General features: G+C 43.1%; 362 protein-coding genes, 1 tRNA gene, 2 rRNA genes, 2 pseudogenes and 1 riboswitch (1 of these 368 only partly in view). Of the genes and pseudogenes, 226 read left to right on the top strand and 141 right to left on the bottom strand.

Annotated elements, in window-relative coordinates; genetic code table 11:
* Positions 1-115: 115 nt before the first annotated feature.
* Both KQP93_RS17465 and rrf read left to right on the top strand, forming a co-directional pair.
* A 23S ribosomal RNA gene (locus KQP93_RS17465) occupies positions 116-2,999 on the top strand.
* 124 nt (positions 3,000-3,123) lie between these two features.
* Positions 3,124-3,238: ribosomal RNA gene (gene rrf, locus KQP93_RS17460) — 5S ribosomal RNA — on the top strand.
* 531 nt (positions 3,239-3,769) lie between these two features.
* On the opposite strand, the gene KQP93_RS17455 is transcribed toward rrf, so the two are convergent.
* The 5 genes from KQP93_RS17455 to KQP93_RS17435 form a co-directional block, all read right to left on the bottom strand.
* Positions 3,770-4,486 carry a hypothetical protein gene (locus KQP93_RS17455; protein WP_217875386.1) on the bottom strand — a complete coding sequence of 239 codons (717 nt, stop codon included), beginning with the start codon at positions 4,484-4,486 and terminating at the stop codon, positions 3,770-3,772.
* 91 nt (positions 4,487-4,577) lie between these two features.
* Positions 4,578-5,855: a LysM peptidoglycan-binding domain-containing protein gene (locus KQP93_RS17450; protein WP_217875385.1), complete on the bottom strand. Its 1,278-nt coding sequence runs from the start codon at positions 5,853-5,855 to the stop codon at positions 4,578-4,580.
* 118 nt (positions 5,856-5,973) lie between these two features.
* Positions 5,974-6,513, bottom strand: a complete 540-nt coding sequence (locus KQP93_RS17445) for a hypothetical protein (RefSeq protein ID WP_217875384.1) — start codon at positions 6,511-6,513, stop codon at positions 5,974-5,976.
* A gap of 85 nt (positions 6,514-6,598) precedes the next feature.
* Positions 6,599-7,903 (bottom strand): sensor histidine kinase, encoded by a 1,305-nt coding sequence (locus tag KQP93_RS17440; protein ID WP_217875383.1) that lies wholly within the window; start codon positions 7,901-7,903, stop codon positions 6,599-6,601.
* Positions 7,904-7,906: 3 nt separating this feature from the next.
* On the bottom strand, positions 7,907-9,310 hold the full coding sequence (locus tag KQP93_RS17435) for a sigma-54-dependent transcriptional regulator (protein WP_217875382.1): 1,404 nt from the start codon (positions 9,308-9,310) through the stop codon (positions 7,907-7,909).
* Between the two features lie 230 nt (positions 9,311-9,540).
* On the opposite strand from KQP93_RS17435, the gene KQP93_RS17430 reads away from it, so the two are divergent.
* The 4 genes from KQP93_RS17430 (at position 9,541) to KQP93_RS17415 (ending at position 14,623) form a co-directional block, all read left to right on the top strand.
* Entirely contained in the window at positions 9,541-10,794 is a 1,254-nt protein-coding gene (locus KQP93_RS17430; protein ID WP_217875381.1) for an efflux RND transporter periplasmic adaptor subunit, read from the top strand.
* Positions 10,795-10,805: 11 nt separating this feature from the next.
* Positions 10,806-11,507, top strand: a complete 702-nt coding sequence (locus tag KQP93_RS17425; protein WP_217875380.1) for an ABC transporter ATP-binding protein — start codon at positions 10,806-10,808, stop codon at positions 11,505-11,507.
* A gap of 1 nt (position 11,508) precedes the next feature.
* Positions 11,509-13,905 (top strand): ABC transporter permease, encoded by a 2,397-nt coding sequence (locus tag KQP93_RS17420; RefSeq protein ID WP_217875379.1) that lies wholly within the window; start codon positions 11,509-11,511, stop codon positions 13,903-13,905.
* A 271-nt stretch (positions 13,906-14,176) separates the two neighbouring features.
* Complete coding sequence (locus KQP93_RS17415) at positions 14,177-14,623, top strand: REP-associated tyrosine transposase (protein WP_217875378.1); 447 nt, start codon at positions 14,177-14,179, stop codon at positions 14,621-14,623.
* Between the two features lie 398 nt (positions 14,624-15,021).
* Here KQP93_RS17415 and KQP93_RS17410 read toward each other — a convergent pair whose 3' ends face one another.
* Entirely contained in the window at positions 15,022-15,549 is a 528-nt protein-coding gene (locus KQP93_RS17410) for a sugar O-acetyltransferase (protein WP_217875377.1), read from the bottom strand.
* Positions 15,550-15,704: 155 nt separating this feature from the next.
* Here KQP93_RS17410 and KQP93_RS17405 point away from each other — a divergent pair, with 155 nt between their 5' ends.
* The 6 genes from KQP93_RS17405 (at position 15,705) to KQP93_RS17380 (ending at position 22,873) form a co-directional block, all read left to right on the top strand.
* Positions 15,705-16,475 (top strand): DeoR/GlpR family DNA-binding transcription regulator, encoded by a 771-nt coding sequence (locus KQP93_RS17405; RefSeq protein WP_217875376.1) that lies wholly within the window; start codon positions 15,705-15,707, stop codon positions 16,473-16,475.
* A 96-nt stretch (positions 16,476-16,571) separates the two neighbouring features.
* Positions 16,572-18,392 (top strand): glutamine--fructose-6-phosphate transaminase (isomerizing), encoded by a 1,821-nt coding sequence (glmS, locus tag KQP93_RS17400; RefSeq protein ID WP_217875375.1) that lies wholly within the window; start codon positions 16,572-16,574, stop codon positions 18,390-18,392.
* 130 nt (positions 18,393-18,522) lie between these two features.
* Positions 18,523-19,179 (top strand): amidohydrolase family protein, encoded by a 657-nt coding sequence (locus KQP93_RS17395; RefSeq protein WP_217875374.1) that lies wholly within the window; start codon positions 18,523-18,525, stop codon positions 19,177-19,179.
* Positions 19,142-20,107: an N-acyl-D-amino-acid deacylase family protein gene (locus KQP93_RS17390; RefSeq protein WP_217875373.1), complete on the top strand. Its 966-nt coding sequence runs from the start codon at positions 19,142-19,144 to the stop codon at positions 20,105-20,107. Before KQP93_RS17395 ends, KQP93_RS17390 begins: the two co-directional genes overlap by 38 nt.
* A 170-nt stretch (positions 20,108-20,277) precedes the next feature.
* Positions 20,278-21,405, top strand: a complete 1,128-nt coding sequence (locus KQP93_RS17385; protein ID WP_217875372.1) for an alpha/beta hydrolase — start codon at positions 20,278-20,280, stop codon at positions 21,403-21,405.
* Positions 21,406-21,571: 166 nt separating this feature from the next.
* Positions 21,572-22,873, top strand: a complete 1,302-nt coding sequence (locus KQP93_RS17380; protein ID WP_217875371.1) for a DEAD/DEAH box helicase — start codon at positions 21,572-21,574, stop codon at positions 22,871-22,873.
* 202 nt (positions 22,874-23,075) lie between these two features.
* On the opposite strand, the gene KQP93_RS17375 is transcribed toward KQP93_RS17380, so the two are convergent.
* The gene (locus tag KQP93_RS17375) at positions 23,076-24,224 is read right to left on the bottom strand and encodes a serine hydrolase domain-containing protein (protein ID WP_217875370.1); all 1,149 of its coding nucleotides are present in this window, start codon (positions 24,222-24,224) and stop codon (positions 23,076-23,078) included.
* 405 nt (positions 24,225-24,629) lie between these two features.
* Between KQP93_RS17375 and KQP93_RS17370 the strand changes: the two genes are divergently transcribed.
* The 3 genes from KQP93_RS17370 to KQP93_RS17360 all read left to right on the top strand — a co-directional run bounded on the left by KQP93_RS17370 (position 24,630) and on the right by KQP93_RS17360 (position 27,022).
* Complete coding sequence (locus KQP93_RS17370; protein WP_217875369.1) at positions 24,630-25,781, top strand: RNA ligase RtcB family protein; 1,152 nt, start codon at positions 24,630-24,632, stop codon at positions 25,779-25,781.
* Positions 25,778-26,416: a peptide chain release factor H gene (gene prfH / locus KQP93_RS17365; RefSeq protein ID WP_217875368.1), complete on the top strand. Its 639-nt coding sequence runs from the start codon at positions 25,778-25,780 to the stop codon at positions 26,414-26,416. The genes KQP93_RS17370 and prfH overlap by 4 nt, the downstream gene beginning before the upstream one ends.
* Positions 26,417-26,683: 267 nt before the next feature.
* Positions 26,684-27,022, top strand: a complete 339-nt coding sequence (locus KQP93_RS17360; RefSeq protein WP_217875367.1) for a low molecular weight protein tyrosine phosphatase family protein — start codon at positions 26,684-26,686, stop codon at positions 27,020-27,022.
* 67 nt (positions 27,023-27,089) lie between these two features.
* On the opposite strand, the gene KQP93_RS17355 is transcribed toward KQP93_RS17360, so the two are convergent.
* From KQP93_RS17355 to KQP93_RS17345, 3 genes are all read right to left on the bottom strand, one after another.
* Complete coding sequence (locus KQP93_RS17355) at positions 27,090-30,305, bottom strand: S41 family peptidase (protein WP_217875366.1); 3,216 nt, start codon at positions 30,303-30,305, stop codon at positions 27,090-27,092.
* A 158-nt stretch (positions 30,306-30,463) separates the two neighbouring features.
* Positions 30,464-31,837: a 5-methyltetrahydrofolate--homocysteine methyltransferase gene (locus KQP93_RS17350; RefSeq protein WP_217875365.1), complete on the bottom strand. Its 1,374-nt coding sequence runs from the start codon at positions 31,835-31,837 to the stop codon at positions 30,464-30,466.
* 27 nt (positions 31,838-31,864) lie between these two features.
* Positions 31,865-34,279, bottom strand: coding sequence for a TonB-dependent receptor (locus tag KQP93_RS17345; protein WP_217875364.1), 2,415 nt, complete (start codon positions 34,277-34,279; stop codon positions 31,865-31,867).
* Positions 34,280-34,417: 138 nt separating this feature from the next.
* Here KQP93_RS17345 and KQP93_RS17340 point away from each other — a divergent pair, with 138 nt between their 5' ends.
* The 3 genes from KQP93_RS17340 to KQP93_RS17330 are packed head-to-tail and all read left to right on the top strand — an operon-like array spanning position 34,418 to position 35,832.
* On the top strand, positions 34,418-34,921 hold the full coding sequence (locus KQP93_RS17340; protein ID WP_217875363.1) for a ZrgA family zinc uptake protein: 504 nt from the start codon (positions 34,418-34,420) through the stop codon (positions 34,919-34,921).
* Entirely contained in the window at positions 34,918-35,385 is a 468-nt protein-coding gene (locus KQP93_RS17335) for a Fur family transcriptional regulator (protein WP_055198507.1), read from the top strand. The genes KQP93_RS17340 and KQP93_RS17335 overlap by 4 nt, the downstream gene beginning before the upstream one ends.
* Before the next feature lie 45 nt (positions 35,386-35,430).
* The gene (locus KQP93_RS17330; protein ID WP_254907698.1) at positions 35,431-35,832 is read left to right on the top strand and encodes a MerC domain-containing protein; all 402 of its coding nucleotides are present in this window, start codon (positions 35,431-35,433) and stop codon (positions 35,830-35,832) included.
* A gap of 60 nt (positions 35,833-35,892) precedes the next feature.
* Here the strand turns inward: KQP93_RS17330 and KQP93_RS17325 are convergent, their stop codons facing one another.
* Both KQP93_RS17325 and KQP93_RS17320 read right to left on the bottom strand, forming a co-directional pair.
* Positions 35,893-36,138, bottom strand: coding sequence for a DUF3297 family protein (locus KQP93_RS17325; RefSeq protein WP_171037140.1), 246 nt, complete (start codon positions 36,136-36,138; stop codon positions 35,893-35,895).
* Positions 36,139-36,223: 85 nt separating this feature from the next.
* Entirely contained in the window at positions 36,224-36,688 is a 465-nt protein-coding gene (locus KQP93_RS17320) for an energy transducer TonB family protein (protein ID WP_054563006.1), read from the bottom strand.
* 178 nt (positions 36,689-36,866) lie between these two features.
* Here KQP93_RS17320 and KQP93_RS17315 point away from each other — a divergent pair, with 178 nt between their 5' ends.
* Positions 36,867-38,951, top strand: a complete 2,085-nt coding sequence (locus KQP93_RS17315) for a TonB-dependent siderophore receptor (protein ID WP_217875362.1) — start codon at positions 36,867-36,869, stop codon at positions 38,949-38,951.
* Positions 38,941-40,086, top strand: a complete 1,146-nt coding sequence (locus KQP93_RS17310; RefSeq protein ID WP_217875361.1) for a DUF1624 domain-containing protein — start codon at positions 38,941-38,943, stop codon at positions 40,084-40,086. Before KQP93_RS17315 ends, KQP93_RS17310 begins: the two co-directional genes overlap by 11 nt.
* Positions 40,087-40,149: 63 nt before the next feature.
* On the opposite strand, the gene KQP93_RS21590 is transcribed toward KQP93_RS17310, so the two are convergent.
* From KQP93_RS21590 to KQP93_RS17285, 5 genes are all read right to left on the bottom strand, one after another.
* Positions 40,150-45,096, bottom strand: coding sequence for a S8 family serine peptidase (locus KQP93_RS21590; RefSeq protein ID WP_217875360.1), 4,947 nt, complete (start codon positions 45,094-45,096; stop codon positions 40,150-40,152).
* A 160-nt stretch (positions 45,097-45,256) separates the two neighbouring features.
* The gene (locus tag KQP93_RS17300) at positions 45,257-46,441 is read right to left on the bottom strand and encodes an ATP-binding protein (RefSeq protein WP_217875359.1); all 1,185 of its coding nucleotides are present in this window, start codon (positions 46,439-46,441) and stop codon (positions 45,257-45,259) included.
* A 6-nt stretch (positions 46,442-46,447) separates the two neighbouring features.
* Positions 46,448-47,158: a response regulator transcription factor gene (locus KQP93_RS17295; protein ID WP_217875358.1), complete on the bottom strand. Its 711-nt coding sequence runs from the start codon at positions 47,156-47,158 to the stop codon at positions 46,448-46,450.
* A complete protein-coding gene (locus tag KQP93_RS17290) occupies positions 47,158-47,541 on the bottom strand; it encodes a DUF3019 domain-containing protein (RefSeq protein ID WP_058586022.1) in 384 nt (127 codons plus the stop codon). The genes KQP93_RS17295 and KQP93_RS17290 overlap by 1 nt, the downstream gene beginning before the upstream one ends.
* On the bottom strand, positions 47,541-48,428 hold the full coding sequence (locus KQP93_RS17285) for a MipA/OmpV family protein (RefSeq protein WP_217875357.1): 888 nt from the start codon (positions 48,426-48,428) through the stop codon (positions 47,541-47,543). Before KQP93_RS17285 ends, KQP93_RS17290 begins: the two co-directional genes overlap by 1 nt.
* A gap of 354 nt (positions 48,429-48,782) precedes the next feature.
* On the opposite strand from KQP93_RS17285, the gene tkt reads away from it, so the two are divergent.
* Positions 48,783-50,783, top strand: coding sequence for a transketolase (gene tkt / locus KQP93_RS17280; protein WP_217875356.1), 2,001 nt, complete (start codon positions 48,783-48,785; stop codon positions 50,781-50,783).
* Between the two features lie 119 nt (positions 50,784-50,902).
* Here tkt and tal read toward each other — a convergent pair whose 3' ends face one another.
* Entirely contained in the window at positions 50,903-51,856 is a 954-nt protein-coding gene (gene tal, locus KQP93_RS17275) for a transaldolase (RefSeq protein WP_135923048.1), read from the bottom strand.
* Positions 51,857-52,087: 231 nt separating this feature from the next.
* Here tal and KQP93_RS17270 point away from each other — a divergent pair, with 231 nt between their 5' ends.
* The 6 genes from KQP93_RS17270 (at position 52,088) to KQP93_RS17245 (ending at position 59,921) form a co-directional block, all read left to right on the top strand.
* Positions 52,088-53,740: a ribulokinase gene (locus KQP93_RS17270; RefSeq protein WP_217875355.1), complete on the top strand. Its 1,653-nt coding sequence runs from the start codon at positions 52,088-52,090 to the stop codon at positions 53,738-53,740.
* Positions 53,737-54,432, top strand: a complete 696-nt coding sequence (locus tag KQP93_RS17265) for an L-ribulose-5-phosphate 4-epimerase (RefSeq protein ID WP_058586026.1) — start codon at positions 53,737-53,739, stop codon at positions 54,430-54,432. The genes KQP93_RS17270 and KQP93_RS17265 overlap by 4 nt, the downstream gene beginning before the upstream one ends.
* Positions 54,433-54,455: 23 nt before the next feature.
* Positions 54,456-55,955: an L-arabinose isomerase gene (araA, locus tag KQP93_RS17260; RefSeq protein ID WP_055198523.1), complete on the top strand. Its 1,500-nt coding sequence runs from the start codon at positions 54,456-54,458 to the stop codon at positions 55,953-55,955.
* Between the two features lie 136 nt (positions 55,956-56,091).
* The gene (locus tag KQP93_RS17255) at positions 56,092-56,676 is read left to right on the top strand and encodes an HAD family hydrolase (RefSeq protein ID WP_217875354.1); all 585 of its coding nucleotides are present in this window, start codon (positions 56,092-56,094) and stop codon (positions 56,674-56,676) included.
* 215 nt (positions 56,677-56,891) lie between these two features.
* Positions 56,892-57,959, top strand: a complete 1,068-nt coding sequence (locus KQP93_RS17250) for an aldose epimerase family protein (protein ID WP_239962179.1) — start codon at positions 56,892-56,894, stop codon at positions 57,957-57,959.
* Positions 57,960-57,971: 12 nt separating this feature from the next.
* A complete protein-coding gene (locus KQP93_RS17245) occupies positions 57,972-59,921 on the top strand; it encodes an RICIN domain-containing protein (RefSeq protein ID WP_254907697.1) in 1,950 nt (649 codons plus the stop codon).
* A gap of 871 nt (positions 59,922-60,792) precedes the next feature.
* Here the strand turns inward: KQP93_RS17245 and KQP93_RS17240 are convergent.
* Together KQP93_RS17240 and KQP93_RS17235 are read right to left on the bottom strand one after the other, a co-directional pair.
* Complete coding sequence (locus KQP93_RS17240) at positions 60,793-61,188, bottom strand: DUF4019 domain-containing protein (RefSeq protein ID WP_217875353.1); 396 nt, start codon at positions 61,186-61,188, stop codon at positions 60,793-60,795.
* Between the two features lie 173 nt (positions 61,189-61,361).
* The gene (locus KQP93_RS17235) at positions 61,362-61,796 is read right to left on the bottom strand and encodes a DUF4019 domain-containing protein (RefSeq protein WP_217875352.1); all 435 of its coding nucleotides are present in this window, start codon (positions 61,794-61,796) and stop codon (positions 61,362-61,364) included.
* A gap of 499 nt (positions 61,797-62,295) precedes the next feature.
* Here KQP93_RS17235 and KQP93_RS17230 point away from each other — a divergent pair, with 499 nt between their 5' ends.
* Positions 62,296-63,246 (top strand): GGDEF domain-containing response regulator, encoded by a 951-nt coding sequence (locus KQP93_RS17230; protein ID WP_217875351.1) that lies wholly within the window; start codon positions 62,296-62,298, stop codon positions 63,244-63,246.
* Positions 63,247-63,250: 4 nt separating this feature from the next.
* On the opposite strand, the gene KQP93_RS17225 is transcribed toward KQP93_RS17230, so the two are convergent.
* The 3 genes from KQP93_RS17225 to KQP93_RS17215 form a co-directional block, all read right to left on the bottom strand.
* Positions 63,251-63,670: a hypothetical protein gene (locus tag KQP93_RS17225; protein WP_254907696.1), complete on the bottom strand. Its 420-nt coding sequence runs from the start codon at positions 63,668-63,670 to the stop codon at positions 63,251-63,253.
* A 130-nt stretch (positions 63,671-63,800) separates the two neighbouring features.
* Positions 63,801-67,220, bottom strand: a complete 3,420-nt coding sequence (locus tag KQP93_RS17220) for a LamG-like jellyroll fold domain-containing protein (protein WP_217875350.1) — start codon at positions 67,218-67,220, stop codon at positions 63,801-63,803.
* 353 nt (positions 67,221-67,573) lie between these two features.
* Positions 67,574-68,536, bottom strand: coding sequence for a glycoside hydrolase family 43 protein (locus tag KQP93_RS17215; RefSeq protein WP_217875349.1), 963 nt, complete (start codon positions 68,534-68,536; stop codon positions 67,574-67,576).
* A 598-nt stretch (positions 68,537-69,134) separates the two neighbouring features.
* Here KQP93_RS17215 and KQP93_RS17210 point away from each other — a divergent pair.
* The 4 genes from KQP93_RS17210 to KQP93_RS17195 all read left to right on the top strand — a co-directional run bounded on the left by KQP93_RS17210 (position 69,135) and on the right by KQP93_RS17195 (position 76,519).
* The gene (locus KQP93_RS17210) at positions 69,135-71,951 is read left to right on the top strand and encodes a TonB-dependent receptor (protein ID WP_217875348.1); all 2,817 of its coding nucleotides are present in this window, start codon (positions 69,135-69,137) and stop codon (positions 71,949-71,951) included.
* 272 nt (positions 71,952-72,223) lie between these two features.
* Positions 72,224-73,561, top strand: coding sequence for an MFS transporter (locus KQP93_RS17205; protein ID WP_130050180.1), 1,338 nt, complete (start codon positions 72,224-72,226; stop codon positions 73,559-73,561).
* Positions 73,562-73,638: 77 nt separating this feature from the next.
* On the top strand, positions 73,639-76,083 hold the full coding sequence (locus KQP93_RS17200) for a glycoside hydrolase family 127 protein (RefSeq protein WP_217875347.1): 2,445 nt from the start codon (positions 73,639-73,641) through the stop codon (positions 76,081-76,083).
* Between the two features lie 10 nt (positions 76,084-76,093).
* Positions 76,094-76,519, top strand: a complete 426-nt coding sequence (locus KQP93_RS17195; RefSeq protein ID WP_217875346.1) for an FKBP-type peptidyl-prolyl cis-trans isomerase — start codon at positions 76,094-76,096, stop codon at positions 76,517-76,519.
* Positions 76,520-76,527: 8 nt separating this feature from the next.
* Here KQP93_RS17195 and KQP93_RS17190 read toward each other — a convergent pair whose 3' ends face one another.
* Together KQP93_RS17190 and KQP93_RS17185 are read right to left on the bottom strand one after the other, a co-directional pair.
* Positions 76,528-76,977: an REP-associated tyrosine transposase gene (locus tag KQP93_RS17190; RefSeq protein ID WP_217875345.1), complete on the bottom strand. Its 450-nt coding sequence runs from the start codon at positions 76,975-76,977 to the stop codon at positions 76,528-76,530.
* 511 nt (positions 76,978-77,488) lie between these two features.
* Positions 77,489-78,463, bottom strand: coding sequence for an arabinan endo-1,5-alpha-L-arabinosidase (locus tag KQP93_RS17185; RefSeq protein WP_254907695.1), 975 nt, complete (start codon positions 78,461-78,463; stop codon positions 77,489-77,491).
* Between the two features lie 133 nt (positions 78,464-78,596).
* On the opposite strand from KQP93_RS17185, the gene KQP93_RS17180 reads away from it, so the two are divergent.
* Complete coding sequence (locus tag KQP93_RS17180) at positions 78,597-79,619, top strand: glycoside hydrolase family 43 protein (protein WP_217875343.1); 1,023 nt, start codon at positions 78,597-78,599, stop codon at positions 79,617-79,619.
* A gap of 43 nt (positions 79,620-79,662) precedes the next feature.
* On the opposite strand, the gene KQP93_RS17175 is transcribed toward KQP93_RS17180, so the two are convergent.
* A complete protein-coding gene (locus KQP93_RS17175) occupies positions 79,663-81,291 on the bottom strand; it encodes a sodium:solute symporter (protein ID WP_217875342.1) in 1,629 nt (542 codons plus the stop codon).
* A gap of 261 nt (positions 81,292-81,552) precedes the next feature.
* Here KQP93_RS17175 and KQP93_RS17170 point away from each other — a divergent pair, with 261 nt between their 5' ends.
* The 4 genes from KQP93_RS17170 to KQP93_RS17155 all read left to right on the top strand — a co-directional run bounded on the left by KQP93_RS17170 (position 81,553) and on the right by KQP93_RS17155 (position 84,847).
* The gene (locus KQP93_RS17170) at positions 81,553-82,275 is read left to right on the top strand and encodes a FadR/GntR family transcriptional regulator (RefSeq protein ID WP_054552285.1); all 723 of its coding nucleotides are present in this window, start codon (positions 81,553-81,555) and stop codon (positions 82,273-82,275) included.
* A 44-nt stretch (positions 82,276-82,319) separates the two neighbouring features.
* Entirely contained in the window at positions 82,320-83,099 is a 780-nt protein-coding gene (locus KQP93_RS17165; protein WP_063527567.1) for an SDR family NAD(P)-dependent oxidoreductase, read from the top strand.
* Between the two features lie 128 nt (positions 83,100-83,227).
* Positions 83,228-83,935: a sulfite exporter TauE/SafE family protein gene (locus tag KQP93_RS17160; RefSeq protein ID WP_062566342.1), complete on the top strand. Its 708-nt coding sequence runs from the start codon at positions 83,228-83,230 to the stop codon at positions 83,933-83,935.
* A 27-nt stretch (positions 83,936-83,962) separates the two neighbouring features.
* On the top strand, positions 83,963-84,847 hold the full coding sequence (locus KQP93_RS17155) for an SMP-30/gluconolactonase/LRE family protein (protein WP_254907694.1): 885 nt from the start codon (positions 83,963-83,965) through the stop codon (positions 84,845-84,847).
* Here the strand turns inward: KQP93_RS17155 and KQP93_RS17150 are convergent.
* From KQP93_RS17150 to KQP93_RS17140, 3 genes are read right to left on the bottom strand one after another with little or no spacing between them, the layout of a single operon-like run.
* A complete protein-coding gene (locus KQP93_RS17150; RefSeq protein ID WP_217875341.1) occupies positions 84,842-85,729 on the bottom strand; it encodes a LysR family transcriptional regulator in 888 nt (295 codons plus the stop codon). The genes KQP93_RS17155 and KQP93_RS17150 overlap by 6 nt on opposite strands.
* Positions 85,730-85,783: 54 nt before the next feature.
* Positions 85,784-86,650, bottom strand: a complete 867-nt coding sequence (locus KQP93_RS17145) for a pirin family protein (RefSeq protein ID WP_217875340.1) — start codon at positions 86,648-86,650, stop codon at positions 85,784-85,786.
* Positions 86,651-86,710: 60 nt separating this feature from the next.
* Entirely contained in the window at positions 86,711-87,136 is a 426-nt protein-coding gene (locus KQP93_RS17140) for a DoxX family protein (protein WP_054562973.1), read from the bottom strand.
* A 128-nt stretch (positions 87,137-87,264) separates the two neighbouring features.
* On the opposite strand from KQP93_RS17140, the gene KQP93_RS17135 reads away from it, so the two are divergent.
* The gene (locus KQP93_RS17135) at positions 87,265-87,801 is read left to right on the top strand and encodes a hypothetical protein (RefSeq protein ID WP_217875339.1); all 537 of its coding nucleotides are present in this window, start codon (positions 87,265-87,267) and stop codon (positions 87,799-87,801) included.
* Between the two features lie 26 nt (positions 87,802-87,827).
* Here KQP93_RS17135 and KQP93_RS17130 read toward each other — a convergent pair whose 3' ends face one another.
* From KQP93_RS17130 to KQP93_RS17100, 7 genes and pseudogenes are all read right to left on the bottom strand, one after another.
* Positions 87,828-88,670, bottom strand: a complete 843-nt coding sequence (locus KQP93_RS17130; protein ID WP_217875338.1) for a DUF4198 domain-containing protein — start codon at positions 88,668-88,670, stop codon at positions 87,828-87,830.
* Between the two features lie 9 nt (positions 88,671-88,679).
* Positions 88,680-89,180: a DUF2271 domain-containing protein gene (locus tag KQP93_RS17125; protein ID WP_217875337.1), complete on the bottom strand. Its 501-nt coding sequence runs from the start codon at positions 89,178-89,180 to the stop codon at positions 88,680-88,682.
* On the bottom strand, positions 89,180-89,812 hold the full coding sequence (locus KQP93_RS17120; RefSeq protein ID WP_058586042.1) for a PepSY-associated TM helix domain-containing protein: 633 nt from the start codon (positions 89,810-89,812) through the stop codon (positions 89,180-89,182). The genes KQP93_RS17125 and KQP93_RS17120 overlap by 1 nt, the downstream gene beginning before the upstream one ends.
* A 196-nt stretch (positions 89,813-90,008) precedes the next feature.
* A pseudogene (locus tag KQP93_RS17115) lies at positions 90,009-90,398 on the bottom strand (YbaN family protein); the annotation flags it as partial.
* Positions 90,398-90,976 carry a biliverdin-producing heme oxygenase gene (locus KQP93_RS17110; RefSeq protein ID WP_217875336.1) on the bottom strand — a complete coding sequence of 193 codons (579 nt, stop codon included), beginning with the start codon at positions 90,974-90,976 and terminating at the stop codon, positions 90,398-90,400. The gene KQP93_RS17110 and the pseudogene KQP93_RS17115, both read right to left, overlap by 1 nt.
* A 353-nt stretch (positions 90,977-91,329) precedes the next feature.
* Positions 91,330-92,649 carry a porin gene (locus KQP93_RS17105; protein WP_217875335.1) on the bottom strand — a complete coding sequence of 440 codons (1,320 nt, stop codon included), beginning with the start codon at positions 92,647-92,649 and terminating at the stop codon, positions 91,330-91,332.
* 105 nt (positions 92,650-92,754) lie between these two features.
* The gene (locus KQP93_RS17100) at positions 92,755-93,240 is read right to left on the bottom strand and encodes a MarR family winged helix-turn-helix transcriptional regulator (RefSeq protein ID WP_054562966.1); all 486 of its coding nucleotides are present in this window, start codon (positions 93,238-93,240) and stop codon (positions 92,755-92,757) included.
* Between the two features lie 328 nt (positions 93,241-93,568).
* Here KQP93_RS17100 and KQP93_RS17095 point away from each other — a divergent pair, with 328 nt between their 5' ends.
* From KQP93_RS17095 to KQP93_RS17075, 5 genes are all read left to right on the top strand, one after another.
* Entirely contained in the window at positions 93,569-94,420 is an 852-nt protein-coding gene (locus KQP93_RS17095) for a D-hexose-6-phosphate mutarotase (protein ID WP_217875334.1), read from the top strand.
* Between the two features lie 69 nt (positions 94,421-94,489).
* Positions 94,490-95,023, top strand: coding sequence for a PH domain-containing protein (locus tag KQP93_RS17090; protein ID WP_217875333.1), 534 nt, complete (start codon positions 94,490-94,492; stop codon positions 95,021-95,023).
* Positions 95,016-96,545 (top strand): PH domain-containing protein, encoded by a 1,530-nt coding sequence (locus KQP93_RS17085; protein WP_217875332.1) that lies wholly within the window; start codon positions 95,016-95,018, stop codon positions 96,543-96,545. The genes KQP93_RS17090 and KQP93_RS17085 overlap by 8 nt, the downstream gene beginning before the upstream one ends.
* Positions 96,546-96,624: 79 nt before the next feature.
* Positions 96,625-96,867 carry a hypothetical protein gene (locus KQP93_RS17080; protein ID WP_217875331.1) on the top strand — a complete coding sequence of 81 codons (243 nt, stop codon included), beginning with the start codon at positions 96,625-96,627 and terminating at the stop codon, positions 96,865-96,867.
* 85 nt (positions 96,868-96,952) lie between these two features.
* Positions 96,953-99,775 (top strand): TolB family protein, encoded by a 2,823-nt coding sequence (locus tag KQP93_RS17075; RefSeq protein ID WP_217875330.1) that lies wholly within the window; start codon positions 96,953-96,955, stop codon positions 99,773-99,775.
* Between the two features lies 1 nt (position 99,776).
* Here KQP93_RS17075 and KQP93_RS17070 read toward each other — a convergent pair whose 3' ends face one another.
* Positions 99,777-100,916, bottom strand: coding sequence for a tetratricopeptide repeat protein (locus tag KQP93_RS17070; RefSeq protein WP_217875329.1), 1,140 nt, complete (start codon positions 100,914-100,916; stop codon positions 99,777-99,779).
* 271 nt (positions 100,917-101,187) lie between these two features.
* Here KQP93_RS17070 and KQP93_RS17065 point away from each other — a divergent pair, with 271 nt between their 5' ends.
* Positions 101,188-101,802 (top strand): PQ-loop domain-containing transporter, encoded by a 615-nt coding sequence (locus KQP93_RS17065; protein WP_217875328.1) that lies wholly within the window; start codon positions 101,188-101,190, stop codon positions 101,800-101,802.
* Between the two features lie 54 nt (positions 101,803-101,856).
* Here KQP93_RS17065 and KQP93_RS17060 read toward each other — a convergent pair whose 3' ends face one another.
* Positions 101,857-104,367, bottom strand: a complete 2,511-nt coding sequence (locus KQP93_RS17060; RefSeq protein WP_217875327.1) for a zinc-dependent metalloprotease — start codon at positions 104,365-104,367, stop codon at positions 101,857-101,859.
* A 265-nt stretch (positions 104,368-104,632) separates the two neighbouring features.
* Between KQP93_RS17060 and KQP93_RS17055 the strand changes: the two genes are divergently transcribed.
* The 5 genes from KQP93_RS17055 (at position 104,633) to KQP93_RS17035 (ending at position 112,831) form a co-directional block, all read left to right on the top strand.
* On the top strand, positions 104,633-105,805 hold the full coding sequence (locus KQP93_RS17055) for an efflux RND transporter periplasmic adaptor subunit (protein WP_054562957.1): 1,173 nt from the start codon (positions 104,633-104,635) through the stop codon (positions 105,803-105,805).
* A 9-nt stretch (positions 105,806-105,814) separates the two neighbouring features.
* Positions 105,815-108,952: an efflux RND transporter permease subunit gene (locus KQP93_RS17050; RefSeq protein ID WP_217875326.1), complete on the top strand. Its 3,138-nt coding sequence runs from the start codon at positions 105,815-105,817 to the stop codon at positions 108,950-108,952.
* 134 nt (positions 108,953-109,086) lie between these two features.
* Positions 109,087-109,170: riboswitch (cyclic di-GMP riboswitch) on the top strand.
* Between the two features lie 107 nt (positions 109,171-109,277).
* Positions 109,278-109,847 carry a chitin-binding protein gene (locus tag KQP93_RS17045; RefSeq protein ID WP_217875325.1) on the top strand — a complete coding sequence of 190 codons (570 nt, stop codon included), beginning with the start codon at positions 109,278-109,280 and terminating at the stop codon, positions 109,845-109,847.
* A gap of 437 nt (positions 109,848-110,284) precedes the next feature.
* Complete coding sequence (locus tag KQP93_RS17040; protein WP_217875324.1) at positions 110,285-112,363, top strand: S9 family peptidase; 2,079 nt, start codon at positions 110,285-110,287, stop codon at positions 112,361-112,363.
* 66 nt (positions 112,364-112,429) lie between these two features.
* On the top strand, positions 112,430-112,831 hold the full coding sequence (locus KQP93_RS17035) for a hypothetical protein (RefSeq protein ID WP_217875323.1): 402 nt from the start codon (positions 112,430-112,432) through the stop codon (positions 112,829-112,831).
* 58 nt (positions 112,832-112,889) lie between these two features.
* Here the strand turns inward: KQP93_RS17035 and KQP93_RS17030 are convergent, their stop codons facing one another.
* The gene (locus KQP93_RS17030) at positions 112,890-113,363 is read right to left on the bottom strand and encodes a Dps family protein (RefSeq protein WP_054562953.1); all 474 of its coding nucleotides are present in this window, start codon (positions 113,361-113,363) and stop codon (positions 112,890-112,892) included.
* 364 nt (positions 113,364-113,727) lie between these two features.
* Here KQP93_RS17030 and KQP93_RS17025 point away from each other — a divergent pair, with 364 nt between their 5' ends.
* Positions 113,728-113,937 carry a hypothetical protein gene (locus KQP93_RS17025; protein WP_054562952.1) on the top strand — a complete coding sequence of 70 codons (210 nt, stop codon included), beginning with the start codon at positions 113,728-113,730 and terminating at the stop codon, positions 113,935-113,937.
* Positions 113,938-113,941: 4 nt separating this feature from the next.
* Here the strand turns inward: KQP93_RS17025 and KQP93_RS17020 are convergent, their stop codons facing one another.
* Positions 113,942-114,547, bottom strand: coding sequence for a PGAP1-like alpha/beta domain-containing protein (locus KQP93_RS17020; protein ID WP_062566321.1), 606 nt, complete (start codon positions 114,545-114,547; stop codon positions 113,942-113,944).
* 8 nt (positions 114,548-114,555) lie between these two features.
* Positions 114,556-115,092, bottom strand: coding sequence for a YaeQ family protein (locus KQP93_RS17015; RefSeq protein ID WP_054552313.1), 537 nt, complete (start codon positions 115,090-115,092; stop codon positions 114,556-114,558).
* A 91-nt stretch (positions 115,093-115,183) separates the two neighbouring features.
* On the opposite strand from KQP93_RS17015, the gene ylqF reads away from it, so the two are divergent.
* Positions 115,184-116,128: a ribosome biogenesis GTPase YlqF gene (gene ylqF / locus KQP93_RS17010; protein ID WP_054562949.1), complete on the top strand. Its 945-nt coding sequence runs from the start codon at positions 115,184-115,186 to the stop codon at positions 116,126-116,128.
* A gap of 734 nt (positions 116,129-116,862) precedes the next feature.
* On the top strand, positions 116,863-120,312 hold the full coding sequence (locus KQP93_RS17005; RefSeq protein WP_217875322.1) for a PAS domain-containing hybrid sensor histidine kinase/response regulator: 3,450 nt from the start codon (positions 116,863-116,865) through the stop codon (positions 120,310-120,312).
* On the opposite strand, the gene KQP93_RS17000 is transcribed toward KQP93_RS17005, so the two are convergent.
* From KQP93_RS17000 to KQP93_RS16955, 10 genes are all read right to left on the bottom strand, one after another.
* Positions 120,309-123,281, bottom strand: a complete 2,973-nt coding sequence (locus tag KQP93_RS17000) for a DUF3857 domain-containing transglutaminase family protein (protein ID WP_217875321.1) — start codon at positions 123,279-123,281, stop codon at positions 120,309-120,311. The genes KQP93_RS17005 and KQP93_RS17000 overlap by 4 nt on opposite strands.
* A 112-nt stretch (positions 123,282-123,393) precedes the next feature.
* Positions 123,394-124,563: a DUF547 domain-containing protein gene (locus KQP93_RS16995; RefSeq protein WP_217875320.1), complete on the bottom strand. Its 1,170-nt coding sequence runs from the start codon at positions 124,561-124,563 to the stop codon at positions 123,394-123,396.
* Between the two features lie 182 nt (positions 124,564-124,745).
* Positions 124,746-125,915 carry a DUF547 domain-containing protein gene (locus KQP93_RS16990; RefSeq protein ID WP_217875319.1) on the bottom strand — a complete coding sequence of 390 codons (1,170 nt, stop codon included), beginning with the start codon at positions 125,913-125,915 and terminating at the stop codon, positions 124,746-124,748.
* A gap of 99 nt (positions 125,916-126,014) precedes the next feature.
* On the bottom strand, positions 126,015-127,295 hold the full coding sequence (locus KQP93_RS16985) for a sensor histidine kinase (protein ID WP_217875318.1): 1,281 nt from the start codon (positions 127,293-127,295) through the stop codon (positions 126,015-126,017).
* On the bottom strand, positions 127,296-128,672 hold the full coding sequence (locus KQP93_RS16980) for a sigma-54-dependent transcriptional regulator (protein WP_217875317.1): 1,377 nt from the start codon (positions 128,670-128,672) through the stop codon (positions 127,296-127,298).
* Positions 128,673-128,735: 63 nt separating this feature from the next.
* Positions 128,736-131,186, bottom strand: coding sequence for an ABC transporter permease (locus tag KQP93_RS16975; RefSeq protein WP_217875316.1), 2,451 nt, complete (start codon positions 131,184-131,186; stop codon positions 128,736-128,738).
* A complete protein-coding gene (locus tag KQP93_RS16970; protein ID WP_217875315.1) occupies positions 131,186-131,938 on the bottom strand; it encodes an ABC transporter ATP-binding protein in 753 nt (250 codons plus the stop codon). Before KQP93_RS16970 ends, KQP93_RS16975 begins: the two co-directional genes overlap by 1 nt.
* Positions 131,935-133,212 (bottom strand): efflux RND transporter periplasmic adaptor subunit, encoded by a 1,278-nt coding sequence (locus tag KQP93_RS16965; protein WP_217875314.1) that lies wholly within the window; start codon positions 133,210-133,212, stop codon positions 131,935-131,937. The genes KQP93_RS16970 and KQP93_RS16965 overlap by 4 nt, the downstream gene beginning before the upstream one ends.
* A 153-nt stretch (positions 133,213-133,365) precedes the next feature.
* Entirely contained in the window at positions 133,366-134,028 is a 663-nt protein-coding gene (locus KQP93_RS16960; protein ID WP_054552322.1) for a response regulator transcription factor, read from the bottom strand.
* 112 nt (positions 134,029-134,140) lie between these two features.
* Complete coding sequence (locus tag KQP93_RS16955; RefSeq protein ID WP_217875313.1) at positions 134,141-136,432, bottom strand: TonB-dependent receptor; 2,292 nt, start codon at positions 136,430-136,432, stop codon at positions 134,141-134,143.
* Between the two features lie 295 nt (positions 136,433-136,727).
* Between KQP93_RS16955 and KQP93_RS16950 the strand changes: the two genes are divergently transcribed.
* The 13 genes from KQP93_RS16950 to KQP93_RS16890 all read left to right on the top strand — a co-directional run bounded on the left by KQP93_RS16950 (position 136,728) and on the right by KQP93_RS16890 (position 151,377).
* Positions 136,728-138,029, top strand: a complete 1,302-nt coding sequence (locus KQP93_RS16950; protein ID WP_217875312.1) for a GntP family permease — start codon at positions 136,728-136,730, stop codon at positions 138,027-138,029.
* Between the two features lie 9 nt (positions 138,030-138,038).
* On the top strand, positions 138,039-139,226 hold the full coding sequence (locus KQP93_RS16945; protein ID WP_217875311.1) for an E22 family MetX-like putative esterase: 1,188 nt from the start codon (positions 138,039-138,041) through the stop codon (positions 139,224-139,226).
* Between the two features lie 4 nt (positions 139,227-139,230).
* Entirely contained in the window at positions 139,231-139,992 is a 762-nt protein-coding gene (locus tag KQP93_RS16940; protein ID WP_054552326.1) for a 3-hydroxybutyrate dehydrogenase, read from the top strand.
* Positions 139,993-140,001: 9 nt separating this feature from the next.
* The gene (locus KQP93_RS16935) at positions 140,002-140,709 is read left to right on the top strand and encodes a CoA transferase subunit A (protein WP_063527828.1); all 708 of its coding nucleotides are present in this window, start codon (positions 140,002-140,004) and stop codon (positions 140,707-140,709) included.
* 11 nt (positions 140,710-140,720) lie between these two features.
* Positions 140,721-141,380 carry a 3-oxoacid CoA-transferase subunit B gene (locus KQP93_RS16930; RefSeq protein ID WP_217875310.1) on the top strand — a complete coding sequence of 220 codons (660 nt, stop codon included), beginning with the start codon at positions 140,721-140,723 and terminating at the stop codon, positions 141,378-141,380.
* Between the two features lie 227 nt (positions 141,381-141,607).
* Complete coding sequence (locus KQP93_RS16925) at positions 141,608-142,849, top strand: OprO/OprP family phosphate-selective porin (protein ID WP_217875309.1); 1,242 nt, start codon at positions 141,608-141,610, stop codon at positions 142,847-142,849.
* Between the two features lie 12 nt (positions 142,850-142,861).
* A complete protein-coding gene (locus KQP93_RS16920; RefSeq protein WP_440590088.1) occupies positions 142,862-143,827 on the top strand; it encodes a Bug family tripartite tricarboxylate transporter substrate binding protein in 966 nt (321 codons plus the stop codon).
* 9 nt (positions 143,828-143,836) lie between these two features.
* On the top strand, positions 143,837-144,301 hold the full coding sequence (locus KQP93_RS16915; protein ID WP_054562934.1) for a tripartite tricarboxylate transporter TctB family protein: 465 nt from the start codon (positions 143,837-143,839) through the stop codon (positions 144,299-144,301).
* Positions 144,302-144,304: 3 nt separating this feature from the next.
* Positions 144,305-145,843 (top strand): tripartite tricarboxylate transporter permease, encoded by a 1,539-nt coding sequence (locus KQP93_RS16910; protein ID WP_217875308.1) that lies wholly within the window; start codon positions 144,305-144,307, stop codon positions 145,841-145,843.
* Between the two features lie 14 nt (positions 145,844-145,857).
* Positions 145,858-147,480 carry an ATP-binding protein gene (locus KQP93_RS16905; protein ID WP_217875307.1) on the top strand — a complete coding sequence of 541 codons (1,623 nt, stop codon included), beginning with the start codon at positions 145,858-145,860 and terminating at the stop codon, positions 147,478-147,480.
* A gap of 37 nt (positions 147,481-147,517) precedes the next feature.
* A complete protein-coding gene (locus KQP93_RS16900) occupies positions 147,518-148,246 on the top strand; it encodes a response regulator (RefSeq protein ID WP_054552333.1) in 729 nt (242 codons plus the stop codon).
* A 209-nt stretch (positions 148,247-148,455) separates the two neighbouring features.
* Complete coding sequence (fusA, locus tag KQP93_RS16895) at positions 148,456-150,543, top strand: elongation factor G (protein ID WP_217875306.1); 2,088 nt, start codon at positions 148,456-148,458, stop codon at positions 150,541-150,543.
* 432 nt (positions 150,544-150,975) lie between these two features.
* Entirely contained in the window at positions 150,976-151,377 is a 402-nt protein-coding gene (locus KQP93_RS16890) for a hypothetical protein (protein ID WP_217875305.1), read from the top strand.
* A 97-nt stretch (positions 151,378-151,474) separates the two neighbouring features.
* On the opposite strand, the gene KQP93_RS16885 is transcribed toward KQP93_RS16890, so the two are convergent.
* The 12 genes from KQP93_RS16885 to KQP93_RS16830 form a co-directional block, all read right to left on the bottom strand.
* On the bottom strand, positions 151,475-154,261 hold the full coding sequence (locus tag KQP93_RS16885; protein WP_217875304.1) for an ExeM/NucH family extracellular endonuclease: 2,787 nt from the start codon (positions 154,259-154,261) through the stop codon (positions 151,475-151,477).
* 132 nt (positions 154,262-154,393) lie between these two features.
* Positions 154,394-155,404 (bottom strand): porphobilinogen synthase, encoded by a 1,011-nt coding sequence (gene hemB, locus KQP93_RS16880; protein WP_217875303.1) that lies wholly within the window; start codon positions 155,402-155,404, stop codon positions 154,394-154,396.
* Between the two features lie 13 nt (positions 155,405-155,417).
* Complete coding sequence (locus KQP93_RS16875) at positions 155,418-157,274, bottom strand: sensor domain-containing diguanylate cyclase (protein ID WP_217875302.1); 1,857 nt, start codon at positions 157,272-157,274, stop codon at positions 155,418-155,420.
* A 1-nt stretch (position 157,275) separates the two neighbouring features.
* Positions 157,276-158,058 carry a TatD family hydrolase gene (locus KQP93_RS16870; protein WP_217875301.1) on the bottom strand — a complete coding sequence of 261 codons (783 nt, stop codon included), beginning with the start codon at positions 158,056-158,058 and terminating at the stop codon, positions 157,276-157,278.
* Positions 158,058-158,612, bottom strand: a complete 555-nt coding sequence (locus KQP93_RS16865; RefSeq protein WP_217875300.1) for a hypothetical protein — start codon at positions 158,610-158,612, stop codon at positions 158,058-158,060. The genes KQP93_RS16870 and KQP93_RS16865 overlap by 1 nt, the downstream gene beginning before the upstream one ends.
* A 1-nt stretch (position 158,613) precedes the next feature.
* Positions 158,614-159,354, bottom strand: a complete 741-nt coding sequence (gene tatC, locus KQP93_RS16860) for a twin-arginine translocase subunit TatC (protein WP_217875299.1) — start codon at positions 159,352-159,354, stop codon at positions 158,614-158,616.
* A gap of 50 nt (positions 159,355-159,404) precedes the next feature.
* Positions 159,405-159,737: a Sec-independent protein translocase protein TatB gene (gene tatB / locus KQP93_RS16855; RefSeq protein WP_217875298.1), complete on the bottom strand. Its 333-nt coding sequence runs from the start codon at positions 159,735-159,737 to the stop codon at positions 159,405-159,407.
* A gap of 5 nt (positions 159,738-159,742) precedes the next feature.
* Positions 159,743-159,982, bottom strand: coding sequence for a Sec-independent protein translocase subunit TatA (gene tatA / locus KQP93_RS16850; RefSeq protein WP_054562924.1), 240 nt, complete (start codon positions 159,980-159,982; stop codon positions 159,743-159,745).
* A 76-nt stretch (positions 159,983-160,058) separates the two neighbouring features.
* On the bottom strand, positions 160,059-161,660 hold the full coding sequence (gene ubiB, locus KQP93_RS16845) for a ubiquinone biosynthesis regulatory protein kinase UbiB (RefSeq protein WP_217875297.1): 1,602 nt from the start codon (positions 161,658-161,660) through the stop codon (positions 160,059-160,061).
* A 17-nt stretch (positions 161,661-161,677) separates the two neighbouring features.
* Entirely contained in the window at positions 161,678-162,283 is a 606-nt protein-coding gene (locus tag KQP93_RS16840) for a ubiquinone biosynthesis accessory factor UbiJ (protein WP_058586104.1), read from the bottom strand.
* A 28-nt stretch (positions 162,284-162,311) separates the two neighbouring features.
* Entirely contained in the window at positions 162,312-163,067 is a 756-nt protein-coding gene (gene ubiE, locus KQP93_RS16835) for a bifunctional demethylmenaquinone methyltransferase/2-methoxy-6-polyprenyl-1,4-benzoquinol methylase UbiE (protein ID WP_055020565.1), read from the bottom strand.
* Between the two features lie 121 nt (positions 163,068-163,188).
* Complete coding sequence (locus tag KQP93_RS16830) at positions 163,189-164,175, bottom strand: GGDEF domain-containing protein (RefSeq protein ID WP_054563036.1); 987 nt, start codon at positions 164,173-164,175, stop codon at positions 163,189-163,191.
* A 359-nt stretch (positions 164,176-164,534) separates the two neighbouring features.
* On the opposite strand from KQP93_RS16830, the gene KQP93_RS16825 reads away from it, so the two are divergent.
* Complete coding sequence (locus KQP93_RS16825) at positions 164,535-166,313, top strand: DUF885 domain-containing protein (RefSeq protein WP_217875296.1); 1,779 nt, start codon at positions 164,535-164,537, stop codon at positions 166,311-166,313.
* A gap of 112 nt (positions 166,314-166,425) precedes the next feature.
* A complete protein-coding gene (locus KQP93_RS16820) occupies positions 166,426-167,910 on the top strand; it encodes an FMN-binding glutamate synthase family protein (RefSeq protein WP_217875295.1) in 1,485 nt (494 codons plus the stop codon).
* 51 nt (positions 167,911-167,961) lie between these two features.
* On the opposite strand, the gene mtnK is transcribed toward KQP93_RS16820, so the two are convergent.
* Positions 167,962-169,179 (bottom strand): S-methyl-5-thioribose kinase, encoded by a 1,218-nt coding sequence (gene mtnK / locus KQP93_RS16815; RefSeq protein WP_217875294.1) that lies wholly within the window; start codon positions 169,177-169,179, stop codon positions 167,962-167,964.
* A gap of 145 nt (positions 169,180-169,324) precedes the next feature.
* Here mtnK and mtnA point away from each other — a divergent pair, with 145 nt between their 5' ends.
* A complete protein-coding gene (gene mtnA / locus KQP93_RS16810) occupies positions 169,325-170,353 on the top strand; it encodes an S-methyl-5-thioribose-1-phosphate isomerase (RefSeq protein WP_217875293.1) in 1,029 nt (342 codons plus the stop codon).
* A 1-nt stretch (position 170,354) separates the two neighbouring features.
* On the opposite strand, the gene KQP93_RS16805 is transcribed toward mtnA, so the two are convergent.
* The 5 genes from KQP93_RS16805 to KQP93_RS16785 form a co-directional block, all read right to left on the bottom strand.
* Positions 170,355-172,517, bottom strand: a complete 2,163-nt coding sequence (locus KQP93_RS16805) for a winged helix-turn-helix domain-containing protein (protein WP_217875292.1) — start codon at positions 172,515-172,517, stop codon at positions 170,355-170,357.
* Between the two features lie 95 nt (positions 172,518-172,612).
* On the bottom strand, positions 172,613-172,954 hold the full coding sequence (locus tag KQP93_RS16800) for a gamma-glutamylcyclotransferase family protein (RefSeq protein WP_217875291.1): 342 nt from the start codon (positions 172,952-172,954) through the stop codon (positions 172,613-172,615).
* Position 172,955: 1 nt separating this feature from the next.
* A complete protein-coding gene (locus KQP93_RS16795; RefSeq protein WP_217875290.1) occupies positions 172,956-173,498 on the bottom strand; it encodes a 1,2-dihydroxy-3-keto-5-methylthiopentene dioxygenase in 543 nt (180 codons plus the stop codon).
* Positions 173,495-174,181: an acireductone synthase gene (gene mtnC, locus KQP93_RS16790; RefSeq protein WP_217875289.1), complete on the bottom strand. Its 687-nt coding sequence runs from the start codon at positions 174,179-174,181 to the stop codon at positions 173,495-173,497. Before mtnC ends, KQP93_RS16795 begins: the two co-directional genes overlap by 4 nt.
* Complete coding sequence (locus KQP93_RS16785; RefSeq protein ID WP_217875288.1) at positions 174,178-174,807, bottom strand: methylthioribulose 1-phosphate dehydratase; 630 nt, start codon at positions 174,805-174,807, stop codon at positions 174,178-174,180. Before KQP93_RS16785 ends, mtnC begins: the two co-directional genes overlap by 4 nt.
* A 99-nt stretch (positions 174,808-174,906) precedes the next feature.
* On the opposite strand from KQP93_RS16785, the gene KQP93_RS16780 reads away from it, so the two are divergent.
* The 3 genes from KQP93_RS16780 to KQP93_RS16770 all read left to right on the top strand — a co-directional run bounded on the left by KQP93_RS16780 (position 174,907) and on the right by KQP93_RS16770 (position 178,291).
* Entirely contained in the window at positions 174,907-176,049 is a 1,143-nt protein-coding gene (locus KQP93_RS16780) for a methionine aminotransferase (RefSeq protein ID WP_217875287.1), read from the top strand.
* Entirely contained in the window at positions 176,037-176,810 is a 774-nt protein-coding gene (locus KQP93_RS16775; protein ID WP_217875286.1) for an amidohydrolase, read from the top strand. Before KQP93_RS16780 ends, KQP93_RS16775 begins: the two co-directional genes overlap by 13 nt.
* A gap of 65 nt (positions 176,811-176,875) precedes the next feature.
* A complete protein-coding gene (locus tag KQP93_RS16770) occupies positions 176,876-178,291 on the top strand; it encodes a mannose-1-phosphate guanylyltransferase/mannose-6-phosphate isomerase (RefSeq protein ID WP_217875285.1) in 1,416 nt (471 codons plus the stop codon).
* A 510-nt stretch (positions 178,292-178,801) separates the two neighbouring features.
* On the opposite strand, the gene KQP93_RS16765 is transcribed toward KQP93_RS16770, so the two are convergent.
* Both KQP93_RS16765 and KQP93_RS16760 read right to left on the bottom strand, forming a co-directional pair.
* Entirely contained in the window at positions 178,802-179,221 is a 420-nt protein-coding gene (locus KQP93_RS16765) for a TIGR02444 family protein (RefSeq protein WP_217875284.1), read from the bottom strand.
* Positions 179,208-181,127 (bottom strand): ATP-binding cassette domain-containing protein, encoded by a 1,920-nt coding sequence (locus KQP93_RS16760; protein WP_217875283.1) that lies wholly within the window; start codon positions 181,125-181,127, stop codon positions 179,208-179,210. The genes KQP93_RS16765 and KQP93_RS16760 overlap by 14 nt, the downstream gene beginning before the upstream one ends.
* A 129-nt stretch (positions 181,128-181,256) precedes the next feature.
* On the opposite strand from KQP93_RS16760, the gene KQP93_RS16755 reads away from it, so the two are divergent.
* Complete coding sequence (locus KQP93_RS16755) at positions 181,257-181,460, top strand: YheV family putative zinc ribbon protein (RefSeq protein ID WP_054554491.1); 204 nt, start codon at positions 181,257-181,259, stop codon at positions 181,458-181,460.
* Between the two features lie 23 nt (positions 181,461-181,483).
* Here the strand turns inward: KQP93_RS16755 and KQP93_RS16750 are convergent, their stop codons facing one another.
* Entirely contained in the window at positions 181,484-181,696 is a 213-nt protein-coding gene (locus KQP93_RS16750; RefSeq protein WP_054554490.1) for a SlyX family protein, read from the bottom strand.
* Positions 181,683-182,681 (bottom strand): WD40 repeat domain-containing protein, encoded by a 999-nt coding sequence (locus tag KQP93_RS16745; RefSeq protein WP_055198592.1) that lies wholly within the window; start codon positions 182,679-182,681, stop codon positions 181,683-181,685. Before KQP93_RS16745 ends, KQP93_RS16750 begins: the two co-directional genes overlap by 14 nt.
* Before the next feature lie 200 nt (positions 182,682-182,881).
* On the opposite strand from KQP93_RS16745, the gene fkpA reads away from it, so the two are divergent.
* A complete protein-coding gene (gene fkpA, locus KQP93_RS16740) occupies positions 182,882-183,637 on the top strand; it encodes an FKBP-type peptidyl-prolyl cis-trans isomerase (protein ID WP_217875282.1) in 756 nt (251 codons plus the stop codon).
* A gap of 53 nt (positions 183,638-183,690) precedes the next feature.
* On the opposite strand, the gene KQP93_RS16735 is transcribed toward fkpA, so the two are convergent.
* Together KQP93_RS16735 and rsd are read right to left on the bottom strand one after the other, a co-directional pair.
* Entirely contained in the window at positions 183,691-184,737 is a 1,047-nt protein-coding gene (locus KQP93_RS16735) for a S66 peptidase family protein (protein WP_217875281.1), read from the bottom strand.
* A 146-nt stretch (positions 184,738-184,883) separates the two neighbouring features.
* Positions 184,884-185,354: a sigma D regulator gene (rsd, locus tag KQP93_RS16730; protein ID WP_217875280.1), complete on the bottom strand. Its 471-nt coding sequence runs from the start codon at positions 185,352-185,354 to the stop codon at positions 184,884-184,886.
* Between the two features lie 612 nt (positions 185,355-185,966).
* Here rsd and hemE point away from each other — a divergent pair.
* On the top strand, positions 185,967-187,031 hold the full coding sequence (gene hemE, locus KQP93_RS16725) for a uroporphyrinogen decarboxylase (RefSeq protein WP_054562901.1): 1,065 nt from the start codon (positions 185,967-185,969) through the stop codon (positions 187,029-187,031).
* A 59-nt stretch (positions 187,032-187,090) separates the two neighbouring features.
* Here hemE and sthA read toward each other — a convergent pair whose 3' ends face one another.
* Positions 187,091-188,521, bottom strand: a complete 1,431-nt coding sequence (sthA, locus tag KQP93_RS16720; RefSeq protein ID WP_217875279.1) for a Si-specific NAD(P)(+) transhydrogenase — start codon at positions 188,519-188,521, stop codon at positions 187,091-187,093.
* A gap of 13 nt (positions 188,522-188,534) precedes the next feature.
* Positions 188,535-189,668: an acyl-CoA desaturase gene (locus KQP93_RS16715; protein ID WP_058586121.1), complete on the bottom strand. Its 1,134-nt coding sequence runs from the start codon at positions 189,666-189,668 to the stop codon at positions 188,535-188,537.
* A 116-nt stretch (positions 189,669-189,784) separates the two neighbouring features.
* Between KQP93_RS16715 and fabR the strand changes: the two genes are divergently transcribed.
* From fabR to KQP93_RS16685, 6 genes are all read left to right on the top strand, one after another.
* A complete protein-coding gene (gene fabR, locus KQP93_RS16710) occupies positions 189,785-190,414 on the top strand; it encodes an HTH-type transcriptional repressor FabR (RefSeq protein WP_130050297.1) in 630 nt (209 codons plus the stop codon).
* Between the two features lie 357 nt (positions 190,415-190,771).
* Positions 190,772-192,319, top strand: coding sequence for a 2-isopropylmalate synthase (gene leuA / locus KQP93_RS16705; protein WP_062564775.1), 1,548 nt, complete (start codon positions 190,772-190,774; stop codon positions 192,317-192,319).
* Positions 192,316-193,392 carry a 3-isopropylmalate dehydrogenase gene (gene leuB, locus KQP93_RS16700; protein WP_054554475.1) on the top strand — a complete coding sequence of 359 codons (1,077 nt, stop codon included), beginning with the start codon at positions 192,316-192,318 and terminating at the stop codon, positions 193,390-193,392. Before leuA ends, leuB begins: the two co-directional genes overlap by 4 nt.
* 58 nt (positions 193,393-193,450) lie before the next feature.
* Positions 193,451-194,851 (top strand): 3-isopropylmalate dehydratase large subunit, encoded by a 1,401-nt coding sequence (gene leuC, locus KQP93_RS16695; protein ID WP_054562895.1) that lies wholly within the window; start codon positions 193,451-193,453, stop codon positions 194,849-194,851.
* The gene (leuD, locus tag KQP93_RS16690; RefSeq protein WP_138618464.1) at positions 194,851-195,450 is read left to right on the top strand and encodes a 3-isopropylmalate dehydratase small subunit; all 600 of its coding nucleotides are present in this window, start codon (positions 194,851-194,853) and stop codon (positions 195,448-195,450) included. The genes leuC and leuD overlap by 1 nt, the downstream gene beginning before the upstream one ends.
* Positions 195,451-195,574: 124 nt before the next feature.
* Positions 195,575-196,168 (top strand): hypothetical protein, encoded by a 594-nt coding sequence (locus KQP93_RS16685; RefSeq protein ID WP_054562892.1) that lies wholly within the window; start codon positions 195,575-195,577, stop codon positions 196,166-196,168.
* A gap of 2 nt (positions 196,169-196,170) precedes the next feature.
* Here the strand turns inward: KQP93_RS16685 and KQP93_RS16680 are convergent, their stop codons facing one another.
* The gene (locus tag KQP93_RS16680; protein WP_217875278.1) at positions 196,171-196,536 is read right to left on the bottom strand and encodes a hypothetical protein; all 366 of its coding nucleotides are present in this window, start codon (positions 196,534-196,536) and stop codon (positions 196,171-196,173) included.
* A gap of 127 nt (positions 196,537-196,663) precedes the next feature.
* Here KQP93_RS16680 and KQP93_RS16675 point away from each other — a divergent pair, with 127 nt between their 5' ends.
* Positions 196,664-197,110 carry a TerB family tellurite resistance protein gene (locus KQP93_RS16675; RefSeq protein ID WP_055198598.1) on the top strand — a complete coding sequence of 149 codons (447 nt, stop codon included), beginning with the start codon at positions 196,664-196,666 and terminating at the stop codon, positions 197,108-197,110.
* A 23-nt stretch (positions 197,111-197,133) separates the two neighbouring features.
* Here the strand turns inward: KQP93_RS16675 and KQP93_RS16670 are convergent, their stop codons facing one another.
* Positions 197,134-197,703: an NADPH-dependent FMN reductase gene (locus KQP93_RS16670; protein ID WP_054562889.1), complete on the bottom strand. Its 570-nt coding sequence runs from the start codon at positions 197,701-197,703 to the stop codon at positions 197,134-197,136.
* A 130-nt stretch (positions 197,704-197,833) separates the two neighbouring features.
* On the opposite strand from KQP93_RS16670, the gene KQP93_RS16665 reads away from it, so the two are divergent.
* Complete coding sequence (locus tag KQP93_RS16665) at positions 197,834-198,727, top strand: LysR family transcriptional regulator (protein ID WP_217875277.1); 894 nt, start codon at positions 197,834-197,836, stop codon at positions 198,725-198,727.
* Here KQP93_RS16665 and norR read toward each other — a convergent pair.
* A complete protein-coding gene (gene norR / locus KQP93_RS16660; RefSeq protein WP_217875276.1) occupies positions 198,724-200,286 on the bottom strand; it encodes a nitric oxide reductase transcriptional regulator NorR in 1,563 nt (520 codons plus the stop codon). The two genes, KQP93_RS16665 and norR, sit on opposite strands and share 4 nt — an antisense overlap.
* 156 nt (positions 200,287-200,442) lie before the next feature.
* Between norR and KQP93_RS16655 the strand changes: the two genes are divergently transcribed.
* Positions 200,443-201,675 carry an NnrS family protein gene (locus tag KQP93_RS16655; protein ID WP_217875275.1) on the top strand — a complete coding sequence of 411 codons (1,233 nt, stop codon included), beginning with the start codon at positions 200,443-200,445 and terminating at the stop codon, positions 201,673-201,675.
* Positions 201,676-201,695: 20 nt separating this feature from the next.
* On the top strand, positions 201,696-202,859 hold the full coding sequence (hmpA, locus tag KQP93_RS16650; protein ID WP_217875274.1) for an NO-inducible flavohemoprotein: 1,164 nt from the start codon (positions 201,696-201,698) through the stop codon (positions 202,857-202,859).
* A gap of 33 nt (positions 202,860-202,892) precedes the next feature.
* Here hmpA and KQP93_RS16645 read toward each other — a convergent pair whose 3' ends face one another.
* From KQP93_RS16645 to KQP93_RS16635, 3 genes are all read right to left on the bottom strand, one after another.
* Complete coding sequence (locus KQP93_RS16645) at positions 202,893-203,267, bottom strand: hypothetical protein (protein ID WP_217875273.1); 375 nt, start codon at positions 203,265-203,267, stop codon at positions 202,893-202,895.
* Entirely contained in the window at positions 203,260-204,882 is a 1,623-nt protein-coding gene (locus KQP93_RS16640; RefSeq protein WP_217875272.1) for a S41 family peptidase, read from the bottom strand. Before KQP93_RS16640 ends, KQP93_RS16645 begins: the two co-directional genes overlap by 8 nt.
* 101 nt (positions 204,883-204,983) lie before the next feature.
* Positions 204,984-205,637: an endonuclease gene (locus KQP93_RS16635; RefSeq protein WP_217875271.1), complete on the bottom strand. Its 654-nt coding sequence runs from the start codon at positions 205,635-205,637 to the stop codon at positions 204,984-204,986.
* Between the two features lie 116 nt (positions 205,638-205,753).
* On the opposite strand from KQP93_RS16635, the gene KQP93_RS16630 reads away from it, so the two are divergent.
* Entirely contained in the window at positions 205,754-206,107 is a 354-nt protein-coding gene (locus tag KQP93_RS16630) for a VOC family protein (protein ID WP_217875270.1), read from the top strand.
* Here the strand turns inward: KQP93_RS16630 and KQP93_RS16625 are convergent.
* On the bottom strand, positions 206,082-206,807 hold the full coding sequence (locus KQP93_RS16625; protein WP_217875269.1) for a hypothetical protein: 726 nt from the start codon (positions 206,805-206,807) through the stop codon (positions 206,082-206,084). The genes KQP93_RS16630 and KQP93_RS16625 overlap by 26 nt on opposite strands.
* Before the next feature lie 158 nt (positions 206,808-206,965).
* On the opposite strand from KQP93_RS16625, the gene KQP93_RS16620 reads away from it, so the two are divergent.
* Positions 206,966-207,346: a hypothetical protein gene (locus KQP93_RS16620; protein WP_217875268.1), complete on the top strand. Its 381-nt coding sequence runs from the start codon at positions 206,966-206,968 to the stop codon at positions 207,344-207,346.
* 7 nt (positions 207,347-207,353) lie between these two features.
* Here KQP93_RS16620 and KQP93_RS16615 read toward each other — a convergent pair whose 3' ends face one another.
* The gene (locus KQP93_RS16615) at positions 207,354-207,791 is read right to left on the bottom strand and encodes a PaaI family thioesterase (RefSeq protein ID WP_217875267.1); all 438 of its coding nucleotides are present in this window, start codon (positions 207,789-207,791) and stop codon (positions 207,354-207,356) included.
* 161 nt (positions 207,792-207,952) lie between these two features.
* Between KQP93_RS16615 and lexA the strand changes: the two genes are divergently transcribed.
* From lexA to KQP93_RS16590, 5 genes are all read left to right on the top strand, one after another.
* The gene (gene lexA / locus KQP93_RS16610; protein WP_054554457.1) at positions 207,953-208,570 is read left to right on the top strand and encodes a transcriptional repressor LexA; all 618 of its coding nucleotides are present in this window, start codon (positions 207,953-207,955) and stop codon (positions 208,568-208,570) included.
* 437 nt (positions 208,571-209,007) lie between these two features.
* A complete protein-coding gene (coxB, locus tag KQP93_RS16605) occupies positions 209,008-210,150 on the top strand; it encodes a cytochrome c oxidase subunit II (RefSeq protein ID WP_054562878.1) in 1,143 nt (380 codons plus the stop codon).
* A complete protein-coding gene (gene ctaD / locus KQP93_RS16600) occupies positions 210,150-211,745 on the top strand; it encodes a cytochrome c oxidase subunit I (protein ID WP_054554455.1) in 1,596 nt (531 codons plus the stop codon). Before coxB ends, ctaD begins: the two co-directional genes overlap by 1 nt.
* Positions 211,745-212,275, top strand: a complete 531-nt coding sequence (locus tag KQP93_RS16595; RefSeq protein ID WP_054554454.1) for a cytochrome c oxidase assembly protein — start codon at positions 211,745-211,747, stop codon at positions 212,273-212,275. The genes ctaD and KQP93_RS16595 overlap by 1 nt, the downstream gene beginning before the upstream one ends.
* Positions 212,276-212,312: 37 nt before the next feature.
* Entirely contained in the window at positions 212,313-213,188 is an 876-nt protein-coding gene (locus KQP93_RS16590) for a cytochrome c oxidase subunit 3 (RefSeq protein WP_054562877.1), read from the top strand.
* Here KQP93_RS16590 and KQP93_RS21635 read toward each other — a convergent pair.
* Complete coding sequence (locus tag KQP93_RS21635) at positions 213,088-213,399, bottom strand: DUF2909 domain-containing protein (RefSeq protein ID WP_217875266.1); 312 nt, start codon at positions 213,397-213,399, stop codon at positions 213,088-213,090. The genes KQP93_RS16590 and KQP93_RS21635 overlap by 101 nt on opposite strands.
* Before the next feature lie 14 nt (positions 213,400-213,413).
* On the opposite strand from KQP93_RS21635, the gene KQP93_RS16580 reads away from it, so the two are divergent.
* From KQP93_RS16580 to KQP93_RS16520, 13 genes are all read left to right on the top strand, one after another.
* Entirely contained in the window at positions 213,414-214,163 is a 750-nt protein-coding gene (locus KQP93_RS16580; RefSeq protein ID WP_217875265.1) for an SURF1 family protein, read from the top strand.
* The gene (locus tag KQP93_RS16575) at positions 214,144-214,638 is read left to right on the top strand and encodes a transmembrane cytochrome oxidase associated protein (RefSeq protein ID WP_217875264.1); all 495 of its coding nucleotides are present in this window, start codon (positions 214,144-214,146) and stop codon (positions 214,636-214,638) included. The genes KQP93_RS16580 and KQP93_RS16575 overlap by 20 nt, the downstream gene beginning before the upstream one ends.
* A 20-nt stretch (positions 214,639-214,658) precedes the next feature.
* Complete coding sequence (locus tag KQP93_RS16570) at positions 214,659-215,648, top strand: COX15/CtaA family protein (protein ID WP_217875263.1); 990 nt, start codon at positions 214,659-214,661, stop codon at positions 215,646-215,648.
* 9 nt (positions 215,649-215,657) lie between these two features.
* Positions 215,658-216,566, top strand: a complete 909-nt coding sequence (gene cyoE, locus KQP93_RS16565; RefSeq protein WP_217875262.1) for a heme o synthase — start codon at positions 215,658-215,660, stop codon at positions 216,564-216,566.
* A complete protein-coding gene (locus KQP93_RS16560) occupies positions 216,563-217,180 on the top strand; it encodes an SCO family protein (RefSeq protein WP_254907693.1) in 618 nt (205 codons plus the stop codon). The genes cyoE and KQP93_RS16560 overlap by 4 nt, the downstream gene beginning before the upstream one ends.
* A gap of 169 nt (positions 217,181-217,349) precedes the next feature.
* Positions 217,350-217,622 (top strand): STAS domain-containing protein, encoded by a 273-nt coding sequence (locus KQP93_RS16555; RefSeq protein ID WP_054562871.1) that lies wholly within the window; start codon positions 217,350-217,352, stop codon positions 217,620-217,622.
* Positions 217,623-217,631: 9 nt separating this feature from the next.
* Positions 217,632-217,994: a response regulator gene (locus KQP93_RS16550; RefSeq protein WP_054562870.1), complete on the top strand. Its 363-nt coding sequence runs from the start codon at positions 217,632-217,634 to the stop codon at positions 217,992-217,994.
* Positions 217,995-218,009: 15 nt separating this feature from the next.
* Positions 218,010-220,091: a chemotaxis protein CheA gene (locus KQP93_RS16545; protein WP_217875260.1), complete on the top strand. Its 2,082-nt coding sequence runs from the start codon at positions 218,010-218,012 to the stop codon at positions 220,089-220,091.
* The gene (locus KQP93_RS16540; RefSeq protein WP_054562868.1) at positions 220,088-220,573 is read left to right on the top strand and encodes a chemotaxis protein CheW; all 486 of its coding nucleotides are present in this window, start codon (positions 220,088-220,090) and stop codon (positions 220,571-220,573) included. Before KQP93_RS16545 ends, KQP93_RS16540 begins: the two co-directional genes overlap by 4 nt.
* Positions 220,574-220,602: 29 nt before the next feature.
* A complete protein-coding gene (locus KQP93_RS16535) occupies positions 220,603-222,930 on the top strand; it encodes a methyl-accepting chemotaxis protein (RefSeq protein WP_217875259.1) in 2,328 nt (775 codons plus the stop codon).
* A 65-nt stretch (positions 222,931-222,995) separates the two neighbouring features.
* Positions 222,996-223,814, top strand: a complete 819-nt coding sequence (locus KQP93_RS16530) for a CheR family methyltransferase (RefSeq protein WP_217875258.1) — start codon at positions 222,996-222,998, stop codon at positions 223,812-223,814.
* Positions 223,811-224,428: a chemoreceptor glutamine deamidase CheD gene (gene cheD / locus KQP93_RS16525; protein ID WP_217875257.1), complete on the top strand. Its 618-nt coding sequence runs from the start codon at positions 223,811-223,813 to the stop codon at positions 224,426-224,428. The genes KQP93_RS16530 and cheD overlap by 4 nt, the downstream gene beginning before the upstream one ends.
* A gap of 8 nt (positions 224,429-224,436) precedes the next feature.
* Complete coding sequence (locus tag KQP93_RS16520) at positions 224,437-225,471, top strand: protein-glutamate methylesterase/protein-glutamine glutaminase (RefSeq protein WP_217875256.1); 1,035 nt, start codon at positions 224,437-224,439, stop codon at positions 225,469-225,471.
* Here KQP93_RS16520 and KQP93_RS16515 read toward each other — a convergent pair.
* Positions 225,458-226,489, bottom strand: coding sequence for a polysaccharide deacetylase family protein (locus KQP93_RS16515; protein ID WP_254907692.1), 1,032 nt, complete (start codon positions 226,487-226,489; stop codon positions 225,458-225,460). The two genes, KQP93_RS16520 and KQP93_RS16515, sit on opposite strands and share 14 nt — an antisense overlap.
* A 39-nt stretch (positions 226,490-226,528) precedes the next feature.
* On the opposite strand from KQP93_RS16515, the gene dinF reads away from it, so the two are divergent.
* Positions 226,529-227,800 (top strand): MATE family efflux transporter DinF, encoded by a 1,272-nt coding sequence (gene dinF / locus KQP93_RS16510; protein ID WP_440590144.1) that lies wholly within the window; start codon positions 226,529-226,531, stop codon positions 227,798-227,800.
* A gap of 1 nt (position 227,801) precedes the next feature.
* On the opposite strand, the gene KQP93_RS16505 is transcribed toward dinF, so the two are convergent.
* Both KQP93_RS16505 and nfuA read right to left on the bottom strand, forming a co-directional pair.
* The gene (locus tag KQP93_RS16505) at positions 227,802-228,071 is read right to left on the bottom strand and encodes a hypothetical protein (RefSeq protein WP_217875254.1); all 270 of its coding nucleotides are present in this window, start codon (positions 228,069-228,071) and stop codon (positions 227,802-227,804) included.
* Positions 228,072-228,085: 14 nt separating this feature from the next.
* The gene (gene nfuA / locus KQP93_RS16500; RefSeq protein WP_054554437.1) at positions 228,086-228,661 is read right to left on the bottom strand and encodes a Fe-S biogenesis protein NfuA; all 576 of its coding nucleotides are present in this window, start codon (positions 228,659-228,661) and stop codon (positions 228,086-228,088) included.
* 144 nt (positions 228,662-228,805) lie between these two features.
* Here nfuA and KQP93_RS16495 point away from each other — a divergent pair, with 144 nt between their 5' ends.
* Positions 228,806-231,358: a M14 metallopeptidase family protein gene (locus KQP93_RS16495; RefSeq protein ID WP_217875253.1), complete on the top strand. Its 2,553-nt coding sequence runs from the start codon at positions 228,806-228,808 to the stop codon at positions 231,356-231,358.
* Positions 231,359-231,364: 6 nt separating this feature from the next.
* Here the strand turns inward: KQP93_RS16495 and KQP93_RS16490 are convergent, their stop codons facing one another.
* Entirely contained in the window at positions 231,365-232,081 is a 717-nt protein-coding gene (locus KQP93_RS16490) for a ComF family protein (RefSeq protein ID WP_217875252.1), read from the bottom strand.
* 58 nt (positions 232,082-232,139) lie between these two features.
* Here KQP93_RS16490 and bioH point away from each other — a divergent pair, with 58 nt between their 5' ends.
* From bioH to KQP93_RS16475, 3 genes are all read left to right on the top strand, one after another.
* Complete coding sequence (bioH, locus tag KQP93_RS16485) at positions 232,140-232,877, top strand: pimeloyl-ACP methyl ester esterase BioH (RefSeq protein WP_217875251.1); 738 nt, start codon at positions 232,140-232,142, stop codon at positions 232,875-232,877.
* A gap of 101 nt (positions 232,878-232,978) precedes the next feature.
* Complete coding sequence (locus KQP93_RS16480) at positions 232,979-233,287, top strand: hypothetical protein (RefSeq protein WP_054554434.1); 309 nt, start codon at positions 232,979-232,981, stop codon at positions 233,285-233,287.
* Between the two features lie 5 nt (positions 233,288-233,292).
* Positions 233,293-234,159, top strand: a complete 867-nt coding sequence (locus KQP93_RS16475) for a putative metalloprotease CJM1_0395 family protein (protein WP_217875250.1) — start codon at positions 233,293-233,295, stop codon at positions 234,157-234,159.
* A gap of 67 nt (positions 234,160-234,226) precedes the next feature.
* On the opposite strand, the gene KQP93_RS16470 is transcribed toward KQP93_RS16475, so the two are convergent.
* The 4 genes from KQP93_RS16470 to greB form a co-directional block, all read right to left on the bottom strand.
* Positions 234,227-236,542, bottom strand: coding sequence for a Tex family protein (locus KQP93_RS16470; protein WP_217875249.1), 2,316 nt, complete (start codon positions 236,540-236,542; stop codon positions 234,227-234,229).
* Between the two features lie 135 nt (positions 236,543-236,677).
* Positions 236,678-237,259, bottom strand: coding sequence for a CBS domain-containing protein (locus KQP93_RS16465; RefSeq protein ID WP_062564797.1), 582 nt, complete (start codon positions 237,257-237,259; stop codon positions 236,678-236,680).
* 49 nt (positions 237,260-237,308) lie between these two features.
* A complete protein-coding gene (locus tag KQP93_RS16460) occupies positions 237,309-237,614 on the bottom strand; it encodes a hypothetical protein (protein WP_054562854.1) in 306 nt (101 codons plus the stop codon).
* Between the two features lie 114 nt (positions 237,615-237,728).
* The gene (gene greB, locus KQP93_RS16455) at positions 237,729-238,211 is read right to left on the bottom strand and encodes a transcription elongation factor GreB (RefSeq protein ID WP_217875248.1); all 483 of its coding nucleotides are present in this window, start codon (positions 238,209-238,211) and stop codon (positions 237,729-237,731) included.
* A gap of 166 nt (positions 238,212-238,377) precedes the next feature.
* Here greB and ompR point away from each other — a divergent pair, with 166 nt between their 5' ends.
* On the top strand, positions 238,378-239,097 hold the full coding sequence (ompR, locus tag KQP93_RS16450) for an osmolarity response regulator transcription factor OmpR (RefSeq protein WP_054554428.1): 720 nt from the start codon (positions 238,378-238,380) through the stop codon (positions 239,095-239,097).
* A 5-nt stretch (positions 239,098-239,102) separates the two neighbouring features.
* Positions 239,103-240,398, top strand: a complete 1,296-nt coding sequence (envZ, locus tag KQP93_RS16445; RefSeq protein WP_217875247.1) for a two-component system sensor histidine kinase EnvZ — start codon at positions 239,103-239,105, stop codon at positions 240,396-240,398.
* A 70-nt stretch (positions 240,399-240,468) separates the two neighbouring features.
* Here envZ and KQP93_RS16440 read toward each other — a convergent pair whose 3' ends face one another.
* Entirely contained in the window at positions 240,469-241,173 is a 705-nt protein-coding gene (locus KQP93_RS16440; RefSeq protein WP_054563475.1) for a 2OG-Fe(II) oxygenase, read from the bottom strand.
* A 36-nt stretch (positions 241,174-241,209) separates the two neighbouring features.
* On the opposite strand from KQP93_RS16440, the gene KQP93_RS16435 reads away from it, so the two are divergent.
* Positions 241,210-241,608, top strand: a complete 399-nt coding sequence (locus KQP93_RS16435) for an acyl-CoA thioesterase (protein ID WP_217875246.1) — start codon at positions 241,210-241,212, stop codon at positions 241,606-241,608.
* A 288-nt stretch (positions 241,609-241,896) separates the two neighbouring features.
* Here KQP93_RS16435 and KQP93_RS16430 read toward each other — a convergent pair whose 3' ends face one another.
* The 4 genes from KQP93_RS16430 to KQP93_RS16415 all read right to left on the bottom strand — a co-directional run bounded on the left by KQP93_RS16430 (position 241,897) and on the right by KQP93_RS16415 (position 244,673).
* A complete protein-coding gene (locus tag KQP93_RS16430) occupies positions 241,897-242,100 on the bottom strand; it encodes a helix-turn-helix transcriptional regulator (protein ID WP_217875245.1) in 204 nt (67 codons plus the stop codon).
* Between the two features lie 88 nt (positions 242,101-242,188).
* A complete protein-coding gene (locus KQP93_RS16425) occupies positions 242,189-243,415 on the bottom strand; it encodes a tyrosine-type recombinase/integrase (RefSeq protein WP_217875244.1) in 1,227 nt (408 codons plus the stop codon).
* A gap of 14 nt (positions 243,416-243,429) precedes the next feature.
* Entirely contained in the window at positions 243,430-243,696 is a 267-nt protein-coding gene (locus KQP93_RS16420) for a hypothetical protein (RefSeq protein ID WP_064663272.1), read from the bottom strand.
* A 2-nt stretch (positions 243,697-243,698) separates the two neighbouring features.
* A complete protein-coding gene (locus KQP93_RS16415; protein WP_217875243.1) occupies positions 243,699-244,673 on the bottom strand; it encodes a ParM/StbA family protein in 975 nt (324 codons plus the stop codon).
* 482 nt (positions 244,674-245,155) lie between these two features.
* On the opposite strand from KQP93_RS16415, the gene mobI reads away from it, so the two are divergent.
* The gene (mobI, locus tag KQP93_RS16410; protein ID WP_440590086.1) at positions 245,156-245,581 is read left to right on the top strand and encodes a conjugative transfer protein MobI(A/C); all 426 of its coding nucleotides are present in this window, start codon (positions 245,156-245,158) and stop codon (positions 245,579-245,581) included.
* A 10-nt stretch (positions 245,582-245,591) separates the two neighbouring features.
* Here the strand turns inward: mobI and umuC are convergent, their stop codons facing one another.
* Together umuC and umuD are read right to left on the bottom strand one after the other, a co-directional pair.
* Positions 245,592-246,860, bottom strand: a complete 1,269-nt coding sequence (gene umuC, locus KQP93_RS16405) for a translesion error-prone DNA polymerase V subunit UmuC (protein WP_217875241.1) — start codon at positions 246,858-246,860, stop codon at positions 245,592-245,594.
* Between the two features lie 7 nt (positions 246,861-246,867).
* Positions 246,868-247,317 (bottom strand): translesion error-prone DNA polymerase V autoproteolytic subunit, encoded by a 450-nt coding sequence (gene umuD, locus KQP93_RS16400; protein WP_217875240.1) that lies wholly within the window; start codon positions 247,315-247,317, stop codon positions 246,868-246,870.
* A 655-nt stretch (positions 247,318-247,972) separates the two neighbouring features.
* Between umuD and KQP93_RS16395 the strand changes: the two genes are divergently transcribed.
* From KQP93_RS16395 to KQP93_RS16360, 8 genes are all read left to right on the top strand, one after another.
* On the top strand, positions 247,973-248,881 hold the full coding sequence (locus KQP93_RS16395; protein WP_217875239.1) for a 3'-5' exonuclease: 909 nt from the start codon (positions 247,973-247,975) through the stop codon (positions 248,879-248,881).
* A gap of 73 nt (positions 248,882-248,954) precedes the next feature.
* Positions 248,955-249,122: a hypothetical protein gene (locus tag KQP93_RS16390; RefSeq protein ID WP_217876817.1), complete on the top strand. Its 168-nt coding sequence runs from the start codon at positions 248,955-248,957 to the stop codon at positions 249,120-249,122.
* 196 nt (positions 249,123-249,318) lie between these two features.
* Positions 249,319-249,732 carry a hypothetical protein gene (locus tag KQP93_RS16385; protein WP_217875238.1) on the top strand — a complete coding sequence of 138 codons (414 nt, stop codon included), beginning with the start codon at positions 249,319-249,321 and terminating at the stop codon, positions 249,730-249,732.
* A 134-nt stretch (positions 249,733-249,866) separates the two neighbouring features.
* Entirely contained in the window at positions 249,867-252,017 is a 2,151-nt protein-coding gene (gene mobH, locus KQP93_RS16380; protein ID WP_217875237.1) for a MobH family relaxase, read from the top strand.
* Between the two features lie 47 nt (positions 252,018-252,064).
* Positions 252,065-253,900 (top strand): conjugative transfer system coupling protein TraD, encoded by a 1,836-nt coding sequence (traD, locus tag KQP93_RS16375; protein WP_217875236.1) that lies wholly within the window; start codon positions 252,065-252,067, stop codon positions 253,898-253,900.
* A gap of 9 nt (positions 253,901-253,909) precedes the next feature.
* Complete coding sequence (locus KQP93_RS16370) at positions 253,910-254,470, top strand: conjugative transfer protein (RefSeq protein ID WP_074989428.1); 561 nt, start codon at positions 253,910-253,912, stop codon at positions 254,468-254,470.
* Positions 254,457-255,092 (top strand): DUF4400 domain-containing protein, encoded by a 636-nt coding sequence (locus KQP93_RS16365; protein ID WP_217875235.1) that lies wholly within the window; start codon positions 254,457-254,459, stop codon positions 255,090-255,092. The genes KQP93_RS16370 and KQP93_RS16365 overlap by 14 nt, the downstream gene beginning before the upstream one ends.
* Before the next feature lie 152 nt (positions 255,093-255,244).
* A complete protein-coding gene (locus KQP93_RS16360; protein ID WP_217875234.1) occupies positions 255,245-256,351 on the top strand; it encodes a Fic family protein in 1,107 nt (368 codons plus the stop codon).
* Positions 256,352-256,552: 201 nt separating this feature from the next.
* Here the strand turns inward: KQP93_RS16360 and KQP93_RS16355 are convergent, their stop codons facing one another.
* Positions 256,553-256,843 carry a HigA family addiction module antitoxin gene (locus KQP93_RS16355; protein WP_217875233.1) on the bottom strand — a complete coding sequence of 97 codons (291 nt, stop codon included), beginning with the start codon at positions 256,841-256,843 and terminating at the stop codon, positions 256,553-256,555.
* A 233-nt stretch (positions 256,844-257,076) separates the two neighbouring features.
* Between KQP93_RS16355 and traL the strand changes: the two genes are divergently transcribed.
* The 6 genes from traL (at position 257,077) to traA (ending at position 261,183) form a co-directional block, all read left to right on the top strand.
* Positions 257,077-257,358 carry a type IV conjugative transfer system protein TraL gene (traL, locus tag KQP93_RS16350; RefSeq protein ID WP_040132784.1) on the top strand — a complete coding sequence of 94 codons (282 nt, stop codon included), beginning with the start codon at positions 257,077-257,079 and terminating at the stop codon, positions 257,356-257,358.
* Complete coding sequence (locus KQP93_RS16345; protein WP_217875232.1) at positions 257,355-257,981, top strand: type IV conjugative transfer system protein TraE; 627 nt, start codon at positions 257,355-257,357, stop codon at positions 257,979-257,981. The genes traL and KQP93_RS16345 overlap by 4 nt, the downstream gene beginning before the upstream one ends.
* Positions 257,965-258,861: a TraK domain-containing protein gene (locus tag KQP93_RS16340; protein WP_217876809.1), complete on the top strand. Its 897-nt coding sequence runs from the start codon at positions 257,965-257,967 to the stop codon at positions 258,859-258,861. Before KQP93_RS16345 ends, KQP93_RS16340 begins: the two co-directional genes overlap by 17 nt.
* Before the next feature lie 2 nt (positions 258,862-258,863).
* Positions 258,864-260,153 carry a TraB/VirB10 family protein gene (locus tag KQP93_RS16335; protein WP_217875231.1) on the top strand — a complete coding sequence of 430 codons (1,290 nt, stop codon included), beginning with the start codon at positions 258,864-258,866 and terminating at the stop codon, positions 260,151-260,153.
* Positions 260,154-260,227: 74 nt separating this feature from the next.
* Positions 260,228-260,800 (top strand): type IV conjugative transfer system lipoprotein TraV, encoded by a 573-nt coding sequence (traV, locus tag KQP93_RS16330; RefSeq protein WP_217875230.1) that lies wholly within the window; start codon positions 260,228-260,230, stop codon positions 260,798-260,800.
* Positions 260,797-261,183, top strand: coding sequence for a TraA family conjugative transfer protein (gene traA / locus KQP93_RS16325; protein ID WP_143692912.1), 387 nt, complete (start codon positions 260,797-260,799; stop codon positions 261,181-261,183). The genes traV and traA overlap by 4 nt, the downstream gene beginning before the upstream one ends.
* Before the next feature lie 64 nt (positions 261,184-261,247).
* Here the strand turns inward: traA and KQP93_RS16320 are convergent, their stop codons facing one another.
* Positions 261,248-262,168 (bottom strand): nucleotidyl transferase AbiEii/AbiGii toxin family protein, encoded by a 921-nt coding sequence (locus KQP93_RS16320; RefSeq protein WP_175080733.1) that lies wholly within the window; start codon positions 262,166-262,168, stop codon positions 261,248-261,250.
* A complete protein-coding gene (gene abiEi, locus KQP93_RS16315) occupies positions 262,158-262,694 on the bottom strand; it encodes a type IV toxin-antitoxin system AbiEi family antitoxin (protein WP_007105006.1) in 537 nt (178 codons plus the stop codon). Before abiEi ends, KQP93_RS16320 begins: the two co-directional genes overlap by 11 nt.
* A 374-nt stretch (positions 262,695-263,068) precedes the next feature.
* Between abiEi and KQP93_RS16310 the strand changes: the two genes are divergently transcribed.
* The 10 genes from KQP93_RS16310 to KQP93_RS16265 all read left to right on the top strand — a co-directional run bounded on the left by KQP93_RS16310 (position 263,069) and on the right by KQP93_RS16265 (position 275,946).
* A complete protein-coding gene (locus KQP93_RS16310) occupies positions 263,069-263,761 on the top strand; it encodes a DsbC family protein (protein WP_217875229.1) in 693 nt (230 codons plus the stop codon).
* A complete protein-coding gene (traC, locus tag KQP93_RS16305) occupies positions 263,761-266,160 on the top strand; it encodes a type IV secretion system protein TraC (RefSeq protein ID WP_217875228.1) in 2,400 nt (799 codons plus the stop codon). The genes KQP93_RS16310 and traC overlap by 1 nt, the downstream gene beginning before the upstream one ends.
* Positions 266,153-266,500, top strand: coding sequence for a plasmid-related protein (locus KQP93_RS16300; RefSeq protein WP_217875227.1), 348 nt, complete (start codon positions 266,153-266,155; stop codon positions 266,498-266,500). Before traC ends, KQP93_RS16300 begins: the two co-directional genes overlap by 8 nt.
* Positions 266,501-266,579: 79 nt before the next feature.
* On the top strand, positions 266,580-266,996 hold the full coding sequence (locus tag KQP93_RS16295; RefSeq protein WP_440590085.1) for a S26 family signal peptidase: 417 nt from the start codon (positions 266,580-266,582) through the stop codon (positions 266,994-266,996).
* 7 nt (positions 266,997-267,003) lie between these two features.
* On the top strand, positions 267,004-268,131 hold the full coding sequence (locus KQP93_RS16290; protein ID WP_440590084.1) for a TrbC family F-type conjugative pilus assembly protein: 1,128 nt from the start codon (positions 267,004-267,006) through the stop codon (positions 268,129-268,131).
* Positions 268,115-269,143, top strand: coding sequence for a TraU family protein (locus KQP93_RS16285; RefSeq protein WP_217875225.1), 1,029 nt, complete (start codon positions 268,115-268,117; stop codon positions 269,141-269,143). Before KQP93_RS16290 ends, KQP93_RS16285 begins: the two co-directional genes overlap by 17 nt.
* A 2-nt stretch (positions 269,144-269,145) precedes the next feature.
* Positions 269,146-272,838, top strand: coding sequence for a conjugal transfer protein TraN (traN, locus tag KQP93_RS16280; protein ID WP_217875224.1), 3,693 nt, complete (start codon positions 269,146-269,148; stop codon positions 272,836-272,838).
* A 119-nt stretch (positions 272,839-272,957) separates the two neighbouring features.
* Complete coding sequence (locus KQP93_RS16275) at positions 272,958-273,539, top strand: hypothetical protein (RefSeq protein WP_217875223.1); 582 nt, start codon at positions 272,958-272,960, stop codon at positions 273,537-273,539.
* A gap of 273 nt (positions 273,540-273,812) precedes the next feature.
* On the top strand, positions 273,813-274,358 hold the full coding sequence (locus KQP93_RS16270) for a lecithin retinol acyltransferase family protein (RefSeq protein WP_217875222.1): 546 nt from the start codon (positions 273,813-273,815) through the stop codon (positions 274,356-274,358).
* A gap of 473 nt (positions 274,359-274,831) precedes the next feature.
* Positions 274,832-275,946 (top strand): IS3 family transposase gene (locus tag KQP93_RS16265; protein WP_217875221.1). Its coding sequence is split into 2 segments (ribosomal slippage): positions 274,832-275,084 and positions 275,084-275,946, totalling 1,116 coding nucleotides; the frame shifts between segments, so codons are not numbered across the junction.
* Positions 275,947-275,957: 11 nt separating this feature from the next.
* On the opposite strand, the gene KQP93_RS21630 is transcribed toward KQP93_RS16265, so the two are convergent.
* Positions 275,958-276,056 carry a BsuBI/PstI family type II restriction endonuclease gene (locus tag KQP93_RS21630; RefSeq protein WP_217875220.1) on the bottom strand — a complete coding sequence of 33 codons (99 nt, stop codon included), beginning with the start codon at positions 276,054-276,056 and terminating at the stop codon, positions 275,958-275,960.
* A 380-nt stretch (positions 276,057-276,436) separates the two neighbouring features.
* On the opposite strand from KQP93_RS21630, the gene KQP93_RS16255 reads away from it, so the two are divergent.
* From KQP93_RS16255 to KQP93_RS16215, 9 genes and pseudogenes are all read left to right on the top strand, one after another.
* A complete protein-coding gene (locus KQP93_RS16255; protein ID WP_217875219.1) occupies positions 276,437-278,737 on the top strand; it encodes a dynamin family protein in 2,301 nt (766 codons plus the stop codon).
* Positions 278,738-278,803: 66 nt separating this feature from the next.
* Positions 278,804-279,310, top strand: coding sequence for a hypothetical protein (locus KQP93_RS16250; protein ID WP_217875218.1), 507 nt, complete (start codon positions 278,804-278,806; stop codon positions 279,308-279,310).
* A gap of 786 nt (positions 279,311-280,096) precedes the next feature.
* A complete protein-coding gene (locus tag KQP93_RS16245) occupies positions 280,097-280,930 on the top strand; it encodes a tyrosine-type recombinase/integrase (protein ID WP_217875217.1) in 834 nt (277 codons plus the stop codon).
* Positions 280,927-282,014: pseudogene (locus tag KQP93_RS16240) on the top strand (IS91 family transposase). Before KQP93_RS16245 ends, KQP93_RS16240 begins: the two are co-directional and overlap by 4 nt.
* Positions 282,015-282,398: 384 nt before the next feature.
* Positions 282,399-282,740 carry a hypothetical protein gene (locus KQP93_RS16235; protein ID WP_217875216.1) on the top strand — a complete coding sequence of 114 codons (342 nt, stop codon included), beginning with the start codon at positions 282,399-282,401 and terminating at the stop codon, positions 282,738-282,740.
* Positions 282,740-283,492 carry a hypothetical protein gene (locus KQP93_RS16230; protein WP_217875215.1) on the top strand — a complete coding sequence of 251 codons (753 nt, stop codon included), beginning with the start codon at positions 282,740-282,742 and terminating at the stop codon, positions 283,490-283,492. Before KQP93_RS16235 ends, KQP93_RS16230 begins: the two co-directional genes overlap by 1 nt.
* Positions 283,493-283,559: 67 nt before the next feature.
* Entirely contained in the window at positions 283,560-283,937 is a 378-nt protein-coding gene (locus KQP93_RS16225) for a hypothetical protein (protein WP_217875214.1), read from the top strand.
* Between the two features lie 106 nt (positions 283,938-284,043).
* A complete protein-coding gene (locus tag KQP93_RS16220) occupies positions 284,044-284,466 on the top strand; it encodes a GNAT family N-acetyltransferase (RefSeq protein ID WP_217875213.1) in 423 nt (140 codons plus the stop codon).
* A gap of 100 nt (positions 284,467-284,566) precedes the next feature.
* Positions 284,567-284,926, top strand: a complete 360-nt coding sequence (locus KQP93_RS16215) for a hypothetical protein (protein ID WP_217875212.1) — start codon at positions 284,567-284,569, stop codon at positions 284,924-284,926.
* A gap of 208 nt (positions 284,927-285,134) precedes the next feature.
* On the opposite strand, the gene KQP93_RS16210 is transcribed toward KQP93_RS16215, so the two are convergent.
* The gene (locus KQP93_RS16210) at positions 285,135-285,737 is read right to left on the bottom strand and encodes a hypothetical protein (protein ID WP_217875211.1); all 603 of its coding nucleotides are present in this window, start codon (positions 285,735-285,737) and stop codon (positions 285,135-285,137) included.
* A gap of 367 nt (positions 285,738-286,104) precedes the next feature.
* Between KQP93_RS16210 and KQP93_RS16205 the strand changes: the two genes are divergently transcribed.
* The 14 genes from KQP93_RS16205 (at position 286,105) to KQP93_RS16140 (ending at position 296,738) form a co-directional block, all read left to right on the top strand.
* On the top strand, positions 286,105-286,431 hold the full coding sequence (locus KQP93_RS16205) for a plasmid-related protein (protein WP_217875210.1): 327 nt from the start codon (positions 286,105-286,107) through the stop codon (positions 286,429-286,431).
* A gap of 15 nt (positions 286,432-286,446) precedes the next feature.
* On the top strand, positions 286,447-286,866 hold the full coding sequence (locus KQP93_RS16200; protein WP_119788459.1) for a single-stranded DNA-binding protein: 420 nt from the start codon (positions 286,447-286,449) through the stop codon (positions 286,864-286,866).
* 79 nt (positions 286,867-286,945) lie between these two features.
* Positions 286,946-287,764 carry a phage recombination protein Bet gene (gene bet, locus KQP93_RS16195; protein WP_000414662.1) on the top strand — a complete coding sequence of 273 codons (819 nt, stop codon included), beginning with the start codon at positions 286,946-286,948 and terminating at the stop codon, positions 287,762-287,764.
* Positions 287,765-287,846: 82 nt separating this feature from the next.
* Entirely contained in the window at positions 287,847-287,990 is a 144-nt protein-coding gene (locus tag KQP93_RS16190; protein WP_000167275.1) for a hypothetical protein, read from the top strand.
* Between the two features lie 61 nt (positions 287,991-288,051).
* Entirely contained in the window at positions 288,052-289,068 is a 1,017-nt protein-coding gene (locus tag KQP93_RS16185; protein WP_217875209.1) for a YqaJ viral recombinase family nuclease, read from the top strand.
* Positions 289,069-289,277: 209 nt separating this feature from the next.
* A complete protein-coding gene (locus tag KQP93_RS16180; protein ID WP_217875208.1) occupies positions 289,278-290,237 on the top strand; it encodes an AAA family ATPase in 960 nt (319 codons plus the stop codon).
* Between the two features lie 2 nt (positions 290,238-290,239).
* Positions 290,240-291,004, top strand: a complete 765-nt coding sequence (locus KQP93_RS16175; RefSeq protein ID WP_217875207.1) for a hypothetical protein — start codon at positions 290,240-290,242, stop codon at positions 291,002-291,004.
* A gap of 98 nt (positions 291,005-291,102) precedes the next feature.
* Entirely contained in the window at positions 291,103-292,056 is a 954-nt protein-coding gene (locus KQP93_RS16170) for a DUF3150 domain-containing protein (protein ID WP_217875206.1), read from the top strand.
* Positions 292,057-292,117: 61 nt separating this feature from the next.
* A complete protein-coding gene (locus tag KQP93_RS16165) occupies positions 292,118-292,558 on the top strand; it encodes a hypothetical protein (protein ID WP_217875205.1) in 441 nt (146 codons plus the stop codon).
* A 69-nt stretch (positions 292,559-292,627) separates the two neighbouring features.
* Positions 292,628-294,283 carry a VWA domain-containing protein gene (locus KQP93_RS16160; protein ID WP_217875204.1) on the top strand — a complete coding sequence of 552 codons (1,656 nt, stop codon included), beginning with the start codon at positions 292,628-292,630 and terminating at the stop codon, positions 294,281-294,283.
* Positions 294,284-294,366: 83 nt separating this feature from the next.
* Positions 294,367-294,864: a RadC family protein gene (gene radC / locus KQP93_RS16155; RefSeq protein WP_188727049.1), complete on the top strand. Its 498-nt coding sequence runs from the start codon at positions 294,367-294,369 to the stop codon at positions 294,862-294,864.
* Positions 294,864-295,205 carry a hypothetical protein gene (locus KQP93_RS16150; RefSeq protein WP_023266667.1) on the top strand — a complete coding sequence of 114 codons (342 nt, stop codon included), beginning with the start codon at positions 294,864-294,866 and terminating at the stop codon, positions 295,203-295,205. The genes radC and KQP93_RS16150 overlap by 1 nt, the downstream gene beginning before the upstream one ends.
* Positions 295,206-295,296: 91 nt before the next feature.
* Complete coding sequence (locus tag KQP93_RS16145) at positions 295,297-296,364, top strand: DUF7146 domain-containing protein (protein ID WP_217875203.1); 1,068 nt, start codon at positions 295,297-295,299, stop codon at positions 296,362-296,364.
* Positions 296,365-296,453: 89 nt separating this feature from the next.
* Positions 296,454-296,738 (top strand): hypothetical protein, encoded by a 285-nt coding sequence (locus KQP93_RS16140; RefSeq protein WP_440590082.1) that lies wholly within the window; start codon positions 296,454-296,456, stop codon positions 296,736-296,738.
* Between the two features lie 75 nt (positions 296,739-296,813).
* On the opposite strand, the gene KQP93_RS16135 is transcribed toward KQP93_RS16140, so the two are convergent.
* From KQP93_RS16135 to KQP93_RS16110, 6 genes are all read right to left on the bottom strand, one after another.
* Positions 296,814-297,431, bottom strand: a complete 618-nt coding sequence (locus KQP93_RS16135; RefSeq protein WP_217875202.1) for an ABC-type transport auxiliary lipoprotein family protein — start codon at positions 297,429-297,431, stop codon at positions 296,814-296,816.
* Entirely contained in the window at positions 297,428-298,366 is a 939-nt protein-coding gene (locus KQP93_RS16130; RefSeq protein ID WP_217875201.1) for an MlaD family protein, read from the bottom strand. Before KQP93_RS16130 ends, KQP93_RS16135 begins: the two co-directional genes overlap by 4 nt.
* The gene (locus KQP93_RS16125) at positions 298,356-299,141 is read right to left on the bottom strand and encodes an ABC transporter ATP-binding protein (protein WP_133539381.1); all 786 of its coding nucleotides are present in this window, start codon (positions 299,139-299,141) and stop codon (positions 298,356-298,358) included. Before KQP93_RS16125 ends, KQP93_RS16130 begins: the two co-directional genes overlap by 11 nt.
* Positions 299,138-300,253, bottom strand: coding sequence for an ABC transporter permease (locus tag KQP93_RS16120; RefSeq protein WP_217875200.1), 1,116 nt, complete (start codon positions 300,251-300,253; stop codon positions 299,138-299,140). Before KQP93_RS16120 ends, KQP93_RS16125 begins: the two co-directional genes overlap by 4 nt.
* Before the next feature lie 71 nt (positions 300,254-300,324).
* Positions 300,325-300,942 (bottom strand): TetR/AcrR family transcriptional regulator, encoded by a 618-nt coding sequence (locus KQP93_RS16115; protein WP_126751549.1) that lies wholly within the window; start codon positions 300,940-300,942, stop codon positions 300,325-300,327.
* A 52-nt stretch (positions 300,943-300,994) separates the two neighbouring features.
* On the bottom strand, positions 300,995-302,983 hold the full coding sequence (locus tag KQP93_RS16110) for an oleate hydratase (RefSeq protein ID WP_217875199.1): 1,989 nt from the start codon (positions 302,981-302,983) through the stop codon (positions 300,995-300,997).
* Positions 302,984-303,194: 211 nt separating this feature from the next.
* Between KQP93_RS16110 and KQP93_RS21505 the strand changes: the two genes are divergently transcribed.
* The 6 genes from KQP93_RS21505 to KQP93_RS16085 all read left to right on the top strand — a co-directional run bounded on the left by KQP93_RS21505 (position 303,195) and on the right by KQP93_RS16085 (position 311,107).
* On the top strand, positions 303,195-303,626 hold the full coding sequence (locus KQP93_RS21505; protein ID WP_254907690.1) for an alcohol dehydrogenase catalytic domain-containing protein: 432 nt from the start codon (positions 303,195-303,197) through the stop codon (positions 303,624-303,626).
* Positions 303,623-304,213, top strand: coding sequence for a zinc-dependent alcohol dehydrogenase family protein (locus KQP93_RS21500; RefSeq protein WP_254907689.1), 591 nt, complete (start codon positions 303,623-303,625; stop codon positions 304,211-304,213). The genes KQP93_RS21505 and KQP93_RS21500 overlap by 4 nt, the downstream gene beginning before the upstream one ends.
* A gap of 247 nt (positions 304,214-304,460) precedes the next feature.
* Positions 304,461-304,958, top strand: coding sequence for a 5-methylcytosine restriction system specificity protein McrC (locus tag KQP93_RS16100; protein ID WP_440590081.1), 498 nt, complete (start codon positions 304,461-304,463; stop codon positions 304,956-304,958).
* 240 nt (positions 304,959-305,198) lie between these two features.
* Positions 305,199-306,143, top strand: coding sequence for a thioredoxin family protein (locus KQP93_RS16095; protein ID WP_217875198.1), 945 nt, complete (start codon positions 305,199-305,201; stop codon positions 306,141-306,143).
* 2 nt (positions 306,144-306,145) lie between these two features.
* Entirely contained in the window at positions 306,146-307,534 is a 1,389-nt protein-coding gene (locus tag KQP93_RS16090; protein ID WP_105934050.1) for a conjugal transfer protein TraH, read from the top strand.
* Between the two features lie 3 nt (positions 307,535-307,537).
* Positions 307,538-311,107: a conjugal transfer protein TraG N-terminal domain-containing protein gene (locus tag KQP93_RS16085; RefSeq protein ID WP_217875197.1), complete on the top strand. Its 3,570-nt coding sequence runs from the start codon at positions 307,538-307,540 to the stop codon at positions 311,105-311,107.
* 30 nt (positions 311,108-311,137) lie between these two features.
* On the opposite strand, the gene eexR is transcribed toward KQP93_RS16085, so the two are convergent.
* From eexR to KQP93_RS16050, 7 genes are read right to left on the bottom strand one after another with little or no spacing between them, the layout of a single operon-like run.
* Positions 311,138-311,569, bottom strand: a complete 432-nt coding sequence (eexR, locus tag KQP93_RS16080) for an entry exclusion protein EexR (protein ID WP_217876807.1) — start codon at positions 311,567-311,569, stop codon at positions 311,138-311,140.
* 54 nt (positions 311,570-311,623) lie between these two features.
* The gene (locus tag KQP93_RS16075; RefSeq protein ID WP_000566753.1) at positions 311,624-312,157 is read right to left on the bottom strand and encodes a FlhC family transcriptional regulator; all 534 of its coding nucleotides are present in this window, start codon (positions 312,155-312,157) and stop codon (positions 311,624-311,626) included.
* The gene (locus tag KQP93_RS16070) at positions 312,154-312,453 is read right to left on the bottom strand and encodes a flagellar transcriptional regulator FlhD (protein ID WP_217875196.1); all 300 of its coding nucleotides are present in this window, start codon (positions 312,451-312,453) and stop codon (positions 312,154-312,156) included. Before KQP93_RS16070 ends, KQP93_RS16075 begins: the two co-directional genes overlap by 4 nt.
* Entirely contained in the window at positions 312,450-312,998 is a 549-nt protein-coding gene (locus tag KQP93_RS16065) for a lytic transglycosylase domain-containing protein (RefSeq protein WP_217875195.1), read from the bottom strand. The genes KQP93_RS16070 and KQP93_RS16065 overlap by 4 nt, the downstream gene beginning before the upstream one ends.
* Positions 312,985-313,647, bottom strand: coding sequence for a DUF6475 domain-containing protein (locus KQP93_RS16060; RefSeq protein ID WP_254907688.1), 663 nt, complete (start codon positions 313,645-313,647; stop codon positions 312,985-312,987). Before KQP93_RS16060 ends, KQP93_RS16065 begins: the two co-directional genes overlap by 14 nt.
* The gene (locus KQP93_RS16055; RefSeq protein WP_217875194.1) at positions 313,634-314,503 is read right to left on the bottom strand and encodes a hypothetical protein; all 870 of its coding nucleotides are present in this window, start codon (positions 314,501-314,503) and stop codon (positions 313,634-313,636) included. The genes KQP93_RS16060 and KQP93_RS16055 overlap by 14 nt, the downstream gene beginning before the upstream one ends.
* Positions 314,504-314,558: 55 nt before the next feature.
* A complete protein-coding gene (locus KQP93_RS16050) occupies positions 314,559-314,810 on the bottom strand; it encodes a helix-turn-helix domain-containing protein (protein WP_217875193.1) in 252 nt (83 codons plus the stop codon).
* A gap of 117 nt (positions 314,811-314,927) precedes the next feature.
* Here KQP93_RS16050 and KQP93_RS16045 point away from each other — a divergent pair, with 117 nt between their 5' ends.
* From KQP93_RS16045 to KQP93_RS16000, 10 genes are all read left to right on the top strand, one after another.
* A complete protein-coding gene (locus tag KQP93_RS16045) occupies positions 314,928-315,575 on the top strand; it encodes a LexA family protein (RefSeq protein WP_217875192.1) in 648 nt (215 codons plus the stop codon).
* A gap of 194 nt (positions 315,576-315,769) precedes the next feature.
* Positions 315,770-316,348 carry an anthranilate synthase component II gene (locus tag KQP93_RS16040; RefSeq protein WP_054552416.1) on the top strand — a complete coding sequence of 193 codons (579 nt, stop codon included), beginning with the start codon at positions 315,770-315,772 and terminating at the stop codon, positions 316,346-316,348.
* Between the two features lie 48 nt (positions 316,349-316,396).
* The gene (locus KQP93_RS16035; RefSeq protein WP_058584015.1) at positions 316,397-317,557 is read left to right on the top strand and encodes an HDOD domain-containing protein; all 1,161 of its coding nucleotides are present in this window, start codon (positions 316,397-316,399) and stop codon (positions 317,555-317,557) included.
* A 369-nt stretch (positions 317,558-317,926) separates the two neighbouring features.
* Positions 317,927-319,132, top strand: a complete 1,206-nt coding sequence (locus tag KQP93_RS16030) for an aspartate aminotransferase family protein (RefSeq protein ID WP_054563477.1) — start codon at positions 317,927-317,929, stop codon at positions 319,130-319,132.
* 80 nt (positions 319,133-319,212) lie between these two features.
* Positions 319,213-320,229 (top strand): arginine N-succinyltransferase, encoded by a 1,017-nt coding sequence (gene astA / locus KQP93_RS16025; RefSeq protein WP_138602453.1) that lies wholly within the window; start codon positions 319,213-319,215, stop codon positions 320,227-320,229.
* Positions 320,230-320,247: 18 nt separating this feature from the next.
* Positions 320,248-321,717 carry a succinylglutamate-semialdehyde dehydrogenase gene (astD, locus tag KQP93_RS16020; protein WP_062566651.1) on the top strand — a complete coding sequence of 490 codons (1,470 nt, stop codon included), beginning with the start codon at positions 320,248-320,250 and terminating at the stop codon, positions 321,715-321,717.
* 128 nt (positions 321,718-321,845) lie between these two features.
* Positions 321,846-322,193: a DUF3802 family protein gene (locus tag KQP93_RS16015; protein ID WP_217875191.1), complete on the top strand. Its 348-nt coding sequence runs from the start codon at positions 321,846-321,848 to the stop codon at positions 322,191-322,193.
* Between the two features lie 144 nt (positions 322,194-322,337).
* Positions 322,338-322,751 carry an OsmC family protein gene (locus KQP93_RS16010; RefSeq protein ID WP_055020887.1) on the top strand — a complete coding sequence of 138 codons (414 nt, stop codon included), beginning with the start codon at positions 322,338-322,340 and terminating at the stop codon, positions 322,749-322,751.
* An 88-nt stretch (positions 322,752-322,839) separates the two neighbouring features.
* A complete protein-coding gene (gene speD / locus KQP93_RS16005) occupies positions 322,840-323,652 on the top strand; it encodes an adenosylmethionine decarboxylase (protein ID WP_054563482.1) in 813 nt (270 codons plus the stop codon).
* A gap of 117 nt (positions 323,653-323,769) precedes the next feature.
* On the top strand, positions 323,770-325,263 hold the full coding sequence (locus KQP93_RS16000) for an NAD(P)H-hydrate dehydratase (RefSeq protein WP_217875190.1): 1,494 nt from the start codon (positions 323,770-323,772) through the stop codon (positions 325,261-325,263).
* A gap of 223 nt (positions 325,264-325,486) precedes the next feature.
* Here the strand turns inward: KQP93_RS16000 and groL are convergent, their stop codons facing one another.
* The 3 genes from groL to KQP93_RS15985 all read right to left on the bottom strand — a co-directional run bounded on the left by groL (position 325,487) and on the right by KQP93_RS15985 (position 328,092).
* Positions 325,487-327,133, bottom strand: a complete 1,647-nt coding sequence (gene groL / locus KQP93_RS15995) for a chaperonin GroEL (RefSeq protein WP_217875189.1) — start codon at positions 327,131-327,133, stop codon at positions 325,487-325,489.
* Between the two features lie 51 nt (positions 327,134-327,184).
* Positions 327,185-327,472, bottom strand: a complete 288-nt coding sequence (locus tag KQP93_RS15990; RefSeq protein WP_036973362.1) for a co-chaperone GroES — start codon at positions 327,470-327,472, stop codon at positions 327,185-327,187.
* A 143-nt stretch (positions 327,473-327,615) separates the two neighbouring features.
* Complete coding sequence (locus KQP93_RS15985; RefSeq protein WP_054552425.1) at positions 327,616-328,092, bottom strand: FxsA family protein; 477 nt, start codon at positions 328,090-328,092, stop codon at positions 327,616-327,618.
* Positions 328,093-328,254: 162 nt separating this feature from the next.
* Between KQP93_RS15985 and cutA the strand changes: the two genes are divergently transcribed.
* The 15 genes from cutA to KQP93_RS15910 all read left to right on the top strand — a co-directional run bounded on the left by cutA (position 328,255) and on the right by KQP93_RS15910 (position 343,905).
* A complete protein-coding gene (cutA, locus tag KQP93_RS15980) occupies positions 328,255-328,575 on the top strand; it encodes a divalent-cation tolerance protein CutA (RefSeq protein WP_054552426.1) in 321 nt (106 codons plus the stop codon).
* Entirely contained in the window at positions 328,575-330,401 is a 1,827-nt protein-coding gene (locus KQP93_RS15975; protein ID WP_217875188.1) for a protein-disulfide reductase DsbD, read from the top strand. The genes cutA and KQP93_RS15975 overlap by 1 nt, the downstream gene beginning before the upstream one ends.
* A gap of 348 nt (positions 330,402-330,749) precedes the next feature.
* Positions 330,750-331,202, top strand: a complete 453-nt coding sequence (gene aroQ, locus KQP93_RS15970; protein WP_217875187.1) for a type II 3-dehydroquinate dehydratase — start codon at positions 330,750-330,752, stop codon at positions 331,200-331,202.
* 30 nt (positions 331,203-331,232) lie between these two features.
* On the top strand, positions 331,233-331,697 hold the full coding sequence (gene accB / locus KQP93_RS15965) for an acetyl-CoA carboxylase biotin carboxyl carrier protein (RefSeq protein WP_217875186.1): 465 nt from the start codon (positions 331,233-331,235) through the stop codon (positions 331,695-331,697).
* A gap of 23 nt (positions 331,698-331,720) precedes the next feature.
* Positions 331,721-333,061 (top strand): acetyl-CoA carboxylase biotin carboxylase subunit, encoded by a 1,341-nt coding sequence (gene accC, locus KQP93_RS15960; RefSeq protein ID WP_217875185.1) that lies wholly within the window; start codon positions 331,721-331,723, stop codon positions 333,059-333,061.
* 142 nt (positions 333,062-333,203) lie between these two features.
* Positions 333,204-333,677, top strand: coding sequence for a tRNA (adenosine(37)-N6)-threonylcarbamoyltransferase complex ATPase subunit type 1 TsaE (tsaE, locus tag KQP93_RS15955; RefSeq protein ID WP_217875184.1), 474 nt, complete (start codon positions 333,204-333,206; stop codon positions 333,675-333,677).
* 66 nt (positions 333,678-333,743) lie between these two features.
* The gene (locus KQP93_RS15950) at positions 333,744-335,051 is read left to right on the top strand and encodes an N-acetylmuramoyl-L-alanine amidase (protein ID WP_254907753.1); all 1,308 of its coding nucleotides are present in this window, start codon (positions 333,744-333,746) and stop codon (positions 335,049-335,051) included.
* Between the two features lie 23 nt (positions 335,052-335,074).
* Positions 335,075-336,919: a DNA mismatch repair endonuclease MutL gene (gene mutL, locus KQP93_RS15945; RefSeq protein ID WP_217875182.1), complete on the top strand. Its 1,845-nt coding sequence runs from the start codon at positions 335,075-335,077 to the stop codon at positions 336,917-336,919.
* Positions 336,920-336,934: 15 nt separating this feature from the next.
* Positions 336,935-337,852 (top strand): tRNA (adenosine(37)-N6)-dimethylallyltransferase MiaA, encoded by a 918-nt coding sequence (gene miaA, locus KQP93_RS15940; RefSeq protein WP_217875181.1) that lies wholly within the window; start codon positions 336,935-336,937, stop codon positions 337,850-337,852.
* An 80-nt stretch (positions 337,853-337,932) separates the two neighbouring features.
* Positions 337,933-338,196 (top strand): RNA chaperone Hfq, encoded by a 264-nt coding sequence (gene hfq / locus KQP93_RS15935; RefSeq protein WP_130050381.1) that lies wholly within the window; start codon positions 337,933-337,935, stop codon positions 338,194-338,196.
* A gap of 17 nt (positions 338,197-338,213) precedes the next feature.
* Positions 338,214-339,503 carry a ribosome rescue GTPase HflX gene (gene hflX, locus KQP93_RS15930; RefSeq protein ID WP_217875180.1) on the top strand — a complete coding sequence of 430 codons (1,290 nt, stop codon included), beginning with the start codon at positions 338,214-338,216 and terminating at the stop codon, positions 339,501-339,503.
* Between the two features lie 91 nt (positions 339,504-339,594).
* Entirely contained in the window at positions 339,595-340,761 is a 1,167-nt protein-coding gene (hflK, locus tag KQP93_RS15925) for an FtsH protease activity modulator HflK (protein ID WP_217875179.1), read from the top strand.
* 5 nt (positions 340,762-340,766) lie between these two features.
* Entirely contained in the window at positions 340,767-341,645 is an 879-nt protein-coding gene (hflC, locus tag KQP93_RS15920) for a protease modulator HflC (RefSeq protein WP_054563493.1), read from the top strand.
* Between the two features lie 225 nt (positions 341,646-341,870).
* The gene (locus KQP93_RS15915; protein ID WP_054552439.1) at positions 341,871-343,184 is read left to right on the top strand and encodes an adenylosuccinate synthase; all 1,314 of its coding nucleotides are present in this window, start codon (positions 341,871-341,873) and stop codon (positions 343,182-343,184) included.
* Positions 343,185-343,296: 112 nt separating this feature from the next.
* Complete coding sequence (locus KQP93_RS15910) at positions 343,297-343,905, top strand: tetratricopeptide repeat protein (protein WP_054563494.1); 609 nt, start codon at positions 343,297-343,299, stop codon at positions 343,903-343,905.
* A gap of 223 nt (positions 343,906-344,128) precedes the next feature.
* On the opposite strand, the gene KQP93_RS15905 is transcribed toward KQP93_RS15910, so the two are convergent.
* Positions 344,129-345,988: a cation:proton antiporter gene (locus KQP93_RS15905; RefSeq protein ID WP_058583964.1), complete on the bottom strand. Its 1,860-nt coding sequence runs from the start codon at positions 345,986-345,988 to the stop codon at positions 344,129-344,131.
* A 909-nt stretch (positions 345,989-346,897) separates the two neighbouring features.
* Between KQP93_RS15905 and proB the strand changes: the two genes are divergently transcribed.
* Positions 346,898-348,004: a glutamate 5-kinase gene (proB, locus tag KQP93_RS15900; RefSeq protein ID WP_175079156.1), complete on the top strand. Its 1,107-nt coding sequence runs from the start codon at positions 346,898-346,900 to the stop codon at positions 348,002-348,004.
* Entirely contained in the window at positions 348,001-349,248 is a 1,248-nt protein-coding gene (locus KQP93_RS15895; protein WP_055198957.1) for a glutamate-5-semialdehyde dehydrogenase, read from the top strand. Before proB ends, KQP93_RS15895 begins: the two co-directional genes overlap by 4 nt.
* 159 nt (positions 349,249-349,407) lie before the next feature.
* On the opposite strand, the gene KQP93_RS15890 is transcribed toward KQP93_RS15895, so the two are convergent.
* Positions 349,408-349,483: transfer RNA gene (locus KQP93_RS15890), tRNA-Ala, on the bottom strand.
* Positions 349,484-349,649: 166 nt separating this feature from the next.
* Between KQP93_RS15890 and KQP93_RS15885 the strand changes: the two genes are divergently transcribed.
* Positions 349,650-350,036 (top strand): hypothetical protein, encoded by a 387-nt coding sequence (locus tag KQP93_RS15885; RefSeq protein WP_054563498.1) that lies wholly within the window; start codon positions 349,650-349,652, stop codon positions 350,034-350,036.
* Complete coding sequence (locus KQP93_RS15880; protein WP_217875178.1) at positions 350,037-350,537, top strand: prolyl-tRNA synthetase associated domain-containing protein; 501 nt, start codon at positions 350,037-350,039, stop codon at positions 350,535-350,537. It abuts the gene before it with no gap.
* On the opposite strand, the gene KQP93_RS15875 is transcribed toward KQP93_RS15880, so the two are convergent.
* On the bottom strand, positions 350,504-351,640 hold the full coding sequence (locus KQP93_RS15875) for an MFS transporter (protein WP_054563500.1): 1,137 nt from the start codon (positions 351,638-351,640) through the stop codon (positions 350,504-350,506). The genes KQP93_RS15880 and KQP93_RS15875 overlap by 34 nt on opposite strands.
* Before the next feature lie 232 nt (positions 351,641-351,872).
* Here KQP93_RS15875 and KQP93_RS15870 point away from each other — a divergent pair, with 232 nt between their 5' ends.
* The 5 genes from KQP93_RS15870 to KQP93_RS15850 all read left to right on the top strand — a co-directional run bounded on the left by KQP93_RS15870 (position 351,873) and on the right by KQP93_RS15850 (position 358,356).
* A complete protein-coding gene (locus KQP93_RS15870) occupies positions 351,873-352,412 on the top strand; it encodes a DUF2058 domain-containing protein (RefSeq protein ID WP_217875177.1) in 540 nt (179 codons plus the stop codon).
* A gap of 103 nt (positions 352,413-352,515) precedes the next feature.
* Positions 352,516-352,839: a c-type cytochrome gene (locus tag KQP93_RS15865; RefSeq protein WP_217875176.1), complete on the top strand. Its 324-nt coding sequence runs from the start codon at positions 352,516-352,518 to the stop codon at positions 352,837-352,839.
* A gap of 129 nt (positions 352,840-352,968) precedes the next feature.
* Positions 352,969-353,736, top strand: coding sequence for a class II aldolase/adducin family protein (locus tag KQP93_RS15860; RefSeq protein ID WP_054552449.1), 768 nt, complete (start codon positions 352,969-352,971; stop codon positions 353,734-353,736).
* A 9-nt stretch (positions 353,737-353,745) separates the two neighbouring features.
* On the top strand, positions 353,746-354,921 hold the full coding sequence (locus KQP93_RS15855) for a mandelate racemase/muconate lactonizing enzyme family protein (RefSeq protein WP_054552450.1): 1,176 nt from the start codon (positions 353,746-353,748) through the stop codon (positions 354,919-354,921).
* 414 nt (positions 354,922-355,335) lie between these two features.
* Positions 355,336-358,356, top strand: coding sequence for a TonB-dependent receptor (locus KQP93_RS15850; RefSeq protein ID WP_217875175.1), 3,021 nt, complete (start codon positions 355,336-355,338; stop codon positions 358,354-358,356).
* Between the two features lie 75 nt (positions 358,357-358,431).
* Here the strand turns inward: KQP93_RS15850 and KQP93_RS15845 are convergent, their stop codons facing one another.
* From KQP93_RS15845 to KQP93_RS15810, 8 genes are all read right to left on the bottom strand, one after another.
* A complete protein-coding gene (locus KQP93_RS15845) occupies positions 358,432-358,803 on the bottom strand; it encodes a hypothetical protein (RefSeq protein WP_254907687.1) in 372 nt (123 codons plus the stop codon).
* 84 nt (positions 358,804-358,887) lie between these two features.
* Positions 358,888-359,730, bottom strand: a complete 843-nt coding sequence (locus KQP93_RS15840) for an amidohydrolase family protein (protein ID WP_217875174.1) — start codon at positions 359,728-359,730, stop codon at positions 358,888-358,890.
* Complete coding sequence (locus tag KQP93_RS15835; protein WP_217875173.1) at positions 359,727-360,452, bottom strand: SDR family NAD(P)-dependent oxidoreductase; 726 nt, start codon at positions 360,450-360,452, stop codon at positions 359,727-359,729. The genes KQP93_RS15840 and KQP93_RS15835 overlap by 4 nt, the downstream gene beginning before the upstream one ends.
* A gap of 9 nt (positions 360,453-360,461) precedes the next feature.
* Complete coding sequence (locus tag KQP93_RS15830; RefSeq protein ID WP_054563509.1) at positions 360,462-360,950, bottom strand: FKBP-type peptidyl-prolyl cis-trans isomerase; 489 nt, start codon at positions 360,948-360,950, stop codon at positions 360,462-360,464.
* A gap of 63 nt (positions 360,951-361,013) precedes the next feature.
* Positions 361,014-362,507, bottom strand: coding sequence for a LysM peptidoglycan-binding domain-containing protein (locus KQP93_RS15825; RefSeq protein WP_217875172.1), 1,494 nt, complete (start codon positions 362,505-362,507; stop codon positions 361,014-361,016).
* A 28-nt stretch (positions 362,508-362,535) separates the two neighbouring features.
* Complete coding sequence (locus KQP93_RS15820) at positions 362,536-363,357, bottom strand: MBL fold metallo-hydrolase (RefSeq protein WP_440590079.1); 822 nt, start codon at positions 363,355-363,357, stop codon at positions 362,536-362,538.
* A 233-nt stretch (positions 363,358-363,590) separates the two neighbouring features.
* Positions 363,591-363,878, bottom strand: a complete 288-nt coding sequence (locus KQP93_RS15815; RefSeq protein WP_054563511.1) for a cell division protein ZapA — start codon at positions 363,876-363,878, stop codon at positions 363,591-363,593.
* Complete coding sequence (locus tag KQP93_RS15810; RefSeq protein WP_054552458.1) at positions 363,878-364,108, bottom strand: hypothetical protein; 231 nt, start codon at positions 364,106-364,108, stop codon at positions 363,878-363,880. The genes KQP93_RS15815 and KQP93_RS15810 overlap by 1 nt, the downstream gene beginning before the upstream one ends.
* 240 nt (positions 364,109-364,348) lie before the next feature.
* On the opposite strand from KQP93_RS15810, the gene KQP93_RS15805 reads away from it, so the two are divergent.
* Positions 364,349-365,188: a 23S rRNA (adenine(2030)-N(6))-methyltransferase RlmJ gene (locus KQP93_RS15805; RefSeq protein WP_217876804.1), complete on the top strand. Its 840-nt coding sequence runs from the start codon at positions 364,349-364,351 to the stop codon at positions 365,186-365,188.
* A 55-nt stretch (positions 365,189-365,243) separates the two neighbouring features.
* Here KQP93_RS15805 and KQP93_RS15800 read toward each other — a convergent pair whose 3' ends face one another.
* Together KQP93_RS15800 and KQP93_RS15795 are read right to left on the bottom strand one after the other, a co-directional pair.
* Complete coding sequence (locus KQP93_RS15800; RefSeq protein WP_217875170.1) at positions 365,244-366,053, bottom strand: META domain-containing protein; 810 nt, start codon at positions 366,051-366,053, stop codon at positions 365,244-365,246.
* A 150-nt stretch (positions 366,054-366,203) separates the two neighbouring features.
* Positions 366,204-366,770 (bottom strand): PhnA domain-containing protein, encoded by a 567-nt coding sequence (locus KQP93_RS15795; RefSeq protein ID WP_058583950.1) that lies wholly within the window; start codon positions 366,768-366,770, stop codon positions 366,204-366,206.
* Positions 366,771-366,953: 183 nt separating this feature from the next.
* Between KQP93_RS15795 and KQP93_RS15790 the strand changes: the two genes are divergently transcribed.
* The 7 genes from KQP93_RS15790 (at position 366,954) to KQP93_RS15760 (ending at position 375,873) form a co-directional block, all read left to right on the top strand.
* A complete protein-coding gene (locus KQP93_RS15790; RefSeq protein WP_254907686.1) occupies positions 366,954-368,231 on the top strand; it encodes an EAL and HDOD domain-containing protein in 1,278 nt (425 codons plus the stop codon).
* Between the two features lie 54 nt (positions 368,232-368,285).
* Positions 368,286-368,900 carry a paraquat-inducible protein A gene (locus KQP93_RS15785; RefSeq protein WP_217875169.1) on the top strand — a complete coding sequence of 205 codons (615 nt, stop codon included), beginning with the start codon at positions 368,286-368,288 and terminating at the stop codon, positions 368,898-368,900.
* Between the two features lie 43 nt (positions 368,901-368,943).
* On the top strand, positions 368,944-369,297 hold the full coding sequence (locus tag KQP93_RS15780; RefSeq protein WP_217875168.1) for a hypothetical protein: 354 nt from the start codon (positions 368,944-368,946) through the stop codon (positions 369,295-369,297).
* A 104-nt stretch (positions 369,298-369,401) separates the two neighbouring features.
* Positions 369,402-370,724 carry a TolC family protein gene (locus KQP93_RS15775; protein ID WP_217875167.1) on the top strand — a complete coding sequence of 441 codons (1,323 nt, stop codon included), beginning with the start codon at positions 369,402-369,404 and terminating at the stop codon, positions 370,722-370,724.
* Positions 370,717-372,174, top strand: coding sequence for an efflux RND transporter periplasmic adaptor subunit (locus KQP93_RS15770; RefSeq protein ID WP_217875166.1), 1,458 nt, complete (start codon positions 370,717-370,719; stop codon positions 372,172-372,174). The genes KQP93_RS15775 and KQP93_RS15770 overlap by 8 nt, the downstream gene beginning before the upstream one ends.
* The gene (locus KQP93_RS15765; protein WP_217875165.1) at positions 372,171-375,275 is read left to right on the top strand and encodes an efflux RND transporter permease subunit; all 3,105 of its coding nucleotides are present in this window, start codon (positions 372,171-372,173) and stop codon (positions 375,273-375,275) included. Before KQP93_RS15770 ends, KQP93_RS15765 begins: the two co-directional genes overlap by 4 nt.
* A gap of 142 nt (positions 375,276-375,417) precedes the next feature.
* Positions 375,418-375,873: a hypothetical protein gene (locus KQP93_RS15760; protein ID WP_194442164.1), complete on the top strand. Its 456-nt coding sequence runs from the start codon at positions 375,418-375,420 to the stop codon at positions 375,871-375,873.
* A gap of 13 nt (positions 375,874-375,886) precedes the next feature.
* On the opposite strand, the gene ppx is transcribed toward KQP93_RS15760, so the two are convergent.
* The 3 genes from ppx to KQP93_RS15745 all read right to left on the bottom strand — a co-directional run bounded on the left by ppx (position 375,887) and on the right by KQP93_RS15745 (position 380,356).
* Positions 375,887-377,374 carry an exopolyphosphatase gene (gene ppx, locus KQP93_RS15755; RefSeq protein ID WP_217875164.1) on the bottom strand — a complete coding sequence of 496 codons (1,488 nt, stop codon included), beginning with the start codon at positions 377,372-377,374 and terminating at the stop codon, positions 375,887-375,889.
* On the bottom strand, positions 377,367-379,445 hold the full coding sequence (ppk1, locus tag KQP93_RS15750; protein ID WP_217875163.1) for a polyphosphate kinase 1: 2,079 nt from the start codon (positions 379,443-379,445) through the stop codon (positions 377,367-377,369). Before ppk1 ends, ppx begins: the two co-directional genes overlap by 8 nt.
* Positions 379,446-379,849: 404 nt before the next feature.
* On the bottom strand, positions 379,850-380,356 hold the full coding sequence (locus KQP93_RS15745) for a glycine cleavage system protein R (protein ID WP_130050417.1): 507 nt from the start codon (positions 380,354-380,356) through the stop codon (positions 379,850-379,852).
* Positions 380,357-380,704: 348 nt separating this feature from the next.
* Between KQP93_RS15745 and KQP93_RS15740 the strand changes: the two genes are divergently transcribed.
* The 10 genes from KQP93_RS15740 to KQP93_RS15695 all read left to right on the top strand — a co-directional run bounded on the left by KQP93_RS15740 (position 380,705) and on the right by KQP93_RS15695 (position 391,524).
* Complete coding sequence (locus tag KQP93_RS15740) at positions 380,705-382,939, top strand: ABC transporter permease subunit (RefSeq protein ID WP_217875162.1); 2,235 nt, start codon at positions 380,705-380,707, stop codon at positions 382,937-382,939.
* A 15-nt stretch (positions 382,940-382,954) separates the two neighbouring features.
* On the top strand, positions 382,955-384,604 hold the full coding sequence (pstA, locus tag KQP93_RS15735) for a phosphate ABC transporter permease PstA (RefSeq protein WP_217875161.1): 1,650 nt from the start codon (positions 382,955-382,957) through the stop codon (positions 384,602-384,604).
* Positions 384,605-384,630: 26 nt separating this feature from the next.
* On the top strand, positions 384,631-385,458 hold the full coding sequence (gene pstB / locus KQP93_RS15730; RefSeq protein WP_217875160.1) for a phosphate ABC transporter ATP-binding protein PstB: 828 nt from the start codon (positions 384,631-384,633) through the stop codon (positions 385,456-385,458).
* 47 nt (positions 385,459-385,505) lie between these two features.
* Positions 385,506-386,207 (top strand): phosphate signaling complex protein PhoU, encoded by a 702-nt coding sequence (gene phoU, locus KQP93_RS15725; RefSeq protein WP_054563528.1) that lies wholly within the window; start codon positions 385,506-385,508, stop codon positions 386,205-386,207.
* A 150-nt stretch (positions 386,208-386,357) separates the two neighbouring features.
* Positions 386,358-387,035 (top strand): TIGR00153 family protein, encoded by a 678-nt coding sequence (locus KQP93_RS15720; protein ID WP_054563529.1) that lies wholly within the window; start codon positions 386,358-386,360, stop codon positions 387,033-387,035.
* Between the two features lie 43 nt (positions 387,036-387,078).
* Positions 387,079-388,347, top strand: a complete 1,269-nt coding sequence (locus tag KQP93_RS15715) for an inorganic phosphate transporter (protein WP_217875159.1) — start codon at positions 387,079-387,081, stop codon at positions 388,345-388,347.
* A gap of 76 nt (positions 388,348-388,423) precedes the next feature.
* Positions 388,424-389,353, top strand: a complete 930-nt coding sequence (locus KQP93_RS15710) for a hydrogen peroxide-inducible genes activator (protein ID WP_217875158.1) — start codon at positions 388,424-388,426, stop codon at positions 389,351-389,353.
* Between the two features lie 126 nt (positions 389,354-389,479).
* A complete protein-coding gene (locus tag KQP93_RS15705) occupies positions 389,480-390,022 on the top strand; it encodes an RNA polymerase sigma factor (protein WP_217875157.1) in 543 nt (180 codons plus the stop codon).
* Entirely contained in the window at positions 390,015-390,614 is a 600-nt protein-coding gene (locus KQP93_RS15700; RefSeq protein ID WP_217875156.1) for a hypothetical protein, read from the top strand. Before KQP93_RS15705 ends, KQP93_RS15700 begins: the two co-directional genes overlap by 8 nt.
* 1 nt (position 390,615) lies before the next feature.
* Positions 390,616-391,524: a hypothetical protein gene (locus KQP93_RS15695; protein WP_217875155.1), complete on the top strand. Its 909-nt coding sequence runs from the start codon at positions 390,616-390,618 to the stop codon at positions 391,522-391,524.
* A 23-nt stretch (positions 391,525-391,547) separates the two neighbouring features.
* Here the strand turns inward: KQP93_RS15695 and KQP93_RS15690 are convergent, their stop codons facing one another.
* Positions 391,548-391,751 (bottom strand): hypothetical protein, encoded by a 204-nt coding sequence (locus KQP93_RS15690; RefSeq protein ID WP_054563535.1) that lies wholly within the window; start codon positions 391,749-391,751, stop codon positions 391,548-391,550.
* Between the two features lie 233 nt (positions 391,752-391,984).
* Complete coding sequence (locus KQP93_RS15685; RefSeq protein ID WP_217875154.1) at positions 391,985-394,495, bottom strand: two-component system response regulator; 2,511 nt, start codon at positions 394,493-394,495, stop codon at positions 391,985-391,987.
* A 214-nt stretch (positions 394,496-394,709) separates the two neighbouring features.
* On the opposite strand from KQP93_RS15685, the gene queA reads away from it, so the two are divergent.
* From queA to KQP93_RS15645, 8 genes are all read left to right on the top strand, one after another.
* Positions 394,710-395,741, top strand: a complete 1,032-nt coding sequence (gene queA / locus KQP93_RS15680) for a tRNA preQ1(34) S-adenosylmethionine ribosyltransferase-isomerase QueA (RefSeq protein WP_217875153.1) — start codon at positions 394,710-394,712, stop codon at positions 395,739-395,741.
* Between the two features lie 148 nt (positions 395,742-395,889).
* Entirely contained in the window at positions 395,890-397,017 is a 1,128-nt protein-coding gene (gene tgt / locus KQP93_RS15675) for a tRNA guanosine(34) transglycosylase Tgt (protein ID WP_058583935.1), read from the top strand.
* Positions 397,018-397,046: 29 nt separating this feature from the next.
* Positions 397,047-397,385, top strand: coding sequence for a preprotein translocase subunit YajC (gene yajC, locus KQP93_RS15670; protein WP_054563539.1), 339 nt, complete (start codon positions 397,047-397,049; stop codon positions 397,383-397,385).
* A 22-nt stretch (positions 397,386-397,407) separates the two neighbouring features.
* Positions 397,408-399,267, top strand: a complete 1,860-nt coding sequence (secD, locus tag KQP93_RS15665) for a protein translocase subunit SecD (RefSeq protein WP_217875152.1) — start codon at positions 397,408-397,410, stop codon at positions 399,265-399,267.
* Positions 399,268-399,275: 8 nt separating this feature from the next.
* A complete protein-coding gene (secF, locus tag KQP93_RS15660) occupies positions 399,276-400,223 on the top strand; it encodes a protein translocase subunit SecF (RefSeq protein ID WP_217875151.1) in 948 nt (315 codons plus the stop codon).
* A 56-nt stretch (positions 400,224-400,279) separates the two neighbouring features.
* On the top strand, positions 400,280-400,831 hold the full coding sequence (locus KQP93_RS15655) for a hypothetical protein (RefSeq protein WP_217875150.1): 552 nt from the start codon (positions 400,280-400,282) through the stop codon (positions 400,829-400,831).
* An 87-nt stretch (positions 400,832-400,918) separates the two neighbouring features.
* Positions 400,919-402,709, top strand: a complete 1,791-nt coding sequence (locus tag KQP93_RS15650; RefSeq protein WP_217875149.1) for a GGDEF domain-containing protein — start codon at positions 400,919-400,921, stop codon at positions 402,707-402,709.
* An 83-nt stretch (positions 402,710-402,792) separates the two neighbouring features.
* Complete coding sequence (locus KQP93_RS15645; protein ID WP_217875148.1) at positions 402,793-403,623, top strand: substrate-binding periplasmic protein; 831 nt, start codon at positions 402,793-402,795, stop codon at positions 403,621-403,623.
* 25 nt (positions 403,624-403,648) lie between these two features.
* Here the strand turns inward: KQP93_RS15645 and suhB are convergent, their stop codons facing one another.
* Positions 403,649-404,412, bottom strand: partial view of an inositol-1-monophosphatase gene (suhB, locus tag KQP93_RS15640; RefSeq protein ID WP_135923326.1) — the 3' portion only. It continues 40 nt past the right edge of the window; the window shows 764 of its 804 coding nt (coding positions 41-804); its start codon lies beyond the right edge, outside the window; it ends in the stop codon at positions 403,649-403,651.

Here is a 404,412-nt window from a genome sequence, read left to right as displayed (position 1 = left end):
CAGTTAATCAGCAATGATTAATCGGTATCTACTTTAGTATTCTCATCATTATTTGATGAATTAACTTCTGGCGAAGTTAACAGCTGTCACTAACAAAGACCCGTTTGGGTTGTATGGTTAAGTGACTAAGCGTACACGGTGGATGCCTTGGCAGTTGGAGGCGATGAAGGACGTATTAACTTGCGATAAGCCTAGTCAAGCTAGTAAAAAGCGCTTGAGACTAGGATTTCCGAATGGGGAAACCCACCTGCTTGCAGGTATCTTACACTGAATACATAGGTGTAAGAGGCGAACGCGGAGAACTGAAACATCTAAGTACCCGTAGGAACAGAAATCAACCGAGATTCCGGAAGTAGCGGCGAGCGAAACCGGACCAGCCCTTAAGCTTATTATGTGTTAGTGAAACATTCTGGAAAGTTTGACGATACAGGGTGATAGTCCCGTACACGAAAATGCATCTTAAGTGAAATCGAGTAGGTCGGAGCACGTGAAACTTTGACTGAATATAGGTGGACCATCATCTAAGGCTAAATACTCCCAACTGACCGATAGTGAACCAGTACCGTGAGGGAAAGGCGAAAAGAACCCCTGTGAGGGGAGTGAAATAGAACCTGAAACCGTGTACGTACAAGCAGTAGGAGCCCCTCGAGGGTGACTGCGTACCTTTTGTATAATGGGTCAGCGACTTATATTTTGTAGCGAGGTTAACCGATTAGGGTAGCCGTAGGGAAACCGAGTCTTAACTGGGCGTATAGTTGCAAGGTATAGACCCGAAACCCGGTGATCTAGCCATGGGCAGGTTGAAGGTTGAGTAACATCAACTGGAGGACCGAACCCACTAACGTTGAAAAGTTAGGGGATGACCTGTGGCTAGGAGTGAAAGGCTAATCAAACCGGGAGATAGCTGGTTCTCCCCGAAATCTATTTAGGTAGAGCCTCGGACGAATACTTACGGGGGTAGAGCACTGTTAAGGCTAGGGGGTCATCCCGACTTACCAACCCTTTGCAAACTCCGAATACCGTAAAGTACTATCCGGGAGACACACGGCGGGTGCTAACGTCCGTCGTGAAGAGGGAAACAACCCAGACCGCCAGCTAAGGTCCCAAAGTCATAGTTAAGTGGGAAACGATGTGGAAAGGCCCAGACAGCCAGGAGGTTGGCTTAGAAGCAGCCATCCTTTAAAGAAAGCGTAATAGCTCACTGGTCGAGTCGGTCTGCGCGGAAGATGTAACGGGGCTAAACTATGCACCGAAGCTGCGGATTCAAAATTTATTTTGAGTGGTAGGGGAGCGTTCTGTAAGCCGTTGAAGGTGTACCGGGAGGTATGCTGGAGGTATCAGAAGTGCGAATGCTGACATGAGTAACGATAATGCGGGTGAAAAACCCGCACGCCGGAAGACCAAGGGTTCCTATCCCATGTTAATCAGGGTAGGGTAAGTCGACCCCTAAGGCGAGGCCGAAAGGCGTAGTCGATGGGAAACGGGTTAATATTCCCGTACTTGGTATAATTGCGATGGGGGGACGGAGCAGGCTAAACAAGCATGGCGTTGGTTGTCCATGTGAAAGTGAGTAGGTTGAGAGTTTAGGAAAATCCGGACTCTTAAGACTGAGACACGAGACGAGCACCCAAGGGTGTGAAGTTGTTGATGCCATACTTCCAGGAAAAGCCTCTAAGCTTCAGATTATACCGAATCGTACCCCAAACCGACACAGGTGGTCAGGTAGAGAATACTAAGGCGCTTGAGAGAACTCGGGTGAAGGAACTAGGCAAAATCGTACCGTAACTTCGGGAGAAGGTACGCTCCTATCTGTGATGAGACTTGCTCTCTAAGCGGACGGGAGCCGCAGTGACCAGGTGGCTGGGACTGTTTATTAAAAACACAGCACTGTGCAAAATCGCAAGATGACGTATACGGTGTGACACCTGCCCGGTGCCGGAAGGTTAATTGATGGGGTTAGTTTTCGGACGAAGCTCTTGATCGAAGCCCCGGTAAACGGCGGCCGTAACTATAACGGTCCTAAGGTAGCGAAATTCCTTGTCGGGTAAGTTCCGACCTGCACGAATGGTGTAACCATGGCCACGCTGTCTCCACCCGAGACTCAGTGAAATTGAAATCGCAGTGAAGATGCTGTGTACCCGCGGCTAGACGGAAAGACCCCGTGAACCTTTACTACAGCTTGGCACTGAACATTGAACCTACATGTGTAGGATAGGTGGGAGGCTTTGAAGCAGAAACGCTAGTTTTTGTGGAGCCGTCCTTGAAATACCACCCTTGTAGTTTTGATGTTCTAACGTTGGCCCCTAATCGGGGTTACGGACAGTGCCTGGTGGGTAGTTTGACTGGGGCGGTCTCCTCCCAAAGAGTAACGGAGGAGCACGAAGGTTGGCTAAGTACGGTCGGACATCGTACGGTTAGTGTAATGGTAGAAGCCAGCTTAACTGCGAGACAGACACGTCGAGCAGGTACGAAAGTAGGTCATAGTGATCCGGTGGTTCTGAATGGAAGGGCCATCGCTCAACGGATAAAAGGTACTCCGGGGATAACAGGCTGATACCGCCCAAGAGTTCATATCGACGGCGGTGTTTGGCACCTCGATGTCGGCTCATCACATCCTGGGGCTGAAGTCGGTCCCAAGGGTATGGCTGTTCGCCATTTAAAGTGGTACGCGAGCTGGGTTTAGAACGTCGTGAGACAGTTCGGTCCCTATCTGCCGTGGGCGTTTGAGAATTGAGAGGGGTTGCTCCTAGTACGAGAGGACCGGAGTGAACGAACCGCTGGTGTTCGGGTTGTCATGCCAATGGCATTGCCCGGTAGCTACGTTCGGAACTGATAAGCGCTGAAAGCATCTAAGCGCGAAGCAGGCCTCGAGATGAGTTCTCACTAGACTTTTAAAGTCTCTGAAGGGCCGTTGAAGACTACAACGTTGATAGGCAGGATGTGGAAGTGGTGCGAGCCATTAAGCTAACCTGTACTAATTACCCGTGAGGCTTAACCATACAACGCCAAACGCGTTTTATGACAGCGTAACAGACAGAAGTTAAGTTACTAAAGTAGACATTTACTTGATATCAGCATTCCGAATTTTAGTTAATTGCCAAGGCGATTAACGAACCAAATTTGCTTGGTGACAATAGCGTTTTGGACCCACCTGACCCCATGCCGAACTCAGTAGTGAAACGAAACAGCGCCGATGATAGTGTGGCATTTGCCATGTGAAAGTAGGTCATCGCCAGGCTCCAAATAAGAGAAAGCCCGATTCGAAAGAGTCGGGCTTTTTTGCGTCTGGGAGCTTTCAGCCGTCAGACGTCAGTTGAGCTGTGGGGTTGTTTAGTAAAGAGTCACCCTCAGCAACAAACCCCGTAGGAGGCACTTCAGTGCCGAATCTAGACCTTAACAAACACATTTACGGCTAAAGCCATTTCTACGTGATACGTATCTCAGACGTCAGATAATAGATGTCAGTTGATCTACCGGGTTGTTAGGTAACTGAGTCACCCTCAGCAACAAACCCATTAGGAGGCACTTCAGTGCCGAATTCAGACCATAACAAACACATTCATGGCTAAAAGCCATTCCTACAGGTACATTTTACCTAGAGCCTATAGCCTAGAACCTCTGGCAGAGGTAGACGCAGCACCAAACACCCACACCACGCGGCTGATCGCTGACGGCTGAAAGCTGATAGCTCGGTGTTGGGTTTCGCTTCGCTCTACCCAACCTACGCCAGATTTCCAAACTTTACTCTTGCAACTTTCCCCTCGCTAGCTCACTCACACTGCTGTATTTCTCTTACATCGCCGCGGCCATCGCTTAGATAGCATTGTTCTAGCAACGAGCAGTAGCAGATCTCAGTTTTGATATTAAAGCGTTGGTCATTTACCTTGTCCCACTGAGTTGCATTGAAGCCTGTTTTCTTAAAACCAAAAAGATTAAGCTCAGCGCCTGAGGCTAATAATCGGTTATTACTAACGCCGGTATACAACCAACCAAATTTTTCAAAGAAATTGATCTCTGGTGACTCATTTTGCAACTTATTTAATTGCTCTTGGTAAGCATAGATATCAAAGCAGCAGTCTTTTATTACTTCAAATATCTCTGTATACGACTTTTCATCGTGGAAGAATTTAACGTATTTAATAATGGCTGGGCCTGATCCTGAATTCTTAATGTTGATAGTGATTTCTTCATAATTTTTTTCTTCATTAAAATTCCCCGTCATCACTTCGAGCCATGGCCAGGTTGCGGCTTTTACTTGTCGTTCTGCGGCGCTGGCTTGCAAGTAAGTGGCATAAAAGGAGGCTGCTGAAATTATAATGGCACAAAGTGCGAGAAATAGGTTTAGCCGCTCGTTGGTAAACCATGCCTTGCGCTGGTTGCTGACTGGGGGAATGTTTTGCTGGGTGGTCTTTGTTTGCTCTTCAACGTTAGAGTCTTGTTCTGATTTAACGGTTGAACAGCTTGCGTCCTGTTGCTGATTATCCATAATTTTTAATTGTTGTTTTTATAGACTAATAAAGATACAGCTTTAATTGGATAGATAAAAGAGACAGGGAGTAAAACTCCCTGATTTGGTATTAACTATTTGAGATAAATACGGTGAGCTTTTCACCGACTCTTAAGCTATCTCTTGAAAGGTTATTCCATTGTTTAAGTTTAGTGATACTGACTTTGTATTGCTTTGCGATTTTCCAAAGGCTGTCGCCAGATTTCACCTTATACTCGATTTGCTGATCAGCCAATTGTGGCAATATCAGCTTTTGACCAATACGAATGGTGTTTGTTTTTAGGTTATTGAAGGTTCTCAGTTGGCTAACTGTTACTTTATAGTTCTTTGCAATCACACTTAAGCTATCACCCCGTTTAACTGTGTAATGTTGCCACTGGCTATAATCATTGCTCTTTTGATTAGCTAATAGAGTTTGATAACTTGCTTGCTGATCTTTGGGAACCACAATATGTGGCGCATCAATCACCGCTGGGTATCGGATAACACCATGGTTTAGCTCTTCAAGCTCTTGCCATTTCGCTTTGTCTGCCAAGATCACTGCACCAGTCACTGGTAAGGTCGCAATAGCCTGCTCATTCTTAATGGCAGGGAATATCATTCTTTGGTGTTTTAATAATTGTGCTGCGGCCAGTAACTTAGGCACGTATTGTTTGGTTTGCGATGGTAACTTTAAGCTAAAGAAGTCCGTCGACTTACCTTGTTTTTTATTACGAGCAATTGCCTGTAATACACGCCCTTCACCAATATTGTAGGCAGCAATAGCATGATACCAATCGCCATCAAAGCGTTTATAAAGGTATTCCATAAAATCCAAAGCTGCACGGGTACTGTCGACCACATCTTGGCGACCATCATACCAAGGTGTAATTTTTACTTTGAAGTATTTGGCGATTGAGGGGGTGAGTTGCCATAAACCCGATGCATGTTTGTGAGAATAGGCACTGGCATCAAAATCGCTCTCTATAAGCGGCATTAGAGCGAGTTCTATTGGTAAGTCACGGTTTTCTACTTCTGTGACGATATGATACAAATACGGCGCTGCTCGGCGGCTTATTTCTTCCATGTAATTTGGATGAGTAAGGTACCAAGCAATGCGCTTTTGCACATCTGGGTGACTTGAATCGCTAAACTGCAATTGAATGCGAATACGCTGCCATACGTCATCAAGTTCACTTGGTTTGAGCGGTGTCACCGCGTCTACTTGTGCTGTTTTAGCTTCTGCAACCACAGTACCTGGATTGGCTTTGATGATGGGCTTCTTTTCGGGAAGTGACTCAGGGGCAGTCTGACAGCCTGTTACAATAAGAGAAACAACAACAAGGCCTAAAAATCGATTTAAAAACACGTATTAAAATACTCCGTTAACTTAGGTGCGGGTAAACTAAAGCGCCTAAGCTTAACATAGGGTGAGCTAAAAATGACCATTAGATTAACAGCTCGCTAACTTACTCACCCAATTGAAATTAAAACGAAATACTAACTTGTAACCCAGCATAACTATGGTTTTGTGCTTCCCAATAGCGGCTGTCTATTTCTCGGGCTCTGGCATAGATCTCTATTCTGAATGGCTTTGAGTCCACGCCCATACCCACACCAACATAGCCATCTATATTATTGTGGTCGTCATCATAGCGGTCGCTATAATCATGGTCTTTTCGGTCGTCGTAGAAAGCAAGCTCAATTAAATCTAAGCCCACTTCGCCATAGACAAAAAAGTCACTGAAATAGCCAAATTTGATGCCGCTATCTAAGGTGAGAAATGTCTCCCGATCACCTTTTTTAGTAAATACTTCTGCTGAGCCTAGTGCCGTTGTAAATGCTGCGCCGAAATTGCTGTAGTTATTTTTAGCGATAAATTCGATGCCGGCTGAGGTGATTGAATCAGTACTATTATGTTCTGATTTAACAAACAGGTTTATATCTGGGCTGTCATAAATACCAGCAAAGCTTTTTGTAGGAATAAAGGCAAGTGAAGAAAGCAGCGCTAAGGCAAGGTATCTCATATTGGTTAGTCCATTAAACGTTAATGGGTACATGATACCAAACAGCGCCTTAGCAAATTGTAAGTAAGTGTTCTAACTATGTAAGTTAGCCGAACACGCAGCGGAAGCAGGCTCCTTGTTGACGTTTGATATATACCAAATCGCCGCCATGATTGAGTATGATCTGGCGCGATAAACTTAAGCCTATTCCTGAGCCTTGTTGCTTGGTAGTAAAAAATGGCACAAAAATCATCTCAATCACATGATCGCTGATACCTGTACCATTGTCGCTGACCTCTAAATACAATTGCTGATTAGCATTTTGTGCAATGCTTACCTCAATGCACTTTGCTGACTCTGGACTATTTAACTGCTTAAGAACATCAAGGGCATTGGTAAGCAGGTTTATTATTACTTGTTCAACTTGGCCTCTATCTATCATTACTAACTGTTGGCTTTGCACCGATAAATTCAACGTAATATTAAGTTGCTTAGCCTGTTGTGAGTGCAGAGCAACAACTTGCTTGGCAAGATCGGCCAGAATATGTGGCTGTAAGTCTGGGGCGGGTAAGCTACTAACCTTTTTAAATTGCGCTATAAATTCCCCTAAATGCTCGGTTCGTGATGCGAGTGTTGTTAGGGCGAGTTGCAAGTCTTGTTTATCTTCCTGATCATCAAAACTAAGCTCATTTGGCAGCAGCGCCGTACAAGTTTGTGCTAAAGAAGAGAGTGGCGTAATCGAATTAGCAATTTCATGGGTTAGTACTTTGGTGAGGCGCTTATAAGCTTGTTGCTCTTTTAATTGCAGCTGATCATGAATAGATTGCAAACTGATCACTTTACGAACTTTACCTTGGATTTCGGCAATACTGATCTGCACAGATAGGGTATCGTGCTGCTCACCATTTTGCCATGGCACGGTATTACGGCTATTTTGTTTAGCGTCTTGAACTAGGTTTGCTATTACACCTAAATCATCGATGTGCTTTACAGCTTGCCCAAGCAAGCGACTGACTGCCGGATTGCTTTCAATAATAGTGCCTTGTTCATCACATACTAATACCGCTAAATCGATATGAATTAATAGCGCTTGTAAGAACTGGGCTTGTTGTTCTGCATTAAAACGCGCAGCCTGAATTTGTTGTTTAACCTGCTCAAATTGCTGCTGCATAGGGTGTTGGTCGCCAAAGCCTAATGTGCTGTCTCCATTCGCTAAAGCGCGAAAAACAATATCTGCACGCCTTGTTTGGCGTTTAAATAAATTAAAAATTTGCGCGGCACATACCAAATTTAAAATTACTAAAAGTGCCGAAATTGCAGAAAACCCGCTTTGCTCTACTTGCCAAAACAAAGTAATTGATAAACCTATTAATGCAGCTAATAGGCTGGCTAAGATAATAAAGTTTCGCATCGATTAAAGTCCGTATTTTTCTAAACGACGATACATGGCTCCGCGTGTTAGGCCGAGCGCTTTTGCTGCATGACTCACGTTCCCTTGAAAATGCTTTAAAGCTGCACGAACGGTTCTTTGCTCGATGATTTCGAGATCAAAAGTGTCGTAGTCAGTGGCGTTTGAAGAGAGCTCACTTGTGCTAACAGCAGCATTTGGTGAGCTTATCACTGAGCTTATATCGAGCTCTGAGCCTTCTGAGAGGATGACTGCTCGCTCAATTGCATGCGCAAGTTCACGGACATTGCCAGGCCAATGATACTGACTTAAACGTGTCATATCAGATGCCGCAATCGAGAGCTCACGTTTGTATTTATGTGCAAAGTGCTGCAAGTAATAGTTACACAGTAATGGAATGTCTTCACTGCGCTCTCGCAGAGCTGGCAAACGGATCTCTACGGTATTAACACGGTACAGTAAGTCTTGCCTAAACTTGCCTTCAGTAACTACTTGTTCGAGGTTTTCATTGGTTGCACAGATCAAACGAATATCAATATCGATGACTTTTGAACCACCAACCGGTGTTATTTGCCTGTTTTGTAGTGCTGCGAGCAGTTTAACTTGTTGGTTAAGCGGTAAATTACCTAGCTCGTCTAAAAATAAACTACCACCATGTGCCAGCTCAAATCGGCCAATGCGATCTTCTTTCGCGCCGGTAAACGCCCCTTTTTTATGGCCAAATAGTTCGCTTTCAAACAGGCTTTCGGCTAGTGAACCCATGTCTAGGCTTATGAAGGGTTGGCTTTGGCGCTGGCTTGCATTGTGGATTGCATGGGCAGTGAGTTCTTTACCTGTGCCACTTTCGCCACTGATCAATATGTTGGCATCTGTGTTGGCTGCTTTGTCGATAACCGAAAAAACCTGCTGCATGGCATCACTTTGGCCTAAAAACTCAAATGGTTGATTGCCGATTGACTGCTGCAAGGCCTGCTTTTGTTTTGTGAGCTTACCAACTTGCTGTTTGTCTTTAGCGTGTGAAAATGCCGCCGCTACAGCACCAAGTAATTGCTCATTTTGCCAAGGCTTGGCAATAAAGTCAGAGGCACCAGCTTTAATTGCTTCGACCGCTAGCTGAATATCGCTGTAGGCCGTCATAAGCAGTACCGCAATGTTTGCGTCTTGACTCATGATTTTTTTTAGCCAGTAGAATCCTTCTTTGCCACTAATTGAGTCTTGGGTGAAGTTCATATCGAGTAACACAACATCTATGGCCTGTTCCGCCTCATGCTGTGCGTTAATGATACCTTCGATATCAAAGGGGTTATCTGTGGTTTTTACAACCTGATAATGCTGTTTTAAAAGTAATCGTGCGGCGATAAGTACGTCAGGGTTATCATCGACGATAAGAATTGATCCTGCTTGTTTCATAGCTATTTATTATTATTCCTTTATGGGAACACTAAGACTAATTGAAAATAGTAAGAGTGTCCATTTATGGACGATATATGGGTTTTGAAGTGTTCTATAAGCGGACACTTGATTATATACACACTTGTCGGTTTTTGTATAAGCTGTTGTAATTTAATAAAAATAAAAGTTGGCACAAGAGTTGTTTTATCTATAGGTAATTAGCACCTAGATAACTTAAAGGCGTCAACATGGATAAGAAAATTACACGCTCAAATAACAAAGCATTTTTTAAGAAATCAGTAATAGCAGCTGCATGCTTAGCTGTTGCGGCTGCAGCTTATGGTTTCACGCAAACTGAGCAAACAGGTCGTAGTCAGCAAGTAACCGCGACAAGCTTAACGATTAGCACAGTACAACAAGGTGAATTTGTTGATGCTTTAAGTCTTCGTGGTCAAGTTATGCCTCGTACTACTATTTACCTCGACACCATTGCCGGAGGCCAAGTTGAAGAGCGACTTGTTGAGCAGGGTGAATTTGTTAAAAAAGGCCAACCACTTGTGCGTTTAAGCAATACCAATTTGCAGCTTGATGTAATGAGCCGTGAAGCACAGGTGACTGAGCAGCTTAACTTTTTACGCAACACGCAAATGAATATGGAAACCAGCCGTTTAAACTTACGCCGTGATTTGCTTGAAATCGATCTTAAAATCACACATTTATCGCGTCGCTTAAAACAAACTCAGCCGCTAGTGAAAACGGGTGTGTTAGCACAAGAGCAATTATCTGAAATTCAAGAAGACTTAGCGTATTACAAAGCGCGTAAAGAACTAACCCTTGAGCGTCAAAAGCAAGAAAACAGTATTCGTGAAGTCCAAGTAGCCCAGCTAAAAGACAGTGCCGATATGCTAGAGAAAAACCTACAGTTTGCGCGTAAGAACCTTGAAAACTTACTCGTAACAGCACCTGCCGATGGTTATTTAAGTGAGCTTGATGTTGAAATTGGTGAATCAAAAGGCCGTGGTGCTCGCCTAGGGCAGATTGATATTCCTAATGAATACAAGTTAGTTGTGCGACTAGATGAGTTTTACCTAAGCCAAGTTCAAACAGGTATGCAAGTGCTTATTGAACATGAGCAAGGCGAAATTGCGGCAACAGTTAGCAAAATTGATAGTCGTGTTCAGCAATCACAGTTTCAGGTTGAAGTTGATTTACCCAATGGTACGAGCAATATAAAGCGTGGGCAAAGCCTTGATGTACAGCTGATGCTAGGTGATAGCAAAGGCACTGCTTTATTACTTGAACGCGGCGCATTTTTTACCAGCTCAGGGGGTAACTGGGTTTATGTCATGGAAAAAGATGGCAATCGTGCAGTAAGAAAAGACATTCATCTTGGCAAAAAGAATCAAAACTATTATGAAGTGTTAAGTGGCCTAAGCGCCGGAGATCGCGTGATCACCTCTAGCTACAGCAACTTTGATAAAGCACAACAACTACAATTTTAAGGATAAAAACAATGATTAAATTAACTAACTTATCACGCGTATTCCGTACTCAAGATGTTGAAACAACAGCGCTTAATAACATTAACTTACATGTAAACGAAGGCGAGTTTCTTGCCATTATGGGACCATCTGGCTGTGGTAAATCAACATTACTCTCTATTTTAGGTATGTTGGATTCGCCATCAGCAGGTAGTTTTGAATTTTTAGGCCAAGACATAGCTGGGTTTGGTGAAAAACAATTAGCGACACTTAGAAAAGCGTCAATTGGTTTTGTTTTCCAAAGCTTTAACTTAATTGATGAATTAACAGTATTTGAAAACGTTGAGCTGCCATTACAGTATCAAAATATCTCAAAAAGTGAACGTAAGCAGCGAGTAGAAGCAATCTTAAAACGTGTTGCAATCGACCATAGAGCAGATCACTTACCGCAGCAGCTATCGGGCGGTCAGCAGCAACGTGTAGCGGTAGCCCGAGCTCTTGTTATTAATCCAAAACTCATCTTAGCGGATGAGCCTACGGGTAACCTTGATTCAAAAAATGGTGATGAAGTCATGGCGATACTGCGTGAGCTAAATCGCGAAGGTACCACGGTAATTGTTGTTACCCACTCAGAAAAAGAAGGCAATTATGCTGACCGTTTAGTGCGCTTACTTGATGGCCAAGTGATGGTAGATAAAGCTAACCGTGTTCAACAAACAGCAGAGGTGGCATAACATGATTTTAAGTTATTTGATCACCGCGCTGCGTGCGTTTAAAAACCAAAAACAGCACTTTATTTTAAATGTTCTGGGTTTAAGTGTGGGCTTAGCTGCGGCAATTCTAGTTGCTTTGTTTGCAAAAAATGAGCTTTCGTACGATAGCCAACAGCCTCATGCGGAGCGTGTTTATCGCGTTGGCCAAGACTTCTCTAAACTTGGTTTAGCTGTGGTGCCTATTTTTAATTATGTGCAGTCAAAGCAGGCCGAAGATTACAGCCAAGTTGAAGAAGTGTTCGGATTAACTATGGTCGAGCTGACTCGTGAAGCCATGGTTGATGTGAGTTACCGCAACCAAGGCTATAAGTTAAATGCCTTATATGGTGCTACAGCAAATATTGAAAACTTTATTGCTATGGAGACGATTGCGGGTGACTTAAAAACCGCAATGAGTACACCAGATAGCCTCGCTTTAAGTGAATCAGAAGCACTGCGTATTTTTGGCCGCACTGATGTGATTGGTGAAACACTAACGCATGAACAAGGGCAGTACACAGTGCGTGCCGTGTTTTCAGACTTAACAGACAACACTCACTTTGCCTTTAAAAACCTTGTTTATGTTAAGCATGATCCAAACAAAATAGATATCAACAGTAGTTATGTTTATATGCGTGTAGCAGAGGGCACCGATACAGATGCATTAGCTAAAACCTTAACAGAACGCTTTTTTAGCGATTCGATGCTAGAGCAAGTTAGTTTAGAGCTGCATCCATTACTTGATTTGCACCTAACGGCTAAATCACCGTTTGAGATGAAAGCGGGTGGTGCTAAACAAGTGGTGATGATCTGTGTTGGTTTAAGTGTGTTACTGATTCTTATTGCAGGTTTTAACTTTATCAATATGACCGTCGCTCAATCGACTAAACGTGCAAAAGAAGTGGGTGTGCGTAAAGCGCTTGGCGCAAGTAAGGGCCAATTAGTAACGCAATTTCTATCTGAATCTGTGTTGGTCTCAATGCTTTCAATGGTGATTGCATGTGCTTTAGTAGAACTATTTTTACCAAGCTTTAACCAACTAGTAGACCGCGAATTGGTCGTGAATTATGCCTCTGAATTTGGCATTGCGATTATTGTGGTCGCAATTGCTGTGGGCATATTAGCTGGGCTTTATCCTGCATTCTTTATTTCGTCATTCAGTGCAAAGCGCGTTTTAAGTGGTGACTTACAGCGTGGTAATACAGCAATATGGGTTCGTAAGAGCTTACTAACCTTACAGGCTTCACTAGCAATAGGTTTAATCATTGCCTCTATTACCTTGTTAAAGCAATTAACTTACTTACAAAGCTTACCTTTAGGCTATGAAACGACGCAAAGATTGGTTATTTCAGAGCTACCTGTAGGCGAAGTATTCACAAAAGAAAAAAATGCCTTAGTTAACCGTATTAGTGCAATTCAAGGCGTACAGCAAACAACAGTCATTGATACCCGTTTAACTGTTTCAATCAATAATACACTTATGCCAACGTGGCCAAATGGTGAAGCGTCTGGCAGCTTAACGCCTGTTGTTGGCGCAAGCTACAATGTTGTAAAAACACTAGGATTAAAACTGGTTGCTGGTCGTGACTTTAGCCGTGAATTTGCTGGTGATTGGGCAAGCCGTGCAAATGGAGTAACAAGTACGGGTACTATTGTGACTGAGTCTGTCGCAAGGCAAGCGGGTTACACTAACATGAGTGACATTATCGGTAAGGTAATTAAAGACTCAGGTCGTGGCGTAGATATGCGTGTTGTAGGTGTGGTTGAAGATGTAAAAGTAGGTAATGCTAAAGATGCCAACTCAAATATTATGTTCTTATGTGGCTTTAACTTTTTATCACCTGTATCAGAATTAATTTTAACGATTGATCAGCAAAACTTGCCTTATATTAAAGCTCAGATCGCTGAAGTATTAGCAAGCTCAGCCAATATCTATGAGCCAAAAATTAACTTACTCGCAGACAACTACAAAACCCTGTTAAAAGGTGATGAGCGAATTTCGAATGTCGTTTTAATCTTTACCTGTCTTGCAGTGTTCTTAACTTGTTTAGGTACCTTTGGTTTGGCTTCGTTTGCAACAGTGCGTCGTCAAAAAGAAGTGGCCGTTCGAAAAGTGCTAGGTGCATCTCGCATTAGTATCGTAAATATCATTGCTAAAGAGTTCTTAGTGCTGGTGGCGCTCAGTATTGCTATTGCGTATCCAGTGACTTACTTCTTGGTAGGTGATTGGTTAGCAAACTTTAATGACCGTATTGAACAAGCTGTATGGGTGTATTTAGTTGCCGCCGCCGCGGTGGCCGCCATTACTTGGGTTACTGTTGCAAGTTTAGCCTTTAAGGCCGCAAGCACCAGACCATCGCTTATCTTACGATATGAATAATAGTTAACTAACTCCTAATTATAAGCCCAGCAATACAGCTGGGCTTTTTTAGTTTTAAATGAGTCGCCATAAATGACGACCTACGGTAGGACGTGCTTTAGCGCGTTAATATGTATTCTGTGTCGTCATAAATGACGACCTACGGTAGGACGTGCTTTAGCGCGTTAGTATGTATTCTTTGTCGCCATAAATGGCAACCTACGTTGGACGTGCTTTAGCGCGTTAATCTACTATATTTAATGTTCTACAATTTTATGAAAAAGGATTTTTCATGAGCTGGAGTCATCTAAAGAAAGGACGAGTTTCAATTCAATCAGGTGAATATTTCATTACATTCAACTGTCATAACAGAAAAGCACTGTTCACTGATCATAACTTAGCAAAAGTATTTTGTAGGTGTATTGAAATAAATGAACTATCACATCAATGCTGCTGGTTAACTTGGGTTCTTATGCCCGATCATTTTCATGGTTTATTAAGGCTTAGCGAAAGTAGCTTGGGTAGTACAGTTGGTCATCTAAAAGGTATTTCTGCTAGAGAGATAAACAAGATACGTAGTTTTTCGCAAACGGTGTGGCAACCTGCTTACTATGACCATGCACTACGTGAAGAAGAAAGTAGAATAGCAGTAGCCAGATACATAGCAGCAAACCCTTTGAGAAAAAAGCTTGTAGATAACTTAGGTAGTTATCCATATTGGAATTCTGTTTTCTTGTGATTGATTGTCGCCATAAATGACGACGACGTGCTTTAGCGCGTTAGTATGTATTCTTTCTCGCCATAAATGAAAATCTACGTAGGGCGTGCTTTAGCGCGTTAGTATGTATTCTTTGTCGCCATAAATGACGACCTACATAGGACGTGCTTTAGCACGTTAGTATATATTCTTTGTCGCCATAAATGACGACCTACGGTAGGACGTGCTTTAGCGCGTTAGTATGTATTCTTTGTCGCCATAAATGGCGACCTACGTAGGACGTGCTTTAGCGCGTTAGTATATATTCTTTGTCGCCATAAATGACAACCTACGTAGGGCGTGCTTTAGCGCGTTAATATGTATTCTTTGTCACCATAAATGACGACAGTAGGGCATGCTTTAGCGCGTCGGTATGAGAGTTAAAGGTCTTTGACCTTCACCGCAGGGTTACCTGCTACTAGAGTATTTGCCGCGACATCTTTGGTAACTATTGCCCCTGCGCCAATCACGGCATTATCAGCAATTTTAATACCCGCAAGTATAATCGCGCCAGCACCAATCCATACATTGTTGTCGATGCTAATCGGCGCTGCAAAGTTAGATTTTGCTAAACGCTCGGTTGGGTTTACTGCATGCGATACCGCGAGTATTTGCACATTAGGGCCTATTAAGCAGTCATCGCCTATCGTAATTTGCGCATCAGTTAGCGGTGCATCGAGTACAGTACAGTTAATATTTATGAAGGTTCGATCACCTATTTTAATACCACTGCCATAATCACAATGAAAACCCGCTTCAATAACAACCTGCTCTCCACAGTGAGCAAACATGCCTTTTAGTCGTTTTAAATTGCCTTTACTTGGGCTTTTGGCAAATAAACGGCAAATTTCATGGGTATTTTTTCGTTGTTCGAGTAAGGACTTATCGAGGCTATTAAACTCTTTCATCGGGCATGTTCATGGTTATTTTTGCCAATAGCTTAGCGTGTTGGTGATGAAGATCAAAATTAAAGCTGTGTAGGTTAACGATCATTCACTTGCCATTTATATTGTTTCGTTTAAAATCTCAAAACTTTCGAAACGAAACTTATGTGGTTCACTTTATGACAAAACGAAACACTCAACAACGTCGCCATACTATCTTAAGTCAAGTGAATGAACTTGGTGAAGTTGCTGTTGAAGCGTTAGCAGAGCAGTTTCAAACCTCTGAAGTGACGATACGTAAAGATCTGACAGCCCTTGAAAAAAGTGGCTTGTTACTACGCCGTTACGGTGGTGCCATTGCACTGCCACAAGAAATCGTTGCAAATAGCAACGAGAAAAGCGACTCGCTTCGCAAAATGGCAATCGCACAGGCGGCTGCAAAGCTTATTAAAGATCATAACCGCATCATCATTGATAGCGGCCGAACTACAGCGGCGATGATCCCTGAGCTTGCTAGTAAACGCGGTTTAGTGGTGATGACAAATGCTATTAATGTCGCTAACCGACTGCTTTCATTAGAAAATGAGCCAACACTTTTGATGACCGGCGGGACTTGGGATCCACATTCAGAATCGTTTCAGGGCCAAGTTGCGGAGAATGTTCTTCGCTCTTACGACTTTGACCAACTCTTTATTGGTGCCGATGGCATTGATATTGATAGAGGTACTACAACCTTCAATGAATTAGTAGGGCTTAGCCAAGTGATGGCTGAAGCTGCCCGAGAGGTAGTGGTGATGGTTGAGTCAGAAAAAATTGGCCGAAGAATACCGAATTTAGAACTGCCTTGGCAGCGTGTAACCACAGTTATCACAGACAACAACCTAAGCGCAGATAAGCGCGAGGCGATAACAGCATGTGGTGTACAGCTGATCTGTGCAGAAATTGAATAACCCGTAATAAGACCGACAACACCTTATTACGCATCATTTTATGACAACACATCTCGCCCAAAGTAAAACACTTTGGCATGTGCAAAAGGAGAGATTATGTGTGGAATCGTTGGGGCTGTTGCAGAACGCCCAGTAAATAAAATTCTTGTTGAAGGCCTAAAACGCCTTGAATACCGTGGCTATGACTCAGCAGGTGTGGCTTTACTTAAAGGTACTGAGCTTAACACTGTAAAAGCAGTAGGTAAGGTTGCGAACCTTGAAGCGGCACTCAATGATGCAGCTGTTAAAGGTACTACCGGTATCGCACATACACGCTGGGCTACCCATGGTAGTGTAACCGAAGCGAATGCTCACCCACATGTTTCGAATAGCGAAATTGCCCTAGTTCATAACGGTATTATCGAAAACCATGCCAGCCTACGCGATGCGCTTAAAGGCGACGGTTATGAGTTTTTATCAGAAACAGATACTGAAGTTATGGTGCACCTTATTCACCAACTTCGCCAACAGCACGATACGTTACTAGCTGCAGTGCAAGCTGCAGTTAAGCAGTTTGAAGGTGCATTTGGTACGGTTGTTTTTGATAAAGCGAACGATAACGAAATCATCGTAGCGCGCTCAGGTAGCCCACTGGTGATTGGTTTAGGTCTTGGTGAGAACTTTATTGCCTCTGACCAACTCGCTTTATTACCTGTTACTCGTAGTTTTATTTACCTTGAAGAAGGTGATGTTGCTCGTATTACCCGTGACAGTGTTGAAATCTTTGATGCAAACGGCGATGCAGTTGAGCGCGAAGTGATTGAATCAAACATTACGCAAGATGCATCAGGTAAAGGCGAATATCGTCACTACATGCTGAAAGAAATTTACGAACAGCCGCTTGCTGTACGTAACACCCTTGATGGCCGCCTAGTTAATGACACTGTCGCGATTGATGCCTTTGGCGAAAGCGCTCAGCAAATCTTTAAAGACGTAAAACACGTGCAAATTATTGCCTGTGGTACTTCATACCACTCAGGTATGGTTGCTCGTTACTGGCTTGAACAGTTTGCTGGTGTGAGCTGTAACGTCGAGATTGCTTCTGAGTTCCGTTACCGCGAATCATTTGTACATGAAAACAGCTTACTTGTGACCATTTCACAGTCTGGTGAAACAGCCGATACACTTGCTGCACTTCGTCTTGCAAAACAGCAAGGTTACATGGCGTCAATGACCATTTGTAACGTACCGGGTTCATCATTAGTACGTGAATCTGATTTAGCCTTTATGACTAAAGCCGGTGCTGAAATTGGTGTTGCATCAACGAAAGCCTTCACCACACAGCTTGTTGGCTTATTAATGCTAACAGCATCTATTGCCCAAGAAAAAGGCTTAGATCAAAGTGCGATTGTGAATGCAATTAAAACACTTCCTAACAAGTTAGAAGAAGCATTACTGCTTGCAGAAGGTATTGAAGATTTAGCTGAAGAATTCGCTGATAAGCACCACTCACTGTTCTTAGGTCGTGGTTCACAGTACCCAATCGCGATGGAAGGTGCACTTAAGCTGAAAGAGATTTCATACATTCACGCCGAAGCATACGCAGCGGGTGAGCTTAAGCATGGCCCTCTTGCGTTAATTGATGCCGACATGCCAATCATTGTTGTGGCACCAAACAACGAGCTACTAGAAAAGCTTAAATCAAACGTAGAAGAAGTACGTGCCCGTGGCGGTATTATCTATGTATTCGCAGACAAAGACTCAGCGTTTGAATCTGACGAAACAATGCGTGTAATCAACGTAAACCATGTAGATGACGTGATTGCCCCAGTTGTATATACAATTCCACTACAGCTGCTTTCATACTACGTTGCAGTTATTAAAGGCACCGACGTAGACCAACCTCGAAACCTAGCAAAATCGGTAACGGTTGAATAAGTTAAAGCATCAAGAGCCGGCTAATTAGCCGGCTTTTTTGTGTCTGTAATTTGCTTAATTAGTGTTCACTGATGCAATTTGTATTGCAATTGATTAGGATGGTTAAACACTTAGGCTAAGGATAATAACAATGAAAAAGCGCAGTGTTTTAACCTCTATAGGATTGTCCGTATTAGTGCTCAGCTCGGGGATTACTTATGGGCAATCTTTTGATCTCATCATCAAAAACGCGATGTTGCTCGATGGTCATGGCGGCAAAGCGGTTCGCGCAGATGTCGGTATTGAAAGCGGCAAGATCACTAAAATTGGTGATATGGCGGCTGACAAAGCTCAACAAGTTATAGATGCCAATGGCAAGGTTGTAGCACCGGGCTTTATCGATTTACATTCCCATGCTGAGCGCTCAATTGCAGAGCTGCCTAGGCTCGATAATTTAGTGCAGCAAGGTATTACCACTATTTTAGGAGGTAACTGTGGTTTTTCTCCTGTCGACTTTAAACAACTTTTTGCGCAAACCGAGCGCTCACCTCTAGGGCCTAACTTAGCCTTATTAATTGGCCATAATGATGTTCGTAAAGCTGTTATGGGTGAAGAGCAACGACTTGCCACTGCTGATGAGTTAAAAGCAATGCAAGCATTGGTCGATAAAGCGATGCAGCAGGGGGCGTTTGGTCTATCGACTGGGCTAAAATATGTTCCTGGTGTGTACTCAAACTTTGCTGAGGTAAAGGTGCTTGCTGAAACTGCTCATGCAGCATGGATTTTTTGCCTCTCATATGCGGGATGAAGGCGCAGAGATTGTCACGGCGATGAATGAAGTGCTCGATGTTGCAAAAGAGACCGGTATTCCTGTGCATATCTCTCATCATAAGCTGATTGGTCATCCAAATTGGGGTGATAGTAAGCACACTATTCAGATGATTCGCGATGCTCGCAAAGCGGGTTTCGATGTCACCCTCGATCAGTATCCTTACACGGCTTCTTCTACGCGATTTGCTATATTATTTCCTGCATGGTCATTGGCTGGTGGCCAAGCTGAAGTTGAAAAGCGCCTACAAGATCCAGAGTTAAGGCAAAAAATAAAACAAGGCTTGATCAAAAATATCCGTGAAGACAGAGGCGGTGGTGACCCCGCAAGGCTGCAAATAGCGCATTATACGGCAAACCCTGCATGGGATGGGCTAACCTTTGCTGAAGTATTAAAACGTGAAGGGCGAGCGCAAAGTATTGACGAAGCTGCTGAACTTGCCATGGAAATTCAAGCAAATGGCGGTGCTCAGGGGATCTTCCACGCTATTAATGAAGATGATGTTAAGTACATCATGGCTTACCCAATTACTGCAATCGCCACCGATGCGGGTGGTTCAGAACTTGGTAAGGGCAACCCCCATCCAAGAGGATACGGCACCTTCCCCAGAGTGCTAGGTCATTATGTGCGTGAACAAGGGGTGATTTCGTTACCTGATGCAATACGTAAAATGACCAGTTTACCCGCAACAAGAATGGGCCTAACTGACCGAGGAGTGATAGCAAAAGGCTATGCTGCTGATATTGTTATACTCGACCCTGCGACGGTTATTGATAAATCAACGTTTAGCGCACCTCATCAGTACGCAGAAGGAATTGAATTCGTCATTATTAATGGCCAAGTCATTAAATCACCGGATGGCATGACGGGTAAAAGTGCAGGGCAAATATTGCGTCATACGCTTTAGTTAAAAGAATGACTTACATGTACTTTTTTACGAAAAAAGTACATAAGTTATCTTTGTTTGTACCTGCAATTCTGTTAGCTTAAAAAATTACCAATATTTCTTAAGGATAAGTCGTGCGACTATTTAAGTTATTCTGTATTAGTGGTTTTTTACTCTGTACTAGTCTTGTAATGGCCCAACCAGCTGCAGATGAGGCGGTTACACATTACAGCCAACATACGCATACTATCGAATCAAGTAATCTTAGTGAGCAACGCACTGTCGTTGTGCAATTGCCAAAAAGCTATCAAACACATCCAAACAAAAGGTATCCCGTTATTTATCGTTTAGATGGGGCCGGTAATTTGCCATTGATTAATGCTGTGCTTGAACGCTTACAACAAAATGATCAAGCGCCAGAGGTGATTGTAGTTGCGATTGAAAGCACTAATCGACTTAGAGATTTTTATCCTACAGTGAACAAAGAACCACAAGGACCTGTTGGTGAAGGCGGTGGTGCAGCAAAGTTTTTAGCTTTCGTAGAGCAAGAACTGATGCCTTTGGTTAATAACCAGTATCGTACTCATGATTATAGAGTTATTGCCGGAGCCTCAGCTGCGGGTGTATTTGCTCTTTACGCTATGCAGGCTGAGCCTGAGTTATTTCAAGCGCACATTGCTTATAGCCCTGCGGTATGGTGGAACTATGGCGCTCCGGCTAAGAGTCTAAATACCTTTGTTACTAAAGCCAAAAGTATTAACAGCTATGTATATATGAATATCGGCGAAGAAGCCGGCATTATGCGCGAAAGGTACGATGATATGCAGCAAACGATGCAAAATAGTAAAGTGCAAAATCTGCGCTTTAAGAGCGACGCCTTTGCAGGTGTTTCGCATAACCTAACCTCAGCCGCTGGGGCATTTAATGCGTACCATGGCTTATTTTTATCTAAACATATGCCTTTGAGTGCATTGGGCGATGATGTTTCATCAATTGATGCCTATTATCAACGTTTATCTCAGCAATGGGGCGAGCAAATAGCGCCACCAGACCGCGCTGTTAGGATGCTGGGTTACAGCTTAACGGATAACCAGCAATTTGAGCGGGCTATTGAGGTGTTTAAGTACAATATCAAAAACTACCCTAAATCAGCGTATGCACTGTCAGCGTTGTCATATGGCTATGAAATGCAAGGTAATACTCGCCAAGCATTAACCCAAATCGAGGCTGCAATAGCCGTTGCAGATGACTCTTATCCCTACCTAGATTACTTAAAAGAGACAAAAACGAGGCTACAAGTACAGCTGAGTAAGAGTTAATAATATGGCCAACTTAGCAGTTGGCTTTTTAAGCGGCCCTTTAATATTGAGCAATTATCATAAACCAGTGGCTGTGCTCAAAGGTATTTAAATCACTAATTCCTACTTTATGGGTAATTAATGCGCTAAAATCGCAGGCTATTTTAGTAATGAGCCCACACCTTTTATGACCTCAACCGCAAACCCTAGCAATTTCAAAGAGCTTGGTCTTATTCCTGAGCTACAGGCTCGATTATCTGATCTTGAATACACGCAACCGACACACATTCAGGCAAAAGCAATTCCGAGTATTTTGGCGGGCAGTGACTTAATTGCAGGAGCGAATACTGGTTCTGGTAAAACAGCGACATTTGCTTTACCAATGTTGCAAAAGTGCTTTTTAGATAAGGTTGCTAAAAAAACTGCAGGAAAAGGTAACTTTGTATCAGGGCTTATTTTAGTGCCAACGCGAGAGCTGGCAGTGCAAGTGGCTGATAGCGTTAAATCATATTCTGCAAACTTTAATGGTGTGATTAAAACCGTTGCTGTATTCGGTGGTGTGTCGGTTAATACGCAAATGCAAGCATTGCGAGGCGGTGCAGATATTATCGTTGCAACCCCTGGGCGTTTACTTGATTTGATTGCAAGTAATGCCATTAAGCTTGATAAAGTAAACACCTTAGTGCTTGATGAAGCAGACCGTATGCTGAGCCTTGGTTTTACCGAAGAACTTACTCAGCTATTAGCGCTTATGCCTGCTAAAAAACAAACTATGTTGTTTTCAGCTACGTTTCCAGAGCAGGTTAAATTATTAACCCAAAAACTGTTAAATGACCCTGTTGAAATACAAGTGCAGAGCAAAGATGAAAGCACGCTAGTACAGCGCGTATTTATGGTAAATAAAGGTGAGAAGACCACTGTTTTAGCGCACTTAATAAAAACCCATAAATGGCGCCAAACGCTAATTTTTGTGAATGCAAAGAAAGATTGTGGGCACTTAGCGAATAAGCTTGAAAAGCGTGGCATCAATGCACAAGTATTTCACGGTGATAAAGGCCAAAGTGAGCGTACTCGCGTAATCGAAAAGTTTAAAAATGGCGAAATCGAGGTATTAATTGCCACCGATATTGCAGCCCGAGGTTTAGATATTGCTAAATTGCCTGTCGTGATTAATTTCAATTTACCCCGCAGCCCAGCCGATTACATGCACCGTATTGGCCGTAGTGGTCGCGCCGGTGAAGTTGGGTTAGCGTTATCACTGATTGATTACGAAGACTTTCATCATTTTAAAATCATCGAAAAGAAAAATAAATTTCGTTTAGAGCGCGAAGAAGTACCTGGTTATACCTTAAATAAAGCGAACCTTGATGCCGCACAAGCACTTAAAAACGACAAGCCCGTAGCGAAACCTGCGGGAACAGGTAAGAAAAAGAAAAAAAATAAAGCTAATCAACAAGACGATGTTTGGAGTGGCTGGAAGAAACATTAAAAGTCTAAAATAATGCTGCTTCGAAATAATACTTAATTATTTTAAGGAGTTAGACCTGTCGCTACCGTCGTTAAAAACGTCTTATTGACGACAGTATGGATGCAGGAGCAATTGTCGAGAGCAACGAAGTTTTTGCCTTGTTATCAACAAGGTTTAGTTGTCTTAAAATTGCTCACTAGATTAAGCGAGTTGTTAAGTAGAATCAGAGGTCTTGGTGATAATAGCTCAGGGTTTGTAGGGCAAGCGCAAATACATCTGCGCTATTATCACCATTGACGTTTTTAACCACAGTCACCGCGCGTTGATGATCAACACACATAATGGTCATGGTAATGCCACCCATACTACCGCCAGAGTGCATTACAGCGTGAGGCATGTCGGCCATCAAGGCTTGTAGTTCAGTATCATGTTGGTATTTTTCTCTTTGTTGATAGTTTTTGAAACCTGTCATCCAACCGATACCAAAATCGACCTGTTCACCATTATTGAGAGTGGCTGGGGTAAACATTTCATCCACGGTGGTTGCTTTTAGATAATTACCCTGCGTGTGAGCTACTGCAAACTTGACGATATCACTTGGTGTTGCAATAAACCCACCGCCAGCCCATTTATAGCTGTGATCGGTCTGCGGTGAGTTAATTAAACGGCCCTGATCAACACTATAAGGTCTTGCACGATGTGGGATCAGGGTAAACTGCTCATCAAAATATGTGTCGTTTAACTTGAGTGGCGCGAAGACTTCTTGTTCGATAATTTTTCGAAAGTTGCGTTTCGGATCAGCGCCTTCCATCGCAGCGCTAACTAATGTCCAAGCGAATGTTGAATACTGCTGTTTGGTGCCCGGCTTAAACAGTAGGGGATCATCTTTAAACATGGCTAAAGCGCTATCAATATCGCCATACCATTTGTTGAGTAAAAACTCATTGGCGCCTTTTTTGTAATGGCGGATCCCTGCGGTATGTGACGCGAGCTGACGGAGTGTTAAAGCTGCATGTTTTTCTGGCCAGTTAGTTACATAGTCGGTTACAGGTTTATCTAAGTTAATCAATCCCTTGTCGTAAAGGCGCATCATAGCCGCAGTGGCAATAAGTTTAGAGACACTGCCAATGCGAACCTTATGCTCGGGGCTCATCAAAACTTGGTTTTCGATATCGGCAAAACCATAACCCTTTGCAGCGATTATTCCTGATTTATCGGCCACTGCGACAGTAATGCCCGGCACCGTTTTCGCACTCACCGCCGATTGAAAGGCGGCATCAATCGCTTGTGGTAGTTCAGCTGCGCTAGTGACATGGGCAGCAATCAATAGTGGTAGGCTGATGAGTGAACAAGCTATACGGTGTTTGAGCATGGCGGCATCCTTTTTGAGTAACCTTGCAGTCACTATTGTTATTATTTTTTAAGGCATTTTTAGATTGCTCAAATTTTCTCTAGATGACAACCCATAGGCGCTTAATTACACATTTTTCACGTTGTGATGAACATTTAAAAAGAGCGTAAATAACAACGATTGATTATTTTTTAGTTGCTTTCACTTTTTAAGGTGTTTACAATCGCCGCGATTTTAACCATTCACACACTGTAGAGGAGTAAACAATATGACTTATACAACTTGTTCCTTTGCAGGTCGTTTTCTTGCCTAGCTCGAAGCTATTTCTTTATTAGCTTTTCAAAGCTAAGCCTGATCAATTAATCAAAGACCTGCCAAATCATTTTTCGTTAGCATTTTTCTATTGCAGAGAAAGGAATTGGTATTATGGGCAAGTCCGTCCAAAAACTTACTGATAACGTTAGCCTTATTGCGTCTAAAGAGTCGTGGATTGAAGGGCTAGCAATACAACAATTAATTAAAACTTCTGAATTACCTGGTATGCACGCTGTAGCGGGTATGCCCGATTTACACCCAGGTCGAGGTTACCCCATTGGGGCAGCCTTTTTTACAGAAGGTAGAATTTACCCCGCTTTAGTGGGGAATGATATTGGCTGCGGTATGTCGCTTTGGCAAACCAATACTAAGTTAGCCAAGTTAAATGTAGATAAGCTCGCAAAACGCTTAAGCGATGTTGAACAACCGCTAGATGATAGTTGGCACACATTGATTAGCGAGCGAAAACATGAACTAGGTATCACAAAAACTGGTTTTGATAGCGCCCTTGGCACCATAGGTGGTGGCAATCATTTCGCTGAGTTTCAGGCGATTGAAGAGGTGTTTGATCAACAAGCCTTGCTTGCTTTAGGCCTACAACCTAAACAATTGCAGCTATTGGTGCATTCTGGCTCTAGAGGGTTAGGGCAAGCTATTTTAGTTAAGCATATTGCAGAGCATAACCATGATGGCCTTGAGGTCGTGAGTGATGCCTTTACAGATTATATGGCCAAACATGACGAAGCACTGCGTTGGGCCCAGTTAAACCGTGAACTGATCGCACGGCGTTTTTTACAAGCTATTCGTGCTGGTGGCGAGGAGGTTTTAGATGTAAATCATAACCTTGTAAGTCAATCACAGATTGCAGGACAAGCTGGCTGGTTACATCGAAAAGGCGCTACACCCAGCGATCAAGGGGCTGTGATGATCCCGGGCTCTCGCGGTGATTACAGTTACTTAGTTAAGCCAACGGCTGAGCAAAACGTAAACTTATGCTCCCTTGCGCATGGCGCTGGTCGCAAATGGAAGCGTGGAGAATGCAAAGGCCGTTTGAGTCACAAGTTTAAAAAGGAAGATTTATATCGCACTGCGTTTGGTAGCAGGGTGATCTGTAATGATAAAACGCTGCTTTATGATGAAGCACCGCAAGCTTACAAAGACTGCCAAACAGTTATTGATGACCTTGTTGATGCAGGGCTGGTCACTGTAATTGCCAAATTAAAGCCTGTGCTTACCTTTAAAACACAAGGAGCGTGCGGATGATCTTAGTGCAATTATCGTCAGGGGCGGGTCCTTTAGAGTGCTGTAAAGCGGTGGCAATGGCTGTTAAGCGCCTTGAGTGGGATGCTAAAACGTTAGCTATTAAGGTGAATACTCTTACTGTAGAGCAAGCTGAACTTTCAGGCTGCTACAAATCGGTATTGCTTGAATTAACCGGTGCTGAGCCGCGAATTTTAAAACAGTTTGCTCAGCAATGGCATGGATCGATGTTGTGGGTTTGTCAAAGCCCATTCAGAGCAAGGCATAAGCGTAAAAACTGGTACTTTGGCGGTCAACTATTTGAAATAGCAGAGCAAACTTTTAATAGTGAGATCCGCTTTCAGCAATGCCGCGCAAGTGGTGCGGGAGGCCAGCATGTAAACACCACTGATTCGGCTGTTCGTGCTACCCATGTTGCGACAGGAACTACTGTTCGCGTAGAAAGTGAAAGAAGTCAGCATGCGAATAAGCGTTTAGCTCGAGTTTTGCTAATGCAAAAACTGGCAGAACAAGCTCAGCAGGCTGCTAGCCAGCAGCAAAAGTCGCGGTGGCAACAACACAATGAGCTGCAACGGGGTAATCCCATTCGTACGTTTAAGGGCCCTGAGTTTAGCCAGACTCACAAAGGAAAAGGTTAGCAAATAACATGGAAAACTGTTGATACCCAAACCACCTCAAGATGCGAGTTTCAGTTGGAATTAAAAGCGATTTAGGCAAGGCATTGATTGCAAGTAATAGTGGTTCTATTGTTAAGATCAATAACGCAGTATAAATCGCTTTTAAACCAACCCTTTGGGCGCTTCACAGGCACTTACTCTCATCGTTGTTACTTCTTAAAAGGGACTGCCATTCTTGCAAAGTAACGCCTTGATATTAAGCACCTGTGAAACGCTGAATTCTGCATTTTGAGGTGGCTTGGGTATCTATGTAGCCGTAACCAGTGGCGTAGCCCAACGGCAGAAAAGGTATTCAACCAATACAATGGCATTAAAGCCCGCTCTGCAGGCACAAGCCCACGAGCGAGGCACACGGTAACAACTGCTGATATTAATTGGGCAGATATAATTTTTGTGATGGAACATAAGCATAAACAACGCCTTAAAGCGCAGTTTAGCCGTTTATTACAGCACAAGCCGATTCAGGTACTCGATATACCCGATGAGTACCAATATATGGATGAGGCACTCGTTGAAACTTTAAAGCAGTCAGTTGACGATTTATTGTATATACAAGTTAAAAGGTAGTTCTTTTAATTAAAAATAAACCCCGCATTGCTGCGGGGTTTTTTGATTTTTAACAACCAGTTAAGAATTAAAAGTCAGTCGGTGCTGGTGGCACGGTGAGTGGCTTTTTCGGGTTGTCTTTTAGCTCTTTTAAAAGCTCTTCTACGGCACGTTCAATCGATGGATCTTTACCTTGGTAGATTAGCTCAGGGCGGTCAACAACCTTGATGTCTGGGGTGACACCTTCGTTTTCGATGATCCAGTTGCCATCGTTATCTAAAATGCGGAATGTTGCCGCGATAACTTGGCCGCCATCTACTAGGCTTGGGTTACCTGAAATACCAATTAATCCACCCCAAGTACGGGTACCAATAAGCTTACCTAACCCCGCTTGGCGGAAGTAATAAGGAATAGCGTCACCGCCTGAACTTGAGTAACCATTGATCAGCATGGCTTTTGGACCATCATGAGCAAATTGTGGTGTTTTCGTAGGCTCAACACCGCGGCGCTTCCAGTAGTTAAGCGGTTTACGAGCAAGCCAGGTGATCATGTGCTCAGGAATAAAGCCACCGCCATTGTATCGGTCATCAATAATCATGGCGTCTTTGGTGGTTTGCGGCATGTAGTTTTTGAACATGGCGCGGTTACCTTCGTAGGCTGTATTTGGTAAGTGAACATAACCAATACGGCCATTTGATAGCTTATCAACGTAGGCTGCACGAGAGTTAACCCAGTCTAAATAACGCAAACCTTGTTCGCTTGCTACAGGCTTAACGGTAACTTGCCATGCACCTTTGCTGCGCGGCTTACTGTTAAGGACTAGCTCAACTTGCTCACCTTGAGTGTTCTCTAGTAATTCGTAGAAGTTAGCTACGTCTTTTACTGAGCGGCCATTTACGGCAATGATGTAGTCGCCGTTATGTGCTTTTACCCCTGTTGTGCCAAGTGGTGAGCGGAAGTCTTCATGCCAGTTTTCACCTTCGAAGATTTGCTCAATTTTTACGTATCCAGATGGATCGCTGGCAAGTTTTGCACCTAATAAACCGTGCTTTTTACGCTCTGCTTTTGGCATATCACCCGACTGCACATAAATGTGGCCTGAGTTAATTTCACCTGCGATTTCACTGAGAATGTAATCTAGGTCACTACGGTGTGAGATAGCATCAGCCATAGGTTGATACTTGGCTAAAATAGCGTCCCAATCTTGGCCGTGATGGTTTTCGTCGTAGAACCAATCACGTAATGTACGCCAGCCTTCAACATACATTTGCTGCCATTCAATTTGTGGCTCAATTTTTAAGGTCATGTTACTAAGATCAAGCTTATTCGCTGCTAGGTCTTGTTTTGCTTTAGGCTCAATTAAGCTGTAATCGTTACCCGCATGTACTAACAGGTGTTCACCGTTGCTCGAAATAGTATAACTACGAACCCCTTTAGCCACGGTTTCAAGCTCGCTGTCATGAGCTGTGCCTATCAATTGTAGGCCACCATTAGCCAGTGTTAGCACGCCACCTTTTACTGCCGTTAAACCACGGTAATCTCCAGCTGGCGCATTTAAAGCGGTAACGCGCTGCATAAAGTCGCTGCTTTGCAGGGTATTTTTCGCTTTCTTGTCGTCATCTTTTTGTTTATCGCTGACGATCGCTGTTTCATCACTTTGTAGTGCGATAAGTGGTTTGATGCTGTCATTTACGGCAGCGGCATAAATACGCGTTGCACGATTAAACATGTAGTCAAACTCGTAGCTGCTGAAGGCTAAGTTAAAGTCGCGCTCAGAACTAAAATACAGGTATTGGCCATCAGGAGAGAAAGTTGGGTTTTGCTCATTGGTCATTTCATCCGTTAAGCGAGTCACTTTCTTTTTATCAACATTGTAGTGCCACAGTGAGGCATAGCGGTTTTCATTGTTTTTCACATACACAATGTCTTCGCTATTTGGTGACCAAGTATACTGGCGAATGCCTTCTTCATCGTAGATGCTGGTATCAATTTTGTATTGTTTACCCGATTTTGCATCTATCCACCAGAGTGTGTGGTTTTTATCTGCAAATAACAGTTTTGAGCTATCTGGTGACCAAATCGGTGTAAAACGCCAAATAGTGCCGTTGCTGGTTAGCTGCTTGGTGGCATTATTTTTACTACGATCTTTTAAGTAAATTTCGTATTCACCGCTTTCATCGCTCATATAAGCAATATAACGGCCATTTGGCGACCAACTTGCGTCAATTTCGCGGCCTTTTGCTGTGTAAGATAAGTTACGTGTTGGGCCTTGTTTAACCGGTACGCTAAATAACTCACCGCGGGCAGTAAAGAGTGCACGCTTACCATCATGAGAAATCGACATTGAGTCGATAAAGTCACTCACATTTTTTGTGTACGGCATTGCGTATTGACGCACACCAGCAATGTTAATACTTAGCTTGCTGCTTTTTTGAGTTTTTGGGTCAAAGCGATAAAGGTAACCACCGTTTTCATAAACAACAGCATTTGGGCCAGCTGATGGCCACAGTACGTCAAAGTCTTTATGGTTGGTTAGCTTTTTCGGCTCAGCGCCTTTTTGATATTGATACAGGTTAAGGGTGTAATCACGATCAGATACAAAGTAAATGTTGTCGCCAACCCAAGTTGGTTGCTGATCGGTAGCGCGGTTAGTGGTTAGCTGCTCTGAGGTATTGTTTTTTAGATCGTAAACCCAAACATCTTGTGCACGACCGCCACGGGTGCGTTTCCAAGTACGAAATTCACGGTCAATTGGCGTGTAAACATATTTACTACCATCTGGCGAAAGCATACCGCCGCCGGTTTCTGGAATAGCCAGAGCCTGCTCAAGGCCTCCGTCAGCAGGCACCATGTATGGACGACCCATACGTTTACCCCACGGTGTGCGGTTAGCACGAAATACCACATTTTTGCCATCCGCTGTCCAATCGAGAACACGATAATCAAACCCGCCGCGTGGTGGCATTGGGCCTACATCGTTGTAGTAAGTTAGTTGCTTTAAGCCAGAGCCATCGCTGTTAATTACATAAATTTGGCGGCTGCCATTGTACTCGGCTGCAAAGGCAATGCGTTTACCGTCAGGTGAAAACTTAGGGAAGGTTTCAAAGCCAATATGGTCAGTTAAGCGTTTGCTCTCGCCTGTTTGCGTATTAGCAATGTAAATATCGCCACCATACACAAAGGTAACGTTTTGGTTATGAATATCTGGAAAACGCAGTAAGCGCGTGTCTTTAGTTTCGTAAGCTGATGCCCAAGGTGCCAGTGTCGCAGCCATGGCCAGTGCCAACGTTATTAGTTTTTTCATGGGATTACATCCTATATTGGGAACTGTTACATCATAACCATTAAGGCTTAAATAGCGATGCAGTTGCGATGAAAGGTCTGTTACAAAATATGAATAAAAAAAGGTTGGCAGTAAATGCCAACCTTTGCGAGCTATGTCATACCATAAAACATAACTTCTTAGTGGTCGTGATCGTCACTTTCTTCTGCAATACCTAACCAAGTGATGGCTTTTGGTGCAAAAGTCAGTTCAAGATCACCTTCAATTTCAAGGTCTTCGATATGTACTTTAAGTACGTGCTGAGCGATAGGATCAGCAACGTAAGCAAACTCACTATTTTGTGACACAGTCATGCTGAAGTTCATGCCTTCTGGCATCGTTGTTACGTCTTCTTCAGTGATATCTACTTTACCGGCAAGTTCCCAGTGCATGTGGCCGTCGTGCTCATGGGCTTCAAGCACGTTTAAAAAGCCTAAGCTATCAAGTACTAAAAAGTGCTCACCGCTTGCTGAGAATGAGTAAGATACAGCACTTGCGCCTTCATCAAGTTGCCACTCAAGTACTTCCATTTCAGCTTCGCTTGGATTGATACTTACAAATACACCTGATGCAATTGCAATAAAGCTTTCACTACCTTCATGGCCATATAATGTGCCAATACGTGTATCACCTAACGCATCAATATTTGCGATTTTTTCTGCATGATATTCATCATCATGCTGGTGGGCTACTAGCACACCGTCGCCACAACCAAATGCTACATAATCATGGTTTTGCGCTGCACCGTGTAAATCTGGGCAAGTAACTTCAAATGTTTGTTCAAGCTCATATTCACCGTCATGAAGGTGGAAAACACCCACTTGATCCGGCAGGATTTTAGCGTTTGAAGTGCTTTCGCTATCAGCACGTCGCAATGTTGCAACTAGGTGCTCGCCACGTGGCTCTGCAACACCATGCATATTGATGTCGTACTGAATACCAGCAAGTGTCGCGGTTTCGTTAGCAATGTCGTTATCGGTTAACACTTCTACAGAGGCAACCGTACCTGCATCGGCATTACCATCGTAAAACACGGCCATTTGGCCATCATGTTTAACGATGTGAGTAGGGCGGCTGCCCGTTGTTAGCTCGTAGTCACTAAATGCAGGGCCTTGTTTATAGTCATGTAAATGCTCGCCATGATCTTCACGCCATAAACCGCTATCAATAAAGCCTAAGTAATCTTGGTTACGGTTAGCAATAACTGCATAACGGTAGCTTGGTGAAACATTTAGTGAGCTTGACTCATGGATAAGCGAAAACGTTTCTAGTAATGAGTCGTCATCTAAATCAAAGATATTCGCTTCGTTGCTATCAGCTGCTAAAACCGCTAAACGGCCCATTGAGTCAATGGTATAACCGTCATCATGATCGTGATCATGGTCATCACCACTGTCGTCAGGAACCTCGATAGGGTCTTTCTCAACAATATTTGTTTCTGCATCACCACATGCGGTGATCAGGCTGCTACTAATTGCCAATGCCAATAGTTTTAATCTAAATAAGTGTGTCATGTAGGTTTCCTTTATTTGTAATTTTGTTTAGAAGTAGCCGCGAATACCAAGCGCAAAACTACGCCCTGGACGTGGTGCTATATCTTTTAAAAATGAGCTATGAACGCGGGCTTCTGTGTCCGTTAAGTTAGTGCCTTTTAGGTAAAGTGAGACGTCTTGGTTCAGTACCGATAAGTCATAAGAAATACTTGCATTAACAAGGGTATAGCCGTCTGTTGTGGTTTCTTCTTGTGCTATGCGGTCTTGCTCTTGGTAGCGCGTAACGTGAATATTTGCCGTTAGGTTTTCGGTTTGATAGCTAAACTCAGTACCAAAACGCAGTGGTGGAGTGCGCGGTAAATCTCCGCCGTCTTTAAGGCGCGCGCGTACATAATCAGAGAATAAGTCGACTTTAAATTCGTCGCTTAGCTGCCAAGCAACTTGCGCTTCAAAACCATGTAAAATCACATCGTCTGTTTTAAATAAATAAACCGGTAGTTCAGATGAATGATCGTGCTCTTCTTCGTGATTATGTTCGTCGCCATGGTCGTGATCATGACCGCTTTCAGCGTATAGGCCTGTGTTGACCTGGTAATAATAGTTATCTACTTGGTTGTAAAACGCATTGAAAATAAAGCCAACATCACCCTCGGTTTTACGGAATGTCAGGTCGATATTATTTGCTGTTTCTAAATCGATAGCCTCTTCTGATAACTCAAAATGACCATCATGAGTGTCGAATAGCGCACCAACTTCATAAGTTGCAGTACCAATGTGTGGGCCGAAAGATAACAGCTCAGATGCAGATGGAGCACGCTCAGAACGCGATACCGATAAACCTAGGTTATAACCTGGTGTAAAATCCCATACCACACCTGTTGATAAGCTTACCGGTGTAAACTCTTGGGCAACATCAAATACGCGTGTGTAGTTTGATTCTTCGTGGTCATGGCCGTGGTCGTGCTCATCACCGTCTTCATCATGTGCATGAGCATCGATCTCAGGTAACAGCACATTATTAGCATCAATAGTAACTCGCTCAACACGGCCGCCTAATTGCACTAAAAAATCGCCAAAGTGCTTCTCTTCCATAATTGCAAAAGCAATACTTTCAGTAACAGACGGAGGGGTGAATGCTTCAGAGCCTTGTGCTTCTACATCACTTTTTTTGTAATGAAAGCTAACGCCACCATTCCACTCATCAAATTGGCTATGCAGAATGTCAACGCGCAGCTCATTGGTTTCATTTTTGAAAGTTGTGCCTACAGCACCGTGCTCGATTTCAGCGTGTTCGTAGTCTGTATGGCCTGCACGTAAATTAATTTTGCTTAGCCACTCACTGTCGATATTGTATTCACCAAGTAGCTGGACTTTGGTTTGTTCAAGATCAGCAAAAACAGCTTCTTCTTCGCTGTGCTCTTCTTCGTGATCATGCTCTTCTTCTTCACCATGAGTATGGCCAGGAATACCGTATTGGCGGTTAAATTGCTCAACCGCAACACCAAGGTAACCTTGCTCAAATAAGTAGCTAGTACCAACAGTAAAGCCATCTGAGTCTTCATTACTGTTTTCTACTACGTACTTTGAGCTGTGCTCGGTGTCGTCAATATCGGCGGCAACAGGTACTTCGTAATCGTCTGATTCACGCCAGAATGCATCAGCATAAAAGGCAAATGACTCTGTTCCTGTGGTGGCATTAAACGAAGCAACTTTTTGCTCATCTACAGAGTTATGTTCTAGGTTCCATTCACCACGTGTTGTGCTGTCTGTTGGTACGCGACTATCAACTACGTTGACGACACCACCAATTGCACCGCTGCCATAAAATAGAGTTGCTGGGCCACGTAATACTTCAATTTGCTGCGCTGTTGATGCTTCCGATGCCACTGAGTGATCAGGGCCAACACGTGACACATCACTTACATCTAAGCCATTTTGTGTAATTAAAACACGTGGGCCGCTCAAACCACGGATCACAGGCGTACTGGCAACCTTGGCATGAAAGTTTGTGTTAACGCCCGGTAGTTTTTCGAGGCTATCGCCAAGCGTTGATGCTTGTTGGCGTCTTAATTGTTCGCCTGATAACACACTCACTGGTGAGGCAGATTCCATTGCCGACATATGAATCGGCGTTGCTTCAATATCAATCACTTCAATCGGTGAGCGCTTAAGATTGAAGGTTGCGCTGTGATCTTGGTCATTGGTAAGCGTGATATCACGGTGTAAGTGAGCATAACCTGGCGCTGAAATATGCAGCTCTTTTAAGCCGTTATTTAAGCCGCTGATTTCAAACTCACCTTTGTCGTTAGTTGTTACTTTTTGATCAGAACCTTCAAGGTCAACTGTGGCATTAGCCACCGCTTTACCTTGGTTATTTAAAACAACGCCTTTGATCGATTGTGCCAAAACACTGGCAGGTAATAACGCTGCTATGACGACAGCCACTCTTGAGATGTTATTCATTATTCACCATTGCGGATATGTTATAATGTATCAATTGTGCTTTAATTGTTATAATGTATCAAGTGTGAATCGACGAATGAGTTTTATTCTTTTTTGTAACAGCATGTTTAAAGTGAGGTAAATGGAGTGATTGGGGTTATGAAAGCAGCAAAATTAGCAGTGATATGCTTTATGGTTGGATGTATTTTTTCAGCTCAAGGGCATCAACACCATCATCATTCACATGGTGAGGGAGTGCTTTTTGTGGTTCATGATCAAGACAAGTGGCAGGTTAAGTTCATTTTACCGGCTGGAGATATTTTTGGCTTTGAGCATCAGCCAGAGACAGCTGAGCAAAAGCAAACCATTAAACAAACGTTAGCCCAATTAGCAAATTCAAAGCAGCTAGTGACATTTAACGCCGAATGTAAGCTTACTCAAGCAAATTTTGAAAACCCATTTGAGCATCACACTCATCATGCACATCAAGACCTTGAAGTTGAATACTCGTTTAGCTGTGATAAGCCCGTTTCTAAAGTCACTGTTACTTTATTTGCATGGGCTGAAGCAATATCTGTTATCGAAGCACAGTGGATCACAGAGCAAGCGCAAGGGATAGCAGAGCTGACAGCAACAAAACCTTATATTGAGTGGCCGCTATGAATAAACAGCGATTAACCAGCACACTTAATAAAGCGAAGCAGGTTTGCCTTGAGCATGGCAGAAAGTTCACCATTCAGCGCAAGCAAATACTGCAAATATTACTAACCACAGATGTGCCGTTATCGGCCTACGAATTGGCCAGTTGCTACAAGCTGCGCACAAGTTCAAGTGTATCTGTTATGTCTGTTTATCGAATCTTGAGCTTTTTGGAGTCGGTAAACCTTGTTCGCAGGCTTAATAGTGCTAACAAATATATCGCTTACGGTACCGACAGTGAGGTTTTTAAGCGTGAGACTTCTTTGTTTTTGATTTGCCGTCACTGCCAAAAAGTTGAGACTTTAGCGGTTTCACACAGTGACGTTGCAAAGCTTTTCCCGCATTTTGATGATGCAGGTTTTACCTCACAAACAAAGCAATTTGAAATGCTGGGAGTATGCAATGAGTGCCAAGCAAAACTTGCTTGATGCACTTTTTATAATTCATGTGTTCAATTTTGTAGGAATTATTCAGTGAAATTACAATTAATGATGGATAAGTTTGCCATCGGGTTATCAGCTATGTGTGCTATTCACTGTTTAGCTGTGCCAGTATTATTAGTTTTATTACCAAGTGCTGCAGCACTGGGTTTAGGTAACGAGCAATTTCATTTTTGGATGTTAGTTGCGGTACTGCCAAGCAGCTTATTAGCACTATTTTTAGGGTGTAAAAAACATAAACGTTATCGAGTATTGATGCTAGGAGGTGCAGGGCTGGTGTTGTTGTCTGCAGCAGTGCTGCTTGGTGAAAATGTTATTGGTGAGGCTGGCGAAAAAGTACTTACTTTATTGGGTTCGCTCTTTGTCGTCACCGGGCATTGGTTTAACTTTCGCTTGTGTGGGAAAAAACGAGGGGCTGAGTGTCTAAGCTCGTAAAGGTATAAACTTGTTGACCAACCATTGTGTTGGCCAACAAGCTAATTCAGCAAAACTGAATTACTTGTAGAATACTTCTACAGTGCCTTTTACTTTTAATAGTAAAGGTTGGCCGCGGCGATCAAGGGCTTTTGGAGAAGCGACTTTGATCCAGCCTTCGCTGATATTATATTCTTCAACGTCAAAACGCTCTTTGCCGTTAAGTTTTACACCAATTTCATGCTCGAAAACTTCTTCCACATAAAATTTACTACGTGGGTTAATAGAAAGTTGGTTTGGTAATTCTGGTTTTTGTGTATCAGTCATAGTTGCGATCTGCATTGAATAGATTGTGCGCCATTGTAGGCAATAGCTGGCATTGGCTCAAGTATCTACATGGCAAATTTATTGTTTACTCGCAGGCTTGTTCTGAATGCTCAACGCACATGGCAACGGCTTCACTCTTTTTATCGAAGTCGTGTGTTAAGCAGTAGTCAAAACGCATGGTTAACTCAATCACTTGTTCATCCGTGCGCTCTGGCCATTGCCAGTCTCTCACTATTTGCCTTGCTGCCTTTCTAACGTCTTTACTAAAGCGCTTAGGCGCTGAATTTTCAATATTTAAGTTTTTCACATCGCCTTCTGGCGTTACCTGAAAGTTGACAATTGCGCAGCCACTGCCTTGTCGATTTAGCAGCCCTGTCGGGTATTGTACATGGTGCATTGGTGGCAGCCGTTGCCAGCTAGGCTTATCTGTAGTGGTATCGAGTACCTGCGCTTGAATATCTACAAATGGAAATTTACGTGATAAATCAGGGTTTGCGAATGAGCTGATTGATGCGCATACGAGCGTTAATGCTAAAAGTGATTTATACATAGTCTTCCTTAACTTGTTTGTTTTTTAATCTACCTCAAATTTAGCGTTAAAAATTATCTTTGTAAACTAGAAGCTTGGCTAAAAATTAAGGGATAAATGTATTGTTATACTATAACCTAATTTTTATTTATGTTATTTTATAACAAATCATTTCTCTCAACTTTTACAATCAGACCTTATGAAGTACTCAACTCTTAGTTTAGCCTTAGCTGCGGCGTTTGCAGCGAATACACATGCAGCTGATAACAGCGATATCGAAACGATCACCATTGAACATAAACAGGCGTTTCGTGGTGATATTCCAACAAAAGATTTACCGCAATCGATCACCACATTAAGTAAAGACATGATGACTGATAACGGTATTACTAAGTTTCGTGATGCACTGGATTTTTCTGCCAGTATTACTCGTAAGAATAATGGTGGAGCACTGTGGGATAGCTATTCAATTCGTGGTTTGTCAGGTAACGAAAATATGCCGTCTGGGTACTTAGTTAACGGTTTTAGTGGTGGTCGCGGCTTTGCAGGCCCGCGTGATGTATCAAACATTGAATATATCGAAGTATTAAAAGGGCCAGGCTCAGCACTCTATGGCCGCTCAGAGCCGGGTGGTACCGTAAACATTATTACTAAAAAGCCACAGTTTTATCAGCAAGGCCAACTTCAAGCCGAGTTCGGTAGCGATGATCACAAGCGTATTCAAGGTGATTACACTAACGGTTTAAGCGATGATTTAGCGTTTCGTATCAATGGTGCATGGCAAGACAGTGACAGCTTCAGAGATTATGTACACCACGACAAATTCGTGATTACGCCTTCGCTTTATTATCAAATCAACGATAACTCATCGCTGACTTATGAGTTTGAGTATGTTGACCAACAGCAAATGTATGACCGTGGTATTGTGGTGCTAAATGGTGATTTTGATACCGTACCTGAGTCACGCTTTTTAGGTAACCCAAATGATGCACCAACTAAGGTGCACTCACGCGGTCATCAATTAAATTACAGCAACGATCTAAACCAAGATTGGAGCTTGTTATTAGGTGCTAGTTACCGTACTGCAACGCTAACGGGTTTTTCGTCAGATGCTGAGCTTTCACCATCGCGCCAGTCATTATTTGATGATGGCAGAACCTTAACTCGCCAGCACAGATACCGTGACTATGAGTCTGATGATTTATCGCTACGTTTTGAATTAAGTGGCCACTTTGATGTTGCCGGTATCACCAACCATGTACTGATTGGTGTTGATGGTTACGACTATGAGCTGCGAACTGGGCTTTATCGCTACCGTGGTGGTAATGGCACTTACACCATTGATATCTATGAGCCAGAGTACAGCACCACTGAAGGCCCTGAAGTGGGCATGCAGTACGAAAATAACGAACAGCAAAATGCGTACGGTATTTACCTACAAGACCAGCTTGATCTAACCGATAACTTAAAAATGATGTTAGGTCTGCGTTTTGATGAAATTGAACAAGATATTTTTGAAACTAAGTCTGGTGTTGCATCAAACAGCAAAGAAAACCGTATTAGTCCACGTTTTGGTGTTGTTTACGCACTTAATGACGACATTAACCTTTACTCAAGCTATTCAGAAGGCTTTTTACCACTAAGTGGCACCGATGCCGAAGGTAACCCATTTGGTTTTGAAGAAAGCGACTCGTTTGAAGTGGGTGTTAAATTTAGTTACGCCAATATCAGCGGTACGCTGGCTTATTTTGATGCGAGTAAGAGCAACATGCTGGTGGCAGACCCAGTAAATGTGGGTTATTCAACACCTGTAGGTAAAGCAAATAGCACAGGTTTTGAGTTAGATTTAACGGGTTCATTGGGTGACAATACCGAATACAACCTATCTTATGCCTATGTTGATGCCGAGACTGCAACAGACAGTCTAAATGTTGACTGGTTAGTGCCAATTCCTAAGGGCAGTCCACTTGTGAACGTACCAAAGAATAACCTTTCGATTGGCTTAAACCATGACCTAAGTCTATTCGCACAAGACATAAAGATTGGTGGTCATTATCAATATGTGTCTGACCGTTTGGGCGACCCAGCTGATCTCACTTTCCGTTTACCGAGTTACCAAACTGTTGGTTTATTTGCTAAATGGCGAGCGACTGAACGTACTACGGTATCACTGAATGTCGATAACGTGTTTGATGAACAGTATATCGCCAGTTCTTACAATGCATTGTGGGCCTACCCAGGTGCGCCGACACAATTTAAACTTGGCGTAAGTTATGACTTCTGAGCAAGTTAAAAGCCGTATTCACAGTATCGACATCATGCGTGGTGTCGTTATTCTGCTGATGTTACTTGATCATGTGCGAGAGCGGTTTTTCTTGCACATGCAGGTGGCCGATCCCATGGTGGTTGATACCACTTCGCCGGGGCTTTTTTGGAGTCGCTTTGCTGCGCACTTTTGTGCGCCAACCTTTATCTTTTTAACCGGTTTGTCGGCGTGGCTTTATAGTCATCCAGCAAGTGGAATAGCGCGCTCAGCACGAAGCTTTTTAATCAAACGAGGGCTTTTTTTAATCGCCCTCGAAGTGACCCTGATTTGTTTTTCGTGGATGGGTTACTACCACACCATTTGGCTACAAGTGATGTGGGCGATTGGCCTTTGTATGCTGGTGTTAGCAGCATTGATTAAGCTGCCACGCAACCTATTGCTGGTGCTTGGTTTAGTTATTGTATTTGGCCATAACTTACTGACCCCTATCAGCTTCACGCCTGATGAGTTTGGTTACTCGCTGTGGACGATTTTGCATGACCGAGGCTATCTATCACAAGGCGGTTTAATCGACGTCAAAATTAGCTATCCAGTGCTACCTTGGATTGGCGTAATTTTGTTGGGTTACTGTGCAGGTCCATTATATGCACACACTCAATCGGCAGGTTCACGTAAACGAGCATTACTGCTGTTAGCCCTGTTATGTGTGGGATTATTTGCGCTGCTGCGTGGTTTTAATATTTATGGTGAAACCTTGCCGTGGCAAACGTTTAGCACCACAACCGAAACCATGATGTCGGTGTTTAACGTGACTAAGTACCCACCGTCACTGAGCTTTTTGCTGATCACGTTAGCAGGCATGTTTGTAGGCTTATGGTTATTTGAAAGACCATTAAACCGCGTTACGAATGCGCTACGTGTATATGGCTCTGTGCCTATGTTCTTTTATATTTTTCACCTCTATGTACTGCTATTTATGTATCAAATAGGCATGCTGATCTGGGGGGCAAATCAAGGGCAATATTTAGGAGTCAGTGATATATCAGGTATTTGGTTTATTACTTTGTTGCTGGCAATAGGGCTTTATTGGCCAACCAAGAAGTTTAGTGAATACAAGCGTAAGGCTAACAAGCCTTGGTTAAAGTATTTATAACGAAAAATGCCGATATGCTTAGCATATCGGCATTACCTACTTACTATCCTAATTAACTAATCCTTAGTTAATTCGAGGTTTTTTACGACGAAGTGCCATCAGTGGTGCAACTGCTAGTAGTAACCAGCCGAATGAACCGCTTGATGATTTCTTGTCTTTTTCAACCTCAGCTTCTGGAATCACTGCCTCAGGGAAAGAACAGCTACCATCGTCAGTATTGGCGCTTTCATCATAGTTAGTTGCTGAGCTGTCAGTACAGCCAAGCTCTTCACCATCAGACATCACCGATAATACAAATGAACTCATTGCTGCATCAGCTGGGTTAACGCTGTCGCTAACTTTTACTGTTACATCAATATCACCATGGAAGTGCGCCGCTGGCGTGATAGTCACAGTACTACCTGATGTGTGACCAGATACTTCATAAGTGAAGTTTTCGCCTAACACTTCGATTTGGTTGCTCACTTGGTTTTCGTCAGCATAAAGCACGTCAAAACTAATCGTTTCGTTCTCTGCCACCGACATATCAGTTAAGGCTGCCATTTCTAGGTTACCGATAACTTCAAGATCAAGGGTGATGGTTTCATCATCTGCGCCAACTAAACCATTTGTAAGTGATAGTTGATGCGTTTGATTCGCTGCTTGCTCACCAATGTACGCTTGGAATTTCACGTCAAACTTAGAGATCTCAGGGCCTGTGTAGTCAAGACACACAACCAGTTTGTCGTGTAGTACTTCGTCCATATTGTCGAAGCCATACTTGTTACCAATGTTTAAATCGATAGGAATATCACCACTGATGAAGCCGCGGCCATCAGCAGCTTTCAAGCCGATAGAACCTTGTGCATCAACTAAGCTTAGGTTGTCATAAGCAAATAGTAACTCGTATTCACCTGGCTCATAGTCAATGCCCATACGCATGAACATTTCAACGTCAACAGATTGGCCTTCAGTTCTTGAACGCTGGATATTATCCCACTCAAGTACTAACCATTCACGTGATACAGTGTAAGTTGGTGTGATACCTGCGTTGGCATCATAGTTACCGTAACCACCATCAACACGCTCTGGGATCATGTTGTCACCAACCCAGAATGGTGCGATTAGGTAAGGCGGCGGTGGCGGCTGAGTGTAACCTTCTGGCAGTTCAACGTGGAATGGCGTTGTACGGCCTTGCGAACCAAATGTGACTAAGCCAGCAGGGTTAAGTTTAATTGAGTCAAAGTGATACTTATTAAAGAATGGGAATGACACATCAAGATTAGTGTTCATGATTTCTTTAAATGTGTACTCAAACTCGTTGTAGTAACGACCTTGAACACCTTCTAGTGTACGCCAGCCAAGCTCACGTAGTTCTAGGTAGTAAGGATCTGGTGAATGCGCCGAAGTTAATGAACACATTTCGTCAGTGATGTTGGTAGTAATGTTATAATTACGTTCAACATTTTTAGTCGTCTCTTGAACGCCAACCAGCGCAAGTGCATTGCTATCTAACAATGGCGTTACTGGCGTTGAGTTAGATGCGACAATGCTGTCAGGAACAATGTCTACGCCCTCAGGGAACTCAGTATTTAGTGCAAACTGACGCGCTTCATCTTCGTTATTAGCAATGACGCTGATTTCGAAGTCAACTAAATCACCAACAAATGCTTTGTCTTTGTTAGCTGTAAAGGTCACGTCTTTATCAATTTGCTCGATGATCACTGGTACAAAACCAAGGTTACCCGCATCTTCAGGGTTGCTACCAATATCAAAGCCACCAAAGTAAATATCGCCAATTTCCATATCAGGTAGGTTATAAGCAAGGTCTAGCTCCAGTTCGTCATAACCAGGTACGCTGCTTGGGCCTGTTACGGTTAATGAACCATTGTCTTCAGTGGTCACCGCTGTAGCAAACGATACCTCGATACCTTCATCTACTTCGCCATAACTATAGTTTTGCAGGTTCATGTATAAAGTGAAGTACTCACCGGCTTCAGGATCTACGATGTTACAGAAGTTAGTTAGGGTGTAGCTCGTTGACATACATAACGTTTCTTCATAAGACGCGATGCCATCACCGTTACTATCTTTACCCATGAACACAAGTACACGTGACGTGTCGTTCATGACGCTTGCGCTTAGCATTTTTGCGCCTTCTGGCACTGTCGTCCACTGAATGTGGTTGTTGTTCACAGCTTCGCCTTCACCTTCAACCTCTACGCTATCGAATGGGTCGCCTGGTGTGGTGTCGTTGAATAGGTGTACTGTCTCAACTTGGCCTTTTACTAAGCCGTACGATTGTGTTGTTAGGTTGCTAATTTCATCAGTATTGAATGGACCCACTTTCATCGTTGCAGAACGGCGGTGAGCATCAATTTGAATATACTCAGGTAAACCGGTATCACCAGCGAAAGTCCATACAGGCATTTCTAAAATTGGTGATTCAGGATTGCTTGAGGTCATTACGATTTGACCTTGGTTACCTGTGTAATCAACAATTTCTTGTGGTGTTGCTTGTTGGCTTGCTTCAACCGTAACAACAATGCTTTGTGTCTCACCTGCTTTAATATCAAAGTTGCTTGGCTCAACACTAATTTTGCTATTACCAATCCAGTTTTCTGTATGAAGTGTCCAGCTTGCGTCTTCTGTCGCCGTAAAGGTTCTGATAAACGTACACTTAAAGCCACAGTCATTATCAACCATGTAAGCTGTGTTTAGTGCTTTTTCACGGCCACCAAGGCTTGGGTTAGCAGCATTCATGTTAGCAATGCTTTCATCAAGTAATAGGCCTGCTTTATCAGCACGCTCAACTTGCATTTTACCCGAACCCATTTCAGCAAGGGCAGCATCAAAGCCATCATCGGTGTAGTTGTTTAAGTACTGTGCTAAAGCAACTTGATTGTTTGCAGTTAACATCAATGCTGATTGAATTTGCATTGGTGTCCAATCAGGATGAGATTGTTTTAACAATGCTGCCGCACCCGCAACGTGTGGGCTTGCCATTGATGTACCAGACATAGATTGCCAATCAGATGTAGCTGGATTGTTTGTGAATGGTTGGTCGTCTGATGCTGGCGCATAGATATCAACACCCGGTGCAGCAACGTCTACAAGTAAGGTGTCAAAGCCAAAGTATGATGGACCACGGCCAGAGAAGTAAGCAATGCGGTCTTTATCTACAGCATCTACGGTGCCTTCAGTTGCTTCAATGGTACCCATGTGGCTGTCGCCAGTGCTTAGCCACTCTAATACGCTTTTACCATCGACGTTTTTAATGTGAATGGTAGGAATAGGGTAAGTCACTGAAGGAATAGTGTAGTTATCATAGAATGATACATGGTTATAAATAATTAAACCTTCTGCACCACCTGCCTCTACGTTTAGCGATTTAGAGTACAGCGGGTAAGAACTACGCTTACATACTACAATCACATCTTGCGCACTTTCGTCGATAGCGGTTGCTGGATCATCAATTAAATCAAATGTACCTTCAGGGAATGGCTTGTCACAGTTAGCAAGTGCATAGCTTGAACTTTCATTTGGATTTTCAAAATCAGTCGCAGCAACAATTAAACCTGTTAGCTCGTTAAAGTTAACACCTGCACCATCAAATGGTCCTGGTGCTGTAGTATCACCACCAGTTAGGTTTTTAAGTTGTTTGTTACCAAAGTTTACTTTGGTTGAAGGGGTATGAGCTGCAACTGTGGTTACCCAAGGTGATGAGTGATCAGCCGTTGAATATTCAGGGCCACTGTTACCTGCCGCTACCGCCACAAATACACCGGTTTCGGCCGCATTCATGAACGCTTGCTCAATTGGGTCGCTCCATGGATCTTCTTCAAGACCACCTAATGAAGCATTCAGTACATCAACATTATCAATAGCAGCTTGTTCAACGGCTGCTAAAATAGCGCTTGTTGGACAACCTGCGTATGGGTCACCTGAACCACCCGGCCAACATACTTGGTATGAAATGATATTGGCATGTGGCGCCATACCTGATACTTGCGGGAAAGTTACGTTAGTTTCTAAACCAGATGATTGGCTTTCATACTCAGTCAGTTTGTAAGGAATATCGTAAAGGATATTACCTGCAGCGGTACCGGCAACGTGTGAGCCATGGCTATGGTAGTCTTCACCATTTTCAGGGCGAGTCTCTTCAAATACAGAGTCTACATAAGCTGCGGTGATCTCAGGGTAAGAATAAACACCAATTAGCTTGTCGTTACACAGATCAGCAAATTCAGCGGTTGCACAATCACCTAAGTATTTGTCGCCTAGAGGGTTGGTGTGAGTGTAGCCATCGCCGCCTACTGCTGCGAATGATGGATGATCGGTATTGATACCCGTATCTATAATACCGACAACCGTGCCTTCACCTTTGTTGCTGCTAGGGTTGCTAGCACTTGTGCTCCAAAGAGCAGATGCACCGGTTTGTTCAATAGTATTAAAAGTATTTAGGCTGTAGATTTTTGAGCGAGTGATCTTCTTAACACCCGCCACTTTAGCTAAGCGCTTCGCTTCATCTTGTGTCATTTGGGTGGTGAAACCATTTAATGCCACATTGAATATGCGCTCAACATTTAGCTGTAAGCCTTGCTGGCTCATCGCAGTACTCAGTACTGATTGGCGCTTACTTGCTAGGTGATTAGCGTAAGTTGCAATAGCAGGCTGCGCCATATTAAGCGTTGAGCGCGTTGTTGCTTGTTGCGTCTGCATTACCACATCTTTTGTGCTCGCAAGCCCTTTAACACCACCTTGGTAAGTTGAAATAGGTGCATCGTCCAGTTGCACGATATAAGTTTGAATACCACTAATATCTTTCTCTGGTGTGAAAACGCGGCTTTGTTTTTTAACAGTATTATTAACCTTGTCTTCCCACACAAATTCATTGGTAACGGTTTGCTTTGGCGCATAGCCTGCTGGCTGTTCTGGCCATGCTTGGTCATTTAGCGCAGCAGCAGACGTACCTACACCTAAGTAAAGTGCAGATGCGACCATCACTGATACTTTTTTCATATTGAACATGTGATCTAACTTCCCTCGAAGGATTATAATTATGAGCTCGCGCTAGCGGCGAACGGTTGTAATCAGTAGGGATAGTGTTGGGTTGTGACTATAACATCAATGAAATGTAAATAATTGGCACACACTGTTACAGCTTGGTACATTTTTACCGAAAAGCTGACTATCGAAACAAGATGCTTGCTCTTGCACCACTTAAGGTTTGCGCGTTATCTAAGCTAAATTTTGCGTTATTCCACAGGCACAGCTGCTTAACGATTGATAAGCCAAGGCCAACACCTTGATAGCCTGTTTGGTGCACCGAAGCGGTTTTTGAAAATGGCTGCATGAGGCTTGCGCGCATGTGTTCAGGGATCCCTGGGCCATCATCTTCAATCACTAGCAAAGTGCCGCTTTCGCATTGTGAAAGCCTGATATGAATTTGTGTTTTAGCAAAGCGAACCGCGTTCCCAAGTAAGTTTTGCAATAAGCGTTGAAAGCTTTGTTTATCAACGAAAATTGCTGTTAATTCGCAGTCAAGATGAATAGCCAAAGGGCTATAGCTTTGAAACTTAGTAATGCAGGGCTGTAATAGCTCGTCTGGGCAGTAGTCTTTAGCTAACAAGGTGGGCTCGCATTGTTCGAGCTCGGCATAGGTTAAAAACTCTTCGACTAAAAGCTCAAGCTCAATAATGTCTTGCAACACACTGTGACGATAAGCATTGTTATCAACGACTGCTTCGAGGGCGAATTTAGCACGCGAAATAGGCGTTAAAAAGTCATGAGAAACAGCATTGATCAATTCACGTTGGCTTTGATTACGGTTATGAAGCGCTAATGCCATATTATCAAAGGTATCGCCAATGCTCTTTAGTAAGCTAAAACGTGTAAAGTGCACTTGTGCTGAAAAATCAGCATTTGAAATTTTACTACTGGCTTTGCGCAGCTTAGTTAAGTCAAACAGCAGTGGGCCTGTAAAAATCACCACTGCTAAGGCAAGGCTAGAGTAAAACAGAAGGCTCACTAAAGACTGATAACCCTGATCTGCAGGTTGGCTGTAGGGGCCAATGCTTAATAAGGTCTGTCTATCATCTGCAAGTTTATGAAAGTAAAGATTGTTATTAGCATCGTTAACGCTAATCACCTGACCCGCTAAAAGCGACGCCTGTAATTGTTCACCAAGGTAAAAGTTCGCCAGAGGTGTTTGCTTAATGTTTGAGTTATTGGGCGTAAGACTTAAGATACTTTCTGCTAGTTGCTGCTCTGTGCTGTATGCCGGAGGGCTTGGGAAATAGGTTTCTAGTAACCAAGCGGCGCTCCCCAGACAAACAGCTAGGGTTAAATACAAATAACAAAACAGGCGTAGCAAACTTCATTAACCCCACGCTTGTGGAGAAAAAATATATCCTTTGCCCCAAACGGTGACGATTTTTTGTGCCGGCACCGCTTCGTCACCGAGCTTTTTGCGTAAGCGGCTAATGCGGCCATCGATAGTGCGGCTTAGACCATCGTATTTACGGCCAATAGTGCCATCAAATAATTGGTCTCGACTGACTAACTGACCCGCTGATTGAGCTAGTTGGATCAGTATTTCGAACTCTGCACTAGTCAATTCAAGTGGCTGGCTATGCAGATAAGCTTCGCGCTGAATAGTATTAATGCTTAAAGAGCCAAAGCGAATATTATGCGCGTTATGGGTGGTACTTGTTGGCTTAACAGCTTGGCTGCGACGAATCGTGTTATTTATTCGCGCTAATAAAATGGACGGGGAAACAGGTTTGGTTAGGTAATCATCAGCACCTAGCTCAAGGCCAGTGATATGATCGACTTGGCTCTGCCTTGCGGTCATAAAAATAATTGGCGTATCTTGATATTGTTTTAGTTCTTTAAATACCTCAAAGCCATCTTCTGATCCTAATCCGATATCAAGCAAAATTAGGTCGTATTTCTTACTACTTGCTTGGTAACAGGCATGGCAACCACTTTCAAAGTGTTCAATGGTATAGCCATGATCAGTTAAATAATTAGAGACTAGCTGGGCAAGTTTTAAATCATCTTCAATGTATAAAATAGTATGTTGGCTCATCAAAAAATACTCCATGCGATATCACGTCGACGTTTTTTAACATGCTGGTGGAATAAACTAATTTCAGTGCTTTCTAATGGTTCTAGCTGTTCGCTCAGTAGCTCTAACACAATGTTGCGATTGTTTTGCACTGTGATTGCAAAGTTCTGCCCTTGATTTGGCTTTTGGCAGAACAGCCTAATTTGTTGATCAGTAACACGAATGCACACCGTTTCGCTGACTTCGGTATACCAATTAATCGATACATCCATCACGCAGTCTTGCTCTACCGTTACACAGTTTTCTGGTGTTGCTTCAATGTAGCCTGCTTGTGCGAATGTACTGCCAACAAACGCGAGGCTAAAAATGAATAAGAGTGAAAAAAGCTTCGTACGCAACATCATCAGTAATTCCATGCAAAGCCAGCATAAAAAGACAGTAAGTTGCTGTCATCGATAAGCGGGCTATCGGTTATACCCGATGATAAACGTTGGTATTTTATATCGCTGATAAATTGCCATTGTTGATTAAACTGATATTGGTAACTGGCTTTTAGATTGTACTTTTGACTAGAGTGACCTAAAAAAGGGCTAAATCCGGCTCGTATCTCTTGTTGTGCGCTGCCATAGTAGTAATCCACTAAACCAGCACTTAGATGTTGTATTTCTGCGCCGAGCAAAACTAGATGTTGATCAAACAAAAACAAGCGCTGTGCAGACAATGCGCCTTGTAATCCTTTGTGATAGTTAGTGAGCTCCATTGACCAATACGCGCTAAATCGCCAGCTTTGCCAGTCAACGATAGCTTCAATACCGCTCATGGCCGATAATTTACGTTTAGATATTTTAGTAATATCACCGCGGCGCTTTATCACCAGCGGTGCTTCAATACTTGAACCGGGTGGTAGCGGTGTCATGGAGGGGCGGCCGCCGGTTGTTCTAATCGCGGTCAGTGCTGCTGAGTGTTTAGCAAAATACAGCCCATCTTCATTGAGTTGGGTGAATAACGACACTTGATAGTTATCGCCCCACACGGGTGTCCAAGCAAACTGAGTATTTGCAAATGAAAAGTCACCGGCGAATACCTCAATGCGTGGTAGGGCATAAAGAGGAATGTCGTCTTTTTTATAAACCGGGTTGTCGAGTTGACCATAGCCTAGGCTCAAACCAAGGCTTATTCCTTCATCTGCTAAATACGCAGAGTCAGTGCTGCTTGCCATTGGTGAAAGGCAAAATGCACTAATTAGAAATAAAACTCGTAGCCCAAGTGAGCAACTACCTAGAACAGTCACAAATAAACAACCTTAATGAAAAACCTTGTTAACATTAAGTTGTTATTAATGGCTTGAACAATGAAATAATGTACCAAATTGTAGCAAGATCTGGTTTTTGTAACCTAAATTAGTTAAGTAAATTGCTTGATTAATAAGTATATTTCATTAATTTGGTTTGGTTATTTTGGGCGGTGTCGTCATTTCTTTAGTTAGAAAAAGTTATTAACAATAAAATGGTGTTAAAACCTGCGTTTAGCGGTACAAAATGGCCCTAAATACACGTCATTACTGGCATGGCGGTTTATTAAGTTGCTATTTGGGTGAGTTTTTGCGATATTATTTATATTATAATATTAACAGGAAGCTAATAAGATGACTCTGCCTAGTTCTCAATCTGCAAATGCTATTCGCATACTTGCTGTCGATGCCGTTCAACAAGCTAACTCTGGCCACCCTGGTGCGCCTATGGGTATGGCTGATATTGCAGCGGTATTGTGGCAAAACTTTCACCGCCATAACCCATTAAACCCAGACTGGTCTAACCGTGACCGCTTTGTGTTATCAAATGGCCATGGTTCAATGCTTCAATATGCATTGTTACACCTAAGCGGTTATGACGTAAGCATCGAAGATATTAAGCAATTCCGTCAGCTTCACTCTAAAACACCGGGTCACCCAGAATATGGCTATACACCGGGTGTTGAAACAACTACGGGCCCATTAGGTTCGGGTATTGCTAACGCAGTTGGTATGGCAATCGCTGAAAAAACATTAGCAGCGCAATTCAATAAGCCAAAGTTTGATATTGTTGATCACTTCACTTACTGCTTTATGGGTGATGGCTGTTTAATGGAAGGTATCTCGCACGAAGCATGTTCGCTGGCAGGTACATTAGGCCTAGGCAAGCTAATCGCATTTTGGGATGACAATGGCATCTCTATCGATGGTGAAGTAGAAGGTTGGTTCACCGACGATACGCCTGCACGTTTTGAATCTTACGGTTGGCAAGTTATTCGTGATGTTGATGGTCACGATATGAATGCAATTGCGGGTGCAATCGAAGCGGCACAAAGCAACACGACGCAACCAACACTAATCTGTTGTAAAACAGTGATTGGTTTTGGCTCGCCAAATAAATCAGGTAGCCACGACTGTCACGGTGCACCACTGGGTCACGACGAAATCGCAGCAGTACGTGAGCAGTTAAACTGGCCGCACCCTGCATTTGAAGTTCCACAAGAGGTTTATAACGAGTGGAATAATCAAGCGAAAGGCCAAGAGCTTGAAGGTGCATGGCAGCAAAAGTTTGCAGCTTATAGCAAAGCACATCCTGAACTTGCAAAAGAATATACACGTCGTGTTCTTGAAAAAGCATTACCAGCTAACTTCGCTGAATTAGCTGATGAGTACATTGCTAAATGCCAAGCCGACATGCAAAACATTGCAACACGTAAAGCATCACAAAATGCGATCACCTTCTTTGCTAACCAGCTTCCTGAACTAATGGGTGGCTCTGCTGACCTTGCTGGTTCTAACTTAACCTTATGGCCAGAAGCAAAAGGTTTACAAGATGCTGCTGATGGTAACTACGTATTCTATGGCGTACGTGAGTTTGGTATGAGCGCAATCATGAATGGTATTGCATTACATGGTGGTTTCATTCCATTTGGCGCAACCTTCTTAATGTTTATGGAATACGCACGTAATGCTGTACGTATGGCAGCATTAATGAAAGCACAGAGCATTTTTGTGTATACCCATGACTCAATCGGTCAAGGTGAAGATGGTCCTACTCACCAACCAATCGAGCAAATCGCCAACCTTCGCATGACACCAAACATGACTGCATGGCGTCCGTGTGATGAAACTGAAACAGCGGTAGCTTGGCGTCAATCGTTATTAAAAGAAACAGGCCCAAGTTCACTGATTTTCAGCCGTCAGGGTACCAAAGCCATGGCACGTGATGCACAGCAAGTTGCTGATATTGCAAAAGGGGGTTATGTACTTGTTGATAGTGAACAAGCTGCAGAGCTTATTCTTATTGCAACTGGTTCTGAGGTAGAGCTAGCTGTGAATGCTGCTGCTGAATTAACAGCACAAGGCAAGCAAGTTCGCGTGGTATCTATGCCATCAACGAATCAGTTTGACAGCCAAGATAAAGCATACTGTCAAAGCGTGTTACCAGCTGGTACACCAAAGATTGCTGTTGAAGCTGCGCACCGTGACTTCTGGTTCAAGTATGTTGGCCAAGATGGTGATGTACTAGGAATGGACACATTTGGTGAGTCAGCGCCAGGCGCAGTATTGCTTGAGCACTTTGGTTTCACAGTGGCAAACCTAGTTGCAAAAGCAAACGCATTACTTGCTGAATAATGTGACTGGTAAAAAATTATCGTAATCGCAACACGATAAGCCTGCTTTTACTAAAAGGCAGGCAATAAAAAAGCCCGCAAACTTTGGTTTGCGGGCTTTTTGCTGCTTAAACAATCGGTTTAAACTAATTCGCTTAAGATTGACTCAAGTTTCTCTTGGTCAATTGCGAACTGACGAATACCTTGGCTAAGCTTTTCAGTAGCCATGGCATCTTCATTCATTTCCCAGCGGAAAGCTTGCTCAGTCATTGCCGCTGGCGCTTCTGCTTTTTCTGTTGCTGGTAATAGTTTTTGAGTTAAAGGTGCGTCAGTTGCAGCTAGTTCAGCAAGTAACTTAGGGCTGATAGTTAAGCGGTCACAACCTGCTAATTCTTGGATTTCACCGATGTTACGGAAACTTGCGCCCATTACAATCGTGTCGTAGCCGTGCTTTTTGAAGTAGTTGTAGATATGCGTTACTGATTTAACGCCCGGATCGTTAGCACCGTCGAAATCAGCGCTTGCATCTTGTGCTTTGTACCAGTCAAGAATACGACCAACGAATGGTGAAATTAGGTAAGCACCTACTTCGGCACAAGCGCGTGCTTGAGCAAATGCAAATACCAGCGTTAGGTTACAACGGATACCTTGTGCTTCAAGAACTTTAGCTGCTTGAATACCTTCCCATGTTGAAGCAATTTTGATTAATACGCGCGATGTGTCGATACCTTGCTCTTTATATAAAGCAACAAGCTCAAGTGCTTTATCAATGGTTGCTTGAGTATCAAATGATAAGCGTGCATCAACTTCTGTTGAAACTAAACCTGGCACTTGCTCCATTAATTTAGAGCCAATTAATACCGCTAGCTTATCAGCTGCTTTTGTTACAACTTCAGCTGCGTCACTGCTTTGTGCTTTTGCCCATGATACGGCTTCGGCAGCAAGTGGGCGATATTTCTCAATTTGAATCGCGTTTAAGATTAGTGATGGGTTTGTTGTTGCATCTTGCGGTTTATATTCGTTGATTGCTTCAAAATCACCCGTGTCAGCAACAACGGTTGTTACTGCTTTAAGTTGTTCTAATTGACTAGACATAGTTATCCCATTCTTATCATACAAAAGTTAATGTAGTGGCTTTAACCTATTATTTGTGCTGAAAAAACAATCTAATCTACCAGAGAAACTGCGCAATAAATCGCCCGCCAGCAGCAAATAATCCTGTTAATAATATTTTTATAATACCTTTACAATCTGGTATTGTTGATATTATCATACAAATAAAGATAATGACTAACAATGTTAGTAAGCAATTAGTGAAAGGTAATTATGTCTCGTTATACGTTGGGATTAGACTACGGGTCGGACTCGGTAAGAGCATTACTCGTTGATGTTGCGACTGGTGAAGAACTTGCCAGCCATTTAGTAAACTACCCGCGCTGGGCACAAGGTTTATATTGTGACCCAAGTAAAGATCAGTTTCGTCAGCATCCACAAGACTATATTGATAGCCTTGTAGAAGTAGTTAATGGTCTTTGGTCACAAGTTCCAGCAGGTACTGCAGACAAAGTAGTGGGTATGAGCTTTGATACGACAGGCTCAACACCTGTAGCAATTAATAGTCAAGGTACACCACTGGCATTAACTGAAGAATTTGCAGAAAACCCAAATGCAATGTTCATTTTGTGGAAAGACCATACGTCTATTAAAGAAGCAAATGAAATCACTGAAGCTGCAACTAACAATGATGTGAACTACCTTTCACACATGGGCGGTATCTACTCTTCTGAGTGGTACTGGGCCAAAGCATTACATATCTTCCGCGTTGATAGCAGTGTTAAAGCAGCCACTTATTCATGGGTTGAGCACTGCGATTGGATGACCGCGCTAATGTGTGGCACAACACACCCTGAAGCATTAAAGCTAGGTCGTTGTGCAACGGGCCACAAACAAATGTGGAACGAGCAGTGGGGTGGTTTCCCACCAAACAGTTTCTTCAGCAATATCGATCCACTATTAGATGGTGTTGTTGATACGTTAAATGCAACTACAGAGCCAAGTGACCAAGTTGCTGGCAACTTAACTGCTGAGTGGGCCGAGAAGTTAGGTTTACCACAAGGTATCGTGATTGGTTACGGTGCATTTGACTGTCACATGGGTGCAGTAGCAGCCAATGTTCGCCCTGGTGTTCTAACCAAAGTAATGGGTACCTCAACTTGTGACATCACAGTAACGTCTAAAGAACAACTAGGTGATACTTGCGTTAAAGGTATTTGTGGTCAAGTTGATGGCTCAGTGATCCCAGGGTTAATTGGTTTAGAAGCCGGTCAATCTGCATTCGGTGACTTATACGCATGGTTCAAGAACCTAGTACTTTGGCCAACTCGTCAACTTACAAATCTATCTGACGCTGAGCAAGCGTTAGTTAACAAGCTAGAAGATTCAATCTTAGTTGATTTATCAAAAGCGGCGGCAGCACTGCCTGTATCAAGCAGCGACGTAACTGCGCTTGATTGGGTAAATGGTCGTCGTACGCCAGATGCAGACCAAAGCGTTGCCATGGCATTAACAGGCTTAAAAATGGGCACTGATGCACCTAAGTTCTTCAAAGCACTTGTTGAAGCAACTGCCTTTGGCGCACGTGCTATCACTGAGCGTTTCCGTAGCGAAGGCGTACCAATCGAGTCAGTGGTTGTTATCGGCGGTATTTCTAAAAAATCAGACTACGTAATGCAAACGTGTGCTGATGTTTGGAACTGCCCAATCGACGTTTTAGAAAGTGAGCAAAGCTGTGCATTGGGTGCAGCAATTATGGCTTCGGTTGCTGCGGGTGAGCACGCAACAGTGGCAGATGCTCAAAAAGTTATGGCGTCGTCTGTATGTCATCAGTACTTACCTAACCCTGAGCGCGTTGCTGTGTATGACGAGCTTTATGCAAACTACCAAGCACTTGCAAGCTATGTAAACGGAGACAAAGCATGAGTTTTACTGAACTAAAACGTGAAGTCTATGAAGCGAACATGGAGCTGCAACGTCGTGGCTTAGTAATTTATACCTTTGGTAACGTATCGCAAATCGATCGCGACAAAGGCGTGATTGCGATTAAACCAAGTGGTGTATCGTACGACCAAATGAAAGCCGAAGACATGGTGATCGTCGACCTTGAAAACAACATTGTTGAAGGGTCTATGCGTCCGTCTTCTGACACAAAAACACATGTTCATTTATATCGCCACTTTGATTCAATTGGCGGTGTAACACACACGCATTCGACCTATGCAACTGCATGGGCACAAGCAAAACAAAGCATTCCTTGCCTTGGCACAACTCACGCTGACTATGTACACGGTGACATCACCTGTACTCGTGAGCTAACCGATGAGCAAGTGAATGGCGATTATGAATTAGAAACCGGTATTCAAATTACTGATGCGTATCAAGACCGCGATCCGAAAGCTGCACCTATGGTGATTGTTGCGGGTCATGCGCCTTTCACGTGGGGTAAAGATGCCGCTCAGTCTGTATACCATGCAGCGCTACTCGAAGAGATTGCACGCATGGCGTATTTAACACGCACTTTAGATCCACACGCAGCTGAACTTAAAAAAGCAGTGATGGATAAACATTATCTACGTAAGCACGGTAAAAACGCGTATTACGGTCAGAGCAAATAGCAAGAATTTAGAGGATTATTAACATGACGACGATGACGAAAGAAGTCTGGTTTGTTACCGGCTCACAACATCTTTATGGTCCTAAGGTGTTAGAAACGGTTGCCAAAGACAGCGAAGCAATTGTAGCGGGCTTAAACAGCGAAGCTAATCTACCAGTAAACTTGGTATGTAAGCCTACCGTTAAGTCACCTGAAGAAATTCACGCTGTTTGCCAAGCGGCAAATACGGATCCTAACTGTGTTGGTTTAGTTTTATGGATGCACACTTTCTCACCTGCGAAAATGTGGATTGCTGGCCTAAGCGAATTACGTAAGCCTTGGTTACACCTTCATACTCAGTTCAATGCAGCCCTTCCTTGGTCTGACATCAACATGAACTACATGAATACGCACCAAAGTGCACACGGTGACCGTGAGTTCGGTTTCATCGGTACTGTAATGCGTAAAGAGCGTAAAGTTGTTGCAGGTCACTGGCAACGTGCTGACGTACAACAGCAGTTAGATGACTGGTGTCGTGCGGCAAAAGGTTGGGCAGAAAGCCAAACACTTAAAGTTGCGCGTTTTGGCGACAACATGCGTCAAGTTGCAGTTACTGAAGGTAACAAAGTTTCAGCGCAAATTACTTTTGGTTATGAAGTACACGCGTTTGGTGTCGCTGAGCTTGTAAAAGTGGTTGATACTATCACTGAAGAAGAAGTTGATGCACAGTTAGAGCTTTATAAGCAAGACTACGTAATTGCTGACGAAACTCTACAAGACGATTACGCAGTGAAAATGCTACGCAACGAAGCTCGTTTAGAGCTTGGTATGGAGCGTTTCTTAGAGAAAGGCGGCTTTAAAGCATTCACTAACTGTTTTGAAGACTTATCAGGTCTTTCTGGTCTTCCTGGTCTTGCTACACAGCGCCTAATGTCGAAAGGCTATGGTTACGGTGGTGAGGGTGACTGGAAAACAGCTGCTATGGTTCGCATCATGAAAGTAATGGGTGAAGGCCGTGACGGCGGTTGTTCATTCATGGAAGATTACACTTACAACATGGGTGAGACTGACCAAGTACTTGGCGCGCACATGTTAGAAGTGTGTCCTTCAATTGCAGCACAAAAACCACGTCTTGAAGTTCACCAGCACACTATCGGTGTGAAATGTGATGTAGGTCGTTTATTGTTTACTGCAAAACCGGGTGCTGCAATCAACGTATCACCAATTGATATGGGTAACCGTTTCCGTATTCTAATCAACGAAGTAGATACAGTGGCTCCGCCAGCTGATTTACCTCACTTACCTGTTGCTTCAGCGCTTTGGGAACCAAAACCAAATCTATCTGTAGCATCAGCTGCATGGATCCACGCCGGTGGTGCACACCACACAGCATACAGCCAAGCAGTAACAACCGATATGATTATCGATTTTGCTGAAATGGCTGGCGTTGAAACGATGATCATCGATAACGATACGACGATCCGTGGTTTCAAAACAGAGCTTCGTCATAACGCAGCTTATTACATGCTAAAACGTGGCCTGTAAGAATTAGTACTTTATGTACTAGAACGTGCTGTGTGTGAGCACGTTCACCCCAAATTTTGTTGTCGATTAAGCCAGTGATGAGCCTCGCTCTTCGCTGGCTTATGCTATTGTGAAGCGAAACATTTTAGGAGTAGATATGATCGATTTAAGCGCCTACCAAGGCATTATTTTTGATATGGATGGCACCTTAATTGACTCAATGGGCAGTCACTTACAGGCATGGCAAAAAGCTTGCGAAGCCTATGGCTACCCATTCGATTACGACTACATGTACAGCTTAGGTGGCATTCCGACCGTTAAAACAATTGAAATGCTTAACGAAAAATTTGGTTTAGAACATGACCCTCTGGTTGTGGCAAAAGATAAACACCAGTTTTGGGTTGATTTACAGCACCAACCGCTGGTAATTGACGAAACCGTCGCAGTACTTGAAAAGTACCATGGTGTATTACCAATGGGGGTAGGCACAGGCGCTGACCGCGAACATGCAATTGATCATCTAACTGATACCAATTTAATAAATAAAATAGGTGCGTTAGTGACTGCCAGTGATGTAAGTAGAGGCAAGCCAAACCCAGAAACATTCTTAAAAGTAGCAGAGCAATTAGGTGTTGAGCCAAGCCAATGTGTGGTGTTTGAAGACACGCAAATTGGTTATCAAGCTGCCAAAAGTGCGGGAATGGATTGCATCATGGTGAAAGACGGAAAAATTCAACTTTAGCGATTAAAGTTGCAATGACACCCTTATTTGTATTATAAAACTATAAATACAATTACAAAAAGGTTATTCATATGTCATTGCAATGTGTTTTCCAAGGTTTAAAAACAACTCATCAAACAGCCAGTTCGAACACGAAAAAGTCGCGCGGGCTTTATGCATTGTTGGTGACATGTGGGATTGCCCTTACACCAGCTTGTGCTCATCAAGGAGACAATATGACTACTTCCCCTTCAGCATCAATGACGGCCTATGGCGTTCTGGCTGATCAAACGCCGGTTAATCAAGTAACGCTGACTAATAGCAATGGTATTAGCGTTGATGTAATCAACTACGGCGGCATTATCACGCGTATTGAAACACCAGATGCAAAAGGCGAAATGGGTAATATTGTACTGGGTTTAGATAACCTAGAAGCATACACAAAAGCGACAACTTACTACGGTGCAATCATCGGTCGTTTTGGTAACCGTATCGCTAACGGTAAATTCACCTTAAATGGCACTGAATACCAATTAGCAACTAACGATGGTGACAACCACTTACATGGTGGTGTGCAAGGTTTCGATAAAAAAGTGTGGAACATGACACCGTTCACGACGCAAAACAGTGCTGGTGTTACCCTAAGTTTAGTGAGCCCTGATGGTGACCAAGGTTACCCAGGTGAAGTAACGACAGAAGTGACTTACACGCTAACGAACAACAACACGTTAGATATGCAGTTTATTGCTACGACAAGCAAGCCTACCATCATCAATATGACGCAACACAGCTACTTCAACCTAGCGGGTAAAGGCGACATTCTTGATCACCAAATGCAAATTAACTCAAAAGCAATTACCCCTGTGGATGGCGGCTTGATCCCAACTGGTGAGTTGATGGATGTTGCAGGCACACCGTTTGACTTCCGTACTGCTAAAGCAATTGGTCAAGATATCAAAGCTAGCAACGAACAACTGAAACTTGGTAAAGGTTATGACCATAACTTTGTGCTTAAAGACACGCCAAGTAATGAACTTATTGAAGCTGCTACGGTTTACGAAGCAAACTCTGGCCGTACGTTAACAGTTTACACAGAAGAGCCTGCAGTACAGTTTTATTCAGGTAACTTCTTAGACGGTAGTACTGTGCAAGCGTCTGGCTTAGTGCATAATTTCAGAAGTGGTTTTTGTTTAGAGCCACAGCATTTCCCTGATGCACCAAATCAGCCAACGTTCCCAAGCACAACATTATTACCGGGTGACGTGTATTCAACACGCATCGTGTACGAATTTGGTACAAAATAAAGGAACACAATCGTGAAAACAACAAAGCTTAAAAGCGCAATGCAAAAGGCTGGCTTAGCCAGCGTATTTGCCTTGTCGTTTGGCGCTCTGACTGGTTGTCAGACTACAGCTGAAGACAACACAGCTAAGAAAACTGACGTGGCAGCCACAGAAAAAGCGCCAATCCAAGATAATGGTATTTTTACCAACCCACTTTTTCCTAATGGCGCCGATCCATGGCTTGAGTACTGGGATGGTAACTATTACCTAACCACAACAACATGGACATCTGAGTTAGTGATGCGTAAATCACCAACACTAGCTGGCCTTGCTGATGCAACACCAGTCAATGTTTGGTCTGATTCAAACCCTGAGCGCTGTTGTAATTTTTGGGCGTTTGAGTTCCACCGCCTAAAAGGACCAAACGGCTACCGTTGGTACATGATGTACACAGCCGGTACTGATGGCACTTTAGATAACCAACACTTAAATGTATTAGAAAGTGCCGGTGATGATCCTATGGGTCCATACGAATACAAGGGCGCATTAATGCCTAACGTATGGAACATCGACGGTAACTACTTAACATACAAAGACAAGCTATATGTGATCTACTCACAATGGCAAGGCGATCAGCAATTAAACATTATCGCTGAAATGGAAGATCCGTGGACACTGAAAGAGAACTCACCGCATACGGTGATCACGCGTCCTGAGCTAGATTGGGAAATCAGTGGTCGTAAAGTAACTGAAGGTGCTGAAATTTTACAGCACAATGGTCGTACGTTTATGACGTACTCAGCAAGCTTCTGTAATACTCCTGATTACAAACTAGGTATGCTTGAGCTTGTTGGTGACGATCCGCTTAAAGCGAGCAGCTGGAAAAAATACGACAAGCCAGTATTTGAGCGTACAGAAGAAGTGTTTGGCCCAGGTCACAACGGCTTTTTCACATCGCCAGACGGTACAGAAGACTGGTTAGTTTATCACGGTAATGATTCGGTAGAGCACGGTTGTAGTGCGACTCGTTCATTACGTGCGCAAAAATTTACTTGGAACGACGATGGCACGCCAAGCTTTGGTAAACCATTAACACCAGGCGTTGAAGTAGCACCGCCATCAGGTGAATACGGTCCACTAGTAACGCGAGTACAAGGTCAGCGCTACCAATTAGTGAATGCAACAAGTGGCTTATGTTTAGACATTGCAGCTGATCCACAAGATGCACGTGCTGTACAGCGTCAGTGTGCAAGCACCAATGGTCAATGGGTTATTGATGCGACAACAGATGGTTTTGTTCGTTTAGCTAACCGTGAAGACAGCAAGTTCTTAGAGCTTGAAAGCTGTAATGACGCAGATAACGCTAAAGTACAATCTGCAGCATGGCGTAATAACTTCTGCCAGCAATGGAAAGTAGCACCAAGCACAGATGGTAATGTATCTATCACAAACCGTTACACAGGCAAGCCTTTAGCGGTTGCAGGCTGTTCTGCTGCACAAAACCAAGCGGTTCTACAGCAAAGCGACGCAACAGCATGTGGCGACTGGCAATTACGCCCTATGGGTAGTGTTGTAGTATTAAGCCAACAAAGTGGTAAAGCACTTAGCGTGGCAGATTCGGTTAAAGCGGGTACCAATGTTGAGCAACAAGCTTACACGCATAAAGATGCACAACAATGGTTCTTCGCACCAACAGATACTGGCTATGTAAGCCTTAAGCAAAGCGCTGACAGCGAGTTCTGTGCTGCGGTAGCTGATAACGCCTTAGTACCAGGTGCCAACGTAGAAATGGCTTCTTGTGCAGCGAAAACAGCACAGTGGCGCATTGCTCCAGTAGAAGGTGGTGGTGTGATGCTGATCAACCGCTACACAAAACAAGCGCTTGGTTTAAGTGACTGTGGTTTAGCTGAAAACACTAACTTCGCACAACAACCTGATTTAGGTAACAAGTGCCAAGTGTTCCATCTGCGTGAACCAAATTAAGTTATAAGTAAAAAATCGACTCAACCAAAGCCACTTCATTTATGAGTGGCTTTTTTTATAGCTGTCAGCCTTCAGCTGTCAGTTTTTAGCCGAGCGGTGGGGTATGTTGGTGATATGTTTGTCTGCTCGAAGGGTGTTGATTTCATGACGCGCCAAGCAAGCATGACGCCTACCACATCACTTGCCCTGCGGTAGGTTGGTGGTATGTTTGTCGGCTCGTAGGGTGTTGATTTCATGACGCGCCAAGCAAGCGTGACGCCTACCACATTACTTGCCCTACTCATTCTTCGGGTAGGTTGGTTTGAGCGAAGCGAAACCCAACATAATCCATCTAAACCTTCTCATGCCTCTACATTGCATATAAAACCCCACGTTTTGTTGTAGGCGTGAAATTTATTTCGCGCGTTGTTTAGGAGCTGTCAGTTTTTAGCCGAGCGGTGGGGTATGTTGGTGATATGTTTGTCTGCTCTTAGAGTGCTGATTTCATGACGCGCCAAGCAAGCGTGACGCCTACCACATTACTTGCCTGTTCATTCTTCGGGTAGGTTGGTTTGAGCGAAGCGAAACCCAACATAATCCATCAAAACCTTCTCATGCCTTTACATTACAAATAAAACCCCAGGTGTTGTTGTAGGCGTGAAATTTATTTCGCGCGTTGTTTAGGAGCTGTCAGCCTTCAGCCTTCAGCTGTCAGTTTTTAGCCGAGCGGTGGGGTATGTTGGTGATATGTTTGTCTGCTCGAAGGGTGTTGATTTCATGACGCGCCAAGCAAGCGTGACGCCTACCACATTGCTTGCCCTGCTCATTCTTCGGGTAGGTTGGTTTGAGCGAAGCGAAACCCAACATAATCCATCTCAACCTCTGCAATCTCCTAATTAATAAAATAACCGATAGGTTGCCACTGGCCACTACTTTTGCTGAGGCTAATTGTTTCAATGGCCTGCTCTTTATTCATAAACTGGCTTTGAAACTGAATGATCACATATTCGCCATCAGGCAGAGCGGGTAAAGAGTCATAATTCATCAGGCTTAAATTTTCACGCAAAATTACCTTGCCAAGTGGTACTCGAACTTGTTTTAACGCTTTGCTCCAGTTGCTTTGTGGCATTGTTTGTTTAAATAATGAGTCTGCTTGCTGCCAACTTTGCTGATACTGACCGTTGTCGATTAACGTAAGCCAGCTTTTAGCGCGATGAATAACTTCGAGCTCCTCAGCATTTGCACAAAAGCAGCTTAAAAAAATGATTAGTAAGAGCGTTTTTTTCATAGCAATTCCATTTACTTGTTGTTTATTGAATTCGTCTTGAAGTGTTTTTATATTACGGCGACGAACAATAAATACTATTCATCAATTGTGCGGTTTATTTTCCCGCAGATAAGCATTTTGACTGCCGATAAATCTTACAGCACATAGCTCAAGGTGCTTTGCGCTGCTCTAAATTAATCGATCAGATAGCCTAATGGATGCCAGCCATCGGCGGCTTTGCTAAGGCTGAGCGTTTCAACTACAGCCTCTTTATTCATAAACTCGGTTTGAAACTTGACCACTATATACTCACCATTTGGCAGGCCGGGTAATGAGTTATATTCTGCTGTGCCAAAATAAGTGCGAGACATAACTCGGCCCAAAGGAACGCGTATTTGATCTAAGGCTGTTTTCCAGCGAGTTTTTGGTGTGGTGTTTTGAAAGACTTTATCGGCTTGTTTCCAACTCTCGTGGTATTCTCCAGAATCTACCAAGGTTAACCACGCTCTGGCTGTTGAAATAGGGCTTGTTTCTTCAGCAGAGGCAAAAAAGCACACTAATAACGATGCCAGTAAAAACAGTTTTTGTAGCGTAAATCCATTTACAGAAAGTAATAAAATTTGACGCATAAGACGCCCTCACTTCGTTCATAGGGTGAATTCATAATACGAATGAGTTGGTTAATTTCTATACTGATAAAGTGCTAGTAAAGATGTTTTATTGAGATTTAAGTGTTGTTTTTTATTTGAGCGGTCTTTGCAATTGAGTTCGCAAAGTGGCTATGTAGATTAGGTCGTTAATTTTATGTTGTTGATTTATTGATCAAAACAAGTCGTTTTAATAGCTACTAAATGTAACGACAATGACCATAAATAACACTTGTTTTTGCTGCTAAGGAAGTTTCGTATTTGCGTGCTCGATAATTCAGAGCCCGCATAGTTACTGGGTTTTTGACCCTTTTTGGGGTTTTATGAGAGAGGTTAGCGAGGAGAAAGTTGGCAAGGAGAAAGTACCGTCCAAACCTAAAAGTCATTAGTCACAAGTTGGAAGCCTTGCTATTTGTCGTCACTTGAAAATCCCGATAATGCAAACTACCCTCAACGGTGAACCAATAGGGGTATACTTTATATGGATAGTTCACTCAATTTATTACGAAAAAAAGCTGAAAAGGATCTGAGTCAAGCAACACTTGAAAGCAATGTTGTTTTGGTTGAAGACAGTGATCTTGATTTTACTATTATCAACAAAGTGCTATCACCTAAGTATAATCTCAGGCGCTTCTCAACTGCCGAGGAATTGTTAGAGCAATTCACTAATTTAAAAGTCTCACTTTTTTTACTTGATTACCGATTGCCAGGTATGGATGGGATTGAACTGTGTCAGAGTATTCGCAGCGTTCCTGCGTTTGAGCATACCCCCATAATCATGTTAACTGGCGAAAATTATACAAGCTTTGAATATAAATTTTGGGACGCGGGATGCAATGATTTTATTGCTAAACCCTACAGTGCAGTAACACTGCAAAAACGTGTAGAAAAAGAGCTGAAATACAGTGCTTTGCTTGAGCAACATAAAGAAGCCTCAATGATTGACTCGCTCACTAAAGTTTTTAATCGACGCTATTTAGAAGTGGTGATGAATCAACTGAGTGCAAGGCATGAGTCACCCGAAGTCTCTGTGTTATTACTGGATATTGATTATTTTAAAAAATATAACGACCGTTATGGCCATTTGGCAGGTGATGCAGCACTGGTATCAGTTACTAACACAGTCAAAAGAGCATTAGCACGCGACACAGACTTTATTTCACGTTGGGGTGGTGAGGAGTTTGCCATAGTCCTTCCACACACTAACTATGATGGTTGTCAGTTGGTGGCAAAACGAATAATAGACCTATTGCACGAAGAGCATTTACCCCATGAAGACTCACCGAGTGGTTATTTAACTATTTCAATTGGTGGGGTGACTGTTCCGGAATCTCCAAGAGATTGGAAGACACTTTTCTTAAAGGCTGACGAAAACCTGTACGAAGCTAAAAAGAACGGGCGTAATCAATACTGTTTAAAGCCTAAAGCCTAAAGTTTTATACCAACACACTCATCAGTACACCGGGATCGCTGATACCTGCTTCTTTAAGCGCGTCGCTAATTGATTGGCTAAGAGTCATTATTTGCGTTTGGATTTCCATAACCATCTTGGTCTGCGTTTCAACTTGCACTTTTACAGCTTCATCTTCTTGGTTTTTGAGCGCTTGCAGTTTAGCTAATTGCTCTTTGGCAAGTTCGAGTTGCTCTTTGAGCTTTTCTAGTTGCTCAACCATTTTGCGAATATGCGCGGGGAGTTCGCTGGTTATTTCATCTTTTTTAGTGGGCTCTACCTCACGACCAGAGAGTTTATTCATCTCTTGGCTGCTGAGTTTGTAGCCTACTTTTGAACTGGTATTACTGCTTGCTGTATCTGCGTTTGAGATAGTTAACGCATTTGCTAATGAGTTAATAGCCATAATGAGAGCGATGAAAGTGGATGATATGTATGTATCGGCAAGGGGTACTAAAGCTTTAGAAAAAAGCCGGGTTTTCACCCGGCCTTTCCAGACAACAAATAGTTGAGGTGAGGCAGCTCACCTCACTTTGTTACTCCTGTGCAGCAGCTGCATCAAAGAGTGCTTTTATTTCTTCAGCGCTAATTGCACCGTTGAAAATTTTCAGTTCATCGATAGCACCGTTATAAGGTGTATCCCAGTAGTTAACACCGAGTGCAAACTCATTTGTTTCACCAGGAACCGTGAATACACGCGGGAAGCCATCGGTTTCTAGCTGTAATTCACCGTTAACATACATCTTCAACACATCACCGTTCGTACCATCAACAGTGAATGCAACATGTGTCCATTCTTTTGCAGGAATACGGCTATCTAGTTCGGCAGTATCGAAGAAGGCACCGTTATTTGCCCATAAACGAGTTAGGCCTGTACCTGCCATAGATGGCACATAACTTAACCAAGAACCTGCACTTGCACCTGCGAAGAACGCTGTAGTGTAATCAGTGAAGGTTTCAGGTTTTAACCACATAGATACTGAGTAGTCATTGGTCGTGATTAAGTTATCCGGTAGACGAACACCTGAACCTTCAAGGAATACTGCTTGACCCATGATACCGTCAACAAAAGTTACGTTACCACCAGTGTTGTTAATGAAACCACCGGTTGGTTTACCCGCTGCATACGCACCGTTTAATGCACTTAGGTCACCTTCAAAGCTGTATTCAGCAGGCGCAAGTGATTTTAAGGTTACATCGAATGACTTAGTATCAGTAAAGTCTTTGTACTTAATAGTTGCAGTTAATGTCACTACTTGGTCGCCAGCAGAGGCGCTAGGTTGAGTAACAACAGCTGTGCCGTTAACTGGTTTTAAGTACTCTTCGTTGTTTGATGTCCAGCTAATACCAGATACAAATGGACCTACACGCGGTAACTCAAAGCTTTCACGTACTGCAGAGACATCGCCTAAATCTAGTGCGTCAGTAATGAAGCTTTCGAATTTAGTCGGATCTGTCAGGTTATTGATTGCAGCACCATTGATGTCTAGGCCGTTTAGCGCGTAGTCGTAGACGATGAATTCATCAATTTGACCTTGGAAAGGTAAGTCCCAGCCGTAGTTAACACCAAGAGCAAAGTTACCTGTTTGTGCGCTAAAGAAATCAGGGCGAGGCATAGAACCTGCACGCACACCATCACGATAAAGGGTTGCAGTGCCATTTGCATAAGTGATTGCAATATGATTCCAATCCATTACCGCTGGAGAGTCAGAAATGATTTGGTTCCACATATCTGTGCCATCATCAGCTAAATAACGGCTCCATAGCATTGGTGTTGACGTAAAGTGTGTACTACCCGGAATCAAGCTCATCCAACGTGCATCAGATGTTGAAGCGAAGAATGAAGGCGTGAAGTTGGTCAATACTGTTGGCTTAAACCAATACGAAATGGTGTACTCATCACCCGTTACTAACTCATCAGGTAAACGCACGCCCGTTGCACCATCAAAGTTAAAGGCTTTACCTGTTTGCCCTTCAGCGTAGGCTGCTGTACCGGCACCCACATTTAACAGGTTGTTATCTGTTACACCCGCATCATCAAGGTTACCTAAGCCATCACTGAGTGAATCTTCAAATGCATAGTGTGCAATCGCATTTTTAAACTCTGGGCGCGCTTCTAGATTTACATTAAATGTTTTAGTCGTGCTCTCGCCGTTTAAAGAGATATTAGCTGTTAAAGTAACCGCTTTATTGCCGCGATCTGGCGTTGGAATGAATACTGAGCCTTCACTGGTGATGTAGTATTCATCACTACTTTCCCAGTTAATTGCAGCACCATCTTTACCTTTCGTTGGTAGTGAATAACCTTCGTCAGCGATTGATAATTCAGTTTTAATATCAAGAGCTTCTTGAACAGTGCCCAGCACATTAGCAGTATCTGTGATTTCATCACGTTTACTTGCCCAAATGGTAGCGCCTTCGCTTGATGTAGCTGATACAGTTACAGCCATTGCTTTAGTTGCATCATCCCATTGCCATTTAGCCACGCCAAAGTAAGTACCAGAATCTAACTCAAGTTTAATATTTGAGTCATCAATCATGTACCAGATACCTGGATCATCACCGGTTACTGAGTGATCTTCGTTTAAAGCAATATGCATTGAGCGAATAGCATCTGTATTTACATCATTGCCATGGTTGATAAATTTGTAATAGCCATAAAGTTCATCTGCCACAACCATGTTGTCGCCTTCAAGCGGTACATAGCGTTGTGGTGATGCCATCGGCCAACCTAATGAGTTAATGAACATTTCATGTACGCGAACTTGGTGCGCTTCTGAAATGGTTGGGAACTCAGTAGACGTTTGTGGGAAACGTGTATGCGTTACTAATATATGACGACCTGTCGCTTCATCGTAGTAAGCAGAATTATGACCCGGTGATTGGTAGCCCCATGCTGGTGCTGTTTCGCCAAGTTCTTGCGTATACTCAAAGCCGCCCATTAGTTTTTCGCCGACCTCTAGGCCGCCGATAGCTGCAATGTCATTACCTGCGTTATCTAGGTAAGGGCCATCAGGTGTTTTAGAGCGAGCAACACGTATGTTGTAACCACCATTAAGGTCAAAACCAGCAACTGAGAAGAATAGGTAGTAGTATTCACTTTCTGGGCTGTACATGGCAAATGCACCTTCCATTGCACGGAAGTCACCACCAACTAGCTTTTTACCATAGCCTTGACCTGCTTCTGGCATACCTGTTTCTTCGTCCATTGCTAGCACGAAAATACCGCCAGAGTATGAGCCGTAAACCATCCAAAGTTTGCCGTCAGCATCATAGAAAGCTGCAGGGTCAATGGCGTTAGGATCAACAGCACCATTCCACGTTGTTTGGCCATTATCAAGTGGGTAAGCTGTAAATTCAGCTTCTGTGCGATAACCGCTGCGTAAGAAAATACCTTTGTTTGTATACGGACCTTCGATATTGTCAGCTTCAGCTAAACCAAGGTAAGAGCGGTTCCAGCATACTTCATCAACAACATCTGGTGTATCTGGGTTGTCTTGTGCACAGTGGTTATAGTAAAACCAAAATTTACCATTTGGCGCTTTAATTACATCGGCAGCCCAGTTTCCTGTGAAGCCGTCTGTCCATTCAATACCTTCGGCAATTTCACCTGTGTAGTTGTAATCAAATAATGCGCTTTCATTAACGGCTGCGTTAGCTGAAAGGCTCGAAATCATTTCCCAGTTCAAGAGATCAGTTGATTTAGCGGCAGCAAGGTGTGAACCAAAAATATAATAAGTGTCGTCAACTTTAACGACAGAAGGGTCGTGCACGCTTACATTGGTAACCATCACGCTACCTGATTCAGTGTATTCAACACTGCTGCTTACTGTCGGTTTTGCACTTTGCGGGTCGGCAACCGCTGGTGCTGTGTCAAGCTTAGTACCATCTTCTTTGCCACAACCTGTAACAGCCAAAGAGCAGGCTATGACCATGGCTAATTTATTTAATTTCATTTTATGTGTCCTCTTGAAACTGGGATTCATTTTTTATTCGATTGTTGTCAATAAAATTGCCGCGTGCCTATATCAAACTAATAAGAACGTAGTATTGTAATTTTATAGTACGATTTAAAATGTGCAAATACTTTTGCAAAGGTAATTGATATGTAAACATGAAGTGTCAGGGTTTACAATATGTACAGCGTGATTTTAATTTTTTCAAGTTGCCAATTTGGGCGTTTTTTTCGCTTTTTTTATACTTTTAGGGAAGTTTTTTACTTATCTGAAAGTGAGGATTTTCCAGTAAACTTGTTTATTTGTATTACATTTGACCACTAAAAAGGGCTCTTTAAGAGCCCTTTTTGAGATTATTTGTCTTGTTTACTTAGACCTTCAGTGGTCATGATAATACGTTTAAGTGTGCCATCTTCGTTGTAATAAAGCGGCTCAATCGCCACTGAACGGCGAAAACGCCCGCCACTTGGTTTGCCATCAATCGGTGGTACGGCACCAGTGTGGTAAATAAAGTAGTCTTTACCTTTGTATTCGATAATTGATTGGTGGTTGGTTTCGCTGTTACCTGCGATCTCATTCAAGATACCTTTATATTCCCATGGCCCATGAATGCTTTTGCTCATGGCATAACAGATCTTCTCTGGGAACTCACATGCGTACGATACATAATAATTCTCGTTTTTCTTATGAACCCATAACGCTTCGGTAAAGTTCGGTAAGTCTAGCGTTTTAATTTCACCATCAAGAGACAGTAAGTCGTCGCTTAGCTTTACGTATTTTGGCATTAAGTTACCAAAGAACATGTAAGTATCGCCGTTTTCTTCTGTATAAATAGCCGGGTCGATGTCGTCCCAATCATTTGGTGTGTGCTTGGTCATGTCATCGGTAACCAGTGCGTGACCAATCGCGTCTTTAAATGGACCCGTTGGTGACTTAGAAGTTGCAACACCAATTGCAAAGCCAGGTTTTGTGTCATCGTGGCGAACAGTTGTAAAGAAGTAGAAAGTGCCATCACGCTCAATCATGTGTGAAGCCCATGCTTCACCTTTAGCCCATTTAAAGTCTGTTGCTTTCATGATTGGGCCGTGCTTTTTCCAGTTCACCATATCTGTTGATGAAAAGGCTAACCAGTCATGCATTTCAAAAAACACGTCATTATTAGGTGCTTCATCATGGCCTGTATAAAGGTATACGGTGTCATTATGAACAAGTGCAGCAGGATCTGCAGTAAATACATCGGTAAATAATGGGTTTTGTGCAACAGCTAAGCTGCTCGAAAAAAGTAATGGCAGCGCTAACGCTTTCAAATTCTTCATGAGTGTCCTTAGTAACTAATAATTGTTGTTAGAACTGCAGCTTTTTCGACCCAGAACTCGATCTAAGTGACCAGATAATAAACAGTGTACGCCTGATTATACTGAGTAACTGATTGTTTACATCGAAACAAATCAGTAAAAGTGCAGCAAAAAATAACTCTATATTGTATTATTGTATTTTAATCATAGTAGCATCAAAATACGCTGGGTAAATAACTTGTTAGCCCTTTTTTGTTGCTCTGGATGAATGAAAGACAAATTAAATAAGCAAACGAATAATCGCTAAGTAGCTGATAATAATGGGCCTTAATAAATTCCCAAAACAAAAACGCAGCATGCTTTGAGTTTGTAACATGTTATAATTGCAACGTTTTTTGTAAACATAATGGCAGTTATTTTAATTTGGCTTTTTGAGTTGACTGTTAAATAATCATACAATATGATTAAAGTTCAGGCAGCAATGTATTAACATAAAAATATAGACACACTCGCGCACCGTTTTGACAACACACGATGCACAATGCAGTGGTCACTCTTCGGTAACTGAATGGGGAAAGTTCAGCGGACCGATATAACTATAATTTGGAGAACACCGCTTATGTTTAAAAGAACACACATAGCCAGTGCTGTAGTTATGGCATTTACCTGTCAATTTGCTTTTGCACAGGAGGAAGCACCAAACACTCCTGAGAATAACGTCGATGAGATGGAAGTTATTCAAGTATCAGGTATTCGCGGCAGTTTAAACAAAGCGTTAGATGAAAAACGTGCAAGCGTTCAAATCGTGGATGCAATTGTTGCTGAAGATATTGGTAAATTCCCTGATAACAACGTAGTTGAAGCATTACAACGTGTAACAGGTGTTCAAACAACTGGCCGTGGAGCTGGTGAAGTAAGCGCGGTTTCAATTCGTGGTCTTACTGATGTTAATACCACAGTTAATGGCCGCGCTATCTTTACAGGTGCGGGTCGTGATGTGGCGCTGCAAGACATTCCTGCAAGTTTACTTTCAGGCGTAACAGTTTATAAAACTCGTTCGGCGGATCAAATCGAACGTGGTATCGCCGGTGCGATTGATATTAAAACTCACCGTCCTTTCAACTTCGAAGGTGAAAAAGTTGTTTTAGCGGCACGTGCGATTTACTCAGATCAACCAGATGAAGTTGATCCAAATATCAGTGCGTTACTTTCTAACCGTTGGGAAATCGACGGCGCTGGTGAGTTTGGTGCATTAGTTAATATTTCATACGCTGAAACACATTACCGCGATGACACCATCACAGCGGGTGCTGCATTCCCATTCTTTACTGATAAACCACAATACAACTACTCACCGTATTCACGTGTTCCAAATGAATTTTGGACTCAAGGTACAGAGTTAGGTCTACCGACAGCGTCAGGTTCTACTTTAGATGTAAATGGTGAGCCAACTGAATACCTATTAGCGCGTGATGCTATCTTCGGTACTTCATTTACAGGTCTTCGTAAACGTCCTGCTGCATCTGTATCTTTACAGTGGGCACCAGATGAAACTCTAGAAATCACAGCTGAAGGTTTCTACACAGGTTACGAAAACGAATCGCAAAATGCGATGTGGTTCTCAAATACGTTTGAAAACGGTAACGGTTTCATTGAAACACCAACTGTGTTTGATGGCACTAATGTGGTTAAAGAAAAGCAAGCGATTGGCGCTGGCGGTTTCCAAAGTGGTGACTTCTCATATGGTAAAACAGATAGCTACTTATATGCGCTAGGTGCAGAGTGGCAAGCAAGCGATTACCTAACGATTAACACAGAAGTTGTTTACCAAGACAGTGAGTACGAAACAGATTTCTTCGCAATGCGCTTTGACCGCACTGCCTATGGCTTAGATGTAGACTTTAACGATAAAGATGGCGTACCAGGCATCGCGTTTTGGGATGATCCAAACACAGCGGTAAACGAAGCAGATATGGCTGCTATCGAAAACTGGAATGCCGGCACTATTTATGACAATGGCGGCGGTAACGCGGGTGATGCACTGACCTTTACATTTGATGCTGAATACCTAATTGGTGGTACTTATTTTGATAAAGTGAAATTCGGTGGTCGTTATGAAAAACGTACTGCGCAAGAGTACACACGTGGTCAAGATACTGGCATTGCAAACACATCTGTAGCTAGCTTAATTGAGCAACTGGCTGCTGCTGGGGCATCTGGCGATGGTTCTGGTATTGTGTTCCAAGTTGATGATTATTTCGATGGCCGTGCTGACGTATTCGACAGCTTTGTAACTGCTGATGGTGGTTATATGCTTGATAACGGCGATGCTGTTCGTAGTGTATATGGTCTTGAAGCTGAAGACGTATACAAAACATTTGATATCGAAGAAAACTCATATGCACTATATGCAACAACTAACTTCTTCTTAACGGAAGATATTAGCGGTGAATTTGGTTTACGTTATGTAAGCTACGAGCAAGACATGGACTTTGTTGCAGAGTCTGGCGGCATGAACTCAAATGTATTTGAAGAGAGCTCAGCAAGTGCTGATAGCAGCGCATTACTGCCAAGCTTTGTGCTTAACTGGAACATTACTGATGATGTAGTGGGTCGTGTTGCGTACACAGAAACATTACGTATGCCTAACTTTGCTGACTTGAACGCCTTGCAATACTGGTATGATCCATTAACAGAAGGTGCTACTTACGGTACAGGTAATGGCGGTAACCCAGAGCTTAAACCAACAGAATCAAAGAACTACGACGCATCACTTGAATGGTACTTCGCAGATACAAGCTCACTTTACGCGGCTTACTTTTACCGTGAAATTGAAGGCTTAGTCGTTGCGGGTCGTAAGCAAGTTGTACGCGAAGGCGATGATGGCGTAACACGTCCGTATGTATTAAGTGCGCCAGTGAATGCTTCAAACGGTGAGCTGTCTGGTTTAGAAGTTGGTTTAGTTTACTTCCCTGAAAACTTACCAGAATACTTAAATGGTTTTGGTGTGCAAGCAAGCTATACAATGCTTGATTCAGAGCAAGATACGCCTGAATTCAATGAGCTAGGTGAAATTTCTGGTTATGTTGATTCACAAATGGCTGGTGTTTCTGATGAATCGTACAGCATCGTAGGTATCTACGAGCGTGATTCATTCGACATGCGTTTATCTTATGTATGGCGTTCTGAGTTCTACACAGGTAATGAAGCGGCAATCTTTGCTAACCCGATTCAGTTCTGGAATCGTCCTGAGCAAAGCTTAGATTTCCAATTTAGCTACAATGTGAATGATGACTTTGTCGTAACCTTTGATGCAACGAACATCCTAGATGACGTATATCAGAGCTACTACGGTGAAGGTAACGACAACCTATTTAACTTTGGTAACGGTATCTACTCACGTACATTCGCACTAGGCGCACGTTATTCTTTCTAAATTTCTTTTATAGACCTAAAAACCCCGGCTCTGCTGGGGTTTTTTATTGGTTTTTATAAACCAAACCACCGGTCGAAAAGAGTTGCGATTTAATAAGTATGATAATACTATTAATTAGGTTAGCATTAAATTTACAAAAATAACGAACGCAATGGCCAAGCTGTGTAATATCTAGGGCTATAAATTTATTCGATACGCAATGTTGAAGGCTTTTTAGCATTGCTTGAAATGGTGAGCGGCGGCTCACTATTGACCAATTAGGGTGTTGTTGTATGGAATCTCAAAAGTTATCCGTTGTAGAAAAGGTCGGCTTTGGTGCCGGCGACATGGCAGTAAATGTCATGGTTGCAGCGTTATTCTATTTTATGTCTTTCTTTTACACCGATATCTACGGACTTGATCCGGTTGATATGGGTGTGTTGTTCTTAGTGGCGCGTTTTGTTGATGCCTTTACCGATCCATTAATGGGGGTGATCACCGACAAAGTGAAAACCCGTTGGGGTCAGTTCCGTCACTGGTTCTTATTTTTATCTGTACCTTATGGTTTGTCGGTCGTACTGTTATTTACTACGCCTGATTTCGACTACAACATGAAGTTAGCTTGGGCTTATGCCACTTACCTGTTTGCGACCTTGATGTTTACCGGTGTTGCTATCCCTTATATCTCTTACATTGGTGTATTAACCGCAGATCCAAAAGAGCGTTTGTCAGCTAATGGCTACCGTATGTTCTTCGCTAAGATTGCTAATGTAATAATCGTATTTTCAGTGCCGCTACTTGCCTCATATTGGGGAGATGGCAGCTTGTCGTATGGTTATAAACTGGCAATGGCATTGGTATCGGCATGTGCCGTAGCACTATTTCTGTTTTGTTTCTTTACTACTCGCGAACGTATTACGCATGAGCCACAAACCGAAGGCGTGCTTACGCAATTAAAAGTACTTATTAAAAATGACCAATGGCTACTACTGTGTGCAGCTTGTGTACTTGGTACGCTTGGTTATGCGATTCGTGGCAGTGTTGCTATGTATTACGCAACCTATTACTTAGGTGTACCAGATTTAGCAGGTGCCTTTACCAGTGCGGGTATTGCAGCATCTATTGTCTCAATGGTGGCAAGTACGTGGATCACCCAGCGTTACTGTAAAATGAAGCTATTCCGTCAATCACAAATCGCCGTGTTATTCATCTCATTGCTAATGTATTTTGTGGTGCAACCGGGTGATGTGATGATGGCGTTTGTGCTTTATATCATCTTGTCATTTGTGGTTGATTTACATGCACCAGTATTCTGGTCTGCAATTGCTGAAGCCGTAGATTACGGTGAAATTAAAGACGGCGTTCGTGCATCAGGCTTATCGTTTGGTGGTATTTCATTCTGCCAAAAAGCCGGGGGCGGTTTAGCTGGTTTAGCGGGTGGTTTATTACTGGCATTTTTTGAGTACAAGCCTAACGTTGAGCAAACCGAGTTTACCCTAATGGGCTTAGCACTAATGCTAACCATCATTCCTGGTGTATTCCACGCCTTACTTGGTCTGATCTTGAAAAAATACAAAATTACCGATGAGTACTATACGGATATGGTTATTCATAAACGCCTACCTAAATAACCACCCTTTAAACGCACACATTTAAAAAGTGTGTGCGCTTTGCTCTTTAAAATAACAATTTGCTGGGAGACAACAGTATGAACACATTCAAAGTTAGCTATTTAGCAAGCGTTTGCGCAGCAATATTAACTGTGAGCGGTTGCAGTGAGCTGCCAACTGACAGTAAACAAGCCGCTTCTGTGGAGCATGCTGAACATACCAGCGAACAACATTTATTTGCCCTAAACCAAGTAAGTTTAAGTGCCAGCCCGTTTTTACATGCACAGCAAACGAATGTGCGTTATTTATTAGCACTTCATCCTGATCAGCTGCTTGCTCCTTACCTGCGTGAAGCCGGCCTTGAACCAAAAGCGCCTAATTATGGCAACTGGGAAAGCACAGGCCTCGATGGCCATATTGGTGGTCATTATCTTTCAGCCTTAAGCCTTGCGTGGGCAGCCACAGGTGACGAAGAATTAAAGCAGCGTTTAGATTATATGCTGAGTGAGCTGGATCGCGCTCAACAAGCCACAGGTGGTTACTTAGGCGGTATCCCAAATGGCGATGAAATGTGGCAGCAGATTGAAAAGGGTGAAATCAAAGCCGATTTATTCAGCTTAAACGACCGCTGGGTGCCACTTTATAACATAGATAAAATCTTCCATGGCTTGCGTGATGCATACGACGTAGCCGGTAGTGATAAAGCCAAACAAATGCTATTTAAGCTAGGTGAATGGTTTTTAGCGACTACAGCTAAGCTAACTGATGAACAAGTTCAACAAATGTTGTATTCAGAGCATGGCGGCTTAAATGATGTTTTTGCTGATATGTACTTTATTAGTGATGATGAGCGCTACTTAAAACTAGCTCGCCAGTTTTCTCATAACATCATCATTGAACCCTTATTACACAAAGAAGATAAGTTAACTGGCCTGCATGCCAATACGCAAATTCCAAAGATTATTGGTATGTTGAAGGTAGCAAATGCCAGCGATGACAAAGCATGGCAGCAAGGTGCTGACTTTTTCTGGAAAACAGTCAGCCAAGAGCGCTCAGTATCAATTGGCGGTAACTCAGTACGTGAGCATTTTCATGATAAAAGTGACTTTACGCCTATGGTTGAAGATGTTGAAGGCCCAGAAACCTGCAACACTTACAACATGATGAAACTTAGTAAGTTATTGTTCTTAAAAACCGGTGATACGCGCTATTTAGACTATTATGAGCGCGCCACATATAACCATATTTTATCGTCACAACACCCAGAGCATGGTGGTCTTGTTTACTTTACCTCAATGCGTCCTGGTCATTACCGTATGTATTCGTCAGTGCAAGATTCAATGTGGTGTTGCGTAGGCTCAGGTATTGAAAATCACAGTAAATATGGTGAGCTGATTTATAGCAATACTGGTAAAGAGCTATGGGTAAACTTGTTTATTCCTAGCACGTTAAACTGGCAGCAGCAGGGTTTACAGGTAACGCAAGACAGTCAATTTCCAGATGATAACAAGGTCTCACTGGCCGTGAATCGTTTGTCTGAAGGTCAAAGCTCAGAGTCGGTAATTCATATTCGTAAACCGTCTTGGCAGCAAGGTGAGCTGAGCTTTACTTTAAATGGACAAGCTGTAAGCGCAACCGAAAAAGACGGTTATTACAGTATCAGCCATGCTTGGCAAAGCGGTGACAAGCTTGCCTTTGAGCTTAGTCCTAAGCTTTATACTGAGCAGCTACCTGATGGTCAGCATTATTACTCTGTGATGTATGGGCCTGTTGTAATGGCTACCAAAGTACAAGCATTTGCAAATGAACAGCTTAACTTTGTTGCTGATAATAGCCGTATGGGCCACATCGCCGCAGGGCCGACTTGTCCGCCAGAGGCTTTGCCAATCATGCTGAGTGAGCCAGAAAAATTTATTGCCGATCTTACTCGTAAACCGGGCCAAGAGCTTGCATTTATCGCCGATAAAAATGTGGCAATTGCCAAGCAAGGTATCGATAACACTAAGAGCACAGAGCTAATTCCGTTCTTCCGCTTACACGATAGTCGCTATCAAGTGTATTGGCCGCAGCAAAGTGAAGCTGAGTTCACACAATTTGTTGCTGATGCAAAAGCGGCTGAGCAAGCGAAAGAGCAGCTTCGTTTATTAACCGTTGATCAAATTACGCCGGGTGAGCAACAACCTGAAGTCGAACACGACTTTAAAGGTGAAGGAACTCGTGCGGGTGTTAATAATGGTCATCATTGGCGCGATGCGACAGGTTGGTTTGAGTATCAGCTTAGCAACCCAGAACAAAAAGCGGTTGCTTTGCGTGTTCGCTATTTTATTGGCGATGTAGATCGTCATTTCTCAATTAATTTAAATGGTGAGCAATTAGCTGCGGTTAATTTGCCTGTAGGTAAACCAACGGATGAGTTCTACACCATTGATTACCCATTAACAGAGGCAATGAAAAAGTCGAAAACGCTTACCTTACGTTTTGCTGCCGACAAAGATTCTGTTGCCGGTGGTATCTATGGTATTCGTTTAATCAACGCACAATAAAGAGTTGGCTATGTTAAGCAACAATGTATTTGCGACGGCTAAAGAGCATGTTTTACCGTCGCTTTTAGATAACAGCGCTGAGCAACACAGTTTTTACCGAACACCGACAGGGCTTGGTTATCGAGTGATTGAGCAAGGTCAGGGGGATAAACCTAGTTGGGATGCCACTGTGACTGTGCATCAACGCGTTACCCTTACAAATGGTCGGGTGTTGTTTGATACTCGAAAGCAAGGTGCTGCTGTAGAGTACGAAATTGCAGAAGCGATTGTGGGCTTGCAAGAAGCGCTGCAGTTAATGAATAAAGGCAGTCGCTTTGAAGTGCTAATACCTGCGCATCTTGCGCGTGATGTGTACAGCTCATTTATTGAAGAAAAGCACCAGCAGGGCTGCCAAAGCCCCATGCTCGTTGATATTACCTTGGTTGATTTCGTATAGCTGGAATATTACTTCATGAAAGTGCTATCCCAAAAAGGATAGCACGCAATATCTTTGACTAAACCAGCTCTTAATGGGTTGGCGATTATATAACGTGCATTGCTAAGTAAGTCATCTTCATCTCTAATTTGATGATCATAAAACCCCTTTTGCCATAGCCTTTGTTGATTGAACTTCCTAAAAATGGACGCGGTTCGCCCTTTGAACCTTCGAACAAATTCACTTAATGAATACACATCAGATAATTGAATTAACCAGTGCATGTGGTTTGGCATCAACACGAAGGTATTTGAATTGATGAGGCCTTCAGCCTCAAGTTGCCGCATTTGATGGATAATCTGACGGTTAACGAAGAAGTTATTTAAATGATTTGCTCGGTTGTGGCAAACAAACGTTAGCGCATAATAGTGATTTGCTACAGAAACTCTGCCTTTTCTGAGTAAGTATGATTTGTTCATCGGCTTTCCTTAGCTTTGATAAATCAATTAATAAAGCGTAGCAGCGATTTTACATCGCGTATATTTGCTTCTTTTGTTGAGGTTTAACGTTGGGTTCGATTCGGGGGTCAACGCGGGGTAAACCCGCTGCTACAGTGGTCGTAGCAGTGATTTTATATCGCGTATATTTGTTTCTTTTGTTGAGGTTTAACGTTGGGTTCGGTGAGGGGGCAACGCGGGGTAAACCCGCTGCTACAGGGGTCGTAGCAGCGATTTCATATCGCGTATATTTGTTTCTTTTGTTGAGGTTTAACGTTGGGTTCAACGCGGGGTAAACCCGCAGCTACAAGGGGCGTAGTTGCGATTTTATATCGCGTATATTTGTTTCTTTTGTTGAGGTTTAACGTAGAGTTCAATGCGGGGTAAACCCGCTGCTACAGGGGTCGTAGCAGCGATTTTATATCGCGTTTGTTTGTCGTTTTTGATAGTACGGGTCATCGCAGGGTAGACCCGTTTCTACAGGTTTGAATAATTACTTTTTAAGTTTGGTTTTAAGCTTATTTAGGTCGGCTGGGTTAACAACCGGCCAATCGTTTTTCCAACTCATAGGTAAAATACGTAGCTTTTGCACGCCGTTATCGGCTGTTTCGTAGGCGTGTAATACTAAATAGTCTTTACCATCAAAGGTGTATGCGGCATTGTGGCCAAGGGCTGCCCAATCTTTATTACCTTCAATAACTAAACTGCCACCGCCATCAACCATAGAGCGACCTTGTTGATCTAAATATGGGCCTTCGATGTTTTTGCTGCGACCCACACGTACGTTGTAAGTACTCTCTACGCCACGGCAGCATTTATCAAACGAAACAAATAGGTAGTAATAGCCATTCTTTTTAAAGATATAAGGTGCTTCAATTGGGCCATGTTCCGTGTTTGGGCGACTCGCAATGTGATGCCATTTTTCAGGTTTTGCTAAGCGCACCATATCATCATCAAGTTTTACTAGTTTAAGGCCGCCCCAGAACGAACCAAAGCTCATCCATGGTGTACCATTGTCATCTTCAACTATTGCAGGGTCGATAGCGTTCCAATCGTCGCGCTCAGGCACTGATTCAACCACGATGCCGTAGTCAATCCACTTGTAATCAGGTGATGATGGGTCAAGGGTTTCGTTAACCGTTACACCAATTGCTGAAGTGTTTTTGCCAAATGCAGAGACTGAGTAATAAAGGTAAAACTTACCATTTTTTTCATACACATCAGGTGCCCATAAGTGGCCATCAAAGCTTGGTGAAATACGCTTTGCCCAACTCGGCTCATCTTTAAAAACGCGGCCTGTGAGTTTCCAGTTGGTTAAATCTTTCGATTCATAATAGGTAATACCAGGGCCTGTGCTAAATACATAGTACGTGTCGCCTTCTTTGGTCATTACCGGATCGTGTACTTCAACTTGCTTTGCAGATACGGCTGCGGCAGAAAAAAGTAGCCCTGTTGAAAGCCACTTCATTGCGTGTGTCACCTTACTTACGGGTCTCATGCTTGAATACCTTTTGTTGTTTTAACTCTTGTGTTCATTCAGCTACTATATAATATGTAATACAATATTAACAATAAAATCGAGACGAAATACAGGACACATTATGCTCAAAAAATTATCTCGGCTAACGCTTCTTAGTGCGTTAAGCGCCTCGTCATTGTCAGCCCTTGCTAATAGTAGCAAGACTTTAGCGCCAATTGATAACCCCATTGTACTCAAACGTGCTGATCCTTGGTTAGTTCGTGATGATAAAAGTGGCTGTTACACGTTTATAGGTAGTTCGCCGAAATTTGATGAAATTGAGCTGCGCCAAGCTTGTCGCTTAAACGATTTAAAATTAGCTGAGCCGAAGGTTATTTGGCAAAAGCGCGATAAAGGCCCAATGAGTGTCAATATTTGGGCCCCTGAGCTACATCAGATTGATGGCAGTTGGTATATCTACTTCGCCGCAGGTGATATCGAAAAGCCGTTCAGTATTCGCATGTATGCACTTAAAAACGACAGTGCTAATCCGATGCAAGGTGAGTGGCAAGAAATGGGGCAAGTAACTAGCCACCTTGATAGTTTTTCGCTTGATGCCACAAGCTTTACGCACAAGGGTAAGCGTTACATGATTTGGGCGCAGCAGAACCAGCCTGCAACTTATAACTCAGCTTTATGGTTAGCTGAAATGGACTCACCAACATCAATTAAAGAACCCATTATCGCGATTACAGAGCCAACCCTTGATTGGGAAGTGCAAGGCTACAAGGTAAACGAAGGTGCTGCAGTCATCACTCATGGCGATAAAATATTTGTCACTTATTCAGCCAGTGCCACCGATCATCGATATGCGATGGGCTTGCTATGGGCAGATGTGAATGCTGATTTACTTGACCCTACTAGCTGGCATAAGAAGGCTGAGCCGGTGTTCACCACCAATGCTGAGCTAGGTCGTTTTGGGCCTGGGCACAACAGTTTTGTAAAAGCTGAAGATGGTGTAACCGATTTGATGATTTATCACAGTCGTGACTATAAAGAGCTGAAAGGCACACCGCTTACAGACCCAAACCGCCATGCGCGAGCACGCATTATTACGTGGGATAAAAACGGTTTTCCAGTGTTTTCACCAGAACTCGCTGATTAAAAAAGGGCGCCAATTGGCGCCCTACAACTTTGGGAACGAACGATTACCAGAAGCGGTAGTAAATAAAGGCAGTAATACCAATAATACCCGCGGTATGAATGTAATCCCACTTATCTAAGCCGGCCGCTACTTCTTTCATAGTTGCTTTATCTAGGCTTGAGAAAGTAAGACCTTTCAATTGTTCTTCGTCTGCTTGCTTGGTGAAAATACTTACCACAATCATAATAGCAACGACCACAACAAATAGCAGAATACAGTAATATAACCAGTTCATTGTGGTGATCCACGCAAATGATGAACCTGTTAAATCATCTTTAAATGGCAGTAACACTAAGCGGATCATACCAAGCACAAAACCTGATACTAAGCCCACAAAACCCGCTGTTGGAGTGATGCGTTTACTACATAAACCGAGTAAAAATACCGCAGCAATACCTGGTGCAATAAGAGACTGCACACTTTGCAGATATTCATAAAGCACATCGGCAATTAAGCTCATGACGGGTATCCACAGAAGACCTAATACAACAATCACGATAGTGGCAATACGGCCTACTTTCAGAAGATGCTTCTCAGATGATTCTGGTTTGAATTTCTTATAAAAATCAATGGTAAATAAGGTTGCTGATGAGTTAAATAATGATGCTAAAGAACTCATAAGAGCTGCTACTAAACCACCAATTACAATCCCTTTAACACCAGATGGTAATAGCTCAGCAACGAGAGTTGGGAAGGCTTGGTCAGCACTTTCATAGCTAATAATACCTTTAACATTCAATGCGTATGCAATCATGCCTGGTACTAAAAAGATAAATACAGGAAGTAATTTTAAGTAACCGGCGAACATGGTACCGCGACGTGCTTCTTTAATGCCTTTTGCAGATAAAACACGTTGTACGATGTATTGGTCGGTACACCAATACCAAAAACCAATAATGAATGAACCAAATACAATGCCAGGCCAAGGGAATTCAGCATCTGAAGCACTACGAATAAGGTGCATATTAGCATCGTTTATACGCTCAACTTCTGCCCAGCCACCTACTTTATCTAGACCAACAACTAATATGACTAAGGAGCCAATAATGAGCACAGGGGTTTGCAACACCGAGGTCCACATAATGGCTTTCATACCGCCAAGTACCGTATAAATACCGGTGATCACGACAAGGGCAATAGCTGAAATCCAGAAGAAATCGATACCCCAAATGCTCTCGATACCTAATATTGTTTTAAATGCGATACCGCCGGCATAAACCGTTACCGCAACCTTGGTTAGTACATAACTAATCAATGAGATAACAGATAAGAAGGTACGTGATTTAGAGTTAAAGCGGCGCTCTAAGAATTCAGGCATGGTGTAGACTTTACTACTCCAATAGAAAGGCACGAAAATCCAACCGAGCAGTAGAATGATCCACGATTGCATTTCCCAGTGAGCCAGTGCCATACCCGATTGTGCACCTGAACCTGAAAGGCCCACTAAATGTTCCGAGCCAATGTTTGATGCGAAAATTGAGGCACCAATCACTAACCAACTTGCATTACGACCCGCTAAAAAGTAATCAGCGGTGTCTTCTTCTTTTTGTCGCATAGACATCACGACAACGCCTAGTAACAGGACGAAAAATCCTGCTAGCACTGCCCAGTCTAAGGTACTTAGTTCGACCATCGTGTGTTCCACCTAATTTTGAAAGAGAATTTTGCTTTTTTAGTTGTTGAATAAAAATATTATATTATAAATAAGCTAAGTGAAAGAGATTTGTTAAAATAAGGTGACAGTCTGTAGGTGAAATGGTGACTATGTTGTTCGAAATACAGACACTTGTATTAGGTTGTTTTTTGCTTGTTATTGATTTTAATCAATTATTTCCAGGATGACGGAATAGCTTTATAGATGTATCATATTACTCAGATCTTTTGAGGAACACACATGGCGCGTTTAGAAAATTTAAACCTATCACAACAAGTTACCAATGAGCTTGGTAAAGCAATTATTGTTGGTGATTATAACACTGAAACGGGGCTACCAACCGAAGCACAACTTTGCGAAGTGTATGGTATTAGCCGCACAGCTGTTCGTGAAGCTGTGAAAATGCTTGCTGCAAAAGGACTGATTTCTTCTCGTCCACGACAAGGTATTCGTGTTGAGTCGGCGGAGAACTGGAACTTATACGACACAAGCGTATTAAAATGGTTGTTAGAAAGCAGTCCATCACTTTACGTACTTAAAGAATTCTTACAAGTGCGCTTGGCGATTGAACCACAAGCAGCAGCACTTGCAGCAAGAAAAGGCGATCAAGCAGCCATTGCAGAAATTAAAATGGCACTCGATAAAATGCAAGCGGCAGCAGAAGAGCCTGAAGGCGTAATGCATGAGCCAGACCTTGCCTTCCACACAGCAATTTTACATGCCAGTGGCAACCGTTTTTTCTATCAATTACGTGATTTTATTCGCACTGCATTACATGTGAGTATTCAACATACTACACCAGCTAAGGGCAATAAAAAGGCTATCGCTGAAGAGCACTTTAAAGTGTATAACGCGATTGCGAGCGGCGACCCTGAGCGTGCTAAAAACATGATGACGTACATGATTGATGAAGCAATGGCGTTTATTGAAAAAGAAATCGCTGATAAAGAAGCGGCTCAATAAGTATCACTTTTGACGTTGTAATTACTTTAAAACAAAAGGTTATCATGCCAAATTCGAACGAGCTAAAAACAGTTTACCCAAGCCTTGCTGGTAAGAGTGTGTTTATTACTGGTGGTGCATCGGGAATTGGTGAAGTAATGGTAACGCGGTTCTGCGAGCAGGGCGCGAAAGTCACCTTTGTTGATATTGCAACTGAGCAAAGCGATGCGTTATGCGCAAAATTAGCGGGTAAATATGAGTTTGATCCGCAGTTTATCCATTGCGATATACGTGATGTTGAGGCCTTAAAAGCGGCCATTGAGCAAACGCGTCAACAACAGGGTGACATTGGTGTGTTAATTAATAACGCAGCCGATGACACCCGACATGCCGCAGAGAATATGGATGTGAAATATTGGGAAGATAAGTTTGCTGTTAACTTACGTCCATGTTTCTTTTCATCGCAAGCTGTGATTGAACAGATGCAGCGCTTAGGTGGCGGTAGCATTATCAATATGGGGTCGGTAAGCTGGCGTATTAAGCAAACAGGCATGCCAGCCTACACAACCGCAAAAGCAGGGATTGAAGGTTTAACCCGTTCATTAGCTGCCTCATATGGTAAAGACAATATTCGTGTGAATTCACTGGTTCCGGGTTGGGTGATGACAGAGCGCCAAATTACTCATTGGCTAACCCCAGAAATGATTGAAGATGTTCGTTTAAGTCAGTGTATTAACGAAACAATTCAACCAGACCATGTGGTAAACGCGGCATTGTTTTTGGCCGCTGATGACAGCCGAATGATGACAGCACAATCACTGATCGTGGATGCAGGTTGGACATAATTTTGCGAAACAATCGTAAAATAACTAGCTTGAAATAAAAATTTTTACATAATTCAAATGATACTATAATAATAAAATATGGGTTATAGAATCAACAGAGCTCATACTTAGGAAGGTGGTAAGAAAGTTTGACCGACTTTGTACTTGTTTATTTAATTCTGATTATTGGCGCTTGCCTGCAAAGTGTTATTGGCTTTGGTTTAGGTATGTTATGCGTGCCTGTACTTTACTGGCTGATGCCAGAGCTGGTGCCTGGGCCAATGATTTTGAATGCGCTGTTCTTAACGTCGGTGTTAATGATTAAACACCGCGGCGCGATAGACATGAAACAAACGGGCATATCCATAATTGGTGGTGCAGTTGGGGTTATCTTTGCCGCTGTGGTGATGTGGTATGTCAATGCGAAGCAGTATCAACTCTTGCTCGGAGTGAGTATTTTGGTGGTGGTGGCATTGTCTATCATAGGTATGAAACCGAAAATTTCCACCATCACAAGCTTACTCGCGTCAATGTCGTCGGGCTTTTTAGGTACCACAACGTCAGCCGGTGGCGCGCCGATGGGGCTGCTCTATCAAGCTGAAGATAAAGACAAAATTAAAGCAAACCTAAGTGCCTTTTTCGTCTTTATAAACTTGTTTGGCATTATTGTACTGATGCTGACAGGCTCTGCCGATATGGCTGATGTAAAGCTGTTCTTTTTCTGCTTACCTGCTATTTTAATTGGCTGGGGCTTGTCGTTTGTGATCAACAATAACCTCAATGAAAAGGCCATTCGTGGCATCATCTTGCTGGTTGCAGGTTTATCTGGTCTAGCACTTATTTTCATACACAGATAGAATGAGAATAGTTCAGCAGTTTGTGTAATGAAGCCTATGCTCGATGACACCATTAAAGTAATCATTTCTAGCCAATGCCAATTGGGCGAAGGTGCCTATTTTGCGAAGGCACATAACTGTTTATTTTGGGTCGATATTTTAGGGCAGCGTTTGTTTCGTTTGCAGTGTCAATCGATGCGAGTTAGCCAGTTTACTATGCCAGAACCTATTTGTTGGGTGATGGAAACCGAACAAACTGAATTAATCGCAGGCTTTGCCAAAGGCATTTATAAGCTCAATAGTGAAGACTTTAGCCGCGAACTTCTTTACTCAATCGATCACGAACCCTCACAAAACCGCTTAAACGATGGTAAAACGTCTCGCCAAGGCTTTGGCTTTTTTGGCTCAATGGACTCTCAAGAGCAAACCAATAGTGGCAAGTTATACCGTTTTGGTCATGGTCAGGCTCCGACAGCAGTTGATCATGACTACACCATTAGCAATGGGCCTGCGGTAAGTAAAAATGGCCAGTTTCTATATTCTACAGACTCAGATAAACAAATAATCTACCGCTTCACTCTGAATGAGCATGGCGAGCTTGCTGATAAACAAGAGTTTATTCGCTTTACTGACAATATGGGTTTTCCTGATGGCATGACAGTTGATAGCGAAGATCATCTTTGGGTTGCTGCATGGAATGGTTATGGCGTGTATCGTTTTGCTCCAAATGGTGAGCAAGTACAGTTTATTCGCTTACCCGCACCGCGTGTTACGAGTGTCGCATTTGTAGGTGAAGAGCTCACGCATCTGGCGGTGACTACTGCGTCAGTAGGGCTAGAAGACTCAGTACTCGCTGATTACCCTCACAGTGGTGGCGTGTTTATTCTTGAGCCAGGCGTTAAAGGTATTGCTGAAACGCCCTTGAAGCTATAGGTTTTCCATTACTTGATAACGCAACTCGCCAATAAACGAGCGTGCTGCAGGACCCAGTTTGTCACCGTCTTTAAAGAGTAAATGTAACTTAGCGCTGCGACTGCTGTTATGGGTTAAATTAAGTGCTTTCATTTGCCCTGTCGCAAGTTGTTTTTCTATCGCGATTTTTGGTAACCACGCAAAGCCCAGTCCATTACTGATCATATCAATCGAAGTGCGCATATGAGTGACGGTCCAGCGTTGATCGGCACCTAACCAACCACCATCTTGTTTGTGCTTATTTGCTGAATCGCGAACAACAATTTGGCGGTGTGATTTTAAATCTTCGAGGGTAATTTCACGCTCTATCGCATGCAAAGGGTGATCTGGGTGGGCGACGGCAATAAACTCGATATCACATAATTCTTCGTGAAAGTTTGCCGCAATTGGAAAGCCGGTAATAGCAATATCAACCTGATCGTTTTCGAGCAGCTCATTGCCCCCCATTAGTACAGACTCATGCAGCTCAATACGCAGTTGAGGGTATTGCGATGACGTGTTGTTAAGTACTTTATAAAGCAATTGTTGAGGGAAAACAGCATCAACGGCAATGCGTAACTTACTTTCGATACCTTCACCCAAAGTTTGCCCAATGGCCTCAACTTTAGCGGCTTCATCAAGTAAGTAATTAGCACGGCGCAGCATCATTTCGCCGGCTTCAGTCAGCACGGTTTTACGGCCTTGGATGCTGAATAATTTTACATTGAGTGCAGATTCAATTTTGCCAACTGCATTATGAATACTCGATTGGCTTTTATGAATACCTTGTGAGGCTTGGTTAAAGCCTCCAAATTCAACAACAGCACGAAACATGCGCCACTGTTCTAGCGTAATTCTTAGCATGATGTTCCTTTGCTTACTTAACTACCTAATAGTACCTGTAAATGCAGGAAAAGTTTACTTTTTAGGTGAGGGCAACTCAATATACTCAAGCTCATCACCGGGGATTTTAGCAAAACGCTGTGCTTGCCAATCTTGTTTTGCTTGCTCGATACGCTCTTTGCTGTAAGCAACAAAATTCCAGTGTAAGTACGGGACTTTATTGAATTTACTGCCACCGAGTAAAATAAAGCGGCTGTGCATCAGAGTCGTTATTTCGTGTTCACTGTCATCAAGTAGCACAAAGTCGCCTTGGGTATAGCGAGTATCACCCACACCAATTTCACCATAAATAACATACACGGCGGTTTCATGGCGAGGGTGTGGTTTAGTTAAATGGCTACCTTGCTCGGCTACCGTATCTACATAGAACATCGGAGAGTAGCTTTTCACAGGGGAGCTTAAGCTATAGGCATCACCAACAATGAGTCGCATCAGCACGCCTTTTTCGATTTTCTCAGGCAATTGCTGTTTTTTGATATGTTCAAAACGCGGTGCTATTTCGGTCATACTCTCAGGTAAAGCAACCCAGCACTGCAGACCATTAATGTCATGCTCGCTCGCCCGCACTTCAAGGCTTTCTCTTTCTGAGTGAACTATACCGCGACCTGCGGTCATCCAGTTAACATCGCCGGGTTCTATTTGCAGGCTATTACCTAGCGAATCGCGATGGTAAATACTGCCAGTAAATAAATAAGTGAGCGTTGATAAGCCAATATGAGGGTGAGGCCTCACATTTATGCCTTCACCGCGAGGAAAGTGATTTGGCCCCATGTGGTCAAAAAAGATAAATGGGCCAACCATTTTTTTGTCAAAATGAGGCAAGATGCGTTTTACATCGAGCCCACCAATATCATGGCTGGTTGCTGTTAATAACGTTGCCATACTCGCGCCCCCTTAAAAACAAATTCAGCCAACAACCTAGGTTATTGGCTGGGATAAATGTTATGCCTGACTACGTTTTAACACTAGTTGATCTAGGCTGATTTTGCCTGCACCAACACTGGCTAATGCTAAAAAGCCGCCTGCCATCGCAATATTTTTGTAGAACATTAAAAATTGCATTTGATCATCAAGCTGAAAGTGGAATAACAAAGCACTAACTAGGCTGAAACCAGCAAAAGCGACAGCGGTTAGTTGTGTTAAAAAGCCCAGTAAAATAAATAATCCGCCAACAATTTCAAAGGCAATTACAAACGGCAGTAAGAACTCTGGTAAACCTACTGATGCCATGTACTGTGCTGTTGCATCAAAGAATTCTATTTTGCTAAAGCCGGTTAGTAAAAAGATGGCCGATAAACCAATTCGTGCCAATAAAGTGCTAATATTTTGTAAGTGTGGTTGAGCTGAGATTAAAGTAAAAAGTTTCATAGTAGGTATCCTGTTTAGTTAAGCAGTGTGTCTGCGATGGAGTAACTATAAGTTCACTTTAAAAGAATTAAAAATTGTAAAATTAGCGTTTATCATTCTTTAAAAAAGAATTTAAAAGGAGGTTGAATATGAAGTTGTTGTTATTAATAGGGTTTTGTTTTTCGGTGACTACAAGTAGCTTAGTGTTTGCCGAACAAAATTTACCAAATAGTCGTCATTATGAGTTGCTAGCTTCAGATATTGCGGTGCAGCAAAGCTGGCAAGTTAAAGACACAATTAAAGGTTATGAGATGCTGGAATATCAAATTAACCTTAATAAAGGCACTACTTTAAAGGTTGATTTTGCTCCATCAAATTTAAGCAACTACTTTAATATTTTACCAAAAGGTAACCCAACTGCTTTGTTTGTTGGCCCGGCAAAAGGTGATCATGCCGAGATTAAAATTCCTGATAATGGCGATTATGTGATTCGGGTGTTTCTAATGCGCAATGCTGCGCGCCGTGATGAGCAAAGTGAATTTACAGCCGATATCACGGTATTAAAAAGTACATTAAAAGGCATGCATCCAAGCTGGGATGTCGATGGTGATGGGATAAATGATTGCGAGAAAGACGGTAGCTGCGATCATACGGTTGACTACAGCCTTCCTCGAAAGTCGAATTAGGCCTTTGTTAAGGCCTAATCAGCATATTATTCAGGCGCTACTTCAAGCGTTGTGAATAATGAGTAACGAACGTTATCGATATCGGCATCTGCTGGTTTTTGATCAACAGATGCTTCAATCAAATACATATCGGCGTGAGCGAATGTCACAGTAAAGAAACCTTTTTTATCGGTTGTTACTTTCACTTCGTCACGCTCATTATGGTAGCGAGCACTACCACGAACAATAGCAAGTTCAACGTCAGCAGCTGGTTTGCCATCCATTAATAATTGGAACTTAGCTTCTTCACCAGCAAATAGATCGTTCGGGTGAGTTGGGCCAGAAATTTCTAAGCCCTGACCAAGCAATGTTGGCTTAGAAGTACCATTACGGCTTACAAAAGTATCAACAGTTGCGATTGATTTTACAGTGCGCACGTCGGTTGCGCCTGCTGGTAGGTCTGCTTCTTTTTTACCTGCGAAAACACGGCCGCGATTGCCGTCTTTATCTTTATAGAAAGTCATTAGCATTGGTTTTTGCTGCATAGCAATATGGTAAGTACCGTCTTGCGTTAAGCTCACTGCCGCTGAGTTTTTGCGTTTTAAATAGTATGCACGAATCGTTTCTTCAACCGGCTTGCCATTTGGAGCAAGGGCAATTAATAAGTTGTCGTCATACTCTGCGCCTTTTTGTTTTGGGCGGTATGCTTTATCTGGGCTAAACAACTCATTAGAAATACTGGCATCGATCATCACATAGTGAGTTTTCTCACCAGACAAAGAAGTATGAGATGGCATTAACCAACGGGCGTGTGCTTGTGCATAGCCAGATGCAATTGCTGTGAAGGTCACTGCGCCGATCAGCGCCGTCTTTAATAATTTTAATTTCATTGTTTGTCCTTAATTACTGGTAATGGTAACAAAGCTAGTTGCGAACTCTTTTTCGCCTTTAATAGTGACTTTGCCGTCTTTCGTTAAGTCGATTTCAACGCGGGTGTAATCTCGGCCACCTTCTTCGCGTACAACTTCAACATTAAGTAGGTAGCTGCCAGGTTTAACTGGGTTACCTTTTAAATCTTTACCTTGCCACTCAATGGTGTAAGTACCAGGGCGCTTTGTTGCACCCGTCACACCATCAAAGCTGTCGTTGCTACGACCTGCTTTTCGCCACCACTGACGTAAGTCTTTAAACCATTCAGCTTTTTCGACCCAAAGTGCAATAGTGGTAACGTGTTTACGTTCAGGTGTTTCTAGCCATAACGCCACGTAAGGGCGATGATATGGAGAAACATCTAGCTCAGGTAAGGTAAATTCAACGGTTAGGTTGGGATCTTTTGCAAAGCTCAGTGGGCTGAATAAACAGCCAATTAGTAGAGCAACGAGTAAGTGGGCTTGTTTCATTAAGATACTCCTTTAAGTTGAGGCACCCAAACTAGATAAATAACCAAAGGCGTGGCAACACCAAGAAGCGTTAACCATAGACCTGCGGCACGTTTTTTACGGTTTTGAAAGAGGATAAATAATCCAGTAATAGCAAACAGAATCATCAAAACAGCTGAGATATCAATGACCCAGCTCCATGCTTCGCCTGTATGGCGGCCCTTGTGTAAGTCGCCAATCAGGCTCATAAAGCCACCTGTTTGATAATCAATATTAAGTTCACCGGTTTGAAAATCGATTTCGGCATAGGCAAAGCCAGCCGGAAGCGGGTAGTCGAGCATCACCAAGGCATCTTCTTTTTCCCACTCAATACTTTTTACATTGCTGAGTGAAAACTGCTGTTGCATGTATTGCTCTATTTCAGGGTAAAGGCTTGGCAATGTGTCGAGGTTTGCTTGTGCTTTTTCGAATAGCTCTGCAGAAACAAGTAATTGATTCTGACCATTATGTTTATCATTTTCGAGCCAACTAACATGGTTAAGAATGATGCCGCTGACACAAAATAAAATAAGTAAAAAGAATAAGGCCGTTGAAAGGTATATGTGTAAGGCGCGGCTAACGCTATAAAAGCTGCGTTTGTTAAATGAGAACATAATGCGGTTTATTCGTTAAAGATACAAATATGATAATGATTTGTATTACTGATAACAAGCGTGTTTACGTTCTTTACATTTCTTTGTGCTAGAAATGAATAGCGAGATAAGCCATAACTGCTAGTTGCAAGCTGAGAAAACAGGCAAGCAACATCAAGCGCATCTGTGTGGTTATATTAACTTTAATTAGGGTTGGTTTATTGGGTGCAGATGGGCGGTTAATTAGATAGGCTAATACGCTCAATTCAATCACTGCTACTAAATACATCACCCAAATTGGCGCGGTACTTTGTAATAAAAAAGCATATCCGATAGCCATACCAAAACCTGCTAATAACTTAGCACGGGTAGGGACAACCTTATGCTCTTGCCAAAACCTTAACGGTTGGCCGTATCTAGGGTGGTTTAGCAGCCAGGCAGAAAGCTTGGGTGATGAGCGGGTAAAGCACGCCAATGCTAGTATAAAAAAGATAGTCGTAGGCATCACAGGTAATGCAATACCTATGATACCTAAACCCACCATCAATAACCCGAGTAATTGATAGCAGCCATTTTTATAGGCGGTAAACGCCGCTCTCACATTCATCAATAAAGTTGGGCCTGATAAAACTTAAATCGTTGCAGTGCTTGCTCGGCACCCTCTATCAAGGTGGCTTGTTGCTGCTCACAGAGCTCAAGGTTATCAATAAGATGACTAAGTTGACAGCCTTTAGAGTATTCACTGGCTTTCGCTAGGTAGCGTGCACCACGTTGATTATTTAACTTTAGCTCAGCTTCCACCTGTTTGCCTAATGTAGCTGCAGAAAATTGTGACCCTTCAATTACATACAGCCAACCAAGTACATAGGCAAAGTCGGCATTTTGAAAGCGGCAGGGTTGCTGTTGATGATTTGGTAATGGGTGCTTTAAATCGTCTAAGTCCTGCTCGATAAAAGATAATCGCGTACGATCATGTAAGTTATCTATGTATTGATGTAAACCAGCATGCTCGTAGAGGCCTTTTAATTCTAACTGGTAGGCATACTGTAAGGTTAAAAACTTTTTATAGTTATCTAAATCAGCACTAGGCGCTAGCGCTAATAAATGATGATCAATATCATCGGTTATGATGCTTATCGCTTGTTTTAGCTTTTCAGCTCGAGAAAGTAGCTCGAGTATTGGCATGAATATTCTCCTCTGCAACGTCTATAGAGTAAATGCACGGGGTAGTTGATGTTGTCATAGGGTTATACCCATAATTTCTAAGTGATAATCAGATAAAGCTGCTATACAGCTTTTAACAATAAATCGGGCTTAGAATGGCGCTATATAATAATGATTTTCATTTGTATAGCCAGAAAATGTTTTTGCAAAAGGTACAGATCGGACCTTAGCCTTGTGCATGGTGGACTACTTGGGAGTGAAGTAAGAAGTTTGCTAGTAACGAGTAAGCGTTAAGAGTTGTATGGGATTGTTGTGTTTTCGAGTAAAGAAAAGCAAGGAGACCAGCTCCTTGCTTTCACTTAATTAAGCGTATCTTAGAAGTAATAACCTATATTGATATTGAAGCGGGTTTCAGTCTCGTCGCTGTCGCCGGCAATTGAACCACCAACAAATGGTTGGTTTTTCGCTTGTACAAAATCAAAGTAAGTGAATAAGCCACCTGCGGCAACAGATACACCAGTTACATTCATCCATGTATCTTCGCTGTTATCTGACTTGTCATAAATGATGCCGTAGTCATTATAAAACTGCAGGTTTGTTACCGGACCCCACTTTACAGGCAGGCTGTAAGCGATATTAGCATTAGTCATGGTCGCTTCTGCGGCAATACTATCGTAAAACGCATAAGCACCCACGGCCATACGGTCGACGTTGTCGATATCGTAGTTATACTCACCATGCTGGAGCTGGAAATTCCATGGGCCAATAGTACTGTTTAAGTGCACAGCCCAGGCGTAGTAATCGCCGGCTTTATCTTCACCGTCATGCAAGCCACCCGATAACGCAGAAACACCTAGCTCGGTGGTGCCGCCGTCATGCTCAAAGTGATAACCATAACGACCAGAGAAGGTGTTGTACTCACCAATCGCATTGGTTGGTTCGGCATATACACCTTCATCAGCTGAGCGGAAACCAACTACATCATATGAGTAGCGGTCGCTTCTGTCGCTTACGTAACCATCAACGCCACCTAGCTCATCATTTTTGAAAAAGCCCAGATCAATTTGCCAGTTGTCAGCAATTTTGCGCTTGAATAGCACACCCAGATCGTGATCATCTTCAAGACCAATATAGTAAGTGGTGCCAAAGAAGTAATTGTGTGAATTATAAGGCCAGTTACCAAAAGGAACTTTGGTAATACCAGCCTGGACTTGCCAGTCTTCGGCAAAGTCATAAGCTGCGTAGGCATACTTAACAGCGGTCATGTAATCGAAAAAACGGATCTCAGCGTTAAGCTGTACATCACCGACATCGCCTGCAAAATTTAGCCTGAAGATGTCAAAATCGAAGTCGCCACCGCGGTTTTTATTACCATCGTTGTAAGATGTATGGCTAAAGTTGGTACGTACTGCACCCCCGACTTTAATGCCAGATTCTTTTTTAGGAGCTTCAACAGCCGCTGTTTGCTGCTCAAGCTGCTTTTGTTGCTTTGCTACTTGTGCATCAATCTGTGCTTGTTTTTCGGCTTGTTGCTGCGATTTTTCTTCGGCAGCATCAAGTTTACTTTGCAGTTGTTGCATTTGCTGTTTGAGCAATTGCAGCTGCTTTTGAAGGTCATCAATTTCAGATGCCTGACTAAGACTTGAAGTTGTGCCCAAGGCTATTGCGAGGGCTAACTTTGATAGTTTAAGCATGAATTTTCGCTAGTGTTGGAATGGGTACTACCAAGCATAGTTGATATTCATGCTGAACCCAAGACTCGACACAGAAAATTAATATTAATCAACCAGTTTTAATTTTTACTGTGGTTCTAATGTCTTGGTGATTGCGCCAACTTCAAGCAGGGGTGATGCATCAAGTTGATCTGCATCCATCATTGCGGCAATACGTTGCATTGATGAAAGTAATAAGCTTTGCTCCCACTCATCGAGTGCTGAGAACTTTTCGATGAAGTGTTCTTGCAGAGGCTGAGGTGCTTGATCTAATAGCTGTTTACCCGCTTCAGTTAGATGCAAACTAACTCGGCGTTTATCTAATTGGCTACGTACACGAGTGATAAGGTTACGGTTTTCTATACGGTCTAAGATATTGGTAACCGTCGCTGGGCTTAGATTTACATTTTGTGCAATGCGACTAGCGGTTATGCCATCGGTTTGTGCAACCTCGTTCATAATCAGTAATTGTGGGCCTGTTAAGCCAGAGGTTTTATTGAGCTGTTTTGAATGAAGGTCGATGGCTCTGATCACTTTACGCAGCGACACTAGTAGCTCGTCATACTTTTGCATGTTTCTGTCTCTTAAATAAGGCGGCGTGGAGCAACCGCAATCAAAAAATTTTACACATCTAATAAATTGAGTTCAAATAAATAATGACTATATTGCTTATAATTTATGGCCATAAAGGTTGTTTTTGTGCTTTTAAAATAATTAGAGCAGAAATTAAAAGCAAAAGTTAAAATTTAGATGGAGTAATTGTTGTTAACACTTAAAATGCAACTACGAGGTGACACCATCACTTTGTAGTAAAAGAATTTATACAAATAACTAAATATTATTTACTAAAAGCCACTGCATTGGGTAAGGTGGATTTTTCTTTCATTAAATGGGACGAATTATGAAGTTATCGCCATCAGTTACGATTGAGCAAAGTGAAACCGGGCTTGAATTTATTAAAGTTGCTAGTGAGTTTTGTAGCGCAACTATTTTTCTGCAAGGTGCGCAGATCACTGAGTTCACGCCAACCGATAAAAAGCCACTATTATGGGTCTCAGAATTAGAAGATTACCAAGAAGGCAAAGGTGTGCGAGGCGGTATTCCGATTTGTTGGCCATGGTTCGGAGTAAGCCAACATAAAGGCTGGCCAGCTCATGGTGTTGCTCGCACAAGTTTATGGCGCGCAGAAGAAGTGAAAGAACAAGACGATTCTATTTATATCAGCTTGTCATTACCGATGACGCAAGTTGATGAAAAGTATTGGCCTTATAAAACTAAGTTATTGGCCGAGTTTATTTTAACCTCTGGTTTAGAGCTACGTTTAACAACCACAAACTTAGATAACCAAACTGTACAGTTCACTCAAGCACTGCACACGTATTTCCCAACACCAGCAATTGAAGAAACAAAAGTAGATGGTCTGCAAGGCGCGAAATACATCGAATTTGCTGAAGGTCCATTTGAGCAAAATGAGTTAGTGTCGTTCGCGCGTGAAACAGACATGGTTTACACCGAAGCAAAAGACACTCAGCGTATCATTACACCTGATGGCATTATTGAAGTAGGCCGCGAAAATTCAACATCGTGTGTACTTTGGAACCCATGGATTGATAAATCAAAACGTCTTTCAAATTTTGCTGATGACGAATATCACGTTATGCTGTGTTTAGAAGCGGCTAATGTCCTTGATGATAGTGTTGAACTTGCACCAGGAGCAAGCCACACACTTGCAACAAAACTACGCTGGGTATAATTTATAAACATATATAAACTCAGTGTTAGCACGTAAGGCCGGCACAGCTGGCCTTTACAAGGAATTACCGTGTTTAGTAATCAACAAATAGAAACCCTTCCAAAGCATCAAGCCATTCAATTCCAACCACTTGCTGATAATGCGATATGGCATGTACAACTAAATTGGTTGTTGTTTTATGTGCCTCTGATGGCCGTGATCATTGCGGTACGGCACTTTAATCCTGCCGTTAGCGAAGCTATTGCTACACCTTGGCTTTTGGTTTTGCCATTGTTGGTAATATTGTCGATGGTTTACAACCTTTACAGCGTTCGCGCTAAAGGGGTGGCAGTAAGAGAGCATGATATTGCCTTTAAGCGAGGTTTAATTTGGCAACAAATCACTTTATTGCCTATTTCTCGCGTGCAACACACCGAAATTCATCGCGGCCCAATTGAGCGAAAGTTAGGACTCGCAACACTCAGGCTTTACAGTGCGGGTGGCATGAGTGCTGATTTACATATCAGTGGGTTAACTGACGAACAATGCAATGATGTTCGCCAGTTCGTGCAAAGTTATGGTGATAATGCAGCAACTCAAGAAAATGAGCTTGCCGATGAGTGATCAACAATGGCAACGCGTGTCGCCATGGGCGCTACTGTATTTTATTGTTCACTTTGCACTGCGTTTCATAAAAGATGGGCTGCTTAATTTACTGCCTATTTTGGTGTTATTTGTTACGCAAGTTGAGCAAAAGCTGTTTTGGGGGCAAATAGCCGTTGCCGCAGCCTCTTTAGTTTTAGTGCTGTATGCCTTTGCTTATTATCGTAATTTTAAATATCGCATAACGGATGGTAACGAAATACTGCTCAATAAAGGGGTATTCAAAAAAGAGCGGCTAACCCTAAAATTTGCTCGAGTACAGAACGTAAACATTGCCGAGCCTTTTTATTTTCAGCCAGTTAATTTAGTTAATTGTATTTTCGATGCCGCCGGTAGTAGTGCTCAAGAAGCTGTTATCCCGGGAGTTAAGCTTAGCTATGCCGAGCAAGTTCGTGAACAAGTTATGGAATTTAAGGCTCAGTTACAACAGCAAGAGCTACCTGTTGAGCAGAGCGAAGCAACAGATAAACCGAAAACCTTAACGATCAGCAATGCTGAAATTGCTAAGTTTGGTTTGATGTCGAACATGGCAATTTTAGCATTGGCTGCGCTTGCCCCATTTATGAATGTGATTTTTGAGTACCTCGAAAAAACTATCATAAACCGTCTAGAGACCATACTGAATGAGCAAGCTGCTTTTGTTGGCAGTGCTGCCGCAATCGCTGTGTTAATTATGGTTGTTGTCATTGTTTTATGTGCCATTTTACTTTCTGTTGTCATGGCTTTAGTGCGCTTTTTTAACTTTCAGCTGTATTTTCAGGACGATAAGTTTAAGCGTGTGGCAGGTTTATTTGAGCGCCAGCAACTCTCGATCAGCGTGTCGAAAATTCAAAGTGTGCAAATCAAACAAAATATTATTGCTAGGCTCCTTAATCGCTATACCTTAATTTGCCCACAAGTGAGTAGTGGTGGTATGGCAGCTGGGGTTGCGGCACATAAAAATAAACAAACGTTAGTGATGCCAGTAATCACTAAAGAGCAAGTGCAAGCCGTGTGTGGCTGGTTATTTCCATGGTTTGTTGATTTAACAGAGCTTAACTTTATTAAGCCTGAGCGAGCTTTACTTTATAAAAATACGTTTTTATATGTGATCCTGCCAACTGTATTCTCTGCTTTAATTTTCAACGCCTTATTTGATGCTGCTACGATGCTGTGGAGCATTGTCGTGGGCTTAGTTTTGATGATCGGTGTGTTTTTGAATTATCAAAAAACGGGTTTGGCTATGTATCAACATGACGGCCGTTTTTTTGCCGTATTTAAAACCGGCATGCTGGGTGTGCAGTATCGTGTTTTTGAAATCTATAAAGCGCAAAGCGTCACCACAATAAGCACTTATTTAATGCGCCGATCACAGCTTAAAAGCTTGTATATACAACTGGCTTCTGGTTCTGTATCAATGCCTTACTTAAAAGCAGATCTAGCTGAACAGTTTGCTGATTTCGCCCTATATGAAATAGAAGGCGTTGAGCGGAACTGGTTTTAAATGAAAATAATTCTCAATATCATTGATTCATCTTAATATTGAGGTATACTAGCGCAACGTCAATAACCACGGGTGCGCAATGATTTATTTACTACCTTTTTTAGCTATTTCAGGTGTTGCTGCCTTACTTTGTTATGCACGTTCGCAGCAGGAGTGTAAGGGCTTGTGTGTAAGTGTTGCTGTTACAGCAATTGCTTTACTTGTGACCGCGGCCTTAGTCATCGCGGGGCTCGGTGCTTTAAGAAGCAGCCTGATGTTTGCTGTGACTATTTTTATTATTTATCAATTACTAGGCTTGGTTCGCCCACTTAAAATCGAGTAATTTCTTACACTTTTTAACTTCAGCCTTTTAAAAAAGCATCGCATACTAACCCTTAAATTAAGCAACTTGCTAATCAAGGATTGTGATGAAAAAAGCCCTGTTAACTGTGGCACTACTTGCTGCTAGCCACGCTTCAAGCCAAGAGACTTGGCAAACTATTCATACCGAGCACTTTAATGTGCATTTTAGTACTGAGAATCAGCAATGGGCCCGTTCAGCGGCAACAGAGCTTGAAATTGTTCGCGATAAGGTACTAAAACAGCAAAACCGTGCTCTTGATGAAGTGGTCGATGTTCTGGTTTTCGACCCGTTTAACGCCTCCAATGGCTTTGCTTTGCCGGTGACTAACAAGCCTTTAATGGCCTTGTTTACTACGCCTCCACAATCCGATACGGTAATTTCTAACACTGATGGCTGGCAGCAGTTATTGATTTTGCACGAATATATTCATTTGGTGCACCTTGCTCAGCCTACTCGAAGTGACGTGCGCCAAGCTATTCGTAATAGTTGGGATATTTACGACTTAGTCGAAGGCGAAATGCCGCGCTGGGCTGCTGAAGGGTATGCGACGCTGCTTGAATCGAAAATGACAGGGCGGGGTCGTTTATACGATAACCTTTCAGAGGCAATACTGATTGAATTTGCACAGCAAGGTGCATTGCCACAATATAGCCAATTAAGTAGTACCGAAGGGGGTTATTTAGCTGGCTCAATGGCGTATTTAATGGGCTCTCGCTTTCTTGCTTGGCTTGAAGAAAACTATTCAGCGCAAACTCTTGATGCAGTTTGGACCCGTATGCAAGCGGTTAAAGCGCGTGATTTTAATGAGGCCTTTAGCGGAGTATTTGGCGACTCACCTGAGCGCCTCTACCGCCGTTTTATTGCCGAATATACTTATAAAGCAATGGCTAAAGAGGTAAGTGAGCAAGCACTTACAAGTAAGCTTTGGTTAGAGCTTGATCTATACGCTTCGAACCCTGTTTTAAGTTTAGATAACAGTAAGCTTGCCATTGTTGAGCGCAACAAAGATGACGAAACCCGTTTAGTCATTTATAGCACTGATGATAATCAACAGGCTGCCGATGATTTTGCAAAGCAGCAACAAACGTTACTTGATGATGACCCTGCGGATATTGCTGATAAAGCCCCTAGTGTTTTTAAACGTAAGCAAAAGCACGTGCTTCACCAAATTAATAGGCAGGGTATAAAAAACCCGCAGTGGTTAGACGAAAATACACTGTTTTTCACCGCTACCACAACCGTTGCAAAAGGCTCGATTCAAGGTATTTCTGATTTATACCGCTATGATATTGAAACAGGTAAAGTGAGCGCTTTGACGCATCATGCAGGGCTGCGCCGCTTTAGTATCAGTGATAACGGGCAAACTATTTATGCTGAGCAAATTAAGCATGGTTTCTCTGAACTAGTGCGCCTTGACCTCAATACTGGTGTTGCTACGCCTTTATTTGAGAAAAGCCTAGAGACGGTTTATGACTATCCATTACTAAGCCCTAATAAAACTCAACTTGCTTATTTAAAAGCGACATTGAATGCTAATTGGAGGTTGTATATACAAGATGTGAGCTCTCAGCAATCAATAGCTGTGCCTATGCCTGAGGGCTATCAGTATGTGTCACAACCTAATTGGCAAGCAGATGGAAAAGGGCTTTATTTTGTCGCCGGTAAAAATGCCGCTCTCGATTTATATCATTATGATCTACAAAGCAATTCACTGCGCCAATTAACGCAAAGCCAAGAAGCTGTTGCGCACCCAATGGCAATGAATAACGGTGAGCTTTTGTATTTATCGATCACTGCTGAAGGGCCGAATATCAAGCATTTTGCTGAGCAACCACAAGGATCAGAGGTTGCTGAGTTGGCAAGCAGTGCAGCGCCACCGCGAGGGCAAGTAACGAGTGAAGTATTACCTGAGGCGAAAATATACCTGCAAAGCCCAACTGAACCAGCCGATTATAATGTTTGGCAGCAAAAACCAACCTTTTCGCTGGCATCTCAGTATTATTCGGCATCATCTTCACTGCTTACCCTTGGGGTCAAAAGTAATGACTTTTTAAAGCAGCTCGATTTACAAGCAGGCTACAGTGCTGATTTACATGACAAAGCATTAGAAGGGGTGTTCGCGGCCGCTAAGTACTCAGCGTTTAATTTAAAATTTAAAGCGCTGTTATTTGATTACGACCTTGAATCAGCAAAACAGTACCATTCACAAACGCCGGTGAACATAAGTAACACAGGAGCACATTTTGCCATGAGCTACCCGATGCAGTTTCAGCAGCTCAGTATTACACCGAGTTTGAGCTATAACTACAGTGATTTTAGTAACGGGGATGATCAATGGTTAAAGCTTGGGCTTGAACAAAAATGGCAACATGATAGACAACGATATGGTTTTTCTCAGTCTGTAAGTGCCCAGTGGTTATCCGGTGATGCCGACTCAAATAATTGGCAGGGCTATAACTTTGCCACCGTATTGAGCGGTTATGCTTTTGATATTCCTGTTTATGTTAATTTTGCACAGCAATATCGCGATGACAGTAGCCTTGCGCTTGGCGGTTATGAGTCAAACTTAATTAATAAAGACACGCAAAGCGGCTTTGTTGTTGCCCCTGAGCTACCGTTTATCAGTCAATTAGGTAACCGCTATAAAGGCTATGGCGGGGGTATTAGTTACAAAGATTCATTACCTTGGCTTTACTACCAACAGCATCAGGTCGATAACCGAGTTTATGCACAAAGTTACGGGCTAAAATGGCGAGGAGACTTTAGCTTTGGTATGGGGCCCGCTGGTTTGAACGATGTAAACCTCGATTTTGGCGTCGCCCGGGTAGAAGGCGACGACTTTGAAAATGATTTACGGGCTTGGCTAAGCTTCTATTACTCGTTATAGCCTAGTGTTGGTCCTTTAAGGCGAAAAGCTTGGCGTGATATAACGCCAGTTTTTCGTCTTTACTTTCTATCTCAATGGCTTTTTCTAGCCATTCCTTACTGCTTTGTTCATTACCCTGCTGGTAACTAATAATCGCTAATTCTACATAAGGCTCTGATAAGTAAGGTGCTAATGTTATAGCGTCTTCGAGTTGTTGCTTTGCTTTGTAAAGCTTACCATTGTTACGGGCGTTAATTGCCGTTGCCAGTAACTCGAATGGATCTTGCTCTAGCATCGCCAATTGTGAATTGAGCTGCTCTGCCAAAACCTGATCATTAAGTTGCTCGGCCAGCACTGCGTAATTATGTAGTAAATTTGTATCGCTAAAGCCATGCTGCATTGCTGTTTGATAAATATGTTTTGCTCCAGCTAAATCACCCGCTTGGCGATGTAATACGGCAGCTAGATTATAAAGTGCTGCTGCATTTGGGGTGTATTCATTGGCTTTTAATATATAACTGTAGCTTAAGTCGAATTGTTTCAAGGCCAGTGCTTTAGCAGCCAAATTACTGTAATAGCGGCTAATTAAGTCTTTTAATTCAGCGCGGCCAGAGTAAAAACTACCACGAGCAGGGAAGTAATCGATGACTGTGCCTGGCGGCACCAAGTAATTATCGTCCTCATTTAAAGGGGCGTAGACTTTGGTGCGAAAATGGCCCGATACATACACGATGTTATTTTGTTTGCTATAAACAGGCTCACTTGAGACCGCTTGAAAACTGGTTTTAAGTCCTGCTAGTTGAGCATAGGCATGGGTTAAGATTGCTAAGCTAATACAGTTACCTTGATGACCTTGAAGAGTCTGCTGGGCATTAAGTGTGGCGCTAAAGTAATTAAAATTGGTGAGCTTATTTTCTAAATAGTGATATAGGATTTGGTCATCCCTTAAATCACTACCCTGACGCTTGGTAAAATAATCAAGAAAACGTTTCTGCTCATCGGCAGGGAGCGTAAAGAGCTCTGGGTCGCTAAGTTCAACGTGTTTAAAGTGTGCTGCATTGAGTAAGCTGGCCACACTCGGTGGTGGCGTTGGTTGTTGTTTTGTACTCTTGCATCCAACTAAAAAAGTACTTAAAACAAGCGCATATAAAATTGACTTCATGGCTTAACCCTCCTGAGCACTATTTAATCAATGTACCCAGATCACATTGATTATTCAAGTCAGTCGTTTGTGTCATCAGCTGTAAACAGCTTGTACGGATATCTTGCCAATAGCCTGTTGTTTATTTTTTATTCTTTATTGCATTCTAAAACGCTCTCATTACAATGCCGCGCTCTTTTAAATTGCTTTAAAAACAGGTGTTTACTGTATTTTTATAGGTGATTTATAAGCTGCTAACTTATTAACTAAATTGTAACGAGAGAGGTCTGTTTTGGCGCACTTTTTGCCGATTATTTCATGCTTTATTTTAGCGTTTAGCTTTTATCCGCTTTTAAATAAGATCCGTAAAAATCGCAGTGTGTCGGGCGTTTCGCTGTTAATGATGAGCTTTGGTGTTGCGCAAAGTTTATATTTCATCACCTTTAACCTGTTTTTTCAGCGTTTTTACATGGTTTTGCCATTTGTTGTTACCGGCATGCTAAGTGGGGTGATTCTTTACTACTTTGTTCGTTACAACGCTGCGCGAAAGCAACGCATGCAGCTAGTTGGGTTATTAGCCATCTCGGTCGTGCCTTTTGGTTTGTTGCTTAACCCTCATTATGAAACAGCAACGGTGCTTAACTGGCTAACCTATGTGGGTTTAGTCATGAGCTCTATTCGTGTCATGCCGCAGACTTATAAAACCATTAAAAGTGGTGATATTAGTAATTTAAGTGCGCGCTACTTTAGCCTACAGTTTGTTGCTGGAAGCTGCGGCCTCGCTGCCGAGCTTGCTATGGCGACACCGAGTGTGTCTCACATACTGACCTTTGTAATGATTCTACTGACTAATGCCGCGCAACTAGGATGTATTCAGTATTATAAATCGCGCCCGGCAATGGCTTAAACTACCTAAAAAACAAAAGGCTGCCAAGTGGCAGCCTTTTTTGTGTTTTTTTACTTATGCTTCAAGCGCTTTACTAATTAAGCGATCGATATATTGTTTATGCGCTTTAGCTGCGGTGTCTGCACCCCAAGGTACGCTCATATCAGCAATTTGATTTAACTGATAAAGTGCAGCTGCTTTGGCTAGGTTATCGTGCTTGCTGGCTTTACCTAAACCAGCAATCGCGATTAGCTGATTCACATATTCAACTTGTAGATTGTGACTTAGGGTATTTGCTTTTTTGCTGTCTACAAAAATGCTTGCTGTTAAGTCATTCATAAATTGGTTAAGTGAATACTCGTTGCCATACATTGCACTGTCTGAAATACGCAGCATGACCGCTGGGTGTAACAACTGAGCAAGTACCAGCTTTTGCATGCCTAAAATCATGCCATGTGGTTTAGGGTCTTCGTTCTTACCATAATGATTAAAACCACGACGCTGCTGTAGCAGGTAGTTATACAGTGGCTGCATGCTAGCAAGCACATTTGGCGAGAATACTTTGTCGGCTAACACTTGCATTGCATGTTGCTGGCGCTCAAGTGGCACAGGCGTAAATGGTGCACCATTTTTGTAATCGCCCACCACATTACGTTCTACATAAACACCACCAATTTGACGAGATACCACGCCTGCTTGTGTTCTGTAGCTTCTAAATAAAATGTTCGCTGAGGTAACTAGCTGCTGGTATGACTCACCATTAACCGTGGCATTGTCTTTAAGTTCAGTAAACAGCTTATTGATAAGCTCCATACGATCATCAGCATATGCGGCAGGGTTAGATGACATATCACCAATCATTACACGTGGGTCGATATGGCGGCCTGGGGCACGCATATCATCAGCATCATTACCAAAAGCTAAAGCATGCTCAGATGAGCGAGCGAGAATTTTTTCAAGGCGCTGCTGCTCAGCGGCTTTATCAGCCAATGCTTGGCTGTAGCCGTATTCAATTGCCCAATCATCGTAAGGACCAGGTTTTGTTTGGAAGATATCACCTTGCTGCATGCCAATAGGGGCGATGTTTGCTGGGGCATAGTCCATAACAGAACCCGTTACGATACCTTGCGTTTTGCTCTTATCGTGAACTTCTTTTTCATCCCACAGGATAGATGATTTCATATTGTGGTTAAGACCAAGGGTATGGCCCACTTCGTGTAAAACTAGCTGAGTTAAGCCTTGGCGTAAAATCTCTTTGTCTTCAATGCTCGCACCTGTGCCTAAGCCTTTAGCAAGTAGCATGTTTTCTTGAATGCTGTGACCCAATGAGCAATGTAAATCTGTGCTGCTTTGGTTAGTTTCAAGCGCGGCTGCACCTTGGGTGTATAAGGTGTCGTACATCCAACGGTTTTTCATGAAAACATACTCTAACATGATGTCAGAGCCTAAAATCTCACCGGTTAATGGGTTCGCAAGGGCAGGACCATAACCGCCAAATGGTGGGCGCGGTGATGCAGTCCAACGTAATACGTTGTAGTTAATATCGCCTGCATCCCAATCAGCGTCATCAGGCTGTACTTTTACTTCGATGGCATTTTTAAAGCCCGCTTTTTCAAATGAGCTATTCCATGCTAGTACTGCATCACGAATAGTGTCACGCCATTCAACTGGCGTAGTGTTTTCAATCCACCAAGTAATCGGTTTAACTGGCTCTGAAAGTGCAGCTGACGGGTCTTTCTTTTGTAAGTCCCAGCGCTTGATGACATCTTCATAAGGTGCCCAATCCGCTGATGTCATATTGTCGAATTCGTTAGTGAAATAACCAATACGCGCGTCATCTTGGCGAGCTTGATAATCATTTTTCGGTAACGCAACAAATGAATGCTGTACTTTAATTGAAACATTACGAGGGTCGCTTACGGCTTTTGAGCCTCGTACTGTTGGGTTAGCATTAGAAAATACATAATCCACTACAACATCTAGGTTATTTGGGTAAGGGCGCTGTTTAACGATTCGCGATTTTTTGTCGTTTAACTTACCAAGTTTAAAGCGTTTGCTGGCATTTTTATCTTTTGGGTTTGCCCAAGGTGACACTTTATGCAGTGCTTCACTTAAAAATAGTTTATCAACATTAAAGGCAATTTTGCCGTCTTCTTCTTTTTCGATTTTAATACTCGCAAGGACTGCTTCGCTGACGTTGGCATCGGCAGAGCGCGCTAGGGCTGAATTTTCATCAAATTTATAGCGCGGTGTTTTGCTAATAATATCAATGCGGTCAAAGTATTTACGAAACTCAATTAGTTTTGTCTCACGGTATGCCCCTCTGAAGTGGCCTGCATCAGTAACACCATCAACGGTGTGAGCAAAATACACAAACGGTGTATCAAGTTGAGATTGGTCGATCACCATTAAGTTATCACCCGTTTTCGCATCTTGGTAAATGCTGAAAACACCGGCAAACTCGCTTTTATCTTTGATCATTTCAGCCAGCGTTTTTGGTTTCTTTTCTTCTTTTTTTGTTTCGGCTGCGTGGCCATTCATGGCAAACGCTAGGCTTAGTGCCAGCGCAATGTTTGTTATTTTCATTGTTAACTCGTTCCTTTAATTATTTCTCAATCAAGTTTAATGAATTAACCCCTTGATAAAAGGCTGTTTGTTAACAAGTGTGAAAGTAAGTTTGTAAGCTTTTGATATTACGTTTATTTTGTTTGTAACAAATTGTTCTTAGATGAATTTTTAGGTGTGTGTTGTCAATTTATCTGTTTTTGTAACAGTTCCTTACAAATGTCACATTAATGTTTCTGTCAGCTTTGGTATGATAGGGCCAGTGAAATTTTTATAGGTGTAAGTTATGCGCACAAGTTTATTAAAATGGATATTACCGTTTGTTGCATTAATCGTTGGTGTTGCTGGTTTTAAGGCAATCAACGCGATTGCTCAAGAGCCTAAAGACAAGGATGTAGTTGATGTGCGTCCTTTAGTACAGGTTGAGCCAGTAGCAAGTGATGATCATCAAGTGATTATTAATAGTTACGGCGAAGTGAAACCGCTTGAAAGTACCTTACTAGCCTCGCAAGTGGCTGGTGAAGTTACAAGCTGGCATCCAAATTTTGTTGCTGGTGGCATCGTAGCTCGTGGTGAAGTGTTATTTACCATCGAAAAAGACAACTACGAAGCAGCTGTACTACAAGCTGAAGCGTCACTTGCTAGTGCTCAAGCGGCACTGATCGAAGAGCAAGCACAAGCTAAAGTGGCAGAGGATGAAGCAAGACGTTACCCAGAGCGTGAGCGCACTGACTTATTCCTACGTAAGCCTCAAGTTTTAAGCGCGCAAGCCGCTGTTAAATCAGCGCAAGCGGCATTAAAACGTGCCGAGCGTGACCTTGCTCGCTGTGAGGTAAAAGCACCTTACGATGCATTGGTGATCAGCCGTGAAATTGGTGTCGGTCAATACATCAATGTGGGTAGCCAAGTTGCTGAAATTAACAATATTGAAAGTGCAGAAATCATTGTACCAATCGCTGGTTTCGATAGTGTATTTTTGCCAAAACGCTTAAAAGGCGTTAAAGCGACCATTATCAATAAAGGCTTAAACAGCTTTACTCGTGAAGCCGAAATTGACCGTGACTTAGGCGTAGTTGATAACGCGACGCGTATGAGCAACTTAGTTGTTCGTGTTGATGACCCATACGGCTTAAAGCATGACGTACAACCAATTAAATTTGGTGCTTACGTACAAGTGAGCTTTGCCGGTGCAACATTACAAAATATCTACCGTTTACCGCAGTCTTTAGTGAATAACCAGACGGTGTGGATTGTGAACGACGAGAATAAACTTGAACCACGCAAAGTAACGGTAGTACGCGAAGAAGGTGAGTACTTCTACATTAGTGATGGCCTTGAAGTGAATGACCAGTTGGTTCTGACGCTACCTGAGTACCCGCAAGAGGGTATGGAAGTGAAGGTTGCAGGTATGAAAGAAATGACAAGCGATGCAGAAACTGCAGCGGTTGAAAAGCTTTAAGGTAGCACTATGACTGATACAAACACAGAAAAACAGTCTGGCATTATTGCCTACTTTGCCAATAACTCGGTCGCTGCTAACTTAATGATGGTGTTTATCATCATCATGGGGATCATTAGTTATTTCACTATTCAGCGCCAGATGTTCCCGAATATTGAAATTAACTATATCGAGGTGCAGGCCAATTATCCGGGTGCCTCACCACAGGAAATTGAAGAAAGTATTCTGATCAAAATTGAAGAATCACTAAAAGATGTCACCGAAATTAAACGTGGTGTATATCGTGCGTTTCGAAATAATGGTCGTGCAAGCTTAGAGATCAATACAGACGCAGAGCTCACTGATGTGCTTGATAAAGTGAAGCTACGAGTAGACAGTATTGCGACTTTCCCTGCGGGCATGGAGCCGGTTACTATCAGTCAGGTTGAATTTCGCCAAGATGTGATTGGTATGACGCTGGTAGGTGATATTCCACTTACTGAGTTAAAGCCAGTTGCAAATAAAATTGAAGATGAGTTACTGCAATTATCTAATGTGTCGCTGGTGCAAAACGATGTACCACTTGATGAGATTGCAATTGAAATTGATCCTGATTCACTGCGTCAATACAACCTTACTTTAAGTGAGGTTGCCAGTGCGGTACGTCGTTACTCTGCCAATATCTCGGCAGGTCAACTACGTACTGACGCAGGTATTATCTCGGTACGTGTTGAAAACCAGTATTATAGCGGTGATGAGTTCCGCCAGATCCCAGTCAAAATTGGTGCTAATGGCGCGAAAGTGCTGCTAAACGACATTGCTGTGATTAAAGACCAATTCACAGAAGGTGAACGCTACTTTAAATTTAATGGTGAAAATGCCGTTTATTTATCAGTAAAAGCAACCAAAGAACAAAACATGATCCCGGTTGCAGACTCAGTTAAAGCGTTTATTGAGCAAAAGAATAAAGAGCTACCGGCTGGCCTGCGTCTTGAGCCATTAATGGACATGACTTACTACTTAAATGCCCGTTTAGACATGATGAAAAGTAATTTATTCCAAGGGGCTATCTTGGTTGCCATTATGTTGTCTATCTTCTTGCGCTTTAAGTTGGCACTTTGGGTAATGATTGGTTTACCTGTGTGTTTCTTAGGGGCAATGATGATGATGCCATTATTTGGTATCAGTATTAATATCGTATCGCTATTTGCCTTTATTATGGTGCTCGGGATCGTGGTCGACGATGCTATAGTCATAGGGGAAAGCGCCTACACCGAAATTGAGAAAAAAGGCGGTGGTGTTGTAAACGTGGTAAATGGCGCAAAACGCGTTGCGACCCCAGCAACATTTGGTGTTTTAACAACGATTGCTGTATTTGCACCGTTTACATTATCAAGTGGTCCAGAGAGCGCATTCTTCTTTGGTATCGCCGTGGTGGTTATCCTGTGTCTGATATTCAGTTTAATTGAATCAAAACTTATTTTACCGGCACACATTGCCCATACTAAGTTTCCGCCAATTAACCCAAATAGCTGGCGAGCACGTTTTAACAAACGTTTTTTTGAGTTTGTAAATGGCCCATATAAGCGTTTTATTGAGCTGTGTGTAGAGTGGCGCTGGTTTGTGCTATTTGCGTTTATCGGTTTATTGATTTTGACGTTTGGCTTAATTTCATCAAACCAAGTGCGTGTGGTGCCAACACCAAAAGTACCTCATGACTTTCCGCAAATTCGTTTAGAAATGAATGAAAATGCCTCGGATATGCAAACGATTAATGCCATTCGTGAAATTGAGAGCATGGTTAATAAGGTAGACCAAGAGACAGAACGTGAATTTGGCCAAAAGCTTATTCGCGATATCTTAGTGTTCAACCAAGGTCGTACTGAAGCACAATTACTTGCTCCGCTGGTAGATGAAGAGCTTCGCCCGTATAACGCATTCGAATTATCTCGTCGATGGCGTGAACAAATGCCAAGCATCCCAGGTGTGAAATCACTGCAAATTTACGATGATGTAAATGGCGGTGGTATGGATGGTGAGTTTGGTTACTTACTTTACGGTCCAGATATCGATACATTAAACGAGGCTGGTCGTCGTTTCATCCAACTATTACAACAGCAAAAAGGTTTATTTGATATTAGTTCGACCATCGATCCGGCGAGCAAAGAAGTACAATTAAGCTTAAAACCTGTGGCATATGATTTAGGTTTAGACCTTTCCAATATTGCTAACCAAGTGGGCGCAAGCTTTTACGGTGGTGAAGCACAGCGTGTTATTCGTCGCGGTGAAGAAGTACGTGTTATGGTTCGTTACCCGAAACTAACACGTGAAGCGTTTGCATCATTAAAGCACGCCGTTATCACAACGCCTGCAGGCCAAGAGGTGATGCTGGGTGATGTTGTTGAACTGAACGAAAAACCAGGTATTAGCTATATTCGCCGTGAAGGTGGCTATCGTACTGTGTATATCTACGGCAGTATCGATGAAGAAGCGATTGAACCGGGCGAAGTAGTTAAGCAAGTTGATGAAAACTTATTACCGCAGTTAAAAGAGGAATACCCATCAGTTAAAACTGAGCTAGGTGGTTCTATTGAAGAACAACAAGCGCAAGCTAACGAGCAAATCATGTTCTTCATCGGCGGTATGATTTTAGTTTATATCTTGCTTGCAGTACCGCTTAAGAGCTATTCGCAACCTCTTATTGTTATGTCGGTTATTCCATTTAGTTTAACCGGTGCAATTTGGGGTCACTTCTGGTTTGGTTTAGATATTAGCTTGATGTCGGGCTTTGGCTTGATTGCCGCAGCGGGTGTTGTAATTAATGACTCGTTAGTTATGACCGACTTTGTAAACCAAGCGCGCCGCGAAGGTATTTCAACTCGCCAAGCGGTTATTGAAGCAGGTTGTGCGCGCTTTAGAGCAATCACCCTGACATCAATTACAACCTTTGCCGGTGTATTACCGATTATGTTCGAAACCAGCTTGCAAGCTAAGTTTGTAATTCCAATGGCAGTAGCACTTGGTTTTGCGGTTATGTTTGCAACTCTAATCACTTTAGTACTAGTACCTTGCTTGTACATTGTAATGAGTGATGTGGGTAATGGCTTCTTGAATGTATTCCGTGCAGGGCACCGAGTAGTGACCAGAAGAAAGCTAGCAAGGGATTAACAACCCATTTGCGAAAAGCCAACCAAGAGGTTGGCTTTTTTGTACCTAACGCATTTACTAGTAACTATTTGCTATATAAGACGTTTGGTTACATTCTTTTGTTTGATTTGTGATTCAGTCACGATTATACTCAGTCTTGTTTTTGGCAAACTAACTGAAAGGTTAGGACGCAAAGTTTCCGGTCTAAGGTTTTAAACTATGATAGCGGGACCGCTGATAAGCACATAATCTAGTGCTTTGGTTCACTTGCCTCAAACTAAAAGTATTTATTTTGTTCGGTTGTTAGATAATGCCTATTAGTTGTTCTTAGGGTGATATTTTGTTTATGCATACGTCAATGGCCTCCGGGAAGTGGTTGCCGATTGGTTGCTTAAATCATCATACCCAGCTGTTTGTTGGTGATAAGGTGATTGTGACCTTTTATGACATGCAAGGAGAGCTAGTCGATTTATCATTCGAATACCCGATCAGCAGTTCTGATCAGGGGGAGCCTCATAATTGGCCTCGTTCTGTTGCCGAGCACATAAATGTGCATGTTCCGCTGGTAAAAGCGGGCAAAATGACTGAACAAGGTTTAGTGGTTGCGTACCGTTCAAACCAAATTTATGCCCTTGAAGGTTCGGGTATTACGCATGTAAAAGTGGCGTTTAATTGCATCGCAAAATGTAAAGAGCGAGTGCAAGATAGTCTACAAGATTATGACTATGTATACCCACAAGCATGCAGCGATTACAGTGCGGGTGTTAAAGTACTACAGCCAAAAACAGGTCATGTTTATATGTGTAAACCATGGCCATTTAGCGAGTTTTGTCGTGTTAAAGATTCACACAACCCGCTGTTTGAGCCAGGTGTAGGAAAAAGCTGGGCTATGGCTTGGCAGCAAGTATCGCATTAACAGTTTCCCCCTAAATGCTATTTTAGCATTGCTTAGCCCACTCAATTTGAGTGGGCTTTTTTAATACCAACCCGCAATAATACTTATACCAAACCGCAATAATACTTAATCATTTTGAGGGATTAAACCTGTCGCTAACTGCGTTAAAAATTTCTCATTTAGAACAACTAAATAACGAAATTTTTGCCTTGTTATCAGCGAGGTTTCATTGCCTCAAAATAGACTACTTAATTAAGCGGATTGGTATTAATCATTTTGAGGGATTAAATCTGTCGCTAACTGCGTTAAAAATTTCTCATTTAGAACAACTAAATAGCGAAATTTTTGCCTTGTTATCAACGAGGTTTTCTTGCCTCAAAATAGACTACTTAATTAAGCTGATTGGTATAATTCTGTGATAAACTGCCAGCAATTCGTTTTTTATTTTGGTTTTTCTTGTGTCGTCAAATTCGTATTCTTTGTCTTTATTAGCGCATCCTCCTGTTGCAAAAAAACAGCCTCAGCAATTAACTACTCACCAACTGACGCGCACCGATAACTATTATTGGATGCGTGATGATGAGCGTGAAAATACAGATGTATTAGCGCACTTAAATGCCGAAAACGATTATTGCGATAAACAACTTGCCGACATAAAACCACTGCGCGAACAGCTATTTAATGAGTTAAAAGATCGTATTGTAAAAGATGACAATACGGTACCCGTGAAAGATGGCCAATATTGGTATCACTCAGAAGTACGTGGCGACGATGAATATGCACGCCATTATCGTAGCAGCTCAATAGAAGCGCGCGACAAGCACATATTGTTAGATGTAAATCAATTAGCTGGCGATTACGAATTTTATGAGTTAGGTGAAGTTGCAATTAGCCCTGATGAGCAGCTACTTGCTTACTCTGAAGACACCGAAGGTCGTCGTATTTATACCGTGCGTTTTAAAAATATTGCCAGCGGTGAGATGTTTAGTGATGTGCTGGAAAACACCGAAGGCCAAGTGGTGTGGGCTAATGATAACAAAACGGTTTTTTATGTGAAAAAAGACCTGCAGACCTTATTGGGTTTTCAGGTTTTCCGCCATGTTTTAGGCACCCCGCAAGCTGACGACGTACTTGTTTATGAAGAGCAAGATAAAAGTTTCTTTATGGGGCTTGGCAAAAGCCGCGATGAAAGTCTTATCATTATTGACCTTGCGACTACAGAAACAAACGATACTTGGGTGCTTGATGCGAATAACCCAGAGGGTGAATTTAGCGCCTTAATGCCACGCGAAGAAGGCCATGAGTTCGATGTCGATAAGCTAGGTGATACCTTTTACATTGTGACCAACTGGCAAGCGAAAAACTTTCGTTTAATGACCGCGACACAAAGCACCATTGCCGATAAAAATCGTTGGCAGGAGCATACAGCACATCGCGAGAACGTACTATTAGAAGGGGTCGAGATTTTCGATGACTATCTTATCCTCACTGAGCGCGAGCTTGGCCAAACACGCTTTGTGGTGGTTAATCAGCAAGCAGAGCGTCTTACTTTAGAGTTTGATGATCCTTGTTATTATGCTGCAATTGCAATGAATCCAGAGCCGAATGTGAGCACTGCGCGCATTTACTATTCAAGCTTAACTACGCCAGGTTCTTTGTATGATGTTGATTTAAAAACAGGTAACAAAACCTTATTAAAACAACAGCAAGTGCTCGGGGATTTTAACCCAGAGCATTATCGCTCAGAACGTGTAATGGTTACTGCAAGAGATGGCGAACAAGTGCCGGTTTCTTTGGTTTATCGCATTGATAAATTTAATAAAGACGGTACTAACCCGCTGTTGCAATATGGCTATGGTGCGTACGGTATTACCATCGATCCTAGCTTTTCAAGTAGCTCACTAAGTTTGTTAGACCGCGGCTTTGTTTATGCGATTGCGCATATTCGTGGTGGTGAAATGCTAGGTCGTCATTGGTATGAGCAAGGTAAAAAGCAATATAAGCAAAATAGTTTTAGCGATTTTATTGATGTTACGCATGCGCTTACTGAGCAAGGCTATGCGCACCCAGAAAAAGTATTCGCGTCTGGTGGCAGTGCTGGTGGTTTATTAATGGGCGCTGTGGTTAACCAAGCACCTGAGCTTTATTTAGGTATTGGTTGTCATGTGCCATTTTTAGATGTACTAACCACTATGCTCGATGAGAGTATTCCACTGACGACCAATGAATATGACGAATGGGGTAACCCAAATGATCCTGCGTTTTATGATGTGATTCAGGCTTACTCGCCGTACGATAATATCAAGCCGCAGGCTTACCCTAATATTCTTGTTACCACCGGGTTCCACGACTCTCAAGTGCAGTATTGGGAGCCAATGAAGTGGGTTGCTAAGCTGCGTGAACTTAAAACCGATGACAACATTTTGGTATTTAAAACCGACATGGATGCAGGCCATGGTGGTGCATCGGGTCGCTTTAAAAGCCTTGAGGAAAAGGCATTAGAAATGGCCTTTTTTATTGCTTTATTACCGAATTAAGGCTTAGATAAATAAGTAAATAAATTTTATAAGCGTAAACTTAAGTTGTATTTCAAAGGGGTGAGCATGTTTAAAGCCCATGGTGATTGGCGTTATTTTGTTGAGCCGCCAGTGATTTATGTGGAAATGAGTGGCAGCTTTAATAAAGAAGCCGTTGCTTCATTTAGCATTGAAGTCGGTCAAGAAATCATGAAGTACCCTGAAAATTCAATTCAGTATGCAGTGGTTAATTTGGAACAATTTGAATTAGCAACTGCCGATAGTATTGAGATTGCAAAGGCTTACTTTCAGGCTGTAAAAGCGCGGGGTTACAAACGCGTTGATTATATTAAAGCGAATATCATTGCTCGCAACTTATTAGAGACAGTTTGGTCTGGTGTAGAAATGGATATTAACTTTCACCCAGATGCTGAAAGCTTTTTTCAAGCAAGACCCGAGTACGATAATTTAAGAAAGTGGTTAAAGTAATGCTTTCTAAATATAAAAAAGCCCTCATTTGAGGGCTTTTTCGTGTCAATTCTAAATATTAACCAAGGTAGGCTTTTAACATCCAAACAAGTTTCTCTTGTTCTTTAATGTAGTCGCCCATGAGTGATGCTGTACCTTCGTCATCTGCATCACCTGCTTGTGCAAGGATTTCACGCTGCATTTGAATAAGCGTGCTGTAACCTGCTAAAAGGTTTTCTACTGCAGCAGTACCTTCAGTGATATTTTTAGCTTCACTGATCTTGCTATCTTCGATGTACTCAGAGAATGCATGTACCGGTGTACCGCCTAACGTTAAAATACGCTCTGCAATCTCGTCTACTTTCTCAAGTAGTAAGTTATAAATTTCTTCAAATTTAAGGTGTAATTCAAAAAAGTTACGACCTTTGATATTCCAATGAAAGCCGCGTGCGTTCATGTATTGGATTTGGTAGCAGCTTAGTAAAGAGTTTAGTGAATTTACGATATCTTCACTTTTTGCGCTGTTTAAACCAATTGCATTTACCTGTGACATAGATTGCTCCTTAAAAAACCGTTAAGTGTTTACTTGCTAGTGCTTGGTGTTAAGTATTAGCCATCTTGGTTAATCTGTAAAATGGTTTAATTCGAACACAGTGATAGGTTTTAGCTATCAAAGGTTGGTTTTGCCCATTTGTGCACTATCAACACAACTTTGAATTACTTTTATATAGACTTGGGGCAACTGAGCAAAAAATCTACCTTATTTTGCAAATATTCAAAAATTAGGCAGAAAGTATGATCTAAAACAAGGTTTGTACTCGCTGATAAATTGGCCGATTTAGAACTTGATTTAGGTCAAAAAAACAACGAACCAGAAGCGCATAATGACTTTACCGCATTTAACCAGGAGAAGAAAAATGGACGGTAAAACAGTTAAAGAAAGCAAAGCTGAAATAGTCGTTGTAGTGATTGCATTACTTGCGTTTGTTATCGGTTTGGTAGGTCATCTAGCAGGTGCTAGCTTCGCAAACTTTGATACCTTTGGCTATATTGCTGCACCTGTACCATTGATCTTAGGGATCATTGTTTTAATCTCATATAAAGTGGCTGCAAGTGCTGAAGATTAAAGTATCACTCACTTTGATTTATAAGCTTAATAATGTAATCCATCACTTGGCGTGAGTAGATCATACTGGTGTGACTCAAATGAAACACCTTGTGTTCTGCCATGCCATTGAGTTTGGTTTCATCTATCAAAACTGTACCATCGGAGACACTGCCTTTAGCAATCAGTGGCATTAGCCCTATTGGTAAGTCACCAGCAATACTATAAAGCTTGGCATTAAACGGCCAATCGCCATTCTCAGATAATAAAAACTCCACGCTATTTTTTAACAGCATTTCAAAGCCTTTTTGCTGCATTTGCTTAGCAATATGACTGCCTTTATGCGGGGTGCCTAAGGTGATCACCTTTTCGACGTGGCGACTTTGAAGAGAATTGGCCTCTAAGTAAGCGCGAGCAACCAAGCCGCCCATTGAATGGCAAACTAAGGCGGTAGGTTTACCACCGATAAAGCGGTCAATCTTATCGAATATTGCCGCTCTATCGGGAGATAGCGTGTTATAGGTCAAATTGAGTATTTTTAGACCTGACTTTTCAAGACGCGCGCACAGTGGGCGCATCACAAAGCCTGACATATAAAGTCCGTGTAATACTACAACTTGCCTAATTGCCATCGCATTCCTTACATTAACTGTTGCGGTTTAATTTCGATATTTGCTGTATCTGAGCTAACCCACACTTCACCATCTTGAATGGTAATAGTGAGCTTGATATTGCGATCAGCTAAGTCGGCTAATGCCTGAGTAGCGGCATAATCGAGACTAAAAATACTTAAGTTTTTAAAATCATACAACTTAGGTTGATGTTTTTGCCACCAAATCGCTTGGTTATTTTCACCGTAGGTATATAAAACAACTTGCTTCGACTTATTGCAGGCTTTTTTCAGGCGTTTTTCGTCTGGTAGCCCAAGCTCAACCCATAATTCAATTTCTTCGCTATAGTTAATATGCCAAAGCTCAGGCTCATCATCGGCGCATAAGCCTTTAGTAAACTCTAAGCCTTCACGGGCATTTAGCGCAAAAGCCAACAAGCGGATCATCAAGCGTTGTTCGGTTTCTGATGGGTGTTGTGCCAGTGTTAAATTGAAATCTTGATAAATGTGGCGGTCCATATCGCTTAACGATAATTGCGCTTTAATAATGGTTGATTTAAGAGCCATAACTGCTTACTTGAAAAAATTTGCGTCATTATAGCGCAATTCGTTGCCGAGCCAGTTAAAATACCGTGAAATTATCTTGTAGGAGTTAAAAATGGCCATCCAGTGGTTCCCGGGTCACATGAACAAAGCCCGAAACGAAATTAAAGAAATCATGCCACAGATGGATGTGATCATTGAGGTACTTGATGCCCGTATTCCTTATAGTAGTGAAAACCCAATGGTTACTGCGCTGCGTGGCGACAAGCCGGTAATCAAAATCATGAACAAGGCGGACTTGGCTGATCCTAAGTTAACGCAAGCTTGGAAAGACTACTTTGAGCAGCAAAGTGGTGTGAAAGCGATTGATTTTGGTAATGATAAAGCGGGTGAAGTGCACCGCATTAATGAGCTTTGTAAAAAGTTAGTGCCGCATAAAGTAGGCGCTGATAAACAAATTAAAGCCATGATCATGGGTATTCCAAACGTTGGTAAATCAACTCTTATTAATACCTTGGCTGGCCGTATCGTGGCAAAAACAGGTAATGAACCTGCGGTAACCAAAGCGCAGCAACGTATTAAGCTTGACGATGGCATTATGCTTTACGACACACCGGGTATGTTATGGCCTAAAGTGGAGAACGAAAACTCTGGTTATCGTTTAGGGGCAACTGGGGCTATTCGTGATACCGCTATCGACTACGAAGAAGTGGCAAGTTACACCGCTGAATATTTACTGCAAGCATACCCAGAGCTTTTAAAAAGCCGCTATAAAATTGATGAGCTACCAGAGTCTGACTGGGAGTTTGTTGAAATGGCAGGTAAAAAGCGTGGTTGTATCCGCGGTGGTAATCAAATCGATACTTACAAAATGTCTGAAATTCTTATTAACGAATTACGCGATGGCATTATTGGTCGTATTACCATGGAAACACCGGCTATGCGTGAAGAAGAAGAGCAAATGGTTGCTGAGCTTCGCGCTGCTGCAGAGGCGAAAAAAGCCGCTAAAGAAGAAGAGAAAAAGCAACGCCGTGCACGTGCACGTAAGAACCGTCGATAAAGTTAATGCATTAATTTTTAGACATAAAAAAAGCCCTGCAAGGGCTTTTTTAGTTTCATATCTACCGTCACCGATATGAGCAATGTAGCAAGTAAAATAAGTAGGGTCGCTCACATGTTGCCAACATCAAGGGGCGTTGTGATTAGCAACATATAAGCTAAAGCTTTAACGTGGCGACACGCGTTTCTGGGGAGAAACAAATTCAATCTGAACAAGTCATCATACTTCGTTTGGCTTGTTGAGATTAATTATCAATTAGGTTTGCAATACTGTCAACACCTTTTTGAAAATAATTCTCATTTAGTTTGGCTTGCAGGTTTGGTACGAATTTTAGACATAAAAAAAGCCCTGTAAGGGCTTTTTGAGTTTCATATCTACCGTCACCGATATGAGCAATGTAGCAAGTAAAATAGTAGGGCGATCACCTGTTGCCAATATCAAGGGGCGTTGCGATTAGCAACAGGCGATCTTAGCTTTATCGTGGGCCACACGTGTTTCAGGGTCGAGAAACAAATCAGTTTATTCCGAACAAGTCATAACACTTTATTGTCTTGTTGATACTGATTATCAATTAGATTTGCGTATCTGTCAACATTCAATTGAAAATAATTCTCATTTCTTTGTGTTTGTTTTTTAAACTTCAGTTATACAATGCATTAGCACTAAAGTTAGGCTGTAAATTACGTGCAATAAAAACTATGCTGGGGCTATAACAATTAAAATAATCACATGCGATGTTCTCAATTTGGTCAATAAGCCTTCTTGCAATTGTATATCTGGCAATTTTATTTGCGGTTGCAGGCTGGGCTGATAAAAGAAAAGTATTGCCTTTTAAAGGCTTAACCTATGGTTTATCACTTGGGGTGTATTGCACCTCTTGGGCGTTTTTTGGTACCACAGCACAAGCTGCATACAACGGCTGGTGGTTGGCTCCGACCTATGCCGGTACTATTTTGCTATTCATTTTTGGCTGGCAAATCTATTGCCGCATAGCGCATATTTGTCGGCAGCAAAAAATAACCTCAATGGCAGATTTTATTGCGACCCGATATGGTCAATCGTCGAGTTTGTCTGGGTTCATTTCATTGATTTCAGTGATTGCCATTGTGCCCTATATCTCTTTACAGCTAAGTGCAACTGCACAAAGTATCAACTTACTTACCGATCGTGCTGCCACACAAAGCCATGAAGTATGGGCCGATAGCACTTTTTACATCACGATTGTATTGGCACTGTTTGCTATTTTATTCGGCGCGAGGCGGTTAAAGCCCAGCGAACATAACCCAGGTTTGATTGCCAGTATTGCCTTTGAATCTGTGGTTAAATTATTGGCGTTTTTAGCGGTGGGTTTGTATGTGTGCTTTGCTTTATTCGACAGCCCAGTGGCTCTGTTTGAAAAAGCGCATGACCTAAATATTGATCAGCAAGTGGCGGCCACACAAAGTCCAACCTATGTGTATGTTGCTCATACTTTGCTTGGTATTTTGGCGACCTTATGTTTGCCAAGACAATTCCACATGAGCTTTATCGAAAAAAATAACGATAAAGAGCTGGCCTCGGCGCGTTGGCTATTTCCGATTTACCTCTTACTTATTAACCTGTTTATTCTACCGATTGCATACGCCGGATTAATTTACTTTCAAGGTCAAGAAGTCGGCTACGACACCTTTGTATTGGCTTTACCTATGGCGGCTGATGATGCCCTTGTGGCGTTATTAGCCTTTTTAGGTGGCTTTTCAGCGGCAACCAGTATGGTGATAGTGTCATCAATTGTGCTTTCAGTGATGATCACTAATGACTTTATTAACCAGTTTATTTTACGCCGCTCGCAACTTACATCGAGCAGTCGCGGGCTTGATAAAAATAACCTATTACATGCACGTAAAATCGTTATCGTATTGATTTTATTGCTAAGCTATTTCACTCACCGAGTGCTAGGCGAAAGTACAACCCTTGCCAATGTGGGTTTGATGTCGTTCACCTTAGTCGCGCAATTTTCGCCGGCCATGATCATTGGTTTATGGTGGCGACAAGCATCGTGTCGCGGTGCGCAATTGGGGATTTTAAGCGGCTTTATTATTTGGGGGTACACACTTTTACTACCGAATATCGCCGGAGGTTTAGGAAACGATAGCTTATGGCTTGTGAATGGACCGTGGGGAATAAGCTGGTTAGCACCAACCGATTTATTCTCATTAGGCATGGAAAGCATTAGCCAAGCTTTATTGCTATCGCTAGGTGCGAACTGTTTAGTGTATTTCTTAGTACCGTTATTTAGTCGAGCAACCTTAGCTGAACGCTTACAGAGCAATAAGTTTGTGTCGCAGCTGAATGATTCGAAGGTAAGCAATCATCTACAGCCTTTGAGCTACCATGACCTAGGTGCACTATTGCAACGATTTGCCGAAAAAGAAGCGGCACAGTCTTTGGTAAATCATTACTTTCCGGATGATAAAAGTAAGTGGAAACGTCCTGCCAATGTCGAGTTAGAGCTATTAGTTGAGCGCGAGATGTCTGCGGTGATCGGCGGCGCATCGGCACGGCTTATTTTAGATGTAGCCAAAAATGAGCAGCGCCAGCCTCTAGAGCAGGTTGCCGAGTTTGTTGATGAAGCAAGCCAAGTACTTAAATTTAATCGTGACTTACTGCAATCAACAATCGAAAACATTCAACAAGGGATCAGTGTAGTTGATAGTGAGCTGCGCTTGGTAGCTTGGAACCAAGGCTACAAAAACATGTTCGCCTACCCAGATGATGCGCTTTACATAGGCCGCCCTGTTGCCGACATTATTCGTTTTAATGCCGAGCGTGGCTTATTTAGCGGCGAGAGCATGACCAGCGAAGTCGAAAAACGCTTAGCCTATTTACGCCAAGGCAGCGCTTATAAATATCAGCGCTCGCACAATGATGGCCGCGTGTTTGAAATGCAAGGTAACCCACTGCCAGGAGGCGGCTTTGTAACAACCTATACCGACATTACCGAGTTCGTAAAGCAACAAAAAGCGTTAACCGAAGCAAATGTTAGCCTTGAAGAAAAAGTCGCAACACGCACCTTGGCATTGACTCAAGCAAACCAAGAGTTGTCGATGGCAAAGCAAGTGGCGGAGCAAGCAACGGTCAGTAAAACACGCTTTTTTGCTGCTGCCAGCCATGATTTACTGCAACCTTTCAATGCTGCGAGTTTGTTTTGTTCTTTAATGAATGAAAAAGCCCAAGACACCGAACTTAAAGAGCTGGCGATGAATATTAAGAACTCATTAGGCAGCGCCGAAGAGTTGTTATCGAGTATTTTAGAGTTAACCAAGCTCGATTCAGGCTCGTTTAAAATACAAATGAGCGAGTTTGCTGCCAGCTCGTTGGTTGAGCCACTGCGTAATGACTACGAAGCCCTTGCCCGTGAAAAAGGCTTAAAGTTTATTATTGAAACCTGTGATGTGCGCTTGCATACCGACAAAGCGCTGCTGCGACGAGTACTACGTAACCTTTTGAGTAATGCGATTCGTTATACTGAGCAAGGTGAAGTTCGTTTAAAAATGCAGCATGATGACGACCATGTATCCTTTATTGTTGAAGACACAGGGATTGGTATTGCATCGAGCGATCAACAAACTATTTTCCAAGAGTTTAAACAGCTTGGTGCAAAGCCAAGCGCCGAGGGGTTAGGCTTAGGGTTGGCAATCACTAAACGTATATGTGACTTACTTAAAATCCCCCTAGTGATGGGGTCTGAGCTTGGTAAAGGCACGCAATTTACCCTAACTCTGCCTTGTAAAGTGAGTGCTGCGCCAGCGCAAGCGAAAGGCGCTGAGGCATCACAAGAAACAGAGCTGGGGCAATTACGCATTTGGTTGCTTGATAACGACCGCAACGTGTTAGAGGCATTAAAGCAGCTACTCGAAAATTGGGGCTGCGAAATCTCAACGGCCACTAACTTAGCGGAGCTTGAGCAGCTAAAGGCAAGCCAAGCCCTGCCGCAATTGTTGATTATTGATTATCAGCTTGATGATGGGGTAACTGGCCTTGAAGTAATTGAGCAAGCGGCACTAACACGCTTACCTGCCATCGTGAATACTGCGAATCATGACGAAGGAATACGTGAGTTAGTGCTCGATGCGGGCTATCCATTGCTTTATAAGCCTCTGAAAGCGCCCGCCTTAAAACGCATGATTAAGCGACTGACTTAATCTGCGTTTTGCTCAGTTGCTGGGGTATTGGCTTTAATTAAGCGCTCTACCTCAGCGACAAACTTCTTATCTAAGTCATCTTCATGGCTCAAAAATAACAGCATTTCATCACCATTATGGTCGATTACTGTTACCGTGGTGGTTAGTAGGGCGCTTTTAGCATAATCAACGTTGAGCTCTTTAATGTCACTAAAGCGGCGCTGATCTTTTTCGAGCACACCTTGCTCATTTTTCCAGTAACTAAAAATAGTGTTTTCTGTGATGCCGTTTCCATCAGTTTTAAAATCGAAAAATGCGTCACTATAAAAATAGTGCACATTCTCGTTGGCAGGAATAATTTCTTTTCTTTTTAAAAAGTTAACTTGATAGGACCAAAGCTTATCGCCGGTTACTATGGTTGAGCTTGGCAACAAATATAGCTCATAAATTAAGCCATAAAATAACCAAGGCAACATGAATATCGAAATGATAACCTGCCTCGCTCGCCACTGAGAGTGGTACTCAAGAGCCTGTTCTGGTTGCTTGAGGTTTTGAATGTAATTAACCAGTGGCAACCATAGAATAGGTATAACTAAAAACAGCCAACTACCATATTCCCAGTTATAGCTTACGACTTCAGAAATGATAATCGCCAGCCATAACACGAACCCAACCGCGACGGGCATGATCTTATTTTTGCCAAAGGTTTGTTCGCTGTGCTTGCAAAGTTCAAGTAACAACGGAATAAAAAACAGTGGTGCGAATATCCCTCGAGCAATCGGCATAATATGGCTTTGTTGCTGCTCTTTTATCGCTTTCCAGTTGCGATAGCTCCAGTAGTGAATGAATATTCCTAAGCTCAATAAGCTGTAAATAACAAACTTACTGTTACTGACAGGGTAGAACTGTTGCTCAGCAAAAACTGGGCGGTTACTTGCTTCTATACGCCAAGCCGCGATGAAAAAGATGATTGCCGCCAAGTAACTTAAAATAAAAACGCTATACCAGTTGGTTTCGTCATCTGCTGGTGTGGTTGTTGAGCTATTTGTGCCGTATTTAATGATGCCGAAATGGGTCGCGTTATTGAGTTTTTTGCGCTCGCTTAGGTAAAGGTCTATTTGATCGGCTGGAATATGATCCTGCTTAGCGCTGTAATCAAAGTATAAGGTCAACACAGAATCTTTAAATGTCACGCGTTTTTCGAAATGAAAAAATGGGTTGTCGATCGTGACCTGCTTATCATCAAACTGCCAATTAGTATCCGTAAACGTAACCTTTATGGTTGTTTCGATATTATTTGGGTAACGAAACCACATTGGTGCATTGTTACGCTCTCGCTGTTCTGGCTTATAAACTGAGTTTTGAATTTCACTAGCGTAAAAGTCGTTTTGAAAATCATTACCTTCAGGTCGCCAAAAGTCATCAATAGTATAGTACTCATTGGTAATTAGCTGACCGGTGTCCTTTGGAGATTCAACCAGCATAGGTTTGACTGTCTTTAAGCCCTTGTAGGTATCTTGATAATATTCGCGGTAATCATCTTCTATGCTTTTTAAGCTGTTTTCAGCGATTGAACTGCGGCGGTTAATTGCTTCAAAGTCGCCGTATTTATATTGAGTTGAAAAACTAACTGGCTCATTAATACCTTCTGGGATCTGATAACTATCAAAAACCTGAACGCGTTTTAGGGCAGGTTCTGTGAACATATCTGTAAAGCCTGTTTCACCTTGCTTTATGATTAACGCTACATCGTAGTTCGGTTGAGCTAGATGTGCTAAATCGCCGCGCTGGTACGAAATGGTCGGATCAAGCCAATAGCGTTTACCTTGGTGCTCTAAGGTGACAATGACATGGTCAAATAAGCTAGGAGATACCGGTAAGCTAGCAGTACGCTTTCTGTCTTCAGTGTTAACTAAAGCAGGGTGAGCCTCTACGCCGAGCGCTTTAAGTAAAGAAATGAGCAAGACGGTTTTGTCTTTACAGTCGCCATAGCGCAGTGCCAAGGTTTCTGATGCAGGAGTAGGCTGGTGCGAGTTGGTGCCCATTTCTAGGCCCAAATAACGTACTTCGTCTTGGCTAAAGCGCAGGGCAGCCACAATTTGAGACTCTAAGTCGGCATGTTGAAACTTAATTTGACGAGCAATTGTTTCAATAGCAGGGCTTACTTCGATGGCTGATTGGTACAAAGGTAACGACCAATTGACTACCTCTTGCCAATTATTTACTTCAGAAAAATACACTTCTTTGTAAGGCGAATACCAATGCGGTACTTCGCTTGCAGAGCTAAGGGTCGGCTCATTGTGTTGGCTAATTTGGTAGTCAAAACCCGTATCTAACTTGGTTTTAGTAACTGGCGACTCGCCATTCATAAAGTTGATATATAAGGGCGTAGGCTTTTGCCACTTTACCCGCATAAATTGCTGCACTATCGGCACCGACCAGTTCAGTGTACGCTTGGTGCTGAAGTGCTGATAAACCGGATTACTTCCCGAAACCGTATAGCTGTAATCTAAAATATCCATTACCCGCATATCATCAATAATGACATTTAGGCTTAAGGTGCCATTGTATATACGACTTGCTAAGTCGGTCTCGCGCTGTAATACCTGTAGCTCGGCACTATTTAGTTTATCTATATATTGGCCGTCGCGAATAATGCCTAAACTATTTAGCGTAAGAGATTGATAATTTGGATCAAAATCAATATTCAGCTGGCTTATATAATCAACCCCAGACTGATTTACCGCTTGCATTACAGTACGATTAAAGCGTTGCTGTGGGGCTTGCTCAGATACCTGAAGCTGAGTGTCGAGCATCAGGTAGAAAGTCCCGTCTCGTATTTGGTCTCGAGGTATCTCAGGGGTAAGTAACTTATGTTGTTTTACCCAGTTAGCTGCGGGGGCAACTTGATAGTCTTCAGCGTTTGCAAAACAGCTCACAAAGAATAAAAAAACAGCCAGTACCTTAAGTTGTAAGTGCATCCATTTCATTGTTATTTTCTAATTACGTTTAGTTTTATATGACAAATTACTGAATTTCACGGCATGAGCCAAATAAAATTCAATATAAATGCTTCTTTTTAGGTCCAATGCTTAATAAGCGCTAGTTTTCAGTGCTTTCTTTATTAGGTAAATCTGTGATTTCAACGCGGCTATTTACTTCATAGTATTTTTGCGTGATTTTTTTCAAAATCTCGCGGCGCAGTGGGCTTACCTGACCTATTACTTTACTTGAGTTATCGCCATAGGTCGTAAAGGCCGTATCCCAACCAACTGCCACAATACTTGGATCGATAACGACTGCATTACCGCCACCGTATGGAATATCACTACCTAAAATATCGGTAATATCGTAATTATCGATACTAAAAGAGAGGTTTTTCACAACTTGGTCTTTATCTGGCTCTTGAATAACTAACGATTGAAGGTGGTCAGCTAAATCTTCTTCAAAGTTAGGAAAATAGTTTTTCTTTTCAAGGTATAAAGAAGAAACGCGTGTGCTGTGATTATCAATAACACTGCCTCGATTTGAATTTACAAATTGCACAGCATTGTTAGTCAGAGCGGTAAATACATTTTTCGCTGTATATGGGGAGTTAAGTAAATTTGGGCTGCCAATGTAGCCGCGATAGTAGCCGTACATTAATAGTGGATCGTTGTTAAATAGTGGTGCCACAATGTTGTATTCAATGTCGTTCAATGAATACTGGTTACCATTAAAGTTAAAACGCGGCTTATCAAAAAAACTTGGCTCTTCGTTTATTAGCTTAGATAAATTTTTTACTGGGTACTGCTGAACTAGCTCATTGAGTACCGTAACGTTATACAGGTTGAGCCAGTAAGCGAGTAACTCTGATTTTGGTAAGTTACTTAAGTTAACCTTGTTTGGCAGGTCGGCCATATTTTTTTGTATAACCTGCAAAGCTTGCTTCATTTTAGGGTTTTCTTTATAAGAATCATAATAAAAGCGGTTTGCTTCTGTTGCTGTTGAAGGTTTAGGGTTAGATGACAACCTTGTACCTATAGCAGTGGTGTTTGAGGTAATGCGGTAGCGGTCAGACATGCCTAAATCAATCACCGAAGCACTTAATATTTGACCATAGCCGGTGTACTCAAGTGTGATATTTGAGTTTGCATCATACTGATGAAATTGGCTAAATTTTTCTTGGTTAATTGCTGTGATGGCTGTTTTATTAATAGGTGCCGTTGAATTACAGGCCGTTACCAAAATAAGTGACGTTGCTAATATGATAGGTTTTATGGCGTTTTTCATTTTTACCACCTTCCTTAGTACAAAAAATAAACATATTACTTTTACTTTAAATTGGCAATATCTAAGTAATTAACACAGAAAAAACAAGACTTAAAGTTGGCTATTGCGGTTTTGCTAAGTGTTTTAGTTGGGTATTTAAGGGGGTATTAAAACGGCTCATAGCGAGCCGCTTTAGGGTTATATTATTTATCTTCAGACTCTTTAGCTGGTAAGTCTTTTATTTCAACGCGGCTATTTACTTCATAGTATTTTTGCGTGATTTTTTGCAAAATCTCGCGGCGTAATGGGCTTACATGGCCGACTTCTTTGGTTAAGTTATCACCATAAGTCATAAAGGTAGTCTCCCAGCCCCAGGCTATAATACTTGGATCGGCGACTGTCGCATTCCCTCCACCGTATTCAATATCGCTACCTAGAATGTCGGTAATATCATAGTTATCGATACTGAAAGAGAGGTTTTGCACAACTTGGTCTTTATCTGGCTCTTGAATCACTAACGATTGAAGGTGGTCAGCTAAATCTTCTTCAAAGTTAGGAAAATAGTTTTTCTTTTCAAGGTATAAAGAAGAAACACGAGTGCTATGGTTACCTATCACACTACCACGATTTGAATTTACAAACTGCACTGCATTGGTGGTCAGGGCGGTAAACACATTTTTCGCTGTATATGGGTGGTCAAGCAAATTTGGGCTGCCAATGTAGCCACGGTAGTAGCCATATATTAATAGCGGGTCATTGTTAAATAGCGGTGCAACAATGTTGTACTCAATATCGTTTAATGAATACTGGTTACCATTAAAGTTAAAGCGCGGCTTATCAAAAAAGCTTGGCTCTTCGTTTAATAGCCTCGTTAGGTTTTTAACAGGATATTGCTGAACTAGTTCATTGAGTACTGTCACGTTATAGAGGTTGAGCCAGTAAGCGAGTAACTCTGATTTTGGTAAGTTACTTAAATTCACCTTGTTTGGCAGGTCGGCCATATTTTCTTGCACTATTTGCAAATCTTGCTTCATCTGAGGATTCTTTCTGTACGAATCATAATAAAAGCGGTTTGCTTCTGTTGCTGTTGAAGGTTTAGGGTTAGATGATAATCGTGTGCCTATTTTGCTCGTATTATTTGAAATACGATAGCGGTCAGACATGCCTAAATCAATGACCGAAGCTCTTAATATTTGCCCGTAGTCAGTGTACTCAAGGGTGATATTTGATTTTTCATCGTACTGATGAAATTGGCTAAATTTTTCTTGGTTTATGGCCGTCGTTGCTGTTTTATTAATAGGGGCCGTTGAATTACAGGCAGTAACTAGAATTAGTGATGTTGCTAATACGATGGGTTTTATGGCGTTTTTCATTTTTATGACCGTCCGTAGTTTAAAAAATAAACATAGCGTGGTTTTTCTATAAGCGCAACAATCTGTTGTTTTTGTTAAAAGTACTAACCTTTGTGTTGTTTAAATGGATACGGTGATGTTAGCTTGCGTGCCTTGCTGGGGTTTTGAGTTTATCGATAACTCAAAGCCTTGGTTACGCACAAGTTCTCGGGTGATCACAAGTCCTATACCTGTGCCATTTGCCTTGGTTGAGTAAAATGGCACGAACAAGTTATCGGGGTTTTGAATACCACAACCTTGGTCGCTAATTTCAATATTTAAGTTATCACCTTGCCTTGACCAAGTGAGGGTAGGGGCAGAATTGCTGCCTGCTTCAAAGGCATTTTTTATCAGGTTGATCAACGCTTGTTCTAGCTGGCCTAAGTCGGCATTAACATGTAACTCTTCGCTGCTATTTATTACTAGTTCAGGAAAAATAGCACTTAAACGTGTGTTTAATTGCTCGCTACTGATTGCCTGCTTTTGTGCGGGTGGTAGCTTGGCAAACGCACTGTAACTGGCTACAAAATCAAGCAAGTGTTGAGCGCGCTTTTCTATAACCTGCAGCATATCTTGGGCGAGATCATCGTGACTGCTAATTTGTCCTTGGCGCTTAAGGGTTTGCAATGACTGACTCATCGAATAAATCGGCGTGAGTGAGTTACGCACTTCATGGTTCAACACTCGAATTAAACGCTGCCAAACAAGTTGTTCATTATCGCGAAGCTGTTGCTCAATTGAAAAGAAGGTTAGTAATTCAAAGTTTCTGCCGGTCCGCCAAAAAGTCTGCGATGAGATTTGAAAGCGTTGTTTAAACAGTGAATCGCTGTTTTGTTGCCATTCGCCATCATGCAGGGCAATGCCTAAGTCGCTGGCCGATTTGCCTTCAATTTGGCGATGACTAATACTGTTTATAAACGCCTTATTACTAAAATAAATCAAGCCATGGGGGTCTAGTATAACGATGGGTAAGTCCAGCATGCTGGCAAACTCAAAAACAAACTCTTCTGTTTGCATATAATGGCGTTTGTTCTTGGCTATTTTATTGCTGAGCTTGGCAAAATCTTGCTTAAGCGCTGCGACTCGTCCACTTTGATAAGACGCTAAATGCCAACTATTACTTTCGTCATTTGCCAATGCATCTAGTTGCAGGCCAAAGCGTTCAACCACATCGGTGATCGCACGGTAGCTTTTAATTAAAGCAAAAGCGCTTATCCCGATAAACGGCAATAATAGGCTGATACTGGCAAACCAATCTAGTTTTAAGCTGAGCGAAAGGGCAATACCAAGCGTTAATAGCACCGCTATAAGCATATAAAAATAGCGTCGAACACGCTGCTCTAACGACAACTTGTTACTCATTTAGCGTTCTACTTCTTTTAAATCGAGCTGATGTTTATCAATGCGACGATAAATCGCCGATTTGCTTAATCCTAAAAACTCTCCTGCGGCGATAACATTGCCATTAAATTGCAGCAGTGCTTTTTGAATCATCTGTTTTTCAAGCTCTTCAAGGGGCAATAGTGGCAAAGCCTGTTCGGCATTACTATTTGTTTGCTCGCAACTTGGTTGACCTAAAATGAGGTCATTGGCTTGAATATTATTGTTATCGCTCATGATCACCGCGCGTTCAATACAATGGCTTAGCTCACGAATATTACCAGGCCAACTGTAATTTTTTAGCGCCTTTAGGGCATCATCACTGAGCGCCATATTCGCGCGTTGATATTTTTTACCATGCACCAACAATAAGTGTTCTGCTAAGGGAGCAATGTCGTCTTTTCTGTCACGAAGTGGTGGAATGTGCAGTTCAATGGTATTGAGTCTAAATAATAAGTCACGGCGGAATTCACCCTGCTCAATAGCCGTAGCTAATTCACTATTGGTGGCAGCAATAATGCGAACATCGGCGGTTTTGGTTTGGCTTGAGCCTAGCACTTCAAATTCTTTGCTTTCTAGCACACGGAGCATTTTACTTTGTAGCTCAAGGCTTAAAGTCGCAATTTCATCTAAAAATAAGGTGCCGCCTTCGGCAATTTCAAAACGCCCTAAGCGGTCTTCTTTGGCATCAGTAAAAGCGCCTTTTTTATGGCCAAATAACTCACTTTCGAATAGCGTCGGGGCAATGGCGCCAACATTCACGCTTACATAGCGTTTATCAGCTCTGAGTGAGTGTTGGTGGATATAATGTGCCAATAAGCTTTTGCCAGTGCCATTTTCGCCGGTAATTAAAATGCTGGCATCGGTCTTAGCTGCGCGCTCAGCTTTGGCGAGTAACAGCTGCATGATTTCTGATTGAGCTATGTAGTGGGCCTGTGTGTCGCTGGTAAGTGCCTTTAAGCACGCGTTGTCGTGATTACTTTGCTTGAGCTTGAGTTGTTGTTGTACAACGGCGGTTAAGCGTAAGTTATTCCATGGCTTTTCAACAAAGTCGACAGCCCCTAATTGCATGGCTTTAACGGCAACATCAATACTGGCCCATGCGGTCATGACAATGACAGGTATGGTCGAACCTAATTGATTTAGTTGCTTTAAAAAGCGTAACCCCTCTTCACCAGAGGTGGTGTCGAGCTTGTAGTTCATATCAAGCAAAATCAGGCTAATGTGCTCTGATTTTAATAACTCAAGGGCATGTTCAGGGCCTTCGGCCTCAAGGCAATGTAAGCCCAATTGTTGTAATGCAACAGTAGCAGCCAGACGTACATCAGCTTGATCGTCTATGACTAAGATTTTGTCCATGATGTTTTCTTATTATCCTGTTGAGGCAGCTTAAGCTAAAACTAAAGCTGCCATTTTGTGCTGTTAATCGTTACGCAGTGCGGCCATAGGTTTTGCTTTAAGCAGTAAAACCAAAGGTCTAAAGCAAGCGAATAGCGCAATACATAAGGTAATACTCCAAGCAAGTAATTGCAGTCTTACATCAAGTATCAGCCAAGACATTAGCTGTCCTTGTAACATGTAAAAACCCACCATTACCGCAGCGAGAGCAACCGCAAAACCAATGAGCACAGGGATAATAGCTTCAACACTCATCAGCTTGAATAAGCGTGCTTTTTTCGCACCTAATGCCATACGAATACCAAACTCATAGCGGCGCAGACCCAGATTGTAGCTCAGTACCCCAAAAATACCGATTGCTGCTAATAATAGAGTAAATAGCGCTAAGGTACTACACAGAACCACGGTCAGTCGGCTCATATACAGTAAATTGTCGTACTCTTGTTGCAGGTCATTAAATTGCCACATGGTTAAGTCGCTGTTCTTTTCTTTTAGCGTATTAAGTATTTGTTTGTTAGTCAGCTTAACGCCTTCAGAAGCTTTGATAGTAAACATGTAGCTATACGGTGTCGCAGGCCACCAAATGTGACGACCAAACGATTCATCGTAGTATTTAGGGTGATTAAAGTCTTCGGTTACACCCACCACTTCATACATCTTTTCTTCTAAGCCTTGGTAGCTCTTGCCGATGATATTTCGATAGTCTTGGCCTGGTAATAAGTTCTCTGCAACGCTGACTGATACCAGTATCTCGTTGGTTTCACCACGTATAGCTTGTTCGCTAAAGGTGCGGCCAGCGAGAATTTTGGTGTTAACTAACGCAAAGTAATCAGGCCCTACCCACTGACTAGGGAAAAAAACCGAGCTTTTACCGTTTACATCAGTCAGGGTGTTGGCATTTTGTCTTGCTGATACTGGGCTGTGACCCAGGGCAACATCATCAATGCCTTGGCTATCAAGCAAAACCTGCTTGTATTGCAGCATATGTTCGTAGCGCTCAGCCAATGACATCTGATTATTTGGCTGGAACAGGTTGGCAAAATACAGGTTTTCGGTATCACTGCCGAGTGGGCGGTTAATCGTGCCCATGGCTTTACTCACTACCATCACTGAAAAGCTAACAAGCAACGCGGCAACAAACATTTGTGAGCCAATTAAAATACGCACTGTGCGGCCAGATACCTGCGAAACCCCGCCTTTTCCACTGTTCTGCATTTGCGTATTTAGGGTTTTGTAATTCACCAAACGCGCTGTAATTACAGAGAAAATATAAGCAAGAGCAATACACAGTATGATGGCAACAATGACCAACGTGCTATCAACCGCCAAGCTGTTAACCAGTGGTAATCGTCCTTCTGCCAATACTTTAAATAAACGTATGCCCCATACCGATAAAAACAGTGCAATGCTTACCGATAAGGTCATTAAAATTAGTGACTGTAAAAAGATACTTTTAAATAATGTGCTGCGTTTAGCACCTAACACCGCCTGCAAGGCGAGGGTTTTATGTTGAGCAAGAGCGCGCGAGAAGAATAAAGTGCTTACATTAAGTACTGCAATAATCAGTAGCCCTACTGCACCGGCTAACATCATTAAGCTTAAGTCATCGTTATTACCCAGCTCAACGTCACGATAAGGAGTTACTTCAGGTTTTACATCGGTGATCCCCCCGTTGTTTAGCCACTCCGATTTAACCGTATCAATTTGCTGTTTTAAATCGACTTTAACTTGATCTATGGTGACCCCAGGCTTTAAAACTGCAATCAGTTTTAAGTTTTTGAAAGTGTTTGTCCACGGGCTTTGCCAATCGTCATTGTGAAAGAAACGGCGGTCCGCACTCGATGGAAACCACACTTCAACATCACTTGCTTTAAACATGTAAGGTGGGCTGAATGAATCATCAACAACACCGACGATACGGTGAACATAATCGGTTTCACCCGCCATGACTGAAAGTGTTTTACCAATAATGTTCGGGTCGCTGTTGTAATGCTTGCGCCAAAAGTTAGCAGAGATAACAACTCGGTCATCAGGAGTTTCTAGCGTTTCTCCAAGGTCAAAACCCTGTCCCATTAAAAATGGCGTGTTTAATAAGTCAAAGTAGTTGCCGCCAACATACAGCACAGGCTCTTTCGGTTCGCCATCAAGGTTTGCAAAAATTTGCTCACCCGCATTGATCATCATGCTTTGTTCAAAGCTTTGATTATGCTTAAGCCAATGCACCATCGACTGATAGCTTTGAAAGCCGGTAGCATCGTAGTCATCATAAGTAAGTGATTGCTCAACCACCACCATGCGGTTTTCATCGTACACATCAAGGGGCTTTAAAAAGTAGCTGTTAACAAGGCTAAGCACCACAAACAAGGTGGCCAATGTTAAAGCAAGCGTTGCGATAACCGCAGTGACAAAGCCCGGAGCATTCATTAATGATGCCCACGCTAAGCTTAATTGGGCGCGTGTTTTGGTTAATTTCATTACATCACCTCAGCGCTTTCAAGTGCATGCTCAGCAGTGTCGCTGCTAGGTGCTTGGCGAGCTTCAGAGTAGGAAACAATTTCACCATCTAGCAATTTAAGTTGCGTTTTAGCACGTCCGGCATAACGTAAATCATGGGTTACCATGCAAATGGTGGTGCCTTTTTTATTCAGCTCATCAAGCAAGTCCATGACGGCATCACCATTTTTTGAATCTAAGTTACCGGTTGGCTCATCCACCAATAAAATGCTTGGCTTGCCAGCCAGTGCACGGGCAATGGCAATACGCTGTTGCTGACCACCAGATAATTGGTTTGGTTTGTGCTGAGAGCGGTGGCCCATTTCAACTTCATCAAGGGCCTGTTTTACCGCAAGCTCAATTTCGCTCGGGCTCATGGCTGGCTCTCGGTAAGTGAGCGGCAGTGCTACGTTGTCGAACACCGATAATTCATCAATTAGGTTAAACGACTGAAATATAAAACCAATGTGAAGGTTTCTAAGTTCAGCTTGCTGATCCATATCAAGGGTTTTTGTGTCGACTTCTTTAATAAAATAGTCGCCAGCAGTTGGGCTATCGAGTAAGCCTAATAATGACAGCAACGTCGATTTACCACAGCCAGATGGGCCGCTAATGCAGATATAGTCACCTTGGTTAATATTCAGGCTGATGTCTTTTAATGCATAGGTTTCAACATTTTGGCCGCGATAAACTTTGGCGATTTTGTTTAATGAGATAAGCGTATTGGTTTTCATAAACTGTCCTGTTCGATTTTTATTGTTGCCAAATGCTGCCATTTAGAAAGGTCTGAAATGATCAGCTGTTCGCCCACGGTGGCACCGCTCAAAAGTTGAATTTGATTGTCACTGAGTGTACCAAATTCGATATTGGTTGGCGTTGCTAACTGGGTATTTGGATTAAGTTTAAATAGCGTGGCTTCGCTGTGTGCTTGTGCTTTTTGCGGCACGTTAATGGTTAACGCATCAGGAATAATGTTGCTAACCACATAGCCTTCAATGCTTAAATCTGGGCGGGCATTGGCAGGCAGTGTGCCTTGTAAATCAAGTTCGATAATAACTCGACCATCGGTAACAATAGGGTCAATTCGGGTGACTTTGGCATCAACTTCACTTTGCTCTGCTTGGCTAAAAGTGTTTACTTTCGCTGCCATATTGAGTGCCACTTTTTCGGCATCTGCTTGTTTAACGCTTAGCTCTGCTTTGAGTGCTTTGTTTGAGCCAACCACCGCAAGGCGGGTACCGGGCACGAGGTTTTGACCAAGTTCAACATTCAATTCTTGTAACATGCCATCGATACCTGCCGTTATTTGCAGCTGATCAAAAGCGTGTTGCTCAACTTGATAATTAAGCTCAAATTGGCTTAATAGTTCTTGCTGTATTTTGCTACGTTGTAAGTGCATTTCTTTAAGCTGTGCAAGGCGTTGCTGCTCGATACTTACGCGCTCTGTAAGCTGTGCAACGTTTAGCATACTTCGTTTGTAATCGAGGCTTGAAACAATCCCTTGCTCGATCAGTTTGCTTTCAGCATCGACTCTAAGCTCAGCACTTTGCAGCTCACTTTTTAATATGGCGAGGTTTGCTTGGCGCTCAAGTAGCTCACTTTGCTGGTTAATTCTTTGCTCATTAACACTGGCTTTTTGGCGAGCAAGTTCTAACCGAGCGACCGATAAACGCTGCGCTTGCTGTGGGTTGACGAGGCTTAAAATCACAGTGTCTTTTTTAACGATAGTGCCGGGGTAAACATGGATAGCTTCGACCATTGCAGTATCGGTATTGGTTAAATATCGTTGATACTTTGGCTTTAAACGGCCAAAGCCACGTATTTTTACCACAAAATCGGCTTGTTCTACGGTTGCTATTTGCAGTTGGCTTGCAGCAACCACAGTGGGTGTCGCCCATTGATATACCATTAAAGCGCCAAGAGCCGATACGCCAATAGCTGCACCAGCCAGCCATTTTTTAGCTGTTGATTGCTGAGGTTTGCGTTTTAGTGTGCTGTCTAAATCCATGATACTGATAAATGTAAATAATCATGGAGTAGCTAAGGCGAGTTTTGTGCCAAAAGTTAAGGTGTTGAAAAATAACAACTTGTCATTTTTTGCAACGTGAGCTTTTCCCACTACTGGGAAAGCGAGTTTTAAAACTGGGAGTGAATGCTTAAGTTAACTTTCTTCGATTTTGCCAACTTGCGAAAGCTGATTAAACAAAATGCCCGCTTGGGTACGGTTATAAACATTGAGTTTGCGTAAAATCGCTGACACATGTTGTTTGATTGTGGTTTCTTGAATCGACATTTCAAAGGCGATTTGTTTATTCAATAAACCGTCGGCAATCATCGCTAGTACGCGGTATTGCTGGGGGGTTAGTTTTTCAAGGTTACGAGCAAATTCGCTTTGTTCGTCGTTGATCACCACATCGGTTAAATCTACTTCAGGTGGTAACCAAGTGTCGCCATTGAGGACATGGCTAATTGCTTCACTGATGACATCTAAAGAAGATGACTTCGGAATATAGCCTGCAGCGCCAAGGCTCATCGCTTGTTTGATTATGGCGGGTGTCTCATTGGCAGAGACCATAATTACTAAGATATCAGGGTAGTGGTTACGCAGTTGCGAAAGAGCTTGTAGGCCATTTGCTCCTGGGATTGTAAGGTCTAAAAATATTAGTTCAATCTCAGGGTGAGCGCTTAACAGTGCAAACAAACCATCAATGTCACTGGTTTCTTTAATATGTTCTTCAGGCACTGATGTCGCGGCAGCTTGACGCAGCGCACTTCTAAATAACGGGTGATCATCGGCGATTATGGTGTTCACAGCTAAAGACATTCCCTCGATTCTCCAATGCGTTATGTTATAAGTGATTTTGCGCTTTGAAACAAGGTTTGCCTGAAGGGAAGTTCCAGACAAACCTTTCTCACACAAGGATTTAGATTCTATTTTAGAAACGGTAACCAACAGTGAAGGCTACAGTGCGAGGGTCGCCGTAGTAACCAATCAGGGTATTATCACCACCTAAACCTGGGGTGTATTTGCTGATATCAGTTGGGTCTGTTGGATCAGGTGCCACGAATTGGTAGCCACCAATCATGTACTCTTCATCCGTTAAGTTTTTACCGTAAAGACCTGCAGTCCAGTGACCATCTGTGCTGTACCAAGTGATACCCATATTAAAGATACCGTAAGCATCTTGCGTTAATAGGCTATCTTCTTCGAATAGCGCGTAGTCGCCTCTGTGGTAGTAGTTACCATTGACAACAAAGTCACCCATTTCTGTGTACATGCGGTACGTTGCACCCAGGTTAAAGGTTAAATCAGGTGTGTTTGATACCGTAAAGCGATCTGATTTATCGAATGCTTCACCGGTTTCTGGGTCGTAATCAATTACGTTATCGAAGTTACTATCGATGTAACCTACTGATGCATCAAAGCTGAGTGATTCTGTTGCAACATAGTTAAGCTCAAGCTCAATACCATCTGATGTTGACTCACCAATGTTACCTAAACGTTGGTTCAGATCTGCTGCGCTATCGCCTGGTAATACCGAAATATATTGACGGTCTTTATGGTCAAGGGTGAATAAAGTGACGTTTGCACGTAAGTTGTTGTTCCACTCACTCTTCATACCGATTTCGAATGAATCAACGATTTCTGGTTTTGCTGCTGGCTCTGCAGTGGTTGCACGTGGGTTGAAAGTACCTGACTTAAAGCCTTGTGCGTAACTTGCAAAGAACATGATGTCACGATTGTATTGGTATTCAACACCTGCACGTGGTGTGAAGCGTGACCATTCTTCTTCATCATCGAGTACTGTTGGAACCAGTTGGCCTTCTGGGCGAGTATAACCTGGCACCCAACCTGACTCAGGGTAAACAATGTCAAAGATTAGGCCGTTGTTAACCTGTGCTTCTTTTTTGTCTTTAGTGTAACGCGCGCCGAGTGTCATTGACCATTTATCGGTTAAATCAATTGAGCTTTGGATATACGCTGCTTTACTGTTTGAGTTACTACAACCGCTTACTTCACGAGTCAGACCCGGAGCACCTAGGCTTTGACCTAAGATACCTAAAATAGCCTCAAATTGACCGCAAGATTCACCATCATAGTAGTAAAGACCCGAAACCAGTTTGTAGTTATCGCCTTGATGATTTAGCTGTAACTCGTGAGTGGTTTGTTCATCATCGTAAATAGCAGGTACATCGAAAATTTGAATTGACGTGTTATCAAAGTCTATATTGGTTGGTGAGTAGCTCTCACGGCTTGAACCAATATACTTAATGCTAGTACGGTCAGTCATATCCCAACGAGCAGTTAGGCTGTAGCCTTCGAGTTCAACTTTATTCCATGTTGGTAAGCTGGTGTAAGAGTCATACACGCTGTCTGGAACTGGTGCATCAGTAAGAATACTTGGTAGTAAACGATAACCACCTTTAGCGTTTGATTTGTCTTCTGTTTTATCCCACGCGAAGCGGAAGAATAAGTCATCGGTCGGAGTGTATTCGAGTGTAACACGTGCTGCTGTTACGTCTTTGTTGTAGTTTTCGCGGTCTTGGTTATCAAGAGAAGAAGTTAAAAACTCACCAAAGCCATCACGGTTAAGCGTTGCAAAACCAAAGCCCACGTAAAGTTTTTCGTCAACAATTGGTAATTGGCCAGTGATTTTTAAATCTTTTTGGTTATAGCTACCTACAGTGCCTTGTATATTTAACGTGGCATCACCGCTCATTTCTTTGGTGACGTATTTAATGGCACCACCAATGGTATTTTTACCGTAAAGCGTCCCTTGTGGGCCGCGTAATACTTCGATTTGTTGCACATCAAGAAGGTCAAGCACGGCACCTTGTGGGCGAGCAAGGTAGACATCATCAATATAGATACCTACTCCCGGCTCATAACCCCAAAGAGGATCTTGCTGACCTACACCACGAATAAACGCGGTAATTGTAGAGTTAGTACCACGGCTTGCTTGCAAGGTGGTATTTGGCGAGAACTGTTGAACTTCGGTCATAACGACGATGCCATTTTCTGCCAGTTCTTCAGCACCCACTGAGGTTACAGCAACAGGAACTTCTTGCAGGTTTTCAACAGTTTTACGTGCTGTTACCTGAATACGTTCAAGTTCACCTTTTTTTGCTGCAGGTTCGGCTTGTTCTGCCGCTTGAGCACTGACACCTGCCAAAGCAAGTGATACAGCCAGAGTAAGTGGCGCGACTTTTGGGTTAAGCTTTATCATGTTGTATTCCTTGTTATTGTTGTCATTAGTCTTATGGCCACTCACATTGATGTTGCCGAAGACTTAATAAGATTTGCCCGTGTCACCTGTCAATTAATGTAGAAGATAGTTGCAGAAATTGAATTAGTACCATAGTGCTATACCCGCCACAGCCCTTTATTTATCAAGCAATTAAGCTATTTTTAAAGCAGATAGTACCTTAGTGTTATGTATTTTTTGAACGCTTAGGGTAAGACTGAAAGCATTATTCCGATGTCACCTCATCTGTGTAATAACAATAATTATAGGAATGTCTATGCTGAGCATGATAGGACTGTTAGGCGGTTTAATACTGCTGATCATTTTAACGCTGCGTGGGGTAAATTTATTTATCGCTGCGCCAATCTGTGCAATGTTAGTTGCACTTAGTAGTGGCATGGCCATTTTCCCTGTATCGGCAGATACAAACTTTATTAACGCCTATATGGATGGCTTTGCAGGCTTCTTAAGTGCGTGGTTCTTTATGTTCTTACTGGGTTCGTTATTCGGTAAGTTTATGGAAGACACCGGTGCTGCAGATAGTGTTGCAAGCTACATTGTGGGTAAACTTGGTATGAAACACGCCGTTCTTGCGGTTGTGATTGCCTGTGCTGTTTTAACCTACGGTGGCGTGAGTGTCTTTATTGTTGCGTTTTCTGTTTACCCAATGGCATTAAGTCTGTTTAAAGATGCAAATTTACCGCGCCGCTTTATTCCAGCAACGCTGGCATTTGGTTCGGTGACCTTTACCATGACTTCGGCAGGCTCGCCAGAAATTCAAAACTGGATCCCGGTTAAACACCTTGGTACGTCACCCTATGCGGCATGGGAAGTGAGCTTAGTCGTGGCTATTTTTATGGCGACAGCAGGTTACTTTTGGTTAAACAAGATGATCAAAAAGGCCGTTGCTAATGGCGAAACCTTTGAAGCGCGCGATGATGATCCTGTCATTATTGAGCGTCGTCGTCCGCATCCAATTACGGGTGTCATCCCGCTGATCGTGGTGCTACTTTTATCATTTACGCTACACGATGTACTGCAGCAAACCGCGCTTATTGTCGCTTTGCTTGGTGGTGTACTGAGTATTGTGATTATTAACTTCAAGCATTTTCACGATATGGGTAACGCGATTAATGTTGGTACAACTGGGGCTTTAGTAGCAATCGGTAACACCGCTGCTGTGGTTGGCTTTGGCGCTGTGGCGAAAGTATCACCGGCATTTACCGCCGCTGTCGATGTGATGACCCATATGCCGGGTAATGAGTTGGTTGGTGCTGCGGTTGCGGTTAGTGTGATTGCCGGTTTAACAGGCTCTGCTTCTGGCGGACAAGCCATCGCATTACCCCTTGTCGCACCAGGTTATTTAGACATGGGTGTAAACCCTGAACAACTGCATCGTGTAGTGGCGATTAGTTCTGGAGCCCTCGATACCTTGCCGCATAATGGTTATGTGGTCACAACAATACGCGCTATCTGTAAAGAAACACATCAACGAGCGTATTGGTCAATGGCAGCTCTGACTGCGGTTATTCCGCTTATCGGTGTCGCATTGGCACTTGGACTCTTTATTATCTTTTAAGGAACAGCAATGAAAACCAAATTAATAATTTTGCTATGGCTGGTTGTATTTAGTTGCACTGCGTTTGGCGCTGCCAACAAAGCCGACACCATGCTGGTGGAAAAACAGCATTTTACGACAAAAGATTTTACCACTGTGTCTGGTGTGACTTTAGAGCAAGTGGATATTGGCTGGGAAAGTTACGGAAAACTAAATGCCAATAAAGATAACGTGATTTTAATCACCCATTATTTCTCTGGTACTTCTCATGCCGCAGGTAAATATAAAGCGGATGACGCCCTACCGGGTTATTGGGATGCGATTATCGGCCCAGGTAAAGCTATCGATACGAATAAATATTATGTGATTAGCTCAGATACCTTAGTAAATGCCAACTGGCATGATGAAAATGTAATCACCACAGGCCCTGCGTCAACTAATCCAAAAACAGGCAAACCTTATGGTTTAGATTTTCCTGTGGTTACGATTACTGACTTTGTGAATGTGCAAAAGCGCTTACTCGACAGCCTAGGTATCACTAAATTACATGCTGTGATGGGCGCATCAATGGGATCGTTTCAAGCACTTGAGTGGGCAACACGTTATCCAGATAAAGTAGAGCGTTTAATTCATGTGATTGGCGCTGCAACTATGGATGCATGGACAGTCGCGGCACTTGAAAAATGGGCGTTACCAATTCGTTTAGATAAAAATTGGCAGCAAGGTAATTACTACGGCAAAGAGCGCCCGCTAGATGGCTTAGCGGCAACCATGCTTAATATTACGCAAGATGCGATGCATCCAATTATTTATAACGCGAGCTTCCCTGACTTTAACGTATTAGATGAAGGCGCATTAAAAGATATTCGTACCTTGCCTAAGTTAAACCAAGTACTCGCTCAGCGCGCAATGGCACGAGCGAAAACGCAAGATGCCAACCATGTACTTTATTTGGTCCGGGCATCACAGTTATTTACCGCTGGCATGCAAAGTGATTTAACAACGGCACTTAAAAATGTCTCTGCCAAAACATTATTACTACCCGCAACGAACGACTTACTGCTTCGCCCTGAAAACATGCGTACTGTGTTTGACACCATGAAAGCGGCAGGTAAAGACGTTGAGATTTCAGAAATAGAAGGGGGCTGGGGACACCTTGATGGTATTTTCTCAATCGCCCCGAAAGCGCAGCTTATCAGTGAGTTTTTAGAGGAGTAACCCGATGAGCAAAACAGTTTTAATTACCGGTGCAGCCAGTGGTATTGGTCTATATGTTGCCCAGCAACTGGCGATGCAAGGTCACACTATTATTGTGACTGATTTAAATCAGCAAGCAGCACAACAAGCGGCAGCAGGCATTGTTGAGCAAGGTGGTAGCGCTGAAGGGTATGCGCTTAATGTGGCAGACAGTGATGCAATAGAGCAGTTTTTCACTGAGCTTAATCAGCCAATTGATGTACTTATTAATAATGCGGGTATTCAGCACGTGGCAAAGCTTGAAGATTTTCCGGCTGATAAATGGCAGTTCTTACAGCAAGTTATGCTCGTTGGCCCAGCGATGATGACCAAGGCGGTACTCCCTCGTATGCGTGAGCAAGATTTTGGTCGCATCATTAATATTGGCTCAATTCATGCGATGGTGGCGTCTAAATATAAGTCGGCTTATATCGCCGCAAAACATGGCTTAATCGGCTTTGCTAAAACCATGGCACTTGAGACGGGCGATGCCAACATCACGATTAATACTGTGTGCCCAGCGTATGTAAAAACACCGCTTGTGGAGCAACAAATTGCCTCGCAAGCCAAAGAGCATGGCATTTCAGAGCAACAAGTGATCGACACAATTATGCTAGCACCGATGCCGAAAAAAGCATTTATCGGCTTAGATGAGATCCTGCATACCGTTAGCTTTTTAATGGCCGATGCAGCACGCAATATTACCGCCCAAGCAATCGCCATTGATGGCGGTTGGACTGCACAGTAGGAGGAGCCAATGGCAGGTTTTGATAAAGTAGTTACAAGTTACAGCGAAGCGATGGCAGGCCTTGAAGATGGCATGACAGTGATAGCCGGTGGTTTTGGCTTATGCGGTATTCCTGAAGGACTAATTGCGCAAATTAAACGTCAAGGCACCCGTGATTTAACCGTGGTATCGAATAACTGTGGCGTTGATGGTTTTGGTTTAGGTGTGCTGCTTGAAGATAAGCAAATCAGTAAGATGGTTGCCTCTTACGTCGGTGAAAACGCGCTATTTGAGCAGCAACTATTAAATGGTGAACTTGAAGTTGAGCTCACACCGCAAGGCACCTTAGCCGAAAAAATGCGTGCTGGTGGTGCGGGTATTCCTGCATTTTATACCGCAACGGGTGTCGGTACCCCAGTGGCTGACGGTAAAGAAACCCGCAATATTAATGGTCGCGATTATTTATTAGAGCCAAGCATTACTGGCGACTTTGCGATAGTTAAAGCGTGGAAAGCAGATCGTTATGGTAACTGCATTTATCGTCATACGGCGATGAACTTTAATCCGATGGCAGCAACCGCAGGCAAAATTACGGTTCTTGAAGTTGAAGAAATTGTTGAGCCAGGGGAGCTGGAGCCAAGCCAAATTCACACGCCGGGTATCTATATTGACCGAGTGATTAAAGGTGAATTTGAAAAACGCATCGAGAAAGTTACCACTAAGCAAGAGAATCAATAAGGAGCACGCTGATGGCATTATCACGAGAACAAATCGCTAAACGCGTGGCGATGGAACTACAGGATGGTTACTACGTTAATTTAGGTATAGGTATTCCAACCTTGGTCGCTAATTACGTCCCTGATGGCATCGAAGTGATGCTGCAATCTGAAAATGGTTTACTCGGTATGGGGCCATACCCAAGTGCAGACCAAGTTGATGCTGATATGATCAACGCAGGTAAAGAAACGGTCACCGTTGCAACGGGGGCGGCTATATTTAGCTCCGCAGAAAGCTTTGCCATGATCCGCGGCGGCCACGTTGATTTAACCGTGCTGGGTGCATTTGAAGTTGACCAAAACGGCAACATTGCCAGTTGGATGATCCCGAAAAAGCTGGTCAAAGGAATGGGCGGTGCGATGGACTTAGTGGCCGGTGCTAAAAACATTATTTGTACTATGACCCATGCCAATAAGCATGGCGAATCAAAACTGCTGACCGAATGTAGTTTGCCGTTAACGGGTGTTGGTTGTATCAATAAAGTGATCACCGATTTGGCACTTTTAGAAATTAAAGACGGTGCATTTCATTTATTAGAGCGTGCCCCAGGTGTCTCGGTTGATGAAATTATTGCTAAGACACAGGGCAAACTTATTGTCTCTGGTGACGTTCCTGAGATGACTTTTAGCTAGTTTTGCGAATTTTAAGCAGCTAATTTGCCTAGATTTTATACTAACCCCCAATAATGTGCTTTTTGTTCATGAGCTTTATGAACAAAAAGCCATTTATCACCATCAATGCAACTTACCCCCTAAACATTTCGTTAATCTATCGTTAACACTATGCTCCAAACCAGATCGCCGTTTGCAGTAGGCCGATCAACGACAACAAATAACTATAATCTGGTGTGGAGTAATTCATGAAAGCAAGTAACACACAGCTCGCTTTAGCCGTTGCAGCGGCGTTAGCAAGTACATCAGCATTCGCACAAAGCGACACTGAACAACTACAGCAACAACTCGATGCACTTCAAAAAGAAGTGGATTCATTAAAAACATCTAGCGGCTTCAACCTAGAATTTGGTGGTCGCGTGCAACTTGATTACAACTATTTCGACGGTGCTTACAATGCCGACAATGATGGCGCTGGAGGCAGCGACTTCTTCCCACGTCGTATCCGTACTTATGTTGAAAGTGAACATGGCAACTGGGATCACAAATTACTACTCGAATTTTCTGAAGGCACGGCTGAAATCGTGTTAGCGCGGGTACGTTATGCATTCGACAACGGCTTAAAAGTAAAAGCCGGTAAAATTCGTGAAGACATGTCGCTCAATGCGCTAACCAGTTCTAAACACATTAATACCATTGAGCGTAGCACTCTTGCTAACACTTTCTCGCCTTTCTTCCGCTGGGGTATCTCAGCTTATCAATATTTTAAAGATTCAGGCTTACGTTACGCCGTGGGTGTTTACAAAAACGATGCGTTTGGTGCATCGGGGCATGACGAAGATGACAAACTGACATTGGCTGTAACAGGTCGCTTAACGTGGTCTAGTGCAGCGCCGGGTGATGTGATTCATTTAGGTGCTTGGCACTCTTATCGTGATATGGGCGACAATGATTTAAGCGCTCGTTTTGCCCGTGGTGAAGTGCGTGAAACCAATGTTCGCTTAGTGGATTACGCAGTTGGTGGTGAAACCGCAGCGCTAAATAGCATGTCGCAAAGCGGTCTTGAATTTGCCTACCAAGCGAATGCATTCACTCTAGAGGCTGAATATGCCAGCCGCTACCTTGATACGGTAGATAGTAGTAACGAACTTGATGGTGAGCGTTTTGATGGCTTTCATGTCTCGGCAAGTTACTTCTTAGGCGGTGAGCAGCGCCGTTACAAAGCAGGTTCAGCGCTATTTGTACAACCAAAAGGGATTAAAGATGCATGGGAGCTGGTTGCACGTGTGTCACAAATGAACGCTAGCAGCAAACAGCAAGGTACCGACGTAACCACTTATACATTAGGCACATCATATTACCTAAGCAGCGATATCAAATTTATGGGCAACCTGATTTACAGCGATGTTGATGGTGCCGGTGCTTCTACGCTGGTAGGTGGTGAAGATTCAGGTATGGGCATCAGTGCTCGTATGCAGTACTTATTTTAGGAGTCGTGCATTATGACTATGTTTAAATCATTAAAAAGATCTGTTTTAGCAGCTTCATTATTAGTAGCCAGCCCACTGGCATTAGCAAACTTACACTTTTTGGTACCGGGGGGCCCTGGCGGCGGTTGGGATACCACAGCACGTGGTGTCGGTGAAGCAATGGTAAAAGCGGGCATTGAAGACAATGCATCGTTCCAGAATATGTCGGGCGGTGGCGGTGGCCGTGCAATTGCTTACTTGATTGAGTCGGGCACTAAAAAAGGCGATATATTGATGGTTAACTCAACGCCTATCGTACTGCGCGCATTATCAGGCAAAATTCCTTACAGCTATCGCGATTTAACACCAGTTGCCAGCATGATTGCTGATTATGGTGCATTTGTGGTGCGTAATGACTCGCCATTTAAAACATGGCAAGACGTTATTGATGCAATGAAAAAAGACCCAGGCTCTGTAAAAGTAGCAGGTGGCTCTGCGCGCGGCAGCATGGATCACTTAGTGGCTGCACAAGCGGTTAAAGCGGCGGGTCTTGATGGTCGTCGATTACGTTACATTCCTTACGATGCCGGTGGTAAAGCGAAAGCTGGTTTACTGTCGGGTGAGGTCAATTTACTTTCAACAGGCTTAAGTGAAGCACTCGAAGTCGCTAATGGTGGTCAGGCACGTATTTTAGCGGTGACTTCTGCAGAGACATTGCCAGATTACCCAGCAATTCCAACCTTAAAGTCGCTAGGTTACGACATGGAGTTCGTAAACTGGCGCGGCTTTTTTGCAACCCCAGATTTACCAGCAGACAAACTTGCCGAGTACACAGAAAAGCTACGTAAGTTGCAACAAACTCCTGAATGGGAAGCGGTTCGTGCCCGCAATGGTTGGCTAAATCTATTTCAAGAAAAAGAAGCGTTTATTAAATCGCTTGAGCAGCAAGAAGCGCAATTACGCGTTGTAATGAAAGAACTTGGTTTTATCCGAGGCTAAGGTTAGACGATGTTAAACCGTGAACTAATTGGACCAAGTTTATTCTTGGTCCTCTTTACCCTCTACGCCCTTGTGGCTTGGCAAATTCCACTTATGCCATTTGAAGAGTACGAAAGCGTTACTTCTGCAACCTTACCAAAAGTGTATGCAGTATTTGGTATCGTGGTGTGTGTACTATCGATTGGTGCCAACTTATTAAAGCAAGCGCCTGCAGAAAAAGCAGAGCTACTCAGTAAGGGCAACTTACTACGTACCTTTGCACTGTTGGTTTTAATGGTGGCTTATAGCGCCATGCTTGAACCGTTCGGCTTTTTAATTGCCACCAGTGCATTTTTAATTACGGGCTTTTTTATCATGGGCGAACGCCGTAAGGCTGTGTTGTTGTTTGCTTCTGTGCCTGTGGCCGTGGTTTTTTGGTTTTTAATGACACAAGTACTGGGCATCTACTTAGTACCTGGCAATCTGTGGAGTTAAGTTATGCTTGATGGAATTATGTTAGGTTTGTCGACCGTACTCGACTGGAACAACTTATTATATGTGATTGTTGGCTGCTTTGTTGGCACGTTCATCGGTATGCTACCTGGCCTTGGTCCAATTACTGCGATTGCGTTGATGATCCCGATCACTTACAGCATCGGTGCTGACTCAGGCATGATTTTAATGGCCGGTGTTTACTACGGGGCTATATTCGGTGGCTCTACTTCTTCTATTTTGATTAATGCGCCGGGTGTAGCGGGGACGGTAGCGTCATCGTTTGATGGTTACCCGCTAGCAAAACAAGGTAAGGCTGGTAAAGCCCTTGCGATTGCAGCTTATTCATCCTTTATAGGCGGGACGATTGGCGCCATTTTATTGATGGTGGCGGCACCTTTATTAGCGAAAGTGTCATTAAGTTTCCAATCGCCTGATTATGTTGTACTGATGTTTTTAGGCTTAACGGCCATTGCCGCGTTCTCTAATAAAGGGCAATTTCTAAAAGCCATGATGATGACGGTATTTGGTTTAATGCTGGCAACAGTAGGGATTGATCCCTCTTCAGGTACCGAGCGCTTTACCTTTGGCCAAGCTGATTTATTAGATGGTATTAGCTTTTTATTAGTAGCAATGGCAACGTTCGCGTTGGCAGAAGCACTGATTAATGTGGCGCGTCCTGAAGCTGAACCAGATAAAAAAATTGATGATCCTAATACGCCAAAAATTGGCTCAACAAAACTGACTAAAGAAGAAGTAAAAGACATGGCTCCTGTGGTTGGCCGCTCATCTTTACTTGGCTTTATTGTCGGTGTTTTACCGGGCGCAGGGGCAACCATTGCCAGCTTTATGGCCTATGCCACTGAGCGGAACCTTGCTCCAAAGGCACTGAAAGATAAATTTGGTAAGGGCTCAATGCGTGGCTTAGCCGCACCTGAGTCGGCTAATAATGCAGCCTGTACGGGCTCATTTGTACCATTACTGACTTTAGGTATTCCAGGCTCTGGTACAACAGCAATTATGCTAGGTGCATTAATTGCCTACGGTATTCAGCCTGGCCCTATGTTAATGCAAGAAAACCCAAGCGTGTTTTGGGCAGTTATTGTCAGTATGTACTTTGGCAATATTGTACTGCTTATTTTGAATCTGCCGCTGATCCCGTATTTCGCTAAAGTGCTGGCTATGCCTAAATCTGTGCTGACAGTGATGATTTTATTCTTCAGCTTAATTGGTGTGTATTTAGTGTCATTTAACACCTTTGATTTATTTATGATGGTGGGTTTTGCGCTGGTGGCTTTGGTGCTTCGATTGTTAGCTTTCCCGATGGCGCCTTTATTACTTGGCTTTATCCTTGGTGATATGATTGAGCGAAATTTCCGCCGTGCAATGATGATTTCAGATGGCTCGCTCAGCTTTTTATGGGACCGCCCATTAACACTGAGTATTTTTGTGATTTCGATCTTAGTGTTGTTGTTCCCACTGAAAGACTATATTGTCCAACGTCGTAAAGAAAAAGCAGCTACGCAAGCACAGCAACATGCGTAGAACAAGGCACTGATATGAGATACACCAATAAGCTAAACCCATTTCAGCATGTGGTTAAAAAACCGAAGCGCTTAGAAACGCGGCTCATCATTTGGGTTACCGGTCTATGTGTTTTACAGGCTGTGTTGTTTGGCGCATTGGTGTATCAGATCACTGCAGAAAGCTTACATAACCACATGGGTGATAAAGCGCTTGCGCTCGCAACCAGTATTGCCTCACGGGATGATGTGCAAAACGCATTGCAAACCAAGCAAGGGCTTGATGAGTTAAATACACAAATTGAGCATATTCGTGAACTCACCGCAGCCAGCTTTATTGTGATTGGCGATAAGAATACCCGCCGCATTGTTCACCCAGACCCCGACAAGCTCGGTAAGCCGATGGTGGGTGGTGATAGCAAAGCGGCGCTACGTGGTGAGCGGTATGTGTCGATTGCAAAAGGGAGTTTGGGCGAGTCTATCCGTGGCAAAGTCCCTGTGCTCTCAGAGCAAGGCGAAGTCATCGGCTTGGTTTCGGTTGGCTTTTTAGTGCAATCAATTGAACCGCTTATTCGTGCTCGTAGTGCAGAAATCATGCTTTGGGGCTTATTGCTAGTAGGTTTAAGCATTTTGGCTGCGGTGTATATTGGTCAACGGGTTCGTAATGCTATTTTTGGTTTACAGCCTGATGAAATAGCACGGTTGTTCTCTGAGCAAGATGCTATTTTGAATACTGTTCGTAGCGGCATTATCGCCCTCGATCCTGAAGGTAATGTACGTAACTTAAACCAACGTGCCTGCGAAATCCTCGGTAAACCGACAAGCTGTATTCATCAGCCACTTAAGCTTGCAGACTTACTTCCTGAACACACCGAGTTTTTAATGCATAACCAACAGCGTCCGATTGTTGGTTTTGAATTATTTGCCGCCGATAAACGCATTGTGTTGTCGCGATATGCATTACAGGTGCAAGGCCAGGCTGATGGTATTTTGCTGAGTATGCGCCCTGCGGATGAGCTTGAATATTTATCGCAGCAATTAACCAAAGTGCAAGCCTTTGCTGAGTTATTACGAGTGCAAACGCATGATTACTCGAACAAGCTAAACTTAATTGGTGCGCTAATTCAGATGGGGCAAACGGATCAGGCGATTGAGCTAATTGGTCAAGAAAGTAAAGGCTCGCAAGCGCAGATCCATCATTTGCTCGAAAGGATCCAAGATCCAGTGCTAGCAGGTTTATTGGTTGGTAAATACCATAAAGCGCGTGAACTTAATGTAATACTTGAGCTCAATCCAGATAGCTTATTAGGACCGATCACTCGTAAAGATATGCTTGAACGGGTTGTCTCGATACTTGGCAATTTGATTGATAACGCAATTGAAGCTGCTATTCGAGCTAGCGATACACGTACCCCTAAGGTTCGTGTTACGGTTGATGAAACCAGTAAAACATTATTGTTTGATGTTGAAGACAGCGGCTTTGGTTTAGGCGATGACAAGGATGTGATATTCACACCACAATACAGTTCTAAGTCAGGGGCAGAGCATGGTATCGGCCTTTATTTAGTTAAAACCAACTTAGATTCGTGTCGTGGTAGTTTAGAAATAGGTGAGTCTGATCTGATGGGGGCACGTTTAAGTGTCTACATTCCAAAATAATAAAAAATGATCAGCCTATAAATAAAAGGTAAAAAGCATGACTTACTCAGTTGTCATTGTTGAAGACGAAGTAGAAGTAGCCCAATTATTGGCGCAATATTTATTACTTCCTCATGGCGTTGCTGGCCAACAAGGGGCACGGCAAACTCTACGTCAGGGGCAATATCAGGTTGTGGGTATTGCAGGCAATCTTGCCACTGCGAAAGCGCTATTATCGGCTATTAATGCCGATTTAATTTTGCTCGATATTCATTTACCCGATGGCAATGGTCTTGATTTACTGAATGAATTACGCCGCGAAGAAATGAAAAGCGAAGTAATGCTGTTAACCGCAGCAAAAGAAGTAGAAACACTGGAAAAAGCCATGCAACTTGGTGCCTGTGACTTCTTAGTAAAACCATTAATGCTAAATCGTTTAGATCAAGCGCTGGCGAGATTCGAAGCAAGGCAACAATGTTTGTCAGATGCCGATGAAGTAACCCAATCTATGGTCGATACTTTATTTGGATCGCAAGAACAGTTAAAAGCCCCAGTTAGGTTGCCAAAAGGGGTGGATCAGCTTACTTTGCAAAAGATCTTAAAAGCTTTTAAAGCGAATATTGGCACGGCTTTTACTGCTCAGCAAATGGGTGATTTAGTCGGCGTAAGCCGCTCAACAGCCCGTCGTTACCTCGAATACTTGCTTGAAGCTGAGCAAGTCAGTGCTGATCAGAGCTACGGAAGTATCGGACGACCTGAGCGTTGTTATAAAATGACAAGCAGCTAATCGCATCATTTAATTGCCAAATCAGCGCTAAATTAGCGATTTTAGTAGCATAAACTCACTGTTCGGCACGTTAAAAAGTGCCACTTATCCTTAGCATAGAAAAATTTTATAAAATTGATTGCATTTTAAGCGACTTCGATGGTGATGTTCGCTTTAAGTAATGCTATACTCCCGCCGAATAATTTTTCGACTTTATTAAGAGTAAAATAATGGCAGATTTATCGAAGTACAGAAATATTGGTATTTTCGCCCACGTTGACGCGGGTAAAACTACCACCACTGAGCGTATCCTTAAGCTTACGGGTAAAATTCATAAGACTGGTGAGGTACACGACGGTGAGTCTACTACTGACTTCATGGAACAAGAAGCTGAGCGCGGTATTACAATCCAATCAGCAGCTGTAACTTGTGAGTGGAAAGGCCACCGCTTAAACGTTATCGATACTCCGGGACACGTTGACTTCACAGTAGAAGTATACCGTTCACTTAAAGTACTAGACGGTGGTATCGGTGTATTCTGTGGTTCTGGTGGTGTTGAGCCGCAGTCAGAAACTAACTGGCGTTATGCGAACGAATCAGAAGTTGCACGTGTAATCTTCGTAAATAAATTAGACCGTATGGGTGCTGATTTCTACCGCGTTGTAGGTCAAGTTGAGAAAGTACTAGGTGCTAACCCACTAGTTATGACTTTACCAATCGGTATCGAAGACCAATTTTGTGGTGTTGTAGACGTACTTGAGAAAAAAGCATACGTTTGGGACGAGACTGGTCTTCCTGAAAACTACGAAGTACAAGACGTTCCAGCTGACATGGTAGACAAAGTTGATGAATACCATGAGATGCTTGTTGAGTCTGCTGTTGAGCAAGACGAAGACCTAATGATGGCTTACATGGACGGTGAAGAGCCTTCTCTAGAAGACATCAAACGTTGTATCCGTAAAGGTACTCGTGATCTTGCGTTCTTCCCAACATTCTGTGGTTCTGCATTCAAAAACAAAGGTATGCAGTTAGTACTAGACGCGGTTGTAGATTACCTACCTTCGCCTACAGAAGTTGACCCACAACCTCTAACTGATCCTGAAACAGGTGAGCCTACTGGTGAAGTAGCAACTGTTTCTGCAGATGAGCCACTTAAAGCGCTTGCGTTCAAAATCATGGACGACCGTTTCGGTGCACTTACGTTCATCCGTATCTACGCTGGTCGCATGAAGAAAGGTGACACAATCCTTAACTCAGCAACTGGTAAAACAGAGCGTATCGGCCGTATGGTTGAGATGCAAGCTGACGAGCGTAACGAACTTACTGAAGCACAAGCGGGTGACATCATCGCTGTTGTTGGTATGAAGAACGTTCAAACTGGTCACACTCTTTGTGATCCTAAGCATGAATGTACACTTGAAGCGATGATCTTCCCTGATCCAGTAATCTCAATCGCTGTTGCTCCTAAAGACAAAGGCGGTAACGAGAAAATGGGTATCGCGATCGGTAAGATGGTTGCAGAAGATCCTTCATTCCAAGTTGAAACTGACGAAGATTCAGGCGAAACCATCCTTAAAGGTATGGGTGAGCTTCACTTAGATATCAAAGTAGATATCCTTAAGCGTACTTACGGCGTAGACCTAGTTGTTGGTCAACCTCAGGTTGCTTACCGTGAAACTATCACGAAAGAAATCGAAGATAGCTACACGCATAAGAAACAATCTGGTGGTTCTGGTCAATTCGGTAAGATCGATTACCGCATCAAGCCAGGCGAGCAAAACTCAGGCTTCACGTTCTCTTCATCAGTTGTTGGTGGTAACGTACCTAAAGAATTCTGGCCTGCAGTTGAGAAAGGCTTCAAGTCTATGATGGATGAAGGTGTTCTAGCTGGCTTCCCAGTATTAGACGTTGAAGTTGAACTTTTCGACGGTGCTTTCCACGCAGTTGACTCATCAGCAATCGCGTTCGAAATCGCTGCTAAAGGCGCTTTCCGTCAGTCTATCCCTAAAGCGGGTGCACAACTTCTTGAGCCAATCATGAAAGTTGACGTATTCACTCCGGAAGACAACGTAGGTGACGTAATCGGTGACCTTAACCGTCGTCGTGGTATGATCAAAGACCAAGAAGCTGGCGCAATGGGCGTTCGCATCAAGGGTGATGTACCACTTTCTGAAATGTTCGGTTACATCGGCCACTTACGTACTATCACTTCTGGTCGTGGTCAGTTCTCTATGGAGTTCTCACACTACGCACCATGTCCTGCAAACGTTGCTGAAACAGTAATCGCTGCAGAAAAAGAGAAAAAAGCTGCTAAGTAATTAGCCTTTTAACTTCTTTTAAAAAAACCCGCACTTGTTGCGGGTTTTTTATTGCCTAAAAATCCTAAATATATTGCCGTATTCTTCTCGATTACAAAATAATCACTTCTTATCTTTATAGATTAACCCATCATTCAGTCTTAAATGATTAATGTAAATGTACAGGTATCGCAAATTTAAAGTGCTTTTAACTAATAATTAATCGTAAATATTGCTGAGTATTAATTTGTACGATTTTAATACAAAGTTCATTTTCAAAAATATACAGCTTTATTAGTAAGTTATAAGTTGATTATTTTTTCCTAGTAATAAAGTGCTTCAACCTTCCTTGTGTACCCTTTTTGCTCCATGTAAAATGGCTACGAAATGAATTTTTAATCATTTTGTATTAAACGTCTGCTTATTAAATATTACAACTAAAGAAACATTTTCATGAAAACGATTAAGTTAAGTCCTAATTGGACTCTACAGGGAAGCAAGATAGCATTGACTATTCTTGTTGCATTAAGCGTTACGCTGCTAGGTGCATCACCTCTGATGCTACTGTTACCTATTTTGCTACTTATTATCTTATTAAACTTCTTACAAATACGCTTTTTATACTGTTACAAGGCGGGTGTTTGCCATTCAAGTGGGTTTGGGAAGCGTTACATTAACGCAGAAGATATCGTCACTGTTGAATTTAACCAAGTAGCATTTGTTACTGTTTTTAAAGTTACCCTCGTTAATGGTAAATCTATACAGTTTTTAAATTGGCAAATTGATGCTCAGCAGCAGGCTGAAATAACAAAGCTTTACCAGCGAGTTGGTGGTGCTGAAAACGCAACTCTGTAGTGTATAGCTTAATTATAGCAAGTCTCAATAATGCTAAATTAAGTGAACTGAAATAGAAAAGGCCGCGAAAAGCGGCCTTATTCATATGTAGTATCGTTTATTTTTTTATACGACGACGTAATGCAAATGGTAAAGCAAGTAAGCTTAACCAAGCAAATGAACCAGAATCATCGTCTTTTGACTCTTCTTCTGTTTCTTCTTCAACCTCTTCAGCTACATCCTCTGCTTCATCATCAGCCTCATCGTTTGTGATGTTGATGTATAGCAGTTGTGCTTCTGATAGGTTACCTGCGCTATCTTCTGCACGGATCATCAGCGTAAGCTTGTCTTCTTCTTCGAAGTCTAGCTCTTTAGCTACTGTGATTTCACCTGCAGCACTAATTGCAATCGCATCTGCGTGCTCACCTTCAATGCTAAAGCTTACTACTGGGGTGTAATCAGCATCACCATCAGAGAATACAAGTTGACCAATCACTGCGCCTATTTCGCTGTTTTCTACGATTTCGAATGATTGACTTGCTTCGATTACTGGCGCCTGCTCTGCAGGAATAGGCTCTGCAGATTGAATATCAACAATCACTGGGTCGTGATCAGATGCGCGGTATGCGTTATCAGCATAAAGACCAGCTTGCTGTGTCGATGACTTATACTCAAGGTTGTAATCTAAGCTGATTGGCTCATCGGCATTGATATGCCAATCCGTAGCAGCAACAACTTTAGCAAGCATAGATTCAGAGACTAGTGCGTGGTCAAGGCTACCAATGCGGCCAGAGAAGCTATAAGAGTAACCAAATGTGTCGCCATCTAGTTCAACAACCGCACTCTTCAGACCTTTGTCTGCAAATGCACGGATAGGATCTTCCATCGCATAAGCGTTCATATCACCGACTAGGATGATATCTTCATCTTCAACTTCAGTTGGGTAAGTTGCTAACCAATCAGCATATGCATTTGCACCTGCAACACGGATTTCATTCCAACATGCTTGACCATCGCCTAAGTCAGCATTATTACCTTCAGCGCTACCACAGCCGCCTTTAGATTTTAGATGGGCAACGGCAACAGTGAAGATTTCTTCGCTTTCAAGAGATTGGAAGCTTTGCGCAATTGGCGGGCGATTACTGTAATCGAAAGGCTCTACAGTGGTATGAGCAGCCTTACCAACTTCAGATACTTTATTTGAGCGATAAATCAGCGCTGTTGTGATTGCATCAGTACCAATTTGGTCAACGCCGAAATCAACAAATGCGTAGGTATTTTCTGCATCTTCATCATTAAGTGCAGATACTAGGCTAGCAATAGCGCTATTTTCACCGAAACCGTCATTTTCGATTTCCATTAAGCCAATAACATCAGCGTTAATAGCTGTAATTGCGCTAACTAATTTAGCTTCTTGGCGAATCAGCTCTTCTTCGCTATCTGCGCCACGGCTTGTTGGGAAGCCTGCGCCTTGGCCATCACCATTGAAATAGTTTAATACGTTGAAGCTTGCTACACGTAGATCTGCATCTTCGTTAAGTTCTGGGGCATCTGTACGAGGGTTAGTCGCAGTGAATTCAGGTTGTACTGTAGGGTGAATACGGTAACGGTCGAAGCTATAGCCCATCACACCAGTAATCGTATTAACAGTATCGCCTAAACGTAACGTGTTATAGGCATCGAGGCCCGTACCTGGATAGGCAATAGGGTCAAGGTTTTGCTTTGTTGAACCATCGTCTATTAAGATTTGTTTTTTCAGGTTTTCAGCTTCAACAGCATTTGCTGCATCACCTGGTAGCGCAACTTGAGTACCTTGGTATAAACGCTCAGTACCTAAGTCAACTTCGCCATAGCGACCAAGACCGTAGTTGTTATTAACGACTAAAGGTTGATCTATGGTTACTAACATACCTTCGTAAGCTTCAAGGTCTGCTACGTCAGCAACAGGTAAAGTGATAGAGGTTGCGTCAGTAGATAAACCTGTCGCACAGATCTCCACTTGGCTAACATCGCCTAGTTGTGTTGCGCTGTAGTATTCAGCCACGCTACCTTTAACGCGCACATGATCACCAACAGTAACGTCGGTATCTGCGAAATAAACGAATACACCTTCAGAAGTAAGTGGGTTTGCATCATCATCTGCAGCAAGTGAGCTAATGAAGAAACCTTTTAGTTGATCATCACCTTGGAAGTCAGCTGTAACAACACCTTCAACTTCTACTTCAGTGTTGATAAGAGGGCTGTCGCCGCCTTCACCTTGAATTGCGCTAATTAAGGTTTTTGCTGCGCCACACTCAAGCGGAGTGACTGGCTCAGGCTCAGGCGTTGGCTCTGTGCTCTCACCATATTGACCAATATTGCTGAAATCGTCTTGGTCGAATTGCTCCCACTCATCGCTTGGGTTAAACGCTGAGGTTGCATCAGTACGGCCTGAAGTGATTGTAGCTTTACGGCGAAGTGTTTTATTTTGTGTTGAAACGCCGCCTTCATCCCATGCTGAACCTGGATCTACGCCCAGTTGACCAAAGCTATCAACGATTACACCGTCTTTAGTTAGCACTAATGCGTCATCACCGTTGAAATAAGTGATTGTTGATTCAGTGTCCGCGTTGGCTTTTAACTCATCTGCAGAGCCTGCATTAACAATAACGTAAGTTGCATTTGCTGAAAGAGTACCGGTTAAAGCTAAGCTGTTATTAGGATCTGCTAAATCGCCGTTACCATTTGAGTATAAAGAAATGGTGTAACCGTCAAGCGATAGATCAGCACCAGAAGTGTTGTAAAGCTCTACCGCTTTATTGTTAGAGCTTCCTTCAACGTATTCAGAGATGATTAGGTTGGCAGAAGCAGGCGCGCTCAGGCTTGCAATAACAAGCGCGAGCGGCGTTAATTTTGTATTTATCATTATTTTTCCCGTGTATGTATTATTAAAGTCCCAATATGGGACACAGTACTTTAAGAAAAATCTATGACAAATTAAATACAAAATGTTAATAAAATAGGAATAATTACCAATTTTTAGAACATTTACTTTAGATTAGTTGTTTTTTAACCAAATTGCTGCTTGTTTTGCAAAATATGTCAGGATGCCATCGGCGCCAGCACGTTTAAATGCTAATAATGACTCCATGATTATTGCATCTTCTGCAAGCCAGCCGTTATCAATTGCTGCTTTATGCATGGCATATTCACCACTTACTTGGTATGCAAATGTTGGTACACCAAACTCATCTTTTACGCGTCGTACAACATCTAAATATGGCATACCAGGTTTTACCATCACCATGTCAGCACCTTCTTGTAGATCGAGGGCTACTTCACGAATGGCTTCGTCAGAGTTAGCTGGGTCCATTTGATAGGTCTTTTTGTCGGCACCTTTTAAGTTGCCAGCCGAACCTACCGCATCACGGAATGGACCATAGTAGCTAGAGGCGTATTTAGCAGAGTAAGCCATGATACGCGTGTGGATATGACCTTCGGCTTCGAGTGCTTCACGAATTGCACCAATACGTCCATCCATCATGTCTGATGGTGCAACTACATCAGCACCCGCTTCGGCATGTGATAACGCTTGCTTAACTAAGATTTCAGTCGTTACATCGTTAATCACATAACCATCTTCATCGATAATGCCGTCTTGACCATGAACGGTGAACGGGTCAAGTGCAACATCTGTAATCACACCTAATGTAGGAAAAGCTTCTTTAAGTGCGCGAACAGTGCGTTGTGCTAATGCATCTGGATTATAGGCTTCTTCAGCAAGTAGAGATTTTTTATCGCTCGGTGTTACCGGGAAAATAGCGACTGCAGGAACACCTAATTCAACAAGCTCTTTTGCTTCTTCAAGTAGTAAATCGATAGAAAGACGCTCAATGCCAGGCATAGACTCAATAGCTTCGCGGCGATTTTTACCTTCTAACACAAATACAGGAAAAATAAGGTCATTAACAGTTAGTTGGTTTTCAGCCATTAAGCGACGAGAGAAGTCATCACGACGCATGCGGCGCATACGTGTATAAGGGAAAAGGTCGAGTCCTGATTGGGCCATGCTTTGTATACTCCTAGTCTGGTAGAGGATAACTCACTACGCGATTTCGACCTGTTTGCTTGGCATGATATAAGGCTTTGTCGGCATAGTCAGTGAATAAACTTGGGTTATTAATGTCTTCAGCAATTGCGCTGTAAACACCTGCACTCAAAGTAAATTTAATCGTTGTTCCGGCAACTATTATATCAGTATTTTGGGCTGCTTTGCGTATTTGTTCGGCAATTTCTAATGCACCTGCCAGTGGCGTATTAGGCAACAGTACGACAAATTCTTCGCCGCCGTAGCGCGCCACTTCATCGAGAGGTCGTTTCAGGTGCTGTTTGATGACATCGGCAGCAGATTGAATGGTTTGATCACCGGTTAAATGGCCATAGGTGTCATTAATTACTTTGAAATGGTCAATATCTAACATGATGATGGCTAAAGGTGTTTGTTCACGTCGCGAGCGACGAATATCCATTAGTAGCTTTTTATCGAAGTAACGGCGGTTCTTGGTTTTTGTCAGCGCGTCTTCCATGTTGAGCTGTTCAAGCTCTCGGTTTTTCTCTTCAAGCTCGCGTAATGTCACTTGTAACTCAAAGGTACGCTCCTCGATATTCGCTTCAAGGTCTTGGCGAGCTTGCTCTTGCAGTTCAAGGCGTTCGCGCATTAAGGTATCTTTTGCTTTGCTTTCAGCTAAGGCATTTTGTTGCGCTGCGACTTCAGCATCACGCTGCATCAAAAACAACTTTATGACCGCATAACTCAAGCTTAAGCTGCAAACTAAAAAGCAAATAAAGGTAAGTGAAAGCACGCCGATATTTAAATTAAATGGGTTAAATACCCCAAGTGCACTGTAAATAATGGCGCAGAAGAAAGCGAACAGGGCTATTAAAAAGCCAATGCAGGGCTGTTTATACTCACGGTTAAATTGCTTTAGAGCAATACCTGCAAAGATGATAAGCACCACAGGTAAACTTAATAAGCAAAGTGTAATAGCAATATGAATAGGTAAGAACCACATTGTTACAGTGGTAAGTAGAACCGCCCACGCTAGCCAATACTGAAAGCGATTTAAGTGAGATTTGGCAAAGCCAAATATATAGCCTTGCAGTGGCACAAATAACGCACCACAAATGAAAAATAGGCTCGGTATGGTGAGTTGTTGAAACGATGAACCGCTCGGTTGTAAGTAACGATAACCATAGCCATAAAGGTAGGCTAACGACAACCAAAGTAAGGTAAGTAATAACCCTGTGTAGGCGAAATAGCGGCGTCTAGAAAAACCATAAAGTACTAAATTAGTGAGTGCGAGCGATAAAATAAAACCGACTAATAAGCCGTACAATAAATTGAACTTACTTTTATGTTTTAGATATTCAGAGGGGCTCCAAAGGCTTAGAGGCACTCTTAAGCCACCGTTGTTCTTAATTTTAAGGTAGATTTCGGAATGGCTGGCTTTTGGGATAGTTAATGAGGCTAGCAGCGATTCATTTTTAATTTGCCGATTGGCTAAAGGAACGGCGTCACCAATTTTGGTGTTAAATAACACATGCCCACCTTGCAGATGAAACACACTCACTTCATCGAGCAGAGGGTTATCTATCGATAATATCAGTGGGACATCATCTAATGAGGTATTTTTTATCGATAGCTTGAGCCACATGGGCTTTAAAGTCATACCTAGATTTAAGGTTTCACCTCGGTTTGCCTGCCATTTTACATTAGCATTGCTAAACGCTTGTTGTTGAGTAATAGGATCAAGGGTGTACTCAACATTTAGCGTATGTTGAGACTTAAATTGTGAGCTAACAATAAGTGGGTTAGCCAATAAATAAGGAGTAAATAAAAAAACGAAGAGTACGCCACAAAGTGACCATAGGCGCTTCATCTTAACCCTTTATGGAAAATAATTGCTGAAAGTTTAGTGTAGTTTGTTTTGCCACTTCAGTAAATTCGCAGCCTTTTAAATCAGCAATTTGCTGACACACATAAGGAAGGTTCTGAGGTTCATTGCGACGAGATTTCGGTCTTGGTCGAATATTTCTTGGCATTAAAAAAGGTGCATCAGTCTCGATTAACAAGCGATTTAAAGGGATTGATGGCACTAAGGCTTGTAGTTGCTCACCGCGGCGTTCATCGCAGACCCAGCCCGTAATACCGATATAAAGCCCCATTGCTAGGTAACTTTGGAGCGCTTTTTCATCCCCCGTAAAGCAGTGTAATACACCTCGTACTTTGAAGTCACTTAAAATTGCGAGCATATCTTCACTGGCATCTCGCTCATGTAAGTACACCGGCATATTCAGCTGCTCAGCAAGCTGTAACTGGCGTCTGAAAACGCTGCGCTGTTCATCTCGAGGAGAAAAGTCACGATTGTAATCAAGACCACATTCACCAATAGCAACTACTTCCTGGTTTTGGCTAAGCGTTGTTAGCTGCTCTTCTAGGTGTTCGTCGGCGGTTTTTGCATCATGAGGGTGAACCCCAGCGGTGCAAAATTGCTTAAACTGTTTGGCGAGGTTAAGAGAGGCTTGGCTACTTTGCAGATCGCAGCCAATAAGCAGCAGCTGTGTTACATTTGCCTTAGCGGCACGTTGTAACACAGCGTCATGAATATCATCAAATTGATGATTGCTTAAGTTGACGCCAGCATCAACCAGCGAAATGCTCATTAGTTAGTGCGCTTTACACGAATCGAACGGTTTTGGCCTTCAACTTTTAGAAGGAAAGAATTGAAAACGCCACGTTCAATAACTACAACATCTTGCGCTTTCAGGCGTAAGCTATCAGAGCCAACTTGGCGCCATTGCTGACCATTATCAAGTTCGATGATGAGCTCACCGTAAGGCGCTTTTTTCACGCTTTTTACACTAGCGCTAATTTGGTCATCGTTTACTTTAGCAACTTCTTTGTGCTCTAAGCCAAAGTCTTCATTTTTTGTTCTTACAATTTGTTCGGTTGTTGCGGCTGTAGCAGCAACAGGTGCTGTCGCAACAGGTGCTGCCGCCGCAGCAGCAGCTGAGCTTGCAACAGGTTGTTCAATTTGTTGTTTGGTAGCCGGTTTTGATAGTGATTTACCCGCCATTACGTTGTCGTAACAAAGTAAGCGGTTAAAGTCATTTTCAACAAAAGTACAGGCTTGTAGTGCTTGTAAGTTAACTTCGTCTGCTTGTGCAGTGCCAGTAATTGTTAAAAGAGCAACGAAGGGAATGAGTTGTTTTTTCATTTTATTCCTCGGATTCCTGTTGAGGTTTGGCGGTATAGAATGCAGCCAAAATTAAACCTAATTCAAATAATAACAGCATGGGTAATGCTAGTAATGTTTGTGACAGTACATCAGGAGGTGTTAAAAACATGGCAACCACAAATACACCTACCACGATATAAGGTCGTTTTTCTTTTAAACTTTTTGTTGTTGTTGCGCCACTCCAGCATAACAACATGATGGCAACCGGTATTTCAAAGGCAATACCAAAAGCAAAAAACAGTTTTAAAGCAAAACTTAAATAGCTACTAATATCAGGCGCTAATGTCATCATATCAGGGCCGGCGCTAGTGAAAAACCCTAAAATAATGGGTAACACCACAAAGTAGCAAAATGCGATACCACCATAAAATAGCAAGATACTAGAGGCCAAAATGGGCATGAGCATACGCTTTTCATGTTGATACAAGCCAGGTGCTATAAAGCTCCAAACTTGGTGCAGTATCATTGGAATAGCAGCAAATAACGCCACAAATAAGGTGAGTTTAAACGGTGCAAAAAAAGGTGCCGTTACATCCGTTGCGATCATGGTGGCAGTGCTTGGCAAGTTTGCAACAAGTGGAGCTGCAACAAAGCTATATATATCGTTGGCAAAGTACACCAAAGCGATAAATATTAGCAAAATGCTTAACAAAGCTTTCATGAGTCGATTTCGTAACTCAATTAAGTGGCCAACAAAGCCTGTGTGAGCTTGCTCGGTCATAGTTTACTATTCATCATCGTTGTTATTGACCACAAAAGCAGAGATTAAATTCACTTTTTTTCGTCATTATTATTACTTTCTGTTTTTTCAGGCGTGTCTTTTTTGTAACTGTGGGTGACTGACTGAGCAGCCTTTTGAAGTTCGTTTACAGAGTCTTGCAGATCTGGAGATAGTTCTTGCAAGTTTTGTTGCTCTGCTTTTTTTAAGTTTTCGTGAAGCTCATGGATACGGAGTTCTTCGTTCACTTCTGCTTTCACTGAGTTGGCGACTGACTTTAAGGTTTTTACCCAGCGGCTAACCGTGCGAATTGCCACAGGCAAGCGCTCTGGGCCTAAAACAATTAGACCCACGATCAGTACGACAACAAGTTCCCACATCCCCATGTTGATTAAGCCTTATGGTCGTCTTTGCTTTTCTCTACGGTTTCTTTGTTTTGCGTGTTAGAAGCTTGTTCTATTTGCTCGCTTTTAGCGCTAGCTTGGTCATCATCAGACACGGCTTTTTTAAAGCCTTTTACTGCACTACCTAAATCACCGCCGATGCCACGAAGTTTTTTTGTGCCAAATAACAACACGATGATTGCCAAAATAATGATTAGTTGCCAAATACTGATACCACCAAAACCCATGGGTTACTCCGTTTTTTCAAATTTATCGAATAGACTTGTCTCGATTATACTCACCAAAACATAAATAGCACTTAGTTTATGCACTACGCCATGCTGCAATAAAGCCTGCTACAGCTAAGCCTGCGGTAATTGCACTGGCAACTAAGTCATGCTGTAAATAGCATAAGCCTGAAACAATTAAACAGCTACCAGCAAAGATGCTAAGTAACAAAGGTTTAGCAGATTGCGGTGCTGGCAATTGTACAGGTTGTTGTTGACGCTTTAAGTTTTGATAAATTAAATCAGGTAATTCAGGCATTTTTTCTGCCCAAAATGGCAAATTCGCATACATTTTTTTCATTACTGCAAGCGGACCAACTTGTTCTTTGACCCAATCTTCTAGAAAAGGTTTAGCGGTTTTCCATAAATCAAGTTGCGGATACAGTTGTCTGCCAAGGCCTTCAACATACAACAGCGTCTTTTGCAGTAACACTAATTGCGGTTGAACTTGCATATTAAAGCGACGAGCCGTATTAAACAGGTTGACTAACACATGGCCAAACGAGATTTCGGCCAGTGGTTTATTGAAAATTGGCTCACACACAGTACGAATGGCAAATTCAAACTCTTCAATGCTGGTATCGGCGGGTACCCAGCCAGAATCAACGTGTAGCTGTGCTACTTGGCGGTAATCACGATTGAAAAAGGCAATAAAGTTTTCTGCTAAATAGCGCTTATCTTCACGATTAAGGGTGCCTACAATACCGCAATCAATACCGATATATTTTGGGTTATGAGGGCTTTCGCGAGAAACGAAGATATTACCTGGGTGCATATCAGCGTGGAAGAAACTATCACGGAATACTTGTGTGAAAAATACTTCGACACCGCGCTCAGCTAGCAGCTGCATATTGGTATTTTGTGCCAGCAATGCGTCGGTATCTGATACCGGAATACCGTAAATGCGCTCCATTACTAATACGTTACTGCGGCTGTAGTCGCTATAAACAAAAGGAATGTAGAGCGAATCTGAGTCTTCAAAGTTACGGCGTAGCTGAATTGCATTCGCCCCTTCGCGCATTAAGTCGAGCTCATCGAGCAAGGTTTTTTTGTACTCGTTTACGACCTCAATAGGGCGTAAACGTTTCGCTTCTTTTAATAACTTAGCAACCAAGCGTGCGACTTTTTGCATTAGCATTAAGTCGGCATCAATTTGCTCTTTAATGTTAGGGCGAATGACCTTAATAACCACATCTTGTGGTGCGCCATGCTCATCAATTAAGGTTGCAGTGTGAACTTGTGCAATCGAGGCTGATGCTAAAGGTGTTTGCGAAAAATCACTAAACAATTCACTAATATCATTAATACCCAGCGCTTTTTCAATAAGCTGCTGGGCAAGTTCACCTTCAAAAGGCTCAACTTGATCTTGCAGTAGTGCAAGCTCTAATGCGACATCATGAGGGAGTAAATCACGGCGTGTTGAAAGCATTTGGCCAAACTTGATCCACACAGGGCCAAGCTCTTGCAGAGCAAGTCGTAAGCGCATACCTGCAGGTTTATCTTTATGTTGGTTACGTAACCAAAATAAGCTACCACGGGCGAGTTTGGCAAACCAAGGCACTCGTTTACGTGGAATTAATTCGTCTAAGCCATAGCTCAGTAGGGTTTTAGTGATGTAATAAAGACGAGCAGACGACACACAAGTTCCTTAGCGCATTAGCGAGACTGTAACAGCGCGTTAATTCGCATCTCTAATTGAGATACTTGGCTTTTTAATTGGCGGTTTTGCTGTTTAAATTCAGCAAGCTCAAGAGGGTGTATAGTCACTGCTAACTCATCTTGGCAAAGCGTTGTTAAGGTGTTTTCTAACTTGCTTTTCGTTTGTGAGCCACGACGTTTTAAAGCTTGAATAGAGAGCCACAACTGTTGCGCTGGGGCGTCGCCAATGTACCGAGAAAAATGTTCTGGCCAATCAATATCAAGCTCAGCAAAGGCATTACTGAAACCTTGTGCAAGATTTAAGTCGCCTTGTAAGTCGAGCTTATCTTGGCGAATGAGTTGCGTGAGCATTGATGGATCTTTAAGCGCCAACAAGGTGTCGATATCGGCGCTGATCATGCAATCAAAACTACGCTCTTGCGTACTGTATAAGTGAATTTGCTCGTCGCTGTAAACACACAAAATTGACTGTTGCCAATCACGTATCTCAATCAACAGCTGTTTATCAGCAATTGCTGCAAGCTTACCCTTTAACTGAGGGTCTAACTGCAGCAGTTGATTAATGATTCGTTCGACGAGTGATAACAGAGCGTTTGCTAACATCGCGTTACCTACTTAATTTACAGAATTTTTAGTATTTAAAACCACGGTGAAGGGCAACAATACCGCCAGTAAGGTTTTGATAACTGGTTTGTTCAAAACCCGCATCTTCCATCATGCCTTTTAATGTTTCTTGATCTGGATGCATACGAATAGATTCAGCAAGGTATTGATAAGACTCGCCATCATTCGCTACCAGCTCACCCATCTTAGGTAAAATATTAAATGAGTAGAAATCGTAGGCTTTGCTTAATATTTCTTGCTCTGGTTTTGAGAACTCAAGCACGAGTAAACGGCCACCTGGCTTAAGAATACGATACATTGAGCGCAGAGCTTTATCTTTATCGGTCACGTTACGAAGACCAAACGCGATAGTAATTAAGTCAAAGCTGTTATCAGGAAATGGCAATGCTTCTGCATTCATTTGAACATATTCGATATTGCCCACACGACCAAGGTTACGAAGTTTCTCACGGCCAACTTTCAGCATTGAAGAGTTAATATCGCCTAAGATAACCTGACCGGTTTCACCCACTAGCTGACTAAATTTAGCGGTTAAATCACCTGTACCACCTGCAAGGTCCAATACATAGTGACCTTTGCGAACACCTGAACTTGCAATAGTTTGGCGTTTCCATAAACGATGAATACCGAACGACATAAGATCATTCATTACGTCATACTTTGCAGCGACTGAATGGAATACATCTGCAACCATTGATGCTTTGTCGTTTTCAGCAACGGTTTTATAGCCAAAATGCGTGGTCTTTTCTTGATTCTCGTTCATGATTAATCTCTATCGTGGCAATAAAGACTAGTGTACTTGATTGTAGCTGTAGGGTGCAATTTGATTATAACTAAATCATCAGATTAGCGTGGCTTTTCATGACTTAGCGCAGTTTTGAACTTTATTGGCCGGCAATAAAACTACTTTGTCCAAGTGACTTGGCTTTAGCGGCTGCTAAAGAGGCTTTACGAGCTAAACTGTTAAAGTCGCCATCACCTTCATGTTTAGCGATACCTAGGGCTAGGGTGATAGCAGGAAGTTTGGTGCCATTTTTTGAGCTGACAAAGCGCAGCTTTTCTACGCCATTTCGTACTTTTTCGGCAATTAAGTTCGCTGTCTCAGGCTCTATGTCGGCAAGTAAGATGGTAAATTCATCTTTACTTGTGCGCCCAGGTAAGCCGCTTTCTTGTACGTATTTTTGCACTTGCTTGGCGACTTTATTTAAAATTACCTCACCAATGACATCACCATAGTTTTCAATAAAATGGTTTAGGTTCTCAATGTGAATAGAGATAGCACAAACTGCTTTATTTTGGCCGACCCAGAGTTGGGTTTGTTGATTTAAGTAATGGCGCTTGTATAAGCCAGTTTGTTGGTCGGTAATGTGTTGTTTGCGTAATTGAGTGAGCTGTTTTTGGGTTTTTTCTTGCAGTGATTTGGCTTTTGCTATTTCTTGCTTAAATTGACGGTGCTGGTTGAGCAGTACTTCAGATTGCTTGCTAAGCATTTTTAATGCGTGACGCGTTTGCTCAATATTGTTTTCATCGATTGAATGCACACAGTCACTAACTTGATCAGCAAAGCGCACAATATTTTGTTCGTTATTGCTAGCATTACGCGAAAGAGTGTTAATTACTGAGTCAACGTTACGAACAATGGCGGTTTTCATTTTATGGCCTTGCTCTATAAAATCGAAATAAAGCTGTTCTACATAGACACAATCAATGGTTTTTCTTTGTGCGATAGCACGGTCAATAGCGGCGTTAAGTTTTGGGTTAGATTGGCTTACGTAGGTGTAAACAACTTGGTAGTTAAGTGGTGACGGCGGTAATGCATGATGTTCTAAAAAGATACATACCTTTGTCATTTTTTCTTGAGCAATAGCCATGGGATCATGGAACATCATTTTTCAATACCACTAAATACGCATATCAACCAATTAATAATCTCTTCCGTAAAGTTTATTTGCTTCCAAGCATAAATACCGAGTCTACAGTAATCTGTAATCAGTCTATTTAAAAGCAAAATCGCTAATTTTGGAACTTAAATTTGTTTCGTTTGTGTCTATTAGCTGATTTTCTCAACAACTTTAACAAGTGTAATTAAAAATTGCTTAAACCTTGCTCATTCTTATTTACACTGCGCTGTTAATTTGAGCGTATTTAACCTTAGCTTGGTCGCATTTGCTTGGGTTTTAGCCAGTGCTGCGCTACTTTAGCGATACTGATTAAAACTAAAAAGAATGCTATGAAACAAACATTGTCGCGAACTTTAAACCGTTCTGTTATTGCGGTTGCTTTAGCTTGTACTTTAAGCGCTTGCCAAGTAACAAATATTGATGCTGATCAGCAATTTACTCAAGTAGCCGAAAATATTGTTAATTATCGTCAAAGCATCAGCCCTTATGGTAAAGAAAATGGCGTTGATGGTTATTTATTAGAAAATCTATCGGCTGAATTTTTAGAACAAAAATACAAGAAGAATACAGAGTTACTTGCCGAGCTAGACGCTATCGACCGTGATAAGTTATCGGAAGAAAATCGCATTAATCTGACTATTTTGCGTGGCCAAGTGCAAAATAGTGTCGATGAATATGTGTTTAATGCGCACTATATGCCGCTGACATCTGAGTATGGCTTCCATTCTAGCCTATCATTTATGATATCAAGCTCAGATTACACAAAACCACAAGATTACCAGCTATATCTTGCTAAATTACAGCAAATTCCTCGCTACTTTTCGCAAAATATCGGCTGGATGCGTAAAGGTCTTGAAGTAGGTTTAACTCAACCAAAGGCTGTTTTAGAAGGCTATCAAGACTCAATCACGGCTTATATTGTTGATGATGCGACACAGTCTGAATTTTACAAACCATTTTTAAATAACACGGCAGGTGTAAGTGATAGCGAGTTTGCAGCGCTACAAAAGCAAGCGCAAACCATTATCACAGAACAAGTTATTCCGGCATATCAAGGTTACTTAACCTTCTTTAACAATGAGTATCAACCGGGTGCACGTACAGATATTGGTATTTCAAGTACGCCGAATGGCAAAGCGTTTTACGAAAATCGCGCTAAGTACTACACCACCACAGATATGACGCCAAAAGAAATCCATGAACTGGGTTTACAAGAAGTTGCGCGTATTCGTGCAGAAATGGAAAAAATTATTGAGAAAGTAGGCTTTGAAGGCTCGTTTGCTGATTTTGTGCACTTTTTACGTACTGATCCGCAATTTTACGCAAAAACACCAAAAGATTTGCTAAAAGAAGCGTCTTACATCGCCAAGAAAATGGATGCGCAGTTACCTAAGTTATTCCACACCTTGCCAAGAATGCCGTACGGTGTTGCACCAGTGCCAGAGAGTATTGCCCCTAAATATACAACCGGCCGTTACTCAGGTTCTCGCCGTGATGATCAAGCGGGTTATTACTGGGTTAATACCTATGCGTTAGATAAGCGCCCGTTGTATGTACTTGAAGCATTAACTTTGCACGAAGCTGTACCTGGGCATCATTTACAAATTTCACTTAATGCAGAACTTGAGTCATTACCAAGTTATCGCCGTAATGCATATTTGTCGGCATTTGGTGAAGGTTGGGGCTTATATTCGGAGTTTTTAGGTATCGAAGCGGGCTTTTATCAAGACCCATACAGTGATTTTGGTCGTTTAACCTATGAAATGTGGCGTGCAGCACGTTTAGTGGTTGATACAGGTATGCATATGTATGGCTGGAGCCGCGAACGCGCAATGAAATTTATGAGCGAAAACACTGCGCTATCATTACATAACGTAAAGACCGAAACTGACCGCTATATTTCATGGCCTGCACAAGCGTTGTCATACAAAATAGGTGAGTTAACAATTAAACGTTTACGCCACGAAGCTGAGCAAGCACTTGGTCAAGATTTCGATATTCGCGAATTCCACCATCAAGTATTACGTCATGGCTCAGTGCCAATGTCGGTGCTTGAAGAGCAAATTCAACTTTATATTAAAGCTGAATTAGCCAAACGAGCAGCATAGCGGCATAAAAGAAACGAAAAGGCGTGACTTACATCACGCCTTTTTTGTTTATTGCACGTAATATAAACACCTTATATGCTTTGAAGGATGTCATTTCACAAAGGGGCCTTGGATGAGTGATTTTATAATTTTTAGTATCGATGTTTTTGCCAGCTTGTTTATTTTTGCACTCGGCATAGGTTTGCTGGTGATTGTGTGCTTTTACATTAGTGATGTGACGCAGTCTAAGCAGGCGATTCGCCGTAATTACCCGGTGATCGGCCGCTTTCGTTATTTCTTTGAGCGCCAAGGTGAATTCTTCCGACAATACTTTTTTGCCATGGATAGGGAAGAGCTACCATTTAATCGTGCTGAGCGAAGCTGGGTTTATCGCGCAGCAAAAAATGTTGATCGCACTACTGCGTTTGGTTCAACCCAAAGCCTTGAAGCAACGGGAACGGTGATGTTTATGAACTGTGCGTTCCCAACCTTAGATGAAGATGCACTCGACCCGAGCGAAGTTACATTAGGGCCTTATTGCCACGTTCCTTATACAACAAACTCGTTATTTAATATTTCTGGCATGAGCTTTGGTGCCTTATCTAAGCCCGCGGTGCGCGCACTATCGCGAGGTGCAAAGTTAGCAGGTTGTTGGATGAATACCGGTGAAGGAGGACTCAGCCCTTACCACCTTGAAGGTGGCGCTGATATTGTGTTTCAGATTGGCACGGCAAAATATGGTGTACGAGATGAGCACGGTAAATTAAGCACCGAAAAACTCAAAGCGATTGCTGAGCACGAACAAGTTAAAATGTTCGAAATTAAAATGAGTCAAGGTGCTAAACCCGGTAAAGGAGGTATGTTACCAGGGCGCAAAGTGACTGCTGAAATTGCAAAAATTCGGGGTATTCCTGAAGGGCATGATTCGATTAGTCCAAATGGTCATCCAGAGATTAAATGCCCAGCAGATTTACTCGATATGATTGAAACGGTACGCAGTACCACAGGTAAACCAACCGGTTTTAAAGCGGTGATTGGTGAATACACTTGGCTCGAAACCTTGTTCAGTGAAATCAATAACCGAGGCATTGAATCTGCCCCTGACTTTATCACTATAGATAGTGCCGACGGTGGAACGGGCGCAGCCCCTCAACCCTTGATGGATTCAGTTGGTTTACCGCTACGAGAGAGCCTGCCTTTGGTTGTTGATCTGCTAAAAAAACATGGTCTCAGAGAGCGTGTAAAAGTGATTGCATCGGGTAAGCTAATCGTACCGTCAAAAGTGGCTTGGGCACTTGCATTGGGTGCTGATTTTATTGTGTCGGCGCGTGGTCATATGTTTTCGCTTGGTTGTATTCAGGCTCTACAATGTAATAAAGATACCTGCCCGACCGGTATTACGACTCATAATGAACGCTTACAGCGAGGCCTCGATGTGACCGATAAGGCTCAGCGTGTTGCTAACTATAATAAATATATTCATTACGGGGCAGGGCTGATTGCTCATTCATGTGGTGTATCAAGTGCCCGCGAGTTAGCTCGCCAGCATGTGCGAGTGGTACAAGAAAATGGTTTATCAGAGCCGCTCGATAAAATGTATGAGCACTACAATAAATAATCTTGTTGAATAATTAAAAGGCGCATTGAGCGCCTTTTTACTTTTTGATTATTAGTTTAATAAACTGATTAATAAAGAAAAGAACTCGTCTTTATTGTTACAGCTTGTGGCATTGAGCATCAGTTGCTCGCCAAGTACGAGCGTTTGCTGTTGTACTGCTAAACGAGCTTGTGCATCTTCAATACCGTCTATATCTGCAACATGGGCTAAACCAATAGTACGGCGAATAAGTTCAGCGCCACAGTAGCCAATCGCATCACGCAATACGTGTTGTAAATAATCTTCGCTAAAGGCGCGGTTTGCAAAGCTAATATCAGTTGCTTCGCTGCTTGCTAGGTTTAACCAATGTTGCTCAAATTGGCTATAACAGTCTTGTAAGCAGGTTAATAAATGGGTTTGATACTGGCGGCGTTTTGCTTGCTCTGTAATACGGGCGTTTTGGGCGCAGTAATTTAGTAGCAAGTTACCCATAAATGAGCCGATATCAAAGCCAACAGGGCCAAAAAAACCGAACTCTGGGTCGATCATTTTAGTGGTTTTGCTATCAACAAAAATGCTGCCACTATGCATATCGCCATGCAATAAAGTTTGCGGGCATGATAAGAACTTAGCTTTTAATTTCGCTGCGGCCAGTTTTAAACCATCATTATTTCGAATACTTTCGACGTGCTCATTAAGCTCAGCAGGGAAATTATTGCGCTCATGCTCAATGTACGGATCAGTAAAGAATAAGTCTTCTGTGATCTTACATAAATCAGGATTAATAAATTGGCCGACTTTGGCTTTTTTATCTTCAGCAGATAAGTAAAAGTCTGAGTTATAAAAGCCTGTTCGGCTTAAATAGAGCGCAACATGGCTGGCCAATAATGGAAATTGCTCTGCATTGATTTGTGCGCCACGTAAAATTTGTAACTCACCTAAATCTTCTAACACGGTTAATGCCAGCTCTACATTGTGATGCAATATCGCCACGGTATGCTCTGGGCATAACTTACCATGATTAATCAATACTTCGGCTTCGATTCTGGCGCGGTCTAACGATAATGGCCATGACTCACCTACGCAGCGGGCATAAGGGAGTGCTTGCTTTAGAATTACACTGTTGTTGTGCTGATCAGCAACCCGAAAAACTAAGTTTAAGTTTCCGTCTCCAAACTCGTATGCAGTCAGTGCTGCATCAGCAGGGAAGACTGAAATTAGTTCACTTTTAACAAGTTCTTTAATGTAATCAACAGCATGCTCTGCATTAAAGGCAGTGTATTTAGCCATGGCTCTATCTCGTAATACAATTAACTTTGAGCATTCTATACCTGTAACCGTTTAGATGTCCATACATCTAGCTTGTTAGTTATCAAAACTGATGTAAAATAACTATTCACTTAAATTAGTTATTCATTAGTTATTCGGATTCAGTATGCAAGATCTCATCGCCAGCAGTATTAAATATCAGCAAGGTACGCTAACCGTGCTTGATCAGTATTTGTTGCCACATCAACAGCATTGGCATGTATGTAACGATGTTGAAACGATGAAAGATTTGATTCTGACTTTGAAAATCCGGGGAGCGCCTTTAATCGGCTTAGGTGCTAGCTTATTGGTTGCACACCTAGCTGAGCAAGGCATGAGTCAATCAGCACTTGCTATTGCCATTGATGAACTAGAAGCAACCCGCCCAACAGCGGTAAACCTTATGCACTGCATGGCCAAGTTACGTGCAGCGCTTGCAGAGACTGACTTTGTAACTGCTGTTGTTTCTACTGCTGAGCAGTTATTTAAAGAAGATATTGCCCTTTGCGATAGCATGGCAGAACGTGGTGCGGCTTTGGTAAATAAGGGAGATAACATTTTAACCCATTGTAATACAGGTGCTTTAGCGACTGCGGGCGTAGGTACTGCATTAGGTGTGATTTATAAAGCTCAGCAACGCCATGGTGATATTCATGTTTGGGTTGATGAAACAAGGCCGTTACTGCAAGGCGGTCGTTTAACGGCTTTTGAGCTTGAGCGCTGGCAAATTCCTTATACCTTGATTTGCGATAACATGGCGGCTAGTTTAATGGCGGCAGGTAAAGTCGATAAAATCTTTGTAGGTGCCGATCGCATTGCTGCAAACGGTGATTTTGCCAATAAGGTAGGCACATATAACCTTGCTGTGTTAGCGCATTTCCATAACATTCCATTTTATGTCGTTGCGCCACTTACGACGCTTGATACACATACACAGTGTGGTGCAGATATCGAAATTGAACAACGCACCCCTAATGAAGTGCGCGGTGTTAGTGGTAGTTTTGGTGAAGCGATGTGGGCACCGACTAACGCAAAGGTTTATAACCCAGCATTTGATGTTACACCGGCTAGCCTAGTCACAGGATGGGTGCTCGATAGCGGAGTTTATAACCAGTCCGATATCGAGCAAGGTATTCTAAAGCAGTTAAAGTCGTAAATTACTCAGCACTTTTTTTAGTGTAGAGCTCAATGCTATTTTGAGTATTTGCTGTTACGAATGAAATAGCGAGCTTGTCATTATTGGCATTGATATGCGTTATATAGTGTAAGGGCCGCATTTTCAGTGCCAGATCAACATCCTGTATGTTTGCCAAGTTAATACTATAAATTTCATTATTTGTGGCGATATATAAGCTGTGATGGTTGCTTGTCATAGTGATAATTGAAGGCTTTAGCTCGATTAGTTTGTCAGGAGTTATCAGCTCACTATAAGTGTTACTGTCACTATCTAAAAGCAAATATTTTCCGTACTTAGAATGGACGATTAGCTGATTATCATCATACCAAGCAATTGCCAATGGGGTGTCGATGGTGCTTTTGACAACCTCATTGCTGTTGGTGTGTAAAATCATTAGTTGGTTTTGCTGGTTACTAAGCTCGGTAAAAATTACTGCAATTTTATTACCTCTGACTGCTGCCAGTTTGCTGTTTCCTGGTAGTGTCCAGTGCTTAACCTCTGAAAAGTCATTGGCATTTAATAAGCTTAGCTTTTGATTGGTTTTATTAAAACTCACCAGTTGACTGCTGTCGTTATTTGCAGAAATAATAGTGGTATCTTTACCAATCTTGTCGGTTATATCTATATATTGGTTGTTTTTTCTGAGCCAGTGTTGTCGTTTATGATATTCAAGATCAGCGAAGTAGACATCATTATTAGTTAGGGCGACCAAATCACCTTCATGCTTATTAGCCGTGGCAATATAGCTCATTTCTTTTGATGTTAGGTCAAATATAGCCGCATCACTGTCGTGTATATCAGTACTGATCAGTACACTTTGTTTATTAAGAGGGTAAGCGTAATTTGCTCGCTTTACTGGGGCTTTAATGGCTTGCCCCCGACTCATGGTATCAAATGAATATGATTCAATTGTTAATTTACTGCGGTTATACCAAATAAGCGAGTTAGTTTGTTCATCATAAGTCGCAGCCCAAGCTCGGTATTCGTTGGTGGTTAAAAGTTTGAGTGAGCTACCGTCTAAATTCGCTATATAAATTTCTGTTTGGCCAACATTGTGGCGTTCAAAAATAACACGGTTGGGGTTTTTAAGTGTTGTTAAAATATAATCGCCGGTGCCAGTAATATTAGGTGATGTAATGCGAATTTCCTCACCTGTCTTTAAGTCCAGCGCATACAGAGCAGATAAGTGGGTTAAGCCACGGTAATTATTACGCCTTGTAATTGCCACATTACCAATTTCAATGTACTGATCTGGTGTGATATTTAATATAGATTGATTTGTAACTGGCTTTAGTACTACTTCATTTGATAGCAAATTACTTGCTTGCCAAGCACTACAGTCATTGAAGTCACTGTTTTCACATGAACTATAAAATAGCCTCTCGCCATCTTTAGACCATCCCTGTAAAAAGATAGCGCCAGATGTAATTGAGTACTCTTTTTTAGTCGTTAAGTCGACAACATAAATATGTTGATTTTCATTTTGCAGCACATAGGCAAGCTGCGTTTTGTCGTGGTTTAGCAATAATTGATAGTGTGTGCCTTTATGCCATGAAATGGTTTCAGCTTGCAGGTCTAAAAATGGTGCTTCGTTTTGTACTTCATCATTTGCTTTAGGCTGTTGTGAAAATAACCAAATAGCAGTAATCAATACACCAAGCACTAACGCTGCAAAAGGCCATGGCCAGCGTGAAGAATGCGCTTTTTGCTCATTAATGGCCGTAGGTTTAACTTGGGTATCAGCGTCTTTATCTACTGTTATTACATTTTCTGTTTTTGGCAGCTCTCTATTCACAGCGTGATCAAGAGACTTAACTTCAATAAATAGGCTATAACCTTTGCGGTAATGGGTTTTAATGGTTTGCCCGGGCTGCTTTTCTGACTTGAGTACTTTTCTTAATTCAGAGATGGCACGGTTAATGGCATTGTCATCAACAAAGCTTTGTTGCCAAATGTTTTCAACCAACTCTTGGCGAATGATAATGCGATCATTATGAGTAATGAAAAAGCACAAGAGTTTATAGAGTAAAGGTTCTAGTTCGCGCGTATGAGTGCCATCGCTGATGGTTTGCTGCTGAGTGTTAAATTGCCACTCACCCACATAAATAACGGTATCGCGTAAGGGTGAAAATGCCGACCCCATGTTTAGTCCTTTAGCAAATAATGAGTACTTATTAATGGGGAGGATAATAGCAGCTTTTGTTCTTAATTTGGGTCTTTTTGTTTTATATTTGTAAATTAAAGGCTGTTTTTTGCAACATATAGCCAAGCTTGGTTGTTACATTGGAATGTTTCTGCAATTCGCTGATAATCATCTACTTCGTAAGCGTCTGCCTGGGCAAGCTCTTGTTCGGTGATTAAGTAAATTGTGCCATTAACCGTATCACTTTGTTTGCCCGTTTTGATTAAGGCCGGGTGAAAACGTTGACCACTACTTTTAAGGACAGCTTCGTCGGTGATCTCGACTTCACCAATGACATACCCAGTTAGCGTAGCAGGTTGACCTTCGAGCAAACGCCCGAAGGTATCAAGCTGAACCTGCGGGTACTGTAAGGTACCGTACGAGAATAGTTTTTCCATGTTAGTCTAGCAGTGGGAAGTTGGTAGCAATGGTTGACTCAGTGCTTTTAGCGACCCAACCTTCGGTATTATTGAATAAGCGAATTGCTGTGAATTCAGGGTCGCTGCCCATATCAAACCAATGTGGTGTGAGTTCTGGTACTGAAATTAGGTCACCTTGTTGGCAAAGCACTTGATATACTTTGTCGCCTAAATGTAAGCAGAATAAACCTTGGCCTTTCACAAAAAAACGAACTTCATCTTCGCTATGTGTATGTTCAAACAAGAACTTACTGCGAAGTTCGCTGGCATTTGGATTACCCTTAGCAAGCGAAATAACATCCACTGTTTGATAGCCCCCTTCAGCTTTTAGCCGATCTATATCGTTAGCATAAGCAGTTAAAATAGCGTCTTGGCTGGTATCTTGGTCAATTTGTGCTGTTGCTTGCCACTGCTCAAAGCGAACGCCAACTGTATTTAGTTCATTGGCAATAGCGCTTAAGTCTTCACTATGAAACAGTATGTCGTTTGCGTTGTTATCGTTATAAATAGTTAATTGACTCATGCTAACAGCTCCGCGCTAAATTCCGAAAAGTCATTGATATATGGGTGAGCGTCACTTACCGCTTGGCCATCGCGAACAAGGTGCAAAGTTCCAAGGCCTGCAGCTTTAGCAGCATCAAGCTCTGCCACCACATCGCTTAAGAACAACACTTCGGCAGCGTCAAATGGTAGCTCGGCAATAATATTCTCATAAGAGCTTTGCTGTTGTTTTGCGCCGACTTTAGTGTCGAAGTAATCACTAAATAAAGGTCTAACATCACCGTAGTCAGAAAATTCAAAAATCAGGTGTTGGGCTTTTACTGAGCCTGATGAGTAGACATATAAACTTTTACCAGCTTTTTTTTGGGCTTGTAAAAAGTCATAAGCATCTGGGTAAAGGTGGCCAGTAAAATCACCACTTTCGTAGCCCGTTTGCCAAATTAAGCCTTGCAACTGCTTGAGTGGGGTAATTTTTTGATCTGTTTCAATCCAATGAATTAAATGCTTAATGACCGTGTCGATATCGGCTTCGGGTTGTTCAATATGTGCTTTAACAGCCTCAATTTGTGCTGCAACTTCTGGGTCTGTTTGATGTGATTTTACAAACTCAGGTAATTGCCCTGCCGCGTAAGGAAATAATACGTCTTTAACAAATGAGATGCGGGTAATAGTGCCTTCAATATCGGTTAAAATTGCTTTGATCATGGCTGAACTCCAGCTTGAATACCTTCTAGTTTTAGGCGCTCAAGCTCACAGCTAAATAGAAACTCTAATCCTTCTAAATGACGAAGTACTTCTTTGATATCTCGGCCAACGACATATAAACCATGGCCACGAATTAATACGGCATGCTCAATAGGCGTGTGAAGGTGATGATCACTGACCAGTAAGCTTAAACGGTCAATGTCTTGGTCATTATCAAAAATAGGAATAGTTAAGTTATCTAAGTGCGATTTAACACCGCTTAAAGATTTTTGCATTTCGTAGCCATGTAAATTGATAGCGTGACCTTTGATCACGCGAGATAACACGGTTGCTGCAACAGAATGAGTGTGCAAAACAAATTTAGCTGATGGGATTAGCTTATACATATTTAAATGTAGCTCAGTTTCAGCTGATGGATTGCCAGAGCCTTTAGTACGATTGCCTTCATGATCAAATTCAATAAATGCATGAGTGCCGAGTTGACCTTTATCGAAACCACTTGCTGTGACGACATAACCGCTTGCAGTGCGGGCTGAAAAGTTACCACCAGTAGCAGGGACCCAGCCACGTTGGCTTACCCATTTACCAGCTTCAATTAGTTCTGAAATAGCGGTATTGTTATGCATATATTCCTCGACATTCTAAAAGTTATTTAGACGGCTATACATCTGTTTTAAGCAATGATAGCATCGCTTCGGGCGCAAAACCATCTTTAAGGAACCTCTGTGTTTGAAAGTAAATTGCCGAATTTAGGCACCAGTATTTTTAGTCAAATGACCGCTCTAGCCAATAAGCACCAAGCGCTTAATTTATCTCAGGGTTTTCCTGAATTTGATGCACCAGAATTACTAAAAAAACAGCTCAATCATTATGTACTTGAGGGAGCAAACCAATATGCGCCTTCAAGTGGGGTTGCAAAGCTACAACAGCAAATAGCGGCTTTGATAGCTAGAAAATACCATAACAACATAAATTACGAGCAACAAGTTACCGTCACCTCAGGGGCTACAGAGGCATTATTCGTAGCAATTCAAGCGCTTGTTAAAGAGGGTGATGAAGTTGCGGTATTTGACCCAGCGTATGACTCGTATCAACCGGCAATTGAGCTTGCTGGCGGTCGCTCAGTTCACGTTGCCTTACATGCGCCAGACTACAAAATCGATTGGCAAGCAGTAGCTGATGTTATTACAGACAAAACACGTGTCATCATTATCAACACGCCACATAACCCAAGCGGTAAAATATTTAAAACAGAAGATATTAATGCCCTTAAAGCGCTTGTTACTAAGCATGATTTATATGTAATTAGTGATGAAGTGTATGAGCACATTACCTTTGATGGCGCTTTGCATTTTAGTGCGCTGACCGACCCTGAGTTATTTGCACGCAGTTTTGTGATCTCAAGCTTTGGCAAAACTTTTCATAGCACCGGCTGGAAGATTGGTTATTGTGTTGCACCTGCCCAATTAATGGGGGAGTTTCGTAAAATTCACCAATATGTGACTTTTTCAAGCTTTACGCCTGCCCAGCATGCACTAGCCGATATGCTCGAGTTAGAGCCAGAACATGTTGATGAATTGAGTTGTTTTTATCAACAAAAACGCGACTTGCTCAGCGAAGCATTAGCGCAAAGCCGCTTTAAAATATTACCAAGTGAAGGTACCTACTTTTTATTAGTCGATTACAGTGATGTGTCTGATCTTGATGATGTTGAGTTTTGCCAATGGCTGGTTGAGCAAGCGGGTGTTGCAGCTGTACCACTCAGTGTGTTTTATAACAGTACAAGCAGCGATAAGGTGATTCGTTTATGCTTTGCAAAAAATGATGACACATTAAAACGTGCCGCGGAGATTTTATGCCAACTTTAACCTTAGCTTTAGTGCAGTCATCACTGCATTGGCTTGAAAAAAGCGCTAACCTTGCGCACTTTACAGAGCAGCTTAACAGTTTTAACGAGCAGGTTGATTTAATTGTCTTGCCAGAAACATTTGCCACGGGTTTTGCGATTAATCTAGATTGCAGCGAACCAGAACAAGGCGAGGTACTTAGCTGGTTAAAAGCCACAGCTAAGCAAAAAAATGCTGTGGTTGCAGGCTCTGTTTTAGTTGCAAAAGGCGACAAAAAGGCTAATCGCTTTTATTGGGTTTGGCCAAATGGTGAAGTGAAGTATTACGACAAACGCCATTTATTCTGTTTAGGTAACGAAGGCAATTTCGTCGCAGCAGGTGAGCAGCGCGAGATATTCGCTATCAATGATTTTCGCATTTTGCCGCAAGTGTGTTACGACTTACGCTTTCCTGTATTTCAGCGTAATTGCAACGACTACGATGTGATGATCAACGTAGCTAATTGGCCAGCAGCTCGTCGCCATGTATGGGATACTCTTCTAAAAGCACGCGCGATGGAAAACCTGTGTTATGTCGTGGGTGTGAATCGCATTGGTGCTGATGGTAATAATGTTGCCCACAGTGGTGGTACTGCCGTTTATGACTTTAAAGGCGACACCTTGGCTAAGCTTGAAGATGACCAATCGGGTATCATTATTCAGCGCTTAGAAAAATCACCGCTTGATGACTTTCGAAGAGCGTTTCCTGCTCACTTAGATGCTGATCAATTTCAGTTACTGTAATTGCTCGAAGCCGCATACTCAAAAATTTGTTAAACTCATGGTTGGATTATTTACTATAAGCAATCATGAGTCGCAAAATCACCCCCGTTATTCTTGCTGGTGGCATAGGTTCTCGTTTATGGCCTTTGTCGCGTAAAGCGATGCCTAAGCAGTTTTTATCTTTGCTTAGCGAAAAGTCACTGTTACAGAGCACGCTTTTACGAGTAGCTGACCCACGATTTAATGCGCCAATTTTAGTGTGTAATGAAGAGCATCGTTTTATTGCTAAAGCGCAAATTGCAGAAATCACAGATAGCTATACTTTATTGCTTGAACCTGAAGGTAAAAATACTGCACCAGCGATTGCCTTGGCCGCTGAATTTGCATTGCAAAATGGTCTAACCGATCCCTTACTAGTCATGCCTGCTGATCACCATATCATTGATTTTGATAAGCTTATTGCCTGCTTAGATAATGCGATAGCGCTTTGTCAGCAACAACAATTAGTAACCTTTGCCATTACTCCCACTGAGCCACATACCGGTTATGGTTATATTCGCCAAGGCGAGCAGTTAGCTCATGAAGGGTGTTTTAAGGTGGCTGAATTCAAAGAAAAACCAGCCCTGCAATTAGCCGAAAAATACTTTGCCAGTGGTGAGTATGGCTGGAATAGCGGCATGTTTTTATTTTTGCCAGATGTGTATTTAAGCGAGCTTAATCGTTTTGCGCCAAAGATTGCTGACAGTGTCGCAAAAGCGGCAAGCTTCACTGCAGATTTCGGTTTTCAAAGACCCGTTGCGACTGAGCTTACAGCATGCCCAAGTGATTCTATTGATTATGCTATTTTGGAGCGTAGCGCTAACGTTGCTGTTATTCCTGTTGATTTAAATTGGAGTGATGTTGGCAGCTTTTCTGCGTTATCGAAAATCGCAGAAAAAGACCAGCATGGCAATTATTTAGCCTCACAAGGGGTGAGTTTAGATAGCGAAAATAATCTACTTATCAGCGAAGCCGACCATACTATTGCAGCGCTCGGCGTGAGTAATCAAGCAATTATACATACTCACGATGCCACCTTAGTGGCAGACAAAAGTGCGCTCGATAAGCTCCCAGATTTACTTAAACAGCTTGCTGTTGTCGATAACGATAAACTAACCCACCATCAAGCCGTATTCAGACCTTGGGGCAACTATCGAACTTTAATTGAAAGTACAGGCTTTAAAGTAAAGAAAATCATCGTAAACAGCGGCGCAAAGCTCTCAACTCAACGCCATCAGTACCGTGCAGAGCATTGGGTTGTCGTATCTGGAGTGGCAAGCGTGCGAGTTGGCGATGACGAATTTGAATTAACAGCTGATCAATCTTGTTATATTGCAGCTAAGCAATTGCACAGCCTTGCTAATCAACAAAACACGCCACTGATCGTTATCGAAGTACAAACCGGAGCGATACTTGATGAAACAGACATCGAGCGATTTGATGATAGGTATGGAAGGGAGTAGGTTGGTTTGAGCGGAGCGAAACCCAACGTAGGCGGAGCTATCAGCTATCAGCCGTCAGACGTCAGTTGAGCGGTGGAGTTGTTGAGTGCAGTGTCTTACTCAGCATTCACTCTGTTCATTCTTTGAGTAGGTTGGTTTGAGCGAAGCGAAACCCAACGTAAGCGGAGCTATCAGTTTTCAGCTTTCAGACGTCAGTTGAGCGGTGGAGTTGTTGAGTGCAGTGTCTTACTCAGCATTCACTCTGTTCATTCTTTGAGTAGGTTGGTTTGAGCGGAGCGAAACCCAACGTAAGCGGAGCTATCAGTTTTCAGCCGTCAGACGTCAGTTGAGCGGTGGAGTTGTTGAGTACAGTGTCTTACTCAGCATTCACTCTGTTCATTCTTTGAGTAGGTTGGTTTTCGCGGAGCGAAACCTAACGTAAGCGGAGCTATCAGCTTTCAGCCGTCAGACTTCAGTTGATCAGAGCAGTAGGCTTGGCTTACAACGTTTAAACTTTACCCTTACTAACCACTAACCACTAATATAAATTTCTATATTCTCCACATTCTCACGCTGAGTGAATGCCATCGTATTCGCTGTGTTTATCAGTAGTTGTTGCTGTTGTTTTTCGAGTTTTAGCTCTGCGCTAAGTAGCTCTTTGCGAATGGTAGGGTAGCCTGGGATCTCGGTTTGAATAGTTTTCAGGTAGGCGCGTGTGGCTCGTAGGGGCTGTAAAGCTTGTTGGTCAAATTCGGCAATGCACGACTCAAGCTCACTCAGTTGAGAGGGTGTTACAGCCAGCTCTAAAGAATCAAGATAATAAAGCAGCAGGCAAAGGTTAACATTTTTTCTTTGCTGGTTTTGATAGCCTAGTAGCTTGGTTTGCATGCCGTCTTTGCTGTAAAGCTTGCATGCAAACTGCCAAAACTGTTCGCTGTTAAGCGGTTTCATCGGCAAAGGCCTGCTCTTTTTCTTCAAGCTCTTCAAGTGCCATGAGCAGCTCTTCTTCATCGTCATTAAGCTTCGGGGTTAAGCTTGCTTGCTTAGCGAGTAGCTCTGTCAGTTTGGCTTTATTTTCATCACTGTATAAGTCATTGTCAGCAAGAGCGCTTTCGATTTCTCCAAGCTCTGTTGAATACTTATCAAGTTGCTTTTCAAGCTTTTCGATTTGTTTTTTCAACGGCTGCACTGACTTTCTGAACTCAGCTTCTAAGCGCTTTTGCTCTTTGCGGTTAACGCTTGAATGGGTTTTAGGGGCATTGTCTTCAGGGCTTTTAGCGGCTTCTTTATTGGCATTGAGTAGCCATTGGTAATAGGCATCAAGGTCATAACCAAATTGTGTTACTTCGCCGTTATCAACGAGGTAATACTCATCAGCGGTATTTTTAAGCATATGACGGTCGTGCGATACGGTCACCATAGCGCCTTCAAAGCCTTGCAGCGCCATAACTAAAGCATGGCGCATTTCTAAATCGAGGTGGTTAGTCGGCTCATCCAGTAACAGTAGGTTTGGCTTTTGGTACACCAGCATTGCTAGTACTAAACGGGCTTTTTCACCGCCAGAAAATGGCGCAACTGGCTCAAGAGCTTTATCGCCAAAGAACGCAAAGCCACCTAAAAAGTCACGAAGTGATTGCTCAGGAGCTTGCGGATTTAAACGTTGTAAATGGGTCACTGCACTGGCTTTTAAATCGAGTGACTCAAGTTGATGCTGCGCAAAGTAACCAATATTTAAGCCCTGATGCTGAAATACTTCACCTGCTTGAGGCTGTAAATCGCCAGCTAATAATTTAATCAGTGTTGATTTACCCGCACCATTTCGGCCAAGCAGCGCAATACGGCTACCCGGCACAAGGTTTAGCTTGATGCTGTGTAAAATGGTGGTGTCGCCATAGCCAGCTTTGGCTTGGTCGAGAGTCATTAATGGGTTTGGCAGCGCTGTTGGCTCAGCAAATTCAAAATCAAAGGGTGAGTCAACATGGGCTGGGGCTAACTTTTCCATCCGCTCTAGGGCTTTTACGCGGCTTTGTGCTTGCTTAGCCTTACTGGCTTTTGCTTTGAAGCGTGTAATGAATTTTTCTAGATGAGCAATTTGCTCTTGTTGCTTTTCGAACATCGCTTGTTGTTGTAATAAGCGCTCTGCTTTTTGGCGTTCGAATTGCGAGTAATTGCCTTTATAAACATTTATTTTTTGTGCGTCTATGTGCCAAATTTGGTCAACAACGGCATCTAAGAACTCTCGGTCATGGGAAATAAGCACAAGAGTGCCTGTGTAGGCACGTAAAAAGCGTTCTAACCAGTAAACCGCATCGAGATCTAAGTGGTTGGTTGGCTCATCCAGCAGTAATAAATCGGCATCACGAATAAGTGCTTGTGCTAAGTTTAAGCGCATACGCCAGCCACCAGAAAAGGCACTCACTGGGTTGTCTATTTGCTCATTACTAAAACCTAAACCGTGTAATAGCTCTCCTGCTTTTGCCTCAATGCTATAGCCTTGAATATGTTCTAGGCCAATATGTGCTTTTGCCTGCGCATCGCCGTCGTTATTTTGCTCAGCTTCGCGTAGCGCAATTCTTAGCGCGTAATATTCAGGGTGACCTTGTAATACATAATCCAGAGCGCTGATTTCGAGCGCGGGAGTTTCTTGCTTTACAGAGGCAATTGACCAATCTTTAGGAATTTGGCATTCACCGGCATCGAGTTGCAATTCAGACTTTAATAGCGCGAACAGCGTTGATTTACCACAGCCATTAGCGCCAACAAGGCCGACTTTATGCTCTGGGAATAAGGTTGCAGAAGCCCCTTTTAGTAAGGCGTTACCGCCACGTAGAAGTTCGATGTCTGAAATTTGGATCATGAATGTTTACTTGCACAGCACTGATTAAATTGCCGCTATCATAACACGGATCACATTAGCCTTCGCAATCGTATCAAACAGAGAATTATTAGGCTAAAATAGCCGCCTACATGCCACGGGAGATCATCTATGAGACAAAGAAAACGCTTTATTGCTGGCGCATCATGCCCTGAGTGTAAGGCCATGGATACCATGATGCTTTATAAAGAACATGATGTGGAAAAAGTGGAGTGCGTACAGTGTGGTCACAAAATGACGCAACCAGAGCAGGCTGTGCAAGCCTCAACACGCCAATTTGAGCAAGTGATTGGTGTATTTAAGCCGGGCGATTAATTCCCGGCTCTATCACTACTTAATTAATAGTGCGGCGGTGGCGGCTCTTGCATTTGTGACATTAAAGATGGCTGCTGCGCTTCTTTAATCTTTTCTGCAAGTAACTCTGTCTGGCGTTTCATTTTAGCCAGCTGCTGTTGGTGCGCTTTAAGCTCATCATTTAATATTTCAATTGTTTCATCTTGAAAAGCGACTTTCGCTTCAAGTTCCATTAGACGATCTTCAATTGTATTCATTTGATTCTCTTAGATTAAAACTTTCAGCGAATCCGCTGGAGCTTTCGGTTAATAACGCTTGGTTGTTATCAGTAAACGCAACATCTAACACCACGGCTGATTTTGGGCGGCTTCCTTCTCGAGGGATTACTTGCCACGTTTGTAATTTTTTACCTGACTCTAGCTGCCATAAATCAACCAATCGATTGGGTGATCCGGTGGCAATTAAAGTGCCTTCATCGTTAAAACGGACGGCGGTAAAAATTTTCTGACGCGCAATATACGCCAGTTTGCTAACAAGATCACCTGTAGTCAGTTGCCATACATTTGCTTGCTTCATACTGTCTGCGGTAAATGCGTAACGACCTTGTGGATCAAGGGCAACTTGAGTAACGCGACTTGGGTGATTAAAGCGATGGATCACTTGCCCTGTACGAGTGTCCCAAAAGTAAGCAACATAGTCATTTGAGCCGCTAATGGCGTAGTGACCGTTAGGTGAAAGGTCAACAACATTGACTTTTTCTTGGTGGCCAAGGAACTCTATGCGCCTGCCACTCTCTAAGTCGAGGTAAACGACTACACCGTCGGCGCGGCCATATAACACACTGCGCCCTTGGTTACTTATCGCGATATCTCGAATTGTTGAGGCGTGTATTTTGTAATAACCTGTGTTGTTGCCCGTGGCAATGTCCCACACTGCAAAGGTGGACTTCTCAGCGGTAACTGCATGGCTATTGTCGAACGAGATAGCAACAGTATGAACCAAGCTATCTTGATTTTGTTGTTGGAACCATTGGTATTTTAGCACCTGTTGTTGATTATCCCACAGTGCGACCCCATGGTGTATTGATGAGATTAAGCTGTATTTACCATCGTGCGACAGCGCGGAGGCGAAGGCACCTTTAGCCGCATGCTCATAGCGTGCAGTTGATTGCTCATGTTGCTCAGAGCAGGCTACAACTAAGCAAAGGCTGAGCAGATACAAAAAAGTACGAAATATCGACATATTACGAGTATTTCCCCTTAACTCTTAGTGATTGAGAGGTTAGACTAGGTCTCGTTGAAGGCCTAGGTTGTTAGTCTAATCGCTGATCATGCATAAGCATGACGTTAGTTATTAGACAAGCAGCCTACCATGTAGGTCGTTAATCTTTAACTAGTAATAATACAATAATTGACAACTGCAAAGTGTGTCGGAGATATAAAATGAGAAAGACGATTAAATTGTCATTGATTGCAGCGTCAGTTTTAGCGCTTACAGCTTGTAATCAGGAAGCAAAAAAAGAACAGCAAGTTGAAGTTAAACTAGAGACTGAAGCTCAACAACAAGCATACGGTATTGGTGCATCTGTTGGTAATTTCTTAAACCAAGACCTTGCTGATAAAAAAGCGCTAGGTGTTGAATTAGACGAAGCACTTCTTAAGCGTGGTTTTGAAGACGCACTAGCGGGTAACGCTAAACTTGATGACGAAAAAATTCGTGAAGTGTTAACGGCGCTTGATCAAAGCATTCGCACTAAACAACAAGAAAAAGCGAAAGTAGAATCTGAAAAGAGCAAAGCTGAAGGCGAAAAATACCTAGCTGAAAACGCGAAGAAAGAAGGCGTTACAGTAACTGAATCTGGCCTACAGTACGAAGTGATTACTGAAGGTGAAGGCGAAAAGCCAGTAGCAACTGACGTTGTTAAAGTTCACTACAAAGGCACTTTATTAGACGGTACTGAGTTCGATAGCTCTTACTCACGTAACGAACCAACCACTTTCCCACTTAACCGTGTGATCCCAGGTTGGACTGAAGGTTTACAATTAATGCCAGTTGGCTCTAAGTACAAGTTCACTATTCCATCTGAACTTGCATACGGTGAGCGTGATCTTGGTAAGATCCCTGCAAATTCAACGCTTGTTTTCGAAGTAGAATTACTTGAAATCCAAAGCGATGAAAAAGCTGTACCAGCTGAGTAATATTTAACTCAATAAAAAAGGGCTGAAAAGCCCTTTTTTATGCGTGAAGTTTATTAACTAAATGCCGCTTCTTTCATTTTTAATGTGCCACTATCTGCATCAAGCTCAACCACCGTACCAACAGGCAGGATAAATTGGCGCTTAATATGGCCAATCATGGCCCCACGATAAGCAGGAATTCCCAGCGGTTTTATATAATCTGTAAAAATATCGTCAAGGGTTAAAGAGCCATAACCACGGCCAGGCTTACAGTCATTACAATCGCCAAATACAAAGCCTGCAATCTTATCCAGTGCGCCCATGAGTTTTAGTGTGCTCATCATCCTGTCAATTCGATACGGTGCTTCGTCGATATCTTCTAAAAATAGAATTGCGCCATTAAAGTCAGGTAAATAATTTGAGCCTGCGAGGGCTGTCAGTACTGTTAAGTTGCCTCCTATTAATCGTCCAGTGGCTTTACCTGGTGTAATCGATTGGGTCAGGTACTGAGTGTTAACAAGCTCATCATCGGCTTTTGGTAAGTTTTGGAAATGCATTAGCTTACGCGCTTCGAACATGTTCTTAAATTGCGTAACATGAAACGGATTCCAGTCACTCGATGCATTTGGGCCATGAAAGCTGATTAACCCAGCTTGAGACAGTAACGCGTTGTGAAGAGCGGTAATATCTGAATAGCCCATCAAAGGTTTTGGGTTGTTACGGATCATCCCGTAGTCGAGCAAAGGTAAAATACGCGCAGCACCAGAACCGCCACGTAAACACAAAATGGCATCAACCTCTTTGTCGCTGAATAAACTATTTAAGTCGCCGGCTCGCATTGTATCAGTGCCAGCTAAATGCCCACGTCTTGCTAAAATGTTTGGTGCAAGTTTAGCCTTGTAACCCAGTGCTTCTATAACGCCCTTTGCTAATATGATATCAGCGTGCGCAGCAGTGGCAGCTGAAGGGCTACACACACCAATCGTACCGCCTTTAGGAAGAGCTTTTGGCTTAATTAATGTTTGGTTACTGCTATTCTGTGCCGCCATTAAGGGAGCTGATGTTAAACTTGCGCCAGCGGCAAGAATTGAAAGTGACTTTAAAAATGACCGTTTATTCATAGCGAGCCTCATGTTTTTATAGTATGAGTATCGCATTGAAGAAAATATTTCAAATATTTGTTACGAATGGAATAGATGATTCTTTTGAGGCAGGCAAAAAAGGTGCTTTTCAGCAGAGAGTGTTTCTCTGCTGTGCAACTAAGCTGTTAGCTGGTGTGATTAGAATATAAGTTATCGATTAACTCATCTTCTAGTTCAAAGCGCAGTTCAAGTGCTTCGCCTAAGATTGATAGGTCTTTATCAAACTCATCAAGTAAGTCATCTTTGTCAACTTCTGCGTATTTGTCGTTAAAGTCGAGCGCTACATCTGTGGTTTCAGAAATGCGTGGGTATAAGGCATTAGCCAGCTTTTCGCTCTCAGGACCTTTTTCTTCACACGCTTTGGCAATGTCGTCGTAAATTTCGAAATGGCCAGCAGAAAGGTAATCCATCAGAATTTGGCAAAAGTTTTGAATTTGCAGCTGATCAGGAAGGGCGTGATCTTTCTTTTCGTACGGTGAAAAGCCTGCAATACGGCAGAACAACACAAGCAGCTCTTGACGTTCTGTGAGCCATTTGTCGATTACAGAGTGACTACCACCCCATTTTTGTTGAGCTTTTTCCAAACGCGTCAGCATATTTCATCTCCTCGCTGAGTAGGTTTTCCTTTGTATATATAAAAAGGAAATATGACACAAAGATCAACTAAATTCTTAGTGTCTAATTGCAACAGATTGTAAAAGTCATTCTAAAGACATACTTTTCAGCATTGAATAGGCCAAAAAATGACCTTGTTTTTAGAGTGGACTTTTTTTGCTCTCATTGCAGTGTATGGGAATTGATTCAAAACTACTAGTATTAATTTTGCGATTTTTATCTAAGCGGAGGAGTTATAATTTGCTGATTTAGAAAAGAAAAAACCACCAAAATTGGTGGTTTAATTCTTTTTCTAAGACTTGTTAAAACAAGCGTTCTTATTATTATGGGAAGATTGTTGTTCTTATTGTTATAAGATTTTTATTATTGTTTTTGTTAACGCGGGATAAGTTATACCAAGCTTTTTTGTATGTTGCAAATTTATTAATAGAAAGTTTTAAAATTATTTTGTTTTTGCTCAAAAAACGCACATTAGGCTTAGTGGTGCTTAAAAAACATGATCTATATCTAGCCTTGATTATCTATCCATAGTGAGACGCGCAATATGGTGATACAATCTGCTCAATTTCATTCAGTTCTAGGATCCTATACGCATGAGCGAATTAAAAAACGATCGTTATTTACGTGCACTACAAAAGCAACCTGTTGATGTCACACCGGTATGGATGATGCGCCAAGCTGGCCGTTATTTACCTGAATACCGTGCTACACGTGCCCAAGCAGGCGACTTTATGAGTTTATGTAAAAACGCTGAACTTGCTTGTGAAGTAACGTTACAGCCATTACGTCGTTATCCGCTTGATGCTGCAATTCTATTCAGTGATATTTTAACTATTCCTGATGCTATGGGCCTAGGTCTTTACTTCGAAACAGGTGAAGGTCCGAAATTTGAACGTCCGATTTCTTCATTAGCAGATGTTAAAAAAATCCCAAATATCGATCCAACTGATGAGCTTGGTTATGTGATGAATGCGGTAAGTACGATTCGTCGCGAATTAAAAGGTGAAGTACCGCTAATTGGTTTCTCTGGTTCACCTTGGACACTTGCCACTTACATGGTTGAAGGTGGTAGCAGCAAAACATTTGGTAAAATCAAGAAAATGGCCTTCGCGGAGCCACAAACACTGCACCTATTACTTGATAAATTAGCGGACTCAGTAATTGACTATTTAAACGCGCAAGTTAAAGCGGGCGCGCAATCGTTAATGGTATTTGACTCATGGGGCGGTGTATTAAGCCCACGTGACTACAATGAGTTTTCATTACAGTACATGCACAAGATTGTTGATGGCTTAATTCGCGAACACGATGGCCGTAAAGTGCCAGTGACGTTATTTACTAAAAATGGTGGTCAGTGGATTGAAGCAATTGCAGCAACAGGCTGTGATGCAGTAGGCCTAGACTGGACTATTAACATCGGTGATGCAAAACGTCGTGTTGGCGACAAAGTAGCGCTGCAAGGCAACATGGACCCTGCAATGCTGCATGGCACGCCTGAGCGTATTCGCCAAGAAGTTGCCACTATCCTAGAAGACTTTGGTACAGGCTCAGGCCATGTATTCAACCTAGGTCACGGTATTACACCAGATGTAGACCCAGAAAACGCAGGTGTATTTATCAACGCTGTTCATGAATTCAGTGGTAAATACCACAAATAAGCAAAAGCTAATCGTAAAAAAGCCCGCATTAAGCGGGCTTTTTGTTGTAATTTACTTCGTTACTTAAACAAACGATTTAAACCATTTAGTGCAGCTACGCGATAGGCTTCAGCCATGGTCGGGTAGTTGAACGTGGTATTTACAAAGTAATCAATGTTATTGCCGCCGTTCTTTTGCTCCATAATAGCTTGACCGATGTGAACGATTTCAGAGGCACGCTCACCGAAGCAGTGCACACCCAGTACTTCTTTGGTATCAACATGGAATAAAATCTTTAAGCTACCTACCTCGGTGCCTGCAATTTGTGCACGCGCTAAATGCTTAAATTGAGCACGGCCTACCTCGTAAGGGACCTTTGCAGCTGTTAATTCTTGCTCTGTTTTACCCACTGAGCTCATTTCAGGGATCGTATAAATACCTGCTGGAATATCAATGATCAGCTTCTCATCGCAATTACCACATGCAATCGCATCGGCTGCAATACGGCCTTGGTCAAATGCCGCACTGGCAAGGCTTGGGTAACCAATGACATCACCTACAGCATAAATGTTATCGACTTCTGTTTGGTATGTTTCGTTCACCTTAAGCTGGCCACGACCATCTGCTTTTAAGCCCACGGCTTCAAGGTTGAGTGTGTCTGTGTTACCCGTACGGCCATTGGCAAATAAAATACAGTCAGCTTTTACGCGCTTACCTGATTTTAAGTGCATTACCACACAATCATCGCGAGTTTCTACGCGATCAAACTCTTCATTATGGCGAATAACAATACCGCTATTCCAAAAGTGATAGCTCAGAGCATCTGAAATTTCTGCATCCATAAAGGCAAGTAGGCGGTCGCGGGTATTCACCAGATCAACTTTGGCACCTAAGCCTTTAAAAATAGAGGCATACTCACAACCAATTACACCGGCACCATAAATCAGCACACGATGAGGGTCATCTTCAAGGCCTAAAATGGTATCGCTGTCGTAAATACGTGGGTGTTTAAAGTCTACACCTGGTGGACGGTAAGGGCGCGAGCCAGTAGCAATAACGATTGTTTGTGCAGTAAGAGTTTCAAACGAACCGTCTAGGTGCGTCACTTTAATGGTGTGTTTATCAATAAACTCAGCGTCACCTTGATACATATGAATGCGATTACGCTCATAAAAGCTGCTGCGTAAATTAGATTGCTTTGAAATGACGTTACTTGCGTGGTGCAATATATCTGGGAAAGTTAAGCGGTTAGGGCGCTCGCTGATATTAAATAGCGGATTTGCTTTATATTCAATATAACGGCTTACAGAATGACGCAATGCTTTTGAAGGAATAGTACCCCAGTGCACACAACCGCCGCCTACCGCTTCTTGACGCTCAATAACAGCGACTTTCTTATTACTTTTAGATAGGTTCATGGCGGTACCTTCACCGCCAGGACCTGTACCTATGATGATCGCATCATATTGATAAGATGGAGTATCTTTTTGCTTTACTTGTTGTTTGGCCACAGCCGCTCCTATGTTAACTAAAAGAGGCTTTTAACAACCTCGCATTTAGTGCAAGCCAAGCCTGCTTTTGGTTTTCCCAAGCGGCTTCAAGCTCGTGATATTGTGTCATTAATGCTGATTTTTCACACTGTTTCATCATTTTATTACGTTTGATTTCTAACACGCGTTTTTGCAAGGCACAGAAGTGTTGCAGTTTTTTCAGCAGTAAATCGTACTCAGATTGTAACAATGTAAGCTTATCTTGCGCTAAAGGCAATTTTGCAAGGCGACCTTGAGTCTTATTCATCAAGGTTTCTGCTTTGGCTTTTTCGATTCGCTCAATCGGTGTGCGCTTTAGTTTTGAAGCAAGGCCGATTGCCGCTAAAGAGCGGATCATCCACTTAGTAGGATCATAGTGATACCACTTAATGCCATTGCGATAGTCGCTAGCAAAAATGTGGTGGAAGTTATGATAGCCTTCACCGTATGTGAATAGCGCTAAAAAACCATTATCACGGGCGGTGTTTTTTTCTGTGTACGGGCGTGAGCCCCAGATATGTGCCAGCGAGTTGATAAAAAAGGTAAAGTGCTGGCTCAATACTAAGCGCAGTAAACCAACCAGTAATAACATGCCCCATACATCGCCAAGCATTAAACCAAGTAGTAAAGGAATACCAAAATTTGTCGCGACGACTAACTTCATATAGTGACGGTGTTGCCACATAACGACTTTGTTTTTTTGTAAGTCACGGCAGTTACTGTAGTTACCATATTGCTCGCCTTGATAATCGCGCAGCATCCAACCGATGTGGCTATACCAAAAGCCATTAGTGGCGGCGTAAGGGTCTTTGATTGGATCATCAACTTGACCATGGTGAATACGGTGATCGCTACTCCAGTGCAAGGCACTGTTTTGTAGAGCAAAAGCACCACCTAAGGCAAAAATCACTTCAATAACAGGGTGCACATCATAGGCTTTGTGTGCCCATAAACGGTGATAACCTGCAGTAATAGAAAGTCCGGCGTAGAACATACAGCCAACAAAGGCTATCCACTGTGTACTGGTGTATCCGTAGCTAAAGCCATACCAAGGAACAAGGGTGATCGCGGCCAAAAATGTAAGGCTAAAAAATAGCACATTGGTCCAAATAATCGGTGGTTTTTTCATCTGAATAAATCTCGGCGTACAGTTGTACGCTAAAATAGTGTTTCATTCTCTCCGCGTCAAGTATTAGACTGTCTCATTAACCGAAAAATCATTAAAAGTTCACGCTGGGAGTTTCCATGTCGGGTGTTAGAGCGCAACAGAAACAAAAAACACGACAAGCACTAATCGAGGCTGCATTCAATCAATTGAGTGCCGATCATAGTTTTTCTAATTTAAGCTTGCGTGAAGTTGCCCGTGAAGCAGGGATTGCACCCACCTCTTTTTACCGCCACTTTAAAGACATGAATGAGCTCGGTTTGACCATGGTTGATGAAGCTGGTTTAACACTTCGCCAGCTTATGCGCCAAGCGCGCCGCCGTATTGAGAGTGGTGGTAGTGTGATCACGACATCAATCGTGACCTTTATGGAGTTTATCGATAACTCGAGCAACCAATTTAGATTGTTATTGCGTGAGCGCTCAGGAACTTCAAAAGCATTTCGTGCTGCGGTTGCTCGTGAAATTAAACATTTCATTTTAGAGCTTGCGCATTACCTTGAAAGCGAAACACCATGCGACCCAACTCATGCATACATTCAAGCCGAAGCTATGGTGACTTTAGTATTTAATGCCGGTGCCGAAGCCCTCGATATTGAAGGGGCACAACGCGAAGAGCTGGTTGAGCGTTTGATCTGGCAATTACGTTATATTGCTCGCGGTGCCACTTTATACGTGCGTGATAGTAATCAATCGCAAAAGTTAATCTAAGCAATAGAAGCTTTACCTTCCGAAACTTTAAACGTTCAATACATTCAATGAGGGTTAATTAACCTTGAAAATGCATTTTTGTGGATTTTTAATTTCATCAAGGCGATTTAAAAATCGTTTTTGTGGAAAAATTATGCTTGCAAGCAAGTTTTTTGAATGTTAAAAATACAGCCACTGAACACACATTTAGTAAATTAAGATGCAAATTACACATTCAATTACATTAAAACTAAACCTCTTACTGCTTAAATCAGTGAGCGGGGCTTAGTGTATTTGCATTTGTAGAACATTAAAAAACCCCGCAACCGCGGGGTTTTTTTTATCTCGCTAATGGGTCATTGGGAACGAGGACAGTTTATGAAAGATAAGGTTTGGATTTTTGACACAACGTTACGTGATGGTGAGCAAGCATTAAAAGCAAGCCTAACCGAAGACGACAAAATTCAACTTGCGCATACCATTAGCCGCTTAAATGTGGATGTAATGGAAGTGGGTTTTCCGGTATCTAGCCCGGCAGATTTTCGCTCTGTACAGCGAATTGCGACTGAAGTGAAAGGGCCGATTATTTGTGGCTTAGCACGTGCTGTAGCAAAAGATATTGAAGCATGTGGTGAAGCGCTTCGCCCGGCGGAGCAAGGCCGTATTCATACATTTATTGCAACCAGCCCATTACACCTTGAACACAAATTACGTATGAGCTTAGACGATGCAACAGCAATGGCTGTTAAGTCGATTAAACTTGCACGTAACTACACGGATGACGTTGAGTTTTCGTGTGAAGATGCAGGTCGTACACCGCATTGGGATTTATGCCGTATCGTTGAAAGTGCCATTGATGCGGGTGCATCAACTATCAACTTACCTGACACCGTAGGCTATGTAACGCCAGACGAATACGCTGCAATGATCCATCACTTAATGAACAATGTGCCAAATATCGACAAGGCGCGTTTAAGCGTGCATTGCCATAACGATTTAGGTTTAGCGGTTGCTAACTCAATCGCAGCGGTACAAGCCGGTGCTCGTCAAATCGAATGTACGATTAATGGTATTGGTGAGCGTGCAGGTAACTGCTCGCTTGAAGAAGTGGCGATGATCATGAAGATGCGTGAAGACCACTTAAAAGTGCATACCGATATTCGCAGTGAAGAAATTTACCGTGCTTCGCGTCAAGTCGCGAAGATTTGTAATATGCCAGTGCAACCAAACAAAGCAATTGTTGGTGAAAACGCCTTTGCACACAGCTCAGGGATCCACCAAGACGGCGTATTAAAAGCACAAAACACTTACGAAATTATGTCGCCAGAAAGTGTTGGTGTACCAAATAACCAATTAAACATGACTTCGCGTTCAGGTCGCCATGTTATTGAGCATCGTTTAGAAGAGTTAGGCTATCAAAAATCTGATTACGATATGGATAGCTTATACACCAGCTTCTTAGCATTAGCAGACCAAAAAGGCACTGTGTATGACTACGACTTAGAAGCGATGATTTACTTTAATCAAATCAAAGATAAAGACGAGAAGTATCAACTTGAGTTTGTTAACTCTACGTCTAACTCACAATCGGTGGCGAGCTCAACAATCGGCATGACAATTGATGGTGAGTCTAAGCAAGAGGCAGCAACAGGTAATGGCCCTGTCGAAGCATCATTCTTAGCAATTGAGCGCTTAACGGGTATGTCGGTTGAAATGATTGAATATAACCTAGAAGCAACAGGCCAAGGTGCCAGCTCGCTAGGACAAGTGAATATTATCGCTAAATACGATGGTCGCCCTTATCACGGCGCGGGCATTGCAGCGGATGTGGTTGAAGCGTCGGTACGCGCCATGATCCGCGTTTATAACTTAATTTATCGTGCACAAAAAGTGTCTGATTTAAAACAACAGAGGAAAGCAGGATGAGTCAATCGAATTACAGTATCGCAGTATTAGCAGGCGACGGGATTGGTCCAGAAGTTATGGCAGCAGCAGAAACCGTCTTGGATGCTGTAAGCGAAAAGTTTGGTTTTACTTTGACTCGTCATCACCACGCGATTGGTGGTGCTGCTATTGATGAGTTTGGTCAGGCGCTACCACAAAGCACACTGAGCGCTTGTGAAAATGCCGATGCGATTTTATTTGGCTCGGTAGGTGGCCCTAAGTGGGAAAACTTACCACCGAATGAGCAACCAGAGCGAGCTTCACTGTTGCCACTGCGTAAGCATTTTGGTTTGTTCTGTAATTTACGCCCAGCACAATTACTACCAGCACTAAGCGCTGCGTCACCGCTTCGTGCAGATATCAGTGCACAAGGCTTTGATATCTTATGTGTTCGCGAGCTAACAGGCGGTATTTATTTCGGTGAAAAAGGCCGCAGTGGCGAAGGGGAACAAGAAGCCGCTTTCGATACCCAAACATATTCACGTAAAGAAATTGAGCGCATCGCACGCTTTGCATTTGAAGCCGCTAAGCTGCGTAGTAATCATGTTACCTCGGTTGATAAAGCGAATGTGTTAGCGACCAGCGTACTTTGGCGTGAAGTGGTCTCTGAAGTGAGCAAAGACTACCCAGAGGTAAGCCTTGACTACATTTATGTTGATAACGCGGCAATGCAGTTAGTTAAACAGCCAAGTCAGTTTGATGTATTACTTTGTGATAACTTATTTGGCGATATTTTGTCTGATGAATGCGCGATGATCACAGGCTCTATGGGCTTATTACCATCAGCGAGTTTGAATCAGTCTGGCTTTGGTTTGTATGAGCCAGCTGGTGGCTCTGCACCAGATATCGCGGGTAAAGGGGTGGCAAACCCTATCGCACAAATTTTAAGTGCTGCGCTTATGCTGCGTTACTCACTAGGTCAAGATGAAGCGGCTCGTACGATTGAAAAAGCGGTAGCAGAAGCGGTTGAAGCCGGTGTCGGTACGCCAGATATCTACCCAAATGCAGGGTACACCACCAGTGATGTTGCTGCGGCAATTGTGGCACGTATTTAATTAAAAATTGTTTGCGCTGAGCTCGTCACTCAGCGTAACTAAAATGAGGGAATAGCAAGTGGCCCAAACCTTATACGATAAAATTTGGCAAGCTCATGTAGTCGCCAGCATAAATGATCAAACCGATTTACTTTATATCGACCGTCACCTAGTTCATGAAGTTACATCGCCGCAAGCCTTTGCGGGTTTACGTGAGAAAAACCGCAAAGTACGTTGCCCAGAAAAAACCTTTGCGACCATGGACCATAACGTTTCAACAAAAAGCCGTTCATTAGATGCTGCGAGTGAAGTGTCGAAAAATCAATTAATGGCACTGGATGCAAACTGTAAAGAGTTTGGTATTCAACTTTATGATTTAAACTCAATAAATCAAGGTATTGTGCATGTAATGGGGCCTGAGCAGGGCATTACCTTACCGGGCACAACCATTGTGTGTGGTGACAGCCATACCTCTACCCATGGTGCATTTGGCGCATTAGCGCACGGTATTGGTACTTCAGAAGTTGAGCATGTTCTAGCCACTCAAACGCTACAGCAGAAAAAAGCCAAGTCGTTAAAAATTCAAATAAATGGTCGCCTACGCCCAACTGTTACTGCCAAAGATTTAATCATGGCAGTGATCGGTAAATTAGGCACTGCGGGTGGTACAGGCTATGTTGCTGAGTTTTGTGGCGAAGGAATCGAAGCGCTGTCTATGGAAGCGCGTATGACGCTTTGTAATATGAGTATTGAAATGGGCGCAAAAGCGGGTTTAATCGCACCAGATCAAACAACTTATGATTATTTAAAAGGTCGCCCATTTGCACCACAAGGTGCTGACTTTGATAGTGCCGTTGCCTATTGGCAAACACTAAAAACAGATGAAGGCGCAGAGTTTGATCATGTTGTTGAATTGGAGGCTGCTGATATTCAACCGCAAATTACTTGGGGTACCAGCCCTGAGCAAGTGATTGGCGTAGATGAATTCATTCCTGATCCTGAGCAAGAACCAGATCTAATCAAAGCTGATGCAATCCGTAGCGCACTAAAATATATGGGCTTAACAGCAGGCGATAAATTGTCTTCAGCAACTGTTGATACCGTGTTTATTGGCTCATGTACAAATAGCCGAATTGAAGATTTACGTGCTGCCGCGCAAATTGTTGAAGGTAAGCAGGTTGCAGCGGGTGTTGAAGCACTGATTGTTCCAGGTTCTGGCCTTGTTAAAAAACAAGCTGAAGACGAAGGCCTTGCAGATATCTTCAAAGCAGCTGGCTTTGAATGGCGTGAGCCAGGTTGTTCAATGTGCTTAGCAATGAATGACGATAGATTAGAAGCCGGTAAACGCTGTGCGTCGACCTCTAATCGTAACTTTGAAGGACGCCAAGGTCGCGGTGGTCGCACTCACTTAGTGAGCCCAGCAATGGCTGCAGCAGCGGCAATTCATGGTCGTTTTGTTGATATCAGAGGAGAAGCCTAATGAGCGTATTTTTTAGTGGCTTAATGGCCCCGTTAGATAAAAACAATGTTGATACTGACCAAATTATTCCAAAGCAGTTTTTAACGTCGACAAGCCGTGATGGCTTTGATGCGGCGCTTTTTTACGATTGGCGTTATTTAGATAACGGCGAGCCAAACCCTGAGTTTATTTTGAACCGCCCTTGTTACCAAGGTGCGCAAATTCTTTTAACTCGCGACAATTTTGGTTGTGGTTCATCGCGTGAGCATGCGCCATGGGCATTAAAGCAATATGGTTTTGAAGTTATCTTAGCGGAAAGTTTTGCCGATATTTTCTTTAATAACTGCGGCAATAACCAAATGCTTGCTATCGCATTACCAGCAGAAACACTTGAGCAATTATTTGTGCTGAGTGAACAGCATGATGATATTCACATTGAAGTTGATTTAGAAAACCAACAGCTTCGTAGCGATAAGTTTGACACTATTCACTTTGATATTCGCCATGATATTAAAGAGCGTTTATTAAGTGGCTTAGACTTTATCGGTGTGACTGAAACACTTAACAGCCAAATTGATGCCTTTGAGCAGCAACTAGCAGTAGAACGCCCTTGGCAATAACCTGGTTTTTCCATGTGAACCTAAACGCGGCCAAGGCCGCGTTTTTTTGTTATTTATCGTAATTGTTTTCTTTATGGCCTTTAAACCATTAGCCTAGACTGAAATTTTATTTAGGGAACACACCATGAAATATTTAGTGGCATCGATGCTCGTGGCAGCATCATCAGTAGCGGCTGCACGACCGGCACCATTAGTGTCAATTCCAAGCCATGATGGCTTTTTTGATAATATTGCTGCCCATTGCGGTAAAGCTTACGAAGGTAAAGTGAGCGTTGATAACGCTGCTGGCCCGAGCTCGTTTGCGGGCAAAAAGTTAGTAATGCATGTACGTCGTTGTAACGAGCGTGAGTTACAAGTGCCATTTCATGTAGGTGATGATGCATCTCGTACTTGGATCATCACAAAAACGGGCAGTGGTTTGAGTTTAAAGCATGACCATCGTCATAAAGATGGCAGCGATGATAAATCAACCATGTATGGTGGCCATACTCTTGATGCGGGTTTTGCTAACGCGCAGTCGTTCCCGGCTGATCAGTATTCAAAAGAGTTGTTTGTGAGCCAAGGTATTCCCCAATCAATGGGTAACACGTGGCAAATGTATATTTATCCTAAGCAATTTACGTATCGCTTAGTGCGTGAAGGGCGTGAATTTCGTGTTGATTTTGACTTAACTAAACCTATCACGCCGCCAAGCGCGCCGTGGGGATATGAAGACTAGTACTATTTAGCTTCGTCTTCACACTGTAAAACAACCGTTAAAGGTGGCTGATAGGCGCGTGGTTTAGTTGGAAAACGTTCATACTCCTGCACCCCATCAGTCACTCTTAGCATAAATGGTTTGTCTCTACATAAGCGACTTGCATGGCGCAGCAAGAATACGCTTTGATTGCGAAAGTGCTTGTAGTCGTCAGACTGAATTTCGAGGTGGTAGCGGCCATCGGCCAATTTAGTTTGGTAGTAGTGGACTTTTTCGTCGAAGTCATAGAGCTTTTCGGTTTCGCCTTTTGCTGCCTGCGCATTACTGCACCCCGCTAACATTAAAACGGCGCTGATTAATAGTGCTAGTGTACTTCTCACTTCACTCATAAACACTTAACTCCATGTGATTAATACCTTGTTTCATCGAGATGTTGAACCTGAATTAGCATCCATAGTCAAACTAAGGTAACGTTACGTCTTACATGTAGTCTAACACCCAAAAAGGGAAAATGTGATGCTCAATAAAATTAAACAGCTGTTTTCAGCGCTGAATGATACCCAATCTAACATTGCTGAGCATGACCTAAAAACCGCCGTTGCTGCGTTATTAATTGAGGTTATGCGTGCAGATAATGAGTTACAAGATGATGAGCAACAGACCCTGAATGAGACCTTAAAGAAGTATTTCTCGCTCAACGAGGAAGAGGTTCAAGAGTTAGTTGCAAGTGCATCGCAAAGCTTAGATGATGCAATAGATTATTTTCAGTTCTCAAAACAAGTTAATGCCCAGTGCAGTGCCGAGCAGCGTATTGAAATCATCGAGCTGTTGTGGCGTTTAGCCTACGCAGATGGCAATTTAGATAAGCATGAAGAAATGGTTATTCGCCGCGTCGCAAGCTTACTGTATGTAACTCATGAAGACTTTATCGCTGCTAAGCTAGCAGCGACAAAGCTAAGTTAGTAGCGATAAAACTAGGCTAGCAATTATTTATTTAATTTGCTCGCTACGCTCACAAGTTGCTGGGCAAGGCTGGCAACTTGCTCGGCTGTATCAGCATCGCTGATGCGGCCTTGCTCATCTAATTTAGTGTGGATAGCAGGCACTGCAAGTTGATCTGCAAGTACTAAACTACCAATACCCGATAAAATATCACGCACGTGATTTAAACCACGTAAGCCACCTAAACCACCCGGTGAAGATGCATAAAGTGCAGTTACTTTATTACGAAATGCAGGTACTGCGCCTTGCTCTGTACGAGATGCCCAATCGATTGCGTTTTTAAGTGGCGCTGTAATTGAGCCGTTATATTCTGGGCTTGCTAATAAAATGCCGTCAGCAGCGCGAAGCTTATCTTTTAATAATTGTGCGCCAGCAGGTGTGCCTTGTGCTTCAATATCTTCATCAAATAAAGGTAAGTCTAAATCACTTAATTTAATCACTTCTACTTCAGCACCACTTTCGAGGGCGAAGCGTGCAGCTTCATTAATCAGTTTTTGATTAAAGCTGTCTTTACGTAGGCTGCCTGCTAGGGCAATAATTTTTGGTGCTGTCATGATGGCTTCCTTTTTTAAGCTTCACTGTTGTTCTGTTCACTGTTGATATACTCACTGTAGCAAAAAACAGCTTGCAGAAAAGCCAAATAAACGCAAAACTTATGTGCGTATATGCACACAAGGAGCCGTTATGGCGATTCAATTTGATGATTGGCAAGATGTAAAAGTCGCTTATGAGGTGGCAAGGCTCGGCACGTTAACCGCTGCTGCCGAATCGTTAGGTGTTCACCACAGCACAGTGCTTAGAAGAATCAATAATTTAGAAGATAACCTAGATGCGCGGTTATTCCACCGCCATGCCCGTGGCTATACAGTGACAGAAATAGGCGCTAAGTTGTTTGCGACTGCAAAATCGATTAACGCTGAACTTGAAAAACTTCACAACGATATTATTGCCGCTGATAGCCAACTACGAGGCAGTTTATTATTAACTACGGTTAGTGGTTTTATTGATGTGCTTAGTGATGTCTGCGAACAGTTTCAAAGTCTGCACCCGCAAGTGCAGCTCGAAGTTATTCTTGATCAAAACCGTTTACGCCTTGATCACGGTCAGGCGCACATTGCTGTGCGAGCGGGTCCTCGGCCTGATGAAGGCGACTATATTGCCCAGCATTTAGCTGAACTTTCGTCAGGGTTTTATGCCTCTAAAAGTTATATTGAAAAGTATGGCATGCCAAAGAGTATTGAGCAGTTGCAACAGCATAGTTTTGTTTCTGGGGTGGCTGGCTACAACGGTAAAGTGCCTTATTTTGCATGGGTAGATCAACATATTGAACCTTCGCAAATTAAGTTACGGGTGTCTGAAACATCAGAAGCAACAAGGGCGATTGTGAGAGGCTTAGGAATTGGTGGTTTACAGCATGAAGTGGCAAGCCAATACCCTGAACTGCTGCCAGTGCTTCCTAAAGAACTAAACTGGCCAACGGATCTTTGGCTGGTAACGCATCACTTGGTGCATCGCACAGCCAAAGTACAAGCATTTAGTCAGCTTTTAAAAGCCTACTTTAAAGATTTAAAAGCTTAAACAGACTTTTTAACGCTAATGCCTAGCCGTTTGGCTAGGCGCACAAGGTTAGCTCTATCAACACTTAAGCTACGTGCTGTGGCAGCCCAGTTTAGGTTATGTAGTTCAAGTTGTTGCATAATCAATTGATAACTAAAAGCGTCAGTTGCCTCTTTCAGCGATAAGCGAGTAGCTTTTTGTTCGTTAACAGCAATTGGGCTTGGTGTTGCAACCGCTGTTTTAGCAATATCACAATGCTCAGGCTCAATAGTGACAATGCTTTGTTGCCATTGTTGCTGCTTGGCTTTGAGTGCTGCGCGGCTGATCACATGTTCAAGCTCTCTCACATTGCCTGGCCAATCATATTGGCGCAGCAGTAATTGTGTATCGCTACTTAGCTTAAGTTGTTTAATCCCTAGTTTTTTAGATGTTTGCTCAATAAAAAAGCCTGCCAATAAAATAACATCGTTATCGCGCTCTTTTAGTGGTGCAACATGCAATGGGTAAACGCTTAAGCGGTGATAAAGGTCTGCACGAAAGCGCCCCGCAGCGACTTCTTGTTTTAAATCGCGGTTGGTTGCTGCAATCACTCTGACATCAACATAACGGCTTTGATCTTCCCCCACCGTTTGTACTTCACCACTTTGTAATACCCGCAATAGCTTACTTTGCATAGCAAGCGGAAGCTCGCCGATTTCATCTAAAAACAGGGTACCACCATCGGCGAGTTGAAACTTACCCTGGCGCGCAGTATGTGCGCCAGTAAATGCGCCTTTACTGTGACCAAAAAATTCACTTTCGGCTAAGTTCTCTGGTAACGATGCGCAGTTTAAGTGGATCAACGGCATGTCGCGGCGTTTTGAGTTTAAATGGATATTGCGGGCAACGAGTTCTTTACCGACGCCTGTATCGCCTTGTATCAATACGCTAAATTCTGAGGCAGCCACCAGTTGAATATCATTTTTAAGGGTCAGTATTGCTTGGCTATTACCAATAATTTCGACACCTTCTCGTGTTAGTGCCTCAAGGTTAAGCTGCTGCGCAACTTGATGGCTGTGCTGTGCATGTTGCCTAAAGTGCTGCAAGGTTAAGGCTTGCTCAACATAACCTGCTGCTAGCTGTTTTAGTTGATTGAGCTCGTTCATTGATAAAGAGTCAAAGGCATGTTCATCTAAACTATCAAAGGTTAAAACACCCAATAGTTCGTTGTTGTTTTTGCTGCTCTGCAGCGGCACACCCATGCAGGCATGAACAGGAAAGTCGCCATGCTGGCTTTGTAATAAACCATCGTAGGGGTCGGGTAGGCCACAATCTTTGGCAAATTTTAGCGGCTCACTGCCACGGCATATTTCAAATAAACGCGGATGCTCCGCTATTTTAAAGCGTCTTCCTAACGTATCGTCCGACAATCCATGAAGGGCTACGGGCTTTAATACATCACCTTGTTTCAATAATAAGGCCACTGCATCACATTCAAGCCAATCATTAATGCAACTCAATAAATAACTGAAATTATGATCAACACTGCTTGCTTTGGTAAGTGCAAGTGCAACATCAAGAAGGGATTTTTTGAACGTCATGTCAATTTGACCTGAATGTGTTTTATTGATGTTTTTAATGGTGTGTCATTTTGACTTTTTTATCAAGTGTTTAAAATTAATGCATTGATATTTAATGGTTTTTATTTCTGGCTCGAACTGTGCAATAGCAGGTGAAATTAAACGCTGAGAGCACGAATGAAAGTCATTAATTTAACTGAACCTATGCCAACTAAGATCAAATTTTATCAACTCAGCCAGTGGCCGCTATGGGCATTAGCATTTCGGCCTTTTTTCTTGGCGGCAGGTGCCTTAGCTGTATTTGCTATGAGTTACTGGTTTTTAATCTTAGCGGGCTATGCACAGTGGCACCTAACAATGCCCGCAACGCTTTGGCATGCTCATGAAATGCTGTTTGGTTTTGCAGGCGTGGTTGCTATGGGATTTTTGCTCACCGCCGCACAAACTTGGACAGGTGTGCCGAGTGTAAGTGGTATTAAGCTTTGTTTGCTGAGCATGATTTGGCTTGCTGCACGGCTTAGTTTTTTTATTGATATTGCAGGGTTCGAGCAGCTTAACCTATATATCGTTAGTGCATTACAACTCGTTTGGTGGCTAGCTGGAATTATTATTTTAGCTGACATGCTGATACAGGCGAAAAGCAGCCATAACTACTTATTTGTTGTCATCGCATCTTTGCTCTGTGCACTCAATGTGATTTTTTTGAGCTTAGTTGTACTTAATAAAATGTCGCTGGCACTGGGGGTTGTTGATACCGCTGTACTTATCATGACACTGCTAGTTGGTGTTGTCGCTGGGCGAGTTGTGCCATTTTTTACCGCACGCGGTCTTAATTTAAGTGAACAAGTTAGCACCCCCAAACTTGATAAATTAGTCGTTGTTAGCTCATTTTTCGCCATTGCGTGGTTTTTTATGAGTCAGCTATTTTTTAGCGCAATGAGTACCGGCTGGATCTTTGCTTGGCTTGCCTGTTTACATGGGGCTCGGTGTGTTTTGTGGTGGCATAAAGGGATTTTAAAAGTGTCTTTGCTATGGTCATTACACGTAGCTTATTGGGCTTTATCGGTTGGTTTAATACTTATCGCGCTCAGTTATTTCAGCTCTATTATCTTATTCAAAGATGCGCTTCATTTGATCACTGTTGGCACCATCGGTGTGATGATCATCGCCATGATGGTACGTGTCTCTCACGGTCACACAGGGCGCGCATTACAAGCCCCTGCATACATTAGTTTGGCATTTGTACTCATTGCGTTAGCTGCCATTGTACGCTCGTTACTTCCCGTTTACTTAGGTCATCACCTTGCATGGCAGTTAAGTGCGTTGCTGTGGGTTGCTGGCTTTAGCTTATTTTTATTTCATTGTGCGCCCATCTTAGTGAATCGTCGTGTTGATGGTCGCCGCGGTTAATCTCTCCAATAGGAAAAACTATGTTATCTGAAAAAACGATCCAGATTGTTAAAAGTACTTTGCCTTTACTTGCACAAGCAGGCCCTCAAGTGACTGAGTATTTTTATGATCGTATGTTTAGCTACAACCCAGAGCTTAAAAATATTTTTAATATGACACACCAGCAATCGGGCTCTCAGCAATTTGCGCTATTTAATGCCTTAGCTGCCTACGCGGCAAATATTGATAACTTGGCAGTGTTAAAAGGTGCGCTTGCGCGCATTAATCATAAACACACCAGTTACCATATTTTGCCAGAGCATTATCCTATTGTAGGTGGACACTTAATTGCGACTTTAAAAGAGTTATTGCCTGAACAATTTACCCCTGAGGTCGAGTATGCATGGCGTGAAGCCTATTCATTATTAGCAGATGTATGTATTAACGAGGAGATGTCGTTATATCAAAAAACCAAAAAGGCACCGGGAGGCTGGTTTGGTACCCGTACTGTCACTATTACAGAAAAACGTATGGAGTCATCGCAAATTTGTAGTTTCACATTAACGCCTGCCGATGCAAAGCCTGTTGTGGCGTATTTACCGGGCCAATATTTAGGGATTAAAGTAACGCCTGCAAACAGTGATTTAACGCAAGTTAGGCAATACTCTTTATCGCAGCAAAGTAATGGCCGCAATTACCGTATTAGCGTTAAAAAAGAAGGCTTGGTATCTAACTATCTACACAGCTTAACTGAGGGGGATGAGGTAGAAATTTACCCACCTGCAGGCGACTTTGTGCTTCGCGAAATCGACTCGCCTGTCGTGTTGATTTCAGCGGGAGTTGGTCAAACCCCGATGATGGCGATGCTAGAAACACTATTAAGTAATCAACATAATCAGCCAATTCATTACCTGCATGCTTGCGACAGTGAGACGCAGTTTGCCTTTAAAGAGTACTTATTTAAGCAACAGCAAGCGCACGCTTCATTACATTGTGTTACCTGGTTTAAAGATGGCAAGGGGGGGAATTTTGCGGGCTTAATGGATGTAAACCACATCGCTGACAGCTTACCAATAAGCAAAGGTGACTTTTACCTGTGTGGCCCAATCGCATTTATGGCAATGATAAAAGAGCAACTACTAGGTATTGGGGTTGCAAGTGAACGCATTCATTATGAGGTGTTTGGTCCTCACCAAAGCCTATGATGTAAAAGGCGCAGCTTAAGCTGCGCCTTTTTGTTAGTTAACTTCGCACTCTACATTAGGAAGTGGAATACGGAGCTCTTTTTTGGGGTAGTAAAGCAGGCATTGCTCGCCTGCTTTTTGCAACACAAACTTCTCAGAAGGAATTGAATGGGCACCCATAATTGGCAGGCCATCAGGCCCTTTGTTGGTGCCGTGGTCAATCAGTAACTCTGCGCTTTTAGTAAACACATCATCGGCTAAGGTGACCAGTGCACCGCCCTTAGCAGACTGAATAGCCTGCTGTATATCAGTAATCACTCCCGGGTTTACCCGAACAAGCGTAGCATCTTGCGGTTGCTCTGCTTGAGTACTTTTACAGCCTGCGATACTTGCCAGTAAGGTGCAGGTTAATAACAATGCTTTATTCATTATCACCTTCCTTAGCTGGTAGTGGACGGGTTAAATCCATGTTGTCTTTGTAAAGCGGTTGCTTGATCTTAAGTGGTAGCCCAGCCTCTTGAGTTGCTTGCGATGTAAAGCTAGATTGCTTAGCACTTGATGACTCAACCACAATTGGGCAGGTATTATTATCAATGTGATAAAGCGCGGTTGCTAATAAGTTTTCCTGACTATCACCTAGTTTGTTGTCAAAGTCATCTGCAACTTCACATCCTCTTACATCTGCATCAAACTGAGGTGAGGGAGTTGGCTTTAAACCGTCTGAGTATTCACCAAAACCTTTGTCATTTGCGCCCGAAAATTGAATTGTATAGTAAGTGGTCGCACAGTTATGCGTTGGGGTAAAGCCGTAGGGTTTGCCGCAGGTAGTGCCACCAATTAGGATCACCTCAGCATCGATACCTTTTAAACCATTAATGAACGCCTCTGAAGCGGAGCAGGTGTTATCTGTACTTAACACATACACTTTTGAGAGGTTTAGGTCGGGTAAAGTATTACCCGTTGATCTGAAGGTAGAGTAATCGACTTCAACATCAATAAACGGATATGGGTCCTCTTGCGGCTGTTTATCGTTTTGAATCGTTTGATAATAATCGAAATCATCGGTATTCGCCGGGCCAGCAACCATATAGGCAAGTTGCGATGAAAGCGCTAATAAGCCACCACCGTTATATCTAAAGTCGATAACCAATTCATCAATATTGTCGGCTTTGAACTTGTTCACCGCATTTATCAGCTTAGGCTGAGCAATACTGATAAAGCTATTAAATTGCATATAACCCACTTTTGTACCGTTGCCAGTTGTTAAGGTATTCACATTCTGAACGGGTGATTGGGTTATATTTCCTGCAACTAGAGTAAACGACTTTTCGGTGCCATCGTTACTTTGTACAACAAAGTTGTGAGAGTCGCCAGCCGTCGGTCCAAATAGCGCTTCATTTAAAATATCTATGCCTTCTTGGGTATTAGTGTTAATACTAACGTCGTCGACCATTAAAATGGTATCACCGCGTTGTAACCCTGCATTTGCAGCCGGTGAGTCATCCTCTAAATAGGCAACACGCAACTCTCGTGGTGGAACATTACTGATAAATGCCCAATTGATACCATAGCCAGAAACCACACCTGATTGAGCCTCTTGATAATATTCTTCTGTCGGTCTGCTGAAATGAAAGTTGTCTTTAGAAGCACCAGAATCAGTTGTTTCGAAGGTCTTTAACTGATCAAAATAAGCGGCGACAGAGCTGAAGTTGTCAGGATTGTTGTCTTCTATTTCATCGTACCAAAGGTAGGTTTCGTCACTCCATGAACGTAGCCACATCTTCTCAGTAAATTCAGACCCTGCTGTATCTGGGTAAGGTTGATTATTGTTATATGGATCATTGCCAGTACGTGGTACGGCGCATTGATCTTTAAACTCGCTCGATGGCTCAAAAACACCAGCCGTCCAAGTGGGTTCTGAAGTTGTTGGTGGCGGATTGGTAGTATCGGTATTACTCGATGAGCCACCGCCGCCACAGCCAGATAGAGACGCGCCTGAGGCCGCTAAAAAAACGGCTAAAGCAAGTTTATTGTTGGTAAACATGAGAGCTTCCTTTGCGATAGTAATTGACTAAAAACTAGCAATTACCTGCTATGAAAGCAATAAGTTATAGCGTCTGAAATGTAAACGAATGTGCTTTTTAGTTATAAAGACTTATGATTGCTAATTTCTGCTATTTCAATCTTTTGCCACGATTCAAACAGCTTGCGTTGTTTGTCAGATATTTTTAAGCCATAGGTTTTTTGCATATAAAAATAGGTAGCGGCTATTTTCTTTCTTGCATAAATAGGTGGCTCAAATACGCGTTGCTTAAAATCGATTTTTACAGGGCATGCTCCGTAACTTGCGCTTGATGTTGACACCATGCCGTAGCGAAAGTTTGAACGGTCTGCATTGATCTCGCCTATAGCAGGTGCAAGGTTATTAATATCAGCTTCCATTTGACGAAACTTTTCACTGACCTTTTTACAGTTTTTGCGACCACCATCCTGCCAGCACTGTAATTGGTGGCCAAACTCCCAGGCAGGCACAATGTGCTCCCACTCTATTCTTTTTGCGCGAGCATTCTCTTTTCCTGAGCGGGTGACTGGGTTTCTTGGGATATAACCACACGCATTAGGGTCTGGCACAAGCTTTTTACCTTGGCGCTTGATATCGCAACCACAATATAAGCTTTTACTATTACTTGGAATGTTTTTAATTAAGTGCTTTTTGGCACTGTAAAAGCTCGAAAATTCTTTAGCGGATATAGGAAAAGTGAAAATAAAACAAAGGGCTAAGTATAGAAATAAACGCATATCCATCACATCAGTGAACTACAGGAGTCGCCATTTTAGAGCTACTATTCTAAAAAGGAAAAGTTTTTCAACTCAGCTATAGTTGTTAGGCCGTTTTTATTAAAGGAATTACAACCATGTTATTAGGTGCTTTTTCTGTAAGTCTAAATGTAAAAGATATTCGTGCTTCAAAGCAGTTTTATGAAAAGCTAGGTTTCAAAGAGTTTGCTGGGGAGATAGAACAGCATTGGCTAATAATGAAAAACGGTGAACATTTGATAGGTTTGTTTCAAGGTATGTTTGATAAAACCATGCTGACCTTTAATCCTGGGTGGGATCAAAATGCTGAAACTTTGGATGAATTTGCAACCTTTGAGCAATTAGCTGCACATTTTCAGCAACAAGGATTAGAAATACAAAAGGCCGGTGACGCAAGTTTTATTATCACCGACCCAGATGGCAATCCTATTTTGATTGACCAACACGTGTAGCTGGCTTTTTACGTTTAATTCGAACGTTTTGCAGTAACAAAAGAATTCCTGTAATACAAAACAGTACGCTGGTGGCTGAGAAGCTGATGAGTAGTGGGTTATTAAAGTTCTCACGCTCATCATAATCCATAATGTGTAGCATCCAGAAAAAGTCGAAAATGCGCCACAGGGTGCTGCGCACCGTAATAACTTTACCGGTTTGGCTATCTAAATATAAGGTTGTTGTTAACCAATCATCGAAGCTAACTTGCCAAACATTGGCTTTGTGACCGACTTCTCTAGGCCCTTTTGTTAATAACTGCGCTTGCGTTATTTTTGCGTCAATAAGCAAATGGGCTTGTGCATTTTCAATGATTTGCGCTTTACTCGGTGCAGGCATTTTAGCACCTGTTCTGCCATCAAAAGTAAGCGTACCGCTAGAGGATGTGACTTCTATAATCGGGGTATTCAAAAAATGGCTATATTTAATACCTTCGATTTGCTCAAATTGCGCTGTTATTTTATCAATTGAAGCAGGGGAGTCCGACAATAAAAATGGGCTACTTAAACTGCGATTAGCCAGATGCTTACCATGCACTTTTTCAAGTGGTAATGAGCTCATCACAAGCCCACCTAAAAGCCAAAAAAAGATCTGTAAAGCAAGTAAATAACCAAGCCATTTATGCCCTTTACGAGCATACTTAAACAGGCGTTTATTCATTATTACCCCGTTATTATTGTTATGTGGGCGCTATTTTAGGTTGTTTAGCTAGATTGCCAATGCGGCATAATGTCGCATTAACTGTATTCTAGATTTGGTATATATACAAAACTGAGTTAAAGTTTCAGTCGATATCAATAGAGGGTAAAAACGAGAGTATGTCGGAAATTCAATTTTTAAATGTAGATCTGGAGCTTGAATCAAAGCACGATATTAGTGCGCTTGTTGCTGATTTGAAGAAAAACGCCATGGTTTTACATTATGACCAAGATGAATACCGCCAACTAGCACGTATTGAAGCAACCGCAGATATCAGCTCTCCAGATAAAGCCATTAACCAGCTTTGCGAGCTTATTGAGTCTTGCTCGCGTAATGCATTAAAACAGTGGTTATCGTGCTCAAAGCGTACATTTGATATGGGCTTTGAGTCAGGTAATTCGCCTAAATGCTTTAACCAACCCCTGCATGCCGATACCTTGTTACGTATCTCAGCAATTGGCGCAGGGATTGAAATTACTATTTATCCTGTCGAAAAGTAGTCTGAATTTAGCGTTCTATAACAGCTGCGGTCATTCTTGATACGCAGCAAAGCTCTCCTGCGGCATTGGTAATTTTAATATCCCAAACAGAAGTTCTCTTACCTAAATGAAGTGGTCTCGCAGTTGCTGTTAACGTTCCTTTACGTGATGCTTTCATGTGGTTGGCATTAATTTCTTGGCCAACAGCATAAAACTTACTGAAATCAACCACGAAATTGGCTGCATAGCTTGCTACTGTCTCTGCTAATACAACGTTTGCTCCGCCATGAACCATACCCATAGGGTTATGATGCTCAGGAATAGCAGGCATGGTTGCCATTAAATAATCATCACCAATTTCAGTCACCTCAATGCCCATTGTTTTCATTAAAGTGCCTTGCCCGGTGATCCCTTGTTCTAGTTCTTTACATTGCTCTAATGTGATGGGGTGATGCCAAATACTCATTGTGTTTCCTTAGCCTGCTAATAAAAGATAATACCTTATGGCATCTTTCGGTGTGGTTCAATGTTAGTTTTGTAGCAATATGAAGGGGATAATTTAAATTTGCGATTTTCAAATAACTGTATATACTCACAGTTAAATGTACTGTATGGAAAACCAGTTGTATGCGCCCATTAACTAAACGCCAATCGCAAATTTTAGAACTAATTAAAGTCTTTATTAAAGATACAGGCATGCCACCTACGCGTGCTGAAATAGCTCAAACATTGGGTTTTAAAAGTGCCAACGCTGCTGAAGAACACCTAAAAGCACTGGCAAAAAAAGGCATGATCAAAATGAAGCCAGGGGCGAGTCGCGGTATTCAGTTAATTGAAGAAGATGAGCCAGAGCAACTAGGCTTACCTTTAATTGGCCGTGTTGCAGCCGGTGAACCTATTTTGGCGCAAGAGCATGTTGAAAGTCACTGCCAAGTTGATCCTTCATTATTTAAGCCTGCAGCCGATTTCTTACTGCGTGTAAATGGCATGAGTATGAAAGACATTGGTATTATGGATGGCGACTTGCTTGCAGTACACAGAACACAAGTTGCTGAAAACGGGCAAGTAGTTGTAGCTCGAGTCGATGAAGATGTAACAGTTAAGCGTCTAGAAAAAGCGGGTCGCAAAGTGCTTTTACATGCTGAGAACGAAGAGTTTTCGCCTATCGAGGTTGATCTAGAGCACGAGTCGTTCAACATCGAGGGATTAGCGGTAGGTGTAATTCGTAACGCTGATTGGATGTAAGTGTTCCCAATTTGGTGCATTAAATTGACTCAATTTGGTGCGCCGCTGAAATTTTACTACTTAAATAGGATTTGTGAATCCTTACTCTTCATTTAAAGCCTTATATGGCGCAGTTTTCCTCTCTTTTTATATTTCGTTTTTACTCCTGAACATTAAATAACGCGCTGATTATAGTTGTTATTTCTGCACCAAAATAAACATTTATTATCATTAAAACTTGCTTATTGGTCATTTTTTAACTAATTGGTTAATACACTGTATTAACACCTAATTAATAAAAAGACACAAAAATGTGCGAGGTGTTAGACAGGGGGTCGGTATCATCAGTGGGTCAAAATGATACGTAGTCGCTCTGAACAATAAGAAAAACGAATGGGCATATTGTTGTACCGCCTTTTCGCTTTGCGTCTTGCAATAGCATCTAAAGGAGCCGTCACATGGGTAAACTGCGTTACGCCTTGTGGCTTATATTGTTTGCACTTCCTGAGCTTGCATTGGCAAATAGCCAATACAATATGCGAAAAGGGGTGACCGATATAAGTAATAATGTTTATGAGTTACACATGACGATATTTATTATCTGCTGTGTAATCGGCATCATCGTATTTGCGGTGATGTTTTGGGCTTTAATACACCACCGTAAATCCAAAGGGGCCAAGCCTGCCCAATTTCATGAAAGTACAAAAGTTGAAATACTTTGGACTGCCATTCCATTTGTCATCTTAATCGCCATGGCTGTGCCAGCGACAAAAACTTTGATTGCCATGGAAGATGCCTCTAAAGCCGATATCACCATTAAAGTGACCGGCTCACAATGGAAGTGGCATTACGAGTACATGGGTGAAGACATTGCTTATTACTCGATTCTATCTACTCCCAAAGATCAAATAGACAACCAAGCAGAGAAAACTGAGCATTATTTGCTCGAGGTAGATAAACCGCTAGTACTTCCTATCAATAAAAAAGTTCGCTTTTTAATGACCTCAGACGATGTAATTCATTCATGGTGGGTGCCTGATTTTGCGGTTAAAAAGGACGCAAATCCTGGATTTATCAATGAAGCGTGGACACGTATTAACGAGCCAGGTGTGTACCGTGGTCAATGTGCTGAGTTATGCGGTAAAGATCATGGCTTTATGCCTGTTGTGGTGAAAGCCTTACCTGAAGATGAGTTTGCTAATTGGCTTGCAGATGCCAAGCAAGAAAAAGCCAATGCGGCTGCAGCAGATGCGGCTTTGCTTGATCAAACATTACCTAAAGAAGAGCTTATGGTCTTAGGTGAGCAAGTGTATATGGCAAGTTGTGCGGCATGTCATCAACCTACTGGTATGGGCTTACCAGGCGTGTTTCCAGCACTTAAAGGCAGCCCCATTGTGTTAGGTGATGTAAAAGATCACATAGATATTGTGTTACACGGTAAGCCTGGCACAGCAATGCAAGCGTTTGATAAACAGCTTTCAATTAAGCAACTTGCTGCGGTTATTACTTATAAGCGAAACGCGTGGGGTAATGATACCGGCGATGTTATCCAACCGAGTCAAATTCAAGCCGCGATTGATGCAGCTGCGGAGGCGAACTAATGAGTAACGTTATTAACGAGCAAGCAACTGGGCATGCGCATCACGACCATCATCATCCTGCTAAAGGTTTTAAGCGTTGGCTTTACACCACCAATCATAAAGACATCGGGAGTTTATACCTGATTTTTTCACTCACCATGTTTTTAATTGGTGGAGCGATGGCAATGGTGATCCGCGCTGAACTGTTTCAGCCTGGGTTACAGTTAGTTGATCCGCACTTTTTTAACCAAATGACTACCGTACATGGTTTGATCATGGTGTTTGGTGCCGTTATGCCTGCATTCACTGGGCTTGCAAACTGGATGGTACCTATGATGATAGGCGCACCAGATATGGCCTTACCTCGTATGAATAACTGGAGCTTTTGGATTTTGCCTTTCGCATTTTTAATCCTCTTGGCTTCGTTACTTATGCCTGGTGGTGGTCCTGCGTTTGGTTGGACTTTCTACGCACCACTATCAACAACTTACAGTAACGACAACACTGCACTTTTTGTGTTTGCCGTACATATCATGGGTATCAGCTCAATTATGGGGGCGATTAACGTTATCGTGACTATCGTCAACTTAAGAGCGCCGGGTATGACGTGGATGAAGCTGCCGCTATTTGTATGGACATGGTTAATCACAGCATTTTTGTTAATTGCTGTTATGCCAGTTCTAGCTGGGGCGGTCACTATGGTGTTGACCGATAAATACTTTGCAACGAGCTTTTTTGATGCCGCGGGAGGGGGCGACCCTGTGATGTTCCAGCATATTTTCTGGTTCTTCGGTCACCCAGAAGTGTACATCATGATTTTGCCGGCTTTTGGCATTATATCGACTATTGTGCCGACCTTTTCGCGTAAAAAATTATTTGGCTATGCGTCTATGGTGTATGCAACTTCATCAATTGCGCTGCTAAGTTTTATCGTTTGGGCACACCATATGTTTACCACTGGGATGCCTGTGGCTGGTGAGTTGTTCTTCATGTACGCCACTATGCTTATCTCGGTGCCAACGGGCGTCAAAGTGTTTAACTGGGTGGCCACCATGTGGCGCGGTTCGATTAGCTTCGAAATTCCGATGATGTTTGCCATCGCCTTTATTGTGTTATTCACCTTAGGTGGTTTCTCCGGCTTGATGCTTGCGATTACACCGGCAGATTTCCAGTATCACGATACCTATTTTGTGGTGGCACACTTCCATTATGTGCTTGTGACAGGGGCTGTGTTCTCAATTATGGCGGGAGCCTATTATTGGCTACCGAAATGGACCGGCAACATGTACAACGAAACGCTAGCGAAATGGCATTTCTGGTTATCGCTAATCAGTGTCAACGTGCTGTTCTTCCCTATGCACTTTGTTGGTCTTGCCGGTATGCCGCGTCGTATTCCTGACTATGCTCTGCAATTCGCTGACTTTAACGCCATTATCAGTATTGGTGGTTTTGCATTTGGCTTATCGCAACTGTTGTTTGTGTTAGTGGTATTTAAATGTGCTAGAGGGGGTGAAAAAGCGCCTGCCAAAGTATGGGATGGAGCTGAAGGTTTAGAGTGGGAAGTAGATTCTCCAGCGCCTTATCACACTTTTGAAACACCGCCGGAGATTAAGTAATGAACCATGCACCTTTGCTAAAAAAACTGCTGATTACATGCTTGCTCATGTTCGCATTTGCTTTTGCAATGGTGCCGCTTTACGACGTGTTTTGCGACGTTACAGGGTTGAATGGTAAGCCATCATTAGAAAAAGCGAGCGCGAGTGAATCAATAAATACACAGCGCCAAGTTGATGTCAGCTTTACCACTCACGCTCAAAGCGGCGCGCCATTTAAGGTGCAGTCTGAGCAATACAGCGTGGCGGTACAACCTGGTGCCATGCGTGAAGTTAAATTCTCAGCAAAGAACACCAGTAATGAAGACAAAGTCATGCAAGCAATTCCATCGGTATCACCGGGGAAAGCGGCAAAGTACTTACACAAAATCGCCTGTTTTTGCTTTGATCAGCAGCCAATGAAAGCCGGTGAAGAAATGGAATTTACCTTGTTGTTTTATGTTGATACTGAGTTACCCGACGATGTTGAGGAACTGACGTTGTCGTATACCGTGTTTGATATTAGCGGGCATGTTGTGGCTAAAAACGATTAAAAGCCGCCAAGCTAATTGCTAATTGGGAGCAAACAAAATGAATCAAAATTATGAAAAATACTATGTTCCAGCCGAGAGTCCTTGGCCAATAGTTGGCGCCATTGCGATGTTTTTAATTGCTGTCGGTGCTGGTTTAACTGTGATGCAAGTAAGTGGTGAAGGCAGTAGTGGTCAGTATGTCTTGTATCTAGGCATTGCCATATTAATTTATATGGTTTTTAGCTGGTTTAGAAACGTTATTGAAGAATCTCATAAAGGGCTTTACTCAGCACAAATGGACCGCTCATTCAGACAAGGTATGAGCTGGTTTATATTCTCTGAGGTTATGTTCTTTATGGCATTTTTTGGCGCTCTTTTTTACGCTCGAATGATTTCAGTGCCTTGGCTCGGTGGCGCTGGTAATAATGCCATGACCAACGAAGTACTTTGGCCAACCTTTGAAGCCGTATGGCCGCTATTAACTACGCCAGCGGGCGAGACCACACAGGCTATGGGCTGGCAAGGTCTACCATTGATCAACACGCTTATTCTGCTTACCTCATCGGTCACAATTCACTTTGCTCATGTTGCGATAGAAAACAATAAGCGCGGCGCTCTAAAGGTATTTTTATCTTTAACCGTGCTGTTAGGTGTGATTTTCCTTGGCTTACAAGTTTACGAGTATATGCATGCATACCAAGATTTAGGTTTGACCTTAGATGCGGGCGTTTATGGGAATACCTTTTTCTTGTTAACGGGCTTTCACGGTATGCACGTGACACTAGGCACCATTATTTTATTTGTGGTGCTACTTAGAATTTTTAAAGGCCACTTCACGAGTGAAAAGCACTTTGCCTTTCAAGCGGCTGCTTGGTATTGGCACTTTGTTGATGTGGTGTGGTTGTGTTTATTTGTATTTGTGTACGTGCTGTAGCTTTGTGAAGCGGCGACGGGTTGGTGTGAATAAAGCCTAATTTCATTGCGGCAATGATGAGCACCAGCACAATACCTGAAAACAGCACTCGACGACCTAAGTAATGCGACATGGGTTTCGAGTGCTCTTTTGCTGACATCATCACAAACAGCGCTCTAAATAGGTTGAACAGAATATAAAGTAATAACAAAACAATAATGATTTTAATCATATTAGGTATTCCAAATGCAGTTAATTTTATGGCGTAAACAAAAGCTTAGCTCAATTATCGCAATTTGCGTTGTGATACTTGCAGTGCTTATTTGTTTACGACTAAGCGTTTGGCAATACCAGCGAGGCGAACAAAAACAGCAGCAACTAAGCCAGTTGGCCGTTTCGAAAGAGCAAGGGGTTATAAGCTGGCAAGAGCTGCAAAATTTACCTAGAGAGCTGAATAAAACGGGCTTGCAAGTCAAGGTTTCTGGCGAGGTAAATAAACAACAGTACTGGCTACTTGATAATCAAATTTACCAAGGGCAAGTGGGTTATGACTTACTGGTAGCGATGACAATTGCAGGTGAAACCGCGCCTTTAATCGTTAACTTTGGTTGGCTAAAAGCTCCAACAAACCGCAGCCAGTTGCCAACCGTTGTGTGGCCAGAATCAACAAGGTTTACGGCTACAGTGCAATTGAAACAAGGCAACTTACAAGGCTTCACTCTTGCCGATGAGATTGGTGCAGAGCAAGGTTGGCCTAAACGTATTCAAGGCATCGATTTAGCAATCTTTAGTGCTCAATTAGCAAAGCCCTTACAAGACTTTATTGGTTATCGCAATGAGGCAGATGGTATTGCAACCCCGCATTACCAGAGTGTCGTGATGGGGCCAGATAAACATTACGCCTATGCCGTGCAATGGTTATTAATCGGCTTAGCGTGTGTGGTTATTGCTTATTTTGCGATGAGAAGGAGAGGTTATGAAAATAAACCCGCTTAGTTTATTCGTTTTATGCTGTTTTGTGCCGCTGGTACTTGCTTATGCAGCATTAAAGCTTGAGTGGTTACCGAGTGGTTCGAGTAATCATGGTGAGCTTTTAAGCGAAGAAGTTAAATTAGCTGATTGGCAACAAGGCGATCCTAAACAGTGGACTATTGCGCTTAATTATCCAAAAGAGTGCAGTGAAGTTTGTGCAAACCAATTAGCCAGTCTAGATAACCTATATGTCGCTTTAGGTAAAAATCAGCAAAAAGTGGATGTGGCGGTACTGACAAATCAACAGCAGGTATCGGCAAATTGGCGTCAATTAGCAGTAAGTCCTGCGCTCAAAGCGGGAGACTTATATTTGGTTGATCACATGGGCTTAGTGGTTTTGCATTACCCCTACACGGCTGAGCCAGAACAAAACAGACTTATTCAAAAAGGCTTACTTAAAGACTTAAAGAAACTACTTAACTATGCGCGTTCAAGTTAAACCTCATTAAGGGGATAAAGATGTATAAAAATTATAAATATTTAGTCTTAATTACGGTTTTCTTCTCTATCTTAGTTGTTGGGCTTGGTGCTTATACACGGCTGAGTGATGCTGGGCTTGGTTGCCCTGACTGGCCAGGTTGCTATGGATTTTTAACTGTCCCAAAACATGAAACGGCTCTGTTACATGTTGAAAACAACTACCCTGATATGATGTTTGAAGCAGCAAAAGCTTGGAAAGAAATGATCCATCGCTATTTTGCCGGTGCCCTTGGCCTATTAATTTTAGCGTTGTTTGTTTTTGCATTTTTAAAACGCCAATATCCTAATACGCCGGTTAAACTGCCATTAGCACTATTATTGCTGGTGATATTCCAGGCCGTATTAGGTATGTGGACTGTCACTATGAACCTACAGCCCTTGGTTGTTATGGGGCACTTGCTTGGCGGTTTTAGCATTTTGTCGTTGCTGTTTTTATTGTATCTACGTTTAAAAACCGAACCTGTAGCTAGCAGTGATAGTGGCGCAAAGCCATATTACCGATTAGCGCTGGTGGGCTTGGTGGTGCTAATACTGCAAATTGCATTGGGTGGCTGGCTTGCAGCTAATTACGCCGCTCCACACTGTAATGGCTTACCGCTGTGTAGCTACGGACAACCGTTTTCTTTGAAGAGCGTTTTTCAATTGCCGCTCGAGCACAGTACCTATGAATATGGCGTGTTATCGCAGCAAGCGCGTATGTCTATTCACTTACTGCATCGTATTTGGGCGCTGGTTACTTGTGTGGTGTTAGCGATTATCATGTGGCGCATATATTCACGCTGTTACTCACGAAAAATTAAGCACTGCACAGTCACTGTGTTAATCGCTTTGTTGTGCCAAATCTGTTTAGGCCTAGCTGTTGTGCATTGGCACTTTCCGTTAAGTGTTGCGCTTGCGCACAATCTAATGGCCGCATTGTTATTGCTTAGCATGGTAAGACTATGCTTCCACTTAAAAATAAGAACCTAGGAGGCTGTGATGGCATTATTACTAAGCTCAGAAAAATCATTATTTATTCAAAGTTCAGAGTTACTTAAAGATTACTTAGCTATCAGTAAGTTTAAAGTAGTTGCCATGCTTGTACTAACAGCGTGGGTTGGCTTGGCATTGGCTCCCGATGTTGGGCGAGGGGTCTTTGTGCAGCTTGCAAGTTTGCTAGGCATTGGCTTGCTGTCTGCTGCTGCTGCCGTGATCAATCATGTTGTTGATAGTGAAATCGACAGCAAAATGGCACGTACACGTCATCGTCCTGTGGCAAAAGGTCGGCTCAGTAAACAACATGCTTTGAGCTTTGCTGCGACTATTGGTGTGCTAGGTTTTGTTATGCTTATGGTATGGGCGAATACACTCACAGCGATTCTTACTTTGTTTGCGCTTGTCGGCTATGCCTTTATTTACACCTCATTTTTAAAGCGTGCTACACCGCAAAATATTGTTATTGGTGGTTTGGCTGGTGCTATGCCACCGCTGTTAGGGTGGGTGTCTGAAACAGGCCATATGGCTGCGGCTCCTTGGCTGTTAGTGATGATTATATTTACTTGGACCCCACCACATTTTTGGGCATTAGCGATTGCACGTAAAAGCGATTATGAGCGGGCAAAAATTCCTATGTTGCCTGTTACTCACGGTATCGAATTTTGTAAAACCTGCGTTATTGGCTACAGCATTTTGCTTGCTTTGGTATGTGTGTTGCCTTATTTAATTGGCATGTCAGGGCTAATTTACTTATTAGGTGCAAGCGTTTTAAACGCGATATTCATTTATAAAGCGTTAAAACTAAAAATTGCCCCAAAAGATGATACAGCAATGGACTTATTTCGTTTTTCAATCGTGCATTTAATGCTACTCTTTATCGCCTTATTCATTGATAAATGGTTAGTTTTATGACGCGAATCGTCGCTTTTTTATGTTTCAGTGCGGTATTGTTTGTAACCGGTTGTGGTAAAAACAACACCGCTCCTGAAGTAGAAGCACTGGTTTATGAGCAAGCAAAGCCGATTAGTCCGTTTTTATTAACCGATCAACATGGTGCGCCCGCTGATAACAGTCAGTTTATGGGGCATTGGAATTTGGTCTTTTTAGGCTACACCAGTTGCCCTGATATATGTCCAATGACATTGGCGAAACTAACCGCAGTACAAAAGCAGTTAAGCCAAGATTACAAAGTGCAGGTATGGTTTGTGGCCGTTGACCCAAAGCGTGATAAAACCGAAAAACGCAAAGCCTACATTGATTACTTTAATCCTGATTTTCTTGCAGTATCAGGCCCACACAAACAGCTTTTTCCATTTGTCAGAGAGCTTGGCTTAATTTACGCAATTAATGATAGTGATGAGCAAGAATATGCCGTTGATCATAGCGCGTCAGTAGTGATGGTTGATGGTGATGGCTCGGTACGTGCGATTTTTAAGCCTGAATTTAAACAAGGCAGTGTGCCATTAATAAACGCCACAACTTTGACTGAAGAGTTCAAAAAAATAGCAGATTATTACGCAAAGTAAATTTTCTTGGTTAAGGGAGTCATTTTCAGCAAAAGAAAAGCTTCCTTTTTTGACATAAATGTCTAAGCTACTAAAAAATTTTACTATTTTTTGATTCAAATTATGGCATTTTTATTTAGTCAGTCTAAGCTTTTGTTATGAATTGTTTAAAGCAGGGAAGGTATAAGTAATGTTAAAGCTCCCTACAGAATTAGCTATTAGTCAGGTCGAAACACTCCATCAAGATTTGCTACAAGAGTTGTCAGCAAATGATGATATCTGTCTGGATATCAGTGAGGTGACCCGTGCTGACACAGCATCAATTCAGCTTTTATGTGCATTACAGAAGCATTTGCTTTCGGTGCAACACAAAATTATTTGGGTTGGCGAGAGTAAGCCGTTGCAACAGGCAATTAATAGTTTGGGCTTAAGCCATTATCTTGTGCTTGAGAATGCCAATTAAGAGGTTTTTATGAAAAGAATTTTAGCAGTAGACGATTCTGCATCTATGCGCCAAATGGTTGGTTTTACGCTTAAAAAAGCTGGCTTTGATGTTACAGAAGCGAAAGACGGCAGCGAAGCTTTAAATATCGCAAAACAACAAGGCTTTGATGCTGTTATTTCTGATGTGAATATGCCGGTAATGGATGGTATTACCCTTATCCGTGAATTACGTAGCTTACCTAATTACAAGTTCACACCTTTACTGATGCTGACCACAGAGTCGGGTCTTGATAAAAAGTCTGAAGGTAAAGCTGCTGGTGCAACTGGTTGGATTGTTAAGCCATTTAATCCTGAGCAATTGTTAGCGGTATTGAAAAAAGTGATTCGCTAATAATAGGAGCGGGGCATGAGTATAGATCTAAGCCAATTTTTTGAAGTATTCTTCGAAGAAAGCTTCGAAGGGCTCGACGCTATGGAGGCTGAGTTATTAAACTTAGTGCCTGGCGAAGAAGACTTAGAGACCATAAATACAATTTTTCGCGCTGCGCATTCAATAAAAGGAGGCAGCGGTACCTTTGGTTTTAGTGCTGTTGCAGACTTTACTCATGTTCTCGAAACCCTGTTAGATCAAATCCGTGAAGGTTCACGGGATCTTACTGCTGAGCATGTAAATTTACTTTTAAAATCAGTTGACTGTTTACGGGCTTTACTCAGAACTCTACAAGCTGAGCAGCAGCCAGACTTAACTGAAGCTGATGAATTGCGTATTAAGTTTGAAGAAATTCTTGGTATGCGTGCTGCAAGTAAAGAGACTGAGCAAGCGCAAGAAGCTGTTAGCGAAAGCAGCTTTAATACCTATCAAATCGATTTCAAACCACATCATCATTTATTTAAAACCGGTAATGAACCACTGTATATGATCAGTGAGTTGGCTGAGCTAGGTGAGCTTGAAACACAAGCCTTTCAAGATGATGTGCCTGATATCACTAACCTTGCCCCTGAAGACTGTTTCTTGTCGTGGCGCTTTTTCTTAACCACAGACAAAGAGCAAAGCTGCATAGAAGAAATTTTCGAATGGGTTGAAGATGACGCTGATATCACCATCACCCTATGTGGTGGTTTGTTTGGTGATGAAGAGATTACAGCAGCTGAAACTGTTGCTGAAGAAACTGCGCCAGCAAAAGAGGCTGAGCCTGCAGAAGTTAAACCAGCTACTGATTCTAAAAAGCCAGCGCCAGTTAAAGCAACCACGGCCAATGCAGAATCAACCTCAATTAGGGTTGGTATCGACAAAGTTGATTCATTGATTAATATGGTCGGTGAATTAGTTATTACCCAAGCGATGTTAAGCCAGCTGGGTGAGCAAGAAATCACAGAAACAACAATAGCCTCGTTACAAGAGGGCTTGGCTCAGTTGGCACATAATACTCGTGACTTACAAGAAAATGTCATGCGTATTCGCATGTTGCCTATAAGCTTTGTGTTTAGTCGCTTTCCTCGCTTAGTGCGAGATATCTCGCAAAAGCTTGATAAACAAGTCGAGCTTAAATTACTGGGTGAGCAAACCGAACTAGATAAAACGGTGATGGAGAAGCTTTCTGATCCTATGGTGCATCTAGTGAGAAACTCCCTAGATCATGGCTTAGAAACCGTTGATAAACGTGTCGCTGCAGGCAAAAACCCTGTAGGCACAGTAACGCTCAATGCGTTTCATCAAGGTGGCAATATCGTTATCGAAATTATGGACGATGGCCAAGGTCTCAATACCACTAAAATTCGTGAAAAGGCGATTAAAAACGGCCTAATTTCAGAAACAGACGATTTGTCTGATAACGAAATCAACGAACTTATTTTCTTACCAGGATTTTCTACAGCCGATCAAGTCAGCGACTTATCGGGTCGTGGCGTGGGTATGGATGTAGTTAGGCGAAATATTGAAGCGCTAAGCGGCTCTGTTGAAGTGGCATCTGCGCCTGGCGTGGGGTCGACATTTACAATTCGCCTACCGCTAACGCTGGCTATTTTAGATGGGCAGTTAGTCCGGATTGCTGAACATACTTATATTATCCCACTGATTTCGATTATTGAGTCATTGCAAATCGATATTAGTAAAGTGAGTCGGGTAGGCAAAGACTTAGATGTGCTGCGCTTACGTGACGAATATATTCCAATCTTAAGGCTTTATAACATTTTCAATCATAAAGGAGCGATTGAAACGCTTGATAAAACCTTGTTGGTTGTCGTTGAGAGTGACAACCAAAAAGTAGGTTTATTGGTTGATGACTTATTGTCGCAACAGCAAGTGGTGATCAAAAGCTTAGAGGCCAATTATCAAAAAGTTGATGGTGTCTCAGGGGCGACAATTCTAGGGGATGGTCGTGTTTCTTTGATTGTTGATATTAGTGGTTTGATTAAATTATCTGGGCTTAGAAAGCCTGGGAGCCAAGAATTGATTATTGAATCAAAAGCGAATTTGGAGGCGTCATGATTGCACAGCACGACGACCTGCATAACAAGCTAAACCTTGAACAAGATCAAGATGTAAAACAGTTTTTAACCTTTTTCATGGCTGAAGAAGAGTATGGTGTTGATATTTTAACGGTGCAAGAAATTCGCAGTTGGGAAGAAATTACGGTGATCCCTAATTCACCGGATTTCGTCAAAGGGGTTATCAACCTGCGTGGCACCATAGTGCCGATTATTGATTTAAGGCTTCGTTTTGGTATTTCAGCCATCGAATACGGGCCGTTAACCGTTGTAATTGTTCTAAAAGTACAGCTTGAAAATACATGTAAAATTATGGGCATCGCCGTTGATGCCGTCTCGGATGTCTATAGCATTGCTGAGCATGAAGCGAAGGCAGTGCCACATTTGTCTGACTCAGACAACGCGCAATTTGTTGCGGGTTTAGTCAATGTGGGTGAGAAAATGGTCGCATTACTTGACCTACAAAAAACAATGGACATTTAACTGGGTAGATTAACAAGAAGGTGAAGGGTATGGGATGGTTTAGCAGTCCTAAAAATGTTGAGTCGGAAAATGATTTAGTTATTGCGGCACTTAAAAAGTCGCAAGCGATGATTGAGTTTCAACCGTCGGGGCAGATCATCACTGCCAATGCTAATTTCTTAAACACCATGGGTTACCGACTCGAAGAGATCCAAGGGCAACACCACTCTATGTTTGTTGCTGAACAAGAGTCGCAAAGCCCTGAGTATCAACAGTTTTGGCAACGATTACGCAGCGGTGAATTCTTTGTTGATGAATTTAAGCGTGTCGGTAAAAATGGCAAACAAGTGTGGATCCAAGGAACCTATAACCCAATTATTGATAGCAATGGTAATGTGACTAAAGTTATCAAATTTGCTACAGACATCACACCTCAAAAAGAGCTTGAACGTCAGTCAAAACGTGATGCCGATTTATCAAATGCGCTGCGTGTATGCCAAGCAAATGTGATGATTGCCGATAACGATTTAAAAATTATTTTCGTTAATGAGCAAGTAAAGCAAATGCTGCAAGCTCGCGAATCAACGTTACAAACAGTGCTACCGAGCTTCTCTGTGGCTAACCTAATTGGAACTTGCGTTGATGATTTTCATAAACAGCCATCGCATCAACGTGAATTGCTAAAAACATTATCTGAACCATACAAAGCCACATTGCGTTTGGCAGGGCTTATTTTTAGCTTGATTGCGACACCTTGGGTGAGCGCATCTGGTAAGCGTTTAGGTACTATTGTTGAGTGGCAAGATATTACTGATAGCGTAAATAAAGCAGAAGCTGAAAAACGTGCAGCAGAAGAAAACTTGCGAGTTCGTCGAGCACTTGATCGCGTGGCAACCAATACCATGATTGCAGATTCTGGCAACAACATTATTTACATGAACGAAGCGGTTCTGAACATGATGAAGACTGCTGAAAGTGATTTACGCAAAGACTTACCTAACTTCAACAGTAATAATTTGATTGGTCAAAATATCGATGTGTTCCATAAGAATCCAGCGCATCAACGTAACATGCTTGCTAAGTTAAGTGATACTTACAGCACTGAAATTCTAGTAGGTGGTCGTACTTTTGGTCTAGTTGCGAACCCTATTTTCACCCCAGACAACGAACGAATTGGCACGGTTGTGGAGTGGGAAGATAGAACAGCTGAAGTGGCAATTGAAAAAGAAATTGCAGGCCTTGTTGCTGCTGCGGGAAGTGGTGACTTAGAGGCACGTGTTGAAGAAGCAGGTAAACAAGGTTTCTTCTTACGCTTAGCACAGGGCTTAAATAGCCTAGTTAGCATTGTTGATGATGCAGTAAAAGACACAGGTAATATGCTGGACGCCATGGCAAACGGTGACTTATCAAAACGTGTTGAGCAAGACTATCAAGGTTCATTCGATAAGCTAAAACGTGATGCAAATGCCACGGCTGATAAGCTTACTGAAGTGATTAATCGCATTAATACTTCAGCAACGCTGGTTGCCAGTGGTGCAGAAGAAATCTCACAAGGTAATGCTGATTTAAGTCAACGTACTGAAGAGCAGGCTTCATCACTTGAAGAAACAGCATCAAGCATGGAAGAGATGACCAGCACGGTTCGTCAAAATGCTGATAATGCGAAAGAAGTAAATGAACTTGCTGAAGAAACACGAACTAAAGCACAAAAAGGTGGTGAAGTTGTAAATCGTGCTGTAATCAGTATGTCAGCAATTAATGAGTCAAGTAAGAAGATTGCAGACATCATCAGTGTCATTGATGAAATTGCTTTCCAAACAAATCTACTTGCCTTGAATGCGGCTGTCGAAGCTGCACGAGCAGGTGAGCAAGGCCGTGGTTTTGCGGTTGTTGCTGGTGAGGTTCGTAATTTAGCGCAACGTTCAGCAGCTGCAGCAAAAGAAATCAAAGAATTGATCCGAGACAGTGTTGGAAAAGTTGAAGATGGTACATTACTGGTTAATGAATCAGGTTCAACATTACAAGAAATTGTTACTGCAGTACAAAGAGTTACTGCAATGATTTCTGATATTGCCCAAGCATCTGAAGAGCAAAGTTCTGGTATTGAGCAGGTCAATAAAGCCATTGCCCAAATGGATGAAATGACCCAACAAAATGCAGCTTTAGTTGAAGAGGCCTCTGCCGCGGGTGAATCAATGGCAGAGCAAGCGAATGATATGCGCCGCTTATTGAACTTCTTCTCGCTATCAAATAACGAGATGGATATTACAAGTCGTGCAAGTTCAGCCCCTGCTCCTAAAGCGCCAAGTTCACCTGTACGTTCGGCGCCAAAAGGCAATAACTTTGTTGACCCTAGTGATGAGTGGGAAGAGTTTTAAAACTCTTCCCCACTAAATTCGAACTAGTTAATTGCATCTAATGTTACAGCTGCAGGGTCAGGCACATGAAAGAGTTTTTATTAACGGATAGTGATTTTAAAGCTATTTCGTCACAAGTGTACGATGCTTGCGGCATTGTCTTAGCAGAGCATAAACGCGAGATGGTTTACTCGCGTTTGGCAAGACGTATTCGCCAACATAAGCTTAAGAACTTTAAAGAATATTTAGACTTTCTTGAAGAGAATAAAGAGCAAGAGTTTAGTGAGTTTATTAATGCAATAACCACTAATCTGACTTCTTTCTTTCGTGAGCCGCATCACTTTAGTTATCTAAAAAATACCATAGTACCTAAACTGCTGATTAGTAATGCCAAGCATAAGCGTGTAAGGGTGTGGTCTGCTGGCTGCTCAACCGGCGAAGAGCCTTATACCATTGCTATGACCTTAAGCAGTCTTTTTCCATCTGATTGGGATGTGAAAATCCTAGCTACTGACTTAGACTCAAACGTGCTCGCTAAAGCACAGGCTGGCACCTATACCGCTGCCAATGTGAATGGTTTAGACAAAAGCCAACTTAAGCGCTGGTTTCTAAAAAGTCATGATGGTCAGTTATATAAAGTAAAACCCGAGCTGCAAAAGAATATTTTCTTTAAACGACTAAACTTATTACAGAGCTGGCCTATGAAAGGGCCATTTGATGTTATTTTTTGTCGCAATGTAGTGATCTATTTCGATAAGCCGACGAAAGATACCCTATTTAAACGTTACTATGACTTGTTGAGCGATGCAGGTCATTTATTCTTGGGGCATTCCGAAACACTGGGTAAGGACCACAAAGAGTTTAAGAATTTAGGCCAAACTATCTATCAAAAAGGTGGTCTATGAGTAGTCATTTTAAACCTGTATTGTCTGGTTTTGAGCACGTTAAACGGTTTTGGGATGGCAAACGCCATAAAGTGGTTGCTAAAGTATTACCAGGCGAGTTTTATGTGTCTAAGTCTGATGAATTGATAACAACTGTGTTAGGTTCGTGTATTGCTGCATGCATTTACGATGAAGGCTTAGGTATTGGTGGTATGAATCATTTTATGCTGCCGGCGGAAAAAGGCGTTGATCCGAGCAACGCACATAGCCTTAATTGCCGTTATGGTAACTGGGCAATGGAATACTTGATAAATGAAATCCTAAAAAATGGCGGTTCTAGACGCAATCTCAAAGTAAAGCTGTTTGGCGGCGGGAAAATAATCCGCTCAATGACTGATATTGGTGTTGGCAACATTCGTTTTGCAAATGCCTATGTACTTGAAGAGGGTTTAGATTTAGTATCCCATGATGTTGGCGGGCCTTGGCCACGAAAGGTGATGTTTGATCCGCAAACAGGCAAGGCGCAGGTTAAGAAAATGCGTGAATTGCACTCTGATCAACTCGAAAAGCGTGAAATTAAATACTTACACGATATTGAGCAGCAAGATGCAGAAACGGATATTGAATTATTTTAGGAGAGCATATGATCAAAGTACTCATAGTTGATGATTCTGCTTTGATCCGTGGTTTACTCAAGGAAGTGCTCGAGCAAGCGCAAGACATTCAGGTCGTTGGCGCGGCAGAAGACCCTTATCAAGCCCGAGATTTAATTAAGCGCCTTAATCCCGATGTCTTAACGCTTGATATCGAAATGCCGAAAATGGATGGGTTAAGTTTTTTAAAAAACTTGATGCGCCTTCGTCCTATGCCAGTTGTGATGATTTCTACACTGACTCAAAAAGGCTCACCAATCACACTGGAAGCCCTCGAAATTGGTGCTGTTGACTTTATTGCTAAGCCAACTATCAATGTCACTGAAAATCTTCAGCGTTATGCCCATTTATTACATCAAAAAGTGCGTACTGCAGCTGGCGCTAGAGTGCGAGCTTTTAAAGAAACAAAAGTTGAAGACGACAGCTCTTTAACAGCATTGCAATTTAAGGCAAACAGCGTGCTTGCAATTGGTGCTTCAACAGGTGGTACAGAAGCAATTAAAGAAGTGCTTGTGCGCATGCCAGAAAGTTGCCCGCCGATTGTTATTACACAGCATATCCCGCCGGTATTTAGTACTTCGTTTGCGATGCGCATGGATAGAACGTGCAAAATAAACGTTAAAGAAGCTGAACATGGCGATAAGCTACAACCAGGCTGGGCGTACATTGCACCGGGCGATCAGCATTTGAGTGTAGTAAAAAAAGCAGGTGGCCTGTTTTGTCAGCTTGATTCAAGTGAGCTGGTTAATCGCCATCGTCCAGCGGTTGATGTGCTATTTAATTCCTTGGTTTTGGCTTGTCCTAAAGCAACAGTGGCAGCAATACTGACCGGTATGGGCAGCGATGGCGCAAAAGGCATGCTTGCCTTAAATCAAGCTGGGGCTTACACCATAGCACAGGATGAATTGTCGTCAGTGGTATGGGGCATGCCTAAAGCCGCAGTAGAGCTTAATGCGGCTAATGAAGTGGTACGTCTTGATAAGGTTGCAGCGCAAATGCTAAAACAAGCTGCTAAGGTACAATAACCCAAGGTTGTGAGAACCAATAGTAACTGCCTTTTTTCGCGATAGAAGGGGCTGTGCAGTTAAAGCGAGAGCGGCCTTTTTTCAGTTTTTCAGGTGAGGTGATCTTCACCGTATCTTTACTAAGCCACGTTAAATCAGCTTGACCAATGCCTGATACATAACAAGCAAACTGACTTTTATGAAAGTCCTGCATATCAAATTGAATGCTTAAACTTGGCGGGTTTTCGTCCGTCACGCTATCTGAATAGGTGAGCTGTTTGATAGTGAATGCTTGAGAGTCGAGTTTAGTGGCAAGCGTATCAAGCTTTGAATAAAAGCCCGATGCCGGAAAACGTGGTAATCGGGTAAAGTCAGAATGGATACCTACAGCACCTGAATGCTGACCTATACCAACAAAGCCTAGCGATTTTACTAGTTGTTGCAATGAATTATTAAACTCGCCATAAGGGTAAGCAAGGTATTTAAAATCATGGCCAATTTCTTCTTTAATGCGCTGCTGGGCAGATAAAATGTCTTTTTTAGTACGTGCAAGCCATGCTTCTTCACTCTCGCCTGGTTGCTTGCGATGCAAGTAATTATGAATTTGCGTATGGTTGCTAATTAAGGCGCCTTTTTTCGATAGCTCCTTTAACTGCTGCCACGTCATTACATAGCTTTTGCCTTCATCAATTAGCTCGGGATTTACGAAAATAGTGTACGGATAGCCAAATTTTTCTAAGATGGGCGCTGCTTCTTCATAGTTATTTTTGTAGCCATCGTCGAAGGTAATCGCGACGGTTTGATCTGTTAGCGGTTGACCTGCTTGCAATGAGGTAATGAGTTCATCTAATGGAATAACGTTGAAGTTATTATCTTTTAAATATTGCATATGTTCAGTGAATGTTTCGCTGCTGACACTGGTTACCGCAGGAAGGCTTTCACTGACGTGGTGATACTGTAGAATGACTGCGCCATGGGCACGCAAAGATAAACCTAACAGGACTGCAAATACTAAATGAAACATTTTCTTAAACGTCATAAGGCACACCATAAAAGTTTACTGTTATTAGCCGGTCCGATGATTTTATCAAATATTACCGTGCCAATGTTAGGTTTAGTTGATACCGCTGTAATCGGTCACTTAGGAAGCGCTCACTATTTAGCTGGTATAGCGCTCGGTTCAGCAGTTATCTCGTTATTGTTTTGGTTAGCAGGCTTTTTGCGCATGAGCACCACAGGCTTGGTTGCACAGGCTTATGGTAAAAGCGATCACACCTTACTCGCTGAGTTATTAAAGCGCAGCTTGTTACTAGCAACCGCGGTTGCACTGTTATTAATAGCGCTGAGTATACCTATTCAATCCTTAATGGCATATTTATCAAATGCTAATGAAGCCGTTTTAGAACAAGCAAATAGCTACTTTTCGATTCGTATTTTTAGTGCACCCGCTGCTTTGTGTAATTTGGTTTTACTTGGTTGGATGCTAGGTGTTCATTATGGCCGCGGGCCATTCTATTTATTACTTATCACCAATATTACCAATATCGTGCTTGATATTTATTTTGTGGTATTTCTTGATTGGGGTGTGGCTGGAGCTGCGTGGGCATCTTTAATTGCTGATTATATCGCCCTTGCTTTTGCACTTATGTTAGTTGCACAACTAGCGAAAAAGCAAGGTGTTAACCTTGCCGTGAAAGCGTGGTTAAGTGTTGCTAAGTTACTTGATTTAGTAAGCTTAAATCGCGATATTTTTATTCGTTCACTAGCACTCCAGCTGTGTTTTAGTTTTATGACTTTTTATGGCGCACGGATCGGCGAAACAACCTTAGCGGCTAATGCCGTATTGCTAAACTTTTTAATGTTGGTGAGCTTTGCGCTTGATGGTATTGCTTATGCAAGTGAGGCAAAGGTCGGTAAAGCGAAAGGTGAGCACAGCGCTAAGCAAATTAAGTTATGGGTCAATTTGAGCTTGTTTTGGGGTGGGTTATTTGCACTGTTTTATAGCCTTATATTTTTATTATTTGGTGAGGCAATAATTCGCTTACTTACCGATGTACCCGAAGTTATCAGCCTTGCAACGGTTTACCTTCCTTGGGTGATTATATTGCCTATCGCGGCGATGGGCTGCTTCTTATTTGATGGCGTATTTGTCGGTTTAACCCGTGCTAAAGACATGCGTAATACAATGCTATTTAGTGCTCTAGTGGGCTTTTTTGGACTGTTTTGGGTAGTGAGTAGTTGGCAAAATCATGGTTTATGGTTTGCGATGACCAGCTTTATGCTAATGCGCGGATTAACGCTGTGGTTTCGCTACCGTAGAATCGTCAACAATCAGCAATTATTAGATTAAATTATTTCCACAAATCAGGGTCGTGATTTTTGGGAGACGAGCGTTCTAAAACTTGTGCAAAGCGGTTGGCAAAAATACCTAAGTAGCCCCAAGCTGCAAAGAATAAAGCCACTGCTAGTATGACTAGGCCAATTAATTGAAATAGTGGGGGCCCATAATAACCTATGGCAATAAAAATCACGGCTAGCACAAACAGTGCTAGGCCGCGAAGAAAGCGTTTTAAGCTTAACTTGGGATCGCTACCTAAGCGAAATACCCATTTTTTAAGCATGCTTTAGATACCGGTTAGTAGTAAGAGTGTTCACCAGATTGGTGATCAGTAATGTCTCTTACACCGTTGATTTCGTCAAACTTGGCGATCATTTCTTTCTCGATGCCTTCTTTTAGTGTGACATCAATCATTGAACAACCGTTACAGCCACCGCCAAATTGCAGTACCGCGATGCCGTCAGCAGTAATTTCTACTAGGCTAACTTGGCCGCCGTGGTTAGCGAGCTGTGGATTCACTTCGGTTTCAAGCATGTGTTGAACACGTTCTTGCAGTGATGCATCGTCGCTAAGTTTACGTGCTTTCGCATTTGGCGCTTTAAGCGTTAACTGAGTACCCATTTTGTCAGTTACAAAATCGATTTCAGCTTCTTCTAAGAAAGGGGCGCTTTCTGCATCAACAACGGCATCAAAACCATTGAATGGTAGACGAATATCAGTCGCTTCAACGGCGTCTTCTGGGCAGTAAGAAACACCACACTCAGCCTGCGAAGTACCTGGGTTTACTACAAACACACGAATGTTTGTTTGTTCAGCTTGGTCTGCTAAAAGTTTAGCAAAATGAGATTGTGCAGATTCAGAAATAGAGATCATAAAACGGACTATACTTGACTAAATTACTCGGATACTGTGTATCATACTCCGCTCATCGTGTTGTCGCCAGTGTTGAGCGTAAAAAGTTGCATCTATTTTATCGAATGGTAGCGTTAAAACATCAAATAATTACGGGTGCTATCTATGCGTTTCATAATAACAATATTAACCATGCTAGTGAGCGTTAGCGCATTAGCAAAACCTCTTTCTTATTACTTTGAACAAGATGTGAAATTCGACCCAAGTATTCCAACTCCTGAGCAGGTGTTAGGTTACGAAGTGGGTGAGTGGCATGTACGCCACGATCAGCTTGTGCAATATATGCAAATTCTTGCTGAAAAAAGTGACCGAATGAACTTTAAAGTAATCGGTCGCACTCATGAGCAGCGTCCACTGGTGATGCTAACGGTTACAGCGTCAGACAAACTTGGCCAAGTTGAGCAAATCCGCAAGGCGCATTTGGCTCGCCTAAATGGTGAAGCGAGTGACTCAAGCAAACAGCCAGCGGTTGTATGGATGGGTTACAGTGTTCACGGTAATGAATCATCAGGCAGCAATGCATCGTTACTTGTTGCGTATTACCTTGCAGCTGCGCAGGGGCCAGAAATCGACGCCTTACTTAACAACACGGTTATTTTACTCGACCCATCATTAAACCCAGATGGCTTAGCGCGTTTTGCAAATTGGGCAAACAGCAACCGTGGCATGAAGTTATCATCTGATCCACAAACTCGCGAGCATATCGAAAGTTGGCCAAGTAGCCGTACTAACCATTACTTATTTGATTTAAACCGTGACTGGTTGTTACTACAGCACCCTGAATCACGTGCACGCATTGCACAGTTTCACCAATGGAAACCGAATATCCTAACTGACTTCCATGAGATGGGCCCAAACAGCACATACTTTTTCCAACCGGGGATCCCAACTCGTAAGCACCCAATCACGCCAGACGAAAATGTCACGCTGACTAAAGCAATTGCAAACTATCATGCAAAGACACTTGATGAGCACAACGCACTTTACTTCACTGAAGAAAGCTTTGATGACTTTTACTATGGTAAAGGCTCAACTTACCCAGACGTAAATGGCGGTGTAGGCATCTTATTTGAACAAGCGAGCTCGCGTGGTCACTTACAAGAAACTATCAACGGCCCGTTAAGCTTCCCGTTTACGATTAAAAATCAGCTATTAACTAGCTTATCGACGTTCCAAGCGGCGATTGATAACCGTACAGACTTACTTGATTATCAAGCAAAATTTTACAACAAAGCAGTTGATCTTGCTGGTGATGAAGACTTTAAAGGGTATGTAGTTAAAGGCGGTGCTGATCAAAGCCGCATGCAATACTTCCTTGATTTACTGAGACAACATCAAATCAATGCGTACATGTTAGAAGAGCCGCTAAAAGTAAACGGTCAAAGCTTTTCTGAGCAGAGCTATTATGTGCCATTAGCACAGCCACAATTTCGTTTAATTAAAGCGATTTTCAGTGAGCAACAGCGTTTTGTTGATAATACGTTTTATGATGTATCTGGCTGGACACTTGCTCATGCCTTTAATTTAGAATTTGCAAAGGTAAGCAGCAACTGGGGCTTAAATGTGGCTAAAATGCCTTGGCAGCAAAGTGTTAAGTCAAGCTTTGCAGCATTACCGCAAAGCTATGCCTATGCATTCAAATGGGATGACTACCTAGCGCCAAAAATGCTCAATAGCTTACTTGAGCAAGGTGTGAAAGCGCGCGTGGCATTAAGCCCTCTTACAGCAAAAACACCATCAGGTGAAATCGCTTTTGAACCAGGTAGTATTCTTGTTCCTGCTGGCCTGCAAACTGATAACAACTGGGTTAGCTATTTAAATCAAGCACAGAATGAGTTTGGCATTGAAATCACGCCAATTAGTTCGGGCTTAACGGTGAAGGGTGCTGACTTAGGTTCTCGTGCAATGGCGGTTGTGAAAGCGCCTAAAGTATTACTCGTGGGTGGCCAAGGAACTAGCCAGTATGAGCTTGGTGAAGTGTGGTATTACTTAGATCGTTTTGTTGGTACCGCGCCAAGCATTATCGAAATGGAGCGCTTAGGTAACATCGACCTTGAAAACTACAGCCATATTATTTTAGCGCACGGAAATTTCAATCGTCTTGATGATGCGACTAAAGTGGCTATTAAATCGTGGGTTCGTAAAGGCGGTGTTATTTGGGGTCACAAAGGTGGTGCTAAGTTCTTAGCTGATCAGCAGCTACTAAAAGCAAACTACTTATCTCGTCGCGATGTAGCGAGTGCCTTTGATACAACAGGACTTACTTATGCTGATAAAGATGACTTAGCAGGTCGTCAGCGGATTGCCGGTGCAATTTTTAATACCTCAGTGGATTTATCTCATCCACTTACGTATTCGCTGAACCGAAATACATTACCTGTATTTAAGAATAGCACTTGGCTGCTTGAGAAATCAGACTCACCTTTTGTTAATGTGCTTACTTACACAGATAAGCCGCTTTTAGCTGGCTTTACTGATGACGTAAACGTAGAGCAAGTAGCGGGTGCTGCTGGCCTAATTGCGCATTCATATGGCAAAGGCAGTGTAATAGGTATGACAGATAACCCAGTGTTCCGTGGTTACTGGTACGGTACGAGCCGATTACTGAGCAACGCCTTATTTTTTGGTAATGCCTTTCATGCTTCAGGTGATAAGTAATCACAATTAATCATAATGCAGGTTGCCTAACCCCGTTAGGCAAGTGAGCATAGCCCATACTTGCTTTGCCCCTGCACTTTTTATGGCTTCTGTCGCAGCATTTATGGTTGCGCCAGAGGTCATCACATCATCAATAATCGCCACAGTTTTTCCTGTTAAATCTTGCTGACAAATAAAGGCATTTTGTAGATTTTTAACTCTCTTCGCTTTGCTTAACTGTGATTGCGCTTTGGTTGCTTTTTGCTTGTAAAGAGCTGAGCTAACAGTACATTGCTGGTTTTTCAAAACAGGCAGCCAAGTTTGGCTTACCTGATTAAAGCCGCGCGCTAAAAAGCGTTGATTATGCAGTGGCAGCACAATAAAAAGATCAGGCCAAGTTACATTAACCTGACGAGCGATTTGCAACTGTTTGTCTATCACTTGTATAAGTGCCACACGAAAAAACTGCTGGTCGTTAAATTTCAATTGCTTGAGCCAAAGTTTAAAAGGTGCTTGATACCACGCACAGGCAATTAAATGATCAAAATTACTATCAGGAAATGCATCACAGATATCGGGTCTGTGTAACAGGTTTGGGTGGCGTGTAAGGTCAAATAAATTAAGGTCATCTAAACAATACTGACACAAAGCTTGATTAGCCTGTATGTGATTCTGGCAGCTAATGCAAAAGTTGGGGAAGAGTGCGTCTAGCCCTAGTTTTAAGGCATGGGGTAAGTGAGACATTGCATTCATTCCTTTAAACGCTATTATGAGCGCTAAGTGTGGTTGGGAAATACAAAATATGCAAAATGAGATGGTGCTATTACATGGCTGGGGAATGAACCAAGGGGTTTGGCAAGTGATCAAACCTGAGCTTGAGTTTTTTCATGATGGTGAAGTCCGATGCCTTGATTTACCTGGCTTTGGTAACGCACAGTCTATTCCCACACCTTACACTTTGCATGCTGCAGCTGAGCAACTAAGTACACAGCTAAATGAAAAGTCTATTCTTGTTGGCTGGTCGTTGGGCGGGCTTTTTGCCTTGTATATTGCAGCACATTGGCCTGACAAAGTAGCAAAGGTTGTGTTGGTTGCCTCAACACCCTTTTTTGCGCAAACTGACGAATGGCCGGGTATCAAACCTGACGTATTAAATGCATTTAAAGATCAGCTAGTTAGTCACAGAGAAAAAACGATAGAACGGTTTTTGGCGATACAAGCAATGGGCAGTGAATCAGCACGGGATGATATTAAGCAACTTAAAGCACTTTTAAACCAATACCCAGCGCCTCAAGAGCAAGCTTTAAGTGCGGGCTTAGACATTTTACAACAGGATGATTTGCGTGAGCTATTCGCTAACCTTAGCGTACCTGTGCGTGGTATTTTCGGTCGCTTAGATTCGTTGGTACCTTATCGTGCGATTGAAAAAATGCATGCCATACAGCCCCAGTTTGAATACGAAGTTTTAGATAAAGCCTCACATGCGCCTTTTATATCTCATAAAGCGGCATTTATATCAGCACTGAAATCAATGTGTTAAACAAAACTCGCTGAGAGGCCAGAAAAATAGCGGGATTTAGCTTTATTTTGCTCGTTTTATGAGCGATACTTAAAGGGTAGATCTCACTGTTGGAGGGTGTTATGCCAATCAGTTCTGTTTTTAATAATGCGGTAGAAGGTTATAACCGTGCAAGCCAAGGCATCGAAAAGGCGAGCGCTGAGATTAGCCGTGCCTCAATAGATCAGCAAGATGATGCCCAATTAGCTCAACAACGCCAATTACAAGCGGCAACTCCAAATGAAGCTGTAACTCCGCCAGTTTCACAACCTGCCCCAATCGATGAGTCGCTTGTTAATTTAAAAGTTGAAGAGTTTAATGCTAAAGCCAATATCAACACGATTCAGACTGCTGATGAAGTGCTCGGTACATTAATAGATATTAAAGTTTAGTACTTATGAATATCGTCACTCCGTTTCCTTCGATTAATATCAACACGGCGAATGTACACACTGAAAGTGCTCGCCGTGATAATCAGTTACGTGAAGTGATCCCACCTCCTGCTGCTACTAAGCCGAGTAACGCAGAAAATAAAACCCTGAATGATGGCGACAAAACCAAGCAGCCAGGTTCTGAGGCGGGTACGTATGATGCTAAAGGTCGTCTTGCTGAAGACAAAGTGATTGAAGAGCGCCAACAAGGTAGCGAACAAGGCGAGCCTGAACAATCAGAGCAAGAACAGCAAGAAGCTAAACAAGAGCAGCAAAAAGAGCAAAAGGTTGCTGAGCAAGAGCAACAAGACGCTGAGCAAATTAAAGAGCTAAAAGCCCGCGATACCGAAGTGCGTATTCATGAACAAGCGCATGCGACGGTTGGTGGTCAATATGCAGGCTCGCCAAGCTATGAGTATCAACGCGGCCCTGATGGTACAAACTATGCTGTGGGCGGCGAGGTGCAAATTGATGTTGCTGAAATTAAAGGCGACCCAAAAGCTACAATCGAAAAAATGCAGACGGTGCGTGCAGCTGCGCTTGCACCACAAGAGCCTTCAAGTGCTGACCGCTCAATTGCTGCCGATGCCACACAAAAGCTTATGTCAGCGCAAGCTGAGCTTGCCAGTCAATCAGCTGATGTCGATGCTGACTCAGGCAATTCGACTTTCAAAATAAACAGTGATTATGCCGAAGATAGCGCTACTCAAACCAGCGAAACCAAAACAGCAAAGCGTGATGTTGAAGTAGACGAGCGCGCAGCACGTATTGCTAATTTTTATCAAGCGGCAACCTCGCCCACTAACCAAAACCAGTTCTCTGCCTTTATTTAACCCTCTTAAATAAAAAACCGCGTAAGTGAAAACTCACGCGGTTTTTTCGACTTATACCTACAGCCTATTATTTTTTCACTTTTGCATTGGCAAATGCATCTGCAAAGGCATTACCCATGGCAACATTGCCAAATTCGCGTTTTTGCTTAGGTGCACTTTTCGCTTTCGCAGCTGGCTTAGGTTTGCTAGCTGGTGCGGCTTTCTTACTGGTATCAACATCATCGTCTAAACGCATGGTAAAGCTAATACGTTTACGAGCAGCATCTACTTCAACTACTTTTACTTTTACAATATCGCCAGCTTTAACCACTTCACGTGGATCAGAGATAAACTTGTTAGTAATCGCAGAAATATGCACTAAACCATCTTGGTGTACGCCCACATCAACGAAGGCACCAAAGTTAGCAACGTTAGACACTACACCTTCTAAAATCATACCGGGTTTTAGGTCGTTAATGGTTTCAACACCGGCTTTAAATTCAGCTGTTTTAAACTCAGGGCGCGGGTCACGACCTGGTTTATCAAGTTCTTTGATAATGTCGGTAACCGTTGGTAAACCAAATTTTTCGTCTGTGTAGTCGTTCGCAACGAGCTTGTTTAGGATGTCAGAGTTACCAATTAGACTATTTACATCTAAGCTGTTCTTCTCGCAGATACGCTTAACAACAGGGTAGGCTTCAGGGTGAACTGACGAGTTATCAAGAGGATCTGTGCCTGTGCTGATACGTAAGAAACCGGCAGCTTGCTCAAATGCTTTTGGCCCTAAACGTTCAACTTTTTTAAGTTCAGAGCGTTTGCTAAATGAGCCATTTGCATCACGGTAGCTAACAATATTTTGTGCTAAGGTTTTGTTTAAGCCAGATACGCGAGTCAGTAGTGGCACCGACGCCATATTTAAGTCTACACCTACTGAGTTTACACAGTCTTCAACCACGGATGTTAGCGTTTGACCAAGTTGGCTTTGCGATACATCGTGCTGATACTGACCTACACCGATTGATTTAGGCTCAATTTTTACCAGCTCAGCAAGTGGATCTTGTAAGCGGCGCGCAATAGACACAGCACCACGTAGTGAAACATCAAGGTTAGGGAATTCATTAGCGGCAAACTCAGATGCCGAATAAACAGAAGCGCCTGCTTCACTAACCATCACTTTATTAAGTTTAAGCTCAGTGTTGGCTTTAATCAGTTCAGCTACTAATTTGTCAGATTCACGTGAAGCCGTACCATTACCAATAGCGATTAGCTCAACTTTATGCTGGCGGCATAATTGCTCAAGAGTACGAAGCGATTTGTCCCAATGATTTTGTGGTGCGTGCGGGAAAATCGTTTGTGTTGTTAACAGCTTGCCTGTGCTATCTACAACGGCAATTTTACAACCAGTACGTAAACCAGGATCTAGACCTAACGTGGTACGTGGACCTGCTGGAGCGGCCATTAATAAATCTTTTAGGTTCTTAGCAAAAACGTCAATTGCGCCGGTTTCTGCTTTTTCGCGCATTGCACCTAAAAATTCATTCTCAAGGTGAAGGCTTAACTTAATTTTCCATGCCCATTGCACTACGCCCATTAACCAAGCGCTTGCTGCAGAATTGCTAACATCTAAGCGATAATGATCGGCAATCATTTGTGCACACACTTGCGCCGGGTTTTCTGCGCTTGGCTCTGGGTTGATACTAAGTTGTAATACGCCTTCATTACGAGCACGAAGCATAGCAAGTGCACGGTGTGATGGTACTTTCTTAAGCGGTTCTTGATGCTCGAAGTAGTCGCGGTACTTTACACCTTCATTTTCTTGGCCAGCAATTACAGTACTTTCAATTTGACCATGTTGTGCGATATGACTACGGAATTTAGCTAGCAGTTTGGCGTCTTCAGCAAAGCGTTCCATTAAGATAAATTTAGCGCCATCTAACACCGCTTTATTATCTGCAAAGCCTGCATCAGTATTAATGTAGTCACTTGCTTGTTGTTCTGGGTCGAGACTTGGGTTGTTAAATAGCGCATCGGCAAGCGGCTCAATACCCGCTTCAATGGCAATTTGCCCTTTTGTACGACGTTTAGGTTTGAAAGGCAGATATAAATCTTCAAGCTCAGTTTTACTGTCAGCGTTATTAATATCAGCACTTAGCTCGGCTGTTAGTTTGCCTTGCTCTTCAATAGTATTAAGGATAAAGCTACGGCGTTCTTCTAATTCACGTAAATACGATAAGCGCTGTTCAAGTAAACGTAGTTGCGTGTCATCTAAGCCACCAGTTACTTCTTTACGATAACGGGCGATAAAAGGAACTGTGGCACCTTCATCAAGTAATTTGATTGCAGCAACAACTTGTGGTTGCTGGGCACTTAGCTCTGTTGCTAAGCGTGCAGAGATATTGCTCATGCATAAACCTTTTTAAAAATAGAAAATCAGTAAAACTGAAGATTAATTGCCTGAATAATATCACAATAAGAAGGCCTTAAAAGCACTGCTTTTAAGGCCTGCAAAAATAGTCTTACACAACGCAGATTTTAACGCTTAGTGCGGGTGATCAACCTGCTGTAATACTTCGCTAAAGCCATTAGCAATTGGGTTGATATTAACAGGGATATGTAATTTTTTAGCGATCTCTCGAGCAGAAATCAAACCACATATTTCTTGTTTAGCACTGGTTACTAATAAGAACATCATACCTTGGTGTTCCATGGTTTGCAGTGCATCGCCAATACTTGCGTAGCTGATGCTTTGCAGGCTCACACCAGCTAAGCTGCTAAGTGGCGTCATTACATCGTGTAAGGTAATTTCGTCACGGTGTAAGTTCAAGCGCTGTGCAAGGATCATTATTTTTGAGCTTTGCAGATCAGCACTAGAGGTGATACCGAGTAGTTTATCTTCGCTATCAACCACTAAAATAAAATCTGAGCAACAGCTATTTGTTTGCTTTAGAGCATCAACAATAGTGGTGCCGTAATGTGCACGTAAAGGGTCTTTTTTAGTAAAGCTATTAAGTACTTTTAAAGCTGGAGAAGTGAGATCTAGTGTTGGCTCAACTTCATTCACTGCATTAGATAATGCGCCATTAGAGATATCTTGAAGACGTAATTCTTTGAAATTATTCATTTTGGTCACCATACATTTTAATAAAACTGAAATAGAAAATTTGAGTTAATTAAAAAGCAGGTGGCCCTCGCTGGTGCGCGCTATAAACAGACACCTTATTACAAGGGTGAACATACGAAACCACACGTGCATCTGGCAGTGGTTGGGCTACATTAGCAACGAACGCAGGTGTATGTTTATCGAGGTCGGTATCTAAGTTGGCAGGGTCTGCACTATCACACGCAATAAAGTGAGCGGTTGGCGTAACACTGTCTGAATGGCTCTCTATATCACTGGCATAAGATATCAAACTCACACTAATTAATAGTGCGAATACAATGGCATTACTCATTATGCGTTGTATTGCGTTTGACATATTTACTACCTTCTAAAACTCAAGTAATGATTTATCTTGAGTAACTTTAGTTATAGATCACATTTTTAGACTAAACAATCACTAATTAACGCTTTCTGAATTTTCTGGCAAAAGTTATTTCGCATCAGGATAAGTTATCTCGTTGATATACCATTCTTTTGCGCCTTCAGGCGTGATCACCGAAAAGTCATCATCTACCTGTTTGCCTAGTAGCGCTCTAGCCATAGGTGCATCAATCGAAATGTAATCTTTGCGCTCGTAAATTTCGTCGGGGCCGACAATACGAAAGCGCTTTGTTTCGCCTTGCTCATTCTCAATTTCGACCCAAGCACCAAAAAACACTTTACCAGCCTGCTGTGGGTTGTAGTCAACAATTTTAAGATCTGGCATGCGTTTACGAAGATAGCGTACACGGCGATCTATCTGTCGTAAAACACGTTTATTAAATTGATAATCGGCGTTTTCTGAACGGTCGCCTAAGCTTGCTGCCCAAGTAACAATTTTGGTAATTTCAGGGCGCTTTTCATGCCATAAGTAGTCATGTTCTTGTTGTAATTGCTGATACCCTTCTCGGGTTATTAAATTTGTCTTTGCCATTTTATTCAGCCTAAAAAGAAAACCAGCCGCAAGGTATAAAAGTCTTTTACCTTTGTCGAGTGGGATTTTGAAATGTTCAGTAACAATCTAAGCGCGTAATTCGTTTTTTATTCTTAACTTTTTCATTTATATTAATAAGTAACATATTACAAAAAGAATGAAAGTTATGGGACACGAAACGACAAAAGTATTGGTTGTTGATGACGATATGCGCTTACGTAGTTTGCTAGAGCGTTACCTTGTAGAACAAGGCTTTATTGTTCGCTCAGCAGCAAATTCAGAGCAGATGGATCGCTTATTAGAGCGCGAGAACTTCCACTTGATAGTATTAGATTTAATGTTACCAGGTGAAGATGGTTTATCAATTTGCCGTCGTTTACGTCAAAAAGAAAATGACATTCCAATTGTAATGCTTACAGCCAAAGGCGATGAAGTTGACCGTATAATCGGTTTAGAGCTTGGTGCTGATGATTACATTCCTAAACCATTCAACCCACGTGAACTGTTAGCGCGTATTAAAGCAATTTTACGTCGTCGTGCTAAAGAAGTGCCAGGTGCGCCTGCTGCCGAAGAAAACGAAATTAGCTTTGGTGACTTCACACTAAACCTTGCGACCCGCGAAATGAGCCATGGTGATAAAACAATGTCGTTAACCAGTGGTGAGTTTGCGGTATTAAAAGCATTAGTGACTCATCCTCGTGAACCGCTTAGTCGCGATAAACTGATGAACTTAGCGCGTGGCCGAGATTACAGTGCGCTTGAGCGCAGTATCGATGTTCAGGTTTCACGCTTACGTCGTATGATTGAAGTGGATGCTGCTAATCCTCGTTATATCCAAACGGTATGGGGCTTAGGCTACGTATTTGTGCCAGACGGTGAAAAATAACAGTAATGGGCATGTTTCCACGTAGTGCGTTTGGACAAACGGTGTTTTTGGTTGCGGCCCTGCTGTTAATCAATCAAATTGTCTCTTATATCACGGTTAGTTTTTATGTTGTAAAACCAACTATAGAACAAGTAAACCTGATCCTTTCGAAACAGGTGAAAACCGTGTTTATTGAATGGGAAGAAGGGGTTGAGGTAAGCAAAGAAGCCTCTGACAAGTTTTTTGAGATCACCGGTATCGAAGTGATGACCCAGCGCCAAGCTATGAGTGAGGGGTTGGCTGAAACTCGCGAGTACTCCATGCTATCGCGCAGTATGTCGAAAGAGCTCAATGGCTCTGCTCGGGTACGAATTAGCCAAACCGATCCACTTGTTTATTGGGTTGAAGCACCGCAAGCACCGGGTTATTGGGTACGTGTGCCGCTCACAGGCCTACAAGAAAACAACCTAAAATTCTTAACCTTTTATTTATCGAGTATTGGCTTTTTAAGTGTGCTCGGTGGTTGGTTGTTTGCCCGCCATCTAAATAGACCTTTAAAAGCACTGCAACAAGCCGCTGTTAAAGTAGGGGTAGGTGACTTTTCTACCAAATTAGAAGAGCAAGGCTCTACTGAAGTCATTGAAGTAACCCGTGCGTTTAACCAAATGTCGCGTGGCATTGCTGCCCTTGAGAATGACCGGCGATTATTAATGGCGGGTGTTTCCCATGACTTGCGTACGCCGCTTACGCGTATTCGCCTTGCCACCGAAATGATGTCGGACGATGAAGATTATCTGCGTGAAGGGATCATTCATGATATTGAAGACATGAATGCCATTATCGACCAATTCATTGAATATTTACGTCACCACAAACGTGAAGAACTTGAGCTAGAAGACTTAAACGCGATTGTTTCAGAAGTTGTCGAAGCTGAACAAAAACATCACCGCACTATTACCTTTAAAGAGAATCCGAGCTTAAGCGAAGTGCCAGTGAGTATGATTGCAATAAAGCGTGTTGTTACTAATATGATTGAAAACGCAATTCGCTATTCAGATGGTGATATAGAGGTTGAAACCCGCGTGAGCAGTAATAAAAAGTTTGCCATGGTAGTGGTTAACGATCACGGTCCGGGTATTCCTGAAAGCGAACTTGAAACTGTATTTGAACCGTTCAAACAAGGTGATGCGGCACGAGGTAGTGAAGGCAGTGGTTTAGGTCTTGCGATAATTAAGCGCATTGTTGATATGCACGGCGGCCGAGTACAACTACTTAATCGCCCAGAAGGTGGTCTCAGTGCGCAAATCTATTTGCCGTTTTAAAAGTATTCAGCTTTAAGCCTTAACTATAAGTTATAAGTTTCAAGCAGCCCGAGTGGGCTGCTTATTACCGCTAGGATTGTGGTTGGCCATAAATTTGTTCCGCGCGGTTGAATAAGACCCACGAGGTTAAAATATACTTATCATTTGAAATTGGCTTATTACCACGGTGCGTGTGGGTAAAATAGCCCGGTGCTACGACCATAGAGCCTTGTTTTGGTGATATTTTTCGTTGTTGATAGTAAAACTCAGTTTCACCACCTTCTTCTACATCATTTAAATAGAACATAAATAACAGCACGCGATGTAGGGCTTCGTTGTGGCCCGCTTGCGGATATACCTCGCTATGCCAATAAGGGTAGCCACCTTTATTGATATCGTATTTCTGTGCTTGAATTGGACCCATGCGGAAAATTTGCTGCACGAGTAATGGCAATTGTGGTTTGCCGACTTCTTCAAAGTTATCCTGTGTTAAGTCAACAGGTTTGCCTGTTTGCGGGTGGTAAACCTTTAAACCAAAGGCACCAATCATCATAAAAATATGCTCTTCAAGGTATTTGAAGACGTAACCCGCAGTCGTTTGTTGAATATGCTTTAGTTGCTCAGCGTATTCTGGGTGGTTATTAAGGTATAAATCGCGGCTGTCTTTTTTCGCTAAATCTACTCCGCCTGAGGTAATGCCTTGTTTTAAATGCGGGCTTTGTTCAAATACCGTGATAAAGTTGTCGCAAAATTCTTTGCTGAGGGCGTTTTCGTATACGCGAATAAAGTCCGTCATGAGCTACCTTTAGTTTATATTTTTTATAGGGTTACTATGTTTACTGAAACTATCACACCACGCTTTAGCGAAACAGATGTGCTAGGGCACATCAACAATACCGTACTCCCTGTATGGTTTGAAGCCGCCCGAGCGCCTATTTTCAGGTTTTTTACGCCCGATTTAAACCCTTATGAGTGGAAACTGATCATTGCTAAGGTTGAAGTAAGCTTTGTAGGCGAGCTGTTTTATGGTCACGATGTCACAGTAAAAACCAGTGTTGAGCACATTGGCTCTAGTTCATTTGTACTGCGCCAAGAAGCTTGGCAGCAAGATAACTGCTGTGCCGTTGGTAAAACCGTACTAGTACGTTATGACTTCGCCAATAAATGCTCGCAAAAACTTGATGGGCAAGAAAGGGCTGACCTTACAGCGCATTTAATCGCTGAGGAATAAGCCATTTTTTGCCGACATTTATGAACGCTTGGGGTAAAATGCGCCTTCATTATTTTGACTGAGTAATTTTGGGTTACACGCAATGCTGTTAATGATCGATAATCTGCATGAGTATCTAGCGTGGTGTATAAACGTCCAGTAGTTACAAGTCATTTAGTTGATTACAAAACGTTTTTTTCCTGTAGCGTTTATTGCGTTCTAGCACCATCTTGATAAATTGCGGGTATGAATGCGGGTATGAATGCGGGTATGAATGCGGGTATGATTCTGGCCATACCCGTACTATCTTTAGTTACTGAGTGCATAGTGTTGAGTATATGATGCTCTGGTATTTATCCAGTTGGTGATATCCTGCTCCTTCCACCCCACAGCCCTTTGTCCAAGCTTGATGTTGAGCGGAAATTCTCCAGTCTTCATGAGTGCATAAATTGAGCTTCGACTGAAACCAGTTAACTCAATAACTTGGGGTAAACGTAAAATTCGATTATCCATGACTAACTCCTAATGTTTAATTCAGGAGTATTATGAAGTGTGAGGAGAACCAGTGCAGGTCAGCAAGATGCAAAAATTCATCACTTAATCAATCGACCTCCAGTGCCTTAGATTCGATTTCATCCAAATAATCCGCCCACCATTGCATCATCTCTCTGCGCTTAGATAGATGCTGAGCATGGTTATAAGCTTTTACTACAGAATTTCGTTCGGCATGCGCGAGTTGCCTCTCAATAATTTCGTGTGGCCATTCGTGCTCATGAAGCACTGTTGATGCCGTACCCCTGAATCCATGCGAAGTAATACGGGCTTTATAGCCCATGTACTCTATGGCTCTATTTATCGTGGTGTTGCTCATCGCCGTATTTGCAGTAGAGCGATTTGGAAAAATAAAACCAAATGGCCCTGTAAAAGTTTTAAGCTCTCTTAAAAGTTGCATGGCTTGTTTGGATAATGGTACGACATGAGGCTCCCGCATTTTCATACGTTCGCCAGGAATTCGCCATATCGCATTTTCTAGATCAAACTCATCCCAAATTGCAAGACGTAGCTCGCCGTTTCGAACAAAGGTAAGCAGTAGTAACCTCAATGCAATTATGGTTTGTCGCATTCCTCGTTCTTCATAGGCGTTTAACGCTCTCATAAAACCGCTTAGTTCTGGGCCTTCTAAATGAGGATGATGCCTGACTCTCGGTCTTGTAATAGCTCCTTGAATGGGGGCTGCCGGATCGTATTCAGCCCTTAATGTTACTACTGCATACCGGAAAATTGCTCCGCACCATTGCTTTACAAGCAATGCAATTGAAGGTGATCCTTTCTTACCTTTTCTTTTATCAACACCTTGTTTCTCTATTTTTTGGACAATTACCAAAATATGGGCTGATTCAACAGACTTGATTGGCAGCTTGCCAATTGACGGAAACACATAACGCCGTAAATTGATTTCAATCTGGCGCTTGTAGTTTTCGGACCACTTGGACTTATTCTTTTCTATCCACTCATGAGCCAACGCTTGAAAGGTATTAACGCTTTCCCATTCGTTTTTAACCTTTCGAGACTGTCTGATTGTCGTTGGATGTTTACCTTCTTTTACTAGTTCAGTCGCCTCTTGGCGCTTAATTCTGGCTTCACTAAGGCTAATTGTAGGATAATCACCAATTGTAAAAACTGTTTCTTTCCCAGCAATGCGATACCGGTAACGCCATTTTTTTGCTCCTGATGGTTTAACTTCTAAATACAGACCTGCGCCATCGGTTAATTTTTGTATTTTTTCGGTAGGTTTGATATTTCTGCATTTTGCATCTGACAACTTCATAAATACCCCCCTAATTAGTCAAACCGAAGTTTTGATTTTAATGATTGTTTACGTGATTCTGCTTTGGGTTCTGGCGCTGTACTCACAGAAGTAATTTCAACTTCTGGAGCATGGCCATCCACCGGTGCAGATGACGTGGATAGATTGGGTTGGCTCATGTGAATTAAGCCAAAGGTGGCCAGCATCCGCAGGCGCTCAGCGCGTTCCCGTGGCGGCGTCTTTTCTAATTCTTTGAGCAGTTCAGGGTGGCTCCCTGGGGGAATGTTGACGACGACTCTCATGATCACGCCCCATAAAACCAGAAGCCTCGGACATTCGCCAAAACCGGCTGTTCCGGCACGATAATCTTGCTTCGTGAAAAAATCTCCTTGGCCGCTTCCTTATAAGCCAAGGCTCCACCTCCGGCGATCAATACCAAGTCCGCATTAATGCTTTCGTCACGCATGGATTGGCGCATGGCTGTAAGAGCGACAGGCGCTACCTTTTTCATGGCAGCATTCAGATAAGGTGAAATATCGACTTTTTCTCCAAATAGCAGCACCTGCAAGTCGCCGGTTCTCATGGCTTTTTCAAGTCGATCCATTCCGACTTTGGCACCGTGATCTTCCGAAATCAGCTTATCAATGGTTTCCAGTAGCACGGACATCGCCTGAAGACTGGTTCCTGATGAGCTGTAGCGAATTTCTCCGGCCTCAAGGGCAACCCAGTCAACAGAAAAGAAGCCGGGATCGATGACGACGACGCGACCTTCTTCAATCAAGCCCAAATCACCACCTGTTTGAACCAGATCCATGTAGGCACCGGCAGGCTGCGGCAGCACTTTGACGTCATGAACAGTGATGCTGCGCTTAGGTGTCACTTGATGGACACCTTTTAAACGCTGCACAAGGTCAGACTTACGTTGTGGTTCATGAAACTGGGAAACCGGTAATCCAGTGACAACCAAATCGATGGAGTCAGTTTCAGCCATTAACAAGGCGGCATGAAAAAGCGCCTTATAGGTCTTTGTGGTGGGATACTCCGGGTGAAGCTCTCGCTCCCAGCCTTGAAGGCGTCCAGCAGGCACTCCAGCGGCCCAACGCTCATTATCGACAGACACATACAAACAAGTTTCATCATCGCCTCCACCGATACGCTCCGGCATACGATCCGCAGGACCGGCACCCGCAGGCAGAATAATGGTTTTCGGTTCACTGCCTGATTGGCCAATTGCCAGCTTCAGGTTTGAGTAACCGATATCTACGCCTAGTACAAACATACTTATCTCCTGTGCACTCAAAGTGCTCTAACGGTTTTCAACTAACCGCGCTGTTCACGCTTGGGCATGTCCAAGTGCTCTGGCGGTTCACTCAAATGTCATTATCAGGATTCGGTGTACTGGCGGTGGGCAGAAAGGTGACAAATCCTTTCATCTATCTGCCTATTGCATTTTCGCAAAAGTATGAGAATAGGCTCTGTTTGGCGGCGGATGACTGAGCCAAAAAAATCGAGACGCCAAACGTCGTTTGCATTCTGGCCTGAACTTGCCAAACGGTTTGTATTTTCATGGCAATACGTCTTTTTAGGCGTTTTTAAGTAAAATCGGCCTGTATCCCTTGTCAGGTATGGGATTGCGCGAGTTGATTTATATCGAGACGCCAAACAGTGATTGTTACGGCAGTTTTACGTTTGGCGTTTCGATCCAAAAGCCAAACGGATAGTGGTTTTGGCTTTTGGGGTTAATTGGATGGGGAAATTGGTTTGGTAGAAATCGTCAATGAACAATGGAAAGCAGAGGTATCAGATTTACTTCAGCAAGAAACGGACAGGCTAAAAGCACTGGCACGAGCTGAAGTTGATGACTTTTGGGTTACCCATTACAAGGTTCGCGAGAATGCGCCCTTTAAAGACTGGGGGCTGCTTGGTGTCCGTATCAGAGACTTTAAGTATGGCTTTGGCATAGAGTGGTATATCAACAGCTTTCACGGTCAACGAGGCAAGCGTGTAGTCTTTAGTAAAGGGCTGCGTATTTCAAAGACGAAGCTGAGATACGCATTTTTGGACTGCCAAGGTTTGGCCAAAGAATGGGAGCTAGCGCTGGCCATGGAGAAAGAAGAATTCTTCAGTGATATTCGACGCCAGGTTGATAAGCTCAACATGCTGCGTCGCAGAGTGAATGTCTATTGAGTTAACTGCGCTACTTCACTCGCGGCAACTGGTCCCAGCGTGTTGTGTAGGCGGGAGACAAATGCTCTCGCTTCATCGACCAATCTTTCTTCGTACCTTGTCCAGCAAAGAAAACCTTTCCGGCACCACTTTGGTTAATGGTGTCCAATACAGACATTAACTGTTGGCTATTAGAGCGGGTCGATACGTCATCGAATAGTCCTGGTTGAAACATGCCTGGATCGTAAAAGTCAGACAGCATGACGCCCGCTTTGGCATAACGAAAACCATCCTTCCATATCCGCTTGAGTAAGTGATTGGCCAGTTCGATAAAATCTCGTGTATCGTAACTGGGGATCAGCAACTCGCCCGATGCAGAGTTGCTGTATTGCGGTTCGTTGTCCTTAAAGGGGCTGGTACGTATGAACACGGTCAGCACTTTGGCTTGCTGCTGTTCTTTGCGAAGCTTCTCAGTGGCGCGGGTAGCGTATTCGCATACAGCTTCACGTAACAATTCAAAGTGCGTTACTTTTACGCCAAATGAACGGCTACAGACGATTTGTTTCTTAGTTGGCGGGATCTCTTCAAGCTCAATGCACGACTCGCCATTGAGCTCTCTGACGGTTCTCTCTAAAACCACCGAAAACTGGTCTCTGATGGCTCTAGGAGAGGCATTGGCTAGGTCTAAGGCTGTGGTGATACCCAACGCATTTAAACGCTTAGAAAGCCGTCTACCAACTCCCCAAACGTCATCAACCGGAACTAATGCGAGTAATCGACGTTGCCGATCAGGATTGGTCAGGTCTACAACGCCCTGAGTGGCTGGATACTTTTTGGCGGCATGGTTTGCCAGTTTGGCGAGTGTTTTAGTCGGTGCAATGCCTACACAGACGGTGATCCCAATCCAGTTACCTATCCGCTCTCGCACTTGTTGTCCGAACTCGACAAGGGATATGGCAGACTCAATACCGGTTAAGTCCAAAAACGCTTCGTCAATGGAGTAAACCTCTACTCGTGGCGCCATCTCTTCCAAAGTGCGCATCACTCGACTGCTTAAATCTGCATACAGCGCATAGTTGGACGAAAAAGCCAAAATGCCATGACGCTGTATTTCAGCTTTGATCTGAAAGGCGGGTACGCCCATTTTAATACCGAGTGACTTGGCTTCACGCGAGCGTGCAACCACACAGCCGTCATTGTTGGACAGCACCACAACTGGCGTATCTTTTAAATCAGGACGAAACAGCTTCTCACAACTGGCGTAAAAATTGTTGCAGTCCACCAAGGCAAATACAGGCATGGGATAGTCACGACTTGCGGCGCATGTTTCGCACTACATTGGTGACCACACCAAATATCTCTAACTCAGTCCCTTCAGGAATATGGATAGGTTCATATGCTCGGTTTCTTGGGAGCAGCTTGACGCTCGGCCTCAGTTGAAGCTCCTTTACCGTGAGTTCACCATGGATACCCGCGATGACAATGTCACCGTGTTCTGCTTGGACAGAGCGATCAACCACCAAAATATCATCTGGGTGAATCCCGGCATCAATCATTGAATCACCTTCAACACGTACAAAGAACGTTGCAGCCGGTCGCTTGATGCACAGCTCGTTGAGGTCGAGCGTTTGCTCAACATAATCCTGCGCTGGTGAGGGAAAACCAGCAGAAACACGTTCCATGAACAATGGGATACGAAGGCGCTTGGCTTTGATGAAGGCAAGTGCGCCGCTACGGCCTATCAGCGAGACACTCATGACGAACCTCGAAAAATCATAATTAATACTGTTTGTTTATACAGTATCTAATGCTATGCTGATTTCTACAAGTAAAATTGTAGGTAAAACTGTAGTTGTTCGAGTAAGACGTTGTGTCGTGGGTGATTTCTTTTTTGTGGTGAAAAACTTGATGTGGGGGATCGCTCGCCCTCGTCAAAGCCTGCAAGGCTTGGACAATACTGCTTCTGCCTACTGCTCTTGTTTCTGTTACTGATCCTGTTATTGCTACTGGTTAACGCATGGGTCAAGTAACCGTCAAACAAGGCTTGTTGAACCCTTTGCAAAGGATTTAAAAACAGTTAGTAAAATTCTGCTTCGTATTGAATTTACTGGCTTAAAGCGAAGTCAGGAGCATCATTAAAATGCTCAGTCGAACTCAGTTCAAGCCTTTTGCAACCGTTTGAAAAGGGGTTGGCTAAGCCATACGTAAAGGGTATCGGTAAGGGTTACCTAAACGGTTTAGCTAAGACTTTCTGAAAGGCTTAGCCAAAGCCTTCATACATGGGTTCACCCAGTAGAAAGATTAAAAAAACGCTGAGGTATCCAAGGTGCATTTTGTACAAACGCGTTTATAAACGAACAGGGCACAATGAAATAACCCAAAGCGAACAACAGAATTGAAGAGGAACCATCAATGACAAGAGCCCCTGCGCCATTTCCGCTAGAGCGCCTCGCGGATATCCCAGAAAGACCAGAAGATTTTAGATTGCTGGAGCGTATTCCATTAACGCGTGAGCCGCAGTCCTGGCCACTTGAACTTTCTCCTATGGTCGGCGATGAACAGCCAATGGTGCTGCTCGATACAGAGACAACCGGACTGTCTGCCGATGACGAGTCCATTATTGAGCTTGGTATGGTTAAGGTGCTTTACAGCCCCTCGGCTAAGCGGATTGTATCGATTGTTGATGTGATCAGCTTGTATGAATATCCCGGCAAGCCAATCCCCGAGCTGATTACCGAGTTAACCGGTATCACCGATGATATGGTGCAAGGCCAGCGCATTGATGATGCACTGGTTGCGAGTTGGTTATCCGATGATCCGCTGGTGGTTGCGCATAATGCACAGTTTGATCGTCCTTTCTTTGAAAAGCGGTTTGCTGCATTAGGTCATCTATCTTGGGCCTGTTCAGCCAGTGGCATAGATTGGAAAGCACTGGGTTTTGAAAGTCGGAAACTTGAGTATCTGCTGCTTCGCTTAGGTTGGTTCTATGAAGGACACCGAGCTGCAACCGATTGTTTGGCGATGGCCTGGTTGTTCTATTTGTTGCCCGAGTCCGTTGCAAACTTGTTGTCTGAAGCAGACAGGCGAACTGTGTTAGTTCGTGCGTTTGGTGCGCCGTTTGACGTAAAGGACTATTTAAAAGAGCGCGGTTACCGTTGGCATGACGGTGTTAAAGGTGCCAACAAACATTGGTGGCGCGAAATCAGCGAAGACGAGTTGGCCCAGGAACAAACTTACCTGGATGATTTGTATCATCGTGGTTCAGAACATGCCCACTATGACTACAAAGATGCCCGCAATCGATTTAAAGCCTTATCATAGCCCCTTGCATATTTGAAAACCTCTGGAAAATGGAAAGTGAACTCATGGTTTAACCAACAAGAGGAATCTTTCCATGTACCAAGACACCTACATTGAATACTGGGGCGAAATCTTCATCTCTGCCCGCATCATTGAATTTGGCATCACATTCGAGCGCTTTCTTAAAGATCCATGGAAGCACTTGATGTCCTGTGGCCAAGAGTCTGCTCCAGACGCGATTGCTGAATTCACGGCTAAATAACAGTGGGTTCACTATCATAGAGAACATTGACGACCGTCTAGATGTCAATGTTCTGTGTTTTGGTGAAGAGTTTGTTGGTTTCTGATTTGATCATGTAGAAGGCTTAAAGGATAAGCTTCATAATCGTGTTGAAAGAATAGAATATTTTGATAAATATATTGTGAGCCCAATTAGTGCCCATCTAATAGTCAGTTTAATGGCAAGTTTAAAGCGTGCGATAGGTGATTTTATTGCTGAAATCATGACTGCACAGCCGAAGCAGGATCATAGAGGGCGCAGTCCATATTGCGTTGCTGACAATTTTTACGATGATGGATCTCTAGCTGATTTTATTAACACTTTAGGAAGACAGCTGAACTTGGAGGTTTATAGTGAGGTTTGTGAACCACGAAATATGCCACATGGCAGGTCTCTAGTTATTCATCTGTCGGACACTTCAATCGTAAAAATAATCTTAGATCAGGGCATGGGTTATTGGACGAGTCGAAGGGCATATTCACGTGAGCGTTTCGATTTTTCTGATGTGAACTATGAAGCGACAGAAGCCTGCAAATGGAACTTTACTGTAAAATCAGCTGATCATGACAGTTATATAGTAGTTCAGCGATAGGTGTTAGTTCGTTGTAGCTCAATTGGTGGGTGGTTCAGGTAAAATGAGGGTGTACTAAAAGATATAGTTTATTTGAGTCTAATCAACCGACAACACCAGATTGAACCTTCACACTATCGTGTCGGAGGTTCACTATGTTCAAAAACCTATTTTTTCAAACCAAAGCACTACCAGAGCTGTCATTGCAACCGGACACGGAAATTCCACGCTATCCGCCATTCCTGAAGGGGTTGCCAGCTGCATCACCCGAGGATTTGCAGTCCACACAAGACGAGCTAATTGCCAAACTTCGCCAGGTACTTGGCTTCAACCAGCGTGATTTTCAACGGTTGATTCAGCCCTGCATTGATCATCTGGCTGCGTATGTCCACTTGCTGCCAGCTTCTGAGCATCATCATCACAGTGGTGCTGGTGGTCTATTTCGTCATTCGTTGGAAGTTGCTTTCTGGGCGGCACAAGCAGCTGAAGGGATCATCTTTGTTGCCAGTGGCACCCCGGTTGAAAAAAAAGAACTGGAACCAAGGTGGCGTGTTGCGGCGGCATTAGGCGGTTTGTTCCATGATATTGGTAAACCCGTTTCAGACCTGTCCATCACAGACGAAGATGGACGCTATCAGTGGAACCCTTTTTTAGAAACATTATCTCAGTGGACCAATAATAATAGCATTGAACGTTATTTTATTCGCTGGCGCGACGGACGGTGCAAGCGGCACGAGCAATTCTCAATTCTGGTGTTAAACCGGGTGATGACACCTGAGTTGCTCGCCTGGTTAACTCAACCTGGCCCTGAAATTTTGCAAGCCATGCTAGAAGCGATTGGCAATACCGATCCCGAGCATGTCCTGTCTAAATTGGTCATTGAAGCCGACCAAACCAGTGTCCAGCGAGACCTGAAGGCTCAACGCATTTCCGTTGACGACAATGCCCTTGGTGTCCCAGTCGAACGCTATCTACTTGATGCCATGAGGCGATTACTTGCCAGTTCCCAGTGGTTAGTCAATCAGCGAGACGCCAGAGTCTGGGTACGAAAATCGAATCAATCAACCCATCTTTACCTGGTTTGGAAAAGCGCGGCTAAGGACATCATTGAGCTATTGGCCAAAGACAAGATACCTGGCATCCCAAGAGATCCCGATACCCTTGCGGACATCCTCATTGAGCGAGGATTAGCCACGAAATCCGCCTCAAATGAGCGATATGAAAGCCTTGCCCCTGAAGTGCTGATCAAAGACGACAAGCCAATCTGGCTACCCATGCTGCATATATCTGAGGCCGATTTATTGTTCAGCTCGAATGTACCAAGTAGCGTGAGACTGTTCAGCAAACCTGAGTGGGAAGCAACACAGCAAACACAAGCAGAGCCTCAGAGTCGTTCCAGTGAGCATTCAGACTTGCCTGAAGAGTCATCATCAATCGATCACAGCAATTCAACTGAGTCACCATCGACAAAATCGTCCGAACAAGATGATGAACTTCGTCATGCCAGTGATGTTAATCACCTTCAGGCAAATGAAAATGTTCCGGGTGATGGATATGAAAAGCCTAACAATTTAAATGATGGCGCTATCTCAAATAACGTAATCCAGCACGTTGCAGAGGCATTGAATCTACCTGAATCTTTGGCGTGGCTCCCAGAAGCCAGCAGTGCGCTGGTTGTGGTTGGTGAACAGATACTGATCCGCTATCCCGATGCCGTAAGGCCTTGGTGTGCTCCTCGAAAACTGCTTGCTGAACTCAGTCAATTAGATTGGCTTGAATTAGATCCCGCAAACCCAACACGTAAGGCCAGAACTGTGACCTCGAATAATGGCGTTCAGGAGCAAGGGTTACTGCTGAAGGTATCGATTTCAAAAGTGCTAACTGCACTGATAGACCTCTCCAAACAAGATGCAGAACCGGCGGCAGCTATTCAGAACGAAGAGACTTCACTGCGTCCGAGTCGAATTAATACAAGCAATGCTCAAGCAAAAGAGCCCGCCACAACAGCGGTGCGTAAGCAAAAGCCGATTGCGGCCAATGCGAACTTAAGTACAGACCCTAAACACGCGCAGCGCCAACAGATGGTTAATTTTGTGAAAGATTTGCCCATCTTACTGACCGATGGCGATTACCCAGACGTGGATCATAGTGCCGATGGTATTCGCGTCACGATTCAAACCTTACGCCAAGTCGCCAATGAGCATGGCATTCCAGCCGGACAACTGCTTCGGGGGATCTCGGCCAGTGACCAATGCCAGTTTGATGAGGGGGAAACGGTTCTGTTTACCGCTCACGCTAAACGTTAATCCATTTGAAATTAAGCGGATTGCAAACGGTTATTTGCGGAGCATGAATGAAAGAAAACGCATATGAGATGCCTTGGCGCACGAATTATGAAGCCATGGCAGCAGCAGGTTGGCTGGTTGGTGCAACAGGGGCGATTGCCGCAGAAATGCTGACGGAGCTACCACCTGAGCCATTTTGGTGGATGACAGGGATTTCCTCGGGCATGGCGTTTTACCGCCTGCCTGAGGCTTATCGTCTTTATAAATTGCAGAAGGGACTAAAAGGAAAACCATTGGCTTTTATGGCGCTGTCGCATTTGCAAAAGGTGATGGCAAAACATCCTGATGAATTGTGGTTAGGTTATGGCTTTGAGTGGGACCAGCGTCATGCTCAACGTGTTTATGAAATATTAAAACGTGATAAGCAAACCTTGCTTAACCAGGGTCACGCCTCTTATCGAAAGAATAGCCAAATGGGTTCGACCTGGATTCATGGTGTCGAGCCCAAAGAAGAAGATGTGTACCAACCAGTTGGACACACTGAGGGGCATACCTTAATTGTCGGTACGACCGGTGCCGGAAAAACCCGTTGCTTTGATGCGATGATCACTCAGGCCATTTTGCGCAATGAAGCCGTGATTATTATTGACCCCAAGGGAGACAAGGAGCTTAAGGATAATGCGCAGCGAGCCTGTATTGCCGCCGGTAGTCCTGAGCGCTTTGTGTATTTTCATCCGGGTTTTCCAGAGCATTCAGTACGTCTTAATCCCCTGAGAAACTTTAACCGAGGCACTGAAATTGCCAGCCGAATTGCGGCATTAATACCATCTGAAACCGGTGCTGATCCATTTAAAGCTTTTGGCCAAATGGCACTGAATAACATAGTGCAAGGTTTGTTGCTTACTTCACAGCGTCCTGATCTGAAAACACTGAGACGATTCTTGGAAGGTGGCCCGGAAGGCTTGGTAGTAAAAGCCGTCACAGCCTGGGGGGAGCAGGTGTATCCGAACTTTAGTGTGGAGATCAAGCGCTTTACCGAAAAGGCCAATACCTTGGCTAAACAAGCCATGGCGATGCTGCTTTTCTACTACGAACGCATTCAGCCTGTTGCCGCCAATACCGATTTGGAGGGGCTATTGAGCATGTTTGAGCACGATAGAACCCACTATTCAAAGATGGTGGCCTCACTGATGCCGGTGCTCAATATGCTCACATCAAGTGAATTGGGCCCACTGTTATCACCGATTGCAAACGATGTGGATGACAGTCGGTTAATTACGGATTCTGGCCGTATTATCAACAATGCCCAAGTGGCGTATATCGGCTTGGATTCATTAACTGACGCCATGGTTGGCAGCGCCATCGGTTCGTTGCTTTTATCGGATCTCACCGCCGTGGCCGGTGACCGCTATAACTATGGTGTTGATAATCGTCCCGTAAATATCTTCATCGATGAGGCGGCTGAAGTCGTCAACGATCCCTTCATTCAACTGCTCAACAAAGGCCGTGGCGCAAAAATGCGTTGTGTGATTGCTACTCAGACCTTTGCTGACTTTGCCGCTCGTACAGGCAGCGAAGCTAAGGCTCGCCAGGTGTTAGGTAACATCAACAACCTGATAGCCCTTCGGGTGATGGATGCCGAAACGCAGCAGTACATTACCGACAATCTGCCTAAGACTCGGTTCCAGTACATCATGCAAACTCAAGGTATGTCGTCAAACTCGGACAGCCCCGCGTTATTTACCGGCAATCATGGCGAGCGCTTGATGGAGGAAGAAGGCGATATGTTTCCACCGCAGTTATTAGGCCAGCTTCCCAACCTGGAGTACATCGCCAAGCTTTCAGGTGGCCGTGTGATTAAAGGTCGCATTCCTATTTTAACCAGCTCTACACAGGCAGCATAAGGAGTCTGTATGCATCATTCTGTCTGTCTGAAAATGACAACACTTACCAGTAAAGAAATGCTCGCTCAGTGGCAGCAACATAACCCTCAGTTCAAGGAAGCTTTAAGACTGCTTGAAACCGATTGGCCTCACGCTTTGGCTTCAGTGCACTGTTTGGCGGACTATTTAACGGATGCGCTCACGTTAGATGGCCATTCCATCTTTGATTTGTGTCTGTGTAATGGCTTGGGCAGTTATGAAGAAGTCAGTTGTGATGATGACAGTGTGCGCCTGTGGCATTTCATTGAGGCACTGACTTGGACTGCCGCCAGTGCTTTAACGGGGATTCGCCTGCGTGATCCTGACCATTTCGAGTGGGCCGCTGTGGATGGTGTCTATTTCCACACCTGGATGCGTAATCGTCCGAATCGGATGGCGTATTTAGCTGAAGGACGCATCGATGTGCGTTATGAAAGTGGTCATACGACGACAAAGCGGCTTCAACAAGTGATTAAAGCCCGGATTATGACGCCAACCGTTGCAGCCATGCTGGCGCGAGTAGAAGAGGATGTTTGGCATGAGCAAGCATAAGTCGGTTTGGCTGCTGTGTCTGGCACTGATGCTAGAGATTATTGCCATTGGCGTGTTAGTGCCCGGTGATTGGACTGGCCGGGTTATTAGTAAAGAGAAGCAGATGATCCAAAATCAATTGGGCGCACAAACAAGCTATTGGATTGGTCAAACTAGCTATGGCTGGTATCAGTCATGGATTGTGGATACGCAGATGGAGCAATCTGTGCGAGATTTTCTAATCCCCACTGAAGAACAGCGACTGCGCTCTAAAGGGATGGAGAACATGGGAGGCTTTTGGTTTGTCTGGGTAGAAGACCGTATTCAGGCATTTTTTGATGTGTTGTACCAGGTGTTCACTCGATTTGCTTTGCTGATGGTCTGGTTGCCCTTTGCGCTTATTCTCATGTTACCGGCGCTGTGGGACGGCTTGATGACCTGGAAAATTAAGAAGACAACCTTTGATTTTTCGAGCCCTATCATTCACCGCTACAGCATGATTATCCTGGGCTCAGGCGTCATTTTGCTGTTTATGGGATTGTTCGCCCCGCTGGCTATTCCACCGGTGGTGTTACCGTCGCTGATCATCGGCTTGGCATTAATGGCGGGATTGGCGTTAAGTCACTTGCAGAAGAAGATATGAGGCCAGTGTTAATGACTGCCAAGACAGGTGATAACATCGAAAGATGATATGAATACCTGCATTATTCGCATCATTATTGGATGTGATTGTTGGTTTTATTCGAATCGTGCTATGATTTGAATGTGCTGTTATTTAAATCAAAAGGCGACAAGATGTGGATCTGGCAACAAGCTGACTGGCCAAACTTTATCTGGGATGAAAAGGTTATTGACCCCAAGTTACGAGACATTCGCTTTCACCAAGGGGTGTTGGTGGGCAAGATGTCGAGCCAACCTAAAGACCAAAAGCAAAGTATGTTAGACACGCTATTGGCGAACATTATTCATTCGAGTGCCATTGAAGGTGAGAAGCTCAACGCTTTTTTTGTTCGCTCGTCGTTGGCTAATAAACTTGGTCTTTCTGAAGAAAAACCATTTCCAACCACTGAACGCACTGATGGCCTTGCAGAAATAATGTTAGATGCGGTGGAGAATTTAGACTCGCCGCTCTCACTTGAGAGAATATTACAATGGCATAAACGACTGTTTCCTGAGGGCTACACCTTGTTCAACCCTGTTATAGGAGGGCAGTTACGCGGCGAAGAGCCTATGCAGGTTGTATCAGGTAGGATTGATAAACCCACGGTGCATTTTGAAGCGCCGAGCCGAGATGTACTTGAGTCCGAACTAGACGTGTTTATTCGCTGGTTTAATGACTCTCGTGAGGACCCAACTTTAGATCCATTACTTAGAGCTGCGATAACACATCTCTGGTTTGTGACGCTCCATCCTTTGGATGACGGCAATGGCAGGATCACCCGCTTACTCACTGATTTGGCGCTGGCCCAGGCTGAGCGCCAATCTGTCCGATTCTATGCAATGTCAGTGGCGATTCTAGCCAACCGTAAAAGCTACTACGAAATATTAGAGCAATCCCAGAAAGGTGAACTTGATATTACCGCTTGGCTTATGTGGTTTTTAAACACCTTAGGTGAAACCTTCACCAATGTGCTCGAAGAAATCGACCAAACGGTTTTTAAAACAAACTTCTGGCGAAATGTCGATCAAACGCGACTGTCCTCAGAGCAAGTAAAAGTGCTCAATCGAATGCTTGATGGAGATTTTGACCAAGGCATTAATACGTCGCAATACCATAAAGTGGCAAAAGTGAGTAAGCCAACCGCTTCTCGTCATTTAGCGGTGTTGGTCGAGATTGGTTGCTTGGTAAAAAGTGAAGCCGGAGGGAGGAGCACACGTTATAAGCTCGCGCACTTGAGTTAAAAATACGAACATTGAGAGAATACGCCAATAGAACTAGCGACAGTTTTCAACTAGCTTAAGGTTTGTGTGTTCGAGCGATTTTACGTGTAAGTTTCCGTTCGATTAGAGCAAGTTCGCGACTTAGTTTATGATATTCCCGTACAACACTATGATTTTTAAGTGCCTTTTCTTTCAATGTTTTTAGAGACATCAATTTTATCCCTACGCTAGTTCATAAGATTGGACTTGCAGCGTTGTCTTTTGATTTCTGAGAGCTGATAAATCATAAGCATTTTGCAGGCGCAACCAGTGGTCAGCAGAGGGTTTAGCAAAAGCCAGCTCCAAGCGTACAGCCATTTCCGAAGTTATTGCACCTCGTCCGTTCAATACCTTGGATAGGGTTTTACGGCTTACATTCAAGTGTTCTGCAACATCGGTAATCGTCAACTCCAACGGCTCGATGACCATCTCTTTTAATATCTCACCAGGGTGAGCAGGGTTATGCATAGTCATTGGTTATAAAACTCGTAGTTAACAATTTCTGCATCTCGTCCATTGAATCTGAATGTAACGTGCGAATTACCATGAGCTAATTGTAACCCTTAAGGTTGCGATATCAATCTGATTGTAAGTACAGAATCACTAAGCCACCTCAAAACCTTCAAGAATTCGGCATCTAGCTGACCACTGAAGCTGCCAATCCCAAGGCATTCTTCACTTCTCAAATTAAACAACGAGGAGTGACTATGGAACCTGTAAATATTCCATCCTATATCGACGACCCGCCGCACTTCCTGCTTTGGAGTGCCGATGAGATGGCTCCCATTCTGTTGGGGCTAGTGATCGGCATTTTTACCGGTAATGCCTTGGTTTTATGCCTGTTGGGGTTGGTGACAACCAAGCTCTATCGGCGTTTTCGTGATGGTCGCCCAGATGGTTTTATTCTTCACGCCATTTACTGGGTCGGACTGTTGCCAACCAAAGCCAAGACGATCCCTAACCCATTTATCAGGAGCTATCTGCCGTGAAGTTCGACGTGTTTTTAAAATCATGGCAAGGCACGCAATTAGAGAACCGATGGCAACGGTTCCTGATTGCGGTGCTGGTGCTATCTAATTTGCTGCTTGCGGTAGCGGCATTTTCTCGCAATACCGTGGTAGCTATTCAACCGCCAACCTTATCTGAAACGGCTGAAGTGTCACGAAACCAAGCTACTCAACATTACCTGGAATCCTGGGGGCTATACCTGGCTGAGCTTATGGGCAACGTGACGCCGGGTAATGTGTCTTTCATCCGGGTTGCCATTGAGCCGCTACTTTCTCCAGCGGTGTACCAGCAAGTGGTCGATGCACTGGAGATTCAGGCAAGACAAATCCGTGAAGACCGAGTCACGCTCAAATTCCAACCCAGACAAGTGGAATACGAGTATGAAACCGGCCATGTCTTTGTGACCGGTTATTCCTTGGTCTCTGGACCATCTGGCGATGAGCAACGCCAAACTCGCACCTATGAGTTTGACATCGATATTGAGCAATACCGTCCAAAGCTCAGTTGGATGGATACGTACGAGGGGCAAGCTAGAACGAAGCGCGTTCGTGAAAAGTTGACCCAAGAGCAAAACCGGAGGGTGAATGATGCGAACCAAAATTAGTCGATGGATGACACCAAGCTTAATTGCAACCAGCTTGAGTGGCGTCCTGTTATCTCAAGCGTCGTATGCAGACGTGGAATTGCCAATTGTGCCAGCCAGTGTGATGAAGCAGTCTGCTACTGCAAATCCACCGGTTCAAAGCAATACGGTTTCAACGGATGCGCCAACAACGCTACTGATGACACCGGGAGTCAATGAACTGATCCCTGTGGCACTTGGCCATCTGAATCGGATTGTGACGCCGTTTGAATCGCCTCAGGTGAGAACAACCAGTGATGCTCAGACGCAAATCAAGGGGAATGTTGTATATGTGGCCACGGACAAAGAATCACCGGTTTCACTTTACATCACTCCGCCTGGTCAGGAAGCGCCCGCATTATCTGTCACATTAGTACCTCGTCGTATTCCACCGCGTGAAATCACCTTAGCTATTGATGGTCAGCAGTGGCCTATTAAGGGCGTCGTTAACCGAAAAGCCGCCACTTGGGAAACGGCTCAGCCATACGTCGATAGCTTACGTGATTTACTCAGACGCCTTGCACTAAATGAGTTGCCACAAGGCTATGACATCCGTTTAGCTGGCCAAACTGACACAAGCCCGAAATGTTTTCAGCCAGGTTTAAAGTTTGGTTTTAAGCAGGGGCAAATTGTGACGGGACATTACTTCACCGTCTACGTAGGTCTGGTTGAAAGCTTTGCCGATGAGCCGATAGAAGCCAGTGAAATAGCCTGTAATGCACCGGATATAGTGGCAAGCGCCTACTGGCCTCGCAATATCTTGTTGCCGGGTGAAAAGACTGAGTTGTATGTGGTTGTTCGCAATCATCGTGAAGAAGCGGTGGAAAGTCAGCGACCTTCGCTTCTTGTGGGAGGTGAATAACGATGAAAGCACTATGGGAACAAATGAGCCCGAACATGAAGCGTGGCCTATCGGTTGCTGGTATTGCTGGTGGTCTCATTCTTATGGTGATGGTGTTTTCACCTAATCCTGACGATGGCTCAAGTAGTCGGAACAGACAGGAAACGATCCGGCACATTCTTACGGATACCAATACTCGTGATGTTGGGGTCGATAGTTTGGCTGCGAACGTAAAACTACTCAGTGAGCGCAATGAACAGTTACGTCGTGAAGTTGAGCGCTTGCGTCGTGACGTCGATTCAGGACGGCTAAGCTCAGGTTCGCCTTCTATACCAAGTGAGGTCAATGCGGAGTTGGCTCGCCTTAGAGCGGAACTTGATGATGTTCGCGCAGGAGGTGATGCAGCAGTTGAAGGCACAAATAGCCGTTTTGAAGTGCCTTTATCTGCCATGGAATTACCCAAAGACGAAAAGCCTCTGCCGTCTAACCCAGACGACTATTTTGCCAATGCGCCGCTGCCTGATCCGCTCTATCAGCAGCCAGCCAATGGCCAAGGTTCACGAGCACGAGATGTTCCATTGCCGCCAATCACGATTCGTATGATTGGGCCTGAAGTGGTTGTCGAGCCAGACGTTGTTGTGCAAGAAGCGCCGCCTTTGTATTTACCGGCGGGCAGCATCATCTCAGGTACTTTGATCACAGGTTTGGATGCACCTACTCACGAGTCTGCAAGACGTGAACCTTTTCCTGCATTGCTGAGGATTCAAAAGGAAGCCATTTTACCCAACCGATTTAGAGCGGATATCAAAGAGTGTTTCTTGATCGCCGCAGGTTACGGTGATTTGAGCTCTGAGCGTGCCTATTTGCGAGGCGAGACCATTTCATGTGTGAGAGAAGATGGTGGCGTCATTGAAACGCGACTGGATTCTTATGCCGTGGGTGAAGACGGCAAAGCCGGTATTCGTGGCCGATTAGTGTCGAAACAAGGCCAGCTGGTGGCCAAATCAATGATGGCTGGATTCCTTCAGGGCTTGGCTGGCGCATTTGATGTAAATCCTGTTCCGACGATTCAGACGGGTAATGCCGGTGATACTCAGCTGTACCAGCAAGTCATGAGCCAAGAAGCATTGCAAGGCGCTGCGATTAAAGGCACAGGTAAAGCATTGGATCGCGTGGCCAAGTTCTATTTGGACATGGCTGAAAATATGTTCCCAGTCATAGAGGTAGACGCTGCAAGGAAGATTGAAGTCATAGTCACTCGTGGGGCCTCGTTATCGTTGGCCACTTCGCAAGGGGGAGGTGCAAGAAGATGAAAAAATCCTGCATGTTGCTAACCGATCGAAGTCCGTTTCAGACAATAAGATGTGTATCCAGAGGAGAGTGAATCATGACGACATCAATGCAGAACAACCCAAAGCACCAGTCAAAACAGTGGTCTAAAGCTGGATTACTTTTATTGGCAGTCTGCTCAACCTTATTGTCTGGCTGTAGTTCATTGGGTCTTGGGAGTAGTGAATATGGATGCCCAGGTATGCCTGACGGTGTGCGCTGTTTATCCGCTCATGAAGTCTATGAGCTTACCAGTAATGGAGCTGCACCCAAGACGATTGATGCTGTGGCGACTCGAATTGGTTCTCCCTCTGGGTATTCACAATCTGATTTAGAGACAGGACTGCTGAGCCATCCAGCATTACCCGAGACGCAGCAATCTGCACCTATTCGCATTCCTTCAAGGGTAATGCGGATTTGGATTGCGCCTTGGGAGGATGACCGTGGAGATCTGAATTTATCCAGCTACGTGTTTACCGAAATTGAACCGCGCCGGTGGGATATTGGGGTGTCAGCACCTCGAACAGTTTCGCCAGTGCTACGTCCACTTCAGACTCAAAGCGATTCAGCGTCAGCGGGAGCTGCTGGTAAGCGCGATAACTTGAGTATCTACGGAGAAACTAACGAATGACAAATGCAGTTCGCACCATTCAAACTCAGCGCCTAATGACCATTGGTGCGCTTGGTTTAATGGCGTTAATGATTTCGGAGCCCTCATTTGCGGGCACCGGTGGTGATGCTTTCACCGATGTGTGGGATACCCTAAAAGATTGGACCCAAGGTACTTTGGGACGGATCGTAGCGGGAGCGATGGTTCTGGTGGGTATTGTGGGCGGTATCGCTCGCCAAAGCTTGATGGCTTTTGCCTTGGGCATTGGAGGCGGTATGGGTCTCTACAATACGCCAACAGTCGTTGAAAGTGTCATGTCTGCAACTTTACCTGTTGTTGCCAGCACTCAAGAAGTCGTTGGCACAACAGTTCCAGCAATCAGCGCCGTCTTACTGGGCACTTGATAAACTGAATAGAGACCTTTAAAAGGTTTGGGTCTACAAAGTCACTGCTTTGTGGACCCAATTTTTACATTCTAAATTCATTATTTGTAACGTTGCCTAGTAACTCGTTACTCACAGTTTTAAATAGTTTCGCCAACGTATTTTGCAGGTAAACTTGAAACTTATCCTGAGCTAGGGTTCTATCAAATACATCTGTTGGTAAGAAACGTTTCATTTCTGCAATGAACGCTTCACTAGACACAATATCAGGAAGTCGTTCGAGAAAGTTTTCCAACATTTTGTTGAAGTGCTCAAGTTTATAATCTGACACTTTGTTTTTAACTAAGTCCATATTGAGTGTCGCGCCTTGTTGCTGTAACCAAGCTAAATCCCATATATCTCGGTGGCGGACATACCTTGTAGTGGCAGGTAAAGAAATGATTTTATCCGCCATGACCTCATCCAAGCTTTCTGTCAGAATTAGCGTATCACTGTATCCATCAGGCAAAAAATCGTAGTTTATTTGAAGAGGTTGCGGCTCTCTTGTATAGGCTGGAATGTTTGCCACTTCTACTTTGATTTTTTGTTTTGGCAGATCTTTTCTCTCAGGAGAAGTCACTACCGCTATTTGCCACTTATCAATGCTCAATTCAGAATATTTAGGATCTTGCTTTAGATCCTTTGGTTCTTTTACTGTCACTTCAAGCCCGTATCGTTCGCCAATGTACTTTTCTATACAATATTTCATGTCTGCCAACATTGCTGAGCTGAAATCCTTCCCGCCAGCAAAATCCAGATCTTCGCTGAAACGATTGCCGCCATAACAAAGGCGCAATGAAGTGCCACCTTGAAAAGTTAGTTTGTCTAGAAGTCCACCTTTCTCTAGCGCAAATAAAATATCGTAGTGTAAGAGCTCTTTCTCTATCACTGAACGCATATGAGATACATTTTCAACTTGCATTGCTTTATTTACCAATTGCGCGAAATTTTCTTGATCAATTTTCATATAGCCCATCCTTGCTTACTAAATGTGTATTTCGGCCAACTCGTTTTAAGTCTCTGTATGCAGTTTGTTTCGTTGCTAACCTAAGCGGTCTGCCGACTAAACTGGTATTTTCTAAAATATCCATTGGATCTCGTTTCGTATGCGTAAATTCAATTGTACCCAAAGGTGTTTTGAATTCACCGGAACGTCCCGTTGTCATAACAGTTAAGCGATCTACTGGAATTTGCGAAATAACTCCAAAATCAGAAAGTGCAGACTCTAGGCTAATGTAGTTATATTCTCCACGCCGAATGGTTTTAGCAATTTGCTCCAACGTATCGCTGCCTTTCGACTGCGCTAAATTGTATAAGTACACACCATTAATGATACGGGTGAGTAAGCCATCGTCTTGCAAACGTTTAATTCCTGCACGCAATGCTCGTTCATTATCTTGATGAAAGATTTTCGCCAGATCTGAATTAGTAAAAACACAGCGACCACGCTTGTCGTATTCTAAGAGCTTTTTAATTGCCTCAGCCTTTTTCACAATACGCCTCTAGTTATTAAGGATGACACTTAAACATGTCATAAGTGTAGACTTAATCCTTGCGGAGTGCAAGTATACAATAACGACACTAAAAAATGTCAAACTTGTAAACTTGACTTCTGGGAGGAAAGGGCTTGGTTAGTTTACGCGGTGATGAAATTTAACACCCAGAGTGTGAAAAAGAGGATTTAGATAAACTAGATAAATTAGGGGAAGCCTGTAAGGCTGCCAGAATGAGAGCTATACCTCTACTAATAGTGCGTAACAACACGTGGCACCCTAGCAAGGCATCCAATTCTTCAATCTATCTAACCGAGTCCACATAGGACAACTGCATAGACTGGAGCCTCGATTTACATTAACGAGGACTCCTCATGCGAAAACTATCTCCAATTATTCTGGCGCTTGCGCTGTCTCCATTGGTTCAAGCCGAACCTGTGTCTGAAGTGTCGCCCGTTGGCAAAATTGACGGCATGGTTTCTTTACCTGTCACGGGTATGAAAGCGGTCGAAAGCAATGGCCGTATTGTTTTCATGTCAGACAGTGGCCGGTTCGTCATTGATGGCACGCTCTATGATGCCTGGTCGAAAAAGCCGCTTACCAGCCTTGAAGCAATTCGTGATGCGGGTAACACGTTGGACTTAAGTCGTCTTGGTTTAAAAATGGATGATTTGAACCCACTGACGCTGGGCGAAGGCAAAAAGAAAGTGGTGGTCTTTGTTGACCCACGATGCCCGCACTGCCATGAGCTTTTGAAACAAGCTTTACCGCTAACCAAAGAATACACCTTCCAAATACTTCCTGTGCCAGTGCTTGGTCCTGATTCAGAGCGTCAGGTTCGCCAGCTTGGCTGTGCGCGTGACAAAAAAGCGGCCACCGATGCATTGCTGAATGGCCGGATTGGTAACCTAGAACAGGATGATGCCTGCAACTTAGAACCAATGCAGCGTACCTTGGTGACGGCTCAAATCCTGGGCATTCAAGGTGTGCCTTTCATTGTCGCCAATGATGGTCGCATCAGCCGAGGCCGTCCTTATGACCTTTCTGCTTGGTTGGAGGGGCGTTAATGAAAGCCTCTCTGTATTCAGGGCAACGCGCTTCTGAGCTATTGCCTGTATTGGCCTATTCAGACGATGAGCAACTGTTTTTCATGGAAGACCAGAGTGTTGGCTTTGGTTTTCTATGTGACCCATTGCCCGGTGGTGATGAGTCTGTTGCAGACAGGGTTAATGTTCTTCTCAACAACGACTGGCCAAAAGACACTTTGCTGCAATTTGGCCTGTACGCCTCGCCTGATATTCAAACCGACCTTCAGCGCATGATGGGCTTGCGGCATCGTCAATCCGATCCATTGCTCAGGGCGTCGATACGCAAACGTGCGGATTTCCTCGATGGCGGCACGGTTCAACCGATAGAAGAATCGACCCAGACTCAGGTACGCAACTTTCAACTGATCGTCACCTGCAAATTGCCTCTGGAAAGTCCTATACCGACGGAGCGTGAGTTGAGTCGAACATCCGCGCTTCGGGCTTCTTTCTCGCAGGCGCTGACAACGGTTGGTTTTCGCGTTACTGAGATGACTGACCGAAATTGGCTCGCGGCATTAAGTGCGCAGCTTAACTGGGGGAAAGATGCTTCTTGGCGTAATCCATCTCCAATTCGAAGTGAGGCAGATAAACCACTTCGAGAGCAAGTGTTGGATTATGACCGGGCTATCAAGGTGGATAGCCAAGGTCTGATGCTGGGTGATTACCGAGTTAAAACCTTATCGTTTAAGCGCTTGCCTGAGCGGATCTGGTTTGGTCATGCCTCAAGTTTTGCGGGCGATATGATGACGGGCAGTCGCGGTTTACGCGGAAGCTTTTTGCTGAATGTCACCATTCACTTTCCTTCAGCTGAGGCGATGCGATCTCGTTTAGAGACGAAGCGTCAATGGGCGGTCAATCAGGCCTATGGCCCGATGCTCAAGTTTGTGCCGGTGCTTGCAGCCAAGAAAAAGGGATTTGATGTTCTTTTTGAAGCCTTGCAAGAAGGTGATCGTCCTATTCGGGCAAATATGACTTTGACGCTGTTTTCACCAACTGAAGAAGCGTCCATCAGCTCTGTTTCAAATGCTCGAACTTATTTCAAAGAACTCGGATTTGAGCTGATGGAAGACAAGTACTTCTGTTTGCCCATTTTTCTGAATGCCTTGCCATTTGGTGCTGACTGCCAGGCGATGAACGACTTGTTTCGATTCAAGACTATGGCGACACGGCATGTGATCCCTCTGTTGCCTTTGTTTGCGGATTGGAAAGGTACAGGCACGCCAGTGATTAACTTTGTTTCCCGTAATGGCCAGATCATGAGTGTGTCCCTTTATGACTCGGGCAGTAATTACAACTGTTGCATCGCGGCGCAATCAGGGTCGGGTAAGTCATTCCTAGTGAACGAAATCATCTCCTCCTACTTATCAGAAGGCGGGCAATGCTGGGTGATTGATGTTGGCCGCTCTTATGAAAAGCTGTGTGAAGTCTATGACGGTGAGTTCTTACAGTTCGGGCGGGACAGTGGCATTTGCTTAAATCCGTTTGAAATCGTTGAGGACTATGACGAAGAAGCGGATGTACTGGTTGGATTATTGGCCGCAATGGCCGCGCCTACGCAGTCATTAACTGATTTTCAGATGGCCAACCTAAAGCGTCAGACCCGTGAACTGTGGGAGAAAAAAGGTCGTGCCATGTTGGTTGATGATGTGGCAGAGGCTTTGAAAAATCACGATGACCGTCGTGTGCAAGACGTGGGTGAACAGCTCTATCCGTTTACGACACAAGGCGAATATGGCCGCTTCTTTAATGGCCACAACAATATTCGCTTCAAAAACCGTTTCACCGTTTTGGAGTTAGAAGAGCTCAAGGGGCGCAAGCATCTACAACAAGTGGTGTTGCTTCAGCTAATCTACCAAATCCAACAAGAGATGTACTTAGGTGAGCGGGATCGTCGCAAGATTGTGTTCATCGACGAAGCCTGGGATCTGCTGACTCAAGGTGATGTCGGTAAGTTCATCGAGACCGGTTACCGTCGATTTCGAAAATATGGCGGCAGTGCTGTAACGGTAACGCAGTCGGTCAACGATTTGTATGACAGCCCTACAGGTAAAGCCATCGCTGAAAACTCGGCCAATATGTACCTGCTTGGCCAAAAAGCTGAAACCATCAACGCGCTCAAAAAAGAAGGCCGCTTGCCACTCGGTGAAGGCGGTTATGAGTACCTGAAAACCGTTCATACCGTCACGGGTGTCTATTCCGAAATTTTCTTTATTACCGAGATGGGCACCGGGATTGGCCGCCTCATCGTCGATCCGTTTCACAAGCTGTTGTACTCGTCCCGTGCAGAAGATGTAAACGCGATTAAGCAGTTAACGCGCAAAGGCCTTTCTGTTGCTGATGCCATCTCCCAGTTGTTAAAGGAGCGAGGCTATGAATAAGACCACGCTTTGGCCATTTATGGCTTCTATTACTTTGTCTATTGCTGGTAGCGGTTTAATGACCAGCTGGCTCTTAATGAAAACACTCGAACCCATCCACAGCCAGTTGGCGTTAAGTACGCCCATTGCTGTCGTGGATTTTGGGGAGGCTTTGTTGTCACTGGGCCCCAATGCCAGCGAACAAGACATCGAATCCAGGTTGCTTCAGACCAATCAGCAAATTGAAAAGCTAAAAGCAGCCGGTTTTATCGTGCTGGATGCCCAAGCGGTGGTGGGTGCTGATGATTCTGTATTTGTGCCAGTAGGCTCAAAGGAGGTGTCTCATGCAGATACTCCGTAAAAGAATGCCTTGGCGGCCATATCTCATTCGGTTGACCGTTCTTGCGTTAATCATGGCCTTGGTAGGCACCTACGCCATGATGCGCTACCGAATAGGTATTGATACCCAGCAAGAGCGCTGCCTGCCTGATATCACGGTGTATCTGATTGACCTATGGAATAAAGAGCCGGTTAAGGATGGTTTGTATGCCTTCCACTCAAAAGGACTTGCTCCGTTATATAACGACGGTACTCGGATGCTGAAACGCCTTACAGGGATGCCTGGGGATGAAATCATTGTGACGCCTGAGCATGTGCTGGTGAATGGTGCTCAAGTCTCTACCGGCATGGCATTAGCCCAGCGTCTTGGTGTGGCTGAAACAGAATTTAGCCGCTCAATGACGCTGCAAGAAAACGAATATTGGTTTTCTGGCGAGGCAGCAACGAGTTTCGACTCCCGCTATTGGAATGCCGTTAAGCGCGAGCAGATTGTCGGTCGCGCTTGGCCGCTTTGGTAAGAGGTGGATGATGAGAAGACTATACCTCTTATTTTGGTTGGTTGCTCCATTGGCTTGGGTTCAAGTGTCCTGGGCACAAGAGCCTTATCCGTTGTCTGACGAGGACAAAAAGATCGTCGAAATGAGCCGCAGCATTTTACAAAGTGCTGTGGATGGCTCATCTGAATTTATTGAGCCTTTTGCACCGGTTGAACAATCTGCGTCGCTCAAACACAGCGATGAATGGGTGATATTTGCGTCGTCCTCACTGGGGGATTCGTCACTGAAGCAGCTATTTAAAGAGGCCAGTGCTACCGGCGCTATTGTGTTGTTTCGGGGAATTCCTGAAGGAAAGACCTTGGGGGCGGCTATCCGTGATTGGCATACCCTGATGACGGGGCTTGATCCTGTTCCTCAGGTTCGAATCGATCCGAGAGCCTTTGTGCACTGGCGGGTGACTAGCGTGCCTGCCATTTTCCGCATAGAAGATGATAAGGTGACTGCAAGTGCACTAGGGGTTTACAGCAAGGACTGGTTGCAGCGCCAAATTGAAACTGGCAATACCGGTTCATTGGGTCAACGCGGTCCGATTCACTCCATTTTAGAACCGGATTTGATGCAAGTGGCGATGCAGCGTTTACAGTCGATTGACCTGGGCGCGTTAAAGAAAAAAGCCATTGAGCGTTTCTGGTCTCGCCAAACATTTACTGACTTACCCGAAGCCACGCAGTATCGGATAAGAATGGTTGATCCAACCATCGTCATGCAGCGGTCACTATTGGATGCCAATGGTCGAACATTGATCCCAGCAGGAACGCGTATTAACCCGCTCAAAGCCTTGCCATTTACTCAGCAGCTCGTGGTGTTTAATGCGTCGAACGCTGAAGAAGTGGACGCAGTAGCGCATTGGCTTGAGACGCAAGATAGGACGCTGCGCCGCATTACGCTTATCACCACGCAGCTCGACCGTGCCCAAGGCTGGAATCGCCTCAATGCGCTCGAAAAGACATTGGATAGTCCGGTTTACCTTCTCAATGCCTCGCTAAAGCAGCGCTTTGATCTGCAAGTCACCCCATCGTTTGTTCAAGCAAAGGGGTTTGCGTTTGAAATAGAAGAAATTCCAGCAAAGGAGCTTGTTCATGAAAAAGCTCAATAATACGTATCGTCGGTTGCGTACTCTCGTTGTCATGCTTGTCCTGGGCGCATCTATTCCTGCTAAAGCCGAACTGACCTGCCCAGACGCGGGTTTATTATCGGGCAAGTTGCTGACGGATGTTTGCTGGTCATGCATTTTTCCTATCCGGGTTGCAGGGCTTCCTCTTGGCTCTGGCAATGTCCCAAGCGGCGCATCAAACAAGTCATTTTGCTTGTGTGAAGACAACTTAGGCGTGCCAAGGCCAGGTATTGTTACCAGCATGTGGGAGCCAGCGCGTCTGATTGAATTGGTCAGAACGCCGGGTTGTTCGCCTTCCTTGGGAGGGATTCGTTTACCGTTAGGTGATAGGAGACTGCAAGGTGGTCATGGCGAAGGTGAATACGACACCGGTGATCTCGCTTTCTACCACTATCATTATTACGCCTTTCCGCTTTTGGTCATGCTCGATTTGTTCATGGATGGCAATTGCAATGCTGATGGTTACATGGACTTTGACTTGATGTATTTGTCGGAATTGGACCCAACATGGCTGAACGATGAACTGGCCTTTTTTACTCAGCCTGAAGCGGCTGCCGTTGCCAATCCATTGGCTATATCTGCTTGTACCGCTGACGCTGCTTCATCAACGCTTGGTAAACCCATCGACCAGTTGTTTTGGTGTGCTGGCAGTTGGGGCCATCTCTACCCGTTATCTGGCCACACCTTAGCCTTCGGCTCATTAGCAGAAAACACCAGCCATTTAGCGGCGCGAGCAATCGCGGCTCAACACAGGCGTGGTCTTGCAAGGCGAACAATGGGGAACAGTGCGCTATGCCGACCTGTTATCGAACCCATGCTGCCGAAATCCCAATACAAGATGAGTATGTTCTTCCCTGTACCGGAAACTGAAAGTGCGCATGTCATCGGTGAAAGCACCATGAAATGGGGAGAGTGGCGAACGATCCCCGGTGCCGGTGAAGATACGCTCTACATTTTGTGGCGCTGGCAAGACTGCTGTAACTCGGGAGGTTAACCATGAAACCAACACTTTTTACCCGAGTGTTAGCGGGTATTTTATCAATCACTATGGCGTGCTTGCCCTTACATGGTGTGGCCGCTGATGTGCAGCGCCAATCCGGCCTAAGCGGACAACAAGAAGGTAAGCAATTGCTGCAAAACTGGACGATGCCCGCACTCAATGGCAATACATTGTCGGTGCCGAATGGCAGTGGTAATGAGTCCATTAACCTGCAAGAGCTTTTCCCTGGTATGGATCAAGGCTCATTGGATGTCTTAACGGGCGTTTATGGCTCTGATGCCAGCATGAATCAATTGGGGACACAGCGCCAAGAGAGCATGGCATCCGAAAGTGGCGCTACGGGTGAAGCATTTCGTTCGCTACAGCAAATCAAAGACAGGTCTCGGCCAAATATGGTCAATGATCCGCTTTGGGCATTAACTGATGCGGTTCAAACTGACCCAAATCTATTAACGCAAAGCTTCCCCGGCTGTGAGTCTCAAGGTGAAGGCAGCCCAAACTACCAGCAATGTGACAGGCTCAATACAGCGGTTAACAGCTGCACTATTACTCACGATTACACGGCAGGCATTATTGAGCATGTTTCAGGGCCGATGAACCTTCGCTCTTGTGGTGAGGGATGTCTTGAAGTTTGGATAGGGCGAATTGGTGACAACTACTGGAGTGGCCGTTGTAAAGTATTTGAACAGGCCATCACACTCAAAGTCGTGAATCCCGATGCGATTACCTCTGCCGTTCTTGAGTACGCAAAATGGGATGACTACATGCAAGTGTGGCTTGGCGATCAGAAAGTCTGGTCTGGGCCGAACAATAACTTTCCACCAGAAACGGCAGGTCGCTGCGAGCTCAGTACCAGTTGGGAGCGCAATCCAAATACCGATCTGACTGCCAAGCTAAAAGCGGTAGAGCCAGGTTTAGAAGTGCCGGTAAAAATTCGCGTATCGGTTACAGGTAGTGGTGAGGGGTATGCTCGCATCAAGGTGCGCTTTGATCCAACCAAGGTGGTGATGAATGATAGTTGGTCGCCACAATCCTGTATCGAACAAGCAGCGGATATCCCGACGAAGTTTTCAGACTACAGCATTCAATGCACGGATCAGCCTTCTTCAACCAACGGATGTACGGTGGTCAATGGTGTTTCAGTTTGTGAATCCTATTTTGCCCCAAGCCCAGTGGCTGGCATATCGCCTTTGTGTCGGCGTGTACAAGTTAGTGTGGATGATGAAAGCTATAAGGGGATTGAAAATCAGGCCTGCCAAGTGCTTGAAGCGAATCCTTCCTGTGGATTCATGTCGTCAGAATGTGCCGAAACCAATGATAAAGGTGAATGCATTCGTTTTACCGATACCTATGACTGTGGATTGCAAACCAGCGATCCAAAGTGTGTGGTATCCAACCTTATGCCAAGTAGTTTTGAGGCCTGTGAGCCTACTCAGACGATTACGCCATTTACGGAAACCAAGCATGTACCGGATTACCAGGTGTGCGAGAAGATCAGTACGCTTACTCAGTGTCAGTTAGAGCGACGTGTATCCGCTGAAACCCATCAACAAAGCTGGTCCATTGAGCGAGGTTGCTTTAGCTCCGAAACGCTCAGTTTTGTTCCACAGCACAGCAGTACTATGCAAACTGGAAACGCGACGCTGAGGATTTTTGATAATCAAAATACTGAGATACAAATCACCGAGTCGCCATCGAAGGCAAATGGTTGGAAAACGACACTCTCATTGACGGGCAACAAGGAGACGGTGACTGAGACGAAACCGTCCATTAAGTACCCTGAAATGACCTGTCCAAAAGGAACCTTGGTTGGCTCATTGTGCAAGGTCGTTAATGGGTCGATTATTTCGTGGCATGAACCTCAGGAAGTCACTCGTTCCAGATGTGAATCCGGCTGGAATAAAGTCGATTTCGACACTTGCAGCCGAGAAGTCCAGAAGTGTTTGGTTCCTGCGAAACTGAGAGCTTCATTGACCTTCTCCGGCAAGTACTTAGAACAGGACATTGTTCATCAATCAAGTGATCCCGGCATAGACCAATGCTTGATGCAAACGGATCAGTTCACTGCGGTGCAGTGGCAGTGTTTGGATACGGGCACAAAACGAATCGACGGGTTAACGGTTGGTAGTGGCGAGTTGGCCAATCTTGGAAGCCTTTATCCGGCTGTTGTTTCGTCTCCTGCTCATTTAACCAGTCGCGGCAGTTCTGATGGACTGGGGCTCTCATGCTGGAGGGCAAGAGCGACCTACAATGCTTCGACTGCTCATCCAGAGTTCAACATGGGCAGCTCAGATAGCTGGGTAGATGCCAATGGTAATACACAAACCATCGTCAATAACGGACAAAACACGACCACCAATACGTGTGCCGCGCTAGAGCAAAACCCTGCCTGCCAGTATGTCAGAACCGAATGCACTGAAGGCGGGGCTGGTCATGAAGGCTTCTGTTATATCCAAAGTTTGGTGTATGACTGCGGACAAAGCGTTGAAGTGCAAAATGCTCGAATGGAAACTCAATACAACTGTGAGGGGCCAGTTCGCTGTATGGGCACTGATTGTTTAGAGCCAGAGTCAATCAAGCAGGCTAACTTTGCAGAAGCAGCTGCGATGCTTAATGCGGCGCAGTTTATGACCAATGATATGTCATGTACGGGCGCTGATGGCCAAGATAACGTCGAGTGTACGGTCTTTAAAGGTAATGCTGGCCAGTGCAAAAAAGCCGTTGGTGGCATAGTGGATTGCTGTGAAAAGCCAAGTGGCGTGTCGTTATCGGATTACATCACGATGATAGTGGCGGTTAACAAGCTTGATACGGCAGTCATGGCCATGAATCCGTCTTCGGCAATCTATGGTTCGTGGAATACGCTCAGGGAACCAATCACCAGTACCTGGAGTGCGGTTAAAGAGCCTTTTGTGTCTGCATGGGACTCTCTCATGGGGGCTGGGCCATCAACGGCTGCTGGCGCGGGAGCGGAGCAAGCTGCGACTGGCTTTATGCAGGTGTTGACCAACAAAACGGCTGAGTGGGTAGGCTCTACGTTTGGTTCGGGGGCGCAATCGGCACTGTTTAGTAACGTTGGTGGCGCAGTTGGAGCCGATGGTGTCGTTTCGGGTGGTAACTTTGCCCTGGGGGGCGCTGCGGGCGCGGTTCTGAGTACGGTTATGACGGCCTACATGATTTATTCAGTCACTATGATCCTCATTCAGCTTATCTGGAAATGTGAGCAGAGCGAGTTTGAAATGAACGCCAAGCGGGTATTGAAGAGTTGCCACTATGTAGGCTCTTACTGCAAGTCTAAGTTCTTAGGTGCCTGTGTTGAAAAACGGCAGTCATATTGCTGTTTTACTTCGCCACTTTCACGGATCATTCAAGAACAAGTGCGTCCGCAACTTGGTCTTGGCTGGGGCAGTGCGAAATCTCCCAACTGTGAAGGTTTGACCGCGAGTCAGTTAAACCAAGTGGATTGGAGCCAAGTCAATCTTGATGAATGGATAGGTATTTTATCGATAACTGGCAACCTACCTGAAGTATCGTCACTGGATCTGGAACGACTCACAGGCTCAGGAAGTACGCTAAATGTTGATGGAAACCGTCAAAGTGCCGCAGATAGAGCCATTGAACGGCTAAACGGAATGGATGCACAGAAACTGCGTCAGGAGGCGACGGAAGAAATTTCGGGGAATAATTGAGTGTTGTACCAGAGGTGGTTAGGGGTAGACTTTAGCTCAGACGGCTTTTCATTAATGTTTCATATTGGTTACTTTAATGCATTTTTTCGCTACAAAGTAACCATTTTTGCACTTTATAATTGCAGCTCGAACATAATTCAGATAACTCGGTTTTGCCCCAAAATGAGTTAGAGTTAGCGCCTCAATTGAGCGAAAACCAGCTCTTCCCGTTCTTTATTTTTGACTGTTCATTTACAAGTTTTTCGTATAGTCAGGAAAACGACCGAATCGCTCGTAGATTAAGATTGTTAGGGGTACATTTAGTGTCATGTGAAAACTTAATCTCATTAGCAATTATTTTGAGTTATTTCTCGGCACTTCTGATGGGGATTCTGGCTATTGTGGTAATTATTGAGGCACGATTGTTATTCACTGCAACTATACTGTCGATGTTTTTAATAATTATAGTAGGCAGCACATATACCTTAAGCTTTAACCATGGGCTCAAAAATGGAGCTACAATTCTTTTGTCGCTGTTTCTGGCTGGCACTTTTTATACGCTATGTTTGTTTTTAGCTGTCATTTTAACAGGTGATTTCACACTTGATAAAATGGTAGCAATATTAGGTTTTGAGGCTCTTTTAAGTTTATTTGCCTCGAAGGTAGCAATTAAACAATGGACGAAAAACAGCCGGCTGGCGCTCATTCTTCGCTTAGTTTAGCCTGCTATTTTCCGCTGTTTATTAAGGTGTTAGCATGCCAAGTGCTGATGAATTTAGCTTGCTCATTGGATAAGTAAGAATTTGAACGTCGTTTGGCCGAACTGAGCCCTCCAAATGACTTCAGGAAATGCTAGAAGAGCATAGCGAGATTGCTTAGCAGGATTTTAAAGTAATTTAATGGATGAATATTTTGGCTGACAGTTTTGTTAGCCAATTTTTATATATTGAGTTATATTGGCCTGATTAAAAAATTATTTTCAATGGATAGAGAAAATGGGCTTTTTACCAGACTGGGCTGATACATTTATCACTAATGTGTCCCGCGAGTTCGACGCCAATAACAATATAAAATTTTCGCGCCCAGTAAAGAGAGGTACTGTTCTAAGAGTAGAAAAAGATGAACTTATAACACCTTGCTATTACCACTTTGGGATTTATGCCGGGGAAGGAAAGGTAATACACTTTTCACGCGGAGAAGTCAGAAAAGATGAGTTGGATGTGTTTCTCGAAGACACAGGGATGTTCAATTCTGACATCGATATTATGTATTTTGATCCTGAATACTCATCCAAGTACACACTTGAAAAGTCGTATCGTAGGGCTAAGTCAAAGCTTGGAGAGCGAGATTACCAGTTGCTGAAAAATAACTGTGAGCATTTTGCCGTGTGGTGCAGAACAGGTAAGGCTGTGTCGGCTCAAGCCTTTGGTTCTAAATCAAATCATTACGGAGCACTTAATCTCCCCGGCATCATTAGCTTTTTCAACAATGAGCTAGGAATGGATGTTTCTAGAAGCGTGTCAATCGACGACTTTGATTAATGTAACTCTATGACATTAAGCTTGCCAAACCGGGACATTATTGGCCCATAATACGGTTGTTATATACAGTGGTGTTATTAAGTGCTCGGGGTCAGATCTTGCACCGTGCATTATTCGTGTCTGCTTTTTGTATAGAGCAGTCCTTCAGCTCTAAATTGTTTTTGTCCAGCTTCGAGTTAGTCGAATCTGGGCTGGCACATTTTTGCCCCTTTTCGAGTTAGCAAATTGCATATTTTGCAAATTGGTTTTGCCCCAAAACGTGTTGAGGCGAATGCCTCAAAAGAGCGATAACCGGACACTGAAAAAGTTAAATTTATTCCTACTTCTTTGACTAAGAGCCTAATTTTGTCCGATAACATTATTAAACGCCGTTTTGGTGTGTTATAAACCACCAAAATGGTGTTCAATGGTAATCCCCCAATAATAGATGCCAAACGTAGAATTTTCTCTTATTGTAAACACAGGAGAAAATTATGAAAAAAGCACATTTTACAGACAGTCAGATCCTCGCCATTTTGAAGCAAGCCGAAAGCGGTGTGCCGATCCCAGAGCTATGCCGTGAGCATGGCATGGGCAACTCAACCTTTTATAAATGGCGTGCAAAATATGGCGGTATGGATGCATCTTTAATGACGAGAATGAAAGAGCTTGAAGATGAAAACCGCTGTTTAAAGAAAATGTATGCTGAAGAGCGACTCAAATCAGAGGTCATTCAGGAGGCCATGGCAAAAAAGTGGTAAAGGCTTCTGAGCGCAAAGTATTGGCACATGAAGTCGTTAGCACAAATAGAATGAGCATTGCCTTAGCCTGCCGTACTTTTATGATCAGTGAAACTTGTTATCGTTATGCGTCGATATTAAAAAATGAAAATCTAAAAATAGCAGAGCTGTTACTCGCTCTGACTGAGTCAAAGCGAAGCTGGGGTTTTGGATTATGTTTTTTATACTTGCGCAATGTAAAAAAGCACAAGTGGATTCACAAGCGAGTTTACCGCATTTATCGTGAGCTTGAGTTAAACTTGCGGATCAAGCCTAGGAAACGCTTAAATAGGGATAAGCCTGAGCCATTGGCAGTACCAGAAACCATCAATGAATGTTGGTCAATGGATTTTATGCATGACCAATTAGCGGATGGCAGAGCGTGTCGATTGTTTAATGTCATTGATGACTTTAATCGTGAAGGGCTCACTATTGACGCTGATTTATCACTGCCTGCTGAACGTGTGATCCGCTCGTTAAATCAAATTATAGAGTGGCGCGGTAAACCAAAAGCTATTAGATGTGATAATGGCCCAGAATATATTAGCAAGCAACTAGCGCAATGGGCGTTGAATAATGATATCGAGTTACGGTTTATTCAACCCGGCAACCCGCAGCAAAATGCCTATATAGATCGCTTTAACCGAACGGTTCGTTACGACTGGTTAAGTCATTATATTTACAGTGATATTAGTGAGTTACAAGATAGAGCGACTGATTGGCTATGGACTTATAATAATGAACGCCCTAACATGGGGTTAGGTGGTATAACACCCATACAAAAGCTGGAAAAGTTAAACAACGGAAATTCTACAGCTAGCCTCCATTAAAAATGGGGGGATTACCGGCCAACAGTACAACTCTCAAGAGCTTCTTCTAATTCAATCCATCGTTTTGGGCTTACAGGTCCGTGACTTGTTACTGCTTCAATTAAAAACAACCATTTACGTTTTTCATCATAAACAGTAAATCTATTTGCAGTGTCTCTACATTAGAAAAACTAAATTGGAAATTAAGTTAGCCTAACATTAAAAATTTGGATTTAACTTAAAAATGGGTAATTTTCTTGTTACGCAAGCAAGATAAAAGCCTTATTTTTCATATAACTTTTTTATTTTTACTATGACTAAAGCACTGAATAAACTTCTAAGTATCAATATACTTGAAATTTAACAGCTCTTTAATCATTTAAATTATAGTCACTACATGACTAAAATATAAAAAGATGGTTTGACCTTAATTAATCTTGATGCTAAATTTTATTAAGGTTAGATTTTTTACTTACGATACGTCTAAAAATAAATAGCAAGGTGTGATTTTATGACTAGAAATAGAGTGTTGAGTGCCTTTCTCATTAATGCGAGAAAAAGAGCAAACCTTAGCCAAAAAATAGCGGCAGAGCGTTGCTCATTAGTCACTAGTCAGAAAATGGTTTCGCGGATTGAAGCTGCCCCTTACGATTTTTCTCTGGATGTATTAACTGACTTCGTTATGGCGATTGGTGCCAATAAAACTGAATTTGGGCGGCTAGTTACCGCTCCTATTAAACTTCTAGATAGAGGAAATCTTAAAGTGAATAATGATCTTAAGTTAGAAAGTCAAGCGTTACAAACATCGATTGATTCCATCATTACACAATTGAACACATTAGATGCCAATGTTCGTCCCAATGAGCTGTTAGATAAAATGAAGGCTGCTCGCAATGATATATCAACGACGTTTGACTCAGGCATTCTGGCTGTCATGGGGCCAAGTGATTCTGGTAAATCACACTTAATCAATCTTTTAATGTGTCAAGAGATTGCACCCGAGGGCTTCCAGCCTATGACAGCGGCTTCCACACTGTTTATACATAAAGATAAAAAGCCATCATATTTAGCCAATAAAGATAACGTTATCGTTTTTAAGTTTATGAATGAAAACGAAGAAACGTTTAACTTAAGCCGTCTCGAAGGTGATCACGACTCTTTTGTAATCGGTAAAGGAACTTATAAAATTCTGGAAAAATACGGGGCTCGTGATGAAAACGACGAGATCCTTTACCCTGAAACTTATTTAGCTGTTGTCTATGTCGATGCCCCTGTACTAAAACGAATATCTTTATTGGATACACCGGGACAGCTCATTGACCCTGAGTACAAAAAAGATAATAGCCAAACTATAGATAGCCTAGACGTTCGTAAGGCTTATGAGGCAATGGGGTTGGCCGATGCTATACTATTTACCTCATCGATGACAAAATTTCTTCGTGATGGAGAGCCTGAGTTCTACTCAAAAATCCTTCGTGCTCCAGGTAATGTACCTTTAGATTCACAGAGCCCGATTAAAAATATTACCATCCTAGCGACCCAAGCATTTGGTGTTAAATCTATTGATGAGTTTAATCGAAAAACCGCTAAACGGGCGGCTATTAGCTTCAACAAAGAGATGGAACATTTACTTTACGAAAGCTGGCAAACAGAGGTGGAGGAGTTGGTACTGCCAAAAGCAGAAGACTGGGCAGAACGTATGTTGCCATTTTGGGATGATAATACAGAATTCATGGCGGCCTTCACGTCTCGTTTTGATGAACTTGTTGAAAATACCACAACTACGTTAGCCCAACGTCGCCTCAACAGACTTCGAATACTAAAGCGTCAGTTAGTATTGTTTGTCGATCAAGAGCTAATAAAATTGCAGGCAAAACTTTGTACAAATGAAGAGCGCATTAAGGAGGTTAAAGAGCAAGATGCGCGATTTCACAGAGAAGTTACTGGCGTACTAGAAAAGTTTCATCAGCTAAGAGCTTCCATTAAAGACTACGAGGCAGACGTGTTGTCTCAGGCTGATATCATTTTACAGTCTTTACAATCTGAAGATTTCATAATGGGATTCATCGAAGATAGATTTGATGACAAAGACTCTGCAAAAAAAGGTATTTCAGACGCCATTGGGCAATACCTAGAAACCAAAATGAAACGAATTGTAGGTATTTCTAGTAAAAGCTTTGCACAAAAAGTTGAGGTATTGGTAAATGAGTTTTCCGCACTGGTTCCTAGCGGCATTGCTCAGCTTGAAGGGATAAATTTAAATGATTTTAACCAAAAGAGTATTACAGCAGTAGGTTTTGATGGTCAATCAGCCTTCATTGGTGGATTGTCTGGCATTGCTTCATTTGGTGCAATGGGCGCTTATGTTGCCACAATCTCATCAAACCTAGGAGCTTATCTTCTTGTTGGAAAGGCGGCAGGTGTTTTAACGACACTAGGGATCACCGGTTCAGTCAGCACTTTACCTTGGCTCGTAGGTCTGACGGGAGGCCCAGTGGTATGGGGAGCTATGATCGCGGCCGGCGTCGGCTTCCTAGTGTATAAACTTTTTTCAAATTGGAAGAAGTCGATGGCTAAATCAACAGTTAAAGGGATTAAAGAAAGCAATATCGAACAAGAGGTTAAAGATCAACTAAAGCATTATTGGTCTGATACTGCAAAAGGCTTTGATGCAGCACTTAATGGACTACAGACAGAGGCAAGCAAACATATAGAGAGTTTATATGCTGATGCTGAGAAAACTTATGATGCTACTGAAATTACACAAGCCATCGATTCTATAAAAACAGTGCAATCCATAATAAACGGTTAAACTAGACAGATATTGCCTCAGAGCTTATTTTCTCTGAGGTGAGTCACTACTCTTAAGGACTTAGTTATGGGCTTATTTAGTTGGATTGAAGAGGTTTATGATGATCTCAGTGGGGAAAAAGATCGACGACGTGCAAGATACCGTGTACAAACAAGAGTCGATGCGGAAAAAGAGCGCTCTAAGCTCGTGAAAAAAGCACACAAATTGTGGTTATCAAAAGACAAGAAGACGAAAGATGCACTTATAGAAAGTACTACGAACAGCATGATTGTTGAAGATATTCTTCGACAATTTAGTACCGATGGACATATAAGAAAGGGGAATACAGACTATCGAGAAGAATTAACAAAAGCCAGAAAACAACTTAAGTTTACCGATGATCTCAATATTAAAAAAATATTAGAATTCGCCAAAACTGAATATCGCTACGATAATGGCATTTTTTACAAAGGTAAAGAAGACGATTTTGTAAAAATGCTTGACTCTTTCATGCGCTCAGAACTCGATGGCCATAAGCATTTATTAGAACAATGGGATGAAATTCACGATAAAATTCTGAGCGTTAGCATATAACGCCAGCTAAACTAAAATCCATTTACGTACGTAATAGGGATAAATATGCCTTGTATTAACTAAATGGGACGTGTTTTCCTAATACTCTTCAATCAATGCAGCTAGCCTTTTAAAACTCTTCACTTTCAGGAGTGCTAGGTTTGGCTGCATCAAATAGAGATCTAATTCGCTTTAACGCTGCCTTATAGTCTCTTAAGAGGGTTCAAGACCTAATTCATCCAATGTTTGTTAACTCACCCAGCTCATCAGTGTGTGCAATATGGCGTGTAACCCCTACGAATAGTCCTTTTTCAGACAACCGTTTTTTCTGTCGCTATAGTTTCCATTCAAAATAACATTAGACAATATATTGCAAGCTGAGTTACTGCCATATAGTAAGGGTCGCCCCAAAGCAATGAATGCAGCAGGAAAGAGTTACGTATGAAGCTATGCTTATGGCACCTTGGCGAAGTTCGGCTGTGAGCGATAACCGGTCATTGAGACTGGCTAAACATCGTCGTTAATAGATTGGTTAAACTGCTCTTTGCGCATATATTCATGAAAATGATCGGTGAGCGCATATTGATCTATTTAACTTAATTCAAATATTTTAGAAAACTTAGTGATAGTAATACCTTAGGTTATTTGTTAAAACTATATAGAGTAGACAAATGAGCGTTTAGTCGGCAGAAATATGCGCGATGAGCGCACTATTAAATTGTTGAACTAAGCCGCTACGCGGAGATCCTATTCTTATCATTTGAGCCACACTTACCTTGGGGTTATCCCATAACTTGGAGGTAAGTCATGAATACACTCATTGAACAAGTCAAAACTGAAATAGCCTATCGAGGTTATTCGCAAAGTACATGTAAAAGCTACAGTGAACATTTACTAAAACTCAGTCATTACTTTAATAAACCGCTCGACTTAGTCACAGATGATGAGTTGAATATCTTTTTTAACGATCCTGCCATTCGCAAACTTTCTAGATCAAGCCAAAAAGTACAGATAAACAGCATTTGGTTCTTGTTTAAACATATTTTACACCGGCCATTGAACTTAGATATTGCACTGCCAAAAGCAAAGTCGCACGCACCCACCTATTTGTCGCGTGATGATATGCGAAGACTGATAGAAAGCTGTACGGATATGCGATTAAAAACGTTAATAGTAGTTTGCTATGGCTGTGGCTTACGCATTGGTGAGCTGCTACATATTAAAGTGCAAAACATTGATGGACAGCGTAAAACTATTTTAATTGAACAAGGTAAAGGGGATAAATCACGATATGTGGTTGTATCAGATAGCGTGCTGGCTCAATTACGTTGTTATTGGAAAATGTATCACCCAACAGGTTGGATGTTCTATTCACGGTTATTAATGGATAAACCTATGTCAGCATCAACCTTCAGGAAGCCATTGAGAAAACATGCACAAGCGTGTGGCTTAAAGCACTGTAACCCACATGCTTTACGCCATGCTTATGCAACACACCAACTTGAATCAGGTATGCCACTTCATCAACTGCAACATCAGCTTGGTCACAGTGATATTAAAACCACACAAAGTTACTTACATTGGTTACCAGAGTTAGGTCATGGCGGCATTGATTTGCTTGCGAGCTGGAGTAAACAATGAACGCCTTACACCTCGCTGATATTTTAAACTCAAGCCTTGAGAGTTATCGCCAACATCATACGGTGAGTTATCAACAACTGCGCGTGTGTCAGCACCTTCAATCATGCAGAACGGGTCAGCTCGGTTATCAGCATGGCAATGTGATAGCTGTGGGGAGTCGCAAAAGATTGGATGTAGCTGTCGAGACCGTCATTGCCCGCGTTGCCAAGGCATGGCTACGGCTAAATGGGTGCAAAAACAGCAGGAGGATTTATTACCATGTAGGTATTTCCACCTTGTTTTTACACTCCCGCATGAGTTGAATATCATTGCGCACTACAACCCAAACGCGTTGTATCAGTGTTTATTCAAAGCCACATGGCAAACGCTGAGCAAATTTGCGAAACGAAAAAGACATGGCCAGTTAGGCATGACAAGCGTACTGCATACATGGGGGCAGAACTTAAGTCAGCATATCCACTTGCATTGTTTGATACCCGCAGGTGCGCTTGATAAAGCACACTGGCATGAAATAGAAAAAGGCTATTTATACCCCGTTAAAGCATTATCAACAGTGTTCAGAGGGAAAATGCTGGCGGCGCTCAATGAATGCGATAGTTCATTCGCGAAGGTAAGCACGCCAACCAAATGGTGCGTGTATAGCAAAGCCTGTTTAACGTACAGTGAAAAGCTAGTTAGTTACCTTGCGCGTTATACCCGAAAAGGCGTGATGTCAGAATCGCGATTAGTGTCAGCGACTGAAGAAACAGTGAGCTTTAAATACCGCGATTATGCAGATAACAACCGCGATAAAGTCATGACTCTGAGTTGTGATGAATTTTTACGGCGCTACTTACAACATGTATTGCCCAAAGGGTTTATGCGCATTCGCCACTATGGCTTTTTAGCTAATGCGTGTCGCAAGCGAAAGTTAGCATTAATAAGGTCACAAGAATCACACAGAGGTAAAGTGGAGAAGCTAAAGACAGAAAACGTAACACTGATACCGCATTGGCCTTGCCTGCATTGTAAGGCAGGTATCTTGCGGTTAATTGGCGTATTCCAGTTATATGAAACAAGGACCAAAGTAGAGCGAACGAGTTAGCAGCTAGGTAGCTGCTTAAAATCAATTAGTTAACCTGCTTAACTGCTCAGGCTAGCGGCCTCTGTACGTGTAAAAAATATAATTGCTTATTAAGGCAAATTTAGGTGTAATGAATACATAATAAGCGCTGAGCAATGCAGGGAAAGCTTACATAACACTCGCTAAGCTGATTAAATCAGCTAGGAAAGTGAGAGCCTCCAAAAAGCAAATTCCCATAGCATAAACAACACCAACTCTGACACACCGAGCAGGTAGCGGCTCAGTCCAACAAGCGATTATGCAACACAAACAGCGTGTTGCATAAATACTAAAATGTTATGCGCTTCTGCGACACATTCTGTCGTTTGAGTGGCGTAAGCTGAAAAAAAGCAAAAGGGAAAATTTATGTCGAATTTCGATAAAAACTTTGAAGCAGCACGCCTTGCCATGCTGGCTAAGCAACATTCAGACATTGTGAAAGTTACAGGTGAGGTGGTTTTCTGTGCTGAAGATGATGGAGACCGCTTGAGTGGCACCTCTTGGACACTTGAAGAGGATATTTTCGATCAGGTTACGGAGTCTGGTTTCAAATTGCATCTGATTGAGCTTTTAGATGATTTTATTGCACACCGAGGCCAATTTAATGTGCTACCAAAAAAAGAAGGGATTGTTCGCTTTGGTGGTGGTGATTTGAGTATTGAGTGGTTGCCAGAAGGCTCAACTCACCTTTCCAAAGGAGACACGTAATGGAGGCGCTGCTTGATGAGTATGGCAGGATTTTAAAAGAGTTAAAATTTGACTCATTTAACCATAATGAAGATAAGTACTCTGGTGTATTCTTGCCTGTCCCATTTGATGAATACTGGAGCTCTAGCCTAAAAGTAATGTTGGTTGGCCGAGAAACTGCTGGTTGGAATACAGACAATCAAAAAAACACAATTAAGCGTGTAGCAGAGTTTGCTGAAAATAATAAAATTTCCGATCTTGTGCAAGAGGCCACTGGGCGTTACAAAAGACATCTACCAGTGAGTAAGAATGGGAAAGTTATTACAAAAACTCGAAGTCGTTTTAAGCAGTATTTTTTTCGGCTGACGAAGGAGCTTGAAGTTAATCCTGAGTCAATTATTTATGGGAATTTATTTGCTTGGGATTACAACAAAAAAAGCCCTAGAACACGCCCGAAAAATGAGCTAAAAGAAATAACAGAAGTTTCTAAAAAGCTTCTTGCCGCCCAGATAAAGTGCTTGAGGCCAGACGTGATTATTTTTGCTACTGGCTTTGTTGGTGTTGATCAAGTAATAAGGGATCTATTCGAAGAGCACTTTAGTGGCTATAAAAATGGCGAAGTTATATCTGGGAAATACTGGGAGTTTAAGCCAGTTGACGACGAATTTTCAAATATTGAATGTTTTAGAATTGCTCACCCTAGAGCAACGCATGGACATAGAGAGTTTCGAGAAAAAGTGATTCAGAGCATTAAAGCTCGTGCTGCTGGCTAATAGTTCGCATAACAAAGCATTGCAGCGGACAAGCCGCTGAATGCGGCGTTATGTTGCTAAGGAAAGTATGAGTAATATTCGAATAGTATTTATTATAACTGGAGCTACTTTTCTAGTTTTAACACATCTCGATGATACATATTATCGTGATTGGGTTTACTCCAATCAAATTGCTGATTTTGGTTTGGCTAACTATTTACCAAGTATTACAGGGACTATTACTGCGATTTTTCTTTTAATAGGGTTATCAAAAGAATCTTTTAAAAAAGCACCATCCTCAGCATTTGGATTAATGGTTGGTTGTGTAATATACGAGGTAATGCAGCCCACTTTAGGAACAGGTGTCTTTGATTGGCTGGATTTAGTTGCTGTAGTAATTGCAGGTTGTATTGTTGTTTCAGCATTAAAAATATCAAATAAAAAAATGGTTAATACCGCAACATAACAAGGGTTTTCAAGTCGGACAAATTACAGTTGGCTTTTTGTTCGTGCCTCATTTATTTTAGCCAACTGCAATTTGCCGCTTAAAACGGCGTTAGGAGACTAGAGCGGTGGTTATATTTGAACCGGCTAAGGATTTAGCAAAAGTAGCACATTTTACTCTGTCGAACATGCGACCATATTATGAACAATATTCTGTAGATTGGGATGAAGCACAGATTGAGAAAATGACGCAAGAGCTTGTGAACTATGACATTTTGGTTCAGGGAATACTTGTTGGTGTCATGAGGTTATCTTTCGATACAGAAGAATGCTGGTTACGTGATTTGCAAGTTGAGCAGAGTTATCAGAATCAAGGTATTGGCTCAATCGCTCTTGCAGAGGCGGAGCGACTCGCGAGAGAGCACTGTGCTGAAACTTTAAAGCTTAGAGTGTTTAAAAATAGCCCAGCTGTTCATTTGTATAAGCGGCAAGGGTTCGGTTTAACGAGTGAAGACGAGCGGTTTTACTACATGAGCCGTACCGTCTCCTAACAAGCAAATTTTATCGCCAGCAAAAAGCGCTGGCTGCGACGTCAACCCGCTGCGCGGCTTTCCGCGCTAAATTTGGGCGTTAGATGCAATCAGAGTCACTATGAATATTTACGACAGAACACAGATTAAAATTATTGAAGCTGGATTTAATACTGAAAACATTAAAGATCTTGTTCACTTAATTACTCAATGTACGGATATTTCAGAGGCAAAAAAATTACTCACTGAATTTGAAGTGTTGGCAAATAAATTACCTTGGCCTCAAGATCATGATTTTGGAGCATTATTAATCCAAAAAGAATATAAATCGGCAATTAGTAAAAGTATTGAAAAATTAATGATTAGCACTGCACATGAAAGAGCTCATTGGTGTGCATCTTGTTCTACATCAGGAGGTGAAGGGTTAGCCCGTTCAGTTCATGTAAAAGAATTAAGCATCCTTCTCCAAAACTGCATCTAACAAAGCTAATCAAAACCGACGCAAAACACTCCGCTTTCATTGTGTTTCGCTTCGCGAATTATACACAATGAAAGCTCCGCGTTGTTGCGCGGTTTATTAGAGCGTTACCGAATAAATACTCTAGCGCGTTTTTGTCCAAAACTCTGTTACAAAGTCCACAACACCAAATATTGAAGAGCCCCTTCGAGAGGGGCTGGTTGATGGGAGCCTAGTTGGCGGGGGTATCTGTTTCCTCTTCAGTGATATCGTCATCGGTTGAAGGTACTGCTTGTTCAACTTCTGCTTCTTTACCCTTGGCTTGAGCTGATTTTCGTGCTCGAATTTCGATATCAATAATGCGTCGAGCCAGTTTGATAATGCGCTGTTGCCATGCGTAGTTGCCATCAACACGTTGTTTGTTGCTAAGCACGCTAGACAACCAGAGTGTGTCCATTGAGATCATCAACGCATCGAGTTTGCGAACTAAGCCGACAAACTGGCCAACCTGAGGCGAGCTGATTTTGGCGTTGAAGGTAATCGGGTCGGTGTAGTCAGGTACTTCATCGATGCCGTTGGACTCCATCAATTTGTCCAAACGAGCTTGTTCGTTGTCTACCGCTTTAGCGCAATCCTCGATCAACTGGCTAATGATCTGTTCTACTTCATCAATTTCGTTCTCATCGCCAATGATGCGTAGGATGACATCGATTCCGTAAAGCGCACTGACCGTCCGTCTAAAAACACGGTCAACGACACGTTGCGCCTGTAAGCTATTAATTGTGAATGATTGTTCAAAGATGGGTTTTGAGTAATTGGGTTTTGTTTGGGCCATAAGTTTGCTCCTGATATGACAATAATCAGTCCCTAGCCTAATCCTCTGTGAGGTAATGGCCTTTCAGCTAGGTGGAAGAATTGAGCATCTTTCTAACTATCCTGTCTGAATAAGACGGTTACACTGACTATCAAATATTGCTGATCTGTTTCAGTGATATCTGCGCCTGAGAGCATGAGCTCAAAGGAAGCCCGCCGCTGAGTATTCTCAGTGGTACTAAGAGGTAGCTAGCCTCCTTAAACAAATAGCCTGCATGTTTTTACATGCTCAACCATGCGTTCCTAATGGTTCGCCTTTTCACCACCCAACTGGGGGAGTTTTCCCCAGTTGGGGGTGACTCCTTCACAACCTAATTAAGGAGTCACCAATGGAATATATCTTCGGATTTATTATCCAAATCGCAGGCATTATGTTGCTTGCAAAACTGAGCTGGTCGCTTTTACGATTGGTTGCTCGTCAAAGCGTGCGCCCGTTTCGATTTGTATTTATTCAAATCAAACGGTTGCTCACACCAACACCAAAACGTCGTCCAATGGCAGTGCCTAAAGCTCCTGGTATGCCCCGTTTGACATCTGCGTTTTACAAAGAGCCACATCAGTACGACATGGCTTTACTCGAAATACCAACCTATCTGCGCCGTCAGTCTTCTTTGCCCAGCCGGGTAGAAACGACTGTGTGCACAGAGTTCAACTAAGACGAGGAGAACATCATGAAAAACCAAGTAACACTCATAGGCTACGTTGGCGCTGAGCCAGAGACACGAGCCTATCCATCAGGTGATTTAGTGACCAGTATTTCACTGGCCACTTCTGAGAAATGGCGCGACCGTCAATCCAATGAGCTTAAAGAGCATACGGAATGGCATCGGGTCGTTTTTCGAGATCGTGGTGGATTTAAGTTAGGGCTAAGAGCAAAAGATTTAATCCAAAAAGGAGCGAAGCTATTTGTTCAAGGGCCTCAGCGCACGCGCTCATGGGAGAAAGATGGCATTAAGCATCGATTGACCGAAGTGGACGCGGACGAGTTTCTGCTTCTTGATAGTGTGAACAAAGCATCTGAGCCATCACCGGCGGATGATGCGGGCTCCCAAACTAATTGGGCACAAACATATCCTGAACCAGATTTTTAACCGAGCAAAAACGCTTTAACCCAGCCGGGAGTACTTTCCCGTCAGGGGCAGACTCCCACTTTGATTGTCGGAGTCCAAAATGGAAAAACCAAAGCTAATCCAACGCTTTGCTGAGCGCTTTAGTGTCGATCCAAACAAATTGTTCGATACTCTAAAAGCAACAGCATTCAAGCAACGTGACGGTAGTGCACCGACCAATGAGCAGATGATGGCGCTCTTGGTGGTTGCAGATCAGTATGGCTTGAACCCTTTCACCAAAGAGATTTTTGCGTTCCCTGATAAACAAGCTGGAATTATTCCAGTGGTAGGTGTCGATGGATGGTCTCGCATCATCAATCAACACGACCAGTTTGATGGCATGGAGTTTAAGACTTCAGAAAACAAAGTCTCACTGGATGGCGCGAAAGAATGCCCAGAATGGATGGAATGCATCATCTATCGGCGCGACCGTTCGCACCCAGTCAAAATCACTGAGTATCTGGATGAAGTCTATCGACCGCCTTTTGAAGGTAACGGCAAAAATGGCCCTTACCGGGTAGATGGTCCATGGCAGACGCACACTAAGCGAATGCTAAGACATAAATCCATGATCCAGTGTTCCCGCATTGCGTTTGGCTTTGTGGGGATTTTCGATCAAGACGAAGCGGAGCGAATTATCGAAGGCCAAGCAACACACGTTGTTGAGCCATCAGTGATTCCACCCGAGCAAGTTGATGATCGAACCCGAGGGCTTGTTTACAAGCTTATCGAGCGGGCAGAAGCTTCAAACGCTTGGAATAGTGCATTGGAATATGCCAATGAACATTTTCAGGGTGTTGAACTGACGTTTGCGAAACAAGAAATATTTAATGCACAACAACAAGCAGCCAAAGCGCTCACACAGCCTTTAGCTTCTTAGCGCCACGCATTCATTTTACTAACCCTGGCGGGATTATTCTCCCGTCAGGGGGAAGGTCTCGTCTTTTTTTTGGAGATCTTCCATGACTAAATCAGCCTCACTTTTTCGCTTGGTATTGGTTGTTGCCCTTGTCGTAGGTTCGATTCAAGCCGGTAAAGCGGCAATTGATTCGGTTCAAGCAAGTGTTGTTCAGCACCAAACAGCGTTAGCACAAGCTGCAAAGTAACCACTTAACCCTGAAGGGGAGTTCTCTCCTTCGGGGGAGTCTCCCCCTCAAAGGAGACAATATGAAGGTTATCGACCTATCACAACGTACTCCTGCATGGCACCAGTGGCGCATTGCAGGGGTTACGGCATCTGAAGCCCCAATTATTATGGGGCGTTCACCCTACAAAACACCTTGGCGATTATGGGCAGAAAAAACTGGATTCGTATTACCGGAAGACCTGTCGAATAATCCAAATGTGCTTCGCGGTATACGGTTGGAGCCTCAAGCAAGGCGAGCATTTGATAATGCGCATAATGACTTTCTTCTGCCGTTATGTGCAGAAGCCGATCATAACGCAATCTTTCGAGCCAGCTTTGATGGCATCAACGATGCGGGCGAACCCGTTGAACTGAAATGTCCTTGCCAGTCAGTTTTTGAGGATGTGCAAGCTCACCGAGAACAAAGCGAGGCGTACCAGTTGTATTGGGTACAAGTACAGCATCAAATACTGGTCGCCAATAGCACGCGTGGTTGGTTGGTATTCTATTTTGAGGATCAACTGATTGAGTTTGAAATACAACGAGACGCGGCGTTCTTAACTGAATTGCAAGAAACAGCGCTTCAGTTTTGGGAGTTAGTACAGACCAAAAAAGAACCGTCAAAATGCCCTGAACAAGATTGTTTTGTTCCCAAGGGTGAAGCCCAATACCGCTGGACATCGCTGTCTCGGCAGTATTGCTCAGCACATTCCGAAGTGGTCCGACTGGAAAATCACATTAAATCTTTGAAAGAGGAAATGCGAGAAGCTCAGTCAAAATTGGTCGCTATGATGGGTAATTACGCTCATGCGGATTATGCTGGGGTCAAACTCAGCCGCTACATGATGGCGGGCACGGTGGACTATAAGCAATTGGCCACCGATAAATTAGGCGAACTGGATGAACAGGTTTTAGCCGCTTACCGAAAAGCGCCACAAGAGCGGTTGCGTATCAGCACCAATAAGCCAGAGCAGCCCGTTGAAACACCAATCAAAATCAGCCTTGAGCAAGAGAACTTGGTTCTGCCAGGTGACTCGCCGAGCTCATTTTATTTTTAACGTTCACTTGGAGCCGATTTCGGCTCCTTTCTCATGCGCTTACATTGAGTGCATCATAAAGCAGTTTCACTCGTAGCCAATGCTGGGTACGAATGATAGAGCGAGCTGAACTCTTACATACACAGCCATACCACAATCAACACACCACCCGACGGGGACTTCAGTCCCTGTTGGGGCATGGGGCCTCGTCAAAACAGATGAGGTTTACCATGACTGAACAATCCCCATTTTTGGTTCAAGTGAATCAAGCGTTTAATGTCCCGGCTCCTGATGCTTTCGTTCTGGAAGGATTTGGTGCCGACACTACCCATCCAAACATTCCCGTTCGCAAGGACGAGTATGTTTTTAGAAAAGAAGACTTACGTGACATATTGGCGTTTTTGTCTAACCCAGACGGTGACGGTTTGTATATTACAGGCCCCACTGGATGCGGTAAGACCTCGCTAATTTGCCAAGTTGCTTCTCGATTGAATTGGCCTGTTCAGCAAATTACTGCGCACGGTCGATTGGAGTTGTCCGATCTTATCGGTCACCACACGCTGGTTAATGGCAACATGACCTTTGTGTATGGACCGCTGGCACTGGCTGTAAAGCATGGCCATTTGCTGATCATTAATGAAATGGATCTTGCTGAGCCTGCTGAACTGGCTGGACTCAATGACATTTTGGAAGGTGCCCCGTTGGTCATCGCACAAAATGGCGGAGAGATCATCATGCCACATAACAAGTTTCGTTTTATCGCTACCGGCAACAGTGCGGGCAGCGGTGATCAAACGGGCTTGTATCAAGGTGTGCTTCAACAGAATTTGGCTTTTCTTGATCGCTTTAGAATCATCGAAGCGACCTATGCAGAGCCATCTGTAGAGGAAACCATTCTGGAGAACGTTGCGCCGGGCTTGCCAGAAGTCTTTCGCCAAAAAATGGTGAAGGTGGCTGGTGACATTCGTCGTCTTTTTATTGGGGGCGCGGATGGCGGTGCTGAGCTTAGTATCACCATGTCTACTCGGACCTTGGTGCGCTGGGCAAAGTTAACACTTGCTTTTAAAGGCGCTCCTAACGCAGTGGAATATGCACTGGTTCGGTCTTTGACGGCTCGTGCAGAGTTGGAGCAACGAGAAGCCATTCACCGTATTGCCGCTGATGTCTTCGGTGACCACTGGGAGGATTGAAGATGGAAAAGTGCTTTGCTCTTTACCGTTACAGTCATTCTGATGGGACAGCCAAAGAATGGGCCATTTACGTTGGATCAGATAACCAGGAGATTGAAGTTCGGTTTGGAAAAGCTGGTCAATTGTCGCAGCAGCGATTGATTGATTCGACTGATCCTAACGCAGAAGCAGACCGAAGAATCAATGAGAAAATCAACAAGGGTTATCGATTGGTTGGACAAGTCGGCATTGATCATCAAGGGCGGCCATTTGAACTTTCAAATGCGCTTGATAGCGTCGCGTGCGCCAATAACGTCAGTTGGGAGTTTCGTACTCGCAAGGACGTCAATGGCCAAATCTCGCTGGCGCAAAAAGCGTTGTTCGATATGGCAAAGCTGCTTGAAGCCTATGGCTTGGCTGTTATTGATGATAACCAGGTCAGGATTGGAGAATGGTCATTAGGGTTTTGCAAAAGCGGATTACCTAGTACCAATCAAATCAGCATGGTGTCAGGTGAAGGCGCTGGCATTGTTAACACTGATGATGGCCCGTGGCCATTGTTGCTGTTACTGGCCTTTAAGCGTCAAATACCGCCACTGTGTTCGCTCACAGTAGCGAGTCCTGAAGGAATAGAAGTATCCGACCAACTGAAGTTGGAAAAAGATGTATTGAGGTTATTAGGCAGTGATTTAGAACGGGTTCGCCCGATAGCTGAAGCACTGGACTTAATGCCTGCGAAAATCGATCTCAACCAATCGTCGCCTGATTCGCAAAATTACTATTTCTGATAGTGATGTTGCCATTAGCGCGTCAACTACTACCACCCAAACGGGGGCCATTGCTCCTGCTGGGAGTGGTGCGTCCCCATCTCGCATGAGGATGCACTATGAGTATTCAAACCCTCGACAAACTTTTGATTTGTCACATCGACTGTTCCATCTGGAGCGGTAGAAAAAAGCTAAGGCCTGAAGATTTCAGATTAGCCAATGGCAGCCAACTTCCTCCGAAGGATGTTGCCAGCTTAGGGAGTAAAAAAATTTGCGACCCAGAGGCATTGGCGAACTTTGAAAGGCTTAAGAAAGAAGCGCAGCGTTTGTGTGAGCAAGTCGGTGTGCGGTTCTTAGGTGGCTATGCCGTCCCTGAAGACCGAATTGATCAAATTGTTCCAGAACTTGACCGTATAGGTCAGGAGTTTGCGCAGTGCAAGCAGTTGTTCTTGGACAACTATGATCAGGTGACTTTTGACTGGGTTGCAAAACACCCGGAATTTGCAGATGCAATCCGGCGTGCGCTGTCACCCATCGAAGACGTGGAACAACGGCTTCAGTTCGATTATGCCATCTATCGAATGCAACCGGCTGACCAAGCTGGTGGCTTAGATGACAAGGTCAATGGCATGGGACACACCCTCTTTAGGGAGGTGGCTCGTGATGCCAACGAACTGTTTGAGCGTTCCGTTGCAGGTAAGAATCAAATCAGCCAGCGAGCCCTTAATCCTCTCAAACGGTTAAGAGACAAGTTGGATGGTTTGTCCTTCCTGGATCATCGAGTTCAGCCAATGGTTGAAGCGATGGACAATTTATTTGTTCGTCTGCCGAAGACCGGCCCTGTGACAGACAATCTCTATCACGAACTGATGGCGACCATTTTAATTTTGTCTGATCCAGACAAGATGAGAATGCACGGTGAAGGTCAATTGGATATCAGACAACTGATGCCCAAACCTGAACCTAAACCCGCACCGCCAGTATCTGCTCAGGCAGATAACTTACGTGCAATACCACAACCAACCGTCAGACCAAACCTTGGTTCGACTGTACCAAACTCATTTTATTTCTAACGTCCTTGAGGGCATGTTGCCCTTAAGGGCGCATGTCCTCTGAACTATGTAAGAGGAAATTATGCAATCAACCATCCATAACCCCAGCCAACTGAACCAGTTTGAACCACATTTTCGTGGTGTGACTGATGCGGTTGAAAGCGAATCGATACCAGAAGTGGCGTGTTGTCGAGCGTTAGTACAACGGTCGTACTCAACACATAGTGTCGTGATCCCCAAGAACCCTGTGCTGATCGCAGATGCGGACGCACAAGGAGCTTGGGTAACGGCCATGGTATTTGTTCCAAACATGGCATTGCAGCAAACCGCTTTTGAGCGGGCCTGGCTGCAATATCAACACGAGGTGTCTACTCAGTTACAAGACCAGTACGGTCTGACATTGAATGACATCCTGAGTTTAGACCAGCTTAAAACGTCATTTGAACAGCACGAGAGTCCAGCTCAATTGGTGGCTTGGTTAGGTCAAAAATACGACCTGGATAAGCTAAAAGCACAGGTTTAAACACTTACATTCCCAGCGGGGAAACGCTCCCGCTGAGGGAGTATTCCCCCTAATGATTAGGAGACTCCCATGAATCATCCATTAAAAAACGCACTGCCAATCGTTGCCGCCGCTTATGGCGAAAAGTTTGGTGTGAAGGTGCTTATTCAAGGACAAGATGCGTTTACCGATGGTGAGCGGATTGTGATCCCAACAGCAAACCCAGACGACCCACACTATCAACAGATAGCTTGGGGTTATCTGGCTCATGAAGCGGCGCATATTCGGCATACTAATTTTGAAATGGTGCAGAAGGCGTCGTCCAAACCGATCCGTAAGGCACTTCTCAATATCATTGAGGACGTTCGCATTGAAAACGAATTGGCAAAGGATTACCCCGGAACCCGGCGCAGTATTTCGCAAGTGATTGAGTACATGGTGGGCACACAGCAAATGTGTGTACCTGAACAGCCTGAGCCTGCATCTAACTTGCAAGCATGGTTGTTGTTTCGCTTGAGATGCCATTTTCTGGGTCAGGAATCGCTGACGCCTTTGTATCAAGCTGTTGATGAAAGAGTGAGACAACTCTTTCCTGCCGCAGCGATGAGCCGGTTAAGCGCCATGCTGACAGCAGTGCCTAGCTTAGGCTCTACAGGTGAAGTGCTGAAACTTGTCGATGCCATTGTTGCCATGTTGGAGGAAGAATCTCGTCCACCACAGGATGAGTCGGATGCTGATAGCGGTAATGACATTGGACAAGATGCGAGTAATGACAGCAATAACAGTAGTGGTAGTCAAACCCCGGAAACAGACTCGTCTGCAACAGGGGATGCTGCTGAAACCGGGGATTCAGATAACTCTGATCAAGCTGACAATTTGCGACAAGCCTTAGAGGCCAGTGCCGCTCAGTTTGAACCCGATACCTTTGCACAAGTGGCAGAAGTGTTGTCGGAACAAGCTGAAGGACATCAGGGCGTTACTCCACTCAGTTTGCCCCAAGCAGAGCAAGCTATGTTGGGTGATGAGGACATTTTGACTTTATCGGCTTCCGAGTCCGCTCAAATTCGAGCCCGACTTAGGGGCATGGTTCAGTCCAGTCAGGACAGTCGGAATCATGCCAAACGGCACGGTCTTCGAGTGGCAACCCATCGTCTTGCCGCTTCCCAAGCAGGTGAGTCGAGATTGTTTATTCAAAGGCAGCCTCGCATTGCGCCCAATGCTGCTGTGCACTTGCTTGTCGATATATCGGGCTCAATGGGTAAACCCATTGGCGAAGGTAATCGCAAGTACTTTCATGTTGCCAATGAAGCTGCTTTGGCTTTGGCCATGGCATTGGAAGGTATACCCGGTGTTGTACCTGCGGTCAGTTATTTTCCAGGTATTCATCAGGAAGTATCTATCGCGTTATTGCCCAAGCAATCGCTTCGACATCGGGCCGCGTGTTTTGACCAAAAACCACGAGGTTGTACGCCTATGGCACAAGCTATGTGGTTTGCGGCAAACAGTTTGTTAGCGCAAAAACAGAAGCGAAAGCTAATGATAGTGCTAACGGATGGTGACCCAGATGATTGGGCTGCCACGCATGACATTGTTGACCGGTGCAGACGCAGTAGCTTTGAGCTGCTGGGGATCGGGATTCAAACACGCAGTGTTGAGAAATTCTTTCCTCAAAGCATCGTGATTAACGACGTCAAAGATCTGAAGCGTGAGTTATTCGAAGTAACACAACAACTGTTAATTCAGTAACCACATCAATTTTACCACCCTGCGGGGACGATTCCGTCCCCTTCAGGGCATGGGTTCGTCTCCGCTTTTTTTTGGAGACTCCTATGAAAAACAAAAAGTTCTTAGCTGGCGAAGAGGCCGGTACTTATATCGTTCCTGAGCAAGTGACTGAAGCGGATATCTTAGATATGGCGCTTAAGCTTGCCCGTAGTCGATTGAGTAAAGGTCGAAAAATTGAACAGCCATCGTCGGCGTTCTCATACCTGCAAACACTGATGCACGAGTATGAGCACGAAGTCTTTGGCGTGCTGTTTCTTGATACAAAGCATCGCGTTATTCGATTTGAAGAGCTATTTAAAGGCACTTTAGATGCGGCGAGCGTATATCCAAGGGAAGTAATAAAGCGGGCATTGAAACTTAATGCGGCAGCAGTGATACTGGTTCATAACCATCCATCGGGTGATCCTGAACCCAGTGAAGCTGATAAACGCATCACTCATCGACTTCGTGACGCCTTGTCACTTGTTGATATTCGAACGCTTGACCATGTCGTGGTCGCATCCGAGGGCTGCGTTTCGCTTGCCGAACGCGGTTATCTGTAATGAATGGGCGTATTGCCCATTCTCCTACATCACAAAAGCAGTCCCATCAGCACACATCAGCACAGCTCGAATTTCTATTTGAGTTTGATGATGCCCCTGTCACTTGGTCTGACACGGAAATCTGGCAGTTACGCGAAGGCATTCTATTGGATGCGATCCGTGTATTGCTAGACGGTCGTGTCAGTACTCGATTGCGAAAGGATGTGTTGTCGTGGATTCAAAATGACGAATTAACGCCATTTTGCTTTCGTGTTTGCGCAATGGCTGCGGTTGTCGATCCTGATGTGCTTCGTGATTCCATCATGTGGTTATTAAGACGACATGGTATCCAGCTTGACTAACGTTCCTGCATTAACCAAACGGCTCAATGCAGGCCCAGAGCTGACTTTTATCACTTGTGGTAGGAGTCGGCTTTTTACTTAAGGAGGTTATATGGCGTTACCTTTACAAATTGAAACTGTAAGGCCATATCTTAATGGCCAATGGCTTCAAATACTGGCGGCGTTGGTGCCAGAACTTGATGCCGCTATTGCTCGAAAAGGCCGTCATGTGGCTTGTCCTGTTCATGGCGGTCGTGATGGCTTTAGGCTGTTCAAAGATGCTGAATATACCGGAGGTGGCGTTTGTAACACCTGCGGGATCTTTCATGATGGCTTTGAATTGATGTCTTGGATTAATGGATGGAACTTTGCTCAGTCTATTGAAGCAATCGGTCAAGCTCTAGGTATTCAACCCGGACAAGTACCAACTCGGGTAATACGGAGTAACGCTGTTGACTGGAAGGCTAGAAAGCAGGAAGAGGACAAAGCGATTATCCATCGCTTGAATCAAACCTGGGGAGAAACGTTTTCTCTTGCAGATACTCGTGCGCAACCAGTTTGGAACTACATGCATCGTCGTGGCATTGTTACCCGGCTTCGTCCTGAATGGGATTCGGCGCTGAGGTATCATCCAAACTTGCCTTACCATGATGAAGATGGCTTGTTTATCGATAGCTACCCAGCGCTGCTAGGTAAAATCGTTACTCAGCAAGGGCGTTCGGCCACGTTTCATCGGATCTACCTAAGTGAAGATGGATTCAAAGCGCCGGTTGAAAAGCCTAAAAAGATGATGCCGATACCAAGTGACAGAACAATCACTGGTGGTGCCATTCCGATAGGTGAGCCTGGTGAGGTATTAGGTGTTTCTGAAGGCATCGAAACAGCTTTAGCGGTTACCAGAGTTACGGGACAGACATGTTGGTCGGTTGTGAATGCAACGCTACTGGCTAGGTTTGAACCACCAAGTAATGTGAAAATGCTGTACATCTGGGCAGATCACGATCTCTCTGAGACCGGCCTGAATGCAGCGAATGAACTCAAGAAAAAAGCCTGTCAAAAAGGCATTCTGACACAAGTTCTGATCCCTCCGATACCAACGTCACTTGGCGTGAAAAGTTGGGATTGGAATGATGTGCTGAATGTTTACGGAGCCATGGGCTTTCCTAAAGTTCATATCTGATCGAAGGGGCTTCGGCCCCTTTTTTTGCGCCTTGCATATTTGAAAAAACATGGAGAATGAAAAATAGATAACCAATAGGAGAAACAAACATGATGGTTTTAACCCTTTTGACAAAGCAGATTGATGGTGAATTTACGGTTTACTGGAAGACCGGCCTTCGAAGAGCTGGTGAGCTAAAGGTCGATTTAGGTGAGCAATACGACAAGTTACCTGAGCAGCAAAAGCCAATTGCAGCTGAGCTTTATGCTATTCACCACCTATTGTCAGTGAAAGAGGTGATGGGGAGTAACCGAAGCGGCAATGGGCTTCAAATCCGAGTCAGTAAAGGAGCTATGGTCTGCACCGTTATCAGGTACGGTTTAAAATCGCACTAAACTGCTGTTCTTGTTTTGCCAGCCCACAACGCATTTTTAGCTCATGGTACCGTTCAGAAGCGCAGAATCACGAACTTAGTCCGATTTCGGTTTAAGAAGCATATAGATCCACTCAGACAGTGCGGTGTTTATGTTATCCATAGCTTCACCCAGGGCCGCGGTGGCGTCTTGCATTGAAGAGCCGGCTACTGGAACTTGTTCTGCTAATAATGTACTTCCTAATACTTGTCGATCAAGTTGGCTAACCAGAGTGACATGTAAGATTACGTGAGCTTTCTCACCTGCTTCGGAATCTTCTATTTGAAAAGCTCGCAGGTTGCTGTGAATAAGATAATCAGCGGTCAAGTCATTTTCTTCATTTACTACCTGCGAAAACAAGTCAGTACTTTGCAGGGTTTGCATCATACTTTGCTGCACCAGGGTTGGTGCTCGATCGGCCCAGCGCGCTCCGGCGTAGTATCGTTGGATCTGACCATTACTGAATTCACTAATACGCGAGGTATTGAGCGAACGTAGCGTGTCTGGTTCCGCTACACTTAGCGCCGTGTTTAGTCTTGGTTCTGATATCGTTTTTAGAGAACCATCAATTGGTAAATGATAGATTTGAATTTGCTCGGCTTCGGGTAGCACCGAACATGCTCCTAATGAAGTAATTATAAGGCTCAGCATGACGTGCCTCAGGTACAATTTCATTTCTCAACCTCCTCGACTTGTCCACGCCTCAGTAGAAATGACCCAGGCTCTTCTTCTAGTCGCTCCGCAATGCGATTAATAACACGTAAGGTTCGTTGCAATTCCTGCGCCGCCGGTCCAACTTCCTTCAATCCACGGACGCTTTCTTCCAACGATTCTTCATTCTCATTCATAATACGAGTCAGCTCTTTGCTCCCTTTTTGCATTGCCTGAAGCGTTTTTTGCATCTCAATAAAGGTTTCGTCACCGTGCCTATCGAGCAACTGCTGGCCTTGGTCTGCAAAGCGTGTGAATGCGGCCATGCTCTTGCGCGACTCTTCAATGGTCTGGTGCAAGCCTTCCGCTATACCCTGTAAATCATCTTCTCGAGCGGCCAGTGCCGTTGTGATAGATTCTACGTTACTTAATGTTGCCGCCACGCGCTGGGTATTTTCTTCAGAGAACATACTATTGATGTTCTGGACAAACAAATTCACATTTTGGAGCAGGCTTTCGCTGTTAGCGAATAATTTGTTAAGTGCCGAGCGGTCAGCCACAATCAACGCGGGTTTTTTTTCGGTACCTTTTAAGGGAGAACTGTCTGGCGAACCGCCATATAAGCGAATAAGTGCATTACCGGTAATATTGGCCAGCCCCAGCCGTGCGCCGGTGTCATCTTTAACCGGTGTATCTGTAGTCACCCGAATGCGTACACGTACCACCCTTGGGTCGTTAGGATCCAAGCGCAGATTAACCACATCGCCGACTTTAATGCCGCTGTATTCCACCGCACTACCGGGATTCAAGCCGCTAACCTCATCGTTGAAAACAACTTCGTAATAGGCATAATCACTGTCGATACTGGCTTTACCCAGCCATAGGACGACACTGATAAAAGCTGCGCTTATAATCAGCACAAAACTGCCGATTAACACATGATGTGCTTTAGTTTCCATGTTCTGGCCTCATTTGTTGATTACTTACAGCTCTGCCTCTCGGGCCGTGAAAATAAGCTTGTACCCAGCGATCCTGATACGCGGCGACTTTATCAAGAGTATCCACTACCAGTACTTTTTTCTGCGACAATACCGCCACCCGATCACTAACCTGATAAATACTATCCAAATCGTGAGTGACCAAAAACACAGTCAATCCAAGTGCTTGTTGCAGTGTCTGTAACAGCGAATCAAATTCACCGGCTCCAATAGGGTCAAGCCCTGCTGTAGGCTCGTCTAAAAACAAAATATCCGGATCCAGAGCGAGTGCGCGGGCTAAGGCAACTCGTTTTATCATACCACCGGATAATGATTGCGGCATCGTCTCCGCCGTTTGTGCATCCAGCCCGACCAGAGCCAGTTTAAGCGAGGCGATATCACCGGCGTCATTGGCGTTCATTCCTAGGTGTTCACGCAAGGGCAGTGCGATATTTTCACGCACATTTAATGACGAGAAAAGCGCGCCTTTTTGGAAGAGTACCCCGGTATTTCTATCGACTCGTTGGCGCTCAGCGGCAGAGAGTCGTAGTACATCCTCGCCATAGATTTGAATGCTGCCAGCAGTCGGTTGGGTTAGCCCCAAAATGCTGCGCATTAACACTGATTTGCCCGAGCCAGAGCCGCCGACCACTGTTAGTACCTCGCCTCGATAGACATCGAGATCAAGCCCCTCGTGTACCACATGTTGGCCAAACTGATTACGCAGGTTGCGCACGGCTATAGCTATGTCACTCACCAGTTAATCTCCATAAAGAAAAGAGCAAACAGAGCGTCGAGCAAAATTACCATAAAGATTGATTGAACCACACTGGAGGTCGTGTGTTCCCCAACTGACTGCGCGCTGCCGCTGACTTTAAAGCCTTCGTTACAGCCAATAATCGCAATTACAAAGGCAAACACCGGGGCTTTGATCATTCCTACCCAGAAGTGATTTATTCCGGTATCGCGCTCAAATATATGGAGGAAAAGCGCTGGCGAAATATCCAATGTCAGAGCGGAAATTACCATACCTCCGCCAATACCCGACGCCATCGCAACAAGAGTCAAAGCCGGCAAACTGACAAGCATAGCAAGCACTCGCGGTAACACGAGGAGTTCAAGTGGATTCAGTCCCTGGGCACGTAACGCATCAATTTCTTCATTAGCTTTCATTGAACCAAGCTGAGCGGTAAAAGCACTGGCTGTTCTCCCGGCAAGCATAATTGCGGTAAGTAAAACAGCAAATTCGCGTAAAAAGGAAAAGCCGACCAAGTTTATGGTGTATATACTGGCACCGAAATCGCTGAGCACGGTTGCACCTAAAAAAGCAACTACCGCGCCGACCAAAAAGGTTAATAGCGCCACGATAGGCAACGCGTTTAAACCGGTTTCCTCTAGCTGCGCTACAAAAGCGGTTACTCGCCAACGTGACGGACGTCCAATCACTTGAGCGGCGCTTTGCAGGGTAGCGCCCATAAATCCAAGTAAGTCGCGCTGGTTGCGATAGAGATTTGAGCTGAAGATGCCGATCCGTTCGAGCATTTTGACAAAGCCGTTACTTTTGGGGGGCAACGGCGGCTCCTGATTACTGCAGGCATTAATAACTGTATCAATCAGATTGTGTTGTTGCTCAGTTAAAGGCAATTGGCGTAACTTGTGCTCACCTAAGGCGCGGTATAATAACTGTACTCCCGCAGTATCGAGTTTTTTCATCGACTCAATATTGCAAGTTACTGACTGCGGTACGTCACCCAGGTTAGCCAGCTGTTTTTTTAGGTCAATGTAATGGGCAATTGTCCAGTCTCCACCCAAGGTTAAACAATCGCGACCTTCAGCCTGATTAAAATGAATATAGCCGTTTTCCTGCATGCTTAAAGTTTAACCCTTGTATTAAAATTAAGCTGAGCCAACTCAGGCTCGTTTTAATATCGCAAACCGCTTTAAGTACTCGGCGTGACGATCATGTTACGTAAAAAAGAGAGGAACACCTGATCTCGGGGCAACGCTTCCTTAATCGATCCTTGTAATGCTAGTCCTGACCAGAGTGCGTATAGACCTCTCGCGAGATCAAAAACTGGCATAACTGGGGTCAGATTGTGACGATTAATCAGGTTTTCCAACAGAATAGAAAATTCTCGGAGACTCGCCATTTTAACTTTTTCACTACGCTCAGCGAAACTCGGGTCGCGTCGGGAATGAAGTTGTAGTTCAACGGAGAGAAGCGACCATTGTAGATCACGCGCCAGCTCCGACAAGCGGTAGGCTAATCGATCCAATGCTCCATCAATACCCTCGCTATCTGATTTAGATACTAGCTCTTGCATGAGTGAGACTTCCTGTTGGATATGTCTCTCGATGACTGAGAGCAAGAGTTCGTCTTTGCTCGTAAAGTTCGAGTAAAACGCTCCCTGAGAAAAACCCGCACGTGCACAGAGGTTTCGCAGAGAGGCGGCAATTATTCCTCCTTCTGCGAACATGCGATTGGCGGCGTCAATTAGGCGAACACGGGTTTGCTCTTGTTGTTCACGCCTCGTTAGGCGCCGAGCCGTATACGTCATTTTTAAATCCTCTCAAGCGACGCGCCTTTTTGACGCGTCGTTATCGTTTTGTTTACTTATCTTTATTAGAAAAGCTGCCGCGAAGCTTGGTAATCCAAGCTCCAACCCCTTTGACTGCCTCGCTTCCTTTACTCAAAATCTCTCCGACTTCCTGTGCCAGCATTTCATGTTTAGAGCTCTCAGAATCTGGTAAGGGGGGTAGGATATGAGCAAAATAAGTCTTATCGAGGAACCAGTGTAACAGACGTTCGCCCATAAAGGGTTTACCATTATTCATCGCCCTTGCACCTTTAATCATGTTTCGGATGTCATATTGTGTTGGGCTAATATCCGGTACCTGTTTAGGAATGTTGAGTAGCTTATAGACTCCAACACGTGCCGTGCGAATGGAAGTTTCCATAGTAAAAATAATGTCGTTTCGAGTCTCAACGAATTGCCCGACTAGACCCAGATTGGTACACCCTTCAGGTACTGGCTGAGGTCGGTCTCCGGCCGCACGTTTCATAAATTGAGCGGTAATGTAGGGCATGAGGGCGGTGCGGACTTTTGTTCTGGCCGCAACTGCTTCCAGTTCGTCTTCTATGCCGAGATGATGACAGAGTTCCGCGAGAATCTCTTTACCTGTGCATTGCGGCATAGGTTTTTTCACAAAATTTCCGTCCTTGTCCATCAGCAGGCCATATACCCAAACTACCAACGTATCTTCAGGTTGGCCCGGGAAATGTGGCTGACGGTTGATGGTGACACTCAGAAACCAATTAGAATCGGTGAAGGTGATGATTCCACCCGTCACTGTTCGCCCTGAATAAGGATCGTTGACCGAAAGCTCCGTCAATTTATCCACCAGAGGAGAGGATTTACAGGTTAGCGTTGCGGATTCCCATATCGATTGATCAACGTCACCGTAAAATTTCTCTGGTTTACCAAATACGGGGGATTTTTCGGCAAGATTTTTCCAGAGGCTCCAACCGCTGTTCTCGCCTGGATCATGACGGTCTACCTTCAAATCTGGCACAGTATTCATGTCACCATAGGCGGTGTTTTCTGTCATTGACCCGGTGAGTGCAAAGACCAGGTCGCCATCTGCTACGTCAATGCGTTGCTCTTCGCCTGCTACGGCACAGAGTATCCCCGTAACTGTTTTTTTGCCGCTAGACTCCGTCATCTCGAGGTCATACACGCGGGTATTCAACTGAAATTTTACGCCTTTATCGCGTAGCATATTAGCTAACGGTTTAATGAAAGTATCGAACTGGTTGTATTTCGGGAAGACAAGAACCGACATGTCACCAAATCCGTCAATGGAATCGAGGAAACGATGCATATAGAGCTTAGTTTCTAATAAGCTATGACAGTTCTTAAAGGCAAACATACTGCGGAAAAGCGACCAAAAATTGCTTTCAAGAAAGCCTGTGCTGAAGTATTCCTCAATGGTGATATCATCGAGTTCTTCTTTGCGTTTAAGGAGCAGCCGTAACATTTCACGCTGCTGGGATTTCGAGAGACCAAAGTCGGTGAAATCCATGATCTCTCCGCAGTTATGCATTAACCGGGCTTTCGAGTAATTAGGGTCGTTGTCGTTAACCATTCGGTATTCATCGAGGACTGAATATCCTTCAGGCAATTCGACCGCGGGTACGTCCTGAAACATATCCCACAGAGTGTCGTAGTTCCAGTTCATTTCACGGCCCCCGCGAACGATATAACCGTCTTCCGGATTGCCAGAACCGTCCATGGAGCCACCTTCGACCGCCATTTCTTCCAGAATAGTGATGTTTTCTGGCGGCATATGTGCATCCCGGATTAAGTAAAAGGCAGCGGCCAGACCACCAATACCACCACCAACGATATAGGCTTTTCGTTTTTCCACGCCCGGGGTAGGTAAGGGGCGATGTCTTGCATAGGGGCCGATGAAATCATGCGGGGGCAACGTGTTTTGTGGTCGATGATGCCAGTAACCGGAAGTTGCGTCGGGTTCGTGCTCGAATCCCTCGGGTGCAGTTTTTCTAACCTCGAAGCCTGGAATATTTGGGTTGGCCATGAGCTATCTCCTTTTTTTTAGACTGAATGTCTAAACACCTTGAATTTAAGAGTAGCTTATGATTTTTGGATGTCAATTGATATTTGAATTTCGACCTGATATTTAAGGTTGGCTTGTCGTAGATCAATATTGTGCAAGTTCAGTGTAATTGATCCGATCCCCCTCTTAAGAACTACAATTGAACACACACTCTAGTTAAAGGATTACCAACATGACTAAGAAGATCAAAGCGCTACGACTCAAAAAACCGTTTGGTCTGGATAATATTCAGGTAACCGAAATGGAAGACCCTGGCCAGCCTGGTCCGGGAGAAATTCGCGTTAAAGTTAAAGCAAGCTCGCTTAACTTTCATGACTACGGCGTAGCGTCTGGTTTTATTCCAACGGAAGATGGGCGCATTCCGATGTCTGATGGCGCAGGTGTTGTTGAAGCCGTTGGCGAAGGAGTGGAAGAATTCGCGGTAGGGGACAATGTTGTTTCTACCTTTTTCCCTTACTGGCAAAGTGGCCCGGCACCAGTGGGCGACTTTCACAACACGCCGGTGATGGCATTGATGGCTACGCTCGCGAAGTTGTGGTGCGTCCGACTCAGTTCTTTACCCATCAGCCGAAGGGTTATAGTCATACTGAATCAGCCACTTTGACGACTGCGGGGTTAACGGCTTGGCGCGCTCTGGTTGTTGATGGTGGCATTAAGCCGGGCAATACGGTATTGGTGCTCGGCAGTGGTGGCGTATCCGTATTTGCCTGCCAGTTAGCGAAGAGCCTGGGCGCAACAGTATTTGCTACATCGTCTTCTAATGACAAACTTCAACAATATAAAGAGCTTGGAGCGGATCATCTGATTAACTACAAAGAAGACCCAGAATGGGGCAAAACGGTTCGTAAATTAACCAATGGCCGTGGTGTCGACCATGTGATTGAAGTTGGCGGTCCTGGCACCTTGCCACAATCTATCAATGCGGTGGCGATAGCGGGGCACATTGCGTTAATTGGTGTGCTGACCGGAAATGAAGGTGAAGTCCCAACTGCTAAATTAATGGCTAAGCAAGCCCGGTTACAGGGTTTAATTGTTGGCAGCTGTGACAACCAGAAAGACTTTGTGCGTGCTTTAGAAGCTAACGGTGTGAAGCCGGTAATTGATAAAACCTTTGCTCTGGAAGAATTAGCGGATGCGTTCCGTTATGAGGAGTCCGGCAAGCACTTCGGCAAAATTTGCATAGAGTTTTAGCTTTCTGAAAAATATTTTAAGAAAATGTGCATTCTCATACTAATATCAGATAGGTAGCCTAAGGCGATATTTGATTAGTATGGGTACTCAAAAATGATGAATGACTCTAAAGCGCGTTATGGTTCTATAACGCGCTTCTTCCACTGGTCGATGGCCATTCTGGTTAGCTGGCAATTTCTAAAATTCTTTGACCGTATAAACGATTGATTCGCAGCAGGATTCGAGTGCTTTCTTTTTCGATATTTCGATGTTGTTTGAATATTTCATTCGTAAGCTCATCAAGCGAGATGGGCTACGCCTGCTAGGTAAGTTCGAGCAACGTCAGCAAATAGCATCTGGTGCTCTCAGTGGTTATATGAGAAAACTTGAACCTGATCTTGTTATAGAAATCGATGAGAGTTTATTCGTATTTGATGTGAAGTATAAAGCATTTGATTCACAATTTGGGGTGAAGCGTGAAGATCTTTTTCAGCTACATACTTACATAGGGCAGTATGGAAATGTTGCCGCAATCAAGGGATGTGGATTTATTTACCCTATATCAGAAGAACGATGGGCTTCACTTAACCTTGAAAAAACACAGGGTGTGATTTCAGATATTATTCACCGGCAAGGACAAGAGATACCGTTCCATGTGCTTTTTCTAAAAATCCCTGAAGATACGTATATTGATTTTAATAGGAAAATGAAAGAGCAGTACAGCATTTTTATTAATGCCCTTTATTCTAAGGTTTTTAATCGGTGACGTTTTTTTGTGGAGAAAGGCCATTGTTCAACGAAATGTTATTTTTTTGAAGTCGAGATTGTTTATTGAGTTGGGTATCAGTTTTATATCATAGGCATTATCGAGATAGTGACAAGTCAGCTGAGTTGGGTTGACAGTTCCCTATAGTCAGAAACACACACAATTCCTTCATCTATCTGGCCAATCGCTCTTATGGGGATCTTTAGCATGTTAGCTCTATGAAATTTTCTGGAGCTGACAATGAGAACGCCTTTGTTACCTTGGTTCATCCTATGGGTGACCATCCCAATCATTATTTTCTTTCTATTCATCATGCCCGCCTATGCTAGTGATGGGCAATTCTATCAGCGTGCTCAGGAAGGCTGGTTTTGGTATCAGGTCATTCCTGAGCCAGCGGAGTCTGAAGAGCCTATAAAGCCGGAATCTGGAGTCATGGAGCCCACAAAGGAAGAGCTAAAACCCTTCAGTGCCGCATGGTTTCGTGAGCACATGCAGTCGTTCATGGACAAGGCAATTGATGAGCCGACGAATGAGAACGTCAGAGCCTATCTGTATCTCCAGCGCGTCATGATGGATAAGGGCTCACAGTTTGCTGATGTTAGCCAGCAGGTGGTCATGGGCGATCCAGTTTTGGATGAAATCAGTCGCAGACCCTTGGCAACCTATGCTGCCAATCGGATGGATCGAGAAGCTGGCGCTCAACGGGATGTTGCTTTAGGTGAGGTAGCAAAACGAGCTGGCTTGTTCTTCTTCTATCGTTCGGATTGCCCTTACTGCCACGCTCAAGCGCCTATCATCGAGTCAATGGCTTCGAACTACGGTTTCGAGGTGTTTGCTATTGCTGTCGATGGCTTGCCTTTACCGGGTGGAGAATTTCCTAATTACAAAGTCGATTCAGGACAAGCACAATCGTTGTCCGTTACGACTGTTCCTGCGGTCTTCTTAGTAGACCCGCCTAATGTCATCACTCCGATTGGCCAGGGCGCAATGAGCCTTGATGAGCTTAATAATCGAATCATTCTTGCAGCCCATCAAGCCGGTTGGATTGACGATCAAACTTACTATGCCACCAGACCTGTTCAGCCCGGCGTTTCACTCGCGATGTCAGCTCAAGAGCTTAACGAGAAGATATTACAGGACCCTGAGTTCCTTGTTCGCTATCTGCGTGCACAAGGAGGGTTATAACGATGAAAAAAGTATTCCAAGTATCGCTAATCGCCTGTGCGATTGGTTTTTCATCTATGAGCCAAGCAAGCTTGCAACAGGAGATGAATCAGTTGTTTGGTTCAATGACCAACACCACTGCGCCTGGTGTATTCGAGAGTCAGCGGCGTGGCGTTATATCTGGTGGAAGCGTTGTTGTCCGTAACAGAATCATGAACGAGAACCTCGTCTCTATGGTGCCTCCGTCATTCCAAGCTGGTTGTGGCGGCATTGATATGTTCGCTGGAAGTTTGTCATTTGTTAACGCGGATCAGTTTGTTCAATTACTTCGCTCTGTAGCGGCAAATGCCAAAGGGTACGCATTCCAATTGGCGCTCAGTGCTATGTGTGAGAAATGTTCCCAGCACATGGAGACTCTGCAAAAGAAAATCCAGCAGTTGAACGAATATTTTGGCAATTCCTGTCAAATGGCTCAGGGAGTCGTGAACGATACCCTGGCTGCTTTTGGTAAGAAGGGGCAAACAGAAGCCAGCATGTTGAGCTCACTTAAAGGGGCTGGAGACATTTTTACCAGTTGGAGTGAATCCAATGGTAAGAACCCTTATGAGAACGCTTCAAGTGTCGCGGCATCTGATGTGAACAAAACGATTAAAGGCAACTTGGTTTGGCGAGCACTGAAACGTCACTCGGCATCAAGCTGGTTTGCATCGGGGGATGACCGTTTTCTTGAAGCGGTTATGTCCGTGACGGGCTCGATCATCGTTGGTGATTTAGCGAATGCGGCTGATGGTCAAGGTAAAGCCCCAAAACTGACCAGACTGAATGGCAATAAAGTGACTATTGAGCATCTCATTCATGGCGGTAACGTCGCTATGTACCGATGTGACACAGTGACACAAGACGGCTGTCTAAATCCGACAATCACTAACGTGACCCTAACCGGGTTATCAACTCAGGTAGAAAATTTACTTCTTGGTACAGGTTCTAGTAACGGCATTATTTTTAAGTTTGCTCGAAATACAGGAGCTGCTAGCACCACCGAAAAGGCTTTTATGACCTCGGCTCCTGCAAGCATTGGCGGCATGATTCGAACACTTTCTGCATTAAATGAAGGGGCTGCAAGGTCGTTTGCTTCAAGAGCTGCGCCATTTATAGCTGTTGAGATGGCCCGAGCATTGGTTGAAGACATGCTCAATGCTGCTAGAAGCACCTCTGGTGTGGAAGATCATGCCTATGCGAAGTTGTTAACTGAAGACCTTGAACGTGCACGTCGCCAAATCAATGAGGAATACGCCGCGTTACAGCGAAGATACGGTTCAGAGCAAGAATTGCTGGCGCATTTTAATCAGGTGATTCAGACCATTCGCAAGCAGCGTTATTACACCGTTAAATCTACGGCACTGGGGGAATAGAGAATGTGGGAAATCTATTCCATCGGGGATTCGGCTTTTTTAGAACAGGTCCTGAATGCTGTCGCGATGATCACTGGTACAGGCGATTTTACTTCAATGGTTCGCATTGGCTTGCTCATTGGGGTATTGATGGTCTCTGTTCAGGCCTTAATGCAAGGTGGTCGTGGGATTAACTTTCAGTACGTTTTAGTCTCATGGCTAGTCTTTGCAACCATGTTTGGACCCAGTACCCGAGTGAGCATTGAGGATGCGTACACGGGACAAGTTCGAGTGGTTGATAATGTGCCCATCGGTGTTGCTGCCGCAGGCAGTACGATTTCGACTGTTGGCTTTCAAATCACACGATTGTTTGAAACGGCGTTCTCAACTCCCGCCATGACGGAATACGGCTTTGCATCCAGTTTACAGGCACTGATTAAAGTGAGAAAACAGGTGATGGATCGCTCTGGGTTGGGTGATGCAAATCGTGTCGGTGGCTCAGATATCGAGCAATCGTGGTTTAACTACATCAAAGAATGCACCTTGATTGGCATCGACATCGGCCAAAAGAACCTCGATCAGGTGCTGAGTGATCCTAACCCGATGACTGCGATTAGGTTTGATTCGCGCATATATGGCACACGCATCATGCTCAGTGGTAGCAGTAGCGATCTGGACTGCACCGATGCCTATAGCCAACTGAAACTCATGACAGAATCAACCTTCATTCCAAGGCTTAAACAGGTTCTGTCAGCCTCATTGGGAACTTCGTCAGCCACTGACACTGATGACGTGATCCGAAATGCACTGAATAACCTTGGTTTGGCTTCGGTTAACACCCAAGAGTACATGACCGCGTCAGTGCTTTTGCCTATTTATGAGCAAAGCGTGACGGGCAAGTATATGGATGATCAAGCTTTCACCGCAGCCGTTATGGTTAACCAAGCGATTGAGCAGCGCAATACACAATGGGCGGCAGAGCAGACCCTGTTCCAAAGTATCGTTCGTCCGATGATGACGTTTTTTGAGGGTTTCATTTACGCCATCACCCCTTTGATGGCCTTTGTGATAGCCCTTGGCCAAATCGGGATGCGAATGGCTGGGAAGTACTTGTTAATCCTGCTTTGGATTCAACTTTGGATGCCTGTCATGGCCATCATTAACCTGTATATTCATTTAACCGTTGCAGGGAAAATGTCGGCGCTTGATGCCTTTGCAGGTACAGAAGTGCCATCTTTTGCTGGGATGATGCAGATGGATTCAGTGCTGCAAACCTGGATAGCTACTGGCGGCATGTTGGCGTCGAGTGTTCCGGCAATTTCGCTCATGCTCGTGTATGGCTCAGCAATAACAGCAACCCACTTGGCTGGACGTCTTCAAAACGGTGATGCCATTGATGAAAAGATGGCAAGTCCAGATGTCGCGAAAAATGCCCCGGTCATGCAATCACAGTCAATGTTCCAAAATTCAGCCCTTACGGGTTCTGCTATGACCGGCGCGTCAAACCTACTAAGCAGTTTCTCTGTAGGAAACGCAGTGGGTTCAATGGTCGGCTCTGCAAAAGAATCCATGACTCAGGCAACCCAAGCCTTTAGTCGTCAGGTTGGGAATACTATGAGTCGAACTTTTGGTGAAAAGCTAAGTTACGACAACCTGTCCTCGGTTGGACGTCAAATTGGTTCTTCTAACTCCGCATCTAGCGCCGTTGTTAATCAGGTTACTGATGACCTGCAAACTCGGTATGGTTTTGGAGACGATAAAAAAGATGCTGTACGTGGCTTGGTATCGGGCGTGCTATCGGGAGGCCTAAGGGTCGGTGGCGATGGAACCATTACAAATACCGATGATAAAGAAGTAGCAGATAAAGGGTTCTTGGGAAGATTACTTGGTACAGGAGGGAATGACTCCCCACAAGGCAACTTACCAGGAGTGGATAAGCCAGACTCATCTCGTGTACCAAAAATATCACGGTTACGAGCAGGCTTGGATTTAGGTGGTAACTTTAGTGGCCAAGTTGAGTCATCAGAGGGCAGTTCTCGGTCAACGACAGCAAATACGCTCACAGGGGAGATGCAAAGCTTGGCATCAAGTGATTCACGACGTGCAGAGTATCGCGATGCGATGGTAAAGGACCTTTCAGATTCAAGACGTTCTGGCGTTGAGATGTCCTTGTCTAACCAAGACTATCAGTCACTTCAGAGTTCAGCACAAGACGTTGTCACGGCATCAAACCGCTTTAGTGAGCTTGATCAGGCCAGCTACAGTCTATCAGGACAAAGAAATACTGATGGTGCGACGTTAACCCGATTAGCGGCGGACAATCCTGAAGTCATGGATTATTTAGGTCGCTATATGAACCAGCATGTTGAAGCAGGTAACCGTTTACGTGAAAACCTTCCAATGTATCAGCGCTTGCTACCTGATGATAATCAGGCGTATGTAGCCGCAGCTATGGAGTCTTTAACCTATAGCAACTCTTCAACGCCCGCTGAACGCGACAATGATTATCAAGCTGCAATGACGGTTATGGCCATGGCTACCGGAGCTGATTTACGCTCGATACAGCCGCGCTCTAATGAAGGCTTGTCATCAATGGCACCTACTTTTGGTGGTATTCAAAGCCAAGTTGAATCGGGTGTATTGGGCGGCTACGAGGATGCGGCAACAGTTCAAACTCAGTTCAACGCAGCTCAATCGGCTTACCAAACCAATCTGTCTGGTATAGATGGACAGTTGAATGCGCATCAGCAGCAAGCTCAGCAGGCCGTAGCTTCTGACACAAGTACCTATCAATCTGGACTAAACAGTGAAGCTGGATCTCAGTGGCGATCACGCATTATGGCTGATGATAGCGGAGTCTCTGGTGCTGAAATGTTCTTCAACAGCGCCAGTGCTATTGGTGATTTCAGTGGCAAGCATACTGATGCAGCACTGCACACCTTGAATCACTTTGGCGAAGACTATGAGAGTTACAAAGAACAAGCGCTTGAAGATCCTGGCTCACGAGGTTTCTTACACAATGCAACGGTGGCCAGCAAATCAACCTGGGATGGCTTAAAAGCCGCCGTTGATGCAGGAACCTCTTTGGAAAACCCATTGACGGCGTTTAATGATGCATACAGTGGATCGAGTTCGCAGTATGCTTCCGAAGTAAACTGGGGCACTAAGTCTGAAGCCATGTTGGCGGGGGCATTCGGTGCGGCAGTTAACAATCGATATGGTGAGTTCCTAGAGCAGTATGCTGATGATTTTAAAAAGGAAGCATACAGCGAAGGGCAGAGAATGGGATTGACCCCGATTCAAAGTCAAGTGTTCGCTCAAGCTTTCAATGAAGGTTTGGCGGGGCGCGTATTCAACTCTGAAGACTCATCGAGTTGGTCGCCTGAAATGTTTGGCCTAAGGGAGCAAATGCTAAATGAGTATCGTCAAAAGGATGAGAGTGGCGCTTACATCCCTGACAGTGTGTCCGAAGAAGATAAAGCATTTGTGGATAAGCAGATAGCGGTGATCTCAAATGCATCCCTTGCGGGAGATTATGCTCAGAACAGCTTGATCGATATTAGGGCCTATAACCAGGCATCAGGAAGGAACTAGAAATAGAAGGTAGCCAGCGTAGTAGGCTGGCTACTTTTTTGGTTTTTTGGGGAGAATAGATGAGCGACCATCTGCAAATTCGTTTACCCAGTACCAATATTTTTTTTCGCTCAGGCTTAGTTCTCGACCTGTATCTTTCAGTTGCCTTTGAAACAAACGGATTAGACCGCTTAAGCCCAAGAAAGCTAAACCGACACATAACATTGTCCAACTCGCTTGCCAATATGCGATTGCTAAAAACGTAGTGGTGATGGCTATAAGGCCGATGGGGTTGCAGGTCGCTTTGAATCCCAAGTAGCTGAAAAAAACGACGGTGCAGAACAGAAATGGCAGAGCCGCTAACTTGGCAGATGCCGTTAATATTTCTGAGGGAAAAAAATGAGCCGCAGCCAAAGTCGCCAGAAAAAGCCCCAGTGAAATAACCCAGCAGCGTGCTGGTAAAGATTTAAGTAAGTTTGTCATCATAGTACTCTCAAAGTGCACGGGCGATGCACAATCAAATCATGTATCAGCATGTTAGTTCTCAAAAAGTGCTCTAGTGGTTTGCTCGGCCATAATCTCGCACACAGGACATTTAAGCTGAATGCGCTGTTGAGATACCGTCAAATACAGACTACCGCATCGACACCGGTGTAAGGATGCAAGCTGTGATCTTAAATCACGAGCTAGAACCCAACCTTCATTGATGGTCAGTTTTTTCCAGGGGATCTCAGCTGGAAGATCTGCTTCTTCTCTTGCAACCAAGTACGCATCGTAAGCCTTCATCAAAGCATCGATATTTAATTGCTTGTAGACATTATCACCACCAATATTGACATAAAGCGCCATCAGCAGGGAGCCTTCAACTAAGGCTCTTCTGCTTTTAACGATGGCATCAGATTCTGGCAATTGACCAGGACAAGGTGACTTGCCAGTCACTTCTTTGTGCAGCCTTCTGATAATGTGGATTGGCAAACCTGTATCGAGCGCGATAATGGTTGTTCGAAATCCGTATTTAATAAGCAGCGAGGCTCGGGTAAACAGCTCACTTTTGGACAGGTTATCAATCATGCATTCCCCTTGTTGTTTAGGGTTGATAATAAATAAGCGATTCTTGGGATACCTGTGCCTTTGCTCTTCACCATCTCAATCAGTTGGCTTTGGTTACCCCTTGGTTGAAACAGCATGAATGATGAGGTCGCCACTCGTTGCAGGTCGTCAACACCGGCATTAATCAGTGCATCCACCACGTCGCGTGTAAGTCCAAAGCGCAAGACCGCCTCTTGCGGATCAATTCGCGCTAATTCACGTGCTGCGTGTAGGTACGCCAAATTTAATTGATAGAAGTCTTGTAGATTGGTTGTCATTGACGGACCTCCAGTTCATGTAAAATATTGCGATAGATAGAAAGCACTCTTTGCCCATACCAGCGAGCACGCTCTTCGTTCCAACTGTGATAGCGGCCTATGCCAAGCTCTAAATCGTTTGGTGAAGACTTGATTGCTTCGGCCAAAATACTGGAGCCGACAGTAAGGTTGGTGATGGGGTCTAGCAGTTCTGCTGCTGAGCTCACTCGATGCCCATGCCAATGCAAATTGATTTGCATAAGGCCAATATCGAGCTGGTATTTTTCACTCTCTTGAAGTGCCTGGTTTAACAGTTGCTCCGCTTCTGTCTTAGATTTGGCGTAGGTTGCGTTTGAACCATTGCGAATTGCGTATGGCCATGGACTGGTCATGTTAAGACCTCGATGTGAGGCTGACTCAGCCAAGGCAACGGCGTAGAGCATGACTGGATCAATACCAACACTTTGTGCTGCTTTTTCCCAGTGATAGCCCGGAAACGCATAGACTGAAGTGCTTGCGGACATTGCTATCACTAGGGCAACGGTTTTTGCTTTAATCGTTTTCATTTTTGTCCTCTAATTGATTTCCGAGAAGCGCCTGAATGGCTTTCGGGCTTATTCTTTTTAAAGGCACTGCTCTAAAACTGGCGATGCCTCTCGTGTATACTTGTGCCGCTTTTGACCAGTCACCCACGGCAACAGGCGCTTGCATATCAAATCCTTTTTGCTGGTTCTGATGGTCTGCAATACCCTGTAATAGCCTTGGGTATTCACCCACTTCGTCCCGCAGCAAATAAGCCTGGTAGCGTGTTAAAAACTCTTTTTGCTTAAAGAGGTATTCCCTGTCATCAACTTTGCAGAGTTCAACCCATCCCCCCATGTCTGAAATCACGCGGTGGATAAGTGCATCGTCAAACATCACGGATGTCCAAGCGCCAACCTGACGAACAGCCTTGTCAACTTTGTTCCAAGCAACCATGGCTCTTGAACCCGAGTTGCCATCGATATGCTTGATGACGTCAGCGGGCTTTGGAAAAAATTGCCCAGTATCCGGTGATTGAATATGCCGAGTCAGACCGATTCGCACTTCTTCAATGCTATAAGCACGAAGCGCTTCAAATGCGATGGATAGCAATTGCGGTGATACGCTTTTGCCATACATGGCCCAAGCAGCTCCCCAAACTTCAGCAAACTCGCGTTTATTAACCTCCTGCACTTGAGCGAACCTCCCGAATACCTGGTCCGGCCCAGCTTTCAGCGATGCGACGATTGCTTTCTTCAATATTCAATTGGTGATTGCTGCCCTTTAGGCTCGTCGATGATTGCTGTACTTCATCAATGCGAACGTACTCGTCTTCCCATTGCCGGTTTAAAAGCCAGTTATGTGGCATAGGGGTCTTAGTCCGATCTTGATACTGCAATCGGTTGTCACGTTGCTCTTTCCAGCGTGTTAGCACTTCCAAAGCGAGTTCATGGTCTTCATTGAGGCCCATGCGTAGCCATTCTTCTTTAGCTTTCGCTTTCTTTTCTTTGCGTATTTGTACATCCCAAAAGTCTTCAAACTGTATGTGGGCAACAGTTTTAACTGTTGGTTTATTGCTTCTCTCAGAGTCATCCGACCGTTGAGAGTCCCTTACCGGGTTGCCATCAGGCATAAACAATGATGAAAATTCTTCTGGAAGCCGAGCTTGGAAAGCGGCAAGTGACTTCAAAAGCGATGCCATTCCAACGAAGTCGGCAGGTACATCTTTAAGCAACCGAAAGGCTGCTTTACCTTGGTTTGGGTTTTCGATTGGGTTGTGCTTAAGAAAGCTCCGAATCAAAGTCCAACCGGATTCCTCGCAACGAATCAGGAACTTATCTTGTTCTAACTCACTTAAAGCTTTAGCAACTTGTTGCTCATCCCAGTTCAAGTCAGAAGCAACGTAACCAATCGGCAATCGAAAGCAGCCAAGCAAATTACAGTGTGGGTATGTAAGCAAATACAGTCCTAGCAACTTCGCTGAGTCACTCCAGGACAAAACGTTTTGCTTTAGCCAAAAGCGGGTGTAGATCTTGCCATAATCACGCATGGAAGAACTCGCTTTTGTGTTTACGTAAAATGCTGACCATTACTTGCCCTTAATCCTACTGGTTACTAGCTTTCAGCTCGCTTGGGCATTCGGGGTAGATGTCCGGTCTTAACTGAGATCGGGTTACCTGTCCTTGCGTAGCTTGTTCGATGGGTAAAACGAATTCAGCGGGAACACGCCCTGATTTATTCAACCAAAACCAGACGTTTTGCTGCTTTGAGTTGATGGCTCGTGCTAATGCTGATTGCCCGCCGACCAAGTCAATGGTACGGCGGAGATGTTTTTGTGTCGTGTTGAACACTTCCATACCGTCTCCTGTTACAATAATAACTGTTACAAGATTGAATGTTACAGTTTAAACTGTAGTTAAGTCAACAGTTAAAATTGTTGAAAGGCTACAGTTTTATTTGTAGAATACGGGCTTATGAAAACTTTATCCGAACGACTAAACCATGCCTTGCAGCTTACTGGGGTGACTCAGTCTGAGTTGGCTCGTCGCATTGGTATTAAACAGCAGTCGATCAGCCAGATTTGCTCTGGTAAATCGGCTAGGTCTCGTTACACCATGCAGATCGCGGAGGCGCTTCGCGTGAATGCTCATTGGCTCGCCACAGGTGATGGCGAGATTGGCTTGGGGGGCGGTAATGTAGAAGTCGGGCCTGATATTAAGGGAAGAATTCCTCTCATTAACTGGGTTCAGGCCGGTGATTGGACTGAAATAGCGGAGGGATTTGCCCATGAAGATGCTGAGGAGTGGCGTGACGTCACTGGGAAAGCACATGAGGGTTGTTTCGCACTTCGCGTAAAAGGCGACAGTATGGAAAATCCAAGCGGAAAAAAATCCATACCTGAGGGAGCAGTGATCGTTGTTGATCCTGAGTTACCTTACTCTTCAGGTTCATTGGTTGTTGCGCGTTTGGATGATTCGAAAGAAGCAACCTTTAAGCAGTTGGTTATTGATGGTGAACAGAAGTATCTAAAACCTTTGAACCCGCAATACCCGGCAATACCGATCAACGGCAACTGCACCATCATCGGTGTAGTACGACAAGCTATCATCGATTTCTGGTAGTATGGCCCTAGTAAGTTTTGTCCTTGAACTCTGATTCTGAGCGAACCGGTTGTAGCTCAATGTTGGACTCCGGTTTTTAAATTTTTATTGATATGTGTGTAAATAAGCACTGATTGAAATTGCGGGTATGAATGCGGGTATGGTTACCATCGCTGTGATAAAATTTACAATTAAAACAATGAGGTAATGCCTGTATGCTACTTATGATCGACAATTATGATTCGTTTACATACAACCTAGTGCAATATTTTCAGCGCTTAGACCAAGATGTATTAGTTAAACGAAACGATGAGATCAGCATTGCTGAGATTAAACAACTTAACCCAGAGCACATCGTACTCTCACCTGGACCATGTTCACCAAACGAAGCGGGTATTTCCTTGCAAGTGGTCGAACAATTAAAAGGGCAGTTGCCAATTCTTGGTATTTGCTTGGGGCACCAAACTATTGCTCAGGCTCTAGGTGCTGATGTTATTCGTGCAAAGCAAGTGATGCATGGTAAAACGTCGTTAGTTAAGCATACCAATCAAGGTGTGTTTAATGGTTTGGCAAATCCGCTGACGGTATGCCGCTACCATTCTTTAGTGGTGGATAAACAAAGCCTGCCTAGTGACTTCACTATTACCGCATGGACAGAACAAAATTCTGATTTTGATGAAATTATGGGGATCATGCATAATGATTTAGCACTTGAAGGAGTGCAATTTCACCCCGAAGCAATTTTGACCCAACAAGGGCTTGAATTACTTGCTAACTTTTTAACTCGCTTCTAACCTTAGGCTAGTGAATTAACAAATATGACCGACAATACGCCTGTGCAAATGACCGAAGAAAACCGACAACAAAGGACTGCGATGGTGCTTAATGAGCGCGCGCACGATCTTTTGCTTGGTCACAGTTTTGCACAGCGCCAAATCGGCTATATTCACACCCTCGAAATTGATTATGGCGAATCAATGGAACAGCGAACTCTATTAGAAGTAGAAGTTGCTGCTGAGAAAAAACGTCAAAAGAGCAGTACAGCTCACCATAAATACCGTGCACAGGCGAGCAAGCAATTACACCAAGTGATTGAGGCTGCCATGCATAAGCAGCTTGAAGACATTGATTCAGTAATTCATGAAACTATAGGGATTCAAGATAGCGTACCTGCTATTTTAGATATTTTAGCTGTGCGTTCGGCCTCAGTAGGTCGACTAGAACCGTTAGTTAAAGATTTGAGTTGGTTAGGTCGTGAGCTCGTTGCGTTTGTGAATTTACCTTTCTATCGAAAACAACGTAATAAACACACTTCAGTTCAAGTCGATAACCCACTGTTAGCGCTGCGCTACATTGGTTTAGATAACTTAAAGTTTGTCGTGCCAACCTTTGCGGTACGCCATTGGATGCCACACAGTACAGAGCCATTTCCACTACTAAAGCGCCGACTTCGTGATAACTCAATGGCGTGTGCCATTGCTGCTCAAGAACTTGCTAAATTAAATGGTGTAAATGAGGTGCACGCGTTTACCTTAGGTATGCTACTCGACGTGGGTAAGATAGCGCTAGTGCGCATATACCTTCGAATTTTTGAGTTAGTTTGGCAGCGCCAAGTAACGAAAGCCCGTGATGAGCAAAAGAAAGACTTACACACAGCTTTATTAGAGCTAAAACCGGATCCTTTATTTTTAAGCACCTTGCTAAATAAGCAGTCGATGAAGGTAACAGCGACCGTAATTGAGAAAATGGCCTTTAGGTATTTGCCATTTAATGCGGTGATGCAGCAGTTAACTACACCTTTAGCTAAAAACGATGAATACTTGCCACTTACTAAGGTGATTTTAAAAGCCCGTTGTTACGCTCAGTATTTAAGTTTAAATGAGCATCAATTGGTCGAAAATGACGAAACCGAACGTTGGTTTGCACACTTCGATTTCACTAAAGAAGAGCTTGATCAGCTAGCAAAATGCAATTTTGATCGCTTTCATATTCAAATTAATTAAAAAAATTGTTAATTTTTTTGCGACTATTCATTCATTGTTTATCAATCCGCAGTGACAATTTTTTTCTCTTTAGCCTCTGCTTGGCTCACTAGCCGTACGCCTTTTTGTAGTATTTAGAACAAAAAGTAGCCTTCAAATAGTTATTCACTATCCATGAAAAAATATCTCAAGCCCTTTATTTTCAAGGGTTACATGAAAGTTTTCTAAGAGACAGGATGAAAATTTTCTGGAATAATGGATGAATGAAAATTGAACCAAAGAGTAATTTTGGTGATTTTGCGCTAAGCTCAATCGGCTAAGTAAAATGGCTTGGTTTAGCTTTAGAGCGCCACCTTACTCTGAGTGTGCTTACAATTATGAGGATATAAAATGACAGTCAATCGCGAATTATTTGATCAAGTAATGGTTCCTAACTATGCACCATCAAGTGTTATTCCAGTTCGAGGCGAAGGCTCTCGCGTATGGGACCAAGAAGGTCGCGAATTTATCGATTTTGCTGGTGGTATTGCTGTTAACTGTCTTGGCCATTGTCACCCAGCTCTTGTAAGTGCATTAAAAGAGCAAGGCGAAAAAATTTGGCACTTATCAAATGTAATGACTAATGAACCAGCGCTTCGCTTAGCTAAAAAGCTAACTGATGCAACGTTCGCTGAAAAAGTATATTTTGCTAACTCTGGTGCAGAAGCTAACGAAGCGGCACTTAAACTTGCACGCCGTTTTGCACTTGATAACTTTGGTGAGCAAAAGTCACAGATTATCTCATTCAACAAAGGTTTCCACGGCCGTACCTTCTTCACAGTAACAGTAGGCGGTCAAGCTGCGTACTCTGATGGTTTTGGTCCAAAACCTGGTGATATCGTTCACTGTGACTACAACGATTTAGCAGCATTTGAAGCGCTTATCTCAGACAGCACTTGTGCAGTAATGATGGAGCCTCTACAAGGTGAAGGCGGTATCATTTCGCCAACTGCTGAGTTTGTTGAAGGTGTTCGTGAGTTATGTACAAAGCACAATGCACTACTTATCTTTGATGAAGTACAAACAGGTGTTGGTCGTACGGGTGAGCTTTATGCTTATCAAGGTTTAAATGTAACTCCTGATATCTTAACGACTGCAAAAGCGTTAGGTGGTGGTTTCCCTATCGGTGCGATGATCACCACAACTGATATTGCTAAGCACTTAAAAGTAGGTACTCATGGTTCTACTTACGGTGGTAACCCTCTTGCGTGTGCAGTAGCCGAAGCAGCATTCGACACAGTAAATACACCAGACGTACTTAACGGCGTTAAAGAAAAGTCAGCGTTATTCCGCGAGTTATTAACTGCGATTAACGAAAAGTACAATGTATTCACTGAAATCCGTGGCGAAGGTCTATTAATTGGTGCTGTAGTAACAGAGCAATTCAAAGGTCGTGCAAAAGAGTTTTTAGTGGCTGGTACTGCAGAAGGCGTAATGTCTTTAGTGGCTGGCGCTGATGTTGTTCGTTTCACTCCGTCACTTGTAATTCCAGAAGCTGATATCCGCGAAGGTATGGCTCGTTTCGAAAAAGCAGTTGCAAAAGTCGTTAACGGCTAAACGAAACTGTCATTTCAGGGCAAGCTAAGCTTGCCCACATTTCTTAATTTACCGTTATTTATAAGGGAGCAAGCGGACTTATGATGATCCTTCGCCCAATCCAGCAAAGCGATTACCAAGCGTTAGTAAAGATTGCTGATGAGTCAGGCCATGGCTTTACGTCTTTGCCTAATAATGAAGAGTTATTACAAAAGAAAATTGATCATTCTGTCAGCTCATTTGCAAAAGCAGCGCAGCAGCCAGGTGATGAAGGTTACTTGTTTGTTCTTGAAGATAGCGAAACGGGAGAAGTTGTAGGGACTTCGGGTATTGAAGCCGCTGTTGGTTTAGATGATGCTTTTTATCATTATCATTTAAGCAAAGTAATTCATTCATCTCGTACGCTAGACGTGTATAAAGCCGTTGATATTTTAACTCTGTGTAATGATTACACCGGTGCAACTGAGCTATGCACATTATTCTTAAAAGATGGCTACCGTAAAAACAATAACGGTAAATTGCTTTCAAAAGCGCGTTTTATGTTTATTAATCAACATAGAGAACGTTTTGCTGACACCGTCATTGCTGAAATGCGTGGTGTGTCAGACGAAAGCGGCGAAAGCCCATTCTGGCAATGGCTAGAAGAGCACTTTTTCTCAATGGACTTTCCAACGGCAGATTACTTAACGGGTATTGGCCAGAAAGTATTTATTGCTGAGTTAATGCCTAAATACCCAATTTACGTCAACTTACTGAGCAAAGATGCTCAAGCTGTGATTGGTCAAGTACATGACAACACACGCCCTGCGATTGAACTATTAAAGAGCGAAGGTTTCACCTTTAATGGTTATGTAGACATTTTTGATGCAGGCCCAACTGTTGAAGCAAAAGTAGATAACATTGCTACAGTCAGAAATGCCCACACAGTTAAAGTTGAAATTGGTGAAAGCCAAGGCGACACCACGGTATTGTTAGCAAATGATAAAATTGCTGATTTTAGAGCAACCGTGACTCAAGTTAGCCTATCATGCGATGCCGATAGCATCACAATCTCAAGTGAATTAGCAAAAGCACTTCACTTAGAAGCGGGTGATTCAGTATCACTTGCAGAACTATAGAATTCAGGAGACATATTAATGACTCATGCAGCGCAATTTATTAATGGTCAATGGCAAGCAGGCCTTGGTCATACTTTTCAATCTGTAAACCCAGCAAATAACGATGTAATCTGGCAAGCAAACACTGCTACAGCCGAACAAGTAGACGGCGCAGTCGCTGCTGCACGTGAAGCGTTTTACAGCTGGGCTGATAAAACATTTGCAGAGCGTTTAGCGATTGTAAAAACATTCGCAGAAACGCTTAAAGAGCACAGCGAAGAATTAGCGATTGCTATCGCACAAGAAACCGGTAAACCACTTTGGGAAACACGCACTGAAGCAGGTGCTATGGTGGGTAAAATTGCCATCTCTGAAAAAGCATTTTTAGAGCGTACAGGCGATGTTGAAAACCCAATGCCACAAGGTCGCGCGATGATCCGCCACAAGCCGCATGGCGTTGTAGCGGTGTTTGGCCCTTATAACTTCCCAGGTCACTTACCAAATGGTCACATTGTACCTGCACTATTAGCAGGCAATACCGTGGTATTTAAACCGTCTGAGCTAACGCCAGCAGTTGCTGAGTTAACGTTAAAGTTATGGCAAAAGGCGGGTCTCCCTGCAGGTGTTATCAACCTTGTGCAAGGTGAAGTAGAAACGGGTAAAGCGCTTGCATCTCATAAAGGGATCGACGGTTTATTCTTTACTGGCTCTTCGCGCACTGGTCATATTTTACATGAACAGTTTGCTGGTCAGCCGGGTAAAATCTTAGCCTTAGAAATGGGTGGTAATAACCCGCTTATCGTTACTGATGTTGCTGACACTAAAGCGGCTATCCACGATATTATTCAATCAGCGTTTATCTCTACAGGTCAACGTTGTACGTGTGCGCGTAAGTTATTCTTACCTGCAGGCGAGCAAGGTGATGCCATCTTAGCGGGTCTTATTAAAGCAACTAAAGCTATTAAAGTAGGTGACTACGATGCAGAAGAGCAACCTTTCATCGGGTCAATGATTTCTTCGGCAGCAGCAGCTGGTATGGTCACAGCACAACAGCAACTTGTTGAGCTTGGCGCTGAAGTGTTAGTTGAGCTAACGCATAAAGAAAATACCGGCTTTGTAACACCGGGTATTTTAGAGTGTACGAATGTCGCTAACTTCCCAGACGAAGAACACTTTGGACCACTTCTTAAAGTATTCCGCTTCACTGATTTTGATGCCGCTATTGATAAAGCGAATGACACAAGCTTTGGTTTATCAGCTGGTTTATTAAGCGACAGCGCAGCAGATTACGACCATTTCCTACGTCGTATTCGTGCGGGTATCGTAAACTGGAACCGTCCTATCACAGGTGCATCAAGTGCAGCACCATTTGGTGGTATTGGTGCATCAGGTAATCACAGAGCAAGCGCATATTATGCTGCTGACTATTGTGCATACCCTGTCGCTTCGGTAGAGCTTGAAAAAGTAGCAATGCCAGCGACATTAAGCCCAGGCTTAAAAATCGATTAATAATCGTAAATTACTATAAAAAGCAGCTTCGGCTGCTTTTTTTGTATGAGATAGGTGGCAAGGGTAGCAATTAAAAGCGCTTTCTGCTTAAATCTAAAGAGGTAGTTTTTTATTAGGTGTGCAGTCGTATGGTTTTAGATAGGCAAGGGTATGATGATCTTGTCATGTATCTCACTCAAAATTTAGCGCTTTTTGAGAAGCCGGGTCAAATTAAACCAGGGGCTCCAACTGTGTTAGAGCTGATTGAAGACGTGATAGCAGAAAATGTCATGTTACTTTGCGAGCAACACACAGAGCTTAATACTGAACAACGCAGCCAAATTGTTCGCGAAGTCGACGGTATCGTATATGACTTACAAGAAGTGCTAAGCAGCGTTACACATCACACAGTAACCGTTGAACAACACGCGTTTATTGATGAGTTTGCCGGATTGGTGAAAAACTTATTCGATAGTGCTGTTGTCGAAAGTGCATAATTTATAAAGCACAACATAATTTCTAGTCTTTAAGCGAGCAGCTCAAAGTAGCAACTCGCTTTCCTTTAAAGCTCACCTCTTATCCCTTGCATCTGTGTGTGACTTGCTTACAATCAAGCAAAATAACTTTAAGAGATAAAGCACATGCAAGCGAATGTAAAATGGGTAGAAGGTGATACGTTTATTGGCCTTTCAAATTCAGGTCACAATGTAGTTTTTGATGCAGGTAGCGATAGCGCTGCGCCAAGCCCAATGGAAATGGTTTTAATGTCAGCGGGCTGTTGTTCATCTGTTGATGTTGTTAGTATTTTAAAAAAAGCAAAACAGTCATTTTCTGATGTGCAAGTTAAGCTATCTGCAGAGCGTGCTGAGTCAGCACCTCGCGTGTTTACCAAGATTAATCTACACTTTGTGGTTACCGGTGATAATGTCTCTGAAAAGCACCTTGCAAGAGCGGTACAATTATCTGCTGAAAAGTATTGTTCTGTAGCCTTAATGCTTGATAAGACAGTAGAAATTACGCATAGTCATGAAGTTGTGCAAGAACAGGTAAAATAACGCTTTTTCCGAGCAGGAAATTCGTATAAAATCCGCGAACTTTTATTTCTGCTGGTGCAGGTTTCACTCGTTTTAAGGTTGGTTTAGCATGAATAAACCCTTCGATAAAATTAAGCTTCATGGCTTTAATAACTTAACTAAGAGCTTAAGTTTTAGTATTTACGATATTTGTTACGCAAAGACGGAACAACAGCGTAAAGAATATATTGAATATATCGACGAACAGTACAGTGCTGATCGCCTTACCGATATTTTAGGTGAAGTTGTGGATATTATTGGCGCAAACATTCTAAATGTTTCTCGCCAAGATTATGATCCGCAAGGCGCCAGCGTAACAATCTTGATCTCTGAAGAGCCAATTGAGCAACAAACAACGTATGACGTTGATGAAGCGCCGGGTCCTCTTCCTGAAACAGTGGTAGCGCACTTAGACAAGAGCCACATCTGTGTTCACACATACCCAGAAGCACACCCCGATGATGGTATTTGTACGTTCCGTGCTGATATCGAAGTATCAACGTGTGGCATTATTTCGCCATTAAAAGCGTTAAACTTCTTAATTCACAGCCTTGAGTCTGATGTTGTAACAATTGACTACCGCGTACGTGGTTTTACTCGTGACGTTGATGGTGTTAAACACTATATCGATCATGCAATTAACTCAATTCAGAACTACATGACTGAAGATACCAAAGAAGCGTACCAAATGATGGACGTGAACGTGTATCAAGAGAACTTATTCCACACTAAGATGATGTTAAAAGAAACTGACTTGAATACTTACCTATTCGGTGTTTCTACAGCAGATCTTTCGGAAGAAGAAGAAGAAGCCATCTACTCTAAGCTGACCCGCGAGATGCAAGAAATCTTCTACGGTCGCAACTTACCAGACACTGAGTAAGTCACTATAGCTTTAAAGAGACGGCGCGTAATGTAAGTTACGCGCCGTTTTTTATGCCTCATTGACTGCACTCATCTGTACTTATATGCTGATTAAAAGGCCAATTTAAGGATAGATATGTCAGTTGTTCTCTCGCAGTCAGTATTTTTAGCAGAGCAAGTTCGTGACCATGAAGGACCCGCAGCTAAGCGCTCTGGCGTAAGCTTGTATGAGCTTATGGAGCGGGCAGGGCTGGCGACTTATCAGCAAGCTATCAGCTATTTTCCTAAAGCAAGTACATTCGCAGTGTTAGCGGGCGTTGGTAACAATGCCGGTGATGGTTATGTTGTTGCTCGCTTAGCTAAACAAGCGGGCAAACAGGTTACGGTTATTGCAGCAATATCTGATAAACCGCTCAAAGGCGATGCGCTCAGTGCTCAGCAAGCTTGGCTTGACGCCGGAGGGGCAATAACCGCTGATGCCAGTGCTATTGAGCAAGCAGATATCATTATTGATGGTCTGCTTGGCACGGGAATTCAAAGCAAGGTACGCGAGCCTTTTTCAACCTTGATTAAAGCAGCTAACGAGAGCCAAGTGCCGATAGTTGCTATCGACTTACCCTCAGGTATTCATGCAGACACAGGTGTGGTACAAGGAGTCGCAATAAAAGCCGCGCTTACTGTGACTTTTGTGGGGATTAAACAAGGTTTAGTGACAGGGCAAGGTAGAGCGCATGCAGGGACATTAGAGTTTAATGATTTAGGTATTGAAGATGCCTTTTTAAAACAGACATCACCCACGGCTGAGCTTATCAATTATCAGAGCCAAGCTAGGCTTCCTGAGCGCGATAACAACAGCCATAAAACCAGCCATGGTAAATTGCTGTGTGTTGGTGGTAATGCCGGCACTGCAGGTGCTATTCGTTTAACTGCAGAGGCCGCGCTTCGCAGCGGTGCGGGCATGGTCAAAGTGTATACCCATAGTAGCTCTATTCTACCTGTGAGTATTGGCCGGCCAGAATTAATGGTGACAGATACAAACCTGATTAGCGCCCTAGAGTGGGCAACCTGTGTTGCTATTGGCCCAGGCCTTGGTCAAGACACTTGGTCGAAAACAACCTTTGAAGCAGTAATGCAGTATTGCTTTACTAATAACAAGCCACTGGTTATTGATGCTGATGCACTTAATTTAATGGCTCAGCATGCTTCGTCATTTCCATTAGCGAATACCGTTATCACACCGCACCCAGGTGAGGCTGCAAGGTTACTTAATTGTCGCGCTCGCGATATTGAAGAAAATCGCTTTCATGCAGTAAAGCAGCTTGCACGTAGCTATACCACTACTTGTGTACTTAAAGGTGCTGGTAGCTTAATTGCTGATAATAGCCAAACATGGGTGTGCACCGACGGTAGCCCTGCACTTGCGGTTGGCGGCAGTGGTGATGTTTTAACAGGTATCATCGCGGCACTTATCGCACAGGGGCTAACTACCCAGCAAGCAGCCTGCCTAGGGGTCTGCTTACATGCGAAAGCGGGTGATATCGCCGCTGAGCGCGATGGTGAGCGTGGTATGTTGCCAAGTGACTTGTTTGCGATAGTGAGGGAGTTGGTTAATGGCAGCTTTAAGCTGTAAGTTTTAAGCGATAAGACTTTAAGAACCACCTTGTAAATTGTAATACTTTCCAACCTAAGCATAATTGAATAGAGCCTAGAGCCTAGAGCCTAGAGCCTAGAGCCTAGAGCCTAGAGCCTAGAGCCTTCGGTGTTGGGGTTCGCTTCGCTCAGCCCAACCTACAAAGCAAAAAACCCAGCCGGAGCTGGGTTTTTTAAGCGAAATGCTTAGGAGGTGATGTTTATCACATCATGCCGCCCATACCACCCATGCCGCCCATGCCGCCCATATCTGGAGCAGCTGGCTCATCTTTCGGGATTTCAGCAACCATTGCTTCAGTTGTGATCATAAGACCCGCGATTGAAGCTGCGTACTGTAGTGCAGAGCGCGTTACTTTAGTTGGGTCTAAGATACCCATTTCGATCATGTCGTTGTACTCGCCTGATGCTGCGTTGTAACCGTAGTTACCTTCACCGCCTTTCACTGAGTTAACAACAACAGATGCTTCGTCACCTGCGTTAGTTACGATTTGACGAAGTGGTGCTTCCATCGCACGTAGTGCAACTTTAATACCGTGGCTTTGGTCTTCGTTGTCGCCAGCAAGTTCAACAAGTTTGCTTGCTACGCGAACTAGTGCAACACCACCACCTGGTACAACACCTTCTTCAACCGCTGCACGAGTTGCGTGTAGTGCATCTTCAACGCGGTCTTTTTTCTCTTTCATTTCGATTTCAGTTGCTGCGCCAACTTTGATTACTGCAACACCGCCAGCTAGTTTAGCCATACGCTCTTGTAGTTTCTCTTTATCGTAGTCAGACGTCGCTTCTTCGATTTGTGCTTTGATTTGTGCAACACGACCATTGATGCCGTCTTCTTCGCCTGCACCGTCGATGATTGTTGTATCATCTTTAGTGATCACAACGCGCTTCGCTGTACCTAGGTCTTCGATTGTTGCTTTCTCTAGCTCTAAACCGATTTCTTCAGAAATTACAGTACCACCTGTTAATACTGCGATGTCTTGCAGCATTGCTTTACGACGGTCGCCAAAACCTGGTGCTTTAACCGCAGATACTTTAACGATGCCGCGCATGTTGTTCACAACAAGTGTTGCCAGTGCTTCACCTTCAAGATCTTCAGCAATGATAAGTAGTGGCTTGCTAGCTTTAGCAACGGCTTCTAATGTAGGTAGTAGCTCACGGATGTTAGATACTTTTTTGTCTACAAGTAGAATGAATGGGTTGTCTAGCTCTACAGCGCCTTTTTCAGCGTTGTTGATGAAGTATGGAGAAAGGTAACCGCGGTCAAACTGCATACCTTCAACTACGTCTAGTTCGTTTTCTAACGACTGACCTTCTTCAACAGTGATAACGCCTGAATCACGGCCCACTTTTTCCATTGCTTCAGCAATGATGTCACCGATTTCTTTATCAGAATTAGCAGAAATAGTACCTACTTGTGCAATTGCTTTAGTGTCTGCACATGGAACAGAAAGGGCTTTAAGCTCTTCAACTGCTGCGATAACTGCTTTGTCGATACCGCGCTTAAGATCCATAGGGTTCATACCCGCTGCAACTGCTTTTAAACCTTCGTTTACGATAGCTTGCGCTAATACTGTTGCAGTTGTTGTACCGTCACCTGCAGCGTCATTCGCTTTAGACGCTACTTCTTTAACCATTTGTGCGCCCATGTTTTCGAACTTGTCTTCAAGCTCGATCTCTTTAGCTACAGATACACCGTCTTTAGTGATTACTGGCGCGCCGAATGATTTATCTAATACAACGTTACGGCCTTTAGGACCTAAAGTTACTCTTACTGCGTTTGCTAAAATATTTACGCCAGTTAGCATTTTGCCACGTGCGTCACCTGCAAAAAGTACTTCTTTTGCTGCCATGATTAAATTCCTCTTAAATTCTGTAAACGGGTTGCTAAACGAAAAGTAGGATTAGCCTACAATGCCTAGAATGTTATCTTCACGCATGATCAGGTACTCTTGACCTTCGATCTTTTCAGCTTTTTCAACATAAGAGCCGAACAGCACAGTGTCACCGGCTTTAACTTCTAATGCTCTTACTTCACCGTTGTCTAAAACACGGCCATTACCAACAGCGATAACTTCTCCGCGAGTTGATTTTTCAGCTGCAGAGCCAGTTAATACAATACCGCCAGCAGACTTAGTTTCTTCTTCTAGACGCTTAACGATGACGCGATCATGTAAAGGACGAATGTTCATTTATTTAGTTCTCCTAACAGTTTCTGAACAGTACAGAAAAAATCTTGTGTTATTGCAGGGGAGTGCTAAGCCACCCGTTGCGTTTCATTGCATTCATTAATGGGGGTGGCTTAAAAAAATCCAAGTACAAAAATTAAAAAATTTTAATCTTTTCGCTCAAATTCACCATCAATAGTTGTCGGTTGATGGTTTGGCTCTTCATGAGTGGTTGTTTTACTATGATATTGGAAGTGTGCAGAGCCTTGATTTGCCTGCGAACTCATGCGTACGGTTGCTTGACTAGCAAGGCCTGCAGCCAGTTTGTTGCGAATTGCTGGCGTGAGTAGTAAAAAGCCAAAAAAGTCAGTCATGATGCCTGGTGTCATTAATAAAACACCGGCGATAATGACACATAATCCAGTAAATAATTCTTTTGCAGGCATTTGCCCTTGTGCCATTTGTAATTGCACGTTTTGAATCGCGCCCATACCTTGCTGCTTCACTAATTTCGCACCGACAATCGCGGTCACAATTACAAGCGCAATGGTGGCAAAGCCGCCGATCACTTCACTCACTTGGATGAGTAACGCGATCTCCACAATCGGCACTAAAATAAATAACAAAAACAAAAATCTAAACATAACGCTCTCTAAAAAATGTCATTCTCTTTCGAGTCAGTGAAATATAAATTGGGGTGAGCAGGTCATTTTTCAAGACGGAACCTAGGATCACCTTGCTCGCTACACATTATAGTTACTATCGGCTACTATGGTGCGACTCACGTAATCAAATAAAGGTTCCTTATGACTACGCATTTTCGACTTATTTTTACTACTTGTGCAAATGAGGCTGAAGCCCGTCAGTTGGCACAACATCTAGTTAAAGAAAAGCTAGCTGCTTGTGTGAACATTTTGCCTACTATTGAATCTATTTACATGTGGGAAGGCGAGGTGACTCAAGCAATTGAGAGTAAGTTACTGATCAAAACTAAGTCAGAAAAAATGAATGAGGTGATCCAAACTATCAAGAAATTGCATAGTTATGAGGTGCCTGAAATTCAGGTCGTTGATGTGGCTACAGGCAATTTAGCCTATTTTAATTGGATGGATGAGGTACTTAATTAATGCGATCGTTCCTTTTATTACTTTGTGCACTGTGGCTTATGCCAGCAAGCGCAAGTAATAACAATTTACTTGGAAATCTACTACAACCTGCGGAGCAAACATTTCTCCCAGTTGATCAGGCTTTTGTTTTCGATTTTGACCAGCAAGGCAAAACGTTATTTATTGGCTGGGATATTGCGCCTGATTATTACCTTTATAAAAAGAAAGTCGAAATTATTGCCAAAGGCGCTGATATTGAAGTTCCTGAGCTTGGCAAGGGCGTGATTATTGAAGATGAGTTTTTTGGTAAGACCGAGGTGTTCTTTGATTCGTTAAGTGTGGTTTCTAAGCTCAGTAACGTCACAGAAGGTGCGGTTGTTAAAGTGCGTTTTCAAGGCTGTGCCGAGGCGGGGTTATGTTATCCGCCAGAAGTTAGAACCATTCCTTTATCTGTGATTGCAGGTGAGCAAGTATCACAGACTGCAGATGCGGGGAACGCATTGGCAGCATTAACACAAGCTGCTGATGCTAATGAAGCGTCATCAGCCCCTTCTCAAGCAGAATCAAAACCAGCTGGTGAGCAGTCATATACCGATAAGTTGGCATCGCAAGGCTTATTAACGAACCTAGTAATCTTCTTTTTAGTTGGTATTGGCCTTGCTTTTACGCCATGTGTATTCCCAATGTTTCCGATTCTGTCGAGCCTCATAGCAGGTCAGCAGAATTTATCGACTAAAAAAGCGTTCTCGTTGTCGTTTGTGTATGTACAAGGTATGGCCGTTACCTACGCGGCACTGGGCTTAGTGGTTGCATCTTTAGGTGGGCAAGTACAAGGGTATTTACAGCATCCGACGGTACTAATCAGTTTTAGTATCTTATTTGTATTGCTGGCAATGTCGATGTTTGGCTGGTACGAAATCAAATTACCTAGCGGCATGATGAATAAACTCACTCAGGTTAGTAACCAGCAAAAAGGCGGCAACTATGTTGGCGTATTTATGATGGGTGTACTGTCTGGTTTGATAGCTTCACCGTGTACAACAGCACCTTTGTCTGCTGCTTTACTTTATGTGGCGCAAAGTGGTGACTATCTCGTCGGTGGTTTAACACTTTATGTGCTCAGTTTAGGCATGGGCTTACCGTTATTATTACTGGGGACTTCTGGCGGTAAGTTACTACCAAAAGCCGGTGGTTGGATGGAGCAAGTGAAAACCCTATTCGGCTTCATCATGCTGGTCGTGCCGCTTATTCTGTTAGAGCGCATTGTTGATATTGAAATCATCTGGTTAATGGCGGGTTTATTAGCACTTGCTACAGCGCTTTATTTACATCATTGGCAAAGTGGTCAATCACAAGGCAAGCTAAAAACAGCATTGTGGTTTGCAGCAACCTTATTGGTTGTGACTGGGGCGAGTTTAACGAAAAATTATTTTTGGCCTAGTAAAGTGGTGGTTGCTGAAGCTGCTGTAAAAACACATGGTTTTAGACAAGTTGCTAATCTAAGTGAATTAAAAGAAGAAATTGCACAGGCAAGTAGCGAGGGGCGCTTAGTAATGGTCGACTTATATGCCGACTGGTGCGTTGCCTGTAAAGAGTTTGAGCATTACACGTTTCCTGACGCTAAAGTGCAAGAGCAATTTGCTCACTTTGAATTAATTCAAATCGATTTAACTGAAAGCGATGCAAAAACCATAGAGCTAATGGAAGAATACACAGTATTTGGTTTACCGAGCATTTTGTTCTTTGATAGCCAAGGTAATGAGCTTTTAGAGCAACGTGTAACAGGCTTTTTAAATGCCAAAGACTTTGCAGAACATTTAGCAAAAGTACGAAATACCGCTAAATAAACGCAAACGTGCAAGAAAATAGCAAAACGCCACTCATCTGAGTGGCGTTTTTGTATCTGCATCGTAAAAAATACTTATTTTAAGTGAAAAATGGCAAATTCACTGATTGAAGCTCAATTAATCAGCAGGAAAACGCTTAGAATGACCCTGTTGTGTGCCTTGCTATGCTTGACTTTGCCACGAATAGGGAGTGATTAGACCAGTATTTTGCTGCTATTTACGTCGAAATATCTATAATAGGTGGTTAACGTGAGAAATAGTTGCTATTTTACATCAGCACGCTTAGGTTAAGCGTGGGTTTATGATGAATATGGTTAAACTGCTTACTTATAGGATATATCGCGTATTATGGCTGCAAAATTCAAACTTTTAGTTCTAAATGGGCCAAATTTAAACATGCTTGGCAAGCGTGAACCAGAAAAGTACGGTACTCAATCTCTTGATGAGATTATAGCTGAACTTAGTCAGGTTGCTGCCGGTCTCAATGTTGATTTAAAGCATTTCCAAAGTAACAGTGAAGCTGCATTAATAGAACGCATTCACGATGCATGGCAAACGGTTGATGCAATTATTATCAACCCTGCTGCATTTACGCATACAAGCGTAGCCTTACGGGATGCATTACTTAGTGTAAACATTCCCTTTTACGAGGTGCATTTAACTAATGTGCATGCTCGAGAAGCATTCCGTCATCATTCGTATTTTTCGGATGTGGCACAAGGCGTCATTATTGGATTAGGAGCAATGGGTTATAAGGTGGCACTTGAAGCTGCTGTTAGCCGGTTGCAAAACACACATTAATTTTTAAATAACTAACAGGCGGGTCGTTCAATGGATATTCGCAAGATCAAAAAACTTATCGAATTAGTAGAAGAATCTGGTATTGCTGAATTAGAAATCACTGAAGGTGAAGAGTCAGTACGCATCAATCGTAACAATATGTCTGCAGCACCTGCAATGCAGTATGCACCACAACAGTTTGCAGCACCTGCGCCAGCAGCGGCACCAGCTCCGGTAGCAGATGCACCAGCAGCAGAAGCGGCTGCTCCAGCTGCACCGACTGGCCATCAAGTTAAATCTCCTATGGTTGGCTCATTCTACTCAGCGGCTTCTCCAGAAGCAGCACCATACGTAGAAGTAGGTTCTAAAGTAAATGTTGGCGATACGTTATGTATCGTTGAAGCAATGAAGATGATGAACCAAATCGAATCTGATAAAGCAGGCACAGTAAAAGCTATCTTAGTTGAAAATGGCGAGCCAGTAGAATTCGATCAACCTTTATTCATCATTGAATAATAGCGCAACAAAAGGCCAACTCTATGTTAGATAAAGTAGTCATTGCAAACCGAGGTGAAATTGCACTTCGCGTACTGCGCGCCTGCAAAGAGCTTGGGATCAAAACTGTTGCTGTGCATTCAACGGCAGACCGTGATCTTAAGCACGTGTTACTGGCAGACGAAACAATTTGTATTGGTAAACCAGCAGCCACTGAAAGTTACTTAGATATTCCGCGCATTATTGCAGCGGCAGAAGTAACAGACGCAGTTGCTATCCACCCAGGTTATGGTTTCCTTTCTGAAAATGCAGACTTTGCTGATCAAGTTGAGCAAAGCGGCTTTGTATTTATCGGTCCTAAAGGCGACACAATTCGTTTAATGGGTGACAAAGTTTCTGCAATCGAAGCGATGCGTAAAGCAGGTGTACCTTGTGTACCAGGTTCTGATGGCCCATTAACGGCAGACAGCGAGCGCAACATTCAAATCGCTAAGCGTATTGGTTACCCTGTGATCATTAAAGCAGCAGGCGGCGGCGGTGGTCGTGGTATGCGTGTTGTTCGCAGCGAAAAAGAACTGGTTGATTCAATCGCTCTTACTCAGCAAGAAGCAAAGCAGTTCTTCGGTAATGGCATGGTTTACATGGAAAAATTCCTTGAAAACCCACGTCACATCGAAGTTCAAGTACTTGCTGACGGTCAAGGCAATGCAGTTCACTTAGGTGAGCGTGATTGTTCAATGCAACGTCGTCACCAAAAAGTTGTTGAAGAAGCGCCAGCGCCAGGTATCACAGCTGAAATGCGTAAGTTCATCGGTGATCGTTGTACTCGTGCATGTATCGAAATTGGTTATCGCGGTGCAGGTACGTTCGAATTCTTATACGAAAACGGCGAGTTCTATTTCATCGAAATGAATACCCGTATTCAGGTTGAGCACCCAGTAACAGAAATGGTCACTGGCGTTGACTTAATCAAAGAGCAGCTAAAAATTGCAGCGGGTCAGCCATTATCATTCACACAAGAAGATGTGGTTATTCGTGGTCATGCAATTGAGTGCCGTATTAATGCGGAAGACCCAGAAACATTCATTCCATCACCAGGTAAAATCACGCGATTCCACCCTGCTGGCGGTTTAGGTATTCGTTGGGACAGCCACATTTACGCAGATTACACAGTACCACCTCATTACGATTCAATGATTGGTAAGCTGATCTGTTACGGTGAAAACCGTGATGTAGCCATTGCTCGTTCACGCAATGCGTTAAACGAATTAGTGATTGATGGCATCAAGACCAACACACCACTGCACAAGAAAATCTTGGCAGATGAGAACTTCCAAAATGGTGGTACAAACATCCACTACCTTGAGAAGAAACTAGGTCTGTAAACAAAATTCTGTTTAAGCTAAAAAGCCGGCAACTTTGCCGGCTTTTTTTTGTCAAATTAGGCATAAGAGCGGCTCTCGCCTTACAAAATTATTCTGGTATGATTAACAAAGTAATGTGTTTTTAGTTTTTCATGAGGTAATAATGACCGACAGTGTTGGTTTTCCACTCGCTGATGAAGCAGCAACGGTTGATATGGGTAAGCAACTTGCAACCTTAATGGAGCAAGGGGCAGTCATCTATTTACATGGTGATTTAGGTGCCGGTAAAACGACATTAACCCGTGGTATCGTGCAAGGTTTCGGTCATCAAGGTAAGGTTAAGAGTCCAACTTATACACTGGTTGAGCCTTACCAATTAGCTAAAGCTGATGTCTATCACTTTGATTTATATCGCTTAGGTGACCCTGAAGAACTTGAATATATGGGAATTCGTGACTATTTTTCACCACAGGCTATTTGTGTTGTGGAATGGCCAGAAAAAGGCGGCGAATTTATTCCAACACCGGATCTTGATATCACCCTACGCTATGAAGGCGAGGCGCGTGCCATTGCAATTAACAGCTTAACCAAGCGTGGTCAGGCAATTGTTCAGCAACTTAAGAGCGCGCAAGAATAAACATATAAAAATAAAGGTGTATTAGTAAAAATGGGTCGTTGTACGTTTAAACTATTAACTACTTTGATGTTATTGGTTGTGAGCCAGATTGCGCTTGCACAAAATACTATTAATAGCGTACGTGTGTGGCCTTCACCTGACAGCACTCGTGTGGTCTTTGATTTAAACGATAAACCTGATTTCAGCTATTTCATGCTGAAAAATCCAGCTCGTTTAGTCATTGATTTAAAAAATACCGACAAACTAGATAGCTTGCCTGCTATTCCTAAAAAGCATCAGATTGTTTCAAAGCTGCGTTACTCAAAACCTAAAGACAGCAAAAGTGTGCGCTTTGTTTTTGAGCTAGCCCGTGCTAGTAAACCCGTTGTGTTTGCTTTACTACCTACCGACCCATACAAGCATCGTTTAGTAGTTGACCTTGTTGATAAAACACCGAAGGTAGAGCCTGTTGCTTCGACCAATACCAGTGTGAAAAAACGCGAACTCAATCAAGAGCGCGATATTGTTATTGCCATTGACGCAGGTCATGGTGGTGAAGACCCAGGTTCAATTGGTCCGTCAGGCACTTATGAAAAAGACATAACACTACAAATAGCGAAGCGCTTAGAGCGAATGATTGATGCTGAAAAAGGCATGATTTCGCGTATGGTGCGCCGTAGTGACTACTTTGTAAATCTAAACTCTCGAACCAGTATTGCCCGTAAGAAAAAAGCTGACTTCTTTGTGTCGATTCATGCGGATGCCTTTACTAGTCCACAACCAAACGGTGCCTCAGTGTGGGTGCTATCACTACGCCGTGCAAATTCAGAAATTGGTAAATGGATTGAGGATAAAGAGAAACACTCAGAGCTTTTAGGTGGTGCAGCTGGGGTATTAAAAGATACTGCAAGCGAAAAATATTTAGCGCAAGCACTGCTAGATATGTCGATGGATCACTCGATGAAAACAGGCTTTAGTGTCGCAGAAGAAGTGGTTAGCGAATTACGAAAAGTGGCTAAAATGCATAAGAAACGCCCACAAGCGGCGAGCCTTGCAGTATTAAAGTCACCTGATATTCCGTCTATTTTGGTTGAAACAGGGTTTATCTCGAATCCACGCGAAGAGCGAATGCTAAAAACGGCGCAGCATCAGGAGCGCTTAGCTAAAGCAATTTTCACCTCGATTAAAAATTACTATATGCAAAACCCGCCAGATGACTCGCTTTTCGCTAAGTTAAAGTCGCAGTTTCCGACTAAACACAAAGTTCGCCCTGGTGAGTCGTTAAGTATTTTAGCAAGCAGATATAACACCTCTGTGAGTAAGCTAAAAACGGCCAACAACTTAAAATCAAATACCTTATTTATTGGTCAAGAGCTTGATATTCCTCAAAGCTAGTCAATTTTCGTGTTAGGAACACTATGAGTATAGAAATACTACCCGCGCGATTGGCTAACCAAATTGCTGCGGGTGAAGTGGTTGAACGCCCAGCATCCGTTGTTAAAGAGCTGGTAGAAAACAGTTTAGATGCCGGCGCAACGCGCATTCAAATAGATATTGAGCGTGGCGGTCATAAGCTTATTCGCATTCGCGATAATGGCTCTGGCATTAATAAAGATGAGCTAACATTAGCCTTGTCGCGCCATGCTACGAGTAAGCTTAAGTCACTCGATGACCTAGAGAACATCTGTTCACTGGGTTTTCGTGGTGAAGCGTTAGCATCAATTAGTTCTGTTTCTCGCTTAACCTTAAGCTCAAAGCCAAAGCAGCAAGAGGCTGCATGGCAAGCGTTTGCTGAAGGTCGCGATATGGCGGTGCAAGTCAAGCCAACCGCACACCCTGATGGCACCACCATTGAGGTGAAAGACTTATTCTTTAATACCCCTGCGCGCCGTAAATTCCTTCGCACCGAGAAAACCGAGTTTTCACATATTGATGAGCTCATAAAGCGTATTGCGCTGAGTCGTTTTGATGTCTCTATCACCCTGACTCATAATGGCAAAGTTGTGCGCCAATACCGTGCTAAACCAAACCCTGAGCAAGCAATAGCGCGTGTCGCTCAAGTTGCTGGCAAAGCATTTAGTGAGCAGGGGCTGCATATTCAATCAGGTGAAGCTGGTTTGATGCTGCGCGGTTGGGTATTACCCGTGGGCTCAACGAATAGCACGCAATATACCTATGTGAATAATCGCATGATGCGCGATAAACTCATTTTGCATGCAATCCGCCAAGCCTTTGAAGAAGTCGCAGGCTCAGAAGAGCTACCCGGTTTTGTCATTTATATTGATATTGACCCACGTCAGGTCGATGTAAACGTGCACCCAGCAAAACATGAAGTGCGTTTTCATCAAGGCCGTTTAGTGCATGACTTTATCCTGCAGGCAATAAAACAAGTGGTGGTGCCGCTTCAGCATGAAGCCGGTTTTACAGAGCACAATGACACTGCTTTTCAGCATGCCCCGCTTGATGAGACACACCTAAGCAGCATGCAGCCTAGTTTTACTCAATCAGCGCCAACAGAGCAGTATGATTACCCTAAATCTGAATTACAGCCGACACGTTCAGCGAGTTATTCTGGAGCAACAGGAGCTGGGCGCTCAGGCGGCGGTTTTAGTAGCGACAGCCAAGGCCGCAGTAAAACATCGCATCAAGATGTAAATGCATTTTATCAAGGGATCAGTGAGCAACATGCTGCGCATTTTGACCAAGTACGCCCAGAGCCAAGCATTGCAGCGCCGGTTGTTGAACAAGCAAAACTCGCCAAACTCATCCACGTCCGTGAAGGTGAGTGCGTATTTAGTGAAGACAACCAGCTATTTGCAGCTCACTTTAAAAATGCTTTAGCACTGGACTGGCAAGCGCAAGTAGAGCAAGCCGGTAGCCTTGATGGTAAAGCCTTGTTGTTACCTGTGCGAGTAAATGCAAGTGCTGATGATATTAGCGCGCTAAATGATCAGCAGTCGTGGTTTACCTTACTTGGTTTTGATTTAGTCATTGAAAAACAATTTGTGATGGTGAAAAAGCTACCGCCTTGTGTGTATTTACTTGATGTCAGTAATGCTATTGAGCGGCTTATCAGTGGTTGCAAAACCTCGCCAAGTTCCCTCGATGAATGGTTAGATTGGTTAGCTCAGCAAATTCCAGCACGCTATTACGCAAGCCAAGCCTTTTTGGAACAAGTGGCTAGGTTAGAAAATAATCCACAAACTATGCAACGTTTACGTCAAAAAGCAGTTAAAATAGAACTATCTCAGTTTTTAAACTAAGCAAGGTATTTAGGCTTGAATAACTTACCCGTCATTTTTTTAATGGGACCAACCGCTGCAGGGAAAACAGATTTAGCAATTTCGCTGTGTGAGCATTTAAACACAGAAATAATCAGTGTTGATTCAGCATTAGTCTATAAAAATATGGACATCGGCACGGCAAAGCCAAATGCCGAAGAGCTTGCTCGTGCGCCGCATCACTTGATTGATATTATCGACCCAGCAGATAGTTATTCAGTGGCAGATTTTCGCCGTGATGCAATTGAAAAGATTGATCTATTTCATCAGCAAGGTAAAGTACCTGTATTGGTTGGCGGTACAATGATGTATTTTAAGTCGCTTATTGATGGCTTATCACCGCTACCAGAGGCATCACCTGAAGTACGTGCTGAACTCGAAAAGGAAGCAAAGCAGTTTGGCTGGCCACATTTGCATAAAGAACTTGTGAAAATCGATCCTGATGCAGCAAAAAAAATGAGCGAAAATGATTCGCAAAGAATTAATCGTGCATTAGAAGTATATCGTATATCAGGTAAAACAATGACTGAGCTGCAAAAACAAAAGCAGCCTGAGCTTCCTTATACTTTCCATCAATTTGCCATTGCACCTGATGATCGCAGTGAATTACATCAGCGAATTGAGAAAAGGTTTAAAATAATGCTCGATCAGGGGTTTGAAAATGAAGTTTCATCCCTATATAAACGTAAGGATTTACACCCAGACCTGCCTTCGATTCGTTGTGTGGGTTATAGACAAATGTGGGATTACATTGCTGGCGAAATTGACTATGATGAAATGGTCTTTCGTGGTATTGCAGCCACACGGCAGTTAGCCAAGCGACAACTCACTTGGTTAAGAGGTTGGCCTGAAGTAACTTGGTTGACCACGGGTGATGAAGAAAACTTGCAACGTGTAGTAAGTTCGCTAAGCTAGTAGTAGCTGGAAGTTTTTTAGCTTTGTTAAATTAGTTCAGCTACTTAATTATAATAACACCTAGAACGAAGGAAAATAACATGGCAAAAGGCCAGTCGTTACAAGACCCATTTTTAAATGCGTTACGTCGTGAGCGCATTCCAGTATCAATCTTTTTGGTTAATGGCATTAAATTGCAGGGTAAAATCCAGTCATTTGACCAATTTGTTATTTTACTTGAAAACACCGTAAATCAAATGGTGTATAAACACGCTATTTCAACTGTTGTTCCAGCGCGTTCTGTTAACTTCCAAGGCGTTCAAGGAAGTGATGATTCAGAAGAGCAAGAACCTGGAAATTTTTAAACTTAGGAGCGTAATGCTTGTTTGACCGTTATGAAGCCGGCGAACAGGCAGTTTTAGTTCATATCGACTTACCTAAAGAGGGAGATCGCGAAGATCTTCACGAATTAGAGTTGTTGGTATCTTCTGCTGGTGTTAGTAGTTTGGCGATTGTGCAAGGCAGTCGTCAAGCACCACATCCGAAACTCTTCGTCGGGACCGGAAAAGCAGAAGAAATCGCTGAAACTGTCAAAATCCACAATGCAGATGTCATCATTTTCAACCATCAACTTAGCCCGTCACAGGAACGTAATTTAGAAAGCGTTTGTCAGTGCCGTGTTCTTGATCGTACGAGTTTGATCTTAGATATTTTTGCGCAACGAGCGCGTACTCATGAAGGTAAACTTCAGGTTGAGTTAGCTCAGTTACGTCATATTTCTACTCGCTTGATCCGTGGTTGGACCCACCTTGAAAGACAAAAAGGGGGGATAGGTTTACGTGGTCCGGGTGAAACCCAGCTCGAAACCGATAGACGATTACTGCGCGCAAGAATTAAAAACATTCGTGCCCGTTTAGATAAAGTTGCTGTTCAACGTGAGCAGGGACGACGTGCGCGTATGCGAAATGAAATACCAACAGTGTCACTGGTAGGTTATACCAATGCGGGTAAGTCAACGTTATTTAACCGTATTACAGACTCTGATGTGTATGCTGCTGACCAGTTATTCGCAACCCTAGATCCAACCTTACGTAAGTTGGATATCGGCGATATAGGTCCAATTATTTTAGCTGATACGGTAGGTTTTATTCGTCACTTACCACACGACCTTGTTGCAGCATTTAAAGCGACCTTAACAGAAACTCGTGAAGCTGATTTACAGCTACATGTTATCGATGTGGCAGACCCTCGTCGAAAAGAAAATATTGAGCAAGTACAGTCTGTTTTAAAAGAAATCGAAGCAGATGAAGTGCCGCAATTATTGGTTTATAACAAAATTGATGCGCTAGATGACGTTGCGCCACGTATAGATAGAAACGACGAAGGTCAACCGGTACGAGTCTGGTTGTCGGCGCGCACTGGCGTTGGTTGTGAACTGCTAAGTGAGGCAATTAATGAGTTACTTGCCAAAAAGATGTTTGCTGATGAGCTAAAATTACCACCACAACATGGTCGTATTCGCGCAGCATTATTCAACTTAAATGCAGTTCATCAAGAGTGTTTTGATGAGCAAGGAAACTGGTTATTATCGGTACGCTTGCCAATGGCAGAATGGAATCGCTTGAAAAAAGAGATGGGACAAGACCTCGACTCTTTCGTAGTGACTGATTAAAAATCACCAGCATTTGTCTTTTTTAGTATGAGAAATGCTGTAGATTTGATAGATTTAACCTAATTCATTTAGATAACAATGGAGTATAGCTATGGCCTGGAATGAACCGGGTAATAATGGCAATGATAAAGATCCGTGGAATAATAAAGGCGGAAAAGATCAAGGCCCACCTGATTTAGACGAGGTAATGCGTAAGTTCGGCAACAAGTTTGGCGGTTTATTTGGTGGTAATAAGCCAGGTAAAAACGGCGGTGGACTTGGTGGCGCAGGCATTTCTTTCATCCTTATTATTGCCATCATTGTATGGGCATTAAGTGGTATTTACACGGTAAAAGAAGCTGAGCGCGGTATTGTTTTACAATTTGGGCAATACGATCGCATTGCAGAACCTGGCTTACGTTGGAAAATGACCTTCATTGAACGCGTGATCCCTGTTGATATCGAAGCGGTTCGCTCGTTATCTGCTAAAGGCTTTATGCTTACCGAAGACGAAAACGTGGTAAATGTAGAGTTTGAAGTACAGTACCGTGTTATCGACCCACATCTTTACAAGTTCAGCGTTACTGATGCTGACCACAGCTTACAACAAGCACTTGATAGTGCATTACGTTATGTAATTGGCCATGTAAAAATGGACCAAGTACTAACAACAGGTCGTGAGTTAGTGCGTCAACAAACATGGGATGAGCTTAACAAAATCATCGAGCCATACAATCTAGGTATTATTGTAAGCGATGTGAACTTTAAAGATTCACGTCCGCCGGGTGAAGTAAAAGATGCGTTTGATGACGCTATTGCTGCACAAGAAGATGAAGAGCGTTTCATTCGTGAAGCAGAAGCCTATGCTCGTGAAATTGAACCTCGTGCCCGTGGTCAAGTTACTCGTATGACGCAAGAAGCAGAAGCGTACCGAGAGCGTATTAAGCTAGAAGCACAAGGTGAGGTAGCGCGTTTTGAAAAGCTATTACCTGAGTACCAAGCTGCTAAAGAGGTAACTCGTAAGCGTCTTTACATCGATGCGATGGAAGAAGTGCTTGGTAACAGCTCTAAAGTGTTAGTTGATGTTGAAGGTGGTAATAACATGATGTACTTACCGCTTGATAAAATCATGGAAAAGCAAGGTACAGCAACACGTGTTGCATTACCAAGCTCAAGTGATATCAAAGACCTTCGCAATAAAATAAACACGTCGCGTAACAGTACGGTAAATTCAAGCAATGACCGTTTCGCAACTGACCGTTTTAATGAGGGGAGATAAGCAAGATGAAAAATTTTAGTTTAGTAATACTTGCCATTGCTATTGTGCTGTCTTTCTCTTCAATTTTTGTTGTGCAAGAAGGCGAGAAAGCAATCGTACTGTTATTCAGCAAAGTTGAAAAAGACAGTGATGATAAGGCTGTAGTGTATGGTCCTGGCTTACACCTAAAAGTGCCTTTCTTTAGCCAAGTACGTCGTTTAGATGCACGTATTCAAACGCTAGATGGTGCACCTGACCGTTTCGTAACAAGTGAGAAAAAAGACTTAATCGTTGATTCTTACGTTAAGTGGCGAATTAATGACTTTAGTGCATTCTACCTGCGTGCCCGTGGTGATAAGCAATATGCCGAAACACTACTTAAGCAAAAGGTAAACAATGGTCTACGTACTAACTTCGGTTCTCGTACTATCAGAGAGATTGTTTCTGGTGAGCGTAGTGAGCTGATGGAAGAAGCGTTAGTTCAAGCGTCTGAAAGTGCACAAGAGCTAGGTATTGAAGTACTTGATGTGCGCGTTAAGCAAATTAACTTACCACAAGAAGTGAGTAGTTCAATCTTCCAACGTATGCGTGCTGAGCGTACTGCGGTTGCAAAAGAGCACCGTTCTGAAGGTCAAGAAAAAGCTGAAACAATTCGCGCCGAAGTCGACCGCCGTGTCACAGTAATGCTTGCAGACGCTGAGCGTAATGCGCGTACTGTTCGTGGTCAAGGTGATGCCGATGCAGCAGCTATCTATGCTAACGCTTATAACAAAGACGCTGAGTTCTTCGGCTTTGTGCGTAGCCTAGAAGCTTACAAAAACACCTTTAAAAATAAGCAAGACGTGATGGTGATTTCACCTGATAGCGACTTCTTTAATTATATGAAAGGTACAAAAGCACAATAATTAATATTTGTGTGATGAAAAGCCCTGCAGTTTGTAGGGCTTTTTTGTTTCTGCACGTGATTAATTTTTATCCTTAACTATTTTATAAACCTCTGTTCTGCATGTGGTTGTTTGATTAATTGAGATGATAAAAATTCAGGCGCAGAAAAAATAAGCTAAACGGGGTGATCTTTCACCTCGTTTTCTGATAAAATCTCGTCCTAATTTTTTCTAAGTGAATTTGCAATGGGTAAAAACGTTGTTGTATTAGGCACCCAATGGGGTGACGAAGGTAAGGGTAAGGTAGTTGACCTCCTTACAGACAAAGCATCTTTAGTAGTTCGTTATCAAGGTGGTCATAACGCAGGCCATACTCTGGTAATCAACGGTGAAAAGACGGTTTTACACCTTATTCCATCGGGTGTATTACGTGACAATGTTAAGTGTGTGATCGGTAATGGTGTTGTTTTATCACCAGAAGCATTAATGAAAGAAATCGGCATGCTAGAAGAGCGTGGCGTACCAGTACGTGAGCGCTTATTAATCAGCGAAGCATGTCCATTAATTTTACCTTTCCACATTGCATTAGATTTAGCCCGTGAAAAAGCACGTGGCGATAAGCCAATTGGTACTACAGGTCGTGGTATCGGTCCAGCTTATGAAGATAAAGTAGCACGTCGTGGTTTACGTGTAGGTGACTTATTCAACCCTGAACAGTTTGCTAGCAAGCTTAAAGAAGTATTGGAATACCATAACTTCACATTAGAGCATTACTACAAAGCTGAACCAGTTGACTTCCAAAAGACATTTGACGATGCAATGGCTATCGCGGATATCTTAAAAGCAATGGTTGTTGATGTTACTGAGCTTCTTGATCAAACGCGTTTAGCGGGCGACAACATCTTATTTGAAGGTGCGCAAGGTACATTACTTGATATCGACCACGGTACTTACCCGTACGTAACATCATCAAACACAACAGCTGGTGGTGTAGCAACAGGTGCTGGTTTTGGTCCATTACACCTTGATTACGTGCTAGGTATTATTAAAGCTTACACTACACGTGTAGGTTCTGGTCCATTCCCTACAGAGCTTTACGACGGTCTTGATAAGCAAGATCCAGTTGGTAAGCACTTAGGTGACAAAGGTCATGAGTTCGGTGCAACGACAGGTCGTTTACGCCGTACAGGTTGGTTAGACGCAGTGGCAATGCGCCGCGCAGTGCAAATCAACAGCATCTCAGGTTTCTGTTTAACTAAGCTAGACGTTTTAGACGGTTTAGAAACATTAAAAATCTGTACTGGTTACCAGTTAGAAGATGGCACAGTAACGAACGTTACACCATTAGCAGCTGAAGGTTACGAAAAAGTAACACCAGTATACGAAGAGATGCCAGGCTGGTCAGAAAACACAGTAGGTGCTACGTCAGTTGATCAATTACCGCAAGCGGCACTTGATTACATCAAACGTATTGAAGAAATCACTGGTGTTCCAGTTGATATCATCTCTACTGGCCCAGACCGTGTAGAAACTATGGTATTACGCAGCCCGTTTGCATAATCGTCATAGTGACTGAAAAAGCTGCCTCGGCAGCTTTTTTTGTGCCCGAAATTCACTCTGGAATGATAATTGTATATTATTTGCTAAGACTGACTTTATTTAAGTGATTTTGATGCGTGTTTTATTGCCTTTAACATTACTCTTCTCAAGCCTAAGCATGGCTGAAGAGCCTATAACAGCTGTGCCTCTGTACACAGAGAGCGAGTTAATTGGCTTGATCAATAAAAATGCACATCTAGCACGTGTAAAGGCAGATGATTGCCAGTTAGTGCAAGATATCGAAGCGCGAGCCAATAAAATGGCACTGCCATCGTATCAGTTCTTGTATGGCGATATGCTAGCTTATGCAGTGTGTGTAGACCGCAATGTAGAGTTAGGGGTTTATTACATGCGTCAGGCTGCTCAGCAAGGGCTAGGCGCGGCATTAGAGCAACTTGGTCGCTATTACGATGTAGGGCAGTTAGTACAGCAAGATAAAGCGATGGCGGTGACCTATTTACGAGAAGCATCAGCCCAAGGCAACTTAAAGGCACAAATGCGACTGGTTAATCTATTTAATCAAGGTTATGGGAGCCCGCGTGATTATGAAGACGCCTACCGTTGGTTATTTCATTCAATGGTTGCCGATAAAGCGACTCACAAGAAAGTCGAAAATTTACTCGCTAAGCTTGCCGAAAAAATGCCAGACAGCGTCGTTGCACGCGCACGTTTACCTATGTAGAAACATACAAATACAAAAACAAATGCATATAAAAAAGGCCAGCTAATGCTGGCCTTATTATTATACCAATCCGCAATAATACTTAATCATTTTGAGGGATTAAACCTGTCGCTACCTGCGTTAAAAATTTCTGATTTAGAACAACTAAATAACGAAATTTTTGCCTTGTTATCAACGAGGTTTTATTGCCTCAAAATTGACCACTTTATTAAGCGAATTGGTATTATTTCTCTTCTTTATTTTCTTTAGGTTTACCGTTGTTGGGGTCTTTTAATACCGACAATTTAGGCGGTTGTAGCGCCACAATACGTTCACCTACTTGTGGAGTTTTTTCCATATTTGTAGTGAACGGGCGAATTTTAATAGGTGAATCGTCATCATCACTTTTCTCACCATTTAAAATAAACAGCGGGATAGCTTCACTATTAACATCTTTGTATTGCTCCCAGCTAAACTCTTCAGAAATACGTGTTGCACTGACCTTGCCGCCTTTGGCAATTAAGCTACTTAAGCGCGCGTATGCACCATTGTCGCCGAACAGAATTTGTCGCGATAAGAAGGTCGCACTGTCTTTGTTTGCTTTAGCGTGGTTTGTTGATGAACGCAGTGAAAACACATCTTTTTCGTCGAGGAAATGCGAGAAGTACTGAACGCCTAATGCGTTGTGATGACGGTTAGGCGAAAGCGCAAGTACACTACGAATCGTCGTTAACGGTAAATAACGCTCAGCATGTTCAGATTGTGGATTACCATAGTAACAAGGTAAGCCATCCATACGTGCCATTTTACAGTTTTCCCATGCAGGATCAGACAAGTGCACCGGAATGTTTTGATCTTTTAAGCCGCGTGCGATGGCTCTTGCTACATGGTTGGCACCAATAATCAAAATTGTATTTGGTGCAGGTTGGCGCACTTTTAATAACTTTGCCAATGGCGTTGCCGTTAAGCTTTGTAGTACCACAGTAACAATGATCACCGTGAATATGAGTGGTACCATTTTTTCAGCATCGGCAATGCCAGCTTCAACCATACTTAGCGCGAATACTGAACCAACCGCAGCTGCAACAATGCCCCGTGGCGCAATCCAAGCCAGTACTAAACGAGACTTGATAGGTAAGTCGGTTTTAAAGGTCGATATTGCAATACACGCTGGACGAGCCACAAAAAGCACAATGGCTAAGAAAATAAACACATCGCTATGTAACATCATTAAATCTGATAACTGTAGGCGGGCTGCAAGTAAGATGAATAACGATGAAATCAAGATCATCGAAAGGTCTTCTTTAAACTCAAGTACAGAGTCAATTTCAAGCTCGTCTTGGTTGGCAAGCCAAATACCAAACACGGTAACAGCGAGTAGGCCAGATTCATGGCTCAGGTGGTTTGAAACCGTAAAACTAATGAGTACTAAGGCAAGGATACCAAACTTGTGTAACTCAAACGGCAGCCATTCTCGGCGTATTAGCAGCGTTGTAAGCCAACCGGCAACCACACCAATGGTTAAACCTACACCGAGGGTTTTAAATAACGCAATAATGGTGTGGCTAAATACTTCCCCCTGACCTACAAGCATGACAGCTTCAAATACCAATACAGCAAATAAGGCACCAATAGGGTCTATTACGATGCCTTCCCAGCGTAAAATGCGGTCTATGTCTTGGTTTGGTCTCATAGAGTTTAATAGCGGTGCAATAACCGTAGGGCCTGTTACAACAAGTACAGCACCAAGTACAGCGGCAACACGCCAATTAAGTTCTAAAATCCAATAGGCACTTAGACTTACCACTAAGCATGTTGTGATCATTCCAATTGAGCAAAGGTTACGAACTACCTTGCCAATCCCTTTGAGTTCTCGAAAGTGCAGGGTGAGTGAACCTTCGAATAAAATCACTGCCACACTTAAAGAAACCACGGGGAATAATAAATCTCCCAACAGTGCATCTGGTTCTAACACGCCACTAAAAGGCCCGAGAATTAAACCTGTTAGTAGTAAAAATAAAATAGCCGGTACACGAAACGCCCAAGCTACCCATTGTGCTAATACTGAGCACAAGGCGATCCCTGCTATAAAAATTGCTGACATAGAATGAATTATCCTTTAGTTACTACAATTTAAAATGCCAACACCATAGATAAATGCGTCATTAGTTGCTGACATTATTAAAATAATGCTTGCCTATTAAAGCCTACTCACCGTCATGGATACAAGCAAACTCGTTGCTTCAAATACGATTTTAGTCGTTATTAATACTTTTTGGGTGGGTTTATGAAATTAAACCCTGCTAGGTTCGTTAAAAATTATTACACAATAAAAATGCGTGTCTAAGGTACTGTTAATAAATGTATATTTTCTGTATTTATGGTAAGTATAAAAGCTGTGACTACTTTTTGCACTTGATCTTTGCCCCTGATTTCCCGTATTATAGTTCGTGTTCAAACAATTTGATATCTAAATAGTTATTAGCTTTAAAGACACTCTTTGTAGTTTAGCTTTTTGAAAAGATACTTGTTTGCGACATTATTAGTGTTTTATACACTTTGTTTTCTAATTAAATAGAAATGAGCTCTAAGTTGTTCAGTGCATATTTATTACGTGTTGAATAGAATATAAGTTCATTATCTGGTCAATGTTTAGTTCCCATCGTGGCAGCTAAATCTCGGTCATACAATCTACACCCTATCTGTTGGTGTACCAGATTGTATAGGCTCTATGTATGTTGTTATTAATAAAAGCCGCACACAGCTTTTTACAGCGATACATAAACAACACTTATCTTTTTTTATCAACTTATGGTTTATAACCGTTTGGTCTACTGACTGAATAAAAGTTGTGCTATATCTAATCGCAGTACTTGCGTGGCGTAGTCGTGTGCATAGATAAGTGGTTTGGCAAAGTGATAATAGTCAGTGCGTTTAGTAAGTCTAAACGCGAGTCTTTTAATCAGTGGCAAATTGGCACTGAACAGATAGTAAAATGGAAAGTTGAACAGTTATGCAAAAGTTAAATTGGCGACGTATAGTACTAAAAGTAGGTAGCGCATTAATCGCACCCGAACAAGACGGGTGTCGCTCACGTTATTTACTGACCATTGCACAGTTCATCGTTCGCTGTCGAGCGCAAGGTATCGAAGTTATTTTAGTATCATCGGGTTCGGTAGCTGCTGGTTCGCATTTATTCCCTGAACAAGAAAAGCGTTCAGTGACGATGAAAAAAGCAATGGCTGCTGCCGGTCAGACAGAAATGATGGCGATGTGGGATCGCTTCTTCGATTTCCCATCTGCACAGATTTTATTAACTCATGGTGACTTACGTGACCGTGAGCGTTATACAAGTATCCGTGAAACAGTTTTCACCTTACTTGAGCATGGTGTATTACCTATCATCAATGAGAATGACACGGTAACTACCGACGATTTAAAAGTTGGCGACAATGATAACTTGTCGGCAATGGTAGCCGCAGCGGCGGACGCAGATGCATTGATGATTTTTTCGGATGTTGATGGCCTTTATGACAAAAACCCGAATTTACATGAAGATGCAGTTCTATTACCTGAAATTGATAGCATCGATGAATCAATTTACGCCATGGCGGGTTGTGCAACCAGTGCCGTTGGTACAGGTGGTATGAAAACGAAAATCGAAGCGGCTGAAAAAGCCACTTCACATGGTATTACAACCTTTATTTTAAATGGTTTTAAAGAAGAGACATTTAACCGACTGCTAGCGGGTGACAACCCAGGTACTATCTTCACACCATATGAAAAACCAATGCAAGAAGCAGTGCATTGGATGACTCACACAGCTAATGAGCAAGGTGAGGTTGTCGTTGAAGGTTCATTCGATGAATCATTAACAGATGAAGACGGTTGTATTCGCAGCGATGAAATCGTTGCAGTACACGGAGAATTTGGCGTAGGCGATACCATTTTAGTTCGTAGTGATGATGGTACGCGTCTAGCAAAAGCCACAGCGAATTACAGTAGCTGTTTATTGAATTTTATTGCTGACAACGAGCAAAGTGAATTTAGCGAAAAAATGCAAGATTCAATCGGCCCAGTTGTTTCAGAGAAAGATATCGCATTATTGGAGAAGTCATGAGTTTAATTACGGATATTTCGAGTCAAGCTGCAAAAGCTGCAACCCAGTTAGCTTTACTTGATACTGCTACAAAGAATCAAGTTTTAACTGAGATGGCAGAGGCGTTACGCGAAAGCAAGGCTTTTATTATCAAAGAGAACGAAAGCGATTTAGCGGCAGCACGTGATAACAACCTTGCAGCATCAATGATTGACCGTTTAACGCTTAACGATGAGCGTATTGAAGCAATGGCTGAAGGCATCGAAGTAATTGTTAGCCTTGATGATCCTGTTGGTCAACTACGTGAAATTTCAGAGCGTCCAAACGGTATTAAGATCAGCAAGATGCGCGTACCACTTGGTGTTGTGTGTATGATTTATGAAGCACGTCCAAATGTGACGGCTGATGCCGGTGCCCTATGCTTTAAATCGGGTAATGGTGTTATTTTACGTGGTGGTAAAGAAGCACTACGTAGCTCGCAAGCAATCGCAAGTGTAATGCATAAAGTACTTGAAAAGCATGGTTTACCAGCTGCGTTGATTTCAGTTATCCCAGATCCAGACCGTGGTCTACTCATGGAGCTGATGCAACAGCGTGACACTATTGATTTAATCATTCCGCGTGGTGGTGAAGGTTTAATTAATTTTGTAACAGAAAACAGCACCATTCCAGTGATTCAGCACTTTAAAGGTGTATGTCACCTTTATGTTGATAAAGACGCTGATTTGAATGTCGCAATCAATTTACTATTAAATGGTAAAACTCAGCGTACTGGTGTGTGTAATGCCCTAGAAGGTTTAGTAGTACACCAAGATATCGCTGATGAGTTTTTAAACCTGTGTGCAGTTGTTCTTCGTCAAGAAGGCGTAAAAGTAAATGCAGATGCGAAAGCTGCCGAGTACTTTGATAATGCAACAGTACTTGCTGACGACGAGTTTGGTGAAGAATACTTAGATTTAGAAATCGCAATTAAAGTTGTACCTGACTTTGCTGGTGCCATTGACCATATTGCTAAGTTTGGTTCAAACCACACTGAAGTGATTTGTACTAAAGACCAAGCTGCAGCTGAGCTATTCCAACGCAGTGTGGATGCATCTGTGGTGATGGTTAATGCGTCATCGCGTTTTTCTGATGGCTCACAGTTAGGTTTAGGTGCTGAGATTGGTATTGCGACAACTAAGCTACATGCTTATGGTCCAATGGGTCTAGAGTCACTTACAACTGAAAAATACTTAGTGAATGGCGAAGGTCAAATTCGTGAATAATCACTAAAAAGTAATTGCTTTAAAAAGCCGGGCTTTGCTCGGTTTTTTTGTGTCTGATATAAAACGAAGACGGCAGAAATACTAATAAAGTCGCTTTAATTTAGATTGGATTGGTTTTTATTAAGGATTCGGCAGATTGCCTAAAGAGAGGTAGGAAAGTGGTGGAGCTAAGCAGGATCGAACTGCTGACCTCCTGCGTGCAAGGCAGGCGCTCTCCCAGCTGAGCTATAGCCCCACATTCCTAAAATACAGGATGCTTAAGTCTTGCGTCTCAAGCGGGGTGAACTTTAAATATTTTTGCATTTGTGGTCAAGTATTTTTTTTAAAATGTTCGAATTTTTACTCTGTTGTTTTATTTTTGGTAGACTAAAGCGCATTCACTGTTCAAGGCTTATCCAATAATGAAAAAAATAGCATGGCTTTTGGTCGTTTTACTTGCCGGTTGCGCAAGCCAACAAGAAGCGCCTCCTTTTGAAATCAATAATAAGCAGTTTTACGAAAAAAATGACGAGCAAGGCAATAAAATCTTTGCCTATGTGGTGTCAGTTAAAGCACAGGGCAGACGCCCGATTAATCTCGATAAGCCAATGACACGCAGGCAGTTTAAAGACTTTGCCGAGCAAGAAGTATTTGAAGAGTCGAGCAACTTAAAACTGATGCTCGAAGACCAAGCGGTTGAATTATTAAATGAAGAACTTAAAGAACGACAATACTGCGACGATAAACACGTTATTGACGAAGTATTATGGCGTGATTTAAGTGTGCAATTACGAGGACGTTGTTTGTAAATGTATGCAGATAAAAGCAAGTTAGCTGCTACGCTAGCTCAATTAGATATTAATTATGATGTGATTGAGCATCCACCATTACACGGCAGCTTAGATGCCGATAAGTATATGCTCGATAGACCGGGCACACGTTTAAAAAACCTGTTTTTACGAGATAACGAAGGCAAGCGCCACTTTTTAGTGATCACCGCTCATGATAAGCAGCTCGACTTAAAAGCCATTGCTCAGCAGCAGGGGTTATCGCGCTTAGGGTTTGCATCTGATGAGCGATTAGCGCGTTATCTTAAAGTGCCACCGGGGTGTGTTTCTATGTTGGCACTGTTAAACGATAAGCAAAATAATGTCACTCTTTGGCTAGACCAAGAAATTTGGTTTAACGAGCTTTTTCATTGTCATCCTTTTGAAAATACCGCCACTTGGCTAATGAAAAAAAATGACTTAGAGCTGTTTTTTGAAAGTACCGGACATCAACCGCGTATCGTATTTCTACCTGCCAAATAAACTAAGCTTAAACCTACTAAGCAGACTAAAAGTAGCACGGTCATAAAGGCAACTTGGCCGTGTTGCTGATATACCAGCCCTGGCAATAACGAGCCCAGTGCGCCACCGCTATAATAAAACGATACATAACCGCCATTAGTGACACTTGCAGGTGCGCTGCTGATTTTATTTACTAAAGGAGCAGCACTTGAGTGGATCACAAACATTGCACCGCAAAAGCCAGTAAAAGCAATAACAAAAAGTAATAACTGTTGGCTCATCAATAGCACCATCGTCAGGCTATAAAATACAAAAACCCAGGTTAGTAAACGCCAAGGTGTTGATGACTTTCGTAACAGCCAAGGTGTGGCTATAGAAGCTAGTGCACCAAGCAAATAACCGCTGTAAACCAGTCCAATGTCTCGGGTGTTAGTGATAGCAAAACTGTCTTGCAGAATGAAAGGTAAATAATTTAACAGTGCCGCAAAACAAAAGAACATACAAAACACGGCTCCGTAGAGCTTTAATACCAACGGATCTTTTAATTGTTTTAGATACAACAGCGGCGACTTTGCAGCATGGATACTTGCGCCTTTGTTCGATTTAGGAATGGCGAGTGCAAACAGTACTAACCCAAGCGCAATCACATAATAAAAACTTTGCCAGCTTAAAAAGTCAGTAAACAAGGCGGCGAGCATACGTCCGAAGTAGCCACCAACAATGGTACTGCCAATGTAAAGCGTCATATTACGTTGTAATTGGTCAGCCTGAAAAGTCACACCAATATAACTGGTCATAGCGGTGAGCGCCGCGGGGAGGGTGATCCCTTGTATAAAACGAACTAGTAGTAGCAGTTCAAAGCTTGGTGCTAAAGTAAAAGCGATACAGCTGATTGCTAACACAAACATGGCAATCTTTAAAATTGTTAGTGGGTTTCGCTTAGCTAAAAATAAACCATACACTAAAGGAGCAATTGCTAGTGGCAACATAGTCGCGGTCATTAAGCTACCAGCAGTGGCTGGCGATACAGAAAAATGACTAGCAAATAATCCAAGTAAGGGTTGTGGGGCGTATAAAACAAAGAAAATAAACACAGAGCAAAGTAACAAATGTCGCAGCTGCATTTTTAGCTCCCAAGAGGAAAAGCCCTAGCTTATCGGGTACAGGTTTTTTTACAAGTTTAAAGGCGACTAAAATGATAAATCTTGCGTTAAATCAATATGTCATGATTTCATCGCGTGTTAATCTCACATCAATATACTCGATTGTGGTGAATCAAGTGGGCTCAGTACTGTTATTTGTTGGCAGAGCTGATTAAAATAACCCTAATACGCATTAATAAATTGGAATTTCGTCATGGGTTCATTACAAGATCAATTACTTAAGGCTGGTCTTACTACGGCACATAAAGCTAAAGTAGCCAAATCTGAAAAGCGCAAACAGCAAAAGAAGAAAAAGAAAGGCGCCACGAGTAATCCTAGCGATCTGCAAAAGCATATTGAGCAGACTAAGCTTGAGCAGCAGAAAAAAGCCGACGAGCTTAATAAAGCGCGTTTAGAAGAGCAAAAACAACGTGAGCAAGTAGCGCGCGTTAAGCAGATTTTAGAGCACCACAATCAAGACGAGATCCGTGGTGATCGCACATTTAATTTCACTTATGAGAATAAAGTGAAGGAACTCGAAGTAAACGAAAAAACACAGAAAGCCCTTTCTGGTGGCCGCTTAGCAATTTGTGTTTTAGAAGGCCAATTTTTTGTACTGGAAGACGAACCAGCACGAAAAGTCGCTGAAGTCAGCGAAGATTACATAGTGTTCCATGTTGAGCCTGAAGATAAGCAGAAGGATGAAGATGATCCATATGCTGATTTTGAAGTACCTGATGATTTAATTTGGTAGTGACTGTTTCTATTGCCGTTACAATTTTCGGGTGCAATATTGTTAAATCATGGTCTACACTAAAGAAAATGTTTAATAACCCGTCAAAAAAGAGAAGATACAAATGAGCAAGATCACGAAAATTTTATGTGGGGCTGGCATTGCAATGGCTGCAAGCCTATCTTTCAACACTATGGCTGCGGATGGTGCAACACTATACACAGCTAAGCTTTGCCAAACTTGTCACGGTGCAGAAGGTAAAGCGCCTATCATGCCTCAGTACCCTAAATTAAATGGTCAAAATAAAGAGTACTTACTAGCACAAATGAAAGACATTAAGTCAGGTGCGCGTAGTAATGGCATGACTGCTGCAATGAAAGCAATGGTTGCAAACGTATCTGAAGAAGAAATGGCTGCAATCGCTGATTACTTATCACAAGTAAAATAAACGCCATTTTAGCGTGAAAAGGCCACATCAATTGATGTGGCCTTTTTGTATCACCTATTGATCATCTATTAATAGTAATTTAGACTTCTATACATCTATCTGTGCAGTGTCACATATACAAGGTTTTCCATGTTTGACTTACCAAAACTCGATTTAAAAAATAAAGTATCTGAACAAGAATGGCAGCTTCGTGTTGATTTAGCTGCATGTTACCGTTTAGTTGAGCACTTTAGATGGGGGGATTTAATTTATACCCACCTATCGGCACGTTTACCGGGCACAGATCATTATTTAGTTAATGCATTTGGTCTTAGTTTTGATGAAGTGACGGCATCAAACCTTGTGAAGGTCGATTTAGCTGGCAATATTCTTGATGACACGCCATTTAAAATTAATCCGGCTGGTTTCACTATTCACAGCGCTATTCATGAAGTTCGTGATGACGCTCACTGTGTTATTCATTTACACACAAAAGAAACCATCGCCGTTGCAACGCAAGAAAAAGGCCTGTTACCACTTAGTCAATACTCAATGTTCTCATTGCCATCATTGTCTTATCATGGCTACGAAGGGCTAGCGGTAAACAGTGATGAGAAAAAGCGCTTGCAAGATGATTTAGGCACTACTAATCACATGCTATTGGTTAACCACGGTGGCTTAACTGTTGGCCCAACAGTGGGAGATGCCTTTATGCGATTTTATGATTTGCAGCGTGCCTGTGAAATTCAATTGGCTATTCAAGCCAGTGGTCAAACGGCAATCCCTGTACCACAACCTATTATCGATAATATTTATAATCAAGCGAATGTCGTGCATAGCGGCAGCACCGGTGGCCAGTTAGCTTGGCCAGCCATGTTGCGTAAAGCTTATCGTCTTGATCCTAGTTTTGCTCAGTAAGGAGTAACCATGAAAGTTAATCGCGTCGAAGTGTTCGATATTCATTGTCCAGACAGACCTGCTTGGACACCTGTTTTTGTGCGTATTCACACCGATGAAGGTATTAGCGGTGTGGGTGAAGCGGGTCTAGCTTATGATTTAGGTCATAGCGCAGCTGCGGCAATGATCAAAGAAATGGCTGATGCCTTTTTAATTGGTCATGACCCATTTCAAACAGAAAAACTGTGGTCACGAATGCTACGCGAAAGCTTTTGGGGTTTAGGTGGTGGTCCTGTTGTATATGCAGCAATGAGCGCCATTGATACTGCGCTTTGGGATATTAAAGGTAAAGCATTAGGCTTGCCTGTTTACCAGCTATTAGGTGGTAAAGTTAACGACAAGCTACGTACTTATGCATCACAGTTACAGTTTGACTGGGACAGCGAATTTAAAGCGCTTGTTCACCCAGAAGAATACGCAGAAGCAGCGCTTAAGGCGATGGCTGAAGGGTATGATGCGGTAAAAGTTGATCCAATCCAGTACGATAAAAACGGCAATACTTATTACGATCGCACTAATATTATTTCTCGTGCAGAAATGAAATTATACCGTGCGCGTATGCAAGCTATACGTGAAGCGGTCGGTGACGAAGTTGATATTATTTTTGAATGTCACAGCTTACCAGGCGCGACATCAGCAATTCAAATTGGTGAAATAGCTGAAGAGTTCGATTGTATGTATTACGAAGAGCCAGTGAACTACTTAAATCACTCATTACATGCAAAAGTTGCCGACAAAGTAGCGGTACCAATTGCAGGTGGTGAGCGTTTGTATAACCGCTGGGGTGTGCGTCCATACCTAGAAGATCAAAGTATTGATGTGCTACAGCCAGACTTAGGCCTGTGTGGTGGTTTCACTGAAACTAAAAAAGTGTGTGATTATGCTGATATCTTTGATGTGCGTATTCAAGCTCACGTGTGTGGCGGCCCAGTAGCAACTGCAGCTTCGTTACACCTAGAAACCGCAATTCCTAACTTCTTAATTCACGAACATCACACCTATGCGATTAAGAAATGGAACCGTGAATTGTGTATTCAAGATCCACAACCTAAAAATGGTTTCTTCCAAGTATCAGAAGAGCCGGGTATCGGTATTGAATTAAATGATGAAGTTGTTATGCGCTCTCAACGTGTTGAGATTAAGTAACATTAATTCACAATATCAAAGTTAAAATTTAATGTTGAATATTGATAAAGGCCCGTTAGGGCCTTTTTTGTGAAAAAAATGTAATTGTTAATATTTGTGTATTAGGCTTTTTTATTAAATAATAGGTATGTTTAAGCTGAATGCCGAATCTAAGCTTGCTAATTTTAATGTTAAATATTTTGGTTTATTTTGATGTTTTTAATATAACCTCTCTCTGTATTGTTTATGTTTCTGAAATTATACATGTTAAAGTCTTTTTATTACATAAAGTTAGATTTTTACATTGTTTTCTATAAATATGGATTTTTTGTAATATATTTATATTTTTTAATTTACATTCTTGTTTCACTTTACTAATGTAATTGTGCCTTTTTAAAGGCATGAATAATTATAATTTTTAAACAGGGATACAAAATGAAATCAATGTTTCGGAAAAGCATAACAGCGATAGCAGTTACTGCATCGCTAGGTTTAGCCCTTCCTGCATCAGCATCAGACGTTATTGGTTCTGTTCAGAATGTGGCAAATACCTCTTCATATACAGTAAAAGTGAAAAACCCAGCGACAGGTCTAGAGCGTACTTTAAATATTTCAGAAAGTGGAACGTTCCGCTTTGCATCACTACCATCAGGCAACTATGACATTCAGATTCTAAAAGACGGTAATGTTGTAGCTGAAGACAAAGTTCGTGTTTCTTTAGGCGCTAACTCAAAGGCAAACTTTGATTTAGCAAGCGTTGCAAACTCGGGCCCTGAAGTTATTCAAGTTGTTGGTGCACGTATTTCATCTATCGATTTATCTACCGCTGACTCAGGTTTAGTTATTACCGATGCTGAAATCGATCGCATGCCTATCAGCCGTGATCTTACTTCGGTTGCATTATTAGCGCCTGGTGCAGTTAAAGGTGATAGTGCATTTGGTAACACTGCATCATTTGGCGGTTCATCTGTTGCGGAAAATGCCTGTTATATCAATGGTCTTGAAGTAACAAATACACGTCAAGGTCTTGGCTGTGGTGAAGTACCATTCGAATTTTATGATCAATTCCAAGTAAAAACGGGTGGTTACTCAGCGAAGTTTGGCCGTGCGACAGGTGGTACGATTAACACCACAATCAAAAGTGGTACCAATGAATGGGAATTCTCTGCAGTTGTGCAATATTCTCCTGACTCACTTCAAGAAGAGGGTTCTATTTCACGTGGTAACCAAGGCGCCGGACAAATTTTCCGAGACGAAAGCGTAGCCTCTGATAATAAGGCGGATGTCACTTTAGCAGTGGGTGGTCCGTTAATTGAAGATACTTTATTCTTCTATGGCTTAGTAAACCCTCGTGATACAGAGTCTACATACACTTGGGGAGGTGACGAATTCTCACCAAACGATCAATATCGTAAAGAATCAGCATCAGGCGGTGATAACCTTTTCTGGGGTGGTAAGCTTGATTGGGATATTACAGATAACCATCGCTTGAGCTATTTTGCTTACTCAAACCGTCGTGATATTGAGCGCTCTGTTTTTGAGTATGACAATGGTGCGATTGGTGATCGTATTGATGGCGCACTTCTAAAACGTGGTGGTAAAGCACAAAGCTTAAGCTATACAGGTATCTTAACAGAAGACCTAGTAGTTACAGCAATGGCTGGTAATATCAAAACTGAATATGAAACTCAGTCTGAAAATCTAGTTTGTCCAAGTGTAACTGACTCGCGTGGTACTTCAAACCCAATCACTGGCTGTGGTGCTGGTGGTAGTTTTGGTGCAAATAACGATGACAACACACAATACCGCTTAGATGTTGAGTATGTGTGGGATGCACACGAAATTAGCTTTGGTATCGATTATCAAGAGCGTAAATCAGAGCGAATCAGCCAACCAATTGGTGGTCATAGCTATGATTATCGTACGCTTGCAGATAATGGTAGCTGGCAAGCTGATAATGGTGCACTAACCAATAACACAGGTGCTGCACTTGATTATGTTGAAGATCGTATCTTTGACGGTGGTGGTAGCTTTGAGTCTGAATTAACTGCTTACTATCTTGAAGATCACTGGCAAGTAACTGATGATTTTGCTGTTAAAGTTGGCCTACGTATCGACGAATTCGATAGCTGGGGTACGACTGGCAAGTTATTAACAAGCTTTAAAACAGATATCGCACCTCGCTTAGGTTTCACATGGGATCCAACAGGTACGGGTGATACGAAAGTGTACGGTACATATGGTCGTTACTATTTACCAGTTGCTAATAACACGATTTTCCGTGCGGCATCAGGTGTAAGTGATATTACGACTGCCTATACGTATACGGGTGTGGATCCAACAACAGGCGCACCAACAGGCCTTGCTCCTTTAGCTGATACTATCGGCAGTGGTGGTTTAGCAAACTCACAACAAGTGAGTGGTGTACCTGTTATCCCTGAAAAAGATATTTTCCAAGCAAAAGAAGCGGATCCGTTTTCTAAAGATGAGTACATCATTGGTGTGCAACAAGCACTCAACGATGAATACACCGTTGGTTTAAAAGGTACATATCGTGAAGTTGCAACTGCACTAGATGATTACTGTGGCCGTTACGCATACCCATACTGCGTCATGATCAACCCAGGCTCTACATCAAGCTGGTACAGCGATGGTTATTACTGGAATGGTACTGATTGGGGTGATTCAAGCTTTGATAATGACGGTGTTCCAGATGCAGGCTCACTAACAACTTACTCAGCTGAAACAATCGGCTTACCGAAAGCAAACAATGAGTATACGTCAGTTGAATTTAGCTTGGATTACCGCGCTGAAACTATCCGTTACCAATTCGGTTATACTTGGGCACGTAGTGTAGGTAACTTCGAAGGTGCTGTTAAGTCTGACATTGGCCAAGCTGATGCGGGTATTACGCAAGATTTCGACTTCCCAGCAGTAATGGATGGTTCACAAGGTTATCAACCTAACGATCGTCGTCACACATTTAAGTTCTTCGGTAGCTGGGAACCAGTTGAAAACTTAACTGTTGGTTGGAATGCAACACTACAAAGTGGTCGTCCACAAAGCCTATTCGGCCAAGGTTATCCATCAAAAGATCCAAACCTAAATGGTGGCTGGGGTGATACTTTCTACATCTATACCAATGATTGTCCAGACACGAATGGTGATGGCGAATGTCAACAAGACGAAAAAATCTATGAGCAGCACACTCGTGGTACAGCGGGTCGTACTCCTTGGACGTTTAACTTAGATTTATCAGCTGCATATGACTTCACGGTATCTGATATTGATATGCGTGCAACTATTAACGTATTTAACGTACTTAATAGCCAAGAGATGACATCTGCGAATGAGCATTATGAGCAAAATGAGGGTGAAGTTAACTCTTATTATGGTTCTGCGTATACATGGCAATCACCTCGCTCTGTTCGTTTAGGATTTGAAGCTCGCTTCTAAGCATAAGAACAATCAATTTGATTGTCCCCCGACTAAAAAAGCCCGTAAGGGCTTTTTTTATATCTATTTTTTAAGCTAATTACTCGGTTTACACTTTACCAAGGGTAATGGCTCAGTCGCTTTACTATCTAAATGGCGAACAAAGCACATTTGATTTTTAATCAGTAGCTCAAAGCGTTCTGGCATATCCTGGTATGAGCCGCTGCGTCTTTGCTCTTGAATATCAACATCATTAAAGGTTTCAATAACGAGTATGCTGGTATTGATAAACGCATCTTCGGCTAAGTTAATGGGCTTACTGTGCATTAGCCTTGCAATGCCTTGCGCTATTAGCTCACTTTGCGGCTCAGTTAGTCGTGCATGTTGTAGTTTTGGAGTGGGTTCTTGTTTAGAGCTACAGCCAAATAAGACACTAATGAGTAAAAAACTGGTAATAGAGGCTTTCATTAATACTCCTGAACAAGCAAACAGGTTTTAGACTTGATGCTTGTCCGCTTTATAAGTTTTAACTTTATTGAATATAGCTATTTTTTAAGCAAGTAGATAGATTTCGTGGGCGTTTTTATAGCTTAGTTTATGCCATAAACTCGACTGTGAGCACAGTGAGTGGTAGTGCTGCCAGCAGTTTGTGTAACTGGTATTTATTTGGCAAACAGGGAAATTACTGGCAAACATCACGCGATGTTCACCAAAGTACTTAACTAAATTATTAACCAGCCAAAGATGCTTGTTTACGGCTATTTGCGTGAACTCTAACCCTGAGAACTTTATCGCGATATTATCGCAGCGGCTGAGTTTAATGATTGCTTCGAGCCATCTTTGCTCATTACTAATAAAGCCTAAATGATTAATCACCACACGTAATGATGGCAGTGCGGTGCAATACTTAATAAGCTGCTCGGTTACCTGCATGTTTTCAATTTCAAACTGTGCTTCAAAGTGTAAGTTTTCGCTTGCGAGCATGGCTAGGTTATCTTGGCAGTGAGGAGTTAATAAGCGCTTTGCTTCATCACCTTCGGTTATATCGCGAATACCAACCAAAGATGAGTGCTTTAACTCATTGAGTGACGCTTCAAAGTGTTTGCTAGATGCGTCAATCGCGCTGTAGCTGATTGCGCGATAGGGAATGTCATTTAAATGCGTTGCAAGCCAATTAAGCTCATTCACTGGCGCTTGGTTATCAAAGCCAGCTTCAATATGCACCAGCGCTTCTAGTTGAAATGGACAAGCAGCTTTAAGTTCTGAGGTAGTAATTTGCCTTTTGATTTTATCTAAATTTGGCCAAGGGGGGGGATTGCTACCTTGTAGCCAAGTGTATTGACCCTCAGTGAGGTTAAAAAAGTGCACATGGGGGTCAATAATCTTGTCGCTCATTGCGTGGTGTATCCACCATCAATGCTTTGTAAGCTACCAGTAATAAAGCTCGCTTCTGGGCTTATTAAAAAGTTCACCAAAGCAGCAATTTCTTCTGGTTGCCCTAAACGGCCTAGCGGTTGCAGTGCGGCTTCTTCAGCAACAATCTCAGCTTTATCGGCACCACTGCGCTGACAGTATGCATCAATCGCATTATGAAACAGTGGTGTTTCTATCGTACCCGGACACACTGCGTTAGCACGAATGTTAAACGCCGCATAATCGAGTGCTGTCGTTTTTGCCATTGAAGCTAGCGCATGTTTGGTGAGGTTATAAGCAAACGAGTTTGGTTTGCCAATGATTGCCTGATCAGAGGCAACCAATACAACACTGCCGCCTTGCAGGTTTTTCATGCTAGGTAATACAGCTTGAATTGCTGCATAGGCACCTTTCACATTGAGCGCAAACAGGGCATCAAACGTTGCTTCATCGGTATTTTCAATGTTGGCACTTAAATGACGACCCGCATTAGAGATTAAGGCATCGACGCGACCCGTCTGTGCAATAATATCGGCAATAACCGACTTCACTTGCTGAGTATCACTAACGTCACAGTGGCGATAGTTGCCCTCAGACGGGGTGATATCTAAGTTATATACAGTGTAGTCTTCACGTTCTAAACGCTCAACAATAGCTTTGCCAATACCTTTACTGCCACCAGTGACAATTGCAACGTTTGTCATCATTTACCCTTAGTGGCTGTGGCCACAACCGCCTTCACCGTGCACGTGGCCGTGTGATAATTCTTCGGCAGTTGCTTGGCGAACATTAATCACCTCAACATCAAACGTCAGTGTTTTACCAGCAAATGGGTGGTTTAAATCGCAATCTGCATTGAAACGGCCCACTTTAACGATAGTCACTTGGTGGCGACCTTGGTTTGAATGAACGATTGCAGTCATACCAGGCTTCCACACTTTTGTGTTACCTTGTAAGTGCTTAAGTGGAATACGTTGAATAAGGTTATCAACGCGCTCGCCGTAAGATTCGCTAGGCTCAAGTGTTACGCTAAAGTTATCGCCAGCCGATTTACCTTCAAGGGCTTTTTCAAGACCAGGAAGCATGCCTTCAGTGCCATGGATATATGAAAGTGGCTCGCCATCTTTACTTGATTCGATTTGCTCGCCTGCTTCACTAAGAGTGTAGTGAAACTCAACCGCTGCGTCTTTACTGATCTGCATGTTATTTCTCTTTAGAATTTAAATATAGGCGCTGATTTTACGCTAACCACAAAGAGTGAGCAATCAAGGCTTTTTCAACGAGCTTTCAATGCCTGACAACATAGCTTCACTGGCCGGTACTTGCGGCTCAGCGGGTTTTGCTTGCGGTAGGTGCAATGTCAAAATGGTGCCTGGTTTTAAAATGCTGGTGGCACTGAGTTTATTCCACGTTGCAACGTCTTTATGAGGCACGTCGTATAGCTGACTGATACTCCAAATAGAATCACCTGGTTTGACGAGGTAATCAACCGCAATGGTTGCGATGACTTCCTCATGCTGTTCAAGGTAAGGGCTAATATTGTAATCAACTAGTAATGATTCAGGCATGGTTTGGGGCTGTGATAATCGCAATTGTTCACCGACTTTAATCAGGTTACTTGTTTTGCTATTAAGGGCTTTAAGGTTCTTTACAGACATATTAAAGCGTCTGGCAATGCCATAAAGGGTGTCGTCTTTTTGCACTATATACTCACCGGCAAAGTTGTTGCGAAACAGCTTACTTTGCAACAAGGTGCGGCGCTCCATAGGTAAAAGCAGAGTATGTGGACCATTTGGCGAACTTTGGTTTTTTAAGTATCCTGGGTTTAATTTGTGGAGCTGGTTATGCCCCACGCCAGATAAGTTAGCGATCACCGAAAAATCAAATTGTTGGCCAACATCAAATTCTGTGGTGAGCGCTTTATTCGCTAATTTTGGGCGTTTCAGGCCTTGGTCAGGATGTTTTAGTAAATAGCTAAGTGCCAAAAGCTTAGGAATATATTCAGCGGTTTCTTTTGGTAGCGATAGCGACCAATAGTCAGTTTTCTTGCCAAGTCTTTTATTTTTTTCGATAGCTTTTTTAACGCGTCCCTCACCACTGTTATAGGCGGCAAGGGCATGCAGCCAATCACCATCAAAACGTTTATGTAAGTAACTTAAATAAGCTAAAGCGGCATCGGTTGAAGCGAGTATGTCTTGACGGCCGTCATACCACTGGTCGCTTTGCACACCGAAATGATAAGCCGTCGCGCCGACTAACTGCCAAACACCAACGGCTTGCTCTGATGAACGTATTGTAGGTCTAAAATCACTTTCAACAAAGGGTAATAGGGCTAGCTCCATCGGTAGCTTCTGTTGCTCGATACGTGTGACGATATGGTACAAATAGGGCGCAGCACGTTTATTCACTTTAATCAGGTAATTGGGTTGTTTTAAATACCATTTTACCCGTGCAGATGTATGTTTATTGGTTTGAAATACCAGCGTTAAATTGTTGGCGATATGCTGCCATAGATCTTTCGAGCGAGGGTTGGGTAAGGGCGTGTCGTTAGCAGGCAATGGCACAGCCTTGGAGGGCGCTTCAACGACAGTTGAATCGACAAATTCGCTAGTTGCTTGTTCAGACGTTAAGTTGGGCTCATAATGGCTAAAAACCTTTGGCCTTTCTTGCTCATCTGTTTCTTGCTGAGTTAGTTGGCATCCCTGTATTCCAATAACTAAGCTCAACCAAAGTAAATATTTCAAACTTACTTGAGCCATATAATAAAATCCTTTTACTATTTTAGCCCTATTTTGACAATTTGCTTTGTTTAAGTCCAGCTTCTAGAAACATAGAAAATGCTCTTTCACCCACTTCATCGAGCTGGTATTGCTGTTTAACCTCTGTAGGAAAAAGTAGGATTAATTCACCAACAGGTTTATTTGGTGCTGATTTTGTCACCTCTTGAATGGTTTTTAAAAACCTTAAAGGGAGCGCAAGTTCAGCAGGTGTCAGCGGCTTACCGTGACCCGGTAAAATAGTTGTCAGTGTGGTATTTTTTTGGATACCTTGCAGCGCGGTTATCCAGCTAGAAAACGTACCATGCCCAGGATAGGGTAAGCTGTCGACTATATCGCCACCTAACAGCACGCGACCTTGATCTGCACTTAAAGTAAGATCGCCTTTAGTGTGCGCCTGATACGGTGTAATAACGATGGGGTAGTTACCAAGGTTTAGCTTTGTTGATTCAGTAATGCTAATCGCCGGTGGCTTTAAGGTGAGCTCTCGCCAGCGAAATAAGCGTTTTTTAGCAAGTTCAAGTTTGTCGCGCCAAATAGCTTGTTGATCTTCAGGTTGATTGGCAAGGCGTTGATAGCTCAATTCAATACTTTTTTCATAACCATCTAACTTATCAGTTAATGCTTGCTGCATTGCTGAAAACTCTGTTGCTACTTGCTGATGCACAATGAGTTTAGCGTTTGGAAACTCAGCCTGTAAAACGGCCAAGCCTAGCAGATGATCATCATGATAATGGCTCGCTACTAAATAACATAATGGTGTTTTTAAGCGTTCTTTTAGCTGCTCTGCGAGCTTTTCTACTTCGGCAAAGTTACCACTGGCATCAAACATTAATGCGCATTCTTTACCTTCTATCAGCACTTGATTCGAATCGTAAAAACGCAGTTTATTTTGTTGTTGTAGAAATTGGATTTCGGGAGTAATGCTATGCCAGCTAACGCTAGCTTGGGTGCTATAGCTTACGAAAAGACAGATCAAAAAAGCACAAAATCGCATAGTGTTTCGCTCTGATAGTGGTTAGTAGAATTGATTGTAAACAAAAAAAGCGCAGGATGCGCTTTTTTCTAAATACTAAGGTGTTGGCTGAGCTTATCTATTAAACTGTCATGTTGTTGCTCTTGTTCTGCTTGTTGCGATTTAACTTCAAGCAATTCATGACTTAAATGTAATGCTGCCATCAGCAACGCTTTTTGATCATTGCGAACCGATGAGCGTTGTTTCATTTGCTCCACTAAGTCATTCAAATTTTGTGCAGCAGCAACTAGGGCATGCTCTTGCCCAGGTGGGCAAGAGAACTCATGCTCTTTACCTAGTAGCTCTACGGTGACCCGCTGACTTTGTGGGCCGCTCATTAGCTAGCCTGTTGAACGCTTTGCAATTTCTCAAGCAGACCAGTGAGTGTGCTGCTTGTATCTTTTTGTTTCTCTTCGTTTTCGAGTACTTCAAGTTGCAGAGTTTCGTTCTCATCTAAAAGTTTAGCGGTTTGTTCTTGTAGGCTTTTTACTTCACTTTCAAGTTCGCTGTTGCGAAGGATTAATTTGTCGATCAGTTGTTCGAGTTGGGAAAGGGTTTCGTTATTCATAAATGCGCTCATAAAACTGTGATTATTGTCATGCAAATGTAAAGGAAAGTGTCTTGATATGCCAGCATTTACGGCCGTTTTAGGGGATTTTTATTTATTATTAAGGTGTAATTCAGCGTAGCGGCTTTTTTATTCATTTATGATTCACTAAAGTGCCAGATGCTAGGATCATTTTCTGTTTATCATGTACAATATGGCTATTCATTTTTAATGCAGTTTTGCATTTGGCGATTTATAAATATGCTTAGTTATCGACACTCTTTTCATGCAGGCAACCCTGCTGATGTGCTAAAACACCTTGTTCTAGCTGAAGTTCTTAAATACCAAACAATTAAAGACAAACCACTTGATTATGTGGACACCCACTCAGGTGCTGGCTTTTTTGAACTTGCAGGCAATGATGCACAAAAAACACAAGAGTATTTAGATGGGATTGCTAAGCTTTGGCAGCACAACAGTGAGCATGATGCACTTAATGAGTATATTGAGCTGATTAAATCATTTAACTCAAATGGTAATTTAGATTTTTACCCTGGTTCGCCAAAAATTGCAGAGCACTTTCTACGTCGCCAAGATAACGGTTGGTTCTTTGAGTTGCATCCTCGTGACTTACAGTTACTGCAAGACAATATGAAAGGTAAGCGTTCTATTCGCGTACGTGGTGAAAACGGCTTTCAAGGCTTAATTGGTTTATTACCACCAGCATCACGTCGAGCTTGTGTGCTTATTGACCCTCCTTACGAAATTAAAAACGACTACGATACGGTTGTTAACACTCTTGTTAAGGCGCATAAACGCTTTGCAACTGGAACGTACATGATTTGGTATCCGGTTGTAGATCGTGAGCGAATTGACAGAATGGAAGAGGGTTTAATCGCATCGGGTATGCGTAACATTCAGCTTTTCGAGCTTGCAACAGAGGCTGATACCGACGTTCATGGTATGACAGCATCGGGTATGATAGTGATCAACCCACCGTGGAAACTAAAGCAAACAATGGATGCGGTATTACCAGAACTTGTTTCATTACTAAGCGATAGCAGCGGTTTTTATCGGAGTGAACAGTTAGTTGAAGAATAATTTTTTCAATACAAAAACGCCCAGCAATTGCTGGGCGTTTTTTATTTAACTGTTGTTAATTCATATAAGTCGCAGCGAAGGTCGCAAGTGGCTCATCACTATCATCTAACAAGGTTAACTGTTCACCATTGATAGAGTATTTAGCTGTGGCTGCAAGTGCTGCAGACATGGCCGCTTCAATATCCATTTGTGCTACACACATTTTTTTGGTGCTTGCTAATGGGTTGAATGTAAGCGTCTGCTCGTTAACCTCGTAACTACCTGAAAAGTTATTACAACCTAAGTGACCATTGGTTGAACCATCGTCTTTAAACTGTACGAAAGGTTCTTTATTTTCAACGGTGATAGCTTCACCGCTGATGGTAACTGCTTTCCAATACGTATTGGTCAATGTTACGTCTGGCTTTTTCGCTGATACTTTTGTCACTGTCACTTTGTACACATCATCCGTCGCATCTTCGGCAAATGGATTATTATGAGTGGTACTGATGTAAAGTAATTTACCTTGATTCTCAATGCGTGCACTCACACTGTAGCGATGACGATCAGCAATTTTGCTTTCGTCATACTCAAGTGCCACGTTATATGGCGGTGCGCCATTTAATTCAATTTCTTGTTCGCTGATAACCTCTGCTTTGGCATCCATTTTTGATACATCAGCAAGTTGTACTTTTAATACTGAACCCGGTGGCAGCATGCTGCGGTCTAAATAAATAACCTGAGTATTGAGGGTTTTCATTGTTGATTGCTCAGCCTGTGGTGCGGCAGAGTCTTCACCACAACCTGTTAATACTAAGCTGCTCCCTAAGATCATTAAACTGCATAGAGAAGCGCGTTTGAAAGATGAGATGGTATCCGAAGCCATGATTTTTTCCTTGCGTTTTAGGGTTATGCGTCTTTGTAATTGAATAAGCATAAAGTTCGCTGACTTAATCATAGCTTAATTAACAAAAAATGGGCACTAGGCCCATTTTCTTAATTACGGATTCGCTTTAAAAAGCAAATTGAGTGCTCGTTATTTTTTCACGTATTTGGTTAGAATAACAATGCGTTGACCATCAACACGGCCTTCAATGTGTTCTGGGTTACTCGTTAAGCCAATGTTTCTTACTGCTGTGCCACGCTTAGCAACAAGGCTGCTGCCTTTCACATCAAGATCTTTAATGAGTGTCACTGTGTCACCCGCTTGAAGTACAACACCATTACTGTCGATGTGTTTAATATCGTCATCTTCAGCTAGGGCTGTTTGCGCCCATTTTAACGTGTCTTCTTCAAGGTAAATCATATCTAGTGCATCTTGTGCCCAACCGTTATCAGCAGCTAATCGCTTTAACATGCGATAAGCCACAACTTGTACAGCGGGTGTTTGACTCCACATGCTGTCATTCAAGCAGTGCCAGTGATTTGCAGTCAAATCGGCATTGTTTTCGATTTGATCTTTACAAGTTTGGCAAACATAAATGCATTTATCAGAATGAGCCTCTGTAACAGGCGGCACTTCGTATACAGATAGGTTATCTGTAGCGGCACAAAGTTCACATTGGTTATTACTGCGTTCGATTAGGGCTTGTTCAATGCTCATAGGAGGCTCTTTTTAGTTAACAAGGTAAGAAAAACAGCGCGCATTATAGCAAAAGCAGGTCCAAAGCGGAATATCCCTAGTCATTGTGGGGGTATGAATATAATGATTTAGCAAGGCAAACATCTTTCACTATACTTATAACAATAGTAATGTGGAGATAGCCACATCTAAGTGAGAAGTAGAATGTCAGAATTAAGTATGGAAGGTAACAAAAGTCAGAGCGTGACTCAGTATATAGCCCGGCAGCCAATATTTAATGCTGATAGAAGTTTGTATGCTTACGAATTATTGTATAGAGAATCGAGCGATAATGTCTTTCCAGTAGGCACGAGTGATGGCCAAGCAACGGGGCGACTGTTTTTTAACGCGTTAATGTTGATGGGACTCGAGAAGCTAACGGGTTTTCAACCTGCGTTTATCAACCTATCGACCGACGCTATTTTGGATGACTTTCCTAAGTTGCTGCAACCACGCAGTGCGGTTATCGAAATAGTGGAGCGGGCTACTAGCATTCCAAAAGTAGTAAACCGCGTTAAGCAATTAAAACAAGAAGGCTATTTGTTCGCGCTTGATGACTATGATGGCACAGAAAAGTGGCAAGATATTTTGCCTTTGATGGATTTTATTAAGCTTGAGGTCACACAGCCGATTATCAAAACCAACATGATGATCAAAAAGCTCAAACGTAGCTTGCCAGAGATCACTATTATTGTGGAACGTATTGAAACTTATGAGGACTTTCAACAATTAAAAGCGGCAGGTTGCGACCTGTTTCAGGGCTACTTTTTTGCCAAGCCAGAGCTTTTAAGTTTTGGTAATGTTGAACCATCAAAAGTTGCCGTGCTTGAATTACTTAACTGTACTGCGCAAACAGATTTAAACTTTGATGCTATTCAGCAACGGGTTGCTAAAGATATAGGCCTTACTGCACGCATTTTAAAATTAGTTAATGCGCGTATCAGCAATAGTCAGCAAACAATTCGTTCAATTTCGCAAGCAGTTATTTACCTGGGTGAAGATGCGATTAGGCAATTTGTGCGGGTACTAGCGCTCAGCGAATTAGGCAATGATAAACCGCAAGAACTGACCAAACTTGGTTTAACAAGAGCTAAATTTATTGCGCTGATGCTTGAACCCGGCGGTAAAGACCTTGCTGAGCAAGGTTATTTAGTCGGTTTACTATCTGTACTTGATGCTATTTTAGATATGGAACTTGATATCATTGCCAAAGAGTTTTCACTGGGTAGTGAGCTTTCAAGTGCACTATTAAACTTTAATGGCATGCAAGGTGCGAGCTTACAACTAGTTAAAGCAATGGAAGAAGAGCAGTGGCAAACTGCCCATGAGCTACTAATGATGATCCGTCCTGCGTCAAAAATGGATGTGGTTTTTCAAGCTATGTACGATGCTCGTGCTTATGCCGATGAAGTGTTCGCAAGCTTATCATCAGTTACAGACTAAAAGCGCAGAGTTCGTTATGATGCGGGCTCTGAGTATTAAGAAGGTTTGTAACTAATGCGTGTTGTTTTTCCGGTTCTGGCTATTTTAATTGCCTTGGCGTTACTAATTCCCGGTGTAACCCAGCCTGTGCTCACCCTAGAAGGAAAAATTGATAAATCGAAGCTTGCCAAAACAGGTATTGAAATGATTGCCGATGAAGGCGATCGCAATACCCGTAGCGTGTTAATGATGGCATCCAGCATGTTGGGGCTCGATAAGCTTGAAGGTGAAATTGATGCCTATAAAAAAACACGCAGCATTTGGGGCTCCGTGAATGAGCTTGCCAATAACAAAAACTACCTTGTCGCCGCGCTTGTTGCAGTGTTCTCGATTGTTATTCCCACTTTAAAACTCCTGATGCAATTGCTTTATTGTTTCTTACCGGTGAATAGATTTAAGCATTTGCTCGGTCAACTCATACAAGGCCTAAGTAAATGGAGCATGGTTGATGTGTTTGTGATTGCATTGATCGTGTCTTATTTAGCAGGTAATGCTGATGGGCAAATGGGCGAGCTAATAAAAATGCATGCCGAACTGGGCGATGGATTTTGGTATTTTACTGGCTATTGCCTGTTTGCTATTGCTGCTAGCAGTAGTATAAAAATAGATAAGCCCTTGTCGAGCGCGTAAATTTCGGGCTACAATTTGGGCAATTAATTTTTAAGGTATGATGATGACGCGACTTTCAAGCTACTTATTGATAGCTATGATGCTGCTCACTTTTGTGAGTCAGTCAGTTGCGTCTGTTGCTATGGTGTGTGATATGCCACATGGCAGCATGCAAATGGATCATCATGCTAATATGAGCGCTGACAACGACATGAGTGATATGGATTGTTGCCATGAAGACGTAATGGATAACAGCGATTGTGCGTGTCCGTTTAATGCCTGTACAGCTCATTCACTCCTGCCGTTAAATGATTTAGTTGTTAAATCAATTAAGCAATCAGAAAAAGTCACCGTGTTAGGCGCAAGCCAGCTTAGGTTCCACACAAGTTCTTTATACCGCCCACCTATTACTGCTTAAGCAGGATAGGTCTGTCTAAAATTCAGCAAAACACTGAAATACACCTCATCCTGCAACCAAAATCTATTGTTTTTTAACCATTTTTAAGATTTTTGGAGCATGTGATGATTCACAGCAAATTAATTAAGGCGCTTTCTCTAGGCGCAGTATTGATAACCTCAAGTTTAGTGAAAGCAGAGCCGTTGGCACTCAATCAGGTGATTGATTATGCATTGACTCACGAGCCTTGGTTACAGGCAAATAAATACCAGCAACAGGCGATTGAAGCGCAAAGCATTGCGGCCGGTACCTTACCTGATCCAGTATTAACCGTTGGACTCATGAACTTACCAACCGATGGTTTTGCCTTTGATCAAGAGGGTATGACGCAATTCAAAGTGGGCTTGTCACAACAATTTAGCCGAGGTGATAGCCTTGCCTTACAGCAACAAGCTTTAAAACAATCAGCTGAGCAATACCCTTGGCTTAGAGCAGACCGCCAAGCACAGGTTAAAGCCATTGTTAGCGAGGCATGGCTAAATGCCTATCGCGCACAAAAAAGCATTCAACTTATCAATCAAGATAAAGCCTTATTTAATCAACTTATTGATATTACAGAAGCAAGCTATGCCAATACACTTGGTGCGACTCGCCAGCAGGATATTATTCGCGCTCAGCTAGAGCTGACTCGGCTTGAAGATAAGCTGGTGATGTTAGAGCAACAGTTTGATAGTGCAAAAAAACGACTAGCTCAATGGCTACCTATTGAAATGCTAAACGGTGCCGTGAGCGATGAAAATACCAAGGTGGCCGCAGTAATGCCTTATCAAGAGCTTGCACCATCGGGGGTGACTGAAGTGCTGATGAATCACCCGGCAATTATCGCGATTGATCATGCTATGCGTGCCAAAAACACCCAAGTGCAAGTGGCCAAAGAAGCATATAAGCCGCAATTTGGTATGAACCTAGGCTATGGCTATCGTGATGATACCCCGATGGGTGACTCTCGCGCTGACTTATTCTCTATTGGGGTAAGTGTTGATTTACCGCTGTTTACTGATAATCGCCAAGATCAACAAGTTAATGCCGCAATAGCTAATGCCGAGGCGGTAAAAACCAACAAGTTTATTACCCTGCAAAAATTGCAAGGTCAGTATTTTAAAGAGCTTAGCCAACTAAGCCGACTTGCCCAGCGCAAAGCGCTGTATCAACAGCAGCTATTACCGCAAATGGCAGAGCAAGCTGAGGCGACTCTAAATGCTTACACCAACGATGATGGTGACTTTTCAGAAGTGATGCGCGCACGCATCAGCGAACTTAACGCAAAAATTGATGCGTTGAATATCGAAATAGACAAACAAATTACCCTCGCTCGCCTTAACTATTACGCAGCAGCAAAAGATAACCAAATAAATGCAGCACAAAGCCTAGGAGCTACCAATGAATAACACAGTGAAATTAGTTATCGCCTTGGCGGTAGGTGCGGCATTGGCAACGGCTGTAAATAAACTAGCTGAGCCAGATCATGAAGCTATGCCAAGCGCTGAGAAAAAGCCCTTATATTGGGTGGCGCCTATGGACAGTAATTACCGACGTGATGAACCGGGTTTATCACCAATGGGTATGGAATTAGTCCCCGTTTATGAGGAGCAAAGTAGCGCTGAAGACAGCCCTGGTACTGTGAGAATCTCACCAGCAGTCGTTAATAACTTAGGGGTAAGAACGGCGCCTGTGCGGTTTAAATCATTACAAACTACCGTTGATACGGTTGGTTATGTGCAATACGACCAAGACCAACTCGTGCATATTCACCCTCGTGTCGAAGGTTGGATAGAAACCTTATATGTAAAAGCTGCAGGTGACCAAGTTAAGCAAGGCGAGCCACTTTATACCTTGTATTCTCCACAGCTAGTGAATGCACAAGAAGAGCTACTGCTTGCCCTTAAGCGTAACAATGCAGTACTTATACGTGCGGCAAAAGCACGCTTAGCCTCACTGAATGTTTCTGACGATTTTATTGCGCGATTAGAGCAAAGCCAAAAGGTCAGACAAAACATTACCTTTTACGCCAAGCAAAGTGGCGTATTGGATGAGCTAAATATCCGCGAAGGCTTCTTCGTAAAACCTGGCACAACCATGATGAGTATTGCTCATCTAGAAGAAGTGTGGGTTGAGGCGGAAGTTTTTGAGCGCCAAGCAGGGCTCATTCATAAAGGCTTGCCAGTGACTATGAACCTAGATTACTTACCGGGCAAACGCTGGCAGGGCGAGGTCGATTATATTTACCCAACCCTTGATGAGAAAAACCGTACCCTTCGCGTGCGCTTACGCTTTGCCAACCAAGACGGCTTACTCAAACCGAATATGTTTGCTGAAGTGAGTATTACCACCAAGCCGACTGAGCCGCAATTAGTCATCGCTAAAGAAGCGGTCATCCGCACCGGTAGCCAAGACCGTGTCGTGATTGATTTAGGTGAAGGGCGTTTTAAATCAGTGGCTGTGACGCTAGGCCGTAGTGATAATCATGATGTTGAGATTTTATCGGGCTTATTAAAAGACGATAACGTAGTGGTTTCAGCGCAGTTCTTAATAGATTCCGAATCAAGTAAGAGTTCTGACTTTATGCGTATGCAAGAACCTGATAGTGACAGCGCAATGGTAAATGGCGTGATCAACAGTATTGACCGCGAAGCTCGCACTGCTGTGATCAGTCGTGAGGCTATCCCTAAGTGGGGACGCGAGGCTGCAACCATGGAATTTCATTTTTCGCCGCGCATTGATATGTCTAGTTTGCAAAGCGATGATGAAGTGCATTTTACCTTTAAGTTGGTAGACGGTGAGTTTGTGATTTTTGACATCATGACCATGAGCCACCCTATGCAAGGAGAAATGCAATGATAGCTGCCGTGATCCGCTGGTCAGTCGGTAATCGCTTCTTTGTATTACTGCTGTCTTTAATGTTGGCGGGCTTTGGGATTTTTTCTTTAAAGAATACCCCAGTTGATGCCTTGCCTGATTTATCTGATGTACAGGTTATTGTAAAAACGTCTTACCCAGGACAAGCGCCTCAAGTGGTGCAAGACCAAGTAACGTTTCCTATCACTACAGCCATGTTGTCGGTGCCGGGAGCTGAAACGGTAAGGGGCTTTTCGTTTTTTGGTGACTCTTATGTATACGTTATTTTTAACGAAGACACCGATCTTTATTGGGCCCGTAGTCGGGTGCAAGAGTATTTGAGTCAAGTAAGTGCTCGCTTACCTGATTCAGCTAGGCCTGAACTTGGCCCTGATGCAACTGGGGTGGGTTGGATTTACTTGTATGCGCTGGTGGATAAAACCGGTAAGCACGATATTAGCCAGCTACGAAGCCTGCAAGATTGGTTCTTAAAGTTTGAGCTGCAAACTGTGCCAGGTGTATCAGAAGTAGCCTCGGTTGGCGGCATGGTTAAGCAGTATCAGGTGAATGTCGACCCCGATAAATTGCGTGCTTATGGAATTCCGCTGAGTTTAATTCAAACAGCAATTAAGCAAGGTAACCAAGAGCGCGGTGCCTCAGTGGTCGAAATGGCTGAAGCCGAATACATGGTATCAAGCACAGGTTATATTAAAAGTGTCGCAGATTTAGAAGCCATTCCGCTGGGTACTAATGCCAATGGCACACCACTGCAATTACGCGATGTGGCTGATATAAAACTTGGGCCGCAAATGCGCCGTGGTATTGCCGAACTAAACGGCGAGGGTGAAGTAACTGGTGGTGTAGTGGTGATGCGCTTTGGAGAAAACGCCGAAGCAACCATCAAACTAGTAAAAGAAAAGCTAGAGTCGCTCAAAAAAGGCCTGCCTGAGGGGGTTGAAATTATCCCTGTGTACGACCGCTCAAACCTTATTACCCAAGCACTTGATAACTTGAGCTCAAAGCTAATTGAAGAATTAATCGTCGTGGCCTTAGTGTGTGTAGTGTTTTTATTCCATATACGCTCATCGATAGTAGCCATTATCACGCTGCCAATGGGGATTTTAACGGCTTTTGTGGTGATGTATTGGCAAGGTATAAACGCCAATATCATGTCGCTTGGCGGGATAGCGATTGCCATTGGTGCAATGACCGATGGTGCTATCGTGATGATCGAAAATATGCATAAGCATATGGAGAAAACCCCGCTGACCGATGAGAACCGCTGGCAAGTCGTGATGGACTCAGCCGCAGAAGTCGGGCCCGCGTTATTCTTTAGTTTATTAATTATCACTGTCAGCTTTATGCCAGTGTTTATTCTTGAAGCACAAGAAGGGCGCATGTTCTCGCCACTGGCTTATACAAAAACCTATGCAATGGCTGCCTCGGCTGGTTTAGCGATTACACTGGTGCCGGTATTAATGGGCTACTTTATTCGCGGTAAGGTTATTTCGGAGCAGAAAAACCCAGTAAACCGCTTATTGGTGGCAGCCTATAAACCGTTATTAAACGCGGTGTTAAAAGCGCCGAAAACAACATTGGTACTGGCCTTAGTGTTGGCTGTTATTGGCTTTTACCCGGTTAATAAAATTGGCAGTGAGTTTATTCCTCCTCTTGATGAGGGCGACTTAATGTATATGCCTACTACGTACCCAGGTATTTCAATTGGTAAGGCCCGTGAAATCTTACAGCAGACCGATAAGTTAATTGCCAGTGTGCCAGAGGTTGAGTCGGTGTTTGGTAAGGTAGGTCGTGCAGACACTGCCACAGATCCTGCGCCGCTTACCATGATCGAAACCTTTATTCAGTTAAAGCCAAAGTCACAGTGGCGAGAGGGTATGACAACCGAGAAACTGAAAAAAGAGCTCGATAATCTGGTTAATTTCCCAGGACTTACCAATGCGTGGGTTATGCCAATCAAAACGCGAATCGACATGCTTGCCACTGGCATTAAAACGCCTGTGGGGATCAAAGTTGCAGGGCCAAAGCTGAGTGAAATTCAAAAAATCGGTGAGCAAATTGAAGTCATATTAAAAGACTTACCGGGCACGGCTTCGGTTTATTCAGAGCGCGTTGCCGGCGGTCGTTACATCAAAGTCGATATCAACCGTGAGAAGGCTGCGCGTTACGGTTTAAACATTGCTGATGTGCAACAGGTTGTTGCTACTGCTATCGGTGGTATGAATGTGACCGAAACTGTTGAAGGGCAGGAGCGTTACCCAGTTAACTTACGTTACCCACAAGATTATCGCGACTCGCCAGAAGAGCTTAAGTTGTTACCGATAGTGACACCAAACGGACAGCGTATCGCATTGGCTGATGTAGCCCATGTCTTTATCGAAGATGGCCCGCCGGGTATTAAAAGTGAAAATGCCCGCATTAATGGCTGGAGCTTAATCGACATTGAAGGCAGTGATATCGGCAGTTATGTTGAGCATGCGCAACAAGCGCTGCACGAGCAACTCGAGCTACCTGCTGGTTACTCAATTACGTGGGCGGGGCAATATGAATATATGGAGCGCGCAAAAGCTAAACTCAGTTATGTATTGCCATTAACCTTGGCAATTATTGTGGTGCTGTTATACCTCAATTTTAGGAGCTTTATTGAGGTGGCAATGATCATGCTGACCTTACCGCTTGCGATGATAGGCGGTATTTGGCTGATGTACCTTGAAGGCTTTAACTTCTCGGTTGCTGTTGGGGTTGGTTTTATTGCCTTAGCTGGGGTTGCTGTGGAAATTGGCGTGATCATGCTGGTTTATCTCAACCAAGCTTATCAAGATGCTAAAGCGCAATCAGCACAGTTCACGGTTACAGAGCTGCGCCAAGCAATTATCAATGGTGCGGGTCTTCGGGTTAGACCTGTGATGATGACAGTTGCCACTATTATCATTGGTCTACTGCCAGTACTTTATGGCACTGGAACGGGCAGTGAGGTGATGAGCCGAATAGCCGCGCCTATGGTCGGTGGGATGCTCAGTGCCATAGTTTTAACGCTACTTGTGTTACCTGCGCTTTACTTTATATGGCGTAAACGCCACCTATAAATTTTACAGTCAGTGTGTAACTTGTACGCTTTTACTTGCTTTAAGTTACACACTTGATTTTTAAGGTTATGAAAATTAATGTTTTTATTGCTGGTGTGATTTATGCAAAGTCATATTAAATTGATTTTAATAAGGAATGCACATGCAAGTTAAAACAATAAAACAAGTTTATGATTGGACCGTGTTATTTCATACTCAAATGGCAGCCAATTTCCACAGTGTTAAAGACTTACTGGACGAGCATAATCAAATGCTGGTGGACTATTACCTGCAATATGAGAAGAAACTAGCAGAAGATCTCGTTGGCTTTAAAGCCATTACTGAAATAAACACACTTGATACCTATTGCTATGAGTATTTTGCTGAAAACCCAGAGCTAATTACTTTTAACGATATCAGCACAGATCAGCAAATTGATGAAAAGGCGATTCAGGTTTACTTAACCACGCAACATCAAAAGGTAATCGACTTATACGAATACTTGGTATCGCGAGCTGATACAGAGCAAAGTAAAGAAAAGCTCGAACGTTTACTTGAGCTTGAACATCAAGGCCTTAAGCAAATGATGCAAAGCTCAAATCGTCATATGGATATGTAATAGATTAATCAGCTTAATGAAAATCGAGTAAGAAGCCGACTTTTTTAAGGTATTTTTGCTCTTGCTGTAAGTCAGCTAAAAGCAAGGTATGTTCTTTAAGCCACTTATTGTGAAACTTCAAGAACATACTATTTTGCTTGGCTGTTACCTCAAGTTTAAAACCTTGATCGGTAATACGCTTTTGGTTCAGTAGTACCGCTAAGCGTAAAATCACTATAAGCTGCAATATTTCATAATGCTGCATTGTATGCAGTGCCGGAAACTCTTCTAAGCGGATCTTCTTCCGATAAAAACGGATCATGCAACTAAGCAAGGTTTGTTGTTGCTGCGTAAAGCCAGGTAATTGGCTATTCGCAACGATATACGCGCTGTGCTTATGTATTCCTGATGAATTAACTCCTAAGCCAATTTCATGCAGCTGCGCGGCCCAATCCAGTAAGTTGATATAGTCAGGGTCGGTAAGTTGCCATGCTTCTTTTACTTGTTCAAACAGCCACTTTGCAGTTGTCGAGACACGGTTAGCATGCTCTTTATCTATAGCATTACGCTCAGATAGGTTCGCGATGGTATTAGTGCGAATATCTTTGTGGGCGAGCTTTTGCTGCATTTCATGAAGTAGACCTTCACGAAGTGAAAAGTCGCTGTATTGCAACGCTTCGATTTTAAACAGCCTAAATACTGCAATTAAAATAGCTAAACCACCGCAAATACTCACTTGCCTCTCAGGTGTAAGACCTTCAATTTGTAGCGCTTTTATTTGTTTGGCTGCAATAAACTGAGTTTTTAGTTCTAATAATCGCTCTAATGTAATCAGCTCTTGCTCGGCATCGTTAGCATTGATCATGGCAAGGATAGATTTAATAGTGCCTGATGTTCCCACCACTGATTGCCAGCCAGCCGACAGGTAGTTGGCAAAGATCACTTCGAGTTCTTGCTCTGCGCGAACCTCAGCTTTGGCAAAGCGCTTAGCTGTGATTTGTCCATCTGCAAAAAACTGCTTGGTGTAACTAACACAGCCCATATTGCGGCTAGTAAGTAATTTATGTTTAAAGTGTTTGCCAATGATGAGTTCGGTACTGCCGCCGCCGATATCAATGACTAAGCGGTTTTCATCGTGATGAATGTAGTGGGCAACACCTTGGTAAATTAATCGGGCTTCCTCTTGCCCCGATATTACTTCGATTGGGTAAGGAAACACTTTACTTGCTTGGGTTAAAAACGAATAAATATTTTTCGCTCGGCGTAATGTGTAAGTGGCGGCCACTTTGACGTTCTCTAAGGGGAAGTCCTGCAAGGTAGTCGCAAATTGCTTAAGAATGGCCAGCGCGCGTTCGATTGCTTCTTGGTTTAAATGATTTTTATCATCTAAACCGTCAGCTAAGTAAACGCGCTGTTTCTCTTTATGTAAGATTTGCAAAGAGCCATCGACCTCTCTTGCCACCACTAAATGAAAACTGTTTGAGCCTAAATCAACGGCAGCAATTGAGGGATAATCATTCATTATTATAGTTACTTTCCCATTTCTTAAGGTGGTCATAAATAGCAATTTGCGAACGAATTTTCTTACGATTGCCGCGGCGCACATAGCTGTTTTTTTGTTCGCTATCGATTATGCGTGCTTTTGTTCTATCTTTAAACTGTAGCTCAAGAATATCAATAATAAGTTGTTTTAACTTTTCATCATAAATCGGTGCGGCTACTTCAACACGGTGATCAAGATTACGGGTCATCCAGTCTGCCGATGAAATATAAACCTTTTCGTCGCCATTATTATGAAACACCATCACCCGAGGGTGCTCTAAAAAGCGGTCAACGATACTAATAATACGAATATTTTCGTTAACGGCAGAGGGCACTAACGAACACATGCCACGGACAATAATGCGAATTTTCACACCGCGTCTTGCGGCAAAGTAGAGGTGATCAACCAGCTCTTTATCTACAAGGTTGTTTATCTTTAGCGTAATTCGCCCAGCCTTACCATGTTCTACATTGGTTATTTCAGCATCAATTAGCGACATAATAGTTTGTCTTGCGTTGACTGGCGAAATCATCAAGTGATCAAATTGAAATGGTTTATAGCTACTTTCAATAAACTTAAACACGCTATCGCATTCTTCACTAATGCCTTCATGCTTGGTGAATAAGCTAAAGTCAGTGTAGATTTTGGCGGTTTTTTCGTGGAAGTTACCCGTGCCTATATGGGTATACTTCACTATGTTGTTCTTTTCTTTACGGTGAATAACACACAACTTACTGTGCACTTTAAGAGCAGGAATACCAAAAATTACTTTAACACCGGCATTACTCAGTGTTTTTGCCCATTCAATGTTGTTTTGTTCATCAAAGCGCGCTTTCAGCTCAACCATTACTGTTACGTGTTTGCCATTTTTTGCCGCATTAATAAGCGTAGAGACAAGTCGAGACTGGCTCGCAACGCGATAAATATTGACCTTAATTTGGGTTACATCTGGGTCAAATGCTGCTTGGCGTACAAATTCAAGTAAATGGTTAAAGGTGTGATAAGGGTAATAAAGTAAAATATCTTGCTCTGAAATAGCATCAAACACACTTGAGTGATTGTTAAAAGCCGTGCTTTGTAATGCAGGCAGTGGTTTGTTTTCTAAGTACTGACGGCCAACATTCGGAAACGCAATAAAGTCACGGAAATTACGGTAACGACCGCCGGGGATCAGCGCATCATGTTGGCTTATATTAAGGCGTTTTTTCATTACTTTAAGCATTTCAGCTGGCATGCTTTCATCATAAACAAGGCGCACAGGCTCAGCAGAAATACGTTGTTTTAGACCTTTTGACATTTTATCGAGCAAGCCCTCTTCAAGCTCGTCATCTAAATTGTATTCGGCATCACGGGTCAATTTGATGGCATAACATTGAATATCATCAAAGCTAAAAAAGCTGCTAAACACATCGCGAATAAAGTAGGCGATGATGTCATCTAGCATCACAATGGTTTTGTGACGGCGTGTTTTCTCTGGTGGTAAAATAACAAAGCGAGATACGCGGTCAGTGGGCACTTCCATCATGGCATAATGACTTTTTTGGTTGGTCATCTCGACGAACAAATAGGTCATGGTGTCGTTGATTTGATCTGAGTAGTCTTTCTTTTCAGAGAGTAAAATCGGTAATATGTGTTGTAGTACATTGTCGTGGAAGAATTTTCTCAGCCAACTTAAGTGAAATTCAGATAACTCCTCAGGTAACTCAACGTGAATATTATGCTCGTTTAAGTCATTTAAAATGTCTTTATGAATTTGGTTAAACTTTTTACCAAGCTGCAGCACCTTACTTTGGATCTGATGAAGTAATATCTCGTCTTCTTCAAAGTTCGCATCAGGAATTTTATTAAGTAAAATTCGACGTTTTACATCGGCAACACGAACACGGAAAAACTCATCCATGTTGTTTGAGTAAATACCTAAAAAGCGCATGCGCTCAATAATCGGGTTCGATTTATCTTTGGCTTCTTGCAGCACGCGTTCATTAAAAGACAGCCAACTTAGCTCTTTGGCAAAGTAATTAACGGCTTGAGAAGAGTGTGATGCGTTCATCTGGTTTTCCAACGTTTATAGCTAGTTAGAATATAGAGGATGCAGATGACGGTTGTATTAAAATACTCAAGCTGCCTCTAGATTCCGTTTCAGTTGGAGTTAAAAGCGATTTAGGCAAGGCATTGAATGCAAAGAATGGTTGTTCCCTTGTTAAATTCAATAACGCAGTATAAATCGCTTTTAAACCAACCCATAGGGCGCTTCTCTGGAGCTTACTCTCTGCGTTGTTACTTTTTAAAAGGGAATGCCATTCCTGCAAAGTAACGCCTTGATATTAAACCCCAGAGAAACGCTGAATTCTGTATCTAGAGGTAGTTTGAGTATTCAACATGTCAGTTTTGTGACATGTATGTCGTTAATTTTAAAGCTTAGTTTAAGTTTAAATATCCCTATAAACTTGCTTGTTATGCGTCCTCAATATCAACAATTAAGTCTGTGGTAATAGACTCGAGTGCCGTGATTACTTCGTCCTTGTTCATGCCTATTGGTAAAGCAACGGTGGCAACAGCACTAAAAATTGGTACGCCCCAGTTAGGTGCACTTTGTTGTTTTGAATTTAGGTGAGTGATATTCGCCCCTTTGTGACGAATAACGCTGGCAAGCTCTTGTACTATGCCAGGTCTGTCGTTACCAGTAATGACAAAATTGATTTGTTCAGATTTTTCTTCTGGCAGTATTTCAGCGCCGCGTTCAATTCTGATTTCTAAATACGGCAAACTATGCAATGCGTCTTGCAGCTCTTGCAGGTGCTCTTCAGGTACTGCTGCCTCAATGATCCCAGCAAAGTGACCTGCAAGGTGGCTCAAATTACTGCTTAACCAGTTACCATGATGGTTTAAAATTGTGGCTGAAAGGTCTTCAACTAGGCCGGGTTTGTCTGGCCCCAAAATAGTAATAACTAACTGCTTCATACTTATATCTCTATAAAAATGCCTCTGAAAAATGCAATAAAAGGAAGGAGGCGTTGGTTAAAAATGATTCTTATTGTCGAAAAAAATAAGTCATCTTGAGTATTGATGCAGATTTATTGTTTGTCCAATTTTTTCCATATAGTTATAAAAAATTAGTTATAACAGTTTGTTAGCTTGTTAATTTGGTCGTTATAAATACGCAGATTAATGTCGCAATTTGGTCATTTTTTAAGTTTAAAATACGTCCCTGAAATACTCGCTTTATTACACTGAATTATGACGTTTGTAACATTACTGTCATCTTGGTGAAATATAATACGCGCCACGTTAAGATTTAAGGGTGTTTTGATGACTTCCAATCCGAATAAACCTACCTTTCATACGGATAGAAGCCGTCTATTTAAAGACAGGTTTGCCAAGTGGGGTATTTCCGCAGGTGGCGTAATGGTGCTAGTAGCACTGTTACTCATATTCTTTTACCTTCTTTATGTTGTTCAACCTATTTTTGAGTCAGCAAAAGTAGAGACACGTAATAGTGTAAAACTACAAAATGCGTCAGAAGTTGTGGGTCTTGGCATTGAAGAACAAACAGAGATTGCCTTTTTACTCGGTAAAAAAGGTAATGTGGACTTTTACAATGTTGAAAAACAGCAATTTGGTAAAAAGATCACCACTCTTAATACAGAATTACCAAGCGATGTGAGCAGCTTTGCAAGCTCTGCACCGTTTCAGGGGCAATACGCATACGGCCTAGAGAATGGCTCTGTGGTTGTGGTTGCGCCAAAATTCCTAGTGACATTCCCAAACAACCAACGCAAGTTAACACCGCGTTTAGATTACCCATTGGGTGATATGGCGCTTGAAGTTGATGAGCAAGGTGCGGCAATCACTAAATTCGCATTTAGCCACTACGAAGATAAAACAGCGGTTGTTGCTTTAACGGCTGACAAACGCGTTTTATTTAGCAGCTTTGTGGGTGAAGAAAATATGTTCACCGGCGAAGTAGAGTGGGTTGTTGAGCGCACAGAGCTTGATATTGAAGGTCGTGTTGATGAGCTATTAATCTCACCTGATACAACACGTACATTCGTGCGTTCAGCAAATCAAATTTACGTATATGATACTCGTTACCCTTCTGAAGTTGAGCAAATCCAACTGCTTGCAGCTAACGAAGAAAACGCGAACCTAGTTTCAACTCAGCTATTAGCGGGTGCAAACTCACTGATGCTTGCTAACGATAATGGCGAAGTATCACAGTGGTTTGAAGTAAACACTGAAAATGGTCGCCAGTTCCAAAAGATTCGTGCTTTTGAAACCAGCAAGCAATCGAAACTAAACATTTTTACAGAGTTCTACCGTCGTACTTTCTTCACAGCAGGTGCTAACGGTGAGCTAGGTATTTATTACACAACCAGTGATGCAAAACTATGGCAAGGTAAAGTAAGCGACGGTGCAATTCAAAACTTTGCAATTGCGCCACGTTCAAATGCGGCACTTATTCTTGCTGATGATGCGTTAAAAGTAATTGAAATCCATAACGAGCACCCTGAAGTAACTTGGTCTGCGCTATGGCAAGAAGTATGGTACGAAGGTTACCCTGAGCCGGGTTATATCTGGCAGTCAACGTCAGCAAGTGATGACTTTGAATCTAAGTTCTCATTAGTGCCAATTTCATTCGGTACGATTAAAGCGGCAATGTACGCAATGCTATTCGCTGTACCCATTGCGCTTTCAGCGGCAATTTACACGGCTTACTTTATGTCGAGTGAACTACGTAAAGTGGTTAAGCCGACAGTAGAAATCATGGAAGCATTACCAACGGTAATTCTAGGTTTCTTAGCGGGTCTTTGGTTAGCGCCATTAATTGAAGAACATTTACCAGCGATTGTCGGATTATTGGTGTTGCTGCCAATTGGTATCTTATTAACCGCGTTCGGCTGGAACAAGCTACCGGCGTCGATTCGTCACCGTGTTCCTGAAGGTTCGCATTCAATTTTACTTATCCCAGTGGTTATCTTTATTGGTTGGCTATCGTTTGCGATGAGTAACTCAATTGAGCTTTGGATGTTTGACGGTAATGTGCGTCAGTACCTAACTAATGAATTAGGCATGACATTCGACCAACGTAACTCGCTAGTTGTTGGTATTGCGATGGGCTTTGCTGTTATCCCAACGATCTTCTCAATTGCGGAAGATGCGGTATTCAGTGTTCCTAAGCACTTATCAAACGGTTCATTAGCACTCGGTGCAACGCAATGGCAAACATTGGTTCGCGTAGTACTACTAACAGCAAGCCCTGGTATCTTCTCAGCAGTAATGATGGGTCTAGGCCGTGCTGTAGGTGAAACAATGATTGTACTAATGGCAACAGGTAATACACCTATTATGGACTGGAGTATTTTCCAGGGTATGAGAACACTTGCAGCGAATATCGCGGTAGAAATGCCAGAGTCTGAGGTAGGTAGCTCGCATTATCGCATCCTATTCTTAGCAGCATTTGTATTATTCATATTCACATTCGTTTTCAACACAGTGGCTGAGTTTGTTCGTCAGCAGCTGCGTGAAAAATACAGTTCAATGTAGGTGGAGAGACACGACATGGTAAAGCAGTGGTTTAAGTCTGGTTCTCCTTGGATTTGGATGACCGGCGGTGCGGTAAGCATCAGTTTAATCTCGGTTCTTGGTTTACTAGCCATGATTGCTTGGAAAGGTTTAAGCTTTTTCTGGCCATCAGAAGTAGTGCAACTTGAGCTGCAAGGCTCAGTTGCTAAACAAACAGTGATCGGTGAAGTTTATGACCGTGAGCTAGTTGCAAAATCACGTATTGAGGCGACGGGCGTTGATTTATCTCATTACGACAAAGAGCAACTAGAGCGCTTACTAATTAAAACCGGTAACCGTGAGTATGTTGTTCTAGATTTCCGTTGGGTACTAGAGACAGACATCACATCGCGTACTGCGCCAGCAGAGCTTGCAGTATTCGAACGTAGCAAAAACGGTAACTTTTACGGTTATGTAGAACAGGTTATTAAAGACGGTGAAGTTATCACAGATAACAAAATCGACGTGCTTTATGATCTTGTAGACCGTGCTGTTGACCTAAATGACCAAGCGTTAGACTTACAAAATGGTGATATTGGCCATATTAACTATGAACTTGAGCGTTTACGCTTAAGAGAAAAAGCATACCAGCTTGATAACGAACTAACCGATGAGCGTGTTGCTGAGCTTGCACAAGCGCGTGCTGAGCTACGTGCTGAGTACACAGTGTTAGAAAAGCAGTTATTCGCCCTTCGTAAACAAGCAAAACGTGACCAAGTAACAGTGAAAGACATGCGCGGTGAAGTGGTTACTTTACCTTTGTATCAAGTTCTTGATGTGTGGTTCCCTAATGACATGGGCTTCTTTGCTAAGCTTGGTCATTACTTTGTACAACTTGGTAAGTTTGTAGCGGATGACCCACGTGAAGCTAACACTGAAGGCGGTGTATTCCCGGCGATTTTCGGTACCGTGTTCATGGTATTACTAATGGCAGTGATTGTGACGCCGTTTGGTGTCGTTGCAGCGATTTACTTACATGAATACGCAGCAAAAAATGCCGTGACTAAGATGATTCGTATCGCGGTAATCAACCTTGCAGGTGTACCTTCGATTGTATACGGTGTATTTGGTCTAGGTTTCTTTGTATACATGCTAGGTGGCAGTATTGACCAATTGTTCTACCCAGAGTCGTCGCCAAGCCCAGTTTTTGGTACGCCTGGTGTGATTTGGTCTGCATTAACGCTAGCAATTTTAACGCTTCCTGTTGTTATTGTTTCGACTGAAGAAGGTTTATCACGTATTCCAAGTACGGTTCGTCATGGTTCATTAGCACTTGGCGCAACAAAAGCAGAAACGCTGTGGCGTATAATCATTCCGATGGCAAGCCCAGCGATTATGACAGGTTTAATCTTAGCGGTTGCACGTGCAGCCGGTGAAGTAGCACCACTAATGCTTGTTGGTGTTGTTAAGATGGCGCCAACACTGCCACTTGACGGTAACTTCCCATACATACATTTAGATAGAAAATTTATGCACTTAGGTTTCCACATTTACGATGTTGGTTTCCAAAGCCCTAACGTAGAAGCGGCACGTCCGCTGGTATATGCCACGGCATTCTTACTGGTATCAGTAATTATCGCCCTGAATATCACCGCGATTGGTATTCGTAACCACTTACGCGAAAAGTTTAGAGCTCTTGAGCATTAATACAGAATTTTTATAGGTAGACAGAGATGATTACAGTTGCACCACAAGTAAACCAAGCGAAAAGCGCGGCAAAGCTAGATTTAGACAACCTAACTGCAGAACAAACAGCGTTAGAGATTAAAAACTTAGATTTATACTACGGTGATAAACAAGCGCTTAGCGGCGTAAATATGAACATCCCGAAAGGTCAGGTAACAGCATTTATCGGTCCATCGGGTTGTGGTAAATCAACACTTTTACGTTGTATCAACCGTATGAACGACCTTGTTGATAGCTGTCGTATCGATGGTGAGATCTTACTTCATGGTCACAATATCTATGATAAGAGTGTCGATGTTGCTGCACTACGAAGAAATGTCGGAATGGTATTCCAACGTCCTAATCCATTTCCAAAATCAATCTACGAAAATGTCGTTTATGGCCTACGCTTACAAGGTATTAAAGAAAAGCGTAAACTAGATGAAGTGGTTGAACAGTCTTTACGTGGCGCCGCGTTATGGGATGAAGTTAAAGACCGTTTACACGATAGTGCATTTGGCCTATCGGGTGGTCAGCAACAGCGTCTTGTTATTGCTCGCTCAATTGCTATCGAGCCTGAAGTACTACTTCTGGATGAGCCTACATCGGCACTAGATCCAATTTCTACTTTAGTTATCGAAGAGCTAATTAACGACTTAAAGAATAAGTTTACCGTGGTGATCGTTACTCACAACATGCAACAGGCTGCTCGTGTATCAGACCAAACTGCGTTTATGTACATGGGTGAGTTGATTGAGTATTCAGATACCAATACGTTATTTACAACACCAAGCAAGAAGAAAACAGAAGACTACATTACAGGCCGTTACGGTTAGTCAATAAAGTCACTTGGTACCGTAAACGAAATTTATAGAGGTAGACAATGGAACATAATATCAATAAACACATTTCGGGCCGCTTTAATGAAGAGCTTGAAAATGTGCGTAACCATGTATTAAACATGGGTGGCTTAGTTGAGCAACAACTAAACAGTGCACTGGATGCTGTTAGCAATGGTGATGCCGATCTTGCACAAAAAGTTCGTGAAAACGACTATAAAGTAAATGCAATGGAAGTGAACATCGATGAAGAATGTACACGTATTATCGCTCGCCGTCAGCCGGCAGCGAGTGACTTACGTCTTGTAATTGCCATTGCAAAAACAATTGCCGATTTAGAGCGTATTGGTGATGAAGCTGAGCGCATTGCTAAAGTTGCGCTGGACTCATTCACTAAAGATCAGCAAGACTTATTGGTGAACATTGAAAACATGGGTCGCCAAGTATCGAAAATGCTTCATGATGTACTTGATGCATTTGCACGTATGGATGTGCAATGTGCGTTTGAAGTACATAAAGAAGACGCCAAAGTTGACCGTGAATACGAAGCAATTACCCGTCAAATTATGACATATATGATGGAAGATCCACGCTCAATCCCGAAAATTATGGATTTAGTGTGGTCAGTTCGTTCATTAGAGCGTATTGGCGACCGTTGCCAGAATATTGCTGAATACATCATCTATTTTGTTAACGGCAAAGATATTCGTCATACATCTCAAGAAGATATCGAAAAGTCGCTGTAAATTTAACCGCAACTTTTCATTATTAAACCGAGCGGCCTTTGGCCGCTTTGTCTATTATTGGTGATGTAAGGCAGAAAAAGCGTTCACAATCGAACACAATGCTGTAAAATTCGCAGCTGCCAAAGCATACTAATTTATAAAGGGTCAGTTATGCCTACAAATGCATTTTTAGGGGTTTTTGCTAAATCACCTATTAAGCCTATGGAAGATCACATTAAGAAAGTACATCAAGCAAGTAAAGCATTGATCCCTTTCTTTAATCACGTGTTTAAAGAAGAATGGCAAGAAGCGGAAGAAATCCGTCTAAACATTCGTAATTTAGAGCGCGAAGCTGATGAAATGAAACGTAACATCCGCCTTCAACTACCTCGTGGCTTATTTATGCCAGTTGAGCGTACCGATTTGCTAGAGCTTGTTACTCAACAAGACAAAATTGCTAACAAAGCAAAAGATATCGCAGGTCGTGTAGTTGGTCGTGAGATGATCATACCTACCGAAATCCAAACTGATTTCCTTGCTTATTTGACTCGTTGTGTTGATGCGACTAAACAAGCATCAAAAGCAATCAATGAGCTAGATGAGCTTCTTGAAACGGGCTTCAAAGGTCGCGAAGTGACTTTAGTTGAAAAAATGCTCGTTGAATTGGACGCTATTGAACAAGACACGGATGACATGCAGATCAAAATTCGCCGTCAATTGCGCGCCATCGAAAATGAACTTAACCCTGTCGACGTGATGTTCTTATACAAGATCATTGAGTGGGTAGGCGAGCTTGCAGATATTGCAGAGCGCGTAGGTTCTCGTCTTGAGCTGATGTTAGCTCGTTAAATTCTAATCAGTTCAAATACGAAAAAAATTAAAGGTTCACACAATGGATATCATTGCAAATTACGGCACATTTTTAGTTTTAATTGCCGCAGCAGTCGGTTTCTTCATGGCTTATGGTATTGGTGCAAATGACGTAGCCAATGCGATGGGTACATCAGTAGGTTCAAAAGCACTTACAATTAAACAAGCGATCATGATCGCGATGGTGTTTGAATTCGCTGGCGCATACCTTGCCGGTGGTGAGGTGACATCTACAATCCGTAAAGGGATTATCGATGCCACACCATTTATGGACATACCGGAACTTATGATCCTTGGTATGATTGCCGCGCTATTTGCTGCAGGTAGCTGGTTATTAATAGCTTCTTTCTTAGGCTGGCCAGTATCTACGACTCACTCAATCATCGGTGCCATCATTGGTTTCGCATTGGTTGCAGTAGGTAGTGAAGCAATCCAATGGAACAAGGTAATGGGTATCGTAGGTAGCTGGATTGTTACCCCCGCCATCTCTGGTTTTATTGCTTATTTAATTTTCATGAGTGCGCAAAAGCTTATTTTTGACACTGAGACACCACTTAAAAATGCTAAGCGTTTCGTACCAGTATATATGGGTCTAGCGGGCTTCATCATGTCTCTTGTAACAATCAAGAAAGGCTTAAAGCACATTGGTATCAACTTAGGTGCTGTTGAAGGTTATGCGCTTTCTATCGCGATTGCTGTTGTAGTCGGTATCATAGGTAAGATTGCTATCTCTCGCCTTAAAATCGACCCTAAAGCTGATAAAGCAATGCAGTTTAACAACGTTGAGAAAGTGTTCGCAGTACTTATGGTACTAACAGCATGTTGTATGGCTTTCGCACACGGTTCAAACGACGTTGCTAACGCAATTGGTCCACTAGCTGCTGTTGTAAACATTGTTGAGCACAACGGTGAAATCGCTAAGAAAGCGGCTATCGCATGGTGGATTTTACCACTAGGTGGTTTAGGTATTGTTGCTGGTCTTGCTATTTTAGGTAAAAAAGTAATTAAAACAATCGGTGAAGGTATCACGCACTTAACACCAAGCCGTGGTTTTGCTGCTGAGCTTGCTGCAGCTTCTACAGTTGTTATCGCTTCAGGTACTGGTTTACCTATTTCTACTACGCAAACACTTGTAGGTGCGGTTTTAGGTGTAGGTATGGCACGTGGTATTGCGGCACTTAACATGGGTGTTGTAAGAAACATTGTAGTTTCTTGGGTAATTACATTGCCAGTTGGCGCAGCCCTTGCTATTGTTATTTTCTATGTACTGAGAACTGCCTTCGGGGTATAAAAAGTACTAAAAGACTTTTAGCTTGAAAAGATCTCAATGCCTTAGGTATTGGGGTCTTTTTATTTGCAGGTAGAGAATGAATAACTTACCAAGTATTAAACAACTACAGTATTTATTAGCAGTCCACCAACATCAACACTTTGGCCGCGCAGCAAGCGCCTGTTTTATCGGTCAATCAACCTTAAGTAGTGCAATTCAAAACTTAGAAGAAACCTTAGGTTGCCAGCTTATAGAGCGTGAGAACCGCAGCTTAATGTTTACCGCAATTGGTGAAGAGGTTGTCGAAAAAGCACGTAAGATTATTGACGACACCCTTAGCCTTAAAGAGCTGACAAAGAGCTTTTTAACACCTTTAAATGGTACACTCACTCTTGGTGTGATCCCGACGATTGCCAGCTTTATTGCTGCTCCTTTATATCATTTCTGCAAACAGACCTTTACCGAGTTAGAGCTGGTCTTGGTTGAAGACACTAGTGACAAACTACTCGATAAACTTGAGCATGGCCAAATTGATATGGCATTGCTTGCTTTACCGTATGACACTGAAAAGTTTCATACCCAAGTACTTGCAAAAGACCACTTCAGCTTAGTGCACCATAAAGATTACACACCAGCAGATGGCGTGGAAGATTTTAATCTATTACCAGATGCGAGTGTGTTCTTACTAGAACGTGAGCACTGTATGACAGGCCACGCGTTAAGTGCCTGCCATTTGAATCGCTCGAGCTGTATTAACCCATTTGAAGCGGCAAGCTTACATACCTTATTAAGTATGGTTGAACACCAGCTAGGTGTTACTTTCTTACCGCAAATGGCTATCAATGCCGGTATTTTAGATAAAAAAGATATGGTTGCTACGCCATCACAAGGCGATGCATACCGAGATATTGGCATTGTGTGGCGTAAAACCACAGGCCGGATCAGAGATTTTAGGCTGTTTAGCCAACAGCTAGAGCTGTTTCTTAATAAACAGTGTAGCTTAGACGCTCAATGCGGCAACGAATAAAACCTCTAAATAGAACCCCAAATAAAAAATTTGGGGTTTTTTATTATTTAAACAAACTATTTTTTTCCTTCCCTCGACTAACATAATAACAAAACCATTAAAGGCAGATCAGATGACGAGGCTAGCGTGTTTTTTCAATCACTTGAGACACTAATTGCTAAAGCGCAACAGGGCAATAAACGGGCGTGGTTGAAATTAGTCAAGCAGCACGAAACACAGGTATATAACTATTGCCTAAGGATGTTAAGTCACCCTGATGATGCAATGGATTTAATGCAAGAAGTGTTTATTTCTGTTTATAAAAGCTTGCCGAGCTTTCGTGGTGAATCGAGTTTTAATACGTGGCTCTATCAAATTGTGCACCGGCGTAGTGTTGAATATTACCGCCGCCGTAAGTTGCATCAAGGTTTAGACGCTATACCAGAAGAAAGCTGTGAGCATAGCGAGTTAGAAACGAATCAACTGCAATCTGAGCAACATCATGAACTAAAAGCAATGATGAACAATTTACCCTGGGAGCAACGCTTAGTGGTGGAGTTAAAGTTTTTTCAGCACTGTACATTTGAAGAAATCGCTGAGCAATTAGGTATTTCGACCAATACAGCTAAATCAAGGCTATACAGTGCTCTTGGCAAGCTAAAAGTGCATTTGGAGGCCGTAGATGGCTAATTTAGATTCATTATTTACTGCATGGTTAGAGGGCGAAAGCCTCACTGATGAGCAAATTGCGTTGCTACAAGCCAATGCTGAGTATGCATCAATGATGAACAATGCAATGCAATGGCAACAGCAAAGTCAACATTATGAAACGGTGCCTGTACCAAATTGGGATCGAGAGTCCACGATGCCGAAAGTGCAAAAACCGAGTCTGATTTTTGGTGCTGGAATGTGGGCAGTAGCTGCTTCAATAGTATTTTGCGCATGGGTTTTTGTTAGTAATCCACAGCATGGAAACCAGCAGTTACTTGAGCAAGTGGCTAAGCAAACCAATTTATTAGAGTCACAACAAAAGCAAATTGATCAGTTGCAAAACATCATTACTGCGCAAAACGAAGTGCAGCAACAACAGATGTACCAATTGGCTAAAGAAGCGATTAAAACTGGGCGAGTAGAGCGCCAAGAAGATATTGCCAGCGTACTTGCTTATATCAAGACGCAGCGCGCCCAAGACCAAGCGTACTTACGTATGCAGTTAAATGATTTAGCAGAGCAAGTGGACGGCGGACCATTGCCAACCGTTGCCAACAATTTGGAGTATTAAGATGTCAAAATACAAATCAACTACGGCCGCCTTATTGCTTTGCACAGCAGTAAGCTTACAAGCACAAGCAAGTGATGAATTAGATAAAATTCAGCGTGAAGTCGGGATCATGGAAAAAATCCTCACTGCGGCGTTAAAACAAGATACCGATAACAAGGTAAGAAATGTGTCTTCGAGTTATTTGCAGCATCAAGGCGTGGTGTTTAGCTTTGATGTACGAGGCAGTTCGCGCTGGTCTACAGTGTTTGCCTCTGTTCCTGATGCGCCGCTGCCACCTATGCCTGATATCGATTTTGAAGAACTAACTGAAATCGAAGTGCTAGGCGAACATGTGCAAGTGATCAGTGATGCGGTAGTCGTAAAAACGCAAGAAGCTTATCAGCAAGCTATGGAAGTGATGCGCGAAAGTGCAGAGCGAGTACGTGAAGTGGCTGAGCAAGAGCGCGATGTGAGCCGTGAAATTCGTGACCTTGAGCGTGAAAAGCGTGACCTTGAATTTGACCGTCGCCACGATAAAGATGCCAAAGAGCAAGAGCTCGAAAAACGTAAACAAGCATTGCAAGCATCGATTAAAGAGCTTGAAAAGCAGCAGCAAAAGTTATCACAAAAGCAGCAGCAAATGCGCAAAGAGTTAGCTGAGAAAAAACAAGCCCGCGTAAAAGAGCAAAAGCAACAGCTAGCAGCCCTAGCACAGCAAGTAGATAAAAGCTTATCTCTGACTTTATGTGATTATGGTAGCGGTTTAAGAAATCTACCTAACGATGAACATGTCAGTTTTATCATCCGTGGTGTTAGCGAAGGTAAAACTGAACAAGTAAAAGTGTTTAAAAAGTCAGACATTAAAAAGTGCGTGGTTGGCGATATAAAAGCCGCGCAATTACTCGAAAAAGCATCAAGTTATAATTTTTAAATTCTCCCAACTAAAAAAGCAGCCTAAAGTGGCTGCTTTTCATTCATTGAAAATGGTTTTAAGTCGGGTAAAAACAACAAGTAAACCCACACGACTAAGTTAAAGTAAGGTACTAAACCTAGCCCTGTAAATGTTTTTACCGGATACCCCTTAAAGGTCGCATTGCGGTAACATTGATACGCTATCCCTAGATTCACAATCAGCAACAAAACGATTAGTTGTGTCATCACTTTTCTCCTTTATACCGCCAATAGATGGACTTAACGATGTTAAGTCATATTCAGTATGTTTAATGTAATAAGTAATGTCATGTTTATTATAGATAATCACTATAAAAACACGACATTTTATCTTGCTGTGGATTTAAGTATAGATGAGTATTGTCAGTATGGAAGTTTAAAAACTAAGAAAAAATGTTTAAAAATGTATTAAATTTAGGCTTTTTAAGGCTAGATATTTGTTAGTTAAAAAGATTATTTTCAGATATTTTTTTTAGCTCATCGCTAATTTTTTCAACCGGTACGGGGCGGGCAATAAAGAAGCCTTGACCATAGTCGATACCAATTTCTTTTAGCGCTAAAAATATTTCTTTGTTTTCAACATATTCAGCAACAGAGCGCTTATCAAGCGAACGGCTAATATCATTAATCGCTTTTACAAGCGCTAAATCGATTGGGTCGTTCAACATGTCGCGAACAAATGAACCATCAATTTTTACGTGTTGAGCCGGTAATTGTTTAAGGTAGTTAAAGGTACTAAATCCGGTACCAAAGTCATCAATAGAGAAGTGACAGCCTAAGCCGTTCAAACGCTCGATCATGGCACGGGTTGCAACTAGGTTATTAATACTCGCAGACTCGGTGATCTCAAAAATAATGCGTGTTGGTTCAACATTGAATTCTTTTAAGCTTGATTCAATATGCGGCAGTAAGCGTTCATCTAAAAACGACTGTGCTGATAAGTTAATTGCGACTTGATTAAGCTCTGGGTACTCGGCAACGCTCTTAATGGCATTACGAATAACACATTGGTCCATCAAAAAGGTGTCGTTTAGAAGCTCTAAAGCAGGAATAAACTGATTAGGATAGATTAGTTCATCATCAAGCTTTAAGCGTAATAGCGCTTCAAAGTAGGCGACGTGGCCGCGTTTGAAATCCCAAATCGGCTGGTAGTGTAACTCGATAGCATCATGTTGTAATGCTTGGCGAATGCTATGACCCCACTCGAGACCAGCTTGTAAACTATTGTGATGACTATCTTCTTTTGAATAACAGTGTACTAAGTTACGGCCTAAGCTTTTCGCTACATAAAGAGCGATATCAGCTTGTTTTAAACACTCACTTGGGTCGTTATTTTGCTCTGTGATTTGTGTTAAACCAATTGAACAGCTAATTGAGTACTCTTGACCTTCTGAGTGAAAGCGGTGCTTTTCAATCGCCATACAAATACTCTCTGCCACCAAGTGTGCATCGAGTAAGTTAGTATTTTTTAAGATCACGGCAAATTCATCACCACCGATGCGGCACACTAAGTGCTCATCACTAATATTCGCTGTGAATAACTGGGCAACTTCTTTTAAAACGATGTCACCTTGTTGGTGACCTTTACTGTCGTTGATGATTTTAAAGTGATCTAAGTCGATATAAATCAGCGCGTGCTCAGTGTCGTTGCTGGTGTACTTGGCTTTACAAATACGTTGTAATTGTTGGTCAAAGTAATAACGGTTATGCAGCTCTGTGAGCGTATCGTGCAAGGCTAAATGACGAAGTTGTAACTCTGCCTGTTTACGCTCATGAATGTTATCGATAGTGGCGGTAATAGTCGCTGAGTTTTGACTGTTCTTAATCAGCTGTAAGCGACACTCAACCCAAATGGCATTGCCATTTTTGTGTTTTAGCTGGATTTCTACCTGTTGCTGTTGCTCACCACCATGCAAAATACGTTGAATGGTATCTTGTAGCTTTGTCTTGCACTCAGGTAAACAAAAGTCAGTTAATGATTTTGCTAAACTAGATTTAATGCCATAGCCCGTTAGGTGCTCCCAGGCAGGGTTAATAAAGCGAATATTACCCTCTTGGTTAAACTCAAGTACCACAGTATTTAGGTGTAATAAAATACGTTGGTGGGCAGAAAACAGCTCTTTATAGCGGCTTTGACTTTGGCTTAGTTGCTCTACTTTTTGCGCAAACTCTGCATAGCTCACCATGAAATCTTCACGACGGGCAGCGTGGTCACACACTTTGCTTAATAACGAGTGATCGTACGGGGCGCGAATAAAATCAGTAACGCCAGATAGTAATAACTGCTCTGCGTAATCTGCATCATTGTTATCAATGATGGTTACAATCGCTTGCTTTGGGTTGTGCTGTAGTATTTCGCTAATTAACCCCGCCGCAGTATCAGAATGAGACTCGGTGGCGTCAATCAATACAATGGCAAATTTTTGCTGCAGATAGGTCGCAAGCGTCGCTTTTGTTGAAGTGGTATGGGTTATCGCGAAGCTAAGTTTTAACTGTTCGCTGATATCTTCTGCTTTACGGTTATCGGTTTCAAGTAGTAATAAATTAAGGCGACTACTTTTTTCAAGGTGAGTTGATAACACGTTGGCTAGCACTTGCGGCAGCATATCTTGGCGTTCAAATGGAAGAACAGCATCAATGCCATAGCTGCGCGCTGTGGTTTCGGCTATACGTTCACAATAGATTGGTGGAGTAAGTAAAATTGGTGTGTTTTTTGGTGTTTTTAATAACCCTGAACGGATCATGCGCGAAAAGCGCCAACCATCAATCTTACCGACCTCAAGGCCTGTAATGATAATATCCACCGGGTGGCTTTTAAGAATTTTAAGCGCATCTTGAGAGTCACTGGCTTCGATAAACGTGAAGACATTAAGCTTGTTTAATGTGGTCTTAATTGTTTCACGCTCAGCAACGCTCGCGTTCAAAATTAGCAGCTTTAACTGCTTTGCCATGGCGCTACTACCTCTTACTTAACCCATGTTTAGTGAATAAGCTAGAATAATGACATTTTGCCTAATCTACAAGCAAACTTTACCCAAAAGCGGTTAATAAGTACTTAAGTTTGTAATCCTTTAAGCTAGTACTAAGTTGACACTTGGCTTTGCTTGAGGTGGTGGGCGTATCAGAGTAAACTTGGCGCGTTTTTATTAATGAGAGATATGCTCTATGCGCGTAGCTGATTTTAGCTTTGACCTTCCTGATGAATTAATTGCTCGTTTTCCGAAAGCAGATCGAACTAGCAGTCGTTTACTGACGCTTGATGGCCCATCAGGCCAAGTTGAGCATAAAGTATTTAGTGATATTTTATCGCTCGTTAATGAAAATGATCTATTAATTTTCAATAACACCAAAGTGATCCCTGCTCGCATGTTCGGGCAAAAAGAGTCAGGCGGTAAGCTTGAGGTTTTAGTAGAACGTGTACTCGACGAGCACCGCGTGCTTGCGCATGTGCGAGCTAGTAAATCGCCAAAACCAGGCTCAAAAATCATTCTTGAAGGTAAAGCCGAAGCAACCATGGTTGCGCGTCATGGCGAGCTTTTTGAACTTGAATTTGCCAAAGACGAAAATGTACTCGATATCCTAAACGACATCGGTCACATGCCATTACCACCTTATATTGACCGTCCTGATAACGAGTCAGATCGTGAGCGCTACCAAACGGTTTATGGTGAAAAGCCAGGTGCTGTAGCCGCGCCAACAGCTGGCCTGCATTTTGATGATAAATTAATGGCAGCCTTAAAAGACAAGGGCATTAACATGGCTTTTGTGACTTTGCACGTAGGTGCAGGTACCTTCCAGCCTGTTCGCGTTGACTCAGTTGATGAGCATGTTATGCACTCAGAGTACATCGAAGTACCAGATGAAGTGGTTAAAGCGGTAGCCGAAACTAAAGCAAAAGGTGGTCGTGTCATTGCTGTAGGTACTACCTCAGTTCGCTCATTAGAGTCAGCTGCAAAAGTGCACGGCGGCAAACTAGATACTTACTTTGGTGATACCGATATCTTTATTTACCCGGGTTATCAGTTCAATGTGGTTGATGCCATGGTGACAAACTTCCACTTACCTGAATCAACATTGATTATGTTAGTCAGTGCCTTTGCAGGCCAAGAGAACATAATGGGTGCTTATCATACGGCGATAAAAGAACAGTATCGCTTCTTTAGTTATGGCGATGCGATGTTCTTAACGCGCAAATAATGATTATACCCAATAAAAAGCCCAGTTTTTTAACTGGGCTTTTTATTTTCGAATTTAGCCCAATTTATAGTAATAAACCCGCAAACAGGGTAGAATCGAGCGGTTAAATTATAGCTTGTTGGACTGTTTTTCCGACACTGAGGATAATATGAAATTTGAATTAGACCGCACTGACGGTAAAGCGCGCCGCGGCCGCTTGATTTTTGAACGTGGTGTTGTAGAAACGCCAGCATTTATGCCAGTAGGTACTTACGGTACTGTTAAAGGTATGACGCCTGACGAAGTGAAAGATACTGGTGCACAAATTTGCCTAGGTAACACTTTCCACTTAATGCTGCGTCCTGGTACAGAAATCATTAAGCAGCATGGTGATTTACACGATTTTATGAATTGGGATCGTCCAATTCTAACTGATTCAGGCGGTTTCCAAGTATTCAGCTTAGGCGCAATGCGTAAAATCACTGAAGAAGGCGTGATGTTCAGCTCACCAGTTAATGGTGAAAAAATCATGCTTTCGCCAGAAAAAGCGATGCAAGTTCAGCGTGATTTAGGCTCTGATATCGTGATGATTTTTGACGAATGTACGCCATACCCTGCGACAGAAAAAGAAGCGAAAGATTCTATGGAGTTATCACTTCGTTGGGCTAAACGCTCAAAAGAAGGTCATGGCGATAACCCAGCTGCGCTATTTGGTATTATCCAAGGTGGTATGTACCCTGAGCTTCGTGCACAATCACAAAAAGGCCTAGAAGAAATCGGCTTTGATGGTTATGCATTAGGTGGTTTATCGGTCGGTGAGCCGAAAAACGAGATGATCAATATTCTTGACCACTGTGCTTATAAAATGCCTGAAGACAAGCCACGTTACTTAATGGGTGTTGGTAAACCAGAAGACTTAGTTGAAGCGGTTCGCCGTGGTATCGATATGTTTGACTGTGTAATGCCTACGCGTAATGCCCGTAATGGTCATTTATTCGTAACTGGCGGCATTGTTAAAATTCGTAATGCAGTACATAAAACAGACACCGGTCCACTGGATCCTGAGTGTGATTGTCATACGTGTAAAAACTATTCACGCGCATACTTGCACCATCTTGATAAATGTAATGAAATCTTAGGTGCACGTCTAAACACGATTCACAACTTACGTTATTATCAACGCGTGATGGAAGGCTTACGTAATGCCATCAGTAATGGCAAACTAGACGAATTTGTTGCAGATTTTTATGCACGCCGCGGCCAAGAAGTGCCAGAGCTTGCAGATACATCAGATTAAATTTTTAGAAAAATTAAAGAGGAAGTGAAATGAGTTTATTCATCTCAAACGCCCACGCAAGTGCGGCAGGTGCAGCACCAGCAGGTGGTGGCATGGAAATGCTAATCATGTTGGGTATTTTTGGTCTGGTATTTTATTTCTTAATCTACCGTCCACAAGCTAAGCGTGTAAAAGAGCATAAAGCACTAATGGGCGCAATGGCGAAAGGAGACGAAGTACTAACGCAAGGTGGTTTAGTAGGTAAGATTGCTAAAATCGCTGATGACAAAGACTTCATCGTGATTTCATTAAACGACCAAGCAGAAGTAACAGTACAAAAATCAGCTGTTTCTGCAGTATTGCCAAAAGGCACTATGAAGTCGCTATAACAATAATAATAAGGACTCACACGTGTTAAACAAGTTTCCATTATGGAAGTATTTACTTGTTCTTGTTGTGTTAGTCGTTGGTATTTTATATGCCTCTCCTAACTTGTATGGCCGAGACCCGGCCATACAAGTATCGGGCACTAAAGGTACTGATGCTGACCTCAGCGTACTCGATAAAGTAAATGCGACTCTCAAAGAACATAACGTTACTGTTAAATCAAGCAAACTTGAAGACGGACAAATCCTGGTTCGTTTTAAGAATGTTGAAGAACAACTAAAAGCGCAAGATCTACTGCGTGATTCCCTTAGTGAAGATTATATCTCTGCAATCAATATGGCACCTGCTCAACCAGAGTGGTTAAAGTCACTGGGTGGTAACCCAATGAAACTAGGCCTAGATTTAAGCGGTGGTGTTCACTTTACTATGGAAATCGACATGGCGACGGCGGTTGATACTCAGCTTGAGCAAATGGAACAAGATTTCAAAAGTGACTTACGTGAAGAAAAACTACGTTATCGCACCATTCGCCGTGTAGCAAACAGCGAGCGATTACGTGTTGAAATGCGTAACGAAGAAGATAAAGATGCAGCAGAGCGTTTCTTATCAACACGTTACCCATTAAACGTTTACGTTGATGATAGCAGCAGCGACAATGCTTTTTATGCCAGCATGAGCGAGCAAAAGCTTAAAGAAATTCGTGACTACGCTATCAAACAAAATGAAACGATTATCCGTAACCGTATTAACCAAATCGGTGTTGCAGAGCCTAACGTACAGCGCCAAGGTGCTGAGCGTATCATCGTGCAACTTCCGGGTGTACAAGATACAGCGCGTGCGAAAGAGATTCTGGGTGCGACTGCAACCCTAGAATTCCGCGAAGTTGACGAAAACGCAGATGCAAGTGCAGCCCTGCAAGGTCGTTTACCGCCAGGTACAGAAATGATCATGGCACGTGAAGGTTACCCTGTGGTACTTAAGCAACGCATCATTCTTGAAGGTAGCCACATCACTGGCGCGCAATCAGGTATGGATGAGTATCAACGTCCACAAGTTAGCATTACGCTAGACAGCAAAGGTGGCGCAAAAATGAATGCGTTCACTAAGCGTGCTATCGGTAAACGCATGGCAACGGTATTTATTGAATACAAACCATCAGGTAAAACAGATGAAAACGGTAAAGCACTTCCACCAATTAAAGTTGAAGAAGTGATTAACGTAGCGACAATTCAAGCGCGTCTTGACCGTTCATTCCGTATTACTGGTATCGATAACCCAGCTGAAGCGCATAACCTAAGCCTATTACTTCGTGCCGGTGCACTTGTAGCGCCAATTCAAATCGTTGAAGAACGCACGGTAGGTCCAAGCTTAGGTCAAGAAAACATCGAAGCGGGTATGACAGCGGTTGTGCTTGGTTTTGTGTTTGTTCTTGTATTTATGCTTTTCTATTACAAAGGTTTCGGCATGGTGGCAAATTTGGCACTGGGCGCAAACTTAGTATTAATTGTTGGTGTGATGTCGCTTATTCCAGGGGCAGCGTTAACGCTACCGGGTATTGCAGGTATTGTATTAACCGTAGGTATGGCCGTTGATGCCAACGTACTTATTTTCGAGCGTATTCGTGAAGAACTTGCAGATGGCCGTAGTCCACAACAAGCCGTTCACTTTGGTTATGACAGCGCGTTTAGCACAATTTTAGATGCTAACATCACAACACTTATCGCAGCAGTGATCCTATTTGCAGTGGGTACTGGCCCTATTGCTGGTTTCGCAGTAACGCTAGCTATTGGTATTATCACCTCTATGTTTACAGCCATTGTTGGTACCCGTGCGGTAATCAACTTATTCATTGGCGGTAAACGTATTGATAAGTTGTCGATTTAGGAGTCAACATGCAAATTTTAAAACTCGGTGGTAAAACACTCCCGTTTATGAAGTTAAGAAAGTTTGCCATGGCAGTATCAACCTTGTTGATTTTGGCTTCTTTCGTGTCGTTTTTTACTAAAGGCTTGAATTTTGGTCTCGACTTCACTGGCGGTACCGCTGTTGAGGTAGGCTTTACACAAGCACCTGATCTTAAAGAAGTACGTGATGCAATCACTGAAAGTGGCTTTGAAGATTTCTCGGTGCAACTGTTTGGCTCAAGTAAAGAAATTTTAGTGCGTCTTGCTCCGCAAGGTCCTGGCGTAAAAGCAGAAGTAATTGGTAACCAAATCATTACGGCCTTACAAAAAGTTGAATCGACAGTAGAAATGCGTCGTATCGAATTTGTTGGCCCAAGTGTTGGTGAAGATCTAAAAGAGCAGGGTGGCCTTGCCATGTTAACTGCGCTTATCTGTATCTTAATTTACGTTGCGTTTCGTTTTGAATGGCGTTTTGCGGTAGGTGCTGTATCAGCACTATTACACGACGTTATCATCACACTAGGCTTATTCTCAGTACTTGGCCTAGAGTTTGACTTAACGATTCTTGCGGCGATTTTGGCGGTAATAGGTTACTCACTGAACGATACCATTGTTGTATCTGACCGTATCCGTGAAAACTTCCGTAAAGTGCGTATTGATGACACGATTGAAATTATCGATATTTCATTAACGCAAACGTTAAACCGTACACTAGTAACATCAATCACCACTATCTTAGTATTGATTGCGTTATTTGGCTGGGGTGGTCAAACGATCCACGGTTTCGCAACTGCATTACTATTTGGTGTGTTCATCGGTACTTATTCATCTATTTATGTTGCTTCAGCTGTAGCAATTGCAATGGGTGTAAGTAAAGAAGACTTAATTCCAGAAGTAATTGAAAAAGAAGGTGCGGATCTCGATCCTATGCCTTAATAAGTGATACAAAAAGAAACCGCCCTAATTAGGGCGGTTTTTTTATGGGAGAAATTATGAAACACCTGATGTTTAGTGTGTTTATACTTTTAATGCTTAGTGCTTGCGGCAATAAATCAGAGCAAGAACAAGCACAAGAGCAGCAAACACCTGAGGTAACACTAGAGCAGCAGTTCGACAGCTACCAAGGTTTGGCTTGGCAAGTTGTAGAGGCACTACAAAACCAATCAACTGCTCAGCAATTACAGGATTTGACGCTCAAGCTAATTAGCTCATCAACAGGTTTGTTCTTAAACCTAAAAGCACAGCTACCAGAGTGTGAGGCAAGTTTGCAAGCGATGGCAGACGCTACAGAGTTTCAGCAACAACAAAGTGATGATACAGAGGCGTTGAAGAATGTAATAACAATTAATGTAGAGCCTGAACTACCTGAGTTTGCTGCGCCAAGCTGTTATCACGCACAAAAGTTATTACTTAATCCGCTCGCAGTTTATAAATTTGCGCAACAAGCTGATTTAGCACAGAGTGATTACCAAAAAGCGAATCTAAAAATGACTGATAGTTTTGCCCGCATTAAACAGCTTGAGCTGATCACTGCCATTGAGTAATCTGCACTCGTCATAGCCTTGCCATAAAATTGTCATACAAGGTTGATAATTTACCCACCTATTTGTATTACTAACGCTAGGTGTAAGGTGAACGCACAACTACAGCAGATCTTAGATAACAGTGCAATTGAGACCTTGTTTCAACCTATCTTTGATATTTCTAATCAACATATTTTGGGTTATGAGGCATTAAGCCGCGGCCCGAAAGGGTCTGAGTTAGAAATGCCGAGTGCATTATTCAGTGCAGCAATTGCTTGTCATAAGATCTCTGAATTAGAGCTACTTTGCCGCAGTAGAGCAATTGAGAACTTTGTTAAGCTCAATCTAGAAGGCAAACTATTTTTAAATGTAAGCCCTAAAACCTTACTTGACCCTTGCCATCCTAAAGGTGAAACATTACACCTAGTTGAACACTTTGGCCTTGCAACTAACCGAGTAGTAATTGAAGTTACAGAACAAGAAAAAGTCGATGATGGCTTTTTATTGTTAAAGACCATTGCCCATTATCGTGAGTTAGGTTTTTCGATTGCTATTGATGACTTAGGGGCTGGCTATTCGGGCTTAAAGCAGTGGTCTGAGTTATGTCCTGAGTTTGTAAAAATAGACCGCTACTTTATCGACCACTGTGACCAGAGTGTGGTTAAAAAAGAGTTTTTAAAGTCAATTATAGAGCTTGCAAAAGCCACCAATACACAAGTGATAGCAGAAGGCATAGAACGGGCAGAGGAGCTTCGTTTACTCGAAAGTTTAGGCGTACAACATGCGCAAGGCTTTTTACTCGAAAGACCGAGCTTACAGCCAAGTTACGAAATTAATATCCACTGCTTAAAGCACTTAGAGTCATCAGACAATAGCAATACTTTTGAACAGTCTATGGCGATCGGTTGGTTGGCAGTCGAGCACGCCAGCATTGAAGCAACAACCCGCTGTAAAGATGCCCACAGTATCTTTGAGCAAGATAAAACGCTAACTAGTCTTGCCGTATTAGAGCACAATATTCCTGTTGGTTTATTACACCGAGATCAACTCACTGAAGTGTTTGCTGCTCCCTATGGCCATGCACTTTATGATAAGCAGCCAGTTACTTCTTTAATGGATAAACAGCCGTTAATCGTTGACGAAAACGAGTTACTCGATACAGTGAGTCAGCAAATTACCGAATTTGAGTTTGATATTCGACGCCACATTGTTATCACCCGAAGTGGTGAATACTTAGGTTTGGCGCCATTGCGTAATATCTTAAAACACATTACCGAAGAAAAAATCCGCCATGCACAACATGCCAACCCGCTGACTATGCTGCCGGGTAATGTCGCAATTAACGAAGCAATTGAGCTGAGGCTTCGTAATAATTATACGTTCTCACTCGCATACGTTGATTTAAACCACTTTAAACAGTTCAATGACTTGTACGGTTATGCCAGTGGTGACAGCGTTATAAAATTACTTGCTGAAGTCATCGTAGAGGCCTGTAGTACTAGCAAAGGATTTGTCGGGCACATTGGCGGTGATGACTTTATGGTGGTGTTTGATAAAAATGATGCAGAGCAAGTTTGCCATGACATTATTAGTAAGTTTGAGCTGCAGTCTCGCGCCTTTTTCACCCCAGAGCATATTGAGCAAGGGGGTTATTGGGCCAGCAATCGAGAAGGTAAAAAGCAGTTTGTGCCACTACTTACATTATCAATCGGTTTAGTTAAGCCTGATTTAGAGCTATGTATTAACAGTCATCAAGTCGCAGCGCTGGCAACAGATGCGAAAAAAGAGGCTAAGCGTTATCAGAGTAGCCACTTGTTTGTATGTAAACGTAGCCGACCAGCCCCCGCAGTGGTGCGTTTAAGTAGCCAAAAAGAAGAAGCATTCCCTATTAGTTCATGAAGAAATTTTAAGTTCGCTTAATTTTACTTGTGTCCCTGTTTAACAGGGTGTAGCTTAAAAAAAACACATAATCAAAAATAACAATGAAGCGACTATGTAGTGCAATCCTAGTATTGCTGAGCCTAGGATACAGCCTTACCACAGAAGCTAACAATGTGGTCAATTTAGCGGTTGAGCAACGCCCACTGTATAAACGCGATTATTATCTTCATGAATTGCTGGCAGCAGCCTTGCGTGCTGGTAATTACCAAGCACAAATCAACGAGGTTCTGGTTCACCCCCATCAACAGCGCACTTTGCTGATGCTCGATGAAAAGCAGGCCGATGTGTTTTGGAGTATGACAAGCCCCGAGCGAGAACACCTTGCAATAGCAGTCAAAGTACCTCTGTTTAAAGGCTACATTGGTAAACGCGCATTACTAACTAAGCGATCGTTTTTACCGCGTTTTAAAGATGTAAAAACGAAACAAAATTTAGCGCAGTTTAGTGCCATTCAAGGCCATGATTGGCCCGATACTAAAATCCTTGCGCAAAACGGCTTAACAGTCAGGCCGCTGGCAAATTATCAGGCAATGTTTAGCTTAGTGATTAGAGGGCGAGTTGATTATTTTCCGCGTTCGTTCATTGAAGTCATTTCTGAAATGGAACAAATCAAAAGTGACGAACTGGTCATTGTGCCTGACCTTTATATTAGTTATCCAACAGCGTTTTACTTTTTTGTCAGTAATCACAGACCAGAGCTAGCTGAGGTGTTGAGCAAAGGGCTTACAACGATGAAAAGCACGGGCGAGTTTGAACAGTTATTTGCTAGCTACTTTGCTGAAGACTTAGCGAAGTTGCCATTTAAAGAAGGTAAAGTGACAGAAATAAAACTCGACAACGATTATTTTCAGCCACAAAAAAAGGAGCCTTAGCTCCTTTTTTGCATTACAACCGCTATTAGCGAAGTAGTGACTCAGTTAACACTGGGCGAATTTCACGAATGATCGCTTGAGTTAACTTAGGTGCACCACAAATGATGTTGCCGCTTTGGTTGTAGTTAATACCACCTGCGAAATCAACAACCATACCGCCCGCTTCTTTAACTAAAAGCTCGCCTGCTGCTGTATCCCATGGCTTAAGGCCAATTTCAAAGAAACCATCAACACGACCCGCTGCAACATAAGCCATATCTAATGCAGCAGAGCCTGCACGGCGAATATCAGCAGTGTGTACGAAAAGTGCTTTAAACGCTTCAGAGTATGCGTCTAAGTGGTGCTTTTGTTTGAATGGGAAACCAGTTGCAAGTACAGAACCTGCTAACTCGTTAGTTTTAGTTACGCGTAAACGCTTGCTGTTAAGCTGTGCGCCTTGACCACGAGAAGCCGTGAATAATTCACCGCGGATTGGATCATAGATAACAGCTTGGTCTAAACGACCTTTAACTTTAAGTGCAATAGATACTGCGAAATGAGGGATACCCTTGATGAAGTTAGTTGTGCCATCAAGAGGGTCTACAATCCATTGGTAATCTGCATCTTTACCTTTGTGCTCACCAAGCTCTTCACCTACGATACAATGATCAGGGTAAGATTTTAAAATGGTATCACGAATTGCGGCTTCAGCTTCTTTGTCGATGTTAGTCACTAAATCGTTAGTGCCTTTTTGTTGTACATCAACTTTTGATAAATCTTCACTTGCGCGAAGTAAAATTTTGCCTGCGT

It is taken from the genome of Pseudoalteromonas shioyasakiensis, from assembly GCF_019134595.1.
GTDB lineage: Bacteria > Pseudomonadota > Gammaproteobacteria > Enterobacterales > Alteromonadaceae > Pseudoalteromonas > Pseudoalteromonas shioyasakiensis_A.
Note: the sequence above shows the minus strand (reverse complement) of the source record. Positions and strands in the feature narration are given on the sequence as shown.

Bases quoted from the DNA above. Each gene is read 5' to 3' on its own strand.
- KQP93_RS17455 (WP_217875386.1), bottom strand. From the start codon at position 4,486: ATGGATAATCAGCAACAGGACGCAAGCTGTTCAACCGTTAAATCAGAA.
- KQP93_RS17445 (WP_217875384.1), bottom strand. From the start codon at position 6,513: ATGAGATACCTTGCCTTAGCGCTGCTTTCTTCACTTGCCTTTATTCCT.
- KQP93_RS17440 (WP_217875383.1), bottom strand. From the start codon at position 7,903: ATGCGAAACTTTATTATCTTAGCCAGCCTATTAGCTGCATTAATAGGT.
- KQP93_RS17435 (WP_217875382.1), bottom strand. From the start codon at position 9,310: ATGAAACAAGCAGGATCAATTCTTATCGTCGATGATAACCCTGACGTA.
- KQP93_RS17430 (WP_217875381.1), top strand. From the start codon at position 9,541: ATGGATAAGAAAATTACACGCTCAAATAACAAAGCATTTTTTAAGAAA.
- KQP93_RS17425 (WP_217875380.1), top strand. From the start codon at position 10,806: ATGATTAAATTAACTAACTTATCACGCGTATTCCGTACTCAAGATGTT.
- KQP93_RS17420 (WP_217875379.1), top strand. From the start codon at position 11,509: ATGATTTTAAGTTATTTGATCACCGCGCTGCGTGCGTTTAAAAACCAA.
- KQP93_RS17415 (WP_217875378.1), top strand. From the start codon at position 14,177: ATGAGCTGGAGTCATCTAAAGAAAGGACGAGTTTCAATTCAATCAGGT.
- KQP93_RS17410 (WP_217875377.1), bottom strand. From the start codon at position 15,549: ATGAAAGAGTTTAATAGCCTCGATAAGTCCTTACTCGAACAACGAAAA.
- KQP93_RS17405 (WP_217875376.1), top strand. From the start codon at position 15,705: ATGACAAAACGAAACACTCAACAACGTCGCCATACTATCTTAAGTCAA.
- glmS (WP_217875375.1), top strand. From the start codon at position 16,572: ATGTGTGGAATCGTTGGGGCTGTTGCAGAACGCCCAGTAAATAAAATT.
- KQP93_RS17395 (WP_217875374.1), top strand. From the start codon at position 18,523: ATGAAAAAGCGCAGTGTTTTAACCTCTATAGGATTGTCCGTATTAGTG.
- KQP93_RS17390 (WP_217875373.1), top strand. From the start codon at position 19,142: ATGCAGCATGGATTTTTTGCCTCTCATATGCGGGATGAAGGCGCAGAG.
- KQP93_RS17385 (WP_217875372.1), top strand. From the start codon at position 20,278: ATGGCCCAACCAGCTGCAGATGAGGCGGTTACACATTACAGCCAACAT.
- KQP93_RS17380 (WP_217875371.1), top strand. From the start codon at position 21,572: ATGACCTCAACCGCAAACCCTAGCAATTTCAAAGAGCTTGGTCTTATT.
- KQP93_RS17375 (WP_217875370.1), bottom strand. From the start codon at position 24,224: ATGCTCAAACACCGTATAGCTTGTTCACTCATCAGCCTACCACTATTG.
- KQP93_RS17370 (WP_217875369.1), top strand. From the start codon at position 24,630: ATGGGCAAGTCCGTCCAAAAACTTACTGATAACGTTAGCCTTATTGCG.
- prfH (WP_217875368.1), top strand. From the start codon at position 25,778: ATGATCTTAGTGCAATTATCGTCAGGGGCGGGTCCTTTAGAGTGCTGT.
- KQP93_RS17355 (WP_217875366.1), bottom strand. From the start codon at position 30,305: ATGAAAAAACTAATAACGTTGGCACTGGCCATGGCTGCGACACTGGCA.
- KQP93_RS17350 (WP_217875365.1), bottom strand. From the start codon at position 31,837: ATGACACACTTATTTAGATTAAAACTATTGGCATTGGCAATTAGTAGC.
- KQP93_RS17345 (WP_217875364.1), bottom strand. From the start codon at position 34,279: ATGAATAACATCTCAAGAGTGGCTGTCGTCATAGCAGCGTTATTACCT.
- KQP93_RS17340 (WP_217875363.1), top strand. From the start codon at position 34,418: ATGAAAGCAGCAAAATTAGCAGTGATATGCTTTATGGTTGGATGTATT.
- KQP93_RS17335 (WP_055198507.1), top strand. From the start codon at position 34,918: ATGAATAAACAGCGATTAACCAGCACACTTAATAAAGCGAAGCAGGTT.
- KQP93_RS17325 (WP_171037140.1), bottom strand. From the start codon at position 36,138: ATGACTGATACACAAAAACCAGAATTACCAAACCAACTTTCTATTAAC.
- KQP93_RS17320 (WP_054563006.1), bottom strand. From the start codon at position 36,688: ATGTATAAATCACTTTTAGCATTAACGCTCGTATGCGCATCAATCAGC.
- KQP93_RS17315 (WP_217875362.1), top strand. From the start codon at position 36,867: ATGAAGTACTCAACTCTTAGTTTAGCCTTAGCTGCGGCGTTTGCAGCG.
- KQP93_RS17310 (WP_217875361.1), top strand. From the start codon at position 38,941: ATGACTTCTGAGCAAGTTAAAAGCCGTATTCACAGTATCGACATCATG.
- KQP93_RS21590 (WP_217875360.1), bottom strand. From the start codon at position 45,096: ATGTTCAATATGAAAAAAGTATCAGTGATGGTCGCATCTGCACTTTAC.
- KQP93_RS17295 (WP_217875358.1), bottom strand. From the start codon at position 47,158: ATGAGCCAACATACTATTTTATACATTGAAGATGATTTAAAACTTGCC.
- KQP93_RS17290 (WP_058586022.1), bottom strand. From the start codon at position 47,541: ATGATGTTGCGTACGAAGCTTTTTTCACTCTTATTCATTTTTAGCCTC.
- tkt (WP_217875356.1), top strand. From the start codon at position 48,783: ATGACTCTGCCTAGTTCTCAATCTGCAAATGCTATTCGCATACTTGCT.
- tal (WP_135923048.1), bottom strand. From the start codon at position 51,856: ATGTCTAGTCAATTAGAACAACTTAAAGCAGTAACAACCGTTGTTGCT.
- KQP93_RS17270 (WP_217875355.1), top strand. From the start codon at position 52,088: ATGTCTCGTTATACGTTGGGATTAGACTACGGGTCGGACTCGGTAAGA.
- KQP93_RS17265 (WP_058586026.1), top strand. From the start codon at position 53,737: ATGAGTTTTACTGAACTAAAACGTGAAGTCTATGAAGCGAACATGGAG.
- araA (WP_055198523.1), top strand. From the start codon at position 54,456: ATGACGACGATGACGAAAGAAGTCTGGTTTGTTACCGGCTCACAACAT.
- KQP93_RS17255 (WP_217875354.1), top strand. From the start codon at position 56,092: ATGATCGATTTAAGCGCCTACCAAGGCATTATTTTTGATATGGATGGC.
- KQP93_RS17250 (WP_239962179.1), top strand. From the start codon at position 56,892: ATGACTACTTCCCCTTCAGCATCAATGACGGCCTATGGCGTTCTGGCT.
- KQP93_RS17240 (WP_217875353.1), bottom strand. From the start codon at position 61,188: ATGAAAAAAACGCTCTTACTAATCATTTTTTTAAGCTGCTTTTGTGCA.
- KQP93_RS17235 (WP_217875352.1), bottom strand. From the start codon at position 61,796: ATGCGTCAAATTTTATTACTTTCTGTAAATGGATTTACGCTACAAAAA.
- KQP93_RS17230 (WP_217875351.1), top strand. From the start codon at position 62,296: ATGGATAGTTCACTCAATTTATTACGAAAAAAAGCTGAAAAGGATCTG.
- KQP93_RS17225 (WP_254907696.1), bottom strand. From the start codon at position 63,670: ATGGCTATTAACTCATTAGCAAATGCGTTAACTATCTCAAACGCAGAT.
- KQP93_RS17220 (WP_217875350.1), bottom strand. From the start codon at position 67,220: ATGAAATTAAATAAATTAGCCATGGTCATAGCCTGCTCTTTGGCTGTT.
- KQP93_RS17215 (WP_217875349.1), bottom strand. From the start codon at position 68,536: ATGAAGAATTTGAAAGCGTTAGCGCTGCCATTACTTTTTTCGAGCAGC.
- KQP93_RS17210 (WP_217875348.1), top strand. From the start codon at position 69,135: ATGTTTAAAAGAACACACATAGCCAGTGCTGTAGTTATGGCATTTACC.
- KQP93_RS17205 (WP_130050180.1), top strand. From the start codon at position 72,224: ATGGAATCTCAAAAGTTATCCGTTGTAGAAAAGGTCGGCTTTGGTGCC.
- KQP93_RS17200 (WP_217875347.1), top strand. From the start codon at position 73,639: ATGAACACATTCAAAGTTAGCTATTTAGCAAGCGTTTGCGCAGCAATA.
- KQP93_RS17195 (WP_217875346.1), top strand. From the start codon at position 76,094: ATGTTAAGCAACAATGTATTTGCGACGGCTAAAGAGCATGTTTTACCG.
- KQP93_RS17190 (WP_217875345.1), bottom strand. From the start codon at position 76,977: ATGAACAAATCATACTTACTCAGAAAAGGCAGAGTTTCTGTAGCAAAT.
- KQP93_RS17185 (WP_254907695.1), bottom strand. From the start codon at position 78,463: ATGAAGTGGCTTTCAACAGGGCTACTTTTTTCTGCCGCAGCCGTATCT.
- KQP93_RS17180 (WP_217875343.1), top strand. From the start codon at position 78,597: ATGCTCAAAAAATTATCTCGGCTAACGCTTCTTAGTGCGTTAAGCGCC.
- KQP93_RS17175 (WP_217875342.1), bottom strand. From the start codon at position 81,291: ATGGTCGAACTAAGTACCTTAGACTGGGCAGTGCTAGCAGGATTTTTC.
- KQP93_RS17170 (WP_054552285.1), top strand. From the start codon at position 81,553: ATGGCGCGTTTAGAAAATTTAAACCTATCACAACAAGTTACCAATGAG.
- KQP93_RS17165 (WP_063527567.1), top strand. From the start codon at position 82,320: ATGCCAAATTCGAACGAGCTAAAAACAGTTTACCCAAGCCTTGCTGGT.
- KQP93_RS17155 (WP_254907694.1), top strand. From the start codon at position 83,963: ATGAAGCCTATGCTCGATGACACCATTAAAGTAATCATTTCTAGCCAA.
- KQP93_RS17150 (WP_217875341.1), bottom strand. From the start codon at position 85,729: ATGCTAAGAATTACGCTAGAACAGTGGCGCATGTTTCGTGCTGTTGTT.
- KQP93_RS17145 (WP_217875340.1), bottom strand. From the start codon at position 86,650: ATGGCAACGTTATTAACAGCAACCAGCCATGATATTGGTGGGCTCGAT.
- KQP93_RS17140 (WP_054562973.1), bottom strand. From the start codon at position 87,136: ATGAAACTTTTTACTTTAATCTCAGCTCAACCACACTTACAAAATATT.
- KQP93_RS17135 (WP_217875339.1), top strand. From the start codon at position 87,265: ATGAAGTTGTTGTTATTAATAGGGTTTTGTTTTTCGGTGACTACAAGT.
- KQP93_RS17130 (WP_217875338.1), bottom strand. From the start codon at position 88,670: ATGAAATTAAAATTATTAAAGACGGCGCTGATCGGCGCAGTGACCTTC.
- KQP93_RS17125 (WP_217875337.1), bottom strand. From the start codon at position 89,180: ATGAAACAAGCCCACTTACTCGTTGCTCTACTAATTGGCTGTTTATTC.
- KQP93_RS17120 (WP_058586042.1), bottom strand. From the start codon at position 89,812: ATGTTCTCATTTAACAAACGCAGCTTTTATAGCGTTAGCCGCGCCTTA.
- KQP93_RS17110 (WP_217875336.1), bottom strand. From the start codon at position 90,976: ATGCCAATACTCGAGCTACTTTCTCGAGCTGAAAAGCTAAAACAAGCG.
- KQP93_RS17105 (WP_217875335.1), bottom strand. From the start codon at position 92,649: ATGCTTAAACTATCAAAGTTAGCCCTCGCAATAGCCTTGGGCACAACT.
- KQP93_RS17100 (WP_054562966.1), bottom strand. From the start codon at position 93,240: ATGCAAAAGTATGACGAGCTACTAGTGTCGCTGCGTAAAGTGATCAGA.
- KQP93_RS17095 (WP_217875334.1), top strand. From the start codon at position 93,569: ATGAAGTTATCGCCATCAGTTACGATTGAGCAAAGTGAAACCGGGCTT.
- KQP93_RS17085 (WP_217875332.1), top strand. From the start codon at position 95,016: ATGAGTGATCAACAATGGCAACGCGTGTCGCCATGGGCGCTACTGTAT.
- KQP93_RS17080 (WP_217875331.1), top strand. From the start codon at position 96,625: ATGATTTATTTACTACCTTTTTTAGCTATTTCAGGTGTTGCTGCCTTA.
- KQP93_RS17075 (WP_217875330.1), top strand. From the start codon at position 96,953: ATGAAAAAAGCCCTGTTAACTGTGGCACTACTTGCTGCTAGCCACGCT.
- KQP93_RS17070 (WP_217875329.1), bottom strand. From the start codon at position 100,916: ATGAAGTCAATTTTATATGCGCTTGTTTTAAGTACTTTTTTAGTTGGA.
- KQP93_RS17060 (WP_217875327.1), bottom strand. From the start codon at position 104,367: ATGAAAATAACAAACATTGCGCTGGCACTAAGCCTAGCGTTTGCCATG.
- KQP93_RS17055 (WP_054562957.1), top strand. From the start codon at position 104,633: ATGCGCACAAGTTTATTAAAATGGATATTACCGTTTGTTGCATTAATC.
- KQP93_RS17050 (WP_217875326.1), top strand. From the start codon at position 105,815: ATGACTGATACAAACACAGAAAAACAGTCTGGCATTATTGCCTACTTT.
- KQP93_RS17045 (WP_217875325.1), top strand. From the start codon at position 109,278: ATGCATACGTCAATGGCCTCCGGGAAGTGGTTGCCGATTGGTTGCTTA.
- KQP93_RS17035 (WP_217875323.1), top strand. From the start codon at position 112,430: ATGTTTAAAGCCCATGGTGATTGGCGTTATTTTGTTGAGCCGCCAGTG.
- KQP93_RS17030 (WP_054562953.1), bottom strand. From the start codon at position 113,363: ATGTCACAGGTAAATGCAATTGGTTTAAACAGCGCAAAAAGTGAAGAT.
- KQP93_RS17025 (WP_054562952.1), top strand. From the start codon at position 113,728: ATGGACGGTAAAACAGTTAAAGAAAGCAAAGCTGAAATAGTCGTTGTA.
- KQP93_RS17020 (WP_062566321.1), bottom strand. From the start codon at position 114,547: ATGGCAATTAGGCAAGTTGTAGTATTACACGGACTTTATATGTCAGGC.
- KQP93_RS17015 (WP_054552313.1), bottom strand. From the start codon at position 115,092: ATGGCTCTTAAATCAACCATTATTAAAGCGCAATTATCGTTAAGCGAT.
- ylqF (WP_054562949.1), top strand. From the start codon at position 115,184: ATGGCCATCCAGTGGTTCCCGGGTCACATGAACAAAGCCCGAAACGAA.
- KQP93_RS17005 (WP_217875322.1), top strand. From the start codon at position 116,863: ATGTTCTCAATTTGGTCAATAAGCCTTCTTGCAATTGTATATCTGGCA.
- KQP93_RS17000 (WP_217875321.1), bottom strand. From the start codon at position 123,281: ATGAAATGGATGCACTTACAACTTAAGGTACTGGCTGTTTTTTTATTC.
- KQP93_RS16995 (WP_217875320.1), bottom strand. From the start codon at position 124,563: ATGAAAAACGCCATAAAACCTATCATATTAGCAACGTCACTTATTTTG.
- KQP93_RS16990 (WP_217875319.1), bottom strand. From the start codon at position 125,915: ATGAAAAACGCCATAAAACCCATCGTATTAGCAACATCACTAATTCTA.
- KQP93_RS16985 (WP_217875318.1), bottom strand. From the start codon at position 127,295: ATGAGTAACAAGTTGTCGTTAGAGCAGCGTGTTCGACGCTATTTTTAT.
- KQP93_RS16980 (WP_217875317.1), bottom strand. From the start codon at position 128,672: ATGGACAAAATCTTAGTCATAGACGATCAAGCTGATGTACGTCTGGCT.
- KQP93_RS16975 (WP_217875316.1), bottom strand. From the start codon at position 131,186: ATGAAATTAACCAAAACACGCGCCCAATTAAGCTTAGCGTGGGCATCA.
- KQP93_RS16970 (WP_217875315.1), bottom strand. From the start codon at position 131,938: ATGAAAACCAATACGCTTATCTCATTAAACAAAATCGCCAAAGTTTAT.
- KQP93_RS16965 (WP_217875314.1), bottom strand. From the start codon at position 133,212: ATGGATTTAGACAGCACACTAAAACGCAAACCTCAGCAATCAACAGCT.
- KQP93_RS16960 (WP_054552322.1), bottom strand. From the start codon at position 134,028: ATGTCTTTAGCTGTGAACACCATAATCGCCGATGATCACCCGTTATTT.
- KQP93_RS16955 (WP_217875313.1), bottom strand. From the start codon at position 136,432: ATGATAAAGCTTAACCCAAAAGTCGCGCCACTTACTCTGGCTGTATCA.
- KQP93_RS16950 (WP_217875312.1), top strand. From the start codon at position 136,728: ATGCTGAGCATGATAGGACTGTTAGGCGGTTTAATACTGCTGATCATT.
- KQP93_RS16945 (WP_217875311.1), top strand. From the start codon at position 138,039: ATGAAAACCAAATTAATAATTTTGCTATGGCTGGTTGTATTTAGTTGC.
- KQP93_RS16940 (WP_054552326.1), top strand. From the start codon at position 139,231: ATGAGCAAAACAGTTTTAATTACCGGTGCAGCCAGTGGTATTGGTCTA.
- KQP93_RS16935 (WP_063527828.1), top strand. From the start codon at position 140,002: ATGGCAGGTTTTGATAAAGTAGTTACAAGTTACAGCGAAGCGATGGCA.
- KQP93_RS16930 (WP_217875310.1), top strand. From the start codon at position 140,721: ATGGCATTATCACGAGAACAAATCGCTAAACGCGTGGCGATGGAACTA.
- KQP93_RS16925 (WP_217875309.1), top strand. From the start codon at position 141,608: ATGAAAGCAAGTAACACACAGCTCGCTTTAGCCGTTGCAGCGGCGTTA.
- KQP93_RS16920 (WP_440590088.1), top strand. From the start codon at position 142,862: ATGACTATGTTTAAATCATTAAAAAGATCTGTTTTAGCAGCTTCATTA.
- KQP93_RS16915 (WP_054562934.1), top strand. From the start codon at position 143,837: ATGTTAAACCGTGAACTAATTGGACCAAGTTTATTCTTGGTCCTCTTT.
- KQP93_RS16910 (WP_217875308.1), top strand. From the start codon at position 144,305: ATGCTTGATGGAATTATGTTAGGTTTGTCGACCGTACTCGACTGGAAC.
- KQP93_RS16905 (WP_217875307.1), top strand. From the start codon at position 145,858: ATGAGATACACCAATAAGCTAAACCCATTTCAGCATGTGGTTAAAAAA.
- KQP93_RS16900 (WP_054552333.1), top strand. From the start codon at position 147,518: ATGACTTACTCAGTTGTCATTGTTGAAGACGAAGTAGAAGTAGCCCAA.
- fusA (WP_217875306.1), top strand. From the start codon at position 148,456: ATGGCAGATTTATCGAAGTACAGAAATATTGGTATTTTCGCCCACGTT.
- KQP93_RS16890 (WP_217875305.1), top strand. From the start codon at position 150,976: ATGAAAACGATTAAGTTAAGTCCTAATTGGACTCTACAGGGAAGCAAG.
- KQP93_RS16885 (WP_217875304.1), bottom strand. From the start codon at position 154,261: ATGATAAATACAAAATTAACGCCGCTCGCGCTTGTTATTGCAAGCCTG.
- hemB (WP_217875303.1), bottom strand. From the start codon at position 155,404: ATGGCCCAATCAGGACTCGACCTTTTCCCTTATACACGTATGCGCCGC.
- KQP93_RS16875 (WP_217875302.1), bottom strand. From the start codon at position 157,274: ATGAAGCGCCTATGGTCACTTTGTGGCGTACTCTTCGTTTTTTTATTT.
- KQP93_RS16870 (WP_217875301.1), bottom strand. From the start codon at position 158,058: ATGAGCATTTCGCTGGTTGATGCTGGCGTCAACTTAAGCAATCATCAA.
- KQP93_RS16865 (WP_217875300.1), bottom strand. From the start codon at position 158,612: ATGAAAAAACAACTCATTCCCTTCGTTGCTCTTTTAACAATTACTGGC.
- tatC (WP_217875299.1), bottom strand. From the start codon at position 159,354: ATGACCGAGCAAGCTCACACAGGCTTTGTTGGCCACTTAATTGAGTTA.
- tatB (WP_217875298.1), bottom strand. From the start codon at position 159,737: ATGGGGATGTGGGAACTTGTTGTCGTACTGATCGTGGGTCTAATTGTT.
- tatA (WP_054562924.1), bottom strand. From the start codon at position 159,982: ATGGGTTTTGGTGGTATCAGTATTTGGCAACTAATCATTATTTTGGCA.
- KQP93_RS16840 (WP_058586104.1), bottom strand. From the start codon at position 162,283: ATGTTAGCAAACGCTCTGTTATCACTCGTCGAACGAATCATTAATCAA.
- ubiE (WP_055020565.1), bottom strand. From the start codon at position 163,067: ATGAACGAGAATCAAGAAAAGACCACGCATTTTGGCTATAAAACCGTT.
- KQP93_RS16830 (WP_054563036.1), bottom strand. From the start codon at position 164,175: ATGGCTATTGCTCAAGAAAAAATGACAAAGGTATGTATCTTTTTAGAA.
- KQP93_RS16825 (WP_217875296.1), top strand. From the start codon at position 164,535: ATGAAACAAACATTGTCGCGAACTTTAAACCGTTCTGTTATTGCGGTT.
- KQP93_RS16820 (WP_217875295.1), top strand. From the start codon at position 166,426: ATGAGTGATTTTATAATTTTTAGTATCGATGTTTTTGCCAGCTTGTTT.
- mtnK (WP_217875294.1), bottom strand. From the start codon at position 169,179: ATGGCTAAATACACTGCCTTTAATGCAGAGCATGCTGTTGATTACATT.
- mtnA (WP_217875293.1), top strand. From the start codon at position 169,325: ATGCAAGATCTCATCGCCAGCAGTATTAAATATCAGCAAGGTACGCTA.
- KQP93_RS16805 (WP_217875292.1), bottom strand. From the start codon at position 172,517: ATGGGGTCGGCATTTTCACCCTTACGCGATACCGTTATTTATGTGGGT.
- KQP93_RS16800 (WP_217875291.1), bottom strand. From the start codon at position 172,954: ATGGAAAAACTATTCTCGTACGGTACCTTACAGTACCCGCAGGTTCAG.
- KQP93_RS16795 (WP_217875290.1), bottom strand. From the start codon at position 173,498: ATGAGTCAATTAACTATTTATAACGATAACAACGCAAACGACATACTG.
- mtnC (WP_217875289.1), bottom strand. From the start codon at position 174,181: ATGATCAAAGCAATTTTAACCGATATTGAAGGCACTATTACCCGCATC.
- KQP93_RS16785 (WP_217875288.1), bottom strand. From the start codon at position 174,807: ATGCATAACAATACCGCTATTTCAGAACTAATTGAAGCTGGTAAATGG.
- KQP93_RS16775 (WP_217875286.1), top strand. From the start codon at position 176,037: ATGCCAACTTTAACCTTAGCTTTAGTGCAGTCATCACTGCATTGGCTT.
- KQP93_RS16770 (WP_217875285.1), top strand. From the start codon at position 176,876: ATGAGTCGCAAAATCACCCCCGTTATTCTTGCTGGTGGCATAGGTTCT.
- KQP93_RS16765 (WP_217875284.1), bottom strand. From the start codon at position 179,221: ATGAAACCGCTTAACAGCGAACAGTTTTGGCAGTTTGCATGCAAGCTT.
- KQP93_RS16760 (WP_217875283.1), bottom strand. From the start codon at position 181,127: ATGATCCAAATTTCAGACATCGAACTTCTACGTGGCGGTAACGCCTTA.
- KQP93_RS16755 (WP_054554491.1), top strand. From the start codon at position 181,257: ATGAGACAAAGAAAACGCTTTATTGCTGGCGCATCATGCCCTGAGTGT.
- KQP93_RS16750 (WP_054554490.1), bottom strand. From the start codon at position 181,696: ATGAATACAATTGAAGATCGTCTAATGGAACTTGAAGCGAAAGTCGCT.
- KQP93_RS16745 (WP_055198592.1), bottom strand. From the start codon at position 182,681: ATGTCGATATTTCGTACTTTTTTGTATCTGCTCAGCCTTTGCTTAGTT.
- fkpA (WP_217875282.1), top strand. From the start codon at position 182,882: ATGAGAAAGACGATTAAATTGTCATTGATTGCAGCGTCAGTTTTAGCG.
- KQP93_RS16735 (WP_217875281.1), bottom strand. From the start codon at position 184,737: ATGAATAAACGGTCATTTTTAAAGTCACTTTCAATTCTTGCCGCTGGC.
- rsd (WP_217875280.1), bottom strand. From the start codon at position 185,354: ATGCTGACGCGTTTGGAAAAAGCTCAACAAAAATGGGGTGGTAGTCAC.
- hemE (WP_054562901.1), top strand. From the start codon at position 185,967: ATGAGCGAATTAAAAAACGATCGTTATTTACGTGCACTACAAAAGCAA.
- KQP93_RS16715 (WP_058586121.1), bottom strand. From the start codon at position 189,668: ATGAAAAAACCACCGATTATTTGGACCAATGTGCTATTTTTTAGCCTT.
- fabR (WP_130050297.1), top strand. From the start codon at position 189,785: ATGTCGGGTGTTAGAGCGCAACAGAAACAAAAAACACGACAAGCACTA.
- leuA (WP_062564775.1), top strand. From the start codon at position 190,772: ATGAAAGATAAGGTTTGGATTTTTGACACAACGTTACGTGATGGTGAG.
- leuB (WP_054554475.1), top strand. From the start codon at position 192,316: ATGAGTCAATCGAATTACAGTATCGCAGTATTAGCAGGCGACGGGATT.
- leuD (WP_138618464.1), top strand. From the start codon at position 194,851: ATGAGCGTATTTTTTAGTGGCTTAATGGCCCCGTTAGATAAAAACAAT.
- KQP93_RS16685 (WP_054562892.1), top strand. From the start codon at position 195,575: ATGAAATATTTAGTGGCATCGATGCTCGTGGCAGCATCATCAGTAGCG.
- KQP93_RS16680 (WP_217875278.1), bottom strand. From the start codon at position 196,536: ATGAGTGAAGTGAGAAGTACACTAGCACTATTAATCAGCGCCGTTTTA.
- KQP93_RS16675 (WP_055198598.1), top strand. From the start codon at position 196,664: ATGCTCAATAAAATTAAACAGCTGTTTTCAGCGCTGAATGATACCCAA.
- KQP93_RS16670 (WP_054562889.1), bottom strand. From the start codon at position 197,703: ATGACAGCACCAAAAATTATTGCCCTAGCAGGCAGCCTACGTAAAGAC.
- KQP93_RS16665 (WP_217875277.1), top strand. From the start codon at position 197,834: ATGGCGATTCAATTTGATGATTGGCAAGATGTAAAAGTCGCTTATGAG.
- norR (WP_217875276.1), bottom strand. From the start codon at position 200,286: ATGACGTTCAAAAAATCCCTTCTTGATGTTGCACTTGCACTTACCAAA.
- KQP93_RS16655 (WP_217875275.1), top strand. From the start codon at position 200,443: ATGAAAGTCATTAATTTAACTGAACCTATGCCAACTAAGATCAAATTT.
- hmpA (WP_217875274.1), top strand. From the start codon at position 201,696: ATGTTATCTGAAAAAACGATCCAGATTGTTAAAAGTACTTTGCCTTTA.
- KQP93_RS16645 (WP_217875273.1), bottom strand. From the start codon at position 203,267: ATGAATAAAGCATTGTTATTAACCTGCACCTTACTGGCAAGTATCGCA.
- KQP93_RS16640 (WP_217875272.1), bottom strand. From the start codon at position 204,882: ATGTTTACCAACAATAAACTTGCTTTAGCCGTTTTTTTAGCGGCCTCA.
- KQP93_RS16635 (WP_217875271.1), bottom strand. From the start codon at position 205,637: ATGCGTTTATTTCTATACTTAGCCCTTTGTTTTATTTTCACTTTTCCT.
- KQP93_RS16630 (WP_217875270.1), top strand. From the start codon at position 205,754: ATGTTATTAGGTGCTTTTTCTGTAAGTCTAAATGTAAAAGATATTCGT.
- KQP93_RS16625 (WP_217875269.1), bottom strand. From the start codon at position 206,807: ATGAATAAACGCCTGTTTAAGTATGCTCGTAAAGGGCATAAATGGCTT.
- KQP93_RS16620 (WP_217875268.1), top strand. From the start codon at position 206,966: ATGTCGGAAATTCAATTTTTAAATGTAGATCTGGAGCTTGAATCAAAG.
- KQP93_RS16615 (WP_217875267.1), bottom strand. From the start codon at position 207,791: ATGAGTATTTGGCATCACCCCATCACATTAGAGCAATGTAAAGAACTA.
- lexA (WP_054554457.1), top strand. From the start codon at position 207,953: ATGCGCCCATTAACTAAACGCCAATCGCAAATTTTAGAACTAATTAAA.
- coxB (WP_054562878.1), top strand. From the start codon at position 209,008: ATGGGTAAACTGCGTTACGCCTTGTGGCTTATATTGTTTGCACTTCCT.
- ctaD (WP_054554455.1), top strand. From the start codon at position 210,150: ATGAGTAACGTTATTAACGAGCAAGCAACTGGGCATGCGCATCACGAC.
- KQP93_RS16595 (WP_054554454.1), top strand. From the start codon at position 211,745: ATGAACCATGCACCTTTGCTAAAAAAACTGCTGATTACATGCTTGCTC.
- KQP93_RS16590 (WP_054562877.1), top strand. From the start codon at position 212,313: ATGAATCAAAATTATGAAAAATACTATGTTCCAGCCGAGAGTCCTTGG.
- KQP93_RS21635 (WP_217875266.1), bottom strand. From the start codon at position 213,399: ATGATTAAAATCATTATTGTTTTGTTATTACTTTATATTCTGTTCAAC.
- KQP93_RS16580 (WP_217875265.1), top strand. From the start codon at position 213,414: ATGCAGTTAATTTTATGGCGTAAACAAAAGCTTAGCTCAATTATCGCA.
- KQP93_RS16575 (WP_217875264.1), top strand. From the start codon at position 214,144: ATGAAAATAAACCCGCTTAGTTTATTCGTTTTATGCTGTTTTGTGCCG.
- KQP93_RS16570 (WP_217875263.1), top strand. From the start codon at position 214,659: ATGTATAAAAATTATAAATATTTAGTCTTAATTACGGTTTTCTTCTCT.
- cyoE (WP_217875262.1), top strand. From the start codon at position 215,658: ATGGCATTATTACTAAGCTCAGAAAAATCATTATTTATTCAAAGTTCA.
- KQP93_RS16560 (WP_254907693.1), top strand. From the start codon at position 216,563: ATGACGCGAATCGTCGCTTTTTTATGTTTCAGTGCGGTATTGTTTGTA.
- KQP93_RS16555 (WP_054562871.1), top strand. From the start codon at position 217,350: ATGTTAAAGCTCCCTACAGAATTAGCTATTAGTCAGGTCGAAACACTC.
- KQP93_RS16550 (WP_054562870.1), top strand. From the start codon at position 217,632: ATGAAAAGAATTTTAGCAGTAGACGATTCTGCATCTATGCGCCAAATG.
- KQP93_RS16545 (WP_217875260.1), top strand. From the start codon at position 218,010: ATGAGTATAGATCTAAGCCAATTTTTTGAAGTATTCTTCGAAGAAAGC.
- KQP93_RS16540 (WP_054562868.1), top strand. From the start codon at position 220,088: ATGATTGCACAGCACGACGACCTGCATAACAAGCTAAACCTTGAACAA.
- KQP93_RS16535 (WP_217875259.1), top strand. From the start codon at position 220,603: ATGGGATGGTTTAGCAGTCCTAAAAATGTTGAGTCGGAAAATGATTTA.
- KQP93_RS16530 (WP_217875258.1), top strand. From the start codon at position 222,996: ATGAAAGAGTTTTTATTAACGGATAGTGATTTTAAAGCTATTTCGTCA.
- cheD (WP_217875257.1), top strand. From the start codon at position 223,811: ATGAGTAGTCATTTTAAACCTGTATTGTCTGGTTTTGAGCACGTTAAA.
- KQP93_RS16520 (WP_217875256.1), top strand. From the start codon at position 224,437: ATGATCAAAGTACTCATAGTTGATGATTCTGCTTTGATCCGTGGTTTA.
- KQP93_RS16515 (WP_254907692.1), bottom strand. From the start codon at position 226,489: ATGACGTTTAAGAAAATGTTTCATTTAGTATTTGCAGTCCTGTTAGGT.
- dinF (WP_440590144.1), top strand. From the start codon at position 226,529: ATGATTTTATCAAATATTACCGTGCCAATGTTAGGTTTAGTTGATACC.
- KQP93_RS16505 (WP_217875254.1), bottom strand. From the start codon at position 228,071: ATGCTTAAAAAATGGGTATTTCGCTTAGGTAGCGATCCCAAGTTAAGC.
- nfuA (WP_054554437.1), bottom strand. From the start codon at position 228,661: ATGATCTCTATTTCTGAATCTGCACAATCTCATTTTGCTAAACTTTTA.
- KQP93_RS16495 (WP_217875253.1), top strand. From the start codon at position 228,806: ATGCGTTTCATAATAACAATATTAACCATGCTAGTGAGCGTTAGCGCA.
- KQP93_RS16490 (WP_217875252.1), bottom strand. From the start codon at position 232,081: ATGTCTCACTTACCCCATGCCTTAAAACTAGGGCTAGACGCACTCTTC.
- bioH (WP_217875251.1), top strand. From the start codon at position 232,140: ATGCAAAATGAGATGGTGCTATTACATGGCTGGGGAATGAACCAAGGG.
- KQP93_RS16480 (WP_054554434.1), top strand. From the start codon at position 232,979: ATGCCAATCAGTTCTGTTTTTAATAATGCGGTAGAAGGTTATAACCGT.
- KQP93_RS16475 (WP_217875250.1), top strand. From the start codon at position 233,293: ATGAATATCGTCACTCCGTTTCCTTCGATTAATATCAACACGGCGAAT.
- KQP93_RS16470 (WP_217875249.1), bottom strand. From the start codon at position 236,542: ATGAGCAATATCTCTGCACGCTTAGCAACAGAGCTAAGTGCCCAGCAA.
- KQP93_RS16465 (WP_062564797.1), bottom strand. From the start codon at position 237,259: ATGAATAATTTCAAAGAATTACGTCTTCAAGATATCTCTAATGGCGCA.
- KQP93_RS16460 (WP_054562854.1), bottom strand. From the start codon at position 237,614: ATGTCAAACGCAATACAACGCATAATGAGTAATGCCATTGTATTCGCA.
- greB (WP_217875248.1), bottom strand. From the start codon at position 238,211: ATGGCAAAGACAAATTTAATAACCCGAGAAGGGTATCAGCAATTACAA.
- ompR (WP_054554428.1), top strand. From the start codon at position 238,378: ATGGGACACGAAACGACAAAAGTATTGGTTGTTGATGACGATATGCGC.
- envZ (WP_217875247.1), top strand. From the start codon at position 239,103: ATGGGCATGTTTCCACGTAGTGCGTTTGGACAAACGGTGTTTTTGGTT.
- KQP93_RS16440 (WP_054563475.1), bottom strand. From the start codon at position 241,173: ATGACGGACTTTATTCGCGTATACGAAAACGCCCTCAGCAAAGAATTT.
- KQP93_RS16435 (WP_217875246.1), top strand. From the start codon at position 241,210: ATGTTTACTGAAACTATCACACCACGCTTTAGCGAAACAGATGTGCTA.
- KQP93_RS16430 (WP_217875245.1), bottom strand. From the start codon at position 242,100: ATGGATAATCGAATTTTACGTTTACCCCAAGTTATTGAGTTAACTGGT.
- KQP93_RS16425 (WP_217875244.1), bottom strand. From the start codon at position 243,415: ATGAAGTTGTCAGATGCAAAATGCAGAAATATCAAACCTACCGAAAAA.
- KQP93_RS16420 (WP_064663272.1), bottom strand. From the start codon at position 243,696: ATGAGAGTCGTCGTCAACATTCCCCCAGGGAGCCACCCTGAACTGCTC.
- KQP93_RS16415 (WP_217875243.1), bottom strand. From the start codon at position 244,673: ATGTTTGTACTAGGCGTAGATATCGGTTACTCAAACCTGAAGCTGGCA.
- umuC (WP_217875241.1), bottom strand. From the start codon at position 246,860: ATGCCTGTATTTGCCTTGGTGGACTGCAACAATTTTTACGCCAGTTGT.
- umuD (WP_217875240.1), bottom strand. From the start codon at position 247,317: ATGAGTGTCTCGCTGATAGGCCGTAGCGGCGCACTTGCCTTCATCAAA.
- KQP93_RS16395 (WP_217875239.1), top strand. From the start codon at position 247,973: ATGACAAGAGCCCCTGCGCCATTTCCGCTAGAGCGCCTCGCGGATATC.
- KQP93_RS16390 (WP_217876817.1), top strand. From the start codon at position 248,955: ATGTACCAAGACACCTACATTGAATACTGGGGCGAAATCTTCATCTCT.
- KQP93_RS16385 (WP_217875238.1), top strand. From the start codon at position 249,319: ATGGCAAGTTTAAAGCGTGCGATAGGTGATTTTATTGCTGAAATCATG.
- mobH (WP_217875237.1), top strand. From the start codon at position 249,867: ATGTTCAAAAACCTATTTTTTCAAACCAAAGCACTACCAGAGCTGTCA.
- traD (WP_217875236.1), top strand. From the start codon at position 252,065: ATGAAAGAAAACGCATATGAGATGCCTTGGCGCACGAATTATGAAGCC.
- KQP93_RS16370 (WP_074989428.1), top strand. From the start codon at position 253,910: ATGCATCATTCTGTCTGTCTGAAAATGACAACACTTACCAGTAAAGAA.
- KQP93_RS16365 (WP_217875235.1), top strand. From the start codon at position 254,457: ATGAGCAAGCATAAGTCGGTTTGGCTGCTGTGTCTGGCACTGATGCTA.
- KQP93_RS16360 (WP_217875234.1), top strand. From the start codon at position 255,245: ATGTGGATCTGGCAACAAGCTGACTGGCCAAACTTTATCTGGGATGAA.
- KQP93_RS16355 (WP_217875233.1), bottom strand. From the start codon at position 256,843: ATGACTATGCATAACCCTGCTCACCCTGGTGAGATATTAAAAGAGATG.
- traL (WP_040132784.1), top strand. From the start codon at position 257,077: ATGGAACCTGTAAATATTCCATCCTATATCGACGACCCGCCGCACTTC.
- KQP93_RS16340 (WP_217876809.1), top strand. From the start codon at position 257,965: ATGCGAACCAAAATTAGTCGATGGATGACACCAAGCTTAATTGCAACC.
- KQP93_RS16335 (WP_217875231.1), top strand. From the start codon at position 258,864: ATGAAAGCACTATGGGAACAAATGAGCCCGAACATGAAGCGTGGCCTA.
- traV (WP_217875230.1), top strand. From the start codon at position 260,228: ATGACGACATCAATGCAGAACAACCCAAAGCACCAGTCAAAACAGTGG.
- traA (WP_143692912.1), top strand. From the start codon at position 260,797: ATGACAAATGCAGTTCGCACCATTCAAACTCAGCGCCTAATGACCATT.
- KQP93_RS16320 (WP_175080733.1), bottom strand. From the start codon at position 262,168: ATGAAAATTGATCAAGAAAATTTCGCGCAATTGGTAAATAAAGCAATG.
- KQP93_RS16310 (WP_217875229.1), top strand. From the start codon at position 263,069: ATGCGAAAACTATCTCCAATTATTCTGGCGCTTGCGCTGTCTCCATTG.
- traC (WP_217875228.1), top strand. From the start codon at position 263,761: ATGAAAGCCTCTCTGTATTCAGGGCAACGCGCTTCTGAGCTATTGCCT.
- KQP93_RS16300 (WP_217875227.1), top strand. From the start codon at position 266,153: ATGAATAAGACCACGCTTTGGCCATTTATGGCTTCTATTACTTTGTCT.
- KQP93_RS16295 (WP_440590085.1), top strand. From the start codon at position 266,580: ATGCGCTACCGAATAGGTATTGATACCCAGCAAGAGCGCTGCCTGCCT.
- KQP93_RS16290 (WP_440590084.1), top strand. From the start codon at position 267,004: ATGATGAGAAGACTATACCTCTTATTTTGGTTGGTTGCTCCATTGGCT.
- KQP93_RS16285 (WP_217875225.1), top strand. From the start codon at position 268,115: ATGAAAAAGCTCAATAATACGTATCGTCGGTTGCGTACTCTCGTTGTC.
- traN (WP_217875224.1), top strand. From the start codon at position 269,146: ATGAAACCAACACTTTTTACCCGAGTGTTAGCGGGTATTTTATCAATC.
- KQP93_RS16270 (WP_217875222.1), top strand. From the start codon at position 273,813: ATGGGCTTTTTACCAGACTGGGCTGATACATTTATCACTAATGTGTCC.
- KQP93_RS16255 (WP_217875219.1), top strand. From the start codon at position 276,437: ATGACTAGAAATAGAGTGTTGAGTGCCTTTCTCATTAATGCGAGAAAA.
- KQP93_RS16250 (WP_217875218.1), top strand. From the start codon at position 278,804: ATGGGCTTATTTAGTTGGATTGAAGAGGTTTATGATGATCTCAGTGGG.
- KQP93_RS16245 (WP_217875217.1), top strand. From the start codon at position 280,097: ATGAATACACTCATTGAACAAGTCAAAACTGAAATAGCCTATCGAGGT.
- KQP93_RS16235 (WP_217875216.1), top strand. From the start codon at position 282,399: ATGTCGAATTTCGATAAAAACTTTGAAGCAGCACGCCTTGCCATGCTG.
- KQP93_RS16230 (WP_217875215.1), top strand. From the start codon at position 282,740: ATGGAGGCGCTGCTTGATGAGTATGGCAGGATTTTAAAAGAGTTAAAA.
- KQP93_RS16225 (WP_217875214.1), top strand. From the start codon at position 283,560: ATGAGTAATATTCGAATAGTATTTATTATAACTGGAGCTACTTTTCTA.
- KQP93_RS16215 (WP_217875212.1), top strand. From the start codon at position 284,567: ATGAATATTTACGACAGAACACAGATTAAAATTATTGAAGCTGGATTT.
- KQP93_RS16210 (WP_217875211.1), bottom strand. From the start codon at position 285,737: ATGGCCCAAACAAAACCCAATTACTCAAAACCCATCTTTGAACAATCA.
- KQP93_RS16205 (WP_217875210.1), top strand. From the start codon at position 286,105: ATGGAATATATCTTCGGATTTATTATCCAAATCGCAGGCATTATGTTG.
- KQP93_RS16200 (WP_119788459.1), top strand. From the start codon at position 286,447: ATGAAAAACCAAGTAACACTCATAGGCTACGTTGGCGCTGAGCCAGAG.
- bet (WP_000414662.1), top strand. From the start codon at position 286,946: ATGGAAAAACCAAAGCTAATCCAACGCTTTGCTGAGCGCTTTAGTGTC.
- KQP93_RS16190 (WP_000167275.1), top strand. From the start codon at position 287,847: ATGACTAAATCAGCCTCACTTTTTCGCTTGGTATTGGTTGTTGCCCTT.
- KQP93_RS16185 (WP_217875209.1), top strand. From the start codon at position 288,052: ATGAAGGTTATCGACCTATCACAACGTACTCCTGCATGGCACCAGTGG.
- KQP93_RS16180 (WP_217875208.1), top strand. From the start codon at position 289,278: ATGACTGAACAATCCCCATTTTTGGTTCAAGTGAATCAAGCGTTTAAT.
- KQP93_RS16175 (WP_217875207.1), top strand. From the start codon at position 290,240: ATGGAAAAGTGCTTTGCTCTTTACCGTTACAGTCATTCTGATGGGACA.
- KQP93_RS16170 (WP_217875206.1), top strand. From the start codon at position 291,103: ATGAGTATTCAAACCCTCGACAAACTTTTGATTTGTCACATCGACTGT.
- KQP93_RS16165 (WP_217875205.1), top strand. From the start codon at position 292,118: ATGCAATCAACCATCCATAACCCCAGCCAACTGAACCAGTTTGAACCA.
- KQP93_RS16160 (WP_217875204.1), top strand. From the start codon at position 292,628: ATGAATCATCCATTAAAAAACGCACTGCCAATCGTTGCCGCCGCTTAT.
- radC (WP_188727049.1), top strand. From the start codon at position 294,367: ATGAAAAACAAAAAGTTCTTAGCTGGCGAAGAGGCCGGTACTTATATC.
- KQP93_RS16150 (WP_023266667.1), top strand. From the start codon at position 294,864: ATGAATGGGCGTATTGCCCATTCTCCTACATCACAAAAGCAGTCCCAT.
- KQP93_RS16145 (WP_217875203.1), top strand. From the start codon at position 295,297: ATGGCGTTACCTTTACAAATTGAAACTGTAAGGCCATATCTTAATGGC.
- KQP93_RS16140 (WP_440590082.1), top strand. From the start codon at position 296,454: ATGATGGTTTTAACCCTTTTGACAAAGCAGATTGATGGTGAATTTACG.
- KQP93_RS16135 (WP_217875202.1), bottom strand. From the start codon at position 297,431: ATGAAATTGTACCTGAGGCACGTCATGCTGAGCCTTATAATTACTTCA.
- KQP93_RS16130 (WP_217875201.1), bottom strand. From the start codon at position 298,366: ATGGAAACTAAAGCACATCATGTGTTAATCGGCAGTTTTGTGCTGATT.
- KQP93_RS16120 (WP_217875200.1), bottom strand. From the start codon at position 300,253: ATGCAGGAAAACGGCTATATTCATTTTAATCAGGCTGAAGGTCGCGAT.
- KQP93_RS16115 (WP_126751549.1), bottom strand. From the start codon at position 300,942: ATGACGTATACGGCTCGGCGCCTAACGAGGCGTGAACAACAAGAGCAA.
- KQP93_RS16110 (WP_217875199.1), bottom strand. From the start codon at position 302,983: ATGGCCAACCCAAATATTCCAGGCTTCGAGGTTAGAAAAACTGCACCC.
- KQP93_RS21505 (WP_254907690.1), top strand. From the start codon at position 303,195: ATGACTAAGAAGATCAAAGCGCTACGACTCAAAAAACCGTTTGGTCTG.
- KQP93_RS16100 (WP_440590081.1), top strand. From the start codon at position 304,461: ATGTTGTTTGAATATTTCATTCGTAAGCTCATCAAGCGAGATGGGCTA.
- KQP93_RS16095 (WP_217875198.1), top strand. From the start codon at position 305,199: ATGAGAACGCCTTTGTTACCTTGGTTCATCCTATGGGTGACCATCCCA.
- KQP93_RS16090 (WP_105934050.1), top strand. From the start codon at position 306,146: ATGAAAAAAGTATTCCAAGTATCGCTAATCGCCTGTGCGATTGGTTTT.
- KQP93_RS16085 (WP_217875197.1), top strand. From the start codon at position 307,538: ATGTGGGAAATCTATTCCATCGGGGATTCGGCTTTTTTAGAACAGGTC.
- eexR (WP_217876807.1), bottom strand. From the start codon at position 311,569: ATGACAAACTTACTTAAATCTTTACCAGCACGCTGCTGGGTTATTTCA.
- KQP93_RS16075 (WP_000566753.1), bottom strand. From the start codon at position 312,157: ATGATTGATAACCTGTCCAAAAGTGAGCTGTTTACCCGAGCCTCGCTG.
- KQP93_RS16070 (WP_217875196.1), bottom strand. From the start codon at position 312,453: ATGACAACCAATCTACAAGACTTCTATCAATTAAATTTGGCGTACCTA.
- KQP93_RS16065 (WP_217875195.1), bottom strand. From the start codon at position 312,998: ATGAAAACGATTAAAGCAAAAACCGTTGCCCTAGTGATAGCAATGTCC.
- KQP93_RS16055 (WP_217875194.1), bottom strand. From the start codon at position 314,503: ATGCGTGATTATGGCAAGATCTACACCCGCTTTTGGCTAAAGCAAAAC.
- KQP93_RS16050 (WP_217875193.1), bottom strand. From the start codon at position 314,810: ATGGAAGTGTTCAACACGACACAAAAACATCTCCGCCGTACCATTGAC.
- KQP93_RS16045 (WP_217875192.1), top strand. From the start codon at position 314,928: ATGAAAACTTTATCCGAACGACTAAACCATGCCTTGCAGCTTACTGGG.
- KQP93_RS16040 (WP_054552416.1), top strand. From the start codon at position 315,770: ATGCTACTTATGATCGACAATTATGATTCGTTTACATACAACCTAGTG.
- KQP93_RS16035 (WP_058584015.1), top strand. From the start codon at position 316,397: ATGACCGAAGAAAACCGACAACAAAGGACTGCGATGGTGCTTAATGAG.
- KQP93_RS16030 (WP_054563477.1), top strand. From the start codon at position 317,927: ATGACAGTCAATCGCGAATTATTTGATCAAGTAATGGTTCCTAACTAT.
- astA (WP_138602453.1), top strand. From the start codon at position 319,213: ATGATGATCCTTCGCCCAATCCAGCAAAGCGATTACCAAGCGTTAGTA.
- astD (WP_062566651.1), top strand. From the start codon at position 320,248: ATGACTCATGCAGCGCAATTTATTAATGGTCAATGGCAAGCAGGCCTT.
- KQP93_RS16015 (WP_217875191.1), top strand. From the start codon at position 321,846: ATGGTTTTAGATAGGCAAGGGTATGATGATCTTGTCATGTATCTCACT.
- KQP93_RS16010 (WP_055020887.1), top strand. From the start codon at position 322,338: ATGCAAGCGAATGTAAAATGGGTAGAAGGTGATACGTTTATTGGCCTT.
- speD (WP_054563482.1), top strand. From the start codon at position 322,840: ATGAATAAACCCTTCGATAAAATTAAGCTTCATGGCTTTAATAACTTA.
- KQP93_RS16000 (WP_217875190.1), top strand. From the start codon at position 323,770: ATGTCAGTTGTTCTCTCGCAGTCAGTATTTTTAGCAGAGCAAGTTCGT.
- groL (WP_217875189.1), bottom strand. From the start codon at position 327,133: ATGGCAGCAAAAGAAGTACTTTTTGCAGGTGACGCACGTGGCAAAATG.
- KQP93_RS15990 (WP_036973362.1), bottom strand. From the start codon at position 327,472: ATGAACATTCGTCCTTTACATGATCGCGTCATCGTTAAGCGTCTAGAA.
- KQP93_RS15985 (WP_054552425.1), bottom strand. From the start codon at position 328,092: ATGTTTAGATTTTTGTTTTTGTTATTTATTTTAGTGCCGATTGTGGAG.
- cutA (WP_054552426.1), top strand. From the start codon at position 328,255: ATGACTACGCATTTTCGACTTATTTTTACTACTTGTGCAAATGAGGCT.
- KQP93_RS15975 (WP_217875188.1), top strand. From the start codon at position 328,575: ATGCGATCGTTCCTTTTATTACTTTGTGCACTGTGGCTTATGCCAGCA.
- aroQ (WP_217875187.1), top strand. From the start codon at position 330,750: ATGGCTGCAAAATTCAAACTTTTAGTTCTAAATGGGCCAAATTTAAAC.
- accB (WP_217875186.1), top strand. From the start codon at position 331,233: ATGGATATTCGCAAGATCAAAAAACTTATCGAATTAGTAGAAGAATCT.
- accC (WP_217875185.1), top strand. From the start codon at position 331,721: ATGTTAGATAAAGTAGTCATTGCAAACCGAGGTGAAATTGCACTTCGC.
- tsaE (WP_217875184.1), top strand. From the start codon at position 333,204: ATGACCGACAGTGTTGGTTTTCCACTCGCTGATGAAGCAGCAACGGTT.
- KQP93_RS15950 (WP_254907753.1), top strand. From the start codon at position 333,744: ATGTTATTGGTTGTGAGCCAGATTGCGCTTGCACAAAATACTATTAAT.
- mutL (WP_217875182.1), top strand. From the start codon at position 335,075: ATGAGTATAGAAATACTACCCGCGCGATTGGCTAACCAAATTGCTGCG.
- hfq (WP_130050381.1), top strand. From the start codon at position 337,933: ATGGCAAAAGGCCAGTCGTTACAAGACCCATTTTTAAATGCGTTACGT.
- hflK (WP_217875179.1), top strand. From the start codon at position 339,595: ATGGCCTGGAATGAACCGGGTAATAATGGCAATGATAAAGATCCGTGG.
- hflC (WP_054563493.1), top strand. From the start codon at position 340,767: ATGAAAAATTTTAGTTTAGTAATACTTGCCATTGCTATTGTGCTGTCT.
- KQP93_RS15915 (WP_054552439.1), top strand. From the start codon at position 341,871: ATGGGTAAAAACGTTGTTGTATTAGGCACCCAATGGGGTGACGAAGGT.
- KQP93_RS15910 (WP_054563494.1), top strand. From the start codon at position 343,297: ATGCGTGTTTTATTGCCTTTAACATTACTCTTCTCAAGCCTAAGCATG.
- KQP93_RS15905 (WP_058583964.1), bottom strand. From the start codon at position 345,988: ATGTCAGCAATTTTTATAGCAGGGATCGCCTTGTGCTCAGTATTAGCA.
- proB (WP_175079156.1), top strand. From the start codon at position 346,898: ATGCAAAAGTTAAATTGGCGACGTATAGTACTAAAAGTAGGTAGCGCA.
- KQP93_RS15895 (WP_055198957.1), top strand. From the start codon at position 348,001: ATGAGTTTAATTACGGATATTTCGAGTCAAGCTGCAAAAGCTGCAACC.
- KQP93_RS15885 (WP_054563498.1), top strand. From the start codon at position 349,650: ATGAAAAAAATAGCATGGCTTTTGGTCGTTTTACTTGCCGGTTGCGCA.
- KQP93_RS15880 (WP_217875178.1), top strand. From the start codon at position 350,037: ATGTATGCAGATAAAAGCAAGTTAGCTGCTACGCTAGCTCAATTAGAT.
- KQP93_RS15875 (WP_054563500.1), bottom strand. From the start codon at position 351,640: ATGCAGCTGCGACATTTGTTACTTTGCTCTGTGTTTATTTTCTTTGTT.
- KQP93_RS15870 (WP_217875177.1), top strand. From the start codon at position 351,873: ATGGGTTCATTACAAGATCAATTACTTAAGGCTGGTCTTACTACGGCA.
- KQP93_RS15865 (WP_217875176.1), top strand. From the start codon at position 352,516: ATGAGCAAGATCACGAAAATTTTATGTGGGGCTGGCATTGCAATGGCT.
- KQP93_RS15860 (WP_054552449.1), top strand. From the start codon at position 352,969: ATGTTTGACTTACCAAAACTCGATTTAAAAAATAAAGTATCTGAACAA.
- KQP93_RS15855 (WP_054552450.1), top strand. From the start codon at position 353,746: ATGAAAGTTAATCGCGTCGAAGTGTTCGATATTCATTGTCCAGACAGA.
- KQP93_RS15850 (WP_217875175.1), top strand. From the start codon at position 355,336: ATGAAATCAATGTTTCGGAAAAGCATAACAGCGATAGCAGTTACTGCA.
- KQP93_RS15845 (WP_254907687.1), bottom strand. From the start codon at position 358,803: ATGAAAGCCTCTATTACCAGTTTTTTACTCATTAGTGTCTTATTTGGC.
- KQP93_RS15840 (WP_217875174.1), bottom strand. From the start codon at position 359,730: ATGAGCGACAAGATTATTGACCCCCATGTGCACTTTTTTAACCTCACT.
- KQP93_RS15835 (WP_217875173.1), bottom strand. From the start codon at position 360,452: ATGACAAACGTTGCAATTGTCACTGGTGGCAGTAAAGGTATTGGCAAA.
- KQP93_RS15830 (WP_054563509.1), bottom strand. From the start codon at position 360,950: ATGCAGATCAGTAAAGACGCAGCGGTTGAGTTTCACTACACTCTTAGT.
- KQP93_RS15825 (WP_217875172.1), bottom strand. From the start codon at position 362,507: ATGGCTCAAGTAAGTTTGAAATATTTACTTTGGTTGAGCTTAGTTATT.
- KQP93_RS15820 (WP_440590079.1), bottom strand. From the start codon at position 363,357: ATGTTTGATGCCAGTGGTAACTTTGCCGAAGTAGAAAAGCTCGCAGAG.
- KQP93_RS15815 (WP_054563511.1), bottom strand. From the start codon at position 363,878: ATGAGCGGCCCACAAAGTCAGCGGGTCACCGTAGAGCTACTAGGTAAA.
- KQP93_RS15810 (WP_054552458.1), bottom strand. From the start codon at position 364,108: ATGAATAACGAAACCCTTTCCCAACTCGAACAACTGATCGACAAATTA.
- KQP93_RS15805 (WP_217876804.1), top strand. From the start codon at position 364,349: ATGCTTAGTTATCGACACTCTTTTCATGCAGGCAACCCTGCTGATGTG.
- KQP93_RS15800 (WP_217875170.1), bottom strand. From the start codon at position 366,053: ATGGCTTCGGATACCATCTCATCTTTCAAACGCGCTTCTCTATGCAGT.
- KQP93_RS15795 (WP_058583950.1), bottom strand. From the start codon at position 366,770: ATGAGCATTGAACAAGCCCTAATCGAACGCAGTAATAACCAATGTGAA.
- KQP93_RS15790 (WP_254907686.1), top strand. From the start codon at position 366,954: ATGTCAGAATTAAGTATGGAAGGTAACAAAAGTCAGAGCGTGACTCAG.
- KQP93_RS15785 (WP_217875169.1), top strand. From the start codon at position 368,286: ATGCGTGTTGTTTTTCCGGTTCTGGCTATTTTAATTGCCTTGGCGTTA.
- KQP93_RS15780 (WP_217875168.1), top strand. From the start codon at position 368,944: ATGACGCGACTTTCAAGCTACTTATTGATAGCTATGATGCTGCTCACT.
- KQP93_RS15775 (WP_217875167.1), top strand. From the start codon at position 369,402: ATGATTCACAGCAAATTAATTAAGGCGCTTTCTCTAGGCGCAGTATTG.
- KQP93_RS15770 (WP_217875166.1), top strand. From the start codon at position 370,717: ATGAATAACACAGTGAAATTAGTTATCGCCTTGGCGGTAGGTGCGGCA.
- KQP93_RS15765 (WP_217875165.1), top strand. From the start codon at position 372,171: ATGATAGCTGCCGTGATCCGCTGGTCAGTCGGTAATCGCTTCTTTGTA.
- KQP93_RS15760 (WP_194442164.1), top strand. From the start codon at position 375,418: ATGCAAGTTAAAACAATAAAACAAGTTTATGATTGGACCGTGTTATTT.
- ppx (WP_217875164.1), bottom strand. From the start codon at position 377,374: ATGAATGATTATCCCTCAATTGCTGCCGTTGATTTAGGCTCAAACAGT.
- ppk1 (WP_217875163.1), bottom strand. From the start codon at position 379,445: ATGAACGCATCACACTCTTCTCAAGCCGTTAATTACTTTGCCAAAGAG.
- KQP93_RS15745 (WP_130050417.1), bottom strand. From the start codon at position 380,356: ATGAAGCAGTTAGTTATTACTATTTTGGGGCCAGACAAACCCGGCCTA.
- KQP93_RS15740 (WP_217875162.1), top strand. From the start codon at position 380,705: ATGACTTCCAATCCGAATAAACCTACCTTTCATACGGATAGAAGCCGT.
- pstA (WP_217875161.1), top strand. From the start codon at position 382,955: ATGGTAAAGCAGTGGTTTAAGTCTGGTTCTCCTTGGATTTGGATGACC.
- pstB (WP_217875160.1), top strand. From the start codon at position 384,631: ATGATTACAGTTGCACCACAAGTAAACCAAGCGAAAAGCGCGGCAAAG.
- phoU (WP_054563528.1), top strand. From the start codon at position 385,506: ATGGAACATAATATCAATAAACACATTTCGGGCCGCTTTAATGAAGAG.
- KQP93_RS15720 (WP_054563529.1), top strand. From the start codon at position 386,358: ATGCCTACAAATGCATTTTTAGGGGTTTTTGCTAAATCACCTATTAAG.
- KQP93_RS15715 (WP_217875159.1), top strand. From the start codon at position 387,079: ATGGATATCATTGCAAATTACGGCACATTTTTAGTTTTAATTGCCGCA.
- KQP93_RS15710 (WP_217875158.1), top strand. From the start codon at position 388,424: ATGAATAACTTACCAAGTATTAAACAACTACAGTATTTATTAGCAGTC.
- KQP93_RS15700 (WP_217875156.1), top strand. From the start codon at position 390,015: ATGGCTAATTTAGATTCATTATTTACTGCATGGTTAGAGGGCGAAAGC.
- KQP93_RS15695 (WP_217875155.1), top strand. From the start codon at position 390,616: ATGTCAAAATACAAATCAACTACGGCCGCCTTATTGCTTTGCACAGCA.
- KQP93_RS15690 (WP_054563535.1), bottom strand. From the start codon at position 391,751: ATGACACAACTAATCGTTTTGTTGCTGATTGTGAATCTAGGGATAGCG.
- KQP93_RS15685 (WP_217875154.1), bottom strand. From the start codon at position 394,495: ATGGCAAAGCAGTTAAAGCTGCTAATTTTGAACGCGAGCGTTGCTGAG.
- queA (WP_217875153.1), top strand. From the start codon at position 394,710: ATGCGCGTAGCTGATTTTAGCTTTGACCTTCCTGATGAATTAATTGCT.
- tgt (WP_058583935.1), top strand. From the start codon at position 395,890: ATGAAATTTGAATTAGACCGCACTGACGGTAAAGCGCGCCGCGGCCGC.
- yajC (WP_054563539.1), top strand. From the start codon at position 397,047: ATGAGTTTATTCATCTCAAACGCCCACGCAAGTGCGGCAGGTGCAGCA.
- secF (WP_217875151.1), top strand. From the start codon at position 399,276: ATGCAAATTTTAAAACTCGGTGGTAAAACACTCCCGTTTATGAAGTTA.
- KQP93_RS15655 (WP_217875150.1), top strand. From the start codon at position 400,280: ATGAAACACCTGATGTTTAGTGTGTTTATACTTTTAATGCTTAGTGCT.
- KQP93_RS15645 (WP_217875148.1), top strand. From the start codon at position 402,793: ATGAAGCGACTATGTAGTGCAATCCTAGTATTGCTGAGCCTAGGATAC.